This is a genomic window from Streptomyces sp. NBC_01450 (genome assembly GCF_036227505.1).
Taxonomy (GTDB): Bacteria; Actinomycetota; Actinomycetes; order Streptomycetales; family Streptomycetaceae; genus Streptomyces.
On record NZ_CP109480.1, the window covers coordinates 6,388,462 to 6,845,932 of the forward strand.

General features: G+C 70.7%; 393 protein-coding genes, 4 tRNA genes, 3 pseudogenes and 1 riboswitch (2 of these 401 running past the window's edge). Of the genes and pseudogenes, 226 read left to right on the forward strand and 174 right to left on the reverse strand.

Going from position 1 to position 457,471, the window contains the following annotated elements; all coding sequences use genetic code 11:
* The 5 genes from OG568_RS28590 to OG568_RS28610 form a co-directional block, all read left to right on the forward strand.
* Positions 1 to 508, forward strand: the 3' portion of a protein-coding gene (locus tag OG568_RS28590) for a DUF3027 domain-containing protein (protein ID WP_329533607.1). It extends 419 nt beyond the left edge of the window; the window shows 508 of its 927 coding nt (coding positions 420-927); its start codon lies beyond the left edge, outside the window; it ends in the stop codon at positions 506 to 508.
* Between the two features lie 231 nt (positions 509 to 739).
* Positions 740 to 3,952 carry a sacsin N-terminal ATP-binding-like domain-containing protein gene (locus OG568_RS28595; protein WP_329533608.1) on the forward strand — a complete coding sequence of 1,071 codons (3,213 nt, stop codon included), beginning with the start codon at positions 740 to 742 and terminating at the stop codon, positions 3,950 to 3,952.
* Positions 3,953 to 4,123: 171 nt separating this feature from the next.
* The gene (locus OG568_RS28600) at positions 4,124 to 4,969 is read left to right on the forward strand and encodes a calcium-binding protein (protein ID WP_329533609.1); all 846 of its coding nucleotides are present in this window, start codon (positions 4,124 to 4,126) and stop codon (positions 4,967 to 4,969) included.
* Between the two features lie 224 nt (positions 4,970 to 5,193).
* Positions 5,194 to 6,123 (forward strand): hypothetical protein, encoded by a 930-nt coding sequence (locus OG568_RS28605; protein ID WP_329533610.1) that lies wholly within the window; start codon positions 5,194 to 5,196, stop codon positions 6,121 to 6,123.
* Between the two features lie 402 nt (positions 6,124 to 6,525).
* A complete protein-coding gene (locus OG568_RS28610) occupies positions 6,526 to 7,827 on the forward strand; it encodes an RNA-guided endonuclease InsQ/TnpB family protein (RefSeq protein WP_329533611.1) in 1,302 nt (433 codons plus the stop codon).
* Here the strand turns inward: OG568_RS28610 and OG568_RS28615 are convergent.
* Both OG568_RS28615 and OG568_RS28620 read right to left on the reverse strand, forming a co-directional pair.
* Positions 7,824 to 10,220: a cation-translocating P-type ATPase gene (locus OG568_RS28615; protein WP_329533612.1), complete on the reverse strand. Its 2,397-nt coding sequence runs from the start codon at positions 10,218 to 10,220 to the stop codon at positions 7,824 to 7,826. The two genes, OG568_RS28610 and OG568_RS28615, sit on opposite strands and share 4 nt — an antisense overlap.
* A gap of 136 nt (positions 10,221 to 10,356) precedes the next feature.
* Complete coding sequence (locus OG568_RS28620; RefSeq protein WP_329533613.1) at positions 10,357 to 10,635, reverse strand: DUF2530 domain-containing protein; 279 nt, start codon at positions 10,633 to 10,635, stop codon at positions 10,357 to 10,359.
* Between the two features lie 282 nt (positions 10,636 to 10,917).
* On the opposite strand from OG568_RS28620, the gene OG568_RS28625 reads away from it, so the two are divergent.
* Positions 10,918 to 12,369 (forward strand): NCS2 family permease, encoded by a 1,452-nt coding sequence (locus tag OG568_RS28625; protein ID WP_329533614.1) that lies wholly within the window; start codon positions 10,918 to 10,920, stop codon positions 12,367 to 12,369.
* A gap of 16 nt (positions 12,370 to 12,385) precedes the next feature.
* Here the strand turns inward: OG568_RS28625 and OG568_RS28630 are convergent, their stop codons facing one another.
* Positions 12,386 to 12,592 carry a ribbon-helix-helix protein, CopG family gene (locus tag OG568_RS28630; protein ID WP_266433440.1) on the reverse strand — a complete coding sequence of 69 codons (207 nt, stop codon included), beginning with the start codon at positions 12,590 to 12,592 and terminating at the stop codon, positions 12,386 to 12,388.
* Positions 12,593 to 12,735: 143 nt separating this feature from the next.
* Between OG568_RS28630 and OG568_RS28635 the strand changes: the two genes are divergently transcribed.
* From OG568_RS28635 to thpR, 3 genes are all read left to right on the forward strand, one after another.
* A complete protein-coding gene (locus OG568_RS28635) occupies positions 12,736 to 13,173 on the forward strand; it encodes a MarR family winged helix-turn-helix transcriptional regulator (RefSeq protein WP_054235179.1) in 438 nt (145 codons plus the stop codon).
* Positions 13,174 to 13,518: 345 nt separating this feature from the next.
* Positions 13,519 to 14,802: an MFS transporter gene (locus tag OG568_RS28640; protein WP_329533615.1), complete on the forward strand. Its 1,284-nt coding sequence runs from the start codon at positions 13,519 to 13,521 to the stop codon at positions 14,800 to 14,802.
* Between the two features lie 78 nt (positions 14,803 to 14,880).
* Positions 14,881 to 15,453, forward strand: coding sequence for an RNA 2',3'-cyclic phosphodiesterase (gene thpR, locus OG568_RS28645; RefSeq protein WP_329533616.1), 573 nt, complete (start codon positions 14,881 to 14,883; stop codon positions 15,451 to 15,453).
* 253 nt (positions 15,454 to 15,706) lie between these two features.
* Here the strand turns inward: thpR and OG568_RS28650 are convergent, their stop codons facing one another.
* The 3 genes from OG568_RS28650 to OG568_RS28660 all read right to left on the reverse strand — a co-directional run bounded on the left by OG568_RS28650 (position 15,707) and on the right by OG568_RS28660 (position 18,125).
* Positions 15,707 to 16,699, reverse strand: a complete 993-nt coding sequence (locus OG568_RS28650; RefSeq protein WP_329533617.1) for an aldo/keto reductase — start codon at positions 16,697 to 16,699, stop codon at positions 15,707 to 15,709.
* Between the two features lie 59 nt (positions 16,700 to 16,758).
* Positions 16,759 to 17,346 (reverse strand): Uma2 family endonuclease, encoded by a 588-nt coding sequence (locus OG568_RS28655; protein WP_329533618.1) that lies wholly within the window; start codon positions 17,344 to 17,346, stop codon positions 16,759 to 16,761.
* A gap of 104 nt (positions 17,347 to 17,450) precedes the next feature.
* The gene (locus tag OG568_RS28660) at positions 17,451 to 18,125 is read right to left on the reverse strand and encodes an SGNH/GDSL hydrolase family protein (protein ID WP_329533619.1); all 675 of its coding nucleotides are present in this window, start codon (positions 18,123 to 18,125) and stop codon (positions 17,451 to 17,453) included.
* A 138-nt stretch (positions 18,126 to 18,263) separates the two neighbouring features.
* Between OG568_RS28660 and OG568_RS28665 the strand changes: the two genes are divergently transcribed.
* The gene (locus OG568_RS28665) at positions 18,264 to 19,250 is read left to right on the forward strand and encodes a WD40 repeat domain-containing protein (RefSeq protein ID WP_329533620.1); all 987 of its coding nucleotides are present in this window, start codon (positions 18,264 to 18,266) and stop codon (positions 19,248 to 19,250) included.
* 116 nt (positions 19,251 to 19,366) lie between these two features.
* Here OG568_RS28665 and serC read toward each other — a convergent pair whose 3' ends face one another.
* From serC to OG568_RS28700, 7 genes are all read right to left on the reverse strand, one after another.
* Entirely contained in the window at positions 19,367 to 20,485 is a 1,119-nt protein-coding gene (gene serC / locus OG568_RS28670) for a phosphoserine transaminase (RefSeq protein WP_329533621.1), read from the reverse strand.
* Between the two features lie 232 nt (positions 20,486 to 20,717).
* Positions 20,718 to 21,935 carry a cytochrome P450 family protein gene (locus OG568_RS28675; RefSeq protein WP_329533622.1) on the reverse strand — a complete coding sequence of 406 codons (1,218 nt, stop codon included), beginning with the start codon at positions 21,933 to 21,935 and terminating at the stop codon, positions 20,718 to 20,720.
* Positions 21,932 to 23,155 (reverse strand): cytochrome P450, encoded by a 1,224-nt coding sequence (locus tag OG568_RS28680; protein ID WP_266433456.1) that lies wholly within the window; start codon positions 23,153 to 23,155, stop codon positions 21,932 to 21,934. The genes OG568_RS28675 and OG568_RS28680 overlap by 4 nt, the downstream gene beginning before the upstream one ends.
* Positions 23,152 to 23,856 carry a GTP-binding protein gene (locus OG568_RS28685; RefSeq protein ID WP_385065433.1) on the reverse strand — a complete coding sequence of 235 codons (705 nt, stop codon included), beginning with the start codon at positions 23,854 to 23,856 and terminating at the stop codon, positions 23,152 to 23,154. Before OG568_RS28685 ends, OG568_RS28680 begins: the two co-directional genes overlap by 4 nt.
* Positions 23,837 to 24,184, reverse strand: coding sequence for a DUF742 domain-containing protein (locus tag OG568_RS28690; protein WP_099946439.1), 348 nt, complete (start codon positions 24,182 to 24,184; stop codon positions 23,837 to 23,839). Before OG568_RS28690 ends, OG568_RS28685 begins: the two co-directional genes overlap by 20 nt.
* Positions 24,181 to 24,588: a roadblock/LC7 domain-containing protein gene (locus OG568_RS28695; protein WP_054235659.1), complete on the reverse strand. Its 408-nt coding sequence runs from the start codon at positions 24,586 to 24,588 to the stop codon at positions 24,181 to 24,183. Before OG568_RS28695 ends, OG568_RS28690 begins: the two co-directional genes overlap by 4 nt.
* Entirely contained in the window at positions 24,585 to 26,387 is a 1,803-nt protein-coding gene (locus OG568_RS28700) for a sensor histidine kinase (RefSeq protein ID WP_329533623.1), read from the reverse strand. The genes OG568_RS28695 and OG568_RS28700 overlap by 4 nt, the downstream gene beginning before the upstream one ends.
* A 302-nt stretch (positions 26,388 to 26,689) precedes the next feature.
* On the opposite strand from OG568_RS28700, the gene OG568_RS28705 reads away from it, so the two are divergent.
* From OG568_RS28705 to OG568_RS28720, 4 genes are all read left to right on the forward strand, one after another.
* On the forward strand, positions 26,690 to 29,719 hold the full coding sequence (locus OG568_RS28705; RefSeq protein ID WP_443077779.1) for an FAD-linked oxidase C-terminal domain-containing protein: 3,030 nt from the start codon (positions 26,690 to 26,692) through the stop codon (positions 29,717 to 29,719).
* Positions 29,720 to 29,951: 232 nt separating this feature from the next.
* Positions 29,952 to 30,077, forward strand: coding sequence for a hypothetical protein (locus tag OG568_RS28710; RefSeq protein WP_329533624.1), 126 nt, complete (start codon positions 29,952 to 29,954; stop codon positions 30,075 to 30,077).
* A gap of 183 nt (positions 30,078 to 30,260) precedes the next feature.
* On the forward strand, positions 30,261 to 32,453 hold the full coding sequence (locus tag OG568_RS28715) for an ABC transporter ATP-binding protein (protein WP_329536478.1): 2,193 nt from the start codon (positions 30,261 to 30,263) through the stop codon (positions 32,451 to 32,453).
* A 110-nt stretch (positions 32,454 to 32,563) separates the two neighbouring features.
* Positions 32,564 to 33,601 (forward strand): EamA family transporter, encoded by a 1,038-nt coding sequence (locus OG568_RS28720; RefSeq protein WP_329536479.1) that lies wholly within the window; start codon positions 32,564 to 32,566, stop codon positions 33,599 to 33,601.
* Here OG568_RS28720 and OG568_RS28725 read toward each other — a convergent pair.
* Complete coding sequence (locus OG568_RS28725) at positions 33,584 to 34,168, reverse strand: TetR/AcrR family transcriptional regulator (RefSeq protein ID WP_329533625.1); 585 nt, start codon at positions 34,166 to 34,168, stop codon at positions 33,584 to 33,586. The genes OG568_RS28720 and OG568_RS28725 overlap by 18 nt on opposite strands.
* 252 nt (positions 34,169 to 34,420) lie before the next feature.
* Here OG568_RS28725 and OG568_RS28730 point away from each other — a divergent pair, with 252 nt between their 5' ends.
* Positions 34,421 to 35,224: an SDR family NAD(P)-dependent oxidoreductase gene (locus OG568_RS28730; RefSeq protein ID WP_329533626.1), complete on the forward strand. Its 804-nt coding sequence runs from the start codon at positions 34,421 to 34,423 to the stop codon at positions 35,222 to 35,224.
* 68 nt (positions 35,225 to 35,292) lie between these two features.
* On the opposite strand, the gene OG568_RS28735 is transcribed toward OG568_RS28730, so the two are convergent.
* Positions 35,293 to 35,799: a MarR family winged helix-turn-helix transcriptional regulator gene (locus tag OG568_RS28735; RefSeq protein WP_329533627.1), complete on the reverse strand. Its 507-nt coding sequence runs from the start codon at positions 35,797 to 35,799 to the stop codon at positions 35,293 to 35,295.
* Between the two features lie 219 nt (positions 35,800 to 36,018).
* Here OG568_RS28735 and OG568_RS28740 point away from each other — a divergent pair, with 219 nt between their 5' ends.
* From OG568_RS28740 to OG568_RS28785, 10 genes are all read left to right on the forward strand, one after another.
* Positions 36,019 to 36,867 (forward strand): alpha/beta fold hydrolase, encoded by an 849-nt coding sequence (locus OG568_RS28740; RefSeq protein ID WP_329533628.1) that lies wholly within the window; start codon positions 36,019 to 36,021, stop codon positions 36,865 to 36,867.
* A gap of 113 nt (positions 36,868 to 36,980) precedes the next feature.
* Positions 36,981 to 37,454, forward strand: a complete 474-nt coding sequence (locus tag OG568_RS28745) for a DUF6924 domain-containing protein (RefSeq protein WP_329533629.1) — start codon at positions 36,981 to 36,983, stop codon at positions 37,452 to 37,454.
* 189 nt (positions 37,455 to 37,643) lie between these two features.
* A complete protein-coding gene (locus OG568_RS28750) occupies positions 37,644 to 38,438 on the forward strand; it encodes a TIGR03084 family metal-binding protein (protein WP_329533630.1) in 795 nt (264 codons plus the stop codon).
* A complete protein-coding gene (locus tag OG568_RS28755) occupies positions 38,435 to 40,141 on the forward strand; it encodes an acyclic terpene utilization AtuA family protein (RefSeq protein ID WP_329533631.1) in 1,707 nt (568 codons plus the stop codon). The genes OG568_RS28750 and OG568_RS28755 overlap by 4 nt, the downstream gene beginning before the upstream one ends.
* Positions 40,138 to 41,736, forward strand: a complete 1,599-nt coding sequence (locus OG568_RS28760; RefSeq protein WP_329533632.1) for an acyl-CoA carboxylase subunit beta — start codon at positions 40,138 to 40,140, stop codon at positions 41,734 to 41,736. Before OG568_RS28755 ends, OG568_RS28760 begins: the two co-directional genes overlap by 4 nt.
* 307 nt (positions 41,737 to 42,043) lie before the next feature.
* A complete protein-coding gene (locus OG568_RS28765) occupies positions 42,044 to 43,891 on the forward strand; it encodes an acetyl/propionyl/methylcrotonyl-CoA carboxylase subunit alpha (protein WP_329533633.1) in 1,848 nt (615 codons plus the stop codon).
* A 107-nt stretch (positions 43,892 to 43,998) separates the two neighbouring features.
* The gene (locus OG568_RS28770) at positions 43,999 to 45,132 is read left to right on the forward strand and encodes an acyl-CoA dehydrogenase family protein (RefSeq protein WP_266583310.1); all 1,134 of its coding nucleotides are present in this window, start codon (positions 43,999 to 44,001) and stop codon (positions 45,130 to 45,132) included.
* 33 nt (positions 45,133 to 45,165) lie between these two features.
* Positions 45,166 to 46,764 carry a 4-coumarate--CoA ligase family protein gene (locus OG568_RS28775; protein WP_329533634.1) on the forward strand — a complete coding sequence of 533 codons (1,599 nt, stop codon included), beginning with the start codon at positions 45,166 to 45,168 and terminating at the stop codon, positions 46,762 to 46,764.
* On the forward strand, positions 46,761 to 47,504 hold the full coding sequence (locus OG568_RS28780) for an enoyl-CoA hydratase family protein (protein WP_329533635.1): 744 nt from the start codon (positions 46,761 to 46,763) through the stop codon (positions 47,502 to 47,504). Before OG568_RS28775 ends, OG568_RS28780 begins: the two co-directional genes overlap by 4 nt.
* Before the next feature lie 74 nt (positions 47,505 to 47,578).
* Entirely contained in the window at positions 47,579 to 48,199 is a 621-nt protein-coding gene (locus tag OG568_RS28785) for a TetR/AcrR family transcriptional regulator (protein WP_329536480.1), read from the forward strand.
* Between the two features lie 48 nt (positions 48,200 to 48,247).
* Here OG568_RS28785 and pdxH read toward each other — a convergent pair whose 3' ends face one another.
* On the reverse strand, positions 48,248 to 48,886 hold the full coding sequence (gene pdxH / locus OG568_RS28790; RefSeq protein ID WP_266434108.1) for a pyridoxamine 5'-phosphate oxidase: 639 nt from the start codon (positions 48,884 to 48,886) through the stop codon (positions 48,248 to 48,250).
* 435 nt (positions 48,887 to 49,321) lie between these two features.
* Here pdxH and OG568_RS28795 point away from each other — a divergent pair, with 435 nt between their 5' ends.
* Positions 49,322 to 50,422, forward strand: coding sequence for a citrate synthase 2 (locus tag OG568_RS28795; RefSeq protein ID WP_168492829.1), 1,101 nt, complete (start codon positions 49,322 to 49,324; stop codon positions 50,420 to 50,422).
* A gap of 30 nt (positions 50,423 to 50,452) precedes the next feature.
* On the opposite strand, the gene OG568_RS28800 is transcribed toward OG568_RS28795, so the two are convergent.
* Complete coding sequence (locus OG568_RS28800) at positions 50,453 to 51,499, reverse strand: isopenicillin N synthase family dioxygenase (protein ID WP_329533636.1); 1,047 nt, start codon at positions 51,497 to 51,499, stop codon at positions 50,453 to 50,455.
* 665 nt (positions 51,500 to 52,164) lie between these two features.
* On the opposite strand from OG568_RS28800, the gene OG568_RS28805 reads away from it, so the two are divergent.
* A complete protein-coding gene (locus OG568_RS28805; protein ID WP_329533637.1) occupies positions 52,165 to 53,547 on the forward strand; it encodes a PAS domain-containing protein in 1,383 nt (460 codons plus the stop codon).
* Positions 53,548 to 53,630: 83 nt separating this feature from the next.
* Here OG568_RS28805 and OG568_RS28810 read toward each other — a convergent pair whose 3' ends face one another.
* Positions 53,631 to 54,386: an SIS domain-containing protein gene (locus OG568_RS28810; RefSeq protein WP_329533638.1), complete on the reverse strand. Its 756-nt coding sequence runs from the start codon at positions 54,384 to 54,386 to the stop codon at positions 53,631 to 53,633.
* Positions 54,387 to 54,661: 275 nt separating this feature from the next.
* Here OG568_RS28810 and OG568_RS28815 point away from each other — a divergent pair, with 275 nt between their 5' ends.
* The gene (locus OG568_RS28815) at positions 54,662 to 55,354 is read left to right on the forward strand and encodes a metal-dependent transcriptional regulator (protein ID WP_266433489.1); all 693 of its coding nucleotides are present in this window, start codon (positions 54,662 to 54,664) and stop codon (positions 55,352 to 55,354) included.
* 786 nt (positions 55,355 to 56,140) lie between these two features.
* Positions 56,141 to 57,016 (forward strand): alpha/beta fold hydrolase, encoded by an 876-nt coding sequence (locus tag OG568_RS28820; RefSeq protein WP_329533639.1) that lies wholly within the window; start codon positions 56,141 to 56,143, stop codon positions 57,014 to 57,016.
* A 305-nt stretch (positions 57,017 to 57,321) separates the two neighbouring features.
* Here the strand turns inward: OG568_RS28820 and OG568_RS28825 are convergent, their stop codons facing one another.
* From OG568_RS28825 to OG568_RS28835, 3 genes are all read right to left on the reverse strand, one after another.
* Positions 57,322 to 58,962 carry a transporter gene (locus OG568_RS28825; RefSeq protein ID WP_329533640.1) on the reverse strand — a complete coding sequence of 547 codons (1,641 nt, stop codon included), beginning with the start codon at positions 58,960 to 58,962 and terminating at the stop codon, positions 57,322 to 57,324.
* A complete protein-coding gene (locus OG568_RS28830; protein ID WP_329533641.1) occupies positions 58,959 to 59,753 on the reverse strand; it encodes an ABC transporter ATP-binding protein in 795 nt (264 codons plus the stop codon). The genes OG568_RS28825 and OG568_RS28830 overlap by 4 nt, the downstream gene beginning before the upstream one ends.
* A 93-nt stretch (positions 59,754 to 59,846) precedes the next feature.
* A complete protein-coding gene (locus OG568_RS28835; RefSeq protein ID WP_329536481.1) occupies positions 59,847 to 60,509 on the reverse strand; it encodes a bifunctional DNA primase/polymerase in 663 nt (220 codons plus the stop codon).
* Positions 60,510 to 60,806: 297 nt separating this feature from the next.
* On the opposite strand from OG568_RS28835, the gene OG568_RS28840 reads away from it, so the two are divergent.
* Both OG568_RS28840 and OG568_RS28845 read left to right on the forward strand, forming a co-directional pair.
* Positions 60,807 to 62,192 (forward strand): transcriptional regulator, encoded by a 1,386-nt coding sequence (locus OG568_RS28840; protein ID WP_266625679.1) that lies wholly within the window; start codon positions 60,807 to 60,809, stop codon positions 62,190 to 62,192.
* Positions 62,193 to 62,417: 225 nt separating this feature from the next.
* Positions 62,418 to 64,172 carry a hypothetical protein gene (locus OG568_RS28845; protein ID WP_329533642.1) on the forward strand — a complete coding sequence of 585 codons (1,755 nt, stop codon included), beginning with the start codon at positions 62,418 to 62,420 and terminating at the stop codon, positions 64,170 to 64,172.
* A gap of 22 nt (positions 64,173 to 64,194) precedes the next feature.
* Here OG568_RS28845 and OG568_RS28850 read toward each other — a convergent pair whose 3' ends face one another.
* Entirely contained in the window at positions 64,195 to 65,523 is a 1,329-nt protein-coding gene (locus OG568_RS28850; RefSeq protein ID WP_329533643.1) for an ABC transporter substrate-binding protein, read from the reverse strand.
* Between the two features lie 171 nt (positions 65,524 to 65,694).
* Here OG568_RS28850 and OG568_RS28855 point away from each other — a divergent pair, with 171 nt between their 5' ends.
* Positions 65,695 to 66,141: an SCO4402 family protein gene (locus OG568_RS28855; protein ID WP_266583286.1), complete on the forward strand. Its 447-nt coding sequence runs from the start codon at positions 65,695 to 65,697 to the stop codon at positions 66,139 to 66,141.
* Between the two features lie 73 nt (positions 66,142 to 66,214).
* Positions 66,215 to 67,096, forward strand: a complete 882-nt coding sequence (gene purU / locus OG568_RS28860; protein WP_329533644.1) for a formyltetrahydrofolate deformylase — start codon at positions 66,215 to 66,217, stop codon at positions 67,094 to 67,096.
* Positions 67,097 to 67,225: 129 nt separating this feature from the next.
* Here purU and OG568_RS28865 read toward each other — a convergent pair whose 3' ends face one another.
* Positions 67,226 to 68,605 carry a zf-HC2 domain-containing protein gene (locus OG568_RS28865; RefSeq protein ID WP_443077780.1) on the reverse strand — a complete coding sequence of 460 codons (1,380 nt, stop codon included), beginning with the start codon at positions 68,603 to 68,605 and terminating at the stop codon, positions 67,226 to 67,228.
* Entirely contained in the window at positions 68,602 to 69,183 is a 582-nt protein-coding gene (locus OG568_RS28870) for a sigma-70 family RNA polymerase sigma factor (RefSeq protein WP_266583282.1), read from the reverse strand. The genes OG568_RS28865 and OG568_RS28870 overlap by 4 nt, the downstream gene beginning before the upstream one ends.
* A gap of 388 nt (positions 69,184 to 69,571) precedes the next feature.
* Between OG568_RS28870 and OG568_RS28875 the strand changes: the two genes are divergently transcribed.
* Together OG568_RS28875 and OG568_RS28880 are read left to right on the forward strand one after the other, a co-directional pair.
* Positions 69,572 to 69,946, forward strand: coding sequence for an STAS domain-containing protein (locus tag OG568_RS28875; RefSeq protein WP_329533645.1), 375 nt, complete (start codon positions 69,572 to 69,574; stop codon positions 69,944 to 69,946).
* A 156-nt stretch (positions 69,947 to 70,102) separates the two neighbouring features.
* Positions 70,103 to 70,615, forward strand: a complete 513-nt coding sequence (locus tag OG568_RS28880; protein ID WP_266433510.1) for an EF-hand domain-containing protein — start codon at positions 70,103 to 70,105, stop codon at positions 70,613 to 70,615.
* A 45-nt stretch (positions 70,616 to 70,660) separates the two neighbouring features.
* Here OG568_RS28880 and OG568_RS28885 read toward each other — a convergent pair whose 3' ends face one another.
* Positions 70,661 to 72,166, reverse strand: coding sequence for a class I adenylate-forming enzyme family protein (locus tag OG568_RS28885; protein WP_329533646.1), 1,506 nt, complete (start codon positions 72,164 to 72,166; stop codon positions 70,661 to 70,663).
* Between the two features lie 159 nt (positions 72,167 to 72,325).
* On the opposite strand from OG568_RS28885, the gene OG568_RS28890 reads away from it, so the two are divergent.
* The 4 genes from OG568_RS28890 to OG568_RS28905 all read left to right on the forward strand — a co-directional run bounded on the left by OG568_RS28890 (position 72,326) and on the right by OG568_RS28905 (position 76,580).
* Positions 72,326 to 73,519 carry an amidohydrolase family protein gene (locus OG568_RS28890; RefSeq protein ID WP_329367103.1) on the forward strand — a complete coding sequence of 398 codons (1,194 nt, stop codon included), beginning with the start codon at positions 72,326 to 72,328 and terminating at the stop codon, positions 73,517 to 73,519.
* 7 nt (positions 73,520 to 73,526) lie between these two features.
* The gene (locus OG568_RS28895; protein ID WP_329533647.1) at positions 73,527 to 74,681 is read left to right on the forward strand and encodes an acyl-CoA dehydrogenase; all 1,155 of its coding nucleotides are present in this window, start codon (positions 73,527 to 73,529) and stop codon (positions 74,679 to 74,681) included.
* Between the two features lie 10 nt (positions 74,682 to 74,691).
* On the forward strand, positions 74,692 to 75,621 hold the full coding sequence (locus OG568_RS28900; protein WP_329533648.1) for an acyl-CoA dehydrogenase family protein: 930 nt from the start codon (positions 74,692 to 74,694) through the stop codon (positions 75,619 to 75,621).
* 476 nt (positions 75,622 to 76,097) lie between these two features.
* Positions 76,098 to 76,580 carry an ATP-binding protein gene (locus OG568_RS28905; RefSeq protein ID WP_266433520.1) on the forward strand — a complete coding sequence of 161 codons (483 nt, stop codon included), beginning with the start codon at positions 76,098 to 76,100 and terminating at the stop codon, positions 76,578 to 76,580.
* Between the two features lie 435 nt (positions 76,581 to 77,015).
* Here the strand turns inward: OG568_RS28905 and OG568_RS28910 are convergent, their stop codons facing one another.
* Positions 77,016 to 77,942: a cyclase family protein gene (locus OG568_RS28910; RefSeq protein WP_329533649.1), complete on the reverse strand. Its 927-nt coding sequence runs from the start codon at positions 77,940 to 77,942 to the stop codon at positions 77,016 to 77,018.
* Between the two features lie 99 nt (positions 77,943 to 78,041).
* On the opposite strand from OG568_RS28910, the gene OG568_RS28915 reads away from it, so the two are divergent.
* From OG568_RS28915 to OG568_RS28925, 3 genes are read left to right on the forward strand one after another with little or no spacing between them, the layout of a single operon-like run.
* Positions 78,042 to 78,956, forward strand: coding sequence for an SDR family oxidoreductase (locus OG568_RS28915; RefSeq protein ID WP_329533650.1), 915 nt, complete (start codon positions 78,042 to 78,044; stop codon positions 78,954 to 78,956).
* A 59-nt stretch (positions 78,957 to 79,015) separates the two neighbouring features.
* Positions 79,016 to 80,161 carry an acyl-CoA dehydrogenase family protein gene (locus OG568_RS28920; protein WP_329533651.1) on the forward strand — a complete coding sequence of 382 codons (1,146 nt, stop codon included), beginning with the start codon at positions 79,016 to 79,018 and terminating at the stop codon, positions 80,159 to 80,161.
* 10 nt (positions 80,162 to 80,171) lie between these two features.
* Positions 80,172 to 81,221, forward strand: a complete 1,050-nt coding sequence (locus tag OG568_RS28925; RefSeq protein ID WP_329533652.1) for a Zn-dependent alcohol dehydrogenase — start codon at positions 80,172 to 80,174, stop codon at positions 81,219 to 81,221.
* Positions 81,222 to 81,255: 34 nt separating this feature from the next.
* Here OG568_RS28925 and OG568_RS28930 read toward each other — a convergent pair whose 3' ends face one another.
* On the reverse strand, positions 81,256 to 82,254 hold the full coding sequence (locus tag OG568_RS28930) for a GlxA family transcriptional regulator (RefSeq protein ID WP_329533653.1): 999 nt from the start codon (positions 82,252 to 82,254) through the stop codon (positions 81,256 to 81,258).
* Between the two features lie 71 nt (positions 82,255 to 82,325).
* On the opposite strand from OG568_RS28930, the gene OG568_RS28935 reads away from it, so the two are divergent.
* Positions 82,326 to 83,687 (forward strand): MFS transporter, encoded by a 1,362-nt coding sequence (locus OG568_RS28935; RefSeq protein ID WP_329533654.1) that lies wholly within the window; start codon positions 82,326 to 82,328, stop codon positions 83,685 to 83,687.
* A 354-nt stretch (positions 83,688 to 84,041) separates the two neighbouring features.
* Complete coding sequence (locus OG568_RS28940) at positions 84,042 to 86,039, forward strand: hypothetical protein (protein WP_329533655.1); 1,998 nt, start codon at positions 84,042 to 84,044, stop codon at positions 86,037 to 86,039.
* 631 nt (positions 86,040 to 86,670) lie between these two features.
* On the opposite strand, the gene OG568_RS28945 is transcribed toward OG568_RS28940, so the two are convergent.
* The 4 genes from OG568_RS28945 to OG568_RS28960 all read right to left on the reverse strand — a co-directional run bounded on the left by OG568_RS28945 (position 86,671) and on the right by OG568_RS28960 (position 92,425).
* Positions 86,671 to 87,288 carry a flavin reductase family protein gene (locus tag OG568_RS28945; protein WP_329533656.1) on the reverse strand — a complete coding sequence of 206 codons (618 nt, stop codon included), beginning with the start codon at positions 87,286 to 87,288 and terminating at the stop codon, positions 86,671 to 86,673.
* A gap of 80 nt (positions 87,289 to 87,368) precedes the next feature.
* Positions 87,369 to 88,253 carry an enoyl-CoA hydratase/isomerase family protein gene (locus OG568_RS28950; RefSeq protein ID WP_329533657.1) on the reverse strand — a complete coding sequence of 295 codons (885 nt, stop codon included), beginning with the start codon at positions 88,251 to 88,253 and terminating at the stop codon, positions 87,369 to 87,371.
* A gap of 73 nt (positions 88,254 to 88,326) precedes the next feature.
* Positions 88,327 to 90,552, reverse strand: coding sequence for an acetate--CoA ligase family protein (locus tag OG568_RS28955; RefSeq protein ID WP_329533658.1), 2,226 nt, complete (start codon positions 90,550 to 90,552; stop codon positions 88,327 to 88,329).
* 280 nt (positions 90,553 to 90,832) lie between these two features.
* A complete protein-coding gene (locus tag OG568_RS28960) occupies positions 90,833 to 92,425 on the reverse strand; it encodes a hypothetical protein (protein WP_329533659.1) in 1,593 nt (530 codons plus the stop codon).
* Between the two features lie 281 nt (positions 92,426 to 92,706).
* Here OG568_RS28960 and OG568_RS28965 point away from each other — a divergent pair, with 281 nt between their 5' ends.
* Positions 92,707 to 94,050 carry a hypothetical protein gene (locus tag OG568_RS28965; protein ID WP_329533660.1) on the forward strand — a complete coding sequence of 448 codons (1,344 nt, stop codon included), beginning with the start codon at positions 92,707 to 92,709 and terminating at the stop codon, positions 94,048 to 94,050.
* Between the two features lie 33 nt (positions 94,051 to 94,083).
* Here the strand turns inward: OG568_RS28965 and OG568_RS28970 are convergent, their stop codons facing one another.
* Entirely contained in the window at positions 94,084 to 95,388 is a 1,305-nt protein-coding gene (locus tag OG568_RS28970; RefSeq protein ID WP_329533661.1) for a flavin-containing monooxygenase, read from the reverse strand.
* 265 nt (positions 95,389 to 95,653) lie between these two features.
* On the opposite strand from OG568_RS28970, the gene OG568_RS28975 reads away from it, so the two are divergent.
* The 5 genes from OG568_RS28975 to OG568_RS28995 all read left to right on the forward strand — a co-directional run bounded on the left by OG568_RS28975 (position 95,654) and on the right by OG568_RS28995 (position 99,194).
* Positions 95,654 to 96,106 (forward strand): hypothetical protein, encoded by a 453-nt coding sequence (locus OG568_RS28975; RefSeq protein ID WP_060898543.1) that lies wholly within the window; start codon positions 95,654 to 95,656, stop codon positions 96,104 to 96,106.
* Entirely contained in the window at positions 96,103 to 96,513 is a 411-nt protein-coding gene (locus tag OG568_RS28980) for a Zn-ribbon domain-containing OB-fold protein (RefSeq protein WP_329533662.1), read from the forward strand. Before OG568_RS28975 ends, OG568_RS28980 begins: the two co-directional genes overlap by 4 nt.
* A gap of 11 nt (positions 96,514 to 96,524) precedes the next feature.
* The gene (locus tag OG568_RS28985; protein WP_266650057.1) at positions 96,525 to 97,139 is read left to right on the forward strand and encodes a GNAT family N-acetyltransferase; all 615 of its coding nucleotides are present in this window, start codon (positions 96,525 to 96,527) and stop codon (positions 97,137 to 97,139) included.
* Positions 97,140 to 97,201: 62 nt separating this feature from the next.
* The gene (locus OG568_RS28990; RefSeq protein WP_329533663.1) at positions 97,202 to 98,089 is read left to right on the forward strand and encodes a GNAT family N-acetyltransferase; all 888 of its coding nucleotides are present in this window, start codon (positions 97,202 to 97,204) and stop codon (positions 98,087 to 98,089) included.
* A 142-nt stretch (positions 98,090 to 98,231) separates the two neighbouring features.
* A complete protein-coding gene (locus OG568_RS28995) occupies positions 98,232 to 99,194 on the forward strand; it encodes a LysR family transcriptional regulator (RefSeq protein WP_329533664.1) in 963 nt (320 codons plus the stop codon).
* Here OG568_RS28995 and OG568_RS29000 read toward each other — a convergent pair.
* Both OG568_RS29000 and OG568_RS29005 read right to left on the reverse strand, forming a co-directional pair.
* A complete protein-coding gene (locus tag OG568_RS29000; RefSeq protein ID WP_329533665.1) occupies positions 99,131 to 99,802 on the reverse strand; it encodes a pyridoxine/pyridoxamine 5'-phosphate oxidase in 672 nt (223 codons plus the stop codon). The two genes, OG568_RS28995 and OG568_RS29000, sit on opposite strands and share 64 nt — an antisense overlap.
* Before the next feature lie 10 nt (positions 99,803 to 99,812).
* Positions 99,813 to 100,220 (reverse strand): hypothetical protein, encoded by a 408-nt coding sequence (locus OG568_RS29005; protein ID WP_329533666.1) that lies wholly within the window; start codon positions 100,218 to 100,220, stop codon positions 99,813 to 99,815.
* Between the two features lie 107 nt (positions 100,221 to 100,327).
* Here OG568_RS29005 and OG568_RS29010 point away from each other — a divergent pair, with 107 nt between their 5' ends.
* From OG568_RS29010 to OG568_RS29020, 3 genes are read left to right on the forward strand one after another with little or no spacing between them, the layout of a single operon-like run.
* Positions 100,328 to 101,122: a helix-turn-helix domain-containing protein gene (locus OG568_RS29010; RefSeq protein WP_329533667.1), complete on the forward strand. Its 795-nt coding sequence runs from the start codon at positions 100,328 to 100,330 to the stop codon at positions 101,120 to 101,122.
* Positions 101,123 to 101,124: 2 nt separating this feature from the next.
* On the forward strand, positions 101,125 to 101,298 hold the full coding sequence (locus OG568_RS29015; RefSeq protein ID WP_329533668.1) for a DUF397 domain-containing protein: 174 nt from the start codon (positions 101,125 to 101,127) through the stop codon (positions 101,296 to 101,298).
* Entirely contained in the window at positions 101,295 to 102,635 is a 1,341-nt protein-coding gene (locus tag OG568_RS29020) for a hypothetical protein (protein ID WP_329533669.1), read from the forward strand. Before OG568_RS29015 ends, OG568_RS29020 begins: the two co-directional genes overlap by 4 nt.
* Before the next feature lie 26 nt (positions 102,636 to 102,661).
* Here OG568_RS29020 and OG568_RS29025 read toward each other — a convergent pair whose 3' ends face one another.
* Positions 102,662 to 103,828, reverse strand: a complete 1,167-nt coding sequence (locus tag OG568_RS29025; RefSeq protein ID WP_329533670.1) for a thiolase C-terminal domain-containing protein — start codon at positions 103,826 to 103,828, stop codon at positions 102,662 to 102,664.
* A 114-nt stretch (positions 103,829 to 103,942) separates the two neighbouring features.
* Between OG568_RS29025 and OG568_RS29030 the strand changes: the two genes are divergently transcribed.
* Together OG568_RS29030 and OG568_RS29035 are read left to right on the forward strand one after the other, a co-directional pair.
* Entirely contained in the window at positions 103,943 to 105,133 is a 1,191-nt protein-coding gene (locus OG568_RS29030) for an acyl-CoA dehydrogenase family protein (RefSeq protein ID WP_329533671.1), read from the forward strand.
* Positions 105,133 to 105,648: a nitroreductase family deazaflavin-dependent oxidoreductase gene (locus tag OG568_RS29035; RefSeq protein ID WP_329533672.1), complete on the forward strand. Its 516-nt coding sequence runs from the start codon at positions 105,133 to 105,135 to the stop codon at positions 105,646 to 105,648. The genes OG568_RS29030 and OG568_RS29035 overlap by 1 nt, the downstream gene beginning before the upstream one ends.
* Before the next feature lie 98 nt (positions 105,649 to 105,746).
* On the opposite strand, the gene OG568_RS29040 is transcribed toward OG568_RS29035, so the two are convergent.
* Positions 105,747 to 106,382, reverse strand: coding sequence for a TetR family transcriptional regulator (locus OG568_RS29040; protein WP_266434116.1), 636 nt, complete (start codon positions 106,380 to 106,382; stop codon positions 105,747 to 105,749).
* 180 nt (positions 106,383 to 106,562) lie between these two features.
* On the opposite strand from OG568_RS29040, the gene OG568_RS29045 reads away from it, so the two are divergent.
* Both OG568_RS29045 and OG568_RS29050 read left to right on the forward strand, forming a co-directional pair.
* A complete protein-coding gene (locus OG568_RS29045) occupies positions 106,563 to 107,315 on the forward strand; it encodes a VOC family protein (RefSeq protein WP_329533673.1) in 753 nt (250 codons plus the stop codon).
* 160 nt (positions 107,316 to 107,475) lie between these two features.
* Positions 107,476 to 109,800 (forward strand): serine/threonine-protein kinase, encoded by a 2,325-nt coding sequence (locus tag OG568_RS29050; protein ID WP_329533674.1) that lies wholly within the window; start codon positions 107,476 to 107,478, stop codon positions 109,798 to 109,800.
* Positions 109,801 to 109,921: 121 nt separating this feature from the next.
* Here OG568_RS29050 and OG568_RS29055 read toward each other — a convergent pair whose 3' ends face one another.
* The 3 genes from OG568_RS29055 to OG568_RS29065 are packed head-to-tail and all read right to left on the reverse strand — an operon-like array spanning position 109,922 to position 112,290.
* Complete coding sequence (locus tag OG568_RS29055; protein WP_329533675.1) at positions 109,922 to 110,704, reverse strand: enoyl-CoA hydratase/isomerase family protein; 783 nt, start codon at positions 110,702 to 110,704, stop codon at positions 109,922 to 109,924.
* Positions 110,701 to 111,132 (reverse strand): Zn-ribbon domain-containing OB-fold protein, encoded by a 432-nt coding sequence (locus tag OG568_RS29060; RefSeq protein ID WP_329533676.1) that lies wholly within the window; start codon positions 111,130 to 111,132, stop codon positions 110,701 to 110,703. Before OG568_RS29060 ends, OG568_RS29055 begins: the two co-directional genes overlap by 4 nt.
* 9 nt (positions 111,133 to 111,141) lie before the next feature.
* The gene (locus OG568_RS29065; protein WP_329533677.1) at positions 111,142 to 112,290 is read right to left on the reverse strand and encodes a lipid-transfer protein; all 1,149 of its coding nucleotides are present in this window, start codon (positions 112,288 to 112,290) and stop codon (positions 111,142 to 111,144) included.
* Between the two features lie 101 nt (positions 112,291 to 112,391).
* On the opposite strand from OG568_RS29065, the gene OG568_RS29070 reads away from it, so the two are divergent.
* Entirely contained in the window at positions 112,392 to 113,999 is a 1,608-nt protein-coding gene (locus OG568_RS29070; RefSeq protein ID WP_329533678.1) for a FadD3 family acyl-CoA ligase, read from the forward strand.
* A 4-nt stretch (positions 114,000 to 114,003) separates the two neighbouring features.
* Here OG568_RS29070 and OG568_RS29075 read toward each other — a convergent pair whose 3' ends face one another.
* The 4 genes from OG568_RS29075 to OG568_RS29090 form a co-directional block, all read right to left on the reverse strand.
* Positions 114,004 to 114,273 (reverse strand): hypothetical protein, encoded by a 270-nt coding sequence (locus OG568_RS29075; RefSeq protein ID WP_329533679.1) that lies wholly within the window; start codon positions 114,271 to 114,273, stop codon positions 114,004 to 114,006.
* Positions 114,266 to 114,625, reverse strand: coding sequence for a DUF6247 family protein (locus OG568_RS29080; RefSeq protein WP_266583217.1), 360 nt, complete (start codon positions 114,623 to 114,625; stop codon positions 114,266 to 114,268). The genes OG568_RS29075 and OG568_RS29080 overlap by 8 nt, the downstream gene beginning before the upstream one ends.
* A 400-nt stretch (positions 114,626 to 115,025) precedes the next feature.
* Positions 115,026 to 115,226, reverse strand: coding sequence for a DUF397 domain-containing protein (locus OG568_RS29085; protein ID WP_329533680.1), 201 nt, complete (start codon positions 115,224 to 115,226; stop codon positions 115,026 to 115,028).
* The gene (locus tag OG568_RS29090) at positions 115,207 to 116,058 is read right to left on the reverse strand and encodes a helix-turn-helix domain-containing protein (protein ID WP_329533681.1); all 852 of its coding nucleotides are present in this window, start codon (positions 116,056 to 116,058) and stop codon (positions 115,207 to 115,209) included. Before OG568_RS29090 ends, OG568_RS29085 begins: the two co-directional genes overlap by 20 nt.
* A gap of 127 nt (positions 116,059 to 116,185) precedes the next feature.
* Here OG568_RS29090 and OG568_RS29095 point away from each other — a divergent pair, with 127 nt between their 5' ends.
* The 3 genes from OG568_RS29095 to OG568_RS29105 are packed head-to-tail and all read left to right on the forward strand — an operon-like array spanning position 116,186 to position 117,158.
* Positions 116,186 to 116,410, forward strand: a complete 225-nt coding sequence (locus OG568_RS29095; RefSeq protein WP_329533682.1) for a hypothetical protein — start codon at positions 116,186 to 116,188, stop codon at positions 116,408 to 116,410.
* A complete protein-coding gene (locus OG568_RS29100) occupies positions 116,407 to 116,784 on the forward strand; it encodes an ATP-binding protein (protein WP_329533683.1) in 378 nt (125 codons plus the stop codon). Before OG568_RS29095 ends, OG568_RS29100 begins: the two co-directional genes overlap by 4 nt.
* Positions 116,784 to 117,158 carry a hypothetical protein gene (locus OG568_RS29105; RefSeq protein ID WP_329533684.1) on the forward strand — a complete coding sequence of 125 codons (375 nt, stop codon included), beginning with the start codon at positions 116,784 to 116,786 and terminating at the stop codon, positions 117,156 to 117,158. Before OG568_RS29100 ends, OG568_RS29105 begins: the two co-directional genes overlap by 1 nt.
* 195 nt (positions 117,159 to 117,353) lie before the next feature.
* Here OG568_RS29105 and OG568_RS29110 read toward each other — a convergent pair whose 3' ends face one another.
* Both OG568_RS29110 and OG568_RS29115 read right to left on the reverse strand, forming a co-directional pair.
* The gene (locus tag OG568_RS29110) at positions 117,354 to 117,533 is read right to left on the reverse strand and encodes a hypothetical protein (RefSeq protein WP_266583205.1); all 180 of its coding nucleotides are present in this window, start codon (positions 117,531 to 117,533) and stop codon (positions 117,354 to 117,356) included.
* 206 nt (positions 117,534 to 117,739) lie between these two features.
* Positions 117,740 to 120,700: an AfsR/SARP family transcriptional regulator gene (locus tag OG568_RS29115; RefSeq protein WP_329533685.1), complete on the reverse strand. Its 2,961-nt coding sequence runs from the start codon at positions 120,698 to 120,700 to the stop codon at positions 117,740 to 117,742.
* Positions 120,701 to 120,958: 258 nt separating this feature from the next.
* Between OG568_RS29115 and OG568_RS29120 the strand changes: the two genes are divergently transcribed.
* From OG568_RS29120 to OG568_RS29155, 8 genes are all read left to right on the forward strand, one after another.
* Complete coding sequence (locus tag OG568_RS29120) at positions 120,959 to 122,230, forward strand: amidohydrolase family protein (protein ID WP_329533686.1); 1,272 nt, start codon at positions 120,959 to 120,961, stop codon at positions 122,228 to 122,230.
* Positions 122,231 to 122,313: 83 nt separating this feature from the next.
* The gene (locus OG568_RS29125; RefSeq protein WP_329536483.1) at positions 122,314 to 123,219 is read left to right on the forward strand and encodes a TIGR03619 family F420-dependent LLM class oxidoreductase; all 906 of its coding nucleotides are present in this window, start codon (positions 122,314 to 122,316) and stop codon (positions 123,217 to 123,219) included.
* A gap of 49 nt (positions 123,220 to 123,268) precedes the next feature.
* A complete protein-coding gene (locus OG568_RS29130; RefSeq protein ID WP_266583198.1) occupies positions 123,269 to 124,045 on the forward strand; it encodes an SDR family NAD(P)-dependent oxidoreductase in 777 nt (258 codons plus the stop codon).
* Positions 124,046 to 124,161: 116 nt separating this feature from the next.
* On the forward strand, positions 124,162 to 125,280 hold the full coding sequence (locus OG568_RS29135) for an LLM class flavin-dependent oxidoreductase (RefSeq protein ID WP_323137154.1): 1,119 nt from the start codon (positions 124,162 to 124,164) through the stop codon (positions 125,278 to 125,280).
* 13 nt (positions 125,281 to 125,293) lie between these two features.
* On the forward strand, positions 125,294 to 127,024 hold the full coding sequence (locus OG568_RS29140; RefSeq protein ID WP_329533687.1) for an N-acyl-D-amino-acid deacylase family protein: 1,731 nt from the start codon (positions 125,294 to 125,296) through the stop codon (positions 127,022 to 127,024).
* Positions 127,021 to 128,496, forward strand: a complete 1,476-nt coding sequence (locus OG568_RS29145; protein ID WP_329533688.1) for an aldehyde dehydrogenase family protein — start codon at positions 127,021 to 127,023, stop codon at positions 128,494 to 128,496. The genes OG568_RS29140 and OG568_RS29145 overlap by 4 nt, the downstream gene beginning before the upstream one ends.
* A 121-nt stretch (positions 128,497 to 128,617) precedes the next feature.
* Complete coding sequence (locus tag OG568_RS29150) at positions 128,618 to 129,265, forward strand: hypothetical protein (RefSeq protein ID WP_329533689.1); 648 nt, start codon at positions 128,618 to 128,620, stop codon at positions 129,263 to 129,265.
* Positions 129,266 to 129,454: 189 nt separating this feature from the next.
* Positions 129,455 to 131,179, forward strand: a complete 1,725-nt coding sequence (locus OG568_RS29155) for a flavin monoamine oxidase family protein (RefSeq protein ID WP_329533690.1) — start codon at positions 129,455 to 129,457, stop codon at positions 131,177 to 131,179.
* A gap of 55 nt (positions 131,180 to 131,234) precedes the next feature.
* Here the strand turns inward: OG568_RS29155 and OG568_RS29160 are convergent, their stop codons facing one another.
* A complete protein-coding gene (locus tag OG568_RS29160) occupies positions 131,235 to 131,840 on the reverse strand; it encodes a helix-turn-helix domain-containing protein (protein WP_329533691.1) in 606 nt (201 codons plus the stop codon).
* Between the two features lie 85 nt (positions 131,841 to 131,925).
* Between OG568_RS29160 and OG568_RS29165 the strand changes: the two genes are divergently transcribed.
* The 4 genes from OG568_RS29165 to OG568_RS29180 all read left to right on the forward strand — a co-directional run bounded on the left by OG568_RS29165 (position 131,926) and on the right by OG568_RS29180 (position 135,380).
* Positions 131,926 to 132,759: an alpha/beta fold hydrolase gene (locus OG568_RS29165; RefSeq protein WP_329533692.1), complete on the forward strand. Its 834-nt coding sequence runs from the start codon at positions 131,926 to 131,928 to the stop codon at positions 132,757 to 132,759.
* Between the two features lie 95 nt (positions 132,760 to 132,854).
* Positions 132,855 to 133,613 carry an SDR family oxidoreductase gene (locus OG568_RS29170; RefSeq protein ID WP_266433603.1) on the forward strand — a complete coding sequence of 253 codons (759 nt, stop codon included), beginning with the start codon at positions 132,855 to 132,857 and terminating at the stop codon, positions 133,611 to 133,613.
* A gap of 58 nt (positions 133,614 to 133,671) precedes the next feature.
* Positions 133,672 to 134,601 (forward strand): SDR family NAD(P)-dependent oxidoreductase, encoded by a 930-nt coding sequence (locus OG568_RS29175; protein ID WP_329533693.1) that lies wholly within the window; start codon positions 133,672 to 133,674, stop codon positions 134,599 to 134,601.
* Positions 134,602 to 134,621: 20 nt separating this feature from the next.
* Positions 134,622 to 135,380, forward strand: coding sequence for a TetR/AcrR family transcriptional regulator (locus tag OG568_RS29180; protein ID WP_329533694.1), 759 nt, complete (start codon positions 134,622 to 134,624; stop codon positions 135,378 to 135,380).
* 36 nt (positions 135,381 to 135,416) lie between these two features.
* On the opposite strand, the gene OG568_RS29185 is transcribed toward OG568_RS29180, so the two are convergent.
* On the reverse strand, positions 135,417 to 136,388 hold the full coding sequence (locus OG568_RS29185; protein WP_329533695.1) for an alpha/beta hydrolase: 972 nt from the start codon (positions 136,386 to 136,388) through the stop codon (positions 135,417 to 135,419).
* A gap of 223 nt (positions 136,389 to 136,611) precedes the next feature.
* On the opposite strand from OG568_RS29185, the gene OG568_RS29190 reads away from it, so the two are divergent.
* A complete protein-coding gene (locus OG568_RS29190) occupies positions 136,612 to 137,664 on the forward strand; it encodes an alpha/beta fold hydrolase (RefSeq protein WP_329533696.1) in 1,053 nt (350 codons plus the stop codon).
* Between the two features lie 48 nt (positions 137,665 to 137,712).
* Here OG568_RS29190 and OG568_RS29195 read toward each other — a convergent pair whose 3' ends face one another.
* Both OG568_RS29195 and OG568_RS29200 read right to left on the reverse strand, forming a co-directional pair.
* Positions 137,713 to 138,117, reverse strand: coding sequence for a winged helix-turn-helix transcriptional regulator (locus OG568_RS29195; RefSeq protein WP_329533697.1), 405 nt, complete (start codon positions 138,115 to 138,117; stop codon positions 137,713 to 137,715).
* A 199-nt stretch (positions 138,118 to 138,316) separates the two neighbouring features.
* Positions 138,317 to 139,552 (reverse strand): ABC transporter permease, encoded by a 1,236-nt coding sequence (locus tag OG568_RS29200; protein ID WP_329533698.1) that lies wholly within the window; start codon positions 139,550 to 139,552, stop codon positions 138,317 to 138,319.
* Between the two features lie 150 nt (positions 139,553 to 139,702).
* Here OG568_RS29200 and OG568_RS29205 point away from each other — a divergent pair, with 150 nt between their 5' ends.
* Positions 139,703 to 140,296 (forward strand): TetR/AcrR family transcriptional regulator, encoded by a 594-nt coding sequence (locus OG568_RS29205; protein WP_329533699.1) that lies wholly within the window; start codon positions 139,703 to 139,705, stop codon positions 140,294 to 140,296.
* Positions 140,297 to 140,351: 55 nt separating this feature from the next.
* Here OG568_RS29205 and OG568_RS29210 read toward each other — a convergent pair whose 3' ends face one another.
* Complete coding sequence (locus OG568_RS29210; protein ID WP_329533700.1) at positions 140,352 to 141,929, reverse strand: CehA/McbA family metallohydrolase; 1,578 nt, start codon at positions 141,927 to 141,929, stop codon at positions 140,352 to 140,354.
* A 240-nt stretch (positions 141,930 to 142,169) separates the two neighbouring features.
* On the opposite strand from OG568_RS29210, the gene OG568_RS29215 reads away from it, so the two are divergent.
* The 3 genes from OG568_RS29215 to OG568_RS29225 all read left to right on the forward strand — a co-directional run bounded on the left by OG568_RS29215 (position 142,170) and on the right by OG568_RS29225 (position 147,840).
* The gene (locus tag OG568_RS29215; protein WP_329533701.1) at positions 142,170 to 144,755 is read left to right on the forward strand and encodes a bifunctional FO biosynthesis protein CofGH; all 2,586 of its coding nucleotides are present in this window, start codon (positions 142,170 to 142,172) and stop codon (positions 144,753 to 144,755) included.
* 93 nt (positions 144,756 to 144,848) lie between these two features.
* Complete coding sequence (locus OG568_RS29220; protein ID WP_266583165.1) at positions 144,849 to 145,424, forward strand: hypothetical protein; 576 nt, start codon at positions 144,849 to 144,851, stop codon at positions 145,422 to 145,424.
* A gap of 28 nt (positions 145,425 to 145,452) precedes the next feature.
* Entirely contained in the window at positions 145,453 to 147,840 is a 2,388-nt protein-coding gene (locus tag OG568_RS29225; protein ID WP_329533702.1) for a tetratricopeptide repeat protein, read from the forward strand.
* On the opposite strand, the gene OG568_RS29230 is transcribed toward OG568_RS29225, so the two are convergent.
* A complete protein-coding gene (locus OG568_RS29230) occupies positions 147,821 to 148,006 on the reverse strand; it encodes a DUF397 domain-containing protein (RefSeq protein WP_261685756.1) in 186 nt (61 codons plus the stop codon). The genes OG568_RS29225 and OG568_RS29230 overlap by 20 nt on opposite strands.
* Positions 148,003 to 148,815: a helix-turn-helix domain-containing protein gene (locus OG568_RS29235; RefSeq protein ID WP_329533703.1), complete on the reverse strand. Its 813-nt coding sequence runs from the start codon at positions 148,813 to 148,815 to the stop codon at positions 148,003 to 148,005. Before OG568_RS29235 ends, OG568_RS29230 begins: the two co-directional genes overlap by 4 nt.
* Before the next feature lie 103 nt (positions 148,816 to 148,918).
* Between OG568_RS29235 and OG568_RS29240 the strand changes: the two genes are divergently transcribed.
* The 4 genes from OG568_RS29240 (at position 148,919) to OG568_RS29255 (ending at position 152,128) form a co-directional block, all read left to right on the forward strand.
* Complete coding sequence (locus OG568_RS29240; RefSeq protein ID WP_329536484.1) at positions 148,919 to 149,335, forward strand: ATP-binding protein; 417 nt, start codon at positions 148,919 to 148,921, stop codon at positions 149,333 to 149,335.
* A 225-nt stretch (positions 149,336 to 149,560) separates the two neighbouring features.
* The gene (locus OG568_RS29245) at positions 149,561 to 150,358 is read left to right on the forward strand and encodes a helix-turn-helix domain-containing protein (RefSeq protein WP_329533704.1); all 798 of its coding nucleotides are present in this window, start codon (positions 149,561 to 149,563) and stop codon (positions 150,356 to 150,358) included.
* 100 nt (positions 150,359 to 150,458) lie between these two features.
* Positions 150,459 to 150,806 carry a DUF6247 family protein gene (locus OG568_RS29250; protein ID WP_329533705.1) on the forward strand — a complete coding sequence of 116 codons (348 nt, stop codon included), beginning with the start codon at positions 150,459 to 150,461 and terminating at the stop codon, positions 150,804 to 150,806.
* Between the two features lie 206 nt (positions 150,807 to 151,012).
* Complete coding sequence (locus tag OG568_RS29255) at positions 151,013 to 152,128, forward strand: ADP-ribosylglycohydrolase family protein (protein WP_329533706.1); 1,116 nt, start codon at positions 151,013 to 151,015, stop codon at positions 152,126 to 152,128.
* Between the two features lie 210 nt (positions 152,129 to 152,338).
* Here the strand turns inward: OG568_RS29255 and OG568_RS29260 are convergent, their stop codons facing one another.
* The gene (locus tag OG568_RS29260; RefSeq protein WP_329533707.1) at positions 152,339 to 153,913 is read right to left on the reverse strand and encodes a sodium:solute symporter family protein; all 1,575 of its coding nucleotides are present in this window, start codon (positions 153,911 to 153,913) and stop codon (positions 152,339 to 152,341) included.
* A gap of 355 nt (positions 153,914 to 154,268) precedes the next feature.
* A complete protein-coding gene (locus tag OG568_RS29265) occupies positions 154,269 to 155,054 on the reverse strand; it encodes an SDR family oxidoreductase (protein ID WP_329533708.1) in 786 nt (261 codons plus the stop codon).
* A 148-nt stretch (positions 155,055 to 155,202) separates the two neighbouring features.
* On the opposite strand from OG568_RS29265, the gene OG568_RS29270 reads away from it, so the two are divergent.
* Positions 155,203 to 156,042 carry a hypothetical protein gene (locus OG568_RS29270; protein WP_329533709.1) on the forward strand — a complete coding sequence of 280 codons (840 nt, stop codon included), beginning with the start codon at positions 155,203 to 155,205 and terminating at the stop codon, positions 156,040 to 156,042.
* A 129-nt stretch (positions 156,043 to 156,171) separates the two neighbouring features.
* Here the strand turns inward: OG568_RS29270 and OG568_RS29275 are convergent, their stop codons facing one another.
* The 3 genes from OG568_RS29275 to OG568_RS29285 form a co-directional block, all read right to left on the reverse strand.
* On the reverse strand, positions 156,172 to 156,381 hold the full coding sequence (locus tag OG568_RS29275) for a DUF397 domain-containing protein (protein ID WP_266433636.1): 210 nt from the start codon (positions 156,379 to 156,381) through the stop codon (positions 156,172 to 156,174).
* 263 nt (positions 156,382 to 156,644) lie between these two features.
* A complete protein-coding gene (locus OG568_RS29280) occupies positions 156,645 to 157,502 on the reverse strand; it encodes a helix-turn-helix domain-containing protein (RefSeq protein WP_329533710.1) in 858 nt (285 codons plus the stop codon).
* 458 nt (positions 157,503 to 157,960) lie between these two features.
* Positions 157,961 to 158,716 carry a GOLPH3/VPS74 family protein gene (locus OG568_RS29285; protein WP_054234374.1) on the reverse strand — a complete coding sequence of 252 codons (756 nt, stop codon included), beginning with the start codon at positions 158,714 to 158,716 and terminating at the stop codon, positions 157,961 to 157,963.
* 230 nt (positions 158,717 to 158,946) lie between these two features.
* On the opposite strand from OG568_RS29285, the gene OG568_RS29290 reads away from it, so the two are divergent.
* Both OG568_RS29290 and OG568_RS29295 read left to right on the forward strand, forming a co-directional pair.
* The gene (locus OG568_RS29290; RefSeq protein WP_329533711.1) at positions 158,947 to 161,535 is read left to right on the forward strand and encodes a D-alanyl-D-alanine carboxypeptidase; all 2,589 of its coding nucleotides are present in this window, start codon (positions 158,947 to 158,949) and stop codon (positions 161,533 to 161,535) included.
* A 298-nt stretch (positions 161,536 to 161,833) separates the two neighbouring features.
* On the forward strand, positions 161,834 to 163,777 hold the full coding sequence (locus OG568_RS29295; RefSeq protein WP_329533712.1) for an MFS transporter: 1,944 nt from the start codon (positions 161,834 to 161,836) through the stop codon (positions 163,775 to 163,777).
* A gap of 191 nt (positions 163,778 to 163,968) precedes the next feature.
* Here OG568_RS29295 and OG568_RS29300 read toward each other — a convergent pair whose 3' ends face one another.
* Both OG568_RS29300 and OG568_RS29305 read right to left on the reverse strand, forming a co-directional pair.
* Positions 163,969 to 164,817 (reverse strand): MerR family transcriptional regulator, encoded by an 849-nt coding sequence (locus OG568_RS29300; protein WP_443077781.1) that lies wholly within the window; start codon positions 164,815 to 164,817, stop codon positions 163,969 to 163,971.
* 80 nt (positions 164,818 to 164,897) lie between these two features.
* Positions 164,898 to 165,407, reverse strand: a complete 510-nt coding sequence (locus OG568_RS29305; RefSeq protein WP_329533714.1) for a glutathione peroxidase — start codon at positions 165,405 to 165,407, stop codon at positions 164,898 to 164,900.
* Between the two features lie 78 nt (positions 165,408 to 165,485).
* On the opposite strand from OG568_RS29305, the gene OG568_RS29310 reads away from it, so the two are divergent.
* Positions 165,486 to 166,406: an SMP-30/gluconolactonase/LRE family protein gene (locus OG568_RS29310; RefSeq protein ID WP_329533715.1), complete on the forward strand. Its 921-nt coding sequence runs from the start codon at positions 165,486 to 165,488 to the stop codon at positions 166,404 to 166,406.
* Between the two features lie 3 nt (positions 166,407 to 166,409).
* Here OG568_RS29310 and OG568_RS29315 read toward each other — a convergent pair whose 3' ends face one another.
* Positions 166,410 to 167,375, reverse strand: a complete 966-nt coding sequence (locus OG568_RS29315; RefSeq protein ID WP_329533716.1) for an ArsR/SmtB family transcription factor — start codon at positions 167,373 to 167,375, stop codon at positions 166,410 to 166,412.
* Positions 167,376 to 167,477: 102 nt separating this feature from the next.
* Between OG568_RS29315 and OG568_RS29320 the strand changes: the two genes are divergently transcribed.
* Positions 167,478 to 168,680: an MFS transporter gene (locus OG568_RS29320; RefSeq protein WP_329533717.1), complete on the forward strand. Its 1,203-nt coding sequence runs from the start codon at positions 167,478 to 167,480 to the stop codon at positions 168,678 to 168,680.
* 149 nt (positions 168,681 to 168,829) lie between these two features.
* Positions 168,830 to 169,672: a calcium-binding protein gene (locus tag OG568_RS29325; protein WP_329533718.1), complete on the forward strand. Its 843-nt coding sequence runs from the start codon at positions 168,830 to 168,832 to the stop codon at positions 169,670 to 169,672.
* Between the two features lie 92 nt (positions 169,673 to 169,764).
* Here the strand turns inward: OG568_RS29325 and OG568_RS29330 are convergent, their stop codons facing one another.
* Entirely contained in the window at positions 169,765 to 170,448 is a 684-nt protein-coding gene (locus OG568_RS29330; protein WP_329533719.1) for a GntR family transcriptional regulator, read from the reverse strand.
* A 146-nt stretch (positions 170,449 to 170,594) separates the two neighbouring features.
* On the reverse strand, positions 170,595 to 171,257 hold the full coding sequence (locus OG568_RS29335) for a hypothetical protein (protein WP_329533720.1): 663 nt from the start codon (positions 171,255 to 171,257) through the stop codon (positions 170,595 to 170,597).
* Positions 171,258 to 171,435: 178 nt separating this feature from the next.
* Between OG568_RS29335 and OG568_RS29340 the strand changes: the two genes are divergently transcribed.
* The 3 genes from OG568_RS29340 (at position 171,436) to OG568_RS29350 (ending at position 175,272) form a co-directional block, all read left to right on the forward strand.
* A complete protein-coding gene (locus tag OG568_RS29340; RefSeq protein ID WP_329533721.1) occupies positions 171,436 to 172,170 on the forward strand; it encodes a rhomboid family intramembrane serine protease in 735 nt (244 codons plus the stop codon).
* A 367-nt stretch (positions 172,171 to 172,537) separates the two neighbouring features.
* A complete protein-coding gene (locus tag OG568_RS29345) occupies positions 172,538 to 173,647 on the forward strand; it encodes an acyltransferase family protein (protein WP_329533722.1) in 1,110 nt (369 codons plus the stop codon).
* 236 nt (positions 173,648 to 173,883) lie between these two features.
* Positions 173,884 to 175,272 carry a S53 family peptidase gene (locus OG568_RS29350; RefSeq protein WP_329533723.1) on the forward strand — a complete coding sequence of 463 codons (1,389 nt, stop codon included), beginning with the start codon at positions 173,884 to 173,886 and terminating at the stop codon, positions 175,270 to 175,272.
* Positions 175,273 to 175,435: 163 nt separating this feature from the next.
* Here the strand turns inward: OG568_RS29350 and OG568_RS29355 are convergent, their stop codons facing one another.
* Complete coding sequence (locus OG568_RS29355) at positions 175,436 to 175,660, reverse strand: cold-shock protein (RefSeq protein ID WP_266625524.1); 225 nt, start codon at positions 175,658 to 175,660, stop codon at positions 175,436 to 175,438.
* A 271-nt stretch (positions 175,661 to 175,931) separates the two neighbouring features.
* Between OG568_RS29355 and OG568_RS29360 the strand changes: the two genes are divergently transcribed.
* From OG568_RS29360 to OG568_RS29390, 7 genes and pseudogenes are all read left to right on the forward strand, one after another.
* A complete protein-coding gene (locus OG568_RS29360; protein WP_329533724.1) occupies positions 175,932 to 176,384 on the forward strand; it encodes a GntR family transcriptional regulator in 453 nt (150 codons plus the stop codon).
* Positions 176,371 to 176,871, forward strand: a pseudogene (locus tag OG568_RS61490) (ATP-binding cassette domain-containing protein); the annotation flags it as partial. The gene OG568_RS29360 and the pseudogene OG568_RS61490, both read left to right, overlap by 14 nt.
* A 407-nt stretch (positions 176,872 to 177,278) precedes the next feature.
* Entirely contained in the window at positions 177,279 to 178,316 is a 1,038-nt protein-coding gene (locus tag OG568_RS29370; RefSeq protein WP_329533726.1) for a transporter, read from the forward strand.
* A 175-nt stretch (positions 178,317 to 178,491) separates the two neighbouring features.
* Positions 178,492 to 179,688, forward strand: a complete 1,197-nt coding sequence (locus OG568_RS29375; RefSeq protein ID WP_329533727.1) for an acyltransferase family protein — start codon at positions 178,492 to 178,494, stop codon at positions 179,686 to 179,688.
* Positions 179,689 to 179,778: 90 nt separating this feature from the next.
* Complete coding sequence (locus tag OG568_RS29380) at positions 179,779 to 180,558, forward strand: polysaccharide deacetylase family protein (RefSeq protein WP_329533728.1); 780 nt, start codon at positions 179,779 to 179,781, stop codon at positions 180,556 to 180,558.
* A gap of 121 nt (positions 180,559 to 180,679) precedes the next feature.
* Positions 180,680 to 181,657, forward strand: coding sequence for a hypothetical protein (locus OG568_RS29385; RefSeq protein ID WP_329533729.1), 978 nt, complete (start codon positions 180,680 to 180,682; stop codon positions 181,655 to 181,657).
* 46 nt (positions 181,658 to 181,703) lie between these two features.
* Positions 181,704 to 182,069 (forward strand): hypothetical protein, encoded by a 366-nt coding sequence (locus OG568_RS29390; RefSeq protein ID WP_329533730.1) that lies wholly within the window; start codon positions 181,704 to 181,706, stop codon positions 182,067 to 182,069.
* A 155-nt stretch (positions 182,070 to 182,224) separates the two neighbouring features.
* Here OG568_RS29390 and OG568_RS29400 read toward each other — a convergent pair whose 3' ends face one another.
* Both OG568_RS29400 and OG568_RS29405 read right to left on the reverse strand, forming a co-directional pair.
* Complete coding sequence (locus OG568_RS29400; RefSeq protein ID WP_443077782.1) at positions 182,225 to 183,673, reverse strand: DUF7933 domain-containing protein; 1,449 nt, start codon at positions 183,671 to 183,673, stop codon at positions 182,225 to 182,227.
* A 408-nt stretch (positions 183,674 to 184,081) separates the two neighbouring features.
* Positions 184,082 to 184,453 carry a hypothetical protein gene (locus OG568_RS29405; protein WP_329533731.1) on the reverse strand — a complete coding sequence of 124 codons (372 nt, stop codon included), beginning with the start codon at positions 184,451 to 184,453 and terminating at the stop codon, positions 184,082 to 184,084.
* Between the two features lie 759 nt (positions 184,454 to 185,212).
* Here OG568_RS29405 and OG568_RS29410 point away from each other — a divergent pair.
* The 4 genes and pseudogenes from OG568_RS29410 (at position 185,213) to OG568_RS29425 (ending at position 188,121) form a co-directional block, all read left to right on the forward strand.
* Positions 185,213 to 185,365, forward strand: a complete 153-nt coding sequence (locus tag OG568_RS29410; protein WP_329533732.1) for a hypothetical protein — start codon at positions 185,213 to 185,215, stop codon at positions 185,363 to 185,365.
* On the forward strand, positions 185,365 to 185,757 hold the full coding sequence (locus tag OG568_RS29415; protein ID WP_329533733.1) for a hypothetical protein: 393 nt from the start codon (positions 185,365 to 185,367) through the stop codon (positions 185,755 to 185,757). Before OG568_RS29410 ends, OG568_RS29415 begins: the two co-directional genes overlap by 1 nt.
* Before the next feature lie 43 nt (positions 185,758 to 185,800).
* Positions 185,801 to 185,999, forward strand: a pseudogene (locus OG568_RS29420) (transposase); the annotation flags it as partial.
* Positions 186,000 to 186,366: 367 nt separating this feature from the next.
* Complete coding sequence (locus OG568_RS29425; RefSeq protein WP_329533734.1) at positions 186,367 to 188,121, forward strand: hypothetical protein; 1,755 nt, start codon at positions 186,367 to 186,369, stop codon at positions 188,119 to 188,121.
* 298 nt (positions 188,122 to 188,419) lie between these two features.
* Here the strand turns inward: OG568_RS29425 and OG568_RS29430 are convergent, their stop codons facing one another.
* Complete coding sequence (locus OG568_RS29430) at positions 188,420 to 191,449, reverse strand: SpoIIE family protein phosphatase (RefSeq protein WP_329533735.1); 3,030 nt, start codon at positions 191,447 to 191,449, stop codon at positions 188,420 to 188,422.
* A gap of 111 nt (positions 191,450 to 191,560) precedes the next feature.
* A complete protein-coding gene (locus OG568_RS61495; RefSeq protein ID WP_443077783.1) occupies positions 191,561 to 191,935 on the reverse strand; it encodes a helix-turn-helix domain-containing protein in 375 nt (124 codons plus the stop codon).
* Positions 191,936 to 192,375: 440 nt separating this feature from the next.
* Here OG568_RS61495 and OG568_RS29435 point away from each other — a divergent pair, with 440 nt between their 5' ends.
* Together OG568_RS29435 and OG568_RS29440 are read left to right on the forward strand one after the other, a co-directional pair.
* Complete coding sequence (locus OG568_RS29435) at positions 192,376 to 194,700, forward strand: SpoIIE family protein phosphatase (RefSeq protein ID WP_329536485.1); 2,325 nt, start codon at positions 192,376 to 192,378, stop codon at positions 194,698 to 194,700.
* A 158-nt stretch (positions 194,701 to 194,858) separates the two neighbouring features.
* On the forward strand, positions 194,859 to 197,054 hold the full coding sequence (locus tag OG568_RS29440) for a SpoIIE family protein phosphatase (RefSeq protein WP_329533736.1): 2,196 nt from the start codon (positions 194,859 to 194,861) through the stop codon (positions 197,052 to 197,054).
* 301 nt (positions 197,055 to 197,355) lie between these two features.
* Here OG568_RS29440 and OG568_RS29445 read toward each other — a convergent pair whose 3' ends face one another.
* Complete coding sequence (locus tag OG568_RS29445) at positions 197,356 to 198,855, reverse strand: helix-turn-helix domain-containing protein (protein ID WP_329536486.1); 1,500 nt, start codon at positions 198,853 to 198,855, stop codon at positions 197,356 to 197,358.
* A gap of 174 nt (positions 198,856 to 199,029) precedes the next feature.
* Here OG568_RS29445 and OG568_RS29450 point away from each other — a divergent pair, with 174 nt between their 5' ends.
* Together OG568_RS29450 and OG568_RS29455 are read left to right on the forward strand one after the other, a co-directional pair.
* Positions 199,030 to 199,182, forward strand: a complete 153-nt coding sequence (locus OG568_RS29450; protein ID WP_266433694.1) for a hypothetical protein — start codon at positions 199,030 to 199,032, stop codon at positions 199,180 to 199,182.
* A gap of 413 nt (positions 199,183 to 199,595) precedes the next feature.
* Positions 199,596 to 200,054: a hypothetical protein gene (locus tag OG568_RS29455; protein WP_329533737.1), complete on the forward strand. Its 459-nt coding sequence runs from the start codon at positions 199,596 to 199,598 to the stop codon at positions 200,052 to 200,054.
* On the opposite strand, the gene OG568_RS29460 is transcribed toward OG568_RS29455, so the two are convergent.
* Positions 200,055 to 200,228: a glycosyl hydrolase-related protein gene (locus OG568_RS29460; protein ID WP_266433698.1), complete on the reverse strand. Its 174-nt coding sequence runs from the start codon at positions 200,226 to 200,228 to the stop codon at positions 200,055 to 200,057.
* 209 nt (positions 200,229 to 200,437) lie between these two features.
* Positions 200,438 to 200,593: a hypothetical protein gene (locus tag OG568_RS29465; RefSeq protein WP_266433700.1), complete on the reverse strand. Its 156-nt coding sequence runs from the start codon at positions 200,591 to 200,593 to the stop codon at positions 200,438 to 200,440.
* Positions 200,594 to 200,852: 259 nt separating this feature from the next.
* Between OG568_RS29465 and OG568_RS29470 the strand changes: the two are divergent.
* The 4 genes and pseudogenes from OG568_RS29470 to OG568_RS29485 form a co-directional block, all read left to right on the forward strand.
* Positions 200,853 to 201,310, forward strand: a pseudogene (locus OG568_RS29470) (tyrosine-type recombinase/integrase); the annotation flags it as partial.
* An 85-nt stretch (positions 201,311 to 201,395) separates the two neighbouring features.
* Positions 201,396 to 202,163, forward strand: a complete 768-nt coding sequence (locus OG568_RS29475; protein ID WP_266433702.1) for a class I SAM-dependent methyltransferase — start codon at positions 201,396 to 201,398, stop codon at positions 202,161 to 202,163.
* Between the two features lie 498 nt (positions 202,164 to 202,661).
* On the forward strand, positions 202,662 to 202,934 hold the full coding sequence (locus tag OG568_RS29480) for a hypothetical protein (protein WP_329533738.1): 273 nt from the start codon (positions 202,662 to 202,664) through the stop codon (positions 202,932 to 202,934).
* On the forward strand, positions 202,931 to 203,359 hold the full coding sequence (locus tag OG568_RS29485) for a type II toxin-antitoxin system VapC family toxin (protein ID WP_328362906.1): 429 nt from the start codon (positions 202,931 to 202,933) through the stop codon (positions 203,357 to 203,359). Before OG568_RS29480 ends, OG568_RS29485 begins: the two co-directional genes overlap by 4 nt.
* A gap of 91 nt (positions 203,360 to 203,450) precedes the next feature.
* Here the strand turns inward: OG568_RS29485 and OG568_RS29490 are convergent.
* The 3 genes from OG568_RS29490 to OG568_RS29500 form a co-directional block, all read right to left on the reverse strand.
* Positions 203,451 to 203,523: transfer RNA gene (locus tag OG568_RS29490), tRNA-Arg, on the reverse strand.
* A gap of 230 nt (positions 203,524 to 203,753) precedes the next feature.
* Complete coding sequence (locus OG568_RS29495) at positions 203,754 to 205,538, reverse strand: IclR family transcriptional regulator domain-containing protein (protein ID WP_329533739.1); 1,785 nt, start codon at positions 205,536 to 205,538, stop codon at positions 203,754 to 203,756.
* A gap of 104 nt (positions 205,539 to 205,642) precedes the next feature.
* Positions 205,643 to 206,917 carry a M6 family metalloprotease domain-containing protein gene (locus OG568_RS29500; RefSeq protein ID WP_443077888.1) on the reverse strand — a complete coding sequence of 425 codons (1,275 nt, stop codon included), beginning with the start codon at positions 206,915 to 206,917 and terminating at the stop codon, positions 205,643 to 205,645.
* Positions 206,918 to 207,416: 499 nt separating this feature from the next.
* On the opposite strand from OG568_RS29500, the gene OG568_RS29505 reads away from it, so the two are divergent.
* Positions 207,417 to 208,061 carry a TetR/AcrR family transcriptional regulator gene (locus OG568_RS29505; RefSeq protein WP_266433722.1) on the forward strand — a complete coding sequence of 215 codons (645 nt, stop codon included), beginning with the start codon at positions 207,417 to 207,419 and terminating at the stop codon, positions 208,059 to 208,061.
* Positions 208,062 to 208,248: 187 nt separating this feature from the next.
* A complete protein-coding gene (locus tag OG568_RS29510) occupies positions 208,249 to 209,799 on the forward strand; it encodes an MFS transporter (protein ID WP_266583046.1) in 1,551 nt (516 codons plus the stop codon).
* Positions 209,800 to 209,952: 153 nt separating this feature from the next.
* Here OG568_RS29510 and OG568_RS29515 read toward each other — a convergent pair whose 3' ends face one another.
* Positions 209,953 to 210,462: a MarR family winged helix-turn-helix transcriptional regulator gene (locus OG568_RS29515; protein ID WP_266583044.1), complete on the reverse strand. Its 510-nt coding sequence runs from the start codon at positions 210,460 to 210,462 to the stop codon at positions 209,953 to 209,955.
* Between the two features lie 178 nt (positions 210,463 to 210,640).
* Here OG568_RS29515 and OG568_RS29520 point away from each other — a divergent pair, with 178 nt between their 5' ends.
* Complete coding sequence (locus OG568_RS29520; RefSeq protein WP_329536487.1) at positions 210,641 to 211,402, forward strand: dioxygenase family protein; 762 nt, start codon at positions 210,641 to 210,643, stop codon at positions 211,400 to 211,402.
* 67 nt (positions 211,403 to 211,469) lie between these two features.
* Here OG568_RS29520 and OG568_RS29525 read toward each other — a convergent pair whose 3' ends face one another.
* Positions 211,470 to 212,009: a GNAT family N-acetyltransferase gene (locus OG568_RS29525; RefSeq protein ID WP_329533740.1), complete on the reverse strand. Its 540-nt coding sequence runs from the start codon at positions 212,007 to 212,009 to the stop codon at positions 211,470 to 211,472.
* Between the two features lie 169 nt (positions 212,010 to 212,178).
* Between OG568_RS29525 and OG568_RS29530 the strand changes: the two genes are divergently transcribed.
* Together OG568_RS29530 and OG568_RS29535 are read left to right on the forward strand one after the other, a co-directional pair.
* Positions 212,179 to 213,180, forward strand: coding sequence for a sigma-70 family RNA polymerase sigma factor (locus OG568_RS29530; protein ID WP_054233096.1), 1,002 nt, complete (start codon positions 212,179 to 212,181; stop codon positions 213,178 to 213,180).
* A 566-nt stretch (positions 213,181 to 213,746) separates the two neighbouring features.
* Complete coding sequence (locus tag OG568_RS29535) at positions 213,747 to 214,346, forward strand: TetR family transcriptional regulator (RefSeq protein WP_329536488.1); 600 nt, start codon at positions 213,747 to 213,749, stop codon at positions 214,344 to 214,346.
* A gap of 82 nt (positions 214,347 to 214,428) precedes the next feature.
* Here the strand turns inward: OG568_RS29535 and OG568_RS29540 are convergent, their stop codons facing one another.
* Positions 214,429 to 215,460 carry a helix-turn-helix transcriptional regulator gene (locus OG568_RS29540; RefSeq protein WP_329533741.1) on the reverse strand — a complete coding sequence of 344 codons (1,032 nt, stop codon included), beginning with the start codon at positions 215,458 to 215,460 and terminating at the stop codon, positions 214,429 to 214,431.
* A gap of 62 nt (positions 215,461 to 215,522) precedes the next feature.
* Between OG568_RS29540 and OG568_RS29545 the strand changes: the two genes are divergently transcribed.
* Both OG568_RS29545 and OG568_RS29550 read left to right on the forward strand, forming a co-directional pair.
* Complete coding sequence (locus tag OG568_RS29545) at positions 215,523 to 217,100, forward strand: MFS transporter (protein WP_329533742.1); 1,578 nt, start codon at positions 215,523 to 215,525, stop codon at positions 217,098 to 217,100.
* Between the two features lie 203 nt (positions 217,101 to 217,303).
* Positions 217,304 to 217,711, forward strand: coding sequence for a hypothetical protein (locus tag OG568_RS29550; protein WP_329536432.1), 408 nt, complete (start codon positions 217,304 to 217,306; stop codon positions 217,709 to 217,711).
* 27 nt (positions 217,712 to 217,738) lie between these two features.
* Here OG568_RS29550 and OG568_RS29555 read toward each other — a convergent pair whose 3' ends face one another.
* On the reverse strand, positions 217,739 to 218,950 hold the full coding sequence (locus tag OG568_RS29555; RefSeq protein ID WP_329533076.1) for an IS110 family transposase: 1,212 nt from the start codon (positions 218,948 to 218,950) through the stop codon (positions 217,739 to 217,741).
* Between the two features lie 591 nt (positions 218,951 to 219,541).
* Between OG568_RS29555 and OG568_RS29560 the strand changes: the two genes are divergently transcribed.
* Positions 219,542 to 221,317: an HEXXH motif domain-containing protein gene (locus tag OG568_RS29560; RefSeq protein ID WP_329533743.1), complete on the forward strand. Its 1,776-nt coding sequence runs from the start codon at positions 219,542 to 219,544 to the stop codon at positions 221,315 to 221,317.
* A gap of 69 nt (positions 221,318 to 221,386) precedes the next feature.
* Here OG568_RS29560 and fxsT read toward each other — a convergent pair whose 3' ends face one another.
* The 4 genes from fxsT to OG568_RS29580 form a co-directional block, all read right to left on the reverse strand.
* Positions 221,387 to 225,247, reverse strand: a complete 3,861-nt coding sequence (fxsT, locus tag OG568_RS29565) for an FxSxx-COOH system tetratricopeptide repeat protein (RefSeq protein WP_329533744.1) — start codon at positions 225,245 to 225,247, stop codon at positions 221,387 to 221,389.
* Positions 225,244 to 226,299, reverse strand: a complete 1,056-nt coding sequence (locus tag OG568_RS29570) for a MoxR family ATPase (protein ID WP_329533745.1) — start codon at positions 226,297 to 226,299, stop codon at positions 225,244 to 225,246. Before OG568_RS29570 ends, fxsT begins: the two co-directional genes overlap by 4 nt.
* Positions 226,300 to 226,390: 91 nt before the next feature.
* On the reverse strand, positions 226,391 to 227,902 hold the full coding sequence (locus OG568_RS29575; protein WP_329533746.1) for a VMAP-C domain-containing protein: 1,512 nt from the start codon (positions 227,900 to 227,902) through the stop codon (positions 226,391 to 226,393).
* Entirely contained in the window at positions 227,899 to 228,705 is an 807-nt protein-coding gene (locus tag OG568_RS29580; protein ID WP_329533747.1) for a toll/interleukin-1 receptor domain-containing protein, read from the reverse strand. Before OG568_RS29580 ends, OG568_RS29575 begins: the two co-directional genes overlap by 4 nt.
* 224 nt (positions 228,706 to 228,929) lie before the next feature.
* Here OG568_RS29580 and OG568_RS29585 point away from each other — a divergent pair, with 224 nt between their 5' ends.
* The 4 genes from OG568_RS29585 to OG568_RS29600 all read left to right on the forward strand — a co-directional run bounded on the left by OG568_RS29585 (position 228,930) and on the right by OG568_RS29600 (position 233,220).
* Positions 228,930 to 229,691, forward strand: coding sequence for a DeoR/GlpR family DNA-binding transcription regulator (locus tag OG568_RS29585; RefSeq protein ID WP_266433746.1), 762 nt, complete (start codon positions 228,930 to 228,932; stop codon positions 229,689 to 229,691).
* Positions 229,688 to 230,641: a 1-phosphofructokinase gene (gene pfkB, locus OG568_RS29590; protein WP_266583025.1), complete on the forward strand. Its 954-nt coding sequence runs from the start codon at positions 229,688 to 229,690 to the stop codon at positions 230,639 to 230,641. Before OG568_RS29585 ends, pfkB begins: the two co-directional genes overlap by 4 nt.
* Positions 230,642 to 230,825: 184 nt before the next feature.
* A complete protein-coding gene (locus OG568_RS29595; RefSeq protein ID WP_329533748.1) occupies positions 230,826 to 232,874 on the forward strand; it encodes a PTS fructose transporter subunit IIABC in 2,049 nt (682 codons plus the stop codon).
* An 88-nt stretch (positions 232,875 to 232,962) separates the two neighbouring features.
* Positions 232,963 to 233,220, forward strand: a complete 258-nt coding sequence (locus OG568_RS29600; protein WP_329533749.1) for a hypothetical protein — start codon at positions 232,963 to 232,965, stop codon at positions 233,218 to 233,220.
* Between the two features lie 65 nt (positions 233,221 to 233,285).
* Here OG568_RS29600 and OG568_RS29605 read toward each other — a convergent pair whose 3' ends face one another.
* The 4 genes from OG568_RS29605 to OG568_RS29620 form a co-directional block, all read right to left on the reverse strand.
* Positions 233,286 to 234,035, reverse strand: a complete 750-nt coding sequence (locus OG568_RS29605) for a DUF6227 family protein (protein ID WP_266583019.1) — start codon at positions 234,033 to 234,035, stop codon at positions 233,286 to 233,288.
* Positions 234,036 to 234,192: 157 nt separating this feature from the next.
* Positions 234,193 to 235,398, reverse strand: a complete 1,206-nt coding sequence (locus tag OG568_RS29610; RefSeq protein WP_443077889.1) for a L,D-transpeptidase — start codon at positions 235,396 to 235,398, stop codon at positions 234,193 to 234,195.
* Between the two features lie 496 nt (positions 235,399 to 235,894).
* Positions 235,895 to 236,926: a P1 family peptidase gene (locus OG568_RS29615; protein WP_329533751.1), complete on the reverse strand. Its 1,032-nt coding sequence runs from the start codon at positions 236,924 to 236,926 to the stop codon at positions 235,895 to 235,897.
* Complete coding sequence (locus OG568_RS29620; RefSeq protein WP_329533752.1) at positions 236,923 to 238,167, reverse strand: low temperature requirement protein A; 1,245 nt, start codon at positions 238,165 to 238,167, stop codon at positions 236,923 to 236,925. The genes OG568_RS29615 and OG568_RS29620 overlap by 4 nt, the downstream gene beginning before the upstream one ends.
* A 96-nt stretch (positions 238,168 to 238,263) precedes the next feature.
* On the opposite strand from OG568_RS29620, the gene OG568_RS29625 reads away from it, so the two are divergent.
* Positions 238,264 to 238,464 carry a hypothetical protein gene (locus tag OG568_RS29625; protein ID WP_266433765.1) on the forward strand — a complete coding sequence of 67 codons (201 nt, stop codon included), beginning with the start codon at positions 238,264 to 238,266 and terminating at the stop codon, positions 238,462 to 238,464.
* Between the two features lie 65 nt (positions 238,465 to 238,529).
* Here the strand turns inward: OG568_RS29625 and mscL are convergent, their stop codons facing one another.
* From mscL to OG568_RS29655, 6 genes are all read right to left on the reverse strand, one after another.
* On the reverse strand, positions 238,530 to 238,997 hold the full coding sequence (gene mscL / locus OG568_RS29630) for a large conductance mechanosensitive channel protein MscL (protein ID WP_329533753.1): 468 nt from the start codon (positions 238,995 to 238,997) through the stop codon (positions 238,530 to 238,532).
* Between the two features lie 150 nt (positions 238,998 to 239,147).
* Entirely contained in the window at positions 239,148 to 239,768 is a 621-nt protein-coding gene (locus OG568_RS29635) for a hypothetical protein (protein ID WP_329536489.1), read from the reverse strand.
* Between the two features lie 282 nt (positions 239,769 to 240,050).
* Entirely contained in the window at positions 240,051 to 240,884 is an 834-nt protein-coding gene (locus tag OG568_RS29640; RefSeq protein WP_329533754.1) for an S-methyl-5'-thioadenosine phosphorylase, read from the reverse strand.
* Between the two features lie 128 nt (positions 240,885 to 241,012).
* Complete coding sequence (locus OG568_RS29645) at positions 241,013 to 241,336, reverse strand: FmdB family zinc ribbon protein (RefSeq protein ID WP_329533755.1); 324 nt, start codon at positions 241,334 to 241,336, stop codon at positions 241,013 to 241,015.
* A gap of 68 nt (positions 241,337 to 241,404) precedes the next feature.
* Positions 241,405 to 242,667 carry an MFS transporter gene (locus tag OG568_RS29650; protein ID WP_329533756.1) on the reverse strand — a complete coding sequence of 421 codons (1,263 nt, stop codon included), beginning with the start codon at positions 242,665 to 242,667 and terminating at the stop codon, positions 241,405 to 241,407.
* A gap of 269 nt (positions 242,668 to 242,936) precedes the next feature.
* The gene (locus OG568_RS29655) at positions 242,937 to 244,493 is read right to left on the reverse strand and encodes a potassium/proton antiporter (RefSeq protein ID WP_385068971.1); all 1,557 of its coding nucleotides are present in this window, start codon (positions 244,491 to 244,493) and stop codon (positions 242,937 to 242,939) included.
* A 305-nt stretch (positions 244,494 to 244,798) separates the two neighbouring features.
* Here OG568_RS29655 and OG568_RS29660 point away from each other — a divergent pair, with 305 nt between their 5' ends.
* Complete coding sequence (locus OG568_RS29660) at positions 244,799 to 247,564, forward strand: penicillin acylase family protein (protein ID WP_329533757.1); 2,766 nt, start codon at positions 244,799 to 244,801, stop codon at positions 247,562 to 247,564.
* A 90-nt stretch (positions 247,565 to 247,654) separates the two neighbouring features.
* Here the strand turns inward: OG568_RS29660 and OG568_RS29665 are convergent, their stop codons facing one another.
* Positions 247,655 to 248,230, reverse strand: a complete 576-nt coding sequence (locus OG568_RS29665) for a 5-formyltetrahydrofolate cyclo-ligase (RefSeq protein WP_329536490.1) — start codon at positions 248,228 to 248,230, stop codon at positions 247,655 to 247,657.
* A gap of 133 nt (positions 248,231 to 248,363) precedes the next feature.
* Here OG568_RS29665 and galU point away from each other — a divergent pair, with 133 nt between their 5' ends.
* The 7 genes from galU to OG568_RS29700 all read left to right on the forward strand — a co-directional run bounded on the left by galU (position 248,364) and on the right by OG568_RS29700 (position 253,967).
* Positions 248,364 to 249,266 (forward strand): UTP--glucose-1-phosphate uridylyltransferase GalU, encoded by a 903-nt coding sequence (galU, locus tag OG568_RS29670; protein WP_329533758.1) that lies wholly within the window; start codon positions 248,364 to 248,366, stop codon positions 249,264 to 249,266.
* A gap of 4 nt (positions 249,267 to 249,270) precedes the next feature.
* Complete coding sequence (gene glp / locus OG568_RS29675; RefSeq protein WP_329533759.1) at positions 249,271 to 250,593, forward strand: molybdotransferase-like divisome protein Glp; 1,323 nt, start codon at positions 249,271 to 249,273, stop codon at positions 250,591 to 250,593.
* A gap of 61 nt (positions 250,594 to 250,654) precedes the next feature.
* Positions 250,655 to 251,134 (forward strand): cyclic pyranopterin monophosphate synthase MoaC, encoded by a 480-nt coding sequence (gene moaC, locus OG568_RS29680; RefSeq protein WP_053852462.1) that lies wholly within the window; start codon positions 250,655 to 250,657, stop codon positions 251,132 to 251,134.
* Positions 251,131 to 251,643, forward strand: coding sequence for a MogA/MoaB family molybdenum cofactor biosynthesis protein (locus OG568_RS29685; RefSeq protein WP_329533760.1), 513 nt, complete (start codon positions 251,131 to 251,133; stop codon positions 251,641 to 251,643). The genes moaC and OG568_RS29685 overlap by 4 nt, the downstream gene beginning before the upstream one ends.
* A gap of 23 nt (positions 251,644 to 251,666) precedes the next feature.
* The gene (locus OG568_RS29690) at positions 251,667 to 252,293 is read left to right on the forward strand and encodes a GNAT family N-acetyltransferase (protein WP_266434132.1); all 627 of its coding nucleotides are present in this window, start codon (positions 251,667 to 251,669) and stop codon (positions 252,291 to 252,293) included.
* Positions 252,294 to 252,470: 177 nt separating this feature from the next.
* The gene (gene sepX / locus OG568_RS29695) at positions 252,471 to 253,808 is read left to right on the forward strand and encodes a divisome protein SepX/GlpR (RefSeq protein WP_329533761.1); all 1,338 of its coding nucleotides are present in this window, start codon (positions 252,471 to 252,473) and stop codon (positions 253,806 to 253,808) included.
* Positions 253,809 to 253,893: 85 nt separating this feature from the next.
* Positions 253,894 to 253,967: transfer RNA gene (locus tag OG568_RS29700), tRNA-Ala, on the forward strand.
* A 66-nt stretch (positions 253,968 to 254,033) separates the two neighbouring features.
* Here OG568_RS29700 and OG568_RS29705 read toward each other — a convergent pair.
* A complete protein-coding gene (locus OG568_RS29705; protein ID WP_266582992.1) occupies positions 254,034 to 254,519 on the reverse strand; it encodes a GNAT family N-acetyltransferase in 486 nt (161 codons plus the stop codon).
* 58 nt (positions 254,520 to 254,577) lie between these two features.
* Between OG568_RS29705 and OG568_RS29710 the strand changes: the two genes are divergently transcribed.
* Complete coding sequence (locus tag OG568_RS29710; RefSeq protein ID WP_329367400.1) at positions 254,578 to 255,381, forward strand: exodeoxyribonuclease III; 804 nt, start codon at positions 254,578 to 254,580, stop codon at positions 255,379 to 255,381.
* Positions 255,382 to 255,431: 50 nt separating this feature from the next.
* Here OG568_RS29710 and OG568_RS29715 read toward each other — a convergent pair whose 3' ends face one another.
* Both OG568_RS29715 and OG568_RS29720 read right to left on the reverse strand, forming a co-directional pair.
* The gene (locus OG568_RS29715; RefSeq protein WP_329533762.1) at positions 255,432 to 256,673 is read right to left on the reverse strand and encodes a recombinase family protein; all 1,242 of its coding nucleotides are present in this window, start codon (positions 256,671 to 256,673) and stop codon (positions 255,432 to 255,434) included.
* Positions 256,674 to 256,906: 233 nt separating this feature from the next.
* A complete protein-coding gene (locus tag OG568_RS29720) occupies positions 256,907 to 257,545 on the reverse strand; it encodes a MerR family transcriptional regulator (RefSeq protein WP_329536491.1) in 639 nt (212 codons plus the stop codon).
* Between the two features lie 160 nt (positions 257,546 to 257,705).
* On the opposite strand from OG568_RS29720, the gene OG568_RS29725 reads away from it, so the two are divergent.
* From OG568_RS29725 to OG568_RS29740, 4 genes are all read left to right on the forward strand, one after another.
* Positions 257,706 to 259,265, forward strand: coding sequence for a flavin-containing monooxygenase (locus tag OG568_RS29725; protein ID WP_329536492.1), 1,560 nt, complete (start codon positions 257,706 to 257,708; stop codon positions 259,263 to 259,265).
* Positions 259,262 to 260,191 carry an alpha/beta fold hydrolase gene (locus OG568_RS29730; RefSeq protein WP_329533763.1) on the forward strand — a complete coding sequence of 310 codons (930 nt, stop codon included), beginning with the start codon at positions 259,262 to 259,264 and terminating at the stop codon, positions 260,189 to 260,191. The genes OG568_RS29725 and OG568_RS29730 overlap by 4 nt, the downstream gene beginning before the upstream one ends.
* Positions 260,188 to 261,072, forward strand: a complete 885-nt coding sequence (locus tag OG568_RS29735) for an SDR family oxidoreductase (RefSeq protein ID WP_329533764.1) — start codon at positions 260,188 to 260,190, stop codon at positions 261,070 to 261,072. The genes OG568_RS29730 and OG568_RS29735 overlap by 4 nt, the downstream gene beginning before the upstream one ends.
* 86 nt (positions 261,073 to 261,158) lie before the next feature.
* Positions 261,159 to 261,398, forward strand: coding sequence for a hypothetical protein (locus OG568_RS29740; RefSeq protein ID WP_266433799.1), 240 nt, complete (start codon positions 261,159 to 261,161; stop codon positions 261,396 to 261,398).
* A 171-nt stretch (positions 261,399 to 261,569) separates the two neighbouring features.
* Here OG568_RS29740 and OG568_RS29745 read toward each other — a convergent pair whose 3' ends face one another.
* Positions 261,570 to 264,923, reverse strand: a complete 3,354-nt coding sequence (locus OG568_RS29745) for a S41 family peptidase (protein WP_329536493.1) — start codon at positions 264,921 to 264,923, stop codon at positions 261,570 to 261,572.
* Positions 264,924 to 265,202: 279 nt separating this feature from the next.
* Here OG568_RS29745 and OG568_RS29750 point away from each other — a divergent pair, with 279 nt between their 5' ends.
* The 3 genes from OG568_RS29750 (at position 265,203) to OG568_RS29760 (ending at position 269,576) form a co-directional block, all read left to right on the forward strand.
* Entirely contained in the window at positions 265,203 to 265,790 is a 588-nt protein-coding gene (locus OG568_RS29750) for a TetR/AcrR family transcriptional regulator (RefSeq protein WP_329533765.1), read from the forward strand.
* A 109-nt stretch (positions 265,791 to 265,899) separates the two neighbouring features.
* Positions 265,900 to 268,131: an MMPL family transporter gene (locus OG568_RS29755; protein WP_329533766.1), complete on the forward strand. Its 2,232-nt coding sequence runs from the start codon at positions 265,900 to 265,902 to the stop codon at positions 268,129 to 268,131.
* A gap of 434 nt (positions 268,132 to 268,565) precedes the next feature.
* Positions 268,566 to 269,576: a helix-turn-helix domain-containing protein gene (locus OG568_RS29760; protein WP_443077890.1), complete on the forward strand. Its 1,011-nt coding sequence runs from the start codon at positions 268,566 to 268,568 to the stop codon at positions 269,574 to 269,576.
* A gap of 192 nt (positions 269,577 to 269,768) precedes the next feature.
* On the opposite strand, the gene OG568_RS29765 is transcribed toward OG568_RS29760, so the two are convergent.
* From OG568_RS29765 to OG568_RS29790, 6 genes are all read right to left on the reverse strand, one after another.
* Positions 269,769 to 270,941 carry a serine hydrolase domain-containing protein gene (locus OG568_RS29765; RefSeq protein ID WP_329533768.1) on the reverse strand — a complete coding sequence of 391 codons (1,173 nt, stop codon included), beginning with the start codon at positions 270,939 to 270,941 and terminating at the stop codon, positions 269,769 to 269,771.
* Positions 270,942 to 271,008: 67 nt separating this feature from the next.
* Positions 271,009 to 271,470, reverse strand: a complete 462-nt coding sequence (locus OG568_RS29770; protein ID WP_266433807.1) for an organic hydroperoxide resistance protein — start codon at positions 271,468 to 271,470, stop codon at positions 271,009 to 271,011.
* Positions 271,471 to 271,705: 235 nt separating this feature from the next.
* The gene (locus tag OG568_RS29775; protein ID WP_266433809.1) at positions 271,706 to 272,185 is read right to left on the reverse strand and encodes a MarR family winged helix-turn-helix transcriptional regulator; all 480 of its coding nucleotides are present in this window, start codon (positions 272,183 to 272,185) and stop codon (positions 271,706 to 271,708) included.
* 10 nt (positions 272,186 to 272,195) lie between these two features.
* Positions 272,196 to 272,957: an energy-coupling factor ABC transporter ATP-binding protein gene (locus OG568_RS29780; protein ID WP_329533769.1), complete on the reverse strand. Its 762-nt coding sequence runs from the start codon at positions 272,955 to 272,957 to the stop codon at positions 272,196 to 272,198.
* Positions 272,945 to 273,706: a cobalt ECF transporter T component CbiQ gene (gene cbiQ, locus OG568_RS29785; RefSeq protein ID WP_266433813.1), complete on the reverse strand. Its 762-nt coding sequence runs from the start codon at positions 273,704 to 273,706 to the stop codon at positions 272,945 to 272,947. Before cbiQ ends, OG568_RS29780 begins: the two co-directional genes overlap by 13 nt.
* Before the next feature lies 1 nt (position 273,707).
* Positions 273,708 to 274,748: an energy-coupling factor ABC transporter permease gene (locus OG568_RS29790; RefSeq protein ID WP_266582977.1), complete on the reverse strand. Its 1,041-nt coding sequence runs from the start codon at positions 274,746 to 274,748 to the stop codon at positions 273,708 to 273,710.
* Positions 274,749 to 275,007: 259 nt separating this feature from the next.
* Here OG568_RS29790 and OG568_RS29795 point away from each other — a divergent pair, with 259 nt between their 5' ends.
* Entirely contained in the window at positions 275,008 to 275,367 is a 360-nt protein-coding gene (locus tag OG568_RS29795; RefSeq protein WP_266433817.1) for an SsgA family sporulation/cell division regulator, read from the forward strand.
* 16 nt (positions 275,368 to 275,383) lie between these two features.
* On the opposite strand, the gene OG568_RS29800 is transcribed toward OG568_RS29795, so the two are convergent.
* From OG568_RS29800 to OG568_RS29815, 4 genes are all read right to left on the reverse strand, one after another.
* Positions 275,384 to 276,229 (reverse strand): DMT family transporter, encoded by an 846-nt coding sequence (locus tag OG568_RS29800; RefSeq protein ID WP_329533770.1) that lies wholly within the window; start codon positions 276,227 to 276,229, stop codon positions 275,384 to 275,386.
* Positions 276,226 to 276,735, reverse strand: a complete 510-nt coding sequence (locus tag OG568_RS29805) for a YbaK/EbsC family protein (RefSeq protein WP_266433821.1) — start codon at positions 276,733 to 276,735, stop codon at positions 276,226 to 276,228. The genes OG568_RS29800 and OG568_RS29805 overlap by 4 nt, the downstream gene beginning before the upstream one ends.
* Positions 276,736 to 276,854: 119 nt before the next feature.
* Complete coding sequence (locus tag OG568_RS29810; protein ID WP_329533771.1) at positions 276,855 to 278,525, reverse strand: penicillin-binding transpeptidase domain-containing protein; 1,671 nt, start codon at positions 278,523 to 278,525, stop codon at positions 276,855 to 276,857.
* Positions 278,526 to 278,622: 97 nt separating this feature from the next.
* A complete protein-coding gene (locus OG568_RS29815; RefSeq protein WP_329533772.1) occupies positions 278,623 to 280,257 on the reverse strand; it encodes a penicillin-binding transpeptidase domain-containing protein in 1,635 nt (544 codons plus the stop codon).
* A 541-nt stretch (positions 280,258 to 280,798) separates the two neighbouring features.
* On the opposite strand from OG568_RS29815, the gene OG568_RS29820 reads away from it, so the two are divergent.
* Complete coding sequence (locus OG568_RS29820; RefSeq protein WP_329533773.1) at positions 280,799 to 283,651, forward strand: PKD domain-containing protein; 2,853 nt, start codon at positions 280,799 to 280,801, stop codon at positions 283,649 to 283,651.
* 90 nt (positions 283,652 to 283,741) lie between these two features.
* Here the strand turns inward: OG568_RS29820 and OG568_RS29825 are convergent, their stop codons facing one another.
* On the reverse strand, positions 283,742 to 285,481 hold the full coding sequence (locus OG568_RS29825) for a dolichyl-phosphate-mannose--protein mannosyltransferase (protein ID WP_329533774.1): 1,740 nt from the start codon (positions 285,479 to 285,481) through the stop codon (positions 283,742 to 283,744).
* Between the two features lie 94 nt (positions 285,482 to 285,575).
* Between OG568_RS29825 and rsmI the strand changes: the two genes are divergently transcribed.
* The 10 genes from rsmI (at position 285,576) to OG568_RS29875 (ending at position 298,452) form a co-directional block, all read left to right on the forward strand.
* Positions 285,576 to 286,433, forward strand: a complete 858-nt coding sequence (gene rsmI, locus OG568_RS29830; RefSeq protein WP_266433833.1) for a 16S rRNA (cytidine(1402)-2'-O)-methyltransferase — start codon at positions 285,576 to 285,578, stop codon at positions 286,431 to 286,433.
* 200 nt (positions 286,434 to 286,633) lie between these two features.
* The gene (locus OG568_RS29835) at positions 286,634 to 287,068 is read left to right on the forward strand and encodes a hypothetical protein (RefSeq protein WP_329533775.1); all 435 of its coding nucleotides are present in this window, start codon (positions 286,634 to 286,636) and stop codon (positions 287,066 to 287,068) included.
* A gap of 97 nt (positions 287,069 to 287,165) precedes the next feature.
* A complete protein-coding gene (locus tag OG568_RS29840; RefSeq protein ID WP_329533776.1) occupies positions 287,166 to 288,038 on the forward strand; it encodes a TatD family hydrolase in 873 nt (290 codons plus the stop codon).
* A 178-nt stretch (positions 288,039 to 288,216) separates the two neighbouring features.
* Positions 288,217 to 289,617: a ubiquitin-like domain-containing protein gene (locus OG568_RS29845; RefSeq protein WP_443077891.1), complete on the forward strand. Its 1,401-nt coding sequence runs from the start codon at positions 288,217 to 288,219 to the stop codon at positions 289,615 to 289,617.
* Between the two features lie 116 nt (positions 289,618 to 289,733).
* The gene (gene rsmA / locus OG568_RS29850) at positions 289,734 to 290,642 is read left to right on the forward strand and encodes a 16S rRNA (adenine(1518)-N(6)/adenine(1519)-N(6))-dimethyltransferase RsmA (RefSeq protein WP_329533777.1); all 909 of its coding nucleotides are present in this window, start codon (positions 289,734 to 289,736) and stop codon (positions 290,640 to 290,642) included.
* A complete protein-coding gene (locus OG568_RS29855; protein WP_329533778.1) occupies positions 290,639 to 291,589 on the forward strand; it encodes a 4-(cytidine 5'-diphospho)-2-C-methyl-D-erythritol kinase in 951 nt (316 codons plus the stop codon). Before rsmA ends, OG568_RS29855 begins: the two co-directional genes overlap by 4 nt.
* Positions 291,590 to 291,678: 89 nt before the next feature.
* On the forward strand, positions 291,679 to 293,487 hold the full coding sequence (locus OG568_RS29860; protein ID WP_329533779.1) for an ABC-F family ATP-binding cassette domain-containing protein: 1,809 nt from the start codon (positions 291,679 to 291,681) through the stop codon (positions 293,485 to 293,487).
* 238 nt (positions 293,488 to 293,725) lie between these two features.
* Positions 293,726 to 295,603: an outer membrane protein assembly factor BamB family protein gene (locus OG568_RS29865; protein WP_329533780.1), complete on the forward strand. Its 1,878-nt coding sequence runs from the start codon at positions 293,726 to 293,728 to the stop codon at positions 295,601 to 295,603.
* A 93-nt stretch (positions 295,604 to 295,696) separates the two neighbouring features.
* Positions 295,697 to 297,502 carry an outer membrane protein assembly factor BamB family protein gene (locus tag OG568_RS29870; RefSeq protein ID WP_329533781.1) on the forward strand — a complete coding sequence of 602 codons (1,806 nt, stop codon included), beginning with the start codon at positions 295,697 to 295,699 and terminating at the stop codon, positions 297,500 to 297,502.
* A gap of 245 nt (positions 297,503 to 297,747) precedes the next feature.
* Positions 297,748 to 298,452: a helix-turn-helix transcriptional regulator gene (locus tag OG568_RS29875; protein WP_266582949.1), complete on the forward strand. Its 705-nt coding sequence runs from the start codon at positions 297,748 to 297,750 to the stop codon at positions 298,450 to 298,452.
* A 49-nt stretch (positions 298,453 to 298,501) separates the two neighbouring features.
* Here the strand turns inward: OG568_RS29875 and OG568_RS29880 are convergent, their stop codons facing one another.
* From OG568_RS29880 to OG568_RS29890, 3 genes are all read right to left on the reverse strand, one after another.
* Entirely contained in the window at positions 298,502 to 299,782 is a 1,281-nt protein-coding gene (locus OG568_RS29880; RefSeq protein ID WP_329533782.1) for an ATP-binding protein, read from the reverse strand.
* A 68-nt stretch (positions 299,783 to 299,850) separates the two neighbouring features.
* Positions 299,851 to 300,063 (reverse strand): DUF397 domain-containing protein, encoded by a 213-nt coding sequence (locus OG568_RS29885; RefSeq protein ID WP_329533783.1) that lies wholly within the window; start codon positions 300,061 to 300,063, stop codon positions 299,851 to 299,853.
* Positions 300,064 to 300,071: 8 nt separating this feature from the next.
* Positions 300,072 to 300,923 (reverse strand): helix-turn-helix domain-containing protein, encoded by an 852-nt coding sequence (locus tag OG568_RS29890; RefSeq protein WP_329533784.1) that lies wholly within the window; start codon positions 300,921 to 300,923, stop codon positions 300,072 to 300,074.
* 225 nt (positions 300,924 to 301,148) lie between these two features.
* Between OG568_RS29890 and OG568_RS29895 the strand changes: the two genes are divergently transcribed.
* Both OG568_RS29895 and OG568_RS29900 read left to right on the forward strand, forming a co-directional pair.
* A complete protein-coding gene (locus OG568_RS29895; RefSeq protein ID WP_329533785.1) occupies positions 301,149 to 301,562 on the forward strand; it encodes an ATP-binding protein in 414 nt (137 codons plus the stop codon).
* Between the two features lie 148 nt (positions 301,563 to 301,710).
* Positions 301,711 to 302,001, forward strand: coding sequence for a hypothetical protein (locus OG568_RS29900; RefSeq protein ID WP_329533786.1), 291 nt, complete (start codon positions 301,711 to 301,713; stop codon positions 301,999 to 302,001).
* A gap of 82 nt (positions 302,002 to 302,083) precedes the next feature.
* Here the strand turns inward: OG568_RS29900 and OG568_RS29905 are convergent, their stop codons facing one another.
* Both OG568_RS29905 and OG568_RS29910 read right to left on the reverse strand, forming a co-directional pair.
* Positions 302,084 to 302,407: a hypothetical protein gene (locus OG568_RS29905; RefSeq protein ID WP_329533787.1), complete on the reverse strand. Its 324-nt coding sequence runs from the start codon at positions 302,405 to 302,407 to the stop codon at positions 302,084 to 302,086.
* A 20-nt stretch (positions 302,408 to 302,427) separates the two neighbouring features.
* On the reverse strand, positions 302,428 to 304,107 hold the full coding sequence (locus OG568_RS29910; protein ID WP_266433864.1) for a sodium:solute symporter family protein: 1,680 nt from the start codon (positions 304,105 to 304,107) through the stop codon (positions 302,428 to 302,430).
* A 153-nt stretch (positions 304,108 to 304,260) separates the two neighbouring features.
* Between OG568_RS29910 and galT the strand changes: the two genes are divergently transcribed.
* From galT to galK, 3 genes are read left to right on the forward strand one after another with little or no spacing between them, the layout of a single operon-like run.
* Positions 304,261 to 305,325 carry a galactose-1-phosphate uridylyltransferase gene (gene galT / locus OG568_RS29915; protein ID WP_266582941.1) on the forward strand — a complete coding sequence of 355 codons (1,065 nt, stop codon included), beginning with the start codon at positions 304,261 to 304,263 and terminating at the stop codon, positions 305,323 to 305,325.
* Positions 305,322 to 306,284, forward strand: coding sequence for a UDP-glucose 4-epimerase GalE (gene galE / locus OG568_RS29920; RefSeq protein ID WP_266433868.1), 963 nt, complete (start codon positions 305,322 to 305,324; stop codon positions 306,282 to 306,284). Before galT ends, galE begins: the two co-directional genes overlap by 4 nt.
* An 8-nt stretch (positions 306,285 to 306,292) precedes the next feature.
* A complete protein-coding gene (galK, locus tag OG568_RS29925) occupies positions 306,293 to 307,435 on the forward strand; it encodes a galactokinase (protein ID WP_266433870.1) in 1,143 nt (380 codons plus the stop codon).
* 22 nt (positions 307,436 to 307,457) lie between these two features.
* Here the strand turns inward: galK and OG568_RS29930 are convergent, their stop codons facing one another.
* A complete protein-coding gene (locus OG568_RS29930) occupies positions 307,458 to 307,913 on the reverse strand; it encodes a GNAT family N-acetyltransferase (RefSeq protein WP_329533788.1) in 456 nt (151 codons plus the stop codon).
* Between the two features lie 255 nt (positions 307,914 to 308,168).
* Between OG568_RS29930 and OG568_RS29935 the strand changes: the two genes are divergently transcribed.
* Complete coding sequence (locus OG568_RS29935) at positions 308,169 to 308,936, forward strand: LuxR C-terminal-related transcriptional regulator (protein WP_054233027.1); 768 nt, start codon at positions 308,169 to 308,171, stop codon at positions 308,934 to 308,936.
* Here the strand turns inward: OG568_RS29935 and tamR are convergent.
* Complete coding sequence (tamR, locus tag OG568_RS29940) at positions 308,895 to 309,392, reverse strand: MarR family transcriptional regulator TamR (protein WP_054233026.1); 498 nt, start codon at positions 309,390 to 309,392, stop codon at positions 308,895 to 308,897. The two genes, OG568_RS29935 and tamR, sit on opposite strands and share 42 nt — an antisense overlap.
* Before the next feature lie 89 nt (positions 309,393 to 309,481).
* Here tamR and OG568_RS29945 point away from each other — a divergent pair, with 89 nt between their 5' ends.
* Positions 309,482 to 310,291 carry a trans-aconitate 2-methyltransferase gene (locus tag OG568_RS29945; protein WP_329533789.1) on the forward strand — a complete coding sequence of 270 codons (810 nt, stop codon included), beginning with the start codon at positions 309,482 to 309,484 and terminating at the stop codon, positions 310,289 to 310,291.
* A gap of 4 nt (positions 310,292 to 310,295) precedes the next feature.
* A complete protein-coding gene (locus tag OG568_RS29950) occupies positions 310,296 to 310,679 on the forward strand; it encodes a glyoxalase (protein WP_329533790.1) in 384 nt (127 codons plus the stop codon).
* Here OG568_RS29950 and OG568_RS29955 read toward each other — a convergent pair.
* Together OG568_RS29955 and OG568_RS29960 are read right to left on the reverse strand one after the other, a co-directional pair.
* The gene (locus OG568_RS29955) at positions 310,676 to 311,356 is read right to left on the reverse strand and encodes a TetR/AcrR family transcriptional regulator (protein WP_054233024.1); all 681 of its coding nucleotides are present in this window, start codon (positions 311,354 to 311,356) and stop codon (positions 310,676 to 310,678) included. The genes OG568_RS29950 and OG568_RS29955 overlap by 4 nt on opposite strands.
* Positions 311,353 to 312,363 (reverse strand): acyl-CoA desaturase, encoded by a 1,011-nt coding sequence (locus tag OG568_RS29960; RefSeq protein ID WP_329533791.1) that lies wholly within the window; start codon positions 312,361 to 312,363, stop codon positions 311,353 to 311,355. Before OG568_RS29960 ends, OG568_RS29955 begins: the two co-directional genes overlap by 4 nt.
* 340 nt (positions 312,364 to 312,703) lie before the next feature.
* Between OG568_RS29960 and ppc the strand changes: the two genes are divergently transcribed.
* Positions 312,704 to 315,436 (forward strand): phosphoenolpyruvate carboxylase, encoded by a 2,733-nt coding sequence (gene ppc / locus OG568_RS29965; protein ID WP_329533792.1) that lies wholly within the window; start codon positions 312,704 to 312,706, stop codon positions 315,434 to 315,436.
* Between the two features lie 92 nt (positions 315,437 to 315,528).
* On the opposite strand, the gene OG568_RS29970 is transcribed toward ppc, so the two are convergent.
* From OG568_RS29970 to OG568_RS30000, 7 genes are all read right to left on the reverse strand, one after another.
* A complete protein-coding gene (locus tag OG568_RS29970; RefSeq protein WP_266582927.1) occupies positions 315,529 to 316,026 on the reverse strand; it encodes a hypothetical protein in 498 nt (165 codons plus the stop codon).
* A gap of 105 nt (positions 316,027 to 316,131) precedes the next feature.
* Positions 316,132 to 316,743 (reverse strand): aminoacyl-tRNA hydrolase, encoded by a 612-nt coding sequence (pth, locus tag OG568_RS29975; protein WP_054233021.1) that lies wholly within the window; start codon positions 316,741 to 316,743, stop codon positions 316,132 to 316,134.
* Between the two features lie 82 nt (positions 316,744 to 316,825).
* Positions 316,826 to 317,413, reverse strand: coding sequence for a 50S ribosomal protein L25/general stress protein Ctc (locus tag OG568_RS29980; RefSeq protein WP_329533793.1), 588 nt, complete (start codon positions 317,411 to 317,413; stop codon positions 316,826 to 316,828).
* Between the two features lie 209 nt (positions 317,414 to 317,622).
* Positions 317,623 to 318,597, reverse strand: coding sequence for a ribose-phosphate diphosphokinase (locus OG568_RS29985; RefSeq protein WP_266433890.1), 975 nt, complete (start codon positions 318,595 to 318,597; stop codon positions 317,623 to 317,625).
* Positions 318,598 to 318,746: 149 nt separating this feature from the next.
* Positions 318,747 to 320,195: a bifunctional UDP-N-acetylglucosamine diphosphorylase/glucosamine-1-phosphate N-acetyltransferase GlmU gene (gene glmU / locus OG568_RS29990; protein ID WP_329533794.1), complete on the reverse strand. Its 1,449-nt coding sequence runs from the start codon at positions 320,193 to 320,195 to the stop codon at positions 318,747 to 318,749.
* 113 nt (positions 320,196 to 320,308) lie between these two features.
* Positions 320,309 to 320,381: transfer RNA gene (locus tag OG568_RS29995), tRNA-Gln, on the reverse strand.
* Positions 320,382 to 320,396: 15 nt separating this feature from the next.
* A complete protein-coding gene (locus OG568_RS30000; protein ID WP_329533795.1) occupies positions 320,397 to 321,257 on the reverse strand; it encodes a hypothetical protein in 861 nt (286 codons plus the stop codon).
* 167 nt (positions 321,258 to 321,424) lie between these two features.
* On the opposite strand from OG568_RS30000, the gene OG568_RS30005 reads away from it, so the two are divergent.
* Positions 321,425 to 322,735 carry a sensor histidine kinase gene (locus tag OG568_RS30005; protein ID WP_266582921.1) on the forward strand — a complete coding sequence of 437 codons (1,311 nt, stop codon included), beginning with the start codon at positions 321,425 to 321,427 and terminating at the stop codon, positions 322,733 to 322,735.
* A gap of 152 nt (positions 322,736 to 322,887) precedes the next feature.
* Here OG568_RS30005 and OG568_RS30010 read toward each other — a convergent pair whose 3' ends face one another.
* Both OG568_RS30010 and OG568_RS30015 read right to left on the reverse strand, forming a co-directional pair.
* Positions 322,888 to 323,379, reverse strand: a complete 492-nt coding sequence (locus OG568_RS30010) for an SUKH-3 domain-containing protein (RefSeq protein WP_329536495.1) — start codon at positions 323,377 to 323,379, stop codon at positions 322,888 to 322,890.
* A gap of 81 nt (positions 323,380 to 323,460) precedes the next feature.
* Positions 323,461 to 323,970: a YwqJ-related putative deaminase gene (locus tag OG568_RS30015; RefSeq protein ID WP_266582919.1), complete on the reverse strand. Its 510-nt coding sequence runs from the start codon at positions 323,968 to 323,970 to the stop codon at positions 323,461 to 323,463.
* 228 nt (positions 323,971 to 324,198) lie between these two features.
* Here OG568_RS30015 and OG568_RS30020 point away from each other — a divergent pair, with 228 nt between their 5' ends.
* The 3 genes from OG568_RS30020 to OG568_RS30030 all read left to right on the forward strand — a co-directional run bounded on the left by OG568_RS30020 (position 324,199) and on the right by OG568_RS30030 (position 328,890).
* Positions 324,199 to 325,185: an SMI1/KNR4 family protein gene (locus OG568_RS30020; protein WP_329536496.1), complete on the forward strand. Its 987-nt coding sequence runs from the start codon at positions 324,199 to 324,201 to the stop codon at positions 325,183 to 325,185.
* Between the two features lie 7 nt (positions 325,186 to 325,192).
* Positions 325,193 to 327,814 (forward strand): SUKH-4 family immunity protein, encoded by a 2,622-nt coding sequence (locus OG568_RS30025; protein ID WP_329533796.1) that lies wholly within the window; start codon positions 325,193 to 325,195, stop codon positions 327,812 to 327,814.
* Between the two features lie 188 nt (positions 327,815 to 328,002).
* Positions 328,003 to 328,890, forward strand: a complete 888-nt coding sequence (locus OG568_RS30030) for a cellulose-binding protein (protein ID WP_329533797.1) — start codon at positions 328,003 to 328,005, stop codon at positions 328,888 to 328,890.
* Positions 328,891 to 328,911: 21 nt separating this feature from the next.
* Here OG568_RS30030 and OG568_RS30035 read toward each other — a convergent pair whose 3' ends face one another.
* The 3 genes from OG568_RS30035 to OG568_RS30045 all read right to left on the reverse strand — a co-directional run bounded on the left by OG568_RS30035 (position 328,912) and on the right by OG568_RS30045 (position 332,787).
* Entirely contained in the window at positions 328,912 to 330,522 is a 1,611-nt protein-coding gene (locus tag OG568_RS30035) for a sodium/solute symporter (protein ID WP_329536497.1), read from the reverse strand.
* 32 nt (positions 330,523 to 330,554) lie between these two features.
* Positions 330,555 to 331,046 (reverse strand): DUF485 domain-containing protein, encoded by a 492-nt coding sequence (locus tag OG568_RS30040; protein ID WP_329533798.1) that lies wholly within the window; start codon positions 331,044 to 331,046, stop codon positions 330,555 to 330,557.
* Between the two features lie 226 nt (positions 331,047 to 331,272).
* Positions 331,273 to 332,787 carry an MFS transporter gene (locus OG568_RS30045; RefSeq protein WP_443077784.1) on the reverse strand — a complete coding sequence of 505 codons (1,515 nt, stop codon included), beginning with the start codon at positions 332,785 to 332,787 and terminating at the stop codon, positions 331,273 to 331,275.
* A gap of 402 nt (positions 332,788 to 333,189) precedes the next feature.
* Between OG568_RS30045 and OG568_RS30050 the strand changes: the two genes are divergently transcribed.
* On the forward strand, positions 333,190 to 333,978 hold the full coding sequence (locus tag OG568_RS30050; protein ID WP_329533799.1) for an ABC transporter ATP-binding protein: 789 nt from the start codon (positions 333,190 to 333,192) through the stop codon (positions 333,976 to 333,978).
* Positions 333,975 to 336,542, forward strand: a complete 2,568-nt coding sequence (locus OG568_RS30055) for an ABC transporter permease (protein WP_329533800.1) — start codon at positions 333,975 to 333,977, stop codon at positions 336,540 to 336,542. Before OG568_RS30050 ends, OG568_RS30055 begins: the two co-directional genes overlap by 4 nt.
* A gap of 106 nt (positions 336,543 to 336,648) precedes the next feature.
* Here the strand turns inward: OG568_RS30055 and OG568_RS30060 are convergent, their stop codons facing one another.
* Positions 336,649 to 338,097 carry a DUF2079 domain-containing protein gene (locus OG568_RS30060; RefSeq protein WP_329533801.1) on the reverse strand — a complete coding sequence of 483 codons (1,449 nt, stop codon included), beginning with the start codon at positions 338,095 to 338,097 and terminating at the stop codon, positions 336,649 to 336,651.
* A 272-nt stretch (positions 338,098 to 338,369) separates the two neighbouring features.
* On the opposite strand from OG568_RS30060, the gene mfd reads away from it, so the two are divergent.
* Positions 338,370 to 341,900, forward strand: coding sequence for a transcription-repair coupling factor (mfd, locus tag OG568_RS30065; RefSeq protein ID WP_329533802.1), 3,531 nt, complete (start codon positions 338,370 to 338,372; stop codon positions 341,898 to 341,900).
* Between the two features lie 85 nt (positions 341,901 to 341,985).
* On the opposite strand, the gene OG568_RS30070 is transcribed toward mfd, so the two are convergent.
* Complete coding sequence (locus tag OG568_RS30070) at positions 341,986 to 342,570, reverse strand: TetR/AcrR family transcriptional regulator (RefSeq protein ID WP_329533803.1); 585 nt, start codon at positions 342,568 to 342,570, stop codon at positions 341,986 to 341,988.
* A 137-nt stretch (positions 342,571 to 342,707) separates the two neighbouring features.
* Between OG568_RS30070 and OG568_RS30075 the strand changes: the two genes are divergently transcribed.
* Positions 342,708 to 343,607: an SCO6745 family protein gene (locus OG568_RS30075; RefSeq protein ID WP_329536499.1), complete on the forward strand. Its 900-nt coding sequence runs from the start codon at positions 342,708 to 342,710 to the stop codon at positions 343,605 to 343,607.
* A gap of 131 nt (positions 343,608 to 343,738) precedes the next feature.
* Here the strand turns inward: OG568_RS30075 and OG568_RS30080 are convergent, their stop codons facing one another.
* A complete protein-coding gene (locus OG568_RS30080) occupies positions 343,739 to 343,927 on the reverse strand; it encodes an antitoxin (RefSeq protein WP_329533804.1) in 189 nt (62 codons plus the stop codon).
* 165 nt (positions 343,928 to 344,092) lie between these two features.
* Between OG568_RS30080 and OG568_RS30085 the strand changes: the two genes are divergently transcribed.
* Both OG568_RS30085 and OG568_RS30090 read left to right on the forward strand, forming a co-directional pair.
* On the forward strand, positions 344,093 to 344,815 hold the full coding sequence (locus OG568_RS30085; protein ID WP_443077892.1) for an HNH endonuclease family protein: 723 nt from the start codon (positions 344,093 to 344,095) through the stop codon (positions 344,813 to 344,815).
* Positions 344,816 to 345,163: 348 nt separating this feature from the next.
* On the forward strand, positions 345,164 to 345,670 hold the full coding sequence (locus OG568_RS30090) for a GNAT family N-acetyltransferase (protein WP_329533806.1): 507 nt from the start codon (positions 345,164 to 345,166) through the stop codon (positions 345,668 to 345,670).
* Positions 345,671 to 345,682: 12 nt separating this feature from the next.
* Here the strand turns inward: OG568_RS30090 and OG568_RS30095 are convergent, their stop codons facing one another.
* Positions 345,683 to 346,417 carry a hypothetical protein gene (locus OG568_RS30095; protein WP_329533807.1) on the reverse strand — a complete coding sequence of 245 codons (735 nt, stop codon included), beginning with the start codon at positions 346,415 to 346,417 and terminating at the stop codon, positions 345,683 to 345,685.
* Between the two features lie 128 nt (positions 346,418 to 346,545).
* Positions 346,546 to 346,989 (reverse strand): hypothetical protein, encoded by a 444-nt coding sequence (locus OG568_RS30100; RefSeq protein WP_266582895.1) that lies wholly within the window; start codon positions 346,987 to 346,989, stop codon positions 346,546 to 346,548.
* A 242-nt stretch (positions 346,990 to 347,231) separates the two neighbouring features.
* Between OG568_RS30100 and OG568_RS30105 the strand changes: the two genes are divergently transcribed.
* Positions 347,232 to 348,185 (forward strand): hypothetical protein, encoded by a 954-nt coding sequence (locus OG568_RS30105; protein ID WP_329533808.1) that lies wholly within the window; start codon positions 347,232 to 347,234, stop codon positions 348,183 to 348,185.
* 33 nt (positions 348,186 to 348,218) lie between these two features.
* On the forward strand, positions 348,219 to 349,934 hold the full coding sequence (locus OG568_RS30110; protein WP_329533809.1) for an insulinase family protein: 1,716 nt from the start codon (positions 348,219 to 348,221) through the stop codon (positions 349,932 to 349,934).
* Positions 349,935 to 349,983: 49 nt separating this feature from the next.
* Here the strand turns inward: OG568_RS30110 and OG568_RS30115 are convergent, their stop codons facing one another.
* Positions 349,984 to 350,358, reverse strand: coding sequence for a hypothetical protein (locus OG568_RS30115; RefSeq protein WP_329533810.1), 375 nt, complete (start codon positions 350,356 to 350,358; stop codon positions 349,984 to 349,986).
* A gap of 100 nt (positions 350,359 to 350,458) precedes the next feature.
* A complete protein-coding gene (locus OG568_RS30120) occupies positions 350,459 to 351,175 on the reverse strand; it encodes a hypothetical protein (RefSeq protein ID WP_329533811.1) in 717 nt (238 codons plus the stop codon).
* Positions 351,176 to 351,564: 389 nt separating this feature from the next.
* On the opposite strand from OG568_RS30120, the gene OG568_RS30125 reads away from it, so the two are divergent.
* The 4 genes from OG568_RS30125 to OG568_RS30140 all read left to right on the forward strand — a co-directional run bounded on the left by OG568_RS30125 (position 351,565) and on the right by OG568_RS30140 (position 354,968).
* Positions 351,565 to 352,392 (forward strand): glycoside hydrolase domain-containing protein, encoded by an 828-nt coding sequence (locus OG568_RS30125; RefSeq protein WP_121415926.1) that lies wholly within the window; start codon positions 351,565 to 351,567, stop codon positions 352,390 to 352,392.
* A 9-nt stretch (positions 352,393 to 352,401) separates the two neighbouring features.
* A complete protein-coding gene (locus OG568_RS30130; RefSeq protein WP_329533812.1) occupies positions 352,402 to 353,022 on the forward strand; it encodes a hypothetical protein in 621 nt (206 codons plus the stop codon).
* A gap of 215 nt (positions 353,023 to 353,237) precedes the next feature.
* Complete coding sequence (locus OG568_RS30135; protein ID WP_329533813.1) at positions 353,238 to 353,894, forward strand: SurA N-terminal domain-containing protein; 657 nt, start codon at positions 353,238 to 353,240, stop codon at positions 353,892 to 353,894.
* Positions 353,895 to 353,981: 87 nt separating this feature from the next.
* Positions 353,982 to 354,968, forward strand: a complete 987-nt coding sequence (locus OG568_RS30140) for a nucleoside triphosphate pyrophosphohydrolase (protein WP_329533814.1) — start codon at positions 353,982 to 353,984, stop codon at positions 354,966 to 354,968.
* Positions 354,969 to 355,062: 94 nt separating this feature from the next.
* On the opposite strand, the gene OG568_RS30145 is transcribed toward OG568_RS30140, so the two are convergent.
* Complete coding sequence (locus tag OG568_RS30145; protein ID WP_329533815.1) at positions 355,063 to 356,274, reverse strand: globin domain-containing protein; 1,212 nt, start codon at positions 356,272 to 356,274, stop codon at positions 355,063 to 355,065.
* A gap of 206 nt (positions 356,275 to 356,480) precedes the next feature.
* On the opposite strand from OG568_RS30145, the gene OG568_RS30150 reads away from it, so the two are divergent.
* From OG568_RS30150 to OG568_RS30190, 9 genes are all read left to right on the forward strand, one after another.
* A complete protein-coding gene (locus tag OG568_RS30150; RefSeq protein WP_266582876.1) occupies positions 356,481 to 357,764 on the forward strand; it encodes a cytochrome P450 family protein in 1,284 nt (427 codons plus the stop codon).
* Positions 357,765 to 357,935: 171 nt separating this feature from the next.
* Positions 357,936 to 358,910 (forward strand): transglycosylase family protein, encoded by a 975-nt coding sequence (locus OG568_RS30155; protein WP_329533816.1) that lies wholly within the window; start codon positions 357,936 to 357,938, stop codon positions 358,908 to 358,910.
* A gap of 182 nt (positions 358,911 to 359,092) precedes the next feature.
* Positions 359,093 to 359,256, forward strand: a riboswitch (cyclic di-AMP (ydaO/yuaA leader).
* A gap of 4 nt (positions 359,257 to 359,260) precedes the next feature.
* Positions 359,261 to 359,971 (forward strand): transglycosylase family protein, encoded by a 711-nt coding sequence (locus OG568_RS30160; RefSeq protein ID WP_329533817.1) that lies wholly within the window; start codon positions 359,261 to 359,263, stop codon positions 359,969 to 359,971.
* 299 nt (positions 359,972 to 360,270) lie between these two features.
* Positions 360,271 to 361,557: a phosphopyruvate hydratase gene (gene eno / locus OG568_RS30165; protein WP_266433954.1), complete on the forward strand. Its 1,287-nt coding sequence runs from the start codon at positions 360,271 to 360,273 to the stop codon at positions 361,555 to 361,557.
* A 116-nt stretch (positions 361,558 to 361,673) separates the two neighbouring features.
* Positions 361,674 to 362,150, forward strand: coding sequence for an FtsB family cell division protein (locus OG568_RS30170; RefSeq protein WP_266433956.1), 477 nt, complete (start codon positions 361,674 to 361,676; stop codon positions 362,148 to 362,150).
* 30 nt (positions 362,151 to 362,180) lie between these two features.
* Positions 362,181 to 362,717 (forward strand): DUF501 domain-containing protein, encoded by a 537-nt coding sequence (locus tag OG568_RS30175; RefSeq protein ID WP_329536500.1) that lies wholly within the window; start codon positions 362,181 to 362,183, stop codon positions 362,715 to 362,717.
* Between the two features lie 187 nt (positions 362,718 to 362,904).
* Positions 362,905 to 363,846, forward strand: coding sequence for a Ppx/GppA phosphatase family protein (locus OG568_RS30180; protein ID WP_329533818.1), 942 nt, complete (start codon positions 362,905 to 362,907; stop codon positions 363,844 to 363,846).
* Between the two features lie 466 nt (positions 363,847 to 364,312).
* Positions 364,313 to 365,713 carry an NAD(P)/FAD-dependent oxidoreductase gene (locus tag OG568_RS30185; RefSeq protein WP_329533819.1) on the forward strand — a complete coding sequence of 467 codons (1,401 nt, stop codon included), beginning with the start codon at positions 364,313 to 364,315 and terminating at the stop codon, positions 365,711 to 365,713.
* Positions 365,714 to 365,931: 218 nt separating this feature from the next.
* Positions 365,932 to 367,233, forward strand: coding sequence for a cyclopropane-fatty-acyl-phospholipid synthase family protein (locus OG568_RS30190; RefSeq protein WP_329533820.1), 1,302 nt, complete (start codon positions 365,932 to 365,934; stop codon positions 367,231 to 367,233).
* 58 nt (positions 367,234 to 367,291) lie between these two features.
* On the opposite strand, the gene OG568_RS30195 is transcribed toward OG568_RS30190, so the two are convergent.
* On the reverse strand, positions 367,292 to 369,820 hold the full coding sequence (locus OG568_RS30195) for an ABC transporter permease (protein WP_329533821.1): 2,529 nt from the start codon (positions 369,818 to 369,820) through the stop codon (positions 367,292 to 367,294).
* 80 nt (positions 369,821 to 369,900) lie between these two features.
* Positions 369,901 to 370,671: an ABC transporter ATP-binding protein gene (locus OG568_RS30200; protein WP_266413291.1), complete on the reverse strand. Its 771-nt coding sequence runs from the start codon at positions 370,669 to 370,671 to the stop codon at positions 369,901 to 369,903.
* Between the two features lie 413 nt (positions 370,672 to 371,084).
* Between OG568_RS30200 and OG568_RS30205 the strand changes: the two genes are divergently transcribed.
* The 3 genes from OG568_RS30205 (at position 371,085) to OG568_RS30215 (ending at position 373,582) form a co-directional block, all read left to right on the forward strand.
* Positions 371,085 to 371,167, forward strand: a tRNA-Leu gene (locus OG568_RS30205).
* 162 nt (positions 371,168 to 371,329) lie between these two features.
* Positions 371,330 to 372,505 (forward strand): 4-hydroxybenzoate 3-monooxygenase, encoded by a 1,176-nt coding sequence (locus OG568_RS30210; protein WP_329533822.1) that lies wholly within the window; start codon positions 371,330 to 371,332, stop codon positions 372,503 to 372,505.
* Between the two features lie 198 nt (positions 372,506 to 372,703).
* On the forward strand, positions 372,704 to 373,582 hold the full coding sequence (locus OG568_RS30215) for a Bax inhibitor-1/YccA family protein (protein WP_266413294.1): 879 nt from the start codon (positions 372,704 to 372,706) through the stop codon (positions 373,580 to 373,582).
* 105 nt (positions 373,583 to 373,687) lie between these two features.
* On the opposite strand, the gene OG568_RS30220 is transcribed toward OG568_RS30215, so the two are convergent.
* A complete protein-coding gene (locus tag OG568_RS30220) occupies positions 373,688 to 373,918 on the reverse strand; it encodes a DUF4287 domain-containing protein (RefSeq protein WP_054237274.1) in 231 nt (76 codons plus the stop codon).
* Positions 373,919 to 374,021: 103 nt separating this feature from the next.
* Between OG568_RS30220 and OG568_RS30225 the strand changes: the two genes are divergently transcribed.
* Positions 374,022 to 374,333 carry a hypothetical protein gene (locus OG568_RS30225; protein ID WP_266413302.1) on the forward strand — a complete coding sequence of 104 codons (312 nt, stop codon included), beginning with the start codon at positions 374,022 to 374,024 and terminating at the stop codon, positions 374,331 to 374,333.
* 68 nt (positions 374,334 to 374,401) lie between these two features.
* Here the strand turns inward: OG568_RS30225 and OG568_RS30230 are convergent, their stop codons facing one another.
* The 3 genes from OG568_RS30230 to OG568_RS30240 all read right to left on the reverse strand — a co-directional run bounded on the left by OG568_RS30230 (position 374,402) and on the right by OG568_RS30240 (position 378,165).
* Positions 374,402 to 375,187: a hypothetical protein gene (locus OG568_RS30230; RefSeq protein WP_266591164.1), complete on the reverse strand. Its 786-nt coding sequence runs from the start codon at positions 375,185 to 375,187 to the stop codon at positions 374,402 to 374,404.
* Between the two features lie 295 nt (positions 375,188 to 375,482).
* On the reverse strand, positions 375,483 to 376,703 hold the full coding sequence (locus OG568_RS30235; protein WP_075027325.1) for an acetyl-CoA C-acetyltransferase: 1,221 nt from the start codon (positions 376,701 to 376,703) through the stop codon (positions 375,483 to 375,485).
* Between the two features lie 436 nt (positions 376,704 to 377,139).
* Positions 377,140 to 378,165: an SGNH/GDSL hydrolase family protein gene (locus OG568_RS30240; protein ID WP_329367560.1), complete on the reverse strand. Its 1,026-nt coding sequence runs from the start codon at positions 378,163 to 378,165 to the stop codon at positions 377,140 to 377,142.
* Positions 378,166 to 378,308: 143 nt separating this feature from the next.
* Here OG568_RS30240 and OG568_RS30245 point away from each other — a divergent pair, with 143 nt between their 5' ends.
* Positions 378,309 to 379,703: a cystathionine beta-synthase gene (locus tag OG568_RS30245; RefSeq protein WP_329533823.1), complete on the forward strand. Its 1,395-nt coding sequence runs from the start codon at positions 378,309 to 378,311 to the stop codon at positions 379,701 to 379,703.
* Positions 379,704 to 380,176: 473 nt separating this feature from the next.
* On the opposite strand, the gene OG568_RS30250 is transcribed toward OG568_RS30245, so the two are convergent.
* From OG568_RS30250 to OG568_RS30265, 4 genes are all read right to left on the reverse strand, one after another.
* Positions 380,177 to 380,614 (reverse strand): hypothetical protein, encoded by a 438-nt coding sequence (locus tag OG568_RS30250; RefSeq protein WP_329533825.1) that lies wholly within the window; start codon positions 380,612 to 380,614, stop codon positions 380,177 to 380,179.
* 143 nt (positions 380,615 to 380,757) lie between these two features.
* Positions 380,758 to 381,423 carry a carbonic anhydrase gene (locus OG568_RS30255; RefSeq protein WP_329533827.1) on the reverse strand — a complete coding sequence of 222 codons (666 nt, stop codon included), beginning with the start codon at positions 381,421 to 381,423 and terminating at the stop codon, positions 380,758 to 380,760.
* Between the two features lie 131 nt (positions 381,424 to 381,554).
* Complete coding sequence (locus OG568_RS30260) at positions 381,555 to 382,067, reverse strand: cysteine dioxygenase (protein ID WP_266582848.1); 513 nt, start codon at positions 382,065 to 382,067, stop codon at positions 381,555 to 381,557.
* Complete coding sequence (locus OG568_RS30265) at positions 382,064 to 382,963, reverse strand: amidohydrolase (RefSeq protein WP_329533828.1); 900 nt, start codon at positions 382,961 to 382,963, stop codon at positions 382,064 to 382,066. Before OG568_RS30265 ends, OG568_RS30260 begins: the two co-directional genes overlap by 4 nt.
* Positions 382,964 to 383,134: 171 nt before the next feature.
* Between OG568_RS30265 and OG568_RS30270 the strand changes: the two genes are divergently transcribed.
* Positions 383,135 to 384,139: a LacI family DNA-binding transcriptional regulator gene (locus tag OG568_RS30270; protein ID WP_266413316.1), complete on the forward strand. Its 1,005-nt coding sequence runs from the start codon at positions 383,135 to 383,137 to the stop codon at positions 384,137 to 384,139.
* A gap of 286 nt (positions 384,140 to 384,425) precedes the next feature.
* Here OG568_RS30270 and OG568_RS30275 read toward each other — a convergent pair whose 3' ends face one another.
* From OG568_RS30275 to OG568_RS30290, 4 genes are read right to left on the reverse strand one after another with little or no spacing between them, the layout of a single operon-like run.
* A complete protein-coding gene (locus tag OG568_RS30275; RefSeq protein ID WP_329533829.1) occupies positions 384,426 to 385,358 on the reverse strand; it encodes an ABC transporter substrate-binding protein in 933 nt (310 codons plus the stop codon).
* A gap of 14 nt (positions 385,359 to 385,372) precedes the next feature.
* Complete coding sequence (locus OG568_RS30280; protein ID WP_266625182.1) at positions 385,373 to 386,044, reverse strand: ABC transporter permease; 672 nt, start codon at positions 386,042 to 386,044, stop codon at positions 385,373 to 385,375.
* Between the two features lies 1 nt (position 386,045).
* Positions 386,046 to 386,687 carry an ABC transporter permease gene (locus OG568_RS30285; RefSeq protein WP_266413323.1) on the reverse strand — a complete coding sequence of 214 codons (642 nt, stop codon included), beginning with the start codon at positions 386,685 to 386,687 and terminating at the stop codon, positions 386,046 to 386,048.
* Positions 386,684 to 387,742 carry an ABC transporter ATP-binding protein gene (locus OG568_RS30290; RefSeq protein ID WP_329533830.1) on the reverse strand — a complete coding sequence of 353 codons (1,059 nt, stop codon included), beginning with the start codon at positions 387,740 to 387,742 and terminating at the stop codon, positions 386,684 to 386,686. The genes OG568_RS30285 and OG568_RS30290 overlap by 4 nt, the downstream gene beginning before the upstream one ends.
* A 142-nt stretch (positions 387,743 to 387,884) precedes the next feature.
* Between OG568_RS30290 and OG568_RS30295 the strand changes: the two genes are divergently transcribed.
* From OG568_RS30295 to OG568_RS30305, 3 genes are all read left to right on the forward strand, one after another.
* A complete protein-coding gene (locus tag OG568_RS30295) occupies positions 387,885 to 389,606 on the forward strand; it encodes an aromatic amino acid ammonia-lyase (protein ID WP_329533831.1) in 1,722 nt (573 codons plus the stop codon).
* Positions 389,603 to 390,541, forward strand: a complete 939-nt coding sequence (locus OG568_RS30300; protein ID WP_329533832.1) for a MurR/RpiR family transcriptional regulator — start codon at positions 389,603 to 389,605, stop codon at positions 390,539 to 390,541. Before OG568_RS30295 ends, OG568_RS30300 begins: the two co-directional genes overlap by 4 nt.
* Before the next feature lie 146 nt (positions 390,542 to 390,687).
* Positions 390,688 to 391,257, forward strand: a complete 570-nt coding sequence (locus OG568_RS30305; RefSeq protein ID WP_266650271.1) for a hypothetical protein — start codon at positions 390,688 to 390,690, stop codon at positions 391,255 to 391,257.
* Positions 391,258 to 391,280: 23 nt separating this feature from the next.
* Here the strand turns inward: OG568_RS30305 and OG568_RS30310 are convergent, their stop codons facing one another.
* The 5 genes from OG568_RS30310 to OG568_RS30330 form a co-directional block, all read right to left on the reverse strand.
* Complete coding sequence (locus tag OG568_RS30310; RefSeq protein ID WP_054231414.1) at positions 391,281 to 391,655, reverse strand: hypothetical protein; 375 nt, start codon at positions 391,653 to 391,655, stop codon at positions 391,281 to 391,283.
* A gap of 73 nt (positions 391,656 to 391,728) precedes the next feature.
* Positions 391,729 to 392,241, reverse strand: coding sequence for a roadblock/LC7 domain-containing protein (locus OG568_RS30315; RefSeq protein WP_266413333.1), 513 nt, complete (start codon positions 392,239 to 392,241; stop codon positions 391,729 to 391,731).
* 38 nt (positions 392,242 to 392,279) lie between these two features.
* Positions 392,280 to 393,011: a transcriptional regulator gene (locus OG568_RS30320; protein WP_266421657.1), complete on the reverse strand. Its 732-nt coding sequence runs from the start codon at positions 393,009 to 393,011 to the stop codon at positions 392,280 to 392,282.
* 119 nt (positions 393,012 to 393,130) lie between these two features.
* On the reverse strand, positions 393,131 to 393,529 hold the full coding sequence (locus OG568_RS30325) for a hypothetical protein (protein WP_054236907.1): 399 nt from the start codon (positions 393,527 to 393,529) through the stop codon (positions 393,131 to 393,133).
* 241 nt (positions 393,530 to 393,770) lie between these two features.
* Entirely contained in the window at positions 393,771 to 395,387 is a 1,617-nt protein-coding gene (locus OG568_RS30330; RefSeq protein WP_443077785.1) for a diaminopimelate decarboxylase, read from the reverse strand.
* Between the two features lie 116 nt (positions 395,388 to 395,503).
* On the opposite strand from OG568_RS30330, the gene hutU reads away from it, so the two are divergent.
* The 4 genes from hutU to hutI are packed head-to-tail and all read left to right on the forward strand — an operon-like array spanning position 395,504 to position 400,993.
* Entirely contained in the window at positions 395,504 to 397,177 is a 1,674-nt protein-coding gene (gene hutU, locus OG568_RS30335) for a urocanate hydratase (protein WP_329533834.1), read from the forward strand.
* The gene (locus tag OG568_RS30340) at positions 397,174 to 398,403 is read left to right on the forward strand and encodes an allantoate amidohydrolase (protein ID WP_329533835.1); all 1,230 of its coding nucleotides are present in this window, start codon (positions 397,174 to 397,176) and stop codon (positions 398,401 to 398,403) included. Before hutU ends, OG568_RS30340 begins: the two co-directional genes overlap by 4 nt.
* Positions 398,394 to 399,734 carry a formimidoylglutamate deiminase gene (locus OG568_RS30345; RefSeq protein WP_443077893.1) on the forward strand — a complete coding sequence of 447 codons (1,341 nt, stop codon included), beginning with the start codon at positions 398,394 to 398,396 and terminating at the stop codon, positions 399,732 to 399,734. The genes OG568_RS30340 and OG568_RS30345 overlap by 10 nt, the downstream gene beginning before the upstream one ends.
* 35 nt (positions 399,735 to 399,769) lie before the next feature.
* Entirely contained in the window at positions 399,770 to 400,993 is a 1,224-nt protein-coding gene (gene hutI / locus OG568_RS30350) for an imidazolonepropionase (protein WP_329533837.1), read from the forward strand.
* Positions 400,994 to 401,030: 37 nt separating this feature from the next.
* On the opposite strand, the gene OG568_RS30355 is transcribed toward hutI, so the two are convergent.
* Positions 401,031 to 402,548: an RICIN domain-containing protein gene (locus OG568_RS30355; protein WP_329533838.1), complete on the reverse strand. Its 1,518-nt coding sequence runs from the start codon at positions 402,546 to 402,548 to the stop codon at positions 401,031 to 401,033.
* A 188-nt stretch (positions 402,549 to 402,736) separates the two neighbouring features.
* Positions 402,737 to 403,657 (reverse strand): RNA polymerase sigma factor SigF, encoded by a 921-nt coding sequence (locus tag OG568_RS30360; protein ID WP_385074948.1) that lies wholly within the window; start codon positions 403,655 to 403,657, stop codon positions 402,737 to 402,739.
* Between the two features lie 238 nt (positions 403,658 to 403,895).
* Between OG568_RS30360 and OG568_RS30365 the strand changes: the two genes are divergently transcribed.
* The 6 genes from OG568_RS30365 (at position 403,896) to OG568_RS30390 (ending at position 409,529) form a co-directional block, all read left to right on the forward strand.
* Positions 403,896 to 404,264 carry an STAS domain-containing protein gene (locus OG568_RS30365; protein ID WP_266413345.1) on the forward strand — a complete coding sequence of 123 codons (369 nt, stop codon included), beginning with the start codon at positions 403,896 to 403,898 and terminating at the stop codon, positions 404,262 to 404,264.
* Positions 404,265 to 404,558: 294 nt separating this feature from the next.
* Positions 404,559 to 405,074, forward strand: a complete 516-nt coding sequence (locus OG568_RS30370; RefSeq protein WP_266413347.1) for an ATP-binding protein — start codon at positions 404,559 to 404,561, stop codon at positions 405,072 to 405,074.
* A 181-nt stretch (positions 405,075 to 405,255) separates the two neighbouring features.
* Positions 405,256 to 405,966: an LPXTG cell wall anchor domain-containing protein gene (locus OG568_RS30375; RefSeq protein ID WP_329533839.1), complete on the forward strand. Its 711-nt coding sequence runs from the start codon at positions 405,256 to 405,258 to the stop codon at positions 405,964 to 405,966.
* 46 nt (positions 405,967 to 406,012) lie between these two features.
* Entirely contained in the window at positions 406,013 to 406,969 is a 957-nt protein-coding gene (locus OG568_RS30380; protein ID WP_329533840.1) for a COG1470 family protein, read from the forward strand.
* 26 nt (positions 406,970 to 406,995) lie between these two features.
* Positions 406,996 to 408,120, forward strand: coding sequence for a hypothetical protein (locus OG568_RS30385; RefSeq protein WP_329536501.1), 1,125 nt, complete (start codon positions 406,996 to 406,998; stop codon positions 408,118 to 408,120).
* Between the two features lie 59 nt (positions 408,121 to 408,179).
* A complete protein-coding gene (locus OG568_RS30390) occupies positions 408,180 to 409,529 on the forward strand; it encodes a hypothetical protein (protein ID WP_329536502.1) in 1,350 nt (449 codons plus the stop codon).
* A gap of 145 nt (positions 409,530 to 409,674) precedes the next feature.
* On the opposite strand, the gene OG568_RS30395 is transcribed toward OG568_RS30390, so the two are convergent.
* On the reverse strand, positions 409,675 to 411,171 hold the full coding sequence (locus OG568_RS30395; protein ID WP_329533841.1) for an oligopeptide:H+ symporter: 1,497 nt from the start codon (positions 411,169 to 411,171) through the stop codon (positions 409,675 to 409,677).
* 491 nt (positions 411,172 to 411,662) lie between these two features.
* Here OG568_RS30395 and OG568_RS30400 point away from each other — a divergent pair, with 491 nt between their 5' ends.
* Both OG568_RS30400 and OG568_RS30405 read left to right on the forward strand, forming a co-directional pair.
* A complete protein-coding gene (locus tag OG568_RS30400; protein WP_266413355.1) occupies positions 411,663 to 412,340 on the forward strand; it encodes a response regulator transcription factor in 678 nt (225 codons plus the stop codon).
* A 229-nt stretch (positions 412,341 to 412,569) separates the two neighbouring features.
* The gene (locus OG568_RS30405; RefSeq protein WP_266413357.1) at positions 412,570 to 413,847 is read left to right on the forward strand and encodes an ATP-binding protein; all 1,278 of its coding nucleotides are present in this window, start codon (positions 412,570 to 412,572) and stop codon (positions 413,845 to 413,847) included.
* A 58-nt stretch (positions 413,848 to 413,905) separates the two neighbouring features.
* Here OG568_RS30405 and OG568_RS30410 read toward each other — a convergent pair whose 3' ends face one another.
* The gene (locus OG568_RS30410; RefSeq protein ID WP_266582814.1) at positions 413,906 to 414,457 is read right to left on the reverse strand and encodes a GtrA family protein; all 552 of its coding nucleotides are present in this window, start codon (positions 414,455 to 414,457) and stop codon (positions 413,906 to 413,908) included.
* 207 nt (positions 414,458 to 414,664) lie between these two features.
* On the opposite strand from OG568_RS30410, the gene OG568_RS30415 reads away from it, so the two are divergent.
* From OG568_RS30415 to OG568_RS30425, 3 genes are read left to right on the forward strand one after another with little or no spacing between them, the layout of a single operon-like run.
* Positions 414,665 to 415,825 carry a 5-(carboxyamino)imidazole ribonucleotide synthase gene (locus OG568_RS30415; protein WP_329533842.1) on the forward strand — a complete coding sequence of 387 codons (1,161 nt, stop codon included), beginning with the start codon at positions 414,665 to 414,667 and terminating at the stop codon, positions 415,823 to 415,825.
* Positions 415,822 to 416,352: a 5-(carboxyamino)imidazole ribonucleotide mutase gene (gene purE / locus OG568_RS30420; protein ID WP_266413363.1), complete on the forward strand. Its 531-nt coding sequence runs from the start codon at positions 415,822 to 415,824 to the stop codon at positions 416,350 to 416,352. The genes OG568_RS30415 and purE overlap by 4 nt, the downstream gene beginning before the upstream one ends.
* Before the next feature lie 5 nt (positions 416,353 to 416,357).
* Entirely contained in the window at positions 416,358 to 417,578 is a 1,221-nt protein-coding gene (locus OG568_RS30425) for a dipeptidase (RefSeq protein ID WP_329533843.1), read from the forward strand.
* A 120-nt stretch (positions 417,579 to 417,698) separates the two neighbouring features.
* On the opposite strand, the gene OG568_RS30430 is transcribed toward OG568_RS30425, so the two are convergent.
* Positions 417,699 to 418,064 (reverse strand): VOC family protein, encoded by a 366-nt coding sequence (locus OG568_RS30430; RefSeq protein WP_329533844.1) that lies wholly within the window; start codon positions 418,062 to 418,064, stop codon positions 417,699 to 417,701.
* Positions 418,065 to 418,168: 104 nt separating this feature from the next.
* Between OG568_RS30430 and OG568_RS30435 the strand changes: the two genes are divergently transcribed.
* Positions 418,169 to 418,666 carry a CGNR zinc finger domain-containing protein gene (locus tag OG568_RS30435; protein ID WP_329533845.1) on the forward strand — a complete coding sequence of 166 codons (498 nt, stop codon included), beginning with the start codon at positions 418,169 to 418,171 and terminating at the stop codon, positions 418,664 to 418,666.
* Between the two features lie 167 nt (positions 418,667 to 418,833).
* Here the strand turns inward: OG568_RS30435 and OG568_RS30440 are convergent, their stop codons facing one another.
* Positions 418,834 to 420,177 (reverse strand): UDP-glucose dehydrogenase family protein, encoded by a 1,344-nt coding sequence (locus OG568_RS30440; RefSeq protein ID WP_329533846.1) that lies wholly within the window; start codon positions 420,175 to 420,177, stop codon positions 418,834 to 418,836.
* 175 nt (positions 420,178 to 420,352) lie between these two features.
* On the opposite strand from OG568_RS30440, the gene OG568_RS30445 reads away from it, so the two are divergent.
* Positions 420,353 to 421,510, forward strand: a complete 1,158-nt coding sequence (locus OG568_RS30445) for an acyl-CoA dehydrogenase (protein WP_266582802.1) — start codon at positions 420,353 to 420,355, stop codon at positions 421,508 to 421,510.
* Between the two features lie 84 nt (positions 421,511 to 421,594).
* Here the strand turns inward: OG568_RS30445 and OG568_RS30450 are convergent, their stop codons facing one another.
* From OG568_RS30450 to OG568_RS30460, 3 genes are all read right to left on the reverse strand, one after another.
* On the reverse strand, positions 421,595 to 422,155 hold the full coding sequence (locus tag OG568_RS30450; RefSeq protein WP_266582800.1) for an SMI1/KNR4 family protein: 561 nt from the start codon (positions 422,153 to 422,155) through the stop codon (positions 421,595 to 421,597).
* A gap of 48 nt (positions 422,156 to 422,203) precedes the next feature.
* On the reverse strand, positions 422,204 to 422,842 hold the full coding sequence (locus OG568_RS30455) for an HAD family hydrolase (protein WP_266650288.1): 639 nt from the start codon (positions 422,840 to 422,842) through the stop codon (positions 422,204 to 422,206).
* A 102-nt stretch (positions 422,843 to 422,944) separates the two neighbouring features.
* The gene (locus OG568_RS30460) at positions 422,945 to 423,490 is read right to left on the reverse strand and encodes an acyl-CoA thioesterase (protein WP_266413371.1); all 546 of its coding nucleotides are present in this window, start codon (positions 423,488 to 423,490) and stop codon (positions 422,945 to 422,947) included.
* Positions 423,491 to 423,609: 119 nt separating this feature from the next.
* Here OG568_RS30460 and OG568_RS30465 point away from each other — a divergent pair, with 119 nt between their 5' ends.
* Entirely contained in the window at positions 423,610 to 424,908 is a 1,299-nt protein-coding gene (locus tag OG568_RS30465) for an LCP family protein (RefSeq protein WP_266413373.1), read from the forward strand.
* 82 nt (positions 424,909 to 424,990) lie between these two features.
* Here OG568_RS30465 and OG568_RS30470 read toward each other — a convergent pair whose 3' ends face one another.
* Positions 424,991 to 426,493 (reverse strand): LCP family protein, encoded by a 1,503-nt coding sequence (locus tag OG568_RS30470; RefSeq protein ID WP_443077786.1) that lies wholly within the window; start codon positions 426,491 to 426,493, stop codon positions 424,991 to 424,993.
* A 127-nt stretch (positions 426,494 to 426,620) separates the two neighbouring features.
* Between OG568_RS30470 and OG568_RS30475 the strand changes: the two genes are divergently transcribed.
* Positions 426,621 to 427,661 carry a glycosyltransferase family 2 protein gene (locus tag OG568_RS30475; protein ID WP_329533848.1) on the forward strand — a complete coding sequence of 347 codons (1,041 nt, stop codon included), beginning with the start codon at positions 426,621 to 426,623 and terminating at the stop codon, positions 427,659 to 427,661.
* 87 nt (positions 427,662 to 427,748) lie between these two features.
* Here the strand turns inward: OG568_RS30475 and OG568_RS30480 are convergent, their stop codons facing one another.
* The 4 genes from OG568_RS30480 to OG568_RS30495 form a co-directional block, all read right to left on the reverse strand.
* Entirely contained in the window at positions 427,749 to 429,473 is a 1,725-nt protein-coding gene (locus OG568_RS30480; RefSeq protein ID WP_329533849.1) for an LCP family protein, read from the reverse strand.
* 141 nt (positions 429,474 to 429,614) lie between these two features.
* On the reverse strand, positions 429,615 to 431,357 hold the full coding sequence (locus OG568_RS30485; protein ID WP_329533851.1) for an LCP family glycopolymer transferase: 1,743 nt from the start codon (positions 431,355 to 431,357) through the stop codon (positions 429,615 to 429,617).
* A gap of 245 nt (positions 431,358 to 431,602) precedes the next feature.
* Positions 431,603 to 432,913, reverse strand: a complete 1,311-nt coding sequence (locus tag OG568_RS30490; protein ID WP_329533853.1) for an LCP family protein — start codon at positions 432,911 to 432,913, stop codon at positions 431,603 to 431,605.
* 252 nt (positions 432,914 to 433,165) lie between these two features.
* Positions 433,166 to 433,921 (reverse strand): TIGR03089 family protein, encoded by a 756-nt coding sequence (locus tag OG568_RS30495; RefSeq protein ID WP_266413385.1) that lies wholly within the window; start codon positions 433,919 to 433,921, stop codon positions 433,166 to 433,168.
* Positions 433,922 to 434,050: 129 nt separating this feature from the next.
* On the opposite strand from OG568_RS30495, the gene OG568_RS30500 reads away from it, so the two are divergent.
* On the forward strand, positions 434,051 to 435,385 hold the full coding sequence (locus OG568_RS30500; RefSeq protein WP_329533854.1) for a peptidoglycan recognition protein family protein: 1,335 nt from the start codon (positions 434,051 to 434,053) through the stop codon (positions 435,383 to 435,385).
* Positions 435,386 to 435,504: 119 nt separating this feature from the next.
* Complete coding sequence (locus OG568_RS30505) at positions 435,505 to 436,587, forward strand: nucleotidyltransferase family protein (RefSeq protein WP_266582790.1); 1,083 nt, start codon at positions 435,505 to 435,507, stop codon at positions 436,585 to 436,587.
* Positions 436,588 to 436,928: 341 nt separating this feature from the next.
* On the opposite strand, the gene OG568_RS30510 is transcribed toward OG568_RS30505, so the two are convergent.
* From OG568_RS30510 to OG568_RS30525, 4 genes are all read right to left on the reverse strand, one after another.
* Positions 436,929 to 437,942 carry a DNA-3-methyladenine glycosylase family protein gene (locus OG568_RS30510; RefSeq protein WP_266413392.1) on the reverse strand — a complete coding sequence of 338 codons (1,014 nt, stop codon included), beginning with the start codon at positions 437,940 to 437,942 and terminating at the stop codon, positions 436,929 to 436,931.
* A gap of 86 nt (positions 437,943 to 438,028) precedes the next feature.
* The gene (locus OG568_RS30515; RefSeq protein WP_329536503.1) at positions 438,029 to 439,327 is read right to left on the reverse strand and encodes a coenzyme F420-0:L-glutamate ligase; all 1,299 of its coding nucleotides are present in this window, start codon (positions 439,325 to 439,327) and stop codon (positions 438,029 to 438,031) included.
* A 68-nt stretch (positions 439,328 to 439,395) separates the two neighbouring features.
* Entirely contained in the window at positions 439,396 to 440,355 is a 960-nt protein-coding gene (gene cofD / locus OG568_RS30520; protein WP_329533855.1) for a 2-phospho-L-lactate transferase, read from the reverse strand.
* Positions 440,356 to 440,397: 42 nt separating this feature from the next.
* Entirely contained in the window at positions 440,398 to 440,886 is a 489-nt protein-coding gene (locus OG568_RS30525; RefSeq protein WP_266413396.1) for a cysteine dioxygenase, read from the reverse strand.
* 706 nt (positions 440,887 to 441,592) lie between these two features.
* Here OG568_RS30525 and OG568_RS30530 point away from each other — a divergent pair.
* The 3 genes from OG568_RS30530 to OG568_RS30540 all read left to right on the forward strand — a co-directional run bounded on the left by OG568_RS30530 (position 441,593) and on the right by OG568_RS30540 (position 447,232).
* Complete coding sequence (locus tag OG568_RS30530; protein WP_003975777.1) at positions 441,593 to 441,856, forward strand: WhiB family transcriptional regulator; 264 nt, start codon at positions 441,593 to 441,595, stop codon at positions 441,854 to 441,856.
* 187 nt (positions 441,857 to 442,043) lie between these two features.
* Positions 442,044 to 445,736 (forward strand): glycosyltransferase family 2 protein, encoded by a 3,693-nt coding sequence (locus OG568_RS30535; protein ID WP_329533856.1) that lies wholly within the window; start codon positions 442,044 to 442,046, stop codon positions 445,734 to 445,736.
* The gene (locus OG568_RS30540; RefSeq protein ID WP_329533857.1) at positions 445,733 to 447,232 is read left to right on the forward strand and encodes a DUF5719 family protein; all 1,500 of its coding nucleotides are present in this window, start codon (positions 445,733 to 445,735) and stop codon (positions 447,230 to 447,232) included. Before OG568_RS30535 ends, OG568_RS30540 begins: the two co-directional genes overlap by 4 nt.
* 82 nt (positions 447,233 to 447,314) lie before the next feature.
* Here OG568_RS30540 and OG568_RS30545 read toward each other — a convergent pair whose 3' ends face one another.
* Complete coding sequence (locus tag OG568_RS30545) at positions 447,315 to 447,764, reverse strand: metallopeptidase family protein (protein ID WP_266421682.1); 450 nt, start codon at positions 447,762 to 447,764, stop codon at positions 447,315 to 447,317.
* 352 nt (positions 447,765 to 448,116) lie between these two features.
* Between OG568_RS30545 and OG568_RS30550 the strand changes: the two genes are divergently transcribed.
* The 8 genes from OG568_RS30550 to ahcY form a co-directional block, all read left to right on the forward strand.
* Complete coding sequence (locus OG568_RS30550) at positions 448,117 to 448,491, forward strand: DUF3499 domain-containing protein (protein WP_211118721.1); 375 nt, start codon at positions 448,117 to 448,119, stop codon at positions 448,489 to 448,491.
* 193 nt (positions 448,492 to 448,684) lie between these two features.
* Entirely contained in the window at positions 448,685 to 450,301 is a 1,617-nt protein-coding gene (locus OG568_RS30555) for an L-lactate permease (RefSeq protein WP_329533858.1), read from the forward strand.
* Positions 450,302 to 450,448: 147 nt separating this feature from the next.
* On the forward strand, positions 450,449 to 451,810 hold the full coding sequence (locus tag OG568_RS30560; RefSeq protein WP_329533859.1) for a phosphomannomutase/phosphoglucomutase: 1,362 nt from the start codon (positions 450,449 to 450,451) through the stop codon (positions 451,808 to 451,810).
* A gap of 385 nt (positions 451,811 to 452,195) precedes the next feature.
* Positions 452,196 to 452,366 carry a Trm112 family protein gene (locus OG568_RS30565; protein WP_266413406.1) on the forward strand — a complete coding sequence of 57 codons (171 nt, stop codon included), beginning with the start codon at positions 452,196 to 452,198 and terminating at the stop codon, positions 452,364 to 452,366.
* A gap of 100 nt (positions 452,367 to 452,466) precedes the next feature.
* Positions 452,467 to 453,594, forward strand: coding sequence for an SIS domain-containing protein (locus OG568_RS30570; protein ID WP_329533860.1), 1,128 nt, complete (start codon positions 452,467 to 452,469; stop codon positions 453,592 to 453,594).
* 81 nt (positions 453,595 to 453,675) lie between these two features.
* Positions 453,676 to 454,827, forward strand: a complete 1,152-nt coding sequence (manA, locus tag OG568_RS30575; protein WP_329533861.1) for a mannose-6-phosphate isomerase, class I — start codon at positions 453,676 to 453,678, stop codon at positions 454,825 to 454,827.
* A gap of 141 nt (positions 454,828 to 454,968) precedes the next feature.
* Complete coding sequence (locus OG568_RS30580; protein WP_329533862.1) at positions 454,969 to 455,949, forward strand: cation diffusion facilitator family transporter; 981 nt, start codon at positions 454,969 to 454,971, stop codon at positions 455,947 to 455,949.
* A 373-nt stretch (positions 455,950 to 456,322) separates the two neighbouring features.
* A protein-coding gene (ahcY, locus tag OG568_RS30585; RefSeq protein ID WP_266582781.1) for an adenosylhomocysteinase crosses the window boundary here: on the forward strand, positions 456,323 to 457,471 show its 5' portion. 309 nt of this gene lie beyond the right edge of the window; 1,149 of the gene's 1,458 nt are visible here — the first part of the coding sequence; it begins with the start codon at positions 456,323 to 456,325; the stop codon falls past the right edge of the window.

Below are 457,471 nucleotides of genomic sequence, written 5' to 3' on the forward strand. Positions count from 1 at the left end.
CTCCCAGGACATGGCGGAACTGGCCGAGGCGGAGGACGCCGAGGTCACCGCCGGCACCCCCGCGCACCTGCCGGTCGCGCCGCGCCGCGGCTCGATCGCGGCCGTCGCGGAGGAACTCGGCCTGCGCCGGGCCCGTGTCCTCTCCCGCTACGGCCTCCATGTCGCGGCCGACCGCTGGGAGGAGTCGTACGGCCCCAAGACGGCGATGGCCCAGGCGGCCCCCGCGTCCTGCGTCAGCTGCGGCTTCCTGAACCCCATCGGGGGCTCGCTCGGACAGGCGTTCGGTGTCTGCGCGAACGAGTTCTCCCCGGCGGACGGGCGTGTCGTCTCCCTCTCCTACGGCTGCGGCGGCCACTCCGAGGCCGCGGTCATGCCCACACCTCCCCGCCCCGCCCCTCCGGTCATCGACGAGACCCGGGTCGACCCCTTCCCCCTGCGCCCCTCTCCGGATTCCGGTTCGGTCTCGATCACCCCGGACGAAACCTCGGCGGAACTGGGCCACTCGTAATCTCCCTCGCCCCCGCGCCCCTCAGGGGCGCGGGGAACTGCGCGCCCAGCCCCCACCGGCCCGCAGACAGGAGATCTGCAGGCGGGGATCCGGGGCGTAGCCCCGGTTCAGAGGCCCCCGGCCGCTCGACGCACCGTGGGCCGGGCCGGAACCCACCCCGCAGCGCGGTACCTTCGTGCCGCGACCGAGCCCAGCGCTCGCGGTCGCGCGAAGCGAGAGGGAGAGTGAACCGTGAGCAAGTTCGTGCGGCCGGCACCCGAGGGCGCGGACCCGTTCGGCACGGCCCGCCTGCGCCGCGGCGTGCTGGACGCCTGGGCCACCAGCCCGGCCCGGTTCCGCGAGGACGCCAACGCCGAGGAGGACCTCGTCCTCGGCGGCTACCGGGACCGGCTCGTCGTCGAGCTCGCCCAGAACGCCGCCGACGCGGCAGCCCGCGCCGGCGTGCCCGGCCGTCTCCGCCTCACCCTCCGCGACGGCGTGCTCCTCGCGGCCAACACCGGCGCCCCCCTCGACGCAGCCGGCGTCGAATCGCTCGCCACCCTCCGCGCCTCCGCGAAGCGGGACGCGCACGACACCGCGGTCGGCCGCTTCGGCGTCGGTTTCGCGGCCGTCCACGCGGTGACCGACGAGCCCGCCGTGGTCGGCCGGCACGGCGGCGTGCGCTGGTCCCTCGCCGAGGCCCGTGAACTGGCGTCGGACACCGCCCGCCACAGCCCGGGCCTCGGGGACGAGATCCGTCGGCGCGATGGTCATGTGCCACTGCTCCGGCTGCCGTTCGCGGCCGAGGGCACCGCCCCGGACCCGTACGACACCGTCGTCATCCTCCCGCTGCGCGACCCCGCCGCCGAGGGTCTCGCCGAGCGTCTCCTGCAGAACATCGACGACGCGCTCCTGCTCGCCCTCCCGGGCCTGGAGGAAGTGATCGTCGAGGTCGGGGAGAGCGGTGAGGACGTACGCACACTGCGGCGCCGCGACGACGAGCACGGCGTCACCATCGAGGACTCCCGCCACGGCACCACCCCCTACCGCACCGTCTCCCACCACGGCCCCCTCGACCCCGCCCTCCTCGCCGACCGCCCGGTCGAGGAGCGCCTGCGCCCGCACTGGTCCGTGACCTGGGCCGTCCCGGTGGACGCGGACGGCACGCCCGCCCGGCCCCGTACCAGCCCCGTCGTGCACGCGCCCACACCCAGCGACGAACCCCTCGGCGTTCCGGCCCTCCTCATCGCCTCCCTCCCGCTCGACACGACCCGGCGCCATGCCGCGCCCGGCCCGCTCACCGACTTCCTGGTGGAGCGGGCGGCGGACGCGTATGCCGAACTGCTCGCCGCCTGGCGTCCGGTGGACACCGGGATCATCGACCTGGTGCCCGGCCCGCTCGGCAAGGGTGAGCTGGACGGCACGCTGCGCCAGGCGATCCTGGACCGGCTGCCGCGTACCGCCTTCCTGCCGCCCGCCGCCCCGCCCGCCAAGGACCAGGACGCCCCGGCGGACTGGCCCGAGAGCGAGAGCGACGGCGGGGCCGGGATCGGGCTCGCGGGGATCGCGGAGAACCCGGACGCCCTCCGGCCGCGCGACGCCGAGGTCGTCGAGGGCGCCGGGGCCGACACCGTCCGCGTCCTCGCCGAGGTGATTCCCAGCCTGCTGCCCGCCGGGCTCGAACGCCGGGTGGAGCTGCGGACGTTGGGTGTCGCCCGCGTCCCGCTCACCGAGGCCGTGGACCGGCTGGCCGGTCTCGAGAAGGACCCGGGGTGGTGGTGGCGGCTGTACGACAGCCTCGCCGGCGTCGACCCTGACCGGCTCTCCGGCCTGCCCGTACCGCTCGCCGACGGCCGTACGACCATCGGCCCCCGCCAGATCCTGCTGCCGCTGCCCGAAGGGCCCACTCCCGACGACACCTGGGCCGCCACCTCCGACGCCCTCGCCCGCCTCGGCCTCAAGGTCGCCCACCCGGACGCCGCCCACCCCCTCCTGGAGAAGCTGGGCGCCCTCCCGGCCACGCCTCGCGCCGTGCTCACCACCCCGCAGGTGCGCGCCGCCGTCGCCGCCTCGCTCGACGACGAGGGCGGGGCGTGGGACGAGGACGCCCCGGACGCGGAGGAACTGGCGGACACCGTCCTCGCGCTCGTCCGTGACGCCGGCCTCGAACCCGGTGACGAGCCCTGGCTCGGCGCCCTCGCCCTCCCGGACGAGGACGGGGAGCCGACGCCCGCCGGCGAACTCGTGCTGCCCGGCAGCCCCTTCGCGCAGGTCATGCGCGAGGACGAACTCGCCTTCGTGGACGGCGAGCTGGCCGACCGTTGGGGCGAACAGCCGCTCGCGGCCTGTGGTGTGCTCGCCAACTTCACCCTCGTCCGCGCCACCGACGTCGTCCTCGACCCGGACGAACTGGAGCCCCGCGACTCGGACTTCGCGGAACCCGACGACGCGGGCCTGCTGGACGCCGTCGACGTGTGGTGCGAGGACGTCCTCGACCGGCTGCCCGACACGCCGGTGCCGCCGGTCGTCACGGAGATCGTCGCCGTACGGGACCTGGACCTGGTCGACGACGACCGCTGGCCGCAGGCACTCGCCCTGCTCTCCCAGCCGCCCCTGCGGGACGCGCTCACCCAGCCGGTGCGCATCCTCCTCCCGGACGGCACCCACGAGATCGTCCGGCCGTACACGGCCTGGTGGCTGCGTGGCCATCCCGTCCTCGACGGCCGCCGCCCGGCCGGTCTGCGGGCGGCGGGCAGCGACCCCCTCCTGCACGGCCTGTACGACGCCGCCGACGCCACCGGTTTCGACGACGAGCAGGTCCTGCGCGCTCTGGGCGTCCGCACGTCCGTGGCCGCCCTCCTCGACGAACCCGGCGGCGCGGCCGAACTCCTCGACCGGCTCGCCGACCCCGACCGCCAGATCTCCGGAGCCCAACTTCACGCCCTCTACGGGGCCTTGGCCGACCTCGAACCCGAACAGGTGACCCTGCCGGACGAGTTGCGTGCCGTAGTCGACGGCGAGGTGACCGTCGTGGACGCCGCCGACGCCGTGGTCGTCGACTCGCCCGACCTGCTGCCCTTCACCGCGGGCATGCCGCTGCTCCCCGTACGGCCCGCGCGCGCCGCCGATCTCGCCGAGCTGTTCCAGGTGCGGCGGCTCAGCGAGTCGGTGACCGGCGAGGTGACCTCGGAGGGCACCGAGCACGACGTACCGGAGTCCGTACGCGTCCTGCTGGGCCCCTCGACCCCCACCTCGTACGTCGAACACGAGGAACTCGTCGTCGACGGCACCGAATTGGACTGGCGCCGCACACGGGACGGGGTGCTGCACGCCGCCACCCTGGAGGGCGTGGCGGCGGGCCTCGCCTGGGCGGCCGGACAGTGGCCGCGCCGTTTCGAGGTCGCGGCGCTGCTGGAGGATCCGACCCGCACGGAGGAACTGGCCCGGGACCGCTGGTTCGACTGAGCCGCACGTCTGTTTGCTCAAACTGGTTGTCGAAAATAATCCACACAGTCGTACAACCCTTCACTTCTGCCGCAGGTCTGGATCTGCGGAGTTAGCGAACTCCGCAGATCCAGATCGGGCGCAGCGGCCGCCGTACCGTGCCGCGCGCCCCTTGCCAACGTGGGGAAATACATGCGCATTCGTGCCTCCGTCGCCGTTGTGACGGGTGCCCTGGCCCTGACCGCCCTCGCCGTGCCGGCCGCGCAGGCAGCCGAGGGTCCCGGTGCCGCCTCGGTGGCCCGGTCCGTCGTGGCCGACTCGGTGAAGACTCCGACCGACGAGACGCACGGGGACACCGCGATCTCGAACGTCGTCGTGAACGGTGGCAAGGACGTCGTCCTCGGCACCACCACGAAGAAGACGTTCACGGTCTCCTTCACCGCCAAGGACAACTCGGGCATCAAGTGGGCGCAGGCGATCCTGTGGCACGGCCCGGACTTCGATCACCTCGACGGCGGCGCCGTGGCCGACTCGTCCGACGGCCGCGCCGCCTGCACCAAGGTCAACGCGACCACCTCGACCTGCAAGGCGAGCTTCACGGTCAAGGCGGACGTGGACCTCATCAACAGCCTGGCCGGCGGCTGGAAGGTCTGGGCGATCGCCCAGGGCACCGACGGCAACTACGTCCAGAAGGACAACGTCAAGGGCTTCAGGATCCAGCGTCTGTCCAAGCTGACGGTCAACGCGGCCCCGGAGCCGGTGAAGAAGGGCAAGACCATCACGGTCACCGGTGCCCTGACGCGCGCGAACTGGGAGACCGGGAAGTACGCCGGTTACGGCACTCAGTCGGTGAAGCTGCAGTTCAAGAAGAAGGGCGCCAGCGCCTACACCACGGTCAAGACGATCAAGACGTCCACCACCGGTGCGCTGAAGACGACGGTCACGGCGTCCGTCGACGGCACCTTCCGCTACTCCTTCGCGGGCACCTCGACCACCCCGGCGGTCAACGCCACGGGTGACTACGTCGACGTGCAGTAAGACGGTCCATCACCGTCCCGCGGCGCAGCTGGGAGGACCTGGCGCGCCGCGGGACGTGGTCTTTGGCCATGTGGGCACAAATTTTTCATCACTCGTACAACCATTCGTTCCTGTCGCGGATCTGATCATCCGAGTCAAGAGACTCCACATCACTTGGGCCCCGAGTGACGACGAGCCGTGAGGAACGACCACCGGCGGGGCCCCTTTCTCCACTTGGGGATCGCATGCGCATTCGAGCCACTGTGGCTGCCGTTTCCGGCGCCCTGGCCCTCTCCGCGTTCGTCGTGCCGGCCGCGCACGCCGCCGACTCCGCCTCCTCTTACCGCGCGGACGTCGCCAAGGTCCTGGAAGCCGCGCACTCTGCGTCGGGCAGGACCGCGTTCAGTGCCACCGCCGCTGACGACGAGCCCTACGCCCTCGACGTCACCTTCTCCAACCTCAAGGTGAACAGCGGCAAGGCCATCGCAGTCGGTACCACCAACCACGTCGCCGTTCCGGTCACCTACACCTTGACCCACGGCGCCGACGTCGACATCACGGCCGCCGACTTCCAGACCGGCCCCTACATCTACAAGGGCGCCTTCAGCGACCCGGACAACGTGCTCTTCGGCGTCGACGCCGCGAAGTGCACCGTCACCTCGTCGACCGCCGCTTCCTGCAAGGGCAACATCGACATCTACCCGGCCGAGGGCGACCTCATCAACTCGGACGCCGGTGCCTGGAAGGCCGCCGGCCTGGCCATCGCGCTCAACGGCCAGGACCCGAGCAGCTCCAGCTTCGACATCACCAAGGTCGGAGTCGCCGACAAGGGCGGCTTCACCTCCCCGAACGTGCAGCGCTACTCCAAGCTGACGGTCAACGCGGCCCCGGAGCCGGTGAAGAAGGGCAAGACCATCACGGTCACCGGTGCCCTGACGCGCGCCAACTGGGAGACCGGGAAGTACGCCGGTTACGGCACTCAGTCGGTGAAGCTGCAGTTCAAGAAGAAGGGCGCGACCGCCTACACCACGGTCAAGACGATCAAGACGTCCTCCACCGGTGCGCTGAAGACGACGGTCACGGCGTCCGTCGACGGCACCTTCCGTTACTCCTTCGCGGGCACCTCGACCACCCCGGCGGTCAACGCCACGGGTGACTACGTCGACGTGCAGTAGGACGGTCCATCACCGTCCCGCGGCGCAGCTGGGAGCACCCGGCTGCGCCGCGGGCTGTGATCTCGGCCAGGTGCGCACAAGTTTTTCCTCACTCGTACAACCATTCGCTCCCGTCACGGATCTGACCGCCCGAGTCAAGAGACTCCACCTTGCTTTCGGGCAGGTTGCCCGGTCCTTGAGGGCCGGGGTGAATGCCCGCTCCCGCGGAGCGGGGCAGGGGTGGCCGGATCGCCGTTAGGGCGGTCCGGCGTCGCCGTCCGGGATGTCGAGGGGCCGCGGACGCGTGCGGCGACGGGAAGTCGAGGGTCCTGGGGCCGGTGGTCGGCCAGGTGTGGTCACTCGCACGGGTGATGGTGATCGATGAGGTGCGCGGCCGGGGAACGTGCGGTCTAGGTTCACGGCATGGCACGTTTTCGGATGTACCCGACGGGTGGGCAGGAGCGGCAGATGCTGCTGCACTGTGCGCACGCGAGGTATGTGTGGAACCTCGCTGTCGAGCAGCACGCGCACTGGAAGCCGGGCCGGAGGTCCGCGCCCGGTTTCGCGGAGCAGTGCCGTCAGCTCACCGAGGCCCGGCGGGAGAACGAGTGGCTGGCCGCCGGGAACGCCGATGTGCAGCAGCAGGCCCTCCAGGACTTCGCGAAGGCCAAGGCCGCCCGCTTCACGTCCGGGTTCGGTGAGCCGACGTGCCGCAAGAAGTTCGTGCATGAGGGCTTCCGTGTCATCGGCACCGACCGTGTGCCCGAGTATCACGAGGACGGCTCGGCGAAGCTGAACGCGAAGACCGGCAGGCAGGTCATGGGCCGGTCGGTCGTGGTGCGGAAGCTGAACCGGCGGTGGGCTCAGGTGAAGGTGCCCGGCTGCGGCTGGGTCCGTTTCCGCCTCAGTGCCAGGGGTACGGGCGCGAGGCTGCCCGACGCGAAGACGTTCCGCGTCACGCTGAAGAACGGGCAGTGGCACGCCGCGTTCGCCGTCGTCCCCGAGCCGGTCCCCGCACCCGGTACGGGCGAGGTCATCGGCATCGACCGCGGCGTGACCGTCACCGCGGCTCTCTCCGACGGGCGGAAACTGAACTGCCCGCGGCTCACCGTCCGGGAACGGGCACAGATCCGCAAACACCAGCGGCGTGCCGCCCGCGCACCCAAGGGCAGCGAGCGCAAAACGGCCGGGTATGCGAAGGCCGCGAAGCTTAAGGCCCGCGAGGTGAACCGCCGCAAGGACTGGTGCGAGAAGACCAGCACCCTGCTCGCCCGCACTTATGATCTGGTGCGGTTCGAGAAGCTGGACATCAGGAACATGACCCGCTCCGCGAAGGGGACGGTCGAACAGCCCGGCAAGAAGGTCAGGCAGAAGGCCGGGCTGAACCGGGGCATCCTCGCCCAGGGCTGGGGCCTGCTGCGGCAGCGCACCGGGCACAAGGCACCGGGCCGGGTCGAGGACGTCCCCGCCCCGTACACCTCTCTGCGGTGCAGCGTCTGCGGATGGATCGACAAGAACTCGCGCAAGAGCCAAGCCGAGTTCGTCTGTTCCTCCTGCGGCTTCACCTGCAACGCGGACACCAACGCAGCATCCAACGTCGCGGCAGGACAGGGCGGGTTTCCCCGCCCCCGGCGATCAGCCGGTGTCGGAGGGGTGACAGCGGCCACCGGCCGCTCGAGCGCCCGTGAACCTCAACCCACCCGGGTTGGAATCCCCCTCTTTTAAGAGGGGGAGGATGTCAACCATCTCCACAGGAACTCCAGGGTGGCCGCCGCCACCACCGAGATGCCCACCGCGATCCACGGCATCTGGACGCCCACCAGCTTCAGCGCGAAGAAGTGCTGGAGCCACGGCACGATCAGTACGACGAGGAACGCCAGGCCCATCGAGGCCACCAGGGCGATGCGCCACCAGGTGTACGGGCGGGCGATGATCGCCAGCACCCACATCGAGATCAGGAACAGCGTCAGCGTGGCGGCGCTGGTCTCCGCGTCCAGCTCACCGGGACCGGAGTAGTGATGACGGGCCACCAGGTACGTGACGAAGGTGGCGACCGCCGCGACCACGCCCCCGGGGATCGAGTACCGCATGACCCGCCGCACGAAGTGCGGTCTCGCCCGCTCCGTGTTGGGGGCGAGCGCGAGGAAGAACGCCGGGATGCCGATCGTCAGGGTGGACAGCAGGGTCAGGTGCCGGGGCAGGAAGGGGTACTCGACCCGCCAGCACACCACCAGGATGGCCAGCAGCACCGAGTAGACCGTCTTCACGAGGAAGAGGGTCGCGACGCGGGTGATGTTGCCGATGACCCGTCGGCCCTCCGCGACCACCGAGGGCAGTGTCGAGAAGCTGTTGTTGAGCAGCACGATCTGGGCCACCGCCCGGGTCGCCTCCGAGCCCGAGCCCATGGACACGCCGATGTCGGCGTCCTTCAGGGCGAGCACGTCGTTCACGCCGTCGCCCGTCATCGCGACCGTGTGGCCGCGCGACTGCAGCGCACCCACCATGTCCCGCTTCTGCTGCGGGGTGACCCGCCCGAACACCGTGCCCTTGTCCAGCGACTTCGCCATCTCCTCCTTCTCGTCGGGAAGGTGGCGCGCGTCCACGACCGCACCGCTCAGGCCGAGCTTCCCGGCCACCGCGCCCACCGAGACCGCGTTGTCGCCGGAGATGACCTTCGCCTTGACGTCCTGCTCGGCGAAGTAGCGCAGGGTGTCCGCCGCGTCCGGGCGCAGCCGCTGTTCCAGGACCACCAGGGCGGCGGGCCGCGCGGCCCGCGTGACCTCGGGGTCGTCGAGGTCCTTCGAGGCCTTGGTGAGCAGCAGCACCCGCAGCCCGTCCTCGTTCAGCCGCTCGGTCTCGGCGAGCGCCGGGTCCCCGTCGGGCAGCAGCACGTCCGGGGCGCCCAGCAGCCACGTACTCGACTCTCCGTTGCCCTCGCTGAAGGAGGCCCCGCTGTACTTGCGGGCCGAGGAGAACGGCAGCGACTCGGTGCAGCGCCAGTCCTCGCTGTCCGGGTAGGAGTTGATGATCGCCTGGAGGGAGGCGTTCGGCCGCGGATCGGACTCGCCGAGTGCCCCGAGGGCCTTGCGTATGTACGTCTCGTCGGCGCCCTGGAGCAGCCGCAGCTCGGTGACGTCCATGCCGCCCTCGGTGAGGGTGCCGGTCTTGTCGAGGCAGACGGTGTCGATGCGGGCGAGGCCCTCGATGGCGGGGAGTTCCTGCACGAGGCACTGTTTCCGGCCAAGCCGGATGACGCCGATCGCGAAGGCCACGGAGGTGAGCAGGACCAGGCCCTCGGGGACCATCGGGACGATCCCGCCGACCGTACGGGCGATGGAGTCCTTGAAACCGTGCTGCTTGACCACGAGCTGGCTGATGACCAGACCGATCGCGGTCGGGATCATCATCCACGTCACGTACTTGAGGATCGTGGAGATACCGCTGCGCAGCTCGGAGTGGACCAGGGTGAACCGGGACGCCTCCTCGGCGAGCTGCGCCGCGTACGCCTCCCGGCCCACCTTCGTCGCGGTGAACGCGCCGCCGCCCGCGACCACGAAGCTGCCCGACATCACCTCGTCGCCGGGGTGCTTGACCACCGGGTCCGCCTCACCGGTGAGCAGCGACTCGTCGATCTCCAGACCGTCGGCCTCGACGCACGAGCCGTCCACGACGATCTTGTCCCCGGGCCCGATCTCGATCACGTCGCCCAGCACGATCTCCGACGTACTGACCTCGCCGGCGACCCCGTCCCTGCGGACCGTCGGCTTCGCCTCGCCGATCACCGCGAGCGAGTCCAGGGTCTTCTTGGCCCGCCACTCCTGGATGATGCCGATCCCGGTGTTCGCGATGATCACGTACCCGAACAGGCTGTCCTGGAACGGCGCCACGCACAGCATGATCAGCCAGAGCACACCGATGATCGCGTTGAACCGGGTGAAGACGTTGGCGCGGACGATCTCGCCCATGGAGCGGCTGCTGCGCACGGGGACGTCGTTGACCTCGCCGCGGGCGACCCGTTCGGCCACTTCGGCGGCGGACAGCCCCGGGGCCCGTTTGGGGGCGGGCAGGGGTACGGGGTGCACAGGATCGAGTTCGGCGCCCGCGTCGATGTGCGTCATGCATTCGACGGTACGTGCGGAAATGCGGCTTCACCCGCCGAGTGCCCCAAAGATCCGACCAGGGGAGGACCGGGGCGGCGGTGAGTGATGCCGTGGTTGTAGGGGGAGCTGGTCGCTCCGCAGCAGCGGAGGGCGGTTACTCCGCCGTGGGGGACGAGGACCGCTCCGCTTCGGCGGCGGCCTTCTTGAGGGCGGCGTCGCGCCCGCGGACGTACCAGATGCCGATCAGGCCGAGGCCCGCGCCGGCCAGGCAGGTCCACAGCCACCACACGTGCCCGTGGTCGTGGAACCAGCCGTAGAACGGCAGCTGCACCAGGAAGAGGACGAACCAGAGGATCGTGCCGCCCGTGATGGTGGCGACGACGGGGCCCTCCAGGGGCTCCGGCGCCTCGTGCTTGGGGGTCCACTTCGCCATGGACACAGCTTACGAGGCTGTCCACTCCGGCTTCGCCAGACCCGTGCGGCCCCTTGTATACCAACGGTCTACGCGCGGAGATAGCGATTTCGGACTCATATGTTCATACTGAAACGGTCCGAGTCTGGCTCCTTCTGTTCGTACGAAACTCCAACAGAAACATCTGAGAAACCTGTTGGTGATCGAGCGGCGGCCAGACTCGATCATGTTTCCCCCAGCCCGGCGCCGTCCCCGCCCGGCGCCAGTCCTGGCCCGCAAGGCCCCGCACGTATGAGGTCATCCATGTCCACCTCGGCCACCACCAAGGCCCCCGCCCCGGAACAGCCGGGGCCCGGCCCCGCGCAGGGTGCGCTGGACCGCTACTTCAAGATCTCCGAGCGCGGCAGCTCGCTGCCCCGCGAGATCCGCGGCGGTTTCGCCACCTTCTTCGCGATGGCCTACATCATCGTGCTGAACCCGATCATCCTGGGCAGCGCGAAGGACATGTACGGGCACCACCTGGACAACGGTCAGCTGGTCACCGCGACCGCCCTCACCGCGGCCTTCACCACGCTGCTCATGGGCGTCATCGGCAACGTGCCGATCGCGCTGGCGGCGGGCCTCGGCGTGAACACGGTCGTCGCCCTCCAGCTCGCCCCGCGGATGTCCTGGCCGGACGCGATGGGCATGGTCGTACTGGCCGGTTTCATCGTGATGCTCCTGGTCGCCACCGGTCTGCGCGAGCGCGTCATGAACGCCGTGCCGCTGGGCCTGCGCAAGGGCATCTCGATCGGTATCGGCCTGTTCATCATGCTGATCGGGCTGGTCGACTCGGGCTTCGTCTCGCGCATCCCGGACGTCGCCCAGACCACCGTCCCGCTCCAGCTCGGCGGCGACGGTCACCTCAACGGCTGGCCCGTCCTGATCTTCATCCTCGGCACGCTGCTCACGCTCGCGCTGATCGTGCGCAAGGTGTCCGGCGCCATCCTCATCTCGATCGTCGGCATGACGGTCCTCGCGGTGATCATCAACGCCGTCGCGAAGGTCCCGTCCTGGGGCCTGACCACCCCGAAGTGGCCCGGCAACCCGGCCGCCACCCCGGACTTCGGTCTCGTCGGCAAGGTCAGCCTCTTCGGCGGCTTCGACAAGGTCGGCGTGCTGACCGGCATCCTCTTCGTCTTCACCGTGCTGCTGTCGTGCTTCTTCGACGCGATGGGCACGATCATGGGCATCGGCGACGAGGCCAAGCTGACCGACGCACGGGGCAACATGCCCGGCATCAACAAGGTCCTCTTCGTCGACGGCATCGCGGTCGCCGCGGGCGGCGCCACCTCCTCCTCGGCCACCACCTGCTTCGTGGAGTCCACGGCGGGCGTCGGCGAGGGCGCGCGCACCGGCTTGGCGAACGTCGTCACCGGCGCGCTCTTCGCCGTGGCCCTCTTCCTGACCCCCCTCGCCACGATGGTCCCGTCCCAGGCCGCCACCCCCGCACTGCTCGCGGTCGGCTTCCTGATCCTCTCCGGCTCGATCAAGGAGATCGACTGGGCGGACCACACGATCGCCATGCCCGCCTTCGTGACCATGGTGATGATGCCGTTCACCTACTCGATCACGAACGGCATCGGCATGGGCTTCATCACCTTCGTCGTGCTGCGCCTGGCCGCCGGCCGGGCCCGGGAGATCCCGGTCGCGATGTACGTCGTCTCGGCGGTGTTCGCCTTCTACTACCTGATGCCGGCCCTGGGCCTGACGTAAGCGGCCCCACCGGGGCTCACGCGAGCGGCCCCGCGGGGTCCGACGTCACCCCGTAGAACTTCTCCGTCTCCTCGACGGCGGTCTGGAACCGCTCGTCGAAGTCATCGCGAATGAGCGTCCGGACGACATAGTCCTGGACGCTCATTCCGCGTTTGGCGGCGTGGTGTCGGAGCCGGTCGAGCAGCTCCCCGTCTATCCGCAGGCTGAGCACGCTGGTCCCCATGGAGTCGAGGGTCGCGGGAGCCCGGCGGGGAATGGGTCACTTTCTGGAGCCGACTCACTCATATGGGTGACGTAAGGGTTCAGTGGCCCGCGTCACGGGCATCCTGTGGCTCTTTAGAGAGGGTAATGAGTTACCCTAAAGACATGGCTGACCTCACCCATGGCGACGACGCTGCCGCCGTGAACGCCCTGCGCTCCGCAGTAATGCGGCTGTCGCGTCGACTCAAGCACCAGCGGGTCGACGAGTCGCTGAGCCCCACCGAGATGTCGGTGCTCGGCACCCTCGCCCGCTGTGGCACCGCCACGCCCGGCGAACTCGCCCGTAAGGAGCATGTGCAGCCACCGTCGATGACCCGCATCGTCGCGTTGCTGGAGGCCAAGGGACTGGTCAGGCTGGAGCCGCACCCCGAGGACCGGCGCCAGAAGGTCGTCACCCAGACCGACAAGGCCGAGGCGATGCTCGAGGAGAGCCGCCGCAAGCGGAACGCGTTCCTCGCCGGACTGGTCGAGGCCCTCGACGAGGACGAGTGGGCGAAGGTCCGCGAGGCCGCGCCCGTCCTCGAGAAGCTCGCGCAACTGTGACAGGGGCGCACACCCGGCCCGGGCGCACGCGCGACAGGCGCGACTTCGGCGCGGGCGCCGCCGCGGCGGTCGCAGCCGCGCACGGCAGGCCGCCGGGTGTGCGCCGACCGCGGTGTCCCATGCACCGCCAGGGGCACGCCGTGACAGCCGTGCGCACTGTCCCGCACGCCCCGCCGTGCCCGAACCTCACCGTGACAGACGCGGCCGCGCCCGCGTGCAATGACGTCCAACGCTAGGAGGCGAATCCCTTTGAGTACGGGACCCGGAATACCTTCCGCCCCCGGACCAGCCACCCCCGACTCCCCGCCCGCCCCCGAGAACTCCACCCGCCCCTCCCGCTCTTCGATGTTCAGCTCGCTGAGGATCAGGAACTACCGGCTGTTCTTCATCGGCCAGGTCGTCTCCAACACCGGCACGTGGATGCAGCGCATCGCCCAGGACTGGCTGGTCCTGAGCCTCACCGGATCCTCCGCCGCGGTCGGCATCACGACCGCGCTGCAGTTCCTGCCGATGCTGCTCTTCGGGCTGTACGGCGGCGTCCTCGTCGACCGCCTCCCCAAGCGCCCCACCCTGCTGGCCACCCAGACCGCCATGGGCGTCACCGGCCTCGTGCTCGCCTTCCTGACCCTCTCCGGCCATGTCCAGGTCTGGCACGTCTATCTGGCGGCCTTCGCCGTCGGCCTCGCCACGGTCATCGACAACCCGGCCCGCCAGTCCTTCGTCTCCGAGATGGTCGGCCCGGGCCAGCTGCAGAACGCGGTCAGCCTCAACTCCGCCAACTTCCAGTCCGCCCGCCTGGTCGGCCCCGCCGTCGCGGGCGTCCTGATCACCGGCGTGGGCACGGGCTGGGCGTTCCTCTTCAACGGCCTGTCCTTCGTGGCCCCCGTCGTCGGCCTGCTCCTGATGCGCGCCCGCGACCTGCACCCGGTCGAGCGGGCGCCGCGCGGCAAGGGCCAGCTCCGCGAGGGCCTGCGCTATGTCGCCGGCCACCCCGAGCTGATCTGGCCGATCGTCCTCGTCGGCTTCATCGGCACGTTCGGCTTCAACTTCCCGGTCTGGCTCTCTGCCTACGCGGACGACATCTTCCACTCGGGCGCCGGCGGGTACAGCCTCTTCAACACGCTGATGGCGGTCGGCTCGGTGGCCGGCGCGCTGCTCGCCGCCCGCCGCGGCACGGCGAGACTGCGCGTCCTGATCGCGGCGGCCATGGCCTTCGGCATCCTGGAGGTGGTGGCGGCCCTGGCCCCGTCCTTCTGGCTCTTCGCCCTCCTCATGGTCCCGATCGGAATCTTCGGCCTCACCGTCAACGTCACGGCGAACACCGCGGTCCAGATGGGCACCGACCCGGCCATGCGCGGCCGGGTGATGGCGCTGTTCATGATGGTCTTCATGGGCGGTACGCCCCTGGGGGCGCCGCTGGTCGGCTGGGTCACCGACGCCTACGGCGCCCGGGTCGGGTTCGCCCTCGGCGGCCTGGTCTCGGCCGTCGCCGCGACCACCGTCGGCCTGGTCCTGGCCCGCGTCGGCGGGCTGCGCCTGTCGGTGGGCTGGCATCGGGGCCACCCGCAGGTCAGCTTCGTACCGAAGGAAGCGGGAAAGCAGAAGGAGCAACTGGCCACGGCGATGTGACGAGGACGCCGGGGGAACCCCGTCCCTCATCGGGGGCGAAGGTGGCCCGGTGATCCGTTCCCTGCAAGGGTGAGGTGCATGAGACTCTTTGCGGCCGTGCTGCCGCCGGAGGCCGTGATCCGTGAACTCGGCGTGGTGGTGGACGAGTTGCACCGTCTGCCGGGCGCGGACGGACTGCGCTGGACGGGCCGCCCCGGCTGGCACTTCACCCTCGCCTTCTACGGCGAGGTGGCGGAGGAACTCCTCCAGCCCCTGTCGGACCGCCTGGCCCGCGCGGCCCACCGCACCCCCTCCATCCCCCTCGCCCTCCACGGCGGCGGCCACTTCGGCGGCCGGGCGCTGTGGACCGGGGTGTCGGGAGACGTCGCCACGATGCGGCTGCTGGCCGACCGGGCGGAGGCGGCGGCGCGGAAGGCGGGCGTCGAGATGGGGGAGCACCGTCGCTACCGCCCGCATCTGACACTGGCCCGCAGCCGGGACACCGCGGACTTCGCCCCGTACGTCACGGCCCTGGACGCCTTCGCCGGGCGGGACTGGACGGCCCGGGAACTGTGTCTCGTACGCAGCAATCTGCCGAGGTCGGGAGTGCCGGGGGAGCAGCCGCGCTACGAGACGGTGGCGTGCTGGCCGCTGGACGGGGCGGGCGGCTGAAGGCGCCCCGGGGCGGCCGGTTAACCTCAAGGGCGTGAACCCGAAGACCCGAAACCAAATCATGGCCGGTGTGCTCGTGCTGATGTTCGTCGTGGTGGCGCTGGCGGCGGCGGTCAAGTAGAGCCGACCGGAGCGCTCCGCCGGGGTGAGCGGAATGCCGCGCCGCTTGTCCGCCCGCGGGCGGGTCGCGGCCGGCCGCGCTGTTCCCCGTGCCCCTTGAGGGGCGCCCGGTGGGGCGCCCCCCTGGGGAGCCCTACCAGGCGAAGGCCTCCGGGGACGGGCCCGGCCCGGGGAAGATCTCGTCCAGGCCGGTCAGCAACTCGTCCGACAGCTCCAGCTCGACCGCGCGCAGGGCCGAGTCGAGCTGTTCGGCGGTGCGCGGGCCGACGATGGGGCCGGTGACGCCGGGACGGGTCAGCAGCCAGGCCAGGGCGGCCTCACCGGGCTCGATCCCGTGCTTGTCGAGCAGATCCTCGTACGACTGGATCTGCGCGCGGATGGTGGTGTTGGCGAGGGAGTCGGCGGCCCGGCCGCTCGCCCTGCGCCCGCCCTCGACCTCCTTCTTGATGACACCGCCGAGCAGTCCGCCCTGCAGCGGCGACCAGGGGATGACCCCGAGGCCGTACTCCTGCGCGGCCGGGATGACCTCCATCTCCGCGCGCCGCTCGGCGAGGTTGTAGAGGCACTGTTCGCTGACGAGACCGATGGTGCCGCCGCGCCGGGCGGCGATCTCGTTGGCCTGGGCGATCTTGTACCCGGGGAAGTTGCTGGACCCCACGTAGAGGATCTTGCCCTGCTGCACCAGTACGTCGATGGCCTGCCAGATCTCCTCGAACGGAGTGCGGCGGTCGACGTGGTGGAACTGGTAGACGTCGATGTAGTCGGTCTGGAGCCGCTTGAGGGAGGCGTCCACGGCCCGTCGGATGTTGAGGGCCGACAGCTTGTCGTGGTTGGGCCAGGCGTCGCCGTCGGCGGCCATGTTCCCGTACACCTTGGTGGCGAGCACGACCTTGTCGCGCCGCTCGCCGCCCTTGGCGAACCAGTTTCCGATGATCTCTTCGGTACGGCCCTTGTTGTCACCCCAGCCGTACACGTTCGCGGTGTCGAAGTAGTTGATCCTCGCGTCCAGTGCCGCGTCCATGATGGCGTGGCTGTCGGCTTCGTCGGTCTGCGGACCGAAGTTCATGGTGCCGAGGACGAGCCGGCTGACCTTGAGTCCCGTGCGTCCGAGCTGCGTGTACTTCATGAGTCCCTAGCCAACGACGTGGAGTGCGCTCTAGGCAAGGGAGATGCGCTCGTGGCGGGTCAGCCGCGGGGGAACTCTTCGGTTTGGAGGGTGAGGCCGACCACGGTGGTGGCGAGATCGACGGGGTCACCGAAGACGATCTTCGTCTCGACCGTGTAGTCGCCGCGCTTGGGCTCGGTGAAGAGGTGACACCTGCCCTGGTAGGGGTCGGCGATGAGGTAGACGGGGACCTCGGCGAGGGCGTAGGTGAGCTTCTTGGGGCCGTAGTCGTTGGCGGCGGTGTCCTTGGAGATCACCTCCGCCACGAACTCGACGTCCTGGTAGCGCCAACGGCCCTTGCTGTCCTTCACCGATCGCGCGGCCATCGCGGCCACGTCACAGGCGAAACCGTTCAGGTGCCCGGGAAAGTCGATGCGTACGTCCGACGCCAGTCGCTTGCGCGGGTACTTGCCACGCAGTTGCTCGTAGATGTCGGCGATAATCTCCCAGTGGTGCTGCCGCTGCGGTGACATGAAGATGTTCCCCCCGACGATCTCGACCTTCGTTCCCTCAGGGATGGGCATCTTCTCGAGACACTCGAACATGACGTCCAGAGTCAGTTCGCCGCTTTCCTCGGCCATCTCGATCCTGTCTTCAAGGACGGTCATCGTGGCGCTCCTCCCCGGCCGCAACCCGGTCGAGCGCAGCCGCGCGGTACAACGATACGCACGGTGACCCGGTTACGTCGGGGTGTGTTTCCCCTCGGCCTCGATCAGGCGGAGTAGGGCTCGCCCAGGTCCCAGGCCTGGTACATCGCCTCCGCGAAGGCCTCCGCGATCTTGTGTTCGCCGGCCGCGTTCGGATGCGTGCCGTCGTACGTGTCGTGGTGGATGTCGTAGGCGGGGGGCGGGGAGGCGAGGAGGACGGGGGAGCGGGGTTCGTCCAGGTCGGCCGCCACCTTCGCCAGAAGTTCGTTGAAGGCGGTGACCTCGGCGGCGAAAGGGGCGTCGGACTCCGCGCGGACGTTCGGTATCACCGGGAGCAGGACCAGGTGGATACGCGGGTTCGCCGCGCGGGCCTCAGCGACGAAGGCGCGGGCGTTCGCCGCCGTCTGTACGGCGTTCGTGTAGAAGCCCAGGTCGATCAGGCCGAGGGAGACCAGGAGCACGTCCGCGCGGTGGGTGCGGACCGCGTCACCGATCAGGGGCACCATGTGCTGCCAGCCCTCGCCCCAGCCCGCGAGATGGGCGCGCGGGAAGTCCGGGTCCGCGTACTCGTACGAGTCGGGGGACTCCGTCGCCTTGTCGTACAGCGTCTCGCGCGGGCCGACGATCCGGAACGGGCCCGCGTACGTCGCGCGCAGGTGCTGCCACATTCGGTAACGCCATGTGTGTTCGCCCGCGCTTCCGATTGTCATGGAGTCGCCGACGGGCATGAACCTGAGCATCCGCTCATCATGGATGATCGGGCGGGCGATCAGTACGGGTCGTGTGGGGTGCGCGGTGTGAGGATGGACACGCCGGGGGTGGCGGTTCCTCGTGGGTGCATCCGGGTTCCGGCGGCGCCGGGATGGGAGGCTTGGGCCATGCGCCGATCGCCCTCGTTCCTCGCCGGAGCCGCCTCCGCCGCTGCCGTCCTCGCCCTCGCGCTGCCGGCGCCCGCCCTCGCCGACAGCGGGGACGGGGGGTTCACGATCAAGGATCCCCGGATCACCGAGTCCAGCGGCCTCGCCGCCTCGCACCTCCACCCCGGCATTTACTGGACCCACAACGACAGCGACGACGGTCCGTACCTCTACGCCGTCGACAGCAGGACCGGCGAGACCGTCGCCACCATCACCATGAAGGGGGTGGGCGCGCCGCGTGACGTCGAGGCCATCTCCCTCGGACCCGACGGCGACCTCTACGTCGGCGACATCGGCGACAACCTCGGCGGCAAGTGGTCCTACGTGTGGATCTACAAGCTGCCCGAGCCGAAGGTGCTCAAGAACCAGACGATCCGGGCCACGCAGTACGTCGTGAAGTACGCCGACGGGCCCCGCAACGCCGAGGCGCTGATGGTCCATCCGAAGACCGGACGGGTCTACATCGCCGACAAGAACGAGGACGGCGGCCACCTGTACGAGGGCCCCGCCCGGCTCTCCACGTCGGGCACCAACATCTTCCGGTCCGTCGCCACCATCGACCTCTGGGTCACCGACGGGGCCTTCTCGCCCGACGGCGAACAGCTCGCCGTACGCGGGTACTTCGGCGGGATCGCGTACGCCTGGAACGACGGGAAGCCGAAGCGGCAGGGTCGGCTGAACGTGCCGCTTCAGGGGCAGGGGGAGTCGATCACGTACACCGCCGACGGGTCCAAGCTCATGTACGGCAGCGAGGGCAAGGACAGTCCGGTCCAGCCCGGTTCGGTGCCCGGCGGCGGCTCCGACTCCAAGTCGCCTTCGGAGGGCGGGGGGTCGGCGTCGGCCGGTGGGAGCGGCGGCGGCTTGAGCTCCGGTGCCAAGGGGGCGCTCGCCGTCGCCGCGGTTCTGGTGGCCGGGTTCGGGCTGAAGAGGTTGTTGCGCAAGTCGTAGTCGTCCGGCATGAGTGCGCGTACGGCATGAGAAAGGGGCGCCCGGTGCGATTGCCCGCGCCGGGCGCCCCCGTCCGCGTACGAAAGTGTGTACGCGAAGGTGCGTGCGAGTAAGGACTACAGCTTTTCGATCACGTAGTCGATGCACTTCGTCAGCGCCTCGACGTCCGCCGGGTCGATCGCCGGGAACATCGCGACACGGAGCTGGTTGCGGCCGAGCTTGCGGTAGGGCTCGGTGTCGACGATGCCGTTGGCCCGCAGGACCTTGGCGACGGCGGCGGCGTCGATCTCGTCGGCGAAGTCGATCGTGCCGATGACCTGCGAGCGCTTGGTCGGGTCGGTGACGAACGGGGTCGCGTACTTGCTCTCCTCGGCCCAGCTGTAGAGGCGGGTCGAGGAGTCCTTCGTGCGGCCCGTGGACCATGCCAGACCGCCCTGGCCGTTGATCCACTCCAACTGCTCGTTGAGCAGGAAGAGGGTCGCGAGGGCCGGGGTGTTGTACGTCTGGTTCTTGCGGGAGTTGTCGATCGCCGTGGGGAGGCTGAAGAACTCCGGGACGTGACGGCCGGAGGCGTGGATGCGCTCGGCGCGCTCGATGGCGGCGGGGGAGAAGACGCCGATCCACAGGCCGCCGTCGGAGGCGAAGGACTTCTGCGGCGCGAAGTAGTAGACGTCCGTCTCGGCGATGTCGACGGGGAGGCCGCCGGCGCCGGAGGTGGCGTCCACCAGAACGAGGGAACCCTCGTCGGCGCCGTTGACGCGCTTGAGGGGGGCGGCGACGCCGGTGGAGGTCTCGTTGTGGGTGTAGGCGTAGACGTCCACGCCCGCCTCGGCCGTCGGCTCGGGGTGCGTGCCCGGGTCGGAGGAGATGACGGTGGGCTCGGCGAGCCACGGGGCGAGCTTGGCGGCCTTCGCGAACTTGGAGCTGAACTCGCCGAAGGTGAGGTGCTGGGACTTGTTGTCGATCAGACCGTGGGTCGCGACGTCCCAGAAGGCGGTGGAGCCGCCGTTGCCGAGGACGACCTCGTAGCCGTCGGGGAGCGAGAACAGGTCGCGCACGCCTTCGCGGACCTTGCCGACCAGGTTCTTGACCGGGGCCTGGCGGTGGGAGGTGCCGAGCAGGGAGGTACCGGTCGCGGCCAGCGCGTCCAGCGCCTCCGTGCGCACCTTGGAGGGGCCCGCGCCGAAACGTCCGTCGGCGGGCTTGATGTCAGCGGGGATCTGGATATCAGCCACGGTGCGAGCGTATCCGTTATACGAAGCGTGGTGGAGACGTGGTCCGGCGGGTGAGACGGGGTGGCGGCCAGGTTTCCCCGCCCCCGCCGCCCCTACCCGACCCATCCCCGGGGGCTGCGCCCCCGGACCCCCGCAGGCCGTCTTTTCGACTGCGGGCGGGTGGGGGCTGGTCGCGCGGTTCCCCGCGCCCCTGAGGGGCGCGGGGCGCATCTTTCAGCCCGGCCCCCCGGGGTCAGCCGGTGGTCAGGTGTACGGGGAGTTCGTGCAGGTCGTTCTGGGTTACCACCGGCTTGTTGCGGAGCTCCGTCGCGGGGATCGCCAGGTCCAGGTCCGGGAAGCGGGCGTACAGGGCCGGGAGGGCGACCCCCGCCTCCAGACGGGAGAGGGCGGCACCGGGGCAGACGTGCGGGCCGTGTCCGAAGGAGATGTGGCGGTTCTCGACGGTGCGGGTGATGTCGAAGTCGCCCGCGGACGGACCGTGGGCGTTCTCGTCGCGGCCGATCGCGCCGTAGGAGACGATCAGGGCGTCGCCCGCCGGGATCACCTTGTCGCCGACGGGCACGTCCTCCGTCGCGAAGCGGATCAGGACGTGCGAGGTCGGGGTGGAGTAGCGGAGGGTCTCCTCCACGACCGCAGACCAGTCCACCTCGCCGGAGAGGACGCGGGCGCGCTGCTCGGGGTGGGTGGAGAGGTTGACCACCGCGTTGACGATCAGGGAGATCGTCGTCTCGTGGCCCGCCGCGACCATCAGCTGAAGCGTGGAGACGATCTCCTCGTCGGTGAGGTGGTCGCCGTCCTCGGAGGCCAGGATCAGGGCGGAGGTCAGGTCGTCGCCAGGCTCCGCACGCTTCGCGGCGACCGTCGCCGCCATGATGCCGGCCAACTCCGTCAGCGTGGCGATGACCTCCGCGGGCGGGGTCTGCGTCGAGAAGAACTTCTCGAAGAGTTCCTTGAGGCGGGGGAGCCGGGACTCCTCGATGCCCATGAGGTCGGCGATGACGTACATGGGCAGGGGGTAGGCGAAGTCGGCCTTCAGGTCGACGACGCCGTCCGGGCCCGACGTCAGGCCGTCGAGCAGACCCTCCGTCAGTTTGGTGATGCGCTCCCGCATCTGCTCCACCCGGCGCGGGGTGAGCGCCTGCGCGACCAGCGTGCGCATCCGGCGGTGGTCCGCGCCGTCCACCGTGAGCATGGAGCGGCCGGGGTTGGCGAGCCCGATCAGCGGCCAGTCGGGCGCTATCTCGCCGCGCTGCCAGGCGCCCCAGGCGTTGATGTCCTTGACCAGCCGGGGATCGGTGAGCAGGGCGCGGGCCTCGGCGTGGTGGGTGACGGCCCACACCGGGACGCCGCCGGGCAGTTCGACGGCGGCGAGCGGGCCCGCCTCCCTGAGTCGAGCGCTTTCGCCGTCCAGGTCGGACACGAACGGGTCCAGGACGATACGACTGGTCATGCGGGGGTGCCTCCGAGGGCCGGGGTGGGGGTGAAACGCACGGGCAGTTCGGTCAGGCCCCGCAGCCACGGGGAGGGGCGCCGGGTGAGGGAGTCGGCCGGGACCGCCAGGTCGATGTCCGGCAGCCGGTCCAGTACGACCTCGATCCCCGTCCGCGCGATGACCTCCGCGACCTCCTGCGCCGGGAACGGGCAGCGGTGCTCCCCGTGGCCGAAGGAGAAGTGGGCGTTGTTTCCGCCGGTGAGGGCGGAGCCGTCGGTGCGGACCTGGGGGTCGGAGTTGGCGCCCTGGAGGCCGAGAAGCAGGAGATCGCCCGCGCGGACGCGGTGACCGCCGAGCTGGGCGTCGCGGGAGGCCCAGCGGCCGGCCACGTTCTGGGTGGGGGTGTCCTCCCAGAGGACCTCGTTCATGGCCTCGGCGACGCTGTTGCGGCCGCCGAAGAGGGAGGCGGCGAAGCGTTCGTCGGTGAGCATCAGGCGCAGCGAGTTGCCGATCCAGTCCGCGGTCGGCTGGTGGCCCGCGGCCATCATGACCATCAGGTCCTGGATGATCTCCTCGTCCGTGAAGCCGGCCGTGTTCGCGAGCATGCGGGACACGACGTCGTTCGCGGGCGCGGCCTTCCGGTCGGCGATCAGCTGGGCCATGGAGCCGGCCAGGTGCTGCTGTCCGGCCAGCGCGTTCTCACGGCCGTTGACCATGTCGTTGAGGGCGGTGACGAGGCCGGGTCCCTGTTCTTCGGCGAAGCCGTAGAGGGTGGCGAGGACGCGGACGGGCAGCAGGGCGGCGTAGTCCCCGATGAGGTCCGTCTCACCCTTGGCGCACGCCGCGTCGATGAGTTCGTCGGCGAACTTCTCCGCCTGGGAGCGCAGTTCGAAGGGGTCGACGGCTTCGAGGGCGTCGCTGATCATCGTGGCGCGCTCACGGTGGCGTTCGCCGACGGTGTAGAGGATCGAGGGCTGCCTGCGGCCGATCATCGGCAGCAGTGGCCAGTCGTCGGGGATGCGGTCCCACTGGTTCCACAGCTCGGAGTCGCGGCTGAACAGCACGGGGTCGCCGGTGACCTGGTGCAGTTCGCGGTAGCCGAGCACCAGCCACGCCGGGATGTCGCCGTCCAGGACGACGGGGGTCACGGCACCGTGGTCGCGCCGCATCTCCCGGTACAGCTCGGCGGGTTCGGTCTGGAACCGGGGCCCGCTGAGGGGCACGGGGGCGGGGGTCACAGGGCCAACTCCGTTGATTTGACAGTGGCGTGAGTGCTTCGAGAGTGGTGGGCGCTTTGGGCGCGCTGGGCGTCGTACACGGTCTTCAGATGCTCGACCAGCGTGATCAGCACCCGCTTGCTGGACTCCCGGGAGCGGGCGTCGCAGTCGATGAGCGGGACGTGCGGATCGAGGTCGAGGGCCTCGCGGATCTGGTCGGGGGTGTGCGTGGGGCCGCCGAAGTCGTTGCAGGCGACGATGAACGGGGTGCCGTGGTGTTCGAGGCGGTCGATCGCGTACCAGGAGTCGTCGATGCGCCGGGTGTCGACGAGGACGACCGCGCCGAGGGTGCCGGAGAAGAGACGGTCCCAGAGGAACCAGAAGCGTTCCTGGCCCGGCGCGCCGAACAGGTACAGCACGTTGCGGGCGTCGAGCGTGATGCGGCCGAAGTCGAAGGCCACGGTGGTCGCGGACTTCCCGCGCACCCCGCTGGTGTCGTCGATGGCCTCGCCGGCCCGGGTCATCGTCTCCTCGGTGTTGAGCGGACGTATCTCGCTCACCGAGCGGACCAGGGTCGTCTTGCCCACGCCGAATCCGCCGACGACCACGATCTTCAGGCCGTTGTCGGCGGTGGCGTCCAGCGGAGTCCTGGCGGCGGCGCTCGCCGAAGCGTTCGCGGAAGCGTCCGCGGGAGTCCTCGCGTCAGAGGTTGCGTAGTCCAACGAGCACCTGCTCCAGGATGTCGGGATCGGGAAGAGCGGCCTTCTGGGGGTGGCGGGCGCTGACGCGGCCCGCGGCGAGGAGGTCGGAGAGCAGGACGCGGGTGATGGACACCGGCAGCTTCAGCACGGCGGCGATCTCCACGACCGCCGTCGGCCGCTCGCACAGCCGCAGGATCGCCGCGTGCTCCGACTGCATGCCCACCGCCGGGTCGCACTCGGCGACCACGAGTGTCACCAGGTCGAACGGGGTGTCGGGCGCGGACCGGCTGCGCCCTCCGGTGAGGGTGTAGAGCCGGTCGGGCGCGTCGTCCCTGCCCGGACGGCTCATGACGTCCGGGGCTGCGCGCTCAGGTGTTCGCCGAGTTGTTCCACGAGCTCGCTCATGTTGTGCCCGACCAGACCGGCGTCCGCGTCCTCGGCGGTGACCACGGCGAGGTGGGCGCCGTCGCCCGCCTCCACGATGAACAGGACCCCGCCGTAGAACTCGGTCATCGCCGAGCGCACGCCCCCGGTGCCGTCGCCGAACTCCACGGACGCGCCGTGGGACAGCGACTGGATGCCGGCGGCGATCGCGGCGAGCTGGTCGGCGCGGTCGACGGTGAGCTCCGGCGTGCGGCACAGCTTCAGGCCGTCCCGGGAGAGCACGAGCGCGTGCCGGGCGCCGGGGGTGCGCTCGAGGAGGCCCTCGATGAGCCAGGAGAGCTTCTCGTCGGCGGTGGTGGTGCCGGTCATGAAGTGGTGTCGCCTTCCGGATGCGAGGGGGTGTGCGAGGGATTCGCGGAGGTGGTGTCCCGTACGGCTTCTTCGCCGCGTGCGGCGCTTTCGGATTCGTCCGCTACGGCGTCTTCGGATGCCGCGCGCCGTACGGCTTCTTCGGCGGCGCGTACGGCGTCTTCCGCGGCGCGTACGGCTTCGTCCTCGGGCACCGTGCCCTGGACCGCCGCCTGGTCGGGCGCGGTACCCCGGACGGCCTGGCGGAAGCTGCTGAAGCGGGCGGCGGTGGTCTTGGAGTCGGTCGTACGGGGTTCGGAGTCGGCCTGGTTCGTGAGGTGGGCGCGGCTGCGCTCGGCGTGCGCGAGGGTGCGGCCGCGGCGGCGCTTGGGGAGGCCGCCGGTCGCGGGGGTACCGATCGTGGGGGTGCCGTTCGGCGGGGTGTCGGTGTCGTGCCGGGGCGACTCGTGGGTGGGGACCGGGTCCGGGTCGAGGTCCTCGGGGGCGCGGGCGGCGGCGTACGACGCCTGGGGGCCCGGCTCGGCGAGGGAGTGGTCCTCGGTGGCATCCGGGGTCGCCGCGGCGGGCTTGGCCTGGGGCTCCGTCGCGGCCGGGGCGGCCGGGGCGGCGGCGGAGGGCTGGCTCAGGATGTCCTGGGGGATGAGCACCAGGACGCCCGTGCCGCCACGTGCGGAGGGCCGGAAGGACACCTTCAGGCCGTGCTTGCGGGCGAGCCGGCCGACCACCGCGAGGCCGAGCCGGGTGCCGGTGAGGCCGCCGAGGTCGGCGGAGTTCCCCGCGTCCCCGGAGACGGCGTGTTCGGCGCGGCGCAGCTGGACGTCGCCCATGACGAGGCCGCTGTCCTCGACGGAGACGATGACACCGGCCGGGACCTCCTCGACGTAGACGTGGACCTCGGCGGTCGGCGGGGAGAAGTTCGCGGCGTTGTCGAGGAGTTCGGCGAGCGCGTGCATCACGCCCTCGGCGGCGTGCCCGGCGACGGCGGCGTCGCTCGCGGAGTGGACGCGCACCCGCTGGTAGCCGCCGATGCGGCCCATGGCGCCGCGCAGGATCGACTCCATGACGATGGGGCGCGCCCAGCGCCGGCCGGAGCGGGCGCCCGCGAGGACGGCGACGGAGTCGGCGAGGCGGCCCGCCTGGGCGGTGCGGTGGTCGAGGTGGAGAAGGTCGGCGAGGACGTCCTCGTCGGAGTGCTTCTCCTCCATGGCGCGCAGGTCGGCGAGCATGCCGGTGGACAGCGCCTGCATCCGCCCGGCGGCGTTGGCGGTGGCCGAGATCGCGGCGGCCCGGTCGCTGCCGGCCTGTCGCACCCGCTCGGTCAGCCGGGCGTTCTCCTCGGTGAGTTCCGTGGACCGCCGCTGCTCCTCGGCGATCCGGGTGGTGAGGCGGTGTCGCTCCTCCTCGAACCCTTGGGTGAGCAGGGCGCGTTCGCGGGCGTCGGCGTCGGCCAGGCGCGCGCGGTCGCGGGCGGACTCCTCCGCGACCCGGGACCGCTCCTGGTTGAACTCCTCGGCCATGCGGGCGCGTTCCTGCAGGAGCCGTCCGGCGTCCTGGGCCACGGTGTCGAGGCGGCGGCGCGCGAGTTTCGCGGTCTGCGTGGCGCGCGTGGCGACCGCGACGGCGACGCACAGCAGCACGGCGGCGGTGCCCGTGCCCCAGGCGAGGGCGACGCGTGCCGGGTCAGGTGCCAGGGAGACGGCGAGGACGACCGCGACCGCCGCCAGGGCGGCGGTGAGCAGGGGCGCGGGGGCTGTCGCGCGAAGGGTGGGTCGTTCGCCGGAGGGGATGGGCGCGGTCATGAATCGTGTCCTCGGTCGTGTCCTGGGCGAAGTTCCTGGTCGAGGTTCCTGGGCGAGAAGCGACACCGGTTGCTTAATTCGCCGTCACTATATGAGAGTTCGTGATCGTATTGGGAAGGTTCTGGGTCCGAGCCCATAATCCGACGGCGATCGGCCGGTGATCGGCCCGCGAGCGGCATGTGATCGACTCGCGATCGACCGGCGATCAGCAGGTGATCAGCAGGCGATCGACCGGCGATCGGACGGTGATCGATGCGTCATGGTTACGGACCGTTGTCGGTGTGCGGGGTCATCCTGGAGACATGACGGATCTTGGCGCGAAGGACGGCACGGGCGGCGCGGCGGACCCGCCCGACGTGGACGGGCTGCGGGCCGCCCTCGCGGCGGAGATGCGCGGCGAGGTCGCCTTCGACGTGACGGCGCGGGCGCTGACCACCATGGACGCGTCCAACTACCGCAGGGTCCCGCTCGGCGTGGTTCGCCCGCGCGACGCCGACGACCTGGCGGCCGCCCTGTCCGTGTGCCGGGCCCACGGCGTGCCGGTCGTGCCACGCGGCGGCGGCACGTCGATCGCGGGACAGGCCACCGGCACCGGAGTCGTCCTCGACCTCACCCGTCACATGAACCGGATCGTCGCGCTCGACCCCGAGGCGCGCACGGCCGTCGTCCAGCCCGGTGTCGTCCTCGACCGCCTCCAGGAGGCCGCGGCCCCGCACGGACTGCGCTTCGGCCCCGACCCCTCCACCCACAGCCGCTGCACCCTCGGCGGCATGATCGGGAACAACTCGTGCGGCTCGCACTCGGTGGCCTGGGGCACGACGGCGGACAGCGTGCGCGAACTGACGGTGGTCAAGGGGAACGGCTCCGTCGTACGTCTGGGACGGAACTGGCAGGGCGCCCCGGACGGCCTCCGGGCCCTGGTCGAGGGCGAGCTGGCCCGCCTGCGCACGGGCTTCCCACAGCTGCCCCGCCGTATCTCCGGTTACGCGCTCGACGCGCTGCTCCCCGAGAAGGGCGCCGACGTAGCCCGCTCCTTCTGCGGCTCCGAGGGCACGCTCGGGGTGCTCACGGAGGCGGTCGTACGACTGGTGGAGGCACCACGCGCGCGGGCGCTGGCCGTGCTGGCGTACGCGGACGAGAGCGCGGCGGCTCAGGCGGCGGCCGGGCTGCTGCCGCTGGGGCCGCTCACCGTGGAGGGGATGGCCGCGGACCTCGTACCGCCGGACGCGGGGCTGCCGCGCGGCGGCGCGTGGCTGTTCGTGGAGACGGGGGGCGCGGACCCGGCACAGGCACGCGCGTGTGCGGACGCGATCGTCCGGGCCGCCGACATCCTCGACTCCCTCGTGGTCACCGACCCGGCCGCGCAGCGCGTCCTGTGGCGGCTGCGCGAGGACGCGAGCGGCACGGCGACCCGGATGCCGGACGGGAGCGAGGCGTGGCCGGGCTGGGAGGACTGCGCGGTGCCGCCCGCCCGGCTCGGCGCGTATCTGCGTGACTTCCGGCACCTGCTGAGCGCCCACGACCTGCGCGGCACCCCGTACGGGCACTTCGGCGACGGCTGCATCCACGTCCGCATCGACTTCGACCTGCTGACGAGCGCCGGGACGGCCCGCTTCCGCCGCTTCTCCGAGGAACTGGCCGAGCTGGTGGTGTCCCACGGGGGCTCCCTCTCGGGCGAGCACGGGGACGGGCAGGCACGGGCCGAACTGCTGCCCAGGATGTACGGCACGGAGCTGGTCGGTCTCTTCGAGCGGGCCAAGGACCTGTGGGACCCGGACGACCTGCTCAACCCCGGGATGCTGGTACGCCCGCACCGACTGGACGAGAACCTGCGCTTCGCGGTGCTGCCGCGCGAGCCGGTGGACGTGGCGTTCGGATATCCGGCGGACGGCGGGGACTTCTCGGCGGCGGTGCGCCGGTGCGTGGGGGTCGCCAAGTGCCGTACGACGACGGCCGCCGACTCGGGTGTCATGTGCCCGTCGTTCCGGGCGACGGGGGAGGAGGAGCACTCCACGCGGGGGCGGGCCCGGCTGCTGCACGAGATGCTCGCGGGCGAGGTGGTCACCGACGGCTGGCGCTCGACCGAGGTCCGGGACGCACTGGACCTGTGCCTGTCCTGCAAGGGCTGCCGGTCCGACTGCCCGGTGGGCGTCGACATGGCCACGTACAAGGCGGAGTTCCTGCACCATCACTACGAAGGCAGGAGGCGCCCCGTCGCGCACTACACGATGGGCTGGCTGCCGGTGTGGCTGCGTCTGGTCGACCGTACGAGATCGGCCGCGCTGCTCAATTCCCTCTCCTCCGTAGGACCGTTGGCGGCGCTCGCCAAACGACTCGGCGGAATCGCACCCGAGCGGGAGATCCCGCGCCTGGCGCCGGAGACGTTCAGCCGGTGGTGGGGGCGACGCTTCAAGGAGCGGGTGCGACGGATGCTCCGGGAGGAGGCGTACGGCCCTGAGACGGAGGCCGCCGACTCCCCGGGAGAGGCCGCTTTCCTGTGGCCGGACACCTTCACGGAGCATCTCTCGCCGTCCGTGGGGCGGGCGGCCGTACGAGTGTTGGAGGCGGCCGGGGTGGACGTGATGCTCCCGCCGACGGTGGTGATGCAGAAGCGGACACCGCGCGCCGGGGAGAGCGTGCCGCTCTCTCACCACCCCTGGTCGGTGGGCGCGCGCGGCCACGTCTGCTGCGGACTGACGTACGTCTCCACGGGCCAACTCGACCGCGCCCGCGCGGTGATGCGCCGCACGCTCGACCTGATGGGCGTGTTCTTGGACCCGGACGTCCACCCGCGCCCGCCCGTCGTCGTCGTCCTGGAGCCGAGCTGTGCCGCCGCCCTGCGCACGGACCTCCCGGAGCTCCTCCACGACGACCCTCGCGCGGCACGCCTGGCGTCGGCGGTGCTGACGTTCGCCGAGGCCCTGGAGCGACTCGCCCCGGACTGGTCACCCCCGCGCCTCGACCGTCCGGTGGCCGGCCAGACGCACTGCCACCAGCACGCCGTCCTCGGCGACGCCGCCGACCGCCGGCTGCGCGAGACGGCGGGTCTCACCGGCACCCTCGCGGGCGGCTGCTGCGGACTCGCGGGCAACTTCGGCTTCGAGAGGGGCCATTACGAGGTGTCGAAGACCTGCGCGGAGGAACAACTGCTCCCGGCCGTGCGGGCCGCCACACCCGACACACTGCTTCTCGCGGACGGTTTCTCCTGCCGCACACAGCTGGAACAGCTGGCGGGGCGCAAGGGGCGGCACCTGGCGGAGGTGCTGGCGGAGGCGCTGGACCAAGGGGTGGACCCGGGGGGCGACCAAGGTGCGGACCGGCGGCGTGGATAAGCAATACCCAGGTTTTTTAGGCAACTCTCAGGTTTCATAAGGGGATTCACAGTCGTCATGTGCTGCATTTTGCTGTGCCTTGAGGCGCGGGACGTGTAGATTCCTTGATGTCGGGCGGCAGGGAAAACCGAGGTGACGACCAGGAATTCCCGCCCGTATCCGTAGAGAATTCTCGCATCATCGCAGCACTATTGCGCTCGCTATTGCGTCGCCAGAACCTCAAGGAGTTGGCATGAGCTTCAAGAAGCTTGCCCCCCTGCCCCCCAAGCCCAAGTCGAAGCAGCTCCCGCCGGCGCCGAAGCCGCGCAAGAGGGCGCACAAGCCGCTCCCCAAGCCGTTCCCCAACGACGAACGCTGATCGGGCGGTAGTAGAGAGGTCGACGGTGCGCCGTCGGCCTCTCTCTTTTGGTGGGGCTTCCCATAAACGATTCCGGTGACGAACGGAAATTCCACGGCACGGCCTGCAATTTAAATGAGGAGGGCCATGACCCGGCAAAGGCAGAATCAGGGGTACGAGCAACACGCGCACACGGACACGGACATGGACGCGCACGACGAGTACGAGGACGAGGACGAACTCGGCTACGACACGCCGACCATCCCCGCCCGTACCGCCTTCCGGCGCTTCTGGCCGCTGACGAAGGGGCTGCGGAGCTGGCTGCTGGCCATCTGGCTGTGCACGGTGCTCGCCGCCCTCGCCGAGACGGCCGCCATCCTCCTCTTCAGTGATCTGACCGACCACGCCCTGCAACAGGGCTCACTGGCCGCCTTCTGGGTCCCGGCCGCCGAATGGCTGGCCGTCGCCGTGCTCGGCGCCGCCGTCGCCTACGCGGGCAACTCCCTCGCCACCTGGGTCACCGAGCGCTTTGTGATGCGGCTGCGCGAGCACGTCTTCGACCACGTACAGCAGTTGCCGCCGCACTTCTTCCAACGCCACCGCCAGGGCGACCTGTTGTCCCGGCTGACCAGCGACGTCGAGTCGATCGAGACGATGGTCGTGTCCGGGCTCGTGGGCGCGGCGTCGGCGGCGTTCAGCGCGCTGTTCTACGCGGCGGCCGCGTTCTGGCTGCGCTGGGACCTGGCCGCGGCGACCTTCGTGCTCGCGCCCCTGTTCTGGCTCGCCGCCCGCCGCTTCTCCGGCTCCATCAAGTCCGTCTCGCGCGACGGCCGGGTCGCCGACGGCGCGATCACCTCCGTCGTCGAGGAGTCCCTCGGCAACATCGTGCTCACCCAGGCGTACGACCGCCGCGACGCCGAGCGGCGGCGGCTGAACCAGGAGGCGAACGCCTGGTTCAAGGCGTCCGTGCGCTCCGGGCGCCTCAACGAGCTGTACGAGCAGCTCGTCCAGGTCATCGAGACGATCTGCGTGCTCGCGGTCGTCGGCCTCGGCGTGTGGGAGATCTCCGGCGGCCGGATGACCCTCGGCCAACTGCTCGCCTTCGCCGCGTTCCTCGGCTACCTCTACCCGCCCGTGCGCGGCCTGGCCCAGCTCGGTCTCACCGTCGCCGCCGCCACCGCCGGTGCCGAACGGCTGATCGAGATCCTCGATGTGCGGCCCGCGGTCGGTGACCCGACGCGCTCTGAGGAGAGCCGGCTCGGCCGCCCCGACGGCGCCGTGGAGGTCCGCGACGCCACCTTCCGCTACCCCGGCGCGGAGAGCGACGCGCTGCGCGGCCTGTCCTTCACGGTCAGCCCCGGCGAGCTCGTGATCGTCACCGGCCCGAGCGGCGCGGGCAAATCCACCGTGTCCAAGCTCCTCCTGCGCTTCTACGACCCGGACTCCGGTTCCGTCCTCCTCGACGGCGTCCCGGTGGGCGATTTCCCGGTGGCCCGGCTGCGCGAGTACGTCACGCTGCTGCCGCAGGAGACCCTGGTCCTGCACGACACCGTCCGCGCCAACATCGGCTGCGGGCGCCCCGGCGCCAGCGACGAGGCGCTCGTCGAGGCCGCGCGCGCCGCCGACGCGCACGACTTCATCATGAAGCTGCCGGACGGATACGACACCAAGATCGACCCCAACTCGGCCCGCCTCTCCGGCGGTCAGCTCCAACGGCTTGCCATCGCCCGCGCCATCCTGCGCGACTCCCCGGTCCTCGTTCTGGACGAGCCGACGACCGGCCTGGACGCGATGGCCGCGCGCCGCGTGATCAAGCCGCTGCGGCGCCTGATGCAGGGCCGTACGACGATCATGATCACCCACGACCTCAACCTCGCGCCCGACGCCGACCGCATCCTCGTCGTCGACCGCGGCCGCGTGGTCGAGACCGGCCGCCACGACGAGCTCCTCGCCCGCGGCGGCGCGTACGCCCGCCTGCACGGATCGCAGAACAACGCCCAGATGGACACCGGAGAACTGCGGATGCCGCTGTTCACGGAGGCGGAGGTTCCCGTGGGCGGCGCGGTACAGGTGGGAGTGCCGATGGGAGTGTCGACGGGGGTGTCGATGGACGTACCGGCGGGTGTGCCGACCGGGGTGCCTGTGGGTGTGCCGATGGATTACGCGGGAGGCTTCGTGGCGGAAGCGGTCCCGCAGTACGCGTACTACGGGGCCGCCGGACAGTACGAGGCCGCCGGGCAGTACGGAGCCGCCGGGCAGTACGGGACCGCCGGGCAGTACGGGGCGGAGGGAGCCTGGTACCCCGGTGCGTTTCCCGACCGTCTCCCTGACCCCGACCCTCTGCGGGACCCTCTCGAGGGCTACCTCCCCGACGGGCGGCCCCTCTTCCGCGACTAGCCGCCCCGGACAGGCGCATAAGGGGTTCACGTGCCTGACTCGGTCCATTACTGTGGACTGAGAAGTGCACCTTGATGCACGACTTCCGAGTCGAGCCCCTGGAAGGCCCCGTGAACACGCCCAGCGCCGCCCCGTCCTCCCCGGCGTCTCCGTCCTCCCCGGCCTCGGTCGCCCCGGCGATGGCGCCCTCGCCCGGCCCGGGCGAGGGCGTCCCGAGCCGCTGGGGTGCCCTCGGCCCCGTGGGACTGGTCCTCGCCGGAGGCGTCTCGGTGCAGTTCGGCGGCGCGCTGGCGGTCAGCCTCATGCCGCGCACGGGCGCGCTCGGTGTCGTCACCCTGCGGCTCCTGGTGGCGGCGATCGTGCTGATGGCCGTCTGCCGGCCCAAGGTGCGCGGGCACTCGCGGGCGGACTGGGGCACGGTCGTCGTCTTCGGTCTCACCATGGCCGCGATGAACGGCCTCTTCTACCAGTCGGTCGCCCGCATCCCACTGGGCCCCGCCGTCACCCTCGAGGTCCTCGGTCCGCTCGTCCTCTCGGTCCTCTCCTCCCGCCGCGCCCTGAACCTGCTCTGGGCGGGCCTGGCCCTCGGCGGCGTCTTCCTGCTCGGCGGCGGAGGCTTCAGCTCCCTCGACCCGGTCGGCGTCGCCTTCGCCGTGTCCGCGGGCGCGATGTGGGCGGCGTACATCGTCTTCAGCGCCCGTACGGGCCGACGCTTCCCGCAGGCCGACGGGCTCGCGCTCGCCATGGTGGTCGCGGCGGTGGTCTTCCTGCCGCTGGGGATCGCCGAGTCCGGGACCCGGCTGCTGAACCCGACGACCGTGGCCCTGGGCGGCACGGTCGCCGTGCTGTCCTCCGTGCTGCCGTACACCCTCGAACTGCTCGCGCTGCGCCGCCTGCCCGCCGCCACCTTCGCGATCCTGATGAGCCTGGAGCCGGCCGTCGCCGCGACCGCCGGCTTCCTCGTCCTGGACCAGGCCCTCTCCGCCATGGAGGCCCTCGCGATCGCCCTGGTCATCGCGGCGAGCATGGGGGCGGTACGGACACAGGTGGGGCGGGGCAGGGCGAAGAACGTCGGTTCGGTGAAGAATGCCGGTCCGGCTGAGAGTGTCGTTCCGGTCGAGAACGCCGGTTCAGCCGAGGGGGTGTAGCAGCCGGAGGACCATCTCGACCGTCCGTTCGACGGGGCGGGCTCGCGCCGTGGCGCTGAACAGCAGCATGCGGGTCAGAACGGCGCCCAGCAGCATGTCGAACACGTCGTCCGGGTCCACGCCGGGATCGACGGTCCCGGGTGGCGCGGCGCGCAGGATGTCCAGGAACTGCGGTCGCGCCGACATACGCACGTACACCTCCGGCGGCCCGGTCCGGTCCGACGTCTGGTGGTGCGCGAGCAGGCCGGCGGCGGCCGCGCGGGCCGCGGGAGTGCTGAAGGCCGCCGAGTAGGCGCGGACGAACCGGCCCAGATCGTGGCGGAGATCCCCCGTCGGCCGCACGCTCAGCGGGCTGAGCCCGGGGAACGTGGCCTCCTCGATCAGCTCGATCCGGGACGGCCAGCGGCGGTAGATCGCGGAGGCGTGCACGCCCGAGTGTTCGGCGACCGCCTGGATCGTCGTCGCGTCGAAGCCGCGCTGGACGAGCAGTTCGCGCGCTGCCGCGAGAGCCCGTTCGTTGATGCTCGTGTCCCGGGGACGACCGGGGCGACGGCGCGGCTCTGTCATGGCGGACAGCGTAGTGACCGGCCGTTCGCAGGAGATGTTTATAGGAGGCCGTCTTCTATAAATGCCGCAGCGTCGCTACAGTCCCTGGCGTCCGGGGGAGGGGAATGTGTCCGCGTGCTGGGGGCTGGCCGACAGGAGAGGGCGTGAACACCGGACCCGACGGGACGCCGTGATCGGCACCAGCGCCGGTGCCCGTTCGTCAATCGAGCAGGTCGAGCAGGTCGAGCAGGTCGAGCTGATGGGGTGTGCAGAGTGGCTGAGACCCTGACCAGTACGTACGGCCCCTGGGGCGTCGTCGCCGGTGGATCCGACGGCGTGGGCGCCGCGTTCGCGCACGCGATGGCCGCCCGGGGCGTGAACGTGGTGCTGGTGGCGAGGCGCGTATCCGTACTGGAGGCGTCCGCCGCCGAGATCCGGGCGAAGTACGACGTCGAGACCCGTACGGTCGCGCTCGACCTCAGTGCCCCGGACGCCCTGTCGGAACTGACGCACGCCACCTCCGACCTGGAGGTCGGCCTCTTCGTCTACAACGCCGGCGGCGACGACCGCAGCGTCGCCTTCCTCGACAAGGACCTCGGCACCCACCTCGAACTGGTCCACCGCAACTGTGTCGGCCCGCTCGAAGCGGCGTACCGCTTCGGCGGTCCGATGGTGGCGCGCGGACGTGGGGCCGTGGTGCTGGTGACGTCGGGCGCGGCCTGGGCGGGCGGTGCGACGCTCGCGGCCTACGGCGCCACGAAGGCGTTCGACCTCATCCTCGCGGAGAGCCTGTGGGCGGAGTGGCGCACCCGCGGGGTGGACGTACTGGGGCTCGTCCTCGGCAAGACCGACACCCCGTCCATGCGCCGGGCGTTCGACGCCGAGGGCAAGGCGTACGGGGAGCTCGCCGACCCCCATGAGGTCGCGGCGGAGGCCCTCGACCACCTCGCCGACGGGCCCACCTGGATCTACGGCAGCCGGACCCCGACCGGCGGTTCCCCGTTCGGCGCGCTGAGCCGCCGCGACGCCGTCCTCGCGATGAGCCGGGGCGCGGCCACCCACGGCGACGACGCCTGACGCCTGCCCCACCGCGCCGACTCGAACACGCGGGGTGCGCGGCCGATCGGCCCCTTGGAAGGGATCCTTCAGGAGGAAGACGGCGTCGGCGCGGTGCCGGTGGTGTGGCGGAGCACGTTGGCGCTCAGCCGGCGGAGCAGGCTCTGTACGGTCTGGATCTCCTCGGGGGTCAGCCCCATGGCGTCTCCGATCACCGGCGGGACGGTGAGGATGCGTTCGCGCAGTGCGGCCCCGTCCGGGGTGAGCACGACCTCCACCACCCGCTCGTCGTCGGGGCGCCGCCGCCGTTCGAGCAGGCCGTTGGTCTCCAGGCGCTTGATCAGCGGTGTCAGGGTCCCGTAGTCCAGCTGCAGGGCGGTCACCAGGTCCTTGACGGGCGTGACGCCGTGCTGCCAGAGCGCAAGCATGACCAGGTACTGGGGATAGGTCAGGCCCACCGCGTCGAGCAGCGGCCGGTAGACGCCGGTGACGGCGCGTGAGGCCGCGTACAGGGTGAAGCAGAGCTGGTCGTCCAGGATCAGTGAGGGCTCGCCGGGGTCGCCCAGTGCGGGTGTGCGGCTGTCGTCGTCGCTCACGGTCCTTCCCTTCCTCGGCCGTCGGGTGGCCGCCAGTCGTCGGGTGGTCGCCCTGGCGTCATTGTCGCATCTTCCGTGCAAACGATTGTCTCGCACACACTTAACTTGTGCACGAGGGAATCGGGCGCTAGGTTTCTCTCGTCGCCCCGGGTGAGAACGCCCGGGCGGCCACCAAATCGGCATCAAACCGCATACGCCAGCGCATATAGGAGAGTCACTATGAACCTCAAGGCCGCCTTCCGCCCCACCCGCAAGCGCGCCGCCCTGCTGGGCGCCGTCGCCGGAGTGGCGGCCCTCACCCTGACGACCACCACCCCGGCCAACGCCGCCAAGGCCGAGCACCGCCCGACCGGGAACAAGCCCACCGTCGTCCTGGTGCATGGCGCCTTCGCGGACTCCTCCAGCTGGAACGGGGTGGTCAAGCGCCTGCAGCGTGAGGGCTATCCGGTCATCGCTCCCGCCAACCCGCTGCGCGGGCTGGCCAGTGACGCCGAGTACGTCCACAGCGTGCTCAAGAGTGTGAACGGGCCGGTCGTACTCGTCGGCCACTCCTACGGCGGCGCCGTGATCAGCGAGGCCGCCGTCGGCGACCCGCAGGTCAAGGCGCTGGTCTACGTCGCCGCCTTCGCCCCCGCCAAGGGGGAGAGCGCGCTGGAACTGTCCAACAAGTTCCCCGGCAGCACTCTCGGTCCCACCCTCAACTCCGTGTCCTTCCCGCTCCCCGGCGGCGGCACCGGCGCCGACCTCTACATCAAGGCCGACAAGTTCCACCACCAGTTCGCCGCCGACGTGCCCAAGTCGGTCACCGACCTGATGGCCGCCACCCAGCGCCCGGTGGCCGCCTCGGCCCTGGAGGAGAAGGCCACCACGGCCGCCTGGAAGACCATCCCCTCCTGGAACCTCATCACCACCCAGGACTACAACATCCCGCCGGCCGCGCAGCGCTTCATGGCCCAGCGTGCCCACGCCCACACCGTCGAGATCAAGGCGTCCCACGCGGTCTCGGTCTCCCACCCGGGCGCCGTCACCCGTGTGATCGAGCAGGCCGCCCAGGCCACCGTCCGCTGACCCCGCGGCCGGCCGCGATGGCGCGGGACGCGCGGACGCGGATCGGAATCAAACATCTAGTGTGTGTGCCGCGTGCGTAGGCGGTGATCCGAGCGGGGGAGCGGGGCTGCGTCATGAGTGATCGAGCCGGGCAATGGGCGGCGGACCGCGATGAGTTCGCGGCGGTGGTCATCAGAACCGACTTCCGCGACGACGGGGCATGGGCGGCGCTGAAACTCGCGCTGTCCCTGCCTTGGGGGCCCGAGGACTTCGAACCACACGTCCATGTGGTCGACGCCCCCTCCTGGGCGGGGTTCACCACGGCCGACGTACTCGCCGCGGTCTCCGCCGACGAAGAGCTGGCCGTCGTCTTCCTCGCGGACGGCGCCGCCCTGCACGCCGGCCATGGAGCTCTGCTGGCGGTGTCCACCCTCACCAGGGAAGAGTGCGAGAGCGACGAGGAGTTCGAGGCCGAAGGCGGCGAGTTCCGCACCGCCCCGGCCGGGATCCACGAGATTCACGCCAACCTGATGATCGCCAATCTCGACTTCTCCGATTTCGCCGACGCGGCGGAGGCGGCGCCCGACGGCGTCTTCCGCTCCCTGTAGCCGGTGCGGAACGTCTCCCTGTAGCCGGTGCGGAACATCTCCCCGTAGCCGGTGCGGAACGTCTCCCTGTAGCCGGTGCGGCACATCAATTAATGCAAGCATGCTTGCTTGTTTCTTCCCTCGCTGCCATGCTCCAGAACGCATCGCGAAAGACCCCGCACACCGTCGTGCCCCGAGGGGAGCTCCATCGTGTCCGACCCGTCGTCAGTGATCGACGATCTGCACCAGGAGAGCGAAGAACTCGACCTGCTGGTACGTGACTTGGCGGCGGAACAGTGGGCGCGCGCCACCCCCGCCGCCGGCTGGACCATCGCTCACCAGATCGCCCACCTGGCCTGGACGGACCGTTCCGCCCTGCTCGCCGTGACGGACGCCGAGGCCTTCGCCAAGGAGGTCGAGAAGGCCATCGCCTCGCCCGGCGGATTCGTGGACGAGGGCGCGGAGGAGGGGGCCGGGCTGCCGCCCGCCACGCTGCTCGGCGACTGGCGGGCGGGGCGAACGGCGCTGGAGGAGGCCCTTCGCGCGGCCCCCGCGGGCACCCGTTTCCCCTGGTACGGCCCGCCCATGTCGGTCGCCTCCATGGCCACCGGCCGCCTGATGGAGACCTGGGCCCACGGCCAGGACGTCGCGGACGCGCTGGACGTGGCGCGTACTCCCACCGATCGCCTGCGCCATGTGGCCCGCATCGGCGTACGGGCCCGGGACTTCGCCTTCCATGTACGGGGGCTCACGCCACCCGCCTCCGAGTTCCGCGTCGAGCTGACCGGTCCCGCGGGCGAGTTGTGGACATACGGGCCCGAAGACGCCACCCAGCGCGTCACCGGCCCCGCCCTCGACTTCTGTCTCCTGGTCACCCAACGGGCCCACCGCACCGACCTCGCCGTACGGGCGGACGGCCCCGACGCCGACCGCTGGCTGGACATCGCGCAGGCCTTCGCGGGACCACCGGGACAGGGGCGCGAGTCCAAGGGAGAGGCCAAGTGACCGTCGCGCCCCTCCGCATAGGCAACGCCTCCGGCTTCTACGGCGACCGTTTCGACGCGATGCGCGAGATGCTCACCGGCGGCCCCCTGGACGTCCTCACCGGCGACTACCTCGCCGAACTGACCATGCTCATCCTCGGCCGCGACCGCCTCAAGAACCCCTCCGGCGGCTACGCCCGCACCTTCCTGGGTCAGTTGGAGGAGTGCCTCGGCCTCGCGCACGAGCGGGGCGTGCGGATCGTGGCGAACGCGGGCGGCCTCAACCCCGCCGGACTCGCCGACGCCGTACGACAGTTGGCCGACCGCCTCGGCGTACCGGTGCGTGTCGCCCACGTGGAGGGCGACGACCTGACCGCCGGCCACCCCAGGAGCCTCGCCGCGCACGCCTATCTCGGCGGCGCCGGTATCGCCTCCTGTCTGCGCGCGGGCGCGGACATCGTGGTGACCGGGCGGGTCACGGACGCGGCGCTGGTCACCGGGCCCGCCGTCGCCCACTTCGGCTGGGCGCCGGACGCGTACGACCGCCTCGCCGGCGCCGTCGTCGCCGGTCACGTCCTGGAATGCGGCACCCAGGCGACCGGCGGCAACTACGCGTTCTTCAAAGAGCTCACCGACCACGACCCGGGGCGCCTGCGCCACCCTGGCTTCCCCCTCGCCGAACTCCACGAGGACGGCACCAGCGTCATCACCAAACACGACGGCACCGGCGGCCTCGTGGACATCGGCACGGTCACCGCGCAACTCCTGTACGAGACCTCCGGCGCCCGGTACGCGGGCCCCGACGTCACCGCCCGCCTCGACTCGGTCCGCCTCACCCAGGAGGCCCCCGACCGCGTCCGTATCTCCGGTGTACGCGGCGAGGCCCCGCCTCCCACCCTCAAAGTCGGCCTCAACCGCCTCGGCGGCTACCGCAACGAAGTCGTCTTCGTCCTCACCGGCCTCGACATCGAGGCGAAGGCCGCCCTCGTCCGCGACCAGATGGAAGCGGCCCTCGACTCGGCCAAGTCGCGCCCCGCGGAGGTCCGCTGGGACCTCGCCCGCACCGACCACCCCGACGCCCCCACCGAGGAGACCGCGAGCGCCCTCCTGCGCCTCGTCGTACGCGACTCCGATCAGGACGCCGTGGGCCGCGCCCTCAGCGGCGCCGCCATCGAACTGGCCCTGGCCAGCTACCCCGGCTTCCATGTGATCGCGCCCCCGGGAAAGGGCTCCCCGTACGGGGTCTTCGAGGACGTGTACGTCCCCCAGGACACCGTGGAGCACGTGGCGGTCCTCCATGACGGGCGCCGGGTGCCGGTGGCTCCGGCCCTCGACACCCTCGTACTCGAACCCGCGCCCGAGCCCGCCCTGCCCGAGCCGCTTCCCGCGGGGCCGACGAGACGCGCTCCTCTTGGACTGGTCGCGGGTGCGCGCAGTGGGGACAAGGGCGGGAACGCGAATGTCGGGGTGTGGGCGCGATCGGATGACGCCTGGCGCTGGTTGGTTCATCAGCTGACAGCTGACAGATTTCAAAATCTGATATCTGAAAGTCGTCATCTGAAAGTTGTCCGTCACACTCTGCCGAACCTTCGCGCCCTCAACTTCGTCGTCGAAGGAATCCTCGGCGAAGGCGTCGCCGCCCAGCACCGCTTCGACCCCCAGGCCAAGGCCCTGGGCGAATGGCTCCGCTCCCGCCACCTCGACATCCCGGAGGCTCTGCTGTGACGGTCCTGGCGTCCGCCCTGGACACCGCCGCCCCCGACTACACCGCCCACCGCGAGGCCATGCTCGCCAAGCTCGCCGAGCTGGACACCGAGCACGCCAAGGCGCTCGCGGGCGGCGGCGAGAAGTACGTGGCCCGGCACCAAAAGCGCGGCAAGCTGCTCGCCCGGGAACGCATCGAGCTGCTGCTGGATCCCGACACACCGTTCCTGGAGCTGTCGCCGCTCGCGGCCTGGGGGAGCGAGTACGCGGTCGGCGCGTCGCTGGTGACCGGGATCGGGGTCGTCGAGGGTGTGGAGTGCCTGATCACCGCGAACGACCCGACGGTGCGGGGCGGCGCCAGTAACCCCTGGAGCCTGAAGAAGGCCCTGCGGGCCAACGACATCGCCCTCGCCAACCGGCTGCCCTGCATCAGCCTGGTCGAGTCGGGCGGCGCCGATCTGCCGTCCCAGAAGGAGATCTTCATCCCCGGGGGCGCGATCTTCCGCGACCTCACCAGGTTGTCGGCGGCAGGCATTCCGACCGTCGCCGTCGTCTTCGGGAACTCCACCGCCGGAGGCGCGTACATCCCCGGCATGTCCGACCACGTGATCATGGTCAAGGAGCGGGCGAAGGTCTTCCTGGGCGGGCCGCCGCTGGTGAAGATGGCGACCGGCGAGGAGAGCGACGACGAGTCCCTGGGCGGCGCCGAGATGCACGCGCGTGTGTCGGGTCTCGCGGACTACTTCGCCGTCGACGAGCGGGACGCCCTCCGGCAGGCCAGGCGCGTCGTCGCCCGGCTCAACCACCGCAAGGCGTTCGGCGATCCCGGTCCGGCCGCGCCCCCCAAGTACGACGAGGACGAGCTCCTGGGGATCGTCCCCGGCGACCTGAGGCACCCCTTCGACCCGTGCGAGGTCATCGCCCGTGTCGTCGACGGCTCCGACTTCGACGAGTTCAAGCCCCTCTACGGGACGAGCCTCACGACCGGCTGGGCGACCCTTCACGGCTATCCCGTCGGCATCCTGGCCAACGCCCAGGGAGTGCTCTTCAGCGCGGAGTCCCAGAAGGCCGCCCAGTTCATCCAGCTCGCCAACCAGCGCGACATCCCCCTCCTCTTCCTGCACAACACCACCGGCTACATGGTCGGCAAGGAGTACGAGCAGGGCGGCATCATCAAGCACGGCGCGATGATGATCAACGCCGTCTCCAATTCGAAGGTCCCCCACCTGTCCGTCCTCATGGGCGCCTCCTACGGGGCCGGCCACTACGGCATGTGCGGGCGCGCCTACGACCCGCGCTTCCTGTTCGCCTGGCCCAGCGCCAAGTCCGCCGTCATGGGCCCCCAGCAGCTCGCGGGCGTCCTGTCGATCGTCGCCCGGCAGTCGGCCGCGGCGAAGGGGCAGCCCTACGACGAGGACGCCGACGCGGCCCTGCGCGCCATGGTGGAGCAGCAGATCGAGTCGGAGTCCCTTCCGATGTTCCTGTCCGGGCGGCTGTACGACGACGGGGTCATCGACCCCCGCGACACCCGCACCGTCCTCGGCCTGTGCCTGTCCGCGATCCACACGGCCCCCTATGAGGGCGCGCGCGGTGGCTTCGGCGTCTTCCGGATGTGAGGTCCCATTGAATCCTCACCTCCGTGAACGGAGGTGATTCCTGGCTCACGCCGCCTCTCGGACCGGCGGTCCGTCAGGTCTTCCACGATCAACACCAGCCGGGTTGAAACCAGCCCGGGCAGCTCACTGCTGCAAGGTCACACAACTTCGAGGAGACTCCGCGTGCTTGGCTCTCGCGACGCATTGTCTGCGGATCACGCTAGCAGCAGGCCGGTCCGCCCTGGAGGCGAACCGGCTTTCCTGCCCTGCTGCACAGGTGTCCGATTCCTCCCCGGCCTGAAGGCCGGGGCGTCCTCGGAGGGATCCGATGATTGATTCCATCCTCGTGGCCAATCGGGGCGAGATCGCCTGCCGGGTCTTCCGCACCTGTGGTGAGTTGGGGATCCGGACCGTCGCCGTGTACTCGGACGCCGACGAGAACGCCCTCCACGCGCGTGTGGCCGACGAGGCGGTACGGCTGCCGGGGGCGGCGCCCTCGGACACGTACCTGCGCGGCGACCTGATCGTGAAGGCGGCCCTGAGCGTCGGCGCGGACGCCGTGCACCCGGGGTACGGCTTCCTCTCCGAGAACGCCGACTTCGCACGGGCCGTCCTCGACGCGGGCCTCGTCTGGATCGGTCCGCCGCCCGAGGCCATCGAGGCGATGGCCTCCAAGACGCGCGCCAAGAAGCTGATGGGCCTCGAACCACTGGAGACGGTCACCGCCGCCGATCTCCCGGTGCTCGTCAAGGCGGCCGCGGGCGGCGGCGGACGCGGAATGCGCGTCGTACGCGAGCTCGAGGCCCTCGACGCCGAGCTGACCGCCGCCCGCGCCGAGGCCCTGAGCGCCTTCGGCGACGGCGAGGTCTTCATCGAGCCCTACGTAGAGGGCGGTCGGCATGTGGAAGTGCAGATCCTCGCCGACGCGCACGGCACGGTCTGGGCGCTCGGCACCCGCGACTGCTCCCTCCAGCGCCGCCACCAGAAGGTCGTCGAGGAGGCCCCGGCGCCCGGTCTCGGAGACCTCACGGAAACCCTCCACGACCTGTCCGTGCGGGCCGCACGGGCCGTCGACTACGTGGGCGCGGGAACGGTCGAGTTCCTGGTCGCCGACGGCAAGGCCCACTTCCTGGAGATGAACACCCGACTCCAGGTCGAACACCCGGTGACGGAGGCGGTCTTCGGCGTCGACCTCGTCGCGCTGCAGATCCAGGTGGCGGAGGGCGCGGCCCTCGCGAACGACCCGCCACGCGCGCGTGGGCACGCGATCGAGGCCCGCCTGTACGCCGAGGACCCGGCCCGGGCCTGGGCCCCGCAGACCGGCACCCTGCACCGCCTCGCCGTCCCGGAGGGCGTCCGCCTGGACACCGGTTACACCGACGGCGACCCGATCGGCGTCCACTACGACCCGATGCTGGCGAAGGCGATCGCGTACGCGCCCACACGCGCGCAGGCCCTGCGCAAGCTGTCGGGCGCCCTGGAGCGGGCCGACATCCACGGCCCGACGACCAACAGGGATCTGCTCGTACGCTCCCTGCGGCACCCGGAGTTCGCCGAGGCCCGCATGGACACCGGGTTCTACGACCGTCACCTCGCCGCCCTCACGACGCCGGCCCCGGACCCGTACACGCCCCTGGCGGCGGCCCTGGCGGACGCGCGGAGCCGCTCCCGCTCCCGGTTCGGCGGCTGGCGCAACCTCCCCTCGCAGCCCCAGATCAAGCGCTACGACCTGGCCGGCACCGAGCACGAGGTCCGCTACCACCACACCCGCGAGGGCCTGACGGCCGACGGGGTGCGCGTGGTGCACGCCGACGCGCGTCTCGTCGTACTCGAAGTGGACGGTGTACGAAGGAAGTTCGAGGTGACGCGATACGGCGACCAGGTGTTCGTGAACGCCACCGCCCTCACCGCCCTGCCCCGCTTCCCCGACCCCACCGCCCAGCAGGCCCCCGGCTCCCTCCTGGCCCCCATGCCCGGCACCGTCGTCCGCGTCGCCGAGGGCCTGGCCACGGGAGCCGCCGTACGGGCCGGAGAGCCCCTCCTGTGGCTGGAGGCGATGAAGATGGAACACAAGATCTCCGCGCCGACAGCAGGCACGCTCAGGGCCCTCCATGCCACCCCCGGCCAACAGGTGGAGGTCGGGGCCTTGCTGGCAGTAGTTGATCCAACTCCGTGAGAAGAGCGCCCCGGCAGGGGCGCGGGGCTGTCACAGCATGCGGCTCCGCCGCGTGGGCGCGACCAGCCACAAACAACCCGCACTCTTCGTACTCAGCAGGAGCCCCCATGAGCCCCGCCACAGAAACCGAAGAACACAAGGCCCTCCGATCCGCCGTGGCCGCCCTAGGCAAACGTCACGGCCGCGACTACGACATCAACACCCTCTGGTCCGAGGCCGCCAAGCTCGGCTACCTAGGCGTCAACCTGCCGGAGGCATACGGTGGCGGGGGCGGCGGCATAGCCGAACTCTCCATCGTCCTGGAAGAACTCGGCGCCGCGGGCTGCCCCCTCCTGATGATGGTCGTGTCGCCGGCGATCTGCGGCACGGTGATCGCCCGCTTCGGCACGGACGCCCAGAAACAGGAGTGGCTCCCGGCCCTGGCCGACGGCAGCCGCACCATGGCCTTCGGCATCACCGAACCCGACGCGGGTTCCAACTCGCACCGCATCACCACCACCGCCCGCCGGGACGGCGCCGACTGGCTCCTCAGCGGCCGCAAGGTGTTCATCTCCGGCGTCGACATCGCGGACGCCACCCTCATCGTGGGGCGCACGGAGGACGCGCGGACGGGCCGCCTCAAGCCCTGCCTGTTCATCGTCCCGCGCGACGCCGACGGCTTCGAGCGGCGCCGGATCGACATGGAACTCCACAGCGCGGAGAAGCAGTTCGAGCTGACCCTCGACGATGTGCGGCTGCCCGCCGACGCGCTCGTCGGCGACGAGGACGCGGGCCTGCTGCAGCTCTTCGCGGGGCTCAACCCCGAGCGGGTGATGACGGCCGCGTTCGCGATCGGCATGGGCCGCTACGCGCTCTCCAGGGCCGTCGAGTACGCCCGCGAGCGCACCGTCTGGAAGGCGCCCATCGGCGCCCACCAGGCCGTCGCCCACCCCCTCGCACAGGCCCACATCGACCTCGAACTCGCCCGTCTGATGATGCAGAAGGCGGCGTACCTGTACGACTCCGGGGACGACGTCGCCGCAGGTGAGGCCGCCAACATGGCCAAGTACGCGGCGGGCGAGGCCTGTGTGAAGGCGGTCGACCAGTCGGTGCACACGCTCGGCGGCAACGGCCTCACCCGAGAATTCGGTCTCGCCTCGTTGATAACGGCCTCGCGCGTGGCTCGTATTGCTCCGGTGAGCCGGGAGATGATTCTCAACTACGTCTCCCACCAGACCCTGGGCCTGCCCAAGTCGTACTAGCCCGCCGCTCCCCGAGCCGCTCCAGGAGGAACCGTGTTCCGCAGCGAGTACGCCGAAGTCCCGGCCGTAGAGGAACCCATCCACGAGGCGGTGTTGGGCCGCGCCGCCGAGCGCGGCGACGCGCCCGCGCTGATCGACGGAGTCGACGGCACCACGCTCACCTACGCGCAACTGGACCGGTTCCACCGCCGACTGGCGGCCGCGTTCGCCGACGCGGGCGTCCGCAAGGGCGACGTCCTCGCCCTGCACAGCCCGAACACCGTCGCCTTCCCGACGGCGTTCTACGCCGCCACGCGCGCGGGGGCGTCGGTCACGACCGTGCACCCGCTCGCCACACCCGAGGAGTTCGCCAAGCAGCTGCGGGACAGCGCCGCGAGCTGGATCGTGACGGTGTCGCCCCTCCTGGGGGCGGCGCGGCAGGCCGCCGAGCTCGCCGGCGGGGTGCGGGAGATCTTCGTCTGCGACAGCGCGCCGGGCCATCGCTCCCTGATCGACCTGCTCGGTTCGACCGCTCCCGAACCGGAGATCGACATCGACCCGGTCACGGACGTCGCGGCCCTGCCGTACTCCTCCGGGACGACCGGCATACCCAAGGGTGTGATGCTCACCCACCGGTCCATCGCCACCAACCTGGCGCAACTGGTGCCGTTCTTGCCCATGGGCGAGGGCGAGCGCATTCTCGCGGTGCTGCCCTTCTTCCACATCTACGGGCTGACGGCCCTGATGAACGCACCCCTCAGGCAGGGCGCCACCGTCGTCGTACTGCCCCGCTTCGACCTCGACACCTTCCTCGCGGCCATCGAGAAGCACCGCATCAGCGGCCTGTTCGTGGCGCCGCCGATCGTGCTGGCCCTGGCCAAGCACCCGGCCGTCGCGCGGTACGACCTGTCGTCCCTGAAATACATCATTTCCTCCGCCGCGCCCCTGGACGCCGAGCTCGCGCTGGCCTGCGCCGAGCGGCTCGGGCTGCCGCCCATCGGCCAGGGCTACGGGATGACGGAACTGTCTCCCTGCACGCACCTGGTCCCCCTGGACGCCGCCCAGGACGCGCCCCCGGGCACGGTCGGCAGGCTCGTCGCGGGCACCGAGATGCGCATCGTCTCCCTCGACGACCCCGACAAGGACCTGGGCGTCGGTGAGGCGGGCGAGATCGTCATCCGCGGGCCCCAGGTCATGAAGGGCTATCTGGGGCAGCCCGACGCCACCGCCGCGATGATCGACCCGGACGGCTGGCTGCACACCGGAGACGTCGGCCACGTGGACGCCGAGGGCTGGCTGTTCGTCGTCGACCGCGTCAAGGAGCTCATCAAGTACAAGGGCTTCCAGGTCGCCCCCGCCGAACTGGAGGCCCTCCTCCTCACCCACCCCGGTATCGCGGACGCGGCCGTCATAGGGGTCTACAACGAGGACAACAACGAAGTCCCGCACGCCTTCGTGGTGCGCCAGCCGTCCGCGACCGGTCCGGCCGGAGACCTCTCCGACGTCCCGGGCCTCTCCGAAGGAGAGGTGATGATGTACGTCGCCGAGCGAGTCGCCCCGTACAAGAGGGTCCGCGGCGTCACCTTCATCGACGCCGTCCCGCGGGCGGCCTCCGGAAAGATCCTGCGTCGGGAACTGCGGGGCCTGTCATGACCGTTGAACCGGTTGTCCGCGTGGCGCACGAGCGCGCCATCACCACCCTCACCCTCGACGCGCCCGCCAACCGCAACGCCCTCTCCGCGGCACTCGTGGGCGAACTCGCGGACGGGCTCACCCGGTGCGGCAAGGACCGCGACGTCCGCGCGGTCGTCCTCACCCACACGGGGAACACGTTCTGCGCGGGCGCCGACCTGCGCGACCCCCCGCATCCGGACGCGCTCGTCGCCCTGCTGCGGCAGATCGTCGAGCTGCACAAGCCCGTGGTGGCCCGGGTGACGGGCCATGTGCGGGCGGGCGGACTGGGGCTCCTCGGGGCCTGCGATCTGGCGATCGCCTCCAAGGAGGCCACGTTCGCCTTCACGGAGGTACGCATCGGCGTCGCGCCCGCCGTGATCTCCCTTCCCCTCCTGCCCCGTACGGACCCCCGCGCCCTCGCCCGCTACTACCTGACGGGCGAACGCTTCGACGCGGCGGAGGCGGTACGGACGGGACTCCTGACGGCGACCGGCGACGACGTCGACGTCACCCTGGAACCCGTACTGGACGGCCTGCGCCGCTCCTCCCCCCAGGGCCTGGCCGAGACGAAACGGCTGCTCACGGCTAGGGTGCTGGAGGCCTTCGACCGGGATGCGGACGCCCTGACCGCGCTCTCGGCCGAACTGTTCTCCTCCGCGCAGGCCCGCGAGGGGATGACGGCCTTCCTCGAACGACGGGATCCCGCATGGGTGGTGTGAGCACGACGGAAGCCGCGGAGCACGCGGAGCCCACGGACGTGACCACAGAGGCGACCACGGACGCGACCACGGACGTGACGGAGCCTGCCGAACAAGCCCCTCGCGGTTCCCGGCTTCCGCACGTTCCCAAGCAGGACCGCAGCCGGGCCACCCGGCAGCGGCTGCTCGCGGCCGCCGTGGCCTGTCTCGCCGAGCACGGCTGGGCGGGTTCCACGGTCTCCGTCGTCGCCGAACGGGCGGGAGTGTCCCGGGGGGCCGCCCAGCACCACTTCCGTACCCGCGAGGACCTGTTCACCGCGGCGGTGGAGTACGTCGCCGAGGAGCGCTCCACCGCACTGCGCGCCCTGTTCCCGGACGGTGCCGCCGACCGCCGCGAGGTGGTCGCGGCCCTGGTCGACCTCTACACCGGCCCCCTCTTCCGCGCCGCCCTCCACCTGTGGGTCGCCGCCTCCGACGAGGAGCAACTCCGTCCGAGGGTCACCGAGCTGGAGGCCCGCGTGGGCCGCGAGACCCACCGGATCGCCGTGGAGCTTCTCGCCGCCGACGAATCCCGCCCGGGTGTACGCGAAACGGTCCAGGGCCTCCTGGACATGTCCCGTGGCCTCGGCCTCGCCAACCTCCTCACGAACGACGGGGGGCGCCGGGAGCGGGTGGTGGCGCAGTGGGGCCTCCTGCTGGACGAGGCGCTGGGCTGAGCCCCGTCCCCGCCCTCGCTCCCGTCTCCGCCCTCGCTCCCGCCCGCGTCACGGGCTGAGGCGCTCCACCCGCCAGCCGCCGTCCGGCTCCGCCACGTACCGCAGGCGGTCGTGGAGGCGGTTCTCGCGGCCCTGCCAGAACTCGACGGTCCGGGGAGCGATGCGGAAGCCGCCCCAGTGCGGGGGCACGGGGACCTGCTCGCCCTCCGGATAGCGGGCGCTCAACTCCTCGTAGGCGACGTCGAGCTCGTCCCGGGAGGGGATGACGGAGGACTGGGCGCTGGCCCAGGCGCCGAGCTGGGAGCCGTGCGGGCGGGTGCGGAAGTACGCGGCGGTCTCGTCGCGGCCGGTGCGCCGTGCCGTCCCGGTGACGATGACCTGGCGGGCCATCGGGTGCCAGGGGAAGAGCAGCGAGACGTACGGGTTCTCGGACAGCTCGCGTGCCTTGCGGGAGTCGTAGTTGGTGTAGAAGACGAAGCCCTGCTCGTCGTACTGCTTGAGCAGCACCGTGCGTGAACTGGGCCGCCCCTCCGCGTCCGCCGTGGAGACGATCATCGCGTTCGGCTCGTACACCATGCCCTGTACGCAGGCCTGTGCGGCCTGCTTGAACCAGCGCGCGAACTGGTCCATGGGATGCGCGGCGAGATCGGCCTCGACGAGCCCCTCGGCGCGGTAGTGGGCGCGCATCGCGGCGGGGTCGTGGGCGAGTTCTTCGCCGGCGCCCTCGGCCGCTTCTTCGGCGGCGGCCCGTGCCGCGCGCTGGACGAGGGGCTCGGCTGCGGATTCATCCGGGAAGCGGTCGGTCACGCGGTCATCTTGCCGTATTCGGGCCCCCACCCGGAGGGGTGGGCTTCATCACTGAGTGGCACTGAGTGCCGCACACCCTCCCCAAAGGTGGCACCCGGGGATATCGTGCTGCTGCCGTCCCGTTGGGGTGACCGCCGGTAGTACGGGGCATCACCGGGATGACGTACCGGACCGCGAGTCCACGAGCGACCGTGGAACCGGACGTCGACCCGTCACCCATCGTCGGCCCATGCTTGCCGACCGCACGAAAAGCGCACGAAAAGGCATGAAACCCCCAAAAAATCCGCTGTCGCACACATCACGAGGAGCCGCCTGATGTCCGACTTCGTACCCGGACTCGAAGGAGTCGTCGCGTTCGAGACGGAGATCGCCGAACCGGACAAGGAGGGCGGCGCACTCCGGTACCGGGGCGTCGACATCGAGGATCTGGTCGGCCACGTCTCCTTCGGGAACGTCTGGGGCCTCCTCGTCGACGGCGCCTTCAACCCCGGTCTGCCGCCCGCCGAGCCGTTCCCCATCCCCGTCCACTCCGGCGACATCCGCGTCGACGTGCAGTCCGCGCTCGCCATGCTCGCCCCCGTCTGGGGCCTCAAACCCCTCCTCGACATCGATGAGGCCCAGGCCCGCGAGGACCTCGCCCGCGCCGCCGTCATGGCCCTCTCGTACGTCGCCCAGTCCGCCCGTGGCCAGGGCCGGCCCATGGTTCCGCAGAGCGAGATCGACAAGGCGCACTCCGTCGTCGAGCGCTTCATGATCCGCTGGCGCGGCGAGCCCGACCCCAAGCACGTCGCGGCCGTGGACGCCTACTGGACGTCCGCCGCCGAGCACGGCATGAACGCGTCCACCTTCACCGCCCGCGTCATCGCCTCGACGGGCGCGGATGTCGCCGCCGCCCTCTCCGGCGCCGTCGGGGCCATGTCCGGGCCGCTGCACGGCGGCGCGCCCTCCCGCGTCCTCGGCATGATCGAGGAGATCGAGCGCACGGGAGACGCGGAGGCCTACGTCAAGAAGGCCCTCGACAAGGGTGAACGCCTGATGGGCTTCGGTCACCGCGTCTACCGCGCCGAGGACCCGCGCGCCCGTGTCCTGCGCCGCACCGCCCGCGAGCTGGGCGCCCCCCGCTTCGAGATCGCCGAGGCGCTGGAGAAGGCGGCCCTGGAGGAGCTCCACGCACGCCGTCCGGACCGCGTCCTGGCGACGAACGTCGAGTTCTGGGCCGCGATCATGCTCGACTTCGCCGAGGTCCCGGCGCACATGTTCACGTCGATGTTCACCTGCGCCCGTACCGCCGGCTGGTCGGCGCACATCCTCGAGCAGAAGCGCACGGGACGGCTCGTACGGCCGTCCGCGCACTATGTGGGCCCCGGCCCGCGCAGCCCCCAGGAGATCAAGGGCTACGAGGACATCGCCCACTGAGCCTCCGTCGGGCCAAGGAGCGGCCGGTCGTCACGCGGGGGTGAGCAGCTCCGCGTGATGACGGGCCGCGACCAGTGGGTGGGCCCGGAGCTTGCCCTTCAGCTCGTTGAAGCCGTACTCCGCGAACAGCGGGTTCGCCGGGTCGTCGGTGACGCCGGGCGCGGCGGAGGCGTGCGGGAAGGGCAGCGGCTCCACGAGGGCGTCCAGTCGCGGGTTGTAGAAGAAGGGCACGGAGAACCGCTCGGTGGCCCCGGGCGGGCTGACGACCCGGTGGTTGGTGGCGACGAGGTACCCGTTGGTGGCCACTTCCAGCAGCTCGCCCAGGTTGACCACGAACGCCCCCGGCAGCGGCGGCACCTCGTGGAAGAGGCCGTCCTCACGCTGCACCTGAAGGCCGCCGACCTGGTCCTGGAGCAGCAGCGTCAGGAATCCGTAGTCCTTGTGCGCGCCCACGCCCTGGTCGGCGCCGTCGCCCGCGCTGCCCGGGTACCGCACGAGCTTCAGATGCGGATGGGCCCGCTCCCCGAAGACCGGCTCGTAGAAGTCGGCGGGGGCCCCGATCGCGGTGAGCAGCTCGCGCAGCAGCCGCGCCGCGACCGAGCTGAGCCGGTCGATCCACGCCAGCGCGGCGGTCCGCAGCTCCGGCAGTGCGGCCGGCCACTGGTTGGGCCCTTCCAGCCACCCATAGGCGGGCTCGCCCGGACCGGGGGTGCGCGCGGGCCGCTCGGCCCCTATGTCGAGCTGGTCCCGCCAGTCCCGGCTGCCGCCGGTGCGCTCGTCGCCGGTGCGCGTGTACCCGCGGAAGTGCGGGGAGTTGACGTTGTCGAGGGCGAGCCGCTCGGCCTCGGGCAGCGCGAAGAAACGGTGCATGGCGTCGAGCAGGGCGGCGGTCTCGCCCTCGGTCACGCCGTGCCCGACGAGCTGGAAGAAGCCCACGTCATGGGCGGCGCTGTGCAACTGCGCGTGCAGCAGGGCGCGGGCCTGGGGGCCCCGGTCGGCCGCGGAGAGATCGATGATCGGAAGCTGCTGGTACAGCCGGTGCTGCTGGTGCTGGGCAGAAGACGTGTTCGTCGTCATGAGGTGCGTCCGCAGGGTGTACGGGTGCCCGGGCGGCCGCCGGGATGGGGCGGGGGCCACGGGTGCCAAGGGGGAGGAGAGGGGCCGAGGTCAGGAAGAAGCCCGACAGCCCATGCTCGTGACGCGCACGAAGTCCACGTGTCGGCGTCGAACGAGCATCGGAAACATGGTCCAAGAGTACTGCGGACCCCACGAAACGCATGTGCCCTACGTCACATGCCCTGCGAAACGCAGACGACCCGCGAGCTCGGGTCCCTCCGCCTCTCGGCGGAGGAGCCGGCCGGACGTACCGGCGAGCTCGCGGGTCGGGTGACTGCTTGGGATCGGGGCCGGCTGCACGCTCATCTCACGTGCTGGTCCGGCACCGCACTCATGTGGTGACGGGCCGCTAGCCCGCAGCCACCTCACGCGTCCGGTTCTTGTACATCTGCCGAACCACCTCCCTTCTCGTGTAGACCACACCTTAGGAACCGATCGCCGACAGCTCAACCACTTTTTTTCGACCCCCTGCGATTCCTGGGGCTGGCGGGGCGGAATCCCTGCGTACAACGATTTCTTCCCATCTTTGGGGAACACGATGTGGGCTGGGTCACGTTCGAGTTGAATGAAGGCGAGTGAGCGAACTGTCTCGCCGTACGTGCGGACGCAGCCTGCAGGGGGTCCAGGTGAGTGCTTCCCGGCGTAGTGGGACCACCGACGAGCTGGGGCCGGACCAGCCCGAGCCGGCTGGTTCGGATCTGCTTGCCGCGCTGCTGGACGGGATGGACGCGGCACTGTGCGCGTTCGACGCCGATGGGGTCGTCACCCATTGGAACCGCGAGGCCGAGCGGATTCTCGGCTGGACCGCGGCCGAGGCCGTGGGGCGGCGCGGGTTCGCCGGGTGGGCCGTGCGGACCGCGGACGCCGAGGAGGTCGAGGCGCGGCTGCTGTCCGCGATGGAGGCCCCCGGGCGTCAGGTGCACGAGTTCGCGCTGCTGACCAAGGACGGCGGGCGCGTGCTCGTACGGACCCAGTCCGCCGCCGTGCGCGGAGCGGACGGGAAGCCCGCCGGGGTGTACTGCGCCTTCAGCGAGGTGCACGCGCAGATCGATCTGGAGCGGTCCATCGCCCTGAGCGAGGCGTTGTTCGAGGACGCCAGCTGGGGTGTGGTCCTGGTGGACGCGGACCTGCGGCCCGCCGTCGTCAACGCGCACGCGGCCCGGGCCCTGGGGATCGGGCGTACGGCTGTGCTCGGACGGCCGCTGGGAGAGCTGCTGTCGCAAGGGGTCGAGGAGTTGGAGGGCGCGCTCACGCATGTGCTCGCCGAGGGCGCGCCGCCCGCGCCGGCCGAGATGTGGGTCAGCGTGCGGTCGGCCGAGGGCGAGAAGCGGCGGTGCTGGCGCAGCGGGTTCGTGCGGCTTGCCTCACCGCTCGCGGAAGAACCGGTTCCGCTCGGTGTGGGGTGGCTCTTCCAGGACGTCACCGAGGCCAAGCACACCGAGCAGGAGGCGGCTCTGCTGCGGTTCAGGGCCAACCAGTTGCACCGGGCGGCACGGGCGGCCGCCGAGTGCGAGGACCCCGGGGAGGCCGCCACCGTCCACCTCGACTTCGCGCTCGCCGGGTTCGCCGACCACGCGCTGATCGACCGGGTCGCGGGCGGTTCGGCGGGGTACGACGACGAGCCCGTACGGCTGGTACGCGCCGCGGCCACGCCCGCCGGGGCGCCCGGGCCGAGCCTGCTCACCGGGAAGGCCGGACTGCCCGTGCGGTACGCCGAGGGGCATCCCGCGATCCAGTGCGTGGAGCGGGCCGGGTCCGTACGGGCCAGCTCCGGTGAGATCACGCCCGAGCGGATGCGGGAGTGGGCCACCGCCCGCCAGTGGCCGCCGGACTCGGTGCACGCCCTGTGCGCGGTGCTGCGCAGCCGGGGGCGCACGCTGGGCGTCGTGACGTTTCTGCGGGGGTCGGGGCGCAGCCAGTTCGAGCGCACGGACGCGACGTACGCGGAGGACGTGGCGGTACGGATCGCCATGGCGCTGGATCTGGAGGGACTGGCGGGGCGGACGTAGAGCCGCCGCGATCTCCACCCGATCGGCCCAGCGGGGGTCGAGGATCTCGGTGGGCTCGGCGGCCGTGGAAGATCCAGGTCGGCTCAGCGGCGGTAGAAGATCCGGTCGCCGTACTCCGTCATCACCCGGCCGTTCCACTCGTGGCCGCCGTCGACGTTGCCCGAGCGCAGCAGGGGCGGCTCGATGCCCCGGTCGGCGAGCGCGCCCGCGGCCGTGGCCATGACGGCCTGGAGGAGGGCCGCCGTGACCACCGTGGAGGCGGGGGCGAAGGGCGCCTCGATCGTCTCCAGGGTCAGTTCCGCGTCGCCGACCGCGATCTTCGAGTCGAGGACGATGTCGCAGTGGTCCTTCAGATAGGTCCCCGAGACGTGCCGGGACGTCGTCTCCGAGGCGTAGGCGACCGAGGTGACGCCGATGACCTTCACGCCCAGGGCCCGTGCGCTCATGGCCATCTCGACCGGGAGCGCGTTGCGGCCGGACAGGGAGATGATCACGAGTACGTCGCCGGAGCGGAGCGGGCTGGAGTCCAGGACCGCGCTTGCGAGGCCGTCGACCCGCTCCAGGGCCGAGCCCAGCGTCGCCGGCATGACGTCGACGCCGACCACACCCGGGACCGGGAGCAGGTTCATCAGGGCGAGGCCGCCCGCGCGGTAGACGACGTCCTGCGCGGCGAGCGAGGAGTGCCCGGCGCCGAAGGCGAAGAGCCGGCCGCCGTCGACGACGGTGTCGGCGATCAGGGTGCCGGCCGCCTCGATGTCTCCCGCGTCCTCGTCGCGCACCCGCTGGAGCAGGCCGATCGCCGCGTCGAAGAACTGCCCGGCCAGCTTGCGGTCGCTCATCGGCGAAGCCCCTTAGAAGTCTCGTCGGCGTCGGGTGGGCGCTGGGTCACGCTTTGTGCCGCGGATCACGTTGCGGTCTGGACCAGTGCCCTGTCAATACGGCTTGCGGAGGTGGCCGTAGAGGCACCCGGTGGGGTGTTCGCCCGGGCAGTCGTAACCCCGTGGTTTCAACGGCGAGGCACGCTTGTCAGTGGTATGCGTCAGAATTGGGTTCAGGGCCAGCGCACACGCCGGTGAGCCACCGAGCCTTCGGCAGAGCTAATCAAGGGGCACGTATGTCCGGACTGATCGACACCACGGAGATGTATCTCCGCACCATCCTCGAGCTGGAGGAGGAAGGCGTGGTCCCCATGCGCGCCCGGATCGCGGAGCGGCTCGACCAGAGCGGTCCGACGGTCAGCCAGACGGTGGCGCGCATGGAGCGCGACGGTCTGGTGGCGGTCGCCACCGACCGGCACCTGGAGTTCACCGCGGAGGGCCGTCGCCTCGCCACCCGCGTCATGCGCAAGCACCGCCTCGCGGAGTGCCTGCTCGTCGACGTGATCGGTCTGGAGTGGGAGCAGGTGCACGCCGAGGCGTGTCGCTGGGAGCACGTGATGAGCGAGGCGGTGGAGCGGCGCGTGCTGGAGCTGCTGCGCCACCCGACCGAATCGCCGTACGGCAACCCGATCCCCGGACTGGAGGAGCTGGGCGAGAAGGACGGCGCCGACCCGTTCCTGGACGAGAGCATGGTGTCGCTGGCCGAGCTCGACCCCGGCCTGGACGGCAAGACCGTCGTCGTACGCCGGATCGGCGAGCCCATCCAGACGGACGCGCAGTTGATGTACACGCTGCGGCGCGCGGGCGTGCAGCCCGGCTCCGTGGTGAGCGTGACGGAGTCGGCGGGCGGTGTGCTCGTCGGCAGCGGCGGCGAGGCGGCGGAGCTGGAGTCGGACGTCGCGTCGCACGTGTTCGTCGCCAAGCGCTGACGTCCGCCGATCGTGGGAGGCCTCGCACCCCGGGTGCGGGTTTCCCGGCCTTGAGCCCGCGAGGGGCAGCTCCCGGGGGTGGGCCACGGGGTCCGGCAGTCGCCGAACCCCGGGTCGGCCTCCGGGCGCCCGCCGTGGAGCGTGTCGTCCGCCTGCGGTGACCCGGCGATCCACCCCTCCCCGGCCCCCGACGACTTACTTCGGGCATGTCAACTCCCGTGTCGGCAGAGGCAGTTGTGACGTTTTCGCTACATGGCCGAAACCAAGATTCAGTGTGCGGAATCGCAGCGGCGCGACCATTTGCGTGCGAGGCTGACCCGTGAGGCATATGACCTGAGGGCTCTTGACCGTGTCCAAGAGGGATGTCGCACGGTTGGGGAGGGGGCGGGGAGGATGTGCCGTAGATGTGGAGAGGGCCCCGGCACCTTGCGGCGCCGGGGCCTGTCCTCCCCTGTGCTGACCCGGAGCCCCGAGCTCCCAGGGTCATCCCCTTCGGACCGATTTCCCCGAGTGGTCCGCCTCCCGCTGAAGATCTCCCCTCGGCGGCGGCGGTCAATCCCCGAACATGGTCACTCGAACGAGGGGTGTTGCCGCCGAGAGGAGTATTTTCGAATGCCCATTCGATAACCTGGCGGCGTATCGCAGGCAAATCGGGTACAGGTAGAACAACACATCAGCGGACGCAGCGACACGACAGCGGTAGGAACCGGTAGGAAGCGGTACGAGTGGACCGGCCGACTCGAGCGGGAGCGAGCGGTCCGAGCGAGCTAGGGGGGTGCCAGACCTATGGTGCGGCGCATCGACGTGACGGGCGCGGGCGGCCTACGCCTCGCTGCGTGGGAGTTCGCCGATCCTCCCAAGACCGACCCTCCCAGGACCCCGCCCGCCCCCGGCGTGCTGCTTCTGCACGGCCTCATGGGCCGCGCCTCCCACTGGGCGTCCACCGCCCGCTGGCTCTCCGAGCGGCACCGTGCGGTCGCCCTCGACCAGCGCGGCCACGGCCAGAGCGACAAGGCCCCGGAGGGGCAGTACACCCGGGAGGCGTACGTCGAGGACGTCGAGGCCGCTCTCGAGCAGCTCGGTCTCGCCCCGACCGTCCTCATCGGCCACGCCATGGGCGCGCTGACCGCCTGGCAGCTCGCCGCCAAGCGCCCCGACCTCGTCCGCGGTCTGATCATCTGTGACATGCGGGCCTCGGCGTTAGGGGCCGCGTCGCAGCGCGAGTGGGAGGACTGGTTCAAGGCCTGGCCCGTGCCCTTCGCCACGCTCGCCGACGTACGGAAGTGGTTCGGCGAGGACGACCCCTGGGTGGAGCGCCCGAACCCGTCCCGCGGCGAGTTCTACGCCGAGGTGATGCACGAGTCCGCCGACGGCTGGCGCCCGGTCTTCGACCCCGAGCAGATGCTCAAGTCCCGCCAGACCTGGGTGTACGACGCGCACTGGGAGGAGCTCGCCCAGGTCCGGTGCCCCGCGTTGGTCGTGCGGGGTCTCGACGGCGAGCTCGGCCGGGCCGAGTCCCAGGAGATGGTCCGCGTCCTGCCGTACGGCCAGTACGCGGAGGTGGCCGACGCCGGTCACCTCGTGCACTACGACCAGCCGGAGGCGTGGCGCGCCGCGATCGAGCCCTTCCTCGACAGCGTGCTCACCGGCCAGGACCGCTAGGCCCTGTCGTCAAATTCCGGTCTGCCCTGCGACGCCATGCACGCTCCCCCACTGCCTGAAGGGCGTGGGAGGTGCCCCCACTCAGCGCACCGGGCACAGACCCGAGTACATCCAGTACGAGGGCCCGTGCCCGGCACGCTGAGAGCACGCACCTGACGCCGCAGGGCCCGCCCTCCGGGCGGACGACGGGAATTTGACGACAGGACCTAGCGGCTCGGGCCTTCATCAAAGGCTCAGCCCTTCTCCGCAGCTCACCGCCCCGGGGCAGCCCGTCCGCAGCCCCCGCAGGGCATCCCCTCCGCAGCTCAGCCCTTGCTGATCGCCGCCAGGATCTCCGGCAGCCGCCGGGCCGTCCGCGGTGCCGCCATCCGCAGGCCGAACACCGTGAGCAGCGCCCCGTATCCCGCCCCCAGCGGCAGCAGCAGCCAGCTCCACCGGTCCCCGTCCGCCGTCACGTTCAGCCAGATCGTGACGGCGATGACGGGGGCGGTCAGCAGCGCCGCCGAGACCATTCCGCCGAAGATGGCGATCCAGGCGAGGCCCGCCTGCCCGGGGGCCACGTTCTTGTAGCCCTCCTGCGGGATCGAGTACGGGAACCGGGCCGAGGACCACGCGCCGGTGGCCAGCATCGCGCCGAGCAGCGCGAAGGACAGTCCGAGCACCTCGGGCAGCTTGGGCCAGTCACCGAGCATCGCCGTCGTCAGCACGGTCACGAGGGTCGCGTACGGCAGGGTGATCACCAGGAGCGCCAGCGCACGCCCGCGCAGTTCGACGTACGCGTCGCGCGGGGACGCGATGGTCATCGCGACCATCCAGAACGCGGAGGTGTCCTGACCGAACTGGTTGTACATCTGGATGCCGAGCATCCCGGCCGCGAAGCACGCGAAGTAGATCGAGCCGGTGCCCTGCAAGGCGTTGAACACGGGCACGATCAGGCCGATCGCCAGCGAGGTCACCCACGCGGCCTTCGTCTTCGGGTCGCGCCACACGTAGCGCAGGCTGCGCTCCATGACGGTCCCGGTGCGCCCCGGGGGCAGCAGCCGGCGCAGTCCGCCCGTCGGGACCCGCTCCCGCGCCCCGGTCTCGCCCGCCTGCAGCGTCGATCCGTCCGGCGAGGTCATCAGCAGGGTCAGATGCCTCGACCAGAGCGCCAGCAGCCCCACCAGCGCCGCCACGCTCAGGGCGAGTTGGACGACCCCGGCCCCGTACGAGCCCTTGCTCATCGAGTCCACCGCGCCGATCGCCGACCCGGGCGGTACCCAGCGCAGCACGTCCGCCGCCGGGTCGAGCCGGGACAGTCCGCCCGCCGAACCGAGCCGCTGCGCGCCGAAGTTGACGACCTGCGCGCCGATCGCGACGACGAGGCCGCTCAGTACGGCCAGGTCGCGGCCCTTGCGGCTGGACAGCAGCCGGATGTTGGCGGCGGCGACGGCACGTGCGAGGGCCACACAGACGAGCAGGGCCAGCGGCACGGCCACGACACCGGTGACGTACGCCGCCGTGCCGTGCGCCACGGAGATCACGGAACCGATCAGCAGGCACAGGGTGAACAGCGGTCCGATGCCGACCAGCGAGGCCACGAGCAGCGCCCGGACCAGCGGGCGCGGCCGCAGCGGCAGCATGACCAGGCGCGTCGGATCGAGGGTCTCGTCGCCGCTGGGGAAGAACAGCGGCATCACGGCCCAGCCGAGCGCCAGGACCGCGATCAGCAGGACGGTGACGGAGACGGCGTGCGCGTTGCCGCGCAGGGCGATCAGGCCGAGCAGTTGGAGGGCGGCGAAGAGGAGGACGACGACGACCGAGGTGATGTAGGCGGCCCGCCGCCCGGCGGACTGCCGCAACCCGTTGCGCAGCAGCGACAGCTTCAGCCGTACGACGACGGGGGTGATCGAGACCCCGGAGGAGACCTCTGAGGAGACCCCGGAGGCGTTCGTGCCGGTGCTCATCGCGTCGCCCCGCCGCCCAGCCAGTCGAGGTCGGACCCCCGGTCGTGGCCGTGTGCGCCGACCAGTTCCAGGAACGCCTGCTGGAGGGAGGGCGCGTCGCCGCGGACGTCCGCGAGCGGGCCGTGCGCGCGGATGCGCCCCGCGACCATGACGGCCACCCAGTCGCACAGCGATTCGACGAGTTCCATGACGTGGGAGGAGAAGACGACCGTGGCGCCCGACGCCGTGTAGCGCTCCAGGACACCGCGGATGGTCTGCGCGGAGACGGGATCGACGCCCTCGAACGGCTCGTCGAGGAAGAGGACCTCGGGGTTGTGGAGGAGAGCGGCGGCGAGGCCGATCTTCTTGCGCATGCCCGTCGAGTAGTCGACGACGAGTTTGTGCTGGGCGCCCGCGAGGTCGAGGACGTCGAGGAGCTGGGTGGTGCGCTTGTCGACCTCGGCACCGGGCAGCCCGCGCAGCCGGCCGGTGTAGGCGAGAAGCTCACGCCCGGAGAGCCGTTCGAAGAGTCGCAGGCCCTCGGGGAGTATGCCGATCCGGGCCTTCACCGCCGCCGGGTCGCGCCACACGTCATGGCCGACGACCTCGACGCCGCCCTGGTCGGGCCGCAGCAGCCCGGTCACCATCGAGAGGGTGGTCGTCTTGCCCGCGCCGTTGGGCCCTACGAGCCCGATGAACCGCCCCGCCGGCAACTCCAGATCGATCCCGGCGACGGCGATCTGCTCCCCGAAGCGCTTCCAGAGCCCTCGCACACGTACGGCGGGAACGCCTGCCCCTGTTTGCTCGGCCATGTGAGCACCCTAAGGGGCAAGGTTTCAGGGGCGCGAGGAACTGCGCGACCAGCCACGACGAACCCGCGGTGAAAACACGACGCCCAACCGGCCCTACCGGTCCCTGCCGCACGCATAGGCGAGCGGCGAGATCAGTTCCTCCGCATCCGGCAGCCATCGATTCGCGGGCGTCGGCCGGCAGGCCCACTGCACCGCGCCCCGCGACCCGAACCGGGTCGGCGGAGCCGCCACGTACGAGCCCTCGCCCAGGGTGACCAGGTCGAGGGAGGCGGGCGGCCAGCCCAGCCGCCGCACCAGGTCGGGGACCTTCGCCGCCGCACCGGGAAGGACGAAGAAGTGCATCCGCCGGTCCGGCGTGCACGTCACCGGACCCAGCGTGAGCTCCATCCGCTCCATGCGGGCGAGCGCGAGGAACCCGGCCGTCTCCGGCACGTCGATCGCGTCGAACGTACGCCCGGTAGGCAGCAGGATCGACGCGTTCGGCTGCTTCGACCACATGCGGCGCGCGACGGTCGCACTGCCCGTCGCCTGCGTCGCCCAGTCCTCGCATGCCGCGTGTGCGCCGGGCGCGGGGCAGCCGGCCTCGCCGCAGGAGCAGCGTTGCATCCCGTCGACGGTCTCCAGCCAGGTGCCGGGGAACACGTCCCAATGGCGCTCTTCGGCATATCGCACGGCGGTGTCAAGCAATGATTCGCCGCGCTGCTTCGGGATTTGGACGGCTTCGGGCCCCGCGATGGTCTCTTCCACGATGAACACAACTCTAGTGGCCACCGAGAGTTACGGGAGGCGCGTGCGCGGGGGAGGGGCATCGTTTCCGCGTGTGGGGCGCATGGATGCACGGGTGGGGGCGCGCACGGGGAACGACAGCGGGCGGTGGGTAATCAGGGGTGGGGTCGGGCAGTCGCCTTTACCCCGGCAATCCTCACATGTCTCGCATCTTCGGTATGTCGGCGGGGCATTGATCTTCATGGCCGGCTTCCTTCGCTGTGGTTGGCCGATGAGGACACGTCAACTCGGTGCGTGGGCAGGCACCGCAGCCACAGGGGGTACGCCATGGCCGCAAGGCCTCTCGTCGCCAGGCAGCCGAACGAACGGCTGCAGGCGCTCATCCAAGAAGCGGGCTGTTCCAACGCCGGCCTGGCCCGCCGGGTCAACATGTGCGGCGCCGAGCACGGCCTCGATCTGCGCTACGACAAGACGTCGGTGGCGCGCTGGCTGCGCGGTCAGCAGCCGCGGGGACGCGCTCCCGCGATCATCGCCGAGGCGCTCGGCCGCAAGCTGGGCCGTACGGTCACGATCGACGAGATCGGCATGGCCAACGGCAAGAACCTCGCGTCGGGTGTGGGGTTGCAGTTCTCGCCGACCGTCCTCGGCGCCATCGAGCAGGTGTGTGAGCTGTGGCGCAGTGACGTGGGGCGCCGGGACTTCCTGTCCGGCTCGTCCGTCGCGGCCTCCGCGCTCGTCGAGCCGAGCCGCGACTGGCTGATCTCCGCGCCGGACTCGCAGGTGGCGCGTGCGGCGGGCCCGCGGGTCGGGCTCTCGGACGTGGCGGCGGTCCGCGCGATGACCCAGGCGCTCACGGACCTGGACCACCAGTACGGCAGCGGGCATGTGCGCCCGGTCGTCGTGCACTACCTCAACAGCGTGGTCTCCGGGCTGCTCGCGGGCTCGTACCGGGAGGGCGTCGGACGCGAACTCTTCTCGGCGGTCTCGCGGTTGACGGAACTCGCGGGCTACATGGCCATCGACACCGGTCAACCGGGGCTCGCCCAGCGGTACTACATCCAGGCGCTGCGGCTCGCCCAGGCGGCCGGGGACCGGGGATACGGCGGATACGTACTGGCCGCGTCCATGAGCCATCTGGCGGCGCAGCTCGGAAACCCGCGCGAGATCGCGCAGTTGGCGCGCGCGGCGCAGGAGGGAGCGCGGGGGCGGGTGACGCCGCGCGCGGAGTCGATGTTCCACGCCGCGGAGGCGCGCGGGCACGCCCTGATGGGCGACGCGCGCGCCGCTCAGGTGGCGTCCGGGCGTGCGATCACCGCCCTGGAGGGCGCCGACGCGGCCTCCGGCGACGACCCGACGTGGATCGCGCACTTCGACGAGGCCTATCTCGCCGACGAGTTGGCGCACTGCCACCGTGACCTGGGTCAGGCGGAGGCCGCCGCGCGCTGCGCCGAGGAGTCCCTCGCCGGGCACCCGGAGTCGCGGGCCCGCCGCCGGGCCATCGGTTACGTCCTGCTGGCCACCGCACAGGTCCAGCAGCGCGAGGTGGAGCAGGCGTGCCACACGGGTCTGCGCGCGGTCGAACTCCTCGGCACGCTCCGCTCCAACCGGGGCGCCGAGTACCTGGACGACTTCCAGCAGCGTCTGGAGCCCTACCGGGACGAAGCGGTGGTAAGGGAGTTCGGGGCGCGGATGGAGTTGCAGGCGGCGGCATGAGGGGATCGTGTGCGCGCCGGTGAACACGGGGTGTGCACGGTCGTGAACTCCGGGCGAACCAAGGCGCTTGGAGTGGCAGGAGGCAAATACAGCGCACGGCGGGACGTATTCGTTACCCCGGTCACAGGGGGCGGGGGTAACGGCCTGTGCTGCGTGGCACGGGCGCGTGGGGACCCGGTAGCGTGAGCCGACGATTCCGAAGGTCCCCCATTAGTAGGAGTCCCGGTGACACAGAGTGGACAGGGCGAGCAGCCCTCGGCGCGCCCGGCGCGCGAAGGCATCGTGCTGCCCTCCGACGGCGGCGAGCCGCTGTTGCCGGGCATGACGGGCGACCGGGCCGTTCCCGCGGTCCCGGCGGGCGGTCAGACCTGGGACCAGCCCTGGGGGCCGGACCCGTCGGCGGCACCGGCCCCGCAGCCGGCCGAGGGCTGGGGGGCGCCCGTGAACGGCACCCAGACCTGGGGCGGCTCCGAGCAGTCCCCGGCCGGCGCCCCCGCTCCGGACTGGGGCGGCCACAATCCGTCCACCCAGACCTGGGCCGCGCCCGAGCAGCCGGCGCAGGGCTGGGGCGCCGCCCCGGCCCAGCAGCAGGGCTTCCCGGCCCAGCAGGCCCCCGGCGCCGGCGCGCTGCCGGCCGAGGGCGCACAGCCGCCGTCGTACGGGGAGCAGAGACCGTACGGGGATCACCAGCCGCCGTCGTACGGGGGTCAGGAGACCTCCTCGTACGGCGGTCAGCAGGACTCCGGGTACGGCGGCCACCAGGGGGGTGCCGTACCCCCGCACCAGCCGCAGGGCGCGGCCGCGCTGCCGCCCGCCGTTCCGGGAGCCCTGCCGCCCGCCGTCGACGAGGGCGCCACGCAGTACATCCCGCCGGTTCCGGCCGCCGCCGAGGGCGCGACCCAGTTCCTGCCGCCCGTCGCCGCCGCGCCCGACGAGGGCGCCACGCAGTACATCCCGCCGGTGGGCCCGGGTGCGCTGCCGCCCGAGGTGTCCTCGGGACCGCTGCCCCCGGCCGCGCACCCCGACGCCGAGGCCACGCAGTACATCGCCCCCGTGCCCGCCGAGCCGGGCGCGCCGGGCTACGGGATACGTCCGGGCGGGCCGGAGGACCGGCAGCCGCCCGCGGAGTTCGACAACCTGTTCCGCAGTGCGCCCGGCGCGCCGAGCGCGTCGGAGGGGCCCGCGTCCACGCAGCAGCTGCCGCGGTTCGAGGCCCCCGCCGCGCATGCCCCGCACACTCCGCACGCCCCGTATGCCGCGCAGGCCCCGGGGATGCCCGGAGCGCCGGGCGGGCGGGCCGCCACCCGGCGTGGCGCGGCCGACGACGGCAACGGTGGCCGGGGTGGACGGAGCGGCTCGCGCGTCCCGCTGATCGCGGCTGTCGGCATCGGTATCGTCGTGCTCGGTGTCGGGGCCGGCGCCCTGCTCGGCGGCGGGGGCAGTGACAGCGGCAAGGACGACAGCAGCAAGAACGTGTCGGCGACGGCCGGGGCCACGGACGGCTCGTCGTCGTCCGCGGCCGACCCGGCCAAGGCACAGGCCGTCGCGCTGGACAAGCTCCTCGCGGACAGCAACAACAGCCGCGACTCGGTGATCAAGGCCGTGGAGAACGTGAAGGTGTGCAACAACCTGGACCAGGCGGCCGGTGATCTGCGCGACGCGGCCAAGCAGCGGTCCGAACTGGTGACCAGGCTCTCCGGCCTCTCGGTCGACAAGCTCCCGAACAACGCCCAGCTGACCGCCGCGCTCAACAGCGCCTGGCAGGCCTCCGCGTCGGCCGACAACCACTACGCGGCCTGGGCCGACCAGGTCAAGGACAAGAAGGGCTGCCGGAAGGGCCACGCCCGCGGCACCGGCCAGAGGGCGGCGGGCGACCAGGCCAGCGGCACCGCGACCGCGCAGAAGGTGAAGGCCGCCAAGCTGTGGAACTCGATCGCCTCGACGTACGGGCTGACGCGGCGCACGACGACCCAGCTGTGACCGCCCGGTCCGAGCCCGCGTCTCAGTTGGCGTCCGCGTTCTCCAGCGTCTTCGACACGTCGATGAACCCGTTGCGCTCCGAGGTCAGCCGACCCTTGCGCACGACCTGGAAGGTGACGTGGGCGTTGACCAGGCGCGGGAAGTCGACGGCCGCGATCAGGTCCTCGTAACGCCAGCTGAGGGTCGGGGTGAGGCGGCCCGTGGTCACCTTGAGGCCGTTGTCGAGGGCCTGCCGGATCGCGAGCGAGGTCACCTTGCTGTCGCCCAGTGACTCGACGATCGACTTGAACACGTTGTACGCGATCCAGGTGGTCTGCACGCCGGCGTCCGCGGGGTCGATCCGGTTGTCGCCGAAGGCCTGCTCCTTGATCACCTTGCGCATCGGGTTCCAGCGCGCGTCGCTCGCCACCGGGTACCAGCCGGTGACGTGCGCGCCCTCGTACGGGCTCGACTGGCCGCCGGTGGAGTCGATCAGGGACTGGTCGAGGCTGCCCAGCACCGTGCCCGTGCCCACCTTCGGATAGTCCTGGCGGTCGCGCCGGAAGGAGTCCATGAAGGTCTCGGTGCGGTCCCCGAGCGCGGACACCACACAGCCCTGCTTCAACGGGTCCGAGGTCGCGTGCTCGAGCGCGACCTTCGTCTGCCCCGAATACTCCGTCGCCTCCTCGGCGGCCCGCTGGTCGGTGGCGGCCGCGTGTCCCTGCCCCTTCAGACCGGCGTTGAGCAGCACCGGGAGCTGGTCGCCCGCGACGGTGTCGGGGCGGACGAGCGCGACCGGGCCGCACTTGTTGCCGAGCTGCTGCCCGAGACCGGCCAGCAGGGCGGGCTCGCCGCCGTTGATCGGGTAGGAGAGCGGGCTGGAGAACTCGTCGTCTGTGACGCCGTAGCCGCCGATGTACGGGATGCCGGCGGCCTCCAGCGGGGCCAGGAAGGAGCGGCCGTGCTGGCTGTAGGAGCCGACGACCGCGACCGCGTTCTCGTCGGCCGCGCGCCGGGCGCACTTCGCGGCGTACACGGTGTCGTTGTGGTCGTTGCAGGTCAGGACCCTGAGCTTGTGGCCGTTGATGCCACCGTTCGCGTTGACCCAGCGCGCGTAGGCCTCGGCCATCGCGGGCATGCCGGGCTTGTTGGTCGCGGGGGTGTCCTGCGGCGCCCAGGTCATGACGGTGATGGGGTCGTCCCCGGAGCCCCCCGTGACACCGGGGATGGCCCCGCACCCGACGGCGATCGACGCACAAGCCGCCACCGCGCCCGCGAACAGCACTCTGGTCCTGACCTTGGTCGAGAGTCTGGTCCCGGTGCGCGGGGGGTGGACGGGTGGGGTGGTGCTGGTGCGTCGACTACCGGTCATGGACGCACACGATTCCGTCACATCGCTAACCCGCGTGTGACCAACGGTCAACGTGAGGTGACGCAGAGGTGAATTACGGGGGTCGATGATCGCATTTTTGCGAGGAACGTACGATCGTCGACTGTGCAAGGTTCGGAGAACTCTTCCCGTCGCGGCCGTCGCTCCTCCACCATGGGCGGCATGCCACTGAACGACATGCCCTGGTGGCGCTGGCGCAGCAATGTGCGTTCCGCGCTGCACATGCTCTCCGACCCCGCCTTCCAACGTGACGTCTGGCTCGCCGGGATCGACGGATACGGGGACGTCACCGACGCCGTGTACCGCCTGGTCGAGGACACCTGGCTGGACAACTGGTCCGCCGAGAAGTACGTCGGCACGATCTTCCGGGACTCCCAGGAGGCGGCCCTGGTCGACACCGCCGTGCTCCGCGTCCTGCGGATCATGCACCAGGTCGGGCCCGACGCACCCGTCTCCGCGTACCTCGACCACCAGGCGTGGCCGGAGGCGCTGCGGGCGGCGCGCGACGCGCACGTACGCCTCGCGGTGAGCGACGGCGAGGATCCCGACATCCCACCGCGGACGCTGGAGGTCCTGCGGATCCTGACGCGGTCGGCGTAGCGACCGGACGCCCGGGCGTCCGCGTGGCGGGACGGTCGTCCGGCGCGGTACCTCGTATGGGACCCTGTGGTGCATGAACGATCAGTCCGCCCGCGCCGCCGCGCCCGCCGAACAGTACGTCCTGACCCTCTCCTGCCCGGACAAGCAGGGAATCGTGCACGCCGTGTCGAGCTACCTCTTCATGACCGGCTGCAACATCGAGGACAGTCAGCAGTTCGGCGACCACGACACGGGACTGTTCTTCATGCGCGTCCACTTCTCGGCGGAGGAGCCGGTGACCGTGGACAAGCTGCGCGCGAGCTTCGCGGCGGTCGGTGACTCCTTCCACATGGACTGGCAGCTCAACCGGGCCGAGGACAAGATGCGGATCGTGCTGATGGTCAGCAAGTTCGGCCACTGTCTGAACGACCTGCTCTTCCGCGCGAGCAGCGGCGCGCTGCCCGTCGACATCGCGGCCGTGGTCTCCAACCACACCGACTTCGCCGAGCTCGTGGCCTCGTACGACATCCCCTTCCATCACATTCCGGTGACGAAGGACACGAAGGCGCAGGCCGAGGCGCAGGTGCTCGAACTGGTCCGCTCCGAAGGGGTCGAACTGGTCGTGCTGGCCCGCTACATGCAGGTGCTCTCCGACGACCTGTGCAAGCAGCTCAGCGGCCGGATCATCAACATCCACCACTCCTTCCTGCCGAGCTTCAAGGGCGCGAAGCCTTACCACCAGGCGCATGCGCGCGGTGTGAAGCTGATCGGCGCGACGGCGCACTATGTCACCGCCGACCTCGACGAGGGGCCGATCATCGAGCAGGAGGTCGAGCGCGTCCGTCACGACGTGACGCCCGACGGGCTGGTCGCCATCGGACGGGACGTGGAGTGCCAGGCGCTGGCGCGCGCGGTGAAGTGGCACGCCGAGCGCCGAATCCTCCTGAACGGCCGCCGCACGGTGGTGTTCGCGTAGGGCCGCGTCCTTCAGCCCGTCCGGCGTTTGAGGACGAGGCCGTTCAGGCCGATGCGGGGGTCTGGGGGCGGCGCCCCCAGGTGCGGATGGGACGGGTAGGGGCGGCGGGGGCGAGGAAAACGGGCCGGCTCACATCCGGCTCAGCGACGCGGCGGCGAAGAGCACGTCCCTGATGGCCTCGCGATCACCCAGCTGCCCCGCCGCCGCTTCCTCCGGCGACACGTGCCCCGCCGCCAGCCGACAGAACTCCACCCCGTCCAGCGCGACATGCGCGACCTCGTGCTCGGCGGAGGCCACGCTCGCCGGAGAGTCGAGCGGGATCAGCCACTCGCCACCACCGAAGCCCTCGATCTCCAGACGCAGGCTGCGCCCGGGCGCCCCCGCCGCGACGAGCCGGCGCGGCGCCGGAGCCGACAGCCCCGCCCGCCGCCGCTCGGCGAGCGACACGGGCAGCATCCGCGCCGCCAGATCGATCATCCGGTGCAGATGACGCGGCGCGGGCGGCTCGTACGGATAGTCCACGGCGTCCGCGATGTCCCCCGCGTGCACCCAGCACTCGAAGGCGCGATCCAGCATCGAGTCGCTGAGCGGCAGTTCGAAACCGCCGTACGACACGGCGAGCCGCCCGGAGCCGCCGCCCGCGAACGCCACCGTACGGACGAGGTGGTGGCTCTGCTCCCGCCAGGGTCCGCGCACGGCCCGGGTGGGCGGGAAGTGCGAGGCACGCCAGTACGCCTCGGTGCGCTCCGAGGGGGTCGTGGCACCCGGAGCCGCCCCCTGCGCCTCGGTCTTCGCGCCCGTCGCTCCGCCGAGCGGGTCCTCCAGGCCCAGCGCGACCCCCACCAGCCCGTCCACGGAGAGCAGATGCGCGATGACCCCGGCCACGGTCGTGCGCCGGCTCAGGGGCGCGTCGCCCTCGAACCAGCGCAACCGCACCGGCGCGTGCCACTCCGCGTCTCCTATGTCCTGCAACAGCGCGTCGAGCCGCGCGGTCTCCGCGTCGTAGGGAGCCGCCCACTCGGGCACCGGAATACGCGCGGGGCGCCGGTCCAGGCAACTCTCCAGGACCCGGGTGCGCAGCGTCGGGTCGATGTCGAGGCTCTCCGGCGGGTGCAGCAGCCCGACCGCCTCACGCAGCCGCAGCGCCTCGTCCGCGCACGAGCCGCACTCCCCGAGGTGCTCCTCGACCGCCTCCGTCTCCGGAGCCGAGCAGGCGGCCAGCGCCCACGCGCCGAGCAGCGACTTCAGCACCCGGTGTTCCAGGACGAGCGGCGCGGGTTCGGGCAGCGGCAGTCCGGTGTCCTCGACGGAGGAACGCGGCGTGGGGATACGCGGCGGCTGCTCCGAACCGGAGGCACCGGCGGAACCGGGGAACCCGCCGTCATCGCCCCCGCTGTCCACGCCACCGTCCTTGGCCTCGTGCTCCTCGTGCTTGTCGTGCTCCTCGTGTTTGCCGTGTTCGTCGAAAGGCTCTTCGAAGGGCTCGAACCGGTCCGCTCCGCCACTCACCGCGCACCTCCGTATTCGGGCGGCACACCGGAGGGCCCGGCGTCGTGGGCGGTGGACAGCAGTTGCAGGCCGAGGCGGAGCCGGCGGCGGGCCTCGTCCTCGGTGACGCCGAGGTCGGCGGCGGCCTGGCGGTAGTCGCGGCGCTGGAAGTACGCCAGCTCCAGGGCGGCCCGCAACGGGGTCGGCATGGACGTGACGATGTAGTCGGCGCGGGCGGCGACGGAGGCGCTGCGCACTTTGCGTTCCAACTCCTCGGTGGTGCCGCCGCCGTCCAGGGCGAGCGCGGCGGTCTCGGTGGTGCGCAGCCGCTGCACGGCGAGCCGGTGGGTCAGCGTGGCGATCCAGGAACGCAGGGGGCCCTGCTTGGGGTCGTACGACTCGGGGCTCTGCCAGACGTGGGCGAACACCTCGCGCGTGATGCCGTCGGCGGCCCGCTCGTCGCCGAGCACGCGGTGCGCGAGGCCGTGTACGAGCGAGGCGAACCGGTCGTAGAGCTCACCGAGCGCGGCGGCCTCCCCGCGTGCGAGCCGCTGCTGCATCTTGCGGTCCCAGCGGGGCGGTGCGTCCTTCGCCGCCATGCGGCCCCCTCACTCTGCTCCTGCCCGGCGCCTGACCCTGCGTCCCTGTCCGTACCGGCCGGCGTCCCCGTCCAGCCTGTGTGCATCGCTGTCTCGAATGTAGTCGGCACGTCCGACAGCGCACGCCCCTTTACGTCAATGTGCGCCCCTGGACGGGGTGCGGATGGTAGAAGCCCATCGCTTCCCCCCTTGGATCCGATCGAACTGGACCGTATGTGACCACTGAACGACCGAAACAGCTCGGTCGTCCAGCATTTTCGACTGTAGACCGACGTTTCATCGATCCCGTACCGGTGTTTCATGGAACGACGGTGGGGCAGCCGCGCTGACAGGAAGCGTAAGAGGTGCTTCCGTTTTTCGGCGGGCGAGGCGAGCGGGAGGCGTTGCGGTGACGCTCAAGGTGACCGACGACGAGTGGGGCGAGTGGGCCGTGCTCCGGGTGTCGGGCGAGATGGATCTCGTGACGTCTCCGGTGCTGCGCCGGCGGGTGCACGAGGCGGTGGCGGAGGGCCGCCGCAGTCTGGTCCTCGACCTCTCCGAGGTCCTCTTCTGCGACTCCAGCGGTGTCGGGGTCCTCATCGCGACCCGCCGCCTGGTCCGCTCCTGCCAGGGGCGCCTGCGGCTGATCCTGCCGGCCCGGGGCGCGTCCGACGTCTCCCACGTCAACCGCGTTCTCGGGGCCCTCGGCGTGCGCCGCCTCTTCGACGTCTATCCGGACGTCGTCTCGGCCGTCGACGAGGAATCGAGCCCGCTGTCGGCGTGAGCCCGCGCCACACAGTTGTCCGGGAATTCCCTCGGTCTTGGCACAACCGCCGTTTTCCCCCACCCCCGGTGGCCTGGGCGTCGTACGCTCCGTGCCAGATGAAAACCGCAGTCCGGCTGAGAGTCCGGCTGAGTTGTAAGGCGGTCCGAGAAGACCATGGTCAGCACCGAGTACGAGCGCAGGATTGCCGCCCGCTTCGCAGGCTTCGACCAGGACGGCAACGGCTACATCGACCGGGAGGACTTCAACGCCGCGGCGAAGTCGGTTCTCGCCGAGTTCGATACGACGGCGCGGTCGGACAAGGGCCAGGCCCTGTACGTCGGCGCGGAGGCGTTCTGGCAGGGCATGGCGGGGATAGCGGATCGTGACGGCGATCAGCGCATCACCCGGGCGGAGTTCGTGAACGGCGCCGTGAAGCGGCTGCGTGACAGCCCCGACCGCTTCGGGGAGATCGCCCGTCCCTTCCTGCACGCGGCCCTCGCCGTCGCGGACACCGACGGGGACGGAACGGCCACGGTCGAGGAGGCCGTTCGCGTACTCAAGGCCCTGGGCGTGCCGGACGGCGTCGCCGCCGTGGCGGCCGCGGCGCTCGACACGGACGCCGACGGCCGGATCGGCGAAACGGAGGTCGTCACCTCGTTCGCCCGCTACTTCACAGTCCCGGAGTAGCCCCCTACGGCACCCGCACTCCGCTTGGCCGTCCGGTCCCCACCCTCACCCCTCCCCCGAAAACCGCTCCCTGAGCCTGTACTTCAGTACCTTTCGGAGCGTTTCGTTGCGGGGGAGGGCGTCCACCACCTCCAGCTGCTCGGGGAGTTTGTGGACGGAGAGTCCCTCCTCGCGCAGGTACGAGATCACGACGGGGAGCGTCAGTTCGGCGGCGCCCGGGGGCTGTTCGACCACCGCGCAGACCCGCTCGCCGCGTTCGGCGTCCGGGAGGCCGATCACGGCGACGTCGCCGACGGCGGGGTGCCGGTGCAGCAGGTCCTCGATCTCCTTCGCGGAGATGTTCTCGCCCTTGCGGATGATGACGTCCTTCAGACGCCCGGTGAGGACGAGATGTCCGCTCTTCGTCAGACGACCTACGTCGCCGGTGATCAGGAACCCGTCCTCGTCGAAGGCCTCGGCGGTCTGCGCCGGGTCCAGATAGCCCTGGCAGACGGCCTCCCCGCGCAGCCGTACCTCGCCGTCCACGATCCGTATCTCCATGCTCTCCGGCGGCCTGCCCTCCGTCGTCGCGAGGTTCTCGGCCGTGTCGTCCGGCGCCCCCATCGTGATCATCGGGACCTCGGTCATCCCGTATCCGTGGGTGAGCTGCACGCCCATCTCCCGTACGACGGAGTGGTAGACCTCGGGCGGCTTCGGCGCGCCCCCGCCCGCCAGGAGCCGCAGCGTGGGGATGACCGGCTCGGACGGCCGCTTGCGCTGCTCGGCGAGGAACATCGAGTAGAACGCCGTCGAACCGCCCGCCACCGTCACCCCGTGCCGCCGGTACTCCGCCAGCGCCGCCGGCAGCGCGAAGTGCTCGAACATCACTGCGGGGAAGCCGTACAGCAGCAGCATCACCGTGTAGTCGGGCCCCGCGATGTGCGCGTACGGGAAGGCCATCGAGCCCACGTCGTCGGCCGACAGGCGCAGCGCGTGGGCGAGACACGACCCGCCCGCGATCAGCGAACGGTCCGTGTGGAGGACGCCCTTGGGGTCGGAGGTCGTCCCCGAGGTCCAGTAGATCCAGCGGACCGAGGTGCCCTCGGCCGGCGGCGCGGGCAGCACGGCAGGATCGCCGTCCGGCAGCACGTCGTACGCCTCGAAGACGCCCTTCGCGCCGAGCCGCCGCGCCATCGCCGTGTGGTCGAAGCCGCGCCACTCGCCCGGTACGGCGAAGTACTCGGCCTTGGACTCCCTGAGCGCGAAGCCGACCTCGCGGTCGCGGTAGAAGGGAATGACCGGGGACTGCACGGCGCCCAGGCGGGCCAGGGCGAAGGACAGCAGGGCGGTCTCGATACGGGTGGGCAGCTGCCAGGCGACCACCGTGCCGGGGCGTACGCCCACGTCGTACAGGCCCGCCGCCACCCGCTCGGCGCGGTCGCGCAACTCGCCGAAGGTCAGGGTGCGGTCCTCCTGGAGGAGGACCGGGCGGTCGGGGGTGAGGTCGGCCCGGCGGGCGACCAGTTCCCAGAGGGTGCGGGATGCGCTCAGTGCGTGGGCGGTGTCGTTCACGGCGGCGGCCCCCTGTGACCGTGAGAGAGCTGACGGACAGTCAGATCGTGGCAGAGCGTAGGGCTCGGCGCCTTGTCGGTCCAGGGGTGCGGGACTAGCCTGCTGGGGAAGCAAGAATCTGACGACCCATCAGATATGTACGCCAGGCGGAGGGGAACCATGACCGAACTGCCCCGCATCATCAGCGTCGACGACCACGTGATCGAGCCCGCCCACCTCTTCGAGACCTGGCTGCCGAAGAAGTACCAGGACCGGGGACCCAAGCCCCTCACGGCCGGAATCGGCGAACTCGCCTACGTCGGCGGCAAGTACCAGATCACCATGGACCCGGACGGCCCGCCCACCGACTGGTGGATCTACGAGGACCTCAAGTTCCCGTACAAGCGCAACATCGCCGCCGTCGGCTTCGACCGCGACGAGATGACCCTGGAGGGCATCACGCGCGCGGAGATGCGGCGCGGCTGCTGGGACCCCGTCGAGCGGCTCAAGGACATGGACCTCAACCACGTCGAGGGAAGCCTCTGCTTCCCGACGTTCCCCCGCTTCTGCGGGCAGACCTTCGCCGAGGCGCACGACAAGGAGGTCGCCCTGGCCTGCGTGCGCGCGTACAACGACTGGATGGTCGAGGAGTGGTGCGGCGACAGCGGCGGCCGGCTGATCCCGCTGTGCCTCATCCCGCTGTGGGACATCGACCTGGCGGTCGCGGAGATCCGGCGCAACGCCGCGCGCGGAGTGAAGGCGGTGACCTTCTCCGAGATCCCCACCCACCTCGGCCTGCCCTCCATCCACTCCGGCTACTGGGACCCGTTCTTCGCGGTCTGCCAGGAGACGGGGACGGTCGTGAACATGCACATCGGTTCCTCCTCGCAGATGCCCGCCGCGTCCCCGGACGCGCCCCCCGCCGTACAGGCCTCGCTGTCCTTCAACAACGCCATGGCCTCGATGATGGACTTCCTCTTCAGCGGGGTGCTGGTGAAGTTCCCGCGCCTCAAACTCGCCTACTCCGAAGGGCAGATGGGCTGGATCCCGTACGCCCTGGAGCGCGCCGACGACGTCTGGGAGGAGCACCGCGCCTGGGGCGGCGTCCGGGACCTCATCCCGGATCCGCCCTCGACGTACTACTACCGGCAGATCTTCTGCTGCTTCTTCCGCGACAAGCACGGCGTCGCCTCGCTGGACGTCGTGGGACGGGACAACGCCACCTTCGAGACCGACTACCCGCACGTCGACTCGACCTTCCCGCACACCAAGGAGGTCGCCCTCGACCATGTGAAGGGCCTCGACGACGAGACGATCCACAAGCTGATGCGCGGGAACGCGATCCGCATGCTCGACCTGGACCTCGACAAGTAGACGGCCGATGGATCTCACGTACACCCCCGAGGAGGAGGAGTTCCGTGCCCGGCTGCGGGAGTGGCTCGCCGGGGTGCTCCCGTCGCTGCCCCCGAAACCGTCCCCGGACGACTGGCCGGGCCGACGGGCGTACGACCTCGGGTGGCAGCGGATGCTGTACGACGCCGGGTACGCGGGGCTGCACTGGCCCGTCGACGCCGGGGGCCGGGGCGCCACGCCGACCCAGCACCTCATCTACCTGGAGGAGACGGAAAAGGCGGGCGCCCCCTACGTAGGGGCCAATTTCGTCGGACTGCTGCACGCCGGGCCGACCATCGCCTCCGAAGGGACCCCCGCACAGCGGGCGCGCTGGCTGCCGCCCGTGCTGCGTGGCGAGGAGGTCTGGTGCCAGGGGTTCAGCGAACCGGACGCCGGCTCGGACCTCGCGGCTCTGCGCACACGCGCGTGGCGGGACGGCGACGACTACGTAGTGAGCGGGTCCAAGATCTGGACCTCCCACGCGGAGGTCGCCGACTGGTGCGAGCTGCTGGTCCGGACGGATCCGGCGGCCCCGAAACACCGCGGGATCTCGTGGCTCGCGATGCCCATGGACGCGCCCGGGATCACCGTCCGGCCGCTGCGCACCCTCGCGGGCTCGACCGAGTTCGCGGAGGTCTTCCTCGACGAGGTACGGGTGCCCGTCTCCCACCGGGTCGGCGCCGAGAACGACGGCTGGCGCGTGACCATGGTCACCCTGTCGTACGAGCGCGGTACCGCCTTCGTGGGCGAGGTCGTGGCCTGCCGACGGGTGCTGGGCGAGGTCGCGCGCGAGGCCCGGAAGAACGGCCGCTGGGACGATCCGGCGCTGCGACGGCGGCTGGGCGCGCTCAACGCCGAGTTCCGCGCGCTGTGGCGGCTCACGCAGTGGAACGTGAGCGAGGCGCAGAGCAACGGGGGAGTGCCGGGGGTCGGCGGTTCGGTTTTCAAACTGAGGTACTCACACGCGCGGCAGGAGCTGTACGACGCCGCCGCCGAGGTTCTCGGCCCCGAGGCGCTGGACCTGGGCCGGGAGTGGACCCTCGACCGGCTCAGCTCCCTGTCGTACACCATCGCGGCCGGCACCTCGCAGATCCAGCACAACATCGTGGCCGAACGGATCCTGGGCCTGCCGAAGGGGCGGTGAGTACTTCCCGGTGGACTTCCAACTCACTGATGATCAACGAGCCTTGAAGGCGGGCGTGCGCGAGCTGCTCGCCGCGCGGTTCGGCCGGGAACGGCTGCGCGCCGCCGTGGACGAGGGGCCGCGACTCGACCGGGCCCTGTGGCGTGAGCTCGGCGAGGCGGGGTTCTTCGCGCTGCGCCTGCCCGAGGCGGACGGCGGCGTCGGACTCGGCCTCCCGGAGGCGGTGCTCGCCTTCGAGGAGGCGGGGCGGGTCCTGCTGCCCGGCCCGCTGGTCGCCACGCATCTCGCGGCGGGCGTGGTGGACGGGGCCGCCACCGGGGAGACCGTGGTGACGGCCGTCGACGGCGGCGGCCTGGTGGAGTGGCTGACGGAGGCCGACGTCGTACGCGGGGACGCGACTGGCGCCGAGCCGCTGAGGTCGGTGGATCCACTGACACCGCTGCACCGGGTATCCGTACCCGAAGGGGCCGGTCCCACCGGCGTGCGCCCCACGGGTTCCACCGGCGCACTCCCGACTGCTTACCTGACTTCGCTACTCACGGCGGCCGAACAACTCGGCGGCGCCGCGCGAACCTGCGAGACGGCGGTGCAACACGCCCGGACCCGCGAGCAGTTCGGGCAGCCGATCGGGGCCTTCCAGGCGGTCAAGCACCTGTGTGCGCAGATGCTGGTGCGGGTGGAAGTGGCGCGCGCCGCGGTCTACGCCGCCGCCGTCACGGCCGACCCCGTGGACATCGCGGCCGCCCGTCTGCTCGCCGACGAGGCCGCCGTGCGCGGCGCCCGTGACTGCCTCCAGGTGCACGGCGGCATGGGCTTCACCTGGGAGTCCGACGTCCATCTGTATCTGAAGCGGTCCTGGGCGCGGACCCAACGTGCCGGAACGGCTACGGAGAGTGAGGAATTATTGGCGGCCGATCTGGTGGCCGGAGTGGGCCGATAGGGCTCTGTGCAGGCACGGTCCGGAACGGGGCGCCATGAATGTCGCGGATCGTGGCATACCGGAATTACGGAGCGTTGATATCGGGTTGTGTCCTACGCGTGACTTGTCACGGCCTGGAGTCGGCGGCGAGCTCCGGTACCTTGTGTGAGATGCGAGTGGTTCTGAGATCGAGCCATCCCGGTGTTGCCCCTGAGGCCGCGCCGGATCCGGCGATGCTCGCCGCTCGCAAGGCGGTGCGGGCCCCCGCGACTGCCTGTTCGACTCCCCAAGGCGAGCGTCGCACAGTATGCCGCACGCGTACTCCTTCGCGCTGGAATATGCCCGAAGCGCTTGTTGGGGTGACTGTACGTCAACCATGCTGTCTCTCAAGGGAATCACGTTCCGTGATCCTGGTTCTGGTCATGCAGGTCATGGCCACGATCGTGGCCCTCGTGAGGCGCGAGGCGATGTGTCCGCCGGTTCGGATGGTGTGAGCGGTGCAGGTGCTTCAAGTGCAGCTGGAGATCCGGCCCGACCCCGCGGAGGTGGGGCGAGCCCGGAGGTGGGCCCGATCGCGGCTTGCGGGGTCCGGGATAGGTGTCGATGAACCGCTCGCCGAGACGCTGATCCTGCTCGTCTCCGAACTCGTGACCAACGCCGTGGTGCACACCGGCTGTCCGGCCGTGCTGAGGCTGTCCCTGCCGGGCGTCCTCGATGAGTCCATCGGCACCGTCCGCCTGGAGGTGGCCGACTCCAGCGCCCGCCCCCCGGTGCCCCGGCATGCCGAGGGCGACGAGACCAACGGCCGCGGCCTGGAGTTGGTCGACGGTCTGGCGGACCGCTGGGGCTGGAACCCCGAGGGTGCCGGCAAGAGCATCTGGTGCGAGGTCGACCGCTGTACGCAGGGAGCCAGGGCGGGGGTCGCGTACGCGACTTCCTCCTATGAGGGCTTCGCGTACGAGGCGTACGAGGCGGTCTAGTCCGCGTCCGCACCCGCTCCCGTACCTCTGGTGCCTCCGGTGCGGGAGCACGGCTCGTGCATCTGTGCACGCGTTCCGTTTCCGCGGCCCCGGCCGGGGCCGAGTGCGCCGGGGTGTGCTTCCGTGCGCGCCTTCGCAAAGGGTGCGTAAGTGATATTTCCCCGAACGGGTGTTGACGTGACGTGTCCGTTTGATCACTCTTGTGTTCAGCGATTCGCCGCGAGGGGACGACGAGGGCTTCGGTGACGGGGGCCCTCGGCGAGTGCGGGTCGTGATTCGGCGTCGGCTCCTACAGGGCCAGAGGGAGCAGGGCGGGTACGCCGGAACCGGATGGCGGCGCGCGATGCCGTGCTCGGGGCGCGCAGTGGCGCGCCGCCAGCCGGCCCTTTCCCCCGGGGGGCTCGAGGGGACTCCGGGGGACTTCAGGGGCTCATCTCAGAGGATGGCGACCGGCGCCACGGGGGTCCCCGTGCCGCCCACGAACGGTTCCGGCATCGCGGACAGCAGGAAGGCATAGCGACTTAGTTGTCCACAGGCTGTGGACAACTCTTCGAGGTTCCAGTTCTGGCCCTGCAGCATCCCCATCTCGACCAGGTCGAGCGCGTGCACGGGCAGCCACAGGTCGTCGATCTCGGGAGGAAAGACCTCAAAGGTGAGGGTGTCGTTCGCGACGGCCGCGACATCGCGCGCGTGGAACCACTCGGGCGTACGGATCGACAGCCCGGGCGACGGATACCCGTACGCGTGCTTGTCGCCCGCCAGGTAGACCTGGATCTGCCCGGTCCGTACGAGCGCGATGTCGCCGGATCGCACCCGTGTGCCCGCCAACTCCTCCGCCGCGTCCAGGTCTTCGGGGGTCACGGCGTGCCCGCCGTCGAGGCGGTCGACGCCCCGCGCGCGAGGGATGTCGAGCAGGACACCCCGCGAGACGATGTGCCGGGGCTTGTCGATGCCGCTGAACTCGGCGCCGCCGTGCGGGGTGATCGTGCCGGCCGGGCGGCCGTTGTAGAGCTTCCCGGAGTGTGAGACATGGGTGAGCGCGTCCCAGTGGGTCGCCGCCTGGAGTCCCAGGGTCACGGCGTCGTCGCTGCACGCGACCGTGCCCGGACCGAAGATCTCCTGGTTGATCTGCACCATGACGTGCAGTGGATTGACCCGCCCGGGGATCATTCCGGTCTGCACCCCGTCCTGCTGGAGGGGGAGCGCGAGCGGAACGCGCCGCCCCGTGCGGACGCAGGCGGCGGCCTCTCGTACCACCTCGTCGGTGATCAGATTCAGGGTCCCGATCTCGTCGTCGGCGCCCCAACGCCCCCAGTTGTTCACGCGCTTGGCGATGTCGTGGAACTCGACCGGAAGTGACATGAGTCCTCCGCGGGGCTTGTCTCCGGGTATCTGACGGGTCGTAGAATCCGAGGAGACCGAATCTAACGGACCGTCAGAAACTGCGGGAAGGGGCCGGACATGGGGAACTTCTTGGCAGGCAAGGTCGTCGCCGTGACGGGGGCGGGCCGCGGGATCGGCCGCGCCGTCGCGCTCGCCGCGGCGGCCGAGGGCGCGCGGGTCGTCGTCAATGACTACGGGGTGTCCATCGAGGGCGCCGAGCCGACGAGTTCGATCGCCGACGCCGTCGTGAAGGAGATCGAGGCGGCGGGTGGGGAAGCGGTCGCGGTGGCCGACGACATCTCCACGATGGCGGGCGGTCAGCGGGTCGTCGACGCGGCGCTGACCTCGTACGGGCGCATCGACGGAGTGGTGTGCGTGGCCGGCATCCTGCGCGAACGGATGCTCTTCAACATGTCCGAGGAGGAGTGGGACCCCGTCGTCGCCACCCACCTGAAGGGCACGTTCACGGTCTTCCGGGCCGCCTCGGCGGTCATGCGCAAACAGGGCACGGGCACGCTGATCGGCTTCACCAGCGGCAACCATCAGGGCTCGGTCGCGCAGGCCAACTACAGCGCGGCGAAGGGCGGGATCATCTCGCTGGTCCGCAGCGCGGCACTGGGCCTGCACAAGTACGGGGTGACGGCCAACGCGGTGGCGCCGGTCGCCCGTACCCGCATGTCGGCCAATGTCCCCATGGAGCTGAAGGAGATCGGCGAACCGGAGGACGTGGCCGCGCTGGTGGTCTACCTCCTCTCCGACCGCGCTCGCGAGGAACGCATCACCGGGCAGGTCTACACGATCGCAGGCCCGAAGATCGCGGTGTGGGCACAGCCGCGGGAGCTGCGCGCCGGGTACGCGGACGGCGGCCCCTGGACTCCGGAGCGGATCGCGGACTTCCTGCCGGGGACCGTGGGCGTGGACCCCATGCCCCTGCTGGAACAGGTGGAGGCGATGGCGCGGGCGGCGGCGCGCAAGGCGCGGCCGAACGCGTGAGGTGCGGCTGAACGCGTGAGGTGCCGTTGTTCTGTTGGGCCCGTGGGCGAGGGGGACACATGGAGTTCGGATTCGACGCCGAGGACGAGGCCTTCCGGCGCGCGGCGCGGGACTGGCTGACGGCCCATCCGGTCGGGGAGCCGGTCGTCCGGCAGGACTGGGAGCGGGAACTGGGCCGGGGCGGCTGGATCGGCCTCGGCTGGGCGGAGGACGGCTACGGCAACCGGCGGGCGAGCCTGACCCAGCAGGTCGTCTGGGCCGAGGAGTACGCCCGCTCCAAGGCGCCGGCCCGCTCCGGCCACATCGGCGAGAAGCTCCTCGCCCCCACCCTCATCGCCCACGGCACCCCGGAACAGAAGGCCCGCTTCCTGCCCCCGGTCGCCCGTGGCGAGGAACTCTGGTGCCAGGGGTACAGCGAACCGGGCGCGGGCTCGGACCTCGCGGGGATACGTACGGCCGCGGCACCGGACGGCGACACGTACCGCGTCACCGGCCAGAAGATCTGGACCTCGCTCGCCCACGAGGCGGACTGGTGCTTCGTCCTCGCCCGTACGGAACCGGGGTCGACCCGCCACCACGGCCTGTCCTTCCTTCTCGTCGCGATGGACCAGCCGGGCCGCGTCGAGGTCCGCCCGATCCGCCAGCTCACCGGCACCAGCGAGTTCAACGAGGTCTTCTTCGACGGCGCGGTGGCGCGCGCCGAGCACGTCGTCGGCGGTGCGGGCAACGGCTGGCAGGTCGCCATGAGTCTCCTCGGTTTCGAACGAGGGGTCTCGACCCTGGCCCAACAGATCGGGTTCGCGGAGGAGTTGGGGCGGGTGATCGAGACGGCCGTCGCCACGGGCGCCGCGGCCGACCCGGTGGTCCGCGACCGCCTCGTACGCCAGTGGGCGGAGCTGCGCACGATGCGCTGGAACGCGCTGCGGACACTGGGCGGTTCGGGCGACGCGGGCGCGCCCAGCGTCGCCAAGCTGCTGTGGGGGCGCTGGCACCAGCGGCTCGGTGAACTGGCGGTACGGGTACGGGGCGCGGAGGCCGCGACCGGCCCCGCGGACTGGTCGGCCGCGGCCCCGTACGAACTCGACTCCTTCCAGCACCTGTTCCTGTTCAGCCGGGCCGACACCATCTACGGCGGCTCGGACGAGATCCAGCGCACGATCATCGCCGAGCGCGTGCTCGGCCTGCCGAGGGAACCCAAGGGCTGAGGGAGTCGCGATGCGAGGCGTGATCTTCGACGGCAAGCGGACCGAGGTCGTGGACGACCTGGAGATACGGGATCCGGGACCCGGCGAGGTGCGGGTCGCGATCTCCGCGGCCGGGCTCTGCCACAGCGACCTGTCGGTCGTGGACGGGACGATCCCCTTTCCCGTCCCCGTGGTCCTGGGGCATGAGGGCGCGGGGGTCGTCGAGGCGGTGGGCGTGGGCGTCAGCCATGTCCGGCCCGGCGACCATGTCGCGCTCTCCACGCTCGCCAACTGCGGGACGTGCGCGGAGTGCGACCGGGGGCGGCCGACGATGTGCCGCAAGGCGATCGGGATGCCGCGGCAGCCGTTCGCGCGGGGCGGGCGGCCGCTGTACCAGTTCGCGTCCAACTCCGCGTTCGCGGAACGGACGGTCGTGAAGGCCGTCCAGGCGGTCCGCATCCCCAAGGACATCCCCCTCCCGTCCGCCGCGCTGATCGGATGCGGCGTACTGACGGGAGTGGGCGCGGTCCTGAACCGCGCGAGGGTGGACCGGGGGGACACCGTCCTCGTCATCGGCACCGGCGGAATCGGGCTCAACGTCCTCCAGGGCGCGCGGATCGCGGGCGCCCTGAAGATCGTCGCGGTCGACGCCAACCCGGCGAAGGAGTCCGTGGCCCGGCGGTTCGGCGCGACGCACTTCCTGACGTCGACGGAGGACGTGAAGGACATCCTTCCCACCGGCGCGGACCACGCCTTCGAGTGCGTCGGCCGCGTCGAGCTCATCCGCCAGGCCATCGACCTGCTGGACCGCCACGGCCAGGCGGTCCTCCTCGGCGTACCCCCGGCGACGGCCGAGGCGTCCTTCCTCGTCTCGTCCATGTACCTCGACAAGTCCATCCTGGGCTGCCGATACGGGTCCTCCCGCCCCCAGCGCGACATCGCCCTGTACGCCGACCTCTACCGAGAAGGCCGCCTCCTCCTGGACGAACTGGTCACCCGGACCTACCCGGTGGAGGACTTCGACAAGGCGGCACAGGACGCGGAGGAGGGGAGGGTGGCGCGGGCGGTGCTGACGTTCTAGGGGGTAGCGCCCCGTCCCCGTCCCCGTCCCGCGCTCAACGCACGGACCCGAGGGCCCGGAAGGTTCGGCGATACGTGGTGGGGGTGACCCCGAGCACCGCCTGTAGGTGCTGCCGCATCGACTGGGCCGTGCCGAAGCCGGCGTCCCGCGCGACCTGGTCGACGGACAGGTCGCTGGTCTCCAGCAGGTGCCGGGCCCGTTCGACGCGCTGTTGGGTGAGCCACTGCCCGGGGCTGACGCCGACCTCCTCGCGGAAGCGGCGCGTGAAGGTGCGTACGGACATGGCTTCCTGTTCGGCCATGTCGCGCAGCTGGATCGGCTCGTCGAGGCGGGCCAGGGCCCAGGCGCGGGCGGCGGTCGTGGTGGCCGCCTGCGGCTCCGGCACCGGCCGCTGGATGTACTGCGCCTGCCCGCCGTCGCGGTGCGGGGGTACGACGGTGCGGCGGGCCACGTCGTTGGCGACGGCGGTGCCGTGGTCACGGCGTACGAGATGGAGGCACAGGTCGATTCCGGCGGCGACACCGGCGGAGGTGAGGATGTCGCCGTCGTCGACGAAGAGGACTTCGGCGTCGACCTTGATCTTCGGGAAGAGCCGCTGGAAGTGCTCGGCGTGCATCCAGTGGGTGGTGGCCGGCCGGCCGTCGAGGTATCCGGCGGCGGCGAGGACGTAGCCGCCGGTGCAGATGGAGACGAGGCGGGTGCCGGGGCGGAGGTGGGCGAGGGCGGCCACCAGTTCGGGGGTGAGGACGCCTTCCTCGTGGACGGGGCCGAGTTCGTAGGAGGCGGGGATGACGACGGTGTCGGCGGTGGCGAGGATTTCCGGTCCGTTCGCCACGAGGACGGCGAAGTCGGCGTCCGTCTCGACCGGCCCGGGCGGCCGGACCGAGCAGGTGACGACCTCGTACAGCGGGCGCCCGTCCGCGTCGCGTGCCTTGCCGAAGATGCGCTGCGGGATGCCGAGCTCGAACGGCAGCAGTCCGTCGAGGGCGAGGACGACGACGCGGTGGCGAGGGTGCGTACCGTGAGAGGTCATGGCCCGATCCTAATGAATGCTGTCCTTCGGGCCACTCGTTCGCGAGAGGCCCGGACCCGAAGCTCTATGTCGTGACCCAGACAACCGAAGCCGCCTCCCCGGGGGACGCCGCAGCCGCAGAGAACCCCCACCCCACCGACTCGACCGGCCCCACGGGCTCCTCTGCGCCCCGCGTCCGTATCCACCGCGCCTGGTTCGTCGCGGCCGTCACCTTCGTGACGATCATCGGTGCGGCGGCCTTCCGTTCACTGCCGGGTCTGCTGATCGACCCGCTGCACCAGGATTTCCACTGGTCGCGCGGCACGATCGGCGCGGCGGTGTCCCTCAACCTCGCGCTGTACGGGCTGACGGCGCCGTTCGCGGCGGCGCTGATGGACCGCTTCGGCATCCGGCGCGTGGTGGCGGTCGCCCTGATGGTGATCGCGCTCGGTTCCGGCCTGACCGTGTGGATGACGGCGGCCTGGCAGCTGCTGCTCTGCTGGGGCCTGCTGGTCGGCCTGGGATCGGGTTCGATGGCGCTGGCCTTCGCGGCGACGGTCACCAATCGCTGGTTCACGGCACGCAAGGGCCTGGTCACGGGCATCCTGACGGCGGCCTCGGCGTCGGGTCAGCTGATCTTCCTGCCGCTCCTGTCCTGGATCGTCACGGAGCACGGCTGGCGCCCGGCCGCGGTGACGGTGGCCCTCGCGGCGCTCGCGGTCGTCCCCTTCGTATGGCTGCTGCTGCGGGACCACCCGGCGGACGTGGGCGTGAAGCCTTACGGGTCGGCGGAGTTCGTACCGAAGCCCGCGCCCGTACAGGGCGCCGCCCGGCGCGCGGTGACGGTCCTGCTCTCCGCCGTCCGCACCGGCCCGTTCTGGCTGCTGGCCGGCACCTTCGCGATCTGCGGCGCCTCGACGAACGGCCTGGTCCAGACGCACTTCGTGCCCGCGGCCCACGACCACGGGATGCCCATCACGGCGGCGGCCTCACTGCTCGCGGTGATCGGGGTCTTCGACGTGGTCGGAACGGTCGCCTCCGGCTGGTTCACCGACCGCTTCGAACCGCGTCGGCTGCTCGCCGTCTACTACGCCCTGCGCGGCGTCTCGCTCCTGTTCCTTCCCATGCTCCTCGCCCCGTCCGTCCATCCTCCGATGATCTTCTTCATCGTCTTCTACGGCCTCGACTGGGTCGCCACGGTCCCGCCCACCCTGGCCCTGTGCCGTGAGCAGTACGGGGAGGACAGCGCCATCGTCTTCGGCTGGGTCCTCGCCTCCCACCAGATCGGCGCCGCCCTCGTCGCCTTCCTCGGCGGTGTGGCGCGGGACGTGTTCGGCTCGTACGACGTGGTCTGGTACGCGTCGGGCGCGCTGTGCGCGGCGGCGGCCCTGATGGCGCTGGTGATCCGACGACGCCCCGTGGCGGGCACCCCCGCGCTCCCCGCGGCGGCCTGACGGCTCCGGCACCCCGGCATTCCGCCCTGGGCGGCCTGCCGCTGAGCCACCTGCCACTGGGCGCGGACCATGCCTACCCGATCGAGTAGGGAGCTCGGGGTCTTCGTCTCTCCACGGAGGCACTTCAAGTTTTCCTCCCCGACGAGATCCGCATGCCGTTGCCGTCCGCCGATGGCGCGGAGCAGTCACCAGGCATTCACCAACGGAAGATGAATTTTTCCTGTGGTCCAGGTGTACAACTCTTCACCTTCTTTCCGAGTCGAACTGGCGTACAACAGGTCGCCCCTCCGGGCGAACTTCTCGGAAGAGGAAGTCCTGCCCATGATGATCCGTCGGTTGTGTGGAGTCCTACGCGTGCGCGGGGTGATCGACCTGCTCCTTGTGCTCCTGCTCGGCGTCGGTTTCGTCGCGCTGCCGGTTTTCGCCCTGCTGCCGTCCCAGTGGGGTTTCGCGGCGGCGGCGGCCGTGACGTATGTGGTGGACGAGGTACTTCATGTACGCGCTCCGAGTTTCGTGCGCCGACTGGCGGCGCTGCATCTCGATCGCACCATGCGGTTCGCGGTTCGTACGGTGATGCTGCTCGCGCTGGCCAGCCAGATGGACGCGCCGGGCGTGGTGATGGTCACGGCCCTCGCCGTCTTCAGCGGTCACTTCGCGATGATGATGCTGTACACGGCGGTGCACCACGCCATCCGCCGGCGCCGGGTGCTGCCGCTGGTGGTGCGCAACCTCGACCTGAGCGAGCTGCCGATACCGCAGCAGCCGCCCGCCGTACTGTACAGACGCCACTTGCGCAAGCTCCTCCACCTGGACCTGCCGGCCCACGCCGGGCTCCTCGCCGCGCTCATCGCCGGCACCTGGGAGCCGGCCTACGCGGGCTTCGCGCTCACCGTCGGTGTGACCGTGGCGGCTGTCCTCGCGCTGCTGGGTCAGTACCGCAGGGTGCGCCGGATGCCCGCACGGGACGAGGTGTTCGCCGAGGTCAACCGCCAACTGGAGGGATATCGACCGGAGGTGGCGCTCTATTTCAGCTTCGCGGCCGTCTCCCGTGACTTCATGTACCAGGTCAACATGTGGATCGAGACGCTCGAGCAGCTCGACCTGCGCCCGGTGATCATCCTTCGGGAGCGCGCCTCGTTCCGCTACCTGAGCCGTACCTGGATCCCGGTGGTCTGCGTGCCGAAGGCCGACGACCTGGCCGAGCTCGAACTGTCCGGCGTCCGGGTCGTGTTGTATCCCGGCAACGCGGGCAAGAACGTTCACATGCTCCGCGTGGCCGAGGCCAAGCACGTCTTCATCGGGCACGGCGACAGCGACAAGCTCGCCAGCAGCAACCGGGTCAGCAAGGTGTACGACGAGATCTGGGTGGCCGGCCGCGCGGGCCGGGACCGCTACCAGCGGGTGCGGCACGCGATCAGTGACAGCGCGATCGTGGAGGTGGGCCGCCCGCAGCTGTCCCCGATCCGCCTGCACACCGAGCACGTCCCCGGCCCTCTGCCCGTCGTCCTCTACGCGCCCACCTGGGAGGGCTGGAGCGACGACGACTGCCACACCTCTCTGATCCCGATGGGCGTGCCCCTCATCGAGAAGCTCCTGACGGAGAACGTACGGATCGTCTACAAGCCGCACCCGCTCACCGGCAAGCGCTCGGCCGAGGCGGCGGCCGCCGACAAGGCGATCCGCGAGCTGCTGCGCGCCGACAACGAGCGGCGCGACCCCGCGAAGGTGGAGACCGCGGTCGCCGCCGTACGGCCCCGGCTGCGGGAGATCCAGGCCCGCCTCGACGAACTGGCCGGCCGACACGCCGGCGACGACGCCGAGCAGATGCGCGAGGCCCGGGTTCCCGACCGCGCCGGGGCGGCCGAATGGCAGGAACTGCGCGCCGAGTGGCACCGGATCTTCTGGGAGAGCCAGGGCGCCGTCCGCCACAACGTGATCCTCAATCAACTGCCGAACCTCTACGAGTGCTTCAACCAGGCGGACATCCTCATCAGCGACGTCTCATCAGTGGTCGCCGACTTCGTGGCCAGCCTCAAGCCGTACGTCCTCACCAACGCGCGCGACCTGCCCGACCACGAGTTCCGGGCTGCCTACACCACTGCGGGCGGCGCCTACCTCCTCGACCGCGAGTGCACCCGCCTCCCGGAGATCCTCGACTCGGTCCGCGCTCCGCACACCGACCCGATGGTCCTCGACCGCCGTACCCTGAAGGAGTACGTCCTGGGCCCCGACCATCCCACCTCCATGGAGCGCTTCAACTCCGCGACCAACGCCCTGGCCGCGAAGGGAGAGGCGGAGCGGGCCGAAGCGGCGATGGAGGCGCACCAGGCAAGCTCCGCGACGGCGCTGTAGCGGACCGGGCTCGGGTGACACGAGCGCGACGGCACACGGCCCCTTCGGCTGGGCTGTGTGCTCTGCCAGCTGCTGGTCGGCCGCCCGGCGTTCGAGGCCGACAGGGCAACTGCGCTCCTCTACCAGCACGTCGAAGCCGCGCCCGTACCGCCCGCACACGCCGACTGCGTACTGCCCCCGGCTTTTTTGGAGCCCATCTGCTCGGCATGCCCGCGAAGCCACATCGAGCCCGCACAGAAACCCGGCAGCGACAGGCAGAGCGCCCGGACGCTTCTCCACCACGGAGGTGACCACGCATTCCATGCGTGGGCGCACCGTCCGCAGCCGCGGAGACCGGGAAGACTTCGTCACACCCGGATCAACCCACCCCCCCCCACACCGGACACGGCCAGGCAGCAGCTCCATCCGATTCAGGCACCCGCGAAGAACGGAGACAGTGCCGCGACAGGCAACGTTCGCCCCGGCGCGGCGTCCGGCACGCTCCCCCACTGCCTCAAGGGCTTGGGAGGTGCCCCCACTCGCCACACCGGGCGAAAGCCCAAGTGCGTCCAGTGCGAGGACTTTTGGTCGGCACGCCGAGAGCACGCACCGGACGCCGCTCCTTGACGGGCAAACGTTGCCTGCCGCGGCACTAGAGGAACCGCCCTTTGTGGAACAACAGCGGCGCGACGTCGTCACCGTCGTTCGCGCCGAGCGCGTCCACCCGGCCCACCACGATCAGATGGTCCCCGCCGGTGTGCACCGCGTGGATCGTGCAGTCGACCCAGGCCGCGGCGCCCGCGAGACGCGGCGAACCGGAAACGGGCGCCGCGTCGTACACGACCCCGGCGAACTTGTCCGCCCCGCTCACCGCGAACCCGCGGCACAACTCGCCCTGGTGCGCGCCCAGTACGTTCACACAGAACACGCCCGCGCGGGCGATCCGCGGCCAGGTCGTCGACGTACGCCCCACCATGAAGCAGATCAAGGGAGGGTCGAGCGAGAGCGACGCGAACGACTGACAGGCGAAGCCGGCCGGTCCCCCACCCCCCGCCTCGCCCTCGACGCCCGGCGCGGTGATGACGGTGACACCCGTCGCGAAGTTCCCCAGCACCCGCCGGAACACGGTCTGATCGACCGGCGCCCGCTCATCGTCCCCCACCGCACGCAACTCCGGCCGCGGCAGCGCCTCGACGGGCCCCGCGACGGTGGGGGCCCCGGCCGACCTGAGGTAACGGACGGCGGCTGCCGCCATCCCTGCGTGTCCCATCACATCACCCATTGAAGCTGACGGAGTGTCAGATGGGAAGGGGTGGGGGCCGGTACTGCGCAGGCCGACGAGGGACTGACTCAGCGGCCCCGGTAGCGCGGGCTGCGTCGTTCGACGAAGCTCGCGACCCCCTCCTGTGCGTCGGCCGTGGTCATGTTGATCTCCTGGGCGGCGGCTTCGGCGGCGAAGGCGGTGCTGCGGTCGGTGTCGAGGGAGGCGTTGACCAGCTGTTTGGTGAGGGCGAGGGCGCGGGTCGGGCCGGTGGCCAGCCGCTCAGCCCAGTCGCGGGCGGTCTTCTCCAGATCGTCGGCCGGTACGACCCTGTTGACCAGCCCGAGCCGTGCCGCCTCCGCCGCCGTCAGCGCGTCGCCGAAGAACATCAGCTCCTTGGCGCGCTGGGGGCCGATGAGCCGGGGCAGCAGATACGCGCCGCCGCCGTCGGGGACCAGGCCGCGGCGCACGAACACCTCGATGAACTTGGCGGAATCGGCGGCGAGTACGAGGTCGCAGGCGAGGGCGAGGTGGGCGCCGAGGCCGGCCGCGGTGCCGTTGACCGCCGCGATCACGGGTTTCTCGCAGTCGAGGACCGCGCCGATCAGGCGCTGGGCGCCGAGCCGGATCGTGCGGGCCACGTCACCGGCCACCTGCTCCCCGGCCGACGGCCCTCCGCGCAGGTCCGCGCCCGCGCAGAAACCACGTCCGGTCGCCGTGATCACGACGGCCCGTACGCCCGGGTCCAAGGAGGCGTGGGAGAAGTGCCGAATGAGGCGTTCTCGCTGGTCAGGGGTGATGGCGTTGAGGGTTTCGGGGCGGTTGAGGGTGATCCACGAGATGTGATTGTCAGTGGCGTGCAGTACCAATGGATCAACGGGATCGGCGGGTTCGATCGGACCTGTGGGTTCGAGCGGACCGGCGGGTTCGAACGGTTCGGCGGGATCGGCGGAGTCTTCGGGGGAGGACGTCATGGGGGTGCTCCGGTTTTTACGGGGGATGGTGTGGCGGGGCCGGGCGATGACGCGGGCGCTGGTGGGCCGGGACTCAGCGGCAGACGACCAGCGCGTCCAGCGCCACCGCTCCCTGCCCCCTGGGCAGCACCATCAGCGGGTTGATGTCGAGCTCGGCGATGTCGTCCCCGAGTTCCAGCGCCATCCGCTGTACGCGCAGGACGACCTCGACCAGCGCGTCCACATCCACCGGCGGCCCCCCGCGCACACCCTCCAGAAGGGCCCGCCCGCGCAGCTCGCCGAGCATGCCCCGTGCCTGGTCCTCGCCGAACGGCGGCACGCGGACGGCCGCGTCCCGCAGCACCTCGACGAGCACGCCGCCCAGCCCGACGGTCACGGTCGGCCCGAAGAGCTGGTCGTGCGTGACGCCCACGACCATTTCCACGCCCCGCTCCACCATCTGGCACACCAGCACCCCGTCGAGCGAGATCCCCTCGTAGCGCGCGATGTCGGTGAGCTCGCGGTAGGCGTCCCTGACCTGGCTGGCGGAGGTCAGTCCGATCTTCACCAGGCCCAGTTCGGTCTTGTGGGCGATCTGGGCGCCGGACGCCTTCATGACCACGGGGTAGCCGACGAGGCTCGCCGCGCGCACGGCCGCAGCCGCGCTGGTCACCAGCTGCTCGCGCGGCACCCGGATCCCATAGGCGCGCAGCAGTTGCTTCGCCGCGTGCTCGCTCAGCTGCTGCCCCGGCCGCATCAGCGCCTGCGTCTTGCGGAAGGACGGCGAGGGGGTGCGGGGCGCCTCGTCGAAGGGGGAGCGGTAGGTGGCGACGAACCGGTGGTGGTCCAGGTAGGCGCGCACGGCCGTGATGCAGTTGGCGAAGGTCCGGAAGGTGGCGACCTTCGACGAGCCGAGCAGTGTCTCGCGGTACGCGGCCTCGGTGCCGACCGGCGAGCCCCACACCACGCACACCAGCTTGTCCGTCTGTTCCGCCGCGTCCACCAGGTCCTGCGCCAGCTTGTCGCTCATGGGAGGAAAGGGCCCGGTGATCGGACAGATCAGTACCCCGACCTCCGGGTCGGCGAGGATCGCGTCGATGATCTTCCGCCCGCGCCAGTCGCCGACCGGGTGCCCGCCGTTGTCGACGGGATTGGTCACGCTCAGGTACTCGGGTATCCACTGGTGCAGCTCGGCCTGCTTGGCGGCGGAGAGACCGGGCAGGGGCAGCCCCGCCGCCGTCGCCAGGTCGGCGAAGTGCGCGCCCGTGCCGCCCGAGATCGAATAGACGACGACCCCTTCGGCCCGTGGGGCGCCCGCGCGGGCCAGCAGGGCGGCGGTGTCCTGGAGTTCGTCGAGCCCGTCGACGCGGATCACGCCGTACTGCCGCATCGCCGCGTCCACCACCGTGTCGGCGCCGGTCAGCTTGCCGGTGTGTGAGGCGGCGGTGCGGGCGCCGGTCTCGGTGCGGCCGACCTTGACGGCGACGACGGGCACTTTGCGGCGGGCGGCGCGGTCGGCGGCGAGCAGAAAGGAGCGGCCGTCCTTCAGCCCCTCGACGTAGCAGGCGATCGCGCCGATCTGCGGCTGCTCGGAGAAGTAGGAGATGAAGTCGGCGGTCTCGAGGTCGGCCTCGTTGCCGGTGGGTGCCCAGTGGGAGAGCCGTACGCCCAGCTCCTGCATCGCGAACACCGGGCGGCCCTGGTGGCCGGACTGGGTGATGAGGGCGATCGCGGGACCGTCGAGATCGTCGCGGAACTTCTCGAAGGCGTTGAGGTTGGTGTTGGGCCCGAGGAGGCGGAGGCCGGAGCGGCGGACGGCCGCGGCGAGCCGGGCCTGCGCGGCGGCGCCCTCGGCTCCGGTCTCGGCGAACCCGGAGGCGAAGGCGACGGCGAACTTCACCTTGGCCTCGGCCAGTTCCCCGATCACGGGGAGCGGGTCGCCGACGAGGAGCACGGCCAGATCGACCTGTTCGGGCAGGTCGGCGAGGGAGGGGGAGCAGGGGATGCCGAAGACGGACCGACGAGTGGGGTGCACGGGGTGCAGTCGGGCCCCGACCCGCTCGGCCCAGGCGATCAGCTGCCGGGTGATGCCGGTGTTCGGCCGGCCCTCGGCGTCCGAGGCGCCGACGACGGCCACGGACTCGGGACGGAAGAAGCGGTCCAGATCAGGTACGCCGGCGTACAGCGGACGGCCGCTGACGTCCAGGTCGTCGACGTCGGCCGGGCGGCCGTGCACGACGGGTGAGGGCTGCTCGCCGCAGGCGATGACGCGGGCCCGGCGGGAGTCGGTGGTGAGAGTGCCGTGGGTTGATCCAAGCATCGGTCCGCCCGCTCCTGTGTGACAGCCAATTAACTGACGCACTGTCAGATTACTTAACTGACGCCGTGTCAGGAACCGTCGTGCAAGCAAAAGGCTGGGCGGCTGGCGGTTCTCGGGGTCGGCTGCCGCGCGGCCGGTCGTGCGGAACGCTGTGCGGCGGGGACCTGGTTCGTACCGTTCCTAGCGTTATTGGTCAAAGTTGGCCAACTCGCCATAATCCGGGCATGTAGTCCGGTAGCCCTCCGAACGGTCTTGAGGACCGGGGAGCAGCACGAGCTGGTCACCTCGGCGCAGCCGGGTCTTGCCGCCCTCGGGGGGGCGTGCCCGTTGTCCTGGGTGGGCTCGTGGTCCCGCGTGGCCTGGGTAGGGGTCCGGTCTGGCCGGTAGCTCTCCGCTGCCCGATCCTCTGGTCGGGAGCGGTCACACCTGGCCGACGCCGGACCCGATGGCCCAGGCCACGCCTGCCGATCGCCATCACGGCACCGTGGTGCCGCGTGACGGTGGTCTTGGTCTGCTGCTGCAAGGGGCGCTGCCAGTACCGGCCGCCCCAGATGCTGGTGTACGCCGGGTCAACGGCGATCACGACGAGGCCGGCGTGGCAGGCCATGCCGCGCAGGCGTTCCCGGAACCTGGCGGTGGGGATGCCCGCGACCGTACGGCGGAACTGCTTCCCGCGTCTGCCTCGGCCCATGGTCTCCCGCCCGGTGGCGCGGGCGTCGGCAAAGCCGAGGTTCTCGATCACAAGCCCGGCGCAGCCCTGCCGCTTCGCGATGCCCAGGAGTCCGGTGATCGCGGTTCGCAGACGCCCGTCCCGTGTTGTGCCGGGCCCGGTCAGCTCCAGCGGCACCGTGTGCGGTGCGCCGATGGGGTTGCCGTGCCCGTCGAGCACGACGGCGGCCAGGTGGTCGGCGTTGAGATCCACCGCGAGCAGCCGCTCGCCCCGCTGCCTGATCTCGTCCGGGGCGGGCGGGGGCGTGGTGTCGGCGGACCAGGACGCGTCCAGGTACCAGCGGTCGCGTGTCGCATCGGGCACGATGTCGTAGCGCACGGCCCGGTGCGCGCTCACGCGGTCCAGCCACTCCTCCCGGCGGTGGTGGAAGCCGGCGGTACAGGCCAGCCGGTAGCGGCCGCGCGGGGCATTGGCCAGGTGCCGCAAGGGCTCCGGCAGCACCAGCGTCACCGAGCCGTCGTGCGGGTCGATGGTGATCGTGTAGTTGCCGTGTGGAGCGCCGGACTCGCCGTCCGCGGTCAGGAACAGGCGGGCTGCGTCCCAGCGCTGCCGCCACTCGCGCTCTGTCAGCTGCGCGTCGGCGAGGCGGTGCCGCTTTCCTGCCAGCCGTCGGCCGCCCACCACGATGGCGGGACGACCGGCCGCGATCCGCTCCTCCACCACCGCGAGCCGACTGGCGAGCACCTGCTTACGGCGCTGCTTCTGGAAGCGTTCGTCCTGGTCGGCGTAGCCGCGCGTCCGGCCCTTCCGTCGCCCGCACGGCACAGCGAGCCGCTCGCCGATGGCGTGGATGGCACGCCGCAGACCGGCGCGCTCGTCGTACAGGCAGCGCACCGACAGTTGGTACTGGTCCTCCGAGGAGCGGGTCATCGCCCCCGCCCAGCGCGAGGAGGAAACGGCCGTCAGCTTCCTCTTTCGCGCGGCACGCTCCGTGTCCTTCCGGGACACGTTCCCCAAGGTGACACGCGCTGTGAGATCGGATCGCTGATGACCACCGAGATGCTCACCCGCCAGGGTCAGAACCCTCTCGTCCGCCGCATTGAGGCGGAGCCGGTCCCGGATCCGGGCACCCGAGGGCGCGGCGATGGTGAACGGAGCGGCCAAGGAACGCAGTTCGCGCTTCTTCTCGCGTCTACGTCCCATCGGCCCTCCCCTTTCACCGCGTGACGACAAACGTATCGGCCACCACTGACAACCGCCGTCTGCCAAGATCCGTTCACCCGTACGAGGGACCCAGTGGCCCACAACGGCCAACAAAAAAATCAACAGTTGTCGACCCGCCGCACGCGGGGCCGGAACCCGTGGGAGTGCCGCACAACCATCAACTCCCTTTGATCGTCTATGACATGGCCCTGTCGACTTACGCCGGCCAGGCCACCGCTTCTCTCCTTCTCCTCACTTTTCTTCTCACTCCTGGGGATGTCATGAGACCTGTCTCCTTCGGCCGCGCGCTGCGGCTCGGAGCCTGCACGACGCTCGCGGCCGGACTCGTCACCGTGGGGCTCACCGCCGCCCCCGCGCTGGCCGACACCGAGTCCGACCAGCTGTGGGTCGACGCACCCTCCGAGCAGACCCTGCCGCTCGGCACGGACGGCGGCGCGCCGCAGAGCCGGACGGTCGACGTGGGGATCTACCACGACAACGACCACTTCACGGTGACCGACGGCAAGGTGACCGTCGACGCCTCCGGGCTGGCCGGGGTCGGCGAGGTGACCTGGCCGGACAACTGCGCGCCGAGCGGCGCGACCGCGGTGTGCAGCGTGCCGGACGTGCCCGTGATCGGGTCCGGCTACAGCCGGCAGATCCACCTCGGGATCCGCGCGGCCGACGGCGCGCGGACCGGGGCGCAGGGCAGGATCACCTACGCGGCGACGGCCACCGGCGGCCCCGACGGCACGCTCACCGCGCCCGAGGACAGCTTCGAGACCGACTTCACGATCGCCTCGGGTCCCGACCTCTCCCTCGCCCCCATGGCCGACGTCGAGCACGCGCAGCCGGGCGGCACCGAGACGATCCCCTTCGCGCTGACCAACAAGGGCAACGAGAGCGCGCACGGCGTCAAGGTGAAGATGACGGCCTCGTACGGGCTCGACTTCCTGAACAAGTACGACGCCTGCACCTACACGCGGTCGGGCGGTGACGAGTACGCGCCGATGACGGACGTGACCTGCACGTTCGACCAGGTGCTGGCCCCCGGCGACTCCTTCGAGCTGCCCGCGCCACTGGAGCTGGCGATCACGCGGCACGCGCTGAACGACCGGCTGGACATCAGTGTCGACCCGGCCGACGGCGCGACCGACCTGGCGAGCCGCGACAACTACGCGGCGCTGCAGATCGGCACGGACAACACCGCGGACTTCTCGGTGACCGGCGCCGCGGTCACCGGTACGGCGGGCCGGACGGTGACCGCCCCGCTCACCTTCAAGAACAACGGTCCGGCCTGGTTCGCGAACCTCGGCTCCGGCGACCCGGCCGCCAAGGTCAGGCTGATCGTCCCGACCGGTACGACGGTCACCGGCGTCCCCGCGGACTGCGTCCCGCACACCCTCACAGGCGGGTACTACGGGCAGCGGACGGGCGCCCCGCGTTACGACTGCGCTCTCCCGTACTGGGTGTCCGAGAGCACCGAGCGCACCTACGCCTTCCAGCTGCGGATCGACGCGGCGGTGCCCGGCACGATCGGTGAGGTCAGCATCCATCCCGAGTTCGGCGACTTCGCCTTCGACCCGGACGCCACGAACAACACGGCGGCGCTCGCCGTCAACTGACGGCGGCTCGGTAACGCCCGGTGATGTGGTGACTCAGCGCGCGGCGCGGGTGGCTCCCGTGTCGCGCGCCTCCTTCTTCGACCCCTTCTTCGGCCCCGATTTCGAGGCCGCCTTCCGCGCCGCCTTCTCCGCCGCCCTCTCCGCCGTCCTCTCGGCCTTGGCCGCGGTCCTCGCGATCGCCTTCGCGATCTTCTCCGCGTCGAGGGCGAGTTCGCGGAACATGCCGCTGATGGGGTTGGTGAAGCCGGTGAAGTAGAGGCCGGGTGCCTTCTTCGGGGTGCGGGCGCCGTGCACGACCGGGCGGCCCCGCCCGTCGAGGACGGCGAGGTGGCCGACGATGCCCTCCAGGGCGCGTACGTATCCCGTCGCGGCGATCACGGTGTCCGGGTCGATCCGCTTTCCGTCGGCGAGGACGACCTTGTCCTGCTCGAAACCCTCCACCGCGGCCACGATCTCGACCCGTCCCTTGCGGACGGCGTTGATGAGGCCGACGTCCTGGACGGGGATGGAACCTTCGTTGACGCGGGAGTAGAGGCCGGTCCCGGGGCGGGGCAGCCCCTGCGCCGACAGGTCCGGCACGCTGATCTTGGCCATCGGCCCGGCGAGGGCGTCGACGAGGCGCACCGGCAGCCGTCGTACGAGGATCCCGGTGAACTGGGCGGCCCAGCCGGCCGTGGAGCGGCGCACGATGTGCGGCGCGGTGCGCACGGCGAGCCGTACCCGGGAGGCGCCGCCCTCGACCAGGTCCACGGCGATCTCGGCGCCCGTGTTGCCGATGCCGACGACGAGGACGTCGCGGCCGGCGTAGGGGGCGGGGTTGCGGTAGTCCCCGGCGTGCAGGAGCTCACCGGTGTACGCGTCGCGGCCGGGCCAGTCGGGCAGGCGCGGGGTGTGGTTGTGGCCGGTGGCGACGACCACGGCGCTGCCGGTCAGCTCGCGGCCGCCGGTGGCGTGCAGCAGCCAGCCCTCGCCGCCCGGGGCGGGCTCGACGCGGGAGACCTCGACGCCCGTGACGATCTCCAGCTGGTGGTGCTCGGCGTACTTCTCCAGGTAGCGCACCACGTTGTCGCGCGAGACCCACCGCCCGAAGGAGCGCGGCATCGCGAGGCCGGGCAGTCCGGACAGCCGGCGGGTCGTGTGCAGGTGCAGCCGGTCGTAGTGGCGCCGCCAGGACGCTCCGACCTGGTCGGACTTCTCCAGTACGACGGCCCGTACGCCCTGGGCGCGCAGCGCGTACGCCGCGGCGAGCCCTCCGGGACCGCCGCCGATCACGTACACGGGGCGGTCTGTGTGGGACGGCACCGGGCGGGGTGTCGAGGAAGCAGTCGAGTCGGCCATGAGCGCGAGCGTAATCACATGGTCACTTGATAGGTCTCGGTCAAGCCCGGAATCGGTTGCGAACTGATCACGACTGTAGGAGGAGTGGGTGGGGCCGGTGGCGTAGGTCACTTGGTTGTGTTCGAAGGGTGGTGATGAATGGTCAGGGGCGATGAGAGGTGATGAGGGGCGATCGGGAGGGGAGGGTGGCGTACGCCTCTTGCGCGGGCGCTCTCCGTGCGCTGAACTGACGTACCGTCAGATACCGAAGGGGGCGTGGACTGCCATGGACACGATCTGGCTCGGCGGGGCGGAGTGGCTGGCCGTGCTGCGGATCGGGCTCGGGCTGTGGTGGCTGGAGAGCTGGCGGCACAAGGACAAGAAGGGCTGGTTCGAGCGGGGGACCGGGATCGCGTGGGCGGCGGACGTCGCGGGCAAGCACCGGTGGAACGCGGTGCGTTCCGGCTTCGACGTCGTGGTCGCGCCCCGGCCGCGGACGATGGCGTACGTCGTGGTGTACGCGGAGCTGGCCCTCGGGCTGGGACTGGTGGCCGGGTTCCTGACGCCGATCGCGCTGGTCGGCGGGCTGCTCCTCAACGTCCTGTACTTCACGCTCATGATCCACGACTGGGCCGAGCAGGGGCAGAACGCGATGATGGCGCTGATCTCGGTCGTCGCCTTCTTCGGGATGGGTTGGCAGACATGGTCGCTGGACAGCGCGATCGGGCTGTTCTCGTGAGCGGGGAGCGTGCGCCGGGCGGGGCGCGTTTCGATGTGCCCGAAGTCGACGCCTTCACCCGGCCGTACTGGGACGCGGCGGCGGAGGGGCGGCTGCTGATCCGCCACTGCGCCGACTGCGACCGGGCCCACCACTACCCCCGCGAGTTCTGTCCGTACTGCTGGAGCGAGGACGTGCGCTGGCGGCCCGCGAGCGGGCACGCGACGCTCTACACCTGGTCCGTCGTGCACCGCAACGACCTCCCGCCGTTCGGCGAGCGGGTGCCGTACGTCGCCGCGGTCGTCGACCTCGCGGAAGGGCCGCGGATGATGACCGAGGTGGTGGAGTGCGAGGGCGACGCGCTGCGGATCGGGATGGGGCTCGAGGTTGCTTTCCGGGCCGGGGTGCCCGTGTTCCGGCCCCTGTGAATAATGGCCGGATGTCCGACGTTCACGAGAAGTCTCCCGCCCACCCTTTCCCCGTGATCGAGGGCCACGGTCTGCGGCTGCGCCCCTGGGACCCGGAATCCGAGGCCGATGTCGCGACCTGGCTGCGCGGGCTGACCGACCCGGAGTTCCAGCGCTGGAACACCCCCGTCAAGGTCGTCCGGGATCTGGACAGCGCCCGCGACTCGCTCCGCTCGCGCGCCGAGGCCGTCGCCGACGGCACCGCCGTCGCCTTCTGCGTCACGGACGCCGCCACCGGCACGATCCTCGGTCACATAGGCGTCAACGACATCAACCACGTCATACGCGTCGGCATCGTCGGCTACTGGGTCCTTCCGGAGGCCCGCGGCCACCAGGTCGCCACCCGCGCCCTCGCCCTGGCGGCCCGCTACGCCTTCGGCGCCGTCCGTCTGCACCGCATCGAACTCGGCCACGCCCTCGGCCACGACGCTTCCTGCCGGATCGCCGAGCGGTGCGGGTTCCCGTACGAGGGGACGCTGCGCGAGGCGATGTTCGAGTCGGGGCGGCACGACGCGTTCCGGGACGTCCACCTGCACGCACGGATCGCGACGGACCCGGAGCCGACGCTGCCGGGCGTAAGACTGTAGGCCTCGCCGGACGCCCGGAAAATCGGAGCGCCGGGCATGCCGTGAGCGGGATCATGCCCTGCATGACTCGTGACGCGCACGGCTGGGTGTTCACCCACGATCTGGACGAATTCCTCACGAGCGCGGGGGATTTCCTGCGCTCGCGGCCCGCGGCGCACACCGTGGCGCTGTCCGTGACCGACGCGCTGCGCAGACGAGGGCCGGACGTGTACGGGCAGGAGGCGCCGTTCTTCGGGCGGCTGGCGGACGTGGACGGCCATGTCGACGGGGTCGGTGGTGTGTCGGCCGTGCTGTTCCACACTCCGCCGTACCAGCTCAACCTCACCGACCTCCCGGCGGAGGACATCGACGCGCTGGCCGGGCGGCTCGCGGGCGAGGGGTACTCGTTCCCGGGCGTCGGCGGTCCGGTGGACACGGCCGCGGAGTTCGCCGCCGCCTGGGAACGCCACGCCGGCGCGCGGGCCCAGCTCAGGAGAAGCGAACGGCTGTACCGGCTCGGTACGCTCACGCCGCCGACGCCCGTCCCGCCCGGCCGCGCCCGCGTGGCCGGTGAGGGCGACCACGCGCTCGTCGCGCGCTGGTACACCGAGTTCGCCGGGATCTTCGGGCAGAACGAGAGGCAGGACCAGGACCGCTGGGCCGAGAGCCGCATCGCGTACGGCGGTGTCACGCTCTGGGAGACGCCGGACGGTACCCCGGTGGCCATGGCCGGAGCCACCCCCCTGATCGCCGGGCAGATCCGGGTCGCCCCCGTCTACACCCCGGCGCCCCTGCGCGGACGCGGCTACGCGGGGGCCGCGACCGCCGAGGTCAGCCGGGCCGCGCTGGCCGCCGGAGCGGACGAGGTGCTCCTCTTCACCGACCTCGCCAATCCGACCAGCAACGGCCTCTACCAGCGCATCGGATACCGCCCCGTCGCCGACTTCGCCGTCTACGACTTCGTGAAGTAGCGGCCTTCTTCGAGGTCCTCGACGAGGCCGGGTCGGCCGGGGCGCGGCCTGTTTCGAAACGGTGCATGCGTTTCAGGTATCACGGCAGGTCAAGGCCCAAAGTGTGCTGTCAGCCCATGAATGCGAGCGATACCATGAAGGCATGACGTCCGACTCGTCGCCGCCTCCGGTGGACCTCGATCTGCGCCTCGTGCGGTACTTCACGGTCGTCGCCGAGCACCAGCACTTCGGCCGTGCCGCAACCGCCCTACGCATCGCCCAGCCGTCCCTGAGCCGGCAGATCCGCCGCCTCGAACAGCAGCTCGGCGCCCGTCTGCTGGACCGCACCCCGCAGGGCAGCCGGCTCACCGAGGCCGGCGAGGTCTTCCTGCCCCAGGCCAAGGCGCTGCTGAGGTCGGCCACTCAGGCGGCGGCGCGCACCCGGGCCGCCGCCCAGCCCAGCCGTGTCACCATCGGCTACACCTCCGGCATCATCGTCACCCCGGCGGTGCGCGAGATGCGCCGGCTGCACCCGGACGCCGAGGTGATCGCCCAGCACCTCGTCTGGAACGACGCCCACGCGGCCCTGGTCGAGCACCGGGTGGACGTGGCGGTGACCCGCCTCCCGACGCGGACGGACCAACTCCACGTCACGATCCTCTACGACGAGCCCCGCGTGCTCCTCGTCCCCTTCGACCACCGCCTGGCCGGCAAGGAATCCGTCACCCTCGACGACATCGCCGACGAACCCCTGCCCCGGGTGTCCGACTCGGCCTGGAACGCGTTCTGGCGCATCGACCCCCGCCCCGACGGCAGCCGGGCGCCCGACGGTCCGCTCATCGAGGCCCTGGAGGACAAGTTCGAATTCATCGCCTCCGGGCAGGCCGTGGCCATCGTCCCGGCCGACCCGCGCACCGAAAACATCCGCCCCGACCTCACCACGGTCCCCCTGCACGGTGTCGAACCGAGCCACGTCGTGCTCGCGATCCGCGCCGACGACCGCGGCCGCCTCGTGACGGCCTTCCGCAAGTGCGCCCAGGCCCACCTGACCGGTCCCGAGTCTCAGGGCCAGAGCAGCTCCTTGCGCCAGCCTCCGCCCTCCGAAGAGGGTTCCGGGCGGCGGTAGACGAGCCGTAGGTGTCGACGCCTCGCGTCACCCTGGAAGAACTCCACCTCTTCCGGCCGGAGGCGGTAGAGGGTCCACGTCGGGGCCGGGGCGTCGGGCTCGCGCTGAGCGCGGTCCCAGGCCTCGTCCGAGACCCGCACCAACTCCGCCACGGAACCCAGCACTTCACTCTGCCCGCCCACGAGCGCGGCGGCCAGCGCCCCCGTCGAACGGGCGTGCAGATCCGCCTGCCCCTCCTCGGCCGGGGCGACCTCGACCGGCCCCCGCAGTCGGATCTGACGGCCCTGGGCGGGCCAGTAGAACCCCAGAGCCGCGTACGGGCGCGCGGCCAGCTGGCGGCCCTTGCGGCTGGTGACATGGCTCGCGAAGGCCCAGCCGTCCGCGTCCGCGCCGTGCAGCATCACGATCCGGACGTCGGGCAGCCCGTCCTCGTCCGCCGTCGCCAGCGACATCGTGTGCGGTTCGCTCTGCCCCGCCGCGACCGCGTCCGCGAACCACTCCGTGAACAGGGGGAGTGGTTCGGCGGGTGCGGATGCCGGGTCGAAGGAGGGCAGCTCTACGTCCCACACCCGCAGTGACCTGAGCAGCTCGTGAAGATCCGTTCCCATGCCCCAAGTATCACTCGGAGGTCCGACAAAGCTGCGCAATGAGCACCCCGTGCAGCAGCTCCGCGTCCACGAACTCACCCACCTCCGGTGCGCCGTGTCCCCAGCTCAGGGGGTACGTGTTCCCCTCCGGCGCGGGTACGCCCACGTACTCGTCGTGCGCCGAGCGCGTGAACCGGCGGACGCCGGGCGGCCAGTCGTGCTCCGCGCCCTCCCCGGGCGCGAGCAGGAAGTACGTCCACCGGCAGCCGCTGGTTTCCTTGACGACCGGTCCGGGGTGACCGTCGGTGAGCTCGACGAGGTGGTGCAGCACGGCTTCCCCGCGTACGCCGCACACGCGGACCGCGTCGAAGTGGACCCCGGCGAGGCGTAGTTGAAGCCCGGACCGTGGGACCCAATTCGGGGTGAGTTTCTTTGTCATGACTATGAGCGTGACGGTGGTTGCGTAGCGTGACTAGATGAACACGGTCCACATTGGCGGTTGTGGGGAGGATGGTGGTTGTTGTGGGGGCCAATGGTGGGGCGTCCGTGGGGCGCAGGTTGGTGGGGGAGTTGTTGCGCATTCAGCGGGGGCGGCGGGGGCTTACGCAGAAGGAGGCGGGTGAGTTGTTACTGGTCTCCGAGTCGATCTTCGGTGCGTACGAGAGGGCCGAGCGAATCCCGCCGATCGAGTTCCTCAAGGACGCGGACAAGGGACTCGATGCGAGGGGTGCGCTCATCGCGTGCATCGAGATCACCGAGAAGGAGAAGTACCCGCCGACGTTCCTGGACTGGGTGCGGCTGGAGCGGCACGCGCGGGTGATCAGCGCGTACGAGACGATGCTGATCCCAGGGTTGCTCCAGACCCCGGCGTACGCCCAGGCGCTGTACGAAGCGCGGCGACCCGCATACACCGAGGAGGAGATCGATCGTCACGTCACCGCCCGACTGGAGCGGCAGGCGGTGCTGACGCGTGACTCACCGCCGTATGTGGGCTACGTGATCGAGGAATCCGTACTGGAACGGGATCTCGGGGGCGCGGAGGTGCTGAAAGAGCAGTTGCTGCACATCTTGGAGTGCAGCCGGACGATGAAACAGCACCTCACGGTTCAGGTGATGCCGACCAAGCGGCACACGCATGCGGGAATGCATGGTCCGTTGCAGCTGATGGGCACGGAAGAAGGGCGCATGCTCGTGTACCAGGAATGGCATGGCGGCGCTACGGTGATCTCCAAGCCGGAGCAGGTGAACGACCTGTTCGAACTTTTCGGCATCCTGCGGGCGCAGGCGCTCAACCCCTGGGAGTCCGCGGAGCTCATCGAGCAGAAGGCGGGAGAACTGTGAACATGACCGAACTTGCCTGGTTCAAGTCGAGCTACAGCAGCAACGAAGGCGGCGCCTGCCTCGAAATAGCCACCCGCCCCGAAATGGTCCACATCCGCGACTCGAAGAACCTCACCGGCCCCACCCTCGCCGTCACCCCCATCACCTGGACGGCCTTCCTCCGTGCCGTCCGTTGAGGCGCTCAGCGGGCGTCGCTCTCAGCGGCGCCCTCCTGCTCCCCCTCGCCGCCTGCGGCCCCCTCGCGGAGGACCCCAAGTCCTGGATCTCCGCCCCCGAGGTCTTCTATCTGCGTCCCGTCGGTGACAAATCCGGGCCCAAGGCCAAGATGCCGTTCCATCTGCAGGCCGAGGACGTCAAGGCGACCCGTCGCTACGGCACGCAGGATCACCGGCTGACCGTCGACGTGAGCGGGTCCGAGGGCGTCGTACGGCTGAAGGCGGTCGGCCTGCGCAAGGGCGGGACCCGGTGCCTCAACGACACCGTGCGTGCCGTCTGTGACGTCAGCGGTGCCTACGACAGCTGGTCGGACCTGGACCGTGTGTACCCGGTCGCCGCCGAGGGCAGCAAACCCGGCGACACCGGCACCGTGCGCTTCACGTTCACCACGAAGGACGGGAAGACGCTCACCACCCGTACCCGGGTCGTGGTCGGCGAGCCCGTGGTGAAGGTGCGCACTCTCAAGGTCGTCAAGGACGTGCGCCCGGGCGCCGACGTGACCGTACCGGTCGTCGTACGCAATGACGGCGAGGTATCGGTGAAGGGGCTCGCGCTCGAACTCGGCTCCGGGGACCTGGACTTCCGGCAGCGGTACGCCAACTGCCGTTACCCGCCCCAGCATCACGGCCACACGGCCGTCTGCCGGTTTCCCGACCTGCGTGTCCCGCCGGGCGGTTCCGTCGTCCTGCACCCGGCCCTGCGCCTGCGCGCGTCGAAGACGCGGATGTACGGCTCCTTCAGCCAGGAGGCCTGGCCGCTGGACTCGGGGCCCGGGCAGTACACCGTGGTGCCGCCGGGCGGTGACCCCGGTGACGGCCCGCCTCTGACCGCCGAGGTCGTGCACGGCGGCGAAGGCACCGGCGGCACGTTCGCCGAGGGAGACGTCTACACCGACGTGCGTCTGGACACCCACGCCGACTACGAGGTCTTCGGCGTCGAACTGCGGGGCAGCCCCGGCACGAAGCGCTCGCTGCGGCTCAAGGTCCGCAACAACGGGCCCGGTATCCCCGGCGCGGGTACGAAGCTGCTGTTCACGCCGCCGCCCGGCACCGTGCTGGAAGAACCCATGGAGGCCATCGACGAGGACGCGTACGAGCCGTACTGCGACTCCGACGGCCCGGCGTACAGCTGCCTCGTGGGCCGACTCGACCCCGGCGAGACCCGTGACTTCGAGTTCACCCTGAGCCTCGACGGGCCGGGGCAGGGCAGTGTGGTCCTCCAGGACACCCAGCCGTCCACCGGCCGCCGCGACCCGGTCCCGGCCAACGACACGGCTCCTGTCACCGTTCTGCCCTGACCTTCCGTATCCCTGGCGCCCGTCCCCTAACGCCCCAGCACCACCGTCCCCGACGAGCAGAACCACCCGCCCGTGCCGGAGGCCACCGCCAGCTCCGGGAGCCGTCCGCCCGCCTTCCTCACCTGCCGCTGTCCGGCCTCCCCGCGCAGCTGCCGTACGGCCTCCACCAGGAGGAACAGTCCGCGCATCCCCGGGTGCTGGGCCGAGAGCCCACCCCCGTCCGTGTTCACCGGCAGTTCCCCGCCCACCGTCAAGCGTCCCTTCCGCACGAACTCCCCGCCTTCACCCTTCGCACAGAAGCCCAGGTCCTCCAGGGTCACGAGGGTCATGTAGGTGAAGGCGTCGTAGATCTCGGCCACGTCGATCTCGTCGGGCCGCACCCCCGCCCGCTCGAAGGCGAGGCGTCCGCTGACCGCCGCGGGGGAGACGGTGAAGTCCGGCCACTCGGACATCGTCGTGTGCGAGACGTGCTCGCCGGTGCCGAGGATCCACACCGGGGCCGTACGGCAGTCCCGTACGTACTCCTCGGCCGCCAGCAGCACCGCCGCGCCGCCGTCGGAGCGCAGGCAGCAGTGCAGCTTGGTGAAGGGGTCGGCGATCATCGGGCCGGACAGGACGTCGTCGGTGGTGATCGGGGTGCGGAACATCGCGTCCGGGTTCAGTGCCGCGTTCGCCCGGGCCTGGACGGCCACCGACGCGAGCTGTTCGAGCGTCGTGCCGTACGCGTGCATGTGGCGGCGCGCGGCCATCGCGTACTTGGCGATGAGCGTGTGGCCGTACGGGACCTCGAACTGGAGAGGGCCCCGGGCGCCGAAGGAGAGGTCGCCGGTGCGGCGGCCCGCCTTGATGTCGGCGCGGGCGGTCGAGCCGTAGACGAGGAGGACGGCTTCGGCGCGGCCCGCCGCGATCGCGTCCGTCGCGTGCGCCGCCATGACCTCCCAGGTGGAGCCGCCGACGGCGGTGGAGTCGACCCAGGTGGGGCGCAGGCCGAGGTACTCGGCCACCTCAGCGGGCGGCAGGGTGCCGAGGCCGGCCGACGCGAACCCGTCGACCAGTGAGCGGTCCATCCCCGCGTCCGCCAGCGCGCGGCGGGCGGCCTGGGCGTGCAGGGCGTAGGGCGTCGCGTCGTCCACGCGACCGCAGTCCGAGAGGGAGACACCCACGACGGCGACCTTGCGCTTCCCCGGAGTCATGGATCTGACGGTACATCAGATACGACGGCTCGCGGGAGGTCGTCGTGGCTCTGGGCATCCGCACTCCCCGGCGCTAATGTGACGGATCGTCAGATCGGGAGAAGGGGCCTGACCATGGACGCCCGTTTCACCGCCGAACAGGACGAGATCCGCCGCACCCTGCGGGAACTCCTGCTCAAGCGCTGCGGCCCGGAGGAGGTGCGCTCGGCCGTGCGCACCGGGGCCGGATACGACACCGGGCTCTGGGAGGCGCTCGCGCAGCAGCTCGGGCTACCGGGGCTCGCCCTCCCCGCGGCGTACGGCGGGGTCGGCTGTTCGTTCGCCGACCTCGCCCTCGCCTGCGAGGAGTCGGGGCGGGCCCTCGCGCCCTCGCCGCTGCTCGCCACGGCCGCCCTCGCGGCCCCGCTGATCCTCGCCCTCGGCACCCACGCCCAGCGCGCGGAGCTGCTGCCCAGGATCGCGGCGGGCGAGCTGACCGCCGCCCTCGCGGTGCCGGGCGCCGGGCTGCCCACCGCGCTCGGCCTGGTCGGCGACAACGGCGGGGACTGGGCGGGCGGCGGCCGGGCCGGGGGCGTACAGGCCCGGCGGGACGGGGAAGGCGGCTGGCGCCTCTACGGGGAGGTGGAACAGGTCCTCGACGGGCACAGCGCGGAGCTCCTGCTGGTCGCCGCGCACACCGGAGGGTTCGCCCGGCCCCGGACGCGGATCTTCCTCGTGACGGGGGACGCCCGCGGGCTCGTACGGATGCGGCAGACGTCGCTGGACGAGACCCGGGCGCAGGGACGGGTGCAACTGCGTCAGGTGCGGGCCGAGTTGCTGGGCGAGGAGGACGGCGACGTGCTCGGCGCGCTCGCCTCCGTCGGGGACAGCGCCGCCGCCGTGCTCGCCGTCGAAGCCGTCGGCGCCGCCGACCGGGCGCTGGAGCGGACCGTCGCCTACGTGCGGCAGCGGGAGCAGTTCGGGCGGGCGATCGGGTCCTTCCAGGCGGTGAAGCACCGGCTCGCGGACGTGTACGTACGGGTGCAGGCGGCACGGTCCGCCGCGTACTACGCCGCCTGGGCGGCGGGGGCCGGCGGCGAGCGGGTCGGCGGGCTCGCGCTCGCCCAGGGCCTGGAGGCGCTGCGGACCGCCGCCGCCGAGGCGATCCAGCTGCACGGCGGCATCGGCTTCACCTGGGAGCACGAGGCCCAGCTGTACTTCAAGCGCGCGGCCGGCGACGAACTGCTCTTCGGGCCCGTGCACCGGCTGCGGGCGTACGCCGCCGACGCCGCGCGGCTCTTCGACGCAGTGGAGGTGGCGGTCTGATGGCGCCGGGAATCCGGTCACGAACCGTGGTGCGCAGTGTGCAGAGGGTGTCCTCGACGCGGGCCTTCGCCCGGGTCGCCCCGCACCTCATCCCGGCCCTGGACCGCGCGGTGCACCGGCTGACGCGCGGCAAGGTGCTGCTCAGCGCGCAGCTGCTGCCCGGGATCGTGCTGACCGTGCGGGGCGCGCGCAGCGGACTGGAGCGGCGTACGCCGCTGGCCTGTATGCCCGAAGGGCCGGAGCAGGGGGCAGCGGGGACGGGAAGCTGGATCCTTGTCGGGTCCAACTTCGGGCGCGCCGATCACCCGGCCTGGACCGCCAACCTCCTGGCCCATCCGGACGCCGTCATCAGCTGGCAGGGCGAGGACGTCCCCGTGACGGCCCGGCTGCTGGAGGGGGAGGAGCGGGACGCGGCCTGGAAGGCGGTGCTGGCGTTCTGGCCGCCGTACGCCACGTACCAGGCGCGGATCGACCGTGAGATCCGGCTGCTGAGGATCGTGCGGCGCTCCGCATAGCGCAGCGGGCGGCAGTCCACCGGAGGGATGTCCGGAGTGAACTGCCGCCCGCATGACAGGACGTGGGCCGAACGGGGACCCCAGCAGATACGGTCGCGCTACTTGGTCGGCTTCTTCCCGGTGACCCCAAGGTGCACCAACAGCGCCAGGTTCGGCTTGAGTTCGGCCTGCTTGACGCCCCAGGTCTGGAAGCCCTTCTGGTGCGAGGCCACCGCGGCGAGCATCGCGACGAGCGAACCGGCGATCGCCGCGGGGTTCACGTCCTTGTCGACCTTGCCCTTGGACTGGAGCTCGGAGACCGAGTCCGCGAGCGAGTTGTTCACCGAGTTGAGAATCTTCATACGGAGCTTGTAGAAGCGCTTGTCGCCCTCGGCGGCGCCCAGATCGACCACGCGCAGGATCGCTTCGTTCTTCCGCCAGAACTCCAGGAAACCGTCCACGAGTTCCTGGGCGGTCGTCCAGCCGGCCTTGCCGACCCAGGAGCGCCCCTCGAGGAGCTGGGTCAACCCGGCGCCCTCCGCGGCCATTTGCTCGGCGATCTCCAGAACGGCGCCTTCGACGTCCGGAAAGTACTGGTAGAAAGTCGCCGGAGACGTGCCCGCTTTCCGGGCGACATCAATGACTTTGACGTCCCGGTACGGCGACGAGCTGAGCATTTCACTGAGGCAGTCGAGCAGTTTCTGCCTGGTCGCCTGCCCTCGCCGTCCGGCCACGCGGCCGTCGACGGTACGCACTTGTCCTGTCATGCCGTCAGCTTACCGAGGGGTGATCGGAGCGCGATTCGGCCGACTGCAAATGGGGTGCGTGGGGGGAGTGCGGGTGGCGAGTGGGGGGTGCGGGAGGTGCCTGAGGGTGTGCGGGCCGTCGCGCGGAGTGGAGGAGCGGAGTGGATGAAAGGCCGTTAACTTGGTCGCATGGCCGTATCCGGGGCACCCGACGCGACGCAGGCCTGCCCAGAGGGCGTCCCCTGCTGGGTCGACGCGCAGCTTCCCGATGTGGAGGCAGGCAGACGTTTCTACGGTGAGCTGTTCGGCTGGACCTTCGGGGAGGGGTTCGGGCCGTACGCGGAGGGCGTGTGGGCGCGCCATCACGGGGAGCCCGTCGCCGCCCTCGCCCCCAAGCGTGACGGCCGTATGCCCACCGTCTGGACGGTGTCCTTCGCGACCCCGGACGCCGCCGCGCTCGCGGCCCGGGTCCAGGTGGCGGGCGGGCAGGTGATCACCGCGCCCACCCAGGTCGGCCCCTACGGTACGGCCGCCCTCGTGACGGACCCCGAGGGCGCGGTCTTCGGTCTGTGGCAGGCGGGCACCCACCCCGGTTTCGGTGAACGGCGCGAGCCGGGCTCCTTCTGCTGGGCCGAGTTGTACGCGCGGGACCCGGGGACCGTCGACCGTTTCTACGGCGCCCTGTTCCACGAGGCCCTGTTCGGCCCCGACGCCTCGCCCGACTTCGGCCGTGCCCCGGTCTCCGGTGTCTTCCCGGCCGTGATGCCGCCGCACTTCCTCGTCCACTTCGGGGTGGAGGACGTCGACGCGGTCCTCGGTACGGTGAACGGGCTCGGCGGACGCGTCCAGGCGCCCCCTTTTGACACTTCGTACGGAAGGGCGGCCGTCGTCGCGGACAATCAAGGGGCGTCGTTCGCCGTACTCCAGGTACGGGGCCGGTGATTATGTCCTGAGACACCCCGTTCCGCCCCCGGGTTCGCAACCTGTGGCCCGGACAGGAAGAATCGGGGTGCGTGCCGCCATGGCGGTGCGGTGGTGAGACGCTGCACGGGGCCGCGTTCATACGTGGATGACGTGGCTCGTACGGGGAGGTGGCAGGCAAGTGGTGGATCAGCTGACACAGCACGATCCGCGGCGGATCGGGCCGTTCGAGGTGCTGGGACGGCTGGGTGCCGGCGGCATGGGGCTGGTCTATCTCGCGCGCTCGGCTTCGGGCCGGCGCGTGGCGATCAAGACGGTCAGGACCGAGCTCGCCGAGGACCAGCTGTTCCGGGTCCGCTTCACTCGTGAGGTGGAGGCCGCGCGAGCGGTCTCCGGCTTCTACACGGCGGCCGTGGTCGACGCCGACCCGCGCGCCGCGGTGCCGTGGCTGGCCACCGCGTACGTTCCGGCGCCCTCTCTCGAGGAAATAGTGACTGAGTGCGGGCCGATGCCGGCCCAGGCGGTGCGCTGGCTGGCGGCGGGCGTCGCGGAGGCGCTGCAGTCGATCCACGGCGCCGGGCTCGTCCACCGGGACCTGAAGCCCTCGAACGTGCTGGTGGTGGAGGACGGGCCGCGGGTCATCGACTTCGGTATCGCCTCCGGTGTCTCGAACACCCGTTTGACGATGACGAATGTCGCCGTCGGCACCCCGGCCTACATGTCCCCCGAACAGGCGAAGGACTCGCGCAGCGTCACCGGCGCGAGCGACGTCTTCTCGCTCGGCTCGATGCTCGTCTTCGCCGCCACCGGACACGCGCCCTTCCACGGCGCCAACCCGGTCGAGACGGTCTTCATGCTGCTGCGGGAGGGCCCCGACCTGGAGGGCCTCCCGGACGAGCTGCGTCCCCTCATCGAGTCCTGCATGCAGATGGAGGCGACCGGCCGCCCCAACCCCGCCGACCTCCAGGCCCAGCTGGCACCCCACCTCTTCGGCTCCGGCTCCGACGACAGCGGTACGGCGTCGGCGTGGCTGCCCGAGCGGGCGGTGGGCCTGATCGAGTCACGCCGTGGTGGCCGTCCGGCGCTGAAGCCCCCGCCCTCCAGCGGTCGCAGCGGTGGCGGGCGCCCCGCCCTTCCGCCGCCGCCCTCGCACGCTCCCGTGCCCGTCGGGGCGCCCGACACCGGCCCCGTACGGCTCGCGGGCGGCCAGGTGCCCATCGGCCCCGGACCGCGCGTCGCCGACGCCCGTGCGGCCGCCGTGAAGGCACCTCCTCCGGAGGCGGGCCTCGCCGCCGCCTGGTCCCGCCCGCGCGTCGGCGTCAACGGCGCCGACCCCGCGCCGGCGGTCGCTCCGCCGCCCGCCCCGGACTCCCCGTCCGGCTGGCGGCCCTGGCGCTTCCGCATGTCCAACGACGTCTGGGGTACGCCCTCGGTCGCGGGCGACCTCGTCTACGTCACCTCCTTCGAAGTCCACGCCCTGGACGTCGCGACCGGCCGCCGCCGTTTCAAGACGCGGGACGTGGCCTGGTCCATGGCGGTCGCGGACGGCCGTATCCACGCCTCCGACGGCCCCACCCTGTTCGCCCTGAACGCGCGGGAGGGCGCGGACCTGTGGCGTCTGTCCACAGACGCCTGGGTGTACTCCCTGAAGGCCGACCGCGGGACCGTCATCACCGGTACGCGCGGTGGCGGCGTCCAGGCCTGGGAGGCCTCCAACGGCCAGAAACTGTGGGAGATCACCGGCGCTCAGACCGACTTCGAGTCCCCGGAGGCCGGGCCCGCCGTCCACGAGGGCACGGTGTACGTCTGGAAGGACGCCCGGCTGTGTGCCCTGGAGGCCCGTACGGGTGAGGAGCGGTGGTCGTACCCGATCGGTGACGCGGCGTCCTGCGGGGGCGTACCCGTACGGATCACGTCCGCCTCCGACGGCTACGTCTACATCTCCGCGGGCACCCGCGTCCTCGCCGTCGACGTCGCCGGCGGGCACGTCCGCTGGCACTTCGAGGCCCCCGCGGTCTTCCTCTCCCCGCCGACCTTCGTGCCCGGGCCCGCGGTCACGGGAGGCGGTGTGTACCTCGCCGACTACCTCGGCACGGTGTACGCCCTCGACGCGACGGACGGCCGCGACCGCTGGCGCATCGCGACCGAGGCCCGCTCCTCGATCGAACCCGTCCTGGTCGCCGCCGGCCACGTCCACGTCGGCAGCGGCAAGGGGCTGTACACCCTCGACGCGGTCACCGGCACCCCGAAGTGGCGCTTCCAGGCCGGGGGCGACCTCGTGGGCGCGCCCGCGGTCGCCGAGGGCCGTATCCACTTCGGCTCGACGGACCATCTCCTCTACACCCTGAAGGCGGACGACGGCCGGCTCCGCTGGAAGCTGGCGACGGGTGGGGAGATCACCGGTGCGCCGGTGGTCAAGGACGGGGTGGTGTACGCGTGCAGCAAGGACCGGTGCGTGTACGCGCTGGACGCGGAGAAGGGAACGGGGACGGCACGCACGGCGTAGGGGGGACCGGTCCCCCCGGGGTGCGGTGATTCGGCCGCGGGCCGTCTGTGGCTGGTCGCGCAGTTCCCCGCGCCCCTGGGGGGCGGGGCTGCGCCCCGGCCCCCACTCGGCCGCAGACGCGTCACCGCACCCGGAACCCGTTCGGTCGGCGTGCGGAGAACAACTCCTCTTGCCGGGCCGGGGGCAGGTTGCCCAGGGAGATGAGGTGGGGCGCCTGCGCGAAGGCGTGGGCGCGGGCCGCCTCGTGCGCCGCCCACAGGGCGCGTACGGTGCCCTGCACCCCCTCGGAGGGATAGCCGGCGATCACCGTCGCACAGCGGACGGCGGCCTCCAACGCACCCCCGGGCGGGGTGAGTTCGGACACCAGCCCGATGTCGTACGCCCGCCGCGCGGACATCCGTTCGGCGCTCCCCATGAGTGCCGTACGCGCCGCCTCCCCGTACGGCATCCGGTGCGCCGCGTACACGGACTCGTACGCGCTGACCATGCCGTACGTCGTGTGCGGGTCGAAGAAGGTCGCGGTCTGGTCGGCGACGACGAACTCCGCCTCCCCGAGGAGGTAGAAGGCGCCTCCGCACGCCATCCCCCGCACGGCCGCGACGACCGGCTTCCACAGGTCGTTGGCCTTGGGGCCGATACGCAGGAGCGGGTCGTCCACCATGTAGGGGGAGGCGGGCTGCGGAGTCTCCGTGGTGCGGTCGAGGCCGGTGGAGAAGGCCCGCTCGCCCGCACCGGTGAGGACGACGGCCCGTACGGAGTCGTCGAAGCGGAACGCCCGCCAGGCGGCGGCGAGTTCGGCGGCCAGGGCCTCGTCGATGGCGTTCAGTCTTTCCGGGCGGTCCAGGGTGAGGACCGCGACGCCCGTGTCCTTGTCGGTCGAGATCCGCAGCCCGCCGCCGCTCACGACCGGCCCTCCAGAACCCACTGCGGCAGCCCCTCCCCGCTGAACACGACCCGTACCCGCGCCCCGATCCGGATCCGCTCCGGGGAGAAGGAGTCGAGCGGGGCGCCGGGGGTCGTGACCAGGTTGCCGACCAGGCGGATGCGGGGGGCCTCGGCGAGTTCGACGACGATCGCGTTGTACGGGGCCAGGGCCGCGTACGCCGGGAGCAGCGGCGGGTGCGGGACGACGTACGACCAGACGCGGCCGTGGCCGCTCATCCGACGCCATTCGCTGCCGAAGGACTGGCAGTGGGGACAGCAGGGGCGGGGCGGGAAGCGCGGCTCGCCGCAGTCGGCGCAGGCCTGGATCCGTAGCTCGCCCTGGGCGGCGTACCCCCAGAAGGGCGCGCCGTCGTCGTCGGGGACGGGGGAGAGAAGGGGCTCGGTCATGTCGGCTCCTCAGTTCCTCAGCAGGATCGCGGAGGTGGGGACGCCCTCCCCCGCCGTGACCAGGCAGGTGGCGGCCCCCGGGACCTGGGCGGTGCTCGTGCCCCGCAACTGCTTCACGCCCTCGTTGATGAGGTTGAAGCCGTGGACGTACGCCTCGCTGAGTCCGCCCCCCCCGGTGTTGAGGGGCAGCCGGCCCCCGATCTCCAGGGCGCCGCCCTCCGTGTAGGCCGCGCCCTCGCCGCGTCCGCAGAAGCCGTAGCCCTCCAGGGAGAGCGGGATGAGGGGGGTGAAGGCGTCGTAGATCTGGGCCACGTCGACGTCGTCCGGGGTGAAGTCGGCGTGTTTCCACAGGTGCCGTGCGGCGGTCCAGGCGGGGCCGGTGAGCGGGTCGTCGTTCCAGTAGTTGACCATGCCGTGGTGCTGGGCGGGCAGGCCCTGGGCGGCGGAGTGGACGTACACGGGCCGCTGCCGGCAGTCCCGGGCCCGCTCGGCGGACACGATCACGCAGGCCAACGCGCCGTCCGTCTCGAGGCAGTTGTCGAAGAGGCAGAGGGGTTCGCTGATCCAGCGCGAGGTCATGTACATCTCGCGGGTCAGCGGGCGCTCGTACATCATCGCGGCGGGGTTCTGGTTGGCGCGGTTGCGGCAGGCGAGGGCGACGTTGAAGAGGTGGTCGCGGGTGGCGCCGTACTCGTGCATGTAGCGACGGGCCAGCATGCCGATCTCGTCGGCCGGTCTGAGCAGCCCGAAGGGGCGGGTCCACTGGGCGGGGGTGGGGAGTTGGACGGCGGTGTTCTTCCACGGCCTCGGCCCGCTGCCGCGCTTGCGTGACCGCCAGGCCACGCCCACCGTCGCCTGGCCGGTGGCGACAGCGGAGGCGAGGTGCGCGACGGTGGCGCAGGAGCCGCCGCCCCCGTAGCCCACCTTGCTGAAGAAGGTGAGATCGCCGAGGCCGACCGCCTTCGCGACCTCCACCTCGTCGGTCTCCTCCATGGTGTAGGAGGCGAGTCCGTCGACTTCGGAAGGCGCGATTCCGGCGTCGTCGAGTGCGGCGAGGATCGCACGGCAGGCCAAGGTCTTCTCGGACTCGGGGAGTTGTTTGGCGAAGGGGGTCTGACCGATGCCGACGACGGCGGTGGCGTCCTTGATCCCCGGCATGGGTGCACCTCCACGGAAGGGCCCGACTGCTGACAGGCCGTCAGGCTACAGCTAATCTGACGGTCAGTCAGCTAGTGGGTTCGTGCCTACGGAGGCGTGAGATGCGCGGAGACCTGGAGTGGGGCAGCATCCCGGGGCTGATGCGGTCGGCGGCGACGCGCTTCGCGGACCGCGAGGCCGTCGTCGAGGGCCGTACGCGCGTCTCCTACGCCGAGTTGGGCGCCCGAGTGGAACGCGCGGCGGCGGCCTGCCTCGCGAACGGGGTCCGGCCCGGCGACCGGGTCGCCCTCTGGGCGCCGAACACCCTGGACTGGATCGTCTCCGCGCTCGGCGCGGTGTCGGCGGGCGCGGTGCTCGTCCCGCTGAACACCCGCTTCAAGGGCGCCGAGGCCGCGTACGTGTTGTCCCGGAGCCGTGCGCGGCTGCTGTTCGTGACGGGAACGTTCCTGGGGACGTCGTACGTGGCGTCCCTGCGACGGGCGACGGGGGAGAGGGAGGGGGAGGGGAAGGACGTCGGAACGGCCGGAAACGGCCCTCTCCCCGGACTGCCGTACCTCGAACAGGTGGTGGTGCTGGCGGACGACGCCCCCGCCGACTTCCGCACCTGGAAGGACTTCCTGGCGGACGGGGAGGGTGTCGGGGCGGCTCAGGTGCGGGAACGGGCGGCGGCCGTGCCGGGATCGGCGCCGTCGGACATCGTCTTCACCTCGGGCACGACGGGCCGGCCCAAAGGCGCGGTGATCACGCACGCGCAGAGCCTGCGGGCCTACGAGGTGTGGTGCGAGCTGGCCGGTCTGCGCCGGGAGGACCGCTACCTGATCGTGAACCCCTTCTTCCACACCTTCGGCTACAAGGCCGGGCTGCTCGCCTGTCTGATGCGGGGCGCGACGATGATCCCGCAGCCGGTGTTCGACGTGGACACGGTGCTGGCGAACATCGCGTCCGAGCGCGTCACGGTCCTGCCGGGCCCGCCGACCCTCCACCAGTCCCTCCTCGACCACCCGGCGCGGGCGTCGTACGACCTGTCGACGCTGCGGCTGGTGGTCACGGGAGCGGCCGTGGTCCCCCTCCGCCTGGTGGAACGCCTGCGCACCGAACTGGGCGTGGAGACGGTCCTGACGGCGTACGGCCTCTCGGAGGCCAGCGGATTCGTGACGATGTGCCGCCGGGGCGACCCGCCGTCCGTGATCGCGTCGACCTCGGGCCGTGCCATCCCTGGTGTGGAGGTACGCGTCGAGGCGCCCACGGGCACCCCGGGCGAGGTGCTGGTCCGCGGCTTCAACGTGATGCGGGGCTACTTCGAGGACACCGAGGAAACCGCCCGCGTCCTGACCCCGGACGGCTGGCTGCGCACCGGCGACGTGGGCGTCCTGGACCCGGCAGGCAACCTCCGCATCACCGACCGGATCAAGGACATGTTCATCGTCGGCGGCTTCAACGCCTACCCCGCCGAGATAGAACAGCTCCTGGGCCTCCACCCGGACATCGCGGACGTGGCGGTCATCGGCGTACCGGACGGCCGACTGGGCGAGGTCGGCAAGGCGTATGTCGTACGGCGGGAGGGTTCCGTCCTCACCTCCGACGATCTCATCGCCTGGTCGCGGCGCGAGATGGCGAACTACAAGGTGCCGCGGGTGGTGGAGTTCGTACGGGAACTACCGCGGAACGCGAGCGGGAAGGTGGTGAAGGGGGAGTTGCGGGAGGGGTGAGTGTTCACACCGGCCATGCGGTGACCTGGAGAACGTAGACGCACTCGTGTCGGGCAACGGTCAGGTAGAGGAACATTCCGCCGGGCACATACGCGGTTTGCACGCCTTCGCCTGTGCCTTGGTATGCGCTGCCGTCGAGGTGCAGGGCCTCCGCCGCACGCGCAATCTCGTCGGCTCGCTTCTCCACCTCGGCGACAAAGGCGGGTGGCGCGGGGCTGTCGCCGCCGATGACATGGGTTTCGTTCGGGTCGTACTCCCAGCGCCAGCTACTCACGGGTGAGTGACTCCCCGGCGGAGGAGTGGAGAGTACGGATTTCGTCCATTGCGCCCCGCCATGCGGGGTCGCCTTGGTCGACGGTCTGTGCTGTGTACTCGGCCGTACGCAGCCTCGCGGCCGAGGACGGGATCCTTGCGATCTCGACCGCGACGGCCCACGTTTCGAGGAACTGCATGATCGGGCCCAGGCTGCCAGTGCGGGCCGCCAGGGAGATGGCCTCGTCCTTCTGCCGCTCCATCTCGGCCAGCCGATGGGGAGCGACCTGGGCCAACGCCACACGCAGCGCGCCGGGTGTTCGCTCGGGCCGCGGGATGAGGGGGCCGCCGGGCTCGATGTGCTGTGCGGTCATCCTGGTCCTTCCGTGAGACCGTGCCATGTCCACGGTACGGTAGAGCACGCTGGTGACGCAGAGTATTTGCCTTGATGTCCTGAGTGATGCCATGAGGGCCGGTCGGCGTCCCGCCCCACCCCGGCTCGGGCCCCGGCCTGAACCCGAGTCCACCCGTCCCTCCCGGGCACGCGAGGTGAGCAACACACCCCCTTCGGCCAGCTCCCTCAGCTCCACACCCCGAGGATCCCGGAGTTACGCCCCCAGCCGTCTCTCCCTGTGGACAACTGGGGCGGGCGAGGTCGGTGAGGTGAGGGCTTGGCGGAATTGGGCCAACGTGGGGCTGCTGCGGTGGGGTGATCTGGCGGTGATCGGGTGGGGTGGGTGGCCCAAATCTGCCAAACGCCCAGTGGGGGCGGGACTACGGCTTCAGATTTGCGATGAAGGTGGACCAGGACGTGGCTTGGACCAGTAGGACGGGGCTGTCCTGGAGCTTTGAGTCCCGGATGGGGACGACTCCCGGGAGGCCGGTGGCGATCTCGACGCAGTCTCCGCCGGTGCCGTTGCTGTAGCTGCTCTTGCGCCAGCGCGCGGCGCTCAAGTCAATCTCGTGGCTTGCCATTTCGATAGTCCTCTGCCGCAGCCTCGACCATGGCCAGGGACGTCTCAGGCGGCAGTGCGACGGCCCTGAGCAGATCGTACGACTCCCGATACTGCTTCACGAGCGCTGGATAGTCGATGAGTTGGCCGCTGTGCAGACTCTCGGCGTACACCACGGGAGGAGCGTCCGCGAAGGTCATGAACTTGGTCATGCCCATCATGAACGGGTGAGCGACGGCGGTTTCCGGAACGATCTGCAAAATGGAGCGCGTGGTGTGGACCACCTCCGCGATGTGGTCCAGTAACTCGGCCATCTGCTCGTCCGGTAGGGCTGGGCGACAGATCAGCGATTCGTCGAGGATCGCCCAGAACTTCGGAGCATCCTGCGAGTCGAATAGTTCCGCCCTCCCCATCCGGGCGTTCACCTTCTTCTCGACCTCTTCGTCCGAGGCCCGGGGCATGGCCGCCCGCACGATCGCGCGAGCATACGCCGCGGTCTGTAGCAGCCCAGGCACCAGCATCGGCGCCCACTCCTCGATCGTCTCCGCATGCCGCTCCATCTCCGCCACGTCCGCGAAGTACTCCGCGTGCCCCGACTGCCGTGCCCTGCGCGCATCTTCACAACGGCGCTCGAAAAAGCCGTCCGTGCTGAGCTTCATGTCGACGTGCCGGGCCAGATCCAGCGGTATACGGCGCTCACCCCGTTCGATCTGACTCAGGAACGGGACCCCACGGAAGCTCCCCTCCGCCAACTGTTCGAGCGTGAGGCCCGCCAGTTCCCTCTTGAAGCGCAGCTCGGCGCCGTAGAAGGAGGGGACGTTCGCCGACGCGTCGGGGTCCTTACGGGAGGGCACAACTCATCACCGCCGTTTGCCAATTGCGCTGCGCAACCCAAACCTCTTTTACGGTACGCCGTTTCGCGTCAGCGTGTGACTGATCCATCACGGAACGTGTGGACGCGTGCACAGGAAGGCGTACCTCATGCAAGACCCCCAACCCCCCACCGCCAATGACGTGGACCGCTGCGTGGACGACCTCCGCGCCGCTCTCGCCGTCCACGGCATCACGCTCCCCTCCCTGCACGCGGACCTGCCGAGTTTCACGGGTGCGTATGCGCCTCCGGCGGGGCTGGTCGCACTCGGAAACTGCAACACCGCCACCGCGCGCAAGCTCACCGTCGCGGTGCGGAAGGCGGCCGAACAGTGAACGCACCGCCGCAGCTTGAGCTCTACCTCCCGGCCCTCCCCAAGTCCGTCCCCGACCTGCGTCGCATCGTGCGCCAGTACTTGGACGCGCCTTGTGCCGATGTCCAACTGTGCGTCACCGAGCTGGTCGGCAATGTCATCCGACATCTGGGGGAGGGCACACCCGTCCGGGTGCGGGTGGTACGCGCGGACGGCGGCCGGACGCGGGTCGAGGTCGCCGATCCCGACCCGCGCGCCCTGCCGGTCCTCCTGCGCGCCTCGGGCGACGACGAGTCCGGGCGCGGCCTGGCGTTGCTCGACGCGATGGCGCTGCGCTGGGGCGTGGAGCAGGGGGCGGCGGGCAAGACGGTGTGGTGTGAATTGGGGGAGGCGTAGTGCTGTCGTTCCGGTCTCTGCTGCTCCCGCTGTGGCACCTCGTCGCTCCCTTTTTCCTCGGCACAGGGAGACGGCGGCGGTCCGGCGGACGGTTGTCCCTGCCGGTGGAGGAGCCGGCGCCCAGGGAGACCTCGCGGTGGCAGCCGGGCAAGGTGTTGTCGTCCCCTCGCCCACCTCTGCCACGCAGTCCCTACGCCCGCGAAGCCGCCACGGACCAGTGCGTCGACGTCACCGGCATCCCGCTTACCCGCCCCTACTACCGTGCGGCGGAGAAACGCCGGCTCCAGGGTGAGCGTCGCCTGGCCCTCGTACTGGCGCTGGAGGGCGTGGACTGCGGTTCGTCGGTCATCCACGGATCTATGTGGGCCGTATGAGGTGGCGTGTTGGTCCTGCGGCGTTACGACCGTGGCGTGCTGGTCGGCGAAGGCTGGAGCGGCAGCCCCACCTGGCGATTGTTCGAGAGGGTCGAACGGTTTCCGCCACGGATTGACCTGAACCATGCACCGGACACACGTCGGCCGCGGCGGCTCCCCCTCCGCGCCGCCGCGGCCGATCCCCGTCGTGATTGGTCAGTTGGACGGTTCGCTTGTTGCGTGCTGGTCCAGCGGCTTGATCTCGCCACCGGTGGCGTGCTGGTCCAGCGCGATGAGCTCTTCGCCGGTGGCGTGCTGGTCCAGCGCGACGAGTTCCTCACCGGTCGCGTGCTGGTCCTGCGGCTTGACGATGGGCTCGCTCTTCTTTTCGCTCATAGAGGTCAACTCCCCAGTTCTGTTCCAGGCAAGAGGCTTGGGGCCCGCCCGGCAACTCCCCCGATGGACGCCGGACGGGCACCGATCGGCCGCTCAGATTAACCTCACGGCCTCACTACCGATCCGCCTGCCCCCCGACGCGACGGAACGACAGGAGTGAGCATGTCGGGAGGCGATAAACGTTCGATGAACGCCCTGACACCCGGCTAGGCAGCGGCAGCCAGGGTCAGCAGGCTGCGCACCTCGTCCGCTTCGGGTGAGCCCAACTCCTCGTGGATCCCCAGGGCTTCTCGCCAGCAGACTTGGGCGCGACCGGTCTGTCCGATGCCGCTGAGGGCGCGACCGAGGACTGTGAGCACGAGCCCACGTCGCCACTCCCCGCCGATGTCCCGCAGCACGATCAGAGCCATCTCCGCGTTGGACGCGGCCTGCGCCGGCCGCCGGGCGGCGAGATCGACCTCGGCGAGCCGGAAGAGAGTCATCCCCTCCCAGAGCCGCTGACGGCTGTCCCGGAAGGTCTCCAGGGCTTCCACGAGGCTCTCGGCCGCCGAGCCGAGTTCCCCGTTGCGGGTGAGCGCCAAACCCAGGGCGTAGCGCCCGTTCGCGCCCCTGAGGGCGTTCCCTGTGGAGTCGTAGATGTCGATGCCTTGTTGAGCGAGAGTGACGGCGCTGTCGACACGTTCCGTGGCCAGGTGAATGCGGGACAGGTTGCACAGTGCGCTGGCCTCGCCCGGCCGGTTCTTGTCGCGGCGGAAATTCTCGATGGCCGAGGTCAGGTGCTGCTCACCCTCGGCGTGCCGACTCTGGTAGATGGCGATGATGCCGCGGGTGTTGGGGGCCCAGCAACTGGCAACGGGGTCGTCCGCTTCCTGCGCCATGCGCGTGGCTTCGACGGCGGCCGCGTCAGCTTGATCGAAGCGTCCCGCGACCATGTGAACGTCGGTGAGCGTAGTCAGCGCCCGCCCGGCCGCACGCGCGTCGCCGATGGCACGAGCACGCTCGAGCGCCGCGTTCGCGGCGACCTCGTATTCGCGCGAATTGGCTCCCGACTCGGCAAGATCCTTGGCGGCCCAGAGCAGGTCGACAGCCCTGCGAAGTCGGCTGTCCGCCACTGACTGGCGAACGCACGAAAGGAGGGCGTTCGCTTCGGCGTACAACCAGTCGTGCGCCGGATGCCGATCGTCGAACACCAGCCCCGGGTGCTCCGTGGCCTCCAGATGGTCCACCAGCCGGTCCCCGGGACGTTCGATCGCGTACACCCCCGCCGCCGTGGCCAGGTAGAAGTCCAGCAACCGCGACATCGCCGCGTCGCGCTCGCTCGGGGGCTGTTCGTCGCGTTCGGCGCAGGCGCGGGCGTAGAGGCGTACGAGGTCGTGGTAGCGGTAGCGGCCGGGGGCGGCGGATTCCAGGAGGGAGGTGTCGACGAGGGATTCGAGGAGGTCCTCGGTGTCGTCGATCGGGAGGTCGAGGACGGCGGCCGCAGCGGCGAGGGAGATGTCGGGGCCGTCGGCCAGGCCCAGCAGGCGGAAGGCGCGGGCCTGGGCCGGCTCCAGTTGGCCGTAGCCGAGTTCGAAGGTGGCCTTGACCGCGAGGTCGCCGGCCTGGAGCTCGTCGAGGCGGCGGCGCTCGTCGCCGAGCTTCGCCGCCAGGACCGAGACGGTCCAGGTGCGGCGGGCGGCCAGCCGGGAGGCCGCGATGCGGATGGCGAGGGGGAGGAAGCCGCAGGCCGCGACGACGTCGAGGGCCGCCTCGCGCTCCGACGCCACCCGCTCCTCGCCGACGATCTTCGTGAAGAGCTGGAGGGCCTCCTCCGGGGACATCACGTCGAGGTCCACCAGGTGGGCGCCCGCCAGGTCCACCATCCGCACCCGGGACGTGACGAGGGCGGCGCAGCCCTCCGTGCCGGGCAGGAGGGGGCGGACCTGGGCGGCGTCGCGGGCGTTGTCCAGGAGGACCAGGACGCGGCGGCCGTCCAGGACCGAGCGGTAGAGCGCCGAGCGCTCTTCCAGGGAGTCGGGGATGGAGGAGTCCGCCGTGCCCAGGGCGCGCAGGAACGCGCCGAGGACCGTCTCCGGCTCCGCCGCCCGCTGACCCGCACCCTGGAGGTCGACGTACAGCTGCCCGTCGGGGAACGCCGAGCGCGCCTGGTGGGCCACGTGCACGGCGAGGGTCGTCTTGCCGACGCCGCCGATGCCCGCGAGCGCCGAGACGGCCATGACCTGGCCCTCGCCCTCGGCGGAGGAGGCGGAGGCCAGGACGTCACTCAGCTCCTGGACGAAGGACGCGCGGCCCGTGAAGTCCGTGACCGTGGCGGGGAGTTGGGCGGGGCGGACCGGTGCCGCGGCGGGCTCGGCGGCCGGGGCCGAGGGTTCCGCGAGGCCCGGGTCGGCCTGGAGGATGCGCTGCTGGAGCTCCTTCAGGCCCGGGCGGGGATCCACGCCGAGCTCGTCGGCGAGGAGGCGGCGCGTGTCGGCGTACACGGCGAGCGCCTCGGCCTGCCGTCCGCTGCGGTACAGGGCGAGCATCAGCAGTTCGCGCAGCCGCTCGCGCAGGGGGTGCGCCGCGGTCAGGGCGGTGAGTTCGGAGACCGCCTCCGCGTGGCAGCCCTGCTCCAGGTCCATGTCGAGGCGGGATTCGAGGAGTTGGAGCCGCCACTCCTCCAGGCGGGTGCGCTGTGTCTCCGCGTACGGCCCGGGCACGCTCGCCAGCGGCTCCCCGTCCCACAGGCCCAGCGCCCGGTTCAGCAGATCGCGGGCGGAGCACAGGTCTCCGGAGTGCTTGGCCTTCTCGGCATCGGCGGCGAGTTCCTGGGCCTCGGCGAGGTCGAGGGTGCCGTCGCCGCCGGCCAGCCGGATCGCGTAACCGCCGGACTCACTGATCAGGACGCCGGGGTCCAGGGCCTTGCGGAGCCGAGAGGCGTACGTCCGTACGGCGGCCAGCGCCTGGGGCGGCGACTCCTCGCCCCACAGGGCGTCGATCAGCTCGCCGGAGGTGGCGGTCCGGCCCTCCCGCAGCAGCAGCGCGGCCAGCAGGGCGCGTTGCTGCGGGGACCCCGTGGGCAGGGAATCCTCGCCGCGCCAGGCGCGCACCGGGCCGAGCACGCTGAAGCGCAACGCCGCCGATTCCCCGGCACGTCGCTGCTCCGGCACTCGCGGTACACCGTCCATCGCCGTCCCCCTGCCGAACCGTCAGTACTACGAGGCCAGTTTGCCTTGTTCATGGCGGATGCGTCAGCCGTGCGAGACAGCGATCACAGGCGTGCACACGGTACAGGCACGGGGAATCACAGGGCTCTCACAACCTCTGCGTACATCTCCGCACAGAGTCTCCCGTTCCGGAGGCGTGCGGCGGCCCCGCGGAGCCGTACCGGACAGGTAGCCGACGGAGAGCTGACGGGTCGTCAGATCGGCGCTACCGTGAGCCGTATGGAGACCACGAGGACCACTGAGGCCGCCCAGGCGTCCACGACCCCGTTCCCGAAGATCATCTCCGTGGACGACCACACCGTGGAGCCACCCGGCGTCTGGCGCGACCGCCTCCCCGCGAAGTACCAGGACACCGGACCCCGCATAGTCCGCGCGCCGCTGAAGGAGATGACCTTCCTCGGCGGCAGGTTCGCCCCGGTGATGGGCAGGCCCGGCGACGACGGGCCGATCGGCGACTGGTGGGTCTACGAGGACCTGCACCGGCCCCTCACCCGCCTCGACACCGCCGTCGGCTACGACAGGGACGAGATACGGCTGGAGATCATCACGTACGAGCAGATGCGACCCGGCTCGTACGACGTCCCCCAGCGCCTCGCCGACATGGACGTCAACCACGTCCAGTCCGCCCTCTGCTTCCCCACCTTCCCGCGCTTCTGCGGCCAGACCTTCACCGAGGCCAAGGACCGTGAGCTGGGCCTGCTCGGGGTGAAGGCCTACAACGACTGGATGGTGGAGGAGTGGTGCGGCCCGGCGGCCCACGGCCGGCTCGTTCCGCTCACCCTCGTACCCCTCTGGGACCCGGAACTCGCGGCCGCGGAGGTACGCCGCAACGCCGCCCGTGGCGTCCGTGCGGTCGCCTTCTCCGAGATCCCGCCCCACCTCGGACTCCCCTCCGTCCACACCGACGACTGGGACCCCTTCCTCGCTGCCTGCGACGAGACCGGCACGGTCGTCGCCATGCACATCGGCTCCAGCAGCAGGATGCCGTCGACCTCGGCCGACGCGCCGCCCGCCGTCGGCTCCACCATCACCTTCGCCAACTGCTGCTTCTCGATGGTCGACTGGCTGATGAGCGGCAAGTTCGAACGCTTCCCGAACCTCAAGGTCATGTACGCGGAGGGCCAGATCGGCTGGATCCCCTACATCCTGGAGCGCGCCGACGTGGTCTGGGAGGAGAACCGCGGCTGGGGCGGCGTCGCCGACAAGGTCCACCGCCCGCCGTCCGAACTCTTCGCCGACCACGTCTACGGCTGCTTCTTCGACGACGCGTTCGGCCTGCGGAACCTCGATGCCATCGGGGTCCCGAACGTCCTCTACGAGACCGACTACCCCCACTCCGACTCCACCTGGCCCAAGTCCCGCGAGGTCGGCGAGGCCCAGATGGGGCATCTGGACGCGGACGTGGTGGAGCGGATCGTCCGGGGCAACGCGATCGACCTGCTGGGGCTGACGGAGGACGGGTTGTGGGCCGGGCCGGGTGGTCCCCGTTGAACCAGTCCCCGTCGAACCAGTCGGCGTCGGACCAGTCGGCGTCGAGGCAGTCCCCGTCGGACCCCGCACCCCTGCTCTACGGGATGCAGCTCCCGATCCAGTCCCAGAGCACGCTCTACGCCGAAGCCTGGGAGGCGGACGCCGGTCCCGTCGAGCTCGTCGCGATCGCCCGCGCCGCCGACCGTGCCGGCTTCGCGTACGTGGCGAGCTGCGACCACGTGGCCGTCCCGCGCCGCCTCGCGGGCGCCATGAGCACGATCTGGTACGACCCCGTCGCGACCCTCGCCTACCTCGCGGGCGTGACCGAGCGCGTACGGCTGCTCAGTCATGTCGCGGTCGTCGGGCTGCGGCATCCGCTGGTCACGGCCAAGCAGTACGCGACCCTCGACCACCTCTCCGGCGGGCGGCTGATCCTCGGGGTCGGCGCCGGGCATGTGGAGGAGGAGTTCGACGCGGTGGGCGCCGACTTCGCGCGGCGGGGGGCGGTGCTCGACGAGTCGATCGACGCGCTGCGGGCCGCCCTCGGGGTGGACGAGTTCCCCGTGCACCACGGGAAGCTGTACGACTTCGAGGGGCTCGGCCAGCGACCCCGGCCCGCGCAGGAGCGTGTGCCCGTGTGGGTGGGCGGCTCCTCGCCCGCCGCCGTGCGCCGGGCCGCGCTGCGGGGCGACGGCTGGCTGCCGCAGGGGGATCCGCGCGAGCGGCTGCCGGAGCAGATCGCGCGGCTGTACCGGATCAGGGAGGAGGCGGGGATCTCCGCGCCTCTGGTCGTCGGGGCCATCACCGAGCCCCTGTACGTCGGTACGCCGGACTGGCACGTCGGGCGGCGCACCGTGAGCGGGGCCCCGGAGGCGGTCGCCGAGTCGCTGCGGGCGTACCGGGCGATGGGGGTGCACCAGATCCAGGTGCGGTTCCGGGCGCGCGGGCTGAGCGAACTCGTGGACCAGATCACGGCGTTCGGCGCCGACGTAGCGCCCCACCTCGACTAGTGCCCCACCTCAACCGGATCGCGCCTCACCTCAACTAGGGAGTCAGGGTATGGGCAAGCTTGACGGACGCGTCGTCATCGTCACCGGGGCGGCGCGCGGGCAGGGCGAGCAGGAGGCGCGGCTGTTCGCGGCGGAGGGCGCCAGGGTCGTCGTCGCGGACGTGCTCGACGACCGGGGCGAGGACGTGGCCAAGGAGCTGGACGCGCTCTACGTCCACCTCGACGTGGGGCGGGAGGACGACTGGGCGGCCGCCGTCGCCGCCGTGAAGGGCGCGTACGGGCGGATCGACGGGCTGGTCAACAACGCGGGCATCCTGCGCTTCAACGCCCTCGTCGACACCCCGTTGGACGAGTTCCTCCAGGTCGTGCAGGTCAACCAGGTCGGCTGCTTCCTCGGCATCAAGACGGTCGCGGGGGAGATCGCCGCGGCCGGCGGGGGCACGATCGTCAACACCGCCTCGTACACCGCGATGACGGGGATGGCGGCCGTGGGCACGTACACGGCGACCAAGCACGCCATCCTCGGCCTCACCCGCGTCGCCGCCCTGGAGCTGGCGCATCAGCGGATACGGGTCAACGCCATCTGTCCGGGCGCCGTCGACACCCCCATGTCGAACCCGGCCCAGCTCGACCCGACGGCCGACCCCGAGGAGATGTCCAGGGCGCTGGACGAGCTGTACAGCAAGCTCGTGCCGCTCGGGCGGGTGGGTAGGCCAGAGGAGGTCGCGCGGCTCGCCCTCTTCCTGACCTCCGAGGACTCCTCGTACATCACCGGGCAGCCGTTCGTGATCGACGGGGGCTGGCTGGCGGGGGTCAGCGTTCTGTAGGACCAGCTACAGCTGACGGTTCGTCAGGTATTGACGCTTCACGGGCTCGGTGCAACAGTCGGCGGCAAGTAGATCTGACGGAACGTCAGATACGAATGTGGGGACGGTGAACCTCCTTGGAATTCGGGCTCTTTGTACAGGGATACGTGGGCAAGCGCGCCGAGACCGACCCGCTCGCGGAGCACAAGGCGCTGATGGAGGAGACCGAGTACGTCATCCAGGCGGACAAGTCCGGCTTCAAGTACGCCTGGGCGTCCGAGCACCACTTCCTGGAGGAGTACTCGCACCTCTCGGCGAACGACGTCTACCTCGGCTATCTCGCCCACGCCACGGACCGCATCCACCTCGGCTCGGGCATCTTCAACCCGCTCGCCCAGGTCAACCACCCGGTGAAGGTCGCCGAGAAGGTCGCCATGCTCGACCACCTCAGCCAGAACCGCTTCGAGTTCGGCAGCGGGCGCGGCGCGGGCAGTCACGAGATCCTCGGCTTCCTCCCCGGTATCACCGACATGAACTACACCAAGGAGATCTGGGAAGAGACCATCGCCGAGTTCCCGAAGATGTGGCTCCAGGAGGAGTACGCCGGGTTCCAGGGCAAGCACTGGCAGCTCCCGCCCCGCAAGGTGCTCCCCAAGCCGTACGGGAAGGCGCACCCCGCGATGTGGTACGCCGCCGGGTCGCCCCCCTCGTACGCCATGGCCGCCCGCAAGGGCCTGGGCGTACTCGGCTTCAGCGTGCAGAAGGTCTCCGACATGGAGTGGGTGCTCCAGCAGTACAAGACCGCCATCGTGGACGCCGAACCCGTCGGGGCCTTCGTCAACGACAACGTGATGGTGACGACCACCGCCATCTGCGCGCCGACGCACGACGAGGCGATACGGATCGCGGTCGCCGGCGAGCTGCACTACCTGCCCTCCCTCGTCTTCCGCTACCACGACACCTTCCCGCGCCCCGAGGGCTTCCCCGTCTGGCCCGAGACGCTCCCCGAGTACAACGCGGAGTTCGTCGAACTCCTCATCGAGGAGGAGCTGCTGATCTGCGGCGACCCGGACGAGGTGCTCACTCAGTGCAAGAGGTGGGAGCAGGCGGGCGCCGACCAGCTCTCCTTCGGGCTGCCGGTCGGGGTCCCGAAGGAGGAGACCCTCCAGACGATCCGGCTGATCGGCGAGCACGTGATCCCGAAGATCGACACGGACCCGGTGCACCGGACGACCCGTTTCCGCCAGGCTTCCTGAGGAGGGTGCGGCCATGCTCGACCACGTCATCAAGGGCGCGACCGTCGTGGACGGCACGGGCGCGCTCGGCTACACCGCGGACGTCGGGATCCGCGACGGCCGTATCGTCGCGATCGGCACGGTCACGGAGGCGTCCCGCACCAGCGAGGACGCCTCCGGTCTGGTCCTCGCCCCCGGGTTCGTCGACCCGCACACGCACTACGACGCCCAGCTCTTCTGGGACCCCTACGCCACCCCGTCCCTGAACCACGGGGTGACGACGGTCGCGGGCGGCAACTGCGGCTTCACCCTCGCCCCGCTGAACCCGGCACGGCCCGAGGACGCCGACTACACCCGCCGCATGATGTCCAAGGTCGAGGGGATGTCGCTGGTCGCCTTGGAGGAGGGGGCGCCCTGGAACTGGCACAGTTTCGGCGACTACCTCGACGCCCTGGAGGGACGGATCGCCGTCAACGCGGGCTTCATGGTGGGGCACTGCGCGCTGCGGCGGTATGTGATGGGCGCGGACGCGGTGGGCGGGCAGCCGACCGGGGAGCAGCTGGAGCAGATGCTCACCCTCTTCCACGAGGCGATGGACGCCGGTGCCTGGGGACTGTCCACCACCCAGTCCTCCACGCACTCCGACGGCGACGGCAGACCGGTCGCCTCCCGGCACGCGAAACCGGCTGAACTGCTGGCCCTGAGCAAGGCCGTCGGCGAGCACGAGGGCACCCAGATCGAGGCGATCGTCGCCGGCTGCCTCGACCAGTTCAGCGACGACGAGATCGACCTCTTCGTCGAGATGAGCGCGGCGGCGGGCCGCCCGCTCAACTGGAACGTGCTGACCATCGACGCCGCCGTGCCCGAGCGCGTACCGAGGCAACTGGTCGCGAGTGAAAGGGCGCGGAAGGCGGGCGGCCGGGTGGTGGCCCTCACCATGCCGATCCTCACCCCCATGAACATGTCCCTGGGCACGTTCTGCGCGCTGAACCTGATCCCCGGGTGGGGCCCGATCCTCGCCCTGCCCGTCCCGGAGCGCATCGCACGGCTGCGGGACCCCTCCGTACGGGCCGAGATGCTGGCCCGGGCGAACAGCAAGGAGGCGGGCGTCTTCCGCCGCCTCGCCAACTTCGGCCGGTACGTCATCGGGGACACCTACAGCCCGGCGAACGACGGCCTCACCGGGCAGGTCGTGAAGGACATCGCGGCCCGGCGCCGCCAGGAGCCCTTCGAGTGCCTGGTCGAGATCTGCGCGCACGACGACCTGCGGACGGTGCTGTGGCCCATGCCCACCGACAACGACACCGACTCGTGGTCGCTGCGCGCCGAGACCTGGCAGCACCCGGACGTCATGCTCGGCGGCTCGGACGCGGGCGCCCATCTGGACCGTATGTGCGGGGCCCCGTACACGACCCGGTTCCTCGGGGACTGTCTGCGCGGGCGGAAGCTGACGACGCTGGAGGCGGCCGTGAAGATGCTCACGGACGACCCGGCGCGGCTCTTCGGACTGAGGGAACGAGGGCGCGTCGCGGAGGGCTTCCATGCGGACCTCGTGCTGTTCGACCCGGAGCGGATCGACGCCGGCAAGGCCACCCTGGCGCACGACCTGCCGGGAGAAAGCCCCCGGCTCGACTCCAAGGCGATCGGCGTCACGGCGGTGTGGGTCAACGGGGTCGAGTCGATCCGCGGGGACGTGGTGACGGGCGCCGTTCCCGGGAAGGTGCTCCGCTCCGGACGGGACACGCAGACGGTGAGCACGCGGTGACCGATGTACGGGGGGCGGGCGACGAGCAGCGGCTGTTCATCGGCGGCTCGTGGGTGGAACCCGACGACGGGCACTACGAGGTGACCGACCCGGCGACGGAGGGTGTCGTCGGGCTGGCGCCGGAGGCCTCGCGGAAGCAGGTGCACGCGGCCGCCGCCGCGGCCCGGGAGGCCTTCGGACCGTGGTCGCGCACGCCCCCCGAGGAGCGCGCGGCGCTCCTCGGCCGGGCGGCGGACATCATCCGGCGCAACTTCCTCCCCTACGCCGAACTCGCCCAGGCCGAGAGCGGTGCCACCACCGGGACCGCGCGCGGGATGCAGGTGGGGGTGGGCGCGGCCCGTTTCCGGCGCTACGCGCGCGTGGAGCCCGTCGAGCAGCCGCTGCCGCCGCAGATCAACGAGGCCGGGCCGTTCGGGGCCGCCGCCGTGATGGGTGCCCTGGCCGTACGCCAGCCGGTCGGCGTCGTCACCTGCATCACTTCCTACAACAACCCCTGGGCGAACCCGGCCGGCAAGATCGCCCCCGCCCTGGCCATGGGCAACACGGTGCTCGTGAAGCCCGCCCCGCAGGACCCGCTCTCCGTGTACCGGATGGCTCAGGCCCTGGAGGCGGCGGGCCTGCCGCCGGGCGTCGTGAACGTGGTGAGCGGCTCGCGCGCGGAGGCCGGCGAGGCGGCCGTGGACTGCGAGGACGTGGACATGGTCAGCTTCACCGGCTCGACGGCGGTGGGGCGGCGGATCGCCGAGGTGTGCGGGCGAGGGATGAAACGCCAGCTGATGGAGCTGGGCGGGAAGGGCGCGGCGGTCGTCTTCGACGACGCGGACATCGGGTCGGCGGTGTCCGGCATCGGCACGACGTTCTCCTTCTACAGCGGACAGATCTGTACGGCGCCGACGAGAGTGATCGCGCAGAAGGGGATCTACGGCCGCCTGGTCGAGCAACTGGCCGAGTACGCGGGGCGGTTGACGGTCGGGGATCCGCGGGAGCCGGGGACGGTCGTCGGGCCGGTCATCTCGGCGGCGCACCGGGACCGGGTGGAGGCGTACGTCGAACTCGGCCGGAAGGAGGGCGCGCGGGTCGTCACGGGCGGCACGCGTCCGCCGTACGACCGCGGCTTCTACGTCGCCCCGACCCTTCTGGCGGACTGCTCCCCCGACATGCGGGTGGTCCGCGAGGAGATCTTCGGGCCCGTCGTGGTGGTCGTCCCCTTCGACGACGAGGAGGAAGGCATCGCCCTCGCCAACGACAGCGACTACGGGCTGATCGACTACGTCTGGTCGGGCGACGTCGCCCGCGCCTTCCGCGTCGCCCGCGCGCTGCGTGCGGGCGGGGTCGGCGTCAACACCGTCGGCCGCAACATGGAGGCGCCGTTCGGCGGTTTCAAGAAGAGCGGGGTGGGGCGGGACGTGGGGTCGTACGCGCTGCACGCGTACAGCGAGGTGCAGGCGATCGTGTGGCCGTCGGGGACTTAGGACTTGTGCGGACCGGCGGGTGGGTCATCCGGGCGGGGGCGTCGCACCCGTCCGGCATGGCGGCGGGGCCCGCGGTGCCGTGGGGCGGATGCTGAGAACTCCGACCCGGCAGGAGAGGCCCGTGAACGACCCCAGCCCGCAAGGAACCCGGAAGCCGGCATCCACCGGAGCAGGAGACGACCCCGCCGGCCAGGCCGGGGTCATCGGCATCGGACTCGCCGCCGTGCTGGCGTTCGCACTCGCGCAGGGTTCCTGGCAGTGGTTCTCCACGTTCATCGGGGCGACGCTTCTTGCCGTGATCTTCGCCTTCCAGCGACGGCCGCCGTGGACGCCCGGCATCCGAACGGCATACATGCGCGCTCTGGTCGCGTATTCGCTGGTCGTCGGCCTGTGCGTGGCGATCGCACTGGCCCCCATGATGCAGCGCTGGGCTTGGCTGTTTCCGATGTCGGGCACCCGTAGCGGGTGCGCGTGGATGGGCAGGTACGAGGTCATCCGGTCGACGGCTGCGCTGGCGAACGTGGCTGATCGCGACGCCGCCGCCGTGACGTACGCACAGCAGGCCCAGAGCCGTGAGGCCGTGGCCGACTGCCTGGCAACCACGACGACCCGGTGGCTGCCTCTGTACGGAACCGGGGCGGCCGTGCTGGTGGGCGCGGGCGCGTGGTCCCGCGACCGGGCCCGGGCCCGGTCGCGGATGGAACCTCGGTCGAAGTCCTCCCTGCTGGGGCCGGTCCCCGCGGGAGCGCGACGGGACGGCGTGAAGTAGCTGCCGAGACCCTTGCCCGCCCGTCACCTGCCCGCCGCCGCGCCATTCGCCTCTCTCCGCTCGCGGCAGCCCCCTGCGACTCGCCCGGCGCCGCCCGCCAACACCTTGCGAAATGCCTGAATTGGTAGCTTATGGCGCGGTCACGGCAGGTGACAGACCGAAGACATCCATGCTGAGAGGCTGTCGGAGATGGGCGAATCAACGCGCCGCGAATTGCTCAAGGGGACCGGGGTGCTGGCCACCGCCGCCATCGCCGACGGAGCGCTGGGCGCGCCGGCACGGGCGAGTTCCCGGGGCGGGGAGGCCGATGTCGTCGACGTCGCGGTCATCGGCGCCGGGGTGTCCGGGGCGTACGCCGCCTGGCGGCTGCTCGGCCCGGAAGCCGGACACGGTCGTGTACTGAAGAAGCTCCGGCGCCCTGGTCGCGGTCCCCTCAAGGTGCGCCTGTTCGAGGGCAGCGAGCGCATCGGCGGCCGCCTCTTCTCCGTGACGCCGCCTGGTATGCCGCACCTGCACGCCGAACTCGGCGGGATGCGCTACCTGAGCAACCAGCCGGTCGTGGCCGACCTCGTGGACCATCTCGGCCTGCCGACGGCTCCCTTCCCGGTCGACGAGCCGCAGAACCTCGTCTACCTTCGCCAGCACCGCTTCACCCAGTCCCAGTGGAACGACCCCAAGGTCGTTCCCTATGACGTGCCGGCCGCGATCCGGGGCACTACACCGGACGACGCGCTCCTGTCGGTCATCGAGCGCTTCGTCCCCGGCGCCGCCGGCATGGACCACCAGGCATGGGACAAGATCAAGCCGACGGCGTCGGCCGACGGTCGGTACCTCTATGACACCGGGTTCTGGAACCTGCTGCTCGACGCGGTCGGGCAAGAGGGCTACGCGTTCCTCCGCGACGGCCTCGGCTACGGGTCGGTGGTGGCCAACGTCAACAGCATCGAGGCCATGGAGGCGTCGGTGGCGGACTTCGTCGGATCCCCGCCGCCGCAGTACCTGCTTCTGCGCGACGGCTATCAGACGATGCCCGAGGAACTCGTCCGGCGGTTCGTGGCCGAGGGCGGAACCGTCCACCTCCACCACCAACTGCGCCGGATCGACCGGGAGAGGGTCGACGGCGAGGAGGTGCTGGCGCTCGCCCTCACCGTCTGGCCCTCGGGCCGGCCGCTCAAGGTCCGGGCGCGCCACGTCGTTCTGGCGATGCCCCAGCGCTCGATCGAACTGCTGGATCCGGACACCTTCCTCTTCACCCACGACCAGTTCCTGTCCGACCTCGGCTCGATCACCCCAAGGCCGGCTTCCAAGCTCTTCCTCGGCTACGACCGGCCGTGGTGGGAGGAGATCGGCCTGACCGCGGGCCGCTCGGTGACCGACCTGCCGCTGCGTCAGACCTACTACTGGGGCGTCGAGGGGAAGCAGCCCGGGGCCGACCCCGCCAACCACAACGCCCTGCTCCTGGCCTCCTACAACGACCTCGACGACGTGGAGTTCTGGAACGAGCTGCTGCCGCGGCCGCACCGTCTGGCCCCGGTGGCGGTGACCCGGCCGCGGCGGCCCATGGACGCCGCGGCGCCGGGAATGCTGGTCGAGGAGGCGCAGCGCCAACTGCGCGAGCTGCACGGCCCCAAGGCCCGCATCCACGAACCGACGTCGGCCTACTTCCAGGACTGGGTGCAGGACCCGTACGGAGCGGCCTACCACTTCTGGCAGGTGGGGGCGAAGAGCTGGGAAGTCATGCCACGGATGCGCCACCCGCTGCGCGACGCCAACCTGTACGTCTGCGGATCGGCATGGTCGACCGGTCAGGGCTGGGTCTACGGCGCGCTCACCCAGGCCGAGCTGATGCTCGAGGAGCACTTCGGCCTGCCCCGCCCGACGTGGCTCTCGCCGGGCGTCTACCTCGGCCCGTAGGCCGCCGGGGCGGCCTTGCTCGGCGTGTGGAGGGAACCCCGGCCTCGATGGGGGCTCAAGCCTCGCCCCGGAGGTGATCGCGCTGGATCTGGCGGGCCAGGGTGCGGCGTACGGAGGCCGATTCGGTGGTGGTTCCCGAGGGGGCGGGGATGTCGAGGGCGCGGCTGATCTCGTCGTAGGCGTGCCGGTGACCGTCGGGCAGGGCGGCCCGCTGCAGCCGCAGGTCCGCCTCGACCAGGCGCCGGAGTTCGTCGACGTTCTGGGGTGTGAAGTGCTTCCTGCCCCGGGCGACGGCGTTGACGTGACGCGTGCAGTGGGCGGCGTCGTGGAGGGTCTCGGAGATCTCCTCGGCGAGGCCCCAGAGGCGTCCCTCGAGCCACGGCGTGTCGTGCTGGTCGAGGGAGAGGCGCGGCGGGGGTGACGGATCGTCCCCCTTGTGCCTGGTGAGCTGCTTGGACACGGCGGGCTGACTCATGCCGGTGAGGCGGGCGATCCTGTCCTGGGTCCAGCCGAGGCCGGCGAAGAGTCTGATCATCTCGGCCCGCAGCCGGCGCATCTCCTCACCCGCGCGGATGACGTCGTTCATGTCGGCGAACATCCGCTCGGCCTGCTCCTCGGTCAGGGGCTCGGGGGTTCGACGCGTGTCCTCTTCGGCTGCCATAGCTCGGTTATATACCGAGGCCGAGTCACTCATCTTCGCCATAACTCGGTTGTATAACCGGGTTATGGCTGACAGGGTTCGTCCCATGCCCACCTTCACCGCACCTGACGGAACCCGGCTCGCCTACCGCCTGATCGGAGACGGAGGCGGCGATCCGGTCCTCTGTGTCCCGGGCGGCCCCACGGACTCCCGCTATCTCGGTGACCTCGGGGGTCTCTCCGCGCACCGCCGACTGGCCGTCCTGGACCTGCGCGGTACCGGCAGGTCCGCGCTCCCGCACGACGCCGCCGGCTATCGCTGCGACCGTCTGGTCGACGACGTCGAGGCGCTGCGCGCGCACCTCGGGCCGGCCCGGCTGGACCTGCTGGGTCACTCCGCGGGCGCGAACGTCGCGACGCAGTACGCGGCCCGGTACCCGGAGCGCCTCGGCAGGCTCGCCCTGATCGGCCCCGGCACCCGAGCCGTCGGTATCGAGGTCACGGGGGAGACGCGGCGCGCACTCGCGCGGCTTCGGGAGGGTGAGCCGTGGTTCCCGGCGGCGTTCGCCGCGCTGGAGGCGATCGGTGCGGGGACGGGCAGCGACTGGGAGGCCATCGCCCCCTTCTTCTGGGGCCGTTGGGATGCCGCGGCACGCCGGCACCATGCGGCGGCCCGGCCGCGCAACGCGGAAGCCGTGGCCCTCTTCGCGGCCGAGGGCGCCTTCGATCCGCCGGCCACCCGCGCCGCACTCGCCGCCTGCAAGGCCCCCGCGCTGCTGCTCACCGGGGAGTTCGACCTGAACAGCCCTCCCGGGGCGACGGCCGAGCTGGCGGGGTTGTTCCCCGATGCGCGGCTCGTCGTGCAGTCCGGGGCGGGTCACTATCCGTGGCTCGACGACGCCGGCCGGTTCGTGTCGGCCGTAGCGGCGTTCCTGGGCTGAGCGCGAGGAGCGGTAGCGACGCTACTGCAATGGTGTTAGCGTTGTTCTCGTCGGGTAGTGGACACGGCTACCCCGCCACAACGAGGAGCATCGTCATGACCGAGCACTCCAGCACGCCGGAAACGTCCCGCCGCGTGGCCGTCGTCACCGGCGGATCCCGTGGCATCGGCCGGGAGACCGCCGAGCGCCTCGCGGCCGACGGATACGCCGTCGTCGTGAACTACGCGGGCAACGCGGCCGAGGCCGACAAGGCCGTCGCGGCGATCACCGAGGCGGGCGGCGAGGCGATCGCCGTCCGGGCCGACGTGGCCGACGAGACCCAGGTGGCGGCCCTCTTCGACACCGCCGAGTCCACGTACGGCGGGGTGGACGCCGTCGTCCACGCGGCCGGCGTCATGACCCTGGCCCCGCTCGTCGACCTCGACCTCGACGCCCTGGACCGGATGCACCGCACCAACATCCGCGGCACGTTCGTCGTCGGCCAACAGGCGGCGCGACGGCTGCGCGCGGGCGGTGCGCTCATCAACTTCTCCACCTCGGTCCTGGCCCTCGCGATCCCCGGGTACAGCGCGTACGCCGCCACCAAGGGCGCCGTCGAGGCCATGACCCTGATCGTGGCCCGTGAGCTGCGCGGCCGGGACGTCACCGTCAACGCCGTGGCCCCCGGGCCGACCGCCACCGCCCTCTTCCTGGAGGGCAAGGACGAGGAGACCATCGCGCGGATGGCCGCGCAGCCGCCGCTGGAGCGCCTCGGCACCCCGCGGGACATCGCCGAGGTGGTGTCCTTCCTCGCCGGCCCGGCCGGCCGCTGGGTCAACGGCCAGGTGATCCGGGCCAACGGCGGCATCGCGTAACTCGCCACGATTCAACTCGCGACGATTCAACTCGCCGCGATGTAAAAGGAGTTCAGTCATGGATTTGGCCGTGGACGCTGTTTCGCGCAAGACGATCGTCATCACGGGCGCCGGTTCGGGCTTCGGCGCGCTGTCCGCCCGCGCCCTCGCCCGCGCCGGGCACACGGTGTACGCCGCGATGCGGGACACCGGCGGGCGCAACGCGGCCCGGGTCGCGGAGGCCGAGGCGTACGCCGCCGAGCACGCGGTGGACCTACGTACGGTCGAACTCGACGTCCTGTCCCAGGAGTCGGCGGACGCGGCGATCGCCACGGTGCTGGCGGCGGCCGGCGGGCTGGACGTGCTCGTCCACAACGCCGGGCACATGGTGACCGGCCCGGCGGAGGCCTTCACCCCCGCCGAACTGGCCGCGGTGTACGACACGAACGTGCTGGGCACCCAGCGGGTCAACCGCGCCGCGCTGCCGCACCTGCGGGCCCAGGGCCACGGCCTGCTGCTGTGGATCGGCTCCACCTCCACGCGCGGCGGCACCCCGCCGTACCTGGCGCCGTACTTCGCCGCCAAGGCCGCGATGGACGCGCTCGCCGTGTCGTACGCCGCCGAGCTGGCCCGCTTCGGCATCGAGACGACGATCGTGGTGCCGGGCGCGTTCACCTCGGGCACGAACCACTTCGCGAGCGGCGGCCACCCCTCCGAACAGACCGTGCTCCCCGCCTACGAGGAGCACTACGCGGGCCTGATGGACCAGGTCGCGGAACGCCTGGCGTCCCTCACCCCACCCGACGCGGATGTGTCGCTCGTCGCCGACGCGATCGTCGACGTGGTGGACACCCCGTACGGGAAGCGCCCCTTCCGCGTGCACGTCGACCCGGCGGACGACGGGTCGCAGGAGGTCAGCGTGGTGGCGGACCGTGTCCGCGCCGAGTTCCTGAACCGGATCGGCCTGGCGGACCTGCTGTCCCCCGCCGGACCGAAGGGGACGGCGTGACCTCGGATAACGTCGCTTCCGTGAGTACGTCCGTGAGCAGTACGAAAGCGCGCATCCTCGAAGTGGCGGCCGAACTGGTGGCGAACTCCCCCGACGGGGACGTCTCCACCCGGGCGGTCTGCGAGGCGGCGGGGGTCGGCGCCCCGGCCCTCTACCGCCACTTCGGCGACAAGGAGGGCCTGCTGTCGGCCGTGGTCGACCACGGGTACGAGAAGTACCTGGCGACCAAGCGCGGCCGGAGGCCCGGCACGGACCCGATCCAGGACCTGCGCGACGGCTGGGACACCCACACCGAGTTCGCCCTGCGCAACCCCAACCTCTACCGCCTCATGAACTCCCCGGCGATGCGCACACCGCCGGTCGCGGCCCTGGAGTCCCACCGCATCCTCACCGGGGACCTCCGGCGCGCGGCCGAACAGGGCAGGCTGCGCCTGGCCCCCGAACTCGCCGCCCAGATGATCATGTCGGCCAACGTCGGCGTCTGCCTGATGCTGGTCTCCCGCCCGACGACCTTCACGGACGAGACCCTGTCGCGCCGCGTACGGGACGCGGTGCACGCGGTGGTCTTCACCCCGGAGGCGATGGGCCCGAGGACCGCGACCGGCGGCGACGAGGAAGCGGAAGAAGAAGCGGAAGGGGGAGCGCAAGAAGTGCTCCCCGCCACCGCCACCCACCTCGCCGCACTCCTCCGTCAGGCGCCGAGGCCGGAGTTCACCTCGAACGAGTCGGCCCTCCTGGGCGAGTGGCTGGACCGCCTCTCCAACACGACGCCGGAGTAGCCGTACTCAGGTCACGGCCTGTCGCGGCGACAGGCGCTAGGAGTGGAGTGCTCGGTGCAGCGCTTCGACGGCCAGCGTGCGTGCGACCACTGACGCCTTGGAGTCGCGGAGGGCGTCGAGCATCAGGAAGTCATGGACCATCCCCAGTACGCGCACCGCGGTGACGTCCACTCCCGCCTCGCGCAGCTTGGCCGCGTACGCCTCGCCTTCGTCACGCAGTACGTCGGCCTCATCGGTGATGACCAGGGTGGTGGGAAGACCACGCAACTGCTCGATGTCGGCTCGCAGGGGTGAGGCGTAGATTTCGGCGCGCTGCTCGGGGTCGGTGGTGTAGGCGTCCCAGAACCACTTCATCCCGTCGCGAGTGAGGTAGTAGCCGTCGGCGAACTGCTGGTACGAGGGGGTGTCGAAGTTGGCATCGGTGACGGGGTAGAGCAGCACCTGGGCCGCGAGGTCGACATCGCCGCGCTCCTTGGCCATCAGCGCGAAGACGGCCGACATGTTGCCGCCGACCGAATCGCCGCAGACCGCGATCCGGGAGGCGTCGAGGTTCTGCTCCTCGCCGTTCTGGGTGATCCACTTTCCGACCGCGTAGTTCTGCTCGATCTGGGTGGGGTACTTCGCCTCGGGGGCCAGGTCGTAGACCGGGAAGACCACCGCGGCGTCCGATCCGACCGCCAGTTCACGGACCAGTCGGTCGTGGGTCTTCTCGTCGCCGAACACCCATCCGGCGCCGTGGATGTACAACACCACCGGGAGGGTCTTCGTCGCTCCCTTGGGGCGGATGATCCGGGCGCGGACCTGACCGTAGTCTCCCGCGTCGACGCTCACCCACTGCTCGTCCACCGCGGGTTTGGCCACAGCCTCCCCGGCCTGCAGATCGTCGAGGATCTCGCGGCCGTTCTCCGGTGGGACTTCGTAGATGCGCGGGTGCTGGGAGGTGGCGTCCGCCAGATCCTTGGCCGCGGGTTCCAGGACGGGGGTGGAGAGAGACGGGGAAGTGGACATAGTGCGTCTCCTGCCTCTGATATCTGCTCATGACAGCTGGCCCTGACCCCCTCCCATCGTCTCTCAGGCGCATATCAGCGCAACTTCGAAGAGAACGTGGAGCGTGCTCGCTTTCACCCCGATGCCGCGCCGGTTTCACCCGATTGCACCGGATGAGCGGGCTCGAGGGCACCGACGTGTGAACGCTGAGGTGCCGAAGCCCTCAAGAGGAAGCGAGAACGGCATGACGGCAGCATCTGCGGTCCCTGGCATACGACGCCGCACACGGCGCCGCACACGGCGTCTCGGCGTCGAGGCGGCGGGGTGCGCCGTCGCCGCCCTGTGCGTGGTCACGGCGGCCCCGGCAGTCGCGGACGGTGGCAGGGGCGGCGCGAAGCCCACCATCGTGCTGGTGCACGGCGCCTTCGCCGACGGCTCCAGCTGGAACGGGGTGATCGAACGGCTCGAACGCAAGGGCTACACGGTCATGGCCCCGGCCAATCCGCTGCGCGGGCTGTACAGCGACTCCGCCTACATCGCCTCCGTGCTCAAGACCGTCAAGGGCCCCGTCGTGCTGGCCGGCCACTCCTACGGCGGAGCCGTGATCAGCACGGCCGCGGCCGGCAATCCCCAGGTCAAGTCCCTGGTGTACGTCTCGGCGCTGATGCCGGACGTGGGCGAGAGCGGCATGTCCTTGTCCGCCCGGTTCCCCAGCGCCCTCGGCACGGCCACGACGTCCGTTCCGTACCGGGCGGGCGGTGTCAGCGGAACCGACCTGTACCTCAAGCGCGACAAGGTGCACCCGGTCTTCGCCGCCTGTCTGCCGGCCGGCGAGGCGAACCTGCTGGCGGTCACCCAGCGGCCCGCGGCCACCACCGCGTTCTCGGAGAAGGCCAAGGCCGCGGCGTGGAAGGACATCCCGTCCTGGGCCCTCGTCGGCCGACAGGACATGACCATCAACCCGGAACAGGAACGCTTCGAGGCCAAGCGCGCCCATTCCCACACCGTGGAGATCGACACCTGCCACGTGTCCCTCGTCGCCCGCCCCGACGCCGTCGCCGACCTGATCCTCCAGGCCGCCACCGCCACCGCCACCACCGCCGCCACCGCGACGAACACCACCGCCACCGCGACGAACACCACCGCCACCGATCCCGCTCACCCGACGCTCGCGACCACCGGCACCCCGGGGCGCGGCGCGCAGGCGATCACCCTCGGCGGCATCGCGGGCGCGTCCGTGGCAGCCGGCTCCGCGGTCGTCCTCCTCGGCCGCCGGCTGCGACACCGCACGCACTGACCCGCAGATCGTCAAGCGCACCTGCTCGTACCGGCACGGAATGGGAGTTCAGCGGTCTGGCGCGGCCGGTCGATCCGACGCCGGTGAGCCGCTCGCCGGAAGGTGGTCCTCCGCCCACACGAGCAAGGCGGTCAGGGGGAGGACGAGGGCGTTGCCGTGCGGAGAGAGTGCGTAATGGGTTCGCGACGACGGGCCGGGCTGGACGTTTCGAGCGACGAGGCCGACCGCGGTCAGTTCCTGGAGGCGCTGGGCGAGCATGCGGTCGCTGATGCCGGGGACGCGCTCGCGAATCTGCGCGAAGGGGGCCGGGCCTTTGGCCAGGGCCGCGAGGATCAGGCCGTTCCAGCGTCTGCCCAGCAGGGCGAAGGCCCGAATGAGGGCCGGAGGGGGCCCGGCGGGCTGCGGGGGTTCGGACCGGTGTGCCGGCTCAGCGTGTCGTGGGGTGGTCATCATGTGTGTCCGCTCCGGTCTGGCGCGAGGCGTCACGGTGCAAAGCCTCGCGCCGTACGTCGTAGTCGTGGCTGTTTCGGGAGTCGACCGGTGGGGCTGCCGGGCCGCGCCCCCTCAGGTGGGGGTGCGGCCCGCGTGGAAGGGGCAGCCCCCTTCGCGAGGCCGGCTCATGTGGACGGCCGCGGCCTCGGTGTGCCGTTGCTCAGCTGTCACCGCTGCTGCGGCGTGCGTGCGCGTGCGCGTGCGCGTGACGCCGGTCCGGCGAAGCGACGCCGGACCCCGGCAGGGCCGGGAGCAACTCCCCGGAGGCCACCACGTCGGTCTTCGCGGCGGTCTTCGCCTCGGTCCTCGCGTCGCGGGCTCCCCGGGATTCCCGCATGACCCAGTGGCCGAACATGACTGCTGTGAGCCCGATGACGCTCCACAGAATGAGGACGGCGAGGTGGCCGCCACCGCCGTTGCCGTCGAAGTACGCGGTGTCGCGAAGCAGGCTGGCTCCGGCGCCGGGCGGCAGCCACTGGCCGATGTCCTCCACTCCCTTGGGGAGCATCTCCGGAGCGGAGGTGGCGCCGGAGAAGGCGTTCCCGATGAAGACCATGAGCGCGGCGCTGAGCCCGAGGCCCGCCGGCCCGAAGAGTCGGATCACGCCGGCAGCGGTGGCGCTGATGGAGATCAGGTCGAGCGACAGGATCGCCCACGTGGCCACGTGGGAGTGGGGCAGCGCCCCGAGGAAACCCTGGGCCACGACATAGATACCGAAAGCCGCGACGGCGCATGCGACGAGAAGTGTCAGCACTCGGTGCCGCGGGCGTGCCAGGCCGCGAGCCATCGTGACGAACGCCCCGATGATGATGCCGCAGATCGTGAGCGGGAAGACCGACGAGCTGAACACCACACCCCGGGGGTCCTCTGTGGCGACGGGCACCACGTCGACCGCCTTCACGAGGATCTTCACCGGGGAAGCAGCGGCGGCGGCGGCTCCCCGCTGGGCGGCCGCCTGCTTGTGGGCCTTCGCCGAGGAATGAGCGGCGGCGGCCTTCTGCTGCTCGGCCGCCTTCTGCTGCGCGGCCATCTGCTGGGCGATCTGCTGGGTGGCCTTGTCGGCCAGTTGCTGTCCGACGTCGGTCAGAAGCTGGGCCACGGAGGGGCCGGCGGCGGAGGCCTTCAGTACGGTGACGCTGTCGCCGGAGATGGCGAAGGCGCCGTAGACATCCCGGTTCTCGATCGCCGAACGTGCGGCCTGCTGGTCGGCATAGAGGTGGAAGTCGAACGCGCCGGGCTTGGCACGAGCCAGTCCCTCCACCGCGTTCTGGGTGGCCGGCCCGGTGCCCACGATCCCGACCGGGACATCGCGTGGGGCGATCCGTCCCGCCGGCCAGGCGAACGCCATCACCGCCAGGGTGATCACTATGGGCAACGCCACGGCGGCGATGGCCACTTCTCGCCATGCTGAGCGTCCTGACAACGGGCTACTCACGGTCAGCCCTCCCTAAAAAAAGAAATGATCGTTCTCTTAACCTCCTGCAGTCTGGCCTGCCGCGCGAGCAACGTCAACACGAATGTTCGTTTTTTTTGGTAGAATGGCCTCATGCCCAAGGTCACCCAGCAGTACATGGACGCCCGCCGTGATCAGATCCTGGACGCGGCACGCCGCTGTTTCCTGCGTGACGGTTTCCACTCCACGTCCATGCAGGACCTGTTCACGGAGTCGGGGCTGTCCGCGGGCGCGGTGTACCGGCACTTCACCAGCAAGGACGAGATGATCCTCGCGATCGCCGAGGAGAACATGCGCGAGGTCCTCGGCATCACGGTCGCCGTCGCCGCGAACCGGCAGGACCGGTCCATGGGGGCGGTCATGGCGGAGCTTCTCGACGTGGTCCGGGCCAAGTCCGCCGAGGGAGAGCTGGCCGGGCTCGCGGTTCTGGTCTGGGGAGAGGCCATGCGCAACCCCTCGCTGGCTCACAAGCTCGATCAGCTCATGGGCCGCATGCGCGCCGACCTGGTCATCATGGTCTGTGACCAGCAGGACCACGGCGACCTGCCCACGAGCGTGACGGCCGAGGCGATCGCTTCGACGATGCTCTCCGTCCTCCCGGGCTACATCCTCCAACTCGCCCTGTTCGACCCGGCTGTCGTGTCCGGGGTGCCTGACGCGGTACGGGCGTTGTGGCCGCAGCCGTGACGGCAGTCCCGGACTCCGTCCTCGCCACGGAGGCGGCCAACGCCTCGACCAGTTCTCACGCCCCCAGGAAAATCGGGTTCGTGAACGCCGCCAGCGCCCCCGGTACCGGCCCCGCCGCCGTCTCGTGGCGCAACTCCGCCCGCACATAGGCCGCGTACTGGGCCGTCGTGTTCCACTCCACCGTCCCGGAACCCGAGACCGGCAAGGGGGCGCTCGTGAAGAGGACGCCCTGGTCGGTGACGAAGCGGACCGTGCAGCGGGGGATGCCGGTGGCCTCCAGACGGACGGTGACCGGGGTGTCGGGGGCCACGCGCAGGCGGCCGCCGATGCCCGCGTGCTCGCCCTTCGGGCCGGTCGCCGAGAACGTCAGCGACACCGACTTCGACTCCGCCACGTAGGAGCGGCCCGCGCGCAGGCCCTCCTGGATGGCCTCGCGGGTCAGGTCGTCGGCGAGGACGACCGTCTGCGGGCTGCCGACCGGGTCGGGGTCGCGGTGGGCGTCGCTGTTGCCCATCGCCGGGAGCCAGGAGCGGTCGGGGCTGCCCGAACGGACCGCGGCCACCAGCGTGTTGTCCCAGTCCGCGAGGGTCACCTCGTCGTCGGGGGTGTACGGGCCGTTCCACACCTCCACCACGTCCGCCTCCCCGAAGCCGAACTTCCAGCCGCAGCCGACGCAGGTGGCGTGCGGGTGGGCGGGGACGACGAGGCCGCCCGCACGGCGGATCCGGCGGGCGAAACGGCCGAAACGGTTGTCGCGGGCCCGGTAGCGCCAGTCGACGAACGTGCCGGGGTCCGTGCCGAGGGCGACCACGTGACCGTTGCGGGTCGTGACCTCCTCGCCCAGCAGGATCAGCAGTTCGCCGTCGGGATGGGGGCCCGCCTGGTCCGCCCAGTGGGGGTGCGAACTGTGCGTGTTGTGGTCCGAGGTGTTGATGAAGTCCAGGCCCGCGGCGCGCGCCAGCGCGGCGATCTCCGCCGGGGTGCGGCGGCCGTCCGAGTGCCAGGAGTGGAGGTGGCAGTCGCCCCGGTACCAGGCGCGGCCCCGGCCCTTCGCACGGGAGGGCGGGTACGTCGGGGCCGGGGTGGCGTCCTGCTCGCCGTACGTCAGCGTGATGGTGACCTCGTACGGCAGGCCCTGCGGCGCCACCGTGTACGGGCCGAGCGCGATGTGCCAGGTGCCGGGGCGGACGCGTCCGGGGATGTAGCCCGGCGTCGCGTCGTCCGCGCGGACGAAGAACTCCGTGCGCGCCCCGCCCGACCAGCCGCGGAAGCCCTCCCCGCCCAGAGCCGTGCCGCGCTCGTCGAAGAGGCCGATGTCGAGCGCGTTGCCCGCCGTGCCGGCCGGCACGGAGGGCTTCTGGTACGTGTACGCGACGTGGATCTCGCGTACGCCGTGCGGAACCTCCACCGGGAGGTACACGAAGTCCGGCGAACCGGTGGGCAGGGTGCCGGACACGGTACGGGTCTCGGTACCGCCCGCCGGTGTCCCGGAGGCGTCGGCCGCGTCGGCGCCGTTCGCGAAGGTCACGCTTCCCAACGTAAGGGCGGCGGCCGCTCCCGTCACGAACAGCGCGCGTCTGCCGATGCCGTCGATACCGTCGCTGCCCTCGATGCCGTGCTCGTCCTCGCACATGCTGCTGCTCCCAGGGTGTCGTGAGAGTGACATGGGTGGTGCACGTTGGCACGTACAACCCTGGTAGTCGGCTGTGAACTGTGGGGCAAGGGAAGGAAATCGCCAGCTTTCGGGGAGGCGGCGCGCCTGTCGGGGCCCGACCCGCGCGGGGTACCGGTGGCGACCTGTGACGACCCGCCGCCCCGGAGGAATAAGGCCACGCCCTGTAATGCCTGATCACCGCGATCGTATGCTCGAAGGATGACGACCTCCGCGACCTCCGGAACCGGCCCGACCGAGAACTCCATGCGTCGCGCCCTCAAACGCGCCCGGGACGGCGTCGCCCTCGACGTGACCGAGGCGGCGGTGCTGCTCCAGGCGCGCGGCGAGGCCCTGGACGACCTCGCCTCGTCCGCGGCGCGGGTGCGCGACGCGGGGCTGGAGGCGGCCGGCCGCCCCGGCGTGATCACGTACTCCAAGAGCGTCTTCATCCCCCTCACCCGCCTCTGCCGCGACAAGTGCCACTACTGCACCTTCGTCACCGTGCCGGGCAAGCTGCGCCGTGCCGGGCACGGGATGTTCATGTCGCCGGACGAGGTCCTCGACGTCGCCCGGCGCGGCGCGGAACTCGGCTGCAAGGAAGCCCTCATCACGCTCGGCGACAAGCCCGAGGACCGCTGGCCCGAGGCCCGGGAGTGGCTGGACGCGCACGGGTACGACGACACGATCGCGTACGTCAGGGCCATCTCCATCCGCATCCTGGAGGAGACGGGGCTGCTGCCCCACCTCAATCCCGGGGTGATGTCCTGGACCGACTTCCAGCGGCTCAAGCCCGTCGCGCCGAGCATGGGCATGATGCTGGAGACGACGGCGACGCGGTTGTGGAGCGAGCCCGGCGGTCCGCACCACGGCTCTCCGGACAAGGAGCCCGCCGTACGGCTGCGGGTCCTGGAGGACGCGGGGCGGTCGTCCGTTCCCTTCACCAGCGGACTGCTGATCGGGATCGGGGAGACGTACGAGGAGCGCGCCGAGTCGCTGTTCGCGCTGCGGCGCGTGTCCCGGTCGTACCACGGCATCCAGGAACTGATCATCCAGAACTTCCGCGCCAAGCCGGACACGGCGATGCGCGGGATGCCGGACGCCGAACTGGACGAACTGGTCGCGACGGTGGCCGTCGCCCGGCACATCATGGGACCGGCCGCCTGCCTCCAGGCCCCGCCGAACCTCGTCGACTCCGAGTACGGGCGGCTGATCGGCGCGGGGATCGACGACTGGGGCGGGGTCTCGCCGCTCACCATCGACCACGTCAACCCCGAGCGGCCCTGGCCGCAGATCGAGCAGCTGGCCGAGCAGTCGCGCGCCGTCGGCTTCGAACTGCGCGAACGGCTGTGCGTGTACCCCGAGTTCGTGCAGCGCGGGGAGCCCTGGCTCGACCCGCGACTGCTGCCGCACGTACGGGCGCTCGCCGATCCCGAGACGGGGCTCGCCCGCGAGGACGCCGTCGTCGAGGGGCACCCCTGGCAGGAGCCGGAGGAGGCCTTCACCGCGTCCGGGCGGACCGATCTGCACCACACCATCGACACCGAGGGGCGCACCGGTGACCGCCGGGAGGACTTCGACCTCGTGTACGGCGACTGGGAGGCGCTGCGGGAGGCGGCGGCGCCCGGGATGGTGCCCTCCCGCATCGACACCGACGTACGGGCGGCCCTCGCGACCGCCGCCGACGACCCGACGAAGCTCACCGACGACGAGGCGCTCGCGCTGCTGCACGCGGACGGCCCGGCGCTCGACGCCCTCTGCCGGATCGCGGACGACGTGCGCAAGTCCGCCGTCGGCGACGACGTCACGTACATCGTCACCCGGAACATCAACTTCACCAACGTCTGCTACACCGGCTGCCGTTTCTGCGCCTTCGCCCAGCGCCGCACGGACGCCGACGCGTACACGCTGTCGCTGGACCAGGTGGCCGACCGCGCCCAGCAGGCCTGGGACCTGGGGGCCGTCGAGGTCTGTATGCAGGGCGGCATCCACCCGGACCTGCCGGGTACGGCGTACTTCGACATCGCGAAGGCGGTGAAGGAGCGCGTCCCCGGCATGCACGTACACGCCTTCTCCCCGATGGAGGTCGTCAACGGCGCGACGCGTACGGGGATGTCCATCCGTGAGTGGCTGACCGCGGCGAAGGAGGCGGGCCTCGACACCATCCCCGGCACTGCGGCGGAGATCCTGGACGACGAGGTCCGCTGGGTCCTGACGAAGGGCAAGCTGCCCACGGCGACCTGGATCGAGGTCGTCACGACCGCGCACGAGCTCGGCATCCGCTCCTCCTCCACGATGATGTACGGCCATGTGGACCAGCCCCGCCACTGGCTCGGCCACTTCCGCACGCTCTCCCGCATCCAGCAGCGGACCGGCGGCTTCACCGAGTTCGTGACGCTCCCGTTCATCCACACCAACGCGCCGGTGTACCTGGCGGGCATCTCCCGCCCGGGCCCGACCACCCGCGACAACCGCGCGGTGGTGGCCATGGCCCGCCTGCTGCTCCACCCGCACATCCCGAACATCCAGACCAGCTGGGTGAAGCTGGGCGCCGAGGGCGCGGCGGAGATGCTCCGCTCCGGCGCCAACGACCTCGGCGGCACGCTCATGGAGGAGACCATTTCCCGGATGGCGGGCTCCTCGTACGGCTCGTACAAGTCCGTCAAGGACCTCATCGCCGTCGCGGAGGCGGCCGGGCGTCCGGCGAAGCCGCGGACGACGCTGTACGGGGAGGTCTCGCGGGAGCGGCAGCGGGCGGCGGAGGTGTCGGACGGGCACCTGCCGGAGCTGCTGCCGGTACTGGATTGACGGCCGAGGCGTGCGGTGGCCCCGGGTGGGTCGGAGTACGATGATCCGACCCTCGGTGGAGGGCCCGGAAGCCTTGTGAGCCTGAGGAGTTGCGTGACCGTGCCTGCCCGACGGCTTCCCTCCTGGATCTGGGTCACCGGTCTGACCGCGGCGGCGATCGTGGGCGTCGGCGCCCTCGCCGCGCAGGCCGACCAGGGAGCGCACCCGACCGCCGCCCACGCCGCCGGGGCGAAGCCGTCCGCGTCGGCGAGCCCGCGGCCCGCCGCCTCGCCCAAGAAGGCCGAGCCGGCCGCCGTGCCCGACGGCTCGGGCACCGGCCGGCGGATCGTCTACTCGCTCGCCCAGCGGCGGGTCTGGCTCGTCGACACCGGCGAGGCCGTCCGCCGCACCTTCGCGGTGTGGCCGGGCACGGTGAGCCCGGCGCCGGGCCGTTACGCGGTGTCGACGACCGTCCCCTCCACCACGGGAACGGACGGCACGAAGGTGGAGAACATCGTCTACTTCACCGTCACGTCCGGCGTGAACATCGCGTTCTCCAACGCCCAGGACGGCTCCTCGCCGCAACCCGCGGCGGGCGTGAAGACCGGCGGGATCCGTATGCACAGCGCGGACGGGGACGCGGTCTGGGCGTTCGGCACCAAGGGGACGAAGGTCTCCGTGGTCAAGTAACGGCCAGGGCGACGGAGGGGGCGGACGGATGGGGCGTGCGCGGCCGTCGATGCAGGAGCTGATCGCTCGGCGCAGACGGGCGGGATTCGTGGGGCGGAGTCACGAACGGGTCGTCTTCCGTCGGAATCTGGAGCTGCCGCCCGAGGACGAACGCCACCGCTTCCTCTTCCATGTGCACGGCAACGCGGGGGTCGGAAAGACCTTCCTGGTGCGGGAGTTCGAGCAGATCGCCCGGGACCGCGGGGCCTTGACGGCGTACGTCGACGAGAGCGTCGGTAGCGTGCCCGAGGCCATGAGCGCGATCAGTCGCCAACTCGGTCTGCAGGGACGGAGGTTCAAGGAACTGGATCGGCTGCTCGCCGTTCACCGGGAGCGGCGGCACGAGGCCGAGACGGTCGCCTTGGTCGACGCCGAACCCGGTGAGCCCTCGGCGGCCGGTCTGGTGGTGGCACGCGCCGGACTGGTCGGACTTGGCATGGTGCCGGGCGTGGGCGCCTTCGCGGGCGCCCTGGACGCGGGCCAACTTGCCCAGAATGCCGACAGGTTGCGGGCGAGTCTCAGCGCGCGCTTCCGCAGTCAAGAGGACGTGCAGCTGGTCCTGACACCCGAACGGTTGCTGACGCCGGTGCTGCTGGGAGAGTTGTCGGAGGCGGCGTCGACGGCGCCCTGGATCGTCCTGTTCTTCGATACCTACGAACGCACCGGGCCGTTCCTCGACGGCTGGCTGCACGAGGTGATCACCACCGACCGTTACGGCACTCTGTCCGCCGACGTCGTCATCGTCACCTCCGGCCAACGGCCCTTCGACACCGCCCGCTGGGGCGGCTTCGCGGACTTCATGACGGACGTGCCGCTCGGGCCGTTCACGGAGGCGGAGGCACGGGGGCTGCTCGCCGGCAAGGGGGTGGTGGCCGAGCCGGTTGTCGACGAGGTGCTGCGGCTCACGGGCGGGCTGCCGGTGCTGGTGTCGACCCTCGCGGAGACCCGGCCGGCCGATCCGGACGACGTGGGAGACCCGAGCACGACGGCGGTGGAGCGGTTCCTGAAGTGGGAGCCGGACCCGGTGCGGCGCGCGGTCGCTCTGGCATGTGCGCTGCCGCGGCGCCTGGACGCGGACGTGTTCCGGGCGGTGGTGGACGGTACGGATATCGAACTCGACGTCCTTTACGGCTGGTTGCGGGAACGACCGTTCGTCGACGAACGCGGCGACCGGATGCAGTACCACGACGTCGTACGGGCCCCGATGCTGCGCCTCCAGCGCAAGGGCTCGCCCAGGCGGTGGGCCGAGCGGCACGAGCGGCTCGCGGCGGCCTTCGCCGGGTGGCGGGAGGAGACCGAGGCCAGGCTGGAGGACGGCTACGAGTGGGCCGACGAGGACTGGCGGGAGCTGCGGCTCGCGGAGTCGTACCACCTGCTGTGCGCCGCACCCCGCTCCGCGCTTCCCGCCGTCCTCACCGACGTCGTGGATGCCTGTGGTCAGGCGGACGACCTGGTGAGGCGCTGGATGCGGCTGCTGGCCGACGCGGGACAGGACGCGGACGCCCAGGCCGTGCGGGCCTGCGGAAGCAACCTGACGCGAGCCCTCGACGAGGGAGGCAAGCCCGAGGTGCTCCGGTTCCTGCTGGGGCGGGCACGGGGCGACGAGCCCTGGCGGGCGCGGGCGCGGGCGGAGCTGGCCGACTTTCTCGCGCGGGACGGTGCCTACGAGCGCGCCCTGGAGGAGTACGGCCGCGCCCTCGCCCTGGACCCGTACCTGGTGCGGGCCCACCGAGGGCGGGCCCTGACCCGCGGCGGCCTGGGCGACCACGAGGGCGCACTCGACGACGTCGAGCGCGTGGTGGAGCTGGAGCCGGACAACCCCGACAACATCGTCCTGCGCGGCGAGCACCACCGCCTCCTGCGCCATGACGACGAGGCGGTCCGGGACCTGAGCGAAGGCATTCGACGCGACCCGGCCAACGCCTTCGCCTGGGCCTCCCGAGGCGCCACCCACGAGCGCGCCGGAGACCCCGATGCGGCCCTCGCCGACTTCGGCCGCGCGCTCGACCTCAAGCCGGACTACGCCTGGGCACTGGGCCGCCGGGCCCGGGCCTGGCGTGGACTGGCCGAACACGACCGCCAGTTGGCCGACCTCGACCGGGCCCTCGCCCTCTGGCCCGACTGGGGCTGGGGCCACTGCGAACGTGGCGACGCCCTCCGAGTGGCCGGCCGCCACGAGGAGGCCCTCGCCGACTACGACAAGGCGCTCACCATCGATCCCGAGTACGCCTCGGCCCACGCCAGCCGGGGCGCGGCGCTGGCCGAACTGGGCCGCCGTGCGGAGGCACTCGCCGCCCTGGACCGCGCGCTGGAGCTCCGCCCCTCCTACGAGTGGGCCGGCGCCCTGCGCGCCCGCCTCAGCGGCGGACCGAACTGACGAACTCCGTCCAGGAGGCGCCGGTGAAGGCCAGTTGGGCGCGCTGCGTGTCCTTGGAGTCGCGGACGTGGACGGTGGCGGCGGGGGCTATGGCGATTTCGACGCAGTCGGGGCCGTCGTTGCTGCTGTAGCTGCTCTTGAACCACTCCAGGCGCGTGGAGGTCATGTCTCTTCTCCCAGCACTTTCTCGATGAAGGCCTGCGACTCCCGGGGCGTGAGAGCCTGCGCCCGGATCATTCCATAGCGCATCTCCAGGATCTGGACTTCCCGGGGATCACTGATCACGCGACTGTGCAACTGCGCCTCCGAGTGCCCGAGAGTCTTTCCGTCCCGGATCTTCAGCAGCCGGATCGGGCCGCCCATGCCGGCGTGGTCCTCCCGGTCCGTCGGCATGACCTGGATCTCGACATGCCTCAACGCACTGCTCTCCAGCAGCTGTTCAAGCTGCTGTCGTAACGTCATTCTGCCCCCGATGGGCCGCCGCAGCGTCACCTCTTCCTGGACGAAGGTGAGCAGTGGCGCGGGCACTCGATCGAAGACGCGCTGCCGTGCCATGCGGGCCGCGACAAGCTGATCGATCTCGTCCTCCGTGTAGGCAGGCCGCCGCATCGCGAACAACGCCCGTGCGTATGCGGGTGTCTGTAGCAAGCCGTGCATGTTGTGGCTGGCGTAGGCCCCCAACTCGACAGCCTCGTCCTCCAGCTTCGCCAGATCCCGTACGTTCTTCGGGTACCGCGCCTTCTCCACGTCCTCCTTCATCGCCGCGAGCTTCCCGCCCGCCCTGAGCACCTCATCGGCCTTGTCCAGGAAGTCCGGCTTGGGGATCCGCCTCCCTCGTTCCACCGACGAGACCATCTCCTCGCCGTAGCCGATGGCCGTACCGAGTTCCGCCTGCCGCAGTCCGGCCGCCTCCCGCCAGACTTTCACCTGCCGCCCGACCGTCTTGAGTACGGCCGCGGCCTCCTCGTCCTCCACGCTGTCCCTTCCGACGTACGAGTCGTACGACTACGGCGGCCAACCGGACAGTCACGCTCCGTACCGTGGTCGTCGCTGTTCAGGGTAGGGACGGACGGCCACGCTGGGTGACGTGAATCAGAAAAACCACCTCAGGATCCAGCTCTCCGCGACCCGGAGAGCGGCCCGTCTCGCCCGCTTGCTCACGGAACGTCAACTGGCCGAGTGGGGAGTGCCGTTCGAGGCGGCGGCACAGGTGGTGGCGGAGCTGGCTTCCAACGCCGTACTCCACGGACACGTCAGGGGCAGGGACTTCCGGCTCGGGCTGGAGCTGCGTGACGACGGCACCCTCCGCATCGAGGTGACGGACGCGCGGGGTGACCGGGTCCCGTGCGCCAAGGACCCGGAGGAGGGCGAGGCGGAAACCGGTCGCGGACTACTGATCGTCGCGGCGTACGCGCACCGTTGGGGCGTCGACGAGGCACCGGCCCACGCGAAGACGGTCTGGGCCGAACTGGCACCGGGACGCGGGAATACGTGACCCGGTGGCTCCCGACGTCAAAGACCAAAGAACCGGGGAAAGAACCGAACCCACCCCCACCGCCCCCGTCGATCACCCGCCGGAGTGAATATGCCCAACTCGACTGGCGCGGAGAGGCACTTGTGGTGCAGCGTCAGCCGCAACAGCCGCAGACATGCATCGGCCCCCGCCGGGACTGCAATCCCAGTGCGAGGGCCTGATCACCAAGGAAGCAGAACCTTCCCGATGACTGAAAAGCAGCCTAGCGCGCCCGCGCACCCGAAGACCCGGCATTCCCACTCCGGCGTCACCCACGTGAACGAACCCCATCACGACAACTTCACCGTGGTCGGCAACCACCTCGCCCAGCACCCCGAGTTGTCGCTGACGGCGATCGGCCTCGCGACCCACATCCAGTCGCTGCCCGCCGGGACCTCCATCGGGATCAAGGTGCTGGCGGCCAAGTTCCCCGAGGGCGAGATCAGGATCGCCGCCGCCCTGCGGGAGCTGGAGGAACACGGTTACCTCACGCGTGCCAGGGAGCGTCTTCAATCGGGCCGAGTGACGACCCGGACGACCTCGTACAACAAGCCGCGGCGGGCGGCGGTGGCAGCCACCACGGCCCCCGAACCCCACCGCCCGGCCCCGCAGGCCCCCGCTCCCACGACCGTCGCGCCACCGCACCACACAGCCGCCGACCTGCTCTCCGGCCTGCGGGTTCAGGATTCCCGTCTGCTGCTCACCGAACGAGAGGTGAACCGCCTGGCGCCCTCCGTCGACGCCTGGCTGGAGCGAGGCGTGCCGCTCGCCGCCGTACGGCGGACGCTGACGAGCGGTCTGCCTGAGGACCCGATCAAGCACCCGGCGGCCTTCCTCGCCCACCGCCTCGCCGCGCTCCTGCCCCCGCCCCTCCCCGCCGCTCCACCACCACCGAGCCTCCACCGTCCGGCCCCCTTCCAGACCTGCGACGGCTGCGACCGGGCCTTCCGGGCGTCCCGACCCGGCCGGTGCCGTGACTGCCGTACATCGGCCGGTGCGGCGTGACGGGCCCCGGAGAATCCGCATGACAGGCGCAGCCGCAGCAGCGCAACACCCCCTCCGCCGGTACCGTACGAGGACCGAGCCACCCGCACCGGAGGTCACCGTGAGCGCCCAGACCGACGGCCCGTACGGACCGCTGATCCCCATGCCGGAACTCAACCCGGACGCGTTGCGGGCAGCGGTCGCGCGAATCGCGCCCAGCCGTGTCCCCGCCCTCACACAACACCTCTTCGAAGCCACGACGAATGCCCAGCAGACGCAGAGCCTCGCGCCACTGCGGGCCTTCGTCCACTCCTGGGCGGTGTTCGTGGCGATCGAGCGACACCCGGAACGTGCCGCCCGTCTGCGTGAACTGGAGCGCCTCGTGGACGCGGGCGAGCAGGACCCGACAGAGGCCATCGTCGAAATTCGCTCGATCCGGGAGACGGCCGAGGCGGAGACCGGACTGTGACCTGGTACGGCTGACCGTCGGCCTCCCGGAGGACGGAGTGGATCCCGGCCCTCACCAAGGCCACATCGCCGAGGGAGCCTTCGCGATCTGACCGGGTGGGTTCACTTGACCGCACTCCGTATTCCGATCGGGCCCTGAACCGACCGTTCCCGGTCGATTACAGTGCTGCTCTGTCGGACGTGCGGACGGTGCCTGGGGAGGTCTCGGTGGGTGCGACAGCCGGTACCGTCTGGGGCCGTGCGGAGCAGCAGGACTTCCGTAGCCGGGTACGCGGGACGCTGCTGGGCTCGGCCGTCGGGGACGCCCTGGGGGCGCCGGTCGACGGGCTCACCCTGGAGCAGATCCGGGAGGCCCACGGCGCGGAGGGGCTGGTCGACCTCGCCTTCGGGCACGGGCGGCGCGGCTCCGTCACCCACCTCACCCAGCTCACCCTCTTCACCCTCGACGGATTGATACGCGCCCAGGTACGCCGTGACACCGGCGCCTGGCATCCGCCCACCGACCTCCACCGGGCCTACCGCCGCTGGGCGGCCACCCAGAGCGACTGGGGCCCCGACGAGCGCCGCAAGGACGACGGCTGGCTGGCCCGTGAGGAGTGGCTGTACGCCCGCCGGGACCCGGCCCGCTCCTGCCTGATCGGCTTCGGCGACGACGTCATGGGCACGCTGGATGCGCCCAAGAGCCCCGGCGAGCTCGGCCCCGAGGCCGCCGCCCGCTCCGTGCCCTTCGGGCTGCTCGTCGGCTGGGAGCCGCAGCTCGTGATGCAGCTCGCCGTCGAGTGCGCCGCGCAGACGCACGGGCACCCCACGGCGTACCTGGCGGCGGGCGCGTATGCCGTCATCGTGCACGCGCTGGCCCGCGGCGAGAGCCTCGACGGGGCGGTGCAGCGGGCGCTCGCGATCCTCGCGGCGCGGCCGGGGCAGCAGCCCGTCGCGGACGCGCTCCAGCATGCCCTGGGGGCCGTGCGGCAGGGGATGCCGACGCCGGGGCGGGTGGAGGAGCTCGCCGGGGACGGTACGGCGGAGGGGTTGCTCGCGGTCGCCGTGTACTGCGCGTTGGTGGGGGAGGACGTCCGGCACGGCCTGTGCCTCGCGGTGAACCAGGGCGGGCCCTCCGGGGTGGCCGGTGCGCTCACCGGGGGGCTGCTCGGCGCCCTGCACGGCGAGACGGCCCTGCCGCCGGCCTGGCTGGCCGAGCTGGAGGGCCGTCCCACGATGCTGGTCCTGGCGGACGACTTCGCCATGGAGATGACGCAGGGCCCGGCCCTGCACGGACCGGGCGGCTCCGCCCCGGGCTGGCTGGCCCGTTACCCACGGGCCTAAGACGTCCTTCGCCCCCAGACCCCCGCCAAAAGACCGCGCAGTTCCCCGCGCCCCTAAGGCCTGGTGGGGGCGGGGGATGAGGGGCGAAGCCCCCATCCCAGGGGCGCGGGGAACTGCGCGACCAGCCCCCGCCGGCCCGCAGCCGAACGACGACCCCGCTCGAGAACCCCGACGGCCGGCAGTCGTACGACTACCGGCCGACGGGGGGTCTCAGACGCCGGACGGGCTGGCGGTGCCGGCCCCGTCCGCGGCTTCCGCCGGAGCCGGAACCACCGCGGCAGCGGCCCCGTCGTCGTCCGTGTTGATCTTCTCGATGATCGCGTCCCGCTCCGGCGTGTCCTCGGGCTTCAGGAAGCCGATGAGGATGTACAGGACGAGGGAGATGGCCATCGGGAGGGAGACCTGGTACTCCAGCTTCACATCCGTGCGCTGGGAGAAGTCCAGGTGGTAGTTGACGAAGAAGAACGCGAGCAGACCACAGGCCCAGCTGGTGAGCGCCGCCGTCGGGCCGGACTTACGGAACGGCCGCAGCAGGCCCAGGATGAACGGGATCGCGATCGGACCCATGAGGCCGGCCACCCATTTGATGACGACCGTGATGATGTCCTTGAAGGTGGGCGAGTTGACCTGCGTCGCCACCGCCATCGAGAACCCGAGGAAGGCGACGGTCGTGACCCGCCCCGCGATGAGGCCGGCCCTGGTGTCCCAGCTGCGCGCGGCCTTGGAGAGGACCGGGGCCACGTCCCGGGTGAAGACGGCGGCGATGGCGTTCGCGTCCGACGAGCACATGGCCATCGTGTGCGAGAAGAAGCCGACCACGACCAGGCCCAGCAACCCGTGGGGCAGGAGCTGTTCGGTCATCAGACCGTACGCGTCCGAGCCGTCCGGCTTCTTCGCCGTGACGAGGAGCGGCGACAGCCACATCGGGATGAAAAGGATCACCGGCCACACGAACCAGAGGGCGGCGGACAGGAAGGCCGACTTCGTGGCCTGCTTCGCGCTGCCCGTCGCCATGTAGCGCTGGGCCTGGTTCCACATCCCGCCGTTGTACTCGAACAGCTTGATGAACAGGTACGCGATGAAGAAGACGGTCAGGTACGGGCCCGCGAAACCGTTCGCGTGACCGTGCAGCTTCGGCGAGTCCAGCGCCTTGGACAGACCTCCCTGGTCGGAGATCTTGTTCAGCGCGATGATCAGCATGGACAGACCCGCCAGCAACTGGATCACGAACTGGCCCAGTTCGGTCAGCGCGTCCGCCCACAGACCGCCGATCGTGCAGTACACGGCCGTGATGCCACCGGTGATGAGGATGCCCTGGGTGAGCGTGACCCCGGTGAAGACGCTGAGCAGGGTCGCGATCGCCGCCCACTTCGCGCCGACGTCCACGATCTTCAGGAGGATGCCGGACCAGGCGAGTGCCTGCTGTGTCGGCACGTTGTAGCGGTCCTTGAGGTATTCGAGGGGTGAGGCGACGTGCAGTCGGGAGCGCAGCCGGTTGAGCCGGGGCGCGAACAGTTTCGCGCCGAGCAGCACGCCGATGGCGATGGGCAGCGCCCAGGTGACGTACGAGGTGATGCCGTACGTGTACGCGATACCGGCGTACCCGGTGAACATCACCGCGCTGTAGCCCGACATGTGGTGCGAGATGCCGGACAGCCACCAGGGCATCTTGCCGCCCGCGGTGAAGAAGTCGCTGACGTCGTCCACACGCTTGTGGGACCAGACACCGATCGCGGTCATGACACCGAAGTACGCGACCAGGACGGCCCAGTCGAAGCCGTTCATGTGCCCCCTCCAGGGGTCCGCCTTGTGAACTTGCAGATACCGGACGGCACTTCGCCAGTACGCACATGGGCGGCGCCCCCGTGCGGGAGCGGGGACTTTGGGGATTGAACCGCCGTTCGGAGGGGGCGGTCAAGACCTTTCCCGGTCACAGATATGAACGCAGATCAGAAAGCAGAACGATTTTGCCTCCACTTTACCCGTACGGCTGTTGTCGTGCTCGTGACGTGGACCACACCATGAGCGGGCACTTCGTCAGACGACACGGCAAGGTCACACCGAGGAGTCGACAGACGTACGGGATGCGGGTCCCGCACGGCTGGGAAGGGACGGCCGACTGGGTTTGCCATCGGTGCCGCTAGCGCATGAGTTCGCCGGCGTTCACGAGCAGCGACTGCCCCGTGATCGCCCGTGCCCGGTCGGACGCCAGGAACACCGCGGCGTCCGCCACATCCCCGTCCGTGGCCAGCTCGGGCAGCGCCATCCGCTCGGTGAGCCGCTTCAGGACGTCCGCCTCCGGTACGCCCTCGGTGTGCGCTGTGAACTGGACGTACGCCTCGACGGGCGGCCCCCACATCCATCCGGGCAGCACGGTGTTCACGCGGACGCGATGGGGGCCCAGCTCCCTCGCCAACGAGTACATCGCGCTCGTCAGCGCGCCCTTGGACGCCGCGTACGCGGCCTGCCGCACCTGGCTCGGCGCGGCCACCGACGACTGCGTCCCGATGATGACGACCGAGCCGCCGCACACCTTCAGCGCGGGCAGGCAGGCCCGGGTCATCCGCAGGGTGCCCAGCAGATTCACGTCGATGACCGACTGCCAGGTGGTGAAATCCGCGTCCTCCAGGCCGCCGAAGTAGCTGTCCCAGGCGGCCACATGCGCCACCGCGTCGATCCGCCCGAACCGCTCCGTCGCCAGCTCCGCGAGCGCCTCGCACTGCTTCTCGTCCGTGATGTCCGTGGCCCGGTACGCCGTGTGCGCGCCGTCCGGGTCGAGCTCGGCCGCGGACGAGGCGAGATTGGCCTCCGTGCGCGCCCCCAGCACCGCGTTGCCCCCGTCCCGTACGACGGCCGCCGCGACCTGATGACCGAGCCCGGCCCCGACCCCCGAAACGACGACCGTCTTCCCCGCGAGCAGTGACATCCGAGGCCTCCCCTTTTTTTGCGGCTCGGTTCGCCTCCGGCGCGCCCCTTCGGCTCACTCGCCTTGACTTGACTCTGGCGCATTGCCTGACGGAGCGTCAGAGTATGGGCGTCCGGCGGAGGAAGGAAGAGCGAGGAAGGGGATCGTCATGTCGGAGGAGACCCGTAGCGAGGTGTACGCGGAACTGGCCGCCCTCGGCCCGTACGGCGTCCACCCGGGCCACGCCCTGATCACCATGGTCGAACCGCACCCCGGCCACGAGTACGCGTACAACCGCTGGTACGAGGACGACCACTACTACGCCGGCGCGATGGCCATGCCCTGGATGTACGCAGGCCGCCGCTGGGTCGCCACCCGCGATCTCCAGCTCCTGCGGTACCCCGAGAAATCGGCGATCGCCCAGCCGGTCACCGCCGGCTGCTACCTCTCGACGTACTGGGTCACCGAGGGCCGCTACGACGACCACATGAGGTGGACCGTCGGCATCAACAAACGGCTGAACCGCGACGGCCGGGTCTACCAGGACCGTACGCACGTCTTCACGGCCTTCCAGGACCACGAGGCCACGGTGTACCGCGACGGCGCCGCGGGACCCCGCGACTTCCACGCCCTGGACCACCCCTACGCGGGCCTCGTCCTCCAGGTCGTCGACGCCGACTCCGCCGCCGGGCGCGCCGAACTGCTGGAGTGGCTGCGCGCCCGCCACCTCCCCCGGCGCCTGGCGGGCTCCCCGGCCGCGATGGTGACCGTCTTCCGCCCCACCCCGCTCCCCGGCGACCGCATGACGTACGTGAAGCAGGTCGAGGGCGTCGACACCCGGCTGACCCTCCTGTGGTTCCTGGAGACGGACCCGAGGGAGTGCTGGGAGGACCACTTCGGGGGACTGGAGGAGGCCGTGGCCGAAGGGGGGTTGGGGAAGGTGGAGCTGGTGGCCCCCTTTGTCCCGACGGTGCCGGGGACCGATACCTATGTGGACCGGCTGAGGTAGCGGGTCTGGCGCGGGAAAGCACCGAGCCCCCTCGGCCAGGACGGCGGGCCAGTCGAGAGGGCTCTTTCAGTGGTGCGTATGCGGTTGTTCGGTGCAGTTGTGGTTGTCGACGAGGGAGAAGTGGGTGCATCAGGCGAGGTCGAAGGTCCCCCGGCTCACCTCAGCCACGAAGGCGTTCCACGAGTTCGCGGGGAACGCCAGGGTGGGGCCCTGGGGGACCTTGGAGTCCCGGACGGCCATCGCCGCGAGAACCGGGGACTTGACCTCGACACACGCGCCGTTTCCGGCCGAGTATGAGGACTTGGTCCACGTTTCCGTAGCACCCTGAAGAATTGCCATTTTTGCTCCGGTAGCCAGTTGTCGAGTTGCTGTCACCGCACTGCCGGTCTTTGCTGGGTCCGGCAGTGCGGTTTGCGCCAACGTTGTTGCTCGATGGCGTGATCGACGCTACTCGCCAACATCGGCGAGCGAAGGGACCGTTCACTCGACCGGGTGGCATATTCCATTGGGGTCTTCCACCTCAAGGTGGTGGAGGTGTACAGTGCGGCGCCTCACTCGCTGGGGCCCGGTGAATCGGTTCCCCAGGTCGCGATCCGTGTATCTCAGCGCGCGAACTCTTTGGCGATGTCCACGATGAACTGGCGTGATTGGTCCACGTTCAGGGCCTGCGCCCGCAGATGCTCGTACATCACGCTGTATTTCTGGACGTCGGCGGCTTTCTCCAAGTAGAGATCACTGGTGACGCCCTCGATGTAGACCACGCTCGAGTCGGCAGCGTCGGGGAACTCCAGGATCGCGTACTGGCCGTTCAGGCCGGGGTGCGCACCCACCTCGTACGGCAGCACCTGCACGGTGATGTGGGGGAGCTGGCTCATCTCGGCGAGGTGCTCCAACTGCTCGCGCATCACCTGCCGGTTCCCGACGACTCGATGCAGGGCGGCCTCGTCCAGCACGGCCCACAGGCGAAGAGGGGAATCCTCGGTGGAGACACGTTCCTGCCGCCGGAGGCGTACTTGGACGCGCTTGTCGATGTCGGTGGTCGACGTCTCCGGCAGTGCCCCCTGAATAAGAGCTTCCGCATAGGGGCGGGTCTGCAGCAAGCCGGGGACGATCTGCGGTTCGTAGGCCCGCAATGACGCCGCGTCGGTCTCCAGACCGATGTACACGCTGTACGGGATGTCTCCGAAGGAGTGCCACCAGCCCTGCTGGCGCGAGTCCTTGGCCATCTGCATCAGGGAGTCGACGATCCGGTGGTCCTCGACCTCGTAGACCCCGCACAGGTCGCGGACGTCACGCTGGCTGATACTGCGCCGCCCGTTCTCCAGCCGGCTGATCTTCGACTGCGAGACCAGCAGTCGCTCGGCGACCTCTTCGGCCGTCATGCCCTTGAGCTCGCGGAGCCGGCGCAGCTCCTGGCCCAGCCGGCGCCGCCGGACGGTGGGATTGACACTTGACGCCACGGGACGTGCACCTCCGGCTGCGGGCCTCTACTTTGCGTATCTGCTGTTGAGCAGACTGCCACCAAGGTGCGTTCTACCGCTGGAAAACACCGGATATGCGCTGGCTACACGCCAGTTCGGAGATCTGGCATACATATCACGCGGATCGTGTACGCGTACGTCGTCTTCACCCGTACCGCGCGCATATGCGCGGCGCCGGGAAATGCGGCCGCGCGGGGCGGTGGAGCCGTGTCGTCGTCCGGACGTACGGCCCCACCGCCCCGCGCGAGCCAGCGGCTCCCGAACCGGGTCTTGGGGACTGCGGTGCGGCGCTGGGGTCGTACCTGCGGTGCGTGGCGGTGCTCTTCAGTGGTGCGTGGTCGTGCGTGGTCGTGCGTGGTCGTGCGTGGTCGTGCGTGGTCGTGCGTGGTCGTGCGTGGTCGTGCGTACGGTGCCTGGTGGCGCCGTGGGACTGCGGCTCAGTGGACCACGGCGCGCGCCATGGAACCGTGGCGCGGTTGCATCGGAACACCGCGGGCGGGTTCCGGTGCGGACCTGACTCCGGCGGTGGCCGGACGGCCTGCCGGTGCCGGGTTGCGGCGTGGCTGTGCACCCACACCGTTCTGAACGTCCATGACCGCGTGGGCCACGAGGCCGCCCATGGGGTCATGCCTGATCAGGTCCCGTAGCCGGGAGCGGGACGAGCGTCCCTCGTTACCCGGGTACAGGTGCTTGCCGAGACCGACCGCATGGGCCAGCGCGGCGAGCGCCGCGGTCCGCGGGTCCGGCGGTACGCCGGTGCGGATCGCGCTGTCCAGCCGGGACTTGATCTCCCGGCTGATCTCCGTGTCCGTCGCTTGGTAGCGAGTCGTCGGAAGCACCCCGCACATCTGGCCGGCGACGGCATGGACCATGCCGCACCTCTCCAGATGCGAGAGGTAGGTCTGGCGCAGCCCCAGCCGGGGTCCGCCAATCCAGTTGACCGCGCGTACGGGTGCTCCGCGTCGGCGAAGCAGTTCCAACGCACAGTCCAGTGTTGGATCTCCAGTCGGCCGTGGCTGCACCACGGCGATACGATCCCCGTCTGGGGCTATCCGTCCGGCCAGCGCCAGCTCTACTAGCTGTGCTCCGGCCAGACCGAGGTCGAGCGACTGCGGCTGTGCGGTGGTACCCGTGGTCGGGTCCAGCGCCAGCAGCAGAAGCTCTTCCGGAAGTGTTCTGCGGCTCCTGCCCATCCATGCCTCCCCGCGTGGATGAATGACAGGGTGACCCCTCTCACATTGGTCTGTCGAGAGTGCCTGACCGGTTCGTGATGGAACCAGTAGGTATGTCGTTCTCGTCTACCGCAGAGGTTAAGCCCGCACACAGGACACTGGTACATGGTTCGGACAGCGATGTCCGGGCGGCGGGACAAGGGTTCACGGTTCGTTGGGCGCCCGGTGGGTGGCGCACGGAGGAGGCATCGGTGGCGGGCGAGTCCCCCGACAGGTCGAAGCAGCACGAGTCGTCGGCATCGTCGGCAGAAGCGACGCCGGGGACCCCGGCCGCGGTTCCGGGCCCGGGCCGGGCCGCCGCGTCGACGGCATCGGCCGATCCCCGTCTGGCGGTGGCTCGCGAACGGGCCGCCACGGTGCGGGTGGATCAGGCGACGGCGGTGTTCTCGACGCGGGCGTTGGCGGAAGGTTCCGCCGGGTCCGGAGGGAAGGGCCCCGTGGAGGACGCGCGACTGCGCGAGGCGGTGGCCGCCTGGGTGTCAGGCGCGGACGAGAAGGCCCCTGAGGGGGAGTCCGAGGTTCCGGAAGGCTCCGAGGGCCCGGAGGACCCCAACAAGGGCTCCAAGGGCGCGGAGAAGGCCGGTACGGCGGCGGAGGGGGACGACGCCGGGGCGGAGACGGAGTCCGAGGCCGACGCCGGGACCGACGTTGAGGCCGGGGCCGAGGCGGGGGTCGAGGGCGAAGCTGACGAGGAGTCGGCTTCGGAGCCCGACGCCGAGGCTGAGTCCGAGTCCGAGGCCGAAGTTGAGGCCGAGAGTGCGGCGGTGGGTGACGCCGACGCCGAACCGGAGACGGACGCGAAGTCCACGTCGGACGCCAAGTCCGAGACGGAGTCCGAGACCAAGACCGGGACCGAGGACGCGAAGCCGGAGGCGAAGGACTCTCCGGAGGACGCGCCCGAGACGTCGGAGACCTCCGAGGACTCCGAAGGTTCTGAAGAATCCGCGACCCCCGAGGCCCCCTCGGACGTCGAGGACTCCGCGGACTCCGAGGACCCCAAGGACGCAGCGGCGCGGCAGGACGCTGATGACGACTCACCGTCCGCCGACGACTCGCCGTCCGCTGATGACTCACTGTCAGCGAAGGACGCCCCGGACGTCGACGCCGCCGCCGAGCCCGTCGACCATCCCACCGCCATTTTCAAGGCGCCGAAGCGCCCGGCGGTGGACCAGCCGACCACCATGCTCAAACTGGGCGGCGCCAAGCCGGCCACCGACAAGCCCGCGGACCGGTCGAAGGCGGATCAGCCCAAGGCGGACCAGCCCAAGGCGGATCAGCCCAAGGCGGACCGTTCGAAGCCCGAGGCCCCGTCCGAGCGCACCAGTAAGTTCGTGGCCCTCAAGCCTCTCGACGAACCCGTGTCGAGGGTGAAGCCGAAGACGACCGCGACCCCGCCCGTTCCCTCCGCTTCCTCCGCGCCCTCGAGGGTGGCTCCCGCCGACGCCACCGCCGCCCTCCCGCAGGTCGGCCCCGAGCGCACCACGCAGCAGCCGCTGCCGCCGAAGCCGCCGCTGGACCTGCTGGCCGAGCTGACGAACACGCCGCCGCCCCCGCAGACCCCGGTTCGGACACTCGCGCGCCGGGTGAAGATCTGGACGCCGCTGGCCCTGCTCCTCGCGGTCGTCTTTGCGGTCGCACAGTCGCTGCGGCCGCTGCCGACCCCCACGCTCGACCTCACCGCCGAATCCAGCTACACCTTCGACGGCGGCGACGCCTCCATCCCGTGGCCGTCCTCCGGGCAGGGCGCGCTCGATGTCCAGGGCATCGGTTCGTTCGGCACGTCCGGCGCACAGAAGGCGGCGCCGATCGCGAGCGTCGCCAAGGTGATGACGGCGTACCTGATCCTGCGCGAGCACCCGATCAAGTCCGGCGACGGAGCGAAGATCAAGGTGGACCAGAAGGCCGAGGACCAGTCGGACGCCGGCGACGAGTCGACGGTCAACGTGCACGCGGGCGACACCATCACACAGAAGGAGGCCCTGGAGGGTGTCCTGATCGCCTCGGCGAACAACGTGGCCCGCTTGCTGGCCCGCTGGGACGCCGGTTCCGAGACGGCCTTCGTCGCCAAGATGAACGCCGCCGCCAAGGAACTCGGCATGGCGAACACGACGTACACCGACCCGTCCGGCCTGACGAAGACGACCGTGAGCACGGCCGCGGACCAGGTGAAGCTGGCGAAGGCCGCGATGAAGGACGCTTCCTTCCGCGAGGTCGCCCGGATGATGGAGTACACCGACTACAAGGGCACCAAGCACAGCAACTGGAACCACCTCGTCGGCTCCAACAACGTCATCGGCATCAAGACGGGCACCACCACCGCGGCCGGCGGCAACCTCGTCTTCGCGGCGACCAAGGAGGTCGGCGGCGAGGTGCGGACCATCGTCGGCGCGGTGATCAGCCAGGGCCCCGGCGGCTCCGACAACACCATCCTCGGCGGCGCCCTGGCCGCGGGCGACAAGCTGATCCGCGCCGCGCAGGCTGCGCTGAAGTCCGCGACGATCCTGAAGAAGGGCGATGTCGTCGGTTACGTCGACGACGGGCTCGGCGGCCGTACGCCGGTCGTGATCACCAAGGACGTCACGGCGGTCGGCTGGGCCGGGCTCAAGGTCAAGCTGTCCTTCGTCTCCTCGGAGGTGCCGCACTCCGCGAAGGCCGGCACCAAGGTGGGCACGCTCACCGTGGGCGACGGCGGCAGCAGCGGCGCCGTGCAGGTTCCCGTCGAGCTCCAGAAGGACCTCGTCGAGCCGGGCTTCGGCGCCAAGCTGACCCGCGTGAGCTGAGCGGACGTACGTAGGGGGGTACGGGCGTACGGGGACGGGTACGGGCGTACGCGTGGGGGGCGCTTCCGGCAGGGGGCGTATCCCCCGTACGCCGGAAGTGCCCCGAACGCCATGTGAACGCGCCGTGAGCCCGCCGTGAGCCCGCGGTGAGCGCGGCGCGAACGCACCCGCACCCCGTCGGGGCGCCCCGCCCGGGAGCTCCCCGGCGGGGTGCGTGCTAGCGTCGCGAGATCCGGGCAGGTTTGCGGGCCGCGGGTCCCGGGCCGAACGCGAGAAAACGGGACACGGGAGCCTTGCAGTGGCGACAGCGGAGCCGACACACGCCGACGACGCCGATCCTGGACCACGTCCTGGACCGGATCACGGAGCGGGCTCGCGAATACGGCAGCCCGCACGCGCCACCGCCGTCCCCACGAACGACGGCCCTACGGATGACGCTCCGCCGGAGTCAGTGACGCCGGAGTCCATGCCGCCCGGGTCCACGACGCCCGAGTCCACGACGCTTGAGTCCGTGCCGCAGGACCGACGCACCCGCCTCAAGGCCTTCGCCCGCCGGCACCCCGTCGCCTCCGTCACCGTCCTGGCCGGCCTCCTGCACGTCATCTGGTTCTTCACTTTCGCGAACAGTGGCGGAGACCTCGCCGCGCAGGACGCGTGGGCGGAGTTCGTCGGACGGCACCCGGACTCGGCGTACAACCTCGCCTGGTACGGCGGTATGCACCCGGTGTCGTACAGCGTGGTGTCGCCGTATCTGATGTCGGTCCTCGGCGTCCGTACGACGCTGATGATCGCCGGGACGATCTCGGCGGGCCTGCTGATGATGATCCTCATCCGCAGCCGGGCGATACGGAAGCCGCTCGCGCCCGCCCTCGCGGGTGTCTTCGCGCTCGTCTGCAACGCGATATCGGGGCGAGTCACCTACGGCCTCGGCATGGTCTTCGGGCTCGCCGCGGCGGCCGTGGTCTTCTGCTGGCCGTACCGCTGGCGCTACAAGCGCTGGGCGAAGGCCCTGTGCGCGGCGCCGCTCGCCGCGCTGGCGACCGCCGCGTCGCCGGTGGCGGGCCTGTTCGTGGGCCTGGTCGCGGCCGCCCTGTTCCTCCAGAAGCGCCGGCCCGGCGCGTACGCGCTCGGCATCGCGCCGACGATCGTCGTCGCGGTCTCGGCGTGGCTGTTCCCCTTCTCCGGCACCCAGCCGATGTCCTTCGGCTCGGCCTCGCTGCCGCTGCTCTACGCCGGGCTGGTCTTCGCACTCGTCCCCAAGGAGTGGAAGACGGTACGGATCACGGCGGCGGTGTACGGCCTCGCCGTGCTCCTCGTGTGGCTGATCAGTTCCCAGATCGGCTCGAACATCTCCCGCCTGGCGATGCTGTTCGCGGGCGCCGTGCTGCTCGCCGCGCTCCCCTTCACCGTGCCGAAGTCACGCAAGTGGTACGTGACCGTCCTCGCCTTCGCCGGATTCGTCGGGTGGATCGGCTTCAAGTCGGTCGACGACATCCTGCACACGACGCCGGCGGCGTCCTGGGCCCGCGAGCTCGCTCCGCTGGTCAACCAGCTCCAGGTGGTCGGTGCCGAGAAGGGCCGCGTGGAGGTGGTTCCCGCGCGCTCCCACCGCGAGGCGTCCGCGCTCGCGCCGTACGTGAACCTCGCCCGAGGCTGGAACCGCCAGGCCGACATGGAGCGTAACCCGCTCTTCTACGACGACACCCTCAACTCCGCGAACTACCACGAGTGGCTTCAGCGCTGGGCAGTCCACTACGTGGTGCTGCCCAAGGGCGAACCGGACGGGGACGGCGGTCAACGTGAACGCCAGCTGGTCCAGCGCGGTATGCCCTACCTCCGTCAGATCTGGGGCGACGCGAACTGGCAGCTCTTCTCGGTCACGGACCCCACGCCGCTGGCCGATCCGCCGGCGGTCGTCGACCGGGCGGAGCAGGGCGAACTGACCATCGAGGTGAAGAAGGCGGGCCGCGTCCTCATCCGCATCCCGTACTCCCCGTGGCTCGGGCTCGTCGACGCCAAGGGCAAGAGCGTGAAGCCGCCGCAGGAGACACAGGAGTCCAAGCACCGTGAGGAGGGCACGCCGAAGACGTACAAGAACCTCAACGGCTGCCTCATGGAAACCGCGGAGAACGCCTCCGGCGACAAGTGGACGGAACTCCTGGCCCCGGCGCCCGGCACGTACCGCCTGGCGGCCCCGTACCAGCTCCCCAGGGGAACCCCGTGCCCCGAGGAACTGCGCTGACCTGACGGCCGGTGGGGGCCGGTCGCGCAGTTCCCCGCGCCCCTCAGAAGCGCTGGCGCGCGTCTTCAGCCCGTCCGGCGTTTGAGGACGAGGCCGTTCAGGCCGATGCGGGGGTCTGGGGGTGGCAGCCCCCAGGGATGGGACGGGTAGGGGCGGCGGGGGCGAGAAACCCCCGGTGCCCGCCCCGCCGCTCACTTCACCGGAAACGCCACGTCACACACCGCGTCCTCCGCCCCCGCCGCGTCCCAGTCCGCGAAGTACACCTCCCGACAGGGACCGTCGTACGACAGCCCCCGCTCCGCGATCCACGCCTCGACCGCCTCGAACGCGGCCATGATCTGCGGATGGGCGACCTGCGCCTTGGTGATCCGTGCGTAGGCGAGCCGACGCGCCGGCTCCACCCGCACCCCGATCCCCGACGCCCGCCCCCGCTTCTCGGCCCACGCCCGCGCGGCCGCCTCGTCGGCGACCGGCACGCACGACTCGGCGGGCCCGTCACTCTCCATGCTGACCTCGGAGTAGTAGACGACGAAGGGGGCGCCGGTCGTCCCGCCGCACTCCCGTGCCCCGTCCTCCAGCCGCCCCAGCGAGGCCGGAATCCAGACCGGCAGCTCGTCCGCCAGCGTGTGCCGCTTCTCCGTCAGCACCACCCGCTCCGGCACATCCACCGTCTCGACCACGAACTTCCCGTACATGTCGGTACTCCTCCCGGACAGCCTTCCACGGAGGTACTCGGCGAGCGTCCGCTGCGAAGCGAACCGGGCCTCGGCATCCGCCCAGTACGTGGCGAGGAGCACGGCACCCTGCGCCGCCTCGACCTCCACCACCTCGGCGATCCGCGCGAGCGGCATGTCGAGCTGCCGCAGAAGCGCGACCAGGCGGGCGCGCTCGACCTGGTCGGCGCGGTAGTAGCGGTATCCGCTGACCTCGTCGACGTGGGCCGGAGCGAGCAGTCCGAGCCGGTCGTACAGCCGAAGCGCCTTCGGCGAGAGCCGCGCGCGGGCGGCGAACGCGCCGATCGTGAGCAGTTCCTGATGCACGAGCCCATCCTCCGTCACCGGGCGCCTTCGGCCCGGTGACAAGGACGCTGCTCCCTGCCCCTGGGGCAAGGTCAAACGGTTCAGGCGGCCAGGTGCTTCTCCACCGCCGCCACGAGCTCCGTCGACTCCGGCTCGGTCTGCGGCGAGAACCGCGCCACCACGTCTCCGCCCGGCCCGATCAGGAACTTCTCGAAGTTCCAGCGGATGTCACCGCTGTGGCCCTCGCCGTCGGCGGTGTCCACAAGACGCTCGTACAGCTCGTGCCGCGCGTCCCCGTTGACCTCGACCTTCTCGGTCATCGGGAAGGTGACGCCATAGGTCGCGGAGCAGAACTCGGCGATCTCCTCGGAGGTGCCGGGCTCCTGCCCCATGAACTGGTTGCAGGGCACACCGAGCACGGTGAAGCCCTGCCCGGCGTACCGCTCGTGCAGCCGCTCCAGCCCCGCGTACTGCGGGGTCAGCCCGCACTTGGAGGCCACGTTCACGATGAGCACGGTCTTGCCGCGGTACTGCCCGAGGTCCGCGGACCCACCCTGAAGGGAATCGATCTGGACGTCGAGTACGGAACTGTTTGAACTGTCGGTAGTCATAAACGGATGCTAACTCCGCTTGATGTCGCCCCGGCCGCCGCCCGGCCGCCTCCCGGTGTGCTCGGTAAGGTCGCGAACGTGACCACAGCGAACACGATCAAGGGCATCTACGAGGTACTCGACGACCGCTTCGTCACCGGCCGCTGCACGAACGGCGACGGCAGGCTGGAGGTCCTGCACGACGGCTGCCGCTGGGCCGAGGGCCCGCTGTACGTGCCTGCCTGGCGCCAGCTGATCTGGAGCGACATCCCCAACGACCGCATCCTGCGCTGGGACGAGCCCACCGGGACGGTCGGCGTCCTGCGCACCCCCGCGGGCTACGTCAACGGCAACACCCTGGACCGAGAGGGCCGCCTGATCAGCTGCGAGCAGGGCAACCGCCGGGTGACCCGGACGGAGCATGACGGGTCGGTCAGCGTCCTCGCCGACCGTTACGACGGCAAGCGGCTCAACAGCCCGAACGACGCGGTCGTACGGTCGGACGGTTCGGTCTGGTTCTCCGACCCGGACTTCGGGATCCTGAGCGACTACGAGGGTCACCGGGCCGAGTCCGAGATCGGCGCGTGTCACGTCTACCGCCTCGACCCGGGCACGGGCGAGGTACGGCTCGCCGCGGACGGCTTCGACGGGCCGAACGGAGTCGTCTTCTCGCCCGACGAACGGCAGCTGTACGTCTCCGACTCCCGCGCCGCCCGCATCCGCGTCTTCGACGTCCGCGGCGACGGCACCCTCACGGACGGGCGAACATTCGCGGAGGCGAGGAAGGGTGTCCACTTCGACAACATCCGCTTCGACGACGAGGGCCGGCTGTGGGCGGCCGCCCTCGACGACGGGGTGCACTGCTACGACCCCGACGGCACCCTCATCGGCCGGCTCCTGATCCCCGAGCGGGTCTCCAACATCACCTTCGGCGGCCCCAGGAACAACCGCCTCTTCATCACGGCGTCCACGTCCCTGTACTCGCTGATGATGTCGGTGACCGGCGCGCCCCGCATCTGACCTTTAACCTTCCTGAGCCTTCACGAGTACCTCCCCGGCGGGCGTGCGGGAGTACAGCACCGACCGTCCGGCCCGCCCCCTCCGTACCAGCCGGGCGTCCAGCAGCACCTTCAGATGGCGTCCGACCGAGCCGAGACCCTGCCCGGTCACGGCCACCAACTGGGTCGTGCTCATGGGGGAGTCGAGGAGGACGAGGACCCCGGCGCGGGCGGGGCCGAGCAGCGCGCCCAGGCTTTCCGGCACGAGGTCGGGACCGGTGGCGGCGAGCGCGCCCGAGCACGGGAAGACGACCGCGTACCGGTCCGGCTCCTCCCACGACACCCAGCCGTGGTTGCGAGGTGTGACCGGTACGAACAGCAACTCGGCGCCGGAGATCTCGCGCGGCGGGTACTCGTGGAGATTGACCTGCAGCCGGTTGTCGCCGAGCCAGCGGGTGCCCGGTCGCAGCGCGTCGAGGGCCGCCGCCCAGCCGCCCTGGCTCAACTGCGCGGTCCGAGCGACGACATCGGCTTCCAGGATGCGCCGCCGCCGGTCCCAGTAGGGGCGTACGGCCTCGGTCCAGACGTGGGTGAGCAGGTCGGCGGCGCGCTCCGGAAGGTCGTCGCGGCGCAGGGCGGCGGGCAGCGGCCCTGCCAGGGAGACGGTGAGGTGGGCCCGGGCGTCCGCGGCCGACGCCTCCCGCACCCGCGCGACCTCCTCCTCGAAGTCGGCCTCGCCGCGCGGCGTCGGCGTCAGGAAGTCGGCGATCCAGTTCCGCCCGAGTCCGGACCGTATGAGCAGCGAGGTGACGGGGTCACCGGCCAACCGCCTTCTGTACGCGGGCAGATGGGCGTCGAGCCAGGCCCGCTCCCCGGGGTGCGCGGCCGTCCCCGCGTGTAACAGCTTGACGCCGGCGAAGGTCTCGGCGAGTGGTGAGAGCGCGAAACGGGTGCGGGCGAGGGTGTCGGCGTTGATCTGCCACCAGCCCATCCGCGCCCTCCCGTCGCTTCTCTCACTGTCCGTTGCCCCGTGTGGTTTCGCTTCTCCGCGAAACAATAACGACCACGCCGGGCGCCACCCGAGACTCCGTCCATGCGCAGCTACTCCGACCTTTTCCGAACCCGGGAGTTCACCCCTCTCTTCCTGTCCTCCGCGCTCAACTCGGCGGCCTCGACGATCGGCGGCCTGGCCGTCGGGACGCTGGTGTACAAGGCGACGGACTCGCCGCTGCTGTCGGCGGTGAGCATGTTCGGCCCGCAGCTCGCCCAGGTGGTCGGCGCGACCACCCTGCTGTCGGCGGCGGACCGGCTGGCGCCGCGCGCCACGTTGACGGGCATCGCCCTGTCCTTCGCCGTCGGTACGGCGCTGATGGCGACGCCGGGTCTGCCGGTCTGGGGGCTGTTCCTGCTGATCTTCGTCCTGGGTCTGGTCTCGTCCCTCGGCGGCGGTGTCCGCTGGGGTCTGCTGAACGAGATCCTGTCCAAGGACGGCTTTCTGCTGGGCCGTTCGGTCATGAACATGGTGGCCGGCCTCGCGCAGATCACGGGCTACGCGACGGGCGGCGTCCTGGTGGCGGTGCTCTCGCCGAGGATCACTCTGGCGAGCGCGGCGGCCCTGTATCTCGTGGCGGCCCTCGTCACCCGCCTCGGCATGACCCGCCGGGCTCCGAGGGCCACCGGCCGCGCCTCGATCGCGCAGACCTGGCGCACCAACGCGCTGTTGTGGTCCTCGCCCCCGCGCCGGACGACGTACCTGCTGCTCTGGATCCCGAACGGTCTGATCGTCGGCTGCGAGTCCCTGTACGTGTCCTACGCGCCGGACCGGGCGGGCCTGCTCTTCGCCTTCGCGGCGTTCGGCATGTTCGTGGGCGATGTGACGACGGGCCGTTTCATCCCGTCCGCGGTCCGCGGCCGGCTGGGCATCCCGTTCCTGCTGCTCCTGGCGACGCCGTATCTGCCGTTCGCGCTGGGGCCGGGGGTGGCGGTGGCGGCGGGCGCGGTCGCCCTCGCCTCGGTCGGCTTCGGGGCGAGCCTGATCCAGCAGGAACGGCTGATGGCCCTGACCCCGGACGAGCTGAGCGGCCATGCCCTGGGACTGCACTCCTCGGGCATGCTCACGATGCAGGGGGTGAGCGCGGCGCTGGCCGGAACGGTCGCCCAACTCACCTCGCCCGCAACGGCGATGACGGTGATGGCGATCACGTCGCTCGTCGCGACGCTGCTGATCTCGGGCCCCCGCCAACGCCCGGAAGTGTCCACACCACAACAGAAGCAACCAGAAGTGAACGCCCCCTGAACGCCGAAAAGTTGTACGACCGGAGCCACAACTCCCCTGCGGAGGATGCCGTCGAACGGGATGACCACACGCGCACAGACCTACGCGCGGACCTCATCGGCCCCCAGGGCCCCGTTGGGCCCATCGGGCCCCGTGGAGGAGAACCAACCATGTTCAGTCGCCGCATCACCGCGCTGCCGAAGGCGCTGGCGCTCGCCACCGCCGCCGTGGCCGTGACCGTCGCCGCCCCCGCGGCACACGCCGCGCCCGCCAAGAGCGCGACCGCGGTCGTCGTCGGCCAGAAGCTGTTCTACACGGCGGCCGCCGGTCAGACGAACCACCTGTCCATCTCCTGGGCGCCCGGCGCGTTCGACCCGGATTCCCAGCTGAGCGACTTCATCTACACCTTCGACGACACCGTCAGGATCTCCCTCGGCGCGGGCTGCGTCCGCCCGGCCGGCGGCGACGACACCAAGGCGGTCTGCACGGTGACCGAGCCCAACACCTCGGCGTCCGACCTCGACTCCCTGATCGTCGACCTCGGCGACGGCAACGACACCGCGACGACCGGCAACACCAGCGGCGGGTACACGAGGATCTACGGCGGGCCGGGCAACGACACCCTGACCGGCCATGGCGTCGACGTCCTCTACGGCCAGGGCGGCAACGACCGTCTCTCCGGCGGTGGCGGGGTCTACGACGAGGGCGCGAACGGCGGCGCGGGCAACGACACCCTCGTCAACTGCAGCGCCGAGTGCCACGGTGGCGCGGGCAACGACAGCCTGTCGGGCACGAGCGGCGACAACGCGCTCTTCGGCGACGACGGCAACGACAAGCTGTACGGCAACGCGGGCCGCGACCTCCTTCAGGGCGGCCGGGGTGACGACACCCTGTACGGCGGCGCGGGCGACGACAAGCTGTACGGCAACAGCGGCAACGACGTCCTGCACGGAGGCGCGGGCAAGGACTTCCTGTCCGGCGGGCCCGGCCGCAACAAGACGTACCAGAGCTGATCCGTTCGCGGGGCGGCCGGGCGGGCGTGAGGAACGCGGCCCGGCGGGCTCTCGGTCTCCTCAGGACCGAGAGCCTGATCGTCCCCGTGAGGTCAGGCCTTGCCCGTCCCGGACCCCTCGACGGCCCGCAGGGCCTCGATGACGCTGGCCACATGAGCGCGGGCGGCCGCCTCGGCGCGCTCCGGATCACGTGCGGCGATGGCCTCGACGAGGGCGAGGTGTTCGCCCAGCGAGACCTGGGGGCGCCCGGACTGCAGTGCCAGCCGGAACTGGTGGCGCACGATCTGCGCGTTCAGGCGGGTGAGGAGTTCGGCGGCGGTGTCCTGGCCGGAGATGTCCCGGACGAAGTCGTGCAGTTGGCGGTTGAGCTCGGAGTACTTCAGCGGCTCGGCCGCCCGCACAGCGGCGCGCAACTGTTCGCCGAGCGCGAGGAGTTGCGTGATCTGCGCATCGGTGACCCGCTCGGCGGCCTTGGCCGCGCACAGCCCCTCGAGCACCCTGCGGCACTCGTAGATCTCCACCGCCTCGCTCACGGACACGGTCCGGACCCGGGCCCCGCGGTTGCGGATCCGCTCCACGAGACCGTCGGCGGCGAGATCGACGAGCGCGGCCCGCACACTGGCCCGCGTGACATCGAACTGTTCGGCCAACTCGGCCTCGATCAGGCGCTGTCCTGGCACCATGTCACCGGCGAGGATGGCCCTGCGCAGCGCGACGAGGGCCTGCTCCTTGGCCGCGGCGCCGCTGCCTTTGGCACTGCCGGTAGCTGGGGACACGTACGTACTCCTTCGGTCTCGAGCTCCTGGAGCGCCTCGGGCCTCCTCGAGCTCTCCGCTCTCCTTGGAGATGGTTACCGACCGTAGGATGGGTACACAAAATCGTCAACAATCTGGCGGCGGGACTTGGGATCCGGCCGGGCTCGTCAGGCGCCGGTGGACACCTCGACGAGGTCCTGCCGGCTGTGTTCCAGCAGCTCGCCCATCTCGCCGACCTCCGGGTCGATCTCCGCGGCGCGCGGCGCCACGTCCTTGAGCATGTCGAGGGTGGCCATCGCGAGCGCGAGGGCGTCGTCTCCCCGGTCCTCGCCGAGCAGGGACTCGATCTCGAAGGCGAGACTGGCGAGCGTCTCGGCGTCGGTGGCCGGGACCAGATAGCCCTTCAGCCCCGCCGGGAACGGCGTGTCCGTCCGGAACTCGCCCAGCGCGGTCACGACCGCCGGCTCGGCGCTGAACCGGTCGAGCAGCCCGATGAGTACGGACAGCCGCGCCAGCAGCCGTGGGCGGCCGGGATGCCGGTCCAGCCAGGCGAGCAGCTCGCGCTGGCCACCGAGGTGATCGATGATCCGCGTCATGTCCTCCACGATCGCCGTGGGCAGGGTCCAGTGGAACGGCGCGATCAGCGCGACCTGCTGAGCCAGCGCCTGCTCGCCCCGCGGGTCCAGCGTCCCGCCGACGAAGGCGTCGACCAGCGTGCGGTCGAGCCCGTAATGGGCGGGCATCGACTGCCGCTGCGTGCCCTTCGGCGGGTCCTCACGGCGCGTGCGGAACAGCCTGGCGCCGATCTTCCTCAGTGGTTGGTCCCGCATCGATCCCTCCACGGCCGTTTGGAACCTGCACTGCCACCCTGACTCCCGCCGGGGGAGAACGCGCGGTCGTCTGACCCAGGCGGGTTACCTCTGCATTCCGGCGGCTCCTGGCATTCTGGGGGTGGGGCGGGGTGGGGTCGTGGTGCGGATACGGATCCGCACGGGAGGGGAGCGTGCCATGAGCGGGTCGCAGCGGGACGGGGTCGGCACAGGGCCGATGGGGCCCGAGCAGATGATCGCGGAGGCGCGGAAGGCGTTCTTCGTGATGTTCGGGTTCCTGGCGCTCGTCTGGCTGGTGCAGCTCGCCAACTTCGCCGACCACTACGCACTCTCGCGGGACTACGGGGTGGTGTCCGGCGACGTCGGCACGCTGCCCGACATCCTCACCGCGCCGTTCCTGCACTGGAACTGGGCGCACATCGAGAGCAACTCGGGACCGCTGTTCGTCTTCGGATTCCTCGCCGCCTACCGAGGGGTGGTCCGCTTCCTCGGGCTGAGCCTGCTCATCGCGGTGACCAGCGGCCTCACGGTCTGGTTCCTCGAGCAGGGCAACGTGGACACGGTCGGCGCCAGCGGCCTGATCTTCGGGTACTTCGGCTATGTCGTGGTGCGCGGACTCTTCGACCGGCACCTGATCGACACCCTGATCGGTGTCGTCATGGCGGCCTCCTTCGCCTACATGCTCACCGTGGCGGTGCCCGGGACACCGGGGGTGAGCTGGCTGGGACACCTCGGAGGGCTGATCGGCGGCCTGGTCGGGGCCTGGCTCTTCCGGGACCGACGCCCCCGGCCCGCCAAGGACACCCCCTCGGGCGGCGGCACCGGCCCGACCCCCCGCGGCGCCCTCAAGCCCCGCCCCGACAACCCCCGCGCTGACCTCCACAAGGAACTCGGCGACCTGGGCCTGCTCTAGCCCCTGCCTCGGTTTGCGCCAGGACCTGCCTCGGTTCGCGACGTCGGGGTGATCCGGAGTCGGCGACCCTCCCGCATGCGGCATGCCTCACTCCGGTGGGCCCGAATCGCACGGCCGTCCGTGGGTACGGGCCATCCGTGGGCCAGGACGGTGCCGTCATCCGCCCGGACGAGCACAAACCCGGCAACCTTGTCACATGCCCGTAGGGCACGTGATCGGGGGCTCCCAGGCCCTGTCAGCAGAAGGACGACCCTGGAACGAGGCATGCATGACCCAGGCGGATCGCAGGGGATCGGCCGGCGTGGCCACGAGACGGAGGAATGAAGGGACGGTCGTCGAGGAAGCGCCATTGCCGCAGGTGGCCCCCGTGACGCGGGTGATCGCGGCTGGGCCCGGCGCACGGAAGGACCGGCTCGCCGCGTTGGACGGGCTGCGATTCCTGGCGGCGCTGTCGGTGGTGCTCTTCCACTTCGTCGGCCAGACTCCCGGGGCGATGATGGTTGTCTGGGGGCGCCCGTACCGGAGCACCTTCCCCGAGCTGCACGGCTACTTCGCCTTCGGACGGCTCGGTGTCGACCTGTTCTTCCTGATCAGCGGGTTCGTCATCTGCATGAGCGCGTGGGGGCGCACCCCACGGGACTTCTTCATCTCACGCGTGACCCGTCTGTACCCGATGTACTGGATCGCGATCGTGGTGTCGGTGTGTTTCGTCTACTTCGCCGACAGCCCGTTCGGGCACCCCAACCCACGGCTGCTCTTCGCGAACCTCACGATGTTGCAGACCCCGCTCGGTGTGGCCAACCTGGACCCGGTCTACTGGACGCTCTGGCCGGAACTCTGCTTCTACCTCACGTTCGCGGTCGTGGTGTGGAAGGGCCTCACCCACCAGCGGGTGGTGATCTTCTGCGGGTTGTGGACGGTCGCCGCGGTGCTGGCGCCCGCCGCTCACATCCCGCTGCTCACGCTGATCGTGAACCCGACGTCCGCCCCGTACTTCATCGCGGGCATGGCCTTCCACCTCATGTACCGCTATCGGCCGACACCGCTGCTGTGGGGGATCGTCGCCATGTCGTGGCTGCTGGCGCTGCACTTCCTGCTGGTACCCCACGGCGGCCGCAACAACTGGGCCACCTGGTCGCCCTGGCGCGGCTGGCTGATCCTCCTGACCACGGTGTTCTTCCTGCTCGTCGGCGCCATCGCACTCGGCTGGACCCGTCGGATCCGCTGGCGCGGACTGACCGTCGCGGGCACGATGACCTTCCCGCTCTACCTGCTGCACGACACGATCGGAATGACCGTCGCGCACCACTACGGCGACCGGGTCGACCCCTCGGTCCTGGTCGCGGTCACGGTGAGCGCTCTGGTCGTACTGGCGTATCTCGTGCACCGGTTCGTCGAGCGCCCGATCGCGCTGGCCATGCGGCGCTCGCTGAACACCGCCGCGTTCGGACTGCCGGCGCCGACGCGGCGCTCCTGACCGGACGAGAACACGGCGGGCGGCGACCGCCGTTCGCCGCTGCGACGGGCGTCGGCCGCACCCTCGAGTCAAGAACGTGCCTGCCAGGAAGGCATGTTCGCGCTGGAAGGTCCTGTTTGGGCAAAGGGTTCGGCATCGACAGTTCAACGGTCTTGTCCTGTGCATGTCTCACTCGATGAGATGCACGGAGACCACTTCGTGCGACGCAGGACCACTCAGGACCACTAGGGGGATTCATGCACATAGCCCGTACCCGACGGAGCGTCGCGGCTTCCACGGCCGCCACCGCCGCTCTCGCCGCCGCCGCGCTGGCGACCGCCCCGCTGGCCGGCGTCACCGCCGCCGCACCCGCCGCCGTACCGCACACCAAGGCGGTCCCGGCCATCGCCGGGCACACCCTGGTCCATGGCGTGGCCAGCCCGCTCTCCAGTGAGCAGTGCCAGGCCAAGTGGCACATCGCCTGCTACAACCCGCTCCAGTACCGCACCGCGTACGACCTCAACGCGCTGTACCGCAAGGGCATCACGGGCAAGGGGCGCACGATCGTCATCGTCGACTCGTTCGGCTCCCCGACGATCCAGCACGACCTCGACGTCTACAGCAAGCAGTTCGGCCTGCGCAGCACCAAGGTCGACGTGGTCAAGTGGGGCAAGGTCCCCGTGTTCGACCCCAAGAACTCGGACATGACCGGCTGGGCCGGCGAGACCACTCTGGACGTCGAGATGGCCCACGCCGTGGCGCCCGACGCCAAGATAGTCCTGGTGGAGACGGCGGTCGCCGAGACCGAGGGCGTCACCGGTCTGCCGGAGATGATGGACGCCGAGAAGCACATGATCGACCGCGGCGTCGGCGACGTCATCACCCAGAGCTTCGGCGCCACCGAGGACACCTTCCCCGGTTTCGACAAGGGCGACTTCTCCAGCATCAAGAAGCTGCGCTACGCCTTCCAGGACGCGAACCGCAAGCACGTGACGGTCCTCGCCTCCTCCGGCGACGGCGGCGCCACCGACCTGAAGGCGGACGGCAAGACCTACTACGACAAGCCCGTCAACTCCTGGCCCTCATCGGACCCGTTGGTCACCTCCATCGGAGGCACCCAGCTCCACCTGAACGACAAGGGTCAGCGGGTCAAGCCCGACAGCGTCTACAACGACTACGGCTCGGGCGGCGGCGGCCAGTCCCACGTCTTCACCCGCCCGGCCTTCCAGAACGGTGTGAAGAAGGTCGTCGGCGCCCGCCGTGGCACCCCGGACGTGTCGCTGGCCGCAGCGGTCAACGGCGGCGCCTGGATCTACTCCAGCTACGACCCGACCGCCATCGGCTGGGACGTCACCGGCGGCACCAGCGAGGCCAGCCCGCTCTTCTCGGGCATCGTCGCCCTCGCCGACCAGGCGGCCGGCCATCGGGTGGGCAACATCAACGAGGCGCTGTACGACCTCTCCAAGCGCTCCGCCCACCACGACAAGAGCACCGGCATCGTCGACGTCAACGACGGCACCGACAACTCGTACGAAGGCGTCACCGGCTACAAGGCCGTCGGCGGCTACGACATGGCCACCGGTGTGGGCACCGTGGACGCCCTGCGCTTCGTTCCGGCCCTCGCCCGGGCGACCCACCGCGGCTGACACCACGCCGCCGCACCAGGGCTTCGCAGGGCTCCTTCCCTGAGACCTGCCTGCCATGAGACGGCCCGGGTTCCGTACCCGGGCCGTCCGCGGACTCGTGGAGTCCGCACAGCGTGCGCCCATGACCGTGGGCGTGCGCCGCCGTCGGTGTCGGGTGTGGATGTCAGACGGGCCGAGGCGTGATGCTCACCGCGCGGTAGTCGTAGCCGTCCTGTTCGAAGCCGGGGGCTTCCCATGTGAGGTCGACCTGCTGTCCGGGCGACAGTGTGCGGAAGCCGGCCGTCCGGACGTCGGAGAAGTGGCCGAAGCAGCCGCCGGGAGTCTCGGGCGAGTCGAGCACGCCCCACCCTTCCTCGTCGTTCCACTCGCGGACGATCGCAGTCACCATGGGTGGAACCCTACGGGCCAGCGGGCCCACGGCCTGGACCATGAGGTCCAACTCCTCCTCCGTGCGGCTCTCGTCGTGCTCGCGCACCGTGAACGGCGGAGTGCTCCGGCCGGGCAGTTCCAGTTGCAGTCCCCATTCCTCGATCAGGGGCCACACCTCGGCGAACCCGGAGCCTCGTGGGACGTGCCATCGACCGCCTTGACATTCCTGCCGCGCCTCCACCATGCTTGTATTAATGCATTAACACAAGCACACTGGGCACACTGTGGTCATGGAAGGTGATGTGGTCGAGTACCGGATCGACCGTGGCAGCGGCGTACCGGCCTACGTACAGATCGTGGAGCAGACCGAACGGGCGCTCCGGATGGGCACGTTGAAGGTCGGGGACAAGCTGCCCACGGCCAGGGAGGTGGTGGCGGCGACCGCCATCAACCCCAACACCGTGCTGCGGGCCTACCGCGACATGGAGCAGGCCGGTCTGGTCGAACTGCGCCGCGGGCTGGGGACCTTCGTGACGCGGTCGCTCGCGCGGCCCGGCGCGGAGGACGACTCGCCTCTGCGTACGGAGCTCACCGACTGGATGGCACGGGCACGGGCGGCGGGACTCGAACGGGCCGACATCCTCGCCCTGGTCACCGCCACCCTGGACACCTACGACAACGAGCGGGACAGCCACACCCCGGGCGACCGGGAGCGGAAGAGGAGGACGCATGACCGGGCCTGACGTGCCGGCCGCGCTGCGCGCCACGGGAGTCGGATTCCGGTACCGGGCGCGGGGCGGCTGGGCCCTGCGGGACTGCGAGTTCACTGTGCCCGGGGGCCGTATCACCGCCCTCGTCGGACGCAACGGCGCCGGCAAGAGCACCCTGCTGCACCTGGCCGGCGGCCTGCTGCGCCCCCGCACCGGGGAGATACGGGTACTGGACACCGCCCCGGGCGCTCCCGAGGCCCGCGCCCGGGTCGCTCTGCTCACCCAGGACAAGCCGCTCTACCCCCGCTTCACCGTGGCGGACACCCTGCGGATGGGGCAGAAGCTGAACTCCTCGTGGGACCAGGCCGCCGCCGAGCGGACCGTCGGCGAGGGCGACATCGCACTCGCCGCCCGCGTCGGCGAGCTGTCGCCCGGGCAGCGCACCCGTGTCGCGCTCGCCCTGGCGCTCGGCAAACGGCCCGAACTGCTGCTGCTCGACGAGCCGATGGCCGACCTCGACCCCGTGGCGCGACGCGAGATCATGGCGGCGCTGATGACCGAGGCCGCCGAGTGCGGCACGAACATCGTGCTGTCCTCGCACGTCCTGCCCGAACTGGAGCAGACCTGCGACTGGGTACTGCTGCTGCGGGACGGCCGCGTCGAGCTGAGCGAGGACGCCGAGGAACTGCGCGAGAGTCACGCCGTACTGACCGGACACGCCGACCAGGCCGACGCGCTGGCCGCGGGGCACACCGTCGTGCACCGCCGGTCCGGTGGCCGACAGATGACCGCCCTGGTACGGCAGCGCGGACCGCTGCGCGGCGACTGGCACGTCGAGCGGCCCAGCCTGGAGGACATCCTGGTCGGCTACCTCCACGCCGGCGACACGGTGCGCCCGGCCGGCGCCGAGCGGACGGAGGCTGCGGCGTGAAGGACTCCCTCCTCCGTGACCGTTCCCTCCGTACGGGTTCCCTCCGTACCGGTCCCGTCCGTGACGGTTCCCTCTGGAGCGGTTCCCTCTGGCTCGCGTGGCGTCAGCAGCGAGTGCTGGTCGCCATCGGCGCGGCCGTCCTGGCCGTCGCCACCGCGATCGCCGTGTACTCCCGCTCGGACATGCTGGACGCCCTGCACAGCGGGCTGTTCGACCACTGCGGCACCGGACCGCTGTCCTGCTTGCGCACCGACACCAGCCTGCCGCCCCTGATGCTGGACATCGCCCCGCTGAAGTACTTGGGGATGGTGAACATCGCCCTGCCCGTCCTGATCGGAGTCTTCTGGGGCGCCCCGCTGCTGGGCCGCGACCGGGAACTGGGCACGCACCGCATGGTCCTCGCCCAGGGCATAAGCCGCGGACAGTGGTTCGCCTCCCGGTTTGCCTTCGCCGCGGCGACCACGGCGGCCCTCTCCGGCCTGCTCGCGGGAGTGTTCGCATGGTGGCGGGGGCCCGCCGCCGACCGCAGCTACGGCCTGTTCTGGTACGACGTCACAGCCCTGAGCGGCTCGGGCCCGCGCGTCGTCGCGGCCGCCCTCTTCGGCCTGGCGGCCGGCACCCTGCTCGGTCTGCTGACCCGCCGGGTCCTGGCCGCGATGGGCCTGACCCTCCTGGTCACCGGGGCGATGACACTCCTGCTGGAGTGGGCACACAGGACGCGCCTGCTGGTCTCGCCGCACACGTACGTGAGCGCCGGCATCGTTCCCAAGGCGCCCATGGGCGAGAAGTGGTCGACCGGCCACTACGGCCTCGTCACCGCCTCCGGCCGCCACGACGACGTACTGAAGTGCCCCTTCCCCTCGGGCGCCGAGCTCAAGGAGTGCATGGCCCAGCACGGGTACGTCGCCCGCTTCTACGAGGCCAACCCGGCCGGTGACTACTGGACCTTCCAGTGGACCGACACCGCCGTCCTCGGCGGCCTCGCCCTCCTGCTCACCGCCGCCACCGTGCTGCTCCTGCGCCGCCGCGTCTGACCGCGGCGCGCCACCGCAACGGTCCCCCCTTCACCCCCTCACCCCCTCACCCCCTCACCCCCTCACCCCCTCACCCGGGGTTCCCTTTGCACGGAGGTCACTTCGCCATGCCCGCCGACGCCAAGCCACCGAAGAATCCGCGCGACGGCCGTTCCCAGGACATGGGGTGCGTCGCATGAGTCTGCGCCATGGAACAGCAAGGCAGATCCAGGAACACGGTGAGCCGAGTGGGCCCATCGACTCGAGTGGACCGCGGAGCGGGCAGGCGCGCCTGGCCGCGATAGACGGGCTCCGCCTGGTAGCAGCGGTGATGGTGGCCGCGTATCACTTCCTGGGGACGCCCACCCCGCACTTCTGGGGACAGACCGAGCTCAGGGATTTCGCCCCGTTACTGCATGAGACCAGCCGCTACGGCTGGCTCGGCGTCGAGTTCTTCTTCATCATCAGCGGATTCGTCATCTGCATGAGCTGCTGGGGGCGGACTCCCGCGCAGTTCACCGTCTCCCGGATATCACGGCTCTTTCCGGCCTACTGGTGCGCGGTCCTCCTGGTCGTCGTGGTCGTCCTGGTCGCACGGATGGGCCATTGGCCTGCCGCCGCGCACATCGATCCTCGTACCGTCCTGGGAAACCTGACGATGGTTCCGGGGCCGCTGGGGCTCAACCTGGTCAGCGGAGTCAGCTGGACACTCTGGGTGGAGGCTCGCTTCTACCTGCTGATGGCCGTGATGCTCATCTCCGGACTGTCCTATCGGCGGATGGTGGCCTTCTGCGGAGCCTGGCTCCTGGCCGGTGTCATCGCCCTTGAACTTCACTCATCACTGCTCAACGAATTCGTACTGACCCGGTACACCGGCCTCTTCGTCGCCGGGATCGTGCTCTACCTCATGCAAAGGTTCGGACAGAACCTCCTGCTGTGGCTTCTGCTGGGTTTCGCCTGGTGCTACGAACTCACCGTGCTCGAATTCCGGGTGGCCGACCACGCCACCACGTCCCCCGGCGAGGGCCGACCCTCCTGGGCCGTGTGCGCGGCCGTCATCACACTCTGTCTCGGGCTGCTGGCACTGGCCGGTGTCGGACCGCTGGCGAGACTGCAATGGCGTTGGCTGGTCACCGCCGGGGCGCTCACCTACCCCTTCTACCTCGTCCACCAGAGCATCGGAATTCCCCTGGCCAAGGGCTTGATCAAGGCAGTTCCGGGGCTGGGACCGCTGCCTTCGATAGCGGTGTCCATCATCTGCATGCTGGGTCTGGCCGCGCTCATCCACCTATGGGTGGAGCGCCCGCTCGGACGCTTCCTGAGGCACCGCCTGACACTTGACGTGCACCTGCGGGACCTCGCGGCGAAGCCGGCTCTCGTCCGCACGCGGTAGCGCGAGGCGAGACCACTCAGAAGCGACCCGCCGGACAGGCCCCACTCAACAAGTACCGCAACAACAACCCGATCCAGGGAAAGGTCTCGCATGCCCCTCAAGGTGCGAATACGACGGTCTCGCCTACTCATCGCCGTCGCGACAGCCGTGGCCGCCGCCGTGGCCGTCGCGCTGATCGTGGCCCTGACGGTCACGACCTACGATCACACCTCGCCGCGCGCCGCCCGCGACAAGGCATCGGGATCGGTGGCCGGGAACGTCGACTGCCGCAAGGCGAAATGTGTGGCCCTCACCTTCGACGGCGGCCCCAGCCCGACGACCCCCAAGCTGCTGGACATCCTGAAACAGGATGATCTGCACGCGACGTTCTTCGTACAGGGCAAGGGCCACATCGCGAAGTACCCCAAGATCCTGCGCCGCATCTCGGACGAGGGGCACGAAATCGGCAACCACACCTGGTATCACGAGGTTTTGACGGACATCGACGTGGACGACGCCCGTCAGGAGCTGACCCGGACACAGGACGCCATCGAGAAGATCACCGGCACCAGGCCCATCCTGATGCGTCCGCCGGAGGGCCACACCAACCGCAAGGTGGCCAAGATCTGCCAGGACTTGGGGCTGGCGCAGGTGCTGTGGAGTGTCACGGCCAAGGACTACGAGACGACCGACTCGGCCCTGATCACCAAGCGGGTGCTCGACCAGACTCACCGCGACGGCATCATCCTGCTGCACGACCTGCACAAAGGGACCGTGCCCGCCGTCCCGGGCATCATCAAGGCGCTCAAGCAGCGCGGCTACACCATCGTCACGGTGTCGCAGCTGCTCGCCCCCGCCAAGCCCCAGCCGGGGATGGTCTACCGGCCCTGAACAACCGCGACGGACCCACACCGTCAGGCAGCGACACGCGAGGCCCCTTCTCCTGACCTCCGCCCCCGTCGGGGCCCGACCCTCCCCGTGCTGACTTGCGCTCCTTGATCGTGAAGGTTAGGTGGGGGCCTTTCATGAAACTGGCGCGATTCTCGCCGCCGACCGCCGCAGCGCTGCTCCTGGGACTGACCGCTGTCATCGGTCCCGGCGCGGGCGACTCGTACGCGACATCGGACGTACCGTTGCCGACGCGGCGATCAGTACGGAGAACCTGACCGAGTCGGCTCGTTACAGCACGGGCCTGGGCACCCGTCCGGACTCGCTGGCCGTCGCCGGGGGCACTCTCTGGTTCGGGTACGGCACGGCCGGCGCCGGCGGCATCGGATCCGTCGACGGGTCCGGTACGGTCACTTCGCGGCAGGATTCCGGCACTTGGACAGCACCGCCGACGCTGGCGACGACCCCGACGCCCTCCGGCGTCCTCGCGGCCGCCGTACAGACGGGCGACACCTCCGCCTTCGTCACGTACCGGGCCGAGGGCGGTGCGCTGACCCGGCAGGCCGCGAAGGCGCTGCCCGTCCCCGACCTGAGTGACTTCGCGGTGACGGCGGACGGGCTGCACCTGGCGGTCTCGTCCCCGGCGTACCCGAGGGGCGACCGGTACGGCACCTCGGATCTGGCGGCGGACGGGCGATTCGCCATGCCGGTGGGCCCCGGTGCTGTCGCCGTAGCCCCGGACGGCACCATGGCCGACGGCGTGGGCGACCACGGGTTCGAGTCCTTTCCGGAAACGGGCGAGGGCTACTACCACGAGTACGACTTCGGATATCCACTGCGCCTGGCCGCACACGGCCTTGCCTGGGCACCCGACGGAAGCCGGCTCTACACCGTGGGCGTGGACGCCTCCGGGGGAACACCGACGCTCCGGACAACTCGTGACCCGGAAACCGCGTGGGTCCATCTCTACGGAAGCTCGAGCACCACTCCGCTCGCCCCTGGCCTGCTGCATTGGCGTCACCGGCGTCACCGGGTTGGGGGACTGCGCCATCGCCCGTCGGGCCGGACATGCCGGATAAGTGCGACTATCGCACCGGGGTGACATGGCGACTCCGAGCCGTCACCACACCTGGCAGGAGGACCAATCGATGAACCTCACTCTGAAGCGCCTGCTCGGCGTCACCGCGGCGGTGGCCATGGGCGCGACGGCCCTGCTCGGCACCGGCGTCGGCACGGCCGACGCCGCCGGCCGCGTGCACTGCGACCGGGCCGAACAGGACATGTGGAGCAGCGGGCCCAGTCGTAACCTGACCGCCCACCACTGCAACCTCCCGGACAACAAGCACCGCTGGTACACCATCGAGATCGACACCCTCGTGCGGACCCACTACAAGAGGGACACTCTGGACGGAGGGATCGACGGGACCAAGACCCTGCACAACAGAACCATCAGGTGCATGGGCTATATCTCCAGCAAGGGTGCGGTGAACTGGTTCGGATGCCCGCCCAACTGACACACCCGCCGCAGCTGTGACTGACTCCGAGACAGGGGACGGCGGACGCGGTGTCCTTGATCCATCGGTGCGGTTGCGGCACGGCGCCTGAAACGACGAAGGGCCGGCCTGAGAGGGAAACCCTCCCGAGCCGGGCCCTTCTTCTCATGCACGGCCTAGCCGTTGACGCAGACGTTGCCCGTCGCCGGGTTGAGCAGTCCGATGACGTTCACGGAGTTGCCGCAAGCGTTGACCGGGATGTCCACCGGTACCTGCACCACGTTGCCGGACAGCAGACCGCCCGAGCCCGTCGCGGTGCCCACCGCTGTCGCTCCCTTTTTCTTGACGGTCAGGGTCGCGGGGGCCGGGGGATTCAGTCCGACCGTGGTGATCGCTTCGGGGCGGTTCACGTAGGTTCCCGCCTTGTCGGCGGTGACGTTCACCGTGACCGTGCAGGACTTCTCGCCGGCGGCCAGGTCGCCGCCGTCCAGAGCGACGGAAGCACCCCCCGCCGTCGCGGACACCGTGCCGTCGCCGCAGGTCGTCGACGCGTTCGCGTTCGCGGCCACCTTCACCCCGGCGGGCAGGTTGTCGGCGAAGCTGAAGTCGTTCTTCGCCGCCAGTTCACTGGTGTTCGTCACCGTCATGGTGAGCGTCGACGTGCCGCCCTTGTCCACGGTGGCAGGGCTGAACGCCTTGTCCAGTTGCGGAGTCGCGTCCAGGATCCGGATGTTGTCGAATGCGTGGTCGTTGCCGAACCAGTCGCCTTGCCCATTGACCATCTTGATGCCCAACTGGCTGTCGTTGAACAACACGGCTCTGTTGCCGGCGAACGCCCCGGCCTTCAGCCCGCTCCCTCCGGGATAGGGCTTGGAGTTGGGATCGGTGCAGGGATTGATGGGGGTGGTGAAGGTGGGGATGTCCGACCCGTTGCCGGTCAGATAGAACTTCAGCAGCGGAGGAGCCGCTGAGTCGCAATTCACGGCGGCCGCGTCCACCGCGAAGGTGATGTAGCGGTTCGGCTTCGCGATCGGGATCGGCTGTTCGGTCCGGAACTCCACCCGGTCGGTGCCAGGCGACACCCAGTTGGTGTAGGCCGCGACCACGTGGTTGGTCGGCGGATTCGTTCCGCCCACCTGGCCCAGCGCATTGGCCATGTCCTTCAATACCGCCGGGCAGTCAGGCTGATCGGCGCCGGTCTGGTCGAGGATGATTCCGTTGCACTGCCCGTGGTCAAGCCATGAGGGGTCGGCTGTGTATGTCTCGTTGAACGGCGGAGCGCCGACGTAGTCCTCCAGGAAGACCGGAGTCTCGCCTGCCTTCTCGAAGTCTTCGGCGAACACCGTGGCCGGGGCCTGCGGGGCCCCCGGAGTGCCAGGTGCGTGCAGGGCGTTCACACCCGGCGACATGACCAGGGCCTGGGCTTGAGAGGTCAGCGGGGCACTCGCGATCGCAAGTGCTACCAGGGGCACCGATGCGGCGCGCGTGCGCCAGGAAGGCTTGACTGCGGAAATCTCCACCATCTCTTTTCCAATCACCACGACGAACAAGCAACAGCGGGAATGGGCGGAAACGGCGCAGCCCAGACCATCAGCGATGCACCTCGACAGGCGGGTCGCCGACATTCCAGCACGCGCCCTCAAGAGAAGGCGACCGGCGAGCACGGCGACTGCATCTTTCACCGAATTGGTCGCACTCGGAGCCAACCCTGTAGATGCGTATCGGAATTTGATCCGGTAAATCCTACGAGTGTCGATTCCTTGGGTGGCGGGGGGATTCGGGAACCCGGTGCCCTCCGCATTTCCCTGGCAAGTGCCTCGCGGGCCGCGCCGCTTCCCTGAGAGACCGGCCGCTACTGGACGTTGGTGGTGCGGTACCCGGGACACGGCCGTACGGTGCGACATGTGACCGGAGGGCCGAAGACTGCGAGGAACAGTCTTCGGCCCTCCGGCTGGGTGTAGCGGCCGTGCCGGCTGTGACGACGGGTGGCGGAGGGTGTGGGCCTCCGCGTCACAGCACAGCTTCCGAGCGGGCTAGTGGTGGCCGAGGTAGCGGTCCTGATCGCGGTGCCGGTTGTTGTACCAGCCGTGGTGCTCGTTCCGGCCCTGGCCCCAGCCCCAGCCCCGGTTGTGGTCGCGGTCGTGGCCCCGGTTCCAGCCCCAGCCACGGTCCCAACCCCGGCCGCGGTCGCGGTCGTGGCCCCGGTTCCAGCTCCGGTCCCGGTCCCGGTCGCCGAAGTGGCCGTCGTGGTCGTGGTCGCTCCTTTGACTGTGCGAGTAACCCCTCCCGTTGTCGTGGTCGTGGCCGGTTCCGGCGGCCAGGGCCGGCATGGCGGCCGCGCCGACGAGTACGCCCGAAGCCACACAGGTGGCGATCAGGCGGAACGTCGTACGAGAAACAGACATGAATCTGTCACCTCACGTTCGTGCACACCGACCCCGGTCGGGGCCGGGCGTGCAATCCGTAATTCCCGGCTCGGTGCCGAGGCCCCACACTGTGGTCCTCCACGGCGACACCAGACCAAGGAAACGATTCGCGTTACAAAGTGCAGATATATCCGTAACTCTCCCTTGTATGGGCCATTGACGCTGGGGAGGGGCCTGGGTGTCGGCCCTGTCGTAGCTTGGAATCACGCCGAGAGCAGGAAAAAGAGCAGCTGACGGTCCGTGACACTCCTGGCTGTCTCGCTGCCGCACGTCCTTCGAACGGCCCAACGGCTTCAGTAACGAGGGGGGCCTCTGTTCGGGGGACCCGTCGCGGTCCGCGGCGATCCGGTCGATCGGTAGCGGGGTGTCGTCGTGATCAGGCCCCTGGTGCCCGTGTCGCATCCACCGGGTGAGCCGGTCGTCAGACCTGGATACGAAAGGGCGCCTACGGCGATCCGCAGGCGCCCTTCTCTCCGTGCCCCGGCAGGATTCGAACCTCCGGCACCGCACGATCGGCGAGCTTGGTCGTCTTCGCCCGCGGCGGCTCCGGCCTCCGGCGCACCCGCGACTCAAGCCCCAGCTCCTCACCACTCTCGGGGCCTCTTTGAGGACACCGAAGGGTTTCTCCTGGCCGAGAAGATGCGGTCCGGTACGCCCATCAGACCGCTCTGCGCGATCATTACGAGCAGACCGGCGGGGTAACCCGGTTCACTCGAACAGCAGCGGGGAGGGCTCGCCATGGTTCTTTCCCACCTGCTCCCGGAAGACATGCTGAGGGCCTGCTGCCTCGGCTTCGCGGAGACGCTGACCGCGCGTGCCGAGCTGGAGGCCGGCAGTCAGGCAAAGATGCTGTCGGACCACGTCGGGCTGCTCGCGGACGGTACAGCCTGATGGATTCCTGGTTCCTTGCGGTGTTCTTCGTGGGCTTCGGGCTGCCCTTCGTGCGTGTCCAGAAGGGCCGACGTCTCCTCGGCCTGATGAAGGCCTCCACCGCCACGGGAACCCTGTGCTGCCTGCTGGGCTGGTGGCAGGTTGTCTTCGCTTTCCCGGATCAGGCATGTCCCGACTTCGACTACATGCGCCCCGTCGTCCACTTCGACCGCTACGAGAGCGGCGTTTTCCCGCCGTGGGCCACCTGCTACTGGGACGACGGTCAGCAGAAGGAACTCGTGAGCGGCTGGGTCAATCCACTCCTGTTCACCTGTACAGCCGTGTTGACCGGCTGCCTGGTGACGCTGACGGTCGTCGCCTACCGCCGCTGCCGGAATGGACAGACACGTTGAGCGACACCGCTCGCATACCCACCCGACGTCAGGCCCTCGGCCTCACCGCAGGCATCACCGCGGGGCGATGTACGACGCGGTCAACCACGGCCGGCTGGAACCCCGCCGCCTGCGCAGACTCCTTGCCGCGACACCCCTGACCGCCGCGTGCGGCCGACGGACGGATCGTCCTCGCGGTCGATGTGAGCGACTGGCCGCGGCCCGACGCACCCACCAGGCCGGACCAGTTGTTCTGCCACGTCCAGGTCCACGGCCGCTTCATCACCCGCATACAGGGCACCCACACCGCCGCGACCGCCATTGGTGCCCTCGAAGCGCGTGGCCGGCCGGAGGGTCGGCAGGGGCGCCGCGGAAGGCGTGTGGACCGCCAAGTACCCCATCCAGTAAATGGTTGATCAAGGGCCGCTGAGGTTGTTCGAGGCGGTGTTACGCTCCGCGTGCTCTGCGGTTCTGTGCCGCAACAACGGGGGATGGACGGCCGGTTGTGCCGGAATGACGGGCAACTACCGTACGCACGAGCGGATTCACGCGCGTTGACCCCGCCGCGAGCGTAGGCACTCGACACTGACCGGTCGGCCCGGCCCGGCCCAGCTCGAAATGAAGACACCTGTGAATCGAACCGTGCACCAACGCGGCTGGCTCGCGCTTCTGCTGGCCGGCGCGGTGATGGTAGCGCTACCGGCGGCAGCAGCCGCCGACGAGACCCCGATCGACCCGGCACTGCCGACGCCCACGGTGCCGGTCGGTTCGAACTGCGGCAGCGACAGCGGCCCGGCCTGGACCACCGTCTCCAGTCCGCCTCCCGCGGGCATGACCGTCTCCATCGGCGTACCGCGGCCGACGGTGAACGGGGTGACGTATCAGGGAGTCGTCCACGCGTGGGACGTGGACGGTTCGCAGGCGGCGGACGGGTCCGTCACCGGGCTGCCGGTGCTCTCCCAAACCGTGTACGTCCCGCTGCCCTTGTCGGACGGGCACACCTACGGCTGGCACGCGTCGACTTACAACGGGACGGCGTACTCGAATCCGTCGACGCCCTGCTACTTCAGGGTGGACGGAAGCGCGCCCCTCGCCCCGGTCGTCACCAACCCGGACTTCCCCCCGGTGGGCAGCCCGGGAACGCCCACGAAGGCTGCCGGGCAGCTCACCACGTTCAGCTTCGGCTCCAGCGACTCCCTGCCCAGCGGGTGCGCCGAGGCGGGAGCTTCGGACTGCCGGGCCAGCGGCCTGGACCACTTTGAGTACGCCCTCGACCGGGAGCCCGGCTCGGGCGCCGCTCAGGTTCCGGCCGACGCCGAGGGAAAGGGGAGTCTGACGACCGCCCTGCCCTGGGGTGTCCACACCTTGAGCGTCGTCGGGGTCGACGCGGCCGGGAACCGGTCGCGGCCGACCGGGTACGAGGTCTCGGTTCCGTGGCAGCTCCCGCCCCCGAGTCCGCCCACCCTCGTCCTCACCGCCCCGGCGACATCCGGCCGGGCGGCCCAACTGGACGTCTCCGGCCAGCTGTCGGCGGCTCCGTACCCATCTGGTGAGGCGGTCCACGTCGTCAAGAACGACCTGGCCCATCCCGCGGGCGTGACACTGCCCGATGCGCCGTTGTCCGCCGACGGCACCTTCCACATCGCCGATGTCCCGCGGGTCGGGGGAGCCAACACATACACCGTGACCTACCCGGGTGACTCCGCCCACCAGGCCGTCAACGCGTCCGCGACCGTCCAGGTCTCCCGCAGCGCCACCGCGGTGTCCATCACCACCAACGCTCCGTCGTACGCCTACGGCGCGACCGCGAAGGTCACCGCCCACCTCGGCACGACCTACAACGGCCGTACTCTCGCGGTCTACGCCCAGCCTTACGGTGGTAAGAAGGCGCTGATCACGACCGGCACGGTGGACAGCCACGGCAACCTGGCCGCGACCTACAAGCTCACCCGCAAGACCACCTTCACCGCAGCTTTCGCCGGTGACTACCGCTACGCCCCTGCCACGACTTCCAGTACCGCGTCGGCCTACGCCAAGGTGTCCGAGTCGCTGAGCGGCTACTACGGGAGCACCCACTACGGCAGCCTCCTCTACCGGGTCTACCACCACACCGCCAAGGCCAAGCTGAACGCCACGGTCACGCCCGACAAGGACGGCCAGTGCGTGCGATTCCAGACCCAGCGGTACTACGGCGGTTCCTGGCACACGCAGAGCACCTCCTCTTGCCACACGCTCAGCACCACGAGCGCCGGCTCTGCGACGCTGAGCCTGACCAAGGCGGTCAACAGCAAGTTCCGTATGCGGGCCGAGTACGTCCACAGCAGCAAGGACACCGGCAACCTCAGCACTTGGGGCGCATGGCAGTACTTCATCGTCAGGCAGTGACGCACAAGGCGCCGGGTCCCCGCTGAGGGGGTGCTCGGCGCCGGTCAGGAAGCCCGTCGGCGTCACGCGTGTACACAGAGCAAAGGGCCGGCCTGGGAGGGAAACCCCTCCTGAGCCGGCCCTTCATCGTGTGCCCCGGCCTTGGCCACGCCACCGGCTGGTGTGGTCGGCCGGATGCCACGGCCGTCCCGTGACGGGAGTGCCGGAGCGCCGTGCCTCGGAACTCTCTGCTTCGGAATCCGCGGCCATTCGCGGCCAGTTCAGGCGCCTACCTGGGCGAACGGTGCGCGGTCAAAGATCAAACCGAGGCGGTGGGGAGGGGCTGTTCGGTCCAGATGGACTTGCCTGTGCGGGTGTGGCGGGTGCCCCAGCGTTGACAGAGTGCGGAGATGAGCTGGAGGCCGCGGCCGCCCTCGTCGGTGGCGGAGGTGTGGCGGATGTGCGGTGTGGTCAGGCTGGCGTCGGAGACCTCGCAGATCAGTGCGCGGCTGCGGAGCATGCGCAGCCGGATGGGGCCGCAGGCGTGCCGGATGACGTTCCCGACCAGCTCGCTGACCAGGAGTTCGGTGGTCATGATCAGGTCCTCATCGGCCAGGTCCCAGTTGGTGAGCTGGGCGCGGACCAGCTCCCGGGCCTGGCCCGCCGCCACCGGGTCCTCCGGCAACGGCCACTCGGCGACGTTCTCCGCGTCCAGCGGGTGGGTGCGGACCAGCAGCAGGGCGGCGTCGTCTATCAGCTCGCCGTGGGCGGGAAGGAGTGCGGAGGTGATGGTGGCACAGAGGGCGTCCAGGTCGGACGCGTCCGCCGGTGAGGTCGGCATGGTGTTCACGGACTGAAAGAGGAGCTCGGCGAGGCGGCTCATGCCGGTGGTGACATCCCTGTCCTTGCTCTCGATCAGGCCGTCGCTGTAAAGGGCGAGCAGGCTGTCGGCGGGCAGGAGGGTCTCGAGGGCTTCGAAGGGCGGAGCGGCCACCCCCAGTGGCGGGTCGGGGGTCATGGTCAGGAAGGTGACGGTGCCGTCGGGGTGGGCCACCGCCGGGGGCGGCTGACCGGCGCTGGCGTACGACAGACGCCGGGTCACCGGGTCGTAGATGCCGTACAGGCAGGTCACGAAGGCATCGGTGCCCAGCTCGCCGACGATGTCGTTGAGGTGGCCAAGGATTTCGTCGGGCGGCAGCTCCAGCTCCGAGAGGGTACGGACGGCCGTGCGGAGCCTGCCCATGGTGGCGGCCTCGGCCATGCCGTGGCCCATGACGTCTCCGATCACAAGCGCCACCCGGGCCGCGGAGAGCGGGATCACGTCGTACCAGTCGCCGCCGACGTCGGCTCCCTGCTTGGCCGACTGGTAGCGCGCCGCCGCCGTCACCTCGGGCAGCTTGGGCAATGCCTGCGGCAGCAGGCTGCGCTGGAGCGTACGGGCCCGGGTCGTCGCCTCGTCGTAGAGCCCGGCCCGCTCCAGGGCCTGCGCGATCAGTCCGCTGAGAGCGGTCAGCAGCGTTCGTTCGTCATCGTCCAGCACCCGCGGTCGGCCGAAGGAGATCACCGCCGCGCCGATGTCGCGCCCTGATGCAGTCAGCGGCAGAACGGCCCACGCCTGCTTGCCGCTCTCCCGGACCATGATCTCGGTCTCCGGGTACCGCTTCAGGATCTCCTCCGGGGAGGAGATGAAGAGGGTGGTGCGGGTGCGCAGGGCGTCCCCCACCGGGTTGGCGGCGTCCCTCACTGTCCAGTGCCCGTCCAGCAGTCGGGTGAAGCGCTCCGAATACCCACGGGAGCCGACCACGGTCAGCCGGTCGCCGAACACGTCGAGCATGACGAGTCCGGTGGCCCCGAGGGGTGTCATCACGCCTTCGGCCACCGCCGCCATCACGTCCTGGGCCGTGACAGCCTCGGCCAGCTCCCGTGTGATCCGCTGCACCAGGGCCGCCCGCTTCCCGGCCGCCCGCTCCGCGGCGGCCCGCTCGACCTCCCGTAGATGTCGCTCGGTGGTGTCGGTGATATAGAGCGTGAGGCCTTCCGGCACCGGTACCAGCCGCAGGTGGTACCAGGACGTCCCGTCCGACCCCGGTACGTCGAATCCGGCCGGCTGGCCCTCGGCAGCCGTGGCCCGGCACCGTTGCTCCAGCCCCGGCACGGCACGTACCGCGGGAATGTCCCACAGCAGGGCTCCGGCCACATCTCCCGCGGCGCCGAAGAGCCGCTCGGCGGCCTGATTGAGGAATCCGATGCGCCAGTCCGTGTCCAGGGAGACGAAGCCGTCGCTCATGTGTCGCAGCGCCCGCCCCACCGACTCGGCGGCGGCGTGCGTTTCGCTGCTGTCCCGGAGGGTGCCGATCACCTTCACCGGCATCCCGTCCTCGTCCGTGATCGTCCGGGCACGGGCCTCGATCCAGAGGTATGTGCCGTCCTGGCGCCGGATCCGGTACTCGTTCTGGAAGCCGCCGCGCATCTGGATACCGGTGTCGAAGCCGGCTACCGCCCCTGGCAGGTCGTCCGGGTGGATCAGCTCTGCCCACGCTTCGATGCCGCCGCTCATCACCTCCGGATCGACGCCGGCCAGTACCTCCACGACGGGCCGGTCGGAGGTCAGCTCGCCGGTGCGCAGGTCCCAGGTGTACGTGATGGAGGGCACCGCTTCCACGCCCCACGGGAGGACGTCCTCCCGCGGTCCCGGCCCGTTCTCCAGGGCGCGCAGCAGGGTGGGGGACGGATTGAGGATCCCGGACGACTTGAGCCTCCCGGACATCCAGGTCGCCACCTCGTTCAGAAACGCGCGCTCCGCCGCGCCGGGCTCGGTGCCCGGGGCGAAGAGGACGGAGAGCGCGCCGCGTCGCCGGCCACCGCCCGGAATGGGGACGGCCAGGTGACCGATGCCGGCGGGGAGTCGGGAAGGCCACAGGGCGGCGGGGTCCCGGCCTGGCACTGGGTCGGGCGGGGCCAGGTCAGGCTGCCAGGTGATGGTGTCGTTGCGGGCGGCGCTGCTGGGCGGTGCCGTGCCCCGTACCGGGATGATCAGCCAGGGCCGGGTCATCGACTCCGGCAGGCCACTGTCGGCGACCAGGTAGAGGATGCCGCTCATGCCGCCGCCCGGGAGATGCACCATGCCACCCAGGCCCTGCACCTCGGCTACCGCCTGCTGGAGCGCGGTCAGCAGCACTTCGACAGTGCGCCGGTCCTCGTTCACGGCGTCGAGCAGCTGCATCCGCATGCGGTGTCGCTCCAGGGGCCGTACGGTCTTGGTCCGCAGGCCTTGCGGCTGGTGCAGTGGATGGGGGACGTGGGGTATGGACGGGCCGGTGTTGTCCGCTTCGCCGCCTCTGGTGTTCACCACTGCCGACTGTCGCCTCCGCTCACCGCTTGGGTACCCGCTGGGCCGCATGTGATCGGATGTGGACCTGCAGCGATCTATACGCAGCCATTTCGTGCTAATCGGAATAACTTAGGCGATTTCATCGCCATGGGGAACCTTTCTTATCCGATCAACCCCGAATCCGTTCGCGGAGCGTCTGCGTAGCGGCGCCACTGGTGAGCGGTGCGAAATCGCGCGTCGCAGGGACAGTTGGCCGAGGAGGGGGACGTCGTGTGCGTTGCGTATGGAACATGGTGTGGGTGAGCGGCGCTCACCGTGTCTCCTCGGTCCCGGCCTGCTCGTGGTTGCCCAGCGCCGCCAGATCGCTTTGCCGGCGTTCAGGGCCTCGTCGGCGAGGCGGGCGAAGTCCCCGCCGGGCTTGTGGCGGCCGGATTCCATGTGGCTGACGTAGGACGAGTCGAAGTCCATGGCCTGAGCCAGTGCCCGCCTGGACATGCCGCGCATTTTCCGCCGATGTGCCAGTTCAGCCGTGACGGTCCTCGGCCGCCTGCTCGCCGGTGATCTCTTCGTCCGCGCGCCTTTCGAAGCCCCGCCACGCGTCGTCGTCAGCGAGCCCGCGTCAACGGTGAGCGATCTCGGCTCACCGTCCCGTCACGGGGCACGTCGCCGCCGACCTCGACCGGCTGTCGGCGGATTCGGGGGCGGGCCGGCCACGGTGTTCTCCGGCACGCGAGCGGTGGTCTGCCCCGGGTCGGACGGAGTGGGGTTACCGGACCGCGTGCAGGCCCGACGGGTGCGCGGGTGGGTCGAGCCAGGCCGCCTGAAGCTTGCCATCCCATGGTCCCAGGAGCACTGTGGATACTGCCTGCGACAAGAGATCAGAGACCACCATGCACACCTGGGGCAGGCGGAACACTCGCCAATTCACCGGTGCTCGCTTGGACGTGTCCGCCGCGGCAGGCGTGCTGGACCGGGACGGCTGCGTGACCCACTGGAGCAGTGGAGCGCAGGAACTGCTCGGATACCCCCCTGTTGAAATCATCGGCAGGCCGGTGGACGACCTGCTGACGGCAGAGGGAACGCTGCGGCACCGCGACGGCCTCCCGCTGCACGCGCAGGCGCACTTGTGCCCGCTGCAGGACACCGATCGGGATTGCGGCTTCCTGCTCCTGCTGACGGCCGTGCCCGAGGCCGCGACAGGCACACCACGGGATGCCCTGCTCCCGCAGTGGATATTCGAGCAGCAGCCGCTCGCCGTTGCCATCTGCGACCTCGACGCGCGCCTGCTGCGCGGGAACCAGCCGATGCTTGGAGTGGGGGGCTTTTCCGAGGAGGAGGCCCGCGGCCGGCGCCTGACCGAGATTCTCCAGGGCAACGCGATCGAGGACGTGGAGCGGCGGGTCCTTCGAGTGGCCCGGACCGGGAAAGCGGAAGCGGCGGAGCCCATCGTCAGGCTCCCCGGGGAATCCAAGGCTCACGCCTGGGCCATGGACGTCTTCCCGCTCAAGGACGCGGACGGCTCGGTGCGTGCGGTGGGCGTTACGGCGTCCGACTACTCCCAGCAATACGACTCCAGAGAGCGCATCGCCTTGATCAGCGAGGCCAGGACCCGCGTGGGTACGAGCCTGGACATCGTGGGAACCGCACGAGAATTCGCGGAACTCGCTGTCCCTCGCTTCGCCGACTTCGTCAGCGTGGACCTTCTGGAGCCCGTCTTCCAGGGGGAGCTGCCCGCGCCCGTCCTTCCTCGGGGTGTCACTGCCCTGCGCATGGCGGCATACCAGTGGGCCGCCGGGCACGCGCTCGATGCGGTGATCAGCGCTACGGAAGTGCACACCCATCCATGGTCGTCGCCGGTCGCGCGGTGTCTGGCCGAGAACCGGGCCGTTCGTCACAGCACCAAGGATCCCGAGGTCATCCGTTGGCTGGCCGAGGATCCCGTTCAGGCGTCGCTCGCGCAGACGTTCGGCTCCCACTCGCTCATCGCTGTGCCGATCCGTGCTCAGGGCGTTTCCCTCGGGGTAGCCCTGTTCGTCAGGTACGAGGCCTCGCATGAAGAAGCCTTCGGCCCGGACTGCATGGCGATCAGCGAGGACCTCGTCGACCGGCTCGCGATCTGTTTGGACAACGCTCGCCGGTTCACGCGGGAGCGCGGCATCGCGCTCGCACTGCAGCGGGCCTTGCTTCCCCGGGAGTCGACCGTGCACCCCGCCGTGGAGACGGCCGCCCGATACCTGCCTGCGGGCGGCGGTGCCCAGGCAGGCGGTGACTGGTTCGACGTGGTTCCCCTCCCCGGAGCACGAGTGGGCTTGGTGGTCGGCGACGTCGTCGGACACGGCATCAACGCCTCTGCGACCATGGGCCGCCTGCGTACCGCCGTGCGCACCCTCGCCGACATCGACCTGCCGCCCGAGGAACTCCTCACTCACCTCGACGACATCATCACCCACACCGCGGGTGAGCAAGGTGGCGAGCCCACCGGTGAGATCCCCGGCGACATCGGTGCCACCTGTCTGTACGCCGTTTACGACCCGGTCTCCGGCACCTGCTCCCTGGCCCGCGCCGGCCACCCCGCCCCCGTACTGATCCACCCGGACGGCACCAGCAGTGTCATCGACATGCCCTGTGGCCCTCCGCTGGGACTCGGCAGTCTGCCGTTCGAGGCGGCGGACGTCATCGTGCCTGAAGGGGGCCTGCTGGCACTGTTCACCGACGGTCTCCTCACCACCCGGGATCGCGACGTCGACGAAGGGTGCTCCGACCTGCGCAGTGCCCTCACCCTCCCGGCCACCTCGCTCGATGCTCTGTGCGACGCCGTCCTGGACACCCTGTGCCCGGAACCGCATGCCGACGACATCACCCTGCTCCTGGCGCGCCCCTGCGTGTTCGACGAGGACCGCCTCGCCAGCTGGGACCTGCCCAGCGATCCCGCGGTCGTCGCCGACGCTCGCCGGCTCGCAGCGGAGCAGCTCGCCCTGTGGGGACTGGCGGAGGCCACGTTCGTCACGCAGCTGGTGGTGAGCGAGCTGGTCACCAACGCGATGCGGCACGCCGGAGGGCCGATCCGGCTGCGGCTCATCAAGGGTGAGACGCTGATTTGCGAGGTCAGCGACGGAAGCAGCGTCAGTCCTTATTTGCGCCGGGCCCGAGTGTTCGACGAGGGCGGCCGCGGCCTGTTCATGGTCGCCCAGTTCACCAAGCGCTGGGGCACCCGCTACACCCGCACCGGCAAGACCATCTGGGGCGAGCAGGTGCTGCACATGCCGTAGGTACGGCAATTCGGCCGGGCCACTGTGATGTGCGAATGACCGTTGCCGACCGCTCGCTTCCGGCACGGCCGAGGTATGAGCCACTACCGCTGCAGACGCCGGTGCCGCTGTTCACAAACCTGTTCATAATGGAAAGGCAGCAGCTTGGAGCACTCGTGATGCCGGATCCCATGCAGGCCGGGGAGCGGACGGCTGCGGTCGGAGAGGCCGCGGCATGGTGGAATCTGTTGCCCGTCGCCTTGATCGTCTCCGACGGCACCGGACGGATCAGACAGTGGGCGAAGGCAGCCCCCGAACTGCTCGGCTACGCCACCGATGAGGTCATCGGCCGTGACCTCACCGATCTCGTCCTCCCCGACCATCGCCGGGAGGCACGCGCCGTGCACGATGCGGTTGCCGCTGGGCGCAGCGTGACCGGGCGATTTCCGATGCGGCACAAGAACGGCTCCACCATCGGGATGGAGGTGTGGGCGTGCCCCGTGGCCGCACAGGGCGGGGAAGGGTGGGACGTACTGCTCCTGGCCGCCGATGCCCGTGAAGCGCGTCAGACCCGTGAAGCGCGTGAGCTCCGCGAAGTCGATGGCCCGCTGGACACGCTGTTCGCCCGCTCGCCGGTGGGACTGGCGATCTTCGACACCGAGCTGCGGTTCCAGCAGATCAATCGCGCCCTGGAGGCGATGAACGGGCTACCCGCCGCGGCGCACATAGGCCGCCGACCGTCGGAGGTGCTACCCGGGGTCAACAGCGAGCAGATGGAAGCGGCGATGCGTCGGGTGCTGGTCACCGGTGACCCCGTGGTGAACTTCCGCCGTATCGGCCGCACGCCCGCCAGCCCCGACCACGAGCGCGTGTGGTCCTGCTCCTACTTCCGCCTGGAGGACGCGGAAGGCGAACCGCTGGGGATCAACGCCTCGATCATCGATGTCACCACCCAGGAGAAGAGCGAGCGGGAGGCCGCCGCCGGCCGTCAACGCCTGGCGCTGCTCAACGAGGCCACGCTGCGGATCGGCACCACTCTCGATGCGGCCCGCACGGGACAGGAGCTGGCCGACATCGCCGTGCCCCGCCTCGCCGACATCGCCACCGTCGACGCCCTGGCCGACCTCACCGAAGCCACCGAGCCGATGACCAGCCTGTGGGGCGGCGCCGCTCTGCGCCGCCTCGGCAAGGCTCCCGCCCGAGATCACGCGGCCGCCGACATCCTCACCCCCGTCGGCCGCACCTTGCACTTCCCCGCCGGCGCGCCCTACGCGCAGGCTGTCATCGACCGTCGGCCCTTCCTCCTGCGCCGCATCGACGCCCGTGCCGTCGCCCAGGCCGCACGCTACTCCTCGATTCCCGAACGGCTCCGGTCCCTGGGCGTGACGTCGATGATGATGGTGCCCCTCACGGCCCGCGGCCTGGTTCTCGGCGTCGCCACCTTCCTGCGGGACGGCGACCGGCCTGCCTTCGACGCCGCCGACCTCGCGCTCGCCGGCGATCTGGCCGCCCACGCCGCCGTCTGCATCGACAACGCCCGGCTGTATCACCGCGAGCACGACGTCGCGCTCACCTTGAAGCGCAGCATGCTTCCCAGCCTCCCGAAACCCCCGGCGGGCATCGAGATCGCCCACTGCTACCGGCCCGCCTCCGACGTCCACGAGGTCGGAGGGGACTGGTTCGACGTCGCCACCCTCGGCCCCGGCAAGGGCGCCCTGGTCATCGGCGACGTGATGGGCCACGGCATCCAGGCTGCCGCGATCATGGGGCAGATGCGCACCACCGTGCGGGCCTTCACTCACCTCGACCTGCCCCCCGATCAGCTCCTGCACCATCTCGACGACGCGCTCCAGGAACTCGACAGCCCCCTCCTGGCCACCTGCCTGTACGGGATCTGTGACTGCACGGTCTGCCGCTGCTGGCTCGGCCGCGCCGGCCACCCCCCGCCCGCCCTCGTGACGCCCGACGGCAGCGCCCGCCTGCTCGACCTGCCCGCCGGCGCTCCCCTGGGTATCGGCGGTATTCGCTTCACCACCACCGAGGTCGCCCTGGACCCGGGCAGCATCGTCGTCTTCTACACCGACGGCCTCATCGAAACCCGCGGGATCGACCTGGACGAGCGTCTGGACGAACTCATCCGCCTTCTCTCCGGCGCGCACAACGACCTCAACCAGTTGTGCGACAGCCTCATGGACCACTTCGCCCCCAGCCCCGCCGAAGACGACATCACCATCCTCGCCGCCCGCATCGGCATCCCCACCGATTCCGCCGAACCCTCTCCTCAGCGGTCCTGCGCATCGCCGGTCCGCCCGCCTGACCCCGCTCGGTCCGGCCGAGGATCCGACGAAGGCCGGCAACGCAACCCGCAGCTCTGACTCGACCTCAGCCCGGCAGGGCACTCTCGGACGCCGCACGTGGGGATCCGGCGAGATGCTCCCCCGCCAACGTCTCCCGGCGGTTCGTCGAGCTGTACGAGGAGATCGGCCTCCGTCCGGTCCAGCTCCACGGCGCGGCAACGCCGGCTCACGCAGCCGGTGCCGACCTGAAGAACATCCAGGAGATGCTCGGCCACTCCTCGATCACCATCACGGCCGACACGTACACAAGCCTGCTCCCCGAGGCTGGGGCCGGCGGGACTCAGGGCAGGCCGGGGCGTCGCTGGCCGTGTGGCGTACGTCAAGAGTCGGTGGGCACCCACTGACGCACACCGTGTCCGTTCGTGCCGTACCAGTAGTGGGACAGGCCCTTGATGCTGCTGGTGCGGAACGGGCGGCCGTGGTCGTCGATGCGGACCGTGCCGGTGCGGCCCTGGGAGGACCAGTCGAGTTCCAGGTACCACTTGCAGTCGTAGGTCTCGGTCGTCGCGGTGACCAGCAGCACCTCCGGGTCCTCGGCGGAGACGCGGTAGGGGAACTGCACGGCGCGCGCGTGGGGGATCGGGCGGTTGATGTCCAGGCTCACGGAGAAGTCACGGGGCGTCAGGCCGCCGCCACATCCCTGGCCCATGGCGTACGCGTTGCCGGTGACCGGGGTGCCGCGGCTGACGATACGGACCCGGAGGGCCTCCAGGACCACGGCCGTGGACGACTTCCCCTGCACCGAGATCTGCACCATCGTCTGCCGCCCCGGCACCGCCCCCTGCGTCGCCGCCCACACTCCGGCGTCCTGCTCCACCGGCGGCGGGGGCACCTGGGTCGGCTCCTTGTCGATGACGTAGTCGTACCCGCAACCTCCGTCCCAGATCTGAGAGTCGACGGTCCAGGCGAGCGGCACACCGGTCGGCGCGGGGGCGGTGCTCTTCGTGCCCGCCGACGGTCCGCCCTTTGCCTCGGGACTCCCCGTAGCCCGTGCTCCTGCGGAGGGCGAGGCCGACGCAGGGCTGGGGGAGGGGCTGGTCGCAGTAGCCGAGGGGTGATGTGACGTACCGGTTTCTGTCGTACGGGACCGACCGGTGGCCTTTGCCGAGTTGTCGTGAGACCGGTCGGCCGACAGCGCCGACAGACTGCCCAGTGTCACCAGCAGCACGGTCGCCGTGGCGGCGCCGACGGCGGTGCGGCGACGGCGGTACCAGGGCCGTCCGGTCGAGCGGGTGGCATCCCACCGGACCGTCGGCTCGGGACTGCCTGGTCCGGGAGCGTCGGAAACGGGCAGCCCGGCGTCGGATGCGCCCATGTCGGATGCGCTCGCGTCGAGTCGCCGTGGTGCACCGCTCGTGCCGACCCCGTCACCACCGATGCCGCCCGCGCGCAGCGCCGTCCGGCTGTCCGGACCCGAAGCCCGTCGGCCACCTGCCGGCTCCGGCATCCCCTTGGCGTTCGTCGGCTCCGTTGCCTCCTCGGCCGTTGCCGGCTCTGCCGCCGTCTCACCCGTCCTCGACCGCTGTCGTGCCGTCACCGTGAGCAGCCACAGGCGGTGCAGTTCGAGGCGTTCCTCTGGGGTCGCTCCGCAGAAGGCGGCCAGGCGCTCCACCGGGGCGTAGTCCTGCGGGACCGCCTCGCCCGCGCAGTAGCGGTGCAGCGTGGAGGTGTTCATGTTGAGGCGCCGGGCCAGGGAGCCGTAGCTCCGGTCCGTGCGGTCCTTCAGCCGGCGCAGCAGCGCCGCGAACTGCTCGACGTCGTCCCCGGTCGACACCGTTCCCCCGTCTTCCCACGTATCCCCGTATCCCAGGCGGTCCATATACCTGCACGTCAGATGGGCTGGGATGGTTCCACCGTCGCCGGACGGGCGTCCGGCGTTGCGCTGGGCCGCCGTGACGGCCGATGCTCTTGGTGTCGCACCGACCAGGGCCGGACCGACCACCCGGCGGCGGTCGACAGACGACACCCATTCACTCATCCACGGGGGACACCCATGCCCAAGCGCACCCGAGCAGGCACGCTCCTCACACTCACCGTCACGGGCCTCGCCCTCGGCGCGACGCTCGCCATACCGGCGAACGACTCGGCCAAGGTGCCCGGCTTCCTCGCGGCGACCGATCTCCCGCCGCACCCGAGCTCCTCCTGAACGACCGGCGAGGTCGCCGCGGGCGTACCGGGGCGGTGGAACAGGACCGCTGCCTGAGCATGAGGCCGGGCGACGACGGCTCGGCTCGCGGCTGACCAAGAACATCAAGTCCTGTGCGGCATCCATCGAGAAGGCCGACCCGGAGACCGAGGACACGCCGAAGGACTACAGCACGCTGCCTGTCGAGGAGAGCACCCAAGTCCACAGCCTGCACACGGTGATCTCCTGGGGTGCCTCCGACATCCGACTGTTCTCCGTCGGCTGGGACGGCAGGACCGCCACGCCCGTGAACAAGCTCCACTGACCGCATGACCGGGGCAGCCCTCCGCCACGGGGGTGGGGAGGGCTGCCCATCGCCCACCGACAGCGCCATTCGGCGCGATTCGTCACGACTCGAAAAGCAGGGAACACACATGAGCAGCAAGATCCGCACCGTCCTGACCGCCGGCGTCCTCGCCGTCGCTCTCGGCCTCGGCGCCACCGCCCAGGCATCCGCCGGCGCCCCGCGCAGCGTCAGCGGCAAGCCGTCCGACAACATCACCCGCATCGCCGACTTCTACGGCGCCTACAGCGACGCGGTGCTCGGCGAGGACCGCGGCCACCTCGCACAGGCCCTGCGCAGCCACTACCTCACCTCCACCTTCCAGAAGGAGCTGGTGGCCTGGGAGAAGAGGGAGCACGCCGACGGCGTCCTGCGCGCCCAGAACGTCCCGCTCGCCTGGAAGGTCACCGACAACGGCACCACCCGCACTTACACGGAGGCCGTCGTCACCCTTACCTGGGGCAACACCACCACCAAGCTTGTCGTCGACATGGCCCGCGACAGCCACAGGATCTTCCACATCGGTGACAAGGGCGTGGGACGCAAGTAGTCACTCCGGGCGCAGGCTCCGCGTGAGGATCTGGAACGGTCGTAGTCCGAAGGCCAAGTCGCTCTCGTGCAGCCGCCGTTCCAGCAGGTGTGTCACCTCGGCCCGGCCCACTGGGAACCCCGGACCGAGGTGGCCCGCGCCCGCCCGCCCCGGGGACTCGTACAGCCGCACCATCAGATCCCCTCCGCCGACTTCACCGACTCGACGGTCGCGGCCGACTGGTCAAACGCCACCTACGGAGATCCGTAGGTGGCCTTCTCCTTGGTGCCCGCGGATACCGGCTGCCAGGGTCGAGGTGCGCAGACCGGCGGGCGGGTGGTGACCCCGCCGCACTGCAAGTTCAAGTAGAACGCCCCGGACTGGTACGAGGACATGCGCGAGCGTCAGTTGAAGTCGCAGGTCTTGGACTTGCCCTTGCCGCCCACCTTGCACACGCGGACGTTGTCTGAGGCGGGCCCGAAGAGACTGACGGCGAAGGTGCGGCCGTCTGCCTTGAGGTCCTTGACCGTGACAGTGTCGGTGGCAGGGTTGTACGACATGGAGCCCTGGGCGTACTGCTCGCTGACATCTCCGACGGCCAGGACACCGAACGCCAGACAGCGATGGGCTGGTCGTCGCGAGGAATCCCTCGCGCTATGCGGGCTTCGTCGCTCGGCTGCGCTGGATGCTCTGCGAGGCTTTCAGCCCCTACGGGCACCACTGCTCGCCAGCGGATGCCGAACAGCTCGTGCGCAATTTTGTTCATGAGTTGCTCGGCCAGGACGGTTCCGCGTGGTTGTTCGCTTCAGTCGAGCCCACCAGCTCCAGCGCCGCCGTGGTGTCCTCTACGACGACGACCCCAAGAGCCGCCGTCGCCGCGCCGTCCCGCTGCCCGCCCTCTGCATCGCGCCCCTGCGCTGGCACCGCCTGAAGCAGGCGGCGGCTCGCGCCAAGGCGGGGGAGAAGTGGCAGGACTCCGACTACGTCTTCGCCACGCGGACCGGCCGCCCCATCGAGCCGCGCAACCTCTACCGCTCCTTCACCCGCGTCGCCCAGTCCGCCGCGGCCTCCGTGTGATCCGGGTCCACGATGCTCGTCACGGCACGGCCACACTCCTCACGGCGGCTGGAGTCGCGCCCCGCGTGGTGATGGAGATCTTGGGCCACTCGCAGATCAGCATCACCATGGACGTGTGCACGCACGTCGTCCAGGACACGCAGCGCGAGGCCATGAGTCACATGGACCGGCTTCTCAGGAAACGTCCCAGTCGCCACTGACCACCGGCGTTGGTTGCGTCAAGGGCCCCGGACCGTGATCGGTCCGAGGCCTTGCGCTGGGTGTTACGCACAGTAGCCTCGGGTCATGCCTAAGACCTCGGTGGCACATTTCTATGACGAGCTGGCCGATGACTACCACCTGATCTACGCAGACTGGGACGCAAGCATTCGTCGGCAGGGAGACGCCCTGGACCGCCTGATAGGCCAGGACAACGCGTCAGTGCTCGACTGCTCCTGTGGCATCGGCACGCAGGCCATCGGCCTGGCGCTGCACGGGCACCGCGTCACCGGCACGGACCTCAGCGCCCGCGCCGCCGCCCGCGCCGTCCGTGAGGCCGCCCACCGCAATGTGACGCTGCGCACGGGCGTTGCCGACATGCGACGCCTGCCGTTTCCCGACGGCCGGTTCGACACCGTCGTGTGCGCCGACAACGCCTTGCCCCATCTGCTGACGGACCAGGACGTCCACGCCGCCCTGGCGGAGATGCGTCGCGTGCTGCGTCCCGCCGGCCTGCTGTTGCTCAGCACTCGCCCCTACGACGACCTGCTGCGCAATCGACCCGCTTCGGCGTCTCCACAGGTCCACCAGGCCGCGGACGGGGGAGAACGGACCGTCACCTTCCAGCTCTGGCACTGGCACGAGGACGGCGAGCACTACGACGTGGAGCACTTCCAACTGCTGCCGACCGGCGGAGAATGGCGCGTCAAGGTCCGTCGGACCGTCTACTGGGCGCTCGGCCGGGACCGGCTGGCCGGTCTCGTGACCGACGCGGGGTTTGTGGACCCCGAGTGGCGGATGCCGCACGAGACGGGTTTCTTCCAGCCGCTGCTCATGGCGCGCGCCGGCAAGTAGGTGATTTCCACCGCCTTGCGGACAGTTTGCCACGACGCTCAGGAGGCGCCCCGGTCGTCAGTGACCGCCCCCGTCGATGTCAAACCTGGATGTCAAAGGCCCCGGACCATGATCGGTCCGGGGCCTTTGCCCTTGTGCCCCCGGCAGGATTCGAACCTGCGACACCCGCTTTAGGAGTTTTCCCTGGGCGAGGCTGTGACCTGCGTAAATGTAGCCTCCAGTGCACCTGACCTGCGAAACCACTCCTCCACGGTTCTCGCGTGTTCCCAGCCATTCCCGGCCTCATGTGTGCCGAATCCGTTCCGGCAGGCCACTTGGTTGGGGGCGGTACCTGTTGACGAGGACGACCAGGCGGACGCCGTAAGAACTGCCGCTGTCGCTCGGCGGCCAGGCTGACGGATGCCCCGCTCTCGTCCCAAAGTTGTGAGCGGGCAGGCGGAAACCCGTAGCCTGGGACCAGCAGCAGTACGCAGCCCGATGCATGCGGAGGGGATGCCGATGACCACAGCTTCGAGCGGTGTGCCTCACCCGCCGCGCCCGTCGTCGCATCCGCTGCGGACCATCCGCGACATCCGGGAGTCCCTGCCTGAGGACCAGCGTCGGCACTTCGACGCAGAGCTCGCCGACACGGAGATCGAGGCTCTGCCCGAGATGCTGCACCGCTGGGTGACGCTGAGCAACGACGGCTTCGAGGAATTCCTGCTCTCCCGGCCCTTCGAGGGTCTGGAGTTCGGCGCCCGCTCCTACGATGCGCAGACGGACGCCGAGTGATCTACCTGTTCGACACCAATGTCGTTGCCGAGCTCACGACCCGGGCGAAGCCCGACCCGCGCGTCCTGGCCTGGTTCCGGTCCACGGCCCGCCCCAACCGCTTCTTGAGCGTGATCACCGTGGCCGAGATCGAGGCCGGCGTTGCCGCCGCCCCGGATCCCGTAAGGCAAGCCCGCTACGCACAAGCCCTCGCTGCGGTACGGCACGAATTCCGTGACCGCATCGCACCGATCGGCGAACCGGAAGCGGCCGCGTACCTCACCATCCACAAGACGCTCAAGGCCGCCGGCACCAGCATCGACCCACCGGACGCCCTGATCGCCGCCACTGCCCTGGCCAACGGCTGGACGGTGGCCACACGCAACATCAAGCACATGGCCCGAACCGGGGCTCTGGTGGTCAATCCGTGGGAGCAGCAACTGTAGGTGGCCGCGGCGTCGGTGCCGTACGTGTGCTGCAACCGCAGAGGCCCTCCCATCCGACGGACGGAAGGGCCTCTGACCAGGCGTTTCTCTGTGCCCCCGGCAGGATTCGAACCTGCGACACCCGCTTTAGGAGAGCGGTGCTCTATCCCCTGAGCTACGAAGGCGGGGGGATCTCGGTGAGACCCGGCGACTAGCCTAGCGGATTCGGTGGGGTGGGGGTTCTGGCGTTCGGTCAGTGGGCGGTTCGGGTTTGCAGGCCGGCCTGGATGCGGTCCAGGCCGTACCGGAAAATCTTGTCGCCGGCTCCGGCCGGGACGCCTTCACCAGTGCGATGTCGGCGAGCTTCCTGGTGGGCGGGGCGAACGGTCGTCAGGAGGGGGTACGCGCTGACGCGTCACGTCCGCGGTACCTGGCGAAACCGTCCCGCCACCCACAGGTCCTCCTCCATCCGGCTCACCGTGGCCCGCAATTCCGGCAGCACCTCGGTGACGCACTCCTCGGGCGTACGGCGGCTGCTGTGCATCGCGACATTGACCGCGGCGACGACCCGTCCACCGCGCTCGCGCACCGGTACCGCGATGGAGCGCAGCCCCACCTCCAACTCCTCGTCGACGAGGGCGTATCCCTCTTCCCGTACGCGCTTCAGTACGGCCTTCAGCCGAGCGGGGTCCGTGATCGTGCGGGGGGTCAACGGGAGCAGTTCGGTGAGCGGGGGCTCGGGCAGGTCCGCCAGCATCACCCGGCCCAGCGCGGTCGGGTACGCGGGCAGGCGGGTGCCGATGGCGATGTGGGCGCTCATGATGCGGCTGGTGGAGACGCGGCCCGTGTACTGGACCTCGCCGCCGGTCAGGATCGCCAGCGACACCGAGTCGTGCAGCCGCTGCGAGAGTCCGGTGAGGTGCGGGGCGGCGATCTCGGCGAGCGAGGTCCGTGACAGGGGAGGGAAGCCGAGGCCCAGCACACGGGGGGTGAGGCGGAAGACGCGGTCGTGCGTGCTGACGTATCCGAGGTGTTCCAGGGTGATCAGGGCGCGGCGGGCGGTCGCCCGGGCGAGCCCGGTGGCCTGGGCGACCTCGGTGAGGTTCAGTTCGGCGCGGTCCTCGCCGAAGGCGGTGATCACGGTGAGGCCCCGGGCCAGTGACTCGATGAAGTCCCGGCCCAGTTCCTGTTTGGAGGCGCCGGTCCAGACGGCGAGGCCGGTGGGGGCGGTGGGGGTACGGGGCGCGGCGGATTCGGCGCGCTGTGTCTCGCGCAGTTCCCGTTCCATCGCTGCGACGGACTGGCGCAGCCGGGGCAGCAGGGTGTCGCGCAGATCGGCGGCGGTGTGCCGGCTGGTGTGGCTGACCACGCTCACCACACAGGCGATGCGGCCCGCCTCGCGTACGGGCATGGAGATCGCGACCAGCCCCGGTTCGATCAGCTGGTCGTCCAGCGCCCAGCCGGCCTCCCGAGCCTCGGCCGTACGCTGCTCGAAGTCTTCGCCGAGGGTGGGCAGCCGACGTGTGCCTCGGCCGACGCCCTGTTCCTTCGTCGTGTCGTTCGTGGCGCGTCTGTCTTTTTCGGCGTCCCGGTCGTCCTCGCCGTACTCGATCGGGCGGCTTCGGGCCGGGACCGCCGGAAACCCCCGGTCCTCCGGATCGGACGCGCGCCGCTCGCGCCACCGTGCCCACTCCCGTTCGTCCCATTCGGTGGCGAACAGGGGGCCGGGCGCGGTGCGTTCGGCGGGCAGCAGGTCGCCGATGCGAAAGCTCAGTGACATGGCGCGGCGCCGGGTCGCCTGGTGGATGAAGCGGATGCCGTCCTGGTCGCCGACCGCGAGCGAGACGGACTCGTCGAGTTCGTCGGCGAGGGCGTCGGCGTGCGCGTCGAGGAGGCGGGGCAGGCGCAGGGCGGCCAGGTAGGCGTTGCCGAGTTCCATCAGACGGGGGGCCAGGACCGCGTCCCGGCCGTCGAGGCGTACGTACCCCCGGCGCGCCAGGGTCGCGGTGATCCGGTCGACGGTGGAGCGCGCGAGCCCGGTGGACCGCTCCAGACCGCTGAGGCTGGACACTCCGTCGGCGTCGGTCAGCCGCCGCAGTACGGCGATACCGCGGATGAGGGGGGTGACGGCCTCGGCGGGCACCGCGGCCTCGGCGCTGCTGGTGCCGGTCCCGGGGGGCGGCGCGACGTTCGGTGGCATGGGCTCTCCGCTGTGGATCTCTGAAGAGACTCAGGAGAGACACCGTAGTCCTTGTACGGCCAGGTCAGCAGGTCGGAGACCGGGAGCGGCGGGGAAGCGGCCGGTCAGCGGCGTGTGACGGACACCCGGTAGTCGCCCTTCGGATCCACCGCCGTGACCGAGATCGTGATGCCGGCCTTGGGGTCCTTGAAGGACTCGCCGGGGGCGAAGGGGGCGTCGGAGAGTTCCGCGTGGACGTTGGGGCTGCGGGTGCAGCCGCCGCTGTGGCGCTTGGAGTCGTAGACGGTGATGGGGCCGTTTCCGGTGTCCACGCCCGCGTCGACCTTGTAGATGAGGATGCCGGGGCGGCAGACGGCGGAGTCGTTGCCGCCGCGGGTGCGCAGTTCGAAGGCGTACCCCGTCTTGGTGCCGGTGGGTACGAAGACCAGTTTCTCGCCGCCGGGACGGGACAGCGGGGTGAGGGTGTACTCCGCCGTCCCGGGCGACGCGGCGCATCTGACCTGCGACTCGTCGAGCCAGCCCAGTTTCCACTTGTGCCAGCCGAGGAGGTCGTTGTCGGCCCCCCAGTCCTCGCTCATGATGTCCCAGTGGCCGACGGCGCCGCCGCCCTCCTGGGTGTAGAGGTCGGGCAGACCGAAGGTGTGGCCGTTCTCGTGGGGGAGTACTCGGTAGCCGGTCTCGGCGTAGGAGCCGGAGCCGTCGTCCTGGCGGCTGTAGACGAAGGACGCGTTCGAGACGGGGACGCCGTCGGCTATGGGCGCCTCGGTGTTGCCGGCGAAGGTGACGGACAGGACGGTGTCCAGGGCGGAGGGCCCGGCGTTCGGCGTCACCAGCACGTTCAGGAGGTCGTACGAGTGGAAGTCCACCTCGGGGTCGGCCGTGGCCACTATGTCCTGGACCAGGTCGCGGTAGCCGGGGTCGAAGGGGGCGCCGCGTTCTATGCCGTACGCCTTGAAGGGCTTGGGCATGCGCAGCCAGTGGTGGATGGGGGTCTCGGGGCGGTAGTCGAGGCGGCCGTAGGAACTGGTGCGAAACCAGTTCTGGGTCTGCGGGAAGAACTCGGCGAGCCGGTCGAGTGCGCTGCCCGGGCCGGGGGCGTCGGAGAAGTCGACCATCAGGGTGAGGGCTCGGACGGTGCCGGTGGAGCGGGCGTATCCGGGTTGGGTCGGTATGCCCTCTCCCATCTGTACGCCCATCGCGCCGCTGATCATGCAGGGACCGAGCGCCGTGGAGCGGGCCAGCGCGATGGAGCCCGCCGTCGTGGAGCCCGCCGAGAGGTGCCCGGTGCCGGCGGAGGTGCTGACCGCCAGCGTCAGAAGAGTCACCGTGGTGAGGGCGGCCACGCGGCGCGAGCGTATCCGGCGGCTGGTGGCCTGCATCGGCTGCATACAGGGGCCCTTCGCTCACGGCAGCCGCCCGGTCACCGACTGCACCCTGTGCGATCACCCTGTGGCGGGGGATGCGCGACCGCGCGCTGGAAGAGCCCGAACGTGGGTTTCTTGCCGGGGGAGGGGTGACGGGAGCGGCGTCAGAGGTTTGGCCGCGGGAGTTTGGTCGCGGGGGTTTGGCCCTGGGCCGGGGGCGGGGCGGCTGCGGAGCCGCGAGCCGCGAGCCGCGCCGGATGCTCGGCCGGGAGCCCCAGCGGATGTTCTACGGGGAGCCGCCACGGATGCTCTGCCGCGCGCCGCGTCCCCCGCTCAGCCCCGCACCGCGCCCCCGCGCCCCCACTCCCCCGTGACGTAGGTCACACCACATCTCTCGGAATGCGGGAAATAACCGGGGACGGTTTCCCCGTTTAGCCATGTGTCCGAGCGAAACGGGGACGGATTCCCCGGATCGCGCCACAGTCTTCCTACACCTACGTCTGAGGAGTACGCCGTGGAGACCGCCACCCCCGTGAAGCGTCGCGTGCCCCGGCCCCGGGCCGATGCCCTGCGCAACCGGGAGCGGATCGTCGCCGCCGCGCGTGAGATGTTCGTCGAGTTCGGCCCCGATGTGCCGTTCGACGAGATCGCCCGCCGCGCCGGTGTCGGCAACGCCACGGTGTACCGCAACTTCCCGGACCGCGACGCGCTCGCGCGGGAGGTCGTCTGCTCGGTCATGGACCGCACGTCGGAGTGGATCGAGTCGGCTCTCGCCGAGGGCGGCGACGCCTTCCAGGCGCTGAGCGACTTCGTGCACTTCGCGGCGGACGAGCGGATCGGCGCCCTGTGCCCCATGCTCTCCGAAGCCTTTGATCAGAACCATCCGGATCTGTTCGCCGCACGCGGGCGGACCGTGGAGCTGATCGATGCGCTGATGGGGCGCGCCCGAGAGGCCGGGCAGTTGCGGCCCGATGTCGAATTCGGCGACCTGATGATCGCCGTCACTCAGCTCACCCGGCCGCTGCCCGGCACCGCGTGCCAGGGCATCGACCGCTTCGTACACCGTCATCTGCAGCTGTTCCTGGACGGTCTGCGGGCACCGGCCCGCTCCGTACTGCTGGGGGTGGCGGTCACCGTGGAGGATCTGCGAACAGCCTGACCAGCAGCCAGACCAGCCAGACCAGCCAGACCACCCAGACCAGCGCGACCGATGAGATCGGGGCACAGCGCCGGTCCTTAGTCCGACAAGCTTCCGGAAGCTTGCGGCCGTCTACGAAGACGAGCCGCCGGCTCCCGTGACTTTCCCTCACCTTTTTTCACTGCGAAGTACCGGAGTGGGTATCCCCATGTCTGAAACAGGCACCTCAGCCTCGGCGAAGTCGGCGGCCGAACTCGCCGACGCACACAGCAACCGCTGGAAAGCGCTCGCGTTCATCGCGCTCGCCCAGCTGATGGTCGTCCTCGACGCGACCATCGTGAACATCGCGCTGCCCTCCGCCCAGCAGGACCTGGGCATATCGGACGGCAACCGGCAGTGGGTCATCACGGCCTACGCCCTCGCCTTCGGTGGTCTGCTGCTCTTCGGCGGCCGTATCGCCGACCTGTGGGGCCGCAAGCGCACCTTTGTCACCGGTCTGATCGGCTTCGCGGGCGCCTCCGCCATCGGCGGCGCCGCGCAGAGCGAGGCGATGCTGCTCGGCGCCCGCGCCCTGCAGGGCGCCTTCGGTGCTCTCCTGGCCCCCGCCGCGCTCTCGCTGCTCGCGGTGATGTTCACCGACGCCAAGGAGCGCGCCAAGGCGTTCGGCATCTACGGTGCGATCGCCGGTGGCGGTGGCGCCGTCGGCCTGATCCTCGGCGGTTTCCTCACCGAGTACCTGAACTGGCGCTGGACCTTCTTCGTGAACATCCCGTTCGCGATCATCGCCGCCCTGGGCGCGTACTTCGTCATCCGTGAGCCGGCCGGTGGCCGCAACCGCTCGCCGCTCGACATCCCGGGCGTCATCCTCTCCACCCTGGGCCTGGTCTCCCTGGTCTACGGCTTCACGCGTGCCGAGTCCGACGGCTGGAGCGACTCCACGACCATCGGCCTGTTCGTCGCCTCGGCGGTCCTGCTCGCGGCCTTCGTCTTCACCGAGTCCAAGGTCAAGGCCCCGCTGCTGCCCCTGCGCGTCATCACCGAGCGCAACCGCGGCGGTGTCTACCTCTCGCTCGGCCTCGCGATCATCGCGATGTTCGGTCTGTTCCTGTTCCTGACCTACTACCTGCAGATCGTGAAGGGCTACTCGCCGGTCAAGACCGGCTTCGCCTTCCTGCCGATGATCGCGGGCATGATCACGGGCTCCACCCAGATCGGTGCCCGTCTGATGACCCGCGTCCCGCCGCGGCTGCTGATGGCGCCGGGCTTCGCGCTGGCCGCCCTGGGCATGCTGCTGCTGACCCAGATGGAGATCGACTCCTCTTACGCGGGTCTGCTGCTCCCGGCCCAGCTGCTGCTCGGCCTGGGTATGGGTACGGCGTTCATGCCCGCCATGTCCCTGGCCACGTACGGTGTCCAGCCGAAGGACGCCGGTGTCGCCTCCGCGATGGTCAACACCTCGCAGCAGGTGGGCGGCGCGATCGGTACGGCCCTGCTGAACACGATCGCCGCCTCGGCGACCACCTCGTACATCAAGGACCACATCGCCGGTGCCGCCTCCAAGTCGCAGCAGCAGATCGTCCAGCTGCAGGGCATGGTGAACGGCTACACCAACGCCATCTGGTTCGCCGTCGGCATCCTGGTGGTCGCCGCCGCGATCGCCGCGACCCTCGTCAACACCGGCCGTCCGGACATGTCCGCGGCCGCCGGTGCGGGCGACGGTGTCGAGGACGAGCTCAAGGTGCCGGTGATCGCCCACTGATCACCCGTACCGCCGGTACCGCCGCTGGTACCTCCGGTGCTTCGCGTACGGGCGCGGGGTGGGGACGCCTCGCCCGTACGAGTCCCAGGGTCCGCCCCGGTTCCGAGTTCGTCGGAGCCGGGGCGGACCCGCGTCCACCCCCCGTCAGCCCCGTCAACGCAACCAAGGCAGGTCCGCGCCCGCGTCCTTCGGCTGCAGCCCCTCGGCGATGATCCGCATGGCCTCGCCGAGGGCTTCGTGCTGTTCGGGCGTGAGCCGGTCGAAGAAGGCCTGCCGCACGGCGCCGACATGGCCCGGCGCGGCCTTGCTCAGCACCTCGTAACCGGCGTCGGTGAGGACCGCGAACTGGCCCCGCTTGTCGGAGGGGCAGTTCTCGCGGCGCACCCACCCGTTCTTCTCCAGGCGCGCGATCGCGTGCGAGAGACGTGAGCGGGTGATCTTCGCGCTCATGGCCAGCTCGGTCATCCGCAGCCTTCTGTGCGGCGCCTCGACGAGCTGGACGAGCAGGCCGTAGTAGACGTGCGGCATGCCCGCGTCGCGCTGCAGCTGACGGTCGAGATGGTCCTCGAGGAGGGTGGCGGCGTTCATGTACGCACGCCAGGTGCGCTGTTCCTCGTCGGTGAGCCAGCGCGGCTCTTCAGCGGAAGCGGGTGCCGTGTTCATGGACTCCACTGTACGAGCCCCTTCTTGAATATTAAACAAATCGGGAGTATGGTTCTGCATGAGATCTTGAGACTTCAAATAACTGGCCAATCGGTCTTACGATCGACCCCCGGAGGGAGTAGCCGCCGTGTCTGCCGCCACGTCCGCCGTCGCCGAGGGGCATGCCCCGCACGAGCGCATGCCCGCCCTCTATCTCAGCCATGGCGCCCCGCCGCTCGCCGACGATCCGATCTGGCCCGGAGAACTGGCGGCCTGGTCCGCCGCGCTGCCCCGTCCCAAGGCGATCCTGATGGTCTCCGCCCACTGGGAGGAGGCCCCGCTGGCCCTCGGAGCGGTCCAGACCGTACCGCTCGTCTACGACTTCTGGGGCTTCCCCGAGCACTACTACCAGGTCCGGTACGCGGCTCCCGGCGCCCCTCAACTCGCCGAGTCCGTAAGGAAGCTGCTGCGCGCCCCCGGCATTCCCGTACAGGACATCCCGGACCGCGGCCTCGACCACGGTGCGTACGTCCCGCTCGTCGAGATGTTCCCCGACGCCGACATCCCTGTCCTGCAGATCTCGATGCCGACCCTCGATCCGGTGAAGCTGATGGAGATCGGGCGCAAGCTGGCGCCGCTGCGTGACGAGGGTGTCCTGATCGTGGGCTCCGGCTTCTTCACCCACAACCTGGCCGCGTTGCGCCAGGGAGGCATCCCCTCCTGGTCGGTGGAGTTCGACGACTGGGGTCACCGCGCCCTGGACGCCCGTGACTGGGACGCCCTGCTGGACTTCGGCCGCAAGTCCCCGGCGGGCCGGCTCGCCCACCCCCGCACCGAGCACTTCGCCCCGCTCTTCGTGACGATGGGCGCGGCGGAGGCGACGGGCGAACTGGACGAGCAGCGGTCGGTGATCGACGGGTTCTGGCTGGGGCTGGCCAAGCGGTCGGTGCAGTTCGGCTGAGGTCCGCTTCGGCCGGCCTGGAGGTCTCCGCTTCGGGTGATGCCTGGAGGCTCCCGCTTCGGCCGGCCTAGAGGTCCTTCTCGTACCAGGCCACATCCCAGTACCGGCCGAACTTCCGGCCCACCTCCCGGTATGTGCCGACGTGCCGGAACCCGAAGCGTTCGTGCAGCCGCACGGACGCTTCGTTGGGCTGGGCGATGCCGGCGTAGGCGCGGTGCAGGTCCTCCTCGGCGAGCGCGTCGAACAGGGCCTTGTAGAGCGACGTGCCGACGCCGCGCCCGCCCGCGTCCGGGGCGAGATAGATGGTGACCTCGACGGAGGTGGCGTAGGCGGGCTTGGGGCGGAAGGCGCTGGAAGTGGCGTATCCCAGAATTCGCTGTGCGTTCCCGGGAGTCCCCTGTGAGTCCGTGTCCGTGGCAACCATCAGGCGGTGCGGGCCGTCTTCAGGGTGGGAGAGCAGCCAAGGACGACGCTCTTCCGGGGTGAAGACAGCAGTGTCGAATGTGATGGGCGTCTCGCGAACATAGTGGTTGTAGATGGCTGTGAGGGCGTCGAGGTCAGCCTCGCCTCCTGGCCTGACCTGCACCTCTGTACGTTCCGTTGACATCCGACCTCCCACTGTGGCGGCACAGGGTACTGCATGGTCAGAAAAGTAGGGGGGCGGGTTGGGAATTCTGTCCGGATTCCAGTCGTTGTTTCCTTCGGATGCCGGGCACTCGGAAGAGTGTCCGAGCCGCCACTAGGACCCGCAAGCCCACCATCGCAAGGGAGCACGCATGGCAACCCGTGCCGTCGCCCGTCGTCAGTCCGCCACCGGCGAGACCACCGACGCGGCACGCAGTGTTCGCGCCGTAGGCGGCGAAATCGCCGACCGCGACCTGGTCGGCATGTACCTCGACGAGATCGCGCGTACGCCGCTGCTCGACGCCGCCAAGGAAGTCGAGCTTTCCCAGATCATCGAGGCGGGTGTGTTCGCGCGGCAGATCCTCGACGACGAGGTGGATGCCCCCAAGGCGGACGCGACCCGCGAGGAGCTCGAGGCGCTGGTCGCCGAGGGGGAGCGGGCCAAGGACGTCTTCATCCGCTCCAACCTGCGGCTGGTCGTCGCCGTGGCCCGGCGATATCCCCGTAGCGGCCTCCCCCTGCTCGACCTGATCCAGGAGGGCAACGCGGGCCTGGTGCGCGCCGTCGAGAAGTTCGACTACCGCAAGGGCTTCAAGTTCTCGACGTACGCCACGTGGTGGATCCGTCAGGCCATCACCCGCTCCATCGCCGACCAGTCGCGCACGATCCGCCTTCCCGTGCACCTGGTCGAGGAGCTGGGCCGCATCCGCCGGGTGCAGCGCGAGTTCAACCGCAAGAACGGGCGGGAGCCCGAGCACGCGGAGATCGCCGCCGAGCTGGACTCGACCCCGGAGCGTGTGACGGACGTCCTGGACTGGGCCCGCGACCCGGTCTCGCTGAACATGTCGGTGGACGACGACGGTGACACCCAGTTCGGTGACCTCCTCGAGGACACCTCCGCGGTCTCGCCCGAGCAGTCCGTCCTCACCCTGCTGCGCAGCGAGGAGCTCGACGACCTGATCGGCCGCCTCGACCAGCGCACGGCCTCGATCATCAAGATGCGGTACGGCATCGACGACGGCCGGGAGCGCACGCTCACGGAGGTCGGCAAGGAGCACGGGCTCACCCGTGAGCGCATCCGCCAGATCGAGAAGCACGCGCTGCTGGAGCTGAAGAAGCTGGCCCGCGACACCGGTTTTGACGCGGCGGCTTAAGAATGTCCGCGGTTCGTGCGGTTCGCATGGTTCATACGGTCGGTGTGCCACGTATGGTTCGTACGGGTTCGAGACGGATCCGTCGGATCTGACGGATCCGATGGTTCGAGCTCGGCCATAAGTCGATCGGACATGGCCATGTAACGCCGCTTAACTCGCTGGGCTCTGGGCACAAGACTTCAGGGCCCAGGGTTCAGGGTCCCGGGGCGCAGCCCCAAGACCCCCCAGAACCGAGTCCCGACGCACTCCCCCCCCGCGCCGGGACTCTCCAGAGCCGAGCTTCGGCGCCTTCCCCCCCCTGGCGCCGGGGCTCGGCTCCTTTTTGTTCAGGGTTCGTCGGGGGTGTTGCGGGTGGTTGGGAGTGGTTGGGGACTTGTTCCGGACTCGCGTCCCGGGGAGCGGTGGTTTTCGGGCAGGCCGACGGGCCACCCCGTACCTGAACCCCGGGGTGACCCGGATGGCAGATTGTGCCACAGGGGCATAACCTGCCGTCCGTGACCGGTACCGACCGCGCGACCGCCGCTCCCGGGCTCTCGCTCACGGAGCGACGCAAGGCCGCCACCCGGATGGAGATCGCGCGGGCCGCGGCCGGGCTCTTCATGAGGCACGGTCTGCGTGCCACCCGCGCCGAGGACATCGCCCGCGCCGCCGGTGTCGCGCCCCGCACTTTCTACCGCTACTTCGCCAGCAAGGAAGAGTCCCTCGCCCCGCTCTTCCACGCGGGCGTCGAGAAGTGGGCCGAGGCGGTACGCGACGCCCCGGCCGACCTGTCCGTGCCCCAGGCGCTTCGCCACGCCGTCGTCCAGACCCTCACCCCGGGCGTCGGGGTGCGGCCGGAGTCCATGGACTGGGTCCGTGCCCTGCTCCGGCTGGCCGAGGGGAGCCCGGCGCTGCTGAGGGTGTGGGGCGAGGCGTGTCAGGGGGCGGAGCGGACACTGGCACAGGTGCTGAAGGCGAGGGCCTCCGCGGCGGGCGGCGGGGCGGGTGCCTTGGCCGGTGGCGGGACGGAGTTCCGGCTCGGTGCCGCCGTGGCCGGTGCGGCCGTTCGCGTGGCGGTGGAGGCCTGGGCCGCCGGGGACGAGCCGGCCGACGGTCCGGCCGGGCCGGTCGCGCTCGCGGTACGCCATCTGGAAGCCCTGAGCGACTTCCCCTGGGGAGCCGTGTGAACGCGCCGTGGGGAGCCGTGTGAGCGCGCCGCGGATCGGTCGGGCCCGCGCAGGACTCACGTGCTGGACTCACGCGGAGGACTCACCCGGCCCTGACACCGCGCCCATCCGGGCGACCGCCCTCCGGCCCGTCTTCCGGCCCGTCCTGGAAGCCACCCGCCGCTCGAGTCAGACGCCCGCCCAACTCCCGTACACACCCCACCAGTTCCGCCGGCCGCCGTACCGTGAACTCGCAGTCGACCATCGCGAGCCGTACCGCGAGCCACTCCACGGAGTCCCCGGCGGAGGAACGCAGCAGACAGCTGTGCTCGTCGATCGGCTCGGGCGCGCCGAGCCACTTGGGCAGGCGGGCCGCGACGAACGCGGCGGGCGCGGCGAAGGTGACCTCGAAGTCGTACGTCTCCTGGCGCCCGTACATCGACTGGCGCAGGTACTCGGCCGCGCTCCCCGTCGGCAGTTCGCGTGGCGTGAAACGGACGCCGGTCGCGAAGGGCTCGGCGATCCGGTCGACGCGGAAGGTGCGCCAGTCGTCGCGGTCGAGGTCGTAGGCGACGAGGTACCAGCGACGGCCGGTGGAGACGAGGCGGTACGGCTCGGACAGCCGTCGTGACGGGGTGCCGTCCCCGGAGCGGTAGGCGAACCGCAGCCGTTCCCGCCCGGCCACCGACGCGGCGATCACGGTCAGCGTCTCGGGTGCGATGCTCGCCCCGTCCCCGCTGGTCAGCGGGGTGGTCGCGGCCTGGAGCGTGGACACACGGTGGCGCAGCCGGGACGGCAGGACCTGCTCCAGTTTGGCGAGGGCCCGTACGGACGCCTCGTCGACGCCCTCGACCGCGTGCCCGGCACCGGCCCGCAGCCCCACCGCGATCGCCACCGCCTCCTCGTCGTCGAGCACGAGCGGCGGCATCGCCTTGCCCGCCACCAGCCGGTATCCGCCGTCGGCCCCCTTCGTCGCCTGCACCGGATAGCCCAGCTCGCGGAGCCGGTCGATGTCGCGGCGGACGGTACGCCGGGACACGCCCAGCCGCTCGGAGAGCTCGCCGCCGGGCCATTCGCGGGGCGTCTGGAGGAGGGAGAGGAGCTGGAGGAGCCGGGCCGGGGTGTCCGTCGTCATGTTTCCCAGAGTGCCGCACATCTAGGACGTGATCTGACCTAATAGGAGCCTACCTTCAAGCCATGACCTCCACCGAGACCACTCTCAGCAGCCCGGCCGAGCCGCCGCGGGGCCCGGCAGCCGGGGCCGACCGGCGACGCTGGCTCGCGCTCGCCATCGTGATGACCGCGGCCTTCATGGACCTGGTCGACGTCACGATCGTCAACATCGCGATTCCCTCCATCCAGCGGGACGAGGGCGCGTCCGTCGGCCAGATCCAGTGGATCACCGCCGGCTACGCACTCGCCTTCGCCGCCGGGCTCATCACCGGTGGGCGGCTCGGCGACATCCACGGACGCAAGCGGCTCTTCCTGATCGGCATAGGCGGCTTCACGATCGCCTCCGCGCTGTGCGGCTTCGCCGCGAACCCGGAGATGCTCGTCGCCTCGCGCATCCTGCAGGGCGGGATGGCCGCGCTGATGGTGCCGCAGGTGCTGTCGATCGTGCACGCGACGTTCCCGGCGCACGAGCGGGGCAAGGTCTTCGGGCTCTTCGGCGCGATCGTCGGCCTGGGCGCCGTGTCCGGCCCGCTGCTCGGCGCGCTGCTTACCGAGTGGAACCTGTTCGGTCTGGAGTGGCGGCCGATCTTCCTCATCAACCTGCCGGTGGGCATCGCCGCGCTGATCCTGGGACGACGCTTCATCAGCGAGTCGAAGGCCCCCAAGGCCCTCAAGCTCGACCTCGTCGGCATGGCCCTCGTGACGCTGGGCCTGCTCATGCTGCTCTACCCGCTGACGCGCGGGCGTGAGCTGGGCTGGCCGCTGTGGGGGTACGTGTCGATGGGCGGCGCCCTTCTCGTCTTCGCGGCGCTGGTGGCGTACGAGAAGCGCAAGGCGGCGCGGGACGGATCGCCGCTGGTCGAGCTGTCCCTGTTCAAGGTGAAGAGCTTCGCCGCGGGCATCGCCGTCCAGACCGTCTTCGGGGTCGGCCTCGGCATCTTCTTCCTGGTCTGGACGCTGTACATGCAGGTCGGCCTGGGCTGGCGGCCGCTGCGGGCGGGGCTGACCGGGGTCCCGTTCTCGATCGCGGTCTCGGCCGCGGCGGGCATGTCGGTGCAGCTGCTCGTCCCGCGCTTCGGGCGCAAGGTGCTCCAGGCGGGCGCGCTGATCATGGCGGTCGGGGTGCTGCTCTACATCTGGGAGTCCGAGCGGTACGGCCTGTCCATCGCCCCCTGGCAGATGGCGCTTCCGCTGGTCGTCATGGGCGCGGGCATGGGCTTCATCGTGGCCCCGCTGACCGACGCGGTGCTGTCGGAGGTCCCGCGCGAACACTCCGGGTCGGCGTCCGGGCTCATCAACACCGTGCAGCAGATGGGCAACGCGCTCGGACTCGGCCTGGTGTCCGTGGTCTTCTTCGGCCAGATCGGCGACCACTTGACCCGCGCCCAGGTGGGCCCGGCCTTCGTCGACGGCTTCCAGCACGCGCTGGGCTGGGTCGTGGCGGTGATGGTGGCGATCTTCCTGCTGATGTTCGCCCTGCCGAAGCGGCCGGCGCAGCATGTGGAGGGGGCGGGGGAGGACACCCCGCTCGGCGACCGGGAGGGCACGAACCCGGCGGCGGGCGCCCCGGCGTCCGACGGTGAGCCGGTGCTGATGGGCTGACGTCCTGGTGCCGACGTTCTGGTGCTGACGTTCTGGTTCTGACGTCTCGGTAATGACGTCTCGGTAATGACGTTTTGGTCGTGTGCCCGCCCTCCTCCGCCGCCGGGGGGGGTGCCTCTATGTTCTTCGTCAAGCGTCTGGGCAGCCTCTGCCCGGGGTTCGATCTTCTCTGTGGGGCGTGAGACTGTCTGGTCGTGCCAGAGATGACGAGTGGGTTGGAGGCAGCCTTGGCTGAGGCGTCGTCTCCTTCGTGGACCCAGCGTGTTCGTGCCGGGCGTGACCTTGCTTCCTTCGCTGATGTTTCTGAGGCTGCGGAAGCGTTGGTGGGGCTGCTGCTGGACGTCGAGGACACGGCGGTGACCCGGCAGACGGCAGAGGCTTTGACCCGGGTGGGGACGGTGGCCGCCATAAGGCTTATCGCTCTCGCGGTTGCCGAGGCTGACGACAACCAGGCCGAGTGGCTGCAGACCGGGGTGCATGACGCGCTCGTGGGACCGGGCGGTGTGCCGGACGTCGCAGCGGCCTGCGGGAAGCTCGCCCGGGACCCGGAAGAAGCTGTCCGTCGGGGGGCCGCAGATATCTCGGCATGGGCAGACGACCCATGGTGTTGATCTGCGTCAGCCTTCCTGTGGACTGGTTCATGCAGCCGTCGCCTGGGGGACGCGGGGTTCGTAGAAGGTGCCGTCGCGGAGCATGGCGAACAGGACGCTGATGCGTTGGCGGGCGAGGCGGAGGAGGGCTTGGGTGTGGGTCTTTCCGCGGGCCCGGCATCGGTCGTAGTAGGTGCGGGAGGCGGGATCGGCGTTCATGCAGGCGAAGGCGGAGAGGAACATGGCGCGTTTGAGCTGCCGGTTTCCGCCTCGTGGTGCGTGTTCGCCGTGGATCGAGGTGCCCGACGACTTCGTGGTCGGGGCAAGTCCGGCGTAGGAGGCGAGGTGGGCTGCGGTGGGGAAGCTGGTGCCGTCGCCGACGGTGACCAGCAGGACGGCGGCGGTCCTGACGCCGACGCCGGGCATCGATGTCAGGACCGGGGAAAGAGGGTGTGCCTCCAGCAGGGCGTTGATCTGGGCTTCCAGGGCCCGGCGTTGTTCGTGGACCGCGGCGAGCGAGCGGGCCAGGGAGGGCACGACGATGTCGAGGGTGCCGGTCCCCGGGACCACGACGGTCTGTTCGTCCAACGCGTCGAAGACGTCGTCGATCAGCCGGGCGGCCATGCGCGGGGCCTTGGGCCGGATGAGCTCGACGAGCCTGCGGCGGCCGGCTTTGCGCAGGGCGGTCGGGGAGCCGTAGCGCTCCAGCAGCCAGGTGACGGCCTGGTGGTCCAGACGCGGGCCCAGGACGCGTTCCAGCGACGGGTGGAACTGGGTGAGCAGGCCGCGTATCCGGTTGGAAGTGCGGGTGGCCTCGGCGGCAAGGTCCTGGTCGAAGCCCACGAGCACGGTCAGTTCGGCGGTGATCTCGTCGGTGAGTTCCAGCGAGCGCAGGGTGTGCGGCAGGGTGCGGGCGGCGTCCGCGATGACCGCGGCATCCTTCGCGTCGGTCTTGGCCTCGCCCGGGTAGAGGTCGGCGATCCGGCGCATGGCCAGTCCGGGCAGGTAGGCGACCTTGCAGCCCGCGTCCCGGGCCACGGTGAGCGGGAGGGCGCCGATGGAGGCGGGCTGGTCCACGATCACCAGGACGGTGCCGAACTTGGCCTTGAGCTTGTCGAAGACGGCCCGCAGCTTCGGCTCGCTGTTGGGCAGCTGCTTGTCGAGGACCTTCTTCCCGGCCGGGGTGAGCCCGTGGCCGTGATGAGCACTCTTGCCGACGTCCAGGCCGAGGAACACGCCCACGTCTTCGGGGTCGAACATCGCGCCCTTCCCAGGGTGTTGAACGTGCCGGCCTCGGCGGTGGTGTCGTACGCGCGCATCCACGTTATGCAGACCTGCCGCCCGCGAGCTGTCCGGCATTGCGCCGGACCGGGCGGTGGCCGGACCTCTCATCAGCGTCTCCGACGGCACCTCCCAGGCCCGGCGACACCACCCCCCAGGTCATGCCTTCGACAGGGGGCAAAAGTCATACCGGGCCCGGAGGCCAGCGGCCCTCTTGCAGGACCGCGAAAAACATAACGGGGCGGGCACACCACGTTGTGGTAGTGGTTGAGCGTTTCTGGAAAGCACACGTTATGGTGACGCCATGTCATCGAGGGAACACGTCACCCCCCGTGAAGCGGTGGGGTCCGGGGCGCCGCAATCGTGGCTTCCCACCTTGTCGGCGCTGTCGCTCGAGGAGGTCGCGGCCCTTGATGACGCCGTTCTGCGGCCTTCGATCGAGCGCCTGAGGCGCCGGGTCGGCCGTCCCATGTCCACGATCGCGGGCAGCGACGGCGGTTAGGGCCTTGGCCGGTCCGCCGCGGAGTGCCCCGCACGTCACGACTGCGTGAACGAGGAAGCGCCCTGCCGATGCGCCTTCACCACCTCTCCGACCCCGTCCTGCACGCGCTGAACTCCGTCACCGAGGACGAGTCAACCGTCGCCTTTCTGCTCGACGCGGAGTCGAGCCGACGTCTGTTGCTGTTGCGCGCGATCCTGGACGCGGCGGCTGACGCCGACGACGTACGCCGGGCCTGGCGGCTGCTCGAAGCCGCCGAGCGGGCGGCCCCGGCGGTCTTCCGCACGGTGCTCCTCGACCCGCAGGTGGGTGTGTGGGCGGCGAGCCTGGTACGCAGACTCTCCCGCCCGGATCCGACGGCGACTTCGGGGGAGCCTCCACTGCGCGTGGAGCTGGGGTTCCTCGGGCAGCTGGCGGCGGCCGTGTTCATCGCCGGTGGTGCCGACTTCCGTGCGCGCGTGCCGGTGCGGGACGGACGCGTGTTCCTGCCGGGTCTCGGCCGGGCGACCGTCGGCGGCGACCCCTGGGGAACCGCCGAGGTGTGGGGGCACGACGGCGCGGTCCGGGTCGCCGCGGGCGGCGTGACGGTGACGTTGCCGGACGACAGGGAGAACGACGCCCCGGGGTGGGAGGGGCAGCGGCGGCTGCGTGCGGAGCACGGGGGAGTGACCCTGACCCTCGTCCTCGACGACCTGGGACCCTACGCGCCGGTGCCGGCGCTGACGGCGTCCGGACGGCTCTCATCCGCTCAGTTCGCTTCCTGGCAGCGGTGGGTCGCCCGCATGTGGACGGTGCTGGTGGACGATCACCCGGTCAGCGCCCGGGCCCTGACCGCGGGGCTGCGCTCCGTCGTTCCGCTGCCACGGGGCGAGCGGCTGCGCGCGCGGGCGGCTTCGTCCAGCGACGCGTTCGGATGCCTCTTGCTGTCGGAGCCGGACGAGGACGAGGACGTCCTCCCGGCACAGCTCGGGGTCGCCGTCCTGCACGAGTTCCGGCACACCCTGCTCAACGGCCTCATCTTTCTCACGCCTCTGTTCGAAGAGAGCGACGAGCTGCTCTACGCCCCCTGGCGTGACGATCCACGCCCTCTCGGCGGGCTCGTGCACGGGGCGTACGCCTTCTCCGGCGTCGCGCGCTACTGGCGCACCCGCGGTGTGGAGGGGCTCGCGGGCTTCGAGTACGCGCTGTGGCGCAGCGCCGTGCGCACGGTGCTGGGGAGCCTGCGCGAGCACCGTGCGCTCACTGCGCCGGGGCACGCGCTGATCGACAGCCTGGACGAACAGACCGCGGGCTGGCATGTGGAGCGGGTGGGGGTGCGCGAACAGCGCCTCGCGCGTCTCGCGACCGTCCACCACCGTGCGACCTGGCACGCACACCATCTCCAGGTGCCCGCGGCGCAGGCGAAGGAACTGGCGGAGGCCTGGCGCGCGGGGCGGCCCGTGGACGCCGTCACGCGCCACCCCGAGCCCGTGTTGCGTGCCGATCCACAGGCCCGCCGTCTGGATACGTTCGCGCTGCTGGCACGCCTCAGCCTCGTCGCTCCCGGTGAGTTCGAAGCCCTGCGCGCGTCGGGGGACCCCGCGCGGAAGGTGGCCGGTGTCGTCCCCGCCGATCTGGCGCTGGTGGACGGCGACGCCGCGACCGCGGTCAAGTTGTACAGCGAGGAGCTCAGCGGTCCGGGCGCCAGGCCCGCGGCCTGGGCCGGGCTCGGCCTGGCGCTGGCCGAGTGCGGCGAGCGGGCCGCGGGGAACGCGCTGACCGAACATCCCGAACTGGCCCTGGCCATCCGTGATCTGCTGCCCGGTTCGCCGGATCCGGTACTCCTGGCCCACTGGCTCGCGAAGTAGCGACGCCGACGCCGACGCCTGCACAGGCCGGGCCGGTGGCCTGGCTCGACGCCCGCGGCCCGGGGTCCGTCACAGCGGCATCGGATCGATGTCGCAGTCCGCTCGGTGATCCCAGTCGGAGGCCTGGGCGACCGCCGGGTGACCGCTGCCCAAGGCGCGCAGGAGACGGTTGTGGGTGTCGCCGTGCAGCGCCTCCGCCTCCTCGACGCGTCCCACGGCCCGCAGGTCCATCGCGAGGTTCGCGGCACAGGCCAGGGTGGAGGGGTGGTCGGCGTCGAAGACCTCCCGGGACCTGCGCACCGTTTCGGTGTCCAGGTCCAGGGCGCGGGCCGGGTCGCCGAGTGCGTAGTGGTCGCTGGCGAGGTTGGTGCGGCACACCAGCGTCGAGGGATGGGTCGCACCCAGCCTCTGTGTGAGCTGCTCCAGTGCCACCGCGTCGATGTACTGTGCGGCCGCCGCGTCGCCCAGCAGCCGGTAGGTGATCGCGAGGTTCACGGCGGCGGACAGGGCATGGGGATGGTGTTTGCCGTATGTCTCTTCGTAGCGATGGCAGATCTCGGTACCCAGACGCAGCGCTTCGTCCAGGTTTCCCCGGTGGCGCAGGTGGATGGTCAACTCGAGTGTGGCCGCCATGGATTCGGGGTTGCGGTCGCCGTAACGGCGTACGAGTTCGGCGCGGATGCGCTCCGCCGTGGCCCCGGCCTCCTCGTGCTCGCCGGCCTTGCGCAGCGCGACGGCGAGGAGACGGATGCAGGACAGGGTGAACGGATTGCTGTCGCCGAGCAGTGTGGTGGCCTGCTCGGTTATCTCGCGGTGGTGGGTCACCGCGGTGTCGTGGGCGCCGAGTTCACGAAGGTCGACGATCAATCCGAGCCAGGTGCGCAGCGAGGTGATGTGGTCCTGCCCGAAAATCTCCGCGCGGTTGCGCCAGGTCTGCTGGTCCAGTTCGTAGGCGCGGGCGAACTTGCCCACCAGACGCAGGCTGACACCGAGGTTGTGCGCGGCGCGCAGTGTCTCCGGGTCGTCCGGACCGATGAGCTCCAGATACTGCTGGTGCACGGAGTCGGAGAGTTCGAGGGCCTCCGTGAACGCGCCGCGCACGCGGTGGTCTATGGCGACGTTGCCGAGCGCGGCGAAGGTGTCCTGGTGGTGGGGACCCAGCGACCTGAGATAGGCCTCCAGTGTCGTCGCGTTGAGCTCGGCCGCTTCCTCGTAACGGCCCATGCTGAACTGGAGGAAGCCCAGCAGGCGGGCTATCTGCAGGGTCTGGGTGTGTTCCTCGCCCATCCGGTGGGACCAGTTCTCGTAGGCGGACCGGGCGAGTTCCAGGCAGGACTCGTAGTCGCCCCAGCGCAACAGGTAACTGACCTCGTTCATCACCAGTCGGCGTACCCAGGTCTCGTCGGACTCCATCGCGCCGGAGACGACCACATGGGGATAGAGCGTGCCGTAGCGATCCCAGCGCAGCGCGTTGTTGGGATCGTTGGGGTCGCTCGCCACCAGCAGCATATGGGCCCCGTGCCGCATGGTGGCCCGGTCCTGCTCCGTCATGCGGAACTGCAGCGCGGCCTGCACCAGCCGGTGCATCTGCAGGGAGTTGGTGCGGTGGTTGAAGCGGGCCAGGGAGTAGCGGCCGATGTCACGGATGGCCTGACCCAGCCGGATCGGATCCTCCAGGGCGGCGTCCAGTTCAGGGGTGATGGAGCTGGGCGGCATCCGCATGAACATGCTCCGCGCGATCGGTTCGGGCGCGTAGAAGGAGCACAGCTGGAGCAGTTGGTACGCGGCCGGGTTCTTGGCCTCCAGCCGGTCCAGGGAGATGTTCCAGGCGGCTATCACCGGATGCGGGTTGTCGAGGGGCGCGGTGCCGCGCAGCAGGTCCACGCGTTTCTCGTCGAGCAGGTGCAGGTACTCGTCCACGGGCATGCCCGTCTCCGCGTGCCAGGCGGCGGCCTGCTCGATGGCGAGCGGCAGGTCACCGAGTGCCTCCGCGAGCCGGTCGGCGTCCGTGTCGCTGATCTCCGGGCCGCGTATGCGCAGCAGCTGTTTGCTTTCCTCCCGCATGAAGACGTCGACCTCCAATGGCCGGGCGATGGAGGCCCATTGGGGGTTGCGTGAGGTGATGAGGATGTTGCCAGGTCCTCCGGCGGGGAAGAACTGCTTCACGGATTCGGGGCTTTCGGCGTTGTCGAAGACCAGGAGCCAGTTGGCGTAGGGCACGCCGACGCGCAGTGCCTCCAGCACCGCGGCGACGGTCGACGAGGCGTCGGACCCGGCCGGCAGGCCGAGGCGCGGTGCCAGTTCCACCAGGGACAGGGAGATCTGCGCGGTGCGCTCCGCGGGGATCCACCAGACCACGTCGTAGTCCGCCATGCGGCGGTAGAGGTACTCGACGGCCAGCAGGCTCTTGCCGACGCCGCCCATGCCGTGCAGCGTGTGGGGCAGCACGGCGGTCGCCTTCTCCCGCAGCAGCCGCCCGCGCAGTTTGTCGAGGAGTTCCTCGCGGCCCGTGAAGTTCGGATTCCTGGGCGGGATGTTTCCCCAGACCGTGGGCGTGCTCCCGGTACGTCCGTTGCCCACCGTGCTCGCCGGGGCCTGCTGCGGCATCACCGGCCTCCTCTTCCCCTGATCGGTCCGACGGTCGGCGTCGCCCGGGGGTCGGGCGACGGCATCGCTGGGTGCTGTGGGTGTTGCGGGTGTTGCGCGTGCTGTGGGTGTGGTGGTGCCGTGCTGCTGTGCGCGCTGCGGGCGTTTCCGGTCGGCCGGGGCGGCCGCGAGGGCCTCGTCGACCTCCCTCGCCGGCTTCAGGAACGGCCCGGACAGAGCGTGGAGCACGGCGCTCTCGGCCATGAGCCACGGCCCGGACTCCGCGTCGACCGGCGGGAGTCGGTGCACGGCGGCCCCGCGCAGCAACCGGGGCAGTCGCCACAAGTGTTCCCCGCCGGATCCCCGGCGATCCCCGATCAACTCGACTACCCGCACCACATCGGTACGCCGTCCGGTGGCCAGCAGCTCGTCGCGGATCCCGGGGGCGAACGCGAAGGTGGTGTGCCCGCCGTCCGTCGGCCGGACCAGGTCGTACACGAGCAGTTGCGCGAAGTCGGTGAGGGAGGCGCCGGGCACGAGCGCGCCTCTGACTTCCTCGATCAGCGCGGCGGTCAGGGGGATCGCGGAGAGCATGGTGGCGAGCGTGAACACGTTGCGGGGCACGGACGACTGGAAGAACGCCACCCGGGCCGCCGAGGTGGGAACGGGTTCTGCCGCCACCGGACCCGCGGGTACGCGCGCGCGTGGGAACGTCACCGTCATCGGCAGCCAGGAAGGCGGGGCCCCGCCCAGCAGTCTGGACCAAGCCTCCAGCCACCGGGGCGTGAGTTCGAACAACGGGATGGCGACGTCGGGACGGTGGGCGGGCGGCAGGTCGTGGACATCGGGGCCCAGGCCGCGGGGCCGCCACCGCATCCGGTGGTTGGCCGCGCCCGGGGCGGGCGAGCGCAGCAGCACCTGCCAGCCGCGCAGCCCCGTCGCGTGCCACACCGGGTGCGGCAGCAGATGGATCAGCGCGAGCGGTCCGGACTGGCCCCAGCGGCGAAGCAGCGGTTCCACCTCGTGGGTGTGCCAGCGCGGGCCCGCGCCATCGGTGAGGAGCAGGGTCAGCCGGGTGCCGGCGCGGTGACGCGGCAGTGTCGCCGGGTCGGCGCTGTGCCCGTACGGCAGCCGGTGCGTGGTGATCCGGCCGAAGGCGCCGCACCGGTGCAGCGTCGTGGTGAACTCGTGGACCGTCGGCTGCCAGATCCCCATCGTCGGCCCGGTGTCGACCACCACCGCCACGTCCCGGGCACCGGTCCTGCCGAGCGCGGAGCCGACGCGCCGCATGGCCTGCGGGAGCCCCGGCGGGAGGGCCGAGGGAAACGAGCCGGGCCCGGTCATGGCTCCTCCGGCGCGGTCCACTGCCAGAGGGTGTCGACGGCCTCCTGCCAGTTGCCGCCCTCCGCCACGGCCCCCAGAACACCGTCGGCGGCCAGCCGGAGTGCGTCCAGGAACCGTTCCACCACCGGTCCCTCGGCAGCGGCGGCCCGTTCGACGAAGGCGTCCACCGCGTCCGGCGCCGGGCCGGGACGTCCGGGCTTTGACGGGAACCGGTTCGCGGCGATGGCGCGCAGCAGGTCCGGTTCGGGCCGCCGGGACCGCAGGGTCACACAGCGGCGTACGAGATCCGGCGGCAGATCCCGCTCACCCGTGGTGGTGATGACCACGACGGGAAAGGCACGGCAGCGCACCGCCCTGTCGGGCAGGGGCACCGCGGCCGACGGATCGTCGTGGGACGACACCCGCGGGTCGGTGGAGCCGGCGCCGGGCAGGACGAACCCCCCGGCCGTCAGTACCGTGCACAGGTCCTCGGGCAGGCTGATCTCGGCCCGGTCCAGCCGGTCGATCAGCAGCACACGGGGCCTGCGGTAGGGCAGGAAGGCGGTACCCAGCGGACCGAGCCGGATCCCCCCGCCGTGCTCACCCTCGCGTCCGCCGTCGCCGCGGCCCTCGTACGGGCCGTCGTACAGGCCCTCCCGGAGTGTGCTCAGGGAGGTGATCTGCCAGCGCAGGACGCGGCCGAGGCCGAGCTCCGCGCTGATGCGGTAGGCGAGGGACGACTTGCCGGTGCCGGGCTCGCCGGTGACGAGCAGGGGGCGGCGCAGGTGCAGTGCCACGTTCACCCGGGCCACCTCGTCCGGCGGAGCCGGCAGCGGCTGTCCGATGTCGCCCAGCACCGCGCGGGCGTACGGGTCGTCGACAGGGGGCGGGGGAAGCTCGGGGCCGCCGCCGAAGCTGCGCCAGGCCGGTGCCTCGGGCCACTCCTCCGGTGTCGCACCGGGCAGCCCCGTGCCTCGGTACAGTCCCCACGACTGGCTGTTCGGCGGCATGAGCGGAGTCCCTCCGTACGACGACTGGGCTGCGATGTCCGTACCGGTGGTGCCGGTCCGCACTGCTGGTCCGTGGCTCCGTATCCCGGTGGCCCGGTGGCCCGGTGGCCCGGTGGCCCGGTGACCCCGTGGTCCCTGGTCACCCGGTCTGTGGTCACGGTGGCTCGGGGCGTACGGGTTTGCGGTCGGGGTCGTCCCACAGGACCGCGAGATGACGGCCGATGTGCGCGGCGTCCTCGTCGTCGGCGGCGTCGATCGCCGCACGGCGGCGGTAGGCGGCCACCTTGGCGGGGAACCGCGACAGGCCCTCGGTGAGGAGTCCGTCGAGGACGCCCCGGAACTCCTCGGTGGAGCGGCCGGCACGGTGCCAGATCACCACGGGCAGCCCGCTGCGCAGGGCCGCCTGCAGCTCCCGGCGGCCGTTTCCCCGGTCGGGCAGCGGCGGCTCGCTCAGCACCAGGGCCACGCAGTGCTCGTTGTCCCCGAGGCGGGCCTCCAGGCCGCGCAGATGGTTGCCGTTCTTGTGCGCGACGTTGACGTACACCGACTCCGACGGGTGCTCGTCGCGCGCCAGCTGCTGCCAGCGGGTACGCCAGAACCGGTACCAGTCCCGGTTCTGCAGCCGGTCGAGGCTGCGCACGACCACCGGGTAGTCCACCGCGAGCGGTACGTTCGGTACTTCGGCGGTGTCCCGGGGCCACCAGTCGACGGGCAGGTTGAGCAGTTCGAAGGGGAGCACGAACTCCAGCCACACATGGGCCAGCCGGTCGCCGCCGCCCCCTTCGACCGCTTTGATGACGCGGGTCACGGCGTGCTGCAGCCCGTCGGTCGGCACCCGCTGCATCGGGTCGCCGTGCTGCCAGTTCGGGCCGCCGGCGTCGGACATGAGGGAGTGCGAGACCGTGTATCGCCCGTCCTCCAACGGGTCCGGCGCGATGTGGATCGCCAGGTACTCCTGGCCCGGCCTGACCGCCGGCGGTGGTGCCGGAGTCCGGACGCGGTCGAGGTCGAGCAGCTCGGCCAGGTCGCAGCTCAGGGCCCACTGCCGGTTGCGTGCGAGCAGTTCGACCGCGACGGGGTGGCCCATCGCGTCGGCAACGCGGTCGAGGTAGACCATCCAGGGCGGCAGCCCACCGCGCGCGGCCCCCTGCCCGGCCATGTGCAGGAAGTCGTGCCAGCAGGTGTCGGCGTGCGGTGGCGGTGCGCAGACCCTGGCGTCGGTGGCCGTCCGGACGAGGGCCGTGCGCATGGCGTACGACATGGTCAGCGTGGTCAGGGTGTCACCGAGGAACTGCCAGGAGCCGGTGACGTCCGGCAGGCCGTCGAGCGAGTCCACGGCCGTCCATTCGTCGGCGAGCCGCTGCACGACGGGTCCCTGCGGGCAGCCCGGCTCCAGCATCGGCAGCTTCCGTGCGAGCGCCGACAGTCCGTCCTGGTGCCGCGTGCAGAAACGGAACAGTTCCAGCAGTTGCAGCGGCACGGTGGCCTGTTCCCGCAGGTCGGCCCGTTGCCCCACCGCCTCGCCCACCAGGTCGGTCAGCAGGGCGCGTGCGTAGCGGTCGTGGAGCGCGGGGACCCCGAGCAGTGCGCCGAGCGTCTCCTCGCCGATCCGCTCCCGTATACGTAACGCCGGATTGTGGCGGCCCGCGCCGCCCTGTCCCGTCAAGGTCGGCCCGCCGGGTCGGGAAAGCGCGGAGGTGCGGCGTGCCGGGTGGGGACCGCGGGGGTGACGCCGAGGGCGGCCAGCAGCCGGGTGCGGGCCTCGTCCTCGCCGAGGCCCGTGAGGTCGGTGTACGCGACCGTGGACAGCGGCCGACGGGGTCGGCACGGCTCCACCATGACCGGCACCAGCATCCCGGCCATGGCCTCGGGGCTGCGGTCGTGCACGGCCTGCCAGGCCTGATGGACGTGCGCGGAGGCGACGTAGGCCGGGGACAGCACGGCGAGGGCGCGGTCACTCCGCTCCAGACCGCCCAGCAGCCCGGTCGGCGCGCGGTCGCCCGGCGGGAGGCCCGGCTCGTCGAGGAGCACGCCGATGCCCGCCTCCTCCAGGTGCCAGGCGATCCAGGCGGTCCACGCCAGGTCGGCGACGACGTAGGAGACGAGCAGGTGAAGGGGGCGGTCGGTGCGCGAGGGGGCCCGGGGCGGTGCCTTCTCTCGTACGAGCTCGATGACGGCGTCGGCCGTCCGGCTGTGGCCCTCCAGCAGTGACACCGCGTCGGCCAGCGCGGACAGTCCGTGGTTCGCCGCGATCTCCTCGCGGACGCAGAACCGCACCAGTTCGAGCAGCTGCAGCCGCGTGGTCGCCTGTTCCCGCAGGACCACCGGCCGTCCCAGCCGGTCGCCGATCAGCTCGGCCAGCATCGCGCGGACGCCGCGGTCGCCCAGGACCGGGGAATCGCACAGCGCCTGGACCACGGCCTGCTGCCAGTCATGGTCCGGGCGGGCGCGGAGACCGTCCCTGTCCACAACACCCCCCGAGAAGTTGTGTCCCGCAGTCCAGGATACGGACGCGATGACACGGCGTCAGGGCTTCTGCGAGGCCGGAACGAGCGAGGGAGAGGCCCACCTCGATGCCCGTTTGTGTCCACCTGGGGCCCGAACCTGTTTACTTTCCGGAAATCCGGGCGTAGCCTCCCGACTGAAACCACAAGTTCGGGCATCGGCCGCACAGTAATCGGAGGCGAACGGACATGTACGCACCGGAGCGGCAGCAGGAGATTCTCCGGCTCGCCCGTGACGGCGGTCGGGTGGACGTGCTCTCGCTGGCCGAGGAGTTCCAGGTCACCGCGGAGACCATCCGCCGCGACCTGAAGGCCCTCGACCGCGCGGGACTCCTGCGGCGGGTGCACGGCGGTGCCATACCGGCCGGGCGGCTGGACTTCGAGCCCGATCTCGCCGAGCGCGAGTCCACCGCGGCCGACGAGAAGGACCGCATCGCACAGGCCGCGGTCGCCGAGCTGCCGGACGAGGGCACGATGATCCTCGACGCGGGCAGCACGATCGCCCGGCTCGCCGGGGACCTTCCGCTGGAGGCGACGCTCACCGTCGTCACGCACAGCCTGCCGATCGCGGCCCGCCTCGCGGACCACCCCGGCATCCAGCTCCACCTGGTCGGAGGGCGCGTCCGGCACCGTACGCGCGCCGCCGTGGACGCCTGGGCGCTGCGTGCGTACGCCGAGATCCGCGCCGACGTCCTGTTCGTCGCGGCCAACGGCTTCTCCGCCCAGCACGGACTGACCACCCCCGACCTCGCCGAGGCCGCCGTGAAGCGCGCGGCCATCCGTGCCGCGCGCCGCGTGGTGCTGCTCGCCGACTCCTCCAAGCACGGCCAGGAGCACTTCGCCCGCTTCGGCGACCTGAGCGACGTGGACCTGCTGATCACCGACAGCGGGCTGAGCCCCGAAGACGCCACCGACATCGAGCGCGGTGGCACGGAAGTAGTGCGCGCATGATCCTGACCGTCACCCCCAACCCCTCCCTCGACCGTACGTACGAGGTCCCGTCGCTCGACCGCGGTGAGGTCATCCGGGCCACCGGCGAACGCGTGGACCCGGGCGGCAAGGGTGTGAACGTCTCGCGCGCGGTCGCGGCGGCGGGGCAGCGCACGGTCGCCGTGCTGCCGCTGGGCGGCGCGCCCGGCGCGCTCGTCGCCGAGCTGCTCCACGCGCAGGGCATCGAGGTCGCGCCGGTCCCGGTCGCCGGAGCCACCCGTTCGAACATCTCGGTCGCCGAGCCGGACGGCACGCTCACGAAGATCAACGCCCCCGGGCCCGAACTCACCGCCGCCGAGGCGGAGCTGCTCCTTGAGACGGTGCGTCAGCAGTATCGTTTCGGCGACACCGACTGGATCACCTGCTGCGGCAGCCTGCCGCGCGGACTCGGTCCTTCCTGGTACGCCGACCTCGTCGCCCGCGCCCACGCGGCGGGCGCCCGGATCGCGCTCGACACCTCCGGCCCCGCGCTGCTCGCGGCGCTGCGTGAGCGGCCCGACGTGGTGAAGCCCAACGCCGAGGAGCTCGCCGAAGCCGTCGGGCGCCCCCTCGCCACCGTCGGCGACGCCGTCAAGGCCGCCGAGGAACTGCGTGAGATGGGCGCCGACGCCGTGCTCGCGAGCCTCGGCGCGGACGGACAGCTGCTCGTGGACGGCTCGGGCGCCTGGTTCGGCAGCGCACGGGTGGAGGCCGTACGCAGCAACGTGGGCGCCGGCGACTCCTCCCTCGCCGGTTTCCTGATCGCCGGCGGCCGCGGCCCGGAGGCCCTCGCCTCCGCCGTCGCCCACGGCGCCGCGGCCGTACAGCTGCCCGGCAGTGTGATGCCAGGCCCGGCCGACCTAGACCCCTCCGCCGTGACCGTCACGTCGGAGGTCCCCGCGGACCGCGTACTCACGGAGCCCGTGTCATGACGAACCCAGCTGTCCTGACGACCGGTGCCGCCGCGGCCGCACCCCCTGAACAGGCCCTGATGAGGCGGGGTTTCCCCGGCCCCGCCTCCGCCACTCCCGTAGACCCCGCCCTCCCCGAGTGCGGCACCCCCGTCCCCACCCCCGCCCACTTCCCCCGGGCGATACGCGTGCGAAGGAGCCCGCGATGAGCGAGATGATCACCGCGGACCTGGTCGATCTCGACCTGTCCGCCGAGACCAAAGAGGCGGCGGCACGCGCCCTCGCCGAGCGCATGGTGACCCTGGGGCGGGTGACCGACCTCGAAGGCTTCCTCGCCGATGTGGCCGCCCGCGAGGCCCAGATGCCCACCGGCCTCGACGGCGGGATCGGCATCCCGCACTGCCGCAGCGAACACGTCACCGAGCCGACGCTCGGCTTCGGGCGCAGCGCGGCCGGGATCGACTTCGGCGCGCCGGACGGCCCCGCCGACCTGATCTTCCTGATCGCCGCTCCGGCGGGCGCCGACGACGCGCATCTGACGATCCTGTCGGCGCTGGCCCGTCAGCTCATGAACGCCGAGTTCACGTCCGCGCTGCGGGCCGTGGACGACGCGGCGGCCGCGGCCGCGCTCATCCGCGGGGACAAGTCCCCGGCGGCCGCGGCCTCGACCGCGCCCGAGGGCTCCCAGAACTCCGTGGCGGTGTCGGCGGCGGCCTCCGCCGACACCGCCACGGGTACCACCACGAGTGAGCGTCCGTTCCGGATCGTCGCCGTCACCTCCTGCCCCACCGGCATCGCGCACACCTACATGGCGGCCGAGTCGCTGGAGAACGCGGGCCGCGAGGCGGGCGTCGAGCTCGTCGTCGAGACGCAGGGCTCGGCCGGCTTCACCCGGCTCGACCCGGCGGTCATCGCGGCCGCGGACGGTGTGATCTTCGCGCACGACGTGCCCGTACGGGACAAGGACCGGTTCGCCGGCAAGCCCACCGTCGACGTCGGTGTGAAGGCGGGCATCAACAAGCCCGCCGAGCTGATCACCGAGGTGCGTGGCAAGGCCGCGCGCGGCGAGGTCAGCGCGGGCTCCGCGCCCGGTACGCCGGTGGAGCGCTCCGGCGACTCCGCCGAGGGATACGGCAGCAAGCTCCGCAAGTGGCTGATGTCCGGCGTCAGCTACATGGTCCCGTTCGTCGCCGCGGGCGGTCTGCTGATCGCCCTCGGGTTCGCGATCGGCGGCTACACGGTCAACAAGGCACCGTCGGTCATGGACCACTTCATGTGGACCCAGGCGGACAGCTGGGGCGCGCTGTTCTTCCAGATCGGCGTCGTCTCCTTCGGCTTCCTCGTCCCGGTCCTGGCCGGCTACATCGCCTACGGCATGGCGGACCGGCCAGGTCTCGTGCCCGGCTTCGTCGGCGGCGCGATCTCCCTCACCATCAACGCGGGCTTCCTCGGCGGTCTGGCCGCCGGTCTCATCGCCGGTGGCGTGGTGATCGGGATCCAGAAGGTGAAGATCCCGGCGGCGTTGCGCGGCATCATGCCGGTGGTGGTGATCCCGCTGATCTCGGCGGCGATCGTCGGATTCCTGATGTTCGTGGTCATCGGCAAGCCCATCGCCTCCGCGCAGAAGGGCATGACCGACTGGCTCAACGGCCTCACCGGCACCAACGCCGTCCTGCTCGGCGCGCTGCTCGGCCTGATGATGTGCTTCGACCTCGGTGGTCCGGTCAACAAGGTCGCCTACACCTTCGCCACGGCCGGTATCGCGGTCGCCAACCCCAGTGACTCGGCGATGAAGATCATGGCGGCCGTGATGGCGGCGGGCATGGTTCCGCCGCTGGCCATGGCGCTCGCCACGACCGTGCGCGGCAAGCTCTTCACGCAGACCGAGCGGGAGAACGGCAAGGCGGCCTGGGTGCTCGGCGCCTCCTTCATCTCGGAGGGCGCGATCCCGTTCGCGGCGGCCGACCCGCTGCGCGTCATCCCGTCCGCCATGGTCGGCGGCGCGGTCACCGGCTCCCTGTCGATGGTCTTCGACGCCACACTGCGGGCCCCGCACGGCGGCATCTTCGTGGTCCCGCTGATCGGCAACCCCTTCCTCTACCTGATCGCCATCGCGGCCGGTGTCTGTGTCAGCGCCGCCCTGGTGGTCCTCCTGAAGGGCATGCGCAAGCAGGCCCCCGAGGGGGCCGGTACGGGGGTCGCCGACGCCGCGACAGCGACGAAGGTCGACCCCAAGGAGCCGGTCGCGGCCTGAACGGCCAACTACTCGCCCTTTTAGGGCATCTGCGAGATACGTCACGGTCCGGGGCCAAAGCCCCGGACCGTGGTGTCTACTGGGGCGTATGCCTGAGCATGTGCCGATCCTCCAGCTGATGGGCGTGGCCGTCCTCACCCTCGCGACCGTCATCTGGGTCGTCGGCCTGTCCCGCCTCCTGCGCCGCGCCCGCGCCGGGGCCGCCGTCCGCCACCACGGGCAGGTGCTCCGCGCCCTGCCCCGTCAGCGCCGCTCCGGCCCGGTCTCGGAGTCCGTGGAACTCACCCCCGAGGAACGCGCCGCCTTCGCCGGCCTGGTGCGCCAGTTCAGCGACAGCCGCCCCTGACGGGCGGGGCTCGGTTCGACAGGCCGAGCTCTACGGCCTCTCCGCCGTGACCGACCGGCCAGGCCCTAGGCGAGCCGCGCCGCCCGGCGTTCCATGGCGGCCCGTGCGGCGTGCTCCGTCGGATAGACCTCGCACATGTGCCGGCCGTCCGGCGTCGCCGTGTGCTCGACCTCCCACAGGGAGATCTCCTGGCCGTCGCGGAGCAGGAACGCGTGCTCGTAGAGCGAGAAGCACAGCCCGACCTGGCCCGCCCGGCAGGGGCGCCCGAAGGCCTGGGTGATCTGGTGCGCGAACGCGGTGCGCAGCAGCGGCGTCGTGATGTCGGGTCCCGGCCGGTCGGTGTTCTCCGCCCGCCGCAGCAACCGCCGCGCGTGATCCGCCGAGTCGTCGGTCAGGTAGACGTGCTGCGGCTCGGGGATCGGCGACAGATGGACCATCACGGGCAGTTCGAAATCCGGCGCGTCCGGCGGCAGCGGCAGCCGGGCCGTGGCGGCGCGCAGCTCCTCCTCGTCGACGTACACCTCGTGCTGCGGCTCACTCCCGAGCGCCGTGTTGTGCACGAGCTCCCACAACGTGACCGCCGAGCCGTCGGCGAGCAGCCAGGTGTGCCGATACGTTTCGCGGTGCAGCCCCGCGCTGTGGTGCGCGGAGTGCAACGAACTGTCCTGCGCCAGCGCGCAGTCGAGCCGCCTTATCGTCTCGTCGGGCAGCTCGAAGGAGTTCAGGGCACGGCCGAGGAGCCGCTCGAGGTGCTCCTCCGGAGACTCGGGCGACTCGGGTGGTTCGTACGCTGCTGTCTCGTACGGAACGCTCAAGGCTTCTCCCGGCGTTGCTGCATGTCACCTTGTGGGTGCATACCGTAGCCCCTCGGTCGGACATCATTCCTGTGAACCGAGAAAACGTACGGACAGAAAACGAGCGGGCCACGCGGCGAGTTCCCGCGCGGCCCGCCGAGACGTCGACAGCCCCAGGTCAGACCGTACTTCCCGCGGTCCACGCACTCCAGGACATGTTCCAGCCGTTCAGTCCGTTGTCCGGCGAGACGCTCTTGTCGGGCGAGTTCTTCACCACTACGACATCTCCGACCAGGGAGTTGTCGTAGAACCACTTCGCGCTGGTGTCCCCCTGCGCGCCCTGCACATCGGCAAGACCGACGCAGCCGTGGCTGGTGCCCTGCTGTCCGAAGGGCGGGTTCCCGCGGTTGTACCAGTAGTTGCCGTGAATGAACGTCCCCGAGGACGTCAGTCGCATCGCGTGCGGCACGTCCGGGATGTCGTACTCGCCGCCGTAGCCCACCGTCGAGCCGTTCATCCGCGTCTGGACGAACTTCTCGGAGATCACCATCTGCCCGTTGTACGTGGTGTGCTCCGGGCTGCCCGCCGAGATCGGCACCGTCTTGAACGTCTTGCCGTCGCGCACGACCGTCATGGTCTGCGTGTCGACGTCGACCGTGGAGACCTGGGAGCGGCCGATGGTGAAGGTGACCGTCTTCTTCTGCACCCCGAAGACGCCGTTCGCGCCCTCGACGCCGTCCAGGTCGATCTTCATCGTGACCTTGGAACCGGCCTTCCAGTACTCCTCGGGCCGGAAGTCGAGCCGCTGCGCCCCGAACCAGTGCCCGGCCACCTGCTGCCCGCTGCTGGAGGTGACCGTGATGTGCGACTGCACGGCCTTCTGGTTGCTGATCACCTTGTCGAAGTTGAACGACACCGGCATTCCGACGCCGACCGTGGTGCCGTTGTCGGGCGTGTACGTGCCGATGAAGCTGTTGCTCGAGGAGACCGTCGTGAAGATGGAGTTGGCGGCCGCCGTACGTCCGCTCGCGTCCTTCGCGGTCGCCGAGATCTGGTACTTCGTCCCGCGCTCCAACTGCGCCGTCGGCTTCCAGCCGGTCCCGTCCGCGGTGATCGCCCCCGGCACCGCCGTCCCGGACCCCGACACCGTCATCTTCACGTCCGTCAGCTTGCCGTCGCTGACCTTCACGCCGGTCGCGTTGATGGACGCGTCCGTCGAGCCGTCCTTGGCCGAGATGGCGATCTTCGCCGTGGACGTCTTGGCCGAGTTGCCGCCGTCCTTGCCGCTGTCGGTGTCGGCGTTGGCGTTGCCACCGCAGCCGGTCAGGGTGAGGGCGCCGACCATCAGGGCGGCACAGGCCCCCAGTGCGCGCCGCGCTGTCATGTTCGGCGTTGCCACGGGCTGCTCCAGTTTCTCGTGATGTGCGTGATCCGCTCCAGTGCGTGGGAAAAGAGCGAGCGGCGCCGCGAAGGGTTCCCTCCGTCCCCGGCCCAACACCATCGCGTGACAGAACCGGGACAATGACCCGACGGACGCCCGGCGAACTCGCCTTTCCACCACCTCGACTTGGTGTCGGCCGAAGCGGCAGACCACTCGCCATCACGGACCAGGGCCTGTCCGGCGGATCATGCCGCAGACGCGGGGCTTGGCACGCCCTCCCCCAGAGGGGGTACCCCCAGCGGCGTTGTCGTCGGTTGCCGACTCCTCCACTCTCGGCTTCTCCCCCAGTGCCTTAAGGGCCTGGGAGGTACCCCCAGAGCGGGGGGACCCCCATCGCGTCGACGCCCTCCTCCGCCTTGCAGCTGTACGCACCAAGCCCCGCTCACCTGCGCTGGTGAGGCACCGTTGGTTCCCTCCGACCTGATCCGCCGGAAAGGCCCTAGGCGCTCCCGTACAGCTCCCCGTACGACGGCCACACCCCGCCAGGTCCGTCCACCGGGTCGGCCGCTCGTACCGCGCGGACGATCGCCCGCGTCACCAGATCCGCGCCCGCCGCGAGGATCTCGTTGAGGGCCAAGGGGTTGTCGGGAGTGAGGGGACGGGCACCCGTGGCCAGGGCGAAGACCGTGTCGCCGTCGTTCAGGAGGTGGACCGGACGGACGGCGCGCGCGATGCCGTCGTGTGCCGTGCCGGCGAGCTTCTGGGCCTGGGCGCGGGTGAGGTCGGCGTCGGTGGCGACGACGGCGAGCGTGGTGTTCAGCGGCGGAGGCGCGTTCTTCGCGGCGGCCTCGGCGAGCCGTTGCCGCGCCGCCTCGTGGACCTCGGCGGAGGGATACGCCGTACGACCGTCTCGCAGCAACTCCCCGTACAACACCCCCGTCTGCGGATCCAGCGCCGAACCCGCCGCGTTGGCCACCACCAGCGCGGCCACCGTGATCCCCGAGTCGAGCACGGCGCTCGCCGTCCCGACCCCGCCCTTGATCAGCCCGACCGTCGCCCCCGTCCCGGCGCCCACGCACCCCTCCGGCACCGGCGCGCCCGGCGCGCTCGCGTCGGCCGCCTCGACCGCGGTCCGGCCCGTGGCCGCGTCCGGCCTCGCCCGGAAGTCGCCGCCGCGGCCCAGGTCGAAGACACAGGCGGCGGGCACGACCGGCACCACGTGCGCCGGATCGGGACCCACCCGCACCCCGCGGCCCCGCTCCTCCAACCAGGCCATCACCCCGGACGCGGAGTCCAGCCCGTACGCGCTGCCGCCGGTCAGTACGACCGCTTCCACCTTCTGCACCAGGTTGCGCGGGTCGAGCGCGTCGGTCTCCTTGGTGCCGGGGCCGCCGCCGCGTACGTCCACGGCCGCGACGGCGCCGCCCGCAGGGGCGAGCACGACCGTGGTGCCGGTGAGCCAACCGTCGCCGGTACGCGTCGCGTGTCCCACGCGCAGCCCCGCGACATCCGTCAGAGCGTCAACTGTCATGCCTCCAGTGTTTCCCGCTCCGCGGTCCCCGCCCCCTCTCCCGTGCCCGTCCGTGCCGTCAGGGCCAGCCCGACCACCACCGACAGCGCCGCCACGATGCCCGCCGCGAGCACCGCCCAGCTGCCCAGGAAGGTGCACAGGATCACCAGCAACGCCGTCATCGGCAGGACGAGTTGCTGTGCGATGCCCACCTTGAAATGGCGCGCGTGCAACAGCCACACGGTGAGGAAGTACAGCGCCGTCGGCAGTGTCACCGCGGCGGACGCGGCGAGCGTCGAGATCTGTGTCTTGCCCACCGCCTCCTCGACCGCGACCTCCAGGCCCGCGCCGATCGCGGCCGCCGACGAGAAGATCAGATAGTGGCCGTAGCCCCACAGGAACGACTGTCTGTTGGACCGCAGATGCCCGTGGATGGGCACCACGAAGTAGATCCACCAGGCCGCGAAGACGATCAGCAGTCCGCCGGCGGCGATCGGCAACAGCTCGCGCAGCGCGTCGTGCTCGTCCACCGCCGACTTCACGGCGACCGTCGACGCGGCGATCGTCTCGCCCAGCACGATGATCGTGAACAGGCCGAACCGCTCGGAGACGTGGTGCGGATGCCAGGAGGTGACGAAGTCCTTCTCCGCGTACAACGGGACGCACATCTCGGCGAGTGCCATCACCAGGAACACCCAGGGACGCCCGGACTGCGGCAGGACCAGCAGCCCCAGCCAGCCGATCTGGCACAGGAACACACCGCCCGCGTACCGCAACGCCATGGTCTTCTCGGGGCCCTGAGCGCCGCGGGCCGCCCGCAGCCACTGGGCGATCAACGCGAAGCGCATGATCACGTAGCCGAGCCAGACGGCCGTGTACACATGGTGCTCGAACGCCTGGGACACCCCGGCGGCGAGGACCAGGACACCCGCGATCTGCACCAGCGTCACGACCCGGTACAGCGCGTCGTCGTTGTCGTAGGCCGAGGAGAACCAGGTGAAGTTCATCCACGCCCACCAGATCGAGAAGAAGATCATCGCGTAGTTGAGGAGGCCCTCGCCCGCGTGTCCCGCCGCCACGGCATGCACCAGCTGCATGCCCGCCTGGGCGATGGCCACGACGAAGCACAGGTCGAAGAAGAGCTCCAGCGGCGATGCGACGCGGTGCTCCTCGTCCCTGCTCCGGGCGGTCATCCTGCGCAGGGGCCCGAGCCGGGCTGTCCTGGGCGTCGGGGTGGGTTCGGGAGCGGTGCTGGACGTCATAGGGCCAAGCACAGCAGAAAGGAGTCCAGGTTGCTCGGCTGGGGTCCGCGGCCGTGCCCGGGTGGGCCGGAGGCCCCTCGGCGTACCCTGGGACGCATGAGTACCGCCCCCACCCCCGAACCGCGTGACGCGTCCGCACCGCGTGATCCGAAGTCCGCGCTGATCTTTGACGACCCGCTGGACCGGCAGTCCTCGGACGACACGGACCGGGGATGGGGCGAACAGTCCGGTGGCGAGAGTGACAGTGCGGCGGACCTGAAGCGGTTCCTCGACGAGAAGCCGCCGCACCACCTCTGAACCGCCGGGCCTCGCCGCCCGAGCCGCCCGACGCCGACCCCGAGCTTGCGGAGTCGGCCCCGTCGTCAGTACTGGCTGCGTCCCGAACCGCGCTGGGCGACAAGGGCGTCGCGGATCTCCTTGAGCACCTCCAGCTCGGACACCTCGATGACCTCCTGGGTGCCCTCCCTCGCCTTCTGCCGGGCCGCGTGCCGGGCCAGGAACTTCGACATCGGCAGGACCATCAGGAAGTAGACGACGGCCGCGGTGATCACGAAGCTGAGCGTGGCTCCCAGCACGGAGCCCCACAGGATCCAGACGCCCGTAGCCGTGCCCCCAGTGCCGGTGCACCCTTTGATGCAGGATCTGTAACTGTCGAGGTTCTGCGTGCCGATCGCACCCACCAGCGGGTTGATGACGCCCTTCACCACCGAGTTGACGATGTTGGTGAAGGCCGCGCCGATGACCACCGCGACGGCCAGGTCGATGACGTTGCCCCGCATCAGAAAGGCCTTGAAGCCCTCCAGGACACCGGGTTGCTTCTTCTCGCTCACTAAGAGGCCCCTCTGCACAAGTTGTGGAACAAACAGCTCCGCAACCTACGGCAGGGCACGCCGGACCTGTCCAACGAGGCAGCTCGATCTGGCGACTTGACACCGATTCGATATCCAGGACGGCAGTCCGCACTGTGTTCGGGGCGGTGCTCAGCACAGTGTCACCGCCAGCCGGGCCGTTGTGCCCGCGCCGGCGAGCCGCGCCGCCGTCGCCCGGGGCACGGAGAGCACCACCAGCGCCCCGGTCTCGGTGGCGGCGAAGTCCGGGACCTCGGCCACCCGCGCCCCGGCCGCGACCACGCGCCCCTCGCTGCCACCGTCCGCCGCGATCACGTCGACCCGGTCGCCGGGCCTGAGCAGCCGCACCGTGGCCGCGTCGGCGATCCGCACCGGCGCCGCCACCATCTCCACCGCGCCCCGCCCCCGCAGAGAAGAGGAAGAAGAGCGAGGAGAGGGGAGGGGGGAGGGATAAGGGGACGGAGGAGAGGCAGCGGACGTGGACGGGGGAGCTCCCGTCGGATGGCCCCGGGCCCGCCCGGCGTCACCTGGGCCCGCCGCCACGAGGGCCGCCGCCGTGACGGCGAGCCCCGCGGCCACGGCCCGCCGCTTGTGCCGGGTGAGGCGCCGCAGCCGGTACCGCCCGCCGCGCACGTGCACGGGGGCGAACTGGGGCACCTCGCAGATCGGAGGCGCGTCCACGCCGGGCGGCCGCACGGGATCCGTGCCGGGCGGCCCCACAGGATCCGTGCCGCGCGGACGTACGGGATCCATGCCCGGCGCCCGTACGAGATCCGTGTCCGGCGCCCGTACGAGATCCGTGTCCTGCGGGCGTGCAAGAGGAGCGTGCTGTGCCATGGGACCACCACCTGCGACGAGAGATCGGCTTGCGATCCCACGATGAGGCCTCGCGGCGGAGCCCGTCGGCGCCGGTGGACTACCGACGGGTTGTGGACAACTCCCTCACCCGAACGGGAGGTTCCACCCGGGGGAAGGCCCCGCCGAGGCGCCCGTCGGGGCCTTTCGGCGCCCGTCGGCAGCTGTCGGCAGCCGTCGTCACGGCATCTCGAACCCCGGATCCATGCCGCCCAGCGCCTTCGTGCACAGACAGTCCCGCGTCCCGTTCCCCGGCAGTGCCGCCACCACGTCGTACAGCACGTCCCGCAGCCGGTCCACGTTCGCCGCGAACACCTTCAGCACGTCGTCGTGCGAGACGCCCTCGCCGGCCTCCGCGCCTGCGTCGAGGTCGGTGACCAGGGTCAACGAGGTGTAGCAGAGTTCGAGTTCACGGGCGAGCGCGGCCTCGGGGTGGCCGGTCATGCCCACCACGGACCAGCCCTGCGCCTGGTGCCACAGCGACTCGGCGCGGGTGGAGAATCGCGGCCCCTCGACCACCACGAGCGTGCCGCCGTCCACCGGCTCCCAGTCGCGCCCGCGCGCCGCTTCGAGGGCGGCCTTGCGGCCGACGGGGCAGTAGGGGTCGGCCAGGGACACGTGCACGACGTTCGGCACGGTGCCGTCAGGCAGCGGCAGCCCGTCGAAGAACGTCTGCGTCCGTGCCTTCGTACGGTCGACCATCTGGTCCGGCACGAGCAGCGTTCCCGGACCGTACTGGGCCCGCAGCCCGCCCACCGCGCACGGCCCGAGGACCTGCCGGGCGCCGACGGAGCGCAGCGCCCAGAGGTTGGCCCGGTAGTTGATGCGGTGCGGCGGCAGATGGTGGCCGCGGCCGTGGCGGGGAAGGAAGGCGACCCGTCGCCCGGCGATCTCGCCGAGGAACAGGGAGTCGCTCGGCGGCCCGTAGGGGGTATCGACCTGTATCTCGGTCACATCGTCGAGGAAGGAGTAGAAGCCCGAGCCACCGATGACACCGATCTCTGCGTTCGCCATGACAAGCACAGTAGCTGGCTTCGAAGGACTGCCTCCGAAAACGCCGGGGACCCCGCCGTCGTACGACGGCGGGGTCCCCGGGGAAAAGTCCTGTGCGGCCGAGCCGCGGCCGGACCGCTGTTCGGGTTCTACGCGGCCGAGCTGCTGCTCGACGAGCCGCTGCCCGACGACTTCGCGCTCGACGACTTCGAGTCCGACGAAGACGACGAGGTCGTCGACGACGAGGACGACGTCGAAGGGGTCGACGGCTTCGCCGGCGAGCTGCTCGACGAGGAGCCGCGGCTGTCGTTGCGGTAGAAGCCGGAGCCCTTGAAGACAATGCCGACGGCCGAGAACACCTTCTTCAGGCGGCCACCGCAGTTGGGGCACTCGGTCAGGGCATCGTCGGTGAACTTCTGCACCGCCTCGAGGCCCTCGCCACACTCGGTGCACTGGTACTGGTAGGTCGGCACTTGTCTTCCTCCTGGCACTCTCACTCAGTGAGTGCTAACGACAGTCCATACTGACGTATTCCGCGAGATCAGTCCACTGTCACCGGCACTCGGTGACCGACGCCACGTGCGACGGTGCGTTCGGTGGGCCGTGTTGTCAGCCGTGAGCGCAGGGCCAGCAGGGTCGCCAGCGCCAGTGCCGTACCGGCCATCGGCACCAGGAATCCGGCACCGTCCCACAAGTGGTCCTCCAGCTGTCCCGCGACCGTGACGGCCGCCGCCTGGCCGAGCGCGACGGCGCCGGTCAGCCAGGTGAAGGCCTCGGTGCGGGCGCCCGCCGGGACCAGGCCCTCGACCAGCGTGTAACCGGTGATCAGGGACGGAGCGATGCACATGCCGACCAGGAGGCCGAGACCGGCGAGCACGACCACGGAGTGCGCGGTCCACAGTCCGGACGCGGCGAGCGTCAGGGCGGCGTAGCCGATGACGAGCCGCCGCCGCGGGGCCACCTTCCAGGCGACGGCGCCGCAGACGACGCCGGAGAGCATGTTGCCCGCGGCGAAGACGCCGTACAGGACGCCGTTCAGACCGGGCTCGCCGATCGACTCGCTGAACGCGGCGAGCGAGACCTGCATACCGCCGAAGACGGAGCCGATGCCCAGGAAGGTCACGATCAGCACGCGCACTCCGGGGACCCGCAGCGCGGAACCGTGCTCCACGCGTGTGTGCCCGGCGGCCGCGACAGCGGGCTGGGTGCTCTTCTGCGCGGCGAAGAGGAGACCGCCGATCAGGGTCAGCCCGGCCTCGGTCAGCAGGCCCGCGGCCGGGTGCACGGCGGTGCACAGCGCCGTGGCGAGCAGCGGGCCGAACACGAAGGTCAGCTCGTCCGTCACGGACTCGAAGGCCGCCGCGGTGGTCATCAGGGGCGAGTCCTGGAGCTTCACGCCCCAGCGGGCACGCACCATGGGCCCGACCTGGGGCACCGAGGCGCCGGTCGGCACGGCGGCGACGAAAAGGGCCCACAAGGGGGCGTCCGTCAGCGCCAGCGCCGTCAGGGAGAAGCCTGCCAGGGTGTGCACCAGGACGCCGGGCACCAGGACGGCCCGCTGTCCGTGGCGGTCGGCGAGACGGCCGGTGAAGGGCGCGAACAGTGCCATGGAGACGCCGGTGACGGCGGCGACGGCGCCGGCGGCCCCGTACGAGCCGGTGGTGTGCTGGACGAGGAGTACGAGGGAGAGGGTCAGCATCGCGAAGGGCTGACGTGCGGCGAAGCCGGGAAGCAGGAACGTCCAGGCGCCGCGGGTGCGCAGCAGCTGTCCGTACCCGGGGCGGGAGGTGACCGTGGATGCCACGGCCCGTGCCTTTCTGCCGCCTGGTAGCGCGGCCCCTTATGCCGGGCGGGCGCCGAGAGCTGTCCTCTTGCGCGGAACTGCGGTAGATGCCGCGCCGCCCCCTGCGAGGGCGTCACGACCGCCATACGGTCGCGCCAGCTCTGCTTCAGGCAGAGTTGGTTCGATCAAGGTGTGCCTTCATCGTACAGGGGTGAGCGCTGCGGTGCCTGTGAAAGTGAGCACCATGGCGGTGTTCGCCTGTGAATGCACATCGCCCCTCAATGTCCCGTTCACTGTCCGGAATGTCGGGAGTGCGGTCCGGTGCCGTTGCCCGGCAGGCCCAGCCAGCTCGCCAGCTTGCCGCCCTGGCCCACCGCGCGCAGCCGTCGCTCGGCCGCGTCCCGGACCGGGTCGGTGGCCACCACGAGCAGCTCGTCACCGCGTCGCAGGACGGTCGTGGGCAGCGGCACGAAGGACGTCCCGTCGCGCACGACGAGGGTGACGGCGGCCCCCGAGGGCATGCGCAGTTCGGCCACCTCCACGCCGTGCATGCGGGAGCCCTCCGGGATCGCGACGGACAGCAGATGGCCGCGCAGTCGCTCCAGGGGTGCCGATTCGATCCCGAGGTCGGCGGGACCCTCGGACTCGCCCAGGCGCAGTTTCCGGGCCAGCCAGGGCAGCGTGGGGCCCTGGATGAGGGTGTAGGCGACGACTAGGACGAAGACGATGTTGAAGATCCGGCGGCTCTCCGCGATGCCGCTCACCATCGGGATGGTCGCCAGGATGATGGGTACGGCGCCGCGCAGGCCCGCCCAGGACAGCAGTGTCTGCTCCTGCCACGGAATCCGGAAGGGCACCAGGCTGACCACGACGCTCAGCGGGCGCGCCACCATGGTGAGCGCCAGGCCGATGACGAGGGCGGGCACGATGTCGTCGCCCATCTCGTGCGGGGTGACCAGCAGGCCGAGCAGGACGAACATGCCGATCTGGGCGATCCAGCCGAGCCCTTCGGCGAAGCCCCGGGTGGCGGGCCAGTGCGGCAGTTTGGCGTTGCCGAGCATCATCGCCGCGAGGTAGACGGCGAGGAAGCCGCTGCCGTGCGCGAGCGCGCCCGCGGCGTACGCGGTGACCGCGATCGCCATCACGGCGATCGGGTAGAGACCGGAGGCGGGCAGTGCCACGTGCCGCAGCCCCCAGGAGCCGAGCCAGCCCACCGCGAGGCCGATGGCCGCGCCGATGGCCAGCTCCAGGGTTATCTCGCCCAGCAGCACGTACCAGTGCTCCACGGGGCCCGCCGTGCAGAACGCGACGACGAGGATGACCACCGGGGCGTCGTTGAAGCCGGACTCGGCCTCCAGGATGCCCGTCACGCGCGCGGGGAGGGGTACTTTCCGCAGCACCGAGAAGACGGCCGCCGCGTCCGTCGAGGACACCACCGCGCCGATGATGAGCGCCTGCCGCCATTCCAGGCCGATCAGGTAGTGAGCGGCCGTGGCGGTCACCCCGACGCTCACCGCGATGCCGACCAGTGCCAGTGAGGTGGCTGCGGGCAGTGCCGGCTCGATTTCCTTCCACTTCGTGCCGAGACCGCCCTCGGCGAGGATCACGACCAGGGCCGCGTACCCGATGACCTGGGTCAGTTCGGCGTTGTTGAAGTGGACGTTGCCGACCCCGTCCTGGCCCATGGCGATGCCGATGCCGAGGTAGACGAGCAGGCTGGGGAGCCCGCTGCGCGAAGAGATACGAACCGCTGCCACCGCGACGAGCAGAACGAGCGAGCAGACGAGCAGGAGTTGGTTGAGGTGGTGGACAGTCAGCGGCTGTTCCCTTCTCGCCAATCCGGGCACTGGATTCGAGCGTGTGGATGTGAACACGTCGATTCGATGTGATCGCGTCGATGTCGACACGTGGAATCGAGGCGATCGCGTCGATCCGCGCACGTCGATCCGGACACCCGAAGTCGGTACATGAGTCCAAGTACTTCGTTACCTTACCTAACTCTTGACGCTTTCTTGACGCTCCTGGGGCCGAGATCGAACGCTCGTCCGTCCTGGTACCCGACTCCGCGTCAAGGCGCGTCGGGCCCTGCGCCTATGGTTGCTCCAGCACTCCAGGACCGCCTGCCGCTCGCGTTAGGACAGCAAGGACAGCGATGCCCCCGAACACCACCGCCTCTTCCGGCCAGAAGCCGGGCAAGTCCGGCAGGAAGAAGGGGCGCAAGGCCCGACTGTTCCTGATCGTCCTGGTTCTGGCCCTCTTCGGAGGCGTTGCCTATGGCGGCTACTGGGGGGTCAGTACCGTCCGTGCCTCCTTCCCGCAGACCACGGGCTCCCTCACGCTCGAGGGGCTGTCAGGCCCCGTGGACGTCAAGCGGGACGGCAACGGGATCCCACAGATATATGCCTCGTCCGACGAGGACCTGTTCATGGCGCAGGGCTACGTCCAGGCGCAGGACCGGTTCTACGAGATGGACGTCCGCCGTCACATGACCTCGGGCCGGCTCTCCGAGATGTTCGGCTCGAGCCAGGTCAAGAACGACGAGTTCCTGCGCACGATGGGCTGGGACCGGGTCGCCAAGGAGGAGTACGACAAGAAACTGTCGGCCTCCACGAAGAAGTACCTCCAGGCGTACGCCAAGGGAGTCAATGCCTACCTGAAGGGCAAGGACGGCAAGGACATCTCCCTGGAGTACGCGGCCCTTGGTTTCACCAACGACTACAAGCCCCAGGAGTGGACCCCGGTCGACTCGGTCGCGTGGCTGAAGGCGATGGCCTGGGACCTGCGCGGCAACATGCAGGAGGAGATCGACCGCTCCCTGATGACCAGCCGTCTCGGCCCGAAGCAGATCGCCGACCTGTACCCGGATTACCCGTACAGCCGGAACAAGACGATCACGCAGGAGGGTCAGTACGACAGCGTCACCGGGTCGTACGTCCAGGGCAGCAGCACGACGACGAGCGGCGGGACGCAGTCCACGTCGGGCACCGGACTCGCGGGGAACACCACCGCGCCCGACGGCCTGCAGAGCCAGCTCTCCAAGCTCTACAACGTGCTCGACAACGTGCCCACCGCCGTCGGCGTGAACGGCAACGGCATCGGCTCGAACTCCTGGGTCGTCGGAGGCGAGCACACCATCACCGGAAAGCCGCTGCTGGCCAACGACCCGCACCTGTCGGCCTCGCTGCCCTCGGTCTGGTACCAGATGGGCCTGCACTGCACGAGCGTCTCCAGCAAGTGCCAGTACGACGTCTCCGGCTACACCTTCGCGGGCATGCCCGGCGTGGTCATCGGCCACAACCAGGACATCGCCTGGGGCATGACCAACTCCGGGGTCGACGTCACCGACCTCTACCTGGAGAAGATCACCGGCGAGGGCTACGAGTACGACGGCAAGGTGCTGCCCTTCACGACCCGCAAGGAAACGATCAAGGTCGCGGGCGGCGCCGACAAGACGATCGTCGTCCGGGAGACCAAGGACGGCATGCCGCTGCTCTCCGACCGCGACGACGAACTGGTCAAGGTCGGCAAGAAGGCCACCGTCGACAGCAGGGCGCCCGACCGCGGTGACGGCTACGCCATCGCGCTGCGCTGGACCGCCCTGGACCCGGGCAACTCCATGGACGCCGTCTTCCAGCTGGACAAGGCGTCGAACTGGTCCGAGTTCCGCAAGGCGTCCGCGTCCTTCGACGTGCCCTCGCAGAACCTGATCTACGCCGACACCGACAACCACATCGGCTACCAGCTGCCCGGCAAGATCCCGACCCGGGCGAAGGGCGACGACGGCTCGCTCCCGTCGCCCGGCTGGGACCCCAAGTACACGTGGACCGGCTACATCAAGCAGTCCGAGCTTCCCTACGAGTACGACCCGAAGCGCGGCTACATCGTCACCGCCAACCAGGCGGTCGTCGACAAGGACAAGTACCCCTACACGCTCACCACGGACTGGGGCTACGGAACGCGCAGCCAGCGGATCACCGACCTCATCGAGGCGAAGACCAAGGGCGGCGGCAAGATCTCGACGGACGACATGCGTCAGATGCAGCTCGACGACAGCAGCGAGATCGCCAAGCTGATCGTGCCCAAGCTGCTCAAGATCGACGTCCCCGACAAGAACGTCCGTGACGCGCAGAAGCTGCTGGAGGGCTGGGACTACACCCAGGACGCCGACTCCGCGGCGGCCGCGTACTTCAACGCGACCTGGCGCAACATCCTCAAGCTGGCCTTCGGCAACAAGCTGCCCAAGGAGCTGCGGGTCAAGGGCCAGTGCCTGAACGTCGCCCCGGTCGACACCACCGGCCCCGCGGACGAGAACCAGACCGTGCGTGAGTGCGGTCAGCGCGAGGCGGACCAGGCGCAGCCGGACGGTGGCGACCGCTGGTTCGAGGTGGTCCGCAAGATCATCGACGACCAGAACAACGACTGGTGGAAGGCGCCCAAGACGCGCCTGGACAAGGCGGCCGACAACCGCGACGAGCTGTTCGGGCGGGCCATGAAGGACGCCCGCTGGGAGCTGACCGCCAAGCTCGGCAAGGACATGGACACCTGGAGCTGGGGCCGGCTGCACCGCCTGTTCCTGAAGAACCAGACCCTGGGCACCGACGGTCCCGGCGCCCTGCAGTACATGCTCAACCGCGGCCCCTGGAAGCTCAGCGGCGGCGAGGCGACGGTCAACGCGACCGGCTGGAACGCCGCGGGCGGCTACGGAGTGGTCTGGGTGCCCTCCATGCGGATGGTGGTCAACCTCGACGACTTCGACAAGTCGAAGTGGATCAACCTCTCCGGCGCCTCCGGGCACGCCTACAGCGCCCACTACACCGACCAGACGGACAAGTGGGCCAAGGGCGAACTGCTGCCGTGGTCCTTCTCGGGCAAGGCGGTCGACAAGAGCACGACCGACACCCTGGTGCTCAAGCCGTAAGCCTTCGACGGCGACCGTGAGCCACTGACGGTGACAGCTGAAAGGGCCCTCCACGCACGCGTGGAGGGCCCTTTCGGCACCCGGGCCCGGTCAGTCGAAGCGGCGCACCCCCGAAGGCGTCACCACCGCGTGGACGGGACGGTCGTGCGCTTCCGCCGGGACGCGCTCGACGACCTCCGCGTCGTACAGCAGCACCACCAGCGCGGGATCGGCCCCCGCGCGCTCCAGACGGGCCAGCACGCGGTCGTACGAGCCGCCGCCGCGCCCCAGGCGCATCCCGCGCCGGTCCACCGCCAGGCCGGGCAGCAGGACGGCGTCCGCCTCCTGGACGGCCTCGGGGCCGAGCCGCTCGCCCGTCGGCTCCAAGAGGGCCATCCTGCCGCCGTGTTGGACACGCTCCAGGGAGCCCTCTCCGGCGTACGCGCCCCAGTCCAGGTCGTTGTCCGCCATCAGGACCGGCAGCAGCACGCGCACCCCGCGCGCGTGGAGCGCGTCCAGGAGCGCGAGGGTGCCCGGCTCGCTCCCCACGGAGACGTACGCCGCCACCGTGCGCGCCCGCGCCAGCTCCGGCAGCTCCAGCGCCCGCAGGGCCAGGGTTCCGGCGGCTTCCCGCAGGTCGTACGGTGTCAACCTGCTCCTCACCGCGAGGAATCCTCGCCGCAACATTCGCTTGTCAGGCTCTGCCTCACGTCCGGCATGGCTCACGGATCGCTCCCGTACCGTTCCTTGTGCGCTCATATGAGAGTTATTAAGGTGGAGCATCAGATTCTGCTCATAGCCACCGGATATGGTTACGGGCATGACTGAGTCGCACCCCAGGATCAGCAAGGCTGTCATCCCTGCAGCAGGCCTCGGCACCCGGTTCCTGCCGGCCACCAAAGCCACTCCCAAGGAGATGCTGCCGGTCGTCGACAAGCCGGCGATCCAGTACGTGGTCGAAGAGGCCGTGTCGGCGGGTCTCGACGACGTCCTGATGATCACCGGCCGCAACAAGCGCCCCCTCGAGGACCACTTCGACCGCAATTATGAGCTGGAGTCCGCCCTTCAGAAGAAGGGCGACGCCGACCGGCTCGCCAAGGTCCAGGAGTCCAGCGACCTGGCCACCATGCACTACGTGCGACAGGGCGACCCCAAGGGCCTCGGCCACGCCGTCCTGTGCGCGGCGCCGCACGTCGGCCACGAGCCCTTCGCGGTGCTCCTCGGCGACGACCTGATCGACCCCCGCGACCCCCTCCTCGCCCGCATGGTCGAGGTCCAGGAGCGGCACGGCGGCAGCGTCATCGCGCTCATGGAGGTCGCGCCCGAGCAGATCCACCTCTACGGGTGCGCGGCCGTCGAGACCACCGACGAGGGCGACCTCGTCAAGGTGACGGGCCTGGTCGAGAAGCCGGACCCGGCGGACGCGCCCAGTAACTACGCGATCATCGGGCGCTACGTTCTCGACCCGCACATCTTCGACATACTCCGCAAGACCGAGCCCGGCCGCGGCGGCGAGATCCAGCTCACCGACGCCCTCCAGCAGCTCGCGCAGGACGAGAAGGTCGGCGGCCCCGTGCACGGCGTCGTCTTCAAGGGGCGCCGTTATGACACAGGCGACCGCGGCGACTATCTGCGTGCCATTGTCAGGCTCGCGTGCGAACGTGAGGACCTGGGCCCGGACTTCCGGACCTGGCTTCGCAGTTACGTAGCCGAGGAGATGTAGGAATTTGAGCAGCGCCGCGACCCGTGTCACCGGCCAGGACCACCTCTGGTCGGTGACCGAGCACCTGGAGGACATCCTCGCGACCGTTCGTCCCCTCGAACCCATCGAGCTGCAACTCCTCGACGCCCAGGGCTGTGTCCTGGTCGAGGACGTCACGGTGGCGGTCTCCCTGCCGCCGTTCGACAACAGCTCGATGGACGGGTACGCGGTCCGGGTCGCCGATGTCACGGGCGCGAGCGAGGAGTACCCGGCGGTCCTCACGGTCGTCGGCGATGTCGCGGCAGGCCAGGGCGAGCAGCCCCATGTGGGCCCCGGTGAGGCAGCCCGCATCATGACCGGCGCCCCGCTGCCGCCCGGTGCCGAGGCCGTCGTCCCGGTGGAGTGGACCGACGGCGGTCTGGGCGAGGGTCCGGTCTCCGGGATGCGCGCCCACAGCGCCGCCCCCGAGGGCGCCTCCGGCCAGGTCCACGTCCACCGGCCGGCCGAGGCACGCGCGCATGTGCGCGCGAAGGGCAGCGACGTGAAGGCGGGAGACCGCGCGCTCGAGGCCGGCACGATCCTCGGCCCGTCCCAGATCGGCCTGCTCGCCGCGATCGGCCGCGGCACCGTACGCGTGCGCCCGCGCCCGCGCGTGGTCGTCCTGTCCACCGGCAGTGAACTCGTCCAGCCCGACGAGGCGTTGGGCACCGGCCAGATCTACGACTCCAACAGCTTCGCCCTGTGCGCCGCCGCCCGCGACGCCGGGGCCATCGCCTACCGGGTGGGCGCGGTCGCCGACGACGCCGAGACGCTCCGCGCCACCATCGAGGACCAGCTCATCCGCGCGGACCTGGTGGTGACCACGGGCGGCGTGAGCGTCGGCGCGTACGACGTCGTCAAGGAGGCCCTGTCCTCGGTGGGCGACGAGGACGAGGCGGGCAGCGGCATCGACTTCCGCAAGCTCGCCATGCAGCCCGGCAAGCCCCAGGGCTTCGGCACGATCGGCCCCGAGCACACCCCGCTGCTCGCGCTCCCGGGCAACCCCGTCTCGTCGTACGTCTCCTTCGAGCTGTTCGTCCGCCCCGCGATCCGCACCCTGATGGGCCTGGACGACGTCCACCGCCCCACCACCAAGGCGACCCTGGAGACCGGCAAGGCGCTGACCTCGCCCGACGGCCGCCGGCAGTTCCTGCGCGGGAGGTACGCCGACGGCAGGGTGACCCCGGTCGGCGGCGCCGGATCCCACCTGGTCGCGGCCCTCGCCCAGGCCGACGCGCTGATCGTCGTCCCCGAGGACGTCACCTCGGTCGAGTCCGGCACCGAGGTCGAAGTGGTCCTGCTCGGCTGAGTGCCCCGAGTGGCGGTACCGTGTCGCGCACAAGAGGCCCGACCGGGAGCGCCGCGCAGACATGAGTACGCAGGACCGACTGACCCACATCGACGAGGCGGGCGCCGCCCGTATGGTCGACGTCTCCGGGAAGGACGTGACCGCGCGCACCGCCCGCGCCAGCGGCCGTGTCCTGGTCTCGCCCCGTGTGATCGAACTGCTGCGTGGTGAGGGCGTCCCCAAGGGCGACGCCCTGGCCACCGCGCGCATCGCGGGCATCATGGGCGCCAAGCGCACCCCGGATCTGATCCCGCTCTGTCACCCGTTGTCGGTGTCGGGTGTCAAGCTTGATCTGTCGGTCGCGGACGACGCCGTCGAGATCCTCGCCACCGTGAAGACCACCGACCGTACGGGCGTCGAGATGGAGGCCCTCACCGCGGTCAGCGTGGCGGCCCTCACCGTGATCGACATGGTCAAGGCGGTCGACAAGGGGGCGGTCATCACGGACGTACGGGTGGAAGAGAAGACGGGCGGAAAGTCGGGCGACTGGAGCCGGGCATGACGGCACCGTCGTACCGCGCGCTCGTCGTCACGGCCTCGAACAGAGCCGCCGCGGGGGTTTACGAGGACAGGGGCGGCCCCTTGATCGCCGAGAGGCTCACGGCGTGCGGCTTCGAGGTCGACGGTCCCCGGGTGGTGCCGGACGGTGACCCGGTGGAAGCGGCGCTGCGCGCGGGTGTCGACGGCGGGTACGACGTGATCGTGACCACCGGCGGGACCGGGATCTCGCCCACCGACCGGACGCCCGAGGCCACCCGGCGCGTGCTCGATCACGAGGTGCCGGGCATTCCCGAGGCCATCAGGGCGTTCGGAAGAGAGAAGGTGCCCACGGCGGCGCTGTCCCGGGGGCTCGCCGGAGTCGCGGGACGGACGCTGATCGTCAACCTGCCGGGTTCCACCGGCGGGGTGAAGGACGGCCTGGCCGTCCTGGAGCCCCTTCTGATCCACGCCGTCGACCAGATCCGTGGCGGCGACCACCCGGGACCCAGCGGCAGTGGGGGTGCGAGCTGAACAGCCCATCCTGGCCCGTCGAACTGGTGGACGGCGATGTCGTCCTCCGGCCGATAAAGGTGCGTGACCAGCGGGCCTGGCGCGAGGTGAACCGGCGCAACCGGGACTGGCTGCGGCCCTGGGAGGCGACGATTCCGCCGCCCACGCCCAGCGGTCCGATAGCGCACCGGCCGACCTACCGCCAGATGGTCCGGCATCTGCGCGCCGAGGCCAACGCGGGCCGGATGCTGCCCTTCGTCATCGAGTACCAGGGCCGTCTGGTCGGGCAGCTGACCGTGGCCGGGATCACCTGGGGATCGATGTGCTCCGGGCACATCGGCTACTGGGTGGACCAGTCGGTGGCGGGGCGCGGAGTGATGCCGACGGCCGTGGCGCTGGTGACCGACCACTGCTTCCGCACAGTCGGGCTGCACCGCATCGAAGTCTGCATTCGCCCGGAGAACGGACCGAGCCGCCGGGTCGTGGAGAAACTCGGATTCCGCGAGGAAGGGCTCCGGCCGCGTTATCTCCACATCGACGGGGCCTGGCGGGACCATCTCGTCTTCGCGCTCACCGCGGAAGAGGTGCCGGAGGGGTTGCTGGGGCGTTGGCGGCGGGCACGATCGATGCGGGGCCGCTCGGAGAACCAGAGCAAGCCCGGTACTCAGTAAATGAAATGTATGTTCGAAATTGATCGTTGCGCGATCGGCTGAGGGCATTAAATTCGCGCTCCCTGTGGCCTGCTGATCGCATCGGTCACAAAAAAAGCTCGAAATATCAGCCGGATCGTGCGACACACCGGCCGAATTGGCAGATGGCCTCACGCAAACCCCTCTACCGTGTGAGACGTGAGCAGCAGCGGCCTCATCTACGCAGTCATCGTCGGGGCCTGGGCCGCCTACTTGGTGCCGATGTGGCTCCGTAGGCAGGACGAGCTGAACGAAGCCCGTCCGACGGAACGCTTCAGCACCGCCATCCGGCTGCTGTCCGGACGGGCGGGAATGGAGCGTCGGTACGCCAGGGACCTGCGGGCGCGCTCCGCCGAAGAGGGGGAGCCCAGCGCCGATCCGGACGCGGTCACCGACTCGGTGGACGTCCGGGCCTTCGCCATGCCTCCGGTCCGGCAGCAGACCAAGGCCCAACTCCCGCCGTCCGCCCAGCCCGAACCGCAGCAGGCGCCGCAGGCCGCCGCCCGCCAGGGTGCCCCACAGGGCTCCTCCGCGGCCGGCCGGGCGGTGCCACAGCAGTCGGCCCCACCCGCGCCGAAATCGTCGGCGCCGGAACCGGGGTCGGGGCAGGGGCCGGGACAGGGGACAGGGTCGGGGGCGGGATCAGGGCCGGCACCGTCGTCGAGTTCGGCTTCGGGCTCGGGCTCGGGATCGGATTCGGCCAACTCCGAGGCCTCCAGGGTTCCGGCCGCGCGGCGGGCCTCCGCGGCGGAGGCCGCGGCGCGCGCCCGGCGCTCGAAGGTCCTCGCGCGCCGACGGCGTACGACCGTGATGCTCTTCCTCGCCTTCACGCTGGGCGCGATCGTGGCGGCCGTCGGGGGGCTCGCGTTCCTGTGGGCGCCCGGCGTGCCCGCCGTGATGCTGAGCTCGTACATCGTGTATCTGCGCGCCCAGGAGCGCCGGCGCTTCACGTACACCATGGACCGGCGCCGGGCCGAGGCCGCGGCGCAGCGGCTGCGGGAGCGGCAGCCGCGTCGGCGGCCCACCCTCGACCCCGGCGCCGACGAGCCCGACGACAGTCCCGAGCCGGAGACCGACCCCGGTCTGTCCGCGCTCGCGGCCGACCGGCGCGCGCTCGTCGAGCAGACCGACCACGCCGAGTGGGTCGACCAGCAGCGTGAGCGTCAGCAGGGCCCCGGCCGGGGCGACAGCTGGGACCCGGTGCCGGTTCCGCTGCCGACGTACGTGACCGCGCCGGTCGCGCCCCGGGCCACGTCCAGCGTCGATCTCGGAGCGCCGGACGCGTGGAGCTCCGCGCGCTCCAGCACCGTCGAGCCGTGTGACGAGGAGCCCGCCGCCGAGGAGGGCCCCGAAGCCGCCGAGACGGCCGAGGCCGCCGACGACGGTCGCAGCGACGCCCGGCGCGCCGCGTCCGCCCGGCGGGCCCGCGAACGCGGTCGCACTCCGCTGTTCGACCAGTACGAGGACGGTGAACGGCCGCGCGCCGCCAACGAATGACCAGGCGCGCGGGAGCCCCGGCTGACCAGCCAGGAACGGATTTCCAAGCACCCCGACGGGGATGCTAGAGTTTCACTCGTTGCAAGGGCCTGTGGCGCAGTCCGGTAGCGCACCTCGTTCGCATCGAGGGGGCCAGGGGTTCAAATCCCCTCAGGTCCACTGCAATTCAGAACCCCGTCGGATTCGTCCGGCGGGGTTCTTGCCTGTTCGGCCACATTCTCTCGTTCACCGAGTGGTCAGCGGCTTGGCGTAGCAGAGGCTCAGTTCGTGGAAGCGGTAATAGCCGAACTTGGTGCAGGGCTCGTAGCCGCTGGAGAGGTAGAGGGCGACCGCCTCGGGCTGCTTGGCGCCGGTCTCCAGGACCATGCGGGTGCGGCCGGCCGCGCGGGCGTCGTCCTCCAGGGCGGCGAGGATCCGTCGGGCGAGGCCGAGACCGCGGGCCCCTGGGGTCACGTACATGCGCTTGAGCTCGGCGTCGCCGTCCGAGTAGCCCTCGTCGTTCTTGTCCTGGCCGCGCCAGCCGCCGGAAGCGATCGGGCGGTCCCGCTCGTCGTAGGCGAGGAGGTACAGGCCGAGCGGCGGCTTGAACATCGACGCGTCGAGCGGTGTGACATCGCCCTCATCGCCGTAGCGCTCGGCGTATTCGGCCTGCACCTGGTCGTTGAGCTTGACGGCGTCGGGGTGGTCGTACGGGACCGGGCGGATATGCATGCGGAGTATCGTACATCTATGCGCCCGCTGGGTGGAATGGATTAAGTATCGTGCCCGGGTGCTGACTGTTACCTCGGTGAATGTGAACGGGCTCCGGGCCGCCGCCAAGAAGGGCTTCGTGGAGTGGCTCGCGGAGACCTCCGCGGACGTGCTGTGCCTCCAGGAGGTACGGGCCGAGCCCGGGCAGCTGCCCGAGGAGGTCCGGGCGCCGGAGGGGTGGCACGTCGTGCACGCCCCCGCGGCCGCCAAGGGGCGCGCGGGCGTCTCCCTGTACACCCGGCGCGAGCCCGACCGGGTGCGGATCGGATTCGGGTCCGAGGAGTTCGACTCCAGTGGACGCTATGTCGAGGCCGACCTGCCCGGGGTCACCGTCGCCAGCCTCTACCTGCCCTCCGGCGAGGTCGGCACCGAACGGCAGGACGAGAAGGTCCGGTTCATGGACGAGTTCCTCGCCCACCTGAAGGAGCTGCGCGAGCGCGCCGCCGCCGACGGGCGCGAGGTCGTCGTCTGCGGCGACTGGAACATCGCCCACCAGGAGGCCGACCTCAAGAACTGGCGCGCCAACAAGAAGAACTCCGGCTTCCTGCCCGAGGAGCGCGCATGGCTGGGACGCGTCCTGGACGCGGACGACGGCGGGTACGTCGACGTCGTACGGGCACTGCACCCGGACGCCGAGGGGCCGTACTCGTGGTGGTCGTACCGGGGGCGGGCCTTCGAGAACGATTCAGGGTGGAGGATCGACCTGGTTGTCGCCACGGCGGGGCTCGCCGGGCGCGCGGTCAAGGCGCTCGTGGAGCGGGCTGCCAGCTACGAGGAGCGGTGGTCGGACCACGCGCCTGTGACCGTGGTCTTCGAGAGCTGATGGCTGCGGGGTGTGCCGTGCCCGATCGGCACGGCACACTCGTCTGGACCTCAGCCACCCTGTCGTGCGGCAGAGGTCTCCCCCATGGCGAAGGCCAGACGTGAGACGTCCGGCCCGGTCAGGCGGGTGGGGCCGCCTCCGGAGCGCCCTTTGGCCACGGTGACGCGGACACCGCTGTGAAGAAGGTGCTCCCGGGTCACCTCGGCTTCCGCGGTGATCGTCTGGCGGTATTCGTTGACGGCGTATTCCTCGAGCCAGTCGGAGCGCATGCCGGCGGGCGCGGGGCACACCTCGCCCCGGGCAGTCGCGCGACACATGTAGTCGCCGTACGGGTAGCCTTTCCGCGCCGCGAAGTACATGCGTCCGTCGCAGCCTGCGCAGTAGGCCACTCCGGTGAGCAAAGCCGATGTCGTTGTGCGTTGGCGGCGCGTGCCGTTCGAGCGCGCAAGGAGGACGTCTTGCAGGGCGTGGAACTCGTCCTCGGCGAGCAGGGGTGGGCCGATCAGCACGGGGGCGCCCTCGTTGTCGCGAACCGTCTGCGCCCGGTGTACGCGATGGCCCATGAGTGACGGGCTGCGCAACACTTTGGAGAGGGTCCCGGATGTCCAACGGAAGTGCTCGAAGTCGCGTCCATGACGTCGACCTCCCAAAGGACGTCCTTGGAGTTGGGCATGGCGGTCACGCGGCACGAGAACACCTGCCTCGGTGAGCATGCGCGCGACGGCGACCAAGGAACGTCCTGCGAGCACTTCTTCCACGATCATCCGGACTGTGGAGGTGGTTTCGGGGTCGGGGGCCAAGCACCAGCCGATGCCGGAGGGGTGCGGCGCCTTGCGGTAGCCGAAAGGGACCAGACCCCCTCCGTAGCGACCTTCCGCACGTAGAACCCCATGGCTGCCGGTGACCCGGCTGGAGATGGCACGGGCCTCTTGCTCGGCGGCGTAGGCCAGATCCATACACAGCCGGATGATGACGCCGTCTGCCTGAGGAGTCACCTCAAGTGGGCAGTCCGCCTCGGGCATTGCGAACACGAGTGTGCGGTTGTGCCACCGACCCCAAGCGATCAACTCTGTCATGTGTGCCACAGATCGCACGGCGCGGTCCACGTGGGACCACACGACGGCGTCGTATTCCTGGGGGCGACGGAGCCAGGACGACAAGAACGGCCTCTCGAACGGGGACGTCTTATGGGCCGAGACGCCAAGGTCCGCGGCCTCGCCGATCAGCGTGTAACCGAGCCGCTGGATGCAGAGTTGGATCGCTGCGCGCTGTCGGCCCGGTGAGGTGGTCACACTGGTCAGCGTGCTGAGGCGCAGCGCGGCGAGGGCGCCCGGTTGCCGGGCAGAGGGTGGGATTACTGGAGACCGTCGGCAACTAGGCTTGGGCATGCGGGCACTCCTCGACAGTGTCGGCCATGCCCCGGGGCTGGTAGGACAGCCGCCGGGGTCTTTTCTGGTCTCACTCTCGGAGTGCGAACTGAAGTTTGTCTCCCGTTGGCCGGAAAGTACCTCGATGGGGTGAACTGTCAGGGAGTGGGGTTCTGGAAACGTCGGCTGAGTCGCCGGTCCAGAGCCATCGACACCTCCGCCTCCACCACGCTCTTCGCCAGGGGGCGCAGGCGTTTGAGGTCTTCCGCCGTGCGGTTTTCCGTGAGGACGATGCCGGCGAAGAGGTCGGCGAGGGCGTCGGCGTGGTCGCGGACGCGGCGGGCGGCGGTGAGGACGTCGGCCAGGGGGATGCCCTCGCGGACCAGGGCCGCCGATACGTCGAGCAGGCGGCGGCTGATGTGGACGATCTCGCCGCCGTCGGTGGCGAGATAGCCGAGGTCGAGGGCCGCGGCGAGGTTCTCCGGGGTGGCCTGGCCGGCGAAGACGTCGGCGAGCTCCTCGGGGGAGAGGCGGACGGGGGTCTCCTCGGTGGGCGCGCCCAGCCCGAGGAGTTCACCGACGTCACGGCCGTGGTCGAAGGCCTCGGCCAGCTCCGCGATGCCGCTGAGGGTGTGGCCGCGTTCGAGCAGTGCCGAGATCGTGCGCAGACGGGCCAGGTGCGTGTGGTCGTACCAGGCGATACGGCCCTCGCGGCGGGGCGGTGGTATCAGCTTGCGCTCCCGGTAGAAGCGCAGGGTGCGCACGGTGATGCCGGCCTCCTTGGCCAGCTCCTCCATCCGGTACTCACGCTTCTCCGCCACGTGCGAAACCCTACGTCGTACCGTCGGTAACTTTCGTGGTCACGACCCTACCCATCAGTACGGTGCTGCTCTAGTCTCCCATTGCGCCAGTGTTCACTGGCAGAGTCGGGCGCTAGGGAGGCGTGGGATGGTCGGGATGACCGAGCACGAGCATGTGCGCGTCGCGGTGATCGGGTCCGGGTTCGGCGGCCTGGGGGCCGCGGTGCGGCTGCGCCGCGAAGGGATCACCGACTTCGTCGTCCTGGAACGGGCCGGGAGCGTCGGGGGCACGTGGCGGGACAACAGTTATCCGGGGTGCGCCTGTGATGTGCCCTCGCACCTGTACTCGTTCTCCTTCGCGCCCCACCCCGACTGGCCGCGCACCTTCTCCGGGCAGGAGCACATCCGGGCCTATCTGGAGCACGTCACCGACGTCTTCGGGCTGCGCCCGCATCTGCGCTTCGACTCCGAGGTGAAGAGGATGGCGTGGGACAAGGAGAAGCTCCGGTGGGGGATCGAGACCAGCCGTGGGTTCCTCACCGCCGATGTGGTCGTGTCCGCCACCGGGCCGCTCTCCGATCCCAAGGTCCCCGACATACCGGGGATCGACTCCTTCCCCGGCAAGGTCTTCCACTCGGCCCGCTGGGACCACGACTACGACCTGCGCGGCAAGCGCGTCGCCATGGTCGGCACGGGCGCCTCGGCCATCCAGATCGTGCCCGCCATCCAGCCGGAGGTGTCCCGGCTGACCCTCTTCCAGCGCACGCCGCCCTGGGTGATGCCCCGGGTCGACCGGGCCATCACCGGCGCCGAACGGTGGCTGCACAAGCAGTTGCCCTTCACCACCCAGGCCCGGCGCGGACTGCTGTGGGGGATCAGGGAGTTGCAGGTCCAGGCGTTCACCAAGCGCCCAGGCGAACTCGGCCTCGTCGAGCGGCTGGCCGGGCGGAACATGGCACGGGCCGTCAAGGATCCGGCGCTGCGGGCCAAGCTGACCCCCGACTACCGGATCGGGTGCAAGCGGATCCTGCTCTCCAACACCTACTATCCGGCGCTCACCCGGTCCAACGTCGACGTCGTGGCCTCCGGGCTCGCCAAGATCGACGGCTCCACCCTCGTCGCGGCCGACGGCAGCACGGCCGAGGTCGACGCGATCATCTTCGGTACGGGATTCCACGTCACCGACATGCCGATCGCGGACCGGGTCGTCGGAGCGGAGGGCAGGACGCTCGCGGAGGTGTGGCGCGGCGGCATGAAGTCGCTGCGCGGGGCCACCGCGGCCGGGTTCCCCAACTGGATGACGATCATCGGTCCGAACACCGGGCTCGGGAACTCCAGCATGATCCTGATGATCGAGTCCCAGCTGAACTACATGGCCGACTATGTACGGCAGTTGGACGTGCTGGGCGGACGGGCGGCCCTCGACGCCCGCCCCGACGCCGTGGAGGACTGGAACGACAAGGTCCAGGAGCGGATGCGGCGCACGGTGTGGAACACCGGCGGCTGCACCAGCTGGTACCTCGACGCGAGCGGCCGCAACACCACCATCTGGCCGGGTACGACCACCGAGTTCCGGAGCGCCACGCGACGGGTGGACCTGGGGGAGTACGAGGTGCTGCGCGCCCCCGGGCCGAGCGGAACCGGTCCGCGCACACCCGCGGCGCGCACCAAGAACTCCGGTACGAAGGGCGCCAAGAGGGTGGAGGCGGGAGCGTGAGTCGACTGACGCATGTCGAACACGGGCCGTACGCGCCGCCCGCGCCCGCGCGCGAACTGACCGCCGTCTCCGCCGACGGCGCCCGGTTGCACGTGGAGGTGCACGGACCCGCGGACAACCCGGCCGCGCCCACCGTCGTCCTCGCGCACGGCTGGACCTGTTCGACCGCCTTCTGGGCCGCGCAGATACGGGACCTCGCCGTCGACCACCGGGTGATCGCGTACGACCAGCGTGGACACGGACGCAGCCCCGCGAGCCGGGCGTGCACCACGGACGCGCTCGCCGACGACCTGGAAGCCGTCCTCGCGGCCACCCTCGCGCCGGGTGAGAAGGCCGTGCTCGTCGGGCACTCCATGGGCGGGATGACGCTGATGGCCGCCTCGGCGCGGCCGCGTTTCCGGGAGCACGCGGTGGCGGCCCTGCTGTGCAGCACGGGCAGTTCGCGACTGGTGGCCGAGGCGCGGGTGGTGCCGATGCCGGCCGGGCGGCTGCGGACCCAGGTGACCAAGAGGATCCTCGGGTCGGCCGCGCCGCTCGGGCCCGTCACGCCGGTCGCCCGGTGGATCCTCAAGTACGCGACCATGGGCGCCGGTTCGTCACCGGGCATGGTGGAGGCGTGCGCGCGGATCGTGCACGCCTGTCCCCGCACGGTGCGGCACGCTTGGTCGAAGGTGCTCGATGTGCTGGACCTCGACCACGGCGTACGGGAGTTGGCGGTGCCGACGGCCGTGCTGGTGGGTACGGCGGACCGGCTGACGCCCGTGGTGCACGCGCGCGCCCTGGTCGCGACCCTGCCGAACTGTGTCGGCATCACGGAGCTGGCCGGGCTCGGGCACATGACACCGGTGGAGGCGCCGGAGCTGGTCACCTCCCGCATACGCGAACTCGTCTCCACCTACGCAGAGATCAAGGAGGGCAGCGCATGACCAAGGTGAGCCTGGAGGGGCAGGTCGCGGTCGTCACGGGGGCCGCGCGGGGTGTCGGCGAACTCCTCGCCCGCAAGCTCTCCGCGCGCGGCGCCAAGGTCGCGCTGGTCGGCCTGGAACCGGAGGCGCTCAAGGAGGTCTCGGAGCGGCTGCACGGCGAAAGCGGCTTCTGGTACGCCGATGTCACCGACCACGAGGCGATGGCCCAGGTCGCGGCCGAGGTGAAGGAACGGTTCGGGAAGGTCGACATCGTCGTCGCCAACGCCGGTGTGGCGAACGGCGGTCCCTTCGTGGAGTCCGATCCCGCCGCCTGGCGGCGGGTCATCGAGGTCAACCTCATCGGATCGGCGGTCACCGCGCGGGCGTTCCTGCCCGTGCTGATGGAGAGCCGGGGGTACCTGCTCCAGATCGCCTCGCTCGCGGCCATCACCCCGGCGCCGATGATGACGGCGTACTGCGCGTCCAAGTCGGGCGTGGAGGCGTACGCGCACAGCCTGCGCGCCGAGGTCGGCCACAAGGGCGTGCGGGTCGGGGTCGGTTACCTGTCCTGGACCGACACCGACATGGTGCGCGGGGCCGATCAGGACGAGGTGATGCGGGAGTTGAGGCAGCGGCTGCCGTGGCCGTCCAACAAGACGTATCCGCTGGGGCCGGCCGTCGACCGTATCGTCGCGGGGATCGAACGGCGGTCCGGCCATGTGTACGCGCAGTGGTGGCTGCGCGGGATGCAGGGTGTCCGGGGCTACCTCCCCGGGATCATCGGGGCGGTAGGACAGCGGGAGATGAGGCGGTTCGAGCCGCGGCTCAGGGGCGTGGGTAAGGGGCTTGTGGGTGCCGGTGGGGCGGCCGACGAGCAGCGCCAGCAGGGGATCTCACCGTGAGTGACTGATCGAAATGCGTGCGTAGTCCGTGCGTGTAAGTCTGGTCGAGCCCGATCCCCCTCACCCACAAATGGGAGTGAAACCTCATGGGCAAGAAGGACCAGATGCAGAACAAGGCCGAGCAGATGAAGCAGCAGGGCAAGAAGAAGATGGGCCAGGAGATGGGCCACGAGAAGGGCCGTCCCGGCGAGCACTCCCCGCAGCCGGGTGCGCGTACCCCGCAGACGGGCGAGCGCTCCCCGCAGGGGCGTGACCGGTCGATTCCGGAGGCCGAGCGCACGCAGCGTGAGGCGAAGGAGCGGTTCGACCAGGACTACGACGTCTGACGGTTCGCTGCGCTGGCTTAGGCCGAGTTGTGGGGCGCCCCTGTTTGTTGGGGGCGCCCCACGCTTTTGTCCGGGTCGGATAGGTGCGTTGGTCTGGTGCGCGTTCGATGTGGCTGGGCGCGCAGTTCCCCGCGCCCCTGAGGGGGCGCGCCCCTTCAGGGCGCTTTCCCCTCACCCCTGTTGAGATCTTGGGGGGAGTTTTGGTCTTGATCTGTCGGGGGCGTTCGAGTAGTCGGGTGGGGAGGCCGCGTGGTGGGTGGTCAGGAGGTCCAGGGCCAGTTGGATGGCGGTGTCCATTTCGGTGTGGTGGCCCTCGGCCCAGTCCAGCGGGGTGCGCAGGACCGCCAGGTCCGGGGGGACGCCCTGGTTCTCGACGGACCAGCCGTACGCGTCGAACCAGGCCGCGTTCATCGGCACCGTGATCACCGTGCCGTCGCCGAGGCGGTGGCGGCCGGTCATGCCGACGACCCCGCCCCAGGTGCGCTGGCCGACGACCGGGCCGAGCTTCAGCAGCTTGAACGCGGCGGTGATCATGTCGCCGTCGGAGGCGGTCGCTTCGTCGGCGAGGGCCACGATCGGGCCGCGTGGGGCGTTCGAGGCGTACGACACCGGCTGGGCGTTGCGTGTCAGGTCCCAGCCGAGGATCGTGCGGGTGAGCTTCTCCACGACGAGTTCGCTGATGTGGCCGCCCGCGTTGCCGCGTACGTCGACGATCAGCGCGGGGCGCGAGACCTCCAGACGCAGGTCGCGGTTGAACTGGGCCCAGCCCGAGCCGCCCATGTCGGGGATGTGGAGGTAGCCGCAGCGGCCCCCGCTCAACTCCCGTACGACCTCGCGGCGTTTGGCCACCCAGTCCTGGTAGCGCAGGGGGCGCTCGTCGATCAGGGGGACGACGGCCACCCGGCGCGAGGGGCCCTCGCCCGTCGCCGGGGCGAACGTGAGCTCCACCGTCGTGCCGCCCGCGCCCGCGAGCAGAGGGTAGGGGCCGGTGACCGGGTCGACCGGGCGGCCGTCGACGTGGGTGAGGACCGCGCCCTCGCGGATGCCGGTACCGGCGAGCGGGGAGCGGGCCTTGGAGTCGGAGGAGTCGCCGGGAAGGATCCGCTTCAGTGTCCAACTGCCGTTGCGGCGGACGAAGTTGGCGCCGAGCAGACCCTGCCAGCGCTGGTAGTGGGCCGGGCCCTCGTTGCGGCGGGCGGCGGCGACGTACGCGTGGGAGGTGCCGAGTTCGCCGAGGACCTCGCGCAGGAGGTCGGCGAAGTCGTCGGGGGAGGCGACGCGTTCGACGAGCGGACGGTACTGGGCGAGCACACCGTCCCAGTCGATGCCGCACATGTGGGGTTCCCAGAAGTAGGCGCGGGTGAGGCGGCCCGCCTCCTCGTAGGCCTGGCGCCACTCGGCGGGCGGGTCCACCTCGTGGATGATGCGGCGCAGGTCGATCCAGACCGTCGAGTCGGAGTCACCGACCTCGGTCGAGGGGACCGCCCGCAGATCGCCCTCGTCCACGACGACCAGCCGGGAGCCGTCGCCGCTGACCGCGAACCAGTCCAGGTGCTGGACGAGTTCGGACTTCTTCGCCTTGCTGATGTTGAAGAACTCCAGGGTCGGCCGGCCGGAGGTGTCGTCGGGGTTGACGAAGGTCTCGCCGAGCGCGCCGGAGATCGGCCAGCGCAGCCAGACCAGACCGCCGCCCGCGACCGGGTACAGCGCCGAGTACTTGGAGGCGGTGACCGGGAAGGGGGTCACCCGGCTCTCCAGGCCCTCCAGTTCGACGCTCACCGCGCCGTCCGCGCCCTCGTCCTCGATCGGGTCCAGGCCCCCGGCGACCGGCCGCCCGTCCGGGTTGAGGGCGAAGGGGGAGGGGGTGGCGGAGGACAGCGGGACGAGGTAGGGGCGGCAGCCGAGCGGGAAGGAGAGGTCGCCGGTGTGGACGTCGTACACCGGATCGAAGCCGCGCCAGGAGAGGAAGGCGAGGTAGCGGCCGTCGCGGGTGAAGACGGGGTTCTCGTCCTCGAAACGGCCGTTGGTGACGTCGACGATGAGCCGGTCCTTTATGCGCGCGATCTTGATCTGGCGCAGGGAGCGGCCGATCCCCGGGTGCGACCAGGCCAGCCAGGCCCCGTCCGGGGAGAAGGCTAGGTCGCGCACCGGTCCGTTGATCGAGGTGATCAGCTCCGTGACCTCGCCTCCACGGGACTCCGTCGGGGAGGTGCCCTCGGGCTCTGTCGGGGAGGCGGCCTCGGACTCCGTGGGGGAGGCGTCCTCGGCCTCCTCCGTCGGGGGGCTGCCTCCGGAGTCCTCCGTCGCGGCCTCCTCCGCCGGGGAGGTGTCCTCGGCCTCCTCCGTCGTGTCCAGGAGCAGCAGCCGTCCGTCGTTCGAGGCGATCGCGAGGCGTTCGCCCTGCGGGTCGGAGACCATCTCCAGTACGCGGCCGAGTGCGCCGGAGGCGAGGCGGCGCGGCTCGCGCTGGCCGGAGGCCCGGGGGAGGAAGGCGATCTCGACGGCGTCCTCGCCGTCCGCGTCGGTGACGTAGGCGATCCGGCCACCGGAGCCGAGCATCTCGGGCAACCGGACGCGTATGCCGGGGGTGTCCGCGATGGTGCGCGCGGGGCCGTCGCGGTGGGTGAGCCAGTGCAGGCTGCCGCGTACGACGACGGCGCTGGCGCGGCCCGTCTCGTCGACCGAGATGCCGTCCACGTGCTGCGCCGCGGGCACCTGGTACGTACGCCGTCCCGCGCGCGGACCGCCGAGGCGGACGTCGAGGCGGCGCGGGACCGAGCCCGGGGACAGGTCGTCGACGATCCACAGGTCCCCGGCGCACTGGTAGACGACCCGGGTGCCGTCGCTGGAGGCGTGCCGGGCGTAGAAGGCGTCGTGGTCGGTGTGGCGGCGCAGGTCGGAACCGTCGTGCGCGCACGAGTACAGGTTCCCGATCCCTTCGTGGTCGGAGAGGAAGGCGATACGGGAGCCGACGAACATGGGGGAGTCGAGGTGGCCGTCGAGGTCGGCGAGCAGCCGTCGTCCGTGCAGCCAGAGCCGGCCGGTGGCGCCGCCCCGGTAGCGCTTCCAGGCGGCGGGCTCGTGGGGCGGGGTACCGGTGAGCAGGAGCGTCTTGTGTTCGCCGTCGAGGTCGGCGACCTGGATGGCGGCGACCGGGCCCCAGGGGAGCGCGCCGCCGGGGTCGCCGTCGGTGGGGACCTTGTAGGCCCAGGTGAAGTAGGAGAAGGGCTGGCCGTGGGAGGCGACGGCGAGGATGTCGCTGTGCCCGTCCTTGTCGGGCGGCGACCAGCCGCAGACCTGGGTGTCCGCGCTGCCCCAGTAGGTGAGCCGCCGGGAGGGACCGCCGTCCACGGGGGCCAGATGGATCTCCGGCACGAAGCTGCGCCAGCTCGTGTACGCGATGTACCGGCCGTCGGGGGAGAAGCGGGGGTGGCCGACCTTGGTCCGGTCGACGGTGAGCCGCCAGGCGCGGCCCGGCCCGTCGAGGGGAGCCATCCACAGGTCGTCCTCGGCCGCGAAGCACAGACGGTCGCCGTTGAGATGGGGGAAGCGGAGGTAGCCGGGTGCGTTGTCCCCGTCGGTCGCGTTGTCCCCGGGGGGCGCCTGGTCCGTGGTCGCCTTCTCATACGCGTCGCTCACCTACCCATGCTTTTCCTCCCGGAGGCCCCTGGCAACTTGTGGGTAGGTGTCCCTTCGGGCGGGCGTGACCCAGCACACGTACGAAACGGTTTCGTTTCTTTCAATCGCAGGGTATCTTCATAGATGTACGAAACCGTGTCGTCCGGAGCAGAGAAGGTGAGTGGGATGGCTGAAGCCGCAACGGTGCGTCGCAGTCGGATCACCCCCGAGCGTGAGGCCGAGCTGTACGCGGCCGTGCTCGAACTGCTCCGGGAGGTCGGCTACGACGCCCTGACCATGGACGCCGTGGCCGCCCGCACCCGGTCCAGCAAGGCCACGCTCTACCGCCAGTGGGGCGGCAAGGCCGAGCTCGTCGTGAAGGCGCTGCGGCACGAGAAGCCGATCACCAGCGACATCGACACCGGATCCCTGCGGGGCGACTTCCACGCCATGGTGAGGCGTGAGGACGACTGTCACATGGAGCAGAACTCCGCGCTGATGCGGGGTCTGGCCACGGCACTGCACGGGAACCCCGATCTCCTGCGCGCCTTCCGTGAGTGGATCATCGAGCCGGAGACCGAGATGCTCCGCGAGATCCTGCGGCGCGCCGTCGGCCGGGGCGAGATCCGGGCGGACAACCCCGCCCAGGACTACGTGCTGCACATGATGATCGGCGCGTTCGCGGTGCGCGGCATCGTCGACGAGCTGCCACCCACCCAGGACTTCCTCATCTCGTACATGGACGCCGTGATCCTCCCCGCTCTCGGCGCCTGACCCTCCCCGATCTTCAGCAACGCCCTGCACCTGACGCGACCGCTCACGTCGTCGGGCTGATCTCCCCTGCCCAGTTGCCAGCAAACGACCTGACCGGGAGTACGCCCTCGTGGCCACATTCCTCTACAAACTCGGCCGACTCGCCTTCAGGCGACGCCATTTCGTCGCCCTGATATGGGTGGCCCTGCTGACGCTGGCGGGTGTCGGCGCCGCCTCCGCGCCCACCGCGGGCGCGTCCTCTTTCTCGATCCCCGGCACCGAAGCGCAGAAAGCTTTCGACCTGCTGGAACAGCGCTTCCCCGGGATGAGCGCCGACGGCGCGACCGCCCGCGTGGTCTTCAAGGCGCCCGCCGGCGAGAAGATGGGTGACAAGACCAACAAGGCGACCGTCGCGAAGACCGTCAAGGCGCTCGGCGACGGCTCCGAGGTCACCTCCGTCTCCGACCCCTTCAAGTCCCACGCGGTGAGCAAGAACGGGTCGGTCGCCTACGCCTCGGTGAAGTACAAGGTGTCCGGCATGGAGTTGAAGGACTCCTCGAAGACCGCCCTGGAGGAGGCCGCGCAGCAGGCGAGGGACGCCGGGCTGAGCGTCGAGGTCGGCGGTGACGCGCTCCAGGCGACGCCCGAGACCGGCTCGACCGAGGTCATCGGTATCGCGGTCGCCGCGGTCGTCCTGGTCATCACCTTCGGTTCGCTGATCGCGGCCGGGCTGCCGCTGCTGACCGCGCTGATCGGCGTCGGTATCGGTGTCTCGACGATCGCGGCGCTGGCTAACGCGCTGGACCTGGGCACCACCACCTCCACCCTGGCGATGATGATCGGCCTCGCGGTCGGCATCGACTACGCCCTCTTCATCGTCTCCCGTTACCGGGCCGAACTGGCCGAGGGCCGGGAGCGCGAGGAGGCGGCCGGACGGGCCGTCGGTACGGCGGGCTCGGCAGTCGTCTTCGCCGGTCTGACCGTCGTGATCGCGCTGGTCGGCCTGTCGGTCGTCAACATCCCGATGCTGACGAAGATGGGCGTCGCGGCGGCCGGCACGGTCGCCATCGCCGTACTGATCGCGCTGTCGCTGATTCCGGCCCTGCTGGGCTACGCGGGCCGCAAGGTCCAGCCCGCCGGCAAGAAGAGCAAGCTGCTCGGTGGCGGGCGTGCCGCGAAGAAGGAGGGCAAGCCCAACATGGGCACCCGCTGGGCGAGCTTCGTCGTGCGCCGGCCGCTCGCCGTGCTGGTGCTCGGTGTGCTCGGCCTGGGCGCCGCCGCGCTCCCGGCAACCTCGCTCGAACTCGGCCTGCCCGACGACGGTTCGCAGCCCACGTCGACCACCCAGCGCCGGGCGTACGACCTGCTGTCCGACGGCTTCGGGCCCGGCTTCAACGGCCCGCTCATGCTCGTCGTGGACGGCAAGTCCAGCGACGACCCCAAGGCCGCGGCGACCAAGGTCACCAACACGGTCAAGGACATGAAGGACGTCGTGTCGGTCAGCCCGGCGGCGTTCAACAAGGCCGGGGACACCGCGACGATCACGGTCATCCCCGACTCGAAGCCGTCCTCCGTCAAGACCGAGGACCTGGTGCACGCCATCCGTGACGCGGGCGGCACCATCACGACGACGACCGACGCGAAGGTCCTGGTCACCGGCACGACGGCCATGAACATCGACTTCTCGCAGAAGCTCAACGACGCGCTGATCCCGTATCTCGCGCTGGTCGTCGGCCTCGCCTTCCTCCTCCTGATCGTGGTCTTCCGCTCGATCCTGGTCCCGCTGAAGGCGGCGCTCGGCTTCCTGCTGAGCGTGATGGCGGCGCTCGGCGCGGTCGTCGCCGTCTTCCAGTGGGGCTGGCTGTCCGGACTCCTGGGCGTCGAGGAGACCGGCCCGATCATGTCGATGATGCCGATCTTCATGGTGGGTGTCGTCTTCGGTCTCGCGATGGACTACGAGGTGTTCCTCGTGACCCGGATGCGCGAGGCGTACGTCCACGGGGAGAAGCCCCACCAGGCGATCGTGACCGGCTTCAGGCACGGGGCGCGGGTCGTCACGGCGGCCGCGGTCATCATGATCGCCGTGTTCTCCGGCTTCATCGGCTCCAGCGAGTCGATGATCAAGATGATCGGCTTCGGCCTCGCGATCGCGGTCTTCTTCGACGCGTTCGTGGTCCGCATGGCGATCGTCCCGGCGGTGCTGGCCCTGCTCGGGAAGAAGGCCTGGTGGCTGCCGAAGTGGCTGGACCGGGCGCTTCCCAACGTGGACGTCGAGGGCGAGGGCCTGCGCTCCGCGGAGGAGAAGGGCCAGGGCCCCGGCGACGGGGGCCGGGACGAGGACCGGGAGCTGGTACGGGTGTGAGCCCGGGTCTCTCGACCTGCTGAGGCTGAAGAGGGGCACCCCGCGTCACCGCGGGGTGCCCCTGGCCGTCCACGGGGAACCCGGTCCCGGACCTGACGCAGTTGCGGAATCTCGAACTACGCTAGTGCTGCGACAGGCAACGTTCGCCCCGTCGCGACGCCCGGCACGCACTCTCGCCGCACCGGCCGAAAGCCCAAGTACGTCCAGTACGAGGACTTCCGGCCGGCACGCCGAGAGCACGCACCGGACGCCGCTCCTTGACGGGCAAACGTTGCCTGCCGCGGCACTAGGCGATTGTCCGGTCGCAGGCTCTCTCACCTGGGGAGTCGTCGGCCTTCGTCGAGCAATTCCGGGAGAGCTGTGAGCACTTCGGCTGTCGCCCCCGCCACGTGGAGGCGATTCGTGATGCACGTGTCCGACCGCTGCCGCTGACCGTGTTGTACGAGTCGGTCTTCAAAACCGCGGACCTGCCGGTCGCCGACCGGTTCGAGGCGTGGACACAGCGCATGGGCCGTACGCACGCGCCGATGCAGCTGGCCAGCGACCGCGCGGCGGACTACCGCGCGCACCAGCGCATGATCGGGCTGGGAGAGGTCACCGTGTGGCCGGCGACCTTCGACCACCTGGTCTTCCGCCGGACGCCGAAGCTGATCCGCCAGTCCGATCCCGAGGTGTACCACCTCTCCCTCCTGCTGCGGGGAGAGGGAGCGGCCGCCTGGGACAGACAGCAGGCCGCCTACCGGGTCAACGACATCCACACCAACTGTTCCTCACGGTCGTACGAGATACACACCGGCGCCGACCCGGTCAGCCTCGTGGGAGTCGAGATCCCGCGGTCGCTGGTGGCGCTGCCCGCGAACCGGGCCGACCAGGTGATCGGCGGCCGGATCTCGGGCAGCGAGGGGCTCGGCGCGCTCCTGGCGCAGTTCCTCGTCCAGTTGGCCTCGGACACCGGTTCGTACCAGCCGTCGGACGCGCCCCGGCTGGGAACGGTCCTGACCGATCTGGTCACGGCCGTCTTCGCGCACGCTCTGGACGCCGACCGCCTGCTGCCGCCGGAGACCCACGGCCGGACACTGACCCTGCGCATCAAGGCGTTCATCCGCCGGCATCTGGGCGACCAGGAGCTGACCCCCGCCCGGATCGCCGCCGCGCACCACATCTCGCGCAGCCATCTGTACCGCCTCTTCCAGGCCGAGGGCCTCACCGTGGCCTCCTACATCCGCGATCAGCGGCTGGAGAACGCCCGCCGCGATCTCGCCGACCCGGCACTGCGCGCGATGCCGGTCCATACCGTCGCCGCCCGCTGGGGCTTCCCCCGCGCCGCCGAGTTCACGCGGGCCTTTCGCACCGCCCATGGCGTCCCGCCGAGCGAACTGCGCGCGCGGGCGGTGGCCGAGGACCGTGCGGCACGCGCGGAAGGCCGTGGACTCTCCGCCAAGTAGGTGGGGACTGTCCGCCAACGACAGACGGGACCTCGGCCCCGCATTCTGGTGATCGCCGCGCGGCGAGGGACGGGCGGTCCGGAAGGGGCGGCGCCAGGACCGTGGGGGAGTCCTGGCACGGCCCCGGCCCGGCCGGCTACGACGACAGCCGCCCGTGGACCGGCTACGAGGACAGTGCCACGCGTGGACCGGCTACGACGGCAGTGCCGCCCGTAGCGCCCGCACCAGCGCCTGCGCCCGTGGATCGGCCGTCACCGTCTTGCGGAAGCCGTTCGTGACGTAGCCGAAGGCGATGCCCGACTCGGGGTCCGCGAAGCCCAGTGGGCCGCCGCGGCCGGGGTGGCCGAACGAGGCCGGGCCCAGCAGCGGGGAGGCGGTGCCGTGGAGCATGTAGCCGAGGCCGAAACGGGTGTTGACGACCAGGGTGCGGTCCGGTCCCGCTGACTCCTCGGCGCGGGCCAGTTCGACCGTGGCCGGGGTGAACAGGCGGGTGCCGTCCAGCTCGCCGATCAGGGCGGCGTAGAAACGGGCGAGACCGTCGGCCGTGGCGATGCCGTTGGAGGCGGGGAGGGCCGCCGCGCGGTAGGCGGGGTCGTTGTCGTCGGGCGGCGGGGTGATCGCGGCGAAGGCGCGGACGGTCGTCGAGTCCGGGTCCTTGTAGGCCTCGGCCACCGACCGCTTCGGGCGGGTGCGCAGGGCGCTGGAGGACTCGGGCGGATCGACTCGGCCCGCGCGGCCCACCCGGTGGGCCTCGGCCTGCGGCAGTCCGACCCAGAGGTCCAGGCCGAGCGGGGCGGAGATCTCCGTCGCGATGAACTCGCTCACGCCCCGGCCGCCGGTGACACGGCGGACGAGTTCGCAGAGCATCCAGCCGAAGGTGTGGGGGTGGTAGCCGTGGTCCGTGCCCGGCTCCCAGAGAGGGGTCTGCGCCGCGATCGAGGCGGCCGTACGGTCCGGGTCCGCGGCCTCGGCCGGGGTCAGCGGCACGTCGACCACGGGCACGCCCGCCTGGTGCGACAGCACATGCCGCACCAGGAGCCGTTCCTTGCCCCGGGCCTTGAACTCGGGCCAGTACTGCCCGACCGGTGCGTCCAGGTCCAGCTTGCCGCGCTCGTGCAGCATCAGGAGTACGGCGGCCCCGACGCCCTTGGTCGCCGAGTGCATGACGTGGGCGGTGTCGTGCTCCCAGGGCGCCGAATCCGCCGCAGCGTCCACGTCCCGCGCGCCGCCCCACAGGTCGACGACCTTGTGCCCGTGCCGGTACACGGAGACCGCCGCGCCCCGTTCCCCGAGCGTGTCGAAGTTGGCTGCGAACGCTTCTCTGACCGGCTCGAAGCCCTCGGCGACTGTGCCGTTCACGTTCACGTCCGTACTCCCTGTCGCCCGGCCACCGTCAACAGTGGATGCAACACACACGCGGAAGGCTCGATTCCTAACCGAGCAGGATCGTGACCTCGATGTTGTTCCGGGTCGCGTTCGAGTACGGGCAGACCTCGTGCGCCGCGTCCACGAGCTTGGTCGCGACGCCCTGGTCGAGGACGGGCAGCGAGACGCTCAGGGCGACCGCGAGACCGTAGCCGCGCTGTTTGTTGGGCCCGATGCCGACCTTCGCGGCGACGGTGGAGCCGGTCAGGTCCAGTCCGGCGCGGCGGCCCACCAGCACCAGCGCGTTGTGGAAGCAGGCGCTGTACCCGGCGGCGAAGAGCTGCTCGGGGTTGGTGCCGTTGCCGTCACCGCCGAGCGCGGGCGGCATCGCGACCTTCAGCTCGATCTGGCCGTCCTGGCTGGTGACGTAGCCGTCCCGGCCACCGTGCGCGGTGGCCTCGGCGACGTACATGATCTTCGTCGGGCGCGTGTCGACGACGGTGTCATCAAGAGCGGTGCCATCGATCATGGCGGGACCTCCCCCAGGACGAACGGACTACGGAGACGAACGGAACGCAGAGAAGCGCGCGCGTACAGAACACGGGAGTGTGCAAGTACATCGTGCACAAGGTACCCGCCAGTACGAGAGGTTGATCACCAGGGGGTGGAAACCGTCGGTAACCCCGATCCCGCCCCCCGATCCCGCCCCGGCCTGTCCCGGTCTTTCCCGCCCGGCCCGCCCCGTTCCGCCCCGGGTGGGCAGGTCAGTGCCCGCGCCCCGCCGCACCCTCCGCCCGCTCGGCCAGCCCCCACAGCTCCTGCCGCATCCTGGCCACGTCGTCCTCGCTCAGCCCGGTCGCCGCCAGCAGAGCCCGCGGTACGCCCGCCGCGCGCTCCCGCAGCGCCTCGCCGCGCCCGGTGACCGCCACCAGCACCGACCGTTCGTCGCGCGCGGAGCGCTCACGGCGGACCAGACCGGCCGACTCCAGGCGCTTGAGCAGCGGTGACACCGTGCCGTAGTCCAGCCGCAGCGCGCCCGCCAGCTCCTTGACCGTGGTCTCGCCGCGCTCCCAGAGGAACAGCAGGACGAGGTACTGCGGGTAGGTGACGCCGAGCTCCTCCAGCAGCGGCCGGTACGCGGCGGTCACCGCGCGCTGGGCCGCGTACAGCGCGAAGCACAGCTGGTCGTCGAGGAACAGCGACCCGGCGGATCCGAAGTCCTCTTGGTCCCCTTGTTTCGTCACGCGCCCATTGTCACGGAGTACGCACAGCTGTCGAGCGCGGGTCGAAACCGAAGGGCAGCTCCAGGCGGTGGGTACGCATCAGCTCGTCGTCGGAGAGCAGTTCGCCGGTCTTCCCGTCCGCGGCGATCGCGCCGTCGCTCAGGATGAGCGCCCGGGGGCAGAGTTCGAGGGCGTAGGGCAGGTCGTGCGTGACCATGAGGACGGTGACGTCCAACGACCGCAGGATGTCGGCGAGTTCGCGGCGTGAGGCCGGGTCGAGGTTGGAGGACGGCTCGTCGAGGACGAGGATCTCCGGCTCCATCGCGAGGACGGTCGCGACGGCCACCCGGCGTCGCTGCCCGAACGACAGATGGTGCGGGGGACGGTCGGCGAAGTCCGCCATGCCGACCCGCTCCAGGGCCGCGTGGACGCGCTCCTCCAGCTCGGCGCCCTTCAGCCCGGCGGCCGCGGGCCCGAAGGCCACGTCCTCGCGCACGGTCGGCATGAAGAGCTGGTCGTCCGGGTCCTGGAAGACGATGCCGACCTTGCGCCGGATCTCCGCCATGTGCCGCTTGCCGACCGGGAGTCCGGCCACCGTCACGGTTCCGGCGCCGCCGGTCAGGATGCCGTTGAGATGGAGGACGAGGGTGGTCTTGCCGGCGCCGTTCGGGCCGAGCAGCGCGACGCGCTCGCCCCGGCCGATGCGGAAGTCGACGCCGAAGAGGGCCTGGTGCCCGTCGGGGTAGGCGAAGGCCAGTCCGGCCACTTCCAGAGAGGGGGTCACAGGGTCCATCCCAGCAGGCAGACGACAAGGGCGGCGAACGGGAGGGCGAGGGCGTACGACCACTGCGCCCGGGACGCGGTCACCTCGTCGATGACCGGCATCGAACCGGCGTACCCCCGGCTCACCATGGCGAGATGGACGCGCTCGCCGCGCTCGTAGGAGCGGATGAACAGGGCGCCCGCCGACTTCGCGAGGACGCCCCAGTGCCGTACACCCCGGGCCTCGAAGCCCCGCGACTCCCGCGCGATCCGCATCCGCCGCATCTCGTCCGTGATGACATCGCCGTAGCGGATCATGAAGGAGGCGATCTGCACGAGGAGCGGGGGCAGCTTCAACCGCTGGAGTCCCAGCAGCAGTTCGCGCAGTTCGGTCGTCGAGGCGAGGAGTACGGAGGCGGCGACGCCCAGGGTGCCCTTGGCGAGGACGTTCCAGGCGCCCCACAGGCCGTTCACGCTGAGCGACAGACCGAGGACGTCCACCCGCTCGCCCTCCGCCACGAACGGCATGAGCACGGCGAAGGCGACGAACGGGATCTCGATCAGCAGCCGCTTGAGGAGGAAGCCGGCCGGTACCCGGGCCTGGTACGCCACCGTCGCCAGGAGCGCGGCGTACAGCGCGAAGGCCCACATCGCCTCGCGCGGGGTGGAGACGACCACGACGACGAAGGCGAAGGCCGCGGCGAGTTTGGTGTGCGGCGGCAGGGCGTGCACGGGGGAGTGCCCGTGCCGGTAGAGCCTGTGCGCGTGACCGGCGCCCACCTCAGGCCACCTGCGAGGGGGAGACGTCGGCGCCGCGGCGCCTGCGTACCGTCCAGAAGATCCCCGTGCCCGCGACGACGGTCACCCCGACGCCGATCACGCCCGCGAGGCCGCCGGAGATCCGGGCGTCGGAGATGTCCTTGACGCCGTACCCGGCGAGCGGGGAGTCCTCGGTGTGGTGCTTCTTGGTGTTCTGGTCGATGCCCTGGTCCTTGGCGACCTTCTCCAGGCCGTCGGGGCTCGCGGACGCGTAGAAGCTGACGAAGCCCGCGAGGACGAGAGAGGTCACGAGGCCGACCGCCCACACCTTGCGGCGGGAGGTCCGGGCGGCCACGGGAACGGCGGGCGCGGGCGCGTCGACCAGTTCGCCGCCGACGCGCAGCTTCAGCCGCTGCTGCAGACCACGCGCTCCGTAGACGAGGTCCGGTCGTACGGCGATGACCGCGCCGACCGTGAGAGCGGTGATGGTGGCCTCGCCGATGCCGATGAGGACGTGCACGCCGATCATCGCGGTGGCGACCTTGGTGATCGGGACGTCGGTGGTGCCGCCGAGGGCGTAGATGAGGGTGAAGGCGACGGCGGCGCCCGGGACGGAAAGGAGCGCGGAGACGAAGGCCGCCACGGTGATGGAGCGCTTCTTGCGCGGCAGGACCTTCAGCAGGCCCCGGAAGACGGCGTACGAGACGACCGTCGTGACGATCGCCATGTCCGTGATGTTCACGCCGAGTGCGGTCAGGCCGCCGTCGGCGAAGAGGATGCCCTGCATCAGCAGAACCACGGAGACGCAGAGGACCCCGGTGAAGGGGCCGACGAGTATCGCCGCGAGCGCGCCGCCGAGCAGATGTCCGCTGGTCCCGGCCGCGACCGGGAAGTTCAGCATCTGCACGGCGAAGATGAAGGCGGCGACCAGGCCGGCGAGCGGTGCGGTCTTCTCGTCGAGCTCGCGGCGGGCGCCGCGCAGGCTCACGGCGACGGCACCGGCGGCGACTACTCCGGTGGCCGCGGAGACCGGGGCGTTGATGAATCCGTCAGGCACATGCACCGTTCGATGATAGTGCCTTGTTGCGAACAGCTTGCAAGAGCGAGGTGCCCTTGAATAGTGGCGAAGGCAGCGGGGTGGTGACGGCTGGGGGCGGTGAGGCGCCGATGCATGGTGCGGGCCGGTCCGGGAACCCGGTCGACAGGTCTGGAAGCCCGATCAATAGGCGAGGTCCACGGGCGAAATCTCCGGAATGTGCGACATTGGATAGGTGACGGTTTCATAGATTCCGCACAGGTAACGCAGCGTGAGGAGCCGGTTCATGTCCGCCGTCGAACAGTACGCACGCGCCCACATCGTCACCGACTCGGCCGATTCGGCGGAGGACGAGCACCAAGCCGTCCCCGTCGCCCTCCGCTACGACCCCGAGGACGACCCCCGCCAGGTACACGTCACGCTGCCCGGCCCCCATGAGTGGGCCTTCGCCCGCGAACTGCTGGAGCAGGGGCTGCGGGTCCCGGTCAGCAGCGGAGAGGTGAGCGTGTGGCCGTGCGGTCGTGTGCAGGCGGTCATGGAGTTCCACTCCGCCCACGGCGGCGTCGCGGTCGTCCAGTTCGACTCCAAGGCCCTGATCCGCTTCCTGCGCCGTACGTACACGGCGGCGGCTCCGGTGGCTCGCTGACCAGCCGCCGGCCGGCCTACCCCGCGTGCAGCATCAGCCCGATCCCCACCACCAACAGCCCCGCCGCCGCGATCCGGGGCGCCCCGAACCGCTCCTTGAAGAACAACGCCCCGATCGCCGCGCCGACGATGATCGAGGACTCGCGCAGCGCGGCGATGGGGGCCAGTTCCGCACGCGTCTGGGCCCACAGCACCAGCGCGTACGCCGCTACGGACAGCACCGAACCGAGCAGCCCCAGGGCGGCGAAGGGCCGTAGGACGGGGACGAACCGGGAGCGCAGGCGGTAGGCGGCGTACGCCGGGATCACGACCCCCTGTATCGCCATCAGCCAGGCGATGTACCCGAGGGAGGAACCGGAGGCCCGTACGCCGAGCCCGTCCACGACGGTGTACGCGGCGATCGACAGGCCGGTGGCCAACGCCGCGCCGATGGCGGCCCAGTTGGGGCGTCGCCCGCGCATCCCCCACAGCGCGACCCCCATCAGCCCCGCGCACGACACCGCGATCCCCGCCGCCGCCCACGCGTCCGGCACCTCGTGCGCGAACACGGCCGCCAGCACGGTGACGACCAACGGGGCGGTTCCGCGGGCGATCGGGTAGGCCTGCCCGAAGTCGCCCAGCCGGAAGGAGCGCATCAGCAGGACGTAGTACAGGACATGGATCACGGCCGACACGAGCAGATACGGCCACGCACCGGCCGCCGGCACGGCCACGAACGGCATCAGCGCCAGCCCGATCAGCATCCCGCCGCCCGCGATCAGCGCGAACCCGACGAGCTTGTCGGTGATGCGGTGCGCGATCGCGTTCCAGCAGGCGTGGGTGACCGCGGCGAGCAGGACCGCCGTGGTGACCAGAGGGGTCACAGGTGCTGCTCGCGCACGTCCACCAGCGTGCCGCCCGCGTGCGCGACCAGCGTCTTGGGGTCCATGGGGAACACGGTGTACGGGGTGCCGGCCGCGGCCCACACCACGTCGTGGTCGAGCAGCGAACGGTCCGCGAGCACCCGCGTCCTCGTACGGTGACCGAAGGGCGGCACCCCGCCGATCGCGTACCCGGTCGTCTCCCGTACGACCTCGGCCTTGGCCCGCGTCACCTTCTCGACCCCGAGCTCCCGCCGCACGAGCTCCACATCCACGCGCGACGCCCCGTCCATCAGCACCAGCACCGGCACCCCGTCCGCCGCGAAGATCAACGACTTGCAGATCTGGCTCAGCTCGCACCCGATCGCGGCGGCGGCCTCGGCGGCGGTACGGGTCGCGTCCGGGAAGCGGCGGACGCGCGGCAGCAGATCAGCGAGACCCAGCTCCTCCAGAGCCTCGGCGAAACGGGGGTGGGCTCCGGACTCTTCGGCGGTGGCGTCGGTCGTCATACGCGGCACGCTATCCGTCGGTGTAGAAGGCATGCGAGCGAGTTCCGGTGCGCCGGGTGCGGGGTCTCGTCCGGGTCGACGCCCGGTGCCGAGCCGTCCGGTCCCCGCCCGGACAGGCCCTAGCTTCCCGCCTTCAGCAGTGCCGCCACGATCGGGCCCGCCGTGTCGCCACCGTGGCCGCCCTGCTGGACGACGCCCGCCGCTGCCAGGTCGCCCTTCCACGCGGTGAACCAGCCGTTGGGCTTCTTCTGGCCGTCGACCTCCGCGGAGCCGGTCTTCGCGCCGTAGTCGCCGCTGAGGCCGGACATCGCCTCGGCGGCGGTGCCGGCCGCCGCCGTGTACTGCATGAGTTCGCGGAGCTGGGAGAGGGTGGTGGCGGGGAGGGTGTGGGAGGCCGTCGCCAGCTTGCGGTGGTCGACCGTCGGAGACACCAGGTACGGCTGGTGGAAGACGCCCGACTTGATGGTGGAGGCGACCGAGGCCATGTTCAGCGGGTTCATGCGGACCCCGCCCTGGCCGATCAGCGAGGCCGCCATCTGGGCCGCCGACTGGACCGGGACCGAGCCGTCGAAGGTCGGGACGCCGATGGCCCAGTTGTTCATGGACAGACCGAAGTACTGCTGGGCCTGGTTCGTCAGGTCGGAGTTCGACAGCTTCTTGGCCTGGCTGATGAAGGCGGTGTTGCAGGAGCGCGCGAAGCTCGCCTTGAACGTGCCGCCCTTGATCTCGAAGTCGTCGTCGTTGTGGAACTTCCAGCCGCCGTAGGTCACCGTCTTGGGGCAGGGGTGCTGCTTGTCGGCCGAGGCGAGCCCCTTGTCGATGAGCAGCGACGACGTGATGATCTTCATGGTGGAGCCGGGGGCCAGGGAACCCTGGAAGGCCGTGTTGAAGCCGTGGCTCGTGTTGGCGACCGCGAGGATCTCGCCCGTCGAGGGGCGCATCAGGACCACCGACGCCTTGTCCTTCTTGGCGACCTGCTGCTCGGCGTCCGCCTGGAGGGTGGGGCTGAGCGTGGTCTTCACGGTCCCCGGGGTGCCCTCGCTGAGGGTCACCAGCGTTTTGTCGGGGGTCTTCTGGGTGCCCTTGGTGGCGGCCTTGCGGACCACCCGCAGTTCGATGCCCGCCTTGCCGCCGGCGGTCTTGCCGTACTTCTCGCGCAGCCCGTCCAGCACCGTGCCCAGCGACGGGTACTTGGCCGTGGTGATCTCGCCGCCGTCGCGGTCGAGGGCGGTGATGGGGGGCGTGCCCGCCGGACCGGTGACCAGCCGGTCGCCGTCCTGGAGGTCGGGGTGTACGACCGACGCCTTCCAGCCGACCAGCGCCGCACCGTCCTTGGCGCGGCGCACGACGGTCAGCTTCGACTGGTAGGCGAGGGGCTTGCTCTTGCCCTTGTAGGCGACGGTGGCCTTGACGGAGAACGGGACGGAGGCTCCGGACGCCGTGCCCGGCGTGAGCTTGACGCCGGTGAGGTGGGCGTCCTTGCCGTAGCCGGTCAGCAAGGTCTTCGCGGCCGCCGAGTCGTCGGTGGCGGCGGCCGCCTTCGTGACGTCACCGCTCTGCCAGGCGGTCAGGAACCGGGTGGACAGCGCCGTGACCTCGGCGGCCGACGGCGGACCGGTCTTCACGGACTTGTGGGCGGCGGTGTCCGACGTCCGGTCCTCGGCCGACGCACCGCCGCCGAACAGGCTGTAGGCGCCGAACGCCCCGCCGCCCACGACCACCGCGATCAGGCCGCCGACCACGGCGGGCTTCGTCTTTCGTCGCTCGGCGACGCGCCTTCTGTTCCCCACAGCTCTTGATCCTCCGCCTGTTCCCCAAGTCCCCCGGTACCCTCATGCTCCTCAACGAGAGCCCCCACCCTAGGGTCCCGCTCCGACAAGGGTGACTTCAGCCGCCCGTTCGTAGCACAGCTGCGACGATCGGACCGGCCGCGTCCACGCCGTGACCGCCTTGCTGGGTCATCGCGGCGGCCGCGATGTTGTTCCGATAACCGGTGAACCAGCTGTTCGACTTGGACTGGGCGTCGACCTCGGCGGAGCCGGTCTTGGCGCCGATGTCGCCCCTGAGCCCCGCCATCACCTGGGCGGCGGTGCCGCTGGTCGCGGTGAGATTCATCATCGCGCGCAGCTGCGCGGACGTACCGCCGGGCAGGCCCTTCGCCGTCGCCAGCTCCCGGTCGTCGAGCTTGGGCGAGACGATGACCGGCTGCCGGAAGGTACCCGTCATCGCCGTCGCCGTGACCGACGCCATGTTCAGCGGGCTCATCTGGACCTCGCCCTGGCCGATCGCGTTCGCCGCGCGGTTCGGGCCGCCGGAGGCGGGGACCCTGCCGTCGAAGGAGGGGATGCCGGTCTTCCAGTTGTTCTGGCCGAGGCCGAACCGCGTCTGTGCCTCGGTGGTGAGGGACTCGTCCGTGAGCGGCTTCTCGTCGATCAGTTTCACGAAGGCCGTGTTGCAGGACCGCATGAAGCTGTTGGCGAGGCTCGCCTTCTCGTTCGGCGCGAGGCCGGTGAGGTTGTGGAAGGTCTCGCTCTGCCAGGTCGCGGTCTGGGGGCAGGGTGCCGGGCCGTTCATGGTGGTCACGCCGTTGTCGATGAGCATCGCCGAGGTGATGATCTTCATCGTGGAGCCGGGGGCCAGGGTGCCCTGGAAGGCCGCGTTGAAGCCGTCCGCACGATGGTTGGCGACCGCCAGCACCTCACCGCTGCTCGGCTGCACCGCCACCACGGACGACTCGGCGTACCGGGCGACCGCCTTCTCCGCCGCCGCCTGCACGCTCGCGCTGAGGGTGGTGTGCAGCTTGCCGGCCTTGCCCTTGGCGAGGGTCACCAGGGCGGTGTCCCCCGCGCCCTCGGCCGCGTGGTGGATCGCCAGCTCGACCCCGGCCGTACCGCCCGCCGTGTCGCCGTACTTCTCCCGCAGCGCGTCCAGGATCGGACCCAGCGAGGGGTACTTCTCCTTCGTCAGGACAACGTTGTTGCGGTCCACGGCCTCGATGGGCGGGTTCGCCGACGCGCCCGTCACCAGGGTGTCGCCGTCCTGCAGCTCGGGATGCACGACGGACGGCTTCCAGTCGACCAGCGCCTTTCCGGTGGTCTCCCCGCGTACGACGGTCAGCCGGGAGTCGTACGCGAAGGGCTTGGACTTCCCCTCGAACGACACCGTCGCCTTGACGGAGAACGGCACGGTGGCCCCCGTCGCGGTCCCCGGCGTGATCTTCACGCCGGTGAGGTGCGCGTCGTCGCGGTAGCCGGCCAGCAACTCCTGCGCCTTCTGGGCGAAGTTGGTGTACGCGGCCGCCTTGGCGGCATCTCCCTGCTCCCAGGCCGCGAAGAACTTCGACGAGGCCTCCTTGACCTCGGCGCCGCTCGGCGGCCCGGTCTTCACGGCCGCGGGCCCGCCGGTCCCCGAGCCGCCGCTCCCGTCGAGCGCCGACATCACATTGAAAGCGCCGTATCCGGCACCCCCCACCATCACGGCGAACACACTGCCGATGACGGCGGCCTTTGCCCCCTTGCGCATCGCGCGAAACCCTCCCCGTGGACCCCTCCCCCGAACTTCTGAACGCGTTCAGAAAAGCCGGTCTGCAGGGCACTGTATGCGGGAGGAGTGACACATGGGGCGGAGATTCTCCGAATCGTTAGACCGGATACCCAGTCGCATCCGTGAACGCCGGTCAATGACCAGGACGGACCGGTGCGATCTGCTCGCGGCCGGAGAGGTGGGCCACGGGGACCGGCCCGCTGTGACCGGGATGAACGGTCCGCCCCAACAAGCCCTGGACAGACCGCCCTTGGACAAGGCAAGGGTGGATCATGGCCGTTTCTTGAGAGTGGGGCTGACACGATGACGGCTGCGTGTCAGCGCTGGAGTGAACGACCTGCGACGGCCAACTGGTGGACCGCCAGGGACCGCTCGCCCTCAACCGACATTCTCGTCGCGCGCTCGGCCGGTTGACGTCGGTCGACGTCGGTCGACGACTCGGCACTGCACCCCAGCCCTGTACCCCAGCACGCCGCCCAGGGGCTCACCGCCCTCACCGCGAACGCTTCGTGGAGACCTCATGCATAGACCTCGCCCCGCTGTCGGGGTGTCCGTGGCCGTGCTCATCGTGGCGGGGGTGATGAGCGGCGGGGGTACCGGCAGGGCGTCGGCGGACCCGGGTTCGGCCGGGACGTTGTACGTGAACCACGACGTGGCGTGCAGCGACACGGGCGCGGGCACACCGAGCGCGCCCTTCTGCACCGTGCAGGCGGCGGCGGACGTGGTGGAACCGGGGCAGACGGTCCGGATCGAACCGCGGGACGATTGGACGTACCCGGGGTCGGTGACCTTGACCAGGTCGGGCACCAAGGACGCTCCGATCACGTTCACCGGGGCGCCTGTCAGCGTGGGCGGCTCGTCGGCGGAGCTCTCGTCCACCGGCTCCGCGCCGGCGCTGACGCTCAAGGCGGTGCACGACGTACGGGTCGAATACCTGGGGGTCTGGTATCGAGGCGGAGACGGGGTGGCGGTGACGGGCTCCGAAGGCGTCGACCTCGACCGGCTGTCGTTCCCCCGCCCCGCGGTGCGGGCCCCCGGCGCGGGGACCGCGGTGACCGTGGACGGCGCGTCCTCGGACGTGACCGTGTCGCGGAACTGGATCGGCGACGGATACGCCTACGGCGTACGGGTGGAGCCGGGAGCGGCGCGGGTCACCGCGACGACCAACGTGGTGACCACCCCGCGGCTGGGCGGGATCGCGGTGACGGGGACGTCCGACGCGAACGTCACGAGCAATACGGTCCTCGCGCCCTGCGCCCCCGGAATCTCGCTGGACGGCGGGAGCTCCGGGACGGTGGAGAACAACGTGGTCGCCTCCACGACGGCGAGGCAGAGCGACACGTGCCCGGCACCCACCGCTCCGCTCTACACGGTGTCGGCCGACTCGGCGGCCCAGGTCACGGCCGACTACAACGTGGCGGCGAACGGTGCGCCCGGTGGCACCCGGCCGCGCCCCGAGTACTCCTGGGACGGCACCCCCTACGCCACCACCGCGGCGCTGCGAGACGCGACCGGGCAGGGTGCGCACGACCTCGACGGGCTCAACATGCTGTCCCTGACGGCACCGAACGAACACTCCGTCCTCATCGACTCGGCCGACGCGGGCGCGCCCGGCGAGCTCGCCAGTGACGTCCACGGTGTCCCGCGCGCCGACGATCCGCTGGTCGCCGACACCGGTACCGGCGAGACGACCCGCCCCGACCGGGGCGCCATCGAGCGGCAGAACACCTTCACCGTCCCGGCCGACGACATGCCGTCGCCGTCGAGCGGAGTCGCACCGTTCGACGTCTCCCTGAGGACCGATGACGCCACGACTTCGTGGGGCAAGCCCGTCACCGCGTACTCGGTCGACTTCGGGGACGGCAGTGCCCCGGTCACCCGTGCCCCGGGCGCTCCGATCACCCATACCTACGCCACGCCGGGTACGTACCGCGTGACCCTCACGGTGACCGACACCGACGGGTCGAGCCACATCGCGCAGCCCCGGGTCGTCGCGGGCACGACCACCCCGCCCGCCGCGTCGCTTTCCGGCGGCGCCGTGGTCAGCAACGCCTATGGGGAGGTTGACGCGGGGGACGCGCGGTTCACCGTTCCACAACCGGCCGACGCGTGGGAGATCGCCCAGCGGTTCATCACCTTCGGTGACGGCGACTCGGAGGGCCTGCCCAACACTCCCCAGCAGGTGGAGCACCAGTACCAGGCGCCCGGCACGTACACCGCCACGCTGACGCAGACGGACCTCATCGGCCGGACCACCACCGCCAAGGTGACCTTCCACGCCGCGGACGCCTTCTTGCCCGTCACCCCGCCGCACGACACCAAGAGGACGATCGCCGCGCACGGGGTCCTGAAGCTCTCGGCGGCCACCCTGGGGGCCGACTCCGACGGCGTGGACGCGGCCCAACTTCAGATCGTCACCAGCGCGGCCAAGGCGAGCGGCTCCCTGACCCTCTACACCGACGGCACCACCCGCCCGGGCACCTCCAGCATCAGCTTCGAGCCCGGCCGGACGGCCACCGACGAGGCGACCGTCGAGGTCACCCCGACCGGTTCGGTCGACATCTACAACGGCAGCTCCGGCGCGGTGACCGTCAACGTCGCCACGCTCGGCCTCCAGTCGCACACGCAGTTCGGCCGCACGTACCACCCAGTCACGCCGGTCCGTCTGCTCGCCACCCACCCGGTCGCCGGCGGTCACTCGGTCATGTTGACGGTCGCCGGCGCGCACGGCGTCTCGGCCGACGCGAACGCGGTGGTGCTCAACGTCACGTCGACCACCACCAAGGGGTCCGGCAGCCTCACCGTCTCCCCCGCCAGCACGATCAACTCCGGCGTGACGGGTCCGTACTGGACCACAGGACAGACCGCCTCCGCACAGGTCGTGGTCCCGATGCCTGACGGCAAGATCGAACTGCACAACACCAGCAGGTCGTCGGCGAACCTGATCGCGGATGTCGTCGGCTGGTACGGCCCCACCACGAGCGGATCGGTATTCCAGCCCGTCACCCCGGCACGGATCCTGAACACCCACACCGGCGCCGGAAGCGGAAAGATCGCCAAGCTCGGTGCCCACGCCACCCTCAAGCTCAAGGTCACCGGTGCGCACGGGGTCCCTGCGAGCGGGGTGAGCGCCGTGGACCTCAACCTCACGGTGCCCTCGCCGTCCGGCACCGGCTACCTCGTCGCCTACGCCGACGGCACCTCCCGCCCCGGCGTGCACTCGGTCGACTTCACGACCAAACACGCCGTGGCCAACCGCGCGCTGGTCAAGGTCGGCGCCGACGGCGAGATCGACCTGTACAACGCGGGCTCCACCTCCGTCGACGTCTACGCCGACCTCCTCGGCGACTACGGCGTCCACCCGGTGGGCTGACCGCCCGACGACCACCGACAACGACGACGGCGACGACAGCGCGGCTTTTCGCCGCGCAGTCGTCGCCGTCGTCGTTGTCCGTCCGTCGCGCTAGACCCAGGTGTCCAGCCACATCCGGGAGCGCCATTGGTCTATGGGGATCGACGTGCCCGTGTACAGGGGCCAGAAGTAGATGAAGTTCCAGGCGATCAGGAGGACCAGGACGCCCGCGCTCGCCGCGCCGATGACGCGGCGGCGTTCCGTGGAGCCGGGTGGGCCGAGGATCGCGCCGATCATCATGGCGACCGCCAGGCACAGGAACGGGACGAAGATGATCGCGTAGAAGAAGAAGATCGTCCGCTCCTGGTACATGAACCAGGGCAGGTAGCCGGCCGCGATGCCGCAGGCGATCGCGCCCGCCCGCCAGTCACGGCGGAACGCCCAGCGCCACAGGACGTAGACGATCGCGAAGCAGGCGGCCCACCAGAGGAGGGGCGTGCCCAGGGCCAGGACCTCGCGGGCGCACTTGTCGCCCGCGTCGACCGGGCAGCCGTCCTTGCCGGGCAGCGGGGACTCGTAGAAGTACGAGACCGGGCGGCCCAGGACGAGCCAGCTCCACGGGTTCGACTGGTAGGTGTGCGGGGACGAGAGGCCGACGTGGAACTCGTACACCTCGTGCTCGTAGTGCCACAGGCTGCGCAGCCAGTCGGGCAGGAAGGTCCAGCTGCCGCCCTTGCCGTCGGTCGCGGCCCAGTTGCGGAAGTAGCCGCCCTTGCCGTTGGCGGGGGAGAGGATCCAGCCGGTCCAGGAGATGAAGTACGTGGCGATCGCCACCGGGACCGTCGCGAGGAACGTGATGCCGGTGTCGTGCTTGAGGGCCGCCAGATACGGGTGACGGGCGCCCGCGACCCGGCGCGCGCCGACGTCCCACAGGACCGCCATCAGACAGAACGCGAAGAGGATGTACAGGCCGCTCCACTTGGTGCCGAGGGCCAGGCCCAGCATCAGACCGGCCGTCCAGCGCCAGGGGCGCCAGCCGAGCCGGGTGGTCTCGGCGACGTGCGCGTCGGGGCGTACGACGCCGTCCGCGTCCGGGGGCAGGGCGGCCGCCAGTCGGGCACGCGCGCGGTCGCGGTCCACGATCAGACAGCCGAAGGCCGCCAGCACGAAGAACATCAGCACACCGTCGAGCAGCGAGGTGCGGCTCATCACGAAGTGCAGCCCGTCCACCGCCATCAGCGTGCCGGCCAGACAGCCCAGGAACGTCGAGCGGAACATCCGGCGCCCGATCCGGCACAGCAGCAGCACCGACAGCGTGCCGAGCAGCGCCGTCATGAAACGCCAGCCGAACGGATTGAAGCCGAACATCCATTCGCCGAGCCCGATGACGTACTTGCCGACCGGGGGATGCACCACGTAGGCGGCGTCGGAGGGGATGCCGACGTGCCCGTTGTTCTGCAGGATCAGGTCGTTGGCGTTCTTGTCCCAGTTGACCTCGTACCCGCGGTGGATCAGCGCCCAGGCGTCCTTGGCGTAGTACGTCTCGTCGAATATCACCGCCTTCGGGCTGCCCAGGTTCCAGAACCGCATCAGCCCCGCCATCAGGGTCACGAGCAGCGGGCCGCCCCAGCCCGACCAGCGCGTGATGCGCTCCGAGACCTCGCGGCGCAGCCCGAGCGCGGCCCAGATCCGGGGACTGGGCTCGGCGTACGGCGGGACGAGCCGATCACGCACATCGCTTCTGGGCGGCGCGGTATATCCGAAGCGGCGCAGCCGCTGCTGCCACGACGGCCGCCGTTCTTCGGCTGCCTGGCCCTGCCGGGTGTCCGTGGAGGACGCGGTACTGGTCACCGCGCCATCGTAGGGAACAGGTCTGTGGGAGTCCCGTGCACGGGCCTAATGGGTGGATGCGGCTGCCGCCGAATGCCCCTGCGAGGATGGAAGTGTGACAGGAACCCTTGTTTTGGCCGGCACCCCCATCGGCGACGTGGCCGACGCCCCGCCCCGGCTCGCCCAGGAGCTGGCGAGCGCGGACGTCGTCGCCGCCGAGGACACCCGCAGGCTGCGCCGGCTCACCCAGGCGCTGGGCGTGCAGCCCACCGGGCGTGTGGTGTCGTACTTCGAGGGGAACGAGGCCGCCCGCACGCCCGAACTCGTCGAGGCGCTGGCCGGCGGGGCGCGCGTGCTGCTGGTGACCGACGCCGGGATGCCGTCCGTCTCCGACCCCGGGTACCGGCTGGTCGCCGCGGCCGTCGAGAAGGACATCAAGGTCACCGCCGTACCCGGCCCGTCCGCCGTGCTCACCGCGCTCGCGCTGTCCGGGCTGCCCGTCGACCGCTTCTGCTTCGAGGGGTTCCTGCCGAGGAAGGCGGGCGAGCGGCTGTCCCGGCTGCGGGAGGTCGAGGGCGAGCGCCGCACGATGGTCTACTTCGAGGCCCCCCACCGCCTCGACGACACCCTCGCCGCGATGGCCGAGGTCTTCGGGGACGGGCGGCGGGCCGCCGTCTGCCGCGAGCTGACCAAGACGTACGAGGAGATCAAGCGCGGCCCGCTGGGCGAGCTGGCGGCCTGGGCCGCCGAGGGCGTACGCGGGGAGATCACGGTGGTGGTCGAGGGCGCGCCGGACAAGGGCGCCGAGGAACTGGACGCGGCCGAACTGGTGCGCAGGGTGCGGGTGCGCGAAGAGGCGGGAGAGCGCCGCAAGGAGGCCATCGCGGCGGTCGCGGCCGAGGCGGGGATTCCCAAGCGCGATGTCTTCGATGCGGTGGTCGCGGCAAAGAACGCGGCGCACAGCGCCCCATAGAAAAGCAAAGGGCCGGCACGGAAAGCAAAGCTCAGGCCGTGTCTTTGAGGCATTCCGACAAGGAAAGGCCAAAACGACTCCAATAGTCGACAGGCCTGATGCGTTCCCGCGCGGAGAAGCGTCCACTGGTTGAAGGGACGTACCCGTCCCTCGCCCCCGCCGACCGGGGGCGCTTGTCCAGCGGAACAGCAGGAGCTGGCATGAGTGAGATCGCAGGGCAGACCGGCAACCGCAGCGCGGCGACCGCCGTCGTCAACGAGTCGTATTCCTTCGCTTGCATGCGCTGCGGGCACGGCTGGGAGCAGTCGTTCGAGATAGAGCACCACCGCGACGCCGAGGGCGGCGAATTCGTGACGTACGTGGCGGACGGCCGTGTCGTGCCGTCGCCGCTGAGCCGGCCCTCCTGCCAGAACTGCGACGGACACGTGGTGCGCATCATGCGCGCCGGACAGGTGTCCTCCGTGCAGAACTCCATGCACCAGCATGCGCACCGCCCGGTGGCGGCCCACCCCGAGCAGGCCCGCGACGAACAGGTCCACGACGAGGCCGTCGGCCAGCCTGCCGTGCCCGGGGAGCCCCACCACTGGCACCTCTCGGATCTGCTGCACCCCTTCCACCACCGCAAGGCGGGCTGATCGCGGGAGCGGGAGCGCGGTGACCTCGCTCGGGTGAGGTCCGGCCCGCACCCTTCGCGGGATCGGGGGCATGCCCTCCTTTCGTAGGATCGGGGGCATGCCCTCCGACAAGACCGAAGCGCCACCGCTCCCCGAACCACTGCGCGTCCCCGTCGCCGACTCGCACACCCACCTCGACATGCAGTCCGGCACTGTCGACGAAGGCCTCGCCAAGGCCGCCTCGGTCGGCGTGAGCACGGTCGTCCAGGTCGGCTGCGACCTGAAGGGCTCCCGCTGGGCGGCCGAGACCGCCGCCGCGTACGAGGCCGTCCACGCCACCGTCGCCCTGCACCCCAACGAGGCACCCCGTATCGTGCACGGCGACCCCGACGGCTGGTCCCGCCAGGGCGCACGCAAGCCCGGCGGCGACGGCGCCCTGGACGAGGCCCTCGCCGAGATCGACCGCCTCGCCGCCCTTCCCCAGGTCAAGGGTGTCGGCGAGACCGGGCTCGACTACTTCCGTACGGGCCCCGAAGGCAAGGCCGCCCAGGAGCGCTCCTTCCGCGCCCACATAGAGATCGCCAAGCGGCACGGAAAAGCCCTGGTCATCCACGACCGCGACGCCCACGCCGACGTGCTGCGCGTCCTGAAGGAGGAGGGCGCGCCCGAGCGGACCGTCTTCCACTGCTACTCCGGCGACGCGGCGATGGCCGAAATCTGCGCCCACGCCGGGTACTACATGTCCTTCGCCGGAAACATGACCTTCAAGAACGCCCAGCCACTGCGCGACGCGCTGGCCGTGGCCCCCCTGGAGCTCGTCCTCGTCGAGACCGACGCGCCCTTCCTGACCCCCGCCCCGTACCGCGGACGGCCTAACGCGCCGTATCTCATTCCGGTCACGGTTCGCGCCATGGCGGCCGTGCGGGGCATCGACGAGGACGCACTGGCAACGGCGCTCGCGGCGAACACGGCGCGCGCCTTCGGTTACTGAGGGATAACGCTTCCGGCCATTTTCCGAGGTCCCACCTCAGGGCAGTGTCGCGACACAGCGTAGCCGCGTTGCTTGGGAGAGTGACGACCGCTCCGCTAGGTTCTGGTCGCCCGATCTGGATCCCCAGGAGCATGTCGTCGTGAGCAACTCGCCCAAGTCGCCCAAGTCGCAGTACGAGATGTATGGCCTGACTGGAACGCCGTTCGAGGGCCACGAGCAGCCGCCGTACGGCGCCCCAAGCCCGGACCACGGCGGCTACATGGACACCTATCGGCCCGCGTACGAGGCACTGGCGGCATCCCAGGCGCCGACCGAGCCGATACTGCCCCGGCAGACGCCGACACTGGTGCAGACGTCCCGGCAGACGCCGACGTTGGTGCAGACGCAGATGCAGACGCGGGTGTTCGGGGATCCGGCGGGGGAGCCCAGGCCCGGCGGGCGGGCCGCTGCCCGGCGCGCCGCCCGGCGTCGGCGCGCCGCCGAGCGTCCCGACCCGCTGCGTCGGCTGCTGCCCCAGGCGCTGGTCGTCGCCTTCCTCGCCGGTGGCGCCTCCGCCTTCGTCGCCAGCGACAAGGCCATCGAGCTCAGCGTCGACGGGAAGACGCGCACGCTGCACACCTTCGCCGACGACGTGACCGAACTGCTCGCCGAGGAGGGCGTACGGGTCGGCGAGCACGACGTCGTCGCGCCCGCCCCCGGCACCGCGCTGAGCAGCGGCGACGAGATCGCGGTCCACCACGGGCGGCCCGTGCGGCTCACCCTCGACGGACAGCCGCACGAGGTGTGGACGACGGCGCACACGGTGGACGGGGCACTCCAGCAGCTCGGGGTGCGCGCCGAGGGGGCGTATCTGTCGACCTCACGCTCCCGGCGCATCGGCCGGGAGGGTCTCGCCCTCGACGTCCGCACCGAGCGGACGGTGACGATCATGGCGGACGGGCGGGCGCGGACGATCCGGACGAACGCGGCGACCGTGGGCGAGGCCGTCGAGGAGGCCGGGATCACCCTCCACGGCCAGGACACGACGTCCGTCCCGCCCGAGAGCTTCCCCCGGGACGGACAGACGGTCAGCGTCATGCGGATCACCGGTACCAGGGAGGTCCGCGAGGAACTGATCCCCTTCCCGACGACACGGGTGACCGACCCCTTGCTGTTCCGTGGCAGCGAGGTCGTCGACCGGGCCGGGGAACCCGGGGCCCGGCGGGTCACCTACCTGCTGCGGACCGTCAACGGGGTCGGGCAGAAGCCGCGGATGCTCGGGAACGAGGTGGTGCGGGAGCCCCGGGAGCAGGTGGTGCGGGTCGGTACGATGCCGCGGCCCGATTCCGCGCAGGGCGCGGACCGTCTGAACTGGGCCGGGCTCGCGGCGTGTGAGTCCGGCGGTCGGCCCGATGCCGTGGATCCCTCCGGTACCTATGGCGGCCTGTACCAGTTCGACAAGCACACCTGGCACGCGCTCGGCGGTACCGGGCGGCCTCAGGACGCGTCAGCCGCGGAGCAGACCCGCCGGGCGAAGAAGCTGTACATGCGACGGGGCGCGAGCCCCTGGCCGCACTGCGGAGCCCACCTCCACGACTGACGGGCACTTCGGCCGCCGGCCGGCGGGGGTTGCTCGCGCCCACGCGGCGGAGCCGCATATTCGGCAACGCCCCGCGCCCCTGCGGGGCGCGGCCCGCACCCCCGTAGTCTTGGTGCGTGAACAGCCCCACCCCCGACGCCCTCCTGGGCCCCGCCGACGTCCGCGAGCTCGCGGGTGCCCTCGGTGTGCGGCCCACCAAGCAGCGCGGCCAGAACTTTGTGATCGACGCCAACACCGTGCGCCGCATCGTGCGCACCGCCGGCGTACGGGACGACGACGTGGTCGTCGAGGTCGGCCCCGGCCTCGGCTCGCTCACCCTCGCGCTGCTGGAGGCGGCCGACCGGGTCGTCGCGGTGGAGATCGACGACGTGCTCGCGGGGGCGCTCCCCGCGACCATCGCCGCCCGTATGCCGGCCCGCGCCGACCGCTTCGCACTCGTGCACTGCGACGCCATGCACGTGGACGAGCTTCCGGGCCCCGCCCCCACCGCTCTCGTCGCGAACCTTCCGTACAACGTCGCCGTACCCGTGCTGCTGCACATGCTCGACACCTTCCCGACCATCGAGCGCACGCTGGTGATGGTGCAGGCCGAGGTCGCCGACCGGCTCGCCGCGGACCCCGGCTCGAAGGTGTACGGCGTGCCGAGCGTCAAGGCCAACTGGTACGCCGACGTGAAGCGGGCCGGCTCCATCGGGCGGAACGTCTTCTGGCCCGCGCCGAACGTAGACAGCGGCCTCGTCTCGCTGGTCAGGCGCGCGGAGCCCATCAAGACCACGGCCTCCAAGCGCGAGGTCTTCGCGGTCGTCGACGCCGCCTTCGCCCAGCGGCGCAAGACGCTGCGCGCCGCCCTCGCCGGGTGGGCCGGTTCCGCGGCCGCCGCCGAGGTGGCGCTCGTCGCTGCCGGGGTCTCGCCGCAGGCTCGCGGGGAGTCGCTGACGGTGGAGGAGTTCGCCCGAATCGCCGAGAACAAGGCCGAGACCAAGACCGAGACCAAGACCGAGACCAAGGAGAGCGCTCAGCCGTGACGGAGCCGAAGACGAAGACGAAGACGGACACCGTCACCGTTCGCGTCCCCGCCAAGGTCAACGTCCAGCTCGCCGTCGGCGCCGCCCGCCCCGACGGCTTCCACGACCTGGCCAACGTCTTCCTCGCCGTAGGGCTGTACGACGAGGTCACCGTGACGCCCGCGGACGAGCTGCGCATCACCTGCGAGGGCCCGGACGCCGACCAGGTCCCCCTCGACACCACGAACCTGGCGGCCCGCGCGGCCCTCGAACTCGCCCGCCGCCACGGCATCGAACCGAGGGTCCACCTCCACATCGCCAAGGACATCCCCGTCGCGGGCGGCATGGCGGGCGGCAGCGCCGACGGCGCCGGCGCGCTGCTCGCCTGCGACGCCCTGTGGGGCACGAACGCCTCCCGCGAGGAACTCCTCGACATCTGCGCCGAGTTGGGCAGCGACGTGCCGTTCAGCCTGGTGGGCGGGGCGGCGCTGGGCGTCGGACGGGGCGAGAAGTTGCGGACGCTGGAGGTCGGCGGGACCTTCCACTGGGTCTTCGCGATCGCCGAGCGCGGGCTGTCGACCCCGGCGGTCTTCCGGGAGTTCGACCGGATGAACGAGGGCGTACGGATCCCGGAGCCGGTCGCCTCGCAGGAGCTGTTCGACGCGCTGGCGAAGGGAGACGCCGGAGCCCTCGCCCGCGCCGTCTCCAACGACCTCCAGCCCGCCGCCCTCTCCCTCTTCCCGGCCCTCGCCGACACGCTCGCCGCGGGGCGGGACGCCGGTGCGCTCGCGGCCCTGGTCTCCGGATCCGGTCCGACCACGGCGTTCCTCGCGGCGGACGCCGAGTCCGCGCGGTCGGTCGCCGACACGCTCCGCGCCTCCGGCACCTGCCGGACGGTACGAGTCACCGACGGCCCCGCCCCCGGCGCGACGGTCGTGCCAGTAGCTGAAACTCATACGAACGCCTGAAGCCGGTGGGGCGGGAAAGGGCGTGGCTCGGGAGGTCAGAGAGCCGGACTACCCTTGAGGGTCGATCGTCCCCCTTGTTCAGGAGAGAAATGGCCGTCAACCTGGTCAATGTCGAGTCCGTCAGCAAGGTGTACGGCACCCGTGCCCTGCTCGACGGAGTCTCCCTCGGCGTCAGCGAGGGCGACCGGATCGGTGTGGTCGGGCGGAACGGCGACGGCAAGACCACCCTCATCCGCATGCTCGCCAAGCTGGAGGAGGCCGACACCGGCCGCGTCACGCACTCCGGCGGCCTGCATCTGGGGGTGCTGACGCAGCACGACTCCCTCGACCCGACCGCCACCGTCCGGCACGAGGTCATCCGGGACCTCGCCGACCACGAGTGGGCGGGCAACGCCAAGATCAGGGACGTACTGACGGGACTGTTCGGCGGGCTGGACCTGCCGGGGTTCCCGCAGGGGCTCGACACGGTCATCGCCCCGCTCTCCGGCGGTGAGCGCCGCCGTATCGCGCTCGCCAAGCTGCTCATCGAGGAGCAGGACCTGATCATCCTCGACGAGCCCACCAACCATCTGGACGTGGAGGGCATCGCCTGGCTCGCCCAGCACCTGCGGGAGCGACGGTCGGCGCTGGTGTGCGTGACCCACGACCGGTGGTTCCTCGACCAGGTCTGCACCCGCATGTGGGACGTGCAGAAGGGCTCGGTGTACGAGTACGAGGGCGGGTACTCCGACTACGTCTTCGCGCGCGCCGAGCGTGAGCGCATCGCGGCCACCGAAGAGGTCAAGCGGCAGAACCTCGTGCGCAAGGAGTTGGCCTGGCTGCGGCGCGGTGCCCCCGCTCGTACCTCCAAGCCGCGCTTCCGCGTCGAGGCCGCCAACGAACTGATCGCGGACGTGCCGCCGCCCCGCGACAAGAGCGAGCTGATGAAGTTCGCCAGCTCGCGGCTCGGCAAGACGGTCTTCGACCTTGAGGACGTGACGGTGCAGGCGGGTCCGAAGGTCCTGCTCAAGCACCTGACCTGGCAGCTCGGGCCGGGCGACCGGGTCGGGCTCGTGGGTGTGAACGGAGCCGGCAAGACGTCTCTTCTGCGGGCCATGGCCGAGGCCGCCCGCAGCGAGGGGGAGACGCAGCCCGTCGCCGGACGGATCAGCACTGGCAAGACCGTCAAGCTCGCCTACCTGTCGCAGGAGGTCGCCGAGCTCGACCCGACCTGGCGGGTGCTGCAGGCCGTGCAGGCCGTCCGCGACCGGGTCGACCTCGGCAAGGGGCGCGAGCTGACCGCGGGGCAGCTCTGCGAGACGTTCGGCTTCAACAAGGAGAAGCAGTGGACGCCCGTCGGGGACCTCAGCGGTGGTGAGCGGCGACGGCTGCAGTTGCTGCGGCTGCTCATGGACGAGCCCAACGTCCTCTTCCTCGACGAGCCCACCAACGACCTCGACATCGAGACGCTGACCCAGCTGGAGGACCTGCTCGACGGCTGGCCCGGCTCGATGGTCGTGATCTCCCACGACCGGTTCTTCATCGAGCGCACCACGGACAACGTGTTCGCGCTTCTCGGCGACCGCACCCTGCGGATGCTGCCGCGCGGGATCGACGAGTACCTGGAGCGGCGCAAGCGCATGGAGGAGGTCGCCGCGGCCGCCGTACTCGCCGCCGCGCCCGCGCCGTCCGCCAGGACCGCCTCCGCCGCCGACGCCCGCGCCGCGAAGAAGGAGCTGCAGAAGATCGAGCGTCAGCTCGACAAGGTCTCCGAGAAGGAGAGCAAGCTCCACGCCCAAATCGCCGACAACGCCACGGACTTCGAGAAGGTCGCCAAACTCGACGCCGAACTGCGTCAGTTGATCGGTGAGCGCGAGGAACTGGAGCTGCGCTGGCTGGAGCTCGCGGAAGACGCGTAAGCCTCCGGAAGGCGGCGCGCGCGTCCCGAGAAGGGGGCGTGAAGGCGCGTAACGAGGGCATCACGGGCCGGTCCTCCCTTGGGAACAGGGGGAGAACCGGCCCCTTGTGCGAGGTCTCCTGAGTGGTAGAAAGGTCCGTCTGAGAACAGTCTGAGAACCACCGGTGTGGCGCGAAATCGGCGCCGCCGACCGCGCCACCGGTGGCGCGCCACATCAGTGAACGAGGGGGAACGCGCTGATGAGTCAGCCGCCGAGTGAGCCGCCGCAGGGCGGCTTCGGAGCACCGCAGGACCAGCCACCGACGCCGTCGACGCCACCGGTTCCACCGGCGCCACCGGCGCAGGGCGGGTTCGGCGCACCCCCCGACACGTCTCAGGGCACGCCTCCTCCGCCCGCAGGTCCGCCGGCGCCCGGCTACGGATATCCGCAGCAGCTTGGCCCGTATGCCCAGCCCGGCCCGTACGGACAGCAACCTGCGTACGGTCAGCAGCCCGGTCCGTACGCCCAGCCCGGCCCGTACGGACAGCAGCCCGCTTACGGTCAGCAGCCCGGTCCGTATGCCCAGCCCGGCCCGTACGGTCAGCAGCCCGCGTACGGGCAGCAGCCCGGATACGGCTCCGGGTACGGCCATCCGGGCCAGGCGCAGTACCCGGGCGGCCCCGGCGGCCCGGGGACCCCTCCACCGCCTCCCGGCGGTTCCAGGAACCCCTTCAAGGGCCGCCCGGCCGTGGTCATCGGCGCCGCCGTGGCCGCGCTGCTCGTCGTCGGCGCCGCCGTCTGGGCCGTCAGCGGCGAGGGCGGCGACGGCAAGAAGCCGGTCGCCCAGGACGGCAAGGGCGGGAAGGCCTCCTCCTCCGCCGGCCCGGTCAACCCCGGTGACGGCGGCGGGGACCCCGAGAACCTCAACGCGGGCCGTCAGGCCGGTGAGGCGAAGGTGCTCTGGTACAAGCAGGCGCCCGACGCGCCCGGTTCCGGCGCCGACGCCCCCGGCCTGTGGATCACCGACAAGGCGGCGGTGAAGGCCGCGTACAAGCAGGTGTTCGCGTACGACGTCAAAGACGGCAAGCCCGCCTGGGCCCCGATCGCGTTCCCGCAGCCGATCTGCGCGGTCACCCCGCAGAAGACGTCCGACGACAAGGTCGTCGTCGCGTACAAGAGCGGTGCCGGCGACAACGCCAAGTGCAACCAGCTCCAGCAGATAGACCTCGACGCCGGTACCAGGGGCTGGAGCGGCAAGGTCGCCGACGGCGCGCTCTTCGACAGCACGCTCACCATCGAACTGTCCGTCACCGGCAAGACGTTGATGGTCGGCCGCTCGCAGTCCGGCACGGGGTACGACATCATCAGCGGCAAGAAGCTCTGGGACAAGGAGAAGTACGGCCAGGCCTGCTACCCGACCGCGTTCGCGGGCGGCGCCAAGCTGCTGACCGTCGCCTCCTGCGGTGCCGCGACCACCACCGAGCACGACGAGGTGCAGGAGCTGGACCCGGCCACCGGCAAGGCCAAGTGGACCACGAAGATCCCCAAGGGCTGGACGGTCGAACGCACGTACTCCGTCGACCCCGTCATCATCTACATGACCAACAAGGACGAGAAGAAGGTCAACGTCACCACGTTCAAGGACGACGGTGCCGTCCGCTCGCAACTCAAGAGCAGCGACACCTTCAGGCCCGAGTGCGGTTTCGCCGTCCTCGACCGCGATCTGACGGGCTGTCTCGGCACCGCCGCCGACGCGAGCACGCTGTATCTGCCGACCGACGCGAAGACCGGCCCCAACGAGATCGTCGCCTTCGACCTGTCGACCGGCAAGGAGAAGTGGCGTGTCAAGTCCCCGGCCGCCGAGTCGATGCTGCCGCTGAAGATGGACGGCACGCGGCTGATCGCGTACGTCGAGCCGTCGTACGACGCCGGTGGGCGGATCGTGTCGATCCCCACCACCGGAAGCGACCACAAGCCCACCAAGCTGCTGCAGAACCCACAGGGCACGGCGTCGGTCGAGAACGGCTTCTTCTCGAAGGCGGTCGACTATGCGGACGGGCGCTTCTACCTCTCCACCACCCGGCTGACGGGCAACGACAAGTCGAAGGAGAAGTTGATGCTGGCCTACGGCAAGTGACGCGCGCTCACGCCGTCTTCGCCCGTTCGCCATCTCCTTCTCCCGCATCTCCGTCCCCGACGCATCCGCATCCGTATCCGAGGTAGACACGCCATGAGCCAGCCGCCGCCCCCACCACCGCCGAACCAGCCCCCGCCGGGTGAGTTCGGTGCTCCGCAGGCGCCGCCGCCGGGCGGGTTCGGTGCTCCGCAGGCGCCGCCGCCGGGCGGGTTCGGTGCTCCGCAGGCCCCGCCGCCCGGTGGGTTCGGTGCTCCGCAGGCCCCGCCGCCCGGTGGGTTCGGTGCTCCGCAGCCTCCGCAGGGCCCGGGTTACGGGTACCCCGCCCAGCAGCCCGCCCAGCCCCCAGGACCCCCGGTACCCCCGGGCCCCCCGTACGGCTACGGCTATCCGCAGCAGCCGCCGGCCTACCCGATGCAGCCCCAGGTTCCCCAAGGCGGAGGCGGCGGGCGGAAGCCGAACGGCCAGGTGGTCATCATCGTGGCGGCCGTCGCGGCCGTCGCGCTGATCATCGGCGGTGGTGTCCGGTACTCGAGCTCCTCCGGCAAGGACGACGGCAAGAACAACTCCTCCGGTACGAGCGGCGGTACCGGAGGCAAGGGCGGTACGGGCGGCGGCAAGACCACCGGTTCCACCGGCAAGGAGAAGGTCCCCGCCGACACCACCTCCAAGGTCCTCTTCCAGGTCCCCGCGCCCGCCGTGCCCGCCGAGACCAGCGTGTCCACCGTCGGTTCCTGGCTCACCGACAAGGTGTACGCCAAGAGCGGCAACGCCGAGATCGACGGCTACGACCCCGACTCGGGCGCCAAGGTCTGGACGATCAAGCTCCCCGGCCCCGTGTGCGCGGCCAGCCCCCACGCCTCCGACTCCGGCCGCACCGCGATCGTCTACGAGCCCGCCATGCCGACCAAGGCGCAGGCCTCACACGGCTGCGGCGAGGTCTCCGCCCTCGACCTCGCCGCAGGCAAGCTGCTGTGGACGAAGTCGGTCAAGTCCGGTGACCGGCAGATCAGCCTCAACAACGTCACCGTCAGCGCGAACACCGTCGCCGTGGGCAGCACCAGCGGTGGCGCCGCGTTCGACCTCTCCACCGGCAAGGCGCTGTGGGCCCCGAAGCCCACGGACAGCTGCTACGACGCCGGGTACGGCGGTGGCGACAAGCTGGTCGCGGTCCGCAAGTGCGGCGAGTACGGCAGCGCGCGGCAGTTGCACATCCAGACCATCGACCCGACGTCCGGGAAGGTGATCTCGGAGTACAAGATGTCGCCCGGCATCGAGTACGCGAGCGTCGTGTCGAGCGACCCGCTGGTGGTGGCCGCCGACGTCGGCGACTCCGCCGGGGACGGCAGCGGCGTCTCGGACTTCTTCTCCATCGACGACAAGACCGGCCGGCTGCGCACCAAGATCTCCGCGCCGGGCAAGACGTACGCCGCCAAGTGCGACGGCATCACCAGGATCGAAGACTGCGTGAAACTGGCGGTCGGCAACGACAGGCTCTACATCCCGACCGAGCAGCACGACGGCGGCCAGTCCGGCCGGATCAACGAGATCGTGGCCTTCGACCTGGGCACCGGCCAGCAGACCGGCCAGCGCGCGGACTCGGGCGACGGCTACGACATCTCCCCGCTGCGCATGGACGGCGGCAACCTCCTCGCGTACAAGCACCCGCCCTACGACAAGGGCGGCCAGATCGTGAGCATCGACGGCACCACCTTCAAGGAGACCAAGCTCCTGGAGAACCCGGCGGCCGAGTCGGTCCACGACGCGGAGACGAGCATGCTCCCGGACTCCGCCGAGATCCTGTACAGCGACGGTCATCTGTACATGTCCGGGATCTTCGCCCACAAGCCGTACAGCGCCTCCGAGAAGGAGTACCTGGCGATCGCGTTCGGCACACAGTAGGTCGGTCCGGCACACCGTAGGTCAACTTCTGTTGACCATGGCCCCGTCCCAGCTCAGGGACGGGGCCGTTCGTTTACCCCTCATCACTCCCGAATGCGAGGAATTTCGATATTCCGGGGCACTTCTCACCAGTAGGGGGAGCGCAACGTCGAACAAGCGTGTAGCTTCCGGGGGATGGAGAGCCGGGGGGCTCCTAATCCACGGGGAACCAGTGGGGATGCTTGGGGGGACTGGGGGGTTGCTCGATGGGAGTGCGGCTCATGGTGGTCGACGACCACCGACTGCTCGCCGAGGCGTTGGCCTCGGCGTTGAAACTGCGGGGGCACCGGGTGCTCGCCGCGGCGGCGCCCGCCGCGGGAGCGGCGGAGCTGGTGATCACCAGGGCACCGGAGGTGTGCCTGATCGGCACGGCGACACCCGCCGAGCCGGGAATCTTCGACCCGGTGACGAGGATCAAACGGGAGCGTCCGCAGGTGGCGGTCCTGGTTCTGGGACCGGTCCCGAACCCGCGCGGCATCGCCGCCGCGTTCGCCGCGGGCGCGTCCGGCTACGTACGTCATGACGAGCGCATAGAGGGAGTCGAGCGCGCCATCATGAAGGCGAGGGCGGGCGAGGCCGCGGTGGCCCCCGCCCTGCTCCAGGGGGCCTTCAGCGAGTTGTTGAACCCCGCCGCCCAACCGGACGACGAGGGCCAGCGGCTTCTGCAGATGCTCACTCCGCGCGAGGTGGAGGTCTTGGTGAGGGTCGCCGACGGGGAGGACACGAGGCTCATCGCGGCCGGTATGGGGATAGCCCCGTCGACCGCCCGGACCCATGTCCAGCGCGTGCTGATGAAGCTGGGGGTGGGGTCGCGGCTGGAGGCCGCAGCCCTGGCCGCGCGTACGGGGCTGCTGGACCGGGCGGGGCCGGTGCCGACGCCTCATGGGGGCGCCGCGGAGGATGTCGGCTGAGACGGACGGCGATGTCACGGGCGCCGACCGGGCTCGGGAGTACCCGGCATCACATGCGCACGTGGCGCTCGATGTCCTCCCTGAACTCGGTGAGCGCCTGTTCGGTGAGTGAGGGACGGGTGTCGGCGATGGCGGCGAGGTAGTCCTCGGTGTCGGCCGGGGTGCCCCGGCGGTCGGTGATCTCCCGTTCGAAGGCGGCCTGGGCGCCCTTGCGGGCGGCGAACTCGATGTCGGCGGGGGTGAACATCTCGCTGGCCTCCACCAGCCGGTGCAGCCCGACCCCGTCGGCGGCGCGGCCCAGGTAGCGCCGCCAGATCGCCTCCCGGGCGGCTTCGTCGGGGGGTCCGACCGGGATCACGTAGTCGAACCGGCCGGGGCGCAGGAACGCCGGATCCAGGGAGCGGACGGAGTTGGTGGCGCAGATCAGCAGCCGGTCGTCGTGGTCGCGGAAGCCGGGGATCAGCTTGAGCAGTTCGTTGGTGACCCCGTGGCCGGGGTCGACGGCCACGCCGGACCGTACGCCGGCGATCTCCTCGACCTCGTCGATGAACAGGAGCACCGTCTCCAGCCCGGCCAGCTCGTGGAACGTGTCCCGGAGCGAGGCGGCCAGGCCCCCGGCGGAGCCCGCCGCGAGCCGGGACGGGAAGAGCTCCACGAACGGCCACTCCAGCCGGGAGGCGACGGCTCTCGCGAAGCTGGTCTTGCCGGTGCCCGGCGGCCCGAAGAGGATGACGGCCTTCGGCGGCGTCACCCCGTACCGGTCGGCCAGTGCGGGCTCGGCCAGCGGGAGCACGATCCGCCGCTCGATGGTGTCCTTCTCCCGCTCCATCCCCGCGAGGGCGGTCCACAGGCCGCCCGGCTGTACCCGCCCGCCGAGTTCCGCGAGCAGACCCGCGTCGCTCGTGCCGAGGTGCTCGACCTTCTCGTAGAAGACCAGTCCGTCCCGGGTTCGGTAGCCGGAGTTCTCCAGCGCCGCGGTTCCGGTGGCCCCGGGGGCGAGCAGCGCACCGATCCGGCGGATGCCCTGCGTGCGCAGGCGTCGTTCCAGCTCGGCGATCAGGGCGCTGCCGATTCCCCGGCTGCGCCAGTGCCCCGCGAGCGCCACCAGCGTGATCCAGGCCCGCTCGTCCTGGGCCTGCGCCACCGCCATGCCCACCAGGTCGTCGCCGACCACCGCGACCACCGCGGGGCCGCCGGCCCGGGCCACGGCCATGACCTCGGAGACGGGGAACACCGGAGGGGAGTCGTCCGTCTGCCGGTCCTGGTCCCAGATCTGGATGGCACGGTCCAGGTCGTCGTCGCGGAAGTCCCGCAGTCGCCATGTCGGCATCATCGCCACCTCGCCGACTACTCATTCTCCGCGCGGATCGAACCCCGGGCGACCGGACGGCCCGACGATCAGACGAGGGGCGTGCCGAGCCTGCCGGTCTTTATGTGGTGGAGGAGGTGGGAGAGGGGAGTGGGGGTGGTGGTGAGGTGGGCGGTGGGTTCTTCGCTCTCGCGGAGGTGGATGGTGGTGGGGGTGCAGGTGGTGGTGGCGAGTTCGAGGCAGTCGTTGCCGTCGCCGAAGCCTGAGAAGGACGACTTCTGCCAGTTGTCGAGGGTCGTCATGGCGTGCCTCACAGTTCCTTCGACAGCCTGTGGATGAAATCACGCGAGCGTTCGGGGTCCAGTGACACTGCTTCTACCTTACGGAAGAGTGTTTGAAGCGCGCTGAGTTGAGCCTCCGAGTCCATGAAGGCCGTGCCATGGGGTGTGTCGCGCAAAGCGGTGTCCAGCTTGGGCACGGCCCCACCCACGTACATCATGGCGCTTGCGGCCCCGGCGAAGCCGTCCAGGTCGAAGGGGATGACACGCACGGTGATGTGATCTGCTTCGGAGAGTTCCAGGATGCGGGCGAGCTGCGCACGTGAAGCGGCTCGGTCGCCGACTCTGATACGCAGCGCCGACTCGTGGATCACCGCTTTGTACGGGACGGCGTTGGGCCCCTCGATGACGACCTTCCGGTCCATCCGGTGGCGGACACGCAACTCAAGTTCACCGTAGGGCGGTTCCGGGACCCTGTACGAGAAGATGGCGCGGGCGTAGGCCTCTGTCTGAAGCAGGCCGGGGACGTACAGGAACTCCACGTTGTACCGGTACGTGGCGTGGTAATCCAGCTCGGCGAGGTCCAGGAACGGCATGGGCAGCAGTCCCCGGTATTTCTCCCACCAGCCGCGCGTCCGGTCGGTCGCCATTGCCACCAGCGCGTCGATCAACTCTTCGTCCGTGCAGGCGTAATGCGCTGCGAGACGTCGTAGGCGCTCTTCGCTCACACCCGCGATACCGGACTCCATCTGGCTTATCTGCGCGGAATCGGATCCGACCAGTGCGGCGGCTTCGCGCGCCTTGAGACCTGAGGCTTCCCGCAGTTTCCGCAGTTCAGTGCCCAGGCGTTCCTGTCGTGCGGTGGGCTGCCGTCTGCGCGGCATGGCTTCCTCCTCGCCTCAACTGTCATGAGGCAGTGACTCGTTCGAGGGGCAGATTACGGCAGCGACTTGCGCGGGCCCAAATTTTACTCATACCGTCAGTGACGCGACGCACACGCTGCGAAACCCCGGGGCACCGGAAGCGCACCGCTCCGTCACGCCATGACGGCTGCGCCAATGCCACCGCCCGGCATCCTCAACTCCCCTCCCCGCGAACGGAGTTCACCCATGCCCGAAACCGCTGCCGAACCCTGGGAGTACATGATGTACATCCCCCACGACCTCCGCGCCGTCACCGTCAGTCGCCGTACCGTCCGCCTGATCCTCGCCCTGCACGGTCTGATCCGCCTCACCGACGTCGCCGAGCTGATCGCGGCCGAGTTGGTCTCCAACGCCGTACGGCATACGAAGGGACAGGCGGCGCTACGGGTGCAGTGGCGGGCCGGGACCCTGCGCATCGACGCCTGGGACGCGGACCCGCAGCCTCCCGAACCGTCCCTGCCGTGGGACCGGCTCACCGACGCCGAGGAGGGCCGCGGCCTCGCCCTGGTCCGGGCCTGCGCCGACGAGTGGTCGTGGCAGCCGCTGACCAGGAACGGGCGGCGCGGCAAGTACGTGTGGTGTGACCTGGCCGCGGCGTAGCTCGTTGAAGCAGACTTTCTGCTCGCGCTGCTGTCGCCCCGAAGACTGATTGGCGGATTTGGGCCAGGTCCGGCGGTCGTGACCCCGCCCCATAGAGGTCGCGGGTGGCCCAGATCTGCCAATCCCTCGACGGCTCCACCGCGAGCTCGTGACGTCTGGCCTGGTGGATTCCCAGGCGAAGGAGATTTGGAGGGACCTGATGGCTCCGGTGAACTACTTCTTCAAGAACCCGGTCGCGCAGAAGCTGAGGGAGGAGACGCGCGTCGAGGATTGGAGCGAGGTGATCTTGAACATCTTGAAGTGGCGAGACATCGAAGTTCCCGACCCCGTCCGGCTTCGCGTGCGGGCGTGTTCCGACCTGGACCAGCTCAAGGCCTGGTCGGAACGAGCCATCCACGTGACCGAAGCTACCGACCTGTTCGATGACGACGGGGTCTGAGGAGACCTCTTCATCCCCGAAGGGCCCGCGTAGCCGCATGGGGCCGGAGTCCCCCGCGCGCTCCAGCCCCGCCCCACACCAGCTATTCCGACGGAGGCTTCTCCTCCGGCATTGGCACCGGCGGAGCCAGCGGCCGTAGCCACAGCCACACCAGGAAGAACACGCCCAGGGCCAGCATGCCCAGGCCGGTCCAGAGGTTGATGTTGACGCCTTGGGCCTTGGCGAGTTCGGCGTCGGAGACGGTCAGGCCCGCGAGGGTGACGATGACGCCGTAGACGACGAACAGGCCGCCGATGATGGTGCGGATGTCGAAGAGGCGGGTCGCGGTCGCGGACTGGTGCTCCAGCTCCGTGACCTCGCGTTGGACATCGCGATCGGAGTAGTGGTCGGAGTCGTGGTCGGACATGGTTGCTCAGGCCTCCTTCGTCAGAACGAGAACGGGATGTAGCAGGCCGCCGCCAGGATCAGCGCGCCCCAGCCCAGCAGCGCCGGCCTGCGGTACCACGCGTCGTCGCCGACGGCCGGCGGCTCGGCCATGCCGGGGGAGACGGTGCCGTAGACCAGGCCTTGGAGGTCCTCCGCCGGTTTGGGGGCCGTGAAGAGGGAGACCGCGACCATCACCACCGCGCCGGCCACGAAGCCCGCGATCGCCGAGACGAAGTTGGCGCCCTGGTCGGAGGGGATGGCGATGATCCCCTGCTTGTAGATGACGAAGTAGTTGATCATCGCTGCCGTCGTGCCTGCCAGCAGGCCCCAGAAGCCCGACTTCGCGGACGCGCGTTTCCAGAACATGCCGACGATGAAGGCCACGAACATCGGCACGTTGAAGAAGGAGAAGAGGGTCTGCAGGTAGGCCATGATGTTGGAGAAGGACGACGCCAGGAACGCCGTGCCGATCGACGCCAGCACGCCGATCACCGTGATCAGACGGCCGAAGCGGACGTAGTAGGAGTCCTCCCGGTCGGTCACGACGTACCTGCGCCAGATGTCCGACGTGAACACCGTGTTGAACGACGAGACGTTGGCCGCCATGCCCGCCATGAAGGCCGCCAGGAGCCCGGTCACCGCGATGCCCAGCACGCCGTTGGGCAGCAGTTCCTGCATCAGGTACGGGACCGCGTCGTTGTACTGGAGGTTCGAGCCGCCCGTGCCGATCCTGGGCACCAGGACGGCCGCCACCAGACCCGGGATCATCACCAGGAAGACGATGAAGATCTTGGGGAACGCCGCGATGAGCGGGGTGCGCTGGGCCGCCGACAGGTTCTTCGCCGAGAGCGCGCGCTGCACCTCCGCGAAGTTCGTCGTCCAGTAGCCGAAGGAGAGGACGAAGCCGAGGCCGAGGACGATGGTCAGCCAGTTCGCGCCCAGCGGGTTCACCTGCCCGATGCCCGTACCGCCCCAGGCGGTGGTGAAGTCGCTGCCGTGCGTCTTGTCGAGCGAGTGGGTCAGACCGTCCCAGCCGCCGACCCGCTTCAGGCCGAGCGCGGCGATCGGGATCAGGGCCGCGAGGATCACGAAGAACTGCAGCACCTCGTTGTAGATCGCCGAGGACAGACCGCCGAGCGTGATGTACGCCAGGACGAAGAACCCGGCGATCACGATCGCCACCCACTGCGGCCAGCCGAGCAGCGCCTCGACCACGATCGCCAGTGAGTACAGGTTGACGCCCGCGATCAGGATCGCGGCGAAGGCGAACAGGATCGAACTCAGCAGGTGTGCGGCCTTGTCGAAGCGCAGGAGCAGGAACTCCGGGACCGAGCGGACCTTCGAGCCGTAGTAGAACGGCATCATCACCAGGCCCAGGAACACCATGGCGGGGATGGCGCCGATCCAGTACCAGTGCACGGTGTAGACGCCGTACTGCGCGCTGTTCGCGGCCATCCCCAGGATCTCGGTCGCGCCGAGGTTGGCGGAGATGAAGGCGAGGCCGGTGATCCAGGCGGGCAGCGAGCGCCCGGAGAGGAAGAAGTCGAGGCTGGTCTTGACCGAGGCCTTGGCGGCGAAGCCGATGCCGAGCACGACGGCGAAGTAGATGCCGAGGATCGTGTAGTCGAGCCCGTTCGTGGGGAGCCGGAGCCCTGCGGCGAGGTATGTGGGGGCATGCATGCCGGTATCCCTGCCCCATGAGTCCCACGACGCTGCCCAAGCTTCACCGAGACCCCCCAAACCCCCGCAGGCATTGACGTTCCTGTTGCTTTGTGGTTTGTTGTGTTCGGTTATGTTTGATGGTTGGGTGTGGTGTGGATGAGGAGTCCAGCGGTGAAGAAGACCTCGACCCGGCTCGCCGACGGTCGTGAGCTGATCTACTACGACGCACGCGACGACAAGGTGCGCGACGCGGTGGACCGCCGCCCGCTGGAACCCACCGTCACCAGCTCCCAGGTGCGCCGCGACCCGCTGCTCGGCGACTCGGTCGCGATCGCCTCGCACCGCCAGGGGCGCACCTATCACCCCCCGGCGAACGAGTGCCCCCTGTGCCCCTCGCAGGGCGACCGGCTGAGCGAGATCCCGGACTCCTCGTACGACGTCGTCGTCTTCGAGAATCGTTTCCCCTCGCTCGCCGGCGACTCCGGGCGCTGCGAGGTCGTCTGCTTCACCTCCGACCACGACTCGTCCTTCGCCGACCTCACCGAGGAGCAGGCGGGGCTCGTCCTGGAGGCGTGGACGGACCGCACGGCGGAGCTGTCCCACCTCCCCTCCGTCGAACAGGTCTTCTGTTTCGAGAACCGCGGTGCCGAGATCGGTGTCACCCTCGGCCACCCGCACGGGCAGATCTACGGCTACCCGTTCACCACCCCGCGTACGGCCCTGATGCTGCGCTCGCTGGCCGCGCACAAGGAGGCCACCGGCGGCGAGAACCTCTTCGACGACGTCGTCGCACGCGAACTCGCCGAGGGCGACCGGATCGTCCTGGAGACCGAGCAGTGGGTCGCCTTCGTGCCGTACGCCGCGCACTGGCCCTACGAGGTCCACCTCTACCCCAAGCGGCGGGTGCCCGACCTGCTCGGGCTCGACGAGGAGGCGCGCACAGAGTTCCCCCAGGTCTATCTGGAACTCTTGAGACGCTTCGACCGGATCTTCGGTGAGGGCGAGCCTCCGACGCCGTACATCGCCGCCTGGCACCAGGCGCCGTTCGGCGCGCTGGAGGAGTTCGAGGGCGTGAGCAGGGACGACTTCGCGCTTCACCTCGAGCTTTTCACCATTCGCCGCACTTCCGGCAAGCTGAAGTTCCTCGCGGGTTCCGAGTCCGGCATGAACGTGTTCATCAACGACGTGCCGCCGGAAACCGCGGCCCAGCGACTGCGAGAGGTAGCGAGTTCATGAGTGGGAAGTACCTGGTCACGGGTGGCGCGGGCTATGTCGGCAGCGTGGTCGCGCAGCACCTGATCGAGGCCGGTCACGAGGTGACGGTCCTCGACAACCTGTCGACGGGCTTCCGCGAGGGCGTGCCCGCCGGGGCCGCCTTCATCGAGGGCGACATCCGCGACGCCGCCAAGTGGCTGGACTCCTCCTACGACGCCGTGCTCCACTTCGCCGCGTTCTCGCAGGTCGGCGAGTCCGTCGTGAAGCCCGAGAAGTACTGGGACAACAACGTCGGCGGCAGCATGGCGCTGCTCGCGGCGATGCGCGAGGCGGGCGTGCGCAAGCTGGTCTTCTCCTCCACGGCGGCCACGTACGGCGAGCCGGAGCAGAGCCCGATCGTCGAGTCCGCGCCGACGAAGCCCACCAACCCCTACGGCGCCTCCAAGCTCGCCGTCGACCACATGATCACCGGCGAGGCGGCGGCCCACGGACTGGGCGCGGTGTCGCTGCGCTACTTCAACGTGGCCGGCGCCTACGGGGCGCAGGGCGAGCGCCACGACCCCGAGTCGCACCTCATCCCGCTCGTCCTCCAGGTCGCGCAGGGACGGCGGGAAGCGATCTCCGTCTTCGGCGACGACTACCCGACGCCGGACGGCACCTGCGTCCGCGACTACATCCATGTGGCGGACCTGGCGGAGGCGCACCTGCTGGCCGTCGAGGCGGCCACCGCCGGTGAGCACCTCATCTGCAACCTCGGCAACGGCAACGGCTTCTCCGTCCGCGAGGTCATCGAGACCGTCCGCCAGGTCACGGGACACCCGATCCCCGAGGTCATGGCCCCGCGCCGGGCCGGAGACCCGGCCGTGCTCGTCGCCTCGGCGGCGACCGCGCGCGAGCGGCTCGGCTGGAACCCGTCCCGCGCGGATCTCGCGGGGATCGTCGCGGACGCGTGGGCGTTCGCTCAGAACAGGGAGCGGTAGGTAATTCGGTGGGCGTACGCGAGGGGTTCGAGGAGCTGTACGGGACCGCACCGGAAGGCGTCTGGGCGGCGCCCGGGCGGGTCAACCTGATCGGCGAGTACACGGACTTCAACGAGGGGTTCGTGATGCCGCTCGCCCTGCCGCACACGGCGGTGGCGGCCGTGTCGCGGCGCGCGGACGGGGTGCTGCGACTGCACTCCGCCGACATCGAGGGTCCGGTCGTCGAACTGCACGTCGACGAGCTGGCGCCGCTGACCAACACCAGCTGGGCCGCGTACCCGGCGGGCGTGGTGTGGGCGCTGCGCGAGGCGGGGCACGCGGTGACGGGCGCGGATGTGCACCTCGCCTCGACCGTGCCGACGGGGGCGGGCCTGTCCTCCTCCGCCGCCCTGGAGGTCGTGACGGCGCTCGCCCTCAACGACCTGTACGAACTCGGCCTCACCGGGCCCGAACTGGCCCGCCTCGCCCAGCGCGCCGAGAACGACTTCGTCGGTGTGCCCTGCGGGATCATGGACCAGACGGCGTCCGCGTGCTGCACCGAGGGGCACGCCCTGCACCTCGACTGCCGTGACCTGTCCATCCGCCAGGTCCCCTTCGATCTGGCCTCTCAGGGGCTGGAACTGCTGGTCGTCGACACCCGGGTGAAGCACGCGCTGGGCGACGGGGCGTACGCCGAGCGGCGTGAAGGATGCGAAGAGGGCGCGCGGCAGCTCGGGGTCTCGCATCTGCGGGATGTCGCGTACGAGGAGCTCGACGCCGCGCTCGCGCGCCTCTCGGACGAGCGTGTACGCCGATACGTTCGCCACGTCGTCTCGGACGATCACCGGGTCGATCAGGTCATCACGCTGCTGGACGCCGGGGACGTCCGGGCGATCGGGCCGGTCCTCACGGACGGGCACGCCTCGCTCCGGGACGACCTGCGGATCTCCTGCGAGGAGCTGGACCTGGTGGTTGCCACGGCGAACGCCGCGGGGGCGCTGGGGGCGCGGATGACGGGGGGCGGGTTCGGTGGCTCGGCGATCGTGCTGGTGGAGTCCGCCGATGTGGACACGGTGACGAAGGCGGTGACCGAGGCGTTCGGCTCCGCCGGTTACCGGGCTCCCCGGGTCTTCCCGGCGGTGCCTTCGGCCGGCGCCCGGCGCCTGAGCTGACGTCCCGCGAGGAACCCTTCGGTCAGCTCAACCGCTTCGTCAAGGTGTACTCCGTGACCCCCGGCGGATAGTCGGGGATCACGCACACCACCGTGTAGCCCTGTTTTTTGTAGAACTCGGGTGCTTGGAAGTCCCAGGTCTCCAGGCGGGAGTCGCGGCAGCCGCGCTCCTCGTGAGCGAGACGCTCGGCCTCGGCGAGGAGACGGGCGCCGAGGCCCGCGCCGCGGTGGGCGTCGTCCACCCACAGGTACGTCACATGCAGCCACGTCGTCCAGGTGTGACCGACGAGCCCGCCCGCGAGCACCCCGTCGGCGTCCAAGACCCAGACGTGGAGCGGAAGTTCCCGTTCGGCAGGGGTGCCACGCAGGGCACGGAGGACCGGAGACGCCTGCGTGTTGGTGTCGCGCAGCCGCCGGCGGAGCAGATCACGCCGGTCTTTGTCGTCTCCTGTCTCCATACGAAACATACGGCTCACCATAAACGCGCTGGCCAATCAGTTCTGCAAATTGCCTTCCGCTGCCCGCCCCCGGTCGTACCCTGTGAACAGCGCCGGTGGGGGCCGGTGCTGATCAGGGGGCGAGACAGTCGGGTACGACGCCCGAAGTGGGGGTAGCAGTTTCAGCACGGCGGCGGCCGTGCGGCTGCGGCACCCCGTCTTCCGAGTTCGAGCGGGCTCGGGATCACTTCGGGTGTCGTACCTGCGCCGGTCCGTCCCCGACCAGTGGGGGTTTCAGTGGTTCGCATCCGTGTTCTGGTCGTCGACGACCACCGCATCTTCGCCGAGTCGCTCGCCGCCGCCCTGGCCGCCGAGCCCGACGTCGACGTGTCCGCCGCAGGCAGCGGCCCGGCCGCGCTGCGCTGCCTGGAGCGGGCGTCCGCGGAGGGCCGCAGATTCGACGTGCTGCTCGTCGACGCCGATCTGGGCGGCAATCTGCCCGGCGCCCGTCCCGCCGTACCGGTCCAGGAGGGCAACGAGGACGGGCTCGTCGACGGCATCTCGCTGGTCGCGGGCGTCCGTTCGGGGCAGCCGAGCGTGCGCATCGTCGTGCTCGCGGAGAAGGACGATCCGCGCCGGGCCGCCCTCGCGCTGCAGGCCGGCGCCTCGGGGTGGGTCGCCAAAGACTGTTCCCTGTCGCGGCTCCTGACCGTCATACGGGGTGTGCTGCGCGACGAGACGCATCTGCCGCCCGCCCTGCTCACCGGCGTCCTGCGGGAGTTGACCGCCGCGCGCAAGCACCGCACCGAGAGCGAGCGGCTGGTCGAGTCGCTCACGCCGCGCGAGCGGGAGGTGCTGCGGTGCATGGTCGCGGGGCTGGGGAGGAAGGCCGTCGCGGAGAGGCTGTTCCTCTCCCCGCACACCGTGCGCACCCATATGCAGAACGTGCTGGGGAAGTTGGGCGTCCACTCGACGCTCGCCGCGGTCGCGCTCGCCCGCCGGGCCGGGGTCGGGCCCGTCGACCTAGCCGGGGATGTTGTCGAACGGGGCGGTCAGCTGGCGTAGCAGGGACGCGAGTTCACCGCGCTGCGCCTTGCTGAGTTCGGCCAGGATCGCGCGCTCCTGGTCGAGGAGTCCCGCGAGCGCCTGGTCGGCGCGGTCGCGTCCCTCGTCCGTGAGGCGCACGAGCACGCCCCGGCGGTCGCTCGGGTCCGGGAGGCGCTCCACCAGGCCCTTCTTCGTCAACCGGTCGATGCGGTTGGTCATCGTGCCGGAGGTGACGAGCGTCTGCGTGAGCAGCTGGCCGGGGGAGAGTTGATACGGGGAGCCCGCGCGCCGCAGCGCGGTCAGCACGTCGAACTCCCAGGGCTCCAGGCTGTGCTCGGAGAAGGCCAGCCGTCGGGCGCGGTCCAGGTGCCGGGCGAGCCTGCTCACCCGGCTGAGTACCTCGAGCGGTTCCACGTCGAGGTCAGGGCGCTCCCGGCGCCATGCTGCGACCAGCCGATCGACCTCGTCCTCCATGACGATCAGTGTAGTGGTTGTGTCGACATGAAGTCTCTTGATATCAAGTCTCTTGACATCAAGATAAGCGTGAGGGGAAAGTAGCAGACATGACCACTCCCACCTGGGACCCCGCCCAGTACCTGCGCCACGCCGGCCACCGCGCCCGCCCGTTCACCGACCTCCTCGCCCGGGTCCCCGACCTCCCCGGCACCCCTCCCCGCATCGCCGACCTCGGCTGCGGCCCGGGCAACGTGACCGTCCTCCTCGCCGACCGCTGGCCCACCGCGCGCATCACCGGCTACGACAACTCACCCGAGATGCTCGCCGAGGCAGAGCCGTACGCGGGCCCCACGGCCGGCGGCGGACGCCTCGACTTCGCCCACGCGGACGCGACGACCTGGGCGCCGACGGAGACGTACGACCTGATCGTGTCCAACGCGGCGCTGCAGTGGGTACCGGGGCACGTGGAGCGGTTCCGCGACTGGGTGGCCGCGCTCGCCCCCGGCGGCACCTTCGCCTTCCAGGTCCCCAACAACATCGACGCGCCCCTGCACGCCCTGATGCGCGAGCTCGCCGCCTCCGCCCGCTGGAAGGAGCGCCTCGCGGACGTCCTGCGGCACGAGGACTCCGTCCACGACCCACTGGTCTACCTGGACCGGCTGGCCCGCCTCGGCTGCGCGGTGGACGTCTGGGAGACGACGTACGAGCAGATCCTCACGGGTGAGGATCCGGTACTGGACTGGGTGAAGGGCACGGGGCTGCGCCCGGTGCTGACGGCCCTGGCCGACGACCCGGAGGCCCGGGACGACTTCGTGACCGAGTACCGCGACCTGCTCCGCGACGCCTATCCGACAGCCCCCTACGGCACGGTGCTGCCCTTCCGCCGCCTGTTCGCCGTGGCGCACAAGGGAGCGTGAGGGGATGCTCGCCGCCATCGACCACGTGCAGCTCGCGGCCCCGCCCGGCTCGGAGGACCTCCTGCGCGGGTACTACGTCGGGGTTCTCGGTATGACCGAGATCCGCAAGCCCCCCGTCCTCGCCGCGCGCGGCGGCTGCTGGTTCCAGGCGGGGGACGTGCGACTGCACCTGGGGATCGAGAAGGACTTCCGGCCCGCGAAGAAGGCCCACCCCGGTTTGCGCGTCACCGGCGCCGAGGCGTTCGCCGCCCGCCTCCAGTCCCACGATGCCGAGGTTGTCTGGGACGACGACCTGCCCGGCCACCGCCGCTTCTACTCCGAGGACCCGGTGGGCAACCGACTGGAGTTCCTGGAGCCACTCGGATCCGCGGAGCAGCCCGGATCCTAGGACTTGCGATGTCCTATCAACCGCGGCTTCGGCTCCAGGCCGTCCAGGCCGTGCCAGGCCAGGTTCACCAGATGGGCCGCCACCTCCGCCTTGCGGGGCTTGCGGACATCCAGCCACCACTGACCCGTCAGAGCGACCATGCCCACCAGCGCCTGGGCGTACAGGGGAGCCAGCTTCGGGTCGAAGCCGCGCAGCTTGAACTCACGCCCCAGGATGTCCTCCACCTGGGTGGCGATGTCCGAGATCAGCGACGCGAAGGAACCCGTCGACTGAGGAATGGGCGAGTCACGGACCAGGATCCGGAAGCCGTCCGTGTACTCCTCGATGTAGTCCAAAAGAGCGAACGCCGCCTGTTCGCACAGCTCACGAGGGTGACCGGCGGTGAGAGAGCCGGTCACCATGTCCAGCAGACGGCGCATCTCGCGGTCCACCACCACCGCGTACAGCCCCTCCTTGCCGCCGAAGTGCTCGTAGACCACCGGCTTGGAGACCCCGGCCTTCGCCGCGATCTCCTCCACCGACGTCCCCTCGAAGCCCTTCGCCGCGAACAGGGTGCGACCGATCTCCAGCAGCTGCTGACGGCGCTCCGCACCGGTCATGCGGGTGCGACGCGCACGCCGCGGCTTTTCACTGCTGCTCGGGGTGCTGCTGGAGTCGGTGGCCACACCGTCAATCATGCCGCGTCAGCGGCTTCCGTCTTGCGCTGGGAGGCCGAGCCGTCCGTGTTGCGCTTCGAATCGATACGCGAGCGTGACGGCCAGCGCACGTCGTACGCCCAGCCGAGCTGCTCGCACCAGCGAATGATCCGCGCCGAGGAGTCGACCTGGCCCCGCTGTACGCCGTGCCGCGCCGAGGTCGGATCGGCGTGGTGCAGGTTGTGCCAGGACTCACCGCAGGAGAGCACGGCCAGCCACCACACGTTGCCGGAGCGGTCCCGCGACTTGAAGGGCCGCTTGCCCACCGCGTGACAGATCGAGTTGATCGACCAGGTGACGTGGTGCAACAGCGCCACCCGGACGAGCGAGCCCCAGAAGAAACCCGTGAACGCGCCCCACCAGGACATCGTCGCCAGACCACCGATCAGCGGCGGCAACGCGAGCGAGAGCACGGTCCACGAGATGAACTGACGCGAGATCGCGCGGATCGCCGGGTCCTTGATCAGGTCCGGCGCGTACTTCTCCTGCGAGGTCCGCTCCTCATCGAACATCCAGCCGATGTGCGCCCACCACAGGCCCTTCATCAGAGCCGGCACCGTCTCCCCGTAACGCCACGGCGAATGGGGGTCACCCTCGGCGTCGGAGAACTTGTGATGCTTGCGATGGTCGGCGACCCAGCGGACCAGGGGCCCCTCGACCGCCATCGAACCAGCGATCGCCAGCCCGATCCGCAACGGGCGCTTCGCCTTGAAGGAACCGTGCGTGAAGTAGCGGTGGTAGCCGATCGTGACGCCGTGGCAACCCAGGTAGTAGAAGAAGACCAGCAGGCCGAGGTCCAGCCAGCTCACCCCCCGCCCCCAGGCCAGCGGCACCGCTGCCACGAGGGCTAGGAACGGAACAACGATGAAGAGAAGCAGCGTGATCTGTTCGAGTGACCCCTTCCGCTCGCCACCCAGCGTGGCGGCGGGGGCTGAGGTGTCGTCGTGCGGCCGCGGGGCGTCGTCGATCACGTCGGGACTCGTGGGCATGAGCATCCCCTGTGGGGTTCGAGGGCGGGGGAGGTGGCCGCGTACGGGATCCGATAGTCCTCCCGCCAACTGACGGGAGTCCCTACGCGTCCGTAACTTACGGTGTCGTAAGTATGGCAGCGCGCAGCCAGGCGGCAAGAGCCCAACAGCCTGCGCGTCCGCATGGACACCTATCCTTGGAGTCGGTCGGACAGCGCGGTCCGTTCTGATTTATTCCCGGATGCCACGTCGCTAAGCGGCACCCCGCCGCGCGGCCACCACCCGGGTTCCCTCCCTGACGAGCTTCAGACGAGCTTCCACACTCTTCAGCCGAGCTTCCACACTGCAAGGAGCCGCACCTGTGAGCAGTGCCGACGACCAGACCACGACGACCAGCAGCGAGCTGCGCGCCGACATCCGCCGTTTGGGCGACCTGCTCGGTGAGACCCTCGTCCGTCAGGAGGGCCCCGAGCTCCTGGAACTGGTCGAGAAGGTCCGCCGCCTGACCCGCGAGGACGGCGAGGCAGCCGCCGAGCTGCTGCGCGGCACCGAACTGGAGACCGCGGCCAAGCTGGTCCGCGCCTTCTCCACGTACTTCCATCTGGCGAATGTCACCGAGCAGGTGCACCGCGGCCGCGAACTGCGCGCCAAGCGGGCAGCCGAGGGCGGACTCCTCGCCCGAACGGCGGACCGGCTCAAGGACGCCGACCCCGAACACCTGAAGCAGACCGTCAAGAACCTGAACGTTCGCCCGGTCTTCACCGCCCACCCCACCGAAGCCGCCCGCCGTTCGGTTCTCAACAAACTGCGCCGCATCGCCGCGCTCCTGGAGACCCCCGTCATCGAGGCCGACCGCCGCCGCCACGACACCCGGCTGGCCGAGAACATCGACCTCGTATGGCAGACGGACGAACTGCGCGTGGTCCGCCCGGAGCCCGCGGACGAGGCCCGCAACGCCATCTACTACCTCGACGAACTGCACGCCGGAGCCGTCGGAGACGTCCTCGAGGACCTCACCGCCGAACTGGAGCGCGTCGGCGTACAGCTCCCGGACGACACCCGGCCGCTCACCTTCGGCACCTGGATCGGCGGCGACCGCGACGGCAACCCGAACGTCACCCCCGCCGTCACCTGGGACGTCCTGATCCTCCAGCACGAACACGGCATCAACGACGCCCTGGACGTCATCGACGAACTCCGCGGCTTCCTCTCCAACTCCATCCGCTACACCGGCGCCACCGAAGAGCTCCTCGAATCCCTCCGGACCGACCTGGAGCGGCTCCCCGAGATCAGCCCCCGCTACAAGCGCCTCAACGCCGAGGAGCCCTACCGGCTCAAGGCCACCTGCATCCGGCAGAAGCTGGAGAACACCAAGCAGCGCCTCGCCAAGGGCACCCCGCACGACGACGGCCGCGACTACCTCGGCACCGGCGAACTCCTGCGCGACCTCACCCTCATCCAGACCTCGCTGCGCGAGCACCGCGGCGCGCTGTTCGCCGACGGCCGGATGAACCGCACCATCCGCACCCTGGCCGCCTTCGGCCTCCAGCTCGCCACCATGGACGTACGCGAACACGCCGACGCCCACCACCACGCCCTCGGCCAGCTCTTCGACCGCCTCGGCGAGGAATCCTGGCGCTACGTCGACATGCCCCGCGACTACCGCGCCAAGCTCCTCGCCAAGGAACTCCGCTCCCGTCGCCCGCTCGCCCCGACCCCCGCACCCCTCGACGCCGCCGGCGAAAAGACCCTCGGCGTCTTCGGAACCGTCAAGAAGGCCCTGGAGATCTTCGGCCCCGAGGTCATCGAGTCGTACATCATCTCGATGTGCCAGGGCGCCGACGACGTGTTCGCCGCGGCCGTACTCGCCCGCGAGGCAGGCCTGCTCGACCTGCACGCCGGCTGGGCCAAGATCGGCATCGTCCCCCTGCTGGAGACGACGGACGAGCTGAAGGCCGCCGACACGATCCTCGAGGACATGCTCTCCGACCCCTCCTACCGCCGCCTCGTGGCGCTGCGCGGGGACGTCCAGGAGGTCATGCTCGGCTACTCCGACTCCTCGAAGTTCGGCGGCATCACGACCAGTCAGTGGGAGATCCACCGGGCGCAGCGGCGCCTGCGCGACGTCGCCCACCGCTACGGCGTACGCCTGCGCCTCTTCCACGGCCGCGGCGGCACCGTCGGCCGCGGCGGCGGCCCCTCCCACGACGCGATCCTCGCCCAGCCCTGGGGCACCCTCGAGGGCGAGATCAAGGTGACCGAGCAGGGCGAGGTCATCTCCGACAAGTACCTCGTGCCCTCCCTCGCCCGCGAGAACCTGGAACTCACGGTCGCCGCCACCCTCCAGGCCTCCGCCCTGCACACCGCCCCCCGCCAGTCCGACGAGGCACTGGCCCGCTGGGACGCGGCCATGGACGTCGTCTCCGACGCCGCCCACAACGCCTACCGACGACTCGTCGAGGACCCCGACCTCCCGGCGTACTTCTTCGCCGCCACCCCCGTCGACCAGCTCGCCGACCTGCACCTCGGCTCACGCCCCTCCCGCCGCCCCGACAGCGGCGCCGGCCTCGACGGCCTCAGGGCCATCCCCTGGGTCTTCGGCTGGACCCAGTCCCGGCAGATCGTGCCCGGCTGGTTCGGCGTCGGCTCCGGCCTCAAGGCCCTGCGCGAAGCGGGCCTGGACACCGTGCTCGACGAGATGCACGAGCAGTGGCACTTCTTCCAGAACTTCGTCTCCAACGTCGAGATGACCCTCGCGAAGACCGACCTGCGGATCGCCCGCCACTACGTCGACACCCTCGTCCCCGACGACCTCAAGCACGTGTTCGCCACCATCGAGGCCGAACACGAACTGACCGTCCGCGAAGTACTGCGCGTCACCGGCGGCACGAAGCTCCTGGACACCAACCCGGTCCTCCAGCAGACCTTCTCCATCCGCGACGCCTACCTGGACCCGATCTCCTACCTCCAGGTCGCGCTCCTCAAGCGCCAGCGCGACGAGGCCGCGGTCGGCGCCGAGCCGGACCCGCTGCTCTCGCGCGCCCTGCTCCTGACCGTCAACGGCGTGGCGGCCGGACTGCGCAACACCGGCTGACCCTCCAAGAGCGACAGACGGGTGCCCCCGCGTTCGTACGAACGCGGGGGCACCCGTCATTTCAAGAGCAGGTCACAGAACTCAGGAGCAGGTCACAGAACCAGGAACGTGGCCGTCAGCTGCGCGATCCCCGCCCCCGCCAGCACCCACGCCGCCCGCCGCGACCGCAGGCCACCCGCCACCACCACCGAGGCCAGCAGCAGAGCGCCACCCAGCGGCACCCAGGCATAGAGAAGGCCCGCCGGACCACTGCGGACGACATCACTGCTCCCGGGCTTCACGGTCACCGTGTACGTCCGGCCCCTGCGCACCGCCAACGCCTCGTCGATGGTGACCCGCGCCCGCGCCCGCGACCCCGTCGAGGTCGGCGCGTACGTCCCCGTACAGACATCGCCGGAGCACTTGGTCACGGTCATCGTCCCCTGCTCCCGGCCCTTGCTCAGCATCACGTGCTGAGCCGTGCCCCAGGAACCCCAGACGCCCGCGATCAGGATCAGCGCCGCGACCGTGCCCATCGCCGCGAGCCGCCCGAACCGCAGCGCCGGATGTGCGCTCCGACGGGAGCCTCGATGTGCGGCGACGGCAGGCATGGCGGCGATCCTTGGCCATGCCCGCACACCAGGTCAACCCCGGTCGGTTCCGGTGGGCGACAAGTCGGCAGTTGTACGCGTACATCGACCGCCCCCGAGAACCGATCAGGAGTTGTACGTGCCCTGCGCCCGCTCCAGCCCCTCGATGACGAGGCACTCCACGGCGTCCGAGGCCCGGTCCACGAAGTAGTCGAGCTCCTTGCGCTCCGCCGAGGAGAAGTCCTTCAGGACGAAATCGGCCACTTGCATCCGCCCCGGAGGACGCCCGATGCCGAAGCGCACCCGGTGGTAGTCGGAGCCCATCGCCTTCGTCATCGACTTCAGCCCGTTGTGGCCGTTGTCGCCACCACCGAACTTCAGACGCAGGACGCCGTAGTCGATGTCCAGCTCGTCATGGATCGCGACGATGTTCGCCGTCGGCACCTTGTAGAAGTCCCGCAACGCGGTCACCGGGCCGCCGGACAGGTTCATGTACGACATCGGCTTGGCCAGGATCACCCGACGGTTCGCCGGACCCGGCGGGCCGATACGCCCCTCGATCACCTGCGCCTGCGCCTTGCCGGCCCGCTTGAACCTGCCGCCGATCCGCTCCGCCAGCAGGTCGGCCACCATGAAGCCCACGTTGTGCCGGTTCATGGCGTACTCGGGGCCGGGGTTGCCGAGGCCCACGATCAGCCAGGGGGCGCCCGCATCGGTCGTCACGTCGGTGTCTCCCATGTGTCCTTGATACGCGGCAGCCGCCGCTCCCGGGAGGAGCGGCGGCTGACACAGATGAAGATTCCGGGGGGAATCAGGCCGATCAGGCCTCGGCGGCCGCTTCGCCCGCGGCCTCGCCCGCGGCCTCCTCGGCCTGGGCGGACAGGACCTGGAGAACGACCGCGTCCTCGTCGATCGCCAGCGTGGTGCCCGCGGGGAGCGGGATGTCCTTGGCGAGGATGGAGGCACCGGCCTCCAGGCCCGCGATGGAGACGGTGACCGACTCCGGGATGTGCGTGGCCTCGGCCTCGACCGTGAGGGTGTTCAGCACGTGCTCGAGCAGGAAGCTGCCCGGGGCGAGCTCGCCCTCGGTCTGGACGAAGACCTCGACGGTGACCTTCTCGCCGCGGTTCACGAGGAGCAGGTCGACGTGCTCGAGGAAGCCCTTGATGGCGTCACGCTGGACGGCCTTCGGGATCGCCAGCTGGGTCTTGCCCTCGATGTCCAGGGAAAGCAGGACGTTCGGGGTACGCAGGGCGAGCAGCAGCTCGTGGCCCGGCAGCGTGATGTGGACGGGCTCGGCACCGTGGCCGTAGACCACGGCGGGAACCTTGCTGTCACGGCGGATGCGGCGGGCGGCGCCCTTGCCGAACTCGGTACGGGTCTCGGCGGCGAGCTTGACCTCGGACATGTGCACTCCTCGTAGAAATCTGGGGAAGGTGGTCACCCGGCCAAAACATCGGCCTGCTACGAAGAGCGCGTCGATAACGGACCGCCGCACACGCCTTCTCAAGCGGTACGGCCTCCCTCGCCGAGCAACTGTGACAGCTTACTGGGCGGGAAGGCCGTACCAGAAATCGATCTAGGCGAGGACCGTTCACCGGCCCCGCGCCGGTCCTCCTACTGCTCCTCGAACAGGCTCGTCACCGAGCCGTCCTCGAAGACCTCACGGACCGCGTTGGCGATCGTCGGCGCGATCGACAGGACCGTGATCTTGTCGAGCTCCAGCTCACCAGGCGTCGGCAGGGTGTCCGTGAAGATGAACTCACTGACCTTGGAGTTCTTCAGACGGTCGGCCGCCGGACCGGAGAGCACACCGTGCGTCGCGGTGACGATGACGTCCTCCGCACCGTGCGCGAAGAGGGCGTCGGCGGCGGCACAGATCGTGCCACCCGTGTCGATCATGTCGTCGACGAGAACACAGACGCGACCCTTCACATCACCGACCACCTCGTGGACGGTGACCTGGTTGGCGACGTCCTTGTCGCGGCGCTTGTGCACGATCGCCAGCGGGGCGTCCAGGCGGTCGCACCAGCGGTCGGCGACACGCACCCGGCCGGCGTCCGGGGAGACGACCGTCAGCTTGGACTTGTCGACCTTCGCCCCCACGTAGTCCGCCAGGATCGGCAGCGCGAACAGGTGGTCCACCGGGCCGTCGAAGAAGCCCTGGATCTGGTCGGTGTGCAGGTCGACCGTGAGGATCCGGTCCGCGCCCGCCGTCTTCATCAGGTCGGCGACCAGGCGCGCCGAGATCGGTTCACGTCCACGGTGCTTCTTGTCCTGCCGCGCGTAACCGTAGAAGGGCACGATCACGGTGATGCTCCGGGCGGAGGCCCGCTTCAGAGCGTCGATCATGATCAACTGCTCCATGATCCACTTGTTGATGGGAGCCGTGTGGCTCTGCATCAGGAAGCAGTCGGCGCCGCGCGCGGACTCCTGGTAGCGGACGTAGATCTCACCGTTGGCGAAGTCGAAGGCCTTCGTCGGGACAACCCCGACACCCAGCTTGTGGGCGACCTCCTCGGCAAGCTCGGGGTGGGCGCGGCCGGAGAAGAACATCATCTTCTTCTCGCCGGTCGTCTTGAACCCGGTCACAGCACTGTCTCCTCAGAGGTGTCTCAGCTGGGGCATGAGAAAACTTCTCAACTGGAGTGCGAGAAGCGTTCTCAGCTGGGGGTGCGGGTGCGCATTTATGCGAGTGCGCACTTATCACGGTACGCCGTGTCAGACGCACCTGATTCCGGTCAGGCTTCGCCATCCGGCTCCCGGGAGGCCACCTCGGCCGCCTTCGCGGCCGCGCTCCCGGGACGCTTGCGGGCCACCCAACCCTCGATATTCCGCTGCTGGCCCCGGGCCACGGCCAGCGAACCGGGTGGTACGTCCTTGGTGATGACCGAGCCCGCCGCGGTGTACGCGCCGTCCCCGACCGTGACAGGAGCCACAAACATGTTGTCCGAACCGGTACGGCAGTGGGAGCCCACGGTGGTGTGGTGCTTCTCCTGCCCGTCGTAGTTCACGAAGACGCTCGCCGCCCCGATGTTCGAGTACTCACCGATCGTCGCGTCCCCCACATAGGACAGGTGCGGGACCTTGGTGCCCTCGCCGATCGTGGCGTTCTTCGTCTCCACATACGTGCCGACCTTGGCCTTCAGCCCCAGGCGCGTGCCCGGACGCAGGTACGCGAACGGGCCCACGGTCGCCTGCGGCCCGACCTCGGCGCCGTCGGCGACGGTGTTGTCGACACGGGCGCCGGAACCGACCCTCGTGTCCTTCAGACGGCAGTTGGGCCCGACCTCCGCGCCCTCGGCGATGTGCGTGGCGCCCTGGAGCTGCGTCCCCGGGTGGACGATCGCGTCCTGCCCGAAGGTGACGGTCACATCGATCCAGGTCGAGGCGGGGTCGACGACGGTCACCCCGGCGAGCATCGCCTCGGTGAGCAGCCGGTCGTTGAGGATGCGGCGGGCCTCGGCGAGCTGGACGCGGTTGTTGATGCCGGCGATCTCCCGGTGGTCGGCGGCGACGGCCGCCCCGACCCGGTGCCCGGCCTCGCGCAGAATCCCCAGGACGTCGGTCAGGTACTCCTCACCCTGACTGTTGTCCGTCCGCACCTTCCCGAGCGCGTCCGCGAGGAGCTGCCCGTCGAAGGCGAAGACCCCGGAGTTGATCTCACGGATCGCGCGCTGCGACTCGCTCGCGTCCTTGTGCTCGACGATCGCGGTCACCGCGCCGCTGGCGGCGTCCCGCACGATGCGGCCGTAGCCGGTGGCGTCGGGGACCTCGGCGGTGAGCACGGTGACGGCGTTGCCGTCGGCGGTGTGGGTGGCGGCGAGCTGCCGCAGCGTCTCGCCGCTGAGCAGCGGGGTGTCGCCGCAGACCACGACGACGGTGCCGTCGACGCCGCCGCCCAGCTCCTCCAGGCCCATGCGTACGGCGTGACCGGTGCCGTTCTGCTCCGCCTGTACGGCCGTCCGTACGCCGGGGTCGATCTCGGCGAGGTGTGCGGTGACCTTTTCGCGGGCGTGACCCACCACGACGACCAGGTTCTCGGGTTCCAACGCGCGCGCGGCCGCGAGCACATGGCCCACCAGGGAGCGGCCGCACAGTTCGTGCAGGACCTTGGGTGTGGCCGACTTCATACGGGTGCCCTCACCCGCTGCGAGAACGACGACGGCTGCCGGGCGATTGGCGCTCACGGGGATGCCCTTCGGCTTCATGGGGTGGGGTGGACATCCGCAGGATACCGGGGTGTTTCAGGGGGGACATGAGAGCGGGCCCTGACAGTGCTGTCAGGGCCCGAGCTGCGCAGCTCCGCCGCTAGGACTCGAACCTAGACCGAACACCTCCAAAGGGTGCCGTGCTGCCAATTACACTACGGCGGATTGCTGCGTCAGACCTTACCTGAGCCGCGCCGCGGCGTCGGTGGTAATCCCCTTCCACCAGCCTTCGATACGGCAGTACAACTCGGCACTCTGCAGGACTCTGATGACGAGGCAGCCACGGTAGTCGCTGCCCGTGTTCTTGCGGACGGTCTTCGGATTGTGCTTCTTCAGAGTCGGCTTCTGAAAGGCCGAGACGTCGACGCCGACCAGGTCGGCCCAGTAGTGCTGTGCGGCATCCACGTCGGCGGATTCGTGGATCAGTACCGTGTACCGCAGCCGATCCCCAGTGACCTTGAGGAGGTCGAGCCAGGCCAGGTAGGTCTGGATCACTCCTGGGTCGCTGTTGACGAAAATCACGCGCTCGCGACGGGCGTACGGCTTGCTCTTTGAGCCTTCGGCCCAGTAGAGCGCGACTCCGGCGATGAACAGCTCCCGGTCCGACAGTCGGCCGATCTCCGCGGCTGCCGCCTGTTTGGTCGCTTCGCGTTCTCGGTCCTGGGCTGCGCGCAGATGTGCGAGTCCCTCGTTCATGAGGGCTTGCTGCTCCTTCGGTGTGTAGCGCGGTTCGGGCTTCGGGAGATCCCGTACCCACAGTGAGATCGAGCTCTTTGAGCAGCCCAGCTCAGCTTGGATGCGGTCGTACGTCCAGCCCTGGAGCCTCAGCTCGCGGGCCTTGTCGCGGAGGTCGTCCTTCGCGTTCGGGCGCTTGGTCCACTCCGGGGGCGGCTCGCCCTCCAGGAGGCGGTTGAGGATGTCGTTGTTGTGGACGTGGAGGCGGTCGCGGATCTGGCGGCGGCTGAGGCCCGCCCGGCGCAGCGCGACCGCCCGTTCCCGTAGCCCCTCGAAATCCGCGTACTTGTTCTGTGAATGTGCCATGGGCATACCGTCCGGGCGGAATGTGATCTTCCGGGGATGAAGGGTGAGTGAATCAGCAGTTCGAGTGATATCGGTGGGTTTCGCTTCTGTTCGATTGCGGGGCGTGGTGGAGGCCAGGAGGTGAAAGTCACCGGAAATGGGGCGGGGTGCGAACGTAGGCTGGAGGCATGACCACGACGGGGGAAGAGCACACCGCGGCCGGTACCGGGCCGTGGTGGTGGGTCAGATGGCGTAGTGCCGTGTTGGACGCGAGCCTCGCGTCGGCGTCGGCGGTGGAGTGTGCGATCGAGGGGATTCCGTTCGCGCGCGACGCGGGCCTGCCGGTTTTGGTGGGCGTGGTGTTCGGGCTGGTCGCCGGCTCCGTGCTGCTGTTGCGCCGCCGTTGGCCGATCGCGGTCGTGCTGGTGTCGATCGCCATCACGCCCGCCCAGATGGGTTTCCTGATGGGGCTCGTCGGGCTGTACACGCTCGCCGCGTCCGAGCTGCCGCGCCGGATCATCGGGGCGCTGGCGGGGATGTCCTTCGCGGGGATGCTGATCGTCACGTTCGTACGGGCGCACCAGGGCATGGGGGTGCGTGGGGACGTGACGATGGGGGACTGGTTCGTTCCGTTCGTCTCGATCGCGACCGCGATCGGGATGACCGCGCCGCCCGTCCTGCTCGGGTTGTACGTGGGGGCGCGGCGGCGGCTGATGGAGAGCTTGCGGGAGCGGGCGGACTCGTTGGAGCGGGAGTTGCAGCTGCTGGCCGAGCGGGCCGAGGAGCGGGCGGAGTGGGCGCGCAACGAGGAGCGGACGCGGATCGCGCGGGAGATGCACGACGTGGTGGCGCACCGGGTGTCGTTGATGGTGGTGCACGCGGCCGCGTTGCAGGCGGTGGCGCGGAAGGATCCCGAGAAGGCTGTGAAGAACGCCGCGCTGGTGGGGGACATGGGTCGGCAGGCGTTGACGGAGTTGCGCGAGATGTTGGGTGTGTTGCGTACGGGGGACGGGTTGTCGTCCGTACGGGTGCGGGCGGTGCCGTTGGCGGCTGTGGGGGTGGCGGCCGCGGCGGCGGCTTCGCGGGCGGTGGATGACGGGGCCGAGGGGCCGAGTCTTGCCGAGCTGGATGAGTTGGTCGGGCAGTCGGCGGCTGCGGGGATGGTGGTGGAGCTCTCGGTGGAGGGTGCTGTCCGGGGGTACGCGGCGAGGGTCGAGCAGACGGCGTATCGGGTGGTTCAGGAGGCTCTGACCAACGTGCACAAGCATGCGGCGGGGGCGAAGACGCATGTGCGGCTCGCTCATCGTGATGCGGAGATCGCGATGCAGGTCGAGAACGAGTGTCCGCCGGAGCCGGGGTCGGCGTCGGCGGTGGGTCTGCCCAGTGGTGGTAACGGTCTGCTGGGGATGAAGGAGCGGGTTGCCGCGCTGGGGGGAGTGTTCGTGTCCGGGCCGACGGATTCGGGTGGGTTCCGGGTGTCGGCGGTGATCCCGGCGTAGGCCCTTCGGGGTGCGTTCGTTGGCTGCGGGCCGGTGGGGGCTTGGCGCGCCCCGCGGCGGAGCCGCATATTTACACAGCCCCGCGCCCCTGGGGGCGGGGCTGCGCCCCGGCCCCCTACTCACCCGCAGCGGAAGAACCCTCCCTGGGGCGGTCAGCCGGCTGTCAGGCGGATTGGTTCTATGCCTGACAGGAGGGTGGTGAGGGCGGTGTCGATCTCGGGGCCCAGGTACCAGTCGCCGGTGTGGTCGAGTGCGTAGACGCGGCCTTCGGAGTCGATGGCGAGGAGGGCGCGGGAGTCGGACTCCTCGCCGAGGGGGCAGACCTCGGCGTCCAGGGCGCGGCCGAGGTCGCCGAGGGTGCGGGCCATGTGCAGGCCGTGCAGGGGGTCGAGGTGGATCGCGGTGGGGGCGAGCTGGCGGCCGGTGCCGGTGGGTCTGATGCGGAGTCCGCCGAATTCCGCCCATGCCTCCACAGCCGCGGGGAACACGGCGTGCCGGTGTCCGGCGGGTGACTCGTGTCCCCGCAGGACGTCGGCCCAGTACTCGGCCTGCTTTATGTCCCAGTGGCCGGGCTGCCACCCCGCGGAGCGCAGTGCGGCGTCCACGGGTACGGAGAAGCGTGTGGAGGTGCGGTCGGCGTGCATCTGCCCTTCGTTCGTCGAGGGTCGGGACATGGGCGCGGTGGCGGGGCGCCGTCGTACGTACGTGTGCGGGGGCGGGGGAGTTCAGGAGCCGTTGGTCGTGACCGTCGGGTCGACGACGCGGACGCCGAAGTGGTCGCTGAGTGCTGTGCAGGCGCGGCAGGGTGCGGCGAAGCTGCCGTGCAGCGGGTCGCCGTCCTCGCGGATGCGGCGGGCGGTGAGTTTGGCCTGTCTGAGGGCCTTGCGTGCCTCGCCGTTGGTCATCGGTTTACGGGCGGCGCGTTTGGTGCGGGTGGCGTCGATGGCGGCGATGTGCCGGGAGATGAGGATCGCCTCGGCGCAGCGGCCGGTGAAGCGGTCGCGTTGTGCGCTGGTGAGGGTGTCGAGGAAGTCCTGGACCAGCGGGTGGAGGGTGGGCGGCTGGTCGCCGCGGGCGGCGGTGCCGGTGAGGGTGGCGCCGCGTACGGAGAGGGCGGCGGCGACGGTGGGAAGTATGCCGTCGCGGCGGTGCAGGAGGGTGGGTGTGTGGGCTGCCTCGGTACTGCTCCAGCCGACGCGCGGGTCCCCGGACGTGCCTGTATGGGTTGCGTTCATGATCGTTCTTCCCTCCCGTGCATCCCCCGATGCGGCTACAGACTGCCAAATGGCGTGGCGGGTGCGGTAGCTGGGGCGCGCGACACGCCCGGGCTTCGTCGTAACGTCACGGCGGGGTGACGGCAGGTCACGGAACCGGAGGCCCGGTGACCGGTGTCTTCCAACCGCATAGGCTGTCGACATCCGCGATCCATACAGCTATTGAGAACGCCGCAGGGGGCAACCGCCATGACGACAGGTCGGCTCGGGCAGCAAGCCGCGCCGCCGAACGCGGCCTACGCCGGGCAGGTCGTGCATTTCCCGGATCCGGTCCGGGCCGCTCGCCATCCCAGGGGTGTACGGGTCGACGCGCACGGCTACCCCGACTTCTCGGCGTATGCGCGTGCCGCCGCGGAGATCGCCGAGCCTCCGGAGGGTTTCGGTGTGGACGAACTGCGTTTGACGGACTATGTGTCGGCGAACGCCGCGCTCGCCGCTACGGGGCACGACCTGTGGGACACGATTCCGTCCGTGGCCACTCCGCATGGCTGGACGTGGCATCACGTGCGGGGCACGCGGCGCCTGGAGCTCGTTCCGGTGGAGGTCAAGGCGCTGTTGCGGCATCACGGTGGTATCGCGACGGCGGCGGTGGATCAGGGCAAGCGGGGGACGCGTCCGTTGCAGGACACGCGTCCCGCGCACTTCGCGTTGCCGAAGTCGTCGGTCGCGGTGAGCGAGCAGCAGGTGTTGGGGGTCGAGGAGGATCTCGGCTATCGGCTGCCGGGTGCGTATCGGTCCTTCCTGAAGGCCGCGGGTGGGTGTGCGCCGGTCGGTGCCGCGCTCGACGCGGAGCTGGGTCTGCTGGTGGATCAGCCGTTCTTCACGGTGCGCGAGGAGGCCGCCGTGAACGACCTCGTCTACATCAACAAGTGTCTGCGCGACCATCTGACCAAGGATTATCTGTGTGTCGGGTTCGTGCAGGGTGGTCTGCTCGCCGTCAAGGTGAAGGGTGACGCGATCGGGTCGGTGTGGTTCTGCGCGTATGACGACGCGCGCGACCAGGACGCCTGGCCGCCCGCCGAGCGTGTGCAGCGGCTGTTGCTGCCCTGCGGTGCGGACTTCGACCAGTTCCTGTCGCGACTCGCGGGCAATCCACCGGAGTTGGAGACGGTGGCGAACCTGATGGTGGACGGTGGCTTCGCGCGTGCCGTTCCCGTCTCTTCCCTGGGGGAGTGAACGTCCGATGGTGACCTTCGCGCAGGCGCAGGAGCGCGCGGAAGAGTGGATCAACGGCGAGGTGCCCGGGTACCAGCACCGTGAGGTGCGGGTGCGGGAGTTCGAACTCGGGTTCGTGGTGTGGGCCGAGGACCGTGTCGACGGTCCGCGTTCCGACGGGGGCGCGCAGCGGCTCGTCATCGCGCGGGACAGCGGGGAGGCGACGCTCTGGCCGGGGTTGCCGGTCGGTGAGGTGATTCGCCGGTACGAGGAGGAGTACGGGGTGCCGCAGGCGTCCCCGGAAGTGGCGTCGGCGCCTGTGGCCCGGGTCGATCTGAATCAGACGTCGTTCTTGTTGAGTCCTCCGGAGTGGTTGCAGGAGGCGGCGGACAAGCTGGGTATCGCGGATCGGCGGGCGGGTGCGACGTCCGGCGGGGCGGGTGGCGCCGGTGTGGGTGCCAACGGGGTTTCCGGCGCGGGTGGTTCGGTGCCTTCGCCTTCGGACGCGCCGCCGTCGTGGCCCGCCGCCGCGGCCGGTGACGAGCGGGACGCGGGTCCGCGGGACGCCGTGGTGGCGCCGGGCGTGCCCGCTTCGGCGACTCCGTGGGCGGGGACGGACACTGCCGGGGACGGGGGTGAGGACCGTTCCGTTCCGTTGCCGGCGACCGTGTTCGCGCCGCCGCTGACCGATGTCGACGACAAGGCGGGTCCGGGTGTGCCGCCCGGTGTGACCCCGGATGCCAAGACGGCTCTGATGTCCGGCGGCAGCCAACTCCCGCGTACGGCGCAGGCGCCGGCGGTCGGCACTCCTGTGGCCCCGCCGTCGTACGGCTATCCGCCGGCGGGTCCGGGTGTGCCGGGTACGCCGCCTCCGGGTGTTCCGGTTCCTCATGCACCGGCGGCTCCCGGTGTACCGGTTCCTGGTGCGCCCTCTCCTGGCGGTCAGGTTCCTGGTGGTCCGCAGGGCATGTCTCCTTCTGGGCCGCCGCCCGGGTACGGGTACCCGCAGGGGCAGGCCCCCGTCGCGCCGCCGCGGCCGCTGCCGCCGAACGCCGGTGACATCGCCGACGCCGCGACCAGCAAGGCGCAGGGACCGCCGAGGGGTGCGCGGGGTGGTGGCGTGAGCGCGCCGCCTCCGCCGAGCGCCCCGGGTGTGCCGGGTGCGCGACCGGGGAGTGCGCCGCCTCCGCCTCCGCCTCCGCCGCCTCCGCCGTCGTCCGGTCCCGGCGCTCCCGGCACCCCGGCGGGCGGGTACGTGCCGACACAGCTCGTCTCGCAGCTCGGCCCGAACGGGCCCGGGGGTCCGGCGGGTCCGGGCGCGTCTGCCGCGCCCCAGTCTCCCGGTGTTCCCGGTGCGCCGGGTGCTCCGCAGCCTCCGGGTGGTACGCCTCCCGCGGGTGTCCATCACGCCGCCACCATGCTGGCCGGTCCTCCGGCCGGCCCCCCGGCCGGCCCCCCGGCCGGCGGTCCCGGCGTACCGCCGCCCCCGCAGGCGCCCGGCATGCCCCCGGGCGCGCCGCAGCCCATGCCTGGTCAGCCGATGCCGGGTCAACCCATGCCTGGTCAGCCGATGGCCGGTCACTCGATGCCCGGTCACCCGGTGCACGGTCAGCCCATGCCGGGTCAGCCCATGCCTTCGGGGCAGCAGCCTCCGGCGTACGGCTATCCGCAGGTCGGTCAGCCGACCGTCGGGCCGGGCTATCAGGCCGTACTGCGCTACCGCGCGCACGACGGTTCCGAGCAGCAGGTGATCCGGCGTTCCGCGCCCGGGACTCCGCACCCGGAGTGGCAGATCCTGCACGAGTTGCGTGCCATGAACGTGCCGCCGCAGCAAGTGCTTGAACTGCACACGGAGTTGGAGTCGTGCGAGTTGCCGGGCGCGTACTGCGCGCGGATGATCCGGGAGAGCTGGCCGCAGGCGCGGATCACCAGCATCGCCCCGTACGGCACGGATCACGCGAGTCGTCAGCAGGGTATGCACCAGCTCCTCGCGCACCAGGGCGAGTTGCATCAGGTGGCGGACGGCCCGGCGCGCCCGGGGCCGGTGCGGGCGCCGATTCCGCCGGTGCAGCCCGCGCCGCCGGTTCCGCCGGAGGCGATCGGGCAGGAGCTGGCGGCGGCGTTCGGGCCGGGTCTGTTCCGGTTCGAACCGGTCGCGGTGTCGCGGCAGGGTGTGCCGAACATCGTGGCGCACACGCTGGTGGTGGCCGGACTGCCGGTCGACATGGGTCCGTTCTTCTGGGCGCAGGCGCAGCCGGGCCGTCCGGTACCGACGCTCGCGGAGCTGGCGCAGGAGCGTGGGGTGCAGCCGGCCGCGGACGCGGGCTCGTACCTCGTCATGGGCAGTGACTTCGGCAAGGCGATCTGTGTCCAGTACGGCACGGCGAACATCGTGGCCGTGCCGGTGGAGGCGCCGGGCGGTGCCTCGGTGCCGCCGCAGTTCGTGAACACGGGGCTGCCCGAGTTCGCGCGCTGTCTGGCGCTGCTGGGCCGGATGTGGCGGCTGCGGTTCGGGCTCAACCAGGAGCAGGCGGGCCGGTGGACCGTCGACTTCCAGGCGCAGCTCGCCTCGCTCGACGCGGCGGCGCTCGGCTCTCCGGAGAGCTGGTGGTCGGTGTTGCTGGAGCAGATGTGGGACGGACTGCTGTGACGCGTCGCTGAGTGTCCGTCAGGGAGCCAAACGGGTTGGATCCGGTCGTATGACCGGGTCCAACCCGTTTTTTACCCACCTTGACCGGTACGAATGCGCGGAGTGTCGCGTTATGAGCACTTAAGCCTGATCCACCAAGATGTGCGCCATATCGTGTTGTATGTCGCATAGTGGAGAGGGGTCCAGGGATGAGCAGCGCATCGGTGTCGCCGCACGGCTTCGTGGCCGTACGGGGGCGCGGTTACCGTCCCGAGCAGGTCGACGCGTGCTTCGCGGCGCTCTCGCGCGACCGCGACACCGCCTGGGAACGGGCAGCGCGGCTGACCGTCCTGGCCAAGGAGATGGACGCGGAGGCGCGGCGCCTGCGGGAGGCCGTGGCGCGGCTGGCCCCGCAGACGTACGAGACGCTCGGCGAGCGGGCCTGCCGGATCCGCGAGCTCGGCGAGGAGGAGGCCGCGGCGGTACGCGAGAACGCGTGGCGTGCGGCACGGCTGGGCGTCGAGGAGGCCGAGGCGGCGGGGCTGCGGGTGCGTGAGGCGGCCCAGGCGTACGCCGACGAGGTGCGCGGCGGGGCGGAGGAACACGCCCGGCACCACCTTCTCGCCGCCCGCGCCGAGGCCGACGAGATGCGGATCGCCGCCCGCCGCGGGATCAAGGAGGGCCGGGGGGAGGCGCTGGCGGCGCTGCGCGAGGTGCGGCAGCGCACCGAAGATCTCCTCCTCGAACAGGAGAGGGCGCACGCCGAGCGCTGGGAGGAGGCGGAGCGGGCGGTGGTGGAGCGGGCCGCCGCGCTCGACGCGCACCACGTGGAGCGGGAGGTGCGCGCCGAGGACGCGCTGGTCGAGGCCAGGCGTGCGCTGGCCGAGGCCGAGGAGTTCGCCCGGCACGGGCAGGAGGACGCGGCGGCGCGGGCTGCCGAGGTGTTGGCCGAGGCGCGCGTGAGGGAGGAGCGGATCGCGCGGGAGACGGAGCGGGTGCTGCGCGAGCACGGTGAGCGGTGGGACGACGTACGGGCGCAGATGGATCATGTGCGGAGCAGTCTGACCGCGCTGACGGGGCGGGCGCCCGCGGAGTAGGCGGGGCGCCGCCGGGGAGGGTCAGCCTCCCCTCCGTACCGCCCCCGCGAGGATCCACCCCTCCACCGCTTCGTACTGCCTGCGCTGCTCCTCCGCCTTGCGGCGCCCGGAGAGCATCGTCCCCAGCCACCCGTAGGCGAAGCCCAGGGGAATGGACACGAGGCCGGTGGTGGTGAACGGGAACCAGTTGAAGTCGGCCTCGGGGAAGGCCGAGACGGGGGAGCCGGAGACCAGGTTGGTGCCGGTCATCAGGATCAGGACGGTCAGGGTTCCGCCGATGAGGGTGCACAGGAGGCCCGTGCGGGTGTAGCGGCGCCAGAAGAGGCCGTAGACCAGCGCGGGCGCTATGGCCGAGGCGCCCAGGCAGAAGGACAGCGTGACCAGGGGTTGCAGGCTGCGGTGCTGGACGAGGGTGGCGAGCAGGATCGCCGGTGCGCCGACCGCGAGCGCGGAGACCCGGGCGAGGGTCATCTCGCGGCGCGGGGACAGCTCCCGTATCTGCCCGGCGAACACGTCGTGGGCGAGGGAGTTGGCGCAGGCCAGGATCATCCCGGCGACCGAGGCGAGGAGCGTGAGGAAGATTGCCGTCGTCACGGTCGTGAAGAGGAGGGTCTCCGCCGTCGACACGTCCGGTCCGAACGCGGCCCTGGATCCCATCAGGTACGCCGTGTTGCCCTGCGGGTCGGCGCCCGCGATGACGGTCCGTCCGACCAGTGCCGTGGCCCCGAATCCGACGACCGTGATGACCAGCACGAAGACGGCCACGCAGGGCACTGCCCAGGACATCGAGCGGCGGACCTGACGGGCGCTGCCCGCGGTGTACATGCGCATGGTGATGTGCGGCAGGCAGGCGCCGCCGAGGACCACGGTCAGCTCCGAACTGATCATGTCGAGGCGGGGGCTGGGGCCGCCCGCGAACTGGAGGCCGGAGTGCAGGAAGGCGGTGCCGACGCCGCTGTTGCGGGCGGCGGTGTCGAAGAGGGCGCCGGGGTCCCAGTCGAAGCGCTGCAGGATGAGGGCGGCGACCACGGTGCCGGAGCCGAGCAGCATCACGATCTTCAGGATCTGGATGAGGGCGGTGCCCTTCATGCCGCCGATCGCCGCGTAGCTGATCATCAGCGTGCCGAGGCCGATGACGCAGCCGGTCTTGAGGGAGTCGCTGGAGAAACCGAGGATGAAGGCCAGCAGATCGCCCGCGCCGGCGAGTTGGACCAGCATCAGCGGCAGCAGGGCGACGAGGGTCGCGGCGCACGCGGTGATGCGTACGGCGCGTCCCGGCATCCGTCGTGCGAGGGCGTCGCCCATGGTGAACCGGCCCGCGTTGCGCAGCGGTTCGGCCAGCAGGAACATCAGCAGCATCAGTGACAGGGCGGTGCTGAGGGCGAGGACGACGCCGTCGTATCCGGCGAGTGCGATGACCCCGCCGGTGCCGAGGACGGTCGCCGCGGAGATGTAGTCCCCGGCGATGGCGAGGCCGTTGCGCATCGGCGACAGGGAGCCGTAGCCCGTGTAGAACTCGTCGAGGTCGTCGCGGTCCGGTCCGGTCATCACGCACAGCAGCAGCGTGATCGTGGCGACGGCCGTGAACGCCACCAGCGACATGGCCCGCGCGGAGCTGCTGAACCCGACCATGCTCGTCACGGCGGTCGCCTCGGTCATCTGGCTCATCGGGTCGCCTCCCGCTTCGCGTCCAGCTGGGTCTGCCGGCGGATCCGGTCGGCGATCGGGTCGACGCTCCGGCGCGCCGTGTACTCGTACAGCCCGATCGCCAGGCAGGTGACCGGCACTTGGAGCAGGCCGAGCAGCAGTCCGGTGGGCAGTCCGCCGGAGACCTCGCTCGTCATCAGCCCCGGCGCGAACGCCGACAGGAGGAGGAAAAGGGTGAAGTAGCCGAGTGCGGTGAGCGTCGCGACCCGCCGCTGCCGGCGGTAGGCGCCGCGCAGGACGCGGATGTCGCTGTGCCGGCCGAGTGCGTGGTGACGGGGTTGCCGCCTTCTCGCGGGTTCGGGTGGCTGGGGTTGCGGTTGCCAGGGATAGGTGAGGTGCGAGGGGGACGCGTGGTGGGGGGACGGGGACGAGTACGGCGGTGGGCGGGGCGGGTCGTACGGCGACGGGTGTCGCGTCTGGTACTCGGGGGACGAGAACGCGTCTTGCATCCCGTGGTCTCCTTGCGTGGCTCGGGCCCGGTGCGGACCGCAGGGAGTTGGGGGGGGTGGACGAGGCACGCACGCTACTCGCAGGTAGCCGGTGTGCGTGAGGCTTTCACCAAACTGAGCGGTCGGTATGCGCTTACTTCGGCGACCCGGGGTGTTACCCGCGTTTACACCGGGAGTTCAGCGACAGTTCCACTCCGAGCCCGCCGCCCAGAACGGCCGGCTCTCCTCAGTCCCCGGGATTCTTGATGACCGGAAAGCGCCCCGGCGCCACGAACAGCAGGACCAGGAAGGCGAGTGCGGCGGCGCACGCCGCGCCCAGGTAGACGGCGTGGACCGCGTCGGCGACCGCACGGCGCACATGCTCGGCCGGTGCGCCCGACTCCAGCGCCCGCGTCACCGAGTCCAGGTCCCCCGCGCCGCCGAGCCGCGCGGCCAGCACCCCGTTGGCGATCGCGCCGAACAGGGTCGCGCCGATGGTCTGGCCGGTCTGGCGGCAGAAGAGGACCGACGCCGTCGTCGTGCCGCGCTCCTCCCAGCCGACCGTCGACTGGACGCCGATGATCAGGGGCAGTTGGAACAGGCCCAGGGCGCCGCCCAGCAGGAGCATCAGCAGCGCCGGCTGCCAGGGCCGGCCGGGGTAGGGCAGGAAGGGGAAGGCGATCAGGATCAGGGTCGCGGCGGCGATGCCGAGCATCGCGGTGTTGCGGAAGCCGATCCGGCCGTAGACGTGCTGGCTGAACGCCGCCGACACCGGCCAGCTCAACGTCCACACGGAGAGCACGAATCCGGCGGCGACGGGCGCGAGGCCGAGGACCGCCTGCGCGTACGTGGGCAGGAACACCGTGGGGGCGACCATCAGCAACCCGAGCGCGCCGAGCGCCAGATTCACCGCGGCGATCGTGCGGCGCCGCCACACCCACCCGGGGATGATCGGCTCGGCCGCCCGGCGCTCGATCACGACCACGGCGCCGATCAGCGCGAATCCCGTACCGAACAGGACGAGGGACGGGGCCGACAGCCAGTCCCAGGCGACCCCGCCCTGCACCAGCGCGGTGAGCAGCACACCGCCGCAGGCGAACACGGCCAGCGCGCCCGCCCAGTCGATCCGGGGGCGGCGGCCGGAGGACTCCCGTGCCGGCTCGTGCAGATGGCGGACGATCAGCCACAGCGCGAGCGCGCCGATCGGCAGGTTGATGAGGAAGATCCAGCGCCAGTCGGCGTACGCGGCGAGGACCCCGCCCAGGGCCGGGCCCGCGATCGCCGAGGTCGCCCACACCGTGGACAGCTTGGCCTGGATCTTGGGGCGCTCCTTGAGCGGGTAGAGATCGGCGGCGAGTGTCTGCACCGTGCCCTGCAACGCGCCGCCGCCCAGGCCCTGCACGATCCGGAAGGCGATGAGCGCGGCCATGTTCCAGGCGGTGGCGCACAGCAGCGAGCCGAGGAGGAAGACGGCGGCGCCCGCGACGAGGACCGGCTTGCGGCCGAAGGTGTCGGAGAGCTTCCCGTACACCGGCAGCGTGACCGTCACCGCGAGCAGATAGCCCGAGAACAGCCAGGAGAAGACGGAGAAGCCGCCGAGGTCGCCGACGATCTGCGGGACGGCCGTGGAGACGATGGTGGAGTCGAGCGCGGCCAGCGCCATGGCGAGCATCAGGGCGGCGACGACGGCGCCCCTGCGGCTGCGCGAGGGCGATGAGTGCTCCGCCGCCGCGGCCCGTATACCGGTGTCCCCCTGGCCCACTGGAGCGCCTCCCCCTGATCGGTTCCCCCTGCAACTATCCGCCGTCCCCCACCCTCTCACTTGACCTTCACGTAGCGGGAGGGTGGACGCTCACTGGGTCCGAGGGTGGAGGCAACCCCGAGGGGGACTCCACCGAAGGGTGGACTGCCCTTAGGGGTCTCTCCCCACTAAGGCTCGGGGGGCGTTCGTACCGACGGAGGACGAGACGGGGCAGCGGCCGTCCTTAACCTGGCTTTATGCCGCGGGGGAGCGGGAGCGGTCCTACAGGCCGCACGTTCCGGGGTGGGGTTATCCCCAGGGAAAGACTGCGCTGGGCACCAGCGCGCCGGACCATCCCCCGCCACCAGACTTACCGGCGTAGCGAAGAGCACTTCAACCGCTGACCGACATAGGAGATACACCGTGACATCGGCTGTGACCATTCCCAGGCACGGGGGCACTGGAGGGCGTACGGCCGTTGCCGCGCGGGCGCGGCAGGTCGTCAAGGCGTACGGGTCGGGGGAGACCCGGGTCGTAGCCCTGGACCACGTCGACGTGGACATCGCACGGGGGCAGTTCACCGCGATCATGGGCCCCTCGGGGTCCGGCAAGTCCACGCTGATGCACTGCCTCGCCGGACTCGACACCGTGACGAGCGGCCAGATCCACCTGGACGAGACCGAGATCACCGGGCTCAAGGACAAGAAGCTCACGCAGCTGCGCCGGGACCGCATCGGGTTCATCTTCCAGGCGTTCAACCTGCTGCCGACGCTGAACGCGATAGAGAACATCACGCTGCCGATGGACATCGCCGGCCGCAAGCCCGACAAGGGCTGGCTCGACCAGGTCGTGGAGACCGTCGGACTCGCAGGCCGTCTCAAGCACCGGCCCAACCAGCTCTCCGGCGGCCAGCAGCAGCGCGTCGCGGTGGCGCGGGCACTCGCCGCGCGGCCCGAGATCATCTTCGGGGACGAGCCGACCGGAAACCTCGACTCCCGGGCGGGCGCCGAGGTGCTGGGCTTCCTGCGCCGCTCGGTGGACGAACTCGGCCAGACCATCGTGATCGTGACGCACGACCCGGTGGCGGCCTCGTACTCGGACCGCGTGCTGTACCTCGCCGACGGCCGGATCGTCGACGAGATGCACCAGCCGACGGCCGACCAGGTCCTCGACCGCATGAAGGACTTCGATGCCCGGGGGCGCACGTCATGACCGTCCTGAAGACCTCGATGCGCAACTTCTTCGCGCACAAGGGGCGGATGGCGCTGTCGGCGGTCGCGGTGCTGCTGTCCGTGGCCTTCGTCTGCGGCACGCTGGTGTTCACCGACACCATGAACACGACGTTCGACAAGCTGTTCGCCGCCACCTCCTCCGACGTCACCGTCTCGCCGAAGACGGCCAAGAGCGACAGCACCCCGCAGAACGGCAGGCCCGACTCGCTGCCCGCTTCCGTCCTGGAGCGGGCCAAGAAGGCGGAAGGCGTCAAGTACGCCGAGGGCGCGGTCAGTTCGATGAACGTGACCGTCGTCAACAGCGCCAACAAGAACATGGGGTCGAGCACCGGGGCTCCGACGATCGTCGGCAACTGGACGCGCAACGACCTGCGTTCGATGGAGATCACCTCCGGTCGCGCCCCGCGCGGGCCGACCGAGACGATGGTCGACGCCGACACCGCCGACAAGCACCACCTGAAGCTCGGTGACGAACTGCGCACCATCGCCGTCACCGGTGACTTCAAGGCCAGGATCGTCGGCATCGCCACCTTCAAGGTGACCAACCCCGGTGCCGCCGTCGTCTACTTCGACACCGCCACCGCGCAGCGCGAACTGCTCGGCGCCACCGGCCGGTTCACCAACATCAACCTCTCCGCCGCCACCGGTGTCACCAACGACACGCTCAAGCGGAACGTCATCGCCTCGATCGGCGCCGGCGCGTACAAGGTGCAGACACAGAAGGAGTACTCCGACGAGAACCGCTCCGGCGTCGGCTCCTTCATGAACGTCATCAAGTACGCCATGCTCGGCTTCGCCGGGATCGCCTTCCTGGTCGGCATCTTCCTGATCATCAACACCTTCTCCATGCTGGTCGCCCAGCGCACCCGCGAGATCGGCCTGATGCGGGCGATCGGCTCGTCCCGCAAGCAGGTCAACCGGTCCGTCCTGGTCGAGGCGACCCTGCTCGGCGTCTTCGGCTCGATCCTCGGCGTCGGCGCGGGCGTCGGCCTCGCGGTCGGCCTGATGAAGCTCATGTCGGCGGCGGGCATGGACCTGTCCACCCGCGACCTGACCGTCAAGGCGACGACCCCGGTCATCGGACTCGTGCTCGGTGTCGTGGTCACCGTCCTCGCCGCCTATCTGCCCGCCCGCCGGGCCGGCAAGGTCTCCCCGATGGCCGCGCTGCGCGACGCCGGTACGCCGGCGGACGGCAAGGCCGGTCTCGTCCGCGGCATCATCGGCCTGGTCCTCACCGGCGCCGGAACCTTCGCGCTCTTCACGGCGGCCAATGCCGACAAGGCGAGCGACGGTTCGCTGGTGCTGGGCGCGGGGGTCGTCCTGACCCTGATCGGGTTCGTCATCATCGGCCCGCTGCTCGCGGGCGGTGTGGTCCGGGTGATCAGCGCGGTGCTGCTGCGCTTCTTCGGCCCCGTCGGACGGATGGCGGAGCGCAACGCGCTGCGCAACCCGCGCCGCACCGGAGCCACCGGCGCGGCCCTGATGATCGGCCTCGCCCTGGTCGCCTGCCTGTCGGTGGTCGGCTCGTCCATGGTCGCCTCCGCGACCGACGAGCTCGACAAGTCGGTCGGCACCGACTTCATCATCCAGGGCAACCAGCGGATCGTCCCGCAGGCGGCGAAGGCCATCGAGACGACGCCCGGCCTGTCCCGCGTCACGCACTACCGCGACATCGAGGCCAGGCTCACCACCCCCGACGGCTTCTCGGACAGCGACGGCGTCACGGCTGCCGACCCCACCTACGCGCAGGACCTGCACCGCAAGACGACGGCCGGTGAACTGACCGCCGCCTACGGCAAGGACTCCATGTCCGTCGGCTCGGAGTTCGCCACCAAGCACCACGTCAAGCTCGGCGACACCCTGACCGTCGCCTTCAAGGGCGGCAGCACGGCGAAGCTCAAGGTCGCCGCGATCACCGACGACGACGTGGTCATCGACCAGGGCGCGCGGTACGTCAGCACCGAGACCATGCGGAAGTACCTCCCGGCCGACCGGATCCCGCCGGACCAGATCATGTTCGCCAGCGCCAAGGACGGCCAGGAGAAGCAGGCGTACGCGGCCCTGAAGAAGTCCATGGAGCCCTACCCGCAGTACCAGGTCCGCGACCAGACCGACTACAAGCAGGAGCTCAAGGACCAGATCGGCCAGCTCCTGAACATGGTCTACGGCTTGCTCGGCCTCGCGATCGTCGTCGCCGTCCTCGGCGTGATCAACACCCTCGCCCTGTCGGTGGTGGAGCGGACGCGGGAGATCGGCCTGATGCGCGCCATCGGGATGTCCCGCCGCCAGCTGCGCCGCATGATCCGCCTGGAGTCGGTCGTCATCGCCCTCTTCGGCGCGCTGCTCGGCCTCGGCCTGGGCATGGGCTGGGGCGCCACCGCCCAGAAGCTCCTCGCCCTGGAAGGCCTGAAGGTCCTGGAGATCCCCTGGCCGACCATCATCGGGGTCTTCATCGGCTCGGCGTTCGTGGGCCTGTTCGCCGCCCTGATCCCGGCGTTCCGGGCGGGCCGGATGAACGTACTGAACGCCATCGCCACCGATTAGCCGGCAGCAGCAGCCGCGAAGCCACCGTGTACGGGGGTTACGGGGGACGGGCCCGGCCCAGGAGGACCTCACCTCCTGGGCCGGGCCCGCGGTCGTACGCCGTGCGTCAGGTGTGTCCGGTGCGCCGCTCCAGGAGTACGTAGCCGTAGGCGGCGCCCAGGACGTCGTACGCGGCGCGCGGGTGCAGCCGGCCGGCGTACGCCTGGACGTCCTCGGTCGAGTGGTCGGAGTCGTCGAGGGCGATGAAGTCCGGGGTGACACCGCCGGTGTCGCCCATCCACAGGACCCGGCAGCGCGCGACGAGCCGACTGCTCGGGCCGACGTTCACCTCGACGCTCGCCCCGTCCGGGACACGCGCCAGCAGCCGTTCGACGGCACTCACGCGCGTGGGCTTGCGATACGCGGCGCTCTCGCCCAGCACGGACAGCGGGAGCGAGGTGGTCAGCGCGAGCGCCGCCGCGACGACGGCCGTGGGCAGGTGCCACGCGTACGAGCGCAACCACGGGCGCGGGCTCCGGCGGGCGCGGAAGAGCGCGTCGGCGAGGGCCAGGGAGAGGACCGGCATCAGGACGGCGCTGTAGTGCCAGTCGGTGCCCCAGTAGTGCGGGTCGGAGGAGAGGAAACGCCAGCCCAGGGTCGGCAGGGCGACCAGGAGGAGCGGGGAGCGTGGGGCCAGCAGACCGGTGGTGGGGATCAGCAGCCAGGCGAGGGTGCGGAGTTTGGTGTCCAGGCCGTCGAGGGGATCACCGCCGGCCTTGTCCCAGTAGGGGTAGGTGTCCGCGGTGCTGAACGCCGGGATCACCACCATGAAGGTGAGCACCGCGGCCAGCACTCCGAGGGCGGCGACCCCGAGCGCGCACAGGGCCGTACGCGGGGCGGCCTTCCGGGCACGCCCGGCGACGACCAGGCCGATCGCGGCCAGGGTGAGCCCGAGGTCCTCCTTGACGAGGACCAACGGGAGCGGCCACAGGAGCGCCGCGCGCCACCGTCGGTCCAAGACCGCTTCCAGGGCGAAGGCGATCAGCGGGACGGCGAAGCAGATCTCGTGGAAGTCGAAGTCGACGGCGCGCTGGATCCCCCACGACAGCCCGTACGCGAGGCCCAGCGCGAGTCCCCGCGAGCGGCCGAGGAGCCGCGCGGCGGCGCGGGTGACCGGCACGACGGACAGCGCCAGCAGTGCCGCCTGGGCGACGAGGAGGGTGACCGGGGTCGGAAAGAGGCGGTACACGGGCGCGAGCAGGGCGGTGACCGGGCTGAAGTGGTCGCCGAGGACGTTGGTGCCCGGGCCCTTGAGATCGGCGACGGGGGCGCGCAGGTGGGCGTAGGCGCGGACGGCCTGCTCGAAGATGCCGAGGTCCCAGGAACGGGTCGCCAGATGCCGCCAGCGGCAGACCGACAGGGTCGCGTACGCGGCGAAGAGCAGGACCGCCAGGATCTGGGGGTCGCGGGGGCGCCGGTCACGGACGGGAACGGCCGTGACCGGCGGGAGTATGGGGGCGCTGTCGGTCCTTGGGGCGGCGGCGGTGGCGGTGTCGGCGGGGGTCTTCGAGCTCATGCGGCTCCCGGTACGTGATCACGTGTCACGGGGTATACGCGGGGGACGTGGGGAGCGGTTGACGGTTGAGGGTGTGGTGCGGCTCACTTCCAGCGGGAAACACGGCCCCGCGCCCCTGGGACGGGGCCCCGCCCCGATTCCCCGCCCGGCCGGGACCCGTCCACCTCTTGCGTCTCACAGGGAGCGCGGCGCCGTCGTAGGCTGGACAACCCCGGCCCGTCGAGACGTGTCGGGCGGTTCGCGTTGCCCTCTCTTCGGGATGGAAGCCCTTCATGAGCCTGCACGGTCTGCTCGACGCCGTCGTCAAGGACGCCGCCCTCGTGGAAGCGGTGAAGGCCGCCACCGACGGCAACCGGATGCACATCGACCTGGTCGGCCCGCCCGCCGCCCGCCCCTTCGCGGTGGCGGCCCTGGCCCGCGACGCGGGCCGCCCCGTACTGGCCGTGACGGCCACGGGACGCGAGGCCGAGGACCTGGCCGCCGCGCTCAGATCCCTCCTCCCGGCGGACACGGTCGTGGAGTACCCGTCGTGGGAGACGCTCCCGCACGAGCGGCTCTCCCCCCGGTCGGACACGGTCGGCCGCCGTCTCGCCGTGCTGCGCCGCCTGGCGCACCCGCGCCCCGACGACCCCGAGACCGGCCCGGTGTCGGTCGTCGTCGCCCCGGTCCGCTCGGTGCTGCAGCCGCAGGTCAAGGGCCTGGGAGACCTGGAGCCGGTCGCGCTGCGGACGGGCCAGAGCGCCGACCTGGGCGGGATCGTCGAAGCGCTCGCGGCAGCCGCGTACGCCCGGGTCGAGCTCGTCGAGAAGCGCGGCGAGTTCGCCGTACGCGGCGGCATCCTGGACGTCTTCCCGCCCACCGAGGAGCACCCCCTCCGAGTGGAGTTCTGGGGCGACGACGTCGAGGAGATCCGTTACTTCAAGGTCGCCGACCAGCGTTCCCTCGAGGTCGCCGAGCACGGCCTGTGGGCGCCGCCCTGCCGCGAACTGCTCCTGACGGACGAGGTGCGCGAGCGGGCGGCCCGGCTCGCCGAGGAACATCCCGAGCTGGGCGAACTGCTCGGCAAGATCGCCGAGGGCATCGCCGTGGAGGGCATGGAGTCGCTGGCCCCGGTCCTCGTCGACGACATGGAGCTGCTGCTCGACGTCCTGCCCAAGGGCTCGATGGCCGTCGTCTGCGACCCGGAGCGGGTACGGACGCGGGCCGCGGACCTGGTGGCGACCTCGCAGGAGTTCCTGCAGGCGTCCTGGGCGGCGACGGCCGGGGGCGGCGAGGCCCCCATCGACGTCGGCGCGGCCTCCCTGTGGGCCATCGCGGACGTCCGTGACCGGGCGCGCGAGCTGGACATGATGTGGTGGTCGGTGTCGCCGTTCGCGGCCGACGAGGAACTGGACGCGGACACCCTCAAGCTCGGCATGCACGCCCCCGAGACCTACCGCGGCGACACGGCCAGGGCACTCGCCGACACCAAGGGCTGGCTCGCGGACGGCTGGCGCACGGTGTACGTCACCGAGGCGCACGGCCCCGCCGCCCGTACCGTCGAGGTCCTCGGCGGCGAGGGCATCGCGGCCCGCCTCGACGCGGAGCTGACCGCGCTGACGCCCGCCGTGGTGCAGGTCGCGTGCGGTTCGATCGACTTCGGCTTCGTGGACACGGCGCTCAAGCTGGCGGTCCTGACGGAGACCGACCTCTCCGGCCAGAAGGCGGCCGGCAAGGACGGCGCGCGCATGCCGGCCCGCCGCCGCAAGACCATCGATCCGCTCACCCTCGAAGCGGGCGACTACATCGTGCACGAGCAGCACGGTGTCGGCCGCTACATCGAGATGGTGCAGCGGACCGTCCAGGGCGCGACCCGCGAATACCTGGTGGTGGAGTACGCCCCCGCCAAGCGCGGCCAGCCCGGCGACCGCCTCTACATCCCCACCGACCAGCTGGAACAGATCACCAAGTACGTCGGCGGCGAGGCCCCCACCCTGCACCGCCTGGGCGGCGCCGACTGGACGAAGACCAAGGCGCGCGCCAAGAAGGCGGTCAAGGAGATCGCGGCGGACCTGATCAAGCTGTACAGCGCGCGGATGGCGGCCCCGGGGCATGCCTTCGGTTCCGACACCCCTTGGCAGCGCGAACTCGAGGACGCCTTCCCGTACGCGGAGACCCCCGACCAGCTCACGACCATCGCCGAGGTCAAGGAGGACATGGAGAAGACGGTCCCGATGGACCGCCTGATCTGCGGCGACGTGGGCTACGGCAAGACGGAGATCGCGGTCCGCGCGGCCTTCAAGGCGGTGCAGGACGGCAAGCAGGTCGCGGTCCTGGTGCCGACGACGCTGCTGGTGCAGCAGCACTTCGGGACGTTCTCCGAGCGCTACTCGCAGTTCCCGGTGAACGTCCGCGCCCTGTCCCGCTTCCAGACCGACACGGAGGCGAAGGCCGTCCTGGAGGGTCTGCGGGACGGCGCGGTGGACGTCGTCATCGGCACCCACCGGCTGTTCTCCGCCGAGACGAAGTTCAAGGACCTGGGCCTGGTCATCGTCGACGAGGAGCAGCGCTTCGGCGTCGAGCACAAGGAGCAGCTGAAGAAGCTGCGCGCGAACGTCGACGTCCTGACGATGTCGGCGACCCCGATCCCCCGCACGCTGGAGATGGCGGTGACGGGCATCCGCGAGATGTCCACGATCACGACTCCGCCCGAGGAGCGGCACCCGGTGCTGACCTTCGTCGGCCCGTACGAGGAGAAGCAGATCGGCGCGGCCGTCCGCCGCGAACTGCTGCGCGAGGGCCAGGTCTTCTACATCCACAACCGGGTCGAGTCGATCGACCGGGCGGCGGCGCGGCTGCGTGAGATCGTCCCCGAGGCGCGTATCGCGACGGCGCACGGCCAGATGGGGGAGCAGGCTCTGGAGCAGGTGGTCGTCGACTTCTGGGAGAAGAGGTTCGACGTGCTGGTGTCGACCACGATCGTCGAATCCGGCATCGACATCTCCAACGCCAACACGCTGATCGTGGAGCGCGGCGACAACTTCGGCCTCTCGCAGTTGCACCAGCTGCGCGGCCGGGTGGGCCGGGGCCGTGAGCGCGGCTACGCCTACTTCCTGTACCCGCCGGAGAAGCCCCTGACGGAGACCGCGCACGAGCGGCTCGCGACCATCGCCCAGCACACGGAGATGGGCGCGGGCATGTACGTGGCGATGAAGGACCTGGAGATCCGCGGCGCGGGCAATCTGCTCGGCGGTGAGCAGTCGGGTCACATCGCGGGCGTCGGTTTCGACCTGTACGTGCGGATGGTCGGCGAGGCGGTGGCGGACTACCGGGCCTCCCTGGAAGGCGGCGTCGAGGAGGAGCCGCCCCTGGAGGTCAAGATCGAGCTGCCGGTCGACGCGCACGTCCCGCACGACTACGCGCCGGGCGAGCGGCTGCGTCTGCAGGCCTACCGCGCCATCGCCTCCGCCAACACGGAGGAGGACGTCAGGGCCGTACGCGAGGAACTCACCGACCGCTACGGCAAGCTGCCCGAGCCGGTGGAGAACCTGCTCCTGGTGGCGGGCCTGCGGATGCTCGCGCGGGCGTGCGGTGTCGGCGAGGTGGTGCTCCAGGGCAACAACATCCGCTTCGCGCCGGCGGAGTTGCGCGAGTCCCAGGAACTCCGGCTCAAGCGGCTCTACCCGGGCACGGTCATCAAGCCGGCCGCCCACCAGCTTCTGGTCCCCCGCCCGAAGACGGCGAAGGTGGGCGGAAAGCCGCTGGTCGGGCGGGAGTTGCTGGGGTGGACCGGGGAGTTCCTGGCGACGATTCTCGGGTCGTAGGGGGCGCGCGGTTCGTAGGGGGCGCGCGGTTCGTAGGGGTCGCGCGGGTCGTAGGGGTCGGCGTGGCCGGTGGTGGAGGCCGGGGTCACGCCGACGGTGGCTGGAACAGCATTCCCGTCAGGGTGCGGAAGACCTCCTCGGGGTCCTGGTCGCCGACCGCGCCGTCCAGGTTGTGGCCGAGGAGCAGCGTGGCGAAGCCGTGGGCCAGGGACCAGGCGGCGACTCCGGCGAGGCGGGGGTCGATGCCGGGTTCCGGCACCCGGTCGGAGACGGCCCGACGCAGGCGGTCCGCGGTCAGGGCGCGGGCCGTGGCCAGCTCCAGGTCGTTCTCGCGCAGCAGCTCAGGCGTGAACATCACCTGGAAGTGCGCGGGGTGCTCACGCGCGAAGCGTACGTAGTGGACGCCCGCGTCCCGCAGGTCCGTGGCCTCGGCGAGCGTGGCCGCCAGCAGCGCGTGGCCCTCGGCCGCGATCGCGGTGAGCAGGCCGGTGCGGTCCTTGAAGTGGTGGGCCGGAGCCGCGTGCGAGACGCCCGCCCGGCGGGCCAGGTCGCGCAGACTCAGTGCGGACGGGCCTTCGGTGGCGATGACGTCGAGCGCGGCGCTCAGGATCGCGCGACGTAGATCGCCGTGGTGGTAGGGGCGTTGGGGAGTGGTCTTCACGGTCTCCATGGTCAGCAGCGTACGCCGAATCTAGTCATTGACAAGTTTGGCGAGGTCGGGCAATCTTGTCAGTGTCAAGTTATCGCGTGAGTGGGAACGGGACGAGGGGGTTCGTCATGTCGGAGCACGGTAGTGAGGTCGGCGGGATGATTCAGGGGGACGGGGCCGCCGGTGTGGAGGCCGGGGTCGAGCTCGGCGAGGTGCGCCGGCTGTGGCACCTGCTGGAGCCCCTGCACGCGGTGCTCTATTACGCGCCGGAGGTCTTCGAGGAGGCGGCCGCGCTCGGCTACGGGACGGGGGAGCGCTGGCCGACCTACTTCCCCCTCCGCGCCGCCCCGTTGGGTGCGGTCGGGAGCGAGCGCGTGTCCTCCGCCTTCTACAGCTTCAGTCCGCGGATGGTCGCCGCGCACATGGACTCCGCGTGGCTCACCGCGAGCCCCGCGGACGTGCTGAAGGCGAGGGAGCAGGGCATGGACCGGGCGTACCGGGCGATATTCGGGGACCGTGCGGCGAGCCCCGAACTCGTCGAGGCCGCCGGGCTGTTGCGCCGCGTCGCCGAATTCGCGAACACCGCCGGCCGCCCCATGGCCGCGGCCAACGCGGAGTTGGCGTGGCCGACCGCCCCGCACCTCCAGTTGTGGCATGCGGCGACGATCCTGCGCGAGCACCGCGGCGACGGCCACCTCGCGGCGCTGCTCGTCGCCGGGCTCGACCCCGTCGAAGCGCTCGTCTCCTTCGCGGCGATCGGAGCGGCCTCGGTCGAGCGCTTCGAGAGCCGCGGCTGGAGCCCGGCGGAGTGGCGGGCCGCCCGTGAACGCCTCGTCTCGCGCGGCCTCGTCACCGAATCCGGCACCGCCACACTCGCGGGCCGCGACCTGCGCGCCGAGGTCGAACGCCACACGGACGAACTGGCCGCCGCTCCCTGGCGCACCCTCACCCCGGCCGAGCGGAGCCGACTGGCCGAGCTGCTCGGCGAGTTCTGGGTCGCGGTGCTGGGCTCGGGGCTGCTGCCTTCGGAGTCCACGCTGGGGATCGGGAAGGTGTGAGTGGAGGTGTGAGCGTGCGGGGCGCCGGGCGCGAGTGAAGCCGCCCGCGGGAGTCGGGCCTCGCGGACGGCCTCGGTGCCACGGCCGATCGGTGGGTGTGTCGCGCCTCGCGCGGCTCCGCGTCTCTGCCTCTACGGCTGGTCGGGCCGGTCGGTCGGTTCGCGGTCCATGCCCGTCGCGCCCTCGATCCTCCGCTGGGCGTCGTCGACCTGGTCCGTGTACTTGTTGCCCGTCTTCTCGTTGATCTCCCGTTCTCCGGCGTCGGACATGTCCTTGCCTTTGGACTTCGCATGATCCTTGAATCTGTCGAAGATGCCCATGCGGGAGCTCCTTCCGGAGGTGTGTCACCACCGACGATACGCCCGGCGTGCACCTATTGCCCGTTGAGTGCGGGTATGGGCCGGGCATACCCGCCGCTACCGTGGGCACCAGGGAAACGCGCCCTGTACAGGGCGGACCCGGGGAGCAAGGGGAGGGGCGTCGTGGTGCGTCTGAGGGGTGGGGCGGCGGCTGCCGCATTGGTGGTGTTGGTCGTCGGCGCGGGGGTCAGTGGCTGCAAGAAGGACACCACGGGCTCCGCCGGCTCGCAGGGTACGGCGGCCGGCGGTGCCGCGCTCACCGCCGTGGACTCGCTGGCCGTCAAGGGGCGCGCGCCCAAGACGGGGTACAGCAGGGCGAGGTTCGGCACGGCATGGGCCGACACGGACTCCAACAAGTGCGACACCCGCGACGACATCCTCAAGCGGGACCTGAAGAACGTGAAGTTCACCGGCGGCACCTGCAAGGTGGTCTCCGGGACGCTCGACCCGGACCCGTACTCCGGTAAGGAAGTGACGTACAAGCGTGGTCGCAGCATGGTGGACATAGACCACCTCGTCGCGCTCTCGGACGCCTGGCAGAAGGGCGCCAAGTACTGGGACGCGAGCAAGCGGATAGCCCTGGCCAACGATCCGCTCAACCTGCTGTCCGTCGACGCGAGCACCAACCGCAGCAAGGGTGACGGCGACACCGCGACCTGGCTCCCGCCCAACAAGGGGTACCGCTGCGCGTATGTGGCCGCGCAGGTGGCCGTGAAGAAGAAGTACGGGCTGTGGGTCACCAGCGGGGAGAAGGCCGCGATGAAGAAGGCGCTCTCCGAGTGCCCCGGCCAGAAGCTCCCCTCGGGCGGCAACCCCACCCAGGCACCCAAGCGGTTCACCGCGAACTGACGCCGGTTCATGTCGGTCCCGCGTCAGCGACGCCCGGCGCGCCACGCAGCGACCGGAGCCGATGCCTGCGGACGGTGGGCGGGCTTCGGGGTCCTGTCCGTGCTCGTGCGGCCAGTTGATGTCGATGCTCGGATCCCGGGTACCGGCGTCCTCGGCGAACAGCGCGCCGCTGCACGCGACGAGCCCTTCGACGTCGTCCGGTTCGGCCCTGCGGACGATCACCGCATGCCGTTGATCACTCATGGGCTGTGACACTAACGGCGGGTACTGCCATGACGGGCGACATCCACAGGTGGGGGATGTCGCGGGGAAGGGTGCTCGACCGGTTCCCGCGGCGACAATGCATCAATGCGCATCCGAGCAGTCCACATCGACGAACTGCCCCTCCTTCAGGACATCGAGCGGGCCGCCGGGCGATGCTTCGCCGACATCGGCATGCCGGAGATCGCCGACGACGAGCCCCTCCCGGTCACCGACCTCGCCCACTATCAGCGTGCCGACCTGGCCTGGGTCGCGGCCGACGAGGCCGACAGGCCGGTGGCGTACCTCATCGCGGAACACGTCGACGGCAACCTGCACATCGAGCAGGTGTCGGTGCACCCGGACAGTGCGCGGCGCGGCATCGGACGGTCGCTGCTGGACCATGCCGGCCACCGGGCCGCGGCTGAGGGGATGCCCGCTCTGACCCTCACCACCTTTGCCGACGTCCCCTGGAACGCGCCCTACTACGTGCGCTGCGGCTTCCGGTTCCTGGACGACGGCGCGCTCGGCCCCGGGCTCCAGGACATCCGCCGACGCGAGGCCGCCCACGGCCTGGAGCGCTGGCTGCGGGTCTGCATGCGCCGGCGTCTGTGACCTCCGGGTCTGTTACGCCTCCGCGGCGAACAGCTCTTCCGCGGTGGTGACCGTGAGGGCCCGGTCGAACCAGGTCCCCAGCAGCTCCAGGTCGGTGCAGCCGTTGACGCGCTCGCGGGCGGACTCGGGGATGTCGATGGCGCGGAGATCGAGGATGCGGAGGATGTCCTCGGCACGGCCCTCGGCACGGCCCTCGATCCGGGTTTCCTCGATGAGGGTGCCGCTGCCGGGGAAGCGGCTGGGGCGCAGGGTCATCAGGTGCCTCCAGAATGCGCGGCTCTGGGTGTTGCCCAGGCCGATCTCGGTGTATTCCGCCCAGTCCTGCGCGGTCTCGCCTCCGATGTTGGCGAGCGCCGTCGCCAGTGCCTCCAGTATCGCAGGGAGGGCGGGGTCGTTGGCGTGGGCGAGCGCGGAGAAGACGGCGAGTGCCAGGTCTTCGGCCGCCTCGTCCGGGTCGATGATCGTGGGGAGGTTCTCGGGGCCCAGGACCAGTGGGAAGACCGCGATGCTGGTGTGGGCGGGCAGGCCGATGCGGATGGGCTGCGCGGCCCAGGACGCGGTGGGCTTGTCCTGGCAGACGACGAGCAGGACGGGCGGCAGCTTGTATTCGGCGTAGAGGTACGCCAGGTAGTACGTCCAGCTGTTGAGCTTGTCCGGATCCGGTTTGCCTTGCGCCTCAACGGCGAGCAGGTAGCTTCCGCTGTCCGCCGTGTCGACGCGCATCAGGGTGTCCACGCGGCGCGCCATGGGTTTGATCTCGGTGAGATCGGTGTCCAGGAGCTGGATCGTGGTGGGTTCGGGTAAGGCGATGCCCGCTTTCGGGAGGGCCCGGGCGAACAGGGTCTATGTCCAGCGTGACCGGGAGAGGGGGAAGGTCAGCGCGTGACCGGCAGTGCCGCGGCGAACCGGTGGCCGTCGGCGCGGGTCTGGACCGGGAAGTCGACCTTGAGGGCGCCCTCCTGGCCCTCGACGGTCAGGTGGGTCACCACCTTGAGGCCCAGGAAGGTCTTCTTGGCCGCGCTCGCGGTGACGTACGGGCGGGGGAGGTTCATCAGCAACTTGCCCGGCTTGCCGCCCCGGTTGCCGTCGAAGAACAGGATCCGCTGGTTCGTCAGGACGATGTACATGGGGCGCGGGGTGACCGTCGCCATCACCGTTCCCGCGCTGAGGATGCCGACCACCGCCGCGGTGAGGGCCTGCTTGCGCACCGAGACCGTCCCGATGCCGGCCACGCTCGTGAGTTCGACCTGCTCACCCTGGAGCAGCAAGGGGGCCGAGATCTCCAGCAGTTGTCTGGCGCGACGGGCGTTGAGTGCCACGGGTGGGGCTCCTGGTGACGGTGAGGTGACGGTGACGGCGATGGGATGGATTGTTTCAAGCCACGGGAAAGGTGGGACGCCACCCTCCACAAGGCGAACTCAAGTTCGAGTCATGGACCGGTCAAGGTCGGTCATCGGAGGGTCAAGCCGGCGCCCGTATGCGCTGTTTGGGCGGTGTGTTCCCACAGTCTTCCCACACCTGACCAAAAACCGTCTCCAACCACCCACTTACCATCCGCTCCATGCCGACCGACGCATCCCTCCCACCCCCCGACTTCGAGCTCGCCTCCGCCTTCCCGGAGGTCGGCTGGTTGCGGCAGGCGACCGCCGGGCGGGACTGGGCGGGGATCAGGCGGTACGCCGACGGGCTGCCGCAGGGCACCGACCGGGCGTTCCTCGTCCGGGTCGTCGCCGAGGTGCCCGGCGTCGAGCACTTCCTGCGGGAAGTCGTGGCCGCCGCCCCCGACGACGTGCTGGCTCTCACGACGCTCGGGACCCGCGAGATCGAGATCGGCTGGGAGATCCGCAGCAGCGCGCGCGCCGAGCACGTCAGCCGGGAGCAGTTCCGGCAGCTGCACGAGCACCTGCGGCAGGCCGAGCAACTGCTCATCCGGGCCACCGCCCTCGACCCGTCCCACGACGCGGCCTGGGCCGCGCGCCTGACCACGGCGATGGGACTGCAACTCGGTCAGAACGAGGCGCGGCGGAGGTACGACCGACTGGCCGCGTACCACCCGCACCACTTGACCGGGCAGGCCCGGCTGCTCCAGCAGCTGTGTCCCAAGTGGAGCGGGAGCTGGGAGGCGGTACACGGGTTCGCCCGCGAGTGCCTGCTCAACTCGCCCGAAGGGTCGCTCAGCGGTGGTCTGGTGGCGGAGGCGCACCTGGAGCGCTGGCTCGATCTGCCCTCCGCGGGGAGTGAGCGGACCGACTATCTGCGCCAGGCCCACGTCCACGCCGAACTCGTCGAGGCCGCCGAACGGTCCGTCCTGCACCCGTACTACCGACCCGCGTACGGGTGGGTCACCATCCAGGGTGTCTTCGCCGCACTCTTCTCGCTGACCGGGGACACCGCGCGCGCCGCCGCGCACTTCCGCGCCCTGGGGAACCTGGCCTCCGAGTACCCGTGGAGCTACCTCGGCAAGCCCGCGGACGCATACGTCAAACACCGTTCCGCCGCCCTCGGAAGAGGCTGAGCGGATGCCGAACAAGACAGGCAGAGGCAGACGATGAGCCAGGGCATCCATCACACCGAGGTGGACGGCATACCCACCCTCTTCGCGTACGCCACCGGGCCCATGCGTGCCGGACTGGTCTTCCGCGTCGGCGTCGCCGACGAGACGCTCGCCGGGGCCGGGATCACCCACCTCGTCGAACACCTGGCGCTGCATCGCCAGGGCCTGGCCGACTACCACTTCAACGGCGCGACCAAGGCCGCGTTCACCCACTTCCACGTGGAGGGCGCGGAGCACGAAGTCGTCGCCTACCTCGACGGCGTGTGCACCTCCCTCCTCGACCTGCCCATGGAGCGGCTGGAGACCGAGAAGGAGATCCTGCGCACCGAGGAGGCGGGCCGGGAGCCCGGACAGCTGCCGCTGTGGCGGTACGGGGCACAGGGGTACGGGCTGGTCAGCTACCCGGAGTGGGGCGTTCGGGGGCTGCGGCCGGACGACGTACGGGCGTGGGCGGGGACCTGGTTCACCCGGGACAACGCCGTGCTGTGGATCGCGGGGGAGCGGCTGCCGGCCGGGCTCTCGCTCAAACTGCCCGGCGGCCGGCGGCACCCCATGCCCGCCGTCACCTCCGCCCTCCCCACCGCTCCCGCCTACTTCTCCGACGGCAAGGGCGGCGTCCTGCTCGACGCCGTCGTCACCGACACCACCGCCGCCCGGCTCTACGCCGGTGTCCTGGAACGCGAACTCTCCCGCTCCCTGCGCCAGGAGGGCGGCTACTCCTATACGGCGGCCGCCGACTACGCCCCCCGCCGGGACGGTTTCGCGACCGTCACCGCCTTCGCGGACGCCCTGCCCGCCAAACAGGACGCGGTCCTCGGAGGGTTCGTCGACGTGCTCGCGGGGCTGCAGGTCGGCCGGATCGCGCAGGCCGACCTGGAGGCCGTACGCGGCCGCAGCGACGCCACGCTGACCGCGCCCGACGCGGCCGTACGGCGGCTGCCGGGCGCGGCGGAGGACCTGCTCGCCCACCGTCCGCCGCGCGGACTCGACGAACTGCGCGCCGAGCTGTGGGCGGTGACGCCGCAGCAGGTGCACGCGGTGGCGCTGGAGGCCGCCGGGACGGCGCTGCTGCAGGCTCCCTCGGGGCACAAGGCCGACTGGGCCGGCTACACGGCGGCCCCGACCACTTCGTCGTACGCCGTCACCGGCACGCGGTTCGAGGCCGTACGCAAGGGCGGGCCGGCCATGGTCGTCGGGGGCGAGGGTGTCAGCCTGACGGCGGGCGGCGAGGCGGCCACCGTGCTCTACCGCGCGTGCGCCGCCCTGCTCAGCTGGCCCGACGGCGGGCGCCGGCTCATCGGCACCGACGGGCTGTCCGTGGAGGTGGAGCCGGGCGAGTACGGGATCGACGCGCACACCATGGCGACCATCGACGCGGCGGTGCATCCGAGTGCGGTGGTGCACCTGCCGCCCCGGCAGCAGCGGCAGTCGGCGGGTGCCGCTTCGGCGGGGGATGCCAGGGGATCCGCCGGTGCGGTTCAGCAGAAGACAGTGGCGCGGCGTACCGGCGGGCAGACGGCGATGCTCGTCATCTTCGGGGTGCTCGCGGGGCTGTGGTCCCTCCTGGCCCTCTCGTACACCGTCTTCGGCTTCTCGGACCCGGAGACCAGCACCGGGGAATGGGCCGCTCTCGCCGTCTTCCTCTGGGCCGTCGGGGCACTGCTGGCCTGGCCGGCCGTCAGAGTGGTGCGAAGCACCCGGCGGGGGTGAACCACCCGGCGCCTCGACCCCGTACGGGGACGCGGGTCTCCGGGTGACCTCAGCGCAGATACGGGTTGCCCGGCGCCGGACCCGGCAAGGGCCCCGGCACCAGACCCGCGTTCGCCGCGGCGTACTTCGGCGTGCGCTTGTCGAACAGCGCGAACAACAGCAGCCAGACCGCCATCGCCAGGGTGAAGATGACGACCGCGCCGAAGATGAGATCGCCCGCGTCCGACTCGATGGTCGTCCACAACAGCGTCACCAGCTCGTACAGCGCGAACGCGGTGAAGGCGCCCCAGTCCGAGCCCCGGCCGCGGCGGATCGCCACATACAGGAACGGCACCCACACCAGCAGCCCCAGCGACACGATCACCAGAACCGACCACGCGAGCCGCTGTGCCCAGCCGGCTTCCAAGCGCTTGCCCATGCCCATCACACCCCCCGAGCACTCACCAGCGCCCTACGAGCCCCCCCCCGAGATGTTTCCCGGGCTCCGAGAAACATCTCGGGGTGTCATGTTCCCACCCGATGGGTCATGCGTGCTGGTGTTCGCCCTTCAGGGACGTCACGATCTGGGCCGCCAGCTTCTTGGCCGTGGCGGCGCCGTTGTCGTGCCCGTCCGTGGACATGACGCTGACGACGTCGGTGCCCGCGCGCACGGCGATCAGGGTCGTGCCGTTCTCCCAGGCGCTGTCGGTCAGGGTGATGGTGTACGCGGCGTCGCCCAGGCCGGGCGTGGTGGCGCCGGTGGCCTTCACCTTGCTGTGCGTCTGGGAGTCGGTGAAGGTCGCGCACGTGGTCGCGGCCTTCTCCAGGTTCGTCAGCACGGTCGTCGAGGTCGTGCCGCGGTAGGTGTCGACCTCCTGGGCGATGTCCTCGGAAGTGTTCTTGCTGATGTAGTCGTTCTGGGCGAAGGACACCCCCGAGTCGCCGGTGATCGTTATCCAGCTGGTGCCGCCCAGCAGGGAGCAGTCCGGCTTCGGCGCGGGGGAGGAGCTCGGCGGGGCGTACGTGGTGCCGGAGTCACGCGCGCCGCTCGGGTCGACCGCGAAACCGGCGGCGAAGAAGGACGCGGGCGCCAGTGCCTTCTTGAGCTGCGCGCCCGTCAGCAGACCGGCGTTGGGGTCCTTGGCCGGCTTCGTCTTGGCGGACGAGGGCTGGGCGGTGGTTCCGGAGGAGCAGGCCGCCAGGGCCAGCGGGAGCACGGCTGCGGCGAGCAGCGCCTTGGCCGCGCGGGAGGGGTGACGCATCGGGATGTCTGAGTCCTTCTTCGAGAAGTGGTGCTGTTGAGCCGAGCGGACTCTATGGGTGCACAGGCCATCCACAGGCATGCATGCGTCAAAGATCACTAAAAGAGGGAGTCGATCGGCCCGGGGTTCCGTGGACTGCCCATGTTTTGCCGTGCCTTGAGGGATTCTTGTGGCGATCGAGGTGCGGGGTTTCCCGATCAAGGGGGTGGTGTCGGTTACCGTGCGATCCGCCCCGCGCGCCGGGGGCCGGTCACCCGCTCTCGTCGGTGAGCCGGGGATGGGCGCCGACGGGGCTCAAGCGTCGTGAACTGTCTTGGTTTGTTCTCTGTGTCCGCAAGTCCTGCGCGCTCCGTGCGCCGTGACGTGCGCGTGTCATGAATGGGGTGGGGATGTCCAGCCATCGGATGTCTAAGAAGGGCCGTTACATCGCTTGGGCGACGGCGGGAGCGGCCGTGGTCGCCGGGGCCGGGATCGCGGCGCAGACGTCGATGGCGGCGACCACCTGGCCCGCCCAGCGGACGTTCACGGGCCGCGCCTTCGACACCTGTGCCGCACCGTCGCTGACCGCGATGAAGGCCTGGCACACCGGCTTCTACGGAGCGGCCGCGGTGTACATCGGCGGCAAGAACCGCGGCTGCAGCCAGCCCAACCTCACCGCGTCCTGGGTGAAGTCGGTCAGCACGCTGGGCTGGAAGCTCATCCCGCTGTACGTCGGCGCCCAGCCGTCCTGCCAGACCGGCTCCAACCCGGAGAAGCTCACCGCGACCAACGCCGCCTCGCTCGGCGCCACCGACGCCGCGGACGCGGTGGCCAAGGCGTCCGCGCTGGGCATGAAGGCGGGCAGCCCGATCTACCTGGACATGGAGTCGTACGACATCACGAACGCGGCGTGCAACAAGGCCACGCTGACGTACGTACGCGCCTTCGACAAGGCGCTGCACGCCAAGACGTACCGGACCGGGTTCTACGGCTTCACCAGCTCCAGCGCCAAGGCCATCGCGACCGCGACCGACAAGACGGACCTGCCGGGCAACCTCTGGTACGCGCTGTGGGACAAGGCCAACACCACGACCTCGGACTGGCCGTGGGGCTCCACCCAGTTCACCGGCCACAGCCGCGCCCACCAGTACATGGTCAACAGCAAGGAGACCATCGGCGGTTACACGATCACCGTGGACCGCGACGCCTGGGACGCGCCGGTCGCCATCACGGGCTGACAGTCGAAGGTGCCGCAGACACAGCGCGCGAAGGCGGCGCGTGAGGCCACGCGGGAGTCGCGGCTCGCCGCCGGTGTGCGGGCGGTACTCCAGTGGCCGCGTGTACTGGGCGCCCAGGGGGTCGCGATGGTGGCCGGTGCCGTGACCGTCGCGGTCGCGGTCGCGGTCACCGGGTACTTCCTCTCCCGCACCGACACCAAGCCGAAGCCGTCCGACCCCCGGGCCCGCCACTACGAGGACGTCGACGTCTGCCTGCTGACCGGCGAGGACGGGATCACGGCCGGGACCACCGCGGCCGAGGTCTGGCAGGGCATGCGGGACGCGTCCCGCAAGACGCACGCGCGCGTGAGCCACGTGCCGGTGACCGGTGAGCAGTCGGCGGCCCACGCACGGGCCCACCTCGACGGACTGCTCCAGCGGTCCTGCGACGTGGTCCTCGTGACCGGGAAACCGGAGGTCACGGCCGCCACGCAGACCGCCCCGCAGCACCAGAAGGTCGACTTCGTGCTGGTGGGGGACGCCGGGACCGACGCCACGAGCGCCAAGAACATCACCGTGGCGCGCGTCGGCGACGGACTGCGCGCGGAGGTCGCCGGGGTCGTCGAGCGCGAGGCCGAGGCACGCGGTTAGCCGGGCCGGTACGACAGGACGCGATCGGCCGCGTCGGTGGATGCGAACGGTCGTACGAGCGGACGGTGGCCGTCCCACGTGTCACGGCGGCCGCGGCGGTATCTGAAGTCTCCGCGAATCGTTGGTCGAATGGCTGGCCGAGAGCCGGGCCACTGCCTAACATCGATCACCGCAAGACTTTGTGCACCGTCGCACAATCTCCTCGGGAGGTTTCCTTGCACCGCCGCCGTCGCACCGCGTTCGTCCTCTCCGCCGCGATCGTCGCCGCGGCCCCCCTTCTCACGGCGTGCGGCGGCGAGGCGCACCCAGGCGCCGCGGCCGTCGTCGGTGGTCAGCGGATCACGGTCGCGCAGTTGGAGAGCCGGGTGAACGAGGTGCGCTCGGCGCAGCGTGCCGCCATCAAGGACGAGACCCAGTACGAGCAGGCCATCGCCAAGACCGGCAGCCTCGCCCGCGCCACCCTGCACACCATGGTCCTCGACCAGGTCCTCGACCGGGCCGCCAAGGATGCGGGCGTGAGCGTCACCCGCGCGGACACCCAGCAGATGCGGGCGGAACTGGAGCAGCAGGCAGGCGGCGCGAAGGCGCTGGAGACGGCCTGGCTGCAGCAGTACGGGGTGGCGCCCCGGCGTCTCGACGACAACCTCCGTACCGAGATCGAGGCGCGGAAACTCGCCGCCGCGCTCGGTGCCGACATGAACACCACCGACGGCAAGGCCACGTTCTGGAAGGCCATGTCCGACGCGTCCAAGAAGCTGAACGTCGACCTGAACCCGCGCTACGGCGCCTGGGACGTCCAGAAGAGCAACGTCGATGTGAAGACTCCGTGGCTGCGGGAGGTCACACCGAACGGGACTCAGCAGACGGCGTAGCAGGTCAGAAGGCCTGCAGGAGCCCTGTAGAAGCCCTGCCTGTGGATAACTTCCGGGGGCGTCGGTGGCGTGGGTTACGTTCGTGGGGTGAACGCAACCAGCTCCGACGCCGCCGCCCAGGTTCCCGACCCCGGCCGTATCGTCCTGCTCACCACCAGCCACCGCGTCGCCCCCGGACTGCTGTCCTGGCCCGCCTGGCAGGTGCTGCGCGCCGCCGACCAGGTGCTGTGCGCGGACGGTGCGCATCCGCAGCTGCCGTATCTGCGCGAGGCCGGCATAAGCGTCGACGAGGCGTCCCCCGCTGCCCAGGACCTGGTGGACGCCTGCGCCGGCGGCCGCGTGGTGGTCGTCGTCGCCACCGGCGAGGGCGAGCCGCGCCTCACCGACGGCCTGGCCCGCCTCGCCGGCTCCGGCCGCATACAGATGCCGGACCTGGAGCTGCTCCCCGCCTCGTACGACCTGCCGGGCGCCCGCCTGCTCGACCTCGTCCAGGTCATGGACCGTATCCGCGTCGAGTGCCCCTGGTCGTCCCAGCAGACCCACAAGGGCCTCGCGAAGTACGGGATCGAGGAGGCATACGAGCTCGTCGAGGCGATCGAGGAGGGCGACCGGGACGAGCTCAGGGAGGAGCTCGGCGACGTTCTGCTCCAGGTCGTCTTCCACGCCAGGATCGCGGAGGAGGACGCGGAGACTCCCTTCTCCATCGACGACGTGGCGGGCGGCATCGTCACCAAGCTGATCCACCGCCACCCGCACGTGTTCGGCGACGAGACGGCCACGACCCCCGAGGAGGTCAAGGAGCACTGGCTGCGCACCAAGGCCGAGGAGAAGCGGCGGACGTCCGTGACGGAGGGAGTGCCACTGGGTCAGCCGGGCCTCGCCCTCGCGGCGAAGCTGGCATCGCGTGTGCGCACGGCGGGACTTGAGGTCGAACTGCCGCGCGGCGAAGGCGTGGGTTACGAACTGCTGGCCATCGCCGCCCGAGCGGAGGCCGAGGGAGTGGACCCGGAGGCGGCCCTGCGTGCGGCCGCGCGAGCTTATCGGGATGCGATCCGGGCGACGGAGACGGGCTGAAGCAGCGGCAGCAGCGGGAGTAGGGGGAGTGGGGGGAGTGGGGGGAGTGGGGGGGGGAGCGAGGGAAGTAGATGAGGGGGGACGGCCCTCAGGGTCATGTGGTCGGGGCGCGGCTTGTCGGGTTGTGCCAGTTGGGGTGGGGGCGGTCCAGGAGCCACTCCGCGGGGCCCAGCGGGCGGGTCCGGCCGGGGTCCGTGGGCGGGAGGAGGTCGTGGAAGATCCGTTCGGGCGGGGTACCGAGGGTGGGGAGGGCCCCGGCGATCTCCTCGACGAGCTGGGGCGGACCGGCGAGATAGACGTCGTGGTGGGCCCAGCCGGCGCGATTGCCCAGCGCGGTCAGCAGTCGCTCGGTGGCCTGGGCCTTGGGGCGGCCAGGGGCGGGGGTGATGAACGTGACGGCGAGACGGGGTAATTGGGACTGGAGACGTTCCACGGCCGACCGGTCGTAGAGGTACGAGGTGTCGCGGGCCACGAGGAACAGCCGGGCCTCGTGCGTGGCGTCGAGTCGCTGGAGCAGCGCCTTGACCGGGGCCCAGCCGGTACCGGCCGCGACGAAGGTCAGCGGCCGTTCCACCGGCGTCCGCAGGGTCAGACCGCCGCCGGGTGCGCCGAGCCGCAGAACGTCACCTTTCCGGGTCTGTCGGACCAGGGCGGTGGACAGCACCCCGTCCTCGACGCGGCTGACGTGCAGGTCGACGGTGTGGTCGACGCGGGGGGCGTTGCCGAGCGAGTACGGGCGCCAGATGCCCGGCAGGTGGGGGACGTTGACGCTGACGTACTGGCCGGGGGAGTAGCGGAGCCGGTGGTGCGGGCGGAGGGTCAGTACGACGAGGTCGTCGCCGTACGGGGTTCGGGACACGACCTCGGCGTCCCACCAGGGCGGTTCACCCTCGTGCTGTGCCTCCCACGCGCCCTGGAGCATGACGTTCGCGATCGCCCCGTACGCCTCGCCCCAGGCCTTCTCGGCCTCCGCGTTCCACGCCGACCCCGCGACGACGGCGAACGCGGCGATGAGGCTCGCCCCCACGGCGGCGTAGTGCTCCGGCTCGGCCAGGTACTTCCGGTGGTCCCGTCCCAGCTCCCGTAGATATCCCGGCAGCGTCGGATCCTCCAGCCGCTCCATCACATACGTGAGTGCCGCGAACAACCGGTCCCGCTGTCGCTCCATGTCCTCCGGGAAGTCCAGGGGGAAGAGCCCGCGGACGTCCGGGTTGTGCCGGAAGAGATGCGAGTAGAAGTACTTGACCGCGAACTCGGCCCGTCTCTCGACGACCGCGAAGCTGGATCTGAGTATTTCGGGGTCCACGGCGCGAATTAAGGGAGGTCGCGAGCCGTGGAGTCAAACAGCAGCCGATTCAGGGATGGCCTGGGGCGAAAGGGACATGCCCCGCGACATGCCCCGCGGCGTGCCCCGCGACGAGCCGCAGGCCCGTCGCCCAAGGGGCCCCTCGCCTCCGCCTCCCCTCCGCCTCCCCGCCCCTCCCCTCCCCTCCCTCCGGATACCGTCAGGGAGTGACCGATCAGCCGCCGCCGTTCAGCCCCGCTCCCGAACTCTTCACCTGGGAGTTCGCCAGCGATCCCTATCCCGCGTACGCCTGGCTGCGGGAGCACGCCCCTGTGCACAGGACACGGCTGCCCAGTGGGGTGGAGGCCTGGCTCGTCACCCGGTACGCGGACGCCAAGCAGGCGCTCGCCGACGCGCGGCTCAGCAAGAATCCGGCGCATCATGACGAACCCGCGCATGCCAAGGGGAAGACGGGTATCCCGGGAGAGCGCAAGGCCGAGCTGATGACGCATCTGCTGAACATCGACCCGCCGGACCACACCCGGCTGCGGCGGCTGGTCTCGAAGGCGTTCACGCCACGGCGGGTGGCCGAGTTCGCGCCGCGCGTGCAGGAGCTCACCGATCAACTGATCGACCGGTTCGCGGAGAAGGGGTCCGCGGATCTGATCCACGAGTTCGCGTTTCCGCTCCCCATCTACGCCATTTGCGAGCTGCTGGGCGTACCCCGCGAGGATCAGGACGACTTCCGCGACTGGGCGGGGATGATGATCCGGCACGGCGGCGGCCCGCGGGGCGGGGTCGCGCGGTCCGTCAAGAAGATGCGCGGATACCTGCTCGAGCTCATTCACAAGAAGCGGGAAGTCCTGCCTGACGTGCCCGCGCCCGGTGAGGACCTCATTTCGGGGCTCATCCGCGCGTCCGACCACGGTGAGCACCTCACGGAGAACGAGGCCGCCGCCATGGCCTTCATCCTGCTCTTCGCCGGGTTCGAGACGACCGTCAACCTCATCGGCAACGGCACGTACGCCCTGCTCACCCACCCCGAGCAGCGGGCGCGCCTGCAGAAGTCCCTCGCCGCCCACGAACGCGAACTCCTCGAGACCGGCGTCGAGGAGCTGCTTCGTTACGACGGGCCCGTGGAACTGGCCACGTGGCGGTTCGCCACCGAAGCTGTTCGCATCGGCGGTCAGGACATCGCACCTGGCGACCCCGTCCTCGTGGTCCTCGCGGCTGCGGACCGTGACCCCGCGCGGTTCGAGCGGCCGGACACGCTCGACCTCTCCCGGCGTGACAACCAACACCTCGGCTACGGCCACGGCATCCACTACTGCCTCGGCGCCCCGCTCGCCCGCCTGGAGGGTCAGACCGCGCTCGCGACTCTCCTCACCCGCCTTCCCGATCTCCAACTCGCGGGAGATTCGGCCGATTTGCGCTGGCGCGGCGGGCTCATTATGCGCGGATTGCGCACGCTTCCAGTGGAGTTCACGCCTTCGGTACCGGTCAAGCGATAGCGGGCGACCATACACCTACGGGCATTCAAACCTGACGCGTACTCAACTCTGTGATCTTCACGTGATCTACGCTGCATCGACTTGTGACAAGTGTTCGGGTGCGGATACGTTCACTCGTCAACGCGACTCACACGTCGCGTAGTCACCTGCTGTCACGTGAAAGGCTTCCGCATGCTCTCCGGGAACGGCCGCCATCGTCGCCCCCGTCAGGCCCCGGCCCTCATCGTCGCGGCAGGAGTGACCGGATCCGCCATCGCGATCCCGTTGCTCGGTGCCACCAGCGCGAGTGCGGCCGACGGCACCACGTGGGACCGGGTCGCCGAGTGCGAGAGCGCCGGCCAGTGGAGTGCCGACAGCGGCAACGGGTATTACGGCGGACTCCAGCTCAGCCAGGCGGACTGGGAGAAGTACGGCGGCCTCAACTACGCGCAGAGCGCCGACGAGGCCAGCCGCTCGCAGCAGATAGCCATCGCCGAGCAGCTCCTCGACGACCAGGGTGTCACCCCCTGGCCGACCTGTGGACCGCTCTCCGGGCTGAGCAGGAACTCGGGCGACGTCCTGGTCGACACAGGCGTGGCGAACGACTCGTCCGGCGAGTCGAAGTCATCCGGTTCGTCCAGTTCGTCCAGTTCGTCCGCCTCGTCCGGCTCGGGGTCCCATTCGTCTTCGTCTGGATCGTCTTCGTCCGGTTCGTCCTCGAAGGCGACCAAGAACACGACGAAGGCCGACACCGGCGGCACTCAGGGAACGGACAGCTCCGACACGGAAGCGACGAAGGGCGACAGCTCGGGCAACTCCGGCCAGGACGACGGCTCTTCCGATGCGTCCGAGAACGCGACGACCGGCGCCGGGCGCCACCGTGGCGGCACCGCGGACGAGAACACCACCGACAGCGCCGTGGACGGCCGTACCGACGACCCCTCCGGGCGGCACGCCTCGCGCGGCACCGGCGCCTCCCGTGATGTCGTCGACGGCTCGTACGTCGTGCGCGCCGGAGACAATCTCTGGACCATCGCCGACGCCCTTGACCTGGACGGCGGATGGTCCGAGCTCTACGACGCGAACAAGAAGACGGTCGGCGTCGACCCGGACCTCATCCTCCCCGGTCAGAGCCTTTCAGTTGGTGTCGAATCGGGCGAAAAGTAGGGGCAGTTCGCGTCACGGTTCGCTGTGTAATGTCCGGTTTGGTGCGAGTGAGAGATGGATCTCAAAGGCCCTGATCGTCTTTGGAATTCAACCGATCGACTGCTTACGGTCATCACCGCTCGCCACAGCGGGCCCCGACGGTCGCAACGCCGAATCCTGCCAACGGCCGTACGGGAACAGTCGACGCGTAAGCGCCGTAGGCAGGAGCGGGGGACCCAAGGTAAGTGCCGCATCCGGTAGTTGACCGGGAGCGGCTTGGGGTGAAGCCGTGCGCTCACAGCGCGCGGCCGGGCACTCACCCGCCCGAACCCGACAGCTCACCTCGCAGGCGTCGGTGAGGGGATCTCCTCATGCTGTTTTCCAGCAAGGGCAAGCGCCGCCGTTCGTCCAAGGCCACCCGTGTGGCCGCGCTCGCCGGTGTCACCGGTGTCGCCATCGCCGCTCCGCTGATGGCGGCCGGCAACGCCTCCGCCGCCACCACCTCCGAGTGGGACGCCGTCGCCCAGTGCGAGTCCGGCGGCAACTGGTCCATCAACACCGGCAACGGCTACTACGGCGGCCTGCAGTTCTCCGCCTCCACCTGGGCCGCGTACGGCGGCACCGCGTACGCCGCGACCGCCGACCAGGCCTCCAGGTCGCAGCAGATCACCATCGGCGAGAAGGTCCTCGCCGCGCAGGGCAAGGGCGCCTGGCCGACCTGTGGCACGGGCCTGTCGAGCGCCGCGTACACCGGTGGTGCGAGCGCCCCGTCGACCTCGTCGTCCTCGAACGGCTCCTCGTCGAACAGCTCGCCGAGCACCAGCACCACCACCCGGTCGACGGACACCGCCGCCTCCCGTTCGGCGTCCCGCCCGGCCGCCGAGAAGACCGTCTCCACCCCGACCGGCAAGAAGGTCAAGAAGGGTGACGGCGAGTACAAGGTCGTCAAGGGTGACAGCCTCAGCTCGATCGCCGAGAAGAAGAAGGTCAAGGGCGGCTGGCAGCGGCTGTTCAAGCTGAACAGGGACATCATCGACGACGCTGACTTCATCTACCCGGGTCAGCAGCTTCACCTCAGCTGAATGACAGGTCCCGCATAGAAGGGGTCTCCACACTGGAGACCCTCGTGAGGTCCTACCCCCGTCCCCACGGGCTCCCCGCTCCGGTGCGTGTTCCCCCGTACGCATCGGAGCGGGGCTTTTCGTTCCCGGATTCCCGCACCCGGATTTTCGTACCCGTTTTTGTTCCGTTCTGGAACAATGTGTACGTTCAGTTCTGCCCAAGGGGTGGGCGACCGGCTGGCCGATCCCCCCGGGGCGGTTAGGCTCATGTCGCGAAGCCATCACAGGCTCCGCGTACCCGCGTCACATCCCAGAAGGAGATGCTCGTGCCGTCCATCGACGTCGTCGTAGCCCGGGAAATCCTGGACTCCCGAGGCAACCCCACGGTCGAGGTCGAGGTCGGCCTCGACGACGGCAGCACCGGTCGTGCCGCCGTCCCGTCCGGCGCCTCCACGGGCGCCTTCGAGGCCATCGAGCTCCGTGACGGTGACCCCAACCGTTACGGCGGCAAGGGTGTCGAGAAGGCCGTCCTCGCCGTCATCGAACAGATCGGCCCGGAGCTCGTCGGCTACGACGCCACCGAGCAGCGCCTGATCGACCAGGCGATGTTCGACCTGGACGCCACCGACAACAAGGGCTCGCTCGGCGCCAACGCCATCCTCGGTGTGTCGCTCGCCGTCGCGCACGCCGCCTCCGAGGCGTCCGACCTCCCGCTCTTCCGCTACCTGGGCGGCCCGAACGCGCACCTGCTGCCCGTTCCGATGATGAACATCCTGAACGGCGGCTCGCACGCCGACTCCAACGTGGACATCCAGGAGTTCATGATCGCCCCGATCGGCGCGGAGTCCTTCTCCGAGGCCCTGCGCTGGGGCGCCGAGGTCTACCACACCCTCAAGAAGGTGCTGAAGACCAAGGGCCTGTCCACCGGCCTCGGCGACGAGGGCGGCTTCGCCCCGAACCTGGAGTCCAACCGCGCCGCCCTCGACCTCATCGTCGAGGCCATCAAGCAGGCCGGTTACGTCCCCGGTGAGCAGATCGCGCTCGCGCTCGACGTCGCCGCGTCCGAGTTCTACAAGGACGGCAAGTACGAGTTCGAGGGCAAGTCCCGCTCGGCCGCCGAGATGACCGAGTACTACGAGGAGCTCGTCTCCGCGTACCCGCTGGTCTCCATCGAGGACCCGCTGTACGAGGACGACTGGGCCGGCTGGAAGGTCATCACCGACCGGCTGGGCGACAAGGTCCAGATCGTCGGCGACGACCTCTTCGTCACCAACCCGGAGCGTCTGGCCCGTGGCATCGAGGAGGGCTCCGCGAACGCCCTGCTCGTCAAGGTCAACCAGATCGGCTCGCTGACCGAGACCCTGGACGCCGTCGAGCTGGCCCAGCGCAACGGCTTCAAGTGCATGATGTCCCACCGCTCCGGCGAGACCGAGGACGTCACCATCGCCGACCTCGCCGTCGCGGTGAACTGCGGCCAGATCAAGACCGGTGCCCCGGCCCGCTCGGACCGCGTCGCCAAGTACAACCAGCTGCTGCGCATCGAGGAGATCCTCGACGACGCCGCGGTGTACGCGGGCCGCAGCGCGTTCCCGCGGTTCAAGGGCTGACACCCCGCTGAGGGTCAAGCCTTCGCCAGTCGTACGTACGTCCCCGTACCCGGTCCCGTACCGTGTGCGGGGACGTACGCACGTGACGGGCCGGCACTACCGGGGAGGCGGGACTCATGGCTGTGAAGGACCGGGACCGGTTCTCCACCGCGACCAGGCTGAAGCTGCTCGGCGAGCAGACGGCGGCCCGGGTCTACCGCTCGCAGACCAAGCGCCAGGCCCGCCGCTCCCGCCTGACCGGCCGCGCCGCGCTGCTGGCTCTCGTACTCTGTTCACTGATCGTGGCCCTCGCGTACCCGATAAGGCAGTACGTGTCCCAGCGCGCCGAGATCGCCGATCTGGAGCGGCAGCAGGAGCGGGCCCGCGCCCGGGTCGAACAGCTGCGTGACCTCAAGGCGCGCTGGCAGGACGACGCGTACGCGAAGCAGCAGATCCGGGAACGGCTGCACTATGTGCTGCCCGGCGAGACCGGCTACGTCGTGATCGACCCGGACGCGGCGAAGCAGTCGCGTACGAATCTGGGGGCGGCAGCCCGTCCCTGGTACGCCAACGTCTGGGACGGCGTCGACAAGTCGGACCGTTCCGACCGGTGAATTGAAGAAGAAAGAGACTTGAGCACAGGCATGGAAACGCCCCCGCCGCCCACCCCGCGCACCGAGCCGACCGACGCGGACGTCGAGGCATTCAAGCAACAGCTCGGCCGGCCGCCGCGCGGGCTGCGGGCGATCGCGCACCGCTGCCCCTGCGGTCAGCCGGACGTGGTGGAGACGGCGCCCCGGCTGCCCGACGGTACGCCGTTCCCGACGACGTACTACCTGACGTGCCCGCGTGCGGCTTCCGCGATCGGCACGCTGGAAGCCAACGGCGTCATGAAGGAGATGACGGACCGGCTGGCGACCGATCCCGAACTGGCCGCCGCGTACCGGGCCGCCCACGAGGACTACATCGCGCGGCGCGACGCCATCGAGGTGCTGGCGGGCTTTCCGAGCGCCGGAGGCATGCCGGACCGGGTGAAGTGTCTGCATGTGCTGGTGGCGCACTCGCTGGCCGCGGGGCCGGGGGTGAACCCGCTGGGCGACGAGGCGATCGCGATGCTGCCGGAGTGGTGGCGCAAGGGCGCGTGCGTGGTGGCGGCGGAGCCGCCGTCCCAGGAGGAGTGAGGGGGCTGCGCCCCCCCAAGGCGGGGCTTCGCCCCGACACCCCGCCTGCGCCGAGTGCTTCGTCCGCGGGCCGGCGGGGGTTGAGCGCGCAGTTCCCCGCGACCCTGAAGGGCCGGGGCCTCGCCCCGGGGCCCCGGCCCCGGTCGCGCGTCGTCGAGCCGAATTCACGAGCAGGAGACAACAACCGATGACCAGGGTCGCCGCCATCGACTGCGGTACGAATTCGATCCGCCTCCTCGTCGCCGACGCGAACCCGGCGACGGGAGAACTCGTCGAGCTGGACCGCCGGATGACGATCGTCCGGCTCGGCCAGGGGGTCGACCGCACCGGACGCCTCGCCCCCGAGGCTCTGCAGCGCACCTTCGCGGCCTGCCGCGAGTACGCGGAGGTCATCAAGGAGCACGGCGCGGAGCGACTGCGCTTCGTGGCGACCTCCGCCTCCCGCGACGCGGAGAACCGCGACGAGTTCGTGCGCGGCGTGCTGGACATCCTGGGCGTCGAACCGGAGGTCATCACCGGCGACGAGGAGGCCGAGTTCTCCTTCGGCGGCGCGACCAAGGAACTGACGGGCCGGGACGACCTGGCCAAGCCGTACCTGGTCGTGGACATCGGCGGCGGGTCCACCGAACTGGTCGTGGGCGACGACCACGTACGCGCCGCCCGCTCCGTGGACATCGGCTGCGTACGGATGACCGAGCGGCACCTCGTGCACGACGGAGTCGTCAGCGACCCGCCGGCCCCCGCGCAGATCGAGGCCGTCCGCGCCGACATCGAGGCGGCCCTCGACCTCGCCGAGCGGACGGTCCCCTTGCGCGAGGCCCGTACGCTCGTCGGCCTCGCGGGTTCGGTCACCACGGTCGCGGCCATGGCGCTGGAGCTCCCCGCCTACGATTCGACCGCCATCCACCACTCCCGGATCCCGTACGAGAAGGTCCGCGAGATCACCGAGTGGCTGCTGGCCTCCACCCACGCCGAGCGTGCCGCGATCCCTTCCATGCACGCGGGGCGCGTCGACGTCATCGCCGCCGGCGCCCTCGTACTGCTCTCGATCATGGAGCGGATCGGTGCGGCGGAGGTCGTGGTGAGCGAGCACGACATCCTCGACGGGATCGCGTGGTCCGTCGCCTGAGCCGCCCGGAAGGGGCCCCTGGGCAGGGGCCCGAGGGCCCCTCGCTACCCGCTGGTAGCCTCTCCTGAGCAGGTGGGGCAACGTATGAGCGCGCCCAGGGGGCCATTCGGACCCTCTCGGCGACACGCCGCCGGAAAAGTTCGTGAAGTTCTTCACAAGGAATTCGGCCCTGTCGGGGGACGATTGGGCCGCCCGGGTGTCCCTAGGGGGCTCGCCAGGCTCGGGAGGGTGCTCAACGGAGCGTTCCGGGAGTGTTTCCGGCGCGTGAAGCGCAGGGGTGGTTCGGCCGGTTCGGAGACCCGGAGCGGCAGCTCACGGGGTGTTGGCAACGGTCCGCACTACACGGTGGTTCCCCCTCGCCGCCATGACCTGGGTCACGTGGGCGGCGCAGTGTAGCAGAGCCCCCACCGAAGCTTGTGAAGGGGCGCACGAGCGACCCCCCGGAGGCGGGTGGATACTCGATGGCATGAGCACCACGGAGCGTCCCAGGATCCTCGTAGTAGGCGGTGGGTACGTAGGCCTGTACGCAGCTCGGCGCATTCTCAAGAAGATGCGCTACGGAGAGGCGACCGTCACGGTTGTCGACCCCCGGTCGTACATGACCTACCAGCCCTTCCTCCCCGAAGCCGCCGCCGGCAGCATCTCCCCTCGGCACGTCGTCGTCCCGCTGCGACGCGTCCTGCCCAAGGCGGAGGTCCTCACCGGTCGGGTCACCACCATCGACCAGGACCGCAAGGTCGCCACGATCGCCCCCCTCGTGGGCGAGGCGTACGAGCTGCCTTTCGACTACCTCGTCGTCGCGATGGGCGCGGTCTCCCGCACCTTCCCGATCCCCGGCCTCGCCGAACAGGGCATCGGTATGAAGGGCATCGAGGAGGCCATCGGTCTGCGCAACCACGTCCTCGAGCAGCTCGACAAGGCCGACTCGACCACTGACGAGGAGATCCGCCGCAAGGCGCTCACCTTCGTCTTCGTGGGCGGTGGCTTCGCGGGCGCGGAGACCGTCGGTGAGGTCGAGGACATGGCCCGCGACGCGTCGAAGTACTACACCAGCGTGTCCCGCGAGGACATGCGCTTCATCCTCGTCGACGCCGCGGACAAGATCCTTCCCGAGGTCGGCCCCAAGCTCGGCCAGTACGGCAAGGAGCACCTGGAGAGCCGTGGTGTGGAGATCTACCTCTCCACCTCCATGGACTCCTGCGTCGACGGCCACGTCGTGCTGAAGAACGGCCTCGAGGTCGACTCCAACACCATCGTGTGGACGGCCGGCGTCAAGCCGAACCCCGTCCTCTCCCGCTTCGGTCTGCCGCTCGGCCCGCGTGGCCACGTGGACACCCAGGCCACCCTCCAGGTGCAGGGCACGGACTACATCTGGGCCGCCGGCGACAACGCGCAGGTGCCGGACGTCGCCGCCCGCAAGGCCGGCGTCGAGAACGCCTGGTGCCCGCCGAACGCGCAGCACGCGCTCCGTCAGGCCAAGGTGCTCGGCGACAACGTGGTCTCCGGTATGCGGGGCTTCCCGCAGAAGGAGTACGCGCACGCCAACCAGGGTGCCGTCGCGGGTCTCGGCCTGCACAAGGGCGTCGCGATGATCGTCATGGGCAAGGTGAAGATCAAGGTCAAGGGCCGTCTCGCCTGGTACATGCACCGTGGCTACCACGGGCTGGCCATGCCGACCTGGAACCGTAAGATCCGCGTCGTCGCGGACTGGACGCTCGCGATGTTCCTCAGGCGTGAGGTCGTCTCGCTCGGTGCCATGGAGACTCCTCGTGAGGAGTTCTACGAGGCCGCGAAGCCGGCTCCGGCCGCGGCCGCCGTGGCTCCGGCCGCCGCCGCCAAGACCGAGGAGAAGGCCAAGGCCTCCTGACCTCCGGTCACCTGTTCGTCCCTGAGGGACCTCCCGCCATCCGTGGTGCGGGGGGTCCCTTTGGCGTTGGGGTGACGTCCCGGCGCCGGGGCCCGAAAGAACGTGGTGGGTACAGGTATTTTGCCCAGCTGTAACGCAAAAGGGGGACTGCGCGCGAGGCCAGTTGGTGTTTACGTGGTGTTGGAGCGTTCGGGAGTGTTGTCTCGGAGGTGTACGCCATGCAGGACGCCGCGCCGCGTCTCAAGAGCCTTGTCGAACAGCTGGTGGGAGCCCCGCTCCCGATGCGCATCCGCGCCTGGGACGGCTCGGAGGCGGGCCCTCCCGGCGCCCCCGCCCTCGTCGTACGGAACAGGCGCGCCCTGCGCAGGCTGTTGTGGAAACCGGGTGAGGTGGGGCTCGCCCGGGCCTGGGTCGCCGGGGACCTGGGAGTGGAGGGCGACCTCTACACCGCGCTCGACCTCATGTCCGGGCTCGTCTGGGACCGGGGCGAGGACGCGCGAGGCGTCGCGGAGTCCCTGCGCGACCCCGAGGTGCGGGCCGCGGTCCGCGGGTTGGTGAAGATGGGCGGCCTCCCGTTGCCGCCCACCCCGCCCCAGGAAGAGGTCCGCAGGCGCCGCGGCCACCTCCACACCAAGCACAGCGACAAGCGCGCCATCAGCCACCACTACGACGTCGGGAACGACTTCTACGAGATCGTCCTCGGCCCCTCGATGGTCTACTCGTGCGCCTACTGGGAGGACGGCGGCGCCCTTGAGGACGCCCAGCGGGACAAGCTCGAACTCATCTCGCGGAAGCTCGATCTGAGGCCGGGGCAGCGGCTCCTCGACGTCGGCTGCGGCTGGGGCTCGATGGCGATCCACGCCGCCCGCGAGCACGGCGTGAGCGTCGTCGGGGTCACGCTCTCGCAGGAGCAGGCCGCGTACGCCCGTAAACGGGTCGCGGACGAGGGACTGACCGACCGGGTGGAGATCCGGGTGCAGGACTACCGGGACGTCGCCGACGGGCCGTACGACGCCATCTCCTCCATCGGCATGGCCGAACACGTGGGCGCCGAGCGCTACCTGGAGTACGCCGAGGTGCTGTACCGGCTGCTCAAGTCCGGCGGGCGGCTGCTCAACCACCAGATCGCACGGCCGCCCCGGCGGGACGAATCGGCGTACGACGTCGACGAGTTCATCGACGCGTACGTCTTCCCGGACGGCGAGCTCGCGCCCATCGGTACGACCGTCACCCAGCTCGAACGCGCCGGGTTCGAGGTCCGTGACGTCGAGTCGATCCGCGAGCACTACGCCCTCACGCTCCGCCGCTGGGTCGCCAACCTGGAGGCGCAGTGGGCGCGGGCCGTGGCCCTCAGCAGCCCGGGCCGCGCCCGTGTCTGGCGCCTGTACATGGCGGCCTCCGCGGTCGCCTTCGAGCGAAACCGCATCGGCGTCAACCAGGTGCTCGCGATCAGGACCCCCGAGCCCTCCGGCGCCTCCGGAATGCCCCTGCGGGCCAGAACCTGGAACCCCGCCCGCTGACGGCCGGGGCCCCGTTCCGATCCGGAACGGGGCCCCGACTCTCGTCACCGGTCCTCCGCTACTCCGACTTGATCGCCGTCAGCATGTTCAGGCGGGACGCCCGGCGGGCCGGCCACAGCGCGGCCAGCACGCCGACCGTTCCCGCGAGGAGCAGGAAGAGGGCCATCCGGGCCCAGGGCAGGACCAGTTCGTACGTCGACATCCTGCTGCCGACGAGCTCACCGGCGGCCCAGCCGAAGAACACGCCCAGGCCGATGCCGAGCACGCCGCCGAAGAGCGAGATGACCAGGGACTCCAGGCGGACCATCCGCTTGATGCCCTTGCGGTCGAGACCGATGGCGCGGAGCATCCCGATCTCCTGGGAGCGCTCGAAGACCGACATGGCCAGGGTGTTGATGACGCCGAGGACGGCGACGATGACCGCCATGGCGAGCAGGCCGTAGAGCATGTTCAGGATCAGGGTGAACATCTGCGCGATGCCGTTGGAGATGTCCTTCTTGTCCTGGACCTGGATGGCCGGGTTGTTGTCGAGGGCCTTCTCCAGCTTGTTCTTGGTCGCCTCGGACGTGCCGCCGGCCGTCTTCAGCATGACCTGCATGTCGGAGGCGTCCGGCAGGTGCGGGGAGAGCGTCGCGTTGTCGACCATGATGCCGTGGATCATCACGTTGCCCTGGTAGATCCCGGCGACGGTGAGCCGCTGCTTCTTGCCGTCCTCGTAGGAGACCGTGACGTCCGAACCGGTCTTCCAGCCGTGCGACTTGGCGAGGTCGTCGTCCACGACGACCTGCGTGCCGCCGACCTTGAAGGCGCCCTCGTCGACCGTGAGGTCGGTGAGCTCGGCGATGGACTCCCCGTTGACGCCCGTCAGGTACTCGGTCGTGCCGTCGATGCGCGAGGGGGAGTTGCGCAGGGGACTGGTGTCGGTGACGCCGTCGAGGCCGGCGAGGGTCTTCGCGACGTCCGGGGAGAGCGGGATGCCGTTCGCCATCGACACGACGTAGTCGGCCTTGATCGCGGAGCTGGCCATCTTGTCGATCGACTTCTGCAGGCTGCCCGCCATCACCGTCATACCGGTGATCAGGGTGAGGCCGATCATCAGGGCGGAGGCGGTGGCGGCCGTACGGCGCGGGTTGCGCACCGAGTTCTGCCGGGCCAGCTTGCCGGAGACCCCGAAGAGGCGGAGCACCGGGGCCGCGGCCGCGATCAGCGGGCGGGAGAGCAGCGGGGTCAGGACGAAGACGCCGATGATGAGGAGAACCGCGCCCAGACCCATCGGGGCCTGGCCGTCCGAGCCGCTCATGGTCGTCGCGTACAGGACGACGGCGATACCGGCCGCGGCGAACAGCGCGCCGAGCGTGTTCCGTACGACCAGGGACTTCGTCGTGGCCTGCGCGTGCACGCTGCTCATCGCGGCGACCGGCGGGATCTTCGCGGCGCGCCGGCCGGGCAGCCAGGCGGCGAGCATGGTGATGAGGATGCCGACGAGCAGGGCCGTGGCGATGGTGCCGGGCGAGATCACCAGCGGGCCGTCCGGGACGGTCGCGCCGAGCGAGCCCATCAGCGAGCGCATGCCCGCTCCGATGCCGATGCCCGCGAGCAGCCCCGCCACCGCGGCGACCGCGCCGACGACGAAGGCCTCCACGAGCACGGAGCGGGTGACCTGGCGGCGGGAGGCGCCGACGGCGCGCAGCAGGGCCAGTTCCTTGGTGCGCTGGGCGACCAGCATGGTGAAGGTGTTGGCGATGATGAACGTACCGACGAACAGCGCGATGCCCGCGAAGACCAGCAGGCCCGTCTTCATGCCGCTCATCGCCGCGGAGATCGCGCTCGCCTGGTCGTCGGCGAGCTGCCGGCCGGTGGTGGTGGAGGCGATGTTCTTCGGGACGACCTGGTCGAGGGCGCCGCGCAGGGCGGTCTGGCTGGTGCCGGACGCGGCCTTCACGTCGATCTCGTCGTACTCGCCGACGCGGTGGAAGAGCTGCTGCGCGGTGGCCGTGTCGAAGAGGGCGAGGCTGCCGCCGGCCGCGACGTTGCCGTCGTCGGTGGTGAAGATGCCGGCGACGGTGGGGGTGAGGACGGGGCCGTCGACGGACAGCCGCACGGTGTCGCCGACCTTGTAGCCGGTGCGCCTCGCGGTCTCCGCGTCGAGCGCGACCTCGTTCCTGCCCTTCGGCGCGTGACCCTCGGCCAGCGGGTAGCGGGCGTCCTTGGTGCCCCAGTAGTTGCCGCCCTGCGACTGGAAGCCGCTGCCGACGAGCTTGCCGTGCTTGTCCGCTATCGCGGTGAAGCCGCTCACGACGCCCACGGTGGTGCCGGCGCCGGGGACCTTGGCGGCCTTCTCGAGCAGTGCCTGTGTGAGCTTCTGCTCCTTGCCGACCTTGTCGCCCTTGTCGTCCTGGGTCTCGGGCTGGATGGCGACGTCGACCTGGTCGAAGCCCTTGGCGGAGCTGTTCTGGTAGGCGTCGGAGATGGTGTTGGTGAAGACCAGCGTGCCCGATACGAACGCCACGCCGAGCATTACGGCGAGCACGGTCATCAGGAGCCTGGCCTTGTGCGCGAGCACGTTGCGCAAGGCGGTTCGGAACATGGGGTTTCTCAGTCCAGGAGGGTGAGGCGGTCGGCAGGAAGGGTGTGGCTGTGTCCGCGGCGAGTTCTCTCGCCTTCGGATCAGCTGGTGCGGCCCTTGGCGTCGAACTGCTTCATGCGGTCCAGGACGGAGTCCGCGGTCGGCCCGTACACCTCGTCCACGATCCGTCCGTCCGCGAGGAAGACCACCCGGTCCGCGTACGCCGCTGCCACCGGGTCGTGGGTCACCATCACCACGGTCTGCCCCAACTCCCGTACCGAGTTGCGCAGGAAGCCCAGCACCTCCGCGCCCGAGCGCGAGTCGAGGTTTCCGGTCGGCTCGTCGCCGAAGATGATGTCGGGCCGGGAGGCGAGCGCGCGGGCGACGGCGACGCGCTGCTGCTGGCCGCCGGACAGCTGGGAGGGCCGGTGGCTGAGGCGGTCGGAGAGGCCGATCATCGCGATGACCTTGTCCAGCCACTCGCGGTCGGGCTTGCGGCCCGCGATGTCCATCGGGAGGGTGATGTTCTCCAGGGCCGTCAGCGTCGGCAGCAGGTTGAACGCCTGGAAGATGAAGCCGATCTTGTCCCGGCGGAGCTTGGTGAGCTGCTTGTCCTTGAGGGAGCCGAGCTCGGTCTCACCGATGCGCACGGAGCCGGAGGAGAAGGTGTCGAGGCCCGCCACACAGTGCATCAGCGTGGACTTGCCGGACCCCGAGGGACCCATGATCGCGGTGAACTCGGCCTGCCGGAAGTCGACGGAGACCCGGTCGAGGGCGACCACCTGGGTCTCGCCCTGTCCGTAGACCTTCGACAGTTCCGTGGCGCGGGCGGCCACCGTGGTGGCCCGGTCGGCGAGGGGCGTGCTGGTCACGGGAGGGTGCTCCTGTCGGGACGACGTCGTTTCTGGGGACGTGTCCCATCCTCGCGGCCGTTCGGCGCCGTGGAGTCAGCCGCTGTTCCGGTTCCGGGGACAGCCTCGGGTCGGACCGCGGACGGTCTTGTCATACCTGGGGATGAGGGCGCGCCCTGAGTGCGCCCCGAGTGCTTCTTGCGCGCCGTCCGGGTGCGACCCCTGTGGGTGCGTCCGTTCGGACGGTGAAATTCCGTCATTCCGTATACGTGGGTCTGCGTAGCCCGAAAGGCTATTGGCAAGTGCGGATGGCCCGTACCGGGGGCTGATGCACCCTCAGACGTCAATAAAATAAGACAACATCGGTTCGCTCGCCCGCTGTTCGAGGGAAGCGTCCCGATAGGCTCGGAACCTCGACGCGGAGCCCATGGCCTGCCCGGATGGTGGAATGCAGACACGGCGAGCTTAAACCTCGCTGCCCCTCGCGGGCGTACCGGTTCAAGTCCGGTTCCGGGCACCTCCGACCCTTCTGGTCCTTTACGTCCCTCAGGGGCGCCTTCGGTGACTTCATCGTGAACCGTTGACAGCAAGCGCGTGCCGTCGCAGACTCCCGTCAGGAAATGGTGAAGTAATTTTCACCAGGCGAACAAGCTGGGCGGAACGCGAAGGGGCGTGCCGGATGCGTACCACCGTCGGAATCATCGGAGCCGGGCCGGCCGGCCTGCTGCTGGCGCGGCTGCTGCACAACGCGGGGATCGACTCCGTCGTGCTGGAGAGCCGCGACCGGGCGTACGTCGAGCGGCGGCAGCGCGCGGGGATCCTGGAGCAGGGGACGGTGGACGTGCTGCGAGCCGCCGGGGCCGGCGGCCGGATGGACCGGGAAGGGCTGCGGCACGACGGGATCGAGCTGCGGTTCGCGCGGGAGCGGCACCGGGTCGACTTCCCCGCCCTGACCGGCGGCAGCTCCGTGATGGTGTACGCCCAGACGGAGGTGTGCAAGGACCTCATAGCGCTCCAGCTGGAGGAGGGCGGCCCACTGCTCTTCGGGGCCGAGGCGCTGGCGGTGGAGGGGGCGGAGAGCGAGCGGCCGCGGGTCCGCTTCCGGCGCGAGGGGCGCGACGAGGTGCTGGAGTGCGATTACGTCGTCGGCTGCGACGGGTTCTGGGGGGTGGCCCGGCAGGCGATACCCGCCGACCGCTCCCGCGTATTCGAACGGACGTACCCCTTCGGGTGGCTGGGAATCCTCGCGGACGTGCCGCCCTCCCACGACGAACTGGTCTACGCCCGCCACGACCGCGGCTTCGCCCTGCTCAGCATGCGCTCGCCCGCCGTGTCCCGGCTCTACCTCCAGGTGCCCGAGGGCACGGACGCCGAGTCGTGGGCGGACGAGGAGATCTGGGACGAGCTGGAGCGGCGCTTCGAGACCGCCGACGGGTGGCGGCTGGAGCGCGGCCCCATCACCTCCAAGTCGGTCACCCCCATGCGCAGTCACGTCCACGAGCCCATGCGGCACGGGCGTCTCTTCCTCGCCGGGGACGCCGCCCACATCGTTCCGCCGACCGGCGCCAAGGGGCTCAACCTCGCCGTCGGTGACGTGGTGACGTTCGCCCGCGCGTTGGTCCACCTGGAGGAGACCGGATCGGCGGAACGTCTCGACGCGTACTCCGAGACCTGTCTGCGCCGCGTCTGGCAGGCCGAGCGGTTCTCGTACGACATGACGACCCTCCTGCACCGTGCCCCGGGCGCGACCCCCTTCGAGGACCGCGTCCAGCTGGCCAGGCTGCGCCGGATCGCCACCTCGCGGGCGGCCGAGACGGACCTGGCGGAGGGGTACACCGGGTTCTCCCTGGACTGACCGCCGCGGAGCCCCGAGACGCCGCCGAGTAGGGCGTAAGGGGCCTGTCACGGCTTGGTACCAGTGCGCGCGGACCGGGAGACACACGCGTACCTTGGCAGCGTGAGGGAAAGATCCTCCCCAAGCAGTAGGGTCAATCCTTTGCCTACCTATTACCCTTGAGGCCAAGGCTACGCACAGTGGCCATGGAGGAGTGAAATGAGGAGCAGCAACCCGGTCTTCTCGCGACGGGGGTTCAGCCGCGACAACGGCTACGCGGGATTCAACGCGGCGCCGCAGGCCGGGGGACCCGCTGTCGGCACGCAGGCCAATCCGTACGCCCAGGGCGGCAACCCCTACGCGCAGAATCCTTACGCCCAGCAGGACCTGCAGCACGGTGCCCCGCCGCAGGCGCCGGTCTCCACCGGCCGGATGACGATGGACGACGTCGTCATGCGCTCGGCCATGACGCTCGGCACCGTCACCGTGGGCGCGATCCTCGCCTGGGCGCTGCTTCCGGTGTCCAGCACCAGCTACGGGCTCGCCATCGGCGCCGCGCTCGTCGCCTTCGTCCTCGCGATGGTGCAGTCCTTCAAGCGCACGGCCTCGCCCGCGCTGATCCTCGGTTACGCCGCCTTCGAGGGCGTCTTCCTCGGGGTCATCAGCGAGATGTACAACAGCCGGTGGAGCGGCGCTCCCTTCCAGGCCGTGCTCGGCACCATGGCGGTATCCGGAGCGACCCTTCTCGTCTACAAGGCGGGCTGGATCCGTGTGACCGCGCGGTACGCACGCATCGGTATGACCATCGCGATCGCCTTCGTGGTCGTCACGGCGGTCAACCTGCTGCTCGTCGTCTTCGGCGTCGCCAACGACGGCGGACTGCGCAGCATGGGCCCGCTGGGCGCGATCGTCGGCATCCTGGCGATCCTGATCGGCGCGTTCTTCCTGACCCTCGACTTCAAGCAGATCGAGGACGGCATCGCGTACGGCGCGCCGAAGGAAGAGGCCTGGCTGGCCGCGTTCGGCCTGACCATGACCCTCGTGTGGATCTACATCGAGATGCTGCGGCTGGTCGCCATCTTCAGCGGCGACGACTAGCCGGCCCCACCGGCCGCACGGGCCGGTGACCGACCTGAAGGGCCCGCGAACCGACGGTTCGCGGGCCCTTTGCCATGGGGGATGCCTGGTCCTGGTGGTGCGCGCTCAGAGCAGTTTGCGCGCGGCCCTCCTCAAGTCGTACTCATGAATGATCGCCTTGGCGTGGCCGTACGCGAGGTTGTGCTCGGCGCGGAGCCAGCTGACCTTCTCCTCGAAGCGGAAGAGGGCGGGGCCTTCGTCGACGGTGCGCAGCCAGTCGGAGACTTCACGACCGGTGCAATGGGGAATGCGGGCGAGCAGATTGCGGTGGGTCTCCTGGGAGAACACTTGGGACATCGGCGCCTCCGGACGCAATGGGGTGTAAGCCGGTCCTTCACGCCACGGTGCCTGAGGGTTCGGTTGTTGGCAACAGTCCCGTCGCGGCGCGTAGTCTCGCGGCGTGCTTGATACGACGCCGCTGACCCGAGCCGTGGACCACTTCGCCGACCGGTTGCGGGCCGCGCCGCAGAGTCGGCTGCAACGGGGAGCCGCCGCGGAGGCGCTGGGGCTGGCCAGGGAGTTGGCACGGTGGGCGCAGCGTCTGGAGAACCCTGCGGCCGAGCCCTTGGAGATGCCGGACGCGGGGATGTTCGCCGTCGCTGATCAAATCACCGTCGCGGTGCATGATTTGGCGGTCGTCCTGAGGGACGAGAAGGAGCTGGCGGAGGCGGTGTCGCTGGTGGAGGAGGCGCAGAAGAGAGCCGGGGTGTGACGCTGGTTCGTCCGCTACGGGCCGGCGGCCGCACATGTCACGGCCCCGCGCCCCTTTCGGGGCGCTCCTCACAGGGACGCTATGACCCTGTCGGCCAGGATGTAGATGTTCTCCTCGCCGCAGGCGAAGGTCAGGGCGTAGGCGCCGGAGACGCCGGAGCCGCCGAGGAGGACCGGGGATTCGCCGGCGCGCAGGGCCGCGGCCAGCCGTTCCGCGGTCTCGCGGTGACCGGGGGTCATGCACAGGGTCGTACCGTCGGCGAACACGTAGACGTCGAGGGTGCCGAGCGGGCCGGGGCGGACGTCCGCCAGCTCCGTGCGGGACTCGGCGAGCTCCTCCAGACAGGACACCGTGCGCTCGTGGTCGTTCACGACAGGTGACTGGACCGGGACGAAGTCCGGGTGCGAGGGGTGGCGGCGGCGGGCCGCGGCCAGTTCGGGGGAGTCGCCCGCGTACTCGTCGGCGTCGAGGCCCGCCTCGGTGACCGGCTCCAGGGGCTCCAGGCCCACGAAGTCCGACTGGCGGGGCATGAACAGTTCGCTGTCGGGCAGACCGAGCAGCGAGGGCGTGTCCGAGGCGTCACGTGCCTCCTGGGCGGCCCAGAAGGCCCGCGCCTCGGCGAGTTCCCGTTCCCGTTCCTCGGCGAGCGCCTCGGTGACGGCAGTGCGTATCTCGTCCGCGTCAGCGGCTGAGCGCGCCGCCGGTACGAGGCCGTGTGTGGCCGTCGTGGCGCGGCTTGCGGCCAGTTCGTTGTGCAGGGCCGCGACCTGCCGGCGCAGACCCAGCAGGGTGCGCAGAACGGCGACGCCCACGGCCGCGGTCGCGGCGGTGGTGAGCAGCAAAGCAATCGGCATGGCGCTCACTGACGTACTCCTGGTTCAAGTCGACCCCCGACTTCCTACATCAGCTTGAAGGGCGAACCACCAGGCTGTCAGTGCGTAACGTCACGAATAGGACAGGACTTTGGGCCGGGTGTTTAGCCACGCAACCCTTCTGACCTGCGTAAATACCTCCCCAGGAGGAGATAGGTCACATCTTGGGGGGGATTGGATCACAAATCGGCCCAGAGTCCCGGCGGTTACCGGGATCCGGGCCGATTCGGTCACGCTGGGCTCAGCGGTGGTCACCCATGAGGGGGCTGGCTGAGGACTAGCTGAGGCGCTCGATGACCATCGCCATGCCCTGGCCGCCGCCCACGCACATCGTCTCCAGGCCGAACTGCTTGTCGTGGAACTGGAGGGAGTTGATGAGCGTGCCGGTGATGCGGGCGCCGGTCATGCCGAAGGGGTGGCCGACGGCGATGGCGCCACCGTTCACGTTCAGCTTCTCCAGCGGGATGTTCAGGTCGCGGTAGGAGGGGATCACCTGGGCGGCGAAGGCCTCGTTGATCTCGAAGAGGTCGATGTCGTCGACGGTCAGGCCGGCGCGCTGGAGGGCCTGCTTGCTGGCCTCCACCGGGCCGAGGCCCATGATCTCGGGGGAGAGGCCGGTGACGCCGGTCGAGACGATGCGGGCGAGCGGCGTGAGGCCGAGCTCGCGGGCCTTCGTGTCGGACATGATCACGAGGGCGGCGGCGCCGTCGTTGAGGGGGCAGCAGTTGCCGGCCGTGACCATGCCGTCGGGGCGGAAGACGGGCTTGAGGCCCTGGACGCCCTCCAGCGTCACACCCGCGCGCGGGCCGTCGTCCTTGCTGACGACCGTGCCGTCGGGGGTGGTGACCGGGGTGATCTCGCGCTCCCAGAAGCCGTTCTTGATGGCTTCCTCGGCGAGGTTCTGGGAGCGGACGCCGAACTCGTCCATGTCCTGGCGGGTGACGCCCTTGATGCGGGCGAGGTTCTCGGCGGTCTGGCCCATCGCGATGTACGCGTCCGGGACGAGGCCGTCCTCGCGGGGGTCGTGCCAGGTCGAGCCCTCGGACTGGGCCACGGCCTCGGTGCGGGCCTCGGCCTCCGCGAAGAACGGGTTGCGTGTGTCGGGGAGGGAGTCGGAGTTGCCCTTGGTGAAGCGGGAGACCAGCTCGACGCCGGCCGAGATGAAGACGTCGCCCTCGCCGGCCTTGATGGCGTGCAGGGCCATGCGGCTCGTCTGCAGGGACGAGGAACAGTAACGGGTGATCGTGCAGCCCGGGAGGTGGTCCATGCCCATCTGCACGGCGACGATGCGGCCGAGGTTGTTGCCCTGCTCACCGCCGGGGAGGCCACAGCCGAGCATCAGGTCGTCGATGTCCTTGGGGTCCAGCTCGGGGACCTTGGCGAGGGCGGCCTGAATGATCGTGGCGGTGAGGTCGTCCGGGCGGAGGTCCTTGAGGGAGCCCTTGAAAGCGCGGCCGATGGGGGAACGGGCGGTCGAGACGATCACGGCTTCGGGCATCACGGCTCCATGGGCGCTATGGGGTGGACGGCGGGGCTGCTTGGGAAGTTACCCGTCCGTACCGCCCGGGTCACCGCTCCGGCGGTGTGACTAGGACCGCACTTTTCTAAGCGCTTGCTTTCCTCACTCCCCCCACCCGAGCCCCTCGGAGGCACGGCCCCCGGGGCGAAGCCCCGGTTTGGGGGCGCGGGGAACTGCGCGCCGAGCCCCCACCGGCGGGCAGCCGATGATCTCCGGGCGGTCGGGGTGTCGGGGCGGAGCCCCGCTTTGGGGGCGCGGGGAACTGCGCGCCGAGCCCCCACCGGCCGGTAGCCGAAGACTTCCGGGCGGTCGGGGTATCGGGGCGGAGCCCCGCCCTGGGGCGAGGGGAGACGCGCGGCCAGCGCCCCCGCAGCGACAGGACACACGCCCGCCGCCGGAGGCGATCCGCGCCGCCTCACGCGGACGGCGTCGGCGCGGGCGCCGGATCCGTGGCGGGGACGCGCCGCCGCCGACGGCGCTTGAGAAGGGCCCACGGACCCCGCGGCCCCGTGGGCATGGCGGCCGTGACCTCCGTACCCGGCTCGGACGCCGCCTCCGCCGCGGCCCGCGCGACCGGCAGGAAGCCCTCGCGACGGGAGACGTCCGGGCGTTCCTCCTCGGCCGGCCACAGGCCCAGCGCCGCGCAGACGGTGGGCAGGACGGCCATCGCCGCCGTCGCGTACCCCTCCGCCGAGGGGTGGTAGTTGTCCGGGCCGAACAGCTCGCGCGGGTTCGCCTCGAACTCGGGGCCCAGCAGGTCGCCCAGCGACACCGTACGGCCGCCCTGCTCGACCGTGCCGATCGTCTGCGCGGCGGCGAGCTGGCGCGAGGCGCGGCGGGCCAGCCAGCGCAGCGGCTGCTGGACCTGCTCGACCGTGCCCAGGTCGGGGCAGGTCCCGACGACGACCTCCGCCCCCGCCGTACGCAGGCGGCGCACCGCGGCCGACAGATGGCGCACCGACCGCGTCGGCGGCATCCGGTGGGTGACGTCGTTGGCGCCGACCATGATCACGCAGATGTCCGGCACCCGCGAGGTGTCCGCGAGGGCGAGCGCGACCTGCCGGTCGAGGTCGTCGGACTGGGCGCCGGGCAGCGCGACGTTGCGCATCTCGACGGGGCGTTCGGCGACCGCGGCGAGCCCGGACGCCAGCAGCGCGCCGGGTGTCTGGCGGGCCCGGTGCACGCCCTGCCCGGCCGCCGTCGAGTCACCGAGCATGGTCAGCCGCAGCGGCGGCCCGTCCTGCACGGCGTACGCGTATCCGTAGAGACCGTCCGCGCGGGGCGCGGACGCGTGCCCGTTGCCCACATGGCGCTTCGCCAGCTGTACCTCGGCCAGCACCACCCCGACCGCCGCGGCACCGACCAGCCCGATCCCGCCGCCGCCGTACGCCGCGCCCGCCGCGATCCGCCGTGCCACCCTCGCCCTCGACAAGCTCGACATACGTCGCCGCCACCTCCTCGTAGCCGTACAACCACTGCTTGCCCCGCGGAGCAGGTCGGCCAATCTCAACGGCGAGTGAACCGTCACCCAGGGCCTTAGGCTGACGGGACCATTCCTGTTAAATCGCAGCTCCGGAGACAACGGTGCAATTCCACGACTCGATGATCAGCCTCGTCGGCAACACCCCGCTGGTGAGGCTCAACAACGTGACCGCAGGCATCCAGGCGACCGTCCTGGCGAAGGTTGAGTACTTCAACCCCGGCGGGTCCGTGAAGGACCGCATCGCCCTGCGCATGATCGAGGCCGCGGAGGAGAGCGGCGCCCTCAAGCCCGGCGGCACGATCGTGGAGCCGACCAGCGGAAACACCGGGGTCGGGCTGGCCATCGTGGCCCAGCAGAAGGGCTACAAGTGCATCTTCGTCTGCCCCGACAAGGTGAGCACCGACAAGATCAACGTGCTGCGGGCGTACGGCGCCGAGGTCGTCGTCTGCCCCACGGCCGTCGACCCGGAGCACCCGGACTCGTACTACAACGTCTCCGACCGGCTGGTCCGTGAGACGCCCGGCGCCTGGAAGCCGGACCAGTACTCCAACCCGAACAACCCCCTCTCGCACTATCACTCCACCGGCCCCGAGCTGTGGGAGCAGACGGAGGGGAAGATCACCCATTTCGTGGCGGGCGTCGGCACCGGCGGCACGATCTCCGGAACCGGGCGGTACCTGAAGGACGCGAGCGACGGCAAGGTCAAGGTCGTCGGCGCCGACCCGGAAGGGTCCGTGTACTCCGGCGGGTCCGGGCGGCCGTACCTCGTCGAGGGTGTCGGTGAGGACTTCTGGCCGACGGCCTACGACCGGACCGTCGCGGACGAGATCGTGGCCGTGTCCGACAAGGACTCCTTCCAGATGACGCGTCGGCTCGCGAAGGAGGAGGGCCTGCTCGTCGGCGGTTCCTGCGGGATGGCCGTGGTCGCCGCGCTGCGGGTGGCCGAGCGGCTCGGACCCGACGACGTCGTGGTCGTACTCCTGCCCGACAGCGGGCGCGGTTACCTCAGCAAGATCTTCAACGACGAGTGGATGGCCGACTACGGGTTCCTGGAGGACTCCGGCCCGAGCGCGCGCGTCGCGGACGTGCTCAACGACAAGGCGTCCGGCGCCATCCCCTCCCTCGTCCACATGCACCCGGACGAGACGGTCGGCGAGGCCATCGAGGTGCTGCGCGAGTACGGCGTCTCGCAGATGCCGATCGTCAAGCCGGGCGCCGGTCACCCGGACGTGATGGCCGCCGAGGTCGTCGGGTCCGTCGTCGAACGGGAGCTGCTCGACGCCCTGTTCACCCAGCGCGCCTCGCTGCAGGACCCGCTGGAGAAGCACATGTCGGCGCCGCTGCCGCAGGTCGGCTCCGGCGAACCGGTCGGCGACCTGATGTCGGTGCTCGGCAGCGCCGACGCGGCGATCGTCCTCGTCGAGGGCAAGCCCACCGGGGTCGTCAGCCGCCAGGACCTGCTGTCCTTCCTCGCCAAGGGCGGCGCCAAGCAGTAGGCGCCGACGGACGGGCCGGGGTCAAGAAGGCGCCGGGCGGGGGATTTGCGCAGGTGGCAGGAGGATATTTCCCGAAGTTCCCCTCCTGAGAGGGATCTTCCGGCCTTTGGGCGGGGAACTTCGCGGAAGTGGTACGAGCGCGTCACGTCCGCGCAGCACCCGCTTAACACGGGTCCGGCACATTAGTGGGTGTCGGCAGGGCGGGAGCGGCTCCCCGCCTCGGCCGACACCAAAACGGCGCCAAGGACCTCCGGAGCGGCTCCCGGACCTCCATGGACGCCAAGGACGCGCAAGCCCGGCCCTGACCCGGCCCGCGTCCCTCGCGGGGACCGCCGTCGTCCCGCCCCCCGGTAACGGGGGTGCGGCGGTCCCCGCGCAACACGTGGAAGGGCCCGGCACCTGTCACAGGTGCCGGGCCCTTCCACGTGTACGGCTATGGACCGACGCTCCTCGCGCGCCCAGCCGTCCAGGCCCTAGCCCTCCCAGTCGGAGTCCGACCTACTCCTGCGGGGGCCGAAGAAGTTCGGGGTGACGCGCGCGGCCTGGACGACGTTGACGACCACGATGCCGGCCCAGGTGACCAGCAGGCCGGGCAGATGTGCGACGCCACCGCCGATCCCGGACAGGGGCACCGCCAGCACCAGCGACACGATCCCGAAACCGAAGCGCTCCCCCCATGAATCCGTCGCCCCCTCCGGGGAACGCGTACCGCGGGCCACCACCATCTGATGCTCGGCCAGCTGCCGCCGCACCCGGCGGTCCACCGCGCCGTCGACCCGCTGTTCGACCTTCTCGAGGAACGAGTCGACGAGCGCGGACTCGTACTCCTCGCCCAGCTCCCTGCGCGCGTGCAGAGTGGCGTCGAGTTCCTTCTTCAGTTCGGCGTCGCCGCCCGCTTCCCTACCGGTCATGCTGTTCACGTTAGGGAGCGACGGCCTCCGCGGCACTGGGGATAGCCCCCCTGTTGGGACTGGGCCGCACCCCCCGGGGGGCGCGGCCGGGGCCAGCACCCCGAGCGACTCCGTCCGCCGGACGGGAAATTTGACGACAGGGCCTAGGGGAGCAGGGCGACCAGGCCGGTGTCGAGGTCGAACCGTGCGGCGGTCACATGCGCCGGGGTGAAGGCCGGGTCCGCGCGGATCGCGTCGCGGACCCAGGCCGCGTGTGCCCGTACGGTGTGGTCGGCCCAGTCCCCGGGCACTGCCCGGGTACGGAGCGCCGCGGGCGTGATCTCGTCCACCAGGAGACCGAGATGTCCGGGCACGGGCGCCCCCGTACGGAGGTGTTCGAGCGTCGCGGCGACCGCCCCGCAGTGCTCGTGCCCCAGCACCAGCACCAGGGGAACGCCCAGCTCCTCCACCCCGTACTGGATGGACCCGAGGACCGCCTCGTCCAGCACCTGCCCGGCGGTCCTTGTGCAGAGCAGGTCCCCGATCCCCTGGTCGAAGACCAGCTCGGGCGGGACGCGGGAGTCGACGCAGCCGACGACGACCGCGAAGGGGTGCTGCCCGGCGGCGAGGACATGCCGCCGGGCGCGCTCCTCGTGCGGGTGACGAGGCCGTCCTGCGGCGTATCGCCGGTTGCCCGCGAGGAGTTCGTCGAGCGCCGCGCCGGCGGTCGCCGGCCGGGAGCGGGGTGCGGCGACGGCCGGAGCCGACGCGGTGGTGGTGAGTACGGAGGCGGTGGTCGCCGCCAGAAAGGCCCTGCGGTTCGAGGGCATGACGCTCCCTCAGGAGTTGTGCCTGTAGCGCTCGTTCACCGTACGCACATGAACCCTCACCCTGAGTGTCGATTTAATGACCCTTGGTCGATTCGTCGTCAGATCATCGCTGCCGCGATACCGCCCCTTGATCAGGCGGCGGAGCTGTCCGCGGGAAGGTCCAGGGGCCGCAGCTCGTCCGCGTACGAGACGGATATCCGGCGCATCAGGCCGTCCTCGGTGATGTCGTACTGGCCCAGGCGCCACAGCGGCGGCGAGTACGCGTGGATCGACACCGCGTCGTCGGTGGCGCCGGTGAGGCGGTGGATGTGCTCGGGGCCGAAGCAGAAGGACTCGCCCGCGCCGACGGTGACGGACGGATGGCTGCCGCCGATGCGTGGGTTGGACTCGGTCAGCGCGCCCTGTACGACGCCGACCGCGCCGGAGGAGATGTCGTGGTCGTGCCAGCCGGTGTCATTGCGCCGGGTCCAGCACAGCAGCCAGACATCGACGTACTCGTCGCGGTACAGCGACGCGTAGTGCCGCTCCTCGTCGGAGAACGCGACCTGTTCGCGCCAGAGTTCGGGGCGGGTGGCGAGGTCGTCGACGAGGGCCTGGAGCTCGCGCTTGTCGAGCGTGCGGTCCGGCAGGGCCTCGTACGTCATGGGGTGGCTCCCTTCAGCAGACGGGCGGGATTGGTGGTGCGCAGGGCGTGGGTGGCGGCGGCCGCGCCGAGGTCGGGGACGGTGGGGGCGGCGTAGGGGCGGTCGCTGCCGGTGACGACCACGTCGATGCCGACGGCCCGGACGAGCGCGTCCACGGCGCGCGTCCCGTACGACGAGGTCTCGTAGAAGGCGTCGAAGTCGACCTCCCCGCGCCCGCCGCCACGGGCCGCGAGCCGTTCGCCGTGCAGCGGGGCGAGGCCCGCGAGGGCGGCGAAACAGACGCGCAGACGCGGGTGACGGGCACGGCCGAAGGCGCGGAAGGCGAACCAGGACGCGTGCATCTGGTGGACGTAGGGGACCAGCGCGGGCCACCAGGGCGGGGTGCCGGGGGTGGGCGGGGCCGTGCCCGGGTGGACGAAGAGCGGCTTGTCGTGGCGGGTGAGGACGTCGAGGAGGGGTGCGCACAAGTCCCAGCCGGTCGCGTCCAGCAGGGCGGTGGCGGGGAGTTGAAGTCCCACGCAGCCGCGCCGGAGTTCGCGCTCGACGGCTTCCGGGGCTGTGTCCGGTGCCGACAGGCAGGGCGAGGCCCAGACGCCGAAGGGGGCCGGGAGTGCGAGGGTGCCGTCGTGGAAGGCGGCGAGCAGCGGGGCGGCCTCGGCGGGCGGCAGGTGTTCGATGCCGAGCGGGCTGGAGAGCGAGACCAGGGCGAGGTCCAGGCCGTCGGCGTGGGCGAGTGCGGTGCGGGCCGCGACGTCGTGGTCGGCCGGGTCGACCTCGTAGGGCGGCTCGCCCGCCAGGTGCAGGGTCCAGCCGTCGAGGTACGGCGGCGCGGTGCGGGTGCGCAGCAGCTCGATGAAGGCGGGCGGCCAGATGTGCTGGTGTACGTCGGTGGACACGCGGCGGTCCTTGCGGTGTGGACTGAGGTTAAGCGCTTCAGTGATGCGATTAACTTAAGCGGTTAACAAAGGGGGCGTCAAGGGTGCGGACGGGGTGTGGGAGCGGGTCCGGCCGGGGGTCGGCCGGGCCGTGCGCCCACAATGCGGACGCGTCCCGGTAGGCTTCCGGGCATGGCCAGGCCCAATAAGCGCACCACCCTCCGGGAGGTGGCCGAGGCCACGGGCCTCTCCACCGCCGCCGTCTCCTACGCCCTGCGCGGCAAGCACGTCTCCAAGGAGACCGAGGAGCGGGTACGCAAGGCCGCCGCCGAGCTCGGCTACGAGGCCGACCCCATCGCCCGCGCCCTCGCCAGCGGCCGCACCAGCATGGTCGGCGTCCTCGCGGGCGACCTCCAGGACCTCTGGCAGCAGCAGCTGATGGCCGCCATCGGCCGGGAGCTGCTGGCCGGCGACCGCTACGCGCTGATCCTCGACGCGGGCGGCGACCCCGACCGTGAGCTGAAGCTCGCCAAGCAACTGCGCGACCAGCGTGTCGACGCGCTGCTGGTGTCGCCGGTGAACCCCTCGGCCGAGGGGTGGGCGGCCATCGCCGAGGCGCTGCCGGTGGTGGCCGTCGGGGACTCGCTCAGCACGGCCCGTACCGCCGGACAGGTCATCTTCGACAACCGGGCCGGTATCGACTCCGTCCTGGAGTATCTGTACGGGCTCGGCCATCGCCGGGTGACCGTGCTGACCCCGACCCGGCCGAGCACGCCCGACCGGCCCGCCGACGTGTACGTCCGCGAGGCCGCCGAACGGCTCGGGCTGAGCGCCGAACTGGTGCCGTGCCCGCAGGAGTTGGGCGAGGCTACGGTCGTCGCCCGGCGCCTCCTGGACGGTCCCCGGCCCGCGACCGCCGTCTTCTGCTTCTCCGACTCACTGGCGTACGGGGTGTACGCCGCCGCTGCCGAGGCGTCGCTGGCCGTCGGCCGGGACCTCTCGGTGGTCGGCTTCGACGACCACCCGGTGTCCCGGGTCCTCACCCCACCGCTGACCACGGTCGACTGGGGCCTCCCGGAGATCGCCGCGGAGGCGGCACGTCTGACGGTCGCGGCGATCGAGGGGAAACGGGTCCGGAAGAAGCGGATCCTGTGCGCGCCGAGGATGAGCGAGCGGGGCTCGGCGGTCCGGGTGTAACCGGGGGGTTCCTCGCCCCCGCCGCCCCTACCCGTCCCATCCCTGGGGGCTGCCGCCCCCGGACCCCCGCTTCGGCCTGAACGGCCTCGTCCTCAAACGCCGGACGGGCTGAGTGATGCGCGCCAGCGCTTTTAAGGGGCGCGGGGAACTGCGCGACCAGCCCCCACTGGCCCGCAGTCGAAAGACCACCCTCCGGGGTCTGGGGCGGAGCCCCAGGTTGAGGATGGGACGGGTAGGGGCGGCGGGGGCGAGGGAATGCCCCCCGGCCCCGACGGCACCCGACCGCTCACGCCAGCTTCTTGCTCTTCAGCCACGCGTCGGCGACCTCGTCCGGGTCCTTCCTCTCCTTGTCCACGAGCCGGTTGAGCTTGGTCAGCTCCTCCGAGGTGAGGACGTTGCCGAGGGTGGCCAGCGCCTTGCGGACCTTCGCGTCGGCCTTGCGGGAGGCGATGAGGGGAACGATGTGCTGGGAGGGGATCAGGTTCAGGGGGTCGGTGAGGACGACCCAGCCGTTCTCGATGATGTCCACGTCCGTGGTGAACACGTTGGCGACGTCGACGTCACCCTTCTTCAGGGCGCCCTTGACGAGCGGCCCGGAGGAGTCGAGGGACTTGAACTCCTTGAACTCCACCCCGTAGCGGTCCTTGAGACCCACCACGCCGACGACCCGCTTCTTCATCTCGGCCGCGGCGCCGAGGATCAGCTTGCCGTTGGCCTTGCGCAGGTCGGCGAGCGAGGTCAGGCCGTACTTGGCGGCGGTCTCCTTGGTGACGGCGAAGCTGTCGCGGTCCTCGGCCGCCGCGTACGGGAGGACTTCCAGGCCGCTGGGGAGCACGGTCGTCAGAGCGTTCTGCATCGCGCCGGCTTCGGTGGCCGTGGCCTTCTCGTCCAGGTAGAGGAGCAGGCTGCCCTGGTACTCGGGCAGGAGATCGATGTCGCCGCCCTCCAGCGCGGGCACGACGATCTCGCGCGAGCCCAGGTTGGGGCGGACCTTCGTCTTGATGCCCGCGGCTCCCAGGACACCCGCGTACAGGTAGCCGAGGATCTGGTTCTCGGTGAAGTTGGCGGTGCCGATGGTCAGGCCGCCGGCGCTGGATCCGGAGCCGCCGCCGCTGCCGCCGCCGGAACTGTCGAGCGACGTGACGCCGCTGCTGCAGGCGGCCAGGACGGGGACGGAGGCCGCGGCGAAGAGGCCGCCGAGCAGAGTCCTACGGTTCATGGTTCTTCGGCTCCTCAGTGGGCGGCGGTACGGCGGTGACGGAAGAGGTAGCGCTGGAGTCCGGCCAGCGCGAGGTCGAGCACTACGGCGACGATCGCGACCAGCGCCGCCCCGCCGAGGACCTGGACGAGGTCGCGCTGCGCCAGCCCGTCGAAGACGTACCGGCCGAGGCCGCCGAAGCTGACGTACGCGGCGATCGTGGCGGTGGACACGACCTGGATCAGAGACAGCCGCAGGCCCGTCATGATCAGGGGGAGGGCGAGCGGGATCTCGACCTGGAACAGGACCTGGTGGCCGCGCATCCCCTGCCCCCTCGCCGCGTCCTTGACCTCCGGGTCGACGGCGTTCATGCCCGCGTAGGTGTTGGTGACGATGGCCGGGACCGCGAGGACGACCAGCGCCACGTACACCGACCAGAGGGACAGGCCGCTGACCAGGAAGACGAGGACGACCAGGCCCACGGTGGGCAGCGCGCGACCGAAGGAGGACAGGTTGATGGCGAGGAAGGCGCCCTTGCCGGTGTGACCGATCAGCAGGCCGATCGGGAGCGCGATCGCGGCCGCGATGAGGGTGGCGAGGAGCGAGTACTCCAGGTGCTCGACGAGGCGGTGCGCGATGCCGTCGGTGCCGACCCACTGGTCGCCGCTGACCAGCCACTTGGCGAGGTTCTTGAAGAGTTCGTACATGTCAGGCTCGCCGCCTCGTCCACGGAGTGAGTACGTACTGGATCGCGACCAGCAGCGCGTCCGCGACCAGGGCAAGGAGCAGGGTCAGGACGACACCGACGATCACCGGCGTCGGGAAGTTGCGCTGGAAGCCGTCCGTGAAGAGCTGGCCGAGTCCGCCGTCGCCGATGTAGGTGGCGACGGAGACCAGGGAGATCGACATGACCGTCGCGATCCGCACGCCCGCCATGATCACGGGAAGGGCGAGCGGGAGTTCGACGGTGAACAGGGTGCGCAGCGGGCGCGTGCCCATCGCCTTGGCGGCCTCCTTCGTCTTCGCGGGGACCGAGTCGAGGCCCTCGACCGTGTTCCGGAGCAGGACGACCAGGCTGTAGACCGTCAGGCCGATGACCGTGGTGGTGCGGGTCAGACCGCTGACCGGCAGCAGGAGGACGAAGATCGCGATCGACGGGATCGTGAACAGCACGTTGGAGAGCCCGAGGAGCACGCCCCGCAGGGGGCGGATCCGGTGTGCGATCACGGCCAGCGGGAGGGAGATCAGCAGGCCGAAGAAGACGGCCAGCAGCGCGGTCTGGAGGTGGGAGAGGGTGAGGGTGGTGAGGTCGTGGGTGTGGTCGCCTATCCAGGACCAGTCGACGGTCATATGGCCACACTCGCGGTGCCGTGGGCGTCCTGGCCGCCGTGCGCCTTGCTCGCGTGCTCGTGGATCTCGTCGCGAGAGGTGACTCCCGTGAGCACGCCGGCGGCGTCCACGCGTGCCACCAGGCCGGTCGGGGAGGCGATCGACTCGTTGAGCGCCGCCAGGAGGGAGTCGGTGTCCTTGAGCGGTCGTACGGGGAGTTCGGCGTCGTCCGTGGCCGAACGCCAGTGCCGCGGTTTGCGGGCCTCGTCGAGTACGAGGGTCCAGGCGCCGCCCTCGGGGGCCGGGCCCTGCGGTACGTCGGCGAGGTGGTGGAGCGAGAGGAGCTTCAGGCCCCGCTCGGCGCCGAGGAAGTCGGCGACGAAGTCGTCCGCGGGGCGGGCGAGCAGATCGGCCGGGGTCGCGCACTGCACCAGATGGCCGCCGGTGCGGAAGATCGCGATCTGGTCGCCGAGCCGGACGGCCTCGTCGATGTCGTGGGTCACGAAGACGATGGTCTTGCTGAGCTCCTTCTGGAGGCGCAGCAGCTCGTCCTGGAGCTGGGTGCGGACGACCGGGTCGACCGCGCCGAAGGGCTCGTCCATGAGCAGGACGGGTGGGTCGGCGGCGAGCGCGCGGGCCACGCCGACGCGCTGCTGCTGGCCGCCGGAGAGCTGGTGCGGGTAGCGCTTGCCCGCGTCGGCGGCGAGGCCGACGGTCTCCAGGAGCTCGGCCGCCCGCGCCCTGGCCTTCTTGCGGCCCCAGCCCAGCAGCAGCGGCACGGTGGCGATGTTGTCGAGCACCGTGCGGTGCGGGAAGAGGCCGGCCTGCTGGATGACGTAACCGATGGAGCGGCGCAGTTCGGCCGCGTCCTGATCGAGTACGTCCTTGCCGCCGACGCGGATGGTGCCGGAGGTCGGATCGACCATCCGGTTGATCATCCGGAGGGTGGTGGTCTTACCGCAACCGGAAGATCCGACGAGGACGGTCACGCCGCCTTCCGGCATCTCCAGGGAGAGGTCGTGGACTGCGGTGGTGCCGTTGGGGAAGCGCTTGTGGACCGTGTCGAACTGGATCATGATGTGTCCCTTGCCCGGTCTGCATATCGTCATGCAGAGTTCTCTGTACCTGAATAGGTTGTCAACGGTCCGGTGTTAATCGCTGGTTACTTATGACCGCCAGGCAAGATCCAATGTCCTGATTGAGGGGAGTATGGGCTCTATGTCGTCTCGGAATGCGGACATGCCGAGTGCGAGCGCGACCGGTCTCACAGCCGGCCTCGTGGTACTCGACGGGTGCGGCACCGGTGTCACCGACATCGTGCGGCTCGCCGACGGGGCCGCACGGCCCGTTCCCGGCACCGAGGCGATGAAGCGCGTCGAGGAGTCCTGGGACGCCGCCCGGCAGATCGCCGCCACCGGCCGCGTCTACGGGCGCTCCACCGGCGTCGGGGCCAACCGGAACGAGGACGTGCCGACCGAGGCCGCCGCCGAGCACGGGCTGCGCCTGCTGCGCAGCCACGCCGGCGCCATCGGTGAGGAGCTCCCCGCCCGCCAGGTCCGGGCCATGCTCGCCGTCCGCGCCAACCAGCTCCTGGCGGGCGGGGCGGGCCTGCGGCCCACCGTCGTCACGGCGCTGTGCGAGGCCCTGGAGACCGGCGCGTACCCGGTCGTGAACGAGTTCGGGTCGGTGGGCACGGGCGACATCGCGGCACTGGCCCAGGTGGGGCTGGCGCTGGTGGGGGAGCATCCGTGGAGGGGGCCGGACGCCTCACGGACGCCGTCCGTGCCGCCGGTTCCGTCCGTCCCGTCCGTGCCGCCGGTCCCGTCCGCGCCGCGGTCCCCGGAGCAGGGGGCGCCGCTCGCGGGGCAGGGCGTGCCGCCCCAGGCCCAGGGTCCGTCGTCGCTCGGTCTCGAGGAGAGGGTGACGTCCTTCGGGGAGGAGGTGTCGTCCCTCGGGCAGGGCCTGCCCCCCGCGCCCCAGCCCCTCGACAACAACGACGCCCTCGCCCTCATCAGCAGCAACGCCCTCACCCTCGGGCAGGCCGCCCTCGCGCTGGACGAACTGCGCGGGCTCATCGAGGCCACCCAGGTCGTCGCCGCGCTGTCGCTGCTGGCCGTCGACGGCTCGCACGAGGCGTACGCGGCGCCCGTGCACGCCGCGCGCCCGCACAAGGGCTCGGTCGAAGTCGCCCGGCGGATGCGGGAGTTGATCGGAGCGGCGGACCGTCCCACCCCGCCGCTCGGGCGGATCCAGGACCCGTACGGCTTCCGGTGCGTCCCGCAGATCCACGGGCCCGCGCACGACGCCGCGGACGCCCTCGAAGGGGTCCTGGTCGTCGAGATCAACGCCGCCGCCGAGAACCCCCTCATCTCGCCCGAGGACATGGCCGCGTACCATCACGGCGGCTTCTACCAGGCCCAACTCGCCCTCGCGCTCGACCACTTCAGGCTCGCCGTCACGCAGGTGGCGCGGCTGTCGACCTCCCGGCTCTCCACCCTCAACGAACCGGCCTACACCCGCCTGCGCCCCTTCCTCGCCGACCATGAGCCCGCGTCCTCCGGCGTGATGATCCTGGAGTACGCCGCCGCGGCCGCCCTCGGCGACCTGCGCGCCTTCTCCGCGCCCGCCTCGCTCGGGCACGCTGTACTCTCCCGGGGCGTCGAGGAACAGGCGAGCTTCGCCTCGCTCGCCGCACGGCAGACACTGCGGGCGTGCGGTGCCTACCGTCTCGTCGTGGGCTGCGAACTGGTCTCCGCCGTACGGGCGCTGCGCCAGCGCGATCTGCGGCCCGACCCGGAACTGCCGGTCGGACGCGCGATGGAACTGGCCGAGTCCGTGCTCGGCCCGGACCAGGCCGACCGGCCGCTGACGGACGACGTGACGGCGGCGGCCGCGCTGCTCGACCGGTTCACGGACATCTGGAGGGGGATCGAGTCATGAGCGTGGACAGGAGCACGGATGTGAGCGCGGAGGTGAAAACCGACGTGAAAACGGACGTGAAGACTGACGTGAAGACCGATGTGAACGCCTACGAGAACGTGCTGGACAGTCCCGCCGGGCGCCTGCAGGCGCTCTTCGAGGGGCACCGGCTGACACCGACCCAGCGCCGCATCGCGCACAGCATGGTGCGGCGCGCCGCCGACGTGCCGTTCCTGTCGAGCGTCGAACTCGCCGAACTCGCCGGGGTCAGCCAGCCCTCCGTCACCCGCTTCGCGGTCGCGCTCGGCTTCGACGGCTACCCGGCGCTGCGCAAGCACCTGCGCGAGGTCGCGCCCACCGAACAGGCGGGGACCCCGGGCTCGTACAACGAGTACCAGCAGGCCGTCGAGGCCGAGATCGAGAACCTGAAGCACCTCGCCGAGGTGCTCGCCGACCCGCGCCCGGTGCAGCGCGCGGGACGGCTGCTCGCCGCCTCCCGTCCGCTCCCGGTGCTCGGGCTGCGGGCCGCCGCCTCCCAGGCGTACGGCTTCGCGTACTTCGCCGCCAAGGTCCACCCGGACGTACGGCTGCTGCACGAGGGCGGCACCATGCTGCACGACCGCATCGACGCGGCCGTGCACGCCGGTGCCACCGCGCTGCTCTGCTTCGCCCTGCCCCGCCACCCGCGCGAGGTCGTGGACTCGCTCGCCTACGCCAAGGGAGCCGGGCTGACGGTGGTGACGGTCGCGGACTCCGCCTTCGCGCCGGTCGCCAAGGTCTCGGACCTCCTCCTGCCCGCCGCCGTCGGCACCGGCCTCGCCTTCGACACGGCCTGCTCCCCGATGCTCCTCGGGCGCGTCCTGCTGGAGGCGATGTGCGACGACATCCCGGACGCCCAGGCGCGGCTGGAGGAGTTCGACGTGCGGGCGGCGGCCAGGGGACTGTTCGTCGAGTAGCCGCTGTGCCGTGGAGCGGTCGGGATTCGGCGGGTGGAGTGGTCACGGTTCGGTGGAGGTGCCCCGCTTCTCAGACTCGTCTCACCTTCGCTCGTTAGCGTGCGCGCCCGAAGACGCTGAAGACGCATGCACGGGAGGCGGAGAACGTGGCGCGCGGAGGGCAGGGCCTGGCTCGGGTGGCCGTCGTCGTGAGGGCCGGGGCGGCACCACTGTGGTGGTTCGGGGTGTTCGCGGCCGGTATCGGGGTGCTGTTGCCGGGGCTGACCGGACGTCGTATCGGCGTCCTGGCCGGGGCCGCGCTGTTCATCATCGCGGCCGTCGTGGTGGCGTACACCCGCAGGAAGCGCTACGCCGCGCTCGTCCGCTCGGCGGCACGCGCGAGCAAGCAGGACGTGCTCCAGGACCGGGCCGTGACGGTACGCAACTGGCGCCGGGGCCATCGCTGGTGGCTGCTGCTCGCCTTCGTGGCCGCGCTCGGCAGCTCCTTCGCGGTGCCCGCCGCCGGAGGCATGCTGCTCGCCGGTGCGGGTGTCGGGCTGTGGCTGAAGGCCGGCTGGCTCGGGCGCCGGGAGCGCGCCGAGGAGGCGCTGATCTGGGTGCGCGTCGACTGGCTCGGCCGACGCTCCGGTGCGCCCGCCGGAAAGCCGGTCAAGGCCTGCCGGGCCACCGGAGTGGCGGCCGGCGACGCCGCGCCCGGCGGAGCGCGACGCCGCTGACCCGAGGCGGCGACCGGAGGCCGCTACACCTCGAGGTCCGCCTCGATCCTCTTCAGTTGGTGCCGGGCCATCGCCAGGTTGGACCGCTTGGCGTCGAGCACCAGGTACAGGAAGAGCCCGTTGCCCCCGCGCCCCTTGATCAGCCGGATCAGGTGGTACTGGTCGGACAGCGTGATCAGGATGTCCTCGATCTCGCCCTTCAGCCCGAGGTGCTCCATGGTGCGGATCTTGGCGCGGACGACGTCGGTGTTGCCCGCCGCCGCCACGGTGAGGTCGAATCCCTTGCTGCCGCCGATCGTGCCCAGCGCCATTCCGCTGGTGTAGTCGACGAGGGCGGCGCCGGTCGCGCCCTCGATGGAGGCCAGTGCTTCCTTCAGCGCGGTTTCGGTGTTGGTCATGGTGTGGTTCTTCCTTTCGGCTTTTCGGTCCGGCTTTCGGTCCGACTTTCGGACTCGCGGTCCGGCTTTTCGGTCAGCTTTCCGATGCGGTGGGAGTGGCGTTGGGGGTGGGGGTCGGGGGTGTACGGGGCGTGCCGCGCGCCGTACGGGTGCGCGTCGGCATGGGGGCGGCCCGCGCGGGAGCCCGCGCCGGGGCGACCGGTTCGCCGCGCGCCGTCGCGGTGTCCACGAGCTCACCGATCCGGGTGCCGGAACGGCGCCCCTCCAGATGCAGCCGGCCGACGTTGACCCGGTCCTGGGCCAGCAGCGTCAGCACGGCGGAGCCGCCTGCCGCGTACGTCGCCACATAGCCGTCGACGCCGCGCACCAGCAGTTCGCGGAACTCGCCCTGCCCGGTGGCGTCCGCCATGCGCATGGCCACCCCCAGCGCGGCCGCGGTGAGTGCGGCCACGCCCTCGGGCTCCACTCCGGGCGTGTCGTGGGCGAGTACGAGTCCGTCGACGCTGGCCGCCAGCGCACCGGTCAGCTGGGGCACGCGGGCCCTCAACCGGTGCAGCTCGTCGAGGACTTCGGGTTCCGCCGACATCAGCAGTCTCCTCTCGGCACGCTGTCGCAGCGCGCGGATCACAGGGCCTCCAGCGCGTCTCGGAGTCGGCGCAACAACGCGACGTCGGGATCGGCGGAAGGCTGGGTGAGCTCACGGGGCAACGGCGCACGCTCCGGCGCGTTCGCCGCCGTGACGACCCCGGCCGCGGCCAGCCGGCGGACGTCGACGAGGGTGTGGAACGCGGGCCGCCCCAGGGCGAGTGAGATGTCCGACGCCGTCCGCAGACCGTCCACCCGGCCGAGCACGGCCCACTGGCGCAGGGGGACCGACGGCTCGGCGGCGCGCTGGGCGCGTGCCAACGGGGCGGTGTCCGTGGCCGGGTCGGGCCAGACCCGGTGCAGCAACTGGCGGCGGCGCAGCGTCTCGCGCTCCACCGCGGCCACGGGCACGGGACGCACCGGGCCGAGCCAGTGCGCGGCCCCGTACCGGAACCGGGCCGGAGTGCTGCTCGGCCCCAGCACGAAGTACGCCGCGTCGTACAGCGCCCCGAGATGGCACAACTCCAGCGCGCCCTCGGCGATCCGGCCGCGCTCGACCAGGAACCGTCCGACCCGCCGCCGCGCCCCGGCCTCGGCGACCGCCTCCCGCCAGGACTCGGCCGCCAGCACTCCGCGTGCGGTGAGCAGTACGTCGAGCGAGGGGGTGGCGGGGCTCTCGGCGTGCACGACCTCCCCGTCACAGAGGTAGAGCACCCCGCGCTCGCGCACCAGCACGCCGGTGGCCCGCTCGGCGGCGAGCCGGCTGAGCATGGGCGAGAGCCCGACGGGGACCGCCGCCCTGTCGTCGTCGTTCTCGATGTCGGTGGGGTGGTCTTGGCCGCTGTCCTTGCGCACGGCGAGTTCGAGTGCCGGAGGTGTTCTGACCGTCGTCATCCCAGCACCAGCCGTCCGGCCATCTCACCGAGCCGGATCCGGGCCAGCGCGAGATTGCCGTCCGCCCGGTCCAGCCACAGATGCAGGAACACGCTGCTGTCGAACGTGGTCCTGACGAACCGCAGCAGGTGGTAGCTGTCGCGATTGCTGACGATCAGGTCCTCGACCGGGGTCTCCTGTTCGGACCAGTCGGACCCGTCGGACGGGGCGAACGCCTTGTGCTCGGCGGCGAGCCGGGCGAGCTCGGCCGCCTCCGCCGCGGTCGTCTCGTGGTCACCGCCCGGGGCGTCCCCGACCGTGCCCAGGGCCAGCCCGCTGGTCCAGTCGACCACCGCGGCGCCCCGGGCACCGGGCAGTCGCATGGCTTCCAGTAGGCACTCGTCGATTCCGGGCACCACGTATCCCCTCCCGCCAAAGGGTTCGGCCGAGTGACGCCGAAGTTACGCAACGTGTGCACGAGGGATGAGTGTTCTGGCATTTTCCTGTGGAACATGCGCGAGGTGACTAAGGTGGGTCAACTGACCATATTTTCCTGCCTATTGGATCGGTGCAGGGGCTGGTGGAGGCGTTGCGCAGGTGTGCGAGGGGGCGCTCGTAGGTCCGCTGGGGCGTGTGGAAAACCCGTGAGCGCCGGGGCTACAGCGCCGTGAGTGCCGTCGGCCGCGCGCCGCCCGACTCCGCGACGATCTCCTCGACGCTCTGCGGCTCCCGTACGACCGCGAACCGGACGTCCGTACCCCCGTGGCTGTCACTGCCGCTGCCGCCGTCCGCGTCCTCGGCCGCCGCGAAGCCGTAAATACCCGGCCGGGCCAGGGAGTTGTACGCGTAGTGGTGCGCGAAGTAGTACGCGCCCGTGTCCAACGCCGCCGCGTAGTCGCCCTGTTCGAGCAGCGGGAGCGCGCGCCCCTCGGCGAGCAGGTCGCCCGCGAAACAGGCGGGCCCCGCGATGTCCTGGACGACGTCCGGCCCCGCCTTGGGGCGGCCCAACGCGTCGTACGCGGCGATCCGCAGCGGCCAGGACCCGGGCGCGTACACCGTGCGGGTCGCGATCTGCACCCCCGCGTGCGTGACCGCGACCGGCCGGCCCCCGGCGGACTTCGCGTACTCCACCCGGGCGACCACGGTCCCGTGCTTGGCCAGCAGCGACCGCCCGAACTCGGTGACCAGCCCGTACCGCCCGTCGAAGAGCCCCGGAACCGCCTCGGCGAGCAGCCGTGCGTACTGCGCGTACGTCGGGGTCGTGACCTCGGATCCGAAGTTGACCGGCAGTCCGCCGCCGATGTCGAGCGTGTCGATCTGCTGCCGCCCGACACGCCGGTTGATCTCCTCGGCCAGCGCGTACGTCTCCGCGATCCCCCGTGCCATCAGTGAGAGCGGGATGCCCTGCGACCCGGTGTGCGCGTGCAGCCGGGTCAGCCACGGCCGGTCGGCGTACGCCTGGACGATCCACTTCCGGGCGCCCTCGTCGCGCAGCCCGACCCCGAACTTCGAGGTCGCCGTCGCCGTGGACAACGCCTCGATGGAACCCCCGCCGACCTGCGGGTTCACCCGGATTCCGAGGGGTGAGCGGGGATGTGGGGAACCCATCGGACCGCCGTGGGGCCCGTCGGGCAGGTCCCGGACCAGGCCGTCGATGCGGTCCAGCTCCTGCGGATTGTCCGCGTTGACGGCGATGCCCAGCGCCAGCGCCTCGCGCAGCTCGGCGAGCGTCTTGGCGGGCGAGTCGAGCACGGTGTCGCGGGGCGGTACTGCGGCCGCCCGTGCGAGGGCCAGCTCGCCGGGGCTCGCCACCTCCGCGCCGATGCCGTGCTCGTGCAGCAGCCGCAGTACGGGCACCAGCGGGGTCGCCTTCACCGCGAAGGCGTGCAGTACGGGTGTGCCCGGCGCCGTCACCGCGTCGAAGGCGGCCCGTAGCTCCGCCGCCGAGGCCTTGATGCCGGGAACGTCGAGGAGGGCGATGATGGGCACCTCCGGCCCCAGCAGTCCCTGCTCCACGGCGGCCCGGACGGCCGCGTCACGCCGCGCGCCGCGACCGAAGCCGGGTGCGCCCCGACCGGCCGGGGTCACTGCGGCTCCCGCCGAGGGTGCCCCGGCCCCTGCGGAGGGGGCTGCGGCTCCCGCCGGGGGTGACCCGGCTCCTGCCGGAGACCCCCCGGCTCCCGCCGAAGGCGACCTGGCTCCTGCCGGAGGCGACCCCGTTCCTGCCGCACCGTCGTTCACTGAATGCTCCGTCGTGTCCCGGTCTGCGCCCATACATCCCAGCCAAACATCCACGCCGCGCCCCCGCTGGCCTATCCATCTATTGACTAGCTCTATTCAAGAAGTCAGGATGTGAATATCTACTGCAACAGTCCGCTAGGAGGCAGACCATGTCAGGACCCCGCCCCGTCCGAGCGCCGCGCGGTACGGAACTGAGTGCCCTGGGATGGCAGCAGGAGGCCGCCCTGCGGATGCTGCAGAACAACCTCGACCCCGAGGTCGCCGAGCACCCCGACAAGCTCGTCGTCTACGGCGGCACCGGCAAGGCCGCCCGTGACTGGCGCTCCTTCGACGCCATGGTCCGCACGCTGCGGACCCTCAAGCAGGACGAGACGATGCTCGTCCAGTCCGGCCGCCCCGTCGGCGTCATGCAGACCCACGAGTGGGCCCCGCGCGTCCTCATCGCCAACTCCAACCTGGTCGGCGACTGGGCGAACTGGGAGGAGTTCCGCCGTCTGGAGGCCCTCGGCCTCACCATGTACGGCCAGATGACCGCCGGCTCCTGGATCTACATCGGCACCCAGGGCATCCTCCAGGGCACCTACGAGACCTTCGCCGCCGTCGCCGCCAAGAAGTTCAACGGCACGCTCGCCGGCACCATCACCCTGACCGCCGGCCTCGGCGGCATGGGCGGCGCCCAGCCGCTCGCCGTGACGATGAACGACGGCGTCGCGATCTGTATCGATGTCGACCCGCGCGCCATCGAGCGCCGTATCGAGCACCGCTACCTGGACGTCAAGGCCGACTCCCTGGAGCACGCCCTGCAGCTCGCCGTCGAGGCCCGCGACCAGCGCAAGCCGCTCTCCATCGGCCTCCTGGGCAACGCCGCCGAGCTGCTGCCCCGCATGCTCGCCGAGAGCGCCCCCATCGACATCGTGACCGACCAGACCTCGGCCCACGACCCGCTGGCCTACCTCCCCGTCGGCATCGACTTCGACGACATGGCCGACGCGGCCGCCAAGGACCCGGCGGGCTTCACCACCCGCGCCCGTGAGTCCATGGCCAAGCACGTCGAGGCGATGGTCGGCTTCATGGACGCCGGCGCCGAGGTCTTCGACTACGGCAACTCGATCCGCGGCGAGGCCCAGCTCGCCGGGTACGAGCGGGCGTTCGCCTTCCCCGGGTTCGTGCCTGCCTACATCCGCCCGTTGTTCTCCGAGGGCAAGGGCCCCTTCCGCTGGGCGGCCCTCTCCGGCGAGGCCTCCGACATCCACAAGACGGACAAGGCGATCCTCGACCTGTTCCCGGAGAACGAGTCCCTGCACCGCTGGATCAAGCTGGCCGGTGAGCGCGTCCACTTCCAGGGCCTGCCCGCCCGCATCTGCTGGCTCGGCTACGGCGAGCGCGACAAGGCCGGCGAGCGCTTCAACGACATGGTGGCGTCCGGCGAGCTCGCCGCGCCCCTGGCCATCGGCCGCGACCACCTCGACTGCGGCTCCGTCGCCTCCCCGTACCGCGAGACCGAGGCCATGCTCGACGGCTCCGACGCGATCGCCGACTGGCCGCTGCTCAACGCCATGGTGAACGTCGCCTCCGGCGCCTCCTGGGTCTCCATCCACCACGGCGGCGGCGTCGGCATGGGCCGCTCCATCCACGCCGGCCAGGTGTCCGTCGCCGACGGCACCAAGCTGGCCGGCGAGAAGATCCGCCGCGTCCTCACCAACGACCCCGGCATGGGCGTCATCCGGCACGTCGACGCCGGGTACGACATCGCCGAGTCCGTCGCCCAGGAGCGCGGCGTGCGCATCCCGATGCGCGAAGGCGACGAGGGCGGCGCCGCGTGACCTTCCACAGCATGTGGGCGGAGCTGCTGCCGATCGGCCGCAGCTCCGCCTCCGGCGGCTACCGCCGCTTCGCCTGGACCGGGGCCGACACGGACTGCCGTGCCTGGTTCCGGGCGCAGGCCGAGTCCCGCGGGCTGCGCTACGAGCTGGACCGCAACGGCAACCAGTGGGCCTGGCTCGGCGACCCGGCCGAGGGCGACGCCGTGGTCACTGGGTCCCACCTGGACTCCGTGCCCGACGGCGGAGCCTTCGACGGGCCCCTCGGCGTCGTGTCGTCCTTCGCCGCCCTGGACGAACTGCGCGCCCGACACGTGGAGTTGACCCGGCCCCTCGCCATCGTCAACTTCGGTGACGAGGAGGGTGCCCGGTTCGGGCTCGCCTGCGTCGGCTCCCGGCTGGCCGCCGGACAGCTCACCGTCGAGCAGGCGCATCGGCTGACCGACGGCGACGGCATCACACTCCCGCAGGCCATGGAGCGCGCCGGATACGACCCCGACACCATCGGTCCCGACCCCGAGCGCCTCTCCCGCATCGGCGCCTTCGTCGAGCTGCACGTCGAGCAGGGCCGCGCCCTCGACCTCAGCGGCGACCAGGTCGGCATCGCCAGCGCGATCTGGCCGCACGGCCGCTGGCGCTTCGACTTCCGGGGCGAGGCCAACCACGCGGGCACCACCCGGCTGGTCGACCGCCGCGACCCGATGCTGTCCTACGCCGAGACCGTGCTCGCCGCCCGCCGTGAAGCCCAGCTCGCCGGTGCCGTCGCCACCTTCGGCAAGATCTCCGTCGAGCCGAACGGAGTGAACGCCATCCCCTCCCTCGTGCGCGGCTGGCTCGACTCCCGCGCCGCCGACCAGGCGACCCTCGACACGGTCGTCACCGGCGTCGAGAAGGCGGCCCGCGAGTACGCGGAGGCGCAGGGCGTCGAACTCGACGTCGTCCGCGAGTCGTTCACCCCCGTCGTCGAGTTCGAGCACGCCCTGCGTGACGAGCTCGCCCGCATCCTGGGCAAGGACAGGGAAGGGGCCGCGGCACTCACGGTTCCCGTCCTGGGTACGGGTGCCGGACACGACGCCGGAATTCTCTCCGGGACCGTCCCGACCGCCATGCTGTTCGTACGCAACCCCACGGGTGTCTCGCACTCCCCGGCCGAGTACGCCGCCGAGGACGACTGCGAGGCTGGGGTGACCGCACTCGCCGATGTACTCGAAGGGCTGGCCTGCAGGTGACGCAGACGTACTGGCTTGAACATGCCTGGCTCGACACCTATGTCGAGCCGGGCGTCGCCCTGGACGTGACGGACGGCCGCATCACCGCCGTCCGCACGGGTGTCGACACCCCGCCTCCCGGCGCCGAGATCCTCCGCGGACTCACCCTCCCCGGTCTCGCCAACGCCCACTCGCACGCCTTCCACCGCGCCCTGCGCGGCACCGTCCAGGTCGGCTCCGGCACCTTCTGGACCTGGCGCGAGATCATGTACTCCTTCGCGGACAAGCTGACCCCGGACACGTACCACGCGCTCGCCCGCGCCGTGTACGCCGAGATGGCGCTCGCGGGCGTCACGGCCGTGGGCGAGTTCCACTACGTGCACCACGCCCACGGCGGCACCCCGTACGCCGACCCGAACGCGATGGGCGAGGCGCTCATCGCGGCCGCGGACGAGGCCGGCATCCGGATCACCCTCCTCGACACGGCCTATGTGTCCGCCGGCTTCGGACAGCCGCCCAACCACCACCAGCTCCGCTTCTCCGACGGCAGCGCGGAGGCCTGGGCGGAACGCTCTTCACTTCTCAAGGACCGTGATCACGCACGGATCGGTGCGGCCATCCACTCCGTACGGGCCGTGCCCGCCGGACAGCTGGCGACGGTCGCGCGCTGGGCCGAGGAACGGCGGGCCCCGCTGCATGTGCATCTGTCGGAGCAGACGGCGGAGAACGATGCCTGCCGGGCCGCCCACGGGTGCACCCCGACGCAGCTCCTCGCCGACCACGGCGTGCTCGGCCCCCGCACGACCGGCGTCCACAACACGCACCTCACGGACGAGGACATCGCGCTGCTGGGCCACTCCCGGACGGGCACCTGCATGTGCCCGACGACGGAACGGGACCTGGCGGACGGCATAGGCCCCGCCGCCGCCCTCCAGCGCGCCGGCTCGCCCCTCTCCCTGGGCTCCGACAGCCACGCCGTCATCGACCTCCTCGAAGAGGCCCGCGCGATGGAGCTGAACGAGCGGCTGCGCACCCGCACCCGCGGTCACTGGACGGCGGCCGCCCTGCTGCGCGCCGCCTCCGCCGACGGCCACGCGGCCCTGGGCTGGGAGGACGCGGGCACCCTCGAAGCGGGCGCGCTCGCCGACTTCACGACGATCGCCCTCGACTCGGTCAGAACAGCGGGGCCGGTGCCGCGCCTGGGCGGCGAGACGGCCGTATTCGCGGCGACGGCAGCGGACGTACGCCACACGGTCGTGGGCGGTCGGCACGTCGTACGAGACGGAGCGCACGCCCTTGTTCCCGAGGTGCCGCAGGCCCTCGCGCAGGCAGTCGAAGCCCTGCGCGCCTAGAGACGACCGCCGAACTCCGCCCCCACGAGGACGCCATGAGTAGCACCACCGGCACGACCACCGTCATCACCAACATCGCCACGCTGGTCACCAACGATCCCTCCCTCGGATGGGGGTCCCCCCGCTCGAGCAAATTCGAGAGTGGGGGAGGATCCCCCCTCGGTCTGATCCAGGACGCGGCCGTCGTCATCGAAGGCGACCGCATCGCGTGGACCGGTGACTCAAGAGAAGCACCCGCCGCTGACAACCGGGTCGACGCCGGTGGCCGGGCGGTGATCCCGGGCTTCGTGGACTCCCACTCGCACCTCGTCTTCGCGGGCGACCGCACCCAGGAGTTCAACGCCCGCATGTCGGGCCGCGGCTACACGGCGGGCGGCATCCGCACCACCGTCGCCGCCACCCGCGCCGCCAGTGACGAGGACCTGGAGCGCAATCTCACGCACTACCTCCACGAGGCCCTGCGCCAGGGCACCACCACCTTCGAGACCAAGTCGGGCTACGGCCTCACCGTGCGGGACGAGGCCCGGGCGCTGCGCATCGCGGCGGCGCACACCGACGAGGTCACCTACCTCGGCGCGCACATCGTCTCCCCGGACTACGCCGACGACCCGGCCGCGTACGTGGCCCTGGTGACCGGCGAGATGCTCGACGCCTGCGCCCCGTACGCCCGTTGGGTCGACGTCTTCTGCGAGAAGGGCGCCTTCGACGGCGACCAGGCCCGCGCGATCCTCACGGCCGGCAAGGCCAAGGGTCTGCACCCGCGCGTCCACGCCAACCAGCTCTCGTACGGCCCCGGCGTCCAGCTCGCCGTCGAACTCGACGCGGCGAGCGCCGACCACTGCACCCACCTCACGGACGCGGACGTCGACGCCCTGGCGAACGGCCGGACGGTCGCGACCCTGCTCCCCGGCGCCGAGTTCTCCACCCGCGCCGAGTGGCCGGACGCCCGCCGTCTCCTGGACGCGGGTGTGACCGTCGCCCTCTCCACCGACTGCAACCCGGGCTCGTCCTTCACCTCCTCCGTCCCGTTCTGCGTCGCGCTCGCGGTACGGGACATGGGCATGACCCCGGACGAGGCGGTCTGGTCGGCCACGGCGGGCGGCGCGGCGGCCCTGCGCCGCACGGACATCGGCCGCCTCACCGTCGGCGCCCGCGCCGACCTCGCCCTCCTGGACGCGCCCAGCCACGTCCACCTCGCCTACCGGCCGGGCGTACCGCTGGTCACCGGCGTCTGGCGGCGCGGCGTACGCGAGGTCTGACGCCGGGGTCAGGACGCCGGGAGCGCGATGCCGGGGCCTATGAGGCTCCGGCCCGCCACCGCTGGCTCGCGCCCCCGTTCAGCGGCAGCAGGGACAGGCCGTCCCCGCCGCTCGGCGTGACCGCGGTCTCGACGGCGATGGACGGGCGGATCACACCGTCGTCGTCCACGGTGAACCTCAGGTTCTGGCCGTGACTGCCGTCGATCGAGCCGCAGTCCCAGATCCCGACGCCGTTGTCCACGGAGCCGCGACTGTCCAGACAGAGGTCGGAGTCGGCGTACGACTGCAGGACACCGCGCCCGGAGTCGACCCGCCACCGCTGGGTGCGGGCCGAGGTGCAGGGGGCCGTGACGACGTCCGTGCCCTGGGTCGGATCGCCGTCGCGGATGTCCAGGCACAGGCCCGAGGCGATGTTCACCACCTGGGCGTAGCTGCCGCCCGGCGGGTAGGTCGGGGTGGGCGTGGGGGACGGCCTCGGACTGGCCGATCTCGACGGGGAGGGGCTCGGCTTCGGGGAATTCGAGGAAGGGGACTCGCTGGTCGCGGAGGGCCGCGGGGCCGGGGGCGAGGGGGTCGCCGAGACGGTCGCCGTCACGGTCACCCGCGGCACGACCGACGGGGTGGTGACCGCGCCCGCCGTGTCCTGGGACGGCGAGCGGCCCGACGACAGCACGACGAACAGCAGCGGCACCAGAGCGACACCGAGGGCCGCCGCCGAGGTCACGACGAGACGGCGGGACGGCGGCCAGGGCCCCGACGAGGCGGGGACGCCGGGCCGGGGCTCGCCCGTCTCGCTCATGACGTACGCCGTGCCCGCCCACGGCAGCAGTCCCTCGGCCAGGGCGGTGCGCGGATGGTCGCGCAGGGCGGACAGCTCCTCGTATGCCGTCGTGCAGTGCGCGCAGTGCGCCATGTGGGCGTGCAGATCGGGGCTGGAACGGGGGTTGTCCGGCCGCAGCGACTCCTCGATCAGCCGCCGGAAGTCCCCGCAGCGCGGGTCGTCGGAGGCGGCGAGCCGGGACTTCAGACAGGCCTGGCCCAGGGCCTGCAGCGCGGGCTGCACGCCGTACGTCACGTCCTCATGGGTGAGGCCGAGCAGGACGGCCGCCCGGTCGGCGGGCTCCTCGTCCACGACCCCGTACCAGAGCAGCCCCTGGGCGCGAGACGGGAGGGACCGGAACGGGGCGAGCATGGGCGGCACCGGGCCGCCGGGGCCCGCCGTGCTCAGCACGAGGAGCAGACCGGGGTCGAGACCGGCGGCCCGTTCGTCCCCCGCCCACGAGGCGGCCACCCGTCCCGCCAGCAGCAGGAGTCGGTGCCGCCAGGGGACGCTCGGGTCCGAGCCGCGCGCCGTCTCCTGGGCCGCCAGGGTGAACGCCTGCGCCGCGAGCTGCCGCGCCGCCGACTCGCTACGGGTGCACAGGCGGGCGTAGGCGAGGACCGACGGACGGTGCCGCTCGCGGAGTTCCTGGAGGGCCGGATACGCGCTGGGGGTGTCGGCGCCCAGCAGCTCGGTGAGCCGCGCGTCGGACGCGCCCGCGTCGACCTGAGCCATGTGTCGGCCTCCTTGCACCCCGTGCGGTCACTCGCTCCCGTCCTGACATACCAGCCAGTTTGGAGTGCTCATAGTGACGGGGGTGGCCCTTTGAGGAAAGAGGGAGGACGGTGTCGTAAGAAAAAGACGGTGTCGTGAGAAAAAGCGGTCCGGCGCCATCGGCGCCGAACCGCTCTCGGCCGGGAGCGTCACTCCTCGACCGTCAGTCCCTTCCGCAGGCGCACCAGCGTCCGCGACAGCAGCCGCGACACATGCATCTGCGAGATCCCGAGCTCGTCACCGATCTCGGACTGTGTCATGTTGGCGACGAAGCGCAGCGAGAGGATCTGCCGGTCGCGCGAGGGGAGTTCGGCGATCAGGGGCTTGAGGGACTCCACGTACTCGATGCCCTCGAGGCCGTGGTCCTCGTAGCCGATGCGGTCCGCGAGCGCGCCTTCGGAGTCGTCCTCCTCGGGCTGGGCGTCCAGCGAACTGGCCGTGTAGGCGTTCGAGGCGGCCATGCCCTCGACGACCTCGTCGTTGGTGATGCCCAGGCGCAGCGCCAACTCGCCCACCGTGGGCGCCCGGTCGAGCTGCTGGGCGAGTTCGTCGCCCGCCTTGGCCAGGTCGAGACGGAGTTCCTGAAGTCGGCGCGGTACGCGCACGGACCAGGAGGTGTCGCGGAAGAAGCGCTTGATCTCGCCGATGATGGTCGGCATCGCGAAGGTGGGGAACTCGACGCCGCGGCTCAGTTCGAAGCGGTCGATCGCCTTGATCAGGCCGATCGTGCCGACCTGGATGATGTCCTCCATCGGCTCGCTGCGGGAGCGGAAGCGGGAGGCGGCGAACTTGACCAGCGCGAGGTTGAGCTCGACCAGCGTGTTGCGCACGTACGAGTAGTCGTGGGTGCCTTCTTCGAGGGACTCCAGCCGCTCGAAGAGGGTCTTGGACAGGGCCCGTGCGTCCACCGGTCCCACCTCGTCGTACGGGGGGATCTCGGGAAGTCCGTCGAGCCCGTCGAGTCCGCTGGTTCCGGTTTCGTCGAGACGCTCCGGGCGTTCCAGAGAAGGTGTCGACGTCGCCGTCTGGGTCTGCGATGCGTCGAGCCGGGGTGACATGGTGTCCTCCATCGTTCTCGGCATATGGCCGCCGATGCCAATGCGTGCACTGCGGTGTGCGGCGCCTCCGAAGCCGGTCGTGTCGAATAGGTGTCTCTACTAGCCCTACCCGCTTTCGCGCGCCTCCCGCAAGTGCATTGCGTGGCGAAATGTCCATTTTCAGGGGGTTGTTCGGGTGTCGGGGATCGTGTGGAAGGCGTAGTGTTCGAATGCGTACATCAGCAGTCGCGACGCTCGGGAGAGAGACGGCATGGACCGCCAGACGGTCGGCAGCGCACAGTCGGGCCGGCTTCTAGTCGAGGTGCGGGAAGAGGGCTCAAGCGCCGTCGTGACCCCCGCGGGTGAGTTGGATCACCACACGGCTGATTTGTTGCGCGAGCCACTCGAGGACTGCCTTGACAAGGGGCACTCCCGCCTGGTCGTGGACTGCTCGCGACTGGAGTTCTGTGACTCCACCGGGCTGAACGTGCTGCTGGGCGCCCGGCTGAAGGCCGAGGCCGCGGGCGGCGGGGTCCATCTGGCGGGGATGCTGCCGGTGGTCGCCCGGGTCTTCGAGATCACGGGGGCGGACGCCGTCTTCACCGTGCACGAGACGCTCGATGCGGCCCTGGCCGACTAGGCGGGGCGGTCGGGGCCCGGCCTCGGCGTGCCCCGGAGTCCCCCCTGTGTCCACGACGTCGCCAGGGTCACACCATCCCCGTCGAACAAAGGGGGTGTTCCGGCGGATCGGTCGGGCAGGAGACATCCTGACTATGTCGGCAACAATCGGTGGGAACGTCGTAGGCAATCGTCGTGGACAGTCGTGGATATTCGTCTGGAACGCCCTGAGTGCGGAAGCACCCGCCCCGCGTACCACATGCTGAGTACTGAGTCTTGAATCGTAAAACTGGTGAATCGGTGAGGTGAAGCGCTGATGAGCACCACCCGGCCCTACTCGCCGGGCGACCGCGGCCCGGAGTCGGGCGACGGCGGCGCTTCCGGGGCGCCTGGGGGCGGTGGCCTGGCCGCTCCGTCCGGGGGGCGTCAGGCCCGCAGACTGAGCTTCGACGGCGAGAGCGGCGTCGTGCCGCTCGCCCGCGACTTCGCCCGCCAGGCGCTGCACGCGTGGGGCTGGCTGCCCGCCGCGAGCGCCGACCAGCGGGCCGCCGCCGAGGACGTCCTGCTGGTCGTCTCCGAACTCGTCACCAACGCCTGTCTGCATGCCGAGGGCCCGGACGAGCTCCGGATCTCCTGCGACAACAAGGTGCTGCGCGTCGAGGTCTCCGACCGTGGCGCTGGCCAGCCTGCCCCGCGCACCCCGCACCGCGCCGGCCGCCCCGGCGGCCACGGCATGTTCATCGTGCAGCGGCTGTGTCTGGACTGGGGAGTCGTGCGTACTCCGGGGGTCGCGGGCAAGACGGTGTGGGCGGAACTCGGGGCGCCCGCGTAGGGCCACCCGACCCCGGGTGCAACTCCCACCTTGGGTTACCCGCGGTTCGAACCCTTCTTCGTACGTCGCCGAACGCGCGCCGGATCTCCTCGGATCCGGCGCGCACTTTGTCTTCCCTCCACAAGGGACCGGGCGTACCTTGACGGCCGATCTGATGTTCCGTCAGGAATGAGGCCCCGAGGTGTCGTACCGGACGTACCAGAAACGAACCGCCGCGCTCGCGTTCGCCGCGGCCCTGGCCGGCTCGGCGGTGCTGATGGCCGCCCCCGCCGCCGAGGCCAGCGTGGTGAACGTCAACTACCAGTGCAAGACGCCGATCGGCGACAAGAGCGCCGTCTCGCCCATCGACATCAAGAGCGTCAAGAGCGGCAGCGGCTACAAGCTCACCATGTCCTGGCAGAAGGGCGTCTCCTCCAGCCCGGTGGAGCTCGGCAAGGGCGCGATGAGCCCGAGTGCCGTGATCAAGGTGGGCGGCGCGGACAGTGGCACGGTGGCCGTGAGCGGCCCCGCCAACGCGGCGGCGATCCCCGCCAACACCCCTATCAAAATCAGTGACTTGTCGGGTACGTACACGCCGAAGAAGACCGGCAAGGTCACCTTCACCGCGGGTGTGCTCACGATCAAGGCGCTCGGCACGACGACCACGTGCACCCCCACGAACAACCCCGGGCCGTCGCTGACCCTCGACGTCACGGCGGCGAGCGGCGGTTCGGGATCCAGCAGCTCGGGCGGTTCGACGGGCTCGACCGGCACCGACTCCGGCGGCCAGCTCCCGCAGACCGGCCCCGCCGACTCGGCGATCGCCCTCGGCACGCTCGGCGGCACGGTGCTGCTCGCGGGTGCGGCGGGCACGCTGTGGCTGACCCGCAGGCATCAGACGACCCGCCGCTGAGGGCGCCACGCCCCCCGTACGACGGTACGACCAGCAGGAGCCGCCGATGCCGTACGCCCCCGTCCTCCGCTGTGCCGTCGCCGTGCTGCTGTCGGCCGCCGCCACCCCGGTGGCCGTGGCCGTGGCCGACGACGGCTGGTCCCTCGCGCCGTCCGCGAGCACGCCGGACGGGCGGCCGTACGTCTACGCGGAGGGCACGCCCGGCACGGTCCTGCAGGACTCCGTGTCCCTGCTCAACCCGGGCGCGCGGCCCGTGACCGTGCGGCTGCGCGGCGCGGACGCCGACAACACCGCGAACGGCGGCCTCACCGTGCGCGCCACCGGGAAGTCCACGGACACGGGCGCGTGGATCGCGTTCGCCGGGGACCGGGGCGGCCGGCGGATCCCGGTGCGCACGCTCTCGCTGCGGGTGCCCGCGCACACCCGGGCCGACGTGCCGTTCACCGTGAGCGTCCCGGCGGGCGCGACGCCCGGCGACCACCCCGGCGCGATCGTCGCGGGCGCCGGCGGCCGGTCCTCGGCGGTCCGGGTCCAGCTGCGGGTCGGCGGTCCGGCGGTGTCGGCGCTCACGGTCGAGCACGTGGCCGTGCACGGCGGGCGCATCTCGTACGAGCTGGTCAACCGCGGCAACACCGTGCTGACCCCGAAGCTCGCGGTACGCGCCGACGGCGTCCTCGGCCGGGCCCTGGACCGCGCCCCGCGCACCCTGCCCCTCGACCTGCTGCCCGGCCGCCGCGTCACGCTCACCGAGCCCTGGCACGACCCCCCGGCGCTGGACGCGGTCGACGTACGGCTGACGGTGACGGCGGCGGGCGGGGCGCACGACACGACGTCCGCGTCGGTGCGGTTCGTGCCGTGGGGCGCGCTCGCGGCGGCCGCCGGGGCGGGGCTCGCGGCGCTGGGCGCCTTGTGGGGCGTACGACGGCACAGGCGTCGTACGCCGGACGGCGGGGCGAGTGAACGGCCGCGTACGGAAGTCGAGTGGACGGGAGCGGTGTCGTGAGCGCAGTCCTGAGCGGCAAGGCGCGGATGTCGGCGCTGGTGGCGGCGTTCGCGCTCGTCCTGGCTCCGCTGGTGGGACCGGTGTCCTCGGCGTCCGCGGCCGGGAAGCCCGGCGTGACCCTGTCCAAGTCCGAGGCGGGGACGGGTGGTTCGGTCACCGTGACCGGCAACGGATGGCGGCCGAAGACCCTGCTGATGACGCTGATCTGCGGGCAGGCCGTGCCGTCCCGCGGGGTGATCGGCGGCACCAACTCCTGCGCCAACGCCGACGGCCGGGCCGTCACCACCGACGCGCAGGGCCACTTCAGCAAGGAACTGCCGGTCACCGAGCCGCCCAAGCCGTGCCCGTGCGTGGTGCACGTCGCCACGGTCACGGGGGAGAAGGCGGAGGCCGACGCGATCTTCATGGTCGCCGGGCACTCGGTCGAACCGTTGCCGAAGGAGGTGGGCGGCGGGCGGCTCTCGGTGCTCACCGACACCCGCCTCGACGGGTCGAGCGGGCTGCTGACCTGGTTCGGGGCGCCGCCGGACCGCCGGCTCGTCTTCACCGTCGGCAACGTCGGCACCGCCTCCGTCAAGAACCCCGTCTTCCAGATCGGCACCTCCCACGGCGTGTTCGCGCCGCAGTGGGAGGACCAGGACTGGCGCGGCACGATCGCACCCGGCAAGAAGGCGCGGATCGAGCTCCCGGTCGAGCTCGCGGCCGGGGCGCACGGTGACTACACGGTCTCGCTGCGGTACAGCGGGAAGGTCCTCGCCGAGCAGCCCTGGGGGGTGGGCCGCCCCTGGGGGGTGACCCTCTTCTGGATCCTGCTCGGCGTGGTGGTGCCGGCCGCGGTGTTCCGGATCGGGATGGCCGTGGTGGACCGGGTGCGTCCGCGCAGGTCGGCGGGGCGCGCGGGCCGGCACCGGAGCCTGCGCCTGCCCGAACTCGCCTCCCGCGTGCCCAGGCCGGCCCCGTTCCGTATGGCCAAGGCGAGCCCGTCCCGTGCGCCCGGAGTGAGCGCGTCCGCGTCCGCGCCCGTGGCATCGAAGACCGCTACGAACCCGACCCTGCCGTGGTTCACGCCGGACAACGTTCCGGGAACCGCGGCGAACGGTCAGCTCTCCGCACCGCAAGACACCGGTCCGACGACGAAGGGGAACACGTGAACAGGCGACGGAGAGTTGTGCCCGGAGGCCGCAGAACGAGCGCGGCCGGGGTCGCGCTGATGCTCGGCGGCGCGGGCATCCTGTTGGGAGTGACCGCGGTCCCGGCGCAGGCCGCCGAGGTGTCGTACAAGACGGAGTGCATACCGCCCGCGGCCTCCGGCCTGGATCCCGTCGAGGGCACCACCAAGGTGGAGGTCACCGCACCGGCGACGGCGAAGGTGGGTGACGAGATCGAGGTCGTGTGGAAGTTCGTCCAGGCGGCGTCCAAGAATCCGGACCTCATTGTCCTGCCGAAGGACTCGGTCAAACCCACGGGAACTCTCAAGGCGTCCGGTGCGCAGACCGCGGACATCGCGATGGAGGGGCCGCAGGAGAACCCGGAGATTCCCAAGGGCGGCGACATGGTGCTGTCCGACATGACGGGCAAGGCCAAGCTGACGACGGCGGGTGACGTCACGTTGACCCCGGACGCGTACACCATCACCGCCTACTCGACGGACACCAAGTGCACGCCCAAGGAGGCGGTGCCGGCCGCTGCCACCATCAAGGTGACGGCCGCCGAGGGCGGTTCGACGACCTCGGGCGGATCGACCTCCGGCGGGACGACCACCTCCGGCACCACGACTTCGGGTGGATCCACGACCAGCGGTGGCACGACGTCCGGTGGCACGACGTCCGGCGGGTCGACGTCCGGCGGGTCGACGTCCGGCGGGTCGACGTCCGGCGGGTCGACGTCCGGCGGGGATGACGGTCAGACCGACTTCGCCGGCAAGACCGTGACCACGTCCTTCGCCTGCACCTCGCCCGGCCCCGCCAAGATCGATTCTTCGGCGACGATCAACGCCAAGAAGAACGGCGGGAGTTACGACCTCACGGTGAAGACCGCCGAGGGCGTGATGGACAGCCCCGCCCCGCTGCCCGCGGGCGCGCTGAAGCCCTCCATGGTGATCACGGTCGGCGGCGACGACAGCGGCTCGCTCAAGGTCGAGGGCCCTGCCAACAAGGACGCTCTCAACACGGGCGACCCGGTCTCGCTCGGCGACATGACGGGCACGTACAAGCCCGGAGCGGACGGCAAGGCCACGCTCAGCCCAGGTGATCTGACGATCGTCGTGACGCTGAGTGCCGGATCCGACCCGATCACGATCCCCTGCAAGGCGACAAAGACCGCCGTCTCACTGGAACTTGACGTCCAGAAGCAGGCGGGCGGCGTCTCCGGCGCGACGACGTCGGGCTCCGGGTCGTCCTCCGGCTCGTCGTCCTCGTCCTCGTCCTCGTCCGGCGGAGGCCTGGCCGAGACCGGCGCGAACGACCACGGCGGGCTTCGGGCACTCGGCCTGGTCGCGGGGACGGTGATCCTGCTGGGCGGAGCGATCTTCACGTTCATGCCGCGCAAGCGCCTGCGCTGAGGCGGAGGCGGGTCAGGGCTTGCAGGGTGATCACCGGCGGCCCCCCAGTACTGGCGGCGTGGTGAAAACCCGAAGGGCCGGCCGCACCAAGTGGTGCGGCCGGCCCTTCGGGATACGGAAAGCAGTGCCTACGTGGCGGCGTGCGTCAGTGGACGTCGCCCATCAGGACCTTGACCTTCTTGCGGTACATCCACACCGCGACACCGGCGATCACGGCGAGCGTGGCCTCCAGGGCGACGATGCCCGTCTTGTTGAGGTCGACCTCGGCGATGGAGAGGAGGCCGGTCGTGGCGTCACCGGCGGTGACGGCCAGGAACCAGACACCCATCATCTGGGAGGCGTACTTCGCGGGAGCCATCTTCGTGGTGACGGAGAGGCCGACCGGGGAGAGCGTCAGCTCACCGACGGTCTGCACGAAGTAGATCGCGACCAGCCACATCGCGGCCGCCTTGTGACCGCCCTCGGCGATCGTCAGCGGAGCCAGGAACAGGAAGAACGACGCACCGATCAGGATCAGACCCGACGCGAACTTGGTGGCCGTGCTCGGCTCCTTGCCGCGCTTGTTCAGCGCCAGCCACGCCCAGGCGAACACCGGCGCGAGCGCCATGATCATGACCGGGTTGACGGACTGGTACCAGGAGACCGGGAACTCCCAGCCGAAGATCGTGTTTTCGGCGGAGGAGTCGGCGAAGATCGACATGGTCGAGCCGCCCTGGTCGTAGATCATCCAGAAGACGGCCGCGGCGACGAAGAACCAGATGTACGCGGACATCTTCGACTGCTCGGCGCGGTCGAGGTCCTTGTCCCGCTTGATACGGGCGATGACCAGGACCGGGATGATCAGACCGGCGATGGTGATCGGGACCAGCAGCCAGTTCAGGGTGTAGTGACCCGAGAAGCCGACGACGCAGTAGAAGACCACCGCGACGGCCGCCCACAGCGCGGACTTGCGCAGCGTCGCGGCCTTCTCCTCGGCCGACAGCGGCGTGGGGATCTCGTGCGAGCGCGGGTTCAGGTGACGGCCGCCGAGCAGGTACTGGGTCAGACCCAGCGCCATGCCGAGCGCGGCGAGCGCGAAGCCCAGGTGCCAGTTGACGTTCTCACCGACGGTGCCGATGACCAGCGGAGCGGCGAACGCACCGAGGTTGATGCCGATGTAGAAGAGCGTGAAGCCACCGTCACGGCGCGGGTCGTCCGGGCCGTTGTAGAGGTGGCCGACCATCGTGGAGATGTTGGCCTTCAGCAGACCGGAACCGATCGCGACGAGCCCGAGGCCGCCGTAGAACGTGCCGGACGACGGCAGGGCCAGTGTGAGGTGGCCGAGCATGATGATGACGCCCGCGACGGCGACCGTCTTGCGGGGGCCGAGGACGCGGTCGGCGAACCAGCCGCCCGGCAGGGCGAGCAGGTACACCAGCGACAGGTACACCGAGTAGATCGCGGTCGCGGTGGCCGCGCTGAGGTGCAGGCCGCCCGGTGCCACCAGGTACAGCGGGAGCAGAGCCTTCATGCCGTAGTAGGAGAATCGCTCCCACATCTCGGTCATGAAGAGGGTGGCCAGTCCGCGGGGGTGGCCGAAGAAGGTCCTCTCGGAACCGGGGGTGCCCGGAGTCGCCGAGTCCTTCGTCAGGCTGGACGCCATGGTCGTTCCTTGCTGGTCGGGACGCGCTGCTTGAGCGTCACGCGCCCGGTGGGGGGCGGCCGGCACCGGCGGGGTCGGACCGTCCTTCCCCACGCCCACGGGGAGTCCGCTCCGGGTTGCGAAGCGGTGGACGGCGACCACCGGGATCCACGCCCGTCACGCAATCGCGCGCTCGGGCCCGGCCACAGGTCATTCCTTTCGGGGCTGGAGAACACCAGCCCGCACATGAAAGAGACCTTCAGCGTCAAGTGCGTGCCAAAGGTCCCCTACTGGTGCTACAGGCGTCTGGTCACCATACGACATCCCAATGTGGCATATGGAAGGACTTGAGACATGGATCACAGGTAATAATGGAACCACGGACACCTATTCGAAGGCGTCAGGCAAGATCGCTTCCCACAGCCGCAGGCAAGCAACCGTACAGCCCCAGGTAAGAATTACGGTTGGCGATCACACCACAGGCGCTGTCCGAGGCGGACTACCATCACCCCATGACCCGTGTACTGCTCGCCGAGGACGACGCGTCCATCTCGGAGCCATTGGCCCGCGCCCTGCGCCGGGAGGGTTACGAGGTCGAAGTGCGCGAGGACGGACCCACCGCACTCGACGCCGGAATGCAGGGCGGCGTCGACCTGGTCGTCCTGGACCTGGGCCTGCCCGGTATGGACGGCCTCGAAGTGGCCCGCCGACTCCGTGCCGAAGGCCACACCGTCCCCATCCTCATCCTGACCGCGCGTGCCGACGAGGTGGACACCGTCGTCGGTCTCGACGCGGGCGCCGACGACTACGTCACCAAGCCCTTCCGCCTTGCCGAACTCCTCGCCCGTGTCCGGGCCCTCCTGCGCCGCGGCGCCGCGGAGCCGCAGCAGGCGCCCGCCACGCACGGGGTGCGCATCGACGTCGAGTCGCACCGGGCGTGGATGGGCGACGAGGAACTCCAGCTCACGGCGAAGGAGTTCGACCTGCTGCGGGTCCTCGTCCGGGACGCCGGCCGGGTCGTCACGCGTGACCAGCTGATGCGCGAGGTCTGGGACACCACGTGGTGGTCGTCCACCAAGACCCTCGACATGCACATCTCCTGGCTCCGCAAGAAGCTCGGCGACGACGCGGCGAATCCCCGCTACATCGCGACGGTACGAGGAGTCGGCTTCCGCTTCGAGAAGAGCTGAGGCTCCGCCGGGGGTGGGTGGCGGGGCTGGAGTCTTCAGGGGCGGACAGCTGGGTGATCGGGGCGAAGCCCCGCCCTGAGGGGCGCGGGGCCGTTACCTATGCGGCTCCGCCGCGTGGGCGCGACCAGCCCCCACCGGCCCGCGGACAAGGAACCGGCCGCCCCTGCCCCAGCCCGGCGCAGCGTCAAGGCACACTGGTCCACGTACAGCCACCCGCCCGGAGGACCCCGTGCGTCGCCGTCTCATCCAGTCCACGCTCGCCGTCGTGCTCGTCGTGATCGCCGTCTTCGGCGTCTCCCTCGTGATCGTCGAGACCCGCACGATCAGCAACAGCGCCCAGGAACGCGTGGACTCCGAGGCCCTGCGCCTGGCCAGCATCGTCGACAGCCGCATCCTCGGCGACGAGCACATCAACGCGGAGATCCTCAAGAACCAGGTCGCGGAGGACCGGTACGCCGTGATCCGCATCCCCGGCCAGGCCCCCGTCGAGCTCGGCATCCAGCCCAGCGGTGACGTCATCCACTCCACGGCCAAGGGCGAGGAGGGCGAGACGATCACCGTCCAGGAGCCCCGCTCGGCCGTGACGCGCGAGGTCGGCCGCACCCTCCTGATCATCGCCGCGGTCGCGCTGCTCGCGATCGTCGCCGCGGTCCTGCTGGCCGTACGCCAGGCCAACCGCCTCGCCTCCCCGCTCACCGACCTCGCGGAGACCGCGGAGCGGCTCGGCTCCGGCGACCCCCGCCCACGCCACAAGCGCTACGGCGTCCCGGAGCTGGACCGTGTCGCGGACGTCCTGGACAGCAGCGCGGAGCGGATCGCACGGATGCTCACCGCCGAGCGCAGGCTCGCCGCGGACGCCTCCCACCAGCTCCGTACGCCGCTCACGGCCCTCTCCATGCGCCTGGAGGAAATCACCCTCACGGATGACCTGGACAACGTGAAGGAGGAGGCGACGATCGCGCTGACGCAGGTCGAGCGCCTCACGGACGTGGTGGAGCGGCTGCTCACCAACGCCCGCGACCCCCGTACCGGCTCCGCCGTCTCCTTCTACCTCGACGAGGTCATCAAGCAGCAGCTGGAGGAGTGGCGCCCGGCCTATCGCAGCGCGGGCCGCGCCATCGTCAGCTCGGGCAAGCGGCATCTGCAGGCCGTCGGCACTCCGGGCGCGGTCGCCCAGGTGCTGGCCGCGCTCATCGAGAACTCGCTCATGCACGGGGGCGGCACGGTTGCCCTGCGCACCCGCGTCACGGGCAACCAGGCCGTCGTGGAGGTCACGGACGAGGGCCCGGGCGTCCCCACCGACCTGGGCGCCCGCATCTTCGAGCGCACGATCAGCGGCCGCAACTCCACGGGGATCGGCCTCGCGGTCGCGCGCGACCTCGCGGAGGCGGACGGGGGCCGCCTGGAGATGCTCCAGGCGCAGCCGCCGGTGTTCGGCCTGTTCCTCTCCCGCACACCGCTGAAGAGGCCACCGCTGGTGGAGGACGAGGAGCGAACGGTCAGATAGCCGTGGACGGTCAGGCAGACCTAGACGGTCAGGCAGCCCTGGACCGGCCCTGGACGGCTCAGTTCGCCCGGGCCCGTGCGCGGGACCGTCGGGGCTCCGGCTCCTCGTCGAGGAGCGCCTCCGCGCTCACCACGACCTCACGCGCCTCGTCCGGCACCGTACGGAACACCCAGGTGCGGTACGACCAGAACCGGAACAGCGTCGCGATGCCGATGCCGAGGAACTTGAAGATGTTGCTCTGCAGCGAGCTGTCCCAGCCGAACCCGTACGTCGCCACGTACAGCACACCGTTCTCGATGACCAGCCCCACCGCGCTGAACAGCACGAAGAGGCCCATCTCCCTGGTGCGGCCGCCCCGGTCGCGGTCCCGGTACGTGAAGTAACGGAACCCGATGTAGTTGAAGACGATTGCGACGATCGTGGCGATGACACTGGCCCGTACGACCTGCAGCCCGGTCACGTGACGCACCAGGTTGAACGTCACCAGGTTGACGAGAAGCCCCGCTCCGCCGACCGCCCCGAACTTCGCGATCTCCCGGAACAGCTGGTCGAACCGGCGGCGAACCGCGCTGCGGGGCCGTACGCGAAGCCCCGAAGAAGCACTGCCCATGGTGTCGCCAGCCCCCGTAGGTCGTACATCGGTCGAAAAATTCAACCCAGCCACTCTAACCAGCGGGCCGCCCTCGTGCCTGTGGACGGCCTCACGGGACCGGAAAGAGCGGGTCACAGCGAGGGAAAAGCGGGCCGAGGCCGGGACCGCGGCCGGGATCCCAGGCGCGGAAACCGGCCCGCATGGCGCGACCGATACCCTTGGGGCGTGACGTTCCCGGTAGTCGGCATGGTCGGCGGGGGTCAGCTCGCTCGTATGACACACGAGGCGGGCATCCCGCTCGGCATCAAGTTCAAGCTCCTCAGTGACACCCCTCAGGACTCCGCGGCGCAGGTCGTCGGCGATGTCGTCATCGGCGACTACCGCGACCTCGACACGCTGCGTGAGTTCGCGCGGGGCTGCGATGTGATCACCTTCGATCACGAACACGTACCCACCGAGCATCTGCGTGCCCTGGAGGCGGACGGCATCCCCGTCCGCCCCGGCCCGGACGCGCTCGTGCACGCCCAGGACAAGGGCGTGATGCGCGCGAAGCTCGACGAGATCGGCGTGCCGTGCCCGCGGCACCGGATCGTGACCGACGTCGAGGACGTGGCCGCGTTCGCGGCGGAAGGCCTCGCCGAAGGGGCCGAGGGCGACGGCTTCCCGATCATCCTCAAGACGGTCCGCGGCGGCTACGACGGCAAGGGCGTCTGGTTCGTCCGGTCGATCGAGGACGCGGCCGAGCCCTTCCGGGCCGGCGTGCCCGTCCTCGCCGAGGAGAAGGTCGACTTCGTACGGGAACTCGCCGCGAACGTCGTCCGCTCCCCGCACGGCCAGGCGGTCGCCTACCCCGTGGTCGAGTCCCAGCAGGTCAACGGCGTCTGCGACACGGTGATCGCCCCCGCGCCCGGCATACCGGACGAGCTGGCCCTGCAGGCCGAGGAGCTCGCGCTGCGCATCGCCAAGGAACTCGGTGTCGTCGGTCACCTGGCCGTCGAGCTCTTCGAGACCCACGACGGACGCATCCTCGTCAACGAACTGGCCATGCGCCCGCACAACTCGGGCCACTGGAGCCAGGACGGCGCGATCACCTCCCAGTTCGCCAACCACGTCCGCGCGGTCCTGGACCTGCCCCTGGGCGACCCGCGCCCGCGCGCCAAGTGGACGGTCATGGCCAACGTCCTGGGCGGCGACTACCCGGACATGTACTCCGCGTACCTGCACTGCATGGCCCGCGACCCCCAGCTGAAGATCCACATGTACGGCAAGGACGTGAAGCCCGGCCGCAAGGTCGGCCACGTCAACACCTACGGCGAGGACCTGGACGACGTCCTCGAGCGCGCCCGCCACGCAGCCGGTTACCTGAGAGGCACGATCACCGAATGAGCCCCGTCGTAGGCATTGTCATGGGGTCGGACTCCGACTGGCCCGTCATGGAAGCGGCCGCGCAGGCGCTGGACGAGTTCGAGATCCCCTACGAGGTGGATGTCGTCTCCGCGCACCGCATGCCGCGCGAGATGATCGCGTACGGCGAGCAGGCCGCGGAGCGCGGGCTCAAGGCGATCATCGCCGGCGCGGGCGGCGCCGCCCATCTGCCCGGCATGCTCGCGTCCGTGACCCCGCTGCCCGTCATCGGTGTGCCGGTCCCGCTGAAGTACCTCGACGGCATGGACTCGCTGCTGTCGATCGTGCAGATGCCGGCCGGTGTCCCGGTCGCGACCGTCTCCGTCGGCGGCGCGCGCAACGCGGGCCTGCTGGCCGCCCGGATGCTCGCCGCGCACGACGAGGAACTCCTCACCCGCATGCGGGAGTTCCAGCAGGAGCTGAACGACCAGGCCACCGAGAAGGGCAAGCGGCTGCGCGCCAAGGTCGACGGCGCGGGCGGCGGCTTCGGCTTCGGCTCGGGGAAGTGACGCCCATGGCCTCCCCCGCGTCGTCCGCCACGTCGTCGGCAACGTCCACGCAGTCCCTCGGCGAGGCCTGCGCGCTGCTCGCCGACTTCCCCGTCGTCGACGGCCACAACGACCTTCCCTGGGCGCTGCGCGAACAGGTCCGCTACGACCTCGGTGCCCGCGACATCGCCACCGACCAGAGCGCCCACCTGCACACCGACCTGGCGCGGCTGCGCGCGGGCGGTGTCGGCGCGCAGTTCTGGTCGGTGTACGTCCGCTCGGACCTGCCCGGCGCGGTCACCGCGACACTGGAACAGATCGACTGCGTACGGCAGTTGATCGACCGGCACCCCTCCGACCTGCGGGCCGCGCTGACGGCCGCCGACATGGAGGCGGCGCGCGCGCAGGGCCGTATCGCCTCCCTGATGGGCGCGGAGGGCGGCCACTCCATCGACAACTCCCTCGCCGTGCTGCGGGGGTTGTACGCGCTGGGCGTGCGCTACATGACCCTCACCCACAACGACAACATCGCCTGGGCGGACTCGGCGACCGACGTGCCGGCCGTCGGCGGTCTGTCGGCCTTCGGCCGTGAGGTCGTGCGGGAGATGAACCGCGAGGGCATGCTCGTCGACCTCTCGCACGTCGCGGCGACGACCATGCGGGACGCGCTCGACACGAGCGTCGCGCCGGTGATCTTCTCCCACTCCTCCTCGCGCGCGGTGTGCGACCACCCGCGCAACATCCCGGACGACGTCCTGGAGCGGCTGCCCGCCAACGGGGGAGTGGCGATGGTGACGTTCGTGCCGAAGTTCGTCCTGCAGGCGGCGGTCGACTGGACGGCCGCGGCCGACGACAACATGCGCGCGAACGGCTTCCACCACCTCGACACCACCCCCGAGGGCATGAAGGTCCACCGCGCCTTCGAGGAGTCCCACCCGCGCCCCGTCGCCACGGTGTCGACGGTGGCGGACCACCTCGACCACATGCGCGAGGTCGCCGGCGTCGACCACCTCGGCATCGGCGGCGACTACGACGGCACGGCGTTCACCCCCGACGGCCTCGACGACGTGTCCGGTTACCCGAACCTGATCGCCGAGCTGCTGGACCGCGGCTGGTCGAAGACCGACCTCGCCAAGCTGACCTGGCAGAACGCGGTACGGGTCCTGGGCGCGGCCGAGGACGTGGCCCGCGACCTCCGGGCCACCCGCGGCCCGTCCAACGCGACGCTGGAACAGCTGGACGGCTGAGACGCCGCCCCGCGTCCTGTGCGCGGTCCGGTCCCGGGAGGCCGGTTCCCCGCGGCGGACGGCCCCGTGCCGTCCGCTCGGGAGGCCCGGGGACGACCCGTCCTCGGTCAGCAGACGCGGTCAGCCGGCGCAGAGGCAGAACGGATGCCCCGCCGGGTCGGCGTACACCCGCCAGGTGCGTGAGCGGTCCTCGGCGTCGAGTATCCGTGCGCCGAGCGCCAGGACGCCCTTCTCGGCGGCGTCCAGGTCGTCGACGGTCAGGTCCAGATGGAACTGCTGCGAGCCGTCGGGCGCGGGCCACCGCGGCGGTACGTGGCCGGGGGCGGCCTGGAAGGCCAGCGAGGGCCCCTCGGACACCTTCAGGTCGACCCAGTCCCAGTCCCCGTCCCCCTCGACCGTGCCGCCGAGCACCTCGGCGTAGAACCCGGCGAGGGCGCGCGGGTCGGGACAGTCCAGGACGACGACACCCAGCTTGGCGAGAGCCATGACTTCCTCCGAGGGGTTACCAACGACACCGACGAGTTACCTCTATACCCCTTCAAGGGGTAACGGTTACTGCATGCTCTCGCATAGGAGGTAACGTCGCAACCATGAATGACCGTGCGCCCGCACCCGGCGGTCTGGCTCTGATCCAGTCGCTGGTGAACACCCTGGACATCGAGTCGGGCGCGGACTCGCTGGACACCGCCGAGGGCCGGGCGCCCTTCGGCCTCGCGGAAGGCGAGACTGAGGCGGCGCGCGAGCTGCGTGAGGCGTTGCGCGCGGCCTGTCTGGCGCACGCGGGCCACCCGGCGCACCGCGCGGTGACCCCCCTCGGCGAGTTGCTGGCCCGGGCCCCGCTGCAGGTGACGGTCGACGAGCACGACGGCGCGGCGCGGCTCGTCCCTGCGGCCGCCTCACTCGCGTCGCGTGTCGCGGCCGCCGTCGCGGAGGCGCTCGTGGAGGGCACCTGGCTGCGGCTGAAGGCTTGTGAGGCACCGACCTGCCACTGGGCGTACTACGACCGCTCCCCGGCGGGCCGCGGCCGCTGGTGCTCGATGTCGGTCTGCGGGGCGCGCGCGAAGATGCGTCGGTACCGCGCGAAGTAGGCCGTCCGTTAATACAAAGTGGAACAACTGGCCACGCCGGTCGCCTGAAGCATGGAGAATGTGCGATGACGGCGGTCCGGCCGACTGAGCCTCGGCCGGACCGGCGTCACCTGCGAAGAGCTGTCAGGCCGCCCACGAAGCGCTGCCAGGCCACCTGTGAAGCGTCATCAGGCGGTGGGGCGGCCCATCGCCCGGTACGTCCATCCGGCCCGGCGCCACGTCTCGGGGTCGAGCGCGTTGCGGCCGTCCAGGATCACCCGGGCCGAGGCGGCCTCGCCCAGCACCGCCGGGTCCAGCTCGCGGAACTCCTGCCACTCGGTCAGGTGCAGGACGACATCGGCGCCGCGTACGGCCCCGACCGCGGAGTCGGCGTACCCGAGCGTCGGGAAGAGCCGCTTGGCGTTCGCCATGCCCTTCGGGTCGTAGACGGTGACCTGGCCGCCCTGGAGGTGGATCTGCCCGGCGACGTTCAGCGCGGGCGAGTCGCGGACGTCGTCCGAGTCGGGCTTGAAGGTCGCGCCGAGCACGGCGACCCGCTTGCCGAGGAACGATCCGCCGCCCAGCGCCTCCCGGGCCATCTCCACCATCTGGCCGCGACGGCGCATGTTGATGGAGTCGATCTCGCGCAGGAAGGTCAGCGCCTGGTCCGCGCCGAGCTCACCGGCGCGCGCCATGAAGGCGCGGATGTCCTTCGGCAGGCACCCGCCGCCGAACCCGATCCCGGCCCGCAGGAACTTCTTGCCGATCCGCTCGTCGTGCCCGATGGCCTCGGCCAGCTTGACCACATCGCCGTCGGCCGCCTCGCACACCTCGGCCATGGCGTTGATGAAGGAGATCTTGGTCGCGAGGAAGGAGTTCGCGGCGGTCTTCACCAGCTCGGCGGTCGGGAAGTCGGTGACGACGAAGGGCGAGCCCTCGGCGACGGGCGTCGCGTACACCTCGCGCAGGATCTTCTCGGCCCGCTCGCTGCGTACGCCGGCCACGACACGGTCGGGGTGCAGCGTGTCCTGGACGGCGAAGCCCTCGCGCAGGAACTCCGGGTTCCAGGCGAGCTCGGCGTCCTCACCGGCGGGGGAGAGCTCGGCGAGCGTGCGCGCCAGCCGCTCCGCGGAGCCCACCGGCACGGTGGACTTGCCGACGACGAGGGCGGGCCCCTTCACATGCGGGGCGAGCGTCTCGAAGGCGGCGTCGACGTACGACATGTCGCACGCGTACTCCCCGTGCTTCTGCGGTGTGTTCACGCAGACGAAGTGGACGTCGCCGAACTCCCCGACCTCGGCCCAGTCCATGGTGAAGCGCAGTCGGCCGGTGGATCCCTCGATGCCCGCCACGTGCTTGCGCAGCAGTTCCTCGAGTCCCGGCTCGTACATCGGGACCTCGCCCCGCTGCAGCATCTCGATCTTCTCGGGGACGACATCGAGCCCCAGCACCTCGAACCCGAGCTCGGCCATGGCCGCGGCGTGGGTGGCGCCGAGATAGCCGGTGCCGATCACGGTGATCTTGAGGGCCATGGGTGCTCCTGGGATGAATGGCTTCAGTGCGCTGCCCGAGCATAGTCGGGGCATGTTCGGGCCCCTCATCGGGCAGGTTCCCTCCTGTCGCCAAGCTCACGTATCCCTCCCGTGGGCGGACCCCTAAAATTTGGGTTACTTAACGGTAATTAGCGTCTTTGGAGCGTGAGAGACCTTGGCCGGATCGGCTGATTTCGACCTGTACCGCCCGTCCGAGGAGCACGACATGCTCCGTGACGCGATCCGCTCGCTGGCCGAGGCGAAGATCGCACCGTACGCGGCCGTGGTGGACGAGGAAGCCCGTTTCCCGCGGGAGGCCCTGGACGCTCTGGTCTCCTCCGATCTGCACGCCGTGCACGTACCGGAGACATACGGCGGCGCGGGTGCCGACGCGCTCGCCACGGTGATCGTGATCGAGGAGGTGGCGCGTGTGTGTGCCAGCTCCTCCCTGATCCCGGCCGTGAACAAGCTGGGCTCGCTCCCGGTGATCCTCTCCGGTTCCGAGGCCCTGAAGCACAAGTACCTGACCCCTCTCGCCAAGGGCGACGGGATGTTCTCGTACTGCCTCTCCGAGCCGGACGCGGGCTCGGACGCGGCGGGCATGAAGACGAAGGCCGTCCGCGACGGCGACGACTACGTCCTCAACGGTGTGAAGCGCTGGATCACCAACGCGGGCGAGTCCGAGTACTACACGGTGATGGCGGTCACCGACCCCACCAAGCGCTCGAAGGGCATCTCGGCCTTCGTCGTCGAGAAGTCGGACGAGGGCGTCTCCTTCGGCGCCCCCGAGAAGAAGCTCGGCATCAAGGGCAGCCCGACCCGCGAGGTCTACCTCGACAACGTCCGCATCCCGGCCGACCGCATGATCGGCGAGGAGGGCACCGGCTTCGCCACGGCCATGAAGACCCTGGACCACACCCGCATCACGATCGCCGCGCAGGCGCTCGGCATCGCGCAGGGCGCCCTCGACTACGCCAAGGGCTATGTCCAGGAGCGCAAGCAGTTCGGCAAGCCGATCGCCGACTTCCAGGGCATCCAGTTCATGCTCGCCGACATGGCCATGAAGATCGAGGCGGCCCGGCAGCTGACGTACGCGGCCGCTGCGAAGTCGGAGCGCGGCGACAAGGACCTCACCTTCCAGGGCGCGGCGGCCAAGTGCTTCGCCTCCGACGTCGCCATGGAGGTCACCACGGACGCCGTCCAGCTCCTCGGCGGCTACGGCTACACCCGCGACTACCCGGTCGAGCGCATGATGCGCGACGCCAAGATCACCCAGATCTACGAGGGCACGAACCAGGTCCAGCGCATCGTCATGGCACGCAACCTGCCGTAACCCACCCCCGGCACCAGGGAATTGAGGGGCACCCCGGCGGGGGGTGCCCCTCGTCCTTGTCCCGGGCGGGCCGCTCACGCGTCCCTACGCGGCGTCGAACCATTCCTTCTGCGCGGCCCAGTGACCGACCCAGCCCGCGAACCCCGGTGCGGAGGTCGTGAACCCGAACTCGGCGCCGAAGGGGACGGCGCCTTCCCCGGTGATGTGCCAGATGTGCCCCCGGTGCGGGCCGGTGACGACGAGATGCCAGTTCATTCCGCACCCGTCGGTGCCGAGCACGACGGACCCGTGGTCGAAGACCTGCTCTACGACCGGATCGATCTCCTCGGCCGGCCTCGGGTCGTCCTCCCACAGCCATGCCTCCGTGAGCGGGAACGGCCGGCTCAGGTCGCGCCCCTGCCCGTCGTCGCCCCAGTCCTTGGGCAGCTCGGCCAGGGACACCAGCCCGTACTCCGGCGGCCCGGAGTACGAACCGTCGGTCACCTCGGCGCAGAACGTCCGGTACGGCTCGGGCAGCACGATGCCGTGCTCCGCCTCGAAGGCGTGCACGGCCGCCCAGCCGAGCGCCGACTCTCCGCCGTCGTCCACGGCGAACGCCCCGCGCAGCGCCGCGAGTTCCTCCGGGGTGGCGTGATCGTTGTTCATGCGGTCATGGATACCAGCCGGCTCTGACAACGCCCGGTGCGGGCGGCCTCACACGCCGTTCAGCGCGCCCCGTAGGTCCTCCGGCGTGCGGTAGTGGACGGTTCGCATGCCGAGGGCGGCCGCCGCGTCCACGTTCTCCAGGGTGTCGTCCACGAACAGGCAGCGCTCGGCCGGGACGCCGGCCCGCTCGACGGCGATGTCGTAGATGCGCCGGTCGGGCTTGGCGATGCCCACCCGCGCGCTGCTGACCACGTGGTCGGCGAGGTCCGTCAGCCCCAGGACCTCCAGGTCCTCCTCCAACTGCACCGAGGTGTTGGTGACGAGGACCAGCGGCACCTGGGCGCGGGCCCGGCGCAGCAGCGCCACCACCGTCTCGTCGGCGTGGAACGGGGAGCGTACGAGCGCCGTGCTCAGCTCCGCCGCCGTCCCGTCGGCCACCAGCCCGCTCAGGCCCCGCAGGATCGACCCCGCCCACTCGTCCGGTGTGATCCGGCCCAGCACCAGCGGCAGCACCGTGTCCGGCGCGAAGGCCACCTTCATGGTGGTGCCCTCGGCCAGCCCGGCGGCGCGCTCCAAGGCGTACAGGTGGGCCGGTTCGTAGACGCGGATCACGTTGTCGACGTCACAGAGCACCGCGTCGAAGGGGTGTCCGCCGGAGGCGGACGGGGCCGCGGGGGAGAGGGTCATGACCTCACCCTGGCATCTGGCCGCGGGCAGCCGTCGGCCAGGGATGCCTCTCCGCTCCGAAGCGCCGGTGGGGCCTGTCCGGGGGATCCTGCCGGACAGAACCTAGTCCAGCCCGTTCGCCGCACGCTTCTCCCGCAGTTCCATGATCGCCCGGCGGCGTGCCAGCCGGTGAGTGCGCCGGATCTGGGCCTCCTGATAGCGCCGCTCGTCGCGCTCGGTCTCGGGGAGGACGGGCGGCACGCGCCGCGGCTTGCCGTCGCCGTCGACCGCGGCGAAGACGAGATAGGCCGAACCCACCTGCTGGGGCGGCGTCGACTCGTTCCAGCGCTCGGCCAGCACGCGGACGCCGACCTCCATGGACGTCCGCCCCGTCCAGTTCACCTGGGCCTTCACATGAACGAGGTCGCCCACGCGGACCGGCTCCAGGAAGACCATCTCGTCCATGGAGGCGGTGACGGCCGGCCCGCCGGAGTGCCGCCCGGCCACCGCCCCCGCCGCGTCGTCGACGAGCTTCATGATCACTCCGCCGTGCACCGTGCCCAGAAGGTTGGTGTCGTTGTGGGTCATGATGTGGCTGAGGGTGGTCCGGGACGCGGAGGTCGGCTTGCCTGGAATATCGGATTCCGGGGTGGGCGCCTGGTCTGTCATGCCCTCCACCCTATGCGGGGGCGTGCGGTGGTCTCTTTGCATCAGCTCTGCAACAGGCGTGACCCAGATCTCCCCGCTCTCTTGTAAGGCACACGGTGTGGACCTGCACACTGGTCCGCATGAACGATTGGCCCGACGGGTGGTCCGACAGCAATCGCAGCGACCGTTACGGACGCGGCAGCGCAGGCGCTCAGCCTGAGGGCGCCCGTGTCATGCGGCAGGTTCAGCGTGGCCCGGGAACGCCCGGTCCGCGCCCGTCCGCCCCGCCGTACGGCGGGGTGCCCCAGCAGCCGACGTACGACGGCGGCCAGGGGTACGGCGCCGCGCCTGACAACGGGTACGACTCCGGTTACAACACCGGACAGGTCTACGGTTCGCCGGGCGGCCCCGGCGGTCCGCAGGGACCCGGCGGGGCGGACATGCGGGGCCCGCGCCCCGCGCCGAACTGGCGGCGGCGGATCAAGTGGACCGCGATCACGCTGGTCACGCTGCTGGTCGTGGTCTCCGTGGGCACGTACTTCTGGGCCGACTCCAAGCTCCACCGTGACGTGGATCTCTCGAAGGTCATAGACCGGCCCGAGACGGGCAAGGGCACCAACTACCTGATCGTCGGTTCCGACAGCCGCGCCGGCATGTCGGCCGAGGACAAGAAGAAGTTGCACACCGGGTCCGCCGAGGGCAAGCGCACGGACTCGATGATGATCCTGCACGTCGGGGACAACGGCGACACGTTGGTCTCCCTGCCCCGCGACTCGAACGTGACGATCCCCACGTACCAGGGATCCGCGTCCGGCAAGACCTTCCAGGGCACGGGCCGTCAGGTGAAGCTGAACGCGGCGTACGCGGAGGACGGGCCGACGTTGCTGGTCCGCACCATCGAGTACAACACCGGCCTGCACATCGACCACTACGTGGAGATAGGTTTCGCCGGGTTCGCGAACATCGTCGACGCGGTCGGCGGTGTGGAGATGACCCTGGATCAGGGCTTCAAGGACAAGTACTCCGGCGCCGACTTCAAGGCGGGCAAGCAGACCCTCAACGGCGAGCAGGCTCTGGCCTTCGTCCGTACCCGCCACGCCTTCGCGGCCTCCGACCTCCAGCGCACCAAGAACCAGCAGAAGTTCCTGTCCGCGCTGGCCCACCAGGTCGCGACCCCCGGGACCGTCCTGAACCCCTTCAAGCTCTACCCGACCATGGGCTCGGGCCTCGACAGCCTCACGGTCGACAAGGACATGAGCCTGTGGGACCTGGGCAGCATGTTCTGGGCGATGAAGGGCGTCACCGGCGGCGACGGCAAGTCCATGAACATGCCGATCTCCGGCTCCACGGGCGGCAACCTCGTCTGGGACAAGGCCAAGGTCAAGACGCTGGTGGACGAGCTGAAGAACGACCAGACGGTGACGGTGTCGGGCAACTGACCTCCACCACGAAGGCACCACGAAGGGCCCCGCCGGACGAACCGGCGGGGCCCTTCGCCTGTCCGGGTGAGGCGCGCGTCACCTACGGACACACCACCTGATCCCCCGTCACCACCCGGGCCTCGCCCTGATAGGGATCCTGCACCCGGACCCGTGTGACCTGCTTGAAGTCGGACCCGGCGATCACCTTCAGCAAGGGTCCCCGCCCCTTGACCTCGCGCAGCTCGCTGCCCGGGAGCGCGGCCGCGAGGGACTTCGCGGAGCGGTCCCAGCGCGGGTCGTAGACGATGACGCTGTGCTGGGTGGTGCGGTCCTGGGCGTTGACGGGCCGGCCCGTCGTGTGGAACCCGGTGGCGGCCAGGGCGCTGTCCATGCGTTTGCCCAGTCCGTCCGTGGGCGTCCCGTTCTCCACCTGGACCTGGATCTGCTGCGGGGCCACCTCGACGCGCACGGTCTTCGCGGGCGCCGCCTGGTGCGGGGCGGCGAGCGGCTTGTCGTCGCGCAGTGACTGGAAGAGCGCGGTGGCCTTGTTCTCGTCCCACTTCAGCGTGGAACCGATGCCCTTGACGGCGTAGGCCATCTGCCCGATCGGCACGGTCGTGAACTCGGAGGAGGAGGGGGAGAAGTTGCGCATCGCCCGGCCGAGGTCCAGCAGTTCGTCCGTGCCGAACCCCTGGTCCGCGCGGACCGAGCCGAGCACGGCCCGGGTGACGTCACGGAACTTCATGGGGTTCAGCAGCACCCCCGACGACGTGGCCCGCTCGATCAGCGCCGCCAGGAACCGCTGCTGGCGCTGCATCCGACCGAGGTCGGAGGCGCCGTCGACATGCCGGGAACGTACGTACTGGAGTGCCTGCCCGCCGTTCAGCGTGTGTGTGCCGGCGGTCAGGTCGAGTCCGGTGTACGAGTCCTTCAAGGGCTGCGCGGTGCAGATGTTCACACCGCCGAGCACGTCCACCGTCTGCATGAAACTGGCGAAATCGACCTCCAGGTAGTGGTCGACCTTCACGTGGGTCATGTTCTCGACGGTGCGCACGGTCAGCTGCGGGCCCCCCTCCGCGTACGCCGCGTTGAGCTTGATCGGGTGGGAGCCGTGCTCGGCGCCGGTGGTCTGGTCGGTGTGCGCGGGCACCTCGGCGTACGAGTCGCGCGGCAGGCTCACGATGGTGGCCCGGTCCCTGTCGGCCGCGATGTGCACGATCATCATCGTGTCGGTGCAGTGGCAGGGGGCGCCGCCCAGGCGGTACTTCCGCCGCTCCTCCTCCGTGATCTTGTCGCGGCCGTCGGTGCCGACCAGCAGCACGTTCATGCCGTGGCCCGCCGCGGGGCGGTTCTTCATGTCCTTGAAGGGGTCGACCCGGGCGATGCCCTCGCCCAGGCTGGTGACCACCGCGTGTCCGATGCCCGCCGAGGCGAGGACCACCACGGAGATCGTGGTGACCACCCGCATGGCCCAGCGCGGCTTCTTCCTCCGTACGGGGGGCCGTACGGTGGACCGCTCCGGAGGCCGCCGGGAGCGGGGCGGCTGCGGGCGACTCTGCGGGCGGGGCTGCGGGCGTGCGGGGGAGCGGGGCGGCGTGGGCAAGGGGGGACACCTCCGCGGGGGTGAACGTGGGGATCCGTGAGCACCGTAGGCCCATACGATCTGCTGCCCGGCCCGTGGACAGGGCGGCGCGCGCCCGTGTCCCCCATTCGCGGTAACGTGACGTTCAATGAGTGAGAAGTCTGACGTGCGGCCCCCCGCCGTTTCTGTGATCATGCCCGTCCTCGACGAGGAGCGGCATCTGCGCGGGGCCGTCCAAGCGATCCTGGCGCAGGAGTACGACGGCGAGATGGAGGTGGTGATCGCCATCGGTCCGTCCTCGGACCGTACGGAGGAGATCGCCGCCGAGCTCGTACGCGAAGACCCGCGCGTCCACACCGTCCCGAACCCGACGGGGCGCACCCCCGCCGCCCTCAACGCGGCGATCAAGGCGTCCCGGCACCCCGTCGTCGTCCGCGTCGACGGGCACGGCATCCTGTCGCCGAACTACATCGCGACGGCCGTACGTCTCCTGGAGGAGACCGGCGCGCAGAACGTCGGCGGCATCATGCACGCCGAGGGCGAGAACGACTGGGAGCACGCGGTCGCCGCCGCGATGACCTCGAAGATCGGGGTCGGGAACGCCGCCTTCCACACGGGAGGCGAGGCCGCTCCCGCCGAGACCGTGTACCTCGGTGTCTTCCGGCGCGAGGCGCTGGAGCGCCAGGGCGGCTACAACGAGGAGTTCATCCGCGCCCAGGACTGGGAGCTGAACTTCCGGATCCGGGAGGCGGGCGGCCTCATCTGGTTCTCGCCCGAGCTGAAGGTGTCGTACCGGCCGCGGCCGTCCGTGCGGGCCCTGGCCAAGCAGTACAAGGACTACGGGCGTTGGCGCCATGTCGTCGCCCGCTACCACGAGGGCTCCATCAACCTGCGCTACCTCGCCCCGCCGACCGCCGTGTGCGCGATCGCGGCCGGCGTCGTGGTGGGTGTGGCGCTGACGCCGTGGGGCTTCCTGATCCCCGGCGGGTATCTCGCGGCGATAGCCGCGGGCTCGCTGCCCGCGGGCAAGGGGCTGCCGTTGAAGGCCCGCCTGCAGATCCCCGTCGCTCTCGCGACCATGCACATGTCGTGGGGCTTCGGCTTCCTCACGAGTCCGAAGGCCCTGGCGAAGAAGGTCATCGCCTCCCGCCGGCCGGCGGTGCTCGGTTCCACGGAACCCGCCAACTGAGCTTCGCCGTACAGCAATGGGGCCCCTCCCGGTGTCGGGAGGGGCCCCACGCTTTCTGCCGACCGGCCTACGGCCAGGTGTGGTCGCCTACGACCAGATGTAGTTCTTGTTCACGTGCATGCAGGCGTCGGCCTTGGCGCCGTTGAGCACGTCCGCGGACTCCGGTGTCGTGTTGTCCTGCGCCTTGGCCTTGTACGTCGTACCGTCACGCCAGTCGGCGCCGACCACGAGCGTGACGCCCGAGACGTCCGTCGACTTCTTCACCGCGCTCAGCGGGACCCCCAGCGCCTTGGCGACCGCCTGGGCGTCGCCCTGCAGATCGGCGCTCGGGTAGCGGATCACCGTCGTCCCCTCGACGGTCGCCGTCGAGGTGTCCGCCTCGGCCTTGGTGAAGCCCTTGCCCACGAGCAGCTGGGACACCGTGCGCGCGCGTCCGCTGACCGGGCCCAGCGTGGTCGTGCGCGTGCCGTTCTGCACGGTCACGCCGATCTGGTCGTCCGCGGCGGCCGGGTCCGTGGAGGCCTTCACCGCGGTCGCCTTCTTCTTGTCCTTGCCGTCGAGCGCGACGTCCTCGCGCACGAGACGGAACAGCTGCTCGGCCTCGACCGGCTTGGGCTCCACGCGGTTGCTGTCCGACACGGCCCACTGCCAGGGCATCGTGGTCATCGTGATGCGCTTAGGTTCGACCTTCTTGAGCTCGTTGCTGAGGTCGTAGAGCTTCAGCACGCTGCCCAGGCCCTTGTCGACGGTCAGCGCCTTGGTGGCCGTCTCCGCGAGGCTGCGCAGCTTGCCGGGGTTGCTGATCGTGGCGTTCTCGCGCATCTGGCGGACCATCGAGTTCATGTACTGGTGCTGGGCCCTGGTCCGGTAGATGTCCGTGTTGTCCTCGAAGCCGTACCGCGTCCGCAGCCAGGCCAGGGCCTGTGTGCCCTTGACGGAGGTCGTGCCCTTCTTCAGCTTCAGCCCGGAGCCGTGGCCCTGGCTGTCCTTGGAGTAGATGTTGGCGTCGACGCAGACCGGGACGCCGCCGATCGCGTCCGCCATCGACACCACACCCGAGAAGTCGATCTGCATGAAGTGATCGATGTGGATCTTGGTGAGCTTCTCCCAGGTGGCCACCGTGCAGCCCGGGCCGCCGCGTCCGAGCGAGATGTTGGTCATCACCAGTCCGACCGTCGCCGGGTAGACCTTCTTGGTGTCCGGGTCCGTGCACTTGGGCATCTTCAGCAGCGTGTCGCGCGGCATGCTGATCACCGACATGTTGCTGCGGTCGGCGGAGAGGTGCAGCAGCATCTGGACGTCCGCGAGCGGGGGCGCGTTGAAGTCGTCCTTGGCGCCGCCGAGCGCCTGGTTCTCCTTGGTGTCCCGGGCGTCCGAGCCGATCAGAAGGATGTTCAGGGGGGTCTGCCCGGCCGCGTTCGCCTTGCTCTTGGCCGCCCGGTCCTTCTCGTCGCCGAGGTTCAGGTCGTCCTTCTTGATGTTGTCGTTCAGGTGCTGGTAGTAGAGGTAACCGGCACCCGCGGTGCCAAGTATCAGAACCGCCAGAACCGACGCCGACCAGCGCAGTATGCGGCGTCTGCGTCGCGGGTGCCCGCCGTCGCCGCCCCCGCGCCGACGCCCGCCGCCACCGCTGTGCCGACTGCTGGTGGAGCCGCTGTCCTTGTCGGTGGCGCCGCCACCTTTGCCGCCGGAAGCTCCGCCTCCGTCGGCGGGATCGCCGTTCTCGTCGTAGAGGCTGTCGTTCCAGCCCAGATCGTCGGCCTGTCGGACACGTGGTCGAGCCCCCTCACCACGCACACCGCTTCGCACCATCTCCCTGCCCCTCCCCACCCTGCGCTTGACAAACGGGTCCGTCCCGCGTCCGGCTGGACGCGCACGTCTGGCCGGACACCCCTTGCGTCCGGCCCGGACGCCCCCGCGTCCTGTTAGACGTCTGACGGACCCGTTAGGTCATCAACTGGCGCACACTGTCTTGTCCGCCGTGGACTTGTCGACCTCAGGTGCCTTGGTCGGAGTGGTCAGCGACACTCCGGCGCCCTTGAAGTCCTTGCCCAGGGTCAGCACGATCGCGGGCAGACCCTGTGAGTTCGTCTCGCTCTTGCCAGGCTTCAACGCCGAGGCGGACAGCCCCATGAGATCCGCCAGCTTGCGCGCCTGATCGGCCTGGTCGGGAGAGTACTCCAGGGTCGTCTTGCTCAGTGTTGCGTCGGCGTTACCGAGCTGGGTGGACTTGGACACGCCCTTAGTATTCTGCAGCCAGTTAAGAGTCTCCTGTGCGCTGCCTGCCGGGGCGCCGCCGTTGTAGATGTCGACGCGGATGTCGGCCGCGGCGGAGCGGGTGCCCTTGAGGCGCGCGGCGACCGCGGCCTTCTCCTTCTTCTCCTTCTGCTTCACGGCGGTGAAGGAGACGTCGTTCTTGATCGCGTCGAAGACCTCGGGGGCCTGTGCCTGGTTCACGATGACGGTCGCCTTGACCTTCTCGGCGGGGTTGTCGAGGACCGGCACCGTGGTGAAGGTGATGTTCTTCGGGGGCACCCTCTTGAGCTCCAGGGCCACGTCCTTGAGCGTGCTGACCTTCCCCAAGCCCGTGTCCACCGTCAGCGCCTTCGTGGCGGCCTCGGCCAGGCTGAACAGCTTGCGGGGGTTGCTGAGGGTGTTGCCGGAGGCCATCTTGCGCATCAGCGAGCCCAGGAACTGCTGCTGCACCTTGATGCGGTCGAGGTCGCCCTGGTTGCCGAAGCTGTGCCGGGTCCGTACGAACGCGAGGGCCTGCTCGCCCTCGACCGTGGACGTGCCCTTGGGCAGCTTGAGGTGCGACTCCTTGTCGTTGACGGCGTGCGCCACACACACGTCGACGCCGCCGACTGCGCTGGTCAGCGTCTTCACCGCGTTGAAGTCGGCCATCATGAAGTGGTCGGGTGCTATGCCGGTGACCGCCTTGACGGTGAGCATCGTGCAGCCGGCGTTGCGGCCGTCCTGGCCCAGGCTCGTGTTGAAGCGGACGTTCTGCGTGCCCGGGATGACCTTGGTGGAGCCGTCCGGCTGCACCGTCGGACAGTCGGGCACGTCGACGATCAGGTCACGCGGGATGCTCAACGCGGTCGCGTTCGTACGGTCCTTGGAGACATGCAGCAGGATGTTGGTGTCGGCGTGCCCGACGCTGCCCTTGTCGCCGTAGCCCTCGTTGCCCGCGCCGGTGCGCTTGTCGGTGCCGATGATCAGGATGTTGAAGGCCTCGTCCTTGCTGAAGCCGTTCTTGCCCGCACTGCCGACGTCCGTCGTACTGACGTTGCCCTCGAGGTGCTTGAGGTAGAGATATCCCGCGGCCGAGACGGCGACCAGCACGAAGGCCATCGTGCCGCCGGTCCACAGCAATATCTTCTTCGCCTTCGACTTCTTCGGCTTCGGCCGCCCCTTGCGGCGGCCCGGTGGCGGCTCGGCCGGCGCGCCACGGCGTCGGCGCGGCCCGGGCACCTCAGGGCCGGGCGCCGCCGGACTCTCTCGTTCCGGCGCCCTACGTGCGCGTGCCCCCGCTCCCGGTCCCGCGTTCGCGGGGGTACCCCGACGCGGTCTCGGGACTCCCGACTGCGGAGCGGAAGGGGTCAGTCGCAGTTCGTATTCGCCGGTGTTCGGGTTGAGCACCCACTGGTCTGCGGGATCGATGTTGTCCGCCCGCCCACGGCCTTGCGCGTCCACGGTTGTCTGAATCCTCCGTCGGGGCCACGCGGCGCCCTTCCCCCTCAAAGAGCGCTCGGGTCTCGGTCAAGCAGTGCGCGACCCCCAGGATGGACCTCGTGGCCGGGTGCACCGGATCGCTCACACTATCCGGCCGGTTCCGGGTCGAGCGACGACGGTGACAAATTCCACGTCCCTACAACTGGGCAATCCGCCCTATTTCTCAGAGACTTCTTAGCTTCGCACTTCCCGCCTTGGTGCGCGCTTTACCCGCAGGCGTCCTCGGCCGCCGTGTTCCCCCGGAAAGTCGGCGTGGGTGAGGGAGCGGCGAGCCGCTTTCCCCTCGACTTCCCGTTGTCGTCCGACTCCTCTTCGTAGTCGAATGCCGGGTCGTACGTACCTTCGTGACCGCCCTCGTACGAGTTCTTGCGTTTCGCAGGGGAATCCGTCGGATGGTCCGTCGGAAGGCTCGACGGAAGGCTCGTCGGAAGGGCGCTCGGCGGGTCCGTCGGAAGGTCCTTGGAGACCGTCACCGGACCGTCCGCGCGCAGCAGGGCGAAGAGTTTGTCGGCCGCGGGTTTCACGAGCTGGTCGCGATTGGCGTTGTAGGCGTACGACGTCCTGGGCACCGTCAGGAATTGGACACGTTCCGTAGGGATATTGCGCATCCCGCGGACCAGGTCGTACAGCCCACGCAGGCTCGCCAGATCCGGGTCCGTGGTGAGCGACGAAGTGGCCGCGTCGAGTACGGGATAGAGCCGTACCGGATTGAGCAGGACGTCGTTGCTCTGAACCTTGTTGACGAGCGCGCCGAGGAACAGCTGCTGGCGTTCCATCCGGTCGGTGTCGCTGCCGTCGCCGATGCTCTTGCGGGCGCGGACGTAGCCGAGGGCCTGCTCGCCGTCGAGCACGACCTTGCCGGCGGGCAGTTTCAACTTGGCCGCCTTGTCGTTGATGGCCTCCTTCAGACACACCTCCACGCCGTCCACGGCGTCGACCATGTCCTTGAACCCATGGAAGTCGACGACCACGTGATGGTCGACCCGGATGTTCGTGAGCTTCTCGACGGTCCGGATCGTGCACGCCGAACCACCCACCTCGAAGGCGGAGTTGAACATCGCGAACATCGGCTGGGTGCGGCTGCCGTCCGGACGCCGGCAGCTCGGCACGTCCACCATCAGGTCGCGGGGCAGGGAGACGGCGGTGGCGCTGCGCCGGTTCGCGGACAGGTGCAGCAGGATCGTGGTGTCGGAGCGCTCGGTTCCGGAGTCCCGGCCGTACTTCTTGTTCCCGTCGCCCGACCGCGAGTCCGATCCGATCAGCAGGATGTTCTGCGCGTCGCGCACCAGCGCGGTGGGCCGCTCCTTCTCGTAGCGGGCGAGCTCGGCGGCGGCGGCCTCGTCCGACGTGATGTTCCGGCTCAGCTTCTCGTACGCGGCCCAGCCGACACCGACGGCACCGAGAACCACGACGGCGACACCGAGCGCCGAGTACCGCACCCAGCGTCGCCGTCGCCGCCGTGTGAGCCCGGCACCGGTGGGCGAAGCCCCCGCTCCCGGCCCTGCGCTGTCGGTCACGTCGGAGTCCACCCCTCATGGCGTGCGAGCGTGCGGTGCTCTTACGACCATGGCTCGGAGGGTCGGCGAGGGCGGCAGATGAGGGGCCGAACGGGTGATGGGACTCGTCCGGGGCAGGGCGCGGGGTTCTGACGGGTGTGCCGGAAGCCGTGAGCACTGAACCGCTTTAGTGCTCACGGCTTCCAGGAGCTCCACAGCGGGACGGCGGGCGCGACCGGCCCCACGGCCCCGCCCCCGACAGGCAGCCGGCGGCTACCGAACCGTCGAGGTCACCCGCTCACTCTCGATCCGCTTGGCCAGCGCGTCCTCGCCGAGCTGCTCCAGATGACGACAGAGCACCACGGACCCTCCGGAGGCGAGCGGCGCGTACAAGCCCGCACTCAGCCCCTCCCAGGTGTCGTACGGCAGCGCGGACAGGATCCGCGACCCGGGCCCCGTCAGATCCAGCGAGGCCGCCTCCGCCCGGGCCCGCTCGACGACCTCGGCCCCCGTGTGCTCGGCCCCGGCGACGATCAGCGCGGCCTCCTCCGGGTCCACCGGCGCGTACGGCTGGAAGCGGTCGCCCTGGCTCGGCACCTCGACGGCATAGTCGGCGTACCCGGCGGGCGGCGTCGGGAAGCGGCGCCCCAGCGGCGCGAGCGAGAGGGCGACACGCTCGCCGGAACAGGCGAGCCCGGCCTCGAGCGCGTCGGGCCCCGCGACGACGATGTCGGCGGCACCGGGCTCGCCCCGGACATCCGCGACGACCCCCACCGAGGAACACGCGAGCAGCCACACCGCTGTCTGCCAGTGCGCGGGCAGCAGCAGCGCCACCCGGTCGCCGGGCTCGGCGGACAACTCGCCCTGGAGGAGATTGGCGGTCTTGGCCACCCAATTGGCGAAGGTGGCGACGGACAATTCGACACGTTCGCCCGTGGCGTCGTCGTAGAAGGTCACCAGGGGGCGCGCGGGGTCCGCGGCGAGCGCGGATCGCAGCAGGTCGGCAGGGGTGCGGTCGGTGGCGTTCACGCGCGCAAGCGTACGCGGGGGCATCCGGCGGGACGCGGCACCCGCGCCACCGGTTCGGCCGAGTGTGACCCGACGGTCCGTCAAATCCGCAATAGACAGATATGTATGGCTATGTCCACGATCGGGGGCATGCGTGGATTCCTTGCTTCCTCGGTCGGCGCCACCTGCGTGGCCGCCCTCACCCTTCCGCTGGCCCTGTCCGCCCCGGCACAGGCCCGATCCCAGGCGGCGAGGACCGACCCCGCCGTGCCGGGCAGCACCCAGTCCCTCCCTCTGGTCCCGCTCTCCGGCGACCGCTCGCTCGGTCCCGCCGCGCCCGAACAGGGCCTCGGCAGACGGAGCGTACGGTCGTTCTCGCTGGTCGGCGTCGTCTGGGACGACCCCGACGCCGAACTGCGCGGTCGCGTCCAGGTACGTACCCGCGCCACCGGAGCCAGCCGATGGTCCGGCTGGCAGGACATCGAGACCCACAACCGCGAGCACGCGGCCGACCCGGACACCGCCGAGGGCGGCTCGGGCCGGGTACGCGGCTCCACCGCGCCGCTGTGGGTGGGCGACTCGGACGGGGTCGAGGTCCGCGTCCAGGCGCAGGTGGACGAAAGAGCCACGGCAGCCGTCGAGTCGCCGCTTCCCAGGGGCATGCACCTCGAACTCGTCGACCCCGGCGCGGGGCCCGCACTCCGGGGCGCGCTGACGGGCGACGGGCTCGCGGTCGCGGAGAGCGCCGAGACCTACGCCACCTACGCCACCAACGCCGATCTCGCCCCGTTCGGCGCGACGGAGATCCAGGCGCTGTCCAGGGCCGAGACCGAGCGCGAGGTCCCGGCCACCCGCCAGGGCGCCCCGAACGTCAAGCCGTACATCGGCGAACGCCCACGCATCGTCACCCGGCGCGGCTGGGGGGCGGACGAGAACCTGCGCGAGGGCGGTTTCGTGTACACCAAAAAGGTGAAGGCCGCCTTCGTGCACCACACGGCCTCGGGCAACAACTACCGCTGCTCCCAAGCCCCTTCGGTCATCCGCAGTATCTACCGGTACCACGTAGTGAGCAGCGGCTGGCGCGACATCGGCTACAACTTCCTCGTCGACAAGTGCGGAAACATCTACGAAGGCCGCGCCGGGGGCGTGGCGAAGGCCGTCATGGGCGCCCACACCCGCGGTTTCAACAGCGACACCATGGGGATCGCGGTCCTCGGCAGCTTCCACAACACCAAGCCGTCCGCGGCCGCGGTGACCGCTGTCGCGCGGCTCACGGCATGGAAACTCGGTCTCTACGGAGCCGATCCGCGCGGCAAGACATACCTGAAGTCCGGCGGTGGCAATCTCTACCGAAAAGGTAAGAACGTACGACTGAATGTGATCTCCGGCCATCGGGACGGGTTCGCCACGGAGTGCCCGGGCAGGCTCCTGTACGGCAAACTCGGCTCGGCCAGAACGGCCGCGGCCCGCTACCAAGGCCGGTGAGGTCTGCGCGGAGCCATCGAGGACACCCCACTGCCGTCGAAGGCCTCTTACTACGGACTGCATAAACTGACCGGCCGAATCACCCTTCGGCCGGTCCCGGCAGGAAGCAGAGACGACAGGTGACAGAAGCGATCCTCCTGGTCGGCGGCAAAGGCACCCGACTGCGCCCGCTCACGGTGAACACCCCCAAGCCGATGGTTCCGGCGGCCGGGGTTCCGTTCCTCACGCACCAGCTGGCGCGAGCGAGAGCGGCGGGCGTCGAGCACATCGTCCTGGCGACCTCCTACCTGGCCGAGGTGTTCGAGCCGTACTTCGGCGACGGTTCCGCGCTGGGCCTCCACATCGAGTACGTCACCGAGGAGGAGCCCCTCGGCACGGGCGGCGCGATCCGCAACGTGGCCGCGCGTCTCCACTCCGGCCCCGACGAGCCGGTCCTGATCTTCAACGGCGACATCCTGACGGGCCTGGACATCCGGGCCCTGGTGGCGACCCACGAGACGACCGGCGCGGACGTCTCCCTCCACCTCACCCGTGTCGAGGACCCGCGGGCGTACGGCCTGGTCCCCACGGACGGGACGGGCCGTGTGACGGCGTTCCTGGAGAAGCCGCAGACCCCGGAGGAAATCGTCACCGACCAGATCAACGCGGGGGCGTACGTCTTCCGCCGCTCGGTCATCGACACGATCCCCGAGGGCCGCCCGGTCTCGGTGGAACGCGAGACCTTCCCCGACCTCCTCGCCACCGGAGCCCACCTCCAGGGCATGGTGGATTCCACCTACTGGCTGGACCTGGGCACCCCCCAGGCTTTCGTACGAGGCTCCGCGGACCTCGTCCTGGGTCGCGCCCCCTCCCCGGCCGTCCCGGGCCGTTGCGGGGACCGCCTCGTCCTGCCCACGGCCAGGGTCGCCCCCGACGCCAAACTGACCGGCGGCACGGTCGTCGGCGACGGCGCGCACATCGGCGAGGGCGCCCGCATCACCGGCAGCACGATCCTGTCGGGCGCGGTCGTCGAACCGGGCGCCGTCATCACCGACTCCCTCGTCGGCGCCCGCGCCCACATCGGCGAACGCACCGTCCTCTCCGGCACGGTCATCGGCGACGGCGCGGTGGTCGGCCCCGACAACGAGCTACGCGAGGGCGTAAGAGTCTGGTGTGAGGCGAAAATCCCGGCGGGGGCGCTCCGCTTCTCGTCGGACCAGTAGCCGGCAGAGACAGAAGTGCGGGTGCGTGGGGGCTGGTCGCGCAGTTCCCCGCGCCCCTCAAGAGCGCTGGCCCGCATCTTCAGCCCGTCCGGCGTGTGAGGACGAGGCTGGGGGCCGATGCCCCCACCCACCCCGGGTCTTCAGCCCGTCCGGCGTTTGAGGACGAGCCCTTCGGGCGAGGCGGGGGTCCAGGGGGCGCAGCGCCCCTGGCGGGGTGCGGGGGCGGAGCCCCGCGGGGGTGCGGGGGCGGAGCCCCGCGGGGGTGCGGGGGCGGAGCCCCTGGGGATGGGACGGGTAGGGGCGGCGGGGGCGAGAGACTCCCGGCCCGCACCCGGGGGCGACTACAACCGCCCGATATCCCCTCGCGGCATCCGCGGCGCCCGCCGCGCAGGCGTCCGCCCCGACAACAGAATCAACCGAGCCGCCCGATGCCGCTGCCCGGCATACGGCTCCAACAGCGAAAGCATCACGGAGTCGTCCGCATCCCGGTCCCCCGCCAGCGCATACCCCACGATCCCCGGCAGATGAAGATCCCCCACGGTCACCGAATCCGCCGCCCCGTGACTGCGCTGCACGGTCTCCGCCGAGGTCCACGGCCCGATCCCGGACACCAGCTCCAGCCGAGCCTGCGCAGCCCCCGGCTCCATCCCCACCGCTTCCTCGAGCCGCCCCGCCACCCGAACGGCCCGCAGAATCGTCGACGCCCGCTTGTTGTCGACCCCGGCCCGATGCCACTCCCAGGAGGGAATCAACGCCCACGTCCGCGGCTCCGGCATGACGGACATCCGCTCCGGCGCGGGCCCCGGCGCCGGCTCCCCGAACTTCCGTACGAGCAACCGCCACGCCCGATACGCCTCGTCCGCCGTGACCTTCTGCTCCAGAACGGACGGAATGAGCGACTCCAGCACCAGCCCGGTACGCGTCAGCCGCAACCCCGGCCGCCGATGCCGCGCGATGGCGACCAGCCGGTGACGGGGCTCGAAGACATCGGGATCGTCGGCCGCGCCGAGCATCTCGGGGAGCTGTTCGAGAAGCCATGCGCTCCCCGGCCCCCACGCCTCGCCCCGCACCACCCCGTCCCGCGCCGAGACCCGCAGCGTCCCGGCCCCGGCGGGTGTCCGACTGGTCCGCCACACGGCCCCGTCCGGCGTCGCGCGGAAGGTCGGATCGCCGGGCCCCCGGCGCAGCGGCCCGAGCACGAGCCCGAGATCGAGCGGCCAGGGCGGTGTCCACGTCCGCGTACGGCCAGGTGCGACCGCCTGCCGAGGCACTCCGCCGGGGGCATCGGCGGGCACGGCGACATGCCCGCCGCGCACAGTCGTACGCGTCGGCCGGGGAGCGAAACGTCCTGCCACGAAAGGAGTCCTAGGGAAACTCGGGGTGCCCTACGAGAGTAGGCGCTCGGCCTCTGAGAACACCCGACTCTCGACGCACACCACGCTCACCGCACCTCGAAGAACGCCCCGGCATCCCGCTCGGGCCGAGCCCTGGGCTCCTCCGCCGCGTGTCCGACCGCCACGGCCCCCATCGGATCCCACCCCTCCGGCAGCTCCAGCACGTCCCGTACGACATCCCGGCAGAACATCGTCGACGACACCCACGCGGATCCCAGCCGCTCCCCGGCGAGCGCGACGAGGAAGTTCTGCACACCCGCGCCGACGGCGACCACGAACATCTCCCGCTCGGCCCCGTCCCGCCGCGGATCGCCGTACGTGTGCGAACCGTCCATGACGAGACACGGCACCACGAGGTACGGCGCGTTGCGCAGCACATCGCCGCGTCGCACCCGCTTGGCGATCGACTCCTCGCTCTTGCCGTCCCGCCGCAGATCCGCGATCCACGCGTCCCGCATGGCGTCGAGCAGCCGGGTCCTGGACTCCTCGGACTCCAGGAGCACGAACCGCCAGGGAGTGGTGTGATGCGGCGCGGGAGCGGTGACCGCCGCGGCCACGGCCCGCCGCACGGCGCCCGGATCCACCGGCTCGTCGGTGAAGGCCCGTACGGTACGCCGCTGGGTCACGGCCTCTCGTACGGCCTCCGAGGTGCCGAGCCGGAACATGTCGTCGCGCGCGCCCCGCACCATCGCCCGTGTCCCCTCCTCGTCGTCCTCGGCGACCACATGGGGCAGCCCGCGCACGACGGCGACGGGCAGTCCGGAGGCCTTGCCCTTGACCAGGTCACCGGCGGCGGCGAGCTCGTCGGCGGTGGCGACGACGGTGGCGCTCAGCGGATTGCCGTGCGTATCGGTGCCGCCGCGCAGATCGTCCAGCACCCGTACGCCCGCGGCGCCGATGGCGACATCGGTGAGTCCGGTGCGCCAGGGCCGCCCGAAGGTGTCGGTGATCACGACGCCGACGTCGACCCCCAGGGTGTCGCGCAGCCCGTCCCGGATGGCCCGCGCGGACGCGTCGGGGTCCTCGGGCAGCAACAGGACGGTGCCGGCGGGGGTGTTGGAGGCGTCGACCCCGGCGGCGGCCATCACGAGCCCCTGCCGGTTCTCGACGATCCGCAGGAACCCCCGGCGCGCCACGACCCGTACGGTCTCGGCGTCGATGGCGGCCTCCCGGTCGGCAGCCTCGACCAGACGTCCCTCGGCCTTGGACACGATCTTCGAGGTGACGAGGAGAACGTCCCCGTCGACCAGCCCGGGCTCGGCGACGGCGATCAACTTGCCGAGGTCGTCGCCCTGTCGGACCTCGGGGAGCCCGGGTAGCGCCCAGACCCGGTAACCGGGAGGGATGACGGAGGCGTCCGCCCCCTTGTCATCCGCATGCCCTTGTTCGGGGGAAGCCGGAGAAGGCTGTCCGCTCAAGACGCCCGCACCTCCTCCGCCAGCGTCAGCGCCTCGCGCGCCATCTGCGCCGCGGCGTCCAGGTCGGACATCATCAGCGGCACGGCCCGGCACCGGATCCCCGCTGCCTCGACCTGCTCCACGGTGGACGCGTCCACCGTGTCGACGAGCCAGCCGTCGAGGAGCCCGGAGCCGTAGTGCTCGGCGACCGCCGTGGCCGTGGACTCGACGCCGACCGCTGCCAGCACCTTGTCGGCCATGCCTCGCACGGGCGCGTCGCCGACGATGGGGGAGAGGCCCACCACGGGCACGCCCGCGTCGGCGATGGCCTCCCGGATGCCGGGCACGGCGAGGATCGTGCCGATGGACACGACCGGGTTGGACGGCGGGAAGAGGATGACGTCCGCCTCCGCGATGGCTTCCAGGACACCCGGCGCGGGCTTGGCCTGTTCGGCGCCGACCGGCACCACGGCCTCGGCCGGCACGGAGGCCCGCAGCCGCACCCAGTACTCCTGGAAGTGGATCACCTTGCGCTGCCCGTCGATCTCGACGGCGACATGGGTCTCCACGCGGTCGTCGGACATGGGGATCAGCCGGACGCCCGGTTTCCAGCGGTCGCACAGGGCTTCCGTGACCGCGCTGAGCGGATAGCCCGCGCTCAGCATCTGTGTCCGCACGATGTGTGTCGCGAAGTCGCGGTCGCCGAGCCCGAACCACTCGGGCCCGACCCCGTAGGCCGCGAGCTCCTCCTTGAGGTGGAAGGTCTCGTCGGTCCGGCCCCAGCCCTGTTCCTCGTTGATGCCGCCGCCGAGCGTGTACATCACCGTGTCGAGGTCCGGGCAGACCTTCAGGCCGAAGAGATGGATGTCGTCGCCGGTGTTGCCGATGACCGTGATGTCCGCGTCCGGCACGGCCCGCTGGAGACCACGCAGGAACCGGGCACCACCGATACCGCCTGCCAGAACCACAATGCGCATGGGGTTCAGTCTGGCAGGCGGGTACGACAACGCGTGAGGCGGTTACTGGACCTCGGCGACGGCGCACCGCGCCGCGTGCATCGGCATCTCGGTGAGACCCGGGTAGTAGACGTGCAGGCTCACGGCCGGTTCGAGGGAGTCGTTCACGACCTCGTGGATGTACCCCGGCGCGAACACCCGCTGGGATCCTGCCCCCAACGCGCGTGTGTCGCGCTCCGTGCGCTCCGTCAACGCGCCCTCCAGGACGGTGAGTACGCCGGAGGAGCGCCCGTGGTCGTGGAGTCCGCTGCCCTGTCCGGGTACCCAGGACAGCAGCCACACCTCGTAGCCGGGCCCGGTGCTCAGCCGGTGGTACCAGCGGGTGGTCGCGTCGTACTGGACGAGGTGCTCCCACTGGGAGCGGTCGGCGGCGATGGAACGGGCCAGGCCGACGAACTCGGCCACGGTGGAGGGGTGCTCGCGCGGCGGCTGGAGCAGGTGCGGTACTTCGAGGATGTCGCCGGCGATCTGGAGGTCGCTGTCGCTGTTCATGGGTGCGGTGGTTCCTCGGCGGAGAGCTGGGGTGTCGCGGGGCCGTTGCCGTCCGGGTCACGGACGGGGAGGGTGCCCTGGTGCGGGCGATCGCCCCGTGGGCGGGGCGGGGATTCGCCTCAGTGGCGGCGAGGCAGCCGGAGCGCGGTACGGCTCAACAGCTGGGACAGCAACAACAGCTACAGCGAGCGAGGGCAGCACCGTGGGACCCGGCGGTGCGGGTCGAGGTGAGTGCCAAGTTCGCGAGCATGCCCACAAGGACATCGGTTCACACCTCGACTGTCAACTTCATGTCCGCTATGTGGGAAATGTTTCACCTCATCCGGTTCAGCTGTATGGCGAAAGGTTTGCTCTGGGGTCACCCCGGACACATGGCGCACAACCGGGCGCGCAAACCTCGATGCGATCCCGTGATCCAAATGTGATCCGGTTCGCTTCGGAGTCCGTGTCGGAACGAGATCGAACTTCTGGGCGTCCTCCTCAGTAGCGGGTCGGAAGTCCGGTCGGGACCTTTGAGGGTGTCAGGGTTTATGCCGATTTGAACACTTTCCGCATAGCCTTGGTTCCGCAGAGTGAATAAGGGGCCCAATAGCAGATCTCGGCTTGACTGGCCCGGATCGGCACACTTGTAATTTCACTCGTGTCGTTCAGCCGAAATCGGTAACGGCAGCATCACGGGGACGCGAAAGACAGACGAGGGGCGCACATGACCGAGCTGGTGCAGCAACTGCTGGTCGACGACGCGGACGAGGAACTCGGCTGGCAGGAGCGCGCGCTGTGCGCCCAGACCGACCCCGAGTCCTTCTTCCCCGAGAAGGGCGGCTCCACCCGCGAGGCCAAGAAGGTCTGTCTCGCCTGTGAGGTCCGCTCCGAGTGCCTGGAATACGCGCTCGCCAACGACGAGCGGTTCGGCATCTGGGGCGGTCTGTCCGAGCGCGAGCGTCGAAGGCTGAAGAAGGCCGCCGTCTGACCGCACGGAGCGCACCCCTCCGTACCGATACCGGCAGGTAAGAACGGCCCGTCGCAGGTGGGTTATCCACAGGCGGCGGGCCGCTGTGTTGCCCAGCCGTTAGTGTGGGCCCTCGTCCGAGACGTCCCGCTGTCCCCGCCGGACACAGACGTCCACCGCAGTCCATCGAACCGGGGCCCGTACCTCGATGTCCGTGCACAGCCATTCGGCAGTCCAACACGACGCCGCCACACCTGAGTTTCCGCGCCACGTGGTGACCGCGGTCCTCGTCTCCCACGACGGCGCCCGCTGGCTGCCCGAAGCGCTCGCCGGGCTGCTCGGCCAGGAGCGCCCGGTGCAGAACGCGGTGGCGGCCGACACCGGCAGCGCGGACGACTCCGCCCTGCTGCTCACCGACGCACTCGGCGCCGACCGGGTGGTGCACCTCGCCCGGCGCACCGGCTTCGGCCAGGCCGTCGAGGAGGCCATCCGCGGCGCCGGCGTGCTCACCCCGGACGACCTGCCCTATCTGAAGCGCCCCAGCGGCTGGGATCCGGTCACCCGGAGCTGGCGCGACGACGCCTACGACCTGCCGGAGCTTCCGCACGGCGAGCCCGAGCAGTGGCTCTGGCTGCTGCACGACGACAGCGCCCCCGAGCCCGACGCCCTCGCCCAGATGCTCCGGGTCGTGGAGAGCGAGCAGGAGTTCGGCAGGGATGTCGCCGTGGTCGGCCCCAAGCTGCGCGGCTGGTACGACCGGCGAGCGCTCCTGGAGGTCGGCGTCACCATCGCCAACTCCGGCCGCCGCTGGACGGGCCTGGACCGCCGCGAGCAGGACCAGGGCCAGCACGATCACGTCCACCCCGTGCTCGCCGTCTCCACCGCCGGCATGCTGATCCGGCGCGACGTCTTCGAGGAACTCGGCGGCTTCGACCGCCGACTGCCCCTGATGCGTGACGACGTCGACCTGTGCTGGCGCGCCCAGGCCGCCGGACACCGCGTCCTGGTCGCCCCCGAAGCGGTCGTCCGGCACGCCGAGGCCGCCTCACGCGAGCGCCGCACCGTCGACTGCGTGGGCCGCACCGCCGCCTCCCCGCACAAGGTCGACAAAGCGGGCGCCGTCTACACCCTCCTCGTCAACGCGCGTACGGCACAGCTGCCCTGGATTCTGATCCGGCTCGTCCTCGGCACCCTGCTGCGCACCGTCGCCTACCTCGTCGGCAAGGTCCCCGGACAGGCCGTCGACGAGATCCGCGGCCTGCTGGGAACCCTGCTGCGCCCCGAGCGGATCCTCGCGGGCCGCCGCAGACGCGGTCGCCCCCAGGTCGACAAGGGCGAGCTGCGCCCGCTGTTCCCGCCGCCCGGCGCGACCGTGCGGGCCACCGTCGAGCAGGTCGCGGGCAACCTCGTGGGCCGCGACGACCCCGAGGCCACCACCGGAGCCGGACGGCACGGCAGCGCCGTCGAGTCCGGGCCCGGCGGCGACGACGCGGACTTCCTGGAGATCGAGCAGTTCGCCCGGCTCAAGCGCATCGCCCGCAACCCCGGCCCGATGCTCTTCCTGGTACTGCTCTTCGTCTCCCTCCTGGCCTGCCGCGGCCTGCTCGGCAGCGGGTCGCTCGCGGGCGGCGCGCTGCTGCCCGCGCCCGCCGACGCCTCCGAACTGTGGTCGCGCTACGCCGACGGCTGGCACCCGGTGGGCGCCGGCGGCACGGAGACCGCGCCGCCCTACCTCGCGATCGTCGCCCTGCTGTCCGCCCTGCTCCTCGGCTCCACCGGGCTCGCGGTCACCGTGCTCCTGGTGGCCTCCGTCCCGCTGGCCGGCTTCGCCGCGTATTTCGCCTCGCGCCCCCTCGTCGAGTCGCGCCTGCTGCGTGCCTGGGCGTCCGTGGTGTACGCCTTCCTGCCCGCCGCCACCGGCGCCCTCGCCGGCGGCCGCATCGGTACCGCCTTCCTGGCGATCCTGCTGCCGCTGATCGCGCGCGCGGGCATCGCCGCGAGCGGGCTGGCCCACTCCTCCGGCGCGCGCGGAAGCTGGCGCGCGACCTGGGCGTACGCCCTCCTCCTCACGTTCACCACGGCGTTCACGCCGATCGTGTGGCCCATCGCGCTGGTCCTGGGAATCGCCCTCCTCGCAGTGCGCCGAAGGGAGATCGCCGCCTACGGGCCGCGTTTCCTGGCCCAGCTCGGCACCCCGCTGCTGGTCCTCGCCCCCTGGTCGCTGACGCTGCTCCCGTTCGGCTTCTTCAAGGAAGCCGGGATGCCCTACGGCGCGAGCGCGGCCTCCGCGCTCGACCTGCTCGGCGCGAGCCCCGGCGGCCCCGGAACGGTCAGCGGACTGATGCTCATCGGCGTCGTGCTCGCGGCCCTGGCCGCCCTGATGCGCGGCGAGCGGCAGCGAGCGGTGTGGGCCGCCTGGGTCGTCGCCCTGGTGGCACTCGTCTTCGCCGTGCTGTCCAACAAGTCGGCCTGGGCGGGACCGGCCACCCTCGTCTACGGCCTGGCACTGCTCGCCGCCGCCACGCTCGGCGCCGACGGGGCACGCGCGCGTGTGGCCGAGCAGAGCTTCGGCTGGCGCCAGCCGGTCGCCGCACTCATCGCGTTCGCCTCGGCCGCCGGCCCGCTGCTGATGGCCGCAGGATGGGTCCTCGGCGGCGCCGACGGACCCGTGGAGCGCCGCGACCCGGTGCAGGTGCCCGCGTTCGTCGCAGAGGAGTCCGGCACCCGCGACCAGGCCCGCACCCTCGTCCTCGACAGCGACTCCGGCGCCCGCGTCGGCTACACCCTCGTCCGTGGCTCCGGCGCCCGGATGGGCGACGGCGAACTCGCGGCGGCGGGCGGCGAGAACACGAAGCTCAACAAGGTCGTCGCCAACCTCGTCGCGGGCTCCGGCGCCGACCAGGCGAACCAGCTCGGCGGTTTCGCCGTGCGCTATGTCCTGGTCCGCAAGGGCGCGCCCCGCGAGATGAGCCGCGTCCTGGACGCCACCCCGGGCCTGACCCGGCTCAGCCAGCAGGACGGCAGCGCCCTGTGGCGTCTGGACAGCCAGGTCTCGCGCGCCTCGATCGTCCCCAAGTCCGGTGAGGCCCTGTCCATCGCCGCCGGACCCGTCGAACTGCACACCGCCATCCCCTCCGGGGGAGAGGGCCGCGTGCTGCGCCTCGCCGACACGGCGGACGCGGGCTGGACGGCGACCCTGGACGGCAAGCCGCTCACCCGCACCACCGTCGACGGCTGGGCGCAGGGCTTCGAACTGCCCGCGAGCGGCGGCAGGCTGGACGTCACCTTCGACGCCCCGATGAGCCACACCGGCTGGCTGTGGGCCCAGGGCGCGCTCGCCGTCGTCCTCGTGGTCCTCGCCCTGCCCGGGCGGCGCCGTGACGTCGACGACGACCTCCCCGAGGAGCCGGTCGTCCCCGCCCAGGACGTCACGGGCGAGGGCCGCCGCGCCCGCCGTCTGCGCGCGCAGGCCGAGGCCGAGGCGGAGGCTGAGGCGGAACAGTCCGCCCAGTCCGACCAGGCCTTCCAGGAAGAGGGAGCCCTTCCTCCTCCGGAGGAGGCCGAGCAGGCGCCCGCGGCGGTCCCACAGCAGCAGGCGTACGACGAGTGGGACTCATCGACCTACGCGGGCGCCGAGTACGGCACCTACGGCGGCGAGCAGTACCAGGGCCGGCAGCAGTACCCGGCGGGCACCTACGAGCAGCCCTACCAGGCGGACGCCTACCAGGCGGGCCAGTACGACCCGTACGCCTACGGGGGCACGGCACCGTACGACCCGATGCAGACGTACCAGGGCTACGACGGGACCGGCCAGGGCTACGACGCCGCCTACGACCCGAGCACGTCCCCGCAGCCGCCGCACGGCACCGACAGTGAGCGCCCCGACGGGAGCCAGCAGTGAACCGCACCACCCTGTCCCTGATCGCCGGCGCGACCGCGCTCGCCGCCGTCACCGGATTCGCCTCGCTCAACGCGCCGGCCGCCTCCGGCGACAACACCGCCAAGGCGGCCGCCCAGCAGCCCGTGGAGCGCACCAGCCTGCTCTGCCCGCAGCCCAGCACCTCCGAGATCGCGGAGACGGCGTACACGTCGTTCACGCCCGTCACCCAGGGCGCCGCCGACAGCGGCAAGGCCGAACTGCAGACCGCGACCCAGGAGTCGGCGGACTCCACGAGCGGCAAGAAGACCGGCAAGAAGACCGTGAAGCCCGCCCTGAAGCCGGCGGAGCCCGGCAAACCGGCCACCGGTGACGGCTCGGGATCCGAGCCGTCCGCGCTCGTCGGCACCGCCGAGGGCAAGTTCGCGCCCGGCTGGACCGTCCAGGAGACCACCGCGGTCGCCGCGGGCACCGGCCGCGGTCTGCTCGGCACCAACTGCACCGCACCGGACACCGAGTTCTGGTTCCCGGGCGTCAGCACCGCCACCGGCCGTACCGACTATGTGCACTTGACCAACCCCGACGACTCGGCCGCCGTCGTCGACATCGAGCTGTACGGCAAGGACGGCACCCTCAAGTCCGCGGTGGGCGAGGGCATCACGGTCCAGCCGCACGCCAGCGAGCCCATCCTGCTGAGCACGCTCGCGAGCGGGCAGCAGAGCGACCTCACCGCCCATGTGACCGTCCGCAGCGGCCGCGTCGGCGCCACCGTCCAGGCCCTGGACGACAAGATCGGCGGCGACTGGCTGGCCGCCTCCACCGACCCGGCGGGCAGCCTCGTCATGCCGGGCATCCCCAAGGACGCCACGGCCGTGCGGCTGGTCGCCTTCGCGCCCGGCGACCAGGACGCCGACCTGAAGATCCGCCTCGCCTCGCCCTCGAGCCTGATCACACCGGCCGGCAACGAGACGCTGCACGTCAAGGCGGGTATGACCGCCGCGGCCGACCTCGGCGACGTCACGCGCGGCGAGGCCGGCTCCCTGGTGGTCACCTCCACCGGCACCTCGGTGCCCGTGGTCGCCGCCGTGCAGGTGGTGCGCGGCAAGGGCGACAAGCAGGAGATGGCGTTCATCCCGGCCACCGGCCCGGTCGGCGCCCGCGCGACGGTCGCCGACAACAGCTCCAAGGGCACCACCCTCGCCCTGTCCGCCCCCGGTCAGACCGCCCAGGTCAAGGTCACCGCGTCCGCCGGCAGCGAGGGCGGTACGGCGGCGACGAAGACGTACACGATCAAGAGCGGTACGACCCAGGACGTCGACGCGCCGGTCCCGGCCGGGCTCAAGGGGACGTACGCCCTGACGGTCGAGTCCGTCTCCGGAGGCCCCGTCTACGCCTCCCGGACCCTCGCCTCCGCCAAGGAGGGCGTCCCCGGGTTCACGATCCAGACCCTCCCGGACGACCGCGGGACGGTCGCGGTGCCGGAGGCGGACCAGGATCTGTCGGTGCTGCTGAAGAAGTGATCCCGTACGGGTGATCCACCGGGTCCTCAAGGGGGACCCGGTGGGCGCTCCGCGGGTGCTCCCCGTAGTGGTCCGGCGGGTCTCAGTCCTCGCCGTAGCGCGGGTCCACCGTCTCCGGTGTCAGCCCCAGCAGCTCCGCGACCTGCTCCACGACGACCTCGTGCACCAGCGCCGCGCGCTCGTCGCGGCCCTTGGTGCGGATCTCGACCGGGCGACGGTAGACGACCACGCGCGCGGGATGGTCCTCGTGCGCCGGGATCGTGCCCCCCAGGGGCACCGCCTCGTCGTTCCAGCCCTCGCCGGAGCCGTCCAGACGGGGCACTTCCAGGACCATGAAGTCGATGTCGGCGAGCTGGGGCCAGCGCCGCTCGAGCCGCTCCACGGAGTCCTGCACCAGGTCCGCGAAGACCTCGGCGCGGCTCGCGGCGAGCGGTACCTGGGGCGGCGCGACGGGGCCGCGCATGCCCCTTCCGTGGCGATCACGACGGCGGGGCCCGGGTGCGGCGGCGGTGGGCGGTACAGGGGTGTCCATCACTGACGAAGAGTAGTCCCCACGAGGTCCGCGTGCCCGGCGCCCACGCGGCTGCCCGCGGCCCGGGCCGGGAAGCCCGCCACACGTTCCGGATGTCGCAGGATGACCATTCCGGCCAAGCTTGGGCTCGATTCCGTATCTCTCCAGGACCGTCGCTCACGTGGCAATTGACATGGTTTGCACCAAGTGGTGACCGGATTCAGGTCCGTTAGGGATCTCGCAACGGGATGTCGTCCCAGGTCAGGACGGGCGGTCCGAAGGCTTGTGTGGGCGGACTCACAGTACGACACGGTGGGGTGACCTGGGGGAGAGTCGTCGCGGCCCGCTCAAGAGTGCGGTACCGTCCAACGTCGTGAGCCCTGTACGTCGCTGTTCGCGAACCGCTTGCGGCCGTCCCGCCGTTGCGACGCTGACGTACGTCTACGCCGACTCGACCGCGGTCCTCGGCCCGCTCGCCACCTACGCCGAACCCCACTGCTACGACCTGTGCGCCGAGCACTCCGAGCGCCTCACCGCGCCGCGCGGCTGGGAGGTCGTCCGGCTCGCCGACGCCTCCGCTCCCTCCCGCCCCAGCGGTGACGATCTGGAAGCGCTCGCCAACGCGGTCCGCGAGGCCGCCAGGCCGCAGCAGCGCACCGCCGAGGCCGGTGGCGGCGCCCGCTCGGCGGACCCGATGGAGGTCGCGCGCCGCGGCCACCTGCGGGTGCTGCGCTCGCCGGACAACTGAGCGTCCGCCCCCTCCGTATCCTCCGCCCCCTCCGCATCCAGGGGCGATCCCCCTGAGCTTCCTCCCTCGGCTCCATCGAGTCGTGCACGCCCATTGACGAGGGCTTGTCGCGGACACGACGATTTTCCCGTCCGCGAGAAAACGCTTTCCGCATCGCGGAATCTCCCGCGCGGCGGAACCCGGGGAGGCGCCCGTGTACATCCAGAAACTGGAACCCGTGGCCGACTCGCTCGGCTTCTCCGCCCTCGTGGCGACCCTGCCCCTCGTCATCGTTCTCGTCCTGCTCGGCGGCGTCCGCATGAAGGCGCACCGGGCCGGTCTCGTCGGCCTCCTGGCGGCCTCGCTGGTCGCCTGGCTCGCGTACGGCATGCCGGTCGGCCAGACGCTCTCCAGCGCCGCCCAGGGAGCCGTCTTCGGTCTCTTCCCCATCCTGTGGATCGTCGTCAACGCCCTGTGGGTGTACCGGATGACCGTCCGCACCCGGCACTTCGACGTCCTGCGCCGCTCGTTCGGGCGGCTGTCCGACGACCCGCGCATCCAGGCACTCGTCGTCGCCTTCTGCTTCGGCGCGCTCCTGGAAGCCCTCGCGGGCTTCGGCGCGCCCGTCGCGATCTGCTCGGTGATGCTGGTCGCGCTCGGCTTCGACCCGGTGCGCGCGGCCGTGGTGGCGCTGGTCGCCAACACCGCACCGGTCGCCTTCGGCGCGATGGGTACCCCGGTGGTCACACTGGCCCAAGTCACCGGCCTGCCGCTGGACTCCGTCGCCTCCGTGGTGGGCCGTCAGACCCCGCTGCTGGCCCTCGTCGTGCCCCTCGTGCTCGTCGGCCTGGTCGACGGCCGGCGCGGGCTGCGGGAGACCTGGGTGCCCGCCCTGGCGTGCGGAGTCGCCTTCGCCGCCGCCCAGTTCGCCGCCTCGAACTATGTCTCCGCGCAACTGGCCGATATCGGGGCCTCTTTGGCGGGTGCCGCCGCACTGGTCGCCGTACCGCACGCGCGCAGGCCCGCCGCCGAGCCCGTACGAGTCGCGGTCCTGACCGGCGTACGCAGTGAGGACCTGGACCAGGAGGACCCGCGCCCCGAGGTCGTGCGCGCCTATGCCCCGTACGCGCTGATCGTCGTCATCTTCTCGATCGCGCAGATCCCGCCCGTCAAGGACTGGCTGGCGCGTGCGACCCGCACGTACGACTGGCCCTTCCTGGACGTCGTCACCCCCGAGGGCAAGCCGGTCGGGGGCAATGTCCTCACGCCCCCGCTCGTGTCGACCGGCGGGACCCTCGTCCTGCTCGCCGGGCTGTGCACGGCCGTCGTACTCGGGGTGCACGCGCGTGTGGCGGTCGAGGAATGGGCGGCGACGGTGCACGAGTTGAGGTTCGCGATCCTGACCGTGACGTCCGTGCTGGCCCTCGCCTACGTCATGAACCTGTCCGGACAGGCGGCCACGATCGGCCACTTCGTGGCGGCGGCCGGAGCGGGACTCGCCTTCTTGTCACCCGTTCTGGGCTGGTTCGGCGTGGCGGTGTCCGGCTCAGACACCTCGGCGAACGCCCTTTTCGGCGCCCTCCAGGTGAGCGCCGCCCACGAGTCGGGGCTGTCACCCGAACTGCTCGCCGCCGCCAACAGTTCGGGCGGAGTGCTCGGCAAGATGATCTCGCCGCAGAACCTGACCATCGCGTGCGCGGCGGTCGGGCTCGCGGGCCGCGAGGGCGACCTGCTGCGCAAAGTGCTCCCGTGGAGCGCCGGGCTGCTGCTGATCATGTGCCTGATCGTGCTGGGCCAGAGCTCACCGGTCCTCGACTGGATGCTGCCCTGACGGCCGGATTCCACCCCGTGCGTTACCCCCGGGTGACGGCTTGGGCTCCCAGATGACGGGTGAGCGTCCGATCGGCCCCTTCACGGCGTGCTGTCAGCCGGTACGGGTAGTTTGGGGCGACCGAAGTGGACTTCTGGAAGGTTGGCCGTGACTGCTGATCTGTCGCAGCTCGTGAAGGCGTACGACGTACGCGGGGTGGTCCCGGACCAGTGGGACGAGCCGATGGCCGAGCTGTTCGGGGCGGCCTTCGTCCAGGTGACCGGAGCGGACGCCATCGTGATCGGGCACGACATGCGGCCCTCGTCGCCCGGCCTGTCGCGCGCCTTCGCACGCGGGGCGGCGGCACGCGGTGTCGACGTGACCGAAATCGGCCTGTGCTCCACCGACCAGCTCTACTACGCCTCGGGTGCGTTCGACCTGCCGGGCGCCATGTTCACGGCCTCGCACAACCCCGCCCGGTACAACGGCATCAAGATGTGCCGCGCGGGCGCCGCCCCGGTCGGTCAGGACACCGGTCTGGCCGAGATCCGCGAACTCGTGGAGTCCTGGCTCGACTCGGGCCTCCCGGCCTCCGACGCGACGCCGGGAACGATCACGCAGCGCGACACGCTGGAGGACTACTCGGCGTACCTCCGCTCGCTCGTCGACCTGACCGGCATCCGCCCCCTGAAGGTCGTGGTCGACGCGGGCAACGGCATGGGCGGGCACACGGTGCCCACCGTCTTCGCGGGCCTCCCCCTCGACCTCGTGCCCATGTACTTCGAGCTGGACGGCACGTTCCCGAACCACGAGGCGAACCCGCTGGACCCGGCGAACCTCGTCGACCTCCAGCAGCGCGTGCGCGAGGAGAGCGCCGACATCGGCATCGCCTTCGACGGCGACGCGGACCGCTGCTTCGTCGTCGACGAGAACGGCGACCCGGTCTCCCCGTCCGCGATCACCGCCCTGGTCGCTGCCCGCGAACTCGGCAAGCACGGCGGCGGCACGATCATCCACAACCTCATCACCTCCTGGTCGGTGCCCGAGGTCGTCCGCGAGCACGGCGGCACCCCGGTCCGCACCCGCGTCGGCCACTCCTTCATCAAGGCCGAAATGGCCCGCACCGGCGCGATCTTCGGCGGCGAGCACTCCGCGCACTACTACTTCCGCGACTTCTGGAACGCCGACACGGGCATGCTGGCCGCCCTGCACGTCCTGGCCGCCCTCGGCGGCCAGGACGGCCCGCTCTCCCAGCTCGTCGCCGAGTACGACCGCTACGTCGGCTCCGGCGAGATCAACTCCACGGTCGACGACCAGACGGCCCGCCTCGCCGCGATCAGGGCCGCGTACGAGGGCCGCGAGGGCGTCACCATCGACGAGCTCGACGGCCTGACCGTCACCGCGGACGACTCGTGGTTCAACGTCCGCCCCTCCAACACGGAACCCCTCCTCCGCCTGAACACGGAGGCGAGGGACGAGGCGACGATGGCGAAGGTACGAGACGAGGTACTGGAAATCATCAGGGGCTGAACACAGGGCTGGTCGCGCAGTTGCCCGCGCCCCTAAAAGCCGCCACCTGGCCCGGGTCTTCAGCCCGTCCGGCGTGTGAGGACGAGGCTGGGGCCGATGCCCCACCCAGGTCAGCCCGTGTCTTCAGCCCGTCCGGCGTTTGAGGACGAGCCCTTCGGGCGATGCTGGGGTCCAGGGGGCGCAGCGCCCCTGGCGGGGTGCGGGGGCGGAGCCCCGCGGGGGTCCGCGGGCGGAGCCCCTGGCGGGGTCGAAGGGGCGGAGCCCCTGGGGATGGGACGGGTAAGGGCGGCGGGGGCGAAATCCGCACGCCCCCACACCCCGGCACCCCACCCCCCACAGCGGTACGCTGACCAGGCCGCATCCACCCTGTTCGAAAGGACACCCCATGCCGCTCGAAGCCGGCCTCCTGGAGATCCTCGCCTGCCCGGCCTGCCACGCCCCGCTCAAGGAGCAGGAGAGCGAGCTGCTCTGCACAGGCCAGGACTGCGGCCTCGCCTACCCCGTCCGGGACGGCATCCCCGTACTGCTCGTCGACGAGGCCCGCCGCCCGGCGTAAACCCCACCCGACGACACCCGGACGACACCCGACGACCCGCACCACACAGGCGAATCAGGCGACAGAGGCAACACACCGGCGATCGGGAGGCTGCCGACCCATGCTCGACGAATCGCTGCTCGACGACCCAGAGGCGCTCGCCCGCGCCGACCGTCGCGAGCTGCTCCGGGGCGCCGCCGAGGCCGGCGCCCGCGTGCGTACCGCGGTCCGGCACGCCACGGAGGCCGGAATCGCGGAACTGAAGCCGGACGGCCGCCCACGCGCCGTCCTGATCGCCGGCCCCGGCCTGGCCGCCACCGGCGTCGCCGAACTGCTCGGCACACTCGCCGGGGCGAGCTGCCCCACCACCCGGCTCACCCCCACCGGCGTCGCCCCCGCATCAGGCGCCCTCCGCTGGGAACTGCCCGGCTGGGCGGGCCCGGTGGACCTTCTGCTGATCGCCACCCCCGACGGCAGCGAACCAGGTCTCGAACTCCTGGTGGAGCAGGCGTACCGGCGCGGCTGCTCCGTCGTGGCGGTGGCCCCCGCCGGCACCCCGATCGTGGAGTCGGTACAGGGCACGCACGGCCTGTTCGTACCGATGGCGACCGCCCCGTACGAGCCGACCGAGCCCCTCGCGGCCTCCGCCCCCGGCGTCCTGTGGGCCCTGCTCACCCCGCTGCTCGTGCTGCTGGACCGCACCGGTCTGGTCTCCGCCCCGCCCGAGGCGCTGGAGAAGGTCGCCGACCGCCTCGACCGCGTCGCCGAGCGCTGCGGCCCGGCCATCGCGCCCTACAGCAACCCGGCCAAGTCACTCGCCGCCGAGCTCGCCGAGGTACTCCCGGTGATCTGGACGGAGGGCACCTCCGCGGGCCCCGCGGGCCGCCGCTTCACCGCCGCGCTCGCGGAACTGGCGGGCCGCCCCGCCCTCACCGCCGAACTCCCCGAGGCACTCGCCTGCCACAGCGTGCTGCTCGCGGGCGCACTCGCCGCCGGCGCCGACCCCGACGACTTCTTCCGCGACCGCGTGGAAGAGGCCCAGGCCCTGCACGCGCGCGTGGTGCTCCTGCGCGACCGCCCGGCCGGCGGCCTCACCGCCGCCCCGGCCGCCCGCGAGCTCGCCCTCAGCCACGACACCGCGATCAGCGAGCTCGAACCGGAGGAGGGCGGAGAACTGGAGACCCTCGCGGAACTGATCGCCGTCACGGATTTCGCCGCCGTTTACCTGGCGCTCGCTTCAGGGGCCTGATCTTGTAGCCAGGCATCCGAGCAGCCTTTGCCGACCCGGGCCCCTGACCAGCGCAGCGCACGTACGGAGACAACGACACACATGGACCGCCTCGACAACACCGTCCGCCCCTACGCCTGGGGCTCGACCACCGCCATCCCGCGGCTGCTCGGCGTCGAGCCGACCGGCGAACCGCAGGCGGAGATGTGGATGGGCGCCCACCCGGGCGCACCCTCCCGCACGGCACGCGGTCCCCTCGACGAGGTCATCGGCGAGGACCCCGAGAAGGAGCTCGGCCGTGCGGCCGTCGCCAAGTTCGGCCCCCGCCTGCCGTTCCTGCTCAAGATCCTCGCCGCGGGCGCGCCCCTCTCCCTCCAGGTGCACCCCAACCTCGAACAGGCGAAGGAGGGGTACGAGGACGAGGAGCTCCGCGGTATCCCGATAGACGCCTCGCACCGCAACTACAAGGACGCCAACCACAAGCCCGAACTGATCTGTGCCCTCACCGAGTTCGACGGTCTGTGCGGTTTCCGCAGCCCCGATGAGGCCGCCGAACTGCTCTCGGGCCTGGACGTCGACTCCCTCAAGCCCTACGTCGACCTGCTGCACGCCCACCCGGAGGACGCGGCGCTGCGCGAGGTCCTGACGGCGGTACTGAGCGCGGACCCCGACGCCATGGCCCACACGGTCACCGAGGCCGCGGCCGCCTGCGACCGCCTCGGTGGCGCCTACGCCCCCTACGCCGACATCGCCCACCACTTCCCGGGCGACCCCGGCGTCATCGCCGCGATGCTCCTCAACTACGTCCAACTCCAGCCCGGCGAGGCCCTGTTCCTCGGCGCCGGCGTCCCGCACGCCTATCTGAACGGCCTCGGCGTCGAAATCATGGCCAACAGCGACAACGTCCTGCGCTGCGGCCTGACCCCCAAGCACGTCGACGTCCCCGAACTCCTGCGCGTCGTCCGCTTCGAGGCGAGCGACCCCGGCGTCCTGCGCCCGGAGGCGTCCCCCGACGGCGAGGAGGTCTACGAGACCCCCATCGACGAGTTCCGCCTCTCCCGGTACGCCCTCGCGGAAGGCGCCGCCCCGCACGACCTCACGCGCGAGACCCCGCAGATCCTGCTCTGCACGGCGGGTTCCGTACGCGCCGACGGCAGCACGCTCGCCCCCGGCGAGTCGGTCTTCGTACCGGCGGGCGAAAAGGCAGAGGTGTCCGGTTCCGGCACGATCTTCCGTGCGACAGTGGTGGCCTGACGAGGCGACTGTGGCGGCCAGACGTACCGCCGTCGGACCGGGCTGCAACAATGGCCCACCGCAAAGGGCGGGCAAAGCCCGGACCGGCGTACGAGGGTACGAACGGGGCCCGGACGGCGTACGAAGGGACAGCAGGAGCACATGAGCGCTTCAGGCGGCACCAGAGCGATCGTGGCGGCACTCGGCGCCAATCTCGCGATCGCGGCATCGAAGTTCGTGGCGTTCGCCTTCAGTGGCTCGTCCTCGATGCTCGCCGAGGGCGTCCACTCGCTCGCCGACTCCGGCAACCAGGCCCTGCTCCTGATCGGCGGCAAGAAGGCCCAGCGCGAGGCGACCCCCCAGCACCCCTTCGGCTACGGCCGCGAGCGCTACATCTACGCCTTCCTCGTCTCGATCGTCCTCTTCTCCGTCGGCGGCATGTTCGCCGTCTACGAGGGCTACGAGAAGATCAAGCACCCGCACGAGATCGAGCACTGGTACTGGCCGGTGGGCGTGCTGGTGTTCGCGATCATCGCCGAGGGCTTCTCCTTCCGTACGGCCATCAAGGAGTCCAACGAACTGCGCGGCGCCCACTCCTGGTCGCAGTTCATCCGCCGCGCCAAGGCCCCCGAGCTGCCGGTCGTCCTCCTGGAGGACTTCGGCGCGCTCATCGGTCTGGTCCTCGCCCTCGGCGGCGTCGGCCTCGCCCTGCTCACGGGCGACGGCGTCTGGGACGGCATCGGCACGCTCTGCATCGGCATCCTGCTCATCCTGATCGCGCTGGTCCTCGCCGCGGAGACCAAGTCCCTCCTGCTGGGCGAGGCCGCGGGCGTCGAAGAGGTCAAGAAGATCGAGGCCTCGATCGTCGACGGCCACACGGTCACCGGCATCATCCACATGCGCACGCTCCACCTCGGCCCGGAGGAGCTCCTGGTCGCCGCGAAGATCGCCGTCCAGCACGACGACACGGCCGCCCAGGTCGCCACCGCGATCAACGCCGCGGAGTCCCGCATCCGCGCCGCCGTCCCGATCGCCCGAGTGATCTACCTGGAACCGGACATCTACAGCGAGGCGGAAGCGGCCAAGGGGTCGGACCCCGAGGCGACCCCGGGGGGCCCCGCCCAGACCCCTTCCGAGCACTGATCCACCCGAAGACGAGCCCCGACCTCCCCCAGGGACAGCGGGCCCGACCCCCGGCCAACGCCCCTCGACGCCGTTCGAGCCCGTCCGAGACCTTGTCCGGAACGCGCCTTGGCCGGAGCCGGGCTGGGGAGGCCCGGGGCGACCGGTGTAGCTTGGTGACTGAGCCAGACGTCGCTGCTGATGGCGGTCGGGCGGTCCCACCGCGGACCGGCCGAGGGAGAGAGGGCCTCCGACGGACTGCGCTGCGCGCATCAGGCACGCCTGTGCCCTGTTGCGGGGCATATCCGTGCCCTGCTGAGGCATGCGTATGCCGGCGCCGCGCAGACAGCCGTATCCACCTCGCCCCAATCCAGACCACGAGGAGCAGCTCGCAATGACGACTGTCGACAACCGACAGGACTTCAAGGTCGCCGACCTCTCCCTGGCCGAGTTCGGCCGCAAGGAGATCACCCTCGCCGAGCACGAGATGCCCGGCCTGATGTCGATCCGCAAGGAGTACGCCGCCGCGCAGCCCCTCGCGGGCGCCCGCGTCACCGGCTCCCTGCACATGACGGTGCAGACCGCCGTCCTCATCGAGACCCTGGTCGCCCTCGGCGCCGAGGTCCGCTGGGCCTCCTGCAACATCTTCTCCACCCAGGACCACGCCGCCGCCGCCATCGCGGTCGGCCCGAACGGCACGCCCGACAACCCGCAGGGCGTCCCGGTCTTCGCCTGGAAGGGCGAGACCCTGGAGGAGTACTGGTGGTGCACGGAGCAGGCTCTGACCTGGCCGAACACCCCCACCGGCGGCCCGAACATGATCCTGGACGACGGCGGTGACGCCACCCTCCTCGTGCACAACGGCGTCAAGTACGAGAAGGACGGCAAGGTCCCCTCGGTCGACACCGCCGAGAACGAGGAGCACCGCGTCGTCCTCGAACTCCTCAACCGCACCATCACCGACGGCTCGCAGAAGTGGACCCAGCTCGCCTCGGAGATCCGCGGCGTGACCGAGGAGACCACGACGGGCGTGCACCGTCTGTACGAGATGCACCGCGACGGCACCCTCCTGTTCCCGGCGATCAACGTGAACGACGCCGTCACCAAGTCGAAGTTCGACAACAAGTACGGCTGCCGCCACTCCCTGATCGACGGCATCAACCGCGCCACCGACGTCCTGATCGGCGGCAAGACCGCCGTCGTCTGCGGCTACGGCGACGTGGGCAAGGGCTGCGCGGAGTCCCTGCGCGGCCAGGGCGCCCGGGTGATCATCACCGAGATCGACCCGATCTGCGCGCTGCAGGCGGCGATGGACGGCTACCAGGTCACGACCCTCGACGAGGTCATCGACAAGGCCGACATCTTCGTCACCACGACCGGCAACAAGGACATCATCATGGCCACGGACATGGCCAAGATGAAGCACCAGGCGATCGTGGGCAACATCGGCCACTTCGACAACGAGATCGACATGGCCGGCCTCGCGCAGATCCCGGGCATCGTCAAGGACGAGGTCAAGCCGCAGGTCCACACCTGGACGTTC

Excerpts from the sequence above, each read along its gene's own strand:
- OG568_RS29890 (WP_329533784.1), bottom strand. The coding sequence starts at position 300,923 with ATGCCGCGCAGACGGCAGCCCACCGCACGACAGGAACGCCTGGGCACT.
- OG568_RS29285 (WP_054234374.1), bottom strand. The coding sequence starts at position 158,716 with ATGGGCAGGAGCCGCAGAACACTTCCGGAAGAGCTTCTGCTGCTGGCG.
- OG568_RS29085 (WP_329533680.1), bottom strand. The coding sequence starts at position 115,226 with ATGGCAAGCCACGAGATTGACTTGAGCGCCGCGCGCTGGCGCAAGAGC.
- OG568_RS29880 (WP_329533782.1), bottom strand. The coding sequence starts at position 299,782 with ATGCCGACATGGCGACTGCGGGACTTCCGCGACGACGACCTGGACCGT.
- OG568_RS29950 (WP_329533790.1), top strand. The coding sequence starts at position 310,296 with ATGCTCGCCGCCATCGACCACGTGCAGCTCGCGGCCCCGCCCGGCTCG.
- OG568_RS30475 (WP_329533848.1), top strand. The coding sequence starts at position 426,621 with ATGAGTGAGAAGTCTGACGTGCGGCCCCCCGCCGTTTCTGTGATCATG.
- fxsT (WP_329533744.1), bottom strand. The coding sequence starts at position 225,247 with ATGACCGGGCCCGGCTCGTTTCCCTCGGCCCTCCCGCCGGGGCTCCCG.
- OG568_RS29155 (WP_329533690.1), top strand. The coding sequence starts at position 129,455 with ATGGGCGAATCAACGCGCCGCGAATTGCTCAAGGGGACCGGGGTGCTG.
- OG568_RS29870 (WP_329533781.1), top strand. The coding sequence starts at position 295,697 with ATGAGCCAGCCGCCGCCCCCACCACCGCCGAACCAGCCCCCGCCGGGT.
- OG568_RS30155 (WP_329533816.1), top strand. The coding sequence starts at position 357,936 with ATGCTCTCCGGGAACGGCCGCCATCGTCGCCCCCGTCAGGCCCCGGCC.
- OG568_RS28990 (WP_329533663.1), top strand. The coding sequence starts at position 97,202 with ATGACTCGTGACGCGCACGGCTGGGTGTTCACCCACGATCTGGACGAA.
- OG568_RS29030 (WP_329533671.1), top strand. The coding sequence starts at position 103,943 with ATGGACGCCCGTTTCACCGCCGAACAGGACGAGATCCGCCGCACCCTG.
- OG568_RS29905 (WP_329533787.1), bottom strand. The coding sequence starts at position 302,407 with ATGTCCGACCACGACTCCGACCACTACTCCGATCGCGATGTCCAACGC.
- OG568_RS28780 (WP_329533635.1), top strand. The coding sequence starts at position 46,761 with ATGACCGTTGAACCGGTTGTCCGCGTGGCGCACGAGCGCGCCATCACC.
- OG568_RS29945 (WP_329533789.1), top strand. The coding sequence starts at position 309,482 with ATGACCACTCCCACCTGGGACCCCGCCCAGTACCTGCGCCACGCCGGC.
- OG568_RS30215 (WP_266413294.1), top strand. The coding sequence starts at position 372,704 with ATGAGGAGCAGCAACCCGGTCTTCTCGCGACGGGGGTTCAGCCGCGAC.
- OG568_RS30125 (WP_121415926.1), top strand. The coding sequence starts at position 351,565 with ATGTCCAGCCATCGGATGTCTAAGAAGGGCCGTTACATCGCTTGGGCG.
- OG568_RS29805 (WP_266433821.1), bottom strand. The coding sequence starts at position 276,735 with ATGACGACCGACGCCACCGCCGAAGAGTCCGGAGCCCACCCCCGTTTC.
- pfkB (WP_266583025.1), top strand. The coding sequence starts at position 229,688 with ATGATCCTGACCGTCACCCCCAACCCCTCCCTCGACCGTACGTACGAG.
- OG568_RS30280 (WP_266625182.1), bottom strand. The coding sequence starts at position 386,044 with ATGTACGAACTCTTCAAGAACCTCGCCAAGTGGCTGGTCAGCGGCGAC.
- OG568_RS30355 (WP_329533838.1), bottom strand. The coding sequence starts at position 402,548 with ATGGCTCAGGTCGACGCGGGCGCGTCCGACGCGCGGCTCACCGAGCTG.
- OG568_RS30385 (WP_329536501.1), top strand. The coding sequence starts at position 406,996 with ATGTCGGCGCTGGTGGCGGCGTTCGCGCTCGTCCTGGCTCCGCTGGTG.
- OG568_RS29460 (WP_266433698.1), bottom strand. The coding sequence starts at position 200,228 with ATGGTGCGGCTGTACGAGTCCCCGGGGCGGGCGGGCGCGGGCCACCTC.
- OG568_RS30235 (WP_075027325.1), bottom strand. The coding sequence starts at position 376,703 with ATGCCCGAAGCCGTGATCGTCTCGACCGCCCGTTCCCCCATCGGCCGC.
- OG568_RS29750 (WP_329533765.1), top strand. The coding sequence starts at position 265,203 with ATGGCTGAAGCCGCAACGGTGCGTCGCAGTCGGATCACCCCCGAGCGT.
- OG568_RS30015 (WP_266582919.1), bottom strand. The coding sequence starts at position 323,970 with ATGAACGCAACCCATACAGGCACGTCCGGGGACCCGCGCGTCGGCTGG.
- OG568_RS29320 (WP_329533717.1), top strand. The coding sequence starts at position 167,478 with ATGCGCAGCTACTCCGACCTTTTCCGAACCCGGGAGTTCACCCCTCTC.
- OG568_RS28605 (WP_329533610.1), top strand. The coding sequence starts at position 5,194 with ATGCGCATTCGAGCCACTGTGGCTGCCGTTTCCGGCGCCCTGGCCCTC.
- OG568_RS30250 (WP_329533825.1), bottom strand. The coding sequence starts at position 380,614 with ATGACCGGTAGGGAAGCGGGCGGCGACGCCGAACTGAAGAAGGAACTC.
- OG568_RS29970 (WP_266582927.1), bottom strand. The coding sequence starts at position 316,026 with ATGCCTGCCGTCGCCGCACATCGAGGCTCCCGTCGGAGCGCACATCCG.
- OG568_RS30370 (WP_266413347.1), top strand. The coding sequence starts at position 404,559 with ATGAGCACCACCCGGCCCTACTCGCCGGGCGACCGCGGCCCGGAGTCG.
- OG568_RS28965 (WP_329533660.1), top strand. The coding sequence starts at position 92,707 with ATGAGACCTGTCTCCTTCGGCCGCGCGCTGCGGCTCGGAGCCTGCACG.
- OG568_RS28945 (WP_329533656.1), bottom strand. The coding sequence starts at position 87,288 with ATGGGACACGCAGGGATGGCGGCAGCCGCCGTCCGTTACCTCAGGTCG.
- OG568_RS29525 (WP_329533740.1), bottom strand. The coding sequence starts at position 212,009 with ATGTCAACGGAACGTACAGAGGTGCAGGTCAGGCCAGGAGGCGAGGCT.
- OG568_RS28725 (WP_329533625.1), bottom strand. The coding sequence starts at position 34,168 with ATGACAGAGCCGCGCCGTCGCCCCGGTCGTCCCCGGGACACGAGCATC.
- OG568_RS28850 (WP_329533643.1), bottom strand. The coding sequence starts at position 65,523 with ATGACCGGTAGTCGACGCACCAGCACCACCCCACCCGTCCACCCCCCG.
- OG568_RS30060 (WP_329533801.1), bottom strand. The coding sequence starts at position 338,097 with ATGAGCTCGAAGACCCCCGCCGACACCGCCACCGCCGCCGCCCCAAGG.
- OG568_RS29815 (WP_329533772.1), bottom strand. The coding sequence starts at position 280,257 with ATGCGCAAGGGGGCAAAGGCCGCCGTCATCGGCAGTGTGTTCGCCGTG.
- OG568_RS29620 (WP_329533752.1), bottom strand. The coding sequence starts at position 238,167 with ATGACGTCCAGCACCGCTCCCGAACCCACCCCGACGCCCAGGACAGCC.
- OG568_RS30115 (WP_329533810.1), bottom strand. The coding sequence starts at position 350,358 with ATGGGCATGGGCAAGCGCTTGGAAGCCGGCTGGGCACAGCGGCTCGCG.
- OG568_RS29335 (WP_329533720.1), bottom strand. The coding sequence starts at position 171,257 with ATGCGGGACCAACCACTGAGGAAGATCGGCGCCAGGCTGTTCCGCACG.
- OG568_RS30190 (WP_329533820.1), top strand. The coding sequence starts at position 365,932 with ATGCAGGACGCCGCGCCGCGTCTCAAGAGCCTTGTCGAACAGCTGGTG.
- OG568_RS30070 (WP_329533803.1), bottom strand. The coding sequence starts at position 342,570 with ATGGAGACCGTGAAGACCACTCCCCAACGCCCCTACCACCACGGCGAT.
- OG568_RS30255 (WP_329533827.1), bottom strand. The coding sequence starts at position 381,423 with ATGCCCTCGAACCGCAGGGCCTTTCTGGCGGCGACCACCGCCTCCGTA.
- OG568_RS28710 (WP_329533624.1), top strand. The coding sequence starts at position 29,952 with ATGAGCTTCAAGAAGCTTGCCCCCCTGCCCCCCAAGCCCAAGTCGAAG.
- OG568_RS29640 (WP_329533754.1), bottom strand. The coding sequence starts at position 240,884 with ATGGCGAACGCAGAGATCGGTGTCATCGGTGGCTCGGGCTTCTACTCC.
- OG568_RS28625 (WP_329533614.1), top strand. The coding sequence starts at position 10,918 with ATGTCCACCTCGGCCACCACCAAGGCCCCCGCCCCGGAACAGCCGGGG.
- OG568_RS29740 (WP_266433799.1), top strand. The coding sequence starts at position 261,159 with ATGGGCAAGAAGGACCAGATGCAGAACAAGGCCGAGCAGATGAAGCAG.
- OG568_RS28715 (WP_329536478.1), top strand. The coding sequence starts at position 30,261 with ATGGACGCGCACGACGAGTACGAGGACGAGGACGAACTCGGCTACGAC.
- OG568_RS29875 (WP_266582949.1), top strand. The coding sequence starts at position 297,748 with ATGGGAGTGCGGCTCATGGTGGTCGACGACCACCGACTGCTCGCCGAG.
- OG568_RS30055 (WP_329533800.1), top strand. The coding sequence starts at position 333,975 with ATGACCGTCCTGAAGACCTCGATGCGCAACTTCTTCGCGCACAAGGGG.
- OG568_RS30240 (WP_329367560.1), bottom strand. The coding sequence starts at position 378,165 with ATGTCGAGCTTGTCGAGGGCGAGGGTGGCACGGCGGATCGCGGCGGGC.
- OG568_RS29415 (WP_329533733.1), top strand. The coding sequence starts at position 185,365 with ATGGATTCCTGGTTCCTTGCGGTGTTCTTCGTGGGCTTCGGGCTGCCC.
- OG568_RS29895 (WP_329533785.1), top strand. The coding sequence starts at position 301,149 with ATGCCCGAAACCGCTGCCGAACCCTGGGAGTACATGATGTACATCCCC.
- purE (WP_266413363.1), top strand. The coding sequence starts at position 415,822 with ATGAGCCCCGTCGTAGGCATTGTCATGGGGTCGGACTCCGACTGGCCC.
- OG568_RS28635 (WP_054235179.1), top strand. The coding sequence starts at position 12,736 with ATGGCTGACCTCACCCATGGCGACGACGCTGCCGCCGTGAACGCCCTG.
- OG568_RS28660 (WP_329533619.1), bottom strand. The coding sequence starts at position 18,125 with ATGCTCAGGTTCATGCCCGTCGGCGACTCCATGACAATCGGAAGCGCG.
- OG568_RS28950 (WP_329533657.1), bottom strand. The coding sequence starts at position 88,253 with ATGACGTCCTCCCCCGAAGACTCCGCCGATCCCGCCGAACCGTTCGAA.
- OG568_RS28795 (WP_168492829.1), top strand. The coding sequence starts at position 49,322 with ATGTCCGACTTCGTACCCGGACTCGAAGGAGTCGTCGCGTTCGAGACG.
- OG568_RS29885 (WP_329533783.1), bottom strand. The coding sequence starts at position 300,063 with ATGACGACCCTCGACAACTGGCAGAAGTCGTCCTTCTCAGGCTTCGGC.
- OG568_RS29380 (WP_329533728.1), top strand. The coding sequence starts at position 179,779 with ATGCCCCTCAAGGTGCGAATACGACGGTCTCGCCTACTCATCGCCGTC.
- OG568_RS30000 (WP_329533795.1), bottom strand. The coding sequence starts at position 321,257 with ATGGCACATTCACAGAACAAGTACGCGGATTTCGAGGGGCTACGGGAA.
- OG568_RS28930 (WP_329533653.1), bottom strand. The coding sequence starts at position 82,254 with ATGACCTCTCACGGTACGCACCCTCGCCACCGCGTCGTCGTCCTCGCC.
- OG568_RS30040 (WP_329533798.1), bottom strand. The coding sequence starts at position 331,046 with ATGCAAGACGCGTTCTCGTCCCCCGAGTACCAGACGCGACACCCGTCG.
- OG568_RS30400 (WP_266413355.1), top strand. The coding sequence starts at position 411,663 with ATGACCCGTGTACTGCTCGCCGAGGACGACGCGTCCATCTCGGAGCCA.
- OG568_RS29555 (WP_329533076.1), bottom strand. The coding sequence starts at position 218,950 with ATGTTCGACCCCGAAGACGTGGGCGTGTTCCTCGGCCTGGACGTCGGC.
- OG568_RS30175 (WP_329536500.1), top strand. The coding sequence starts at position 362,181 with ATGGAAACGCCCCCGCCGCCCACCCCGCGCACCGAGCCGACCGACGCG.
- OG568_RS29600 (WP_329533749.1), top strand. The coding sequence starts at position 232,963 with ATGCCTGAGCATGTGCCGATCCTCCAGCTGATGGGCGTGGCCGTCCTC.
- OG568_RS28820 (WP_329533639.1), top strand. The coding sequence starts at position 56,141 with ATGGTGCGGCGCATCGACGTGACGGGCGCGGGCGGCCTACGCCTCGCT.
- OG568_RS29865 (WP_329533780.1), top strand. The coding sequence starts at position 293,726 with ATGAGTCAGCCGCCGAGTGAGCCGCCGCAGGGCGGCTTCGGAGCACCG.
- OG568_RS29160 (WP_329533691.1), bottom strand. The coding sequence starts at position 131,840 with ATGGCAGCCGAAGAGGACACGCGTCGAACCCCCGAGCCCCTGACCGAG.
- OG568_RS29005 (WP_329533666.1), bottom strand. The coding sequence starts at position 100,220 with ATGACAAAGAAACTCACCCCGAATTGGGTCCCACGGTCCGGGCTTCAA.
- OG568_RS29360 (WP_329533724.1), top strand. The coding sequence starts at position 175,932 with ATGGAAGGTGATGTGGTCGAGTACCGGATCGACCGTGGCAGCGGCGTA.
- OG568_RS29045 (WP_329533673.1), top strand. The coding sequence starts at position 106,563 with ATGGCCGTATCCGGGGCACCCGACGCGACGCAGGCCTGCCCAGAGGGC.
- OG568_RS29405 (WP_329533731.1), bottom strand. The coding sequence starts at position 184,453 with ATGTCTGTTTCTCGTACGACGTTCCGCCTGATCGCCACCTGTGTGGCT.
- OG568_RS29480 (WP_329533738.1), top strand. The coding sequence starts at position 202,662 with ATGACCACAGCTTCGAGCGGTGTGCCTCACCCGCCGCGCCCGTCGTCG.
- OG568_RS29070 (WP_329533678.1), top strand. The coding sequence starts at position 112,392 with ATGCGCGGAGACCTGGAGTGGGGCAGCATCCCGGGGCTGATGCGGTCG.
- OG568_RS30210 (WP_329533822.1), top strand. The coding sequence starts at position 371,330 with ATGCGTACCACCGTCGGAATCATCGGAGCCGGGCCGGCCGGCCTGCTG.
- OG568_RS29120 (WP_329533686.1), top strand. The coding sequence starts at position 120,959 with ATGGAGACCACGAGGACCACTGAGGCCGCCCAGGCGTCCACGACCCCG.
- OG568_RS28960 (WP_329533659.1), bottom strand. The coding sequence starts at position 92,425 with ATGGGACGTAGACGCGAGAAGAAGCGCGAACTGCGTTCCTTGGCCGCT.
- OG568_RS30380 (WP_329533840.1), top strand. The coding sequence starts at position 406,013 with ATGCCGTACGCCCCCGTCCTCCGCTGTGCCGTCGCCGTGCTGCTGTCG.
- OG568_RS29340 (WP_329533721.1), top strand. The coding sequence starts at position 171,436 with ATGAGCGGGTCGCAGCGGGACGGGGTCGGCACAGGGCCGATGGGGCCC.
- OG568_RS30185 (WP_329533819.1), top strand. The coding sequence starts at position 364,313 with ATGAGCACCACGGAGCGTCCCAGGATCCTCGTAGTAGGCGGTGGGTAC.
- OG568_RS29835 (WP_329533775.1), top strand. The coding sequence starts at position 286,634 with ATGAGTGAGATCGCAGGGCAGACCGGCAACCGCAGCGCGGCGACCGCC.
- OG568_RS28700 (WP_329533623.1), bottom strand. The coding sequence starts at position 26,387 with ATGACCGCGCCCATCCCCTCCGGCGAACGACCCACCCTTCGCGCGACA.
- hutU (WP_329533834.1), top strand. The coding sequence starts at position 395,504 with ATGTCAGGACCCCGCCCCGTCCGAGCGCCGCGCGGTACGGAACTGAGT.
- OG568_RS30525 (WP_266413396.1), bottom strand. The coding sequence starts at position 440,886 with ATGAACAGCGACAGCGACCTCCAGATCGCCGGCGACATCCTCGAAGTA.
- OG568_RS28830 (WP_329533641.1), bottom strand. The coding sequence starts at position 59,753 with ATGGCCGAGCAAACAGGGGCAGGCGTTCCCGCCGTACGTGTGCGAGGG.
- OG568_RS30110 (WP_329533809.1), top strand. The coding sequence starts at position 348,219 with ATGAGCCAGGGCATCCATCACACCGAGGTGGACGGCATACCCACCCTC.
- OG568_RS29660 (WP_329533757.1), top strand. The coding sequence starts at position 244,799 with ATGCCCCCGAACACCACCGCCTCTTCCGGCCAGAAGCCGGGCAAGTCC.
- OG568_RS28880 (WP_266433510.1), top strand. The coding sequence starts at position 70,103 with ATGGTCAGCACCGAGTACGAGCGCAGGATTGCCGCCCGCTTCGCAGGC.
- OG568_RS29520 (WP_329536487.1), top strand. The coding sequence starts at position 210,641 with ATGCCCGCCCTCTATCTCAGCCATGGCGCCCCGCCGCTCGCCGACGAT.
- OG568_RS29325 (WP_329533718.1), top strand. The coding sequence starts at position 168,830 with ATGTTCAGTCGCCGCATCACCGCGCTGCCGAAGGCGCTGGCGCTCGCC.
- OG568_RS30390 (WP_329536502.1), top strand. The coding sequence starts at position 408,180 with ATGCTCGGCGGCGCGGGCATCCTGTTGGGAGTGACCGCGGTCCCGGCG.
- OG568_RS30460 (WP_266413371.1), bottom strand. The coding sequence starts at position 423,490 with ATGACAGACCAGGCGCCCACCCCGGAATCCGATATTCCAGGCAAGCCG.
- OG568_RS30010 (WP_329536495.1), bottom strand. The coding sequence starts at position 323,379 with ATGCACGCCGACCGCACCTCCACACGCTTCTCCGTACCCGTGGACGCC.
- OG568_RS30570 (WP_329533860.1), top strand. The coding sequence starts at position 452,467 with ATGCTCGACGAATCGCTGCTCGACGACCCAGAGGCGCTCGCCCGCGCC.
- OG568_RS28915 (WP_329533650.1), top strand. The coding sequence starts at position 78,042 with ATGGGGAACTTCTTGGCAGGCAAGGTCGTCGCCGTGACGGGGGCGGGC.
- OG568_RS30430 (WP_329533844.1), bottom strand. The coding sequence starts at position 418,064 with ATGGCTCTCGCCAAGCTGGGTGTCGTCGTCCTGGACTGTCCCGACCCG.
- OG568_RS29110 (WP_266583205.1), bottom strand. The coding sequence starts at position 117,533 with ATGAGCGAAAAGAAGAGCGAGCCCATCGTCAAGCCGCAGGACCAGCAC.
- OG568_RS30300 (WP_329533832.1), top strand. The coding sequence starts at position 389,603 with ATGAGCGTGGACAGGAGCACGGATGTGAGCGCGGAGGTGAAAACCGAC.
- OG568_RS29500 (WP_443077888.1), bottom strand. The coding sequence starts at position 206,917 with ATGCAGGCCACCAGCCGCCGGATACGCTCGCGCCGCGTGGCCGCCCTC.
- OG568_RS29725 (WP_329536492.1), top strand. The coding sequence starts at position 257,706 with ATGACCGAGCACGAGCATGTGCGCGTCGCGGTGATCGGGTCCGGGTTC.
- OG568_RS30365 (WP_266413345.1), top strand. The coding sequence starts at position 403,896 with ATGGACCGCCAGACGGTCGGCAGCGCACAGTCGGGCCGGCTTCTAGTC.
- OG568_RS30580 (WP_329533862.1), top strand. The coding sequence starts at position 454,969 with ATGAGCGCTTCAGGCGGCACCAGAGCGATCGTGGCGGCACTCGGCGCC.
- galU (WP_329533758.1), top strand. The coding sequence starts at position 248,364 with ATGACTGAGTCGCACCCCAGGATCAGCAAGGCTGTCATCCCTGCAGCA.
- OG568_RS28920 (WP_329533651.1), top strand. The coding sequence starts at position 79,016 with ATGGAGTTCGGATTCGACGCCGAGGACGAGGCCTTCCGGCGCGCGGCG.
- OG568_RS28840 (WP_266625679.1), top strand. The coding sequence starts at position 60,807 with ATGGCCGCAAGGCCTCTCGTCGCCAGGCAGCCGAACGAACGGCTGCAG.
- OG568_RS30105 (WP_329533808.1), top strand. The coding sequence starts at position 347,232 with ATGCCGACCGACGCATCCCTCCCACCCCCCGACTTCGAGCTCGCCTCC.
- OG568_RS30500 (WP_329533854.1), top strand. The coding sequence starts at position 434,051 with ATGCGTGGATTCCTTGCTTCCTCGGTCGGCGCCACCTGCGTGGCCGCC.
- OG568_RS30035 (WP_329536497.1), bottom strand. The coding sequence starts at position 330,522 with ATGGTCGGGTTCAGCAGCTCCGCGCGGGCCATGTCGCTGGTGGCGTTC.
- OG568_RS28690 (WP_099946439.1), bottom strand. The coding sequence starts at position 24,184 with ATGAGCCGTCCGGGCAGGGACGACGCGCCCGACCGGCTCTACACCCTC.
- OG568_RS28815 (WP_266433489.1), top strand. The coding sequence starts at position 54,662 with ATGTCCGGACTGATCGACACCACGGAGATGTATCTCCGCACCATCCTC.
- OG568_RS29705 (WP_266582992.1), bottom strand. The coding sequence starts at position 254,519 with ATGCATATCCGCCCGGTCCCGTACGACCACCCCGACGCCGTCAAGCTC.
- purU (WP_329533644.1), top strand. The coding sequence starts at position 66,215 with ATGAACGATCAGTCCGCCCGCGCCGCCGCGCCCGCCGAACAGTACGTC.
- OG568_RS29440 (WP_329533736.1), top strand. The coding sequence starts at position 194,859 with ATGCCGGATCCCATGCAGGCCGGGGAGCGGACGGCTGCGGTCGGAGAG.
- OG568_RS29955 (WP_054233024.1), bottom strand. The coding sequence starts at position 311,356 with ATGATTGACGGTGTGGCCACCGACTCCAGCAGCACCCCGAGCAGCAGT.
- OG568_RS29780 (WP_329533769.1), bottom strand. The coding sequence starts at position 272,957 with ATGGACCCTGTGACCCCCTCTCTGGAAGTGGCCGGACTGGCCTTCGCC.
- hutI (WP_329533837.1), top strand. The coding sequence starts at position 399,770 with ATGAGTAGCACCACCGGCACGACCACCGTCATCACCAACATCGCCACG.
- OG568_RS29820 (WP_329533773.1), top strand. The coding sequence starts at position 280,799 with ATGCATAGACCTCGCCCCGCTGTCGGGGTGTCCGTGGCCGTGCTCATC.
- OG568_RS28630 (WP_266433440.1), bottom strand. The coding sequence starts at position 12,592 with ATGGGGACCAGCGTGCTCAGCCTGCGGATAGACGGGGAGCTGCTCGAC.
- OG568_RS29275 (WP_266433636.1), bottom strand. The coding sequence starts at position 156,381 with ATGGCAATTCTTCAGGGTGCTACGGAAACGTGGACCAAGTCCTCATAC.
- OG568_RS30480 (WP_329533849.1), bottom strand. The coding sequence starts at position 429,473 with ATGGTGCGAAGCGGTGTGCGTGGTGAGGGGGCTCGACCACGTGTCCGA.
- OG568_RS29560 (WP_329533743.1), top strand. The coding sequence starts at position 219,542 with ATGCGCCTTCACCACCTCTCCGACCCCGTCCTGCACGCGCTGAACTCC.
- OG568_RS30285 (WP_266413323.1), bottom strand. The coding sequence starts at position 386,687 with ATGACCGTCGACTGGTCCTGGATAGGCGACCACACCCACGACCTCACC.
- pdxH (WP_266434108.1), bottom strand. The coding sequence starts at position 48,886 with ATGCGCGCCCACTACCGCGCCGAGGGGCTCGTCGAGGCCGATCTCGCC.
- OG568_RS28810 (WP_329533638.1), bottom strand. The coding sequence starts at position 54,386 with ATGAGCGACCGCAAGCTGGCCGGGCAGTTCTTCGACGCGGCGATCGGC.
- OG568_RS29475 (WP_266433702.1), top strand. The coding sequence starts at position 201,396 with ATGCCTAAGACCTCGGTGGCACATTTCTATGACGAGCTGGCCGATGAC.
- OG568_RS29025 (WP_329533670.1), bottom strand. The coding sequence starts at position 103,828 with ATGACTCCGGGGAAGCGCAAGGTCGCCGTCGTGGGTGTCTCCCTCTCG.
- OG568_RS29615 (WP_329533751.1), bottom strand. The coding sequence starts at position 236,926 with ATGACAGTTGACGCTCTGACGGATGTCGCGGGGCTGCGCGTGGGACAC.
- mfd (WP_329533802.1), top strand. The coding sequence starts at position 338,370 with ATGAGCCTGCACGGTCTGCTCGACGCCGTCGTCAAGGACGCCGCCCTC.
- OG568_RS30535 (WP_329533856.1), top strand. The coding sequence starts at position 442,044 with ATGTCCGTGCACAGCCATTCGGCAGTCCAACACGACGCCGCCACACCT.
- OG568_RS30360 (WP_385074948.1), bottom strand. The coding sequence starts at position 403,657 with ATGGAGGACACCATGTCACCCCGGCTCGACGCATCGCAGACCCAGACG.
- OG568_RS28600 (WP_329533609.1), top strand. The coding sequence starts at position 4,124 with ATGCGCATTCGTGCCTCCGTCGCCGTTGTGACGGGTGCCCTGGCCCTG.
- OG568_RS29585 (WP_266433746.1), top strand. The coding sequence starts at position 228,930 with ATGTACGCACCGGAGCGGCAGCAGGAGATTCTCCGGCTCGCCCGTGAC.
- OG568_RS28975 (WP_060898543.1), top strand. The coding sequence starts at position 95,654 with ATGGACACGATCTGGCTCGGCGGGGCGGAGTGGCTGGCCGTGCTGCGG.
- OG568_RS30440 (WP_329533846.1), bottom strand. The coding sequence starts at position 420,177 with ATGGCCCTCAAGATCACCGTGATCGGCACCGGCTATCTCGGCGCCACC.
- OG568_RS29685 (WP_329533760.1), top strand. The coding sequence starts at position 251,131 with ATGACGGCACCGTCGTACCGCGCGCTCGTCGTCACGGCCTCGAACAGA.
- OG568_RS29350 (WP_329533723.1), top strand. The coding sequence starts at position 173,884 with ATGCACATAGCCCGTACCCGACGGAGCGTCGCGGCTTCCACGGCCGCC.
- OG568_RS28955 (WP_329533658.1), bottom strand. The coding sequence starts at position 90,552 with ATGCTTGGATCAACCCACGGCACTCTCACCACCGACTCCCGCCGGGCC.
- OG568_RS29720 (WP_329536491.1), bottom strand. The coding sequence starts at position 257,545 with ATGGAGGAGCTGGCCAAGGAGGCCGGCATCACCGTGCGCACCCTGCGC.
- OG568_RS28610 (WP_329533611.1), top strand. The coding sequence starts at position 6,526 with ATGGCACGTTTTCGGATGTACCCGACGGGTGGGCAGGAGCGGCAGATG.
- OG568_RS28765 (WP_329533633.1), top strand. The coding sequence starts at position 42,044 with ATGATTGATTCCATCCTCGTGGCCAATCGGGGCGAGATCGCCTGCCGG.
- OG568_RS30080 (WP_329533804.1), bottom strand. The coding sequence starts at position 343,927 with ATGGGCATCTTCGACAGATTCAAGGATCATGCGAAGTCCAAAGGCAAG.
- OG568_RS28650 (WP_329533617.1), bottom strand. The coding sequence starts at position 16,699 with ATGAAGTACACGCAGCTCGGACGCACGGGACTCAAGGTCAGCCGGCTC.
- OG568_RS29535 (WP_329536488.1), top strand. The coding sequence starts at position 213,747 with ATGGAGATCGCGCGGGCCGCGGCCGGGCTCTTCATGAGGCACGGTCTG.
- OG568_RS29400 (WP_443077782.1), bottom strand. The coding sequence starts at position 183,673 with ATGTCGGCGACCCGCCTGTCGAGGTGCATCGCTGATGGTCTGGGCTGC.
- OG568_RS29390 (WP_329533730.1), top strand. The coding sequence starts at position 181,704 with ATGAACCTCACTCTGAAGCGCCTGCTCGGCGTCACCGCGGCGGTGGCC.
- OG568_RS61495 (WP_443077783.1), bottom strand. The coding sequence starts at position 191,935 with ATGCGCGGCATGTCCAGGCGGGCACTGGCTCAGGCCATGGACTTCGAC.
- OG568_RS29270 (WP_329533709.1), top strand. The coding sequence starts at position 155,203 with ATGTCGGAGGAGACCCGTAGCGAGGTGTACGCGGAACTGGCCGCCCTC.
- OG568_RS29265 (WP_329533708.1), bottom strand. The coding sequence starts at position 155,054 with ATGTCACTGCTCGCGGGGAAGACGGTCGTCGTTTCGGGGGTCGGGGCC.
- OG568_RS30545 (WP_266421682.1), bottom strand. The coding sequence starts at position 447,764 with ATGGACACCCCTGTACCGCCCACCGCCGCCGCACCCGGGCCCCGCCGT.
- OG568_RS29175 (WP_329533693.1), top strand. The coding sequence starts at position 133,672 with ATGGATTTGGCCGTGGACGCTGTTTCGCGCAAGACGATCGTCATCACG.
- OG568_RS29845 (WP_443077891.1), top strand. The coding sequence starts at position 288,217 with ATGTATGGCCTGACTGGAACGCCGTTCGAGGGCCACGAGCAGCCGCCG.
- moaC (WP_053852462.1), top strand. The coding sequence starts at position 250,655 with ATGAGTACGCAGGACCGACTGACCCACATCGACGAGGCGGGCGCCGCC.
- OG568_RS29215 (WP_329533701.1), top strand. The coding sequence starts at position 142,170 with ATGACGACCTCCGCGACCTCCGGAACCGGCCCGACCGAGAACTCCATG.
- OG568_RS30095 (WP_329533807.1), bottom strand. The coding sequence starts at position 346,417 with ATGGCGCGCCGCGTGGACACCCTGATGCGCGTCGACACGGCGGACAGC.
- OG568_RS28970 (WP_329533661.1), bottom strand. The coding sequence starts at position 95,388 with ATGGCCGACTCGACTGCTTCCTCGACACCCCGCCCGGTGCCGTCCCAC.
- OG568_RS29530 (WP_054233096.1), top strand. The coding sequence starts at position 212,179 with ATGGCAACCCGTGCCGTCGCCCGTCGTCAGTCCGCCACCGGCGAGACC.
- OG568_RS29035 (WP_329533672.1), top strand. The coding sequence starts at position 105,133 with ATGGCGCCGGGAATCCGGTCACGAACCGTGGTGCGCAGTGTGCAGAGG.
- OG568_RS30025 (WP_329533796.1), top strand. The coding sequence starts at position 325,193 with ATGGTGACCTTCGCGCAGGCGCAGGAGCGCGCGGAAGAGTGGATCAAC.
- OG568_RS29910 (WP_266433864.1), bottom strand. The coding sequence starts at position 304,107 with ATGCATGCCCCCACATACCTCGCCGCAGGGCTCCGGCTCCCCACGAAC.
- OG568_RS29545 (WP_329533742.1), top strand. The coding sequence starts at position 215,523 with ATGACCTCCACCGAGACCACTCTCAGCAGCCCGGCCGAGCCGCCGCGG.
- OG568_RS29515 (WP_266583044.1), bottom strand. The coding sequence starts at position 210,462 with ATGAACACGGCACCCGCTTCCGCTGAAGAGCCGCGCTGGCTCACCGAC.
- OG568_RS30120 (WP_329533811.1), bottom strand. The coding sequence starts at position 351,175 with ATGCGTCACCCCTCCCGCGCGGCCAAGGCGCTGCTCGCCGCAGCCGTG.
- OG568_RS29125 (WP_329536483.1), top strand. The coding sequence starts at position 122,314 with ATGCAGCTCCCGATCCAGTCCCAGAGCACGCTCTACGCCGAAGCCTGG.
- OG568_RS29980 (WP_329533793.1), bottom strand. The coding sequence starts at position 317,413 with ATGTCCGAGGTCAAGCTCGCCGCCGAGACCCGTACCGAGTTCGGCAAG.
- OG568_RS30310 (WP_054231414.1), bottom strand. The coding sequence starts at position 391,655 with ATGACCAACACCGAAACCGCGCTGAAGGAAGCACTGGCCTCCATCGAG.
- OG568_RS29185 (WP_329533695.1), bottom strand. The coding sequence starts at position 136,388 with ATGTCCACTTCCCCGTCTCTCTCCACCCCCGTCCTGGAACCCGCGGCC.
- OG568_RS29000 (WP_329533665.1), bottom strand. The coding sequence starts at position 99,802 with ATGGGAACGGATCTTCACGAGCTGCTCAGGTCACTGCGGGTGTGGGAC.
- cofD (WP_329533855.1), bottom strand. The coding sequence starts at position 440,355 with ATGCGCATTGTGGTTCTGGCAGGCGGTATCGGTGGTGCCCGGTTCCTG.
- OG568_RS30220 (WP_054237274.1), bottom strand. The coding sequence starts at position 373,918 with ATGTCCCAAGTGTTCTCCCAGGAGACCCACCGCAATCTGCTCGCCCGC.
- OG568_RS30270 (WP_266413316.1), top strand. The coding sequence starts at position 383,135 with ATGGCCAGGCCCAATAAGCGCACCACCCTCCGGGAGGTGGCCGAGGCC.
- OG568_RS29260 (WP_329533707.1), bottom strand. The coding sequence starts at position 153,913 with ATGAACGGCTTCGACTGGGCCGTCCTGGTCGCGTACTTCGGTGTCATG.
- tamR (WP_054233026.1), bottom strand. The coding sequence starts at position 309,392 with ATGGAGGACGAGGTCGATCGGCTGGTCGCAGCATGGCGCCGGGAGCGC.
- galE (WP_266433868.1), top strand. The coding sequence starts at position 305,322 with ATGAGTGGGAAGTACCTGGTCACGGGTGGCGCGGGCTATGTCGGCAGC.
- OG568_RS30090 (WP_329533806.1), top strand. The coding sequence starts at position 345,164 with ATGCGCATCCGAGCAGTCCACATCGACGAACTGCCCCTCCTTCAGGAC.
- OG568_RS29625 (WP_266433765.1), top strand. The coding sequence starts at position 238,264 with ATGAGTACCGCCCCCACCCCCGAACCGCGTGACGCGTCCGCACCGCGT.
- OG568_RS30170 (WP_266433956.1), top strand. The coding sequence starts at position 361,674 with ATGGCTGTGAAGGACCGGGACCGGTTCTCCACCGCGACCAGGCTGAAG.
- OG568_RS30315 (WP_266413333.1), bottom strand. The coding sequence starts at position 392,241 with ATGTCGGCGGAACCCGAAGTCCTCGACGAGCTGCACCGGTTGAGGGCC.
- OG568_RS30450 (WP_266582800.1), bottom strand. The coding sequence starts at position 422,155 with ATGAACAACGATCACGCCACCCCGGAGGAACTCGCGGCGCTGCGCGGG.
- OG568_RS28825 (WP_329533640.1), bottom strand. The coding sequence starts at position 58,962 with ATGAGCACCGGCACGAACGCCTCCGGGGTCTCCTCAGAGGTCTCCTCC.
- OG568_RS29130 (WP_266583198.1), top strand. The coding sequence starts at position 123,269 with ATGGGCAAGCTTGACGGACGCGTCGTCATCGTCACCGGGGCGGCGCGC.
- OG568_RS29140 (WP_329533687.1), top strand. The coding sequence starts at position 125,294 with ATGCTCGACCACGTCATCAAGGGCGCGACCGTCGTGGACGGCACGGGC.
- OG568_RS29375 (WP_329533727.1), top strand. The coding sequence starts at position 178,492 with ATGAGTCTGCGCCATGGAACAGCAAGGCAGATCCAGGAACACGGTGAG.
- OG568_RS29095 (WP_329533682.1), top strand. The coding sequence starts at position 116,186 with ATGCAAGACCCCCAACCCCCCACCGCCAATGACGTGGACCGCTGCGTG.
- OG568_RS28985 (WP_266650057.1), top strand. The coding sequence starts at position 96,525 with ATGTCCGACGTTCACGAGAAGTCTCCCGCCCACCCTTTCCCCGTGATC.
- OG568_RS29170 (WP_266433603.1), top strand. The coding sequence starts at position 132,855 with ATGACCGAGCACTCCAGCACGCCGGAAACGTCCCGCCGCGTGGCCGTC.
- OG568_RS29315 (WP_329533716.1), bottom strand. The coding sequence starts at position 167,375 with ATGGGCTGGTGGCAGATCAACGCCGACACCCTCGCCCGCACCCGTTTC.
- OG568_RS29795 (WP_266433817.1), top strand. The coding sequence starts at position 275,008 with ATGTCCGCCGTCGAACAGTACGCACGCGCCCACATCGTCACCGACTCG.
- OG568_RS30330 (WP_443077785.1), bottom strand. The coding sequence starts at position 395,387 with ATGGGCGCAGACCGGGACACGACGGAGCATTCAGTGAACGACGGTGCG.
- OG568_RS30425 (WP_329533843.1), top strand. The coding sequence starts at position 416,358 with ATGGCCTCCCCCGCGTCGTCCGCCACGTCGTCGGCAACGTCCACGCAG.
- OG568_RS30260 (WP_266582848.1), bottom strand. The coding sequence starts at position 382,067 with ATGACGTACGAGGCCCTGCCGGACCGCACGCTCGACAAGCGCGAGCTC.
- OG568_RS28925 (WP_329533652.1), top strand. The coding sequence starts at position 80,172 with ATGCGAGGCGTGATCTTCGACGGCAAGCGGACCGAGGTCGTGGACGAC.
- OG568_RS29190 (WP_329533696.1), top strand. The coding sequence starts at position 136,612 with ATGACGGCAGCATCTGCGGTCCCTGGCATACGACGCCGCACACGGCGC.
- thpR (WP_329533616.1), top strand. The coding sequence starts at position 14,881 with ATGAGACTCTTTGCGGCCGTGCTGCCGCCGGAGGCCGTGATCCGTGAA.
- OG568_RS28640 (WP_329533615.1), top strand. The coding sequence starts at position 13,519 with ATGTTCAGCTCGCTGAGGATCAGGAACTACCGGCTGTTCTTCATCGGC.
- OG568_RS29115 (WP_329533685.1), bottom strand. The coding sequence starts at position 120,700 with ATGGACGGTGTACCGCGAGTGCCGGAGCAGCGACGTGCCGGGGAATCG.
- OG568_RS29735 (WP_329533764.1), top strand. The coding sequence starts at position 260,188 with ATGACCAAGGTGAGCCTGGAGGGGCAGGTCGCGGTCGTCACGGGGGCC.
- OG568_RS29355 (WP_266625524.1), bottom strand. The coding sequence starts at position 175,660 with ATGGTGACTGCGATCGTCCGCGAGTGGAACGACGAGGAAGGGTGGGGC.
- OG568_RS30435 (WP_329533845.1), top strand. The coding sequence starts at position 418,169 with ATGAATGACCGTGCGCCCGCACCCGGCGGTCTGGCTCTGATCCAGTCG.
- OG568_RS28870 (WP_266583282.1), bottom strand. The coding sequence starts at position 69,183 with ATGGCGGCGAAGGACGCACCGCCCCGCTGGGACCGCAAGATGCAGCAG.
- OG568_RS29080 (WP_266583217.1), bottom strand. The coding sequence starts at position 114,625 with ATGACCGCACAGCACATCGAGCCCGGCGGCCCCCTCATCCCGCGGCCC.
- OG568_RS28740 (WP_329533628.1), top strand. The coding sequence starts at position 36,019 with ATGAACCTCAAGGCCGCCTTCCGCCCCACCCGCAAGCGCGCCGCCCTG.
- OG568_RS30465 (WP_266413373.1), top strand. The coding sequence starts at position 423,610 with ATGAACGATTGGCCCGACGGGTGGTCCGACAGCAATCGCAGCGACCGT.
- OG568_RS30160 (WP_329533817.1), top strand. The coding sequence starts at position 359,261 with ATGCTGTTTTCCAGCAAGGGCAAGCGCCGCCGTTCGTCCAAGGCCACC.
- OG568_RS29960 (WP_329533791.1), bottom strand. The coding sequence starts at position 312,363 with ATGCCCACGAGTCCCGACGTGATCGACGACGCCCCGCGGCCGCACGAC.
- OG568_RS29065 (WP_329533677.1), bottom strand. The coding sequence starts at position 112,290 with ATGCCGGGGATCAAGGACGCCACCGCCGTCGTCGGCATCGGTCAGACC.
- OG568_RS29610 (WP_443077889.1), bottom strand. The coding sequence starts at position 235,398 with ATGACAGCGCGGCGCGCACTGGGGGCCTGTGCCGCCCTGATGGTCGGC.
- OG568_RS28745 (WP_329533629.1), top strand. The coding sequence starts at position 36,981 with ATGAGTGATCGAGCCGGGCAATGGGCGGCGGACCGCGATGAGTTCGCG.
- OG568_RS30030 (WP_329533797.1), top strand. The coding sequence starts at position 328,003 with ATGAGCAGCGCATCGGTGTCGCCGCACGGCTTCGTGGCCGTACGGGGG.
- OG568_RS30180 (WP_329533818.1), top strand. The coding sequence starts at position 362,905 with ATGACCAGGGTCGCCGCCATCGACTGCGGTACGAATTCGATCCGCCTC.
- OG568_RS29465 (WP_266433700.1), bottom strand. The coding sequence starts at position 200,593 with ATGTCGTACAACCCTGCCACCGACACTGTCACGGTCAAGGACCTCAAG.
- OG568_RS29230 (WP_261685756.1), bottom strand. The coding sequence starts at position 148,006 with ATGACCTCCACGCGCCTGGAGTGGTTCAAGAGCAGCTACAGCAGCAAC.
- OG568_RS30005 (WP_266582921.1), top strand. The coding sequence starts at position 321,425 with ATGACCACGACGGGGGAAGAGCACACCGCGGCCGGTACCGGGCCGTGG.
- OG568_RS29445 (WP_329536486.1), bottom strand. The coding sequence starts at position 198,855 with ATGGACCGCCTGGGATACGGGGATACGTGGGAAGACGGGGGAACGGTG.
- OG568_RS28910 (WP_329533649.1), bottom strand. The coding sequence starts at position 77,942 with ATGTCACTTCCGGTCGAGTTCCACGACATCGCCAAGCGCGTGAACAAC.
- OG568_RS30020 (WP_329536496.1), top strand. The coding sequence starts at position 324,199 with ATGACGACAGGTCGGCTCGGGCAGCAAGCCGCGCCGCCGAACGCGGCC.
- OG568_RS30455 (WP_266650288.1), bottom strand. The coding sequence starts at position 422,842 with ATGACCCTCTCCCCCGCGGCCCCGTCCGCCTCCGGCGGACACCCCTTC.
- OG568_RS29195 (WP_329533697.1), bottom strand. The coding sequence starts at position 138,117 with ATGATGACCACCCCACGACACGCTGAGCCGGCACACCGGTCCGAACCC.
- OG568_RS28675 (WP_329533622.1), bottom strand. The coding sequence starts at position 21,935 with ATGACCAGTCGTATCGTCCTGGACCCGTTCGTGTCCGACCTGGACGGC.
- OG568_RS29595 (WP_329533748.1), top strand. The coding sequence starts at position 230,826 with ATGAGCGAGATGATCACCGCGGACCTGGTCGATCTCGACCTGTCCGCC.
- OG568_RS30230 (WP_266591164.1), bottom strand. The coding sequence starts at position 375,187 with ATGCCGATTGCTTTGCTGCTCACCACCGCCGCGACCGCGGCCGTGGGC.
- OG568_RS30410 (WP_266582814.1), bottom strand. The coding sequence starts at position 414,457 with ATGGGCAGTGCTTCTTCGGGGCTTCGCGTACGGCCCCGCAGCGCGGTT.
- OG568_RS29210 (WP_329533700.1), bottom strand. The coding sequence starts at position 141,929 with ATGTGCGAGGACGAGCACGGCATCGAGGGCAGCGACGGTATCGACGGC.
- OG568_RS28855 (WP_266583286.1), top strand. The coding sequence starts at position 65,695 with ATGGGCGGCATGCCACTGAACGACATGCCCTGGTGGCGCTGGCGCAGC.
- OG568_RS28665 (WP_329533620.1), top strand. The coding sequence starts at position 18,264 with ATGCGCCGATCGCCCTCGTTCCTCGCCGGAGCCGCCTCCGCCGCTGCC.
- OG568_RS29015 (WP_329533668.1), top strand. The coding sequence starts at position 101,125 with ATGACCGAACTTGCCTGGTTCAAGTCGAGCTACAGCAGCAACGAAGGC.
- eno (WP_266433954.1), top strand. The coding sequence starts at position 360,271 with ATGCTCGTGCCGTCCATCGACGTCGTCGTAGCCCGGGAAATCCTGGAC.
- OG568_RS30290 (WP_329533830.1), bottom strand. The coding sequence starts at position 387,742 with ATGATCCAGTTCGACACGGTCCACAAGCGCTTCCCCAACGGCACCACC.
- OG568_RS30195 (WP_329533821.1), bottom strand. The coding sequence starts at position 369,820 with ATGTTCCGAACCGCCTTGCGCAACGTGCTCGCGCACAAGGCCAGGCTC.
- pth (WP_054233021.1), bottom strand. The coding sequence starts at position 316,743 with ATGGGAGACACCGACGTGACGACCGATGCGGGCGCCCCCTGGCTGATC.
- OG568_RS28890 (WP_329367103.1), top strand. The coding sequence starts at position 72,326 with ATGACCGAACTGCCCCGCATCATCAGCGTCGACGACCACGTGATCGAG.
- OG568_RS28800 (WP_329533636.1), bottom strand. The coding sequence starts at position 51,499 with ATGACGACGAACACGTCTTCTGCCCAGCACCAGCAGCACCGGCTGTAC.
- OG568_RS28655 (WP_329533618.1), bottom strand. The coding sequence starts at position 17,346 with ATGACCGTCCTTGAAGACAGGATCGAGATGGCCGAGGAAAGCGGCGAA.
- OG568_RS29245 (WP_329533704.1), top strand. The coding sequence starts at position 149,561 with ATGACTGAAAAGCAGCCTAGCGCGCCCGCGCACCCGAAGACCCGGCAT.
- OG568_RS29165 (WP_329533692.1), top strand. The coding sequence starts at position 131,926 with ATGCCCACCTTCACCGCACCTGACGGAACCCGGCTCGCCTACCGCCTG.
- OG568_RS29840 (WP_329533776.1), top strand. The coding sequence starts at position 287,166 with ATGCCCTCCGACAAGACCGAAGCGCCACCGCTCCCCGAACCACTGCGC.
- OG568_RS29305 (WP_329533714.1), bottom strand. The coding sequence starts at position 165,407 with ATGACTACCGACAGTTCAAACAGTTCCGTACTCGACGTCCAGATCGAT.
- OG568_RS29410 (WP_329533732.1), top strand. The coding sequence starts at position 185,213 with ATGGTTCTTTCCCACCTGCTCCCGGAAGACATGCTGAGGGCCTGCTGC.
- OG568_RS30295 (WP_329533831.1), top strand. The coding sequence starts at position 387,885 with ATGTCGTCTCGGAATGCGGACATGCCGAGTGCGAGCGCGACCGGTCTC.
- OG568_RS29205 (WP_329533699.1), top strand. The coding sequence starts at position 139,703 with ATGCCCAAGGTCACCCAGCAGTACATGGACGCCCGCCGTGATCAGATC.
- OG568_RS30275 (WP_329533829.1), bottom strand. The coding sequence starts at position 385,358 with ATGAACCGTAGGACTCTGCTCGGCGGCCTCTTCGCCGCGGCCTCCGTC.
- OG568_RS29540 (WP_329533741.1), bottom strand. The coding sequence starts at position 215,460 with ATGACGACGGACACCCCGGCCCGGCTCCTCCAGCTCCTCTCCCTCCTC.
- OG568_RS29635 (WP_329536489.1), bottom strand. The coding sequence starts at position 239,768 with ATGGATCCCGTACGTCCGCGCGGCACGGATCCTGTGGGGCCGCCCGGC.
- OG568_RS28705 (WP_443077779.1), top strand. The coding sequence starts at position 26,690 with ATGACGGATCTTGGCGCGAAGGACGGCACGGGCGGCGCGGCGGACCCG.
- OG568_RS30565 (WP_266413406.1), top strand. The coding sequence starts at position 452,196 with ATGCCGCTCGAAGCCGGCCTCCTGGAGATCCTCGCCTGCCCGGCCTGC.
- OG568_RS29930 (WP_329533788.1), bottom strand. The coding sequence starts at position 307,913 with ATGGTGAGCCGTATGTTTCGTATGGAGACAGGAGACGACAAAGACCGG.
- OG568_RS29550 (WP_329536432.1), top strand. The coding sequence starts at position 217,304 with ATGACGAGTGGGTTGGAGGCAGCCTTGGCTGAGGCGTCGTCTCCTTCG.
- OG568_RS30075 (WP_329536499.1), top strand. The coding sequence starts at position 342,708 with ATGATTCAGGGGGACGGGGCCGCCGGTGTGGAGGCCGGGGTCGAGCTC.
- OG568_RS29495 (WP_329533739.1), bottom strand. The coding sequence starts at position 205,538 with ATGCCACCGAACGTCGCGCCGCCCCCCGGGACCGGCACCAGCAGCGCC.
- OG568_RS29455 (WP_329533737.1), top strand. The coding sequence starts at position 199,596 with ATGAGCAGCAAGATCCGCACCGTCCTGACCGCCGGCGTCCTCGCCGTC.
- OG568_RS29060 (WP_329533676.1), bottom strand. The coding sequence starts at position 111,132 with ATGACCGAGCCCCTTCTCTCCCCCGTCCCCGACGACGACGGCGCGCCC.
- OG568_RS30320 (WP_266421657.1), bottom strand. The coding sequence starts at position 393,011 with ATGCTCAGCCGGCTCGCCGCCGAGCGGGCCACCGGCGTGCTGGTGCGC.
- OG568_RS30530 (WP_003975777.1), top strand. The coding sequence starts at position 441,593 with ATGACCGAGCTGGTGCAGCAACTGCTGGTCGACGACGCGGACGAGGAA.
- manA (WP_329533861.1), top strand. The coding sequence starts at position 453,676 with ATGGACCGCCTCGACAACACCGTCCGCCCCTACGCCTGGGGCTCGACC.
- OG568_RS30395 (WP_329533841.1), bottom strand. The coding sequence starts at position 411,171 with ATGGCGTCCAGCCTGACGAAGGACTCGGCGACTCCGGGCACCCCCGGT.
- OG568_RS29665 (WP_329536490.1), bottom strand. The coding sequence starts at position 248,230 with ATGTTGCGGCGAGGATTCCTCGCGGTGAGGAGCAGGTTGACACCGTAC.
- OG568_RS29860 (WP_329533779.1), top strand. The coding sequence starts at position 291,679 with ATGGCCGTCAACCTGGTCAATGTCGAGTCCGTCAGCAAGGTGTACGGC.
- OG568_RS29770 (WP_266433807.1), bottom strand. The coding sequence starts at position 271,470 with ATGATCGATGGCACCGCTCTTGATGACACCGTCGTCGACACGCGCCCG.
- OG568_RS28620 (WP_329533613.1), bottom strand. The coding sequence starts at position 10,635 with ATGGCGAAGTGGACCCCCAAGCACGAGGCGCCGGAGCCCCTGGAGGGC.
- OG568_RS29450 (WP_266433694.1), top strand. The coding sequence starts at position 199,030 with ATGCCCAAGCGCACCCGAGCAGGCACGCTCCTCACACTCACCGTCACG.
- OG568_RS28770 (WP_266583310.1), top strand. The coding sequence starts at position 43,999 with ATGAGCCCCGCCACAGAAACCGAAGAACACAAGGCCCTCCGATCCGCC.
- OG568_RS28695 (WP_054235659.1), bottom strand. The coding sequence starts at position 24,588 with ATGACCGGCACCACCACCGCCGACGAGAAGCTCTCCTGGCTCATCGAG.
- OG568_RS29510 (WP_266583046.1), top strand. The coding sequence starts at position 208,249 with ATGTCTGAAACAGGCACCTCAGCCTCGGCGAAGTCGGCGGCCGAACTC.
- OG568_RS28615 (WP_329533612.1), bottom strand. The coding sequence starts at position 10,220 with ATGACGCACATCGACGCGGGCGCCGAACTCGATCCTGTGCACCCCGTA.
- OG568_RS29225 (WP_329533702.1), top strand. The coding sequence starts at position 145,453 with ATGGGGCGTGCGCGGCCGTCGATGCAGGAGCTGATCGCTCGGCGCAGA.
- OG568_RS28995 (WP_329533664.1), top strand. The coding sequence starts at position 98,232 with ATGACGTCCGACTCGTCGCCGCCTCCGGTGGACCTCGATCTGCGCCTC.
- OG568_RS28895 (WP_329533647.1), top strand. The coding sequence starts at position 73,527 with ATGGATCTCACGTACACCCCCGAGGAGGAGGAGTTCCGTGCCCGGCTG.